The organism is Nocardia pseudovaccinii (genome assembly GCF_050942345.1).
Classification (GTDB): domain Bacteria; phylum Actinomycetota; class Actinomycetes; order Mycobacteriales; family Mycobacteriaceae; genus Nocardia; species Nocardia pseudovaccinii.
Genome location: NZ_CP192074.1, coordinates 6359525 through 6820897, shown reverse-complemented (window position 1 = coordinate 6820897; position 461373 = coordinate 6359525). Strand labels below are relative to the sequence as shown.

Genomic DNA, 461373 nt, shown 5'->3' with positions numbered 1-461373 from the left:
CGCAGCGAAGATCCCGCTCATCGGCGTCAGGATCGATATTCGCGACGACAGACGGGTGCCAATCGCGCGCATTCGTGAGTGTTTCGTGTGTGTCGAAAATGAGTGTTGTCAGTGCCCTGGGTACTTCGAAACTGTATGTACCGTCTTCGCCTGTATACGTGCGTTCGACCTCGCGGCCATCTTGGAGGGCGCGAACTTTTATCATGAAAATGGGAGTGCGATCAGCATCGCTCACCTTGCCGTGTATGGTCACTGTGTCGCTCACGTGCGCCTCCGTTCTTACTCGACCGCCGTGATTCGGGGCTGCTGTTCGAGATACTCGACGAGGCCTGATGGCGCGTATGTTCGCACCTGCTTGTGTCGCTCAACCGCGCTGGAAGCGACGGCCTCGTGAGCCTCATCGGTGACGCCGAGCCTTCGAACGAACGGCGGGATCGCTAGATAGAGGCCCTTGCGTGACTCGTGCAGCTGCCCCAATGGGTCTGGGTGGACATAAGTGCGCTCGCGCAGAGTTTCGTCTTCCTCGGATGGCGCGGCGGCACCGTCGGGTCGATGGTCGAATGCGTCGTCCAGGAAGGCCAAACCGCTGCCAGCGGCCCGATCGACCATCCACAGCAGCGATATATCGCTTAATTCACGCTGCGGGTAGCCGCCACCGACGTCGGAATGGACCCCGGTGAACCACACCTGCTCGAGTTGTTGGCCGTCCGCGTTTGGGCTGTCTGTGCTTCGTTTCCAGAGCGCGGGCTGGAACGGGCCTCGTTTTTCATCGATCGCGAGCGCCTGGAAGGCGGCGTCGACGGTGCTGCTCAAGTCCGTGTCGTGAAACTGCCATCGACGGTTGAGCAGATTGACCAAGCGCATCCCATCGAGCGGAATACCAAGAGCGCCCACTGTGTCGAAGACACCGATGAACCGGATGCGTGTCTCATGGGAGTACGAGTGCCTGAAGAGCGTCGCCTCGACACTGCGCGGGCGTGTGGTACTGCTTCGATTGCGGTAGAGCGCATACGCCTCGTCGACACGGTCGGCGAACTCTTTCCGCAGGATGCCGCAATTGCGTACGAAGCCGGCGGTACTGCGCGCAGTGAATGCGCCGCGGCTGAAACCGAAGAAGAAAAGCTCGTCACCAGGTTCGAAGTTCTGAACGAGGAACCGATAGACGTCGCGGACGTCGCGCGAGAGCCCGAAGCCGAACGCACCGCCGCGGATACGCTCCCAGCGGTTGGTGCCGACCCCGAGGTGGTAGAAGGCTCGCTGTTCTAGGCTGTTGTGGTCCTCAGGCGCAATCGCTAACGCGATTTTGGTGACGTTCGTCGGCGACAGCTGATCCGGAGTGTTCCAGGTGCCATCGCAACACAACACCAAACGCTTCGACATATCCCCTCCTTCGACAGCTTCTATGCGTCACCCGGTTCGGTGGATGTCTCACGCCGAGCCCGGATCTGACCCTTTTCCGGAAGTTCGTCGAGCATGCGTCGCGGACAGACCTACCCAGTATCCACACTCGAATGGCGTCATACCGGGTAATTCAGTGAATTACGTATGCGACAGAGAATGGGGTCGAGTGCGTGATGGTTCGACGAAAACGGGGCGAAAGCCCGAAAAGCCGCCGAATCCGAAGTGCTTACATTCGGAACGGGGCCCAGAACGGGGTCCGTAGTCGATCGGTGAGCGTACTTCCGTGCACAAGAATCGAAAGGCGTTTCATGGATGGGTCTCTCGTCCCGATGCTAGGATCGCTACGCGTTGCCGAGGAGCTTATGTAAGTGTGAGTCCTCGGTGAAGAACTCACCTGCAATCCCCACGTTTCTTGCATACTCGCCAATATAACCGAACGTGTTCAAGCGCATGAGCGCGAGCAACCGGGCACCGCTGTCCTGGCCACACCCGGGCTACATGCTCAGCCTGGACTTCACCATGACGGCCGGGATGAACGAGTTCTGCACTGAGCTGGACGGTTGAGCAGTGGGTGGGTGTTCAGCCGTCGCCCGAGGACATCCGCCGCGACCGTTCGGGCCGCGACCGGCGGGCCGGTTCGCGTAGAAACGTCGGGTCTCCTCGACGACGGGCAGCAGGCGCGGATCGATCAGATCATTCAGCCGGAATCGCATCGAAGCCCACGGTATCGCAAGTGGGTCTGTTCGGTCGCTGAGGCTGCGCGGACTAGGGGGTAGGGCGCTCGCGGCGGTGGGGGAAGGGGTCAAGGGCGACGTCAACCTCCATGATGGCTACGTATTCGGCGCCGTTTCCGTACATCACGTGGGGGGCGTAGCGGCGGCCGCCGGCGGCGTGGAGAAGTTGGGAGGACTTGGGGGCAACTACGTCGCGGTCTCGGCCGATCGCGGTGCGGTCCGTGGTGAGAGGGCCTGCGGTGTCGACTTCTTCGACGGTGATTTCCAGGTGGACGTCGTCGGTGCCGTCGAAGACCAGCGTCTTGTCCGGGTCGGAAGCGAACTTGTGGCGCTCACCCATCGAGAAGGTGATCTCGGTGTCCCCGACGCGGGCGCTCGGGCGGCCTGCGGTACCCGGCTTGCCTTTATGGATTCGCCCGGCGACGTCGATTTCGTCCGGGTCTTTCTTCGACCAGTGCTCCAGCACGCCGCGGGTGAACAGGCCGTCGGACAGTTCCAGTGCGTGCAGGTACTTCAACCGGGCGGTGGTGGTGCGGACCTTCCTGGTCAGCTTGTGGGTCACTGTCGACATGCCGAGGTCGGCGGTGATCGCGAAGTGGTCCGACAGGTCGATGCCGCGCTCGAGTTCGTAGGGCCACACCTGCATCCCGGTGACGTGGGCGGTGATGCGTTCACCCTGGTCGAGCAACGCCAGATCGATCCGCGTTCCCTTTCGCGTCGATACTTCGGTGCGGCGGGGGCGGCCGGGTTCGTAATTGCTGTCGCTGTCGTGGGGGCTGGTGATCGGGTCGGTGTGGTCCGCAGTCGCGGGCAGCCATCGCTTGTGTTCGAGCCACAGGTCGTCGGCGTCGGGCAGGTTCTTCGACAGGATCTCGCGGCCCGTCGCCGCATTGGCGTCGATATTGAAGTCGCCGACGGTGACGACCGGCAGGTCGAGGTCGCGCACGCCCATGATCCAGGAGTCGAGGTGGCGCAGCTGGGCCTCGCGTTTCTCGGCCGCGCCGGTGCCGACGCCGGCGTTGGTCGGCCAGGCGCAGTCGAAGTTGCCGTTCTGCAGGTGGGTGCCGACCACGTAGAACGCCGGTCCGTCGCTCGGCGAGACACGCACCATCGACGCGCCCTTGTTGGCCCAGCAGTCGACGCCGCAGCACGACCGGTAGACGGTGCCCCACACGTCACCCTTGTGCGGTGCGTCGGCCAGCGGGGGTGAGAGGGGGTGGCGGCTGAGGATGAGCAGCCCGCTGTCCTCTTCGGGGTCCTTCTCGTCGGGGCCTTCCACGCTGTGCGGGAACTTCGCCCTGACCGCCTTGATGAGCTGGGCGCGGTCGCTGTTGCCCATCATCTCGGCGAGCACCACCACATCGGCGGTCGATTCGGACACCCTGTCGATCAGCACCTTCAGTTGCTTGGCGCGGCCGCGCCCCCCGTAGACCTTCTTGTCGACGATCTTGACGCCCCATATCGTCCCCGTGAACCGGTCCTGCGTGACGCCGAGGACGTCCACCCCGATCAGCGCGGTGTTGTAGAACATGACCTGGCGAGGTTTCTCCGCCCTCGAAGTGATTGTGCCGCCCTCGAATTGGCATACCGTCTTGTTCTCGCTGAACTCGGGCAGCCCGACGGGATAGCCGAACGGCCCGCGCTGCCGATGCGACCTCGTCCACAGCCCGTACACGCCGCCCTTCGGGACCGCGCCGACGACGCGTTTGCCGTTGTCGTGGGTGTAGCGGTACAGGACGCCGTTGGTGAAACGGCGGTAGGTGCCACCGATATCGTCGGTCGAAGCGGCATCGCTGGTCGCCTCGCCGAGCCACGCGTGGTCGAGGATCGCGCGGAGGCCGGTGACGCCGTACCACCCGGCGAGCTTCTTCAGACTGACGGGATACGTCGCCGTCGACAGCTTCGAACGAACACTGATGGACATGGCAGAGCCTCCGCCTAGCTGCGCTATTGCAGACTGATCAGGATCGGGACCAGACCCCGGCCATCGGTCAAGGGGCCCAACGCCTTTCCGATGATGGTGCCGAACGCGCGCGTCGGGTCGGTGGCCTTCATCGCGTAGCCGAGGCTGTGTGCTGTCGTGAGCAGATCGCCCACCCGGATGCTGCCGAAGCTCGCGTCCGCCCGGCACGACACTTTGCCCATGACCGAGATGGGCACTCGATGGTCGTCGGGTTCGGCGCCACGGTCGAACACGAGTCCGGGCCGATACCGACCGGCACCGGAAATCACGCCGACCACCGATTGGTCGTAGGCGCTGGTACAGGGGGTGAGCTTGCCGTCTTCACCCAGCACCATGACCATTCCGGCAGCCACGTCCGTGCCGGTGGCGACCTCGAAATCCTCGGCCGCGTCGGCGTTGCTGAGAATGATGTCGCCCTTGTCGCCGTCGAGTTTGATCTGTTCCTCGTTCTTCCCGTCCTTGACGACGATGCTGCCGCGGACCTGAATGGTGCCCGGTGCCTGCTCCGCGCCGACGATCAGCAGGGTGAACGGGGCGTCGAAGATCTGGCCCGCGGCGAACTGAAGGACCTGGACGGCCTTCCCGGCGATCTCCCGGTGCATGGTCAGGCTGCCGTTCTCGTCGAGCCGGGCCAGGACGTCGCCGCCCGCGTGTTTCAGCACCAGATCATGACCCTTGATGATGACATCTTCGTTGAAGTTCGGCATCGCGCACCTCCTCGGTCGCACCCGTCTGGCGACGGTGCACCCCGGACCTCATCGTGCGAGGTACACGCCGATTTCAGGTGATGACTCCGATTGTCGGTCCGGGGCTGGGCACTCGGCGCGAGTAGTGCGGTACTCGATTCCGCGCCCACCGCCTACGGCAGTGCGCGCACGGCGAGCGCGGCGTGGGCGCGGACATCGCCGGAGGCAGTGCTGTGTCGCACGAGGCATCCGACCCGGCCACGCCCGCAAAACCGCCATGTTCCACCTCGCAGCCGCCATGCCCACCCCAGTCCTGGCCGAACTACTCGGACTCTCCCCAACCACCGCGGCCCGATGGGCCACGGTCTCCGCCCAACTTGGGCCCACTACACAGCCATGCGCGCCAATAGTCTCGGGTTGCGATAGTCCCGCTCCACCGACAGAGTAGTTCCGTCACAACCTGTGGGAGGAGCGGGAACGACTGAAGTCCCGCGAGCACAGAGCATCGACGCACTCCAATTCGAGATCGACAGCAGCTGGGTCGGCAACATTTAGGTCGACCGCGATCGCATTCGGAATGCCGAAATTCGGCCAGCGGGGTGACGTCGCGGGATTGCCGGGGGGAGGGTTTTGCGCAGGTAGTTGTCGTCGTCTTCGGGTAGGCCGCTACTCGTGTGACGGCATTGGCCGAATCCGACACCGAAGCCACGCAGGAGATTTCGATGACCACCAGACCAGTTCACTGCGCATTTCCGATTTCGTCGGGTTTTCGGACCCCGCAGCGGCCCGATCACGAGGGCATCGACTTCGCCGCACCGTTGGGCACGCCCATCTTCGCCCCAATCGGCGGCGTGGTCATCGAGGGTGCGGATCGGCCGGCGGGATCGGTGTCGGGGTTCGGCAACTGGGTGTGGCTCGGTGCCTAGGACACCCATGGCGTCGATCTCGTCTTCGGGCACATGCGCCACGTGAGCATCCTGGTGAAGCGGGGCGATCGTGTCCGGGAAGGCGAGCAGATCGCAAGTGTGGGATCGGAGGGCGAATCCACTGGTCCGCACCTGCATTTCGAGGTGTGGGGACCGCCCGGCCGTCTCGGCGGCGACGCCAGGAATCCTGAGGATTTCCCCCAGGACGCCGTAGACCCCGGCGCACAGCCCGGCCCTGGCACGGACGGGATCGCTCCCGAGGGTTTCCCGTTGCCGCGCGGGTTCTATTACGGGCCGCTCGAAGGCCCTGACTCCGCCATTCCGGCCGCCACGGCAGCGAGCGCCCCGAGTGGATCACGGGGCTGAAGCGGTGGCAGCAAGCGCAGGCGGTGCCACAGACCGGCGTCTATGTCAAGGCCACCGCCGATGCGGCGCGGGCAGTTCAGCTCGCCCACGGGTTGACGCTGGACGGGCTGATCGACCCGGCGACGTGGCGCGCTGGGATCACCGGCCCCGGACCAAGAGCACAGCCGAGCGAGCGGCTGCAGCGGCTGCAGCTTGTCGATCACGCGGCGGCGCGTGCGGTGCGGGCTGACGGATATCACGGGGCGGTCCGTTATCTGGTGGACTCGCCCGAACGCGGCTTGGTCAACAAGAAACTCACGCCAGAGGAGGCCGCCGGATATCTCGAGCTCGGGATGCCGCTGGTCAGCAATTGGCAGAAAGGCAAGCACGAGACCGCGGATTGGCGCCGGGGTTTCGACGGCGGTGTCGCCGATGCCAGGGCCGCCGAAGCATGGCACCAGCAGTGCGGCGGCCCGCCCGAGGCACCGATCTTCTTCTCGATCGATGACGATCTATCGCTATCGGAGTGGAACAGCCTGGCCAGCCATTATCTGCGCGGCGCCGCGTCGGTGCTGGGCAAACAGCGCGTCGGCGCATATTGCAAGTATCTGGCCTGTGACTGGGCGGTCCAGGACGACGTGGTCGGCACCTGCCGCGACGGCAGCGGGAAACGCTACCTGTGGCAGCCCAACACATGGCCGGGCGTCGCCGACTGGCAGGCACAGAAACAGAACGGGTCGTATCACTACCTGGTCGATGACAACCACGTTATCCACCAAGAACGCCGCGTGGGGCGTGCGGGTGCATGGTTTGAACGACGACAACCATGCTTCGGTGCACATCGCCATGGTCGGCACGTCCGGTGCGATTCCGCGGTGGACCGGCCCGCCGCCCAACCTCGAATCGAACCCGAAGCAGCGCCAGGCGTGGCTCGAGCACGACAAGATGCTCGACATGGTGGCCTACACCATCGCCAAGGTGTCCAAGGAACACGACATCCCCATCGAGCGGGTCGATATCGCCGGTGTCGGCAACGACCTGCACGGTGTATCGAGCCACAACAACTACACCTACGGATCGGTGAAACTGAAAGGCTTCAAGGACGGCACCCACTGGGATGTTCCCGACACCTTCCCATACGACGTCGTTCTCGCCGCGGCCAAGCAGTACGCGGGCATCCCCGACGACTCCGACCGCTTCCCACTGCCGGACGGACACTACTGGGGCCCACTGGAGGGACCGCAGGAGTCGTGGTCGAACCGGTACGGAAACGAGCCGCAATCGTCGAAAGACGGGCTGAAGCGCTGGCAGGCGACACTCGGCATCCCGCAGACCAGCGTCTACGACGACGCCACCCGCGACGCCGCGAAAACCATGCAGCAAGCCAAAGGCTGGCCGGTCACCGGCCACGTATACGCCGGGGAATGGTACGGCGTCATCACGGACGGCTGGCGACTGCCTGCCCCGCAGCCAGCGATGCTCGCCACCGGCGCACGCAAGATCGAAGACGCGACCGGACCCGGGCACACCGACCGATTCGGAATGGCCGCAACCGATCTCGGGGTGATGACCCGGACACCATCGGGGCGGATTCTCGCCGTTTTCGGCGACACCTTCCGCGACCCCGCGGTCGGCAGCGCCGACTGGCGCTCACCCGTCGCGCTGCTCTCGGACACCACAAACCTGAACGACGGCATCGAGTGGCACGAAGCCGCCGGACCGGATCCGCACTACGCCCGCCAGCTGTGGCCCTACGACCACACGGACGGGACCACCGCACTGCCCTCCGACGTCATCACCATCGGACCCGACATCTTCCTACACGTCATGATCAACCACGGCCTCGGCAACGTGGTACGCACCGAGATCTGGACCTCCTCCGACGACGGCAAGTCCTGGCAACCCACCGGCGCACAATTCGACGCGGGTCTGCACGACGGCTTCGCGCAACTATGGACGTGGGCACGCGACGACGACGGATGGGTGTATGTCTTCTCGACGGGATTCCAACGCGACAAGGGCATCATCTTGCGCCGCGTCCGTGAGGACCGGATAACCGATCCCGATGCCTACGAAGGTTGGGGTTGGCGTGACGGACAATGGAATTGGGGCAATCCGCCGACACCGGTTCTCGAACGCGAGCCCTCCGCATAGAAGTTCGGGGAGATGTGCCTTCGCAAGATCCAGAACAAGTGGGTGCTGGTGAACTTCGACGCCTCCACGATCGGCGGCTACGACATCGACCTGCGCATCCTCGACACCCCCACCGACAACCTGTACCTGGCCCACAAAACCACACCACTGCGAGGGTCGGCATGGAACGACGAGGGTGGCGACAAGATGGCGCAACTCTACGGTCCGAGCATCATCCCCGGATCCACCCTCGACGCCGGACTACACCTGCTGGTGTCGCAATGGAAGACAGCCGACGGATGGCCCTACCGCGCAATGCAATTCAAGGTCCCCCGTCGGATAGAAGCCCAAACCTGGACGAACCGCCACCTTTCGGACGCGTCCACGTGCTCACGGGGCGGGGGGCACGGCGCGATGCGGAGGGTTCGCCCCTCGGTTGCGGCAGGTGAATCGACGGGCACGCCGGGGTGCCAGCGCCATTGCCCTGCGATGCTGCTGCACTGTCACTGCCTACCCCACCATGGTTCGGCCCCAGTCACCCACAATGGACTGGAAAACGGCTGTGTCGGCGGCGAGAACGAGCGCGTGCCCGGCACCGGGAATCGAGTAGTAACGTACGCGTGTCGCAGGCCATGTGCGACAGTACTTTCGCCGTATGGGGCTGACCGAGAAATGCAACGAGTCGCCCGTGCCGGCGGGTGGCGACCATGTCACATCGGGTCTGGCGACCATCGAACAGGTCGGTCGCGGAAAGGTGTTCGCCAGCACTACTGGCCTTGTGGTGTTTTTCGTCGTCGTGCAGGCCACGATGGCCTTCCAACTCGGCGAGCGCACAGCGCCGGAGTGTCACACGGCGGCGCTGCTCGGGTTGCTCGTCGGTGCGATGTTGGCGCTCGCTGCGCCGATGGCGACCTACCGGTACTACGTCTACATCCATTCGCTGAACCTGGACGACAGGTACCGCCGACTCGCGCGCCTGGTGTTCGTGTGCTCTCTTGTCCTGTCCGGGCTCGACGCGCTGGTCGAGGTGTACCTGGCGCAGCGGTCGGCGTCGGAACCGGCATCGTGCGTCGGCACGACGCCGATCTTGATACGAGCGCAGTCGGGCCTGCACATCTTCTTCGTCCTGCTGGCGTTGCTGGTGGCCGCGATCATTTGGTACAGCGGCATCAAGTACCGACTCGCCGGTCAGGACGCATCCCAAGCCAAGTACACCGAGACGGCGACCGCCCAATCGACGAAGGGCGGACTGATCATCTGCTGCTCGGGCGGCGGCATCCGTTCCGCATCGTTCTGCCTCGGGGTGCTGCAGGTGCTGCGCGGCCGTCACCTCTATCAGACAGCCGATGCCGTGATCGGGGTGAGCGGTGGCGGCTACATCGCCTCGGCGATGCACATCCTGCAAGGCAAGTTCGACGACCCGTACGCGATCGGGTCGTCGGAACTCGCACACCTGCGGCGCCAGACGCGTTACCTCATGCCGCGCGGTACCGACAAGTTCCGCGCCGTGTTCTCCTTGCTGTACGGCATAGCCGTCAATGCCGCGCTGATCGGGATCGCGTTGCTCGCGATAGCCTGGTGGCTGGGCTGGCTGCTCGACGACCTCGACGTCCTGGTGCGTACCGGCGATGGCCTCGAACTTCACCTGGTCCCGGCCGGTGGCCTCTGGTACCTGAGTATCGCGCTCGGTCCGTTCGCGCTGGCCGTGTTCGTGTTCGTCGTGGAGAAGGCGTGGGACCGCCTGGCTCAGGTTCCGGACAAGATGCGCAATGCGTTCGCGAAGGTGTCGCGCCTGCTATTGGACGTCGGCGTTCCCCTTGCCGTGCTGCTCGTCGGTGTCCCGGTCGGCTTGTACCTGTTGAGCAGGATATCGGTGCAGCAGAGCGGCACCCTGCCGGATCTGCTGGTCACCCTCGTCGACCCGGGTGACAAGGGGGTACTCGCGTTCGGCGCGACCATGGTGGCGCTGCTCGGCCTGGGCCGCTCGGCGTGGAAGGGACTCCACACGCAGTCCGAGTCGACCAGCCGGCTCGGCCGCGTCATCCGGGTGGTGCGCGGGCAGATCGCCCCGTGGGCAGGTAGCGCACTCATCATTGCGCTGGCCACCGTCCTGTTGCTGCGCTGGACGAACATCTTCGCCACCGACGCCAGCGCTCGATCGAACTGGTCGCTCGCCTGGTGGATGATCGGCATCGCCGCCGCAATCAAGGTGTTCACCGACGCGAACCGCACCTCGCTACACACCTACTATCGGGAAGCGCTATCGAAGGCATTCCTGGTCGAGAAGGACCGGAGATCGAAAGAGGCAGTGCCGCTGCCGTACAGCACCGCGCTGCGGTACTCCGACTTCAGCCAGCCTGTCAAGGGCGGTCCACGGCTCGTCATCGCGGCCGCCGCCAATGCGAACGACGACGCCTTCGTCCCAGCCCGTCGCGGCTGCGTGCCGTTCATCTTCGATCCGGCCAGCACTGGTGTCGTCGGCGACCGCGCGCTGCCCCGCGACGGCCTCCAAAAGACCGCGGCCTACGAGCAGGACGCCGATTGCATGCATCGTGACGTCACGGTGCCCGCCGCCATGGCCATCAGCGGCGCCGCGTTCAGCCCGCTCACCGGCCGGGAGAGCGCACGCACCCGGCCGGTGCGGATTCTGCTCGCACTGCTCAACGCACGCCTGGGGGTGTGGCTACCGAACCCGTACTGGCGACCGGCCCCGCAGGGCAAGATCCGCGCGAAAATCCCGGCGGTATTCAGTTGGGCGGACAAGCCCGGACCGTACCGTCTGCTGCGGGAGGCGTTCGGCAACCCGTCGCTCTACGACAGATGGCTCTATGTCACCGACGGCGGGCACTACGACAACCTCGGGCTGGTCGAGGCGCTGCGCCGGCAACCCGCGGCCGTGCTCGTGCTCGACGCGACCAGCGGCCCCGACGACCGGTTCTGTGCACTCGCCGAGGCGGTCGCCACGGCGCGTATGGACCACTGCATCGACATCGAACTCGATCCGACGCCGATGTTACGTGGCAAACAGAAGCGGGCGCCGAAGGCTTGGACCCGCGGCATCGCGCAGCACCATGACGGGACGACCACCGACATCTACTTCCTCAAGGCGCAGCTGACCGGGAACCTCAGCTGGGATGTCGAGAACTACAGCACGACGCATCCCGACTTTCCCTACACCTCCACCGGTGATCAGCTCTATGGCGAATGGGACTTCGAGGCGTACCGGGCCCTGGGGTACGAACTGGCCGAGCAGGCATTGGCGGACCGGGTGTTCGCTGGGCTCCTGCGAAAGCCCTCGGCCACAACACCGGCTCCAGATGCGCCGAGTACGGACGGCGAATCACCGGAGCCGACCGATTCTCGGCCCCCGGTGGACGCACCGGTGTGACGTCCGACCTGCCGGTGACCGGCAGCCATATCCAAGGTGTCGCAAACGAGCTCGGTGCGCAGGTGGTCCGCGATGGACCAGCCGACGCGCGACGGGAGAACGCATGCAGTACAACCACGCAGTAGACTCAGCCCTCACGGGTGCGTTGCTGGGCGATGTCCATGCACCACAACAGATCCGAGGCATCGACGGGTGTAGCGCCGATTGGTCAGATCCCGGATGCGGTCGGCCGCAGGATCTCGGGTCGTGCAGCCGCGGCGGCGCCTAAAGGCGCTGGGCAGGCCCGCGCGCTGCATTACGCAGCGCGCCCGACCGGAGTCTGACCGCTGAGCACGCCCACTTATCGGAGGCCAACTCCATGGGGCTGCTCACCGATGTGGATGTTGGGATGGGCGCTCTTTTCGGCTGTCGACGAGAGTCGGTCACGTCTACCGGTGAGCAGAGGGTAGAACTCGGTGGTGTCGGGGCGATCCGGTGGCGTACTTCTACCCCACCTCATCGGCGGCAACGAGCGCGAGCGGTGACGCCGGGAGAGGCGCTGGTACGGGGGTTGCGGGAATACCGTCGCGGCCGCATCGGCTTACATACGGGTGGGTAAATCGTAGCCAGATCGTAGAAAACAGGGGATACCGCCACAGATGCGCAGGTCAGGGTGGGATAGAGTTTATCGGTCATGAATTCGGCACAAGGTTTCGCCTGGATCCCATCGTTGACCGACGGAACCCGAAAAAACCCGTTTGTGCAGGTAGGCCGATTTTGATCATCCTAGGGCGGCTCGCCGTGTCCCATCATTTCCCGGCGTGACTCGGCGCTAAGAGCGTGTCTCACGTCGCTGTTTTCCCGGCTTTCGCGAGTTTCTTGTAGCAGGTCAGTGTGGCGGCGAGGGTGAGGAAGCCGAGGTAGTGGGTGGCCTTGCGGTCGTATCGGATCGAGAGCCGGTGGTAGCCGAACAGCCAGGCGATCGACCGTTCGATGACCCAACGGTGGCGGCCGAGTTTCTTGCTGGATTCGATGCCCTTGCGAGCGATGCGGACGGTAATTCCCCTGTCTCGCACCCATTTTCGTAGTTCGACATGGTCGTATGCCTTGTCGGCGTGCAGTTTGGTGGGTTTGCGTCGCCGCGGTCCGCGTCGGGACTTGATCGCGGGGACGGCTTTGACGAGAGGTTTGAGCGCGTCGGCGTCGTTGGTGTTGGCGGCCGATATCGCCACCGACAGCGGCAGGCCGGCACGGTCGGACATCACGTGGATCTTCGAGCCGGCCTTGCCCCGGTCGACGGGGTTCGGGCCGGTCATGGATCCCCTTTTTTCGCCCTGACCGATGCCCCGTCCAGGACCGCGCGTGACCAGTCGATCAAGCCTTGGCTGCCCAGTTCGTCGAGGACCGCCCGATGCAGGCGCCGCCACAGACCGGCCTCGGTCCACGCCGTGAACCGGCGATGCGCGGTGGGCACCGTGACCCCGAACGACGGTGGCAGATACCGCCAAGCGCATCCGCTGGTCAGCACGAACACTATCGCGGTGAACACCGCCCGATCATCCATCGGCGCGGTACCCCCACCCTGCGGGCGCGCCTCGAACCGCGGAATCAGCGGTTCAGTCAACGCCCACAACTCATCCGGCACCAGGCGCCGCGAAAGTTCGTCCACCACAACATGATCACAGGATCAGACCCAGATCCACGTGAGACACGCTCTAAATCGTAGAAAAATCGTAAATCTGGGTCGGGCTGTTGTGCGCCCGGCAACGCAGCAGTCGATGATGCCAGCCGGAGCGTCGCTGGTCACGCGGGTGGTCGCTGGGGTGTTACGTCAAACGAGTCAGCTCGTCCGTGACCGCCGAATCTCGCAGTTCTGATCACCAGCCGCCGCCCCGTGCCTGGTCGATAGTGAGGCGCCTGAACGGCCGCCTCTGGCCGCTTCGGAGCGGTTCACCAACCCGAAGTTCAAGGCGCGCACCGGCACGACGAACAAGATTTCTGGCCAAGGGCGATAGGAGGCGTTCCGTCTGTCGTTCCCACGCATGGTGTGCGCCCTGGAGGGGGCACGTCGAACAATGAAACGGGGACGACCTGCGGCCTCGGATGGGCTGGCGGGTGTAGTGATCCAGGGCATCCGAAAGCGCACAGCCGACTTTCGGTGCGTCCTATGTGCGGCATAGAAAGACGTTCAGCGTCTGCTTACGTTGCCCTGGTAATCAGTCAGGAGTCGCGCCGCCGCGTCTGCTATGAACGCGGATAAGGCATCCTCCACCGCACGCTCCCGGGATCGGAGATCTGTTAAATTCTCGGCCTTGATCAGATCGTTGACCTGGGCCGTCGCTGCGTCCAGCAGTGGCTCGGGACGCGCGGATACCAGCTCCAGACGCAGCTTCGCGGCGTGTGCGAGACTGCCGAGCCGGTCGGCCTCTCCGTACGCCGCAGCGGTATCGCCGGAGTCGGACTTTCGGAGCCAAAGAGTCACCAGACCGCGCCTGTGGTCTGCAAGCGCTGCAGCGCACTCACTGTAGGCAGCTATCCGCTCTTGCCGAAGACGTTCAGCGCGTGCAATGTTCTCTGCTCTGATGGCATTTCGTCGCTGAAACCCGTATGTCGTAACCGAGCCGAGCAGTGTGCCGACAACAGCAACGACGCTTGCCCAGACAGCGCTCATTTGACACCCCTCGATCATGATGCAAGCCCAAAGCGGTTGCTGCTCAGGCTTGCTCAGGACGATCCGTATGGATGATCAACCTAGCTCCGAATCATATCGGCGCCGAGTGGCCCAACTGCGCATACAAGAGCCGGGACCCGCATTGTGGCCTGGCCTATGGAGATCGGCTCCTTCTGCTCGGAAGCGTTTGATCAGTGATGGGTCGGTGCGTGAGGCGTCGTAGTGCGGCGGTGGCGGGTGGGCGGCCCCATGTGGGCTGGCGTGAATTCACGTCGGCAGGTGTTGTGAAACACTGCTGCGATAGCCATGTATTCGCTACGATTCTGGTCGTTCCGGTGAATCGGAATGCTCATCGACGGCGCAAGCGTCCATGTAGCCGCCGTTCGCTGTACACCGGACAGGGAGTTCCGGCTGGAGAACCGACTCCCGTGTCCCTGGGCCAACACGATCAGCCTGGCAAAGGGAGCCAGAATGAAGCGAACCGACGCAACAGCTCCCGCATTCGAACTTCTGTCCTACGTCCGTGCGGCAGGCTTCGTCTCTGTGGACCACTTCATCGCGACCCTGCGAGTTGATCCGCTCGCCGATACAACCCAGTTACCACCTCTCGCTCCGGGCCTATCTTCTCGCCCCGGACGGCACCGCAAGTAAGGCTGCCGCCGATTCGCTCTTACCGTCGAACCTGAGCGACGGCGAGGTCATGGGGTGTCTCTGGCGGAAGTTGTCATGGGCGCGATCGCGGTCATTGATGGCGTGGGCTGCGGAGTTGGTTTGCTGTGGTGAGATTTTCGCGGACCGCGGTCGTTGTTGGGTGGTTGGGTCCAAGGACGCGTTCGCAGTCGTTGAGGGTGGCCTCGAACATGGTGATGGCGTTGTCGAGTCGGTTCGCGGATCGGTAGGTGCTCGCGAGGTTGTTGCGGGTGGCGAGTGTGGCGGGGTGGTCGGGTCCGAGGATTCGTTCACGGTCGGCAAGCGCGGCCTGCAATACGGAGATGACATTGTCGAGTCGTCCGGCGGATCGATAGGCGTGGACCAGGTTGTTGCGGGTGATGAGGATAGAAGGGTGGTCGGGACCGAGAACTCGATCGCTGTCGGTCAGCGTGCTGGTGTAGAGAGCAATGGATTCTTCGAGTCGACCTGCGGACGCGTAGATCCCGGCGAGATTGTTGCGGGTGGTGAGTGTGGCCGGGTGGTCATGCCCCAGGATTCGCGTGCTGCCGGTGACGGCGGCTTCGAATAAGGGAATGGCTTTGTCAAGCTGTCCGACGGCCTCATACGCGTAGGCGAGGTTGTTGCGGACCTTGAGGGTGTCGCGGTGATCCGCTCCGAAGGTCCGCTCGATTGCCGTCAGTGCCCCTTCCAGTAGCGCGATCGCTTTGTCGAGTTGCCCGGCGGAGCGGTAGGCGCTGGCGAGTTCGCTGCGGATCCGGAGACTGTTCGAATGGTCAGTGCCGAATATCCGCTCGTGCCCGGTGAGCGTGGCCTCGAAGAGAGGGATGGCTTTGTCGAGTTGTCGGGCGGATTTGTAGGCGCGGGCCAGATTGCTGCGGGTAGCAAGGCTGTCTGGATGGTCGGGTCCGAGGATCTTGTCACAGTCGAGGAGTGCTCGGTGTCCGAGCCGGATTGCCGCAGAACCGTCCACGCTGGAGTTCGTCATGCGGTGAACCGCAAGGATCCGCATCGACAGCGCGGCACGAACGACGTCGGAGTCTGCGCGCTGGCGCAGGGTCGTATCCCATAGGGCCTCAACGTGACTCGCAGCGGTTGTGACCACTGCTGGTTGGGTGCGTGCGACCAGTTCATCGTCCAAGTCGGGGCTGATGATGGCAAGGGCTGTATTCGCGATGGCCGTCTTCTCGCGCGGGGTGGTGATCCGTTGTTCTCGTATGACTCGTGCTGTCAGGCGGTGCATGGTGAGCAGGTCGCTACCGACGGAGTAGGACAGCACCGATCCCCGAATGCAGTGCTCCACTGACGTATTGACCGCCTCGGGCGACTCGGGTGCGAGTCGCTGCAGCAGAGGAGTGCTCACGCCGTGAGAGGACAGTACGGCGATGAGTCGAAGCACAGTATCGGTGAAGTCGGTGGGCGTGCCGTGGCGGACGGTGTCGACGGCCAGCAGCAGCGCGGTTTCGGTGTCGAGTGGATAATGCTGGCCGTCGCGACGCGGTACGGCGGTGCACAAAGGCTGGGCGTCGAGGATCTGGAGATACCGCTGGTAGTCGCAGGTGTCCGGGCGAGCCCGGATGGTCGCTGCCGCAGCTGCCATGGCCAGCGGTAGATCGCCGAGCCGTTCGGCGACGGCGGCCGCACCCGTATTGTCGGTGAGCCCGGTGCGGTTGTTCAGGTAGGAGATGGACTCCAACCGGGTGTAATGGTCGACGTCGATGGGAGTGCCGATTTCTGCGAACTGCCGGTCGGGGCTGGTGATGATCACCCGTGTCGAGCCGAGAGATCGAAGGAAATGGCCCAGCCGTTCGGGATCGGTGGCGTTATCGAAAACGAGCAGTGCGGGACCTGGTCTGCCGGCGAGGTGTTCGCGCAGTCTGAGTGCGGACTCACTGCTGTTCCCGTCCGGGTCAGCGATGCCGAGGCGTTCGGCGATGCGGTCCAATCCCGCGGACAGTTCCAGCTGGGTTTCGGCATTGAGCCATCCGATAACTCCTCGACCCGCGGCGATCGCTTGCCGAGCACACGCGGCCGCGATCTGGGTTTTGCCGACGCCACGCATCCCGGTGAGTGCACAAACCGTGATTCCGGACGAGTCGCGCAACACCTGCGCTACCCGCTCGACTATTGGACGTTCGATGAAACCCACTGGGGTAGAGGGGATGTCACCGACCACGACCATTGCGGCGTCGGACGGGCTGGGGTGGATGACGGTGTAGTTGGTGCGTTGATCAATATGGATGTCGCGGGCCTGGATGTGGGAGAGGTCGGTCGATGAGGGGCGCTCCGGCCATGTCGGCGCGGCGGCATCAGGCACCGCCGCCGCGCTTACGTGGGGTGCGGCTCTTCACCCGACCCGGCGCGAATGTTGCGGATATCGATGTCGCCGCTGAAGCTTCCGTCGCGGACCTTGACTCCGCTGCTCTGGGACCGGACATCACTGATGCGGAGGGCGGCTGCTTCGACCCTTTCCAGATCGACACCGATCGCGTGGCCGGTGCCTGCGTTATTGGTTCGCACCAGGTGAATGAGTTCCTGTGCTGCGGTCAGCAATTCGTCGTCTGCATCGGCACCGGCGTCGGTGAGGTCTTCGGCGAGGGAAGCACGTTTTGCGGCCGAGTCGGGCTTGGCCTCCACCGGTCGGAGATCGACGTTCTGATAGCGGCCGCTGATCAGGCCCTTCAGCGCGCTATAGGAGTCGGCGATGACCTGCTTGGCCGTGTCCGTGAAACCTGCTGCGGCGCCGGCTGCGATGGCGGTGACGATGATGGTGACAGGATCCAACGGAGGGTCTCTTTCTTCTGCGTCGTGCTCTAACTGATCGAGAGAGCGAATTGCCGCATGTATCTGCTCGATCCGCACTGCACCGGGTCGTCGAGAATCTTGGAACCGCTAGGCCTCGTGGCCAGATCAGATCAACCACCTGCGAGCCGCCCTTAGCGATAAGCACTGCCGTTGCTGAGATCCTATGCGCCGCAACACCCGACACGCCCGGGAACGATCGACCCCGAGGGCAAGCTGCGGGCTCGATGATTGTCGGCTTACAACAGGCGTGACTGCCGTATATTCCGCTGGGCTTCCAGATATTCCGCGCGCTAACCGCATGACGGTTCCCCTGATCCGATGTCTGCGAACTGGAGTCATTTCGCACCGGGTCCACGGCAGTTAGTTTGCCGCCAGCCGTAGGTCCGACCGCTTCACCTCTGCTCGGGTTTAGCTTGATCCCGTTCAGCGGATGTATCCACAGATTCATTACGCGTCGAGCGTCGGCCGCGCTGGTCGGCAGGGCTCCAATGACCTGGCGGTTGAGGTGCTTGATGGTTGTCCAGTGAAGGGTGAGGTCGGTGACGTCCACCGAATTCCAGGCTGCGGCGGCGATGTCGAGTCCTGCGGTGGTGGCCAGTCTGAGATTCGCCATGTTGGTGACCAGGTCGACGGCTGTGGATACGCGACGGCGATGAGGACAGAGCATCCGACGTGGTGGGAGGCTTTTCGGCGGAAGTAGACGAGCCCGTCGGCCGTGTGTTTCGACGCGATCAGGCTGGTGTGGCTGTCGCGCTGATCGAGCTGACCCAGGCATTCACCGGGGTTTGTCAGTGTGATGGTGGCTTGGGTTCCAGTGTGGCGAGCCAGGCTGCGGCTGCGTCGGCTGCGGGTGCGCCGATGTGCTGGTAGAGCGCAACAGCTTCGCGCAGTTGGGTGATGACAGCGGTGTCGGTGTCGCCCAGGCTGTTCTGGCAGCGGACGGCTCCTTCCAGCGCGCGTGCCTGTTCGAGTCGGCTGCCGATCACCCGCGCGAGCGCGAGCGCGTCGGCGAACATTTCCAATGCGTTGCGTGGCTGTCCGGTGTCGAGCAACAGCTTTCCGGTCTCGTTGAGTGTCTCGGCTTCTCCGAGCCGGTTGCCTATCTCGCGGTGCAGGGTGAGTGCCCGCTGGTGCAGATCCGCTGCCGCGGCGTAGTCCCCGGTCAGATAGCGCACGATGCCGAGGTTGTTGAGGGTGCTGGCTTCGCCATACCGGTTGCCGATTTCGCGGTCGAGTGTGAGTGCCTGTTCGTGGAGGTCGACGGCTTCGGGATAGTGCCCTGTTTTCTCGTGGACGATGCCCAGGTTCCCGAGCGTAGTGGCTTCGCCGAGTGGGTTGCCGATTTCGCGGTAGAAGAGGCGTGCTTGTTGGTAGAGGTCGGCGGCTGCGGCATAGGACCCGGCTAGATAGCGCACGTTGCCGAGGTTGGTGAGGGTGCTGGCTTCGCCGAGTGGGTTGTCGATCTTGCGGTAGAGGGCGAGTGCTTGTTGGTGGAGTTCGGTGGCTTTGGCGTAGTCTCCGGTTCTCTCTCGCGCGCTGCCGAGGTTGGTGAGGGCGTCGGCTTCGCCGGGCCGATCGTTGTGCTGTCGAGCGGTGGTGAGGGCGCGCTGGTGCAGGTCGATGGCTCGGGGCCATGGCCCGTCGCGTTCGAGGAGGCCGGTGATCGTGCCGGTCAGCTGGGCTACTCGCCGGGGTGCGTGGGCGGTGGTGTAGTCGAGGCAGGCCAGCAGGTTGGCGCGTTCGAGCCGCATCCACGCCAACGCCTGCGCCTCGTCGCCGAACACCGGTACCACACCACCCTGCACGGCGGTGAAGGGTTGACTGGTGGATCGCGGTCGGCGGGCAAGTTTCTGGTCGGCGGCGGCAGTGGCCTGGTAGTAGTCCAGCAGGCGATCCACCGCCTGACGGGTGGCGTTGGGTGGGTCGGTTTGAGTGCGTGCGTATTCGCGCAGCAGGTCGTGTAGCCGATAGCGGCCTGGATAGGCTTCCTCGAGTAGGTGGTCGGTGTGGAGCGCCTCTAAGTCCATGCGTGCCACCGTGACCGAAACATTGGCCAGCGCTGCCGCGGCAGCGATGTCGATATCCAAGCCGGGGTTCAGGCCCAGAAACTGGAACAGTCGTTGCCGCTCGGGCGGCAGGTCCTGGTAGGACATGGTGAACGCGACCCGCACCGCCCGCGGCCCGGCGTCCAGTTGCGCAAGGTCCTGTGCGGCGGCGAACTGGTCCGCGAGTCCGGTGATGGTCCAGGCGGGGTGGTGGGCAAGCCAACCGGCCAGCAGCACGATCGCGAGCGGCAGATACCCGCACAAACCGACGATCTCGGCCACCACCGCTCTATCGATGGTGGCGGGGTCGCGGTGTGCCGAAGTGATGAACAACTCGGCGGCGGTGTCGGGGTCGAGCACGTCCAACCGCAGGGGGACCGCGTCGTTCGAGGGCGATCAGGCGGCGTCGGCTGGTGATCAGGGTCAAGCAGTTTCCTCCCGTAGGCAGCAGCGGTTGGACCTGTGCGTGATCTTGTGCGTCGTCGAGGACCAGGAGGACCCGCTTGCCGGTGATACGGTCCAGCCACAGGTCCCGGCGCTCCTGCAGGGTGTCGGGTACGAAGCGGGGATCGATACCGAGACCAGTGAGCAGCCTCGCCAACACGTCGGCAGGGTCGGCGGGGGACTGCCCTGGGGTGTGGGCGTTGAGTTCGATCATGTAGCGGCCGTCGGGAAATCGGTCGGCCAGCTGGTGTGCAGCGTGAATTACAAGTGCGGTCTTGCCGACGCCTGGCATGCCGTCGATCGTGTGAATCGACACCACCCGGCCCGCCCCGGCCGAGTCGACGATCCGCTCCAACTCGGTGTGGCGTCCGACGAAGGATGCCACGTCCCGGCGCAGCGCGTTGGTCACCACCGGCCGCGGCACTGGCAGAACGACCGAGTGGTGGATGGAGATGTCCCGCCCTACCTGCCACACCGATTATGGAAATCGCGGGCGCGGGATCCGGTGGCGCAGCAGTACCCCGGTCTACTCATGCTGCGCTGTCGGAGGGTGGGGCGAATGCCCGCCCGCCTGTATCCCGCTGATCGCGAATGAGCCGTCCACGGAAACGTTCTCGGCGATCACCCCGGCGCGCGCTGCGGCGGTAACATCGGTGATTTCCAGCTCACCAGCGCGGACCTCCCGCAACCGCACACTAACTGTCTCTGCGACCTGTGGTGCGTGGTGCTGCACCGACACCAGCACCGCACCGGCCGCGGCCAGCAGCTCCTCGTCGCCTCCGGCACCAGCCTGCGCGAGTTCATCGAGCAGCACCGCTCGCCGAGCAGCCGACTGAGGGTGCCGTTCCAGCACCTCCACATCCACCGACCGATACCGGCCGGTGATCAGCCTTTCAGCGCCTGATAAGTATCCGTGACCGCCCGCTCGGCCGTGCCTGCAAATCCCGCAGCTGCACCGGCAGCCACCGCAGCCACCACCATCGTCACCGGCTCCACCCCACCGACCTCCCGTACTCGGAGTCCCCTCGATAGGGGATCTGCATCACTCAATCAAGCAACACCCACCGGCGCAATAGATCCACCGAACCATAACTACCGGTCTGATATGACAGGCACACACGCCGGGCAAAAAACCACAGGCCGCGAACCGCCACATCACCCTGGCCGTGCTCGCCCACGCCTTCCTCGCCGTCACCGCGGCCACCGACCCAAAAGCCCACGCGGGCTGGGCTCAATCACAGTCGCCGACATCCGCCGTCTCCTGGCGATAGCGCTGCACCCAGCCCGCACCCTCACCCACGCATTATGCTGCCTGCTACTGGCGCCGCCACCAACACCACGCCAGACAACTCCGCTATCGACCAAAACGACTATGAAACAACGAAGTACAACTGTCGTGCTAGGCGTCGCGGTACTGCTCACGATCATCGGTCCACGATTCGGGGATATGGAGTTCATGGTCGATCAGCGTGAGCCTGTGGCGACACGCGTATGCCAGGAACACCCCGATCTGGTAGTTCTACGTGCGCCCGGCGGTGCCGGAAATGGCGTTGCACTCCCGTGGACTTGACGCCCTGTATTAGACCATGCCCGTGCATTCCAAATCGTCGCCTGAGAAGCAGCAAACCGATAGCCCTTCGGGACTGTCCCAAATGAAGCAAAAATCATCCGCCCGCCGCAGGGAAGGAGCGGGGCGCTTGCCCGTTCTGGCAGCCTTAAGCGCATGCTCAAGCGTGGCTTGCATATGAGCTACCAGATTTAAGAGGAATATTACGTCTCCGTGCGTCTCGTCAGGGCGCTTGAACTTGATCCTGACCAACGGGTGCTGATGGTCCTTGCAGGGGACCGTCCTCAAATGGTCAATTGCTTCGATGAGCTTGATCGGCATTGACACCCACTGCTCGCATGCGAGGGAGTGTGAGAAGTGGACGGACGATGGATTCGCCTTGTCCGATTTTGCTAAACCTACGATGGAAACCTGCGTGGGGTTAGATAGATCGTTTGCTGAGAGCTTCGACAGAAAATCAACGGGCTCATAGACTCTCATGCAGCAATTCCTTCCTTTAGGAGGTTCTATCGCCGAGCGTGATTGTGCTCCAGCATAAGCCAGTGCTGAATATGACCTGAGCCGAATGGGATTAGTGGGTATCGCCGACCATCGAGTACCGTGCTCCCTGCCCCTTGCTGGACGTGCCCGAGTGATCCACTGACAACCGCGCGACCCGCCAGTTGTCGGCTCGAGAGGGGCGATTTGGACGCCATCGACTGTCGCCTGGCCAGCGATGTTGGCAATAGCGCCAGTGCCCCTGGCGACTACATAGGCTCCTGGTCGAGCCGGCTGGCTTCAACACGCACTCCGGAAACCAGCTCCAGATGCCGCGGCACTCACGAGATCAGCCCCGCACCAATGAGTGGTCCAGGGGCATATTCGTGGGGTGGTGGCTTGGTCGACGCAGCCGGGGGGATTCAGGTACTCGACTACTCGAATGGTGTGCGAGCGGCAGGTCCAGGCTGGCAGGCGCAATGGGACTGCACAGGACTCGACCGGGGTAGTCCTTCGCTGATCATCCGACATGTTAGCTAAATGGGCTAATACAGCAACGGGTTTCGTTACTCGTCGAGCGACATCGTCACGCTGTCCAGGATCGGGACGACGAGCTGCTTCGCGACGGCTTAGTTGCAATATCAGCTCATCGGCCGGTGTCCCGGGCAGCTCCAGATGGTCGGTGATCACGGCAGAGGGGCAATCGCCAAGTGCCGGTATGAGTTCCAGCCATCGGATAGTAGATGCCTGCGCCTCGACGTGCTCGCCGCACCGGGCGACTTCGCGCCCCTGCTGCCGCCATGCGCGGCTGGTTAGGTCAGGGACCTCGCCACCGATCGCATTGACCCGGGCGTCGACCACGCCCACAAGGTCAAGTGCCCCGATATCCCAGGGGCATCGAGCACGACCACACCGCAGAACCGTCGAACGTGATCGCGGTGGCCGAATCCCGCTGCACTACGCTGCCGCCGATCGACACGGGGACAAGGCTGACCTCGTCGCCGAATTGATCGCCCAAGGCCAAGACCCAACGACCGCGACTACGCCGGATTCACCCCACTGCACGGCGCAGCCCAGTTCAGCGGCGTCGACACGGTACGGGTGCTACTCGACGCCGGTGCCGAGGTCAACGCCGTTGACGATGAAGGCAGCACTCCACTGATGTACGCGGTGCGAAGCCCATGGACCACACCCGAAGTCGTGCAGCTGCTCCGCGACCGCGGCGGCGACCCCACCATCGCCAACCAAGATCAGTGACTTCCCGCTGGCCCGTGTCCGCACCGTGGACAACAAACCCCTGATCAAGGCGGTGTTCGCCGACCTACTCGACGAGGACACCCCATGACCTACCTCGACGAATGGGAATAACAGCTCCAACGAGATCTTGGGGAAATCCGCAGCAGCACACGCAAACTCACCAATGCTGCCGCCGCCATCCGTGGTCGCAGCACGGTTCGCGGAGTCGCCGTCGAGGTCGATACGGCTGGAGCGATCACCCTTCTGCAGGTCCCGGCCACCGCCATGAAAGGCACCGGCGCCCAACTGGGCGACGTACTGATCGAAGCCCACCGCCGGGCCTGCGTCGACGCACAAACCAAGGCCGACCAACTGCTGCGAACCGCCGACCCGCGCGTCAGCGAAGTCATCCACGAACTGAAAGGCGAACCTGCGCCCACGGTCGAGCCGCAGCCTATGACCGAAGAAGACATCCAGGCGGCCGACGATGCTTACTTCGAGCGGATGAACCGTAACGGATGGAGCGCCTAATCCGCCTGCCTCGACCCGCTCCTGGTCTGCTGCCGCACGAGTAACAGGCAGGTCTGCAGCGACGCCATAGCGTAGGCGGCTAAGAGCCGGTTAGCGAGATCGGTTTCCCGCCAGAAGATCTCGTGTCGTTCGCGGAAGCTTGCTCACGCCGTCTGTGCTCAGCCGCTGCGGGAGACCTGCGCCGAGTACCCGCCGACTCTCTCGAACGTCCGATATTGCAAATACCGGACGCTCAAGCCCCACAGTAGAGGGCAAGCTTAGTTATGGGTCAACTCACAGATTTGCGTGACCAGTGCGGACACGCTGGTCACGAACGGCGCCAAGACCGCAAACCACGCTCTGGCACGGTCCAACCGGGAACCGATGTTCGCACACCGGCAAGGTGCGGACTCGATCTTCGGCACTTCATGATCGCTCATCGGGATCGTCTCCTCATTCGTTGATCGCCGACTACCTGATGAATCGGCCACTGTCGCAACGATGCTGGGATAGTTGACCCAGAGCCAGGTCTCTGAGAGCAGACGAATGTAGACCTCTGTCAGACGGGGGCTTGGTGCGTCTGACAACCGCATCGACCGGATCTGAGTGTTGTCGGCTTGTCGGCAGTGTGCAGGTGAGGCGTGGACCCCGCTGGTCGCCCCCTCCTTTCCAACAGGCTCGGAAAGCCACTCGAGATGGGTCTTGTTGGCGGTAGCCTCTAGCCCGGGGCATCCGTAGATCAGGGGAGTGAGCGGTGAGCCAGAGCCAAGAGGTGGACGCGTTACGGCAGGCGTTGGTCTCGAAGCTGTGGTCCGCGTTAGCCGAATCGGGGTGTTCGACGCTCGATGATGTGCGGCGGACATTGGTTGCGCGGGGGATTGAGATGCATTCGAGTACGGTCACGCGATATTTGAAAGGCGAACTCCCAACTGAGAACAAAATAAAGAGCCGCGAAGAACTGCAAAAGATCGCCAGCCTTACGAGGCTACCTGGCAGCATTATGTCAGACTGGGAAGATTTGGTTAGCGCGGCTCGCATGAGTCGTAATGCCGAGTCGCATGCATTTCGAAAGAGTAATCTTATTACAGGCACTCGCTGGTTTCAGGTCATTCCGGTCCAGCCGAATCGCAATCAGCTGAGCATTGATGTGGTGCATACCTGGGAGCGTGAAGCGGCAACCGACGAAAAGCCGATTCATGATTTGATAGAGGGCGTATGCGAGCGAGTTTATCCACCGAATGAGAGTGACCTAAGCTGGTATTTGGAAGGCTTCACCGACGGGGGCGTCATTGTCCTCGGATTCAACCCATACCATAACCACAATTCGAGCAGCCGCGGATCAATAAATCTGGCAAAATCTCCCGACCCGCATCGGCCTGTTTACTATACAGGTAGGTATTTGGTTCGAATGGCGGATGGCGCCGGATTCACCGACCGCAGTATTGAATGGCACACCAGTGTGCCTACCAAATTTCTCCCGGACGTTGCTTTGCTCGACCTGGACAACACGCTACGGTCAGGCTGGTCAATCGTATCCTGGGTTACCAGCGAGACGATGAGGGGCCTGACTGGCGTCGAAAGATTGCGAGATACGGTATTAGAATTGCGTGGACGCTACGTCGAACACGTGATAACGCACGACGAGTTTGCCGTCCAGGCTGCGGAAGCTTATGCTGAATTCCTCGAATCGAATGCCCCCTTGGAGGTGCAACGGGCGGCGATACTCTATGTTCGGCATGAACTGAGTCGCGTATTGTTCCGCTTCGCCAAGCCGCTTGTTTTGAGTCTCCGAGATCGCCAGATCGCACCAATATTGGTTACCGGGGCTCCAAGGGAACTTGCGATTGAGGTGGCGAAAGAGCTGAATATCGAGGAAGTTTACTCCTTGACCGTCGATAAGAGTGGCGTAGTCAACCCTGGGACTGCAGGTGGAAAGCGCTCGGTGGTAGACCAAATCACTGCAGACGGCCGTCGTGTTCTGCTGGCTGCCGGGGATTCCGATTCGGACATACCATTGATGCGTTTGGCGGATTTTCGGATAGTCTCTCCGCATCTCAATCTTCTAGTCGACGACGATCCAGGAATTCCGGTTCTCGAATTCACTGCATCAACTACGGCCAGTGAAGTATTGGCGTGGGTTGAGAGTAATATTAGGCAGTCGCTATTTGAAATAGATTAACCATATTCAAGGAACGCTAACCGACGCGTCGAGGACAGCTTCGTGCTCCAGTACCACTTCTCGTCACCGATCCGCCCGTAGTCCCACCCTGGGTCGAGCTCGGCGAGGCCTCGGCAGACCTTCGCGTAGCCCTCGGCGGTCAACCGACCGGCATCGATCGCGAATCCGCAGATGAAGGCGCCGTTGAGGAACAAGCCCATCGAATTTGCGCGCATGAATGGCCCTCTTGGCTCCCGCAAACTCGGGGCGGAGATCCGGACTCGCTTGGAGAACTATCTGAATGCCGGCGCGCAGTTTGTCGTCCTCGACTTCAAGAGTGTCGGAGTCGTTTCGTCGAGCTTCGCTGACGAGGTACTCGCTAAGCTCGCCAGCGGCATGGGTGAACTTGAATACCGCCGCCGCGTGTTCGTGGACAACGCCTCAATTACAAACCGCGGGCTCATCGAGCGCGCAATCTCACTGCGACCGGAACAGCCAGATTCAGGAGCGTTGTGAGTCCGAGGGATCAATCTTCGACAGCCGTTGGGACCCAATCGGTGGGGGTGCAGCCACTCGCAGGTCCGGCCTCGATGCAGGGCCACGATTGAGCTGACGTCGCCATCCACGGCTCACTACCACTTGCCAGGCTTCGCTCCGAGTGGCAGGCAGTAGCGACGGATACGCTCGGTATCGGCTGCCATCTACTTGTGCGCCTTCTTGTACTCCCCAACCACTTCCGCTGAAATCCGCCCGCGGTTCGAGACCTCCATGCCCTTCTTGCGAGCCCAGTCCCGGATTGCCTGGGTCTGCTCGCGGTCGACTGCCGGCCGGGCCTGGCTCTTGCCTCGCGGTGCGCGACCGACCTTGCGTGCGTTCGGGGTCCACCGTTCGAAGATGCCGCGCAGCTTGGCGCCATTCAGCACCGATAGGTCAATCTCGTAGGCCACGCCGTCAAGAGCGAAGATCACTGTTTCTTCGGCCTGGGACTTACCGTCGTAGTCGTCAACCAGCTCGACAATGACTTTGCGTGCCATAGCAATCCTCCAAGTCGAAATCAAGATCGTGCGTGTCGGGTCGCCATCGTAGCGGAACAGAACGGCTCGATACTCGGCCCCAACGGTTTACTCCGGTCGGCATTTGCGGAGCTAGCGATCAATGTTGTCAATCCGCGCCTGTGGAATCCGGCACAATCGTCGCCGGGACACCGATGATGCCCGGAACCTCTCGATCTGGGCTTGCTCGCGACGCCGAGCACAGTCTTCTGCGTTGCGGGCGAGAGTTCGTGGATGGCCCCGACCTGCCGCAATGCGACATCGCATCCTTGTGTCGACGCTGTGTTTCCGACGAGCTGATTGCCAGCTTCGGTCTGAACCTCCACGTCCCCCTTCGGATTCAGATGTCATTGGAGTGCCGCTTCGGTGCTCGGCTGACGATTGGCGCGTCGTACTGTTGCCGTCACGTCGTGCAGGAGCGTCCGTGGAATCGCTGGCTGGGCAGTCTCACTCAGTCCGAGTCCGCGCAATCGATATGGTGCTCCGCCGAACCTGTGTGACGCCAGGACCTAACCCAGCATCAGAGCTGGTTGTAACACGCGGATCCGACACGCCCTCCACACCGTTACGGTGCAGCGCTATCTGCCGATATGTGCACGTCGATCCTGCAGCATTCTGTCTGCTGAGACATATCTGAGAGGGGAAGGAATGCCGAATCAACCTCCGCCAATGCTTATCGTCCATGATGGGCGGTTGCCTGGCGGCCTAGGCGCGACTGTGCTTGGGCGGCTGATAAGGCGGTCTGGCCAGCCGCTCCGTGCGGTCCATGCGCTGAATCGTGAACAGAACGCGTTCTCTTTCTGGACAAAGGGTGTCGAGAACCTACTGGCATTACCGGATGCCAAATCCGCGAAACTTGTCCTATTCGACATAACCTACTATGACGTTGATTCCGATTTCTGCAACAACGCTCTTGATCGACTGGATGGTGGATTTGCAGAATTGGAAGTGTGGTCTAACAGGTGGCCGGGAGGGTATGTACACAGCAACCGTCAGGTTCGGATACCGCCTGACGATATTGTTTATGCACATCTGGGCCGCTATTTAAATACGGATGAGAAGCAGCTTTTGCGCTACGCTCTCGTTGCGGCAGAGGTCATCCCGACGGCTCACTTGTTCGAGGATGGGCAGCATGCAAAGGCTCTTGAAGCATGGATTGCAGAGGATCCCTCGACACGGTGGCATCAGCTGCTGGAGACTAACGATCTTGCGGGCACCCTCGTCGAATCAAGAGAAAAGCCATCCTCACCTTCGCGTGCGCGAGAGGCGACGGTTCATGACGACTCGCTGGTCGACAAAGGGTTTTTGGATATCGAGATTACTCCCCAAGCTGCTCACTCCGAGCTACCGGTTATCGATGCGCTGTGTCGTGAGCGAAATATACCGCGGTCAGCCATCATCCTGGCCTGGCTCGGTCCCGAACGTGTGCTTTTGATTAGACGTGATACATCCTTTGAGTACCCAGCTGTGCGTTGGCAGATCGAGAACCGCTATGCAGATCTGGTACCTGAGCCGATCCGCGGTCGACATTACGGCCCGCAAGACGCCGTTTATTACCGCGTCGATCCGACAAAGTATGAGCGGTCGCAGCTGAGGCCGCACTTCCGGAATTTGGCGAACCAGCTTGCGATAGCACAATCAGGAGGGCGCTACCTTCCCGCCGGCTTGGCTAGAGACATTGCTCAGATCGCCAACCTGGTCCTCCGTTCGATCGACCTTACTGGCGAGTACACGGATATGACGCCCAGTATCGAGGTAGCAGCACAAGACCTCTATATTCTGCTGCATCAGAGCAGTAGAACGGGGCAATGGCGCCAAACGCTCACGATACCCATCCATGTTCGAGATGCTAGCGCAACAGCGTTCCTGTATCGCGACAACGGCTACAATCTGCAAAAAGCAGAGCGTTTAATGGAGGGTGCTCTAATTGGTCTTGCTCAGCGACAGCTGGACTGGCTCGGAGGTGCCAAGCAGCCCGGACGTCTGCGGATCGATGTCCGTCATGAAGTGCCAGATAGTCGGCTGGAGTTCACGCGAGATGTTCAGTCGGCCCTTCAGAAGCCGCGTATGTCTCCCATTTCAGCTGATACAAAGTATGTTTCACCAGAATCTCTCATTGGGCGATTTCTGGATCTGTGTGATATGCGCAAGCTGGTTTGCTACAACGAGTCCGAGACAATCGGGCCATCTGTGGCGCATGCGCTTACGCTCCTTGCCGCTGCCCGGACGGTCCAGGATGGCAAGGCGGGGGCACGTGTGCTCGACCTGTTCTCCGGAAGCGGCGTTGCCAACCGGTTGTTGTCCCGGTTTGGGCACCAAGTTACCTCGGTTGACAAGTATGTCTCTGCTGCATCCGTTGAAGTCAGTTCCGAGCATGGCGACGGACTGTGGCTGCGGGCAGACGCGCGGCGTGTCCTTGATGACAAAGAGCCGATCATTGAGCAGACCTTCGATATTATCGGTCTGGATCCGCCGCACGCCGAACTTCTGGAGTTGCTTTTTGGTGGCTCTGAGCGGGATTCCCTTGTTGAGCTTTGTGCAAAGCGTGCCGACCTGATGGTGATGTATCAGGGGCATAGCACTCAACTCGGACGACTGGGACTAGTCTACGAAGGGCTCGTGGCAGCTGGATGGATTCATGTCCGGATCCTTCAGGTCGAGGAAGAGATCATTGTTATTGCTGGCAGTCGGAATAAGGCGGATTTCCGTGAATTTTACGAGAGGGCGTTCACGTCGTTGAAGACCATTGTTCAAGAGAACAGGCTTGGAGAGTTGGATATTCGAACGATATTCAAGCCAGAATGACGACGTTAGCGATCGACCCGATCCTGCATATAGTTGATCTTGGTGAAGATTGTGCTATATTAGGCAATATATGAGTATTGATCGCTTAAGATCAAAGTTTGTCGACGATGCCGAGAGGAAGGGTCGAGCGCATGGCGCGTGTTAACGGTGATGCCGTACTTGCCCAGCCTGTTCCTCCGCCTGGATTTGACCGAATACCCCTGGCGCCTGATGTTCGCCAGGGGCATCAGTCACATGTCACTTTGGTTGAGAGCTGGGTTGCAGGGGATGTATCAACGTATGTATGGAAACGCATGGCATCCAATAGAGGGCTAACCCCCACCGAGGCGCGCACGCAATACTCACTTCTACTCGAATATCGCAAGCAACTTGCAAAACTCGGGTGGCATACCCCGCACATACTACATTTGTCGGTATGCGATGAACCGGAAGGCAGCTACTTGAATGCTGTTGAACAGTATGTTCATGGCTTCGACGCGGAGACTGCACTTCGTGCCGGGGTAACCCCGGAGTTCGTTAAATGGAGAATAGTCCAGTGTGTGGTTGCCGCCATAAGTCGGCCCAGGTCACTGCAGCCGAGAACGACCATTGGAGGGCTTCGGCTTCGGGCTTTACCGTGTGGGATAGACCTGAAACCGTCTAACTTGGTGTACTACGATGTCGAAGATCGACTGTATCTTGTGGATACCTTTGCTCCTCAAATTTTCTCGCCGAATTCGAACACTGTGGTTGGCTACACAGCCAAGGTAACCTCGTTTACACCGGAGATGCTGCTAGCTGTATGCGGAACGAGAGAGGGTGCCCTGCTGCGATTCTGGAGATTATTGGAGTCACAGTGGCTAGTCGAATCAAAGACTTTGATTGAATCTCGTCGGATGGATTTTATCGAGCTCTTGAGGCAAAATGGCGTTCCTACCCAAGAGCGCAATTTTATCGCGAGTCAGATCAATAGTCGTTATCCATGGTTGGATTTGGTTTATTCGAACTATGGGTCGCATTCGGCAGGTCGGGTTGCGTAATAATTCCGCTTGGTAATTCGTCCAGGCCTTCACGCCAGCATTTCGGAGCATGAATCGCATGTGTGGCGGTATTTCCGTTGTATTGATGCTGCCGAACCAGATGATCCTGGCCTTGCGGCATCTGTTCGGCACTTTCGCCGCCACCGGATCGCCCCCTACCTTCGCGGTGGGTGGCATGGCGCTTGGTGCGGTGATCTCGCGCGCTCTTGCGCATTTTCCGGCGCTCCTGGACATCGGTGTGCGCGTTTCACTCATTGCTCGCGAACGCGGGAATCGCAATATGGAGTTCGAGGTCCGCGCGCGAGCTCCGCAATGAGCTGGCGCACCTCGACGACGAGTATCTGAGGATCCTTTCCGGTGATACGGCCCTGGAACGCGAAGTTCGTCGCAGACTCGTGGACCTCGGCTTCATGGGTGATCTGCAGGCGCGTGCGATCAGTGCAGAGGAAGTCGCCTGACGCCGCGAGAGTGTCTTGGACGCCGCTCGATCGAATACCGAGGGAACGCAGGAGCCCTAGTGGTCTCGGCCATTCTCCTACGCGATCTGGGCTAGTAGTCCTCGCCAACGCACTATCATGCCGCAGGGCGGGCGTTCCGGAACGCGATATCCGGCAATCAGCAGTGCGACAACCTGTTCCACTTCTGTACGGCAATCGGAGGTTCCACGACTGGCAACCTCGCGCTCCCTCCACGGTGGCGAACGACAACGTGGCAGAGTGGATTGGCGCCTGCTCCGCGCGGAGGCTGTTCGAGGTTGAGGGCAGCGTCGTGGTTCACGCATGCGAGCACGAGCAACCCTACTCATTCACGCCTTGTGCGTAACGACGAGGAGTCAAGTGAACGGCGGCTGTCTCTGTGGCAATATCCGGTTCTCCGCGGCTGGAGACCCCGATTTCCCGCATCTGTGCTCGTGTGAGCACTGCCAGCGGCTTTCGGGTGCCCCGGTCATGTCATGGGTATCTTTTCCCGAGGAAGGATTCGAGTGGACCGGCCCGGGCGGGGAACCGACCTGGTTCGAGACGTTCCCGCAGATATGCCGCGGGTTCTGCCCAGTCTGCGGATCGAGCGTGGCATCCAAAGGTGATGAGGCCGGCTTGGTCGGGGTCACGCTGGTCAGCCTCGACGATCACAGCGGCCTCATTCCTGAGCGCCAAAGCTTCAAGGACAACGCGGTTCCGTGGCTGGCCCCGCTGGGCTGAATGCGACGGTGTCGCACGAGACGATGGAAAGTCATGGGGTCGAGGCCAAGGTCCGAGTGGACGGGAGCTGACCGGTGCAACGCCTCGAATTGAGTTCTGTGGACGGTGTCCGGCTGGACTTCGCGGTCCACTACTCGACGGTCGAGCCCGCATTAGGAGTGGTGCTGTTGGTGCACGGGATCACGGTGGACATGGATGAGGGCGGGGGCATGTTCGTCCGGTTGTCGGAGCGGTTAGTGTCGCGGGGGTTCGATGTCGTGCGGTTCTCCTTCCGCGGGCACGGTGCGAGTGGTGGAACGCAGCAGGGGGTGACGATCGCTGGTGAATGCTTGGATCTGCAGGCCGCGGTGTCTGCGGTCCGCGAGCGATTCGCTGGGCGGCGAATGTCGATTGTGGCGGCGAGCTTCGGTGCCGTGGCGACGGCGTTGTCGTTGTCGTGGCTCGACGATCTCTATCGGCTGGTGCTGTGGAATCCGGTGCTGGATCTGCGGCGCACGTTTCTGGTTCCGGAGTTGGTGTGGGGTGAGGAGAATTTCGGCGTTGTTGGGCAGAAGTATCTGGCCGACAACGGTTTTCTGCTCGTCGACGGTGAGTTCCAGCTCGGCCGTGTCCTGTTCACTGAGTTCGCGCATTACCAGCCTCTGGGTGACTTCCATGCCGCAGACGTGCCGACGTTGATCGTGCACGGCGACCACGACAAGGCAGTGTCGTATGACGTCGCTGCCGAGGCCGCGCGATCACGGCCACACACCACGCTGCACACGATTGCCGGGTCAGACCACGGATTCGACTCCCGAGCACGCGAAGACCAAGCGATTAGCACGACCGTCGACTGGCTGCTCGAACAGTCGATGTCGTGACAGGGGTGAAGCTTTCGCAGCTGTATGCGCCGATCCGCCTCGGTGAATCCGTCACCGTCGGGGAACCTGCCGACAGGGCAAATGATTTCGCGAGTACATGGGTAACTCCATGTACTTACATCGAACTAGCGTGCGATGGGTGTCGTTGTCAAGAGTTGGCAGCGTTGGGTGTCGTTGGTTCCGTGAACCTCTGAACTGCGGATACATTGCAATTCGACCCAGTTCTGGCTGTGAACTCAATTACTAGCGTTGGCGTGCGCGGGTGACGTTGGTTGACGTCAGCCATTATGGCGGGTTTGATGACAAGCCGCGACGGCTAGCCAGCAACCACGCCGGACATGTGCGACCCCCACCTATAGATGGCGGCTCCTATGCGTTGTTGGCGGCGGCGCCGACACCGACGTGGTGGGCGTCTCCGGGTCGGGCAGGTCCACTGGCGCGACTGGACGGGTTGCCCGCAGCCTCACACAGTCAGTAGATGTCAGGAAGGGATTGTCACTATCCCGGACCTCCGGGAACGACGAGGCCTGCCACTGACGTGTCTGATGTGGTGTCGGGGTCTCCTCCGACACCACAGACTTCAGCCCGGCGGCCGACGGGATTCGAGCTCGGCGAGATACACGGCAGCGGGCTCGGTTTCCGGTACGCCAAGGCGTCGGTATATCTCGACTGCGGCACTCAGGTCGGTTACGGCAGCGGGGACATCGCCGAGGCCAGCCCGGCAGCGGGCGGCGCCTTCGAGGGCGCGGGCCTGTTCGAGGTGGTTTCCGATCTCGCGGGCGAGCCCGACAGCGTCGGTGAAGGCTGTTAACGCCTCGCTCGGTTCGCCGGTGGCCAGTAGTACTCGCCCGATGCCATTGAGTTCCTCGGCTTGGCCGAGACGGAAGCCGATGTCGCGGTAGAGGGTCAGCGCCCGCTGGTGCAGGTGCGCGGCTTGCTGATGTTCCCCGGTTCTTTCGTGCAGGGTGCCGAGGTTACCGAGGGTGTCGGCTTGGCCGTGGCGGCTGCCGAGGTCCAGGTGCAGGGTCAAGGCCTGCCGGTACAGGTCGGCGGCGTGCTCGTAGTCCCCGATTTCCCGGCGCGCGTAACCGAGGGCGGTCAGGGCGTTTGCTTCCCCGCGGCGGTTGCCGAGGTCGCGATAGATAGTCACGGCCTGCTGGTGCAGGTCGGCGGCCTGCTCATAGTCCCCGACTTCCCGGCGCACAAGGCCGAGGTCGGTGAGGGCGGTAGCTTGCCCGAGGCGGTTGCCGAGGTCGCGATAGATAGTCACGGCCTGCTGGTGCAGGTCGGCGGCCTGCTCATAGTCCCCGACTTCCCGGCGCACGAAGCCGAGATAGTTGAGTGCGGAGGCTTCTCCGAGGCGGTTGGCGAGGTCACGGTAGCGGGTCAGAGCCTGCTGCAGCTGGTCGGCGGCCTGCTCGTAGTCCCCAGTGTCCCGGCGCACAAGGCCGAGGTCTGTGAGGGCGTTGGCTTCTCCGAGGCGGTCGCCGAGGTCACGGTAGCGGGTCAGAGCCTGCTGCTGCAGGTCGGCGGCCTGCTCGTAGTCCCCGGTGTACCGGTATACCAGGCCGAGGTCGTTGAGGGTGTTGGCTTCTCCGAGGCGGTCGCCGAGGTCGCGGTAGAGGGTAAGGGCCTGCCGGTACAGGTCGGCGGCCTGTCCGTAGTCCCCGGTGAGCCGACGCACGAAGCCGAGGCTGTCGAGGGCGTTGGCTTCTCCGAGGCGGTTGCCGAGGTCGCGGTAGCGGGTCAGAGCCTGCTGTAGAAGGTTGGCGGACCGCTCGTAATCGTCGGTAAGCCAGCACACGATACCGAGGTCGGTGAGGGCGGTGGCTTCACCAAGGCGGTCGCCGAGGCGTTGGGCCATCTCGGCCGCGCGCTGGTGCAGTCGCCTGGCCAGTGGCCAGGGCCCGTCCCGGTCCAGCAGCGCTGCTGTTACTGCGGTCAACGCGATCATTCGCGCGGGTTCACGGCTGGCGGTGTGCTCGAGGCAGGCCAGCAGGTTGACCCGTTCGGCGCGCATCCACGCCAATGCCCGCAGCTGGTCGCCGAACTCCCGCACCAAGACACCACCACTCGCCGCGGCCGGGGGTGTGATGTCGCGGTCGCCGGTCGGTCGGGTGCGGCGGGCCAGCCACCGGTCTGCGTAGGTGGCGGTGTGCTGGTAGTAGTCCAGCAGCCGATCCATGGCCCGAGTGTTGTCGGCGGTGGGGTCGTCGTCGGTGAGGGTGTGGGCGTAGTCGCGTAGCAGGTCGTGCAACCGATACCGGCCTCGCGCAGGTTCGTCCAGAAGGTGATCGGTATAGAGGGCATCCAGCTCGCGTTCGGCTGTCGCGAGATCCATTCCGGCCAACGCTGCGACGGCGTACGCATCGACGTCTGGGCCGGGGTGCAATCCCAGGCGGCGGAACAGTAGTTGCCGTGCGGGCGGTAAGTCCCGATAGGACAGGTCGAACGCGGCGCGCACGACGCGGTCATTGGCGTCGAGTTCGGTCAACCGATCCGTCGCCGCCTCGAACTCCTCGGCCAGCTCGGTGATCTCGGCAGTCGTCCAGTGCGGGTGGTGGGCCAAGCGTCCGGCCACCAGCACGATCGCCAGCGGCAGCCATCCACACAACTCGACAATTCGCTGCGCCACGTCTCGTTCGTCGTCGCTGGCAGGGTCGCGGCCCGCGACGGAGAGGAACAGGTCTGCAGCCGGGTCTGGATCGAGAACCTTCAGCGCCAAAGGCCTCGTGCCGGGCACGACGCGCAGCCGGTGTCGGCTGGTGACCAGAGTCAAGCATCCCGGTCCGCTCGGGAGCAGCGGTTCAATATGGTCTCGGTCCGCTGCGTCGTCGAGCACCACCAGCGCCTTCTTGCTGGCCAACCGGTTACGCCACAAGTCACGGCGACCGGTCAGAGTGTCGGGAATGTTGCGTGGGTCCATACCCAGCTCGATCAGCAACCCGGCCAGCACCTCCGAGGGATCCGCAGCCTTCTGCTCGGAGGTGTGGGCGTGCAACTCGACGAAGTACTGCCCATCCGGGAACCGCGCCGCCAACTCATGCGCGGCACGGACCGCGAGTGCGGTCTTACCGACGCCGGCCATGCCGTCGATCGCGTGGATCGACACCACCCGCTCATGGTCGGCCGCGGCGAGGATCTGCTGCAACTCTTGGTCGCGGCCGACGAACGCGCGTGGCGCGGCGGGAAGGCTGGAGGTGATCGGCTCCTGTGGCGGTGGCGCGGCCTCATGGTGGTGGTGGGCTGTGTTGATAGTGCCGGTGTTGTCACCGGCCACGTTCACCTGCTGGGCGTGGTCGCGGGCCTCGAACTCGGGCACACGGATTCCTTCGTCAGCCGAGGTTGATGGTGCCGGTGTTGTCGCCGCGGATGTTAACCTGTTTCGCCTCGTCGTAGGCATTCGCGACGAACGCCTCGATCGCCCGGTCCTGCCGCGCTGTCGCCACCAACCGGTGCACCTCACGTGCAAAGTTCGGATCCGACCGGGCAGCCTCGGCGACGAGCTCGGCGGCGGCCACCTGGTCCTGCGGTGTCGGGTTCTCAGCCAAAATGGCTATGGCTCTGGGGGTTTCGGACCCGCGGCCGAGCCTCTGGGCGATCACCTCGCGCAGGCGGCTAACGGCTTGCCAGCTGCTCGTGCCAGCGTCTTGGGCGAATCCCTCGCCGAACTTAGATGCCAGCAGTGCTGCCGCTGCAATGCCCAACGACACCGGATCTACCATGCCCACCCTCCGATTGCTCAGCCCGAGACCACCGAAAAGCCTAAGCCATGCCACCCGCCTGCGCAGCCGAATCGACTCCCTGCCAACACATCTGGCCAGGCCCTGCGGGAGACCCAGGATTCACTAATATTCCGATGCGTCATCGCAGCCCACCGCGCCCACGGCTGGATGCTTCTCCTCGTCCAGGATGCGCCCACCAACGCGCGGCTGGTTGAATTCGCTTGTGTCGCCGTGTAATCCAAACCCTCAGGCGAAAGATCATGTGCGTAGCCGCCAAGAAGACCTGGGCACTCCCGCCAACTACGCCTGGGAACTTACGAAAACAGGCTCTTCAACTTTTCCGCAGCCGCCACCTATAGCTGGGAGTCGCAACATGTGCGATCGGACAAGGGTGCAGTTTTGCCATCCGATGGGCGTCGACCCCTCGCAGTTGGTCCTGTCGTAGGTTCGTGCCCTCGGCAGGGCACACAAAACATGGGCAACTGAAAAACGCCTGGTCATCGTGGGTACGTATCCCGTCTGAGGTATCGTGATGCCCTGCGGAAGTAGGGCAATCGGCCCCAACTTGATGGTGCCCTGGGCTGGGCAACCTATAGACGGGACAAGGACCAGCGGTTCTCGTTGGCCAGTTAGTTGTTCAAACTGATTTCACGTTGTCGGGCGACTGGTAGGGCGGGATCGGGCAACACCCGGTTCGCGCAAGGGGTTCATGTCGGGAGGGGAGCTGACCCATATGCCCAACCTCGCATTCGCCGCTGACCTGCAGTTATCCTGAGCAGTCTCGTAGTGACTGCCAGGGGAGCAGGGGTTGCGCCTACGGCGGGGCGTTGTTGAACATGGGGAACGCTGAGGACTGACGCGGATTCCGCTACTAGGCAAACAGTCCTCGCTCCACATACCACCTCGCTCCCGGATCATCACCTGAACCGCCCTGGCTTGGCGATCACGACTTGTTTATCGAAAGAGCAAGGTCCAGAACCCGCCGAATTTCAGTCGGAAGCGGGCGTTCCCCCGACCTCCGCTGGATCTGCGCACGCAAGGTATTCGTCGCGTGCGCTAGCCGAGCTGAGCGCCAGCGATCCGGCCAGCCAGGCCCTGTCTCCGCGATCCGGCGCCTGTACGTTCAGTGCGCGGGCGAGTGGGCGGACGGCGGTACCTGCGGGGTCGCTGTCGTACGGATATACACCCCACGCTGCCGCCTCGGCCGCGGTGGGCTGGCACCAGAAAGCGTTCATCAATTCGTGGATCAGTGGCCGCGGATCATCAGGTATGTCGGTCACCGCGTCGGCAAAGGCGTATAGGGTCGACCGGTATAGGCTCAAGCCCCATTCTTCGGCGGGACGGTTGTTGTGGGACTGAAGAATTGGTTCTACCTGTCCGACATGTGTGCGTTGGTAGCCGGAGACGATCCCGTGGTCGCCCATGCAGAAGGTCTCCACCACAAACGGCGCATCCGCTACCCGCCAGTGCGCCCCCTGTTGAGCGGCCGTGTTGTACATGTACGCGGCAACACGGTTCGGATCGTTCCAGCCCGTCGGGCGTGGTTCGTGGCCCCAGAACAGTACATGGGGGCGTTCGAAACCGGCTGCTTCGCAGACGGTCACGAGCGATCCGATCATTCGGCCGGTCCATCCCGCGTCGACGAGGCCGGTGCGGGAATCGACCAGGGAATGCTGGCGGGCATATTCGACCAATAGCTGCCTTGTATCGGTGATCCGTTGAGATGCTGCGGATTTGACTTCGTCTGTCCGCAGGAAGCGGCGCATGGCCTCGGCCTGCTCGGTGCGGTCGGCACGGATGTCCAGGTCGAGAGATACGCCGACGGTGATCAGAAGGGTGGTGTAATCCTCCAACGACAGGCCAAGTCGGGTACACAGGTCGAGGGCGTTGGATTTCATAAAGCTGTTGAACAGCCACGAAGTGTCGTCCAGATGGTCTGGATCGGTGGCGGCGAGACTCCAGGTAAGTCGACTGCTGTAGACGTATTCCAGATCCAGCTTGTGGGTCAGAGCGGGGGCGACGCGACGAGCAAGTTCGTAGAACACCTGACCGTCGCGGGAGAGGAACGCCCTCGACCCCCGTCAGGAGGTATTCGCCGGGACTCGCGGTGCGGTCCACCACCCGGATATCTGAAGGTTCGGTCGGCATGGCTAGTTCGATCCTGGAATGCGGTCGGAGGCCGGACCTTCAGACGGGCCTGCTTGCTCGCCGGGGAGAGGTCGAGTTCGTCCGTCATGGAATTACCGCTTCCTACCGAGGGTGTTGATCGAGTTGTATGACTGCGTGTTCACCGTTGGTGCGCCATCGGCTGTCGGCGCAGTCCAGGGTGTCGATGTCTTCGGAAGCCAATCCGACGATTACGTCGGATTTCAGGGCTCGCAATACAGCGGCGGGGGAGGGGAAATAGTCGACCAGATCGCCAAATGGTGTGGTAGGAGCCCATTTTCGATCGCCGACGAGGCGTCTGTAGTTCAGGTCGCCCTTGAGCAGTGTGATCGTCGCGGTCGCCAGTTCCGCTCTCAAATCGTCCGGCATGTCGTGGAATGACAGTGGGGCGCAAAAGAATTGATGTGTGCGCACGATCAGGCGGTCTTTCGACATCGCCTGCCACAGCCGCAGTCCGATCTTGTGTGCCTGAACTTCGGGCGCGGCGCGGAGCCTGCGAAGTGCTGCGAGCACGTCGGTCATTGTCGCGTCGGAAACGTAGTACGGATGCGGCTTGACGTACAGGACAACGTGTTCGGCGAGCTGGTTGGTGAGAAGGTGATCGACGAGGACCAGATCCGGTAGCAGTTCGCGGCCCGCGTTGTCGGCGATGATGCACACGGTCGCGGCAACAGAGTCCTCGAGGATGGTCCACAGCGCGGCGCTGTCGTCGACGAGCAGACTCGATGACCGGGTTTGTGTGTCGGTGGTGAGTCGAAATCCCAGATCTGCTTGGTTGCCCCACAGCGCTGATACGAGCAGCGAGTTCCGCCTGGTTTCCTCATCGAGACGTTCCAGGTCGTCGAGCGCGGCGAGCTCGTCGCTAACTGCTGCACTGCTCAGTTCAGCGGTCTTGGTCGGTTCGAATGGGTCGATCCCGTGCCAGACACCAGCCCGGAAGTAGCCCACCGCTTCGAGGAGCCTTTTGTAGAAGAAGCTTTCAGCCCACAGGAACGGCGTGCCGGCCCAGGTCCGGCCCCATATTCCGCGACCCCATTCAGACCACTGCTCCCAGCCAGCCGCTGATTCCGGAAGGCGGTCGATGACACCATGGGTGCTTTCGCCGAGCAGCTGATGAAGCGCGGCCTGCTCGTTCGATCCGTATGGGTGGGCAGCGACCACCTGCTCGACGAGTTTGGGGTGGCGTTGATGGAAGACGCTGCGGGCGAACGAGCCGGGGGTGCCGGTGAGGATCGGCGGCGCGACGGTCATGGACGATATCCTGTCCTATCCGTTCGAGGGCGCGGCACGGCATATCGGCCGGGTAGCCGCGTGCTCCGGGGAAGTCGGTGAGCTCAGTGGGTTGGCGTTGGGATGTGTGTGAATTTGTAGATGTAGTTCAGAGCTGACCACTGACCACTGGATCCCGAGTCGATCGCATGGTTAGGGGTGCCTTCGGTTGCAACCTTCAGCTTGGCTTCGCGTCGCTGCGCAGCGTCGGATCGTTTCCTCCTTTGTACGGGTCGGTAGAGATCCGGCAGCGGCGCTCTGTGCGGATTCGTGAGCTCTGTCGGCCGGTAGGTAGCGGAAATCGGTCTGGCCGGTCAGTGGGAGCGACGGAATCGGCTCATCGGGAAGGTAAGCAGGGCAGTATGATTCGGTTAAGCACCCCTCTGTGGGACTGCCGACTCGGGGGTTTCGAGAAGCCGCTTCGGATGCATGCCGTCGACAGCGCCCATGAACGGCGGGTGGATGCTGTAGCCGAGCATGCGGCGGATGTCCTCGGACACCGTTCGTGCGGTTTCTCGGCTGGTCGACAGCGTGTACGCCTCCTGAGGGCGCAGCCACGGCTCGCAATACTGTGCGGTCACGGCGAGCCGAGGAGCGGCGGTCTGGTTCGCGCCGCCGCCGTGCCAGAGGGTTCCGAGATAGAACACGCACGAGCCCGCAGGCATCCGCGTGCTGACCCGGGCGTCGGATTCGGTCGGCTGCCGTGAATCCCATCGGTGGCTGCCGGGCAGAATCACCGTGCCGCCGTTGCGATCTGCGAACGGGTCTATGGCCCACATCGTCGCGGCGCTCAGCGGCGGGCGGGGCCTGGGTATCGGATAGAAGCCGTCGTCGTGGTGCAGGAGCTGGGCCTGCTCACCGGGGAGGATGTTGATCACCTGCAACTGGGAGAGCAGGTAGTTCGGCAGGAACAGCCGGTCGAGCAGGGCAAGCACGCGCGGATGGTCGAGCAGCCGGTCGTAGGCGCGGGTCTTCTCGAGCAGGCTGTACACCCGCTGGGTTTGTTTGCCCTCGAACGTATTTCGTCCGGGCGGGCCGAGCAGAGCCGTGCTCGCCGCGCGTATGCGTTCGCATTCCGCGGGTGTGATCAGGTCCGGCAAAATGACGTACCCGTCGCGGTCGAGGGCGCGCATATCCGCATCGACCACCGCCGGGTCGATCGTCGCTCCCGCGCTGGCCGTGGCCCGGTGGCGGCCGGCCAGGTCGACACGTAGGTCGTCGAGTTCGGTGATGACATCGTTCACGCGGGGCGTCTGTCCCGGGTCCATGACTGACTCCTCGCTGGATTGGCGGCCGGTCACGCCTCGGACGGCGAATCAGCCACCTTGCGAAGCGAGATTCGATAGAGCACAAGGTGTTCCCGGTCGAACTGCCGGATGGACGCCTCCAGATAACGTTCGTATGCCTCGGTGATACGGGCGCCGACGAGCCGTTGCGCGTCGGTGCGGTGTGACCGGAGCCTGCGCAACCACTCCGCACACGTGGTCGAGTAGTCGTGACGATCGTTGACCACCGAACCGATTTCGAAAAGTTTCTCCGCGGCATGGGCGAGTTCGGACAGTCGCGGTGGATCCGATTCCGGAAATATCTCGTTCGCCAGGAACCGCACATCGTTGAGCGCGTTGTGGTCCAGCGGCCGGTTGCCCTTGCCGATCGTCTGGATGACCAGTCCGCCGCCCGGGCGGAGCATACGGGAGCAGTGCGTGAAGAACTCTCGATAGGCCGCGGTGCGGTCGCGCCGGGACAGTCCGAATTTCACGAAGTGTTCGAGTGCGCCGACGCAGAATATGACGTCATAAGTACGGTCCGGACGATGTGTGTTCCAGTGTTCGAGCCGGACATCGATCCGATCTGTGGAATGCGTTCGGACGTAGTCGTATTGGTCTCGGCTGAGAGTGAGGCCGGTGACGCGGGCCTGCCAGTTCCGGTCGGCTACCCGCCGCATCAGGCTGCCCCAGCCGCACCCGATGTCGAGCACACGCTGCGCGCCGGCGATGTCGGCTCGCTCGATCAGATAGTCGAGCTTGCGCTGCTGGGCGTGGTCGAGATCGTCGCCCTCGGACCATAATGCGCACGAGTAGGTCAGGCTGCTGTCGAGCCACAGCCGATAGAACTCGGTTCCGATGTCATAGTGATGGCGGACCGCATCCGGTGACGCGCCTTGGTATTCACTGATTTTCGATACCATCATCGAGCCCTGTCGTTCCGAATCCTCCGGCGAAGTCGAGTCGGATAGACCGCTCGACCTCTGGTATGGCCCGCAGGCCACATCGTCACCATTACTCAGTAATTTTACACAATCCCTATGGCCCAATGGGTTCCCCACTCGTCGTCGCGCGGTGTATCGCCGGCGGGGTCTCCGACATTATGTACAGATACGTTCCCATACTTGTCTGAGAACAATTGGCGGTATGATTGATTCATCCACAACGCGCTGCATACGTGGATGCTGTCTCCCGTGCTGATAACCTGGTAGCCTTTCTTCGTCATCAATCCTTCGACGTCGAGGTCTTTATCAAAATTGGCGTTGTCTGCAACGCTGAGCGACCCTTCGACCCACAGGTTGCCACTGAGGGTGAGGTTGCTCTTGAGTTGGGTGTCGCCGCTGACGGTTAGCTTGCTCTGGAGTTGGGTGTCGCCGGTGACGGTAAGGCCGGTGAGGGTGGGGTTCTCGATGGTGACGGCGACGGTGGCGTATTGGTAGATGGGTTCGAAATTGTTCAGAGACTGTTTCGATCCGGGGGTGAGGGTGGCGCGCAGAGTGTAGGTGGTGTCGTTGGCGACGGATTTTTCCGGCAGGATGCATACGGTTTTGGAGTCGTCGAAGATAACTTTTCCGGACCCGTCGTAGATCACGAAGTGGGTGCCGTTGCTTTCCCAGGCGAGTCCGATGGGATCGTCGAATTGGAACTTGGTTTTCGGAACGGTTGGGCCGCCGTGTCCGAACGCCAGGAAATTGTTGATGTAGAGGGTTTGCGGCTCGACACCGAGAGTGAATGTGCGTTTTCTGAGCGGGAATTTCCCGTTGGCGCTGGTCGCCGACGTTTCGGTCACCTCGCAGGCGAGCGGTGCCGTATTGCTCACCATGCCTTTCAGGCCGATATCGAATTGCGTATCGAAGGGTTTTCCGGCTTCTATAGGGGTGAATCTTTTCCGCCAGTACAGAGCTCCGGACTCTTCGCCCTCATCTCCGGGATCGACATTGCTGCTGGGTTCCCAATTCGCGCTGCTGTAGGACCATTCCGGTTCCTCTGCGTAATACGCATTTCCATCGACGTCGTTCTTGGGGACGCTGATCTGGATCGACTTGCAGTACACCGCAGGCGTCTTGGGTTTCAGGACCGAGATCGTGATGCGGCTCGTGCCGTCTGCTTGCAGGGGTGTCGGATTGGTGGCGAATCGGTACGTGAGCAGCGGGGGTGTCGGGTTGGTCGGCATCAGTGGTCCTGTTTCGGTTCGTCGAGGTTGGTGGTGAAGCGGAGCAGGCCGTCCATGACGGTGGTCGGGGCGTTGGGGAATTGGGCGTCGGGCACCACCGGGGCAAGGGAATGGGGAATCAAGGTGTTTTTCGGAGCGGGTTGCAGCCAGGTCCAGGTGCCGTGTTTTTCGCTGGGTTGGGGGAAGGCGATGGATTTGTCTGTGCCGGCGACGGTGACGAGGGGACCAATGTGGAAGAGGGCCTCTATGTGGTCGAGGGGGGCTTGTATATGGCCGGGGGGTACGGAGATTTCGGCGGTGGGGGTTATGCCGGTGACGGCGTGGACTTTTGCGTGCGGATCCATCAGGAACAGGAGTTTGGTCGGGGTGGTGGCAGCGAAGGTGAGTTGGAGGTAGTTCGTTGTCGAGGGGCTGGTGCTGGGGCTGAGGGGGCCTATTTGGTTGGCGTAGTGTTGTTTTCCGTCGGGGACGGCGACGCTGTTGAAGTGGTCGAAGCGGTACGCGCCGTGGGTGTCGGTGGTGAAGTAGCCGACGAGGCCGTCGTCGCGGGCCCACTGGTCACCCAGGCGGACGGCGAACTCGTGTTTGGTGAATTCCGGCTCTGGAAGTTTCAGGGTTGCGCCCCAACCGGTGGGGAAGATCGGGACGCCGTCCAGGCGGAGGCGGAGTTGGGCTGGGACGAGGGCCAAGGGTCGGCCGATGAGGACCGAGAGGTTGTGGTCGGGGCGGGCGCCGAGGGGGTCGGTGGTCCAGAGGGTTTGATCGATGACGTCGAGGAATTCGGTGAAGTTGTCGGCGTTGGCCAGTTGCGGGGAGCGGAGGAGGCCGGCGACGACCGGGGCGTGGAGGGCCACTTGGTCGAGGGTGGTGAGGGTTGCGTCCGGGGGTGGTTCCCAGTGGCCGCCGGTGGTGAGCAGGCGGTAGGTGCCGAGCAGGGCGCCGGCGGGGTCGTAGAGCAACAGGCTGTGGTCGAGGTGGTTGGGCAGCAGCCAGCCGCCGATGGGGTTTGCTTCGGCGTCGGTGCCGACTATGCGGGTGCCGGTCATGCCGTCGAGGAGGTCGAAGTCGAGGCGGGCCGGTTGCAGCAGGCGCGGCGGGAGTTGCGCGATGGACTCGATGTCGGGGTCGAGTTCGGTGTCGGCGGCGAAGGCGTTATCGACGACGACCGGGAAGTTCTTGTAGTCGAACAGGCCCGCGTGTCCGGTTTGGGAGTTGATGATATCCAGGACGCGACCGAACTTGTCGTAGAGGAACAGTTGCTCGAAATAGATTTGGCCTTGGCGGGTTTCGTGGAAGGGGGCGTCGTCGCCACCGGGGAGGTAGGGGACGGTGGAGATGCGCCCGCGGTAGCGCATGGGCAGGCCATCGGGGGTGGCGGCGTCGGGGTAGCCGGCCAGTTCGGCGATGTGGCGTTCGTCGGGGTCTTCGGCGACCGGGCGGCGGAAGGCGCGGGGGTCGCGGGCTGCCAGGCGGTCGTTGAAGCCGGTCATCTCCTGGGCGAGGAAACCCCAACCACTCACGGCGTCGATCCATTTGGTCAATTGTTCGTGCTGCTCGTCGGTGCCGTGGTCGGTGACGAACTTCTCCAGGCGGGCGGCGAACATGGCGCGCGGATGCGGGCTCAGTCCCGAGATCCCCTTGATGACAACGGGTTCGTCGGGTTCGGGGATCTCGGCTTTGCCGGGGGTGAAGCGGTAGTCGGTGCCGTCGAAGGTCCAGCATCGTTGTTTGTCGACGAGATATGGGATGGGCAGGTAGCGGGTCTTCCATTCCATGAACAGCGGCTCCCACGGCTGCGTCCAGGCTTGCAGGCCGAGTGCGGGCAGGGTTCCGGTGTAGTCGGCCGGTTTGTGCGCGGTGAGGGCGGCGGTGACGGCATCGGCGGAAACCTTCGCGGCAGCGGCTAATACGGCGGCATTACCGGGATCGAGCAGGAAGTATTCGGCGAGCAGCGCCAGCACGGTGTCCGGCAGTGCCGCGCTGTTGGGGAATCCCGGCATTGCCCCCTGACCGGGTGTGGCGGTAATTGCCTTGCCTGACACCGTGACCCGGGTGATCAGGCTCGAACCGTGGTCGTCCACCGCCCGCACCGGCAAGGGCTCGTTGTCGCCGATGACATCGCTCGACGGCAGTATCCCCGACAGCGCTATCACGGGGTTGTTGGGTTGCCAGAACGGTGTTTTCGGGATCGCCTTCAGATTCGCGCCCTTGGGCATGTCCCGGGCCTTGGCGAAGGAGCCGATACCGGCTTGCATGGCCGCGTGCGCTGTCGCATGCGCGCTACTCGGATCCGGTTGCGGCACTGAGTTTGCCAGGTCTCGTGCCTCGATGGTCAGGCGGCGCACGGTCTGTGCCAGTCCGGGCTGTTCGGGGTCGAGTTCTGTGTCCATTTCGTCGGGGTCGGGGGTGCCGTCCTCTTCGGGTTCGACCCAGTCGTATTGACCGCGCTTGAGCCATAACGCGTTCAGCCGCCATTGTGCCGAGGCCAGCTCGCCCAGCTTCTCGTCCAGGGCGCGCTGGGTGTCGTTGAGTTTGTCGAGCCAGTTCGGGGCGACGATGGTGCGGGGTGCACCGTCGGGTGACGGTGGTGGGGTGAGGGTCCAGTGGTATCCCCCGCCGGAGGCGTTGAACCACGAATTGCGGATGCTGCGCTGTACCAGCGCGTCTCCCCCGTTCTGGTCGGCCTGCGGCAGGACGCCGTGCAGGAATGCGCGCAGCAGCTGCATTTCGGCGGCATCCAGGGGCGCGACGCCGTTCATGGCGCGGCCGGCGAGGGCAGCGAAGGCATCCTCGGTGGTATTGCCGATAGCGGCGTCGAGAGCACCACTGTTGCGGACCTGATGCAGCGGATCACCCTGCGGAGCAGGGGCCTTCGGTCTCGGGTCCCATTTCACGGTGAGCGCATGTCCGGAGTACAGGCTGCGGGTGGCCGGTGCGATCTCGGCGTCTTTGGTGGTGTCCCCGGTCAGGCGCGGGTCCAGCCATTCGAGCCGCTCGAGCAGTTCCGGGTAGGTGAACCCGGATGGCAGTCTCGCGAGCACGTCGGCGTTCGGATTCGAATACCAGCCGACGACGTGATAGCCGAGCGTGTCGGCCGCAGGGAGGTCGGCGAGGTCGTCGATGAAGGAGAAGATATTGCTGTTGTGCGGTGTGTAGGAGGAAAAGTAGGGGTTGTTCGCGCCGAGGGCGGTCAGGAACAGCGGGTCGGTGGCGGCGCGTTCGGTCCACGATCCGGCGGCCTGCGCGTCGAACGCCATTCCGATCGCGACACGGTAGGTGCCAAGGGCCACCGTGGTCGGACTGGCATTCCTGCGGTAGGGGTCGCGACTGGCTGCCCACGCGGTTTTGGGGGCCTCGCCGATCACATGATCGGTGGAGTACGCCAGATCATGTCCGCCGTTCTTCGCGTCCTCGGACCATACGCTGTGCGGGCAGTCGCTTTCGATCACCCAACTCTTGGCCTTGCGCGGGTTGGTGCCGCTGAAACGGGTCAGCAGCCAGCGGTTGGGAACCAGCGGAAAGGTGAGCTCACCGGTCAATTGATCCTGGATGCCGTGGCGCAGACCGCGCGGCAGAGTCCAATGCAGGTGGACGCCTTTGCCGATGAGCTTCGGATCGCCGAGCTGATCGTCGCCCTCTTCAGGGTCGGGACTGCTGAAATTGTCGAGGGCGGTGTAGCTTTCGCGCCAGATCCGGAAGGTGTCCTGGTCCAGGACATCTTTGGTGACCACGAGCGCATCGAGCGAAACGGGTACTACGAGGGTGGGACGCATGCTGATTCCTTAGCTGCGGTCGGGGCCTTCGAAGCCGATGGCCTCGGGCACCCGGACCATTTGCAGGGCGAGGTCGGCGGGGCCGACGGGTGCGACGGATCGTTTGTGAGCGTCGGCGAGTGCGGATTCGAGATTCGGTACGAGGCGGGTCAAATCCAGTACCCGGTAGCCGAGGCCGGACCGCACGTTGTCGAAGACCGAGAACTTCAGGTCGTCGGGGAAGGTATCGCCGAGTCGCAAACCGTTGGGATCCGTGGACGGCAACAGATTACGCAAGGGGATGTATCCCTCGTCGTCCACACCGAAGCGGAACCCCTCCTGGGGCTGGCGCAGCTCGACCCGGGAGGGAATGCCCTCGAACAGGCACAGCAGCACGTTCGGCGAGAGATGGTCCATGCGCAGTATCGGAAGGTGTCCTCCCGCAGGGTCGTAACCACGCACCGCCAGGTTCGGCCAGCCGGAGACGATCGCCGAACGAAGCAGCAACCCCGAAACCGTCTGCGCTGCAGCGGCGTTCACTGAGCCGCGCGGACGGTGTGCGGCCACTCCACGCGACTCGTCGCGATGCGCCAAGGCATTCTGCGTTGCCGACACCCGAACGTAGTCGCCGACGATCCGATCCTGCACGCCATCGCGGCTGGATTGCGATCCGATGCTCAGCGCACCGGATACCAAGGCGTTCAACCAGTTCCAGTCGAGGTGGAAGAATCGTAGCGACTCGACCGGCAGGATCGCCTCTTGCGGGACGAGTTGGGTGAACGGCACACCGTAGAGCAGTATCCGCTGCCCGAGCCAGGCTGCGATCGGCGCGAGGTGCTCCGACAGCGGCGGCTGGCCTATGGCCGATTGCAGGGCCGCTCGGGTTTGTGGCGAGTCGAGGAAGCCGGCGAGCGCGGCATGCTGATCCGGCGGTGGCGCGGCAGGTGCAGGTGGGGTCCACGCCTTACTCGGCCTGGCGGGTGCTTTGCCCAGCGTGCTCATGAGATTGCCGTTCAGCATGGCACCGAACGCCGCGACCGCGCTCGAGGAGCCACCATCGGCAGGCAGATGCGTGCTGACGTATTGCTGATAGAGGTTGTCGACCACACCGCGCGCGGCGCGTTTCAGCGCCATGAGGTTCTGCGCGAACGCCGAATCACTCACGGCCAGAGCCCTTCCCATCTCGAATGCGGACGCGAGAGAGACATCGAAACTGCCCCATGCCGGGTCGTAGCCGATGAGCGCGTCCGCCGAGGTCGCGGTGACCGCCTGCGGTGTGGCGGCCGCGACGACCGGGGTGAACGGACCCCGATACCAGGCGTAGGTGGATTCCCCCGAGCGCGTCGAATACGGCAGCGGCACGAAACCGTCATTGAGCCGGCGGGCCACTTGGCGTTGTGGCGCGGTGGAATTGCTGTTGTCTGGGTAGGGTGAGGACAGTCTGAGCCACATCTGCTCGGCCGGGGCGCGGGTGGCCGAATTCGGCAGACACGCCAGGGCCTCGGCCAGTTCGCGGAAGTCTCCCTTCGGTTCGGAGTGACACCAGAACGACCAGCTGCACAGCGACAGCAGTGCCACCCACTTGTGCTCGCCGAAGTTGGGGTTGTCGACCAGAATCTTCTCGTGACCCTCGAGCGAGACCAGGTGCACGATGTTCTTGGTGCCGGTCGCGGCGTCGCCCGCCGTGGGGAATCGAGACGCGACGACCACCGAGAACAGGCCGTCTTCGGCGATGCCCAGGATCGGGCGGTCGGCGGTGTTCGCGCCTCGTGCGTGGGTAAGGTATTGCGCCTCGGTGAGTCTCGGTGTCACCGCGCGGAAGGCATCCGTAGTGACTTGGATATAGCAGCACGGTGAGTCCGTGGCGATATCGGGCTCGCGGGACAGCGCGGGCTTGAGGACGCTGGAGTCCTTGGCGAGGAAATCTTGCACGGTGGCATTGATGGTGCGGGTGCGATCGGTGGTCGCACCGACCAGCTGGTCCTCGGTGAGAACCAGCAACGCCAGCCACGGTGTGCCGTTCTCGGCAGCGGCCATGGTGCGCTCCCAGGGCAGCATCGGATCACCCAGGACCACGTGCGGCAACACCTTGTCGAATTGGCCGCTGCTGGAATCGGCCGGCTGCTTGGCCAGCACCGCGCCGGGATCGATCGAGATCTGCGGGCCGCGGACCGTGAACTGCTGTGTGGCGTGAAACTTTCCGCCGTCGATGATCGACGGAGCACCGGAACCGGTTCCCGTCAACAGATCATGGGTGACCTCGATCGAATAGTCCCCGGCTTGCAGGCCCGGCACATAGTTGTCGTGCAGTTCGATATCGCCCGGTGGAATCTTGTCACGGGCGAGATGCGGACGGCTGCTCATGACGGGTTCCCCGCTTTCTGGACCATCGGTGCCTGAGCGAACAGGTGAGTGGCGTCGGCGGCCAGGGTTGTCAGGGTGTCGTTGCCGCCGGTGTAGAGCTTGGCGGCGGACAGCGCGGCGAAAACCTGATCGCGGCTCGTCTTGGCCGGGTCGGCCGCGGCCTTGGCCAGGTCCGCCATGGCGTTCTTGTCGGGCGCGGACAGGTAGTCCTCGTTGTCGGCGGGATGCTGCGCCAACGGGGACAGGCCGGGCTGGATCTCCTCGAATGTGTATGTGCTGAGCGGGAATACGCCGCGCGACGGTGCGAGCGTCGGGCGGGGTGCCTGCACCTGATAGCCGACCTGCTGGTCGGAGACGACATCGGCGCTGGGGCCGCCGGGGGTGTGAACGAACGGTGCGGGCGGTGCGCCCCACAGCGACGCGGGCAGATTGTGTGTGCTCGGGGTGATGGTCCACCCGTCGATCTTGATAGCTGTTCCGTTGTGCTGCACCGTCATTCGATGCACACCGGCCAGACCCGTGCGGTTCATCGGCCGGATGTCGATGCCCGGACCGTCGCCCGGCTGCGGGGTCAGCGCTGCGGTACCGATCCGCAGATGACTTGCGGGGATCGCCGACTGCGTGGTGAAACGCAAGTCGCGTGCGCGCACCAGCCAGCGTTTACCACCCGAGCTCCCGGCATCGGGGATGGCGCTGTCCAGGCCGCTGACCGCAGTGATCGCGAGAACCTTGTCCCGATCCGGCAGCATGGCCGAAACCTCGTGCCACGTCAGAGGTTCAGCTGTCACTGCGCGACCGTTGTCGCCGAAGCCGATGGTCACCTTGAACGCGAGAAGCTGCACCGTGACCGTGCCGCCGAACGGTGTGCCCCACAATCGCAGCCAGGCACCGACCGATAACGAGAACGTCTTTTGGACACCGAAGACGGACAACGTGACCGATGCGCCGATCTCGATGCCGATACCTGCGGTGAACGCGAACGGCCGCCACGACACCAGCAGATCGGCTTGCGCGGTGAACCACGCTTGGACCGGACCCCACTGATACAGCACCTGAAGGTTAGTGCCGGCCATCGCACAGGACGGGGTCACCGCCAGATAGGCATCAGCGGTGATCGACACCATGCTGCTGACCGCCCAGCGGATACCCAGGCGCGGAACGGCCGGGAAATGAGACGGCTTGTGGAAAGCCGGGTGATATCCGCCGAGGGTGAAAACGAACTGTCCCGCATGAGGATTCGAGCCGAACCACAGGGCAGCGGCGAAACCGCCGGTGAGATGGCAATCCTTGGTCAGAACGTAGGATGCCGCCGACAGTTGAGCCTGCGCCTGCGCGATACCGTCGATCGGCCGTAGGGTGGCTTCGAGACCGAGTTCGGCGTAGACGTAGATTTCGGCCGACTCGTCCTTCAGTGGGAGTTGGAGAATCGCGGTTCCCAACATGGCGAAAATCAGGTCGTGGCCGAACTCGGCGGCCAGCACGACGGTTGCCGTCACCACCTCCGAAACCGTCAGCTGCGCGCCCACTCCCAGCCAATAGTTGCCCGCCCGCGGCGCGATCCACTCGGTGGGTGTGCCACCGGGCGCGGCCGGTTTACGACCCTCCAAGACGTCGAGGACATCCATCGCCTTCTGGCCCGGCTTGTCCAGCACCAGCAACGGGAAGTTCGCAACCTCCGCGGCAGTCGGGATCTTCAAGTCCCGGTTGAAGCCGAAACCGGCCATCAGCGCGGTAATGATGAGAGGCGGCTCGCCGATCGGTACATCGAGCTGCGCGAAGACGAACAGCGACGGCTTGCCGTCGGAACTGTCCGACGGCTTGCCGTCGGACAGTTGCGCATACGACCCGACCGCGGACAGCGAAAACTTTTGCGTCTCGACGACAGCGGCACCGTCGTATTGGAAATCAACGCCCTTCGGCGGATTCAGAACATGGACCAGCGCGCCGGAGACCGTCAGAGACGGATTCGTGAACGCCACCCCCAGACCGGACAGCGCGAACGTCGGCTCGAACGTGTCCAGCGGCGACCCCACCGCCAGACCATCGAAGCTCAAAGTCAACGGCCCCAGCATGACTGCGGCATCGAGCGCGAACAGCAGCGCATTGTGCTGATAGATCAGTCCGATCCGATCGACCTGCAGGATACCGAGCTGCTTTTGCACCTGCACCCAGACACTCGGCGAATTCGGCGCCGGACGTGTGTCCGCGGCCAGAGCCACCGACTTCCCGGAACCCGGCGCCGGGGGCAGGCCCAGCGCCACCGGCACCACCTCGCTGCCCAGGCGTAGCTCCGTCTGCACGGCGAGCCCGGACTTCAGGTCCGTGACCGGCAGCGGCACAACCTTGTCTCCGAGTAACGCGTTGACCCCGGCAACGGTCGACGCACCGAGGGCGCCCGTGCTGTAGAGCACCTGCAGCTTGTCGATACTCAGCGTCCCGGCCTGGGACAGGAAACCCCCTACCAGCGGCAGCTCGGACAGGTCGAGAGCGGCCGACAGATCGAACCCCACCACCAGATCTGGTTGTTCCGTAGCCGATTTCACGCGGATCACCTTGGCGTCAATGACACCGATACGCAGGCCCTCGGGGATCATCGCCGCCAGATCGGGCGACAACCCGGCCACCCACTCACGAACTTCCACCTGCGCCGCGCCGCCGACACTGTGATACGCGCCGATCACCGCGTCGATGCCGCCGCGGGTCCCGAACTCGAGGTCCAACTCGAAATCACCGACCCGCAGCGTGCCCCCATACTCCGTGCGGGAGTTGTTGTGGGCCAGGCTCACCCCGACCTCTACCGTGACACCATGGGTGACCTCGATATCCCCAACGCAGGTGAAAAGGAATTGTTTGGTGCTGGTGGTGTAGGAGAGCCAGAGCGTTGTCAATTCCAGGCTTGCCACCGGCCCCGGTACATCGGTCAGTTCCAGCGCCTCGATCAGCGATCCCATCCTGAGCGCATCCCCGCCCGCGAGCCCGCCCGTGAACACCCAGCCGCCATCGGTACCCGGTGCTCTCGATGCGCTGATCTCGATGGGGATCGAGCCGATCGCCACCGTGCCCGAGAACCACGCCACAAACCCCTCCGCGATGGTGTAGCAGAGGTTCATGGACAGCTCTTCGAGGAAAAAGAACCGGCCAATGGGCCAGTGGCCCCCGAGCTTGACGCACAGATCGTAGCTATCGCCCAAACCGCCGGTGAACTCCAGCTCGCGGACAACGAACCCGCCGGGCACCACGTTCACCGGCCAGCCGAACGAGCTCAGGAGCTTGTTGACATCGACCGATTCTTTCCCCGTGCCCGCGCGCAGGCTCCCGGTGATGTATTTGTCCTCCAGCCACAGCCCGACGTCCAAGTTGAGGTTCTGTTTGAGGGGTAGCGCGGCGGCGACCCCCGTCGACGTCACCAGGTAGGTAGCAGGGTCCGCATCGGCCTTCTTCTCGAGGCGATAGTCGAAACCGGCGACCTGGCCCAGCGCGAGATTCAGTTTTTGCAGCCCACTGTTCACCTCGTCCCACGTGCCGCCATCCCCGGCCACCAGTTGGTGGACGAGTCCGGCCACATCATGGAACGCGCCGGTCTCTTTCGACCGCACCACTGCGGTCACCATGCCGGTGTCGTTCTCGGTCACCGTGGAAACCACCGCGATCCCGCCGAATTCGCCGTCGAGCGTGAGCGTGACCGCGCCGTCCCGAGTCACCGTGACCGTCATCTCGCTCACAGTGATGGTGGCCCTCGCGGCCGCAGGCCATACCTGAACAGCACACGTGAAAGCACACGTCAGTGTCGACGCGCCCGCGCCGAGCACCGGTTTGAGCGGACCCGCGGCCTGGACCTTCCGCCCGGCGAAGGTGGCCAGCATATCCCGCCACTGCGCCGGCAAGGCAGTATCCGTCCCGTCCAGGACCGGCGGGTCATCCAGCGTTGTCAGATACGTCGCGAGTTCGATCAGATCCACCGGCCCCTGGCCCTGCAGCTGTGAATGCGTCATCAGTTCCGATCCCATCCTGGTCCATCGCCCAGCACTTCCCAGTCATCTCCCGGCCGATCTCCGCCCGCCTCCTATCGGTGAGGATTGTGAACGCCTTGTCCCCACCAGCCACCTTGCCGACATCATCCCGATATCTGACTATCGCCGATAACGGTGGCGTGTAATTGTTGTCACCTTTCCGAGTAGTCGGTAAGATGTGAAGTTCTTTTGCATAGTGAAAAAATGGCCGATCTGCAAAATTTTTGTTTCCGGCGATGCCTCCATATTGCAAGTCGACGCAGCTCCCTGCGAAGAGGCCGTAATACCCGTGCCCCTGTCCGTGGTCTCGGGGTTGTCAGGCCGCGAGCATGGTTACCGCCTGGGATGGACGAACACCTGGAACCGGTGGTGCTGGACGCCGCGCGGATCTCCCGCCATTACCCGGAAATCGCCGACGGCGGAAATCAAATCGAAATCACCTTGTTCAGGGCAAAATTCGGGTCATCTTTTTGGCCGTAGATGGTTATTCTATATTTGGTAACACCACGAGGACCTGCAACATGCTCGCCCATTGCGAAGAGCTTCGCATCGCCGTCCGTCGTCTTGTAGTAAAACAGTGTGCAGCTGCTCCCCTCCCTACCCGCACTCGCGTGCCAAACCGGATTATTGTTGAATGTATATGGCCCGGTGGCTTTCCCTCCATTGTTGAATACATCATTCAACGCTTGTGTCAGATTGGCCTTCCTTTGCGAGAGGCCTCTGCTGCGGAGGACCTGGACGAGGTATAACTCCGCCCGATCGTGCAACATAGGGGCCGTCTCGCCCTCGTTGTCCTTCTTGATCACGATCATTTCCATAGCCTTGGGCGGAGCTGTCATCGCCTTGCTCCTGCCTTCTGTAGATGAACGAAAGAGATCCACAGAAAGTCCGAGTGCAACTTCGGTGCAATACGCTGGAACGCCTCACGGCACAACGAAAGCCGAAGCCTTTGTCGAAAATTGATCATCTTGAGGCAATCAGCCTTTGCGAAGCTCTCTTCGTGGAAAGCTTCCGGCCGGATATCGGCACGATTCAACGCCATGGCAGAACTCTTTCGCAAAGCACAGCAAAATCCGACGAACGCGCACCTAAAGAGAATCAGTCGATCCCATTCATGAGATCATAGCCATCTTAACAGGATTGCTCAGCCAGGGGCGAGGAATCGCCCACCAGAGGTTTGCGGGTGATGGCGGTGGGTTAGTTGGCTAATTTTCAGCGTCGATTGAATTCACTGATGCGAATGGGATCGGGTTGAATATTTTACCATGGCGCACGATCTGTTGCCGGCGATGACTTTTTCGCGTCGCTAAGCTGAGGCGGTCAACGATGCGCTGCAGTTTCCGAGAACTGCGGGGTGACATCGAGGTGATAACGCTTTCGAGGTGTAGGGTCTTCGAAGTCGTGGCCATTGCCCGTCGTCCTGACCTGCTGGTTTCGACTTGTCTCACACCATGACCACGGGCGGCAGTCTCAATTCTTTGGTCATTCCTCAGGAATCGCCTCCGCCGCGCCGACGGCGCGGCTACCTCGCGCTCCGCTGACTGACAGGCCGCACGAACCTAACAGCGGCGAACGGCATTGGGATGTCAGCGAGCAACTCACGGTCGGTGATTCGTTGGGGTGGCCGATGTTCGGGATGGCTTTTCGGCGGCCCGTCAGCGAACGATTTCGCGCCCGAAGGTTGGGCGGGACATCGATGCGAAACAGCTGTTCGGCCAGCTCCAGGCGAGCGCGCGGAGCCAGGTGAACCGGACTGGCGATAGCGGGAACGACGCCTGTGCTCTCGATCCGCGCCAGCACCTCGGCGTGCTGGGGTGGTGGTGTGACCGGACTGTCTATTCTGTTGCGGCAGGATGCGTTTCGGCCGGTGAAGGGTGGGGTTCGCGTAGTGAGTGCGGGTGGGGCCAGCCGATGTGGACGCTGAGGCGGGCACGGGTGGGTGACGGGCTGCGGTTGCGTGCGCTGCGGTTGCAGACGCTGCGCTGTGACGGTGCGGCGTTCCTCGAAACTCTGCGTGAGGCAGCGGCGTTGGATGCAGCTGCCTGGGAAGCCCGCATTGCCCGCTACAGCCGTCGCGGGCACCCGCGACCCGCGCTCCCGCACCGTATCCGGTGACCGACACCCGGTCGTCGCCCACCAGCCTCCGGACAATTGCTGACCGGCAGCGGCCCCGGCCCGGTAGCGTGATCAACCGGCACCGCCCGCCGGAACCCGGGGAAGGAAGTTCGACGTGAGTAAGGAAGCCGTCGCGTACGTGAACCAGCTGAACCTGACGGACGAGACCGCTCGGCGGGTCTTTCTGCTGCTGGCCGAACGGACCAGCACCTCACGCCTTCCATGGGACGGCGATACTCCCGAGATCATGGGAATCGAGCTCACCCTCGCCGACATCCCCACCCTCGCGTCCCAGGCCGACCTCGACCCCGTGGGGTTCCGTGCCCAGCTGCGTGGGCTGAAGCAGCACGTACGGATGGACGTCCTGGAGCACAGCGACGGCGTGTGGGAGATCGTGTACGGTCCCTCCTACACCAAGCCTCGGCCCCAGGCCGTCACCGAGGCGAACGTCGGCCAACTGCACGACTTCGCGATGCCGGGCTGGGAGTGGTACAGCACCTGGGGCTACGAGGAAGGTCTCGGCCACTACTACGCCCAGATCATCCACAACAGCGACGACCGCGCCGCCGAGCCCCGGATCTGGATCACCCCGCCCAGATACGTGGTGCGGACGATCGACGAGCTCGCCCAGGCCATCGCCGACGCTCTCGCTCCGTACGAGCCGATCCGCACCCCCGCCAGCATCATCAAGATGTACATGACCAAGCCGCCCACCTCACGCTGATTCGCGGGCCGTCGTCACAGTCAGCGCGGCTACTACGGGCGGCTGGCCAGCACTCGTAACGGTTAGGCAAGTTTGGCAATCCGTGTTCGACCTGCGGCGCGGCCGTGGAATGATCGCCGCATGGCAGCAGCGGCAGATCCTCCCGCACGTCGTCATCGACCGTCACGGTAAACTGCGGAAACCGTGCGCCAGCCCATCGGCCACATTCTGAGCCTGCTCATCGCTCGCCTGGTCGTCCAAGGAGAGCGCATTCGATGTGGATGGGTTGGATTCGCCCGGGGCAAGCCCATGCCGCGTCATCACATCAAGCTGTCCGATGACCGAGCAGCCCCCGCAGTCGTTGGAGTGCGGCTACGGCTTCGGCGGCGAGTTCTCGCATCCCGGTGTTTGTGGTGGCGCGGATGATGCGTTGGATTTGGTGTGGGAGTCGGTGTTGTTCGCCTGCTCGGATGGCTTGGCGGAAGGCGTCTTCGGCGGCGTCGGGTTCGTGGTTGTGGGCGAGGACTTCGCCCGCGGTGACGCGTTCGATGATGTGCCATTGGGGTGCGGCTGGGGTCCCGATCGTGGTGTGCACGATGCGTCCGGCTTCCTCTGCGCGGCCGGTTCGGAGTAAGCCGCGCAGGTAGATTTCGCGCAGCGTGAAGGGCTGGAACAGTAACCCGCTGCCGGTGTTTCGCTCCAGGAGGTTTCGGTAGGCGGCGAGGGCGGCATCGAACTGTGTACGGTCGCCGAGTTCGCCGCTGGCCCGCGCGAGGAATGCGAGGCTGGCGCCTTGGTTGGGGGGTTCGCTGGATAGTTCGAGGGATTGGTGCAGATGGGTGGTGGCGGATTCGAGTTGTCCGGCCTTGCGGAGTTCGTTGCCGTGCATCCGCAGCGTGTGGGCGTAGAACCGGGGATCGTCCAGGCGGGCAGCGACATTCACGGCCTGACCGGTCCAGCGCGCTGCGCTCGCCAAACGTTCCTCGGGCAGGACTGTGCCCAGTGACACCCCGAGCGCGACGCGTGCCTGGGCCAGCAGGATCAAGCTGTCGCGTTCGAAGTGTCCTTCGGCAGCGCGGGCTTCCAACCGCGCCACGAGTGGCCAGAGTTCGTTGACGGCTTCGACGGCGTGTCCGGCTTGGCGGGCGATGTCGGCCAAACGGACGGTGGAGTCACCGAATTGGAGCATCGCCTGGTATTCGGCGTCATCTGTACCGGTCACCCCGAGCACGTGCGCGGGTATGGCCAGGCGGGTGGCGATGTGGCGGCGGGTGGCGATGTCGCTGATCGCGCGCCGCCCGGTTTCGATCATCGACACATACGACTTGTCGTAGCCGAGCAGTTCGGCCAGGCCGATCTGGGATAGCCCGTTGAGCCGGCGATAGGTGCGCAGGATGGTGGGCAGATCGCGGGTGGCGATCGCGGTGGCGGCTTCGGGGCTGGCCCACAACCAGATCGCGGACGCGATCGGTGTGGCCCGCACCACCGTGGCTTGGCCGGTGGCGGAGGTTGCTCCGCAGGTCGGGCAGACCGGTTCGGTGGCGTAGCGGCTGATCGTTACTCCGCACGCCTGGCATCTGTCCGCGCCCGCCACGGTCGCCTAGACGCTTTCGGCTGCCCGAAGTTGAGCGAACCACGTCATGATCGACCGCTTGTACCCATCAGGCATATTCAGCCCGCTGATCTCGTCTTCGCGGAACAACCCGACTTCCTTGTGCTCGTGGGAAAGTACGGGTTCGGCGTCGGTATCGGGGTAGCAGCCGTAGGTGACGATGAAGACGTGCCGTTCGGCCTCGTTGATGTAGTAGATCCAGGTGTCGAGGATCGGGCCGGTGGTGACCGGCCACTGCGTCTCTTCGGTGATCTCCCGGGCGACGCACTCCTCGGGCGTCTCGTCCGGTTCGATCCGGCCACCGGGCAGTTCCCACTCCTCGCGCTCGTTTTTCAGCAGCAGGACTTTGCCGTAGCGGACGACGACTCCCTTGATCGAGATCGAATACAGATGCGGCACATACCCGGAGCCTGTCATAGCTTGCGACGCTAGCACCGGCACCAGCTGCAGGGCAGGACGCTGGCGATGACAATCTGTCAGTGGACCGATGACCCGCCCAGCCCGCACGGTTGAGGGCATGTTCGTTGACTTGCAGCAGGATTGGGCAGCCGGGATCGCCTCTGGGCTTGTCGCCGAGGGGTTCGTCCGATTCGACCGGGTTCGCACCCGCGCGCAACTGGTGACGCTCGGGGCGTCGCTGGGCCGGATCGTCGCGCACCGTGACAGCGATGCCGACGGGGTCACCATCTTGCAGGACCGCGGTGGCTTCGCTCACCGGATCGGCTTCGAGGGATTCGGCACCGGCGCCCTCGCCCCGCACACCGACCGATCCGGCGTCACCGATCCACCGGCTTTGCTGCTGGTGGTGTGTGGCCACAAAGGCACGTCCGGCGGTGAGTGCATCGCCGTCGACGGTGACGCCGTCTACCACGATCTGGCAGACGTAGCACCGCAGGCGATCTCTGCCCTCAGCCAACCGCGCAGCGTGCTGTTCGGCGGGGCTGCGGGCTACCTGGGATCAATTTTCGAGCATGCCCAGGGCGGCCGGATACGGGTGCGCTATCGCATGGACGGGCTTGCCCAGTACTCTCCGCAGGTTTCGCGGTGGCTGCCGGAATTACGCCGTGCCATCGACCGGCACACCAGCCAGTTCGTGTTGGATCCCGGCCAGGGCTACGTCCTGCACAACCATCGCTGGCTGCACGGACGCACCGCCTTCACCGGCGACCGCGTTATATACCGGCTCAGCCTCGACCCGCACCCCGAGTTCACCATCCCATCTGGCTTCCAAACACCGAGCAATGTGGGGGTGGCACCGTGAACGTCGACTACGACACCATCCGCATCACCGTCAGATTCGAGAACGGCTCCGACGACCCCAACGACTACCCCTACTACGACCACTGCGGATTCGATCCCGGCCCGCTCACCACCGAACAAGCCCACCGGCTCACACAAATCCACCTCCACAGCGAATCAGTGCAATGCAGGCAAAAGAGCGCCGCGCTACGAACACTGGAGACCACAGGACGACTCCGACGTGGCCGCCGCGGTTGGGCAAGACGATGACCACGAAGCCCACCGCCATCGGCTACCTACGAAAAGACATCTCCGGTTTCTCCCAAATGTGGGACGAGACCCAAATGCGCAGCCTCGCAAAACGTCTCGGCTACAACCTCACCAAGACCGTCACCTTCGGCCCGGAAACCGACCACCCCTTGACCAGGCTGCTCAACGTTGTTCGGCACCTGGCTGTGGACGCAGTCATCACTCCCGCACTGAACCACCTCGACGGCCAGATACCAGACGAGCTGAAAACGGCGGCAATCGAAGTAGTGACCGTCAACCCCGAACACACCTACGCGCGGTGGCCGTTGCCGGTATAAGAGCTAGCCACCGAGATCTGTTCGATAGGGTGTCCGCGATTCTCCCCAACGATAACCGGTGAACCAGAAGGAATCTGGCTTCGGCGAGTCCAACTTGTCGCGCTGGCGTGTTCGGCCCACCGAGCGGACCATCCAAGTATGGAGTTGAGCAAGGAGTGGCTGACGTACTTCGAGGTCATCGCGCTCGTTGCCGGAGCCGTGCTCGCGCTGCTATTTGTCGGCCTGCAGGTTGGGTTTGAACGGTGGAGAAACACGGCGCTGCGAATCTATGTAGCGGCGACGACATTGTTGGAACTCGCCTCGCCGCTGACTATCAGCCTATTCGCGCTGCTACCGGGCGGCCGGTGGTGGCTTGCCTGCTTCATCGTTTCGGCGCTTGGGCTGGCCTCGGTCGTCGGTCATTTGGTGGTTTATGGAATGGATTGGTACGGAAGGAAACAGCTCAAGTTTCTTGATCATTTTCAGATGTGGGCAAGCGTCGTCATCTCCACGACCGTGTACACCCTGGTGCTCCTGGCCGGCCTCTGGCGGGATGATCTGGCGTGGGTGTTTGTCGCTGGTTATGCATGCATTTGGCTGATTATCTCGGGCATGTTTGAGTCGTGGTTGTTGGTGACGGTACCGACGAACGGCATCGCGTCCGAGCAAGTCGCTAACGACGCGAAGACCGGAGTGGCCAAACCAGTTGAAATAAGGCTAAAGGAAAGCCCACCGTCCCTCGATCCCATGCTCGCAGCGGTTGGCGGCGCGACTGCAATGGTTCTCGCCCTGGGCGCTGTTCGAATGCGGCTGTGCAGTAAGCAGGTTCACAATCGTTAGGCACTGCACGGTCGCCTACGGTTGCCACACTTCCGGATTCTCGGACAGTAACGTCTGCTGAGGCAGTCCGGACAAGGCCCTGATTTCGCAGAATCTTGATGACGTCGCGGATGACGATCGCCGAGACATTGTGACGCTCTGTCAGCTCACGGACTGAGGCTAGCTGCGTCCCGGGACGCAGTGCGCCGCTACGGATCTGATGTGCGTACTCGTTCGCGATGGAGATGTATGCCGGTGTGGCCATGAGATGACAGTACGGGGGTGTTACCGACACCGGATCGGGGTTAGGGCCAAGGCCGCGCAGTTTAGGATTCTGCCGGGTTGTCAACTGGGCAGGATCTGTACGCTGACCTGGGTTTTGTAGATGTTGCGGTCGATCGGGCCTTTGGCGCGGTGTTTGGATATAGCGCGTTTGACGACACGGGGGCTGGTGCGGGCGCGGCGGGCGGGTAGTGGTGCGGCCAGGACGGCGCGGCCGATGGCGCCGGCGAGGTCGACAGCGCCATCGGCGATGATGCCCGCGGCATAGATGAGCTGGTCGCGTGCGCTGTGCAGGGCAATGGTGAAACTGCCACGGTCCGGGCGCAACGTGCCGGTGGCCAGAGCAGTGTCAGCGATGGCGGTGCGCAGGGCTTGATAGGCGACCAGCAGTGCATAGATCTCCTGGGTGACCAGTTCGGGCTGGCGGGCACGCAGGACACGGCCGCCTCAGAATGCTCGACTTCAGCTCGAAGTAGCTGGTTTCGATTTCCCAGCGCTGATGGTAGAGCTCCACCAAATCCATTGCAGGGTAACGCTTATCGTCTGCGAGTGTGGTGATCAGCCGGTCGCGTTCGACCCGCTGGACCGTCCGGGAACCGCGCGTGGCGGTGACGACGATATCCGCGTCGATGATGCGCACCGCAGTAGCACCGATGCGGGTGAGCCACGACCCGTCGCCGAGGCGGGCAAGGACCGGCATTTTGCGTTTGTGCTGGCCACGAATCAGCAGGTCTGCGCCGGTCACTGCGGGCAAGGTCGCGGCATGTCAACGCTGCGTCCCTATGGACGGGCAACCCCCGCATAATCAACCAACCCACCGCGACGAACGGCTCCGGCTGTCCGGCCTGTTCCCGAACTGCTCCACCGACCATCACCGCCTCGAAGGGGCTGACCGAGTGAGCGATGTGCTTGTCGCGCATATCGCAGATGAACTTGTGGACCTTGCGGGCGGCGCCGGGCTCATCCTGGGGAAGCTGTTCCAACACAGTCACATCCAGCTTCCCTCGAACACCGGTCCCGAAGCACCGGCTGTATGCGATCGCAGCTGAAGAGAAAAACGCTTGCCGCTCCACCCAGTGGTCTTCATCGTCGGGAGTCTCTAGCAGTCCTGCCAGTCGGTCGAAGCTTTCTGCGGCAAAGGTGAGATCCTCAACGAATCCCAGCAGGTCATAGAGCCTATCGACCTGCGCCACATCTTCGATATTCACGAGCTGGAAGGTTTCGCCTTCTCCTCCATCAACGCTCACGTCGAACTCCGTCCTCCTGGTTGCGATCGATAGCCGCTCGATGTAATCACGCCCCCTGACGAGCATCAGCTGACCGAGCGGTAGTCAGACCTCCGGATCGTCGAGATCCGCGAAACTACCCACGACCGACTCCACATGCGCGACGACTTCAGGTACCGCACCCAGTGCAATCTCACCGTTTCCGTTGGTGAACATAAGCTCCAACGTAGGGCGCGGTGGTTGATCCAAGGTCACCCCCTCTGACCATCGGACCGTCTGGAAGCTGTCGTCGTCTACTTTTCGGATGATCCCCACTTTGGCAACCAAATCGAAGCTGTTCGGCTTGAGGACGGGCCAAGGCCGAATCATCATGATCGTCAGACCTAGGTCGTCGGGTAGCTGGGGGAAGGTCGCCGACTGCGAGAATATTCCTGCCGTGACAAGGCTCAGCTCACGGTGTTTCGACGGGTTGTTGATCGCGTGAAGGGCGGGCAGGACGGTCTCAACCCCGTTCGCTTGGTTGAACGGCTGTGCCGCGTGTAGCCGTTCGATCGCGGCGGGCCACGCCGTCGGGATCTTCTTCACCTGTTTGCCGAAGGCGACCGGATCGACCGCGATCGGGAAATAGACCTGGTTCGCTTGCTTCCCGTCCCGTTCGCCACCTCCGGCGAGAAAGACCTGCCATGCCACGTAGTCCAGGGCGTCCCTCAAAGCGCCGAACACATCTCCGGCAATTAGGGACAGGTCTACGACTGGTTCCCTCTGCATCCCAGCGAACCACGAGTACTTGGCCAACTCGTCGTCTTTAATCTCGATCCTGAGCAAGCCGCGGTCGTTCTCCCACGCGTTGTACGCGTCGAGAAGTTCCTGCATACGCCGCTTCGCGTGCGCGACCTTCTTGTTCGCGTCGGTCCAATCCATCATTGCCAAGCCTCACCACTCTCTCGTTGTCGGATGCGAATCCTTCTCGCTAATCCGTCAACATGCACGAGGTTTTCGAGCACGAGTTGAGAGATCGAACACGCGGGTGAGAAAGCAGCAGAAGCCCCCATACAGCATCGACCGCAGTGCGGATCGCGCGAGCAAACTTCAGTTGGTCCGGCTACGAAACCCGCTCAGCGACTCTCGTGGCGAGCGATCACCCGGCGTGCTCGCTGCACATCCTTCTCACCGGAATAGTCCACGACCTCCCGGCCTCTGTCGCTGTACTCTCCTGCTCGGGCCGCAGCCACCAGGCTAGCGAGCTTCGCAGCGAACTCCTCTGCTTCTTCGAGGTTCATCGAGAGATGAACACTCGGCTCTTTGGGCTGGGTCTGGCCGAAGAGTTCGACGGTGATACTAGGATCCCAGCTCTTCCCGTCGTTGTCCTCATGCGGAGGAATCGAATACGCGTAGAAGTCCAAGGGACGGTTGACCGTAAACATTGCGTGCATGGCGGCAACTGTATCCAACCCCACCGACACAGCTAGGGTTTCGCAAACCTCCACACACTTACTGCGCGGCTTATCGGCCGCGTGACCCTGGACAGTGGTGGCCTGCATTGTGATCCCGCGCCCCTCGCACCTCAAGAGCGCCGATGGCGTCCCTGCGGGATCAGCTTCGCTGACTCGTGACCCGTGAGCCTCTGTGCGTGACGGGCGGGCCCTATGGGCAGGCGGGTCGCCAGCCCCGACGAGTGCAACCCGCCACCGAACAGGGCCAAGAACCCGCGCAGCCCCGAACATACGAAACCGGCGGACAGCCGAGGACCATCCGCCGGAATTGAGGCAGCAGGGAGACAGCGAGCGCATTGAGATCGGTTGGTATCCGATAACGCGGGATGCAAGATATTCGCATATCAGAAGTACTGCGAGGTATGGGAGATTGGGCCGGAACCGCGTTCGGGACGAAGTGCACGGAAGCCTGGTTGGCGCTGCAGCCCCTTTATAGTGGATCTCCATCCACGATGGTTTCGCCCGCAGCGAGGCGCGCTGACGTTGCGATCCGTAGTGCCATCTCGGCGAATTCGATCGCCTGCCCCGGTGTCGAGACCGATGTGTGGACTGCTTCGTTTCGAACGCGCACAAGGTATTTGCCAGCCTCTGCCTCGTTGGGAGTCAGCAATTCCTGTCGCACGCACGCCCTCAGCAGCTCGTTCAATCCACGTGGACGGTCCGAAGTATCGTCACGTCGAGCGAGGACTTCGCGCAGCGTTGTCTCAAGTCTGCCGCTTGCTAGAGCGATCGCCGCCGCCGGGGCGATAGTCGTGAGCTGCTCCACCTCGTCCAGGAACTGTGTCGAAGGTGGAGGAAGAGCGATCTGGTGTTCCGCAGAATCAGCCGGGCCGAGGGCCTCTTCAGCCTTCTGTAGGTCGGCATCCACCTTCCGCCTCAGCGACAGCCCGCCACTACCGATGGAAGCTTCTTCGACTCGGTCATCGAGCAGAATCTTAAACCGTGTGGCTATATCACCAAGCTGGCGACGAAAGACCACACCACCCGTGATCGCGACCGCCGGCCACGCAAGGTTGCCTGTCATCGCAGCAAGAAACGATAACCAATCCACGGCGGGATCGTACCCGGCCCGTATACCCGGCGACCCAACAATCAACTGCCGCTTGAGCATCCGACACCGAAGCGAACGGTCCAGCCTCGCTGATCTCGGGCCGGAAAGTGCCATGGAACCGTTCCACTTCCCGTTCTGATTCGGAGAACCCGGCTGCGTCAACTGATGCGCGATCCCATTCTTACGGCAGATCTTGTCGAACAGCACCTCATACCGGCTGAACCAATCGGTGAACTGCTTACCGTTATCGGTGATCACCTCCTCGGGCACCCCATACCGGGCCAACGCCTGCGCGAACGCCACACACACCGCGCGAGCAGTGGCCCGCTCGACAACCGAGGCCATCACACAGAACCGCGAATGATCATCGATACCGGTGACGATCTTCGCCTCCCGCACCTGCCCGGACACAGGATCGACCAGCTCGATACCACCGACGATGTCCACACCCCACAACTGCATCGGCCCCGGCCGCTCGAACCGAACAAACGACTCCCGGGGCCGCTTGGCCTGGCGCTGCCGCAACAAACCCTGCCTGGTCAGAATCCGGTCGATCGTCCGCTCCGACGGCACCGCGGTCCCCTCCAACTGCCACACCTGAGGTTTCCGCAATAGCTCCAACCGGATCCGGCGCGACCCCCACCGCGGATGCTGACGCCGCATCTCCGTCACCGCGACCTCCACCACCGGCGGCACCTGGTGCGGACACGACCGCGGTCGATGCGACCGATCCGCCAACTCACCCACCTGCTCGGACAAATACCGCCCCACCCACCGATGCACCGTCGACCGATGCACCCCGACCTGAGCCGCTACCTCACCAACCCCCGCACACGCCAACACCGCCCGAACCGCATCCAACCGCCGCTCCACAACCGACAACACAACGAGCGCCAATCCAGGCCTCCCACAGACGAAGACGCCCCACGGAGACGCCCCGACACAGAATGCCGATCACGACCATGTCGCACATCAACTGACGAATACCTGTCGCACATCAACCATCGGAGGACATTGCCCTTCGCGAGTTGTTGCCGAATTTCGCCGTATAGGAACAAGAGCGCCCCGGCGGCGCTGCGCGCCGCCGCCGCGCTGCGACGCGCAGCGCGGTTCCCTGAACGGCGGTCACCGCGGCGCGTCGGCGCGTCGGCGGCACACCGGCCGCCGGGGCGCATTCTGGTCCTGTTCGCATGTTCTGGCATCCGCTTTGGCGACGTGGCAGCACGCAGACTGTTCGACTCTGGCCGCTTTCGTTCATCGGGCAGTGCTGGGCACGACGCCAGCCGTCCCCGACTTGCTCTCCCGCAGCTCGCCCACGAATCGGCCGACATCGTTCGTGGGGCCTGGCCGTGGTCCCGCCAGCACGGTAACAACTCTCAACGTCTGCTCCGATAGTCCGGTCGTCCCGAGAATCCGGAGTAGGCAATTGAAGACCGTCAAGGTACTGCTGTTCATCTTGTTCTGGCCGTACGTGCTTATGTACTGGGGTGTTCGGTGGTGCCTGGCGCACCCCAAGGAGACCAAGCAGGCTTACCGATCGGTGGCCGCCCGTATCTACAGGTACCCGAAATTGATAGCGGGTGCTGGTGTCGTGGGTGGTGCGGCCATCTCGATCGGCAACGCGATCAACGGTCACCCCGAGAACATCAAGGCTGGCTCGATCCTGGCCGCAGTGGTCGTAACAGTGGTGGTGGTCGTTTGGTGGCTCGAACGAAGCAGGATCGCATCCGAGATCGCTTCCCGCGCTGACGCACAACACGCGGCCTACCTACGAGGAGAAGACATCGGCATTTACGGCGATGAAGGCCGTCCGCAGCTTTGAACCGTCGCGAACCGAGGTATCTCGTGGTGGCGGAACCCCTGCCTCCTCATGGCCCGATTGTCTGACCTCACTCGGCCGAGTCAAGGGAAAGAACGCCCTTGACACGACCTCCCTCAGCTCAGGATGGCCAGTATGAGGAAGCAGGGGAAGGGAAGTCGCCGGGCTTACCCTTCGGGATCGTCCCCTACCCTGGCGGTCGCGGTGAGGGTGAATTCCACTTTAAGGTGGACGCCGACGAAGATCTTGTCGAGGAATTGCAGAACGTATTGCTCTCGCGTGCTGTTCGCATCGAGATGCACTTCGACAATGCCTTCCTTTTTGGCTACCAGATCCGCGCCTGCTTGCAGGCCCAACGGACTCACCAGGATCCCCCCAGCTGCACCAAGGTCTCGGATTCGATAGGCAAACCCGCCGAGAGTGTCCTGATTTACCCGCTTTTTCGGGTATCGCTTGCACTCGACCAGGATGATTTGCTCGTCATCAAGCCTCACCCCTTTGGCGTCGACTTCCCAAGGAGTGCCTACCTCGCCGACGAGCCGCTGCTTCCCCTCAACCCGCGCAAGTCCGAGTTCACTGGCGAGCCTATCCAACAGGAACTCGGTCACTTCCTCGTAGTCTCGCCACCGCTTCGACTTCTCCACCATTCCCCCTTGAACAATGCGAACTGACGGACTCGGTGTCATCAGAGTGTCACAAGTACCGCGAACGTTCCCGGACAACCGGATACCGAATCACCACATCATGATCACCCGTTGACCGACCAAAGGCACCTGGAAATCGCCCGAGCCTGCCTCAGGAGCAGAAGGCTGAAAGAACAGTCGGGAACCCGGTCCCGCCCGATCGTTGCCAACTTCTACAACCGCGCTCCCTTTTCCAGGTTGCACTGGCGGCAGAGAATCTGCAGATTGTTCACGCTGGTGGCCCCGCCGCGGCTGAGTGGGATCACGTGGTCGAACTCCAGGTAGTGGATGGCTCCGCATTGGCAGCATTTGCCGCCGTCGCGTTGATATACCTCGGCTCTGACGTGCGGCGGGATTGAGCGGCTGTCGCGTTGCCCGGGTGCGAGGACCAAGCGTTTGGCGACGCGCAGCGCACCCTCGAGAACCGCGGCGACCCATTCGGGGTCGTGTACTTGGTAGGTACCGCCCCCGCGGGCGGTGGTCGCGGACACGATGACGTTGCCGTACTCACTGGTGACCGACACGATCTTTGCCCACGGGAGTTCGCTGCCCGCGCCGGAACCGACGAACCGAAGCTTCTTGTTGCTCGCGATGATTCGCCCCGGCGTGTGTTTGGGGCCGTTGGCTAGATACTTGACGTGCAAGGCGTCGGCATCGAGGTAGGTGAACTCGTCAGCTTCCAGGTGTACGCGCGGCGACTGCACCCGAGGCAGTTCCCCGGCCCGCACCTGCGTAAGGGATCGGCCGCGCAGCATCCGTCGGCGGAGCTCCTCGATATGGCGCTGTGCGGTGTTCAGGTTGGTCACTGCGCTCAGCGTGGCCACCGCACGTTCGAACTCGTTGAGTTCGCGTTCCTCGATCTGGCTGTCGGCGAACGCGAAAGTCACCACACGCTCGAGGTATGCAATTGCCAACGGTGTCAACGCTTCCCTGCCGGTATCCGCATGCACCTGGTGGAACATCAGCGAAACCCAAAGCGTGTCCCACTCCGGCCCGTGAGGTCCGGTTGTGGCAAGTACCTGCGATGCTTGGGCGCGCCAGCCCTGCATGATCTGCCGAACATCGTTCTCACACCAGCGGCACGGCCGAGTCCCGCGAAAGCGAGACTGCTGGACAGGACGCCCGCATCGTTCGCATACTCCTTGTCCAGCGGGAAATATCTGGCGACGGTCCTCGCTCAAGCCCTCCTGCCACCATCGCTGCCAGCCAGGGCGGTCCGGGTCGGCGTACCAGCCGGGTTGCATATTCGGCTGAGCGGAATGCGCGCTCGAGGAGGCTGTAGCTGACGCCCGGGCGTGCTGGGTATGCGTGACAGACGCCGCCAGACCCGGCGCGGGTGCAGGAGCAGGCGGCGGTTCGGGCTCGTCGTCAACCTGCACACCGAACTCCTGAGCAAGTCCACGCAGACCGCTGCTCCATCCCTGTACCACGCAGCGGAACTTCCACGCTCCGTCTCGCCGGTAGAACTCGCCCAGGACGATCGCGGTCACGGCTTCGGTCTGGTTCACATCGAACGAGAGAGACACATTTCCGCTGCCTTGCTCTCGTACGGATACGGTGAGTCCAGAGGTATCGCGAAACGATCCTTCTTCAACCGATCCGGTGATCACGATCCGCGAAATCTCCGGCTCGACTTCAGCGAGTGCGACGGTCACATCTGCACGAGCCGTCGCCCCCTCGGTGAGCGACACCGCTCCAGAGGGATGACGGGGTGCGTTGTAGAACACGAAGTCGTTGTCGTCGCGGATTTTGCCTGTCTCGGTGACCAGGAGTGCCTGCGGATCGACCGCATGTTCCGCGGACCAGGTGAGTGTGACGGCCATCTCCGATGTGGGTACGGACGCGTTGGCTCCCGGTGTCAGCTTCATGTATTCGCGCCTATCACGCCAGTAATTGATCTTGGCTCGACCACGATGCCCCCTCCTCCAGCCCTGAACGCTGCCTCACCATATCGACCCGCTCATGGGATCGTTACAGAGTTTGCCCATGACGTCAGGGAACAATGAAGGGCGTCGCGGCTCCCTGCTTGAGCAGCATTTTTTCGCGGGACCATTACGGGACCACACGCTGTACGCGACCACGAACATTGACGACGTAGGCGACCCCTGGCGCACACCGCGATATGCCGCCTGACCTGGCCGATCAGCACAAGCCCCGACCGCTTACTGACACTGGTGAAAGTCACCATGTTCGGGACCCTGCGCGCGTATGACGCACGGACCGGTCGCCGCGTAGACGAGCCGGTCTCAGATCCGGCGAACCTCGATTTCGCTCGGAGGCCGAGCCCTTGCAGCGGTCGCGAATCGGTTCGGAAGACTTCGGCTGCTCGATCCGGTAAGGATGGAACTGCTCGGCTCCGAACTCAGAGGACACGACGGCACAGTCCAGGCAGCTGTCCTGGTCGCGCAAGAGCAAGAGCGCAATTTGCTGGCAACCACAGGAACGGATCGGACGGTAAGACTGTGGAGCCTGCGGGAAGCGCTGGGCGTTCGGCCGGGATTGCAACAGCCAGTGCCGCGAGTGGACATTGGACAGATCCGTTTCGGAGATGCCGCAGCCCAAATCATAGGTAAGCGAGGAATCTTCGGGGCGACCTCGACCCGCAGCCTGCCGCTGGATGTCACATCGGACGCAAAGTGGCAGCACTTTGCCGACATGGCCGTGATTTCCGGCTTCAATGGCCGAAAGTTGGTGGCCGCCGGTACCGATCAGGGCTATGCCCACATGTTCGACGCTGCCACTGGCGCTGTGGTGGGGCCGCGGCTTCAGGTCCTCGAAAGGTCACTGTGGCGTCTGGCCCGCGTGCCGACGAGGGGCGGTGACATGATGGCCACCTACAGCGGCATCTACGGTGAGGACGGGTGGGATAGCGAGGGTCGGCAGCTGTGGGATCCACACTCCCGTCAGCGGGTCGGTTCGCGCGTGGGTTTTCCAACCGAACTGCTCGATCTCGGTGTGGGCACTGCGTTTCGGTCAGCAGACGGGCGTCGAATCGTCGTGGCAGGACTGGTACACGGCTTCGCCCGCTGCTGGGACCTCGACACCCACCGGCCCCTGACGCCGAAGCTACCGGTAGACGTTAGAGCCGTAACTCCAGTCGAATTGGCCGACGGTTCAACCGTTCTTGCCACAGGCGACGTGAACGGCCTGATCATTTTGTGGAACCCACTGCCAGGAGCGCGGATCGCGAAACTCGGCAAGCACGACGGCGTCGTCCGTGCGCTGGCAACCATAGGAGAGCCAGGAGGTGCACGTGTGGTCGTCTCCTACGGTGACGACGACACGCTTCGAGTCTGGGATCCGACCACCCGCACCCAACACCATCGCCTCGTGCTGGGCATCGCGGTGCGGTGCGCGCGCTCGCCGCCGGATCGCGGCTGTTCCTAGCCGACAACTTCGGGTTGCTTGCGTTGGAGTTGAATCAGGACCTTGCCCACTGAAAACGAGTACTGTGCAGGTCCGAGGCATGATCCAGCGTGCCAAGAAGGTGCCAAGACCGACGCATACGAGCTGGACTCAGCCGGACACGCCGGACATGATCATGCCTCTGACCTGGACAGGACAGACTCAGCAGGACTGCCCAGTACGGAAAACAGCACTCTGGGGGTCAGGTGGTCGCAGGTTCAAATCCTGTCAGCCCGACAGACAAAACCCCTTCCGACCAGCGTCGGAAGGGGTTTCTGCTTTCCGCGACACGCCGTGGCATTTGAACCGAGCCAGTCAAAGTCTCATACTTTCGGACTCTGCCCGCGGGCCCACGCCTCGAGCACGGCCCGGTTGTCGGGCACCGTCTCGGGCACGTCGATGTAGTGGGTCTTGGCGACCTCGCGGGTGTTGCCGAGTTGACGGGCGGCGCGTTCGGGGTCGCCGGAGGCGTGATCGACCGCGATGGCCACGCCTTTGCGGAAGGTGCGTGGGGTGACCCAGGCGAAGTCCTCGCCCCGGGCGGCCCGCCAGATGCGCCCGAAGTTATTCGGGTTGCGCACCGAGCCGTTGCGGGCTGGGAACAGCAACCGGTCCGGGTTGGGGCGCGCGGTGACCTCGAGGTCCTTGATCGCCTCGCGGACCGCTTCGACGGTGTGCTCGGGCAACAGGATCCGCCGCCACCCGTTCTCGGATTTCGGTGCCGGTTTGCGCACCCAGCCGCCGGCACCGGCGCCCTTGATCTCCACCAGGGTTCCGGTCACATCGAGATAGGGGTCGCTGGCATCGAGATCGATATCGTCCAGGAGCAGTGCGAACACCTCATGCGGACGCATCCCGGTCCCGGTGATCACATCCACCACCCACACCACCGTCCAGTCCCGGGCGGGACCGCTGGTGTAGGCGGGAGTGCCCGGAATGGCCTCCCCTCGTGCCCACGCCCGCACCTGGGCTCGAAACGCCGGGAGCGCGGCGTGGTCCTGTACCTTGCCGCGGGCCGGGTTCCGGCGCCGGACGAAGGCGCCGACCCCGTCTACGGGGTTGGTTTCCAGCGCACCGTGGCGGACCGCGATCTGCATCATCGCGCGCAGGATGATTTTGTGCTGCTTGGCTTTCCGTCGCAGCCCGAGCGCGACCAGTCGTTTGAGGTGTCGGTCGATCTCCCCGGAAGTGGCCTGCCAGATCTGCATATTCCCGACCGAGTTCTCGATCTTGATCGTGGCCTTGTTGGCGCGTCGGTCGGTGGAGACGAAGATCTCGCGACGATAGTCCTCGACGTTGCCTTCGGTGTAGGCGTCGTCGTTGCCCAACTCGACCAGCAGTTCCGCGGCCAGATCGATCAGCTTGGTCGTACGAGTGATCCGCCCGTAGCCGATCTGCTCGCGATGATCACGCATCGCCTCGGCCAAACGATTCCGCGCTTCGTCCGGACTTACCCCGACGCGTTCGAGCTGCACCCGACCGGCAGCGCCGTAGTAGTACACCGTGGTGCGCCACCGCCCATTGCGCTGCTTCTTCGGCTTGGTCGGCACCCCGAAAGTACCGACCGGCTTCGGCAACCTACCGCCCATCACACCCTTCCCGACATTCTGATTGCTACTGATTCACTGGTGCACAGCCAGGCTCTCGAAAGAATTCACATACGCGTCATGCGCTTCGCCTCGAGATCGGTCTGCGCGAGAATCTTGGGCAGAGCCATCCGCTGACCGCAAGAGCCGAAAGATAGCTGAGAATTAACTATCGGTGTCCGCATCTCCACCGGAAGCTGGTGAAGCCTCGCCGTACCGACTGTTTCGGCTCAGCCGTGCATCGGTCGGGTGGGGCCCGTTCCGCCGCCTCGGTCGAGTTGTTCTTGTTCCCAGGCGAGCAGATCGCTGAGCCGATACCGGCGGTACCGGCCCATCCGGGCGAAGCGCGGCCCGCGACCGGCGCTGGCCCACGACGCCAGCGTCTTCAGCGGGATCTTCAACCGTTGGGAGACTTCGAGTGAACTCAGCCAGACTTCGTCACCGGACATCGCGGGCCCGATCCGTCGACGTGGCGTCAGGGGCGATGCCCCCCGATTGGGAAGCGCGGTGCGGTGGGGGTTTTTGCGGCATGGGTAAGCACCTCTCTCGGATCCTTCCCTGCGCCAACGTACCCACCCTCCATTGAACACCAAGATCGGCGGCCACCGCCACGTCCCACTGGGGGGACGGCGCTGCACGGTTCCTGGGTCGCGGCGCGACAGTCGGTCTGTTGCGTTGCGGCACAACGACAATGGGCGGGCTGAGCGAGGTGGCGGTGTCGCTGTCATGGCGAGGGGAAGCGAGCTGCTCCGACTGGTTCCGGGCGGCTAGATCATTCGACGCGAAGATGAACGCCGCCGGAGGGGGCCAGCTGACAGTGGTACGTCCTCGCCTGGAATCCGTTGGCCCGAACACAGATAGGGCTGTGGTGATTGGCGGCCGGGCTGTGCTGGAAGGGCCGATGGGGAGCGGATGCATGGGTTACTCACTTTTGAGCCGGTCCGCGAGTCTTCCCCGACCTCCATGAAACCCTAAATCCCACATTTGCGCCACCTGATGTTGCGTCGGTGGACGGCTTTCACGTGTGCGCCAGCCATTCATGCTCGGTCGAACAACTGGAGAGCATGAGGTTGCCCGTCGACCGGAGCTGGCGCACGATGTGATCAAGGATGATCGCGGAACGAAGGTATCGGTTATCGGAGCCGAGAACGTCACGGTGAACTCGAAGACGCGGTCGCGTCCGGTAGGTGGGGTTCGGGACTGCGCTGAAAGTTCGAGTGCCACAGTCGCATCGAGGTGAAGGCACTTTGTCTGTATGCAGGATATGTTGAGGGGCAAGGGAAGTGCGCAGAACTGGAGCGAATTGACACGCTGGCGCTGGACCACGCTCTGCATCCGTTCGGGGCCCTGTGTGGTGGCGACCAATCCGCTTCTGCCTCATCGTCGCGGTGTTTAGCCGCTCGCGGCCCTGTGCCGAGGGATCGGAGGCCGTGCCCGGCTAGCTCGTTGGTGAGTTCCTCGGATAATCCAGCAGAGCCTGCCAGGCTGGTTTCCATGGGAAGAGTGGGATCTGGCTCGCGCCGTTCCCTGGCTCGTGGGGTTGCTTGGTCACCATGGTCACGCCCCATCCGGACAACTTTTCGATCGCGTCCTGGATTGCGGGAAAACTGAGGTGAGCTCGATTGGAGAACGGCACAGCAACGACGGGCAGCCCCTTGCCGACAGCCTCTACCAGCAGGCCGAGAACGAGGGTGTCGGAGATTCCAGCTGCCCATTTGGCCAACGAATTGGCGGTGATCGGTGCTGCGATCATGGCATCAGCGGGTGGGAGTACGTCAGGCGTGCCGGGTTCTTTGTATTGGCTACGCACGGGGTGTCCCGTCTTCGCGGCCAAGGCGTCGGCGTCGATGAATCGAAGGCCGTATGGAGATGCGATGACGCATACATCCCACCCATTCGCTTGGGCCAAGTCGACTAACGTGCTCACCTCGTGAGCGGCCGGAGATCCGGTGACGATGGCGTACAGGACGGGATTTCCCTCGTCGTTCATCGCTCCATCGTGTCAGCCTGCTCGCAATCGCGGCTGCGTGCGGGGTGGCTACGTTGGAAGGGCGCCGACCCGTTGTGCAAGGCGGCCCAAGTCGCCGGTGGTCGGGTCGCGGCGGGACCTACGTATCATGTGCCCGACCACCACGCGGACGATGTTCATGCATCGAACATGCTGCGGTGCAACATGTTCTGCCCGCGCAGGATCGTTGGCGGTTGGCGCTGCGACATGGGCCAACTCGAGCACCTGGTCGAGGGGCAGCGCATCTCCTGACTCACCGGGCTTCAGGGTCCTGGTTGACGTTCTACCCGATGGCCTCCTTGGGTTGCTCGTCTTTGCCGCGTGGACGTTTGTTGGGCCGGTAGGACGGGCCGTTCATGAACGCCTGGTGGCTGGTGTTGATCAACCGGTCCAGCAGGGACTCGACATCCGGAGTATGCGCCGAAGGATCCGGCGGATCGGCTCGAGTATCGGCCGGGTGATCAGGCGCAGTGTGATCTGTGGTTCCCGCCGACGCGGATCCTGCTGGGTGCTGGGCAGGTTGGGGCGCCGCCGGTGCTGGTGAAGTCCGGCTCGCGTCGGCTGCATACACTGCTGCCGTCTCAGCACGTCTGTTGGCCGGGCGAGGAGACTGTCGGTATGCCGATGGTGTTGCACTGCGCCGATCCACCGCTGGAAAGCCGACCTTGAGCAACAGGGTGATTCACGCGAGACGTGGGGGAGGATGTTGATGGATCTGAGCGCTCTGCGGGCGGCGCTGGAGATGCCGTTCATGGCTTTGGGCGACACGCACAAGATGATGACGCTCGAGTACGACAGGTTGGGGCTGACCGAGCCACCGCTGCAGCCTGAGGAGGAAGGGCGCTCCAAGGCGCAGCGGGCCAAGGCGTTATGGAAATCTCTGCGCGATGACGAACTCAAGTATCTCGCTGCGCAGCTGTTGGCCGACGGAACGCTGACCGCTGGGCAGCGGAACACGATCGAAGACATCCTGTGGGCCGATATCCCAGTGGCCAGCATTCCGAAACGGGTGCGACGCGAGATCGCCGCGGACCTAGTCCTCGAAGATCTGACCACGGTGGCCCGAGATCGGTTCGACGCGATGCTGGAACGGCTGTGGGACCTCGGCCCGACCGAACTGTTCGGGGAGATCTTCAGCGAGAGCCCGCGCTTCGGGGCGCCGACATTGCGGCAGCAGATCCGCCAGCATGTTCACCGCAACCCCGGGGACTGGACCGGCGAGGAGTTCTTCGACAAGCTCGGAGCCATTGACGCCTCGGACCGGAGATTCAACCTGTTCCTTGAGGCATTGGTGTCCCACCACGTGGTTCCCAAAGAGCCGGTGCAAAGGGCAACGGTCGAGGTCATCAACCGCCACCTGCGTGGAGAACGCCTCGAATTGCGGGAAATCGCGTCTAAGGATGGATATCCGGTCTTCGAGGTGATGTCGATCATCGATGGTCCGCAGTCGAAGCCGAAGAACATCATCTTCGCCTCCACGGCGAAGCCGGATCTGCGGCTGGTGAATGCGCTGGACAATCAGCTCGAACTCATGAACGAGGACGACGTCCTTGTCTACGACGAGCCGATACCGCGGCATGGGCTTCGCTGGAGCGATCTTCAATCCTGGTGGCAGCGCAACCATCCAGAGCAAGACGATGATCAGGCGAAACGACAGCTGTACAACAGGCTCCTGCGATGCCTGCCCGAGAACTCATCACCACAGGAGAACCTGTTCAAGTTGTACTACGAAATCCACCGCGAATCGGTCTACAACCTTCCTGCTCTCCTACCCGAGATTTGGCTGTACTGGGATCCGAAGACGGCGAAACAACGCGGACCGGACGCGCTCCTCAAATTCCGGATGGATTTCCTGCTCCTGCTGCCCGACCGCCGCATCGTCCTTGAGGTCGATGGTGCGAACCACTACACGGATTCCGCGGGCAGGCCGAGCCCGCAGGAGTACGCGAAGAACGCGAAAGCCGACCGAATCATGAAATTGAGCGGCTACGACGTATTCCGGTTCGGGGGTGCCGAATTATGCGAAGTTCAGCGAGCCGAAATCGAGCTCACCGCGTTCTTTCGGGAACTCTTTGCGAAGTACGAGGTTACGACCGAACCGTGAGTTAGAGGAAGGCGAAGTTCGGTTGATTGCCCGTTCGATCCCAATAGGTCGGACAACAACTGTTCACATCTCGGTCGACACGTTGATTCGAATTCGATAGGAGGCTTCAACCGCCTGCCTCGGCTACACCCGTCCGCGACCCGCTGCAACGGCGTAGCCTGCCGCCGCGACATCTGAAAGAGCCAGTCGGAACGCGGAGATGTCGAACAAGGGCCGGGGGTATGTGCGCTGGGCAACCTGGACCGTCTACAGCGCTTCCGCGCGGACTGCACTCGGCCCTGTCGCCGCCGAAGCGGGCAGGGTCGGACACTGCACTCGGCAATTCGGTTCGTAGGCCGGCGCACCGATCGGGCCGGAAGAAGATGCCATCGTCGGAGGAAAGCATCGCCGACTTGTTCGAGACCAGTTGGGCGGTTATTGGGCCTGAACAGCGATTCGGCGTACAGTCCGGACACGATCGTGGCGTCGTCTCGGGTCAGAAGCAGGGGGAACGGGTGTGTCCGCAACGCTGGTTGTTCATCTCGCAGTTGCGACGGGATGGCGATGACAACGACGACGACTCCCGTGAAGCTGATCGAGGACTCACTATCCGACATTTCCCGATATGTGCTGGTCCGGGAGGTTGCCGGTGCCTCCACTCATACAGCGATAGTCGCGGAGGGCCTCGAATTGCCTGCCGTTACCTTGGCGTTGGGGCGGTACCTGGTGGCAGCGCTGGCCGGAGTGATCGACCTGGACGCGAGTTTGTCGACTGAACTATTGGGGCAAGGGATAGACGCACGGATGGAGTTGGCGGCAACCGTATCGAGGTTGGTCGGCGACACCAATATCTTTGTGGATGCCGCTGCGGAGAAGTTTCGGGATACGCAGCGTAATGCATGGATAGCTGAGGGCGTTGCTCATGCGCTGTTGGTGGTCCGGGCGCTATATGATTCCGCACTCCTGGTAGGTCCGGTGCACGCGCTCAAGGCACAGCATAGTCGGCCCAGCCAGCAGGGGCTGGATCTGGTTGCCATCTATAGTGACAATGCAGAACTGATGGTTGCGATCGGGGAGAGTAAAGCCTCTCGCTCCGGTGGTAGCGCCCAGTTGACTGAAGCTGCAAGTATGTTTCGGCAAATCGACAACGATGAATACGGGCCCGAATTGCGATCAGAACTCTTGGCTCTCCGTAAATTCTTGAGCGGTGATCTGGTGAACCAGGTGACATCATCACTCTGGTTGGAAAAGAAGTGCTACGTACCGGTGATCGTTCATGAAAGAGAATTCGATGTTGTTGGTGATCGGCCGTCGCTCGGCGCTCTGAAACCGCCTCTGGCACGGCGTCGGCTGGTGGCGTTGCGGCTCGTCGATTTCCACGCGTTTTTCGACTCGATAGCTGACGCCATGCGCGCGGGAATATCCGAGGTTGTCCTCTAGTGTTCAACCGCGGAGTAGACGAGCTGCTACGAGCTCTGCCTCGATTGGGTGACCTCGACGCGGACCACATACGTCGGATGCTGACTCGTGCATGGCTTGAAGCTGTCGATCGTCGTGATCTAGGCGGTGACGGCGTCGGGGGTGCACAGCTGCTTGGTGATCTTCGCCGGCTGGCGACCGCGCTGGAGGTGCACTCCATCCTCTCGGACGAGACCGACGCTGGGACCCGGAGAGCATGTGCTTTCGTGGCGGCGGAGGCCCTCGAAGTGACGGGCGAAGTCGTGGCGTTGTCTCCCGAACCACCCCGGCCGTGGCTGTTCGGCACCAACGTGCGGTTCGAACGAGTCGAAGCAGGACTGCTTTATCTGATTGCAGGATTCGATGCGAACGCAGCATTGATAGGCACGGACATCGACCTTCAGTCTGGAGGGAACGAGCCCGCCTCCGAGCGCGCAATCTCTTCCTGGACTCTTGCTAGCATCCGCGCGCTGCTCTTGCTTGAGCTGCCTTCTGGCGAGGCTCAGCCTCCTCCTCCGTCTCCTGACCTGACACTACATTATCGCCTTCGGCATGCGATCCTGGCGCGACTCGGAGAAGCCGTCAGGTCACATCTGCGCTGGCTGATGTTCATCACTGAAGACGCGACTGCCGGAATCCGCAGCATCCGGGGACTTATCGCGGAGATGGAGCGCCGCGACGCGGGGACCAATGCTGGTGTTACCTACACGGATCTGCACCATCTCGCATTGTTGCTGGCCTCAGGACTAGAGGGCACGGCAGACCGCGCGTTGCGGATCGTGTCGCCACCACCTGACGACGACGGTCGATTCGTGCAATTTCAGCGCCACCGGTCATGGGACCGGCCCCTTCTGTGGCCTGCCGCAGCTGCATACGCGGAGGCTGCGTTGCCAGGACCCCACGCGCACGCCGTTGTGTCGGTACCGACAGGTGCTGGCAAATCCGCAGTCGCCGAACTTGCGATCGCACAGGCAGTACGCGACGGCTGGGTGCTCTACCTATCGCCGACGAACGCTCTCGCAGGGCAGATCCGGCGACAACTCAACGAGGTCGTCGGCGCGCTTCCAGGCGTGTCGGTGCGCGAATTCGTCGGGGGAATGGAGTACACAGACCTCGAAGACGAAGCCCTTGGTGTGGTCGGCGAGAGCCAGATCCTGGTGATGACCCCCGAGAAGTGCTCCCTCGCGCTTCGTCAGGACCCTGAAGCCTTCGAACGAATGACACTGTGTGTGGTCGACGAGGCCCACTCACTGGGTGAGTCGGGTCCGCGGGCGGTCGTAGCCGAACTGGTGGTGTCGGAAGTCCTGTTCCGGGCGCGACAGGCGCGCGTTCTGATGCTGTCGGCGCTATTGGCGAACCCAGCCGACATCGCCGACTGGCTTCGGGACACGACCGGCATCAATGCCCATGTTGTGGACACACCATGGCGGCCGACGCGAACCTTGCGGGCAATTGTCGGATTGGACGAGAACCGGTATCGAGCAGTCAGGCAAGAAGCCGTACTGGCGGCGCAGAATTTACCTGCGCATCGAAAGAACGTGCCGTTCGAAGCGCCGTTGGCATTGTTTGCAGGTTTGCAGGGAGCCTGGCAGACTTCAGAATCGGTCGATTTCGCTTTCGCACCAACCTCCGTACGAGTGCCGCTAAAATACCATCGCGACAACCAGGTTGATCTCTCTGGATACCTCAATCCGACCGTCCAAGCATTGGTGCAGAGCCTGGGCCAACAAGACCATCGAGTCCTTGCATTCCTACCTTCGAACAAACACTATTGTTTCCTCGCCGCCCGAGAGATGTCCGGATTCGCGGGGGATGAATCTGTCGAACTCACCGATGACATCAACGCACTGTTGGTGCTCGCCGAAGCGGAACTCGGCGGACCGACTGCCCTGCGACAGGCATTGATTAAACGCCTCGCCGTCCACACCAGCGCAATGTTGGCAGAAGAGCGCCGAGCAAGTGAACTCGCCTTCGAGCAAGGAATTGCGCGCACGATGTTCGCCACAGGAACCATGGCCCAAGGGCTCAACCTCCCCGCGACAGCAGTCGTCATCGGAGGCACGAAGATCGGATGGGACCGGACAGCGACCAGCCAGGAGGAGAAGCAACGAGCACGGGCCCAGCTGCTGAACGCGATAGGTCGCGCAGGACGAGCGAACGTCGCACCACGCTCGATGGCTATCGTGGTGCCAGACAAAGCGATCGCACTCGAGACGAGCACGCAGGTCGCCAGCACGGTCAATAGGGTGGAATTCCTTCGAGAGGAAGACGCTTCGACGGAGATAGCGAGCCAACTCCGTGGACTGATCGAGCATGCGATGAACCAGACCCTGGATGTCGACAGTATGACCAGGACCGAACAGACCGCCTTCGCGTTCTTGTCTTATGCCGCCGAAGGAAATACTGCCGAGGGAGTGCTTCGCCATAGCTGGGCCGTTCACAGTGCAGGCGCCACCGCGGTAGCGGCGCAGCTCGGCCGAACGCTCAACCACGTTGGCGGAGTTTTTCTCAACAGCAGATCAGCGCCCGCCTGGGTAGCCCTTGCCGCACACCGCTCCGGCATCGCACTACCCGACGCGGCAAGTCTGCACCGACTGCTCAGGCAGTACCTGATCGAAAACCCGCCCCCGCGCACTATCCAAGAGTGGGCGAGAACATTGCTGGTAGTGCTGTACAAGCTAGACATCGACGAACTCAAACGAATACTTCTGCCACGACCGTTCGAGTAAACAAATGTTGCACCTATCTGGTCGGACCAAGCCGCCGACCGGAGACCAGGCTGGGTAGCATTGAAATCGACTCTGGAGGCATGGTTCGAGGGAAAGCCGTTGATCGACGTCGCGCAACATACCGAGCGGAAAGATCCTCAAGGCAAATTCGAACGTGGGCTGCAGGACCCGTTGCCACGAACGCTGCGCGTTGTCACCGAAGGGTTCGGATTTGGTTTAGCCATCGTGGCCGGTGCCCTCGGCGCGATAGTGGCTGCTGGCCGTGAGAGCGAACCCGAGGCTATATGGGACCTTCCCGACGACAGCGCACGTATGCTCGCACTGCTACCGCTTGCGATCCGATATGGCGCTGGTACGCCAAGCACGATCGCCTGGATGCGAGCGGGGGCGAGACCTCGGGTTGTCGCCCACCTGTTGGATCGTCTCGTCGGTGCACCAATTGGCCTGGACGACAAGGCACTCCACACCTGGGCTCGCGTGCAGCTCAGAAACATCGCCACTCGACAAATCGAGCCAGCCACCACCGATGAGGAGCGCGCGTTAGTCAATGCGATGGTCGTCAGCGGCGCGGCCATCTGACCGGGCCAGCTCCTCGCGTGACGCTCGCTCAGTTCGATCCTATTGAACGTTCTGCGGTGCGGCCGCCGTCAGCAACCACTGCCTGGTGGCGTCGGTGTAGCGGCGAATGCTCTTCCAGCCCCGCGATGCTGGGTCTGCAGCATCCTGATCAGTCGCTGCCGGACCGACTGCGGCAGCGTGGTGAGCCGGTGTTTGGCCACGTCATGCTTGAAGTACTACAGCGGGACGCCGTCGGCCATCCAGAGCACAGCGGTTGCGGATACCGCCAGCGTTATGACACACACGACCATTCGCCATGTGCTCCCCTAGTCCTTGATCGCCCGACGGACGGTCTTCCGATTTCGGCCCACATCGTCGTCTCCCTGTGTATGGACTCCAGCGCTGTCGGCGCCATCTTACCGACCAGAGAGCACGGCGGTGGCCGTGTCCAAAACCGTTCGGACATCGAAAGTCTCGGAATGCAGGTCAGCGCACATCTAGAATCTTGTCTCGGACGGCTGGACACTCGCCGGACAGCACCGTTCACACCTACGGAGGGGGTAAGTGGCAACCGCAGTCGGCCGCTCAGCCGTCACTCACGATGATCTGGCTCTCGTGCGGAACTTTGAAGAGCTGGGGCGTCTGATCAGACGAGCTTTGGCTCACTCGGGCCTTTCGTACCGTGAAGTCGAGAAGACCGCGGACCGGATAACGCCGAGAGCGGTGGGCGGCACATCACGTTGAAGAAATCCGCCGTCGGAGACATGTGCTGGGGCGTGGGATCAGCGAGGATCGCATTTGTCTGCTGCTGTTCGCCTGTCAGATTCCGCGAGAACAGCTGCCCGAGTGGTGGGCGGCATTCCGGAGCGCGACCGGGCAGGCGGTCCATCCGATGTCGACGGTGTTCGGAAAGATTCCGGACGAACCCTGCACTACGTTGCTCGTACTCAGCTTCGCGAAATCCGGGAGGGGCTGAACCATGCGAAAGTCGTGACAATCGTGACGGGGATGCGTGGCGCCGGAAAGACACAACTAGTGGCCGCGTGTGCCCGAGAGGCGGTCGAGTCGCGCTCCGGAGTGGTGGCATGGGTGAATGCCGAAACGGTCGATACTCTGACTGGTGACTTCGCCGAAATGCCTATACGCCTGGGAATCTCGGAGGCCGGGTCCGACGCTGCGGCATCCGCAGGCCGTCTGCGCGATCACCTGTCCGCGCGTTCGAGCACTGGACTACTGGTCCTTGACAATGCCTCGAACGTCGATGATCTTCGGCCGTTCATCCCGTCCGGTGGTGGGATACCCGTAATCGTCACCACGACGAACCGCGCATTCTGCCTCCTGGGTGTGACCGTGGATGCTGCGAACGGGTTCACCCGAGCGGAGTCCGTCCGGTATTTGCGTGAGGCACCCGACATCGATGATCAGGCGGGCGCCGATCTACTGGCAGCAGAGCTAGGCGACCTGCCGCTGGCGTTATCTGCGGCCACTGCCACGATCAAGTCTCGGCACCTGGCGTACTCGCGCTACTTGGAACCACCCTCACGGCCGGTCGTGGTCCGGCGGTATCGGAACGAACTCACCGGGTTGCCTTTGACATTGGGCCGAGCGGAAATCTCTAGCGGACTGCGCGGGCCTCGGCACAGGTAAGACAGTTCACCCGTTTACTGCTGTTCGGATCGGCGACAAAGTCGTGGTCAAACAGCTTACGGTGACCCCTGTTGCGCTCGCACGCTCGGCAGTTCCGCCACCCATTCTTAAGTCTCGTATTCTCCGGCGTGAACTCGTGCCCGGCTGGACAAAACTGCGACACTGCATGTTTCGTCTCAAAACATTCGAGACAACGCCGTACAGTCGTCGGGTTGCTCCGGTCAATCACATACTGGTGCCCGTGTTTCGGGACGTGATCGACGTTGAGACGGCACAGCACACAATTGCGCCACCCCTTCGCGGTGTACTCGGTTGTCGATTCAGTGAACTCGTGACCATTGATGCAGTGCGTCGGGGGCGGGTTCAACTGGCGGCATGTGAGGCACCGCCTCTTCTTGACCGGGCCGTCCGGGTCCGGCACAAACGAATGCCCAAACTGCGGGATATGCGTCCGGTCCCAGATACATTGTTGGCAATACCGTTTGCCGTCACTGCCGATCTGCTTGTTCTCGGGGGTGTATTCGTGCCCAGCTGGGCAGAATTGCGGCGTTGACTCCTCTCGCTGTCGACAGACCAGGCAGCGGCGGCGCAGCTCGCTCAGGTTCTCGGGATCATCGACAAACGAGTGCCCATGCTTCTCAACGTGGTAGCGGTCAGTATTGCACTGATTGCACCGACGGTGCCCCTCCAAGCTGTAGTACGTGTTTTCCTCGTCGTAGGGGTGGCCCGCTGGGCAGGTGAGAATGACCGTCGCCGCGCGTCGAAGGTTCTCGCCAATGGTCACAGCCTCAAGATGGTTCGGGTTGCAGCACAACGGGACTCCACACAAGTGGTCAATTGTGAGGTTACGTGCCGACCCCTCGCCGTTTGCTAGCTCATAGGCGAGGCGGTGAACCTGCATGACTCGGCCCTTCCGCTTCTGGCCCGGCACCCGAATGTACATGCGGCCATATCCCAATTTGTTCTTGGAACCCGTCCAAACATGGCAGTCGTCGGTCAACGCATGAAAAGTCTTACCTCGTTCCGAGACGGGTTGAGGTACGAGCCCCTTCTTCAATTTCACCTCGGCAGAAGCCGAAACCCCGCTCATCACGCCGTGGCCATCGAGGTATGCCAGCGCGACTGCAACGCTTGCCGCAACCGTGAGCAATTCACCGCACCCACAGCCGCACTTGACTTTGTTCGGATCGCCGTATCGCCTCAACCGCCGGAGATGCGCCTGGCACAGCCCGTGCGCCGCGACGGGGCGCGGACACCCTTCGAGATCACACTGATGACCGCCGACTAAGAGCGTGTCTCACGTGGATCTGGGTCTGATCCTGTGATCATGTTGTGGTGGACGAACTTTCGCGGCGCCTGGTGCCGGATGAGTTGTGGGCGTTGACTGAACCGCTGATTCCGCGGTTCGAGGCGCGCCCGCAGGGTGGGGGTACCGCGCCGATGGATGATCGGGCGGTGTTCACCGCGATAGTGTTCGTGCTGACCAGCGGATGCGCTTGGCGGTATCTGCCACCGTCGTTCGGGGTCACGGTGCCCACCGCGCATCGCCGGTTCACGGCGTGGACCGAGGCCGGTCTGTGGCGGCGCCTGCATCGGGCGGTCCTCGACGAACTGGGCAGCCAAGGCTTGATCGACTGGTCACGCGCGGTCCTGGACGGGGCATCGGTCAGGGCGAAAAAGGGGATCCATGACCGGCCCGAACCCCGTCGACCGGGGCAAGGCCGGCTCGAAGATCCACGTGATGTCCGACCGTGCCGGCCTGCCGCTGTCGGTGGCGATATCGGCCGCCAACACCAACGACGCCGACGCGCTCAAACCTCTCGTCAAAGCCGTCCCCGCGATCAAGTCCCGACGCGGACCGCGGCGACGCAAACCCACCAAACTGCACGCCGACAAGGCATACGACCATGTCGAACTACGAAAATGGGTGCGAGACAGGGGAATTACCGTCCGCATCGCTCGCAAGGGCATCGAATCCAGCAAGAAACTCGGCCGCCACCGTTGGGTCATCGAACGGTCGATCGCCTGGCTGTTCGGCTACCACCGGCTCTCGATCCGATACGACCGCAAGGCCACCCACTACCTCGGCTTCCTCACCCTCGCCGCCACACTGACCTGCTACAAGAAACTCGCGAAAGCCGGGAAAACAGCGACGTGAGACACGCTCTAAGCCTTGCCTCACAGGTATATCCGTCGATGGCTTTACTATTTTGATCGAGGTCCCCGACTCGATATTGAACTTGCGCGCGTTGCATGTCCAATGAGCTGCACGACAGTTTTCCATCGTGTGAGGGCCACCCTTGGATAATGGGATTACATGGTCGATGACCGGGGAAAATGGTTCGTGCTTACCACCGAGAATTCGAGTTGTTCGCAAAGGCTCGGGGATCGTCGCACCGCACAAGTGACAGATCCAGCCGTCCCGCTCGAATACCTCTCGGGCGATGACAAGCTCTGTCTCAACGCCCCACTCCTTAGCGCGATTTACCATGTCACGAGCCCGGATAAGTTCCCGCTTGCGCCACTTGACGTGCTCCTCGCAGCGCCGCCGGCTCGGCCCGCGCCCCGACGGTCTCGGGTCGAACGTCACATCGCAGTCAGCACACTTGATGAGCATGAAACCTCCTCGTCCTATTGGACCACCAGCCCCTGACAAACTTGGCGTCGCGCAGGCCAACCCGGCTCATCCACTGGTTCACCCTGACACCGTGCCCGGTCTGTTGAAAGACCGAGGACTACGCCCGCGCGATCGATCACGCTGCCGGGGGACCGCGATGGTTGGATGATGCGTGGCGGCTGAATGTGCGGCTGCCGAATGTGTGGCGGAGACTTGTTGGTGGATCAGCGATGGGTGTGGTCGGAGGACGAACTGGACGGGTGGCGCTCTCAGGTGCTGGCTGATGATGCCGGGATCACGCTGGCACGCAAGGAGTTTGAGCGTTGCGGGTATGTCGCGGTGTCACGCTTGATCCCTGCTCGGCTGCGGTCGGTGGTCGCCTCAGAAGCTCTCCGGCTGGTAGAGCACGTGGGTGTCCGGCGTGATCTCGTTCTCGCCGCGACCGGATACACGCCGCGGTTGATGCGGAATGTGACTCGTGCCGATATCGCGTGCAACGGTTCGGTGATCGAGGCGATCTACGATTCCGCGACGACAACACAACTGCTGTCGGTCGTGGCTGGGGAACCAGTATTTCGGTGTCCGTACGAGCCCGAGCAGTTCGTGATCACCAGGCTGGAAGAAGCTGGTGATACGCATGGATGGCATTGGGACGATTACAGTTTCGCATTGGTGTGGGTGGCGGAGTGTCCACCGAACGAGGATGGCGGGTTCGTGGAGTGCATCCCGGATACGGTGTGGGACAAGGCGAAGCCAGCGGTGGCACAGCTCGTGCGGGATCGAGTGGTACATAAGTTGAGTGTCGGCGCGGGGGATGTGTACTTGATGCGGACGAACACCACGTTGCATCGGGTGTATCCGATCCGGCGTGGGCGACGCACGATTGTGAATATGGCGTTCGCGTCGGCGGGGGAGCTGAACGCGGCGGTGTCGCACGAGACGATGGACAGCCTGTGGTCGAGGCCAGGGGCCGAGTGGACGGGAGCTGACCGGTGCAACGCGTCGAATTGAGTTCTGTGGACGGTGTCCGGCTGGACTTCGCAATCCACGACTCCACAGTCGAGCCCTCACGGGGAGTGGTGCTGCTAGTGCACGGCATCACGGTCGATATGGACGAGGGCGGGGGCATGTTCGTCCGGTTGGCGCAGCAGCTGGTGTCGCAGGGGTTCGATGTCGTGCGGTTCTCCTTCCGAGGGCATGGTGCGAGTGGTGGAACTCAGCAGGGGGTGACGATCGCCGGTGAATGCCTGGATCTGCAGGCCGCGGTGACCGCGGTCCGCGAGCGATTCGCTGGGCAGCGAATGTCGATTGTGGCGGCGAGCTTTGGTGCCGTGTCGACGGCATTGTCGCTGTCGTGGCTCGACGATCTCTATCGGCTGGTGCTGTGGAATCCGGTGCTGGATCTGCGGCGCACGTTTCTGGTTCCGGAGTTGGCGTGGGGCGAGGAGAATTTCGGCGTTGTTGGGCAGAAACATCTGGCCGACAACGGTTTTCTGCTCGTCGACGGTGAGTTCCAGCTCGGCCGTGTCCTGTTCATCGAGTTCGCGCATTTCCAGCCGCTGGATGACTTCCATGCCGCAGACGTGCCGACGCTGATCGTGCACGGCGATCACGACACGGCAGTGTCGTATGACGTCGCTGCCCAGGCCGCGCGATCACGATCAGACACCACGCTGCACACGATTGCCGGGTCGGACCACGGATTCGACTCCCGGGCACGCGAAGACCAAGCGATCAGCACGACCGTCGAGTGGCTGCTCGAGCAGTCGATGTCGTGACGGGGGTGAAGCTTTCGCAGCTGTATGCGCCGATCCGACTCGGCGAATCCGTCATCGTAGGGGAACATTGCACGCTCGGGTATCCGAAGGAAGCCCGTATCCGGGAAGCGCAACGCGGACACCACACGATCGGTGAACCTGTTGTGATCGGAGACCGCAGCCTGTTGTTCAACCAGGTGGTAGTGAACGAAGGCACCACGCTGGGGGCGGACTGCGTGCTGGAGGATCGTTCCCGGATCGGCTACGGCTGCGTGATCGGTGACCGGACGAGAGTGGTGCATGGCGCATATGTGTGCGATCGAGTGCAGATCGGCGAGGATGCGTGTGTGGCGGGGTTTGTGTGCGATGCCACGGTTATCGGAAGTCGGTCGACCGTGATGGGTGACCTGGTGCACGAGTACACCCGTCCGGACCTGGGTTGGTGGGGTGTCGATGAGGAATCGCCGGTAATCGAGGAAGACTCCGTCGTCGGGTTCGGCGCGCGGGTGATCGGCGGGGTGCGGATCGGGCCTCGCAGCTATATCGCCGCAGGTGCCGTCGTCACCAAGGACGTCCCACCCGAACAGGTTGTGACCCACGTCGATAGGCACACCCCGATCGGCCAATGGACCGGCAGACGACTCGGACCGCTCATCGAACAGTGGAAGTCTCGATCCCGCTCGTGTTGATGAAGGCGGAGTCCTCGGTGTCGCTTCCGGCTTCTGTTTTGGGTCGTTGCGTAGCCAGGGGCGGATCGAAGGCGAGGGCGCGCAGTTGGGATGGGAACCGAGCTCGCAGGTCCGGCCGCGGGTGCGGAAGATACAACGCGGGTAGGAATTCGTCGACGGGGACGAGCGCCCGGGTGAGCCCGGAGGCCAACACGGTGATGAGACCTTGGCGGGTGAGCAGGTACGCGTAGCTGCAGTGGCTGTATCCAGGGCGGACGAAGCCTGGCGTTGGGGCCGGGCGGTCGGGTTCGAGGGGGTATCGGCCGAGGTAGAGCAGATCGAATGGCACGGCCTGTCGGTGGAGGCGGCGCAAGCCGGTGGTAAGGGTATCGGTGAAGTCGGTTTCGAAGACGGCATCATCCTCTAGCACAAGGGTGTAGGGCGCGTCGCCGTGTTCGGCGGCGTGGGCCCAGCACGCCAGATGAGCCAGGGTGCAGCCGATTTCGCCGTATTTGAGGGGTCGGTTCCACCATGGGTTGTCGGAGTCGGTCTGCCAGTCGAAGAGTTTGAATCCGCGGCCATATAGGTCGGTGACGGTGAGCTCGTTGCCGTCGAAGACGGTGTCCCAGTCCGAGGTGTAGGTCACGCGCAGGCTGGCTGGGAGTTGGGTTTGGATCCAGGCTCGCCGGTCGGATCGCCGCGGGAGGTTCACGATGTAGGTGGCGATGGAGTCTATTTCGATCACTGGGCGTGCCTGGGTGGATTGTCTTGGCAGGCAAAGCGTTTGGAGTTATCGACGACAACGTCGAAGTCCTCTCCAGCGGCTCGCGACAGCAGTAGGAGCGGCTCGATGACGGTGAAGTCGGCGACGTCGGTGATTCCGCCGACGCGGCGGGCTTCGGCGACCAGCACGAAGTCGTCGTCTCCGATTCGGTCGGTGAGGTAGCTGGCGTTCGGATGACCGCGCTCGGTGTCGAGCAGACAGCGGGCCGCGCCGAGGACACCGAGGGTGAGGCAGCCGCCGAGCAGGAAAACCGTGGTGCCTTGCAGGGTCAGTCTGGTGAATACGGCGAGGTCTTCGATCAGTTCACTATGGGCGGTCCAGCGTGGGCCAAGTGTGAGGTCACCGAGGGTTGGTAGGACGAGCGGGTCGTCCTCGCCGAGTGGATGTGGCTCGAAGTGAAATGGCAGCTGCGGCAGGAATTCTCGATATTTTGCATTCCATGGTGGGCCACCGATAACGATCAGTACGTCAGCGTGGGTGTCGTAGTGTTCCGAGGGCGCGAAGTCGCGGACCACGACTGTCGGTGCTAGTTGGGCTAGGCGGGTTCGAACGAAGATGAGCGTGTCCAGATCGGCGAACTTCGCATACCGCAAGTAGTTACGGTCGGCGGGCGAGGCGTAATCCGGGCGTTCGTCGGGCGGGATCTCCGAGCACACGATATCTACCCGGGCACCGGGGTCCAGATGCCAGAAGGCGCGAACCGCGTGAGCGGGGTCGCCACGCTCAACCTCCTTCGCTGACGACGCTCTGGATTGAGTCGGCGATTGAGGAACGAGATCGGCAGGCGAGGACAGCAGCAGGTAGGCCAGGGTGTCGAGGGCTCGGGCGGCGTGGCGGCGAATGGTCTTGGTAGCGCATTTCTGGCGGTTGGCGAGCGATTCTTGGCGGTCGGTGAGTGTCGTGAACCGGTGCTCGGGCAGCAGATTGAAATCGACTTGGGCATAGAGCCGTTCGTCGTCTGCGAGTCGGTCGATCGCGGCGCTGATCGTGTCGGCCAACACCGCGATTTGGGCAGCGGAGCCGGGTTCACAGTTATGCCCGCGGCTGAGGTAGGCGCGAACCGGCTCGTCGAGCGCGGTCAGCAGTGTCGTAGGCCGCGACAGTCCCGGCCCCTGGCGCAGTTTGATCAAGCACTCCTTCACGTGGTCGACCGAGGGCAGAGCACTATGCGCCATCTGTCCACGATATGTCCACAGCCAATGCCAACGACATCGACCATCTGGCCGCGACGATCTCCGCTGTCCAGAATCTGTCCACACCGAGGTACGAGTGACCAGAAATACGGCCTGTAGACGGGATGGCTCGGGGCGGGCAGGCAGAGAAGACTCGAACGTACGTGCCCCTGAGATGTGTTGGAAGGGAGGGGAAGTCATGCGTGAACAGATCGCGGCCGCCGATGCCGATGAGTACGAGTCGCCGAAGGTGGAGACCAAGGAAATCATCAGCCGTCAGTGCAACTGATCGCAGCTGAGTCGGGGCGGGGGCGAAACGAAATGTCGGATGTTCTGCGCCCCCGCCACGGCTCCCGTCATGAAAAGCTACCGAAGGAGATCTGAATGCTGATCCTCTATGTCGGAGACCTGCACTTCTCGGGCTGGTCGATGCGGGGCCGAATCGCCTTGCAGGAGAAGCGTCTCCCCTTCGAGGAGCGTCGAATCGAGCTGGACTGGCCGACCGCCGAAACGCCGGACGGAGTGCTGATCGTCGGCGACATCCCCGAAGAACGCGAAGCACAGGTTGGCTGCCAGTGCCGGTTCACCGACCTCCAGCTATTCGACACCGAAAAAGTACTCGCCGGGTCGGTGGCGGAACTGCTGCCGCGCGTGCCGATTCTGGTTGACACCAACACGCGTGCCGTCGCTACCGACGTGGTATCGATTGCTGAATACCTCGACGAACTCGCCCCGGAATCGGGGGTGCGTCTGACCGGGGCGACCCTGGCGCAACGCGCAGTCATTCGGTCGGTGTGCGCATGGGCAACACACGATCTCTCGCTGCTCATGAACGGTCCCACCTACGCGAAAGCGATTCGCCCGCAGCAGCTATCGCAACTAGACGCAGAAGCGGTCGAACAAGCCCACTGGGTATGCGACACCGTGTCCGCGCTACTCGACAACAGCGGCGGCCCGTACGCGGTCGGGGAGTTCAGCTTGGCCGATGTCCTGCTGTCGACGTACTTCCAGCAGATCATCGGTTGGCGGATCGAGATTGCCGACAACAACGTCGCCCAGTACGCCCAGCGGCTACTGCGACGGCCTTCTGTGCGTGATCATCTCCACGAGGCAACAGCGGTTTATCGCGCGATCGACGAGGCCGAGGCAGGCAGCCCACAGTGGATCTTGCGCCACTACCGCTACAACCGCGAACTGAAACTGTTGCACGACTGGCAAACCGACAGGTGCGTACGTGTGAGCAACGCGACCGCAGAGCGAGTCATCGATCTCGCCTACGACGGCCAGGACATGGAGGCAATTGCTGCCATCGTGGCCGCGGAATACCAGGCGCCACTGGCCCAAGTCAGAGCCGATGTCCGTGGACTGCTCGACCAACTGACTCCACTTTCCGCGAGCAGGGCGGCATGATGACCACAGCGATCGAATCCATCCCCACGACACTACGATACCGGCGCGACTTGGGTCTGCTGTTCGACCCGCACTCCGGCACCTTCCATCGACTGCGCAACAAGGTCGCCAAAGACATGGTGGCGCAAATCTTTTCCGGTGCCGACAGAGCGACCGTCATCGGGAACATCAGCCATCGGTACCACGCCGATGCCGATATCGTCGCCACCGACCTCGACGCTCTCGCCACCACGCTCACTACACCCCCGAGTTCGAAGTCCGAACCACAGGGTGGATCAGTGCACGAGATCGACAAGCGGTTCGACACGACCTTGGATTTCCCGTTACGTCTCGAGATCGAGCTGACCGCGGTCTGCAACTGGAACTGCGGCTTCTGCTACAACGTGTGGAAGATCGATCCGACGATGTCGGATCACGACGTACGACGCGCGGTGCGTGAGCTACCCGAGAAACACATCCCCACTAATCTGGCCACCGCGATCCTGGACGAATGCGCCGAGAAGGGCTGCTTCGTCATCCGCTACAGCGGCGGGGAGACACTGCTGCACCCCGACGCCATGGACATCTTCGAACATGGCGGCCGACTCGGCCTGTACCAGGTGATATTCACCAACGGCCACTTCATCACCGCCGAGCGCGCCACCCGCCTCGCAGCCGCGAACGTGCGCTGCGCCCTGGTATCCATCCATGGCGACCGCGACCAGCACAACCTACTCACCGGCCATCCCCGCGCCTACGACAAAGCCATCACCGCGATGCGTCTACTCCAGGATGCGGGCATCAACGTGGTGGCCGAACTAACTCTGGTCAAGGAAAACATCAGCGGCGCACTGGATGTCATCCGCGACGTGCACAGCATCGGCGTCCGAGAGTTCGGCGTCATGCGCTACGTACCGACCGGCCGAAACGACGACCGCTACGGAGTCCCCGTAGAGGTAACCCTGCCGCTGATGAGGGAAATTGACCACCTCACCGCCACAGAATGCCCCGGCATGACGGTGGCGTGGCCCTGCGCCCAGAAACTGTGCACCAGCGACACCGACACACCGCTGCATGCCGATGACCCCACTCTTGCGCTGCGGTTTTCACAGATCGTCGGCCACTGCGAATCCGGGCTGGTATGGGCCAGCGTCAGCTACGACGGACAACTACGCAACTGTCCACACAGCAACGTCTACTTCGGCCGCCTCGCCGAGCATCGCGTCGCCGAGCTGTGGCCGACGCTGACCGAGCACGTCCACGCGGCAGTCACCACCCGCGACACCTGCGCGGGCTGCGCGGTCGCCGAGGCGTGCCGCGGCGGCTGCCATCTGCCGAGCTTCTTCACCCCACGAAAGGTCACAGGACTGGGAATGCCAACGCTGGGCACCGCATCCGTCACCGGAATCAGCGGATAGGATCGCGCGATGGCCGACGCCGCATCCTTCCGCGCAGGGTCCCAGCCGACCCTGTCCATGCAAGAAGCGATCCTTCGTCTCCAGAACTACTGGGCCGGTCACGGTTGCGTGATCGCCCAACCGTTCAACACCGAAGTCGGTGCGGGAACGATGAATCCGGCAACACTGCTCAGCGTGCTGGGCCCCGAACCGTGGAAGGTCGCCTATGTCGAACCCTCGGTCCGGCCCGACGACAGCCGCTACGGCCAGAACCCCAACCGACTGCAAACCCACACCCAATTCCAGGTCATCATCAAACCCGAACCCGGCAACCCGCAAGAGCTCTACCTCGGGTCACTCACCGCGCTCGGCATCGATCTGAATGCCCACGACGTCCGATTCGTCGAAGACAACTGGGCCCAACCCGCCATCGGCGCTTGGGGATTGGGGTGGGAAGTCTGGCTCGACGGCATGGAGATCACCCAGTTCACCTACTTCCAACAAGTCGGCGGCCACACCCTCGACCCCGTCCCCGTCGAGATCACCTACGGCCTCGAACGCATCCTCATGGCCGTGCAAAAGGTCACCCATTTCAAAGACCTGCTCTACGCGCCCGGCGTCACCTACGGCGAATTCCTCGGACAATCCGAATACGAGATGTCGCGCTACTACCTCGACGACGCCGATATCGACGCCACCCGCGAACTGCTCGACATCTACTCCCGCGAAGCCGAACGACTGCTGGAATTACGGTTGCCGATCCCAGCACACACATTCGTGCTCAAAAGCTCCCACGCATTCAATGTCCTCGACGCCCGCGGCGCCATCTCCACCACCGAACGCGCCAAACGGTTCGCAACCATGCGCAATCAATCCCGCGCCGTCGCCGCCCTCTGGACCGAGCTGCGCGCCGAAGCCCAACACCCGCGCGGCCTCTACCAACCCCTCCCACTCGCCACACCCCAAGTCGATCCCGCTGAAATCCCTTCCGGTGGTGGACTTCTGGTGTTCGAGATCGGGACCGAGGAACTGCCACCACACGTCGTCGACGCCACCGCCAGCAGCGTCGAACAAGACCTGACCCGACTGCTCGCCGACACAAACCTTGCCCACGGGCCGATCCGCGTCGATGCCACCCCACGCCGGATCGTCGTGCGCATCGATGACGTCGCCGACCGCGAACCCGACAGTGTCCGAACACAACGCGGCCCCAAAACCAGCGCCGCCTACACAAGCGACGGCACCCCCACACGCGCCTTGGACGGATTCCTCAACGCCCAACAGGCCACCGCAGCAGACCTGACCCGGATCGAAGCAAATGGCATCGAATACGTCGCCATCGAAACCATGCGCACCGGCCACACCGCCGCCGAAATCCTCACCACCGCCCTCTCACAGGCGGTGCTCGGGCGACGGGCGGACAAGAACATGCGCTGGAACGATCCAATCCTCACCTTCAGCCGCCCCATCCGATGGCTGCTGGCCCTGCTCGACACCACAGTGCTTCCCGTCACCGCGGGCGCACTACTCGCCGACCGCACCACCCGCGGCCACCGCCACACTATGCGGCCTGAGATCAGCATCGACCGAGCCGCCGACTACGAGTCGGTGATGCGCCACGAAGGCATCCTCATCGACCGCACCGAACGCCGCGACGCCGTCATCCGGGCAGCAACCGAGCTCGCAAGCGAACATGATGCGGTCATCGACTTCGCCACCGAGAGCGACCTGGTCGACGAAATCACCAACCTCGTGGAAACACCACTCGGCATCCTTGGCCGATTCGACGAGAAGTACCTTCAACTGCCCGAGCAGATCCTGACCACCGTCATGCGCAAACATCAACGCTACCTGCCCGTCCGCGACCACTCCGGTGCCCTGCTGCCGATGTTCGTCACCCTCGCCAACGGCACCTGCGATCCCCAAGTCGTCCGCGACGGCAACGACAGCGTTCTGCGCGCCCGCTTCGAGGACGCAGCGTTCTTCTGGAACACCGATCTCAATACCTCACCAGAGCAATTCCGAGCTCAGCTCACCGAGCTCACCTTCGAACAACGGCTCGGATCCATGGCCGACCGCGCCGATCGGATAGCCGCTATCAGTCGCGACCTCGCGCGACGAATCACCCTGTCCGCCAACGACTCCGCGACGCTCGCACGGGCCGGTGAACTGGTGAAGTTCGACCTCGCAACCCACATGGTCATCGAAATGACCTCCCTCGCCGGAACGATGGCCCGCGAATACGCCACCAAGGCCGACGAACCCGCCGCCGTTGCCCAAGCGCTGTTCGAGTCAGAACTTCCCCGACACCACACCGACCAACTGCCCACGACCCCACCCGGTGCACTGCTGGCAGTCGCCGACCGGTTCGACCTACTCATCGCGATGTTGGCCATCGGAGCCAAACTCACCGGCACATCCGACCCCTACGGACTTCGCCGCGCCGCACTCGGCATCGTCCGAACGCTGCGCGAGCACCCCGAACTCGAAATCCTCACCTACCGAGACGGTCTCAACGCCGCCGCCAACGCCCTGCGGGAGCAAGGGATCACCGTCGACTACACCGCTCTCGACACCGCCGAAGACCTTCTCATCACCCGCTACGAACAACGACTCCGCGACGAAAACACACCCACTGCGGTCATCGACGCCGTCCGGCCCGCCGCAAGCAACCCCCGACGAGCCGACCACTTGCGCGCCGAAATCGACAACGCCCGCAAACACCACGGCCCACAATTCGCCGAACTCGTCGAGGGGCTACAGCGCATCGTCCGGATCCTGCCACCAGACTCGCCCGCCACCTACGATCCAGCCCAGCTCACCGCGCCGGCCGAGCAACAACTGATCAAAGTAATCAACAGCCTTGAAAACACCCGCCAACAACCGCTATCGACCTGGATCGTCACTGCCGCGCCATTAGCCGTAGCCCTCCGGGACTTCTTCGACGACATCCTCGTCATGACAGACAACCCAACACTGCGCGCAGCACGGCTTGGGCTGCTGGCCAGCGTCCTGGAGGCCGCGCCGTCCGGAATCGATTGGAAGGCCACACATTTGATGCGATCCGACCAACCCGGCGGATTGGCTACCGTCTCGGCAACCCGCACGAATTGAAACGGAGACCGATCAGGCCCATTGTCCAAGACACTGCATATGGCAGAAACGGCTCCGCACTAACTCGCCCGGCCGACGAGGCCTAACCGCAATGCCGCGCAGTTAAGGCCGTGAGGCCGTCGGTCAAGTGGGTTTTGTTGTGCGACAGGGTGTGTCGTGAACGCTGGACGGCGGAACCCCGGTAGAGAGGGTTTGTCCTCGCAAGACAACCCTTGAAGCCGAGAGTTCCGCCGTTGGAGCAGTCTGTCATCAACAAGCAAGTAGTGGTAGCCGGAGGCCGGTTCGCGCCGGGGCATTTGGGTGAGTTGACTCGGATCGTGCCGTTCGAGATGGTCGACGCGGCGCTGGAATCGGGGCGGGCGGTGCAGACGCGGTTGCGTGAGTTGCCCTCGCGGGTGGTGGTGTATCTGCTGCTGGCGGGGTGTTTGTTTCCCGATGTCGGCTATCGCGGGGTGTGGGCGAAGCTGTGTTCGGGTTTGGTCGGGCTGCCGGTCGCGGCGCCGGGTTCCTCGGCGCTGGCCCAGGCCCGCCGCCGGGTCGGGGTCGCCCCGCTGCGGGAGTTGTTCGGTCTGCTCGCTGGTCCCGGGGACGGTGCGGAGCGCTGGCGTGGCCTGTTGGTGTGCGCGATCGATGGCACCAGCATGTTCGTGGCCGACACGGACGCGAACCTGGGTGTCTATCACCGCCAGAGCGGCGGCAACGGGGATTCCGGGTATCCGATGCTGCGCCTGCTGACGGTGGTGGCCTGCGGGGCCCGCACCGTCATCGACGCCGTGTTCGGCACCTACGGCATCGGCGAACTCGCCTACGCGTCAACACTGTTCGGATGCCTGCGTGAGGGCATGCTGTTGCTGGCCGACCGCAATTTCGGCTACGCCGAGCCGGTCTCGGCGATCGCCGCCACCAAGGCCGACCTGCTCATCCGCTGCCGCAACAATCTCGCGCTGCCGGCGATCGGGCCTCTGCCCGACGGGTCCTGGCTCACCCCGATGGGCTCGGTGGTGGTGCGGGTGATCGATGCTGAGATCACCGTCACCCCTAAAGGTGGGCCGCGCCGCATCGAGCGCTACCGCCTTGTCACCACTTTGAGCGATCATCGCCGCTTTCCGGCGACCGAACTGGTGCAGCTGTATCACCAGCGGTGGCAGATCGAAACCAGTTACCTGGAACTGAAATCCACCATCCTCGGCGGCCGAGTGCTGCGGGCACGCACCCCCGCCGGGATCACCCAAGAGGTCTACGCACTGCTGTGCACCTACCAGGCACTACGCATCGCCATCGCTGATGCCACGGCGACCGACCCACACGCCACACCCCTGCGCGCCAGCTTCACCATCGCCCTCAACACCGCCCGCGACCAGCTCGTCCACGCAGCCGCAGTGATCACCGACGGCGCGATCGACCTCGTCGGCGACATCGGACGCGCAATCCTGGACGATCTCCTACCCACACGCCGACCCCGGCAAAGCCCCCGCGTCGTCAAACGCGCCATCTCCAAACACCGCGCCAAAGGCACCATCGACCGCACCAACTACCCAAGAATCGACATCACCATCAACCAGCGAAAACCACCGACTTGACATCAAACCCACCCGCCAAACTGCGCGGCATTGGGCCTAACCGACTATCTCGCCAGCAAGTGAAGCCGGGGAGAACTCTCCCGATCGGATACCTGCGAGGAATGCGGTCCATTCCTCGCGTGTGTAGGTGAGCGTGGTCTCGGCAGCGTCGCGCAGGGTGGTGTAGCCATTGATTTCCGCGTAGATGCCCGGAATCCCCAGGGTGGTGCCGTCGGCGGTTGCGTCGCCGGTTGCGATCGTGAGGAACTCGACCCAGGCGTGGGCAGGGACGGCGATAATCGGCCGCAGGGCTTCGTGGCCCCGGTATTTGCTGTCGCGGATGAGTACTTCCTCGCCCTCGAACCGTACCTCGACGCACGCATTGCCGTGATCAGAGAAACTGGCCTTATACCAGCCAGTCGACCCGGATGGTGCAGGTTCGTAAGCGTTCATATCCAGTACTTTACCCACGGGCGTAGTCGTTGATGAGTGCCAGCGAGTCGGCCGAACTCAAGGTCTGTGCCAGCGCGGCTTCAAACGCATATGCGAGCTTGTTGACCTCGTTCTCGTCCTCGATGATGGTTGCCCGCGTCGGTGTCTCGGACCACCCGAGTGTGGGGAGCTGTTGCGGGGCATCGAAGTCCAGTAAATGGAATGTCGATCCGCCCAGCGCAGTGCCTTCGGCTGCGGTAAACGGGATGATCCGGATCTGGATGGTGTCCGGGTGTCCCTCCACGAGTTCGATGAGGTGATCCAGCTGCTCTTGGAGGACGGCGGCGCCTCCTGTTTGCTGGATCAGGGCGGCCTGGCTGAATACGGCGACGAGGCGAAGCGGATCGTCGTCGGTGAGCCGACTCTGCCGCTGCATCCGAACGCTGAGGTGCTGTTCGACTTCGAACGGTCGGATCATGGTGTTGGCGCCGATGATGGTCCGCGCGTATCCCTCGGATTGCAGCAGGCCGGGGATTAGGAGGCAGTTGTAGGCGCGGATGCTGTGGGCGCCGTATTCGAGGCCGTAGAGGCGCTGCATTTCGGGGCGGATCAGCGCGGGATACTTCATCCACCATCCGCGGGTGCTGGTCGCGAACTCGCGGAGGCTGACCAATTCATCCTGCTCGGTCTTGTCGCAACCGTAGGCCGCAGCGAGGGCTCGTAGCTTGTCCTCGTTGGGGATGCGGGTGCCGTTGAAGATCTGCGACCAGTACGGCGTGGAGATGCCGATGGTTGCCTTGACTTCGGCATCATCGAGGCCGGCGTCCGCGCGAAGTCGACTCAATCGGAGTTTGAGCTCCCACTTTGCGACGGTAGGTGACGTCGGCGCCATGGCTGACCCTCTCGTTGATCGGTGCCTCGATGCGGATGAGCGTACTGCAATCCGCCATGCGTCCAATGCTACGCATCATGCCTACAATCATGCAGATATTGACGCAGCAAATGATGCTGCATTATGGTCGACCGTGTCGGCCGTCACCTAGTTGGACCTGCTCGAGCGCGGCGATTCACGGCCGGGATGGGAGTTCCGATGGCAGCGCATGTGATCGATCGGTCGCTGATGACCAGCGACGGCACAACGCATGAGGCGAGATTTGTCAGGCAGGGCCGCCGTACCGGGCAGGGGTCTGTCGGATGAGCGCGCTGGGCGATGTCGACAGGGCGATAGAGCTGTGCGGCTATTACCGGCACGTATGTGGGTTGGACGCGTACCTCCGCGATGGCGTCGGCCCAATCTTTATGCGGGTCGGTGGGGTCGGGGCGGTGAGGATGCCCGCGCCGCTTGGTCAGCGGGTTCATAACAGGCTGGTTGAGCCCGGCCCGGTCGTGATCGAGATCGGTAACGCGTCGCGAGCGTGGTGGACGATGCTCACCGGTGCAGTCGGACATCACCTGTCGGATGTGGCTACCTTCGGGATGCTGACGGCCGTCGAAGCGCAGCTTGCGCAGTACGGGTACGAGATCCGGCTACCGACGCCACGCGATGGCAGGTTCCGGTGGCTGGTGATGCCCAAGGATTCGTATAAGCCACCGCCGGACCACGTGATCGACGCGATCCGGGTGTGCAGGGGCGAACCGTGAGCCCCGATGCCGATCCCGTTGTCTGCCGGACAGTGTGGGCAGGGTTGATGACCGAGCCACCGAATCCGAGAAGACGCCGCACGTCGGGCAGGTCGGTCGGGCTCGATGTCTCACACCGCCTGGTGCAGCCTGCGATGCCGCCTGCGGATCTCGAGACGGCGGATCAATGCGATTGGTATCGGCGGGTTCTGCAGCTTCCAGTGGAGGTGGCGCCGCCGACGAGGCGAATCGTCGTTCACAGGATCGACGGCCTGGTAGATGCGGTGGTGATGCCGTCGCAGCTGGGGGAGAGGGTCGCGACGTGGCTGGCTTTGGACCGGCAGCTCGGTCCGGTGATCGAGCACTGGGACCGGGGGCGTACGACGTTTGTGACCGGTCCGGCTGATGGTTTCGAAAACACGATCTTCGCGACTCTGCTGCGCCTGAACGTCGGTCTCGGTGGCACACGCATCGTGCTGCCCTCACCCGGTGATGGAGGTTCGGGTATCTGGCGGTGGCTGTTTCTGCCGTGCAACGGATTTCGACCTGCGATGCGGATCGTGCTGGACGCGGTGGTGGCGGTGGGTGCGCGATGACGGCACCGACGTTCGGATATCTACAACTGTCGCTGGTCGGCACACACCGGGCCGATGCCGTACGGCACATCGAAGCGTTCGCCGCCCGACACGGGCGAGTGGTGGACAAGATCGCGTGCGAGCCAAGCGCGCCGGTCGAGGTGCTGCGGTCACTGCTCGAAGCGCTGGATCGCCGATCCGGTGGGCGTGCGCTGCGCACGCTGGCCGAACTCGCTCGCCGACAGGGCGCCTCGCTGGACCGGCTACTCGACACTCGGCCAGCGACGACGGTTTTCTGGTCACTGATAGCGGAGTTGGATCGTGCGGGCGGCGGCTACATTCTCACGCCCTCGCCGAGGCACCTGGACGGCCTGGGTTCATCGCGATCGGTTCTGCTGCAGCGGCTCTCGCAGACACATCCCGCGATCACCATTGTGTACACCGACCCCGCACCGGAGCAATTGCCCGAGCCAGCCCCCGGGCAGCTAGACGAGGCCCGCTCGGGGATGGTGTGCCAGTTCCGTGTGGCTGCGCTCGGTTGTGCCGTGGAAGTTGCAGCGCTGAACGTGCACATCGGACTGACTCGGGCCGGGCTCGGCGACATGGTTGATCAGGTCGAGGCATTGCTGCGCGAAATCATCGGCAGCGCAGTTGAATTCGATGCCAAGACGGCGCCGCAGGAGACGAACCAGCTGACGGTCGAGTTGGTGCGTGATCCCGAGACACTCAGGGTGCTGACCCATGAGACACACGACCACGCGCACGAGCTGATCAGCGACGCCATCCACCGGCTGTGCGACCGGCCAGGCGGGGGCCGCGCCACCAGGACCCGATCAGCCACCGGCGGCACGCTTACCTGCTGCGAGCTGCCGCTTAGGTTCCATGACCAGCCCAACGAGCTGCGCCGACCCGACCCATCCGTGCGTGGGAGCGCGTACCCGCCGATCGACGGGCGTGAGAGCTGGTCGGGTCGCAGCGATAGCGACCGGCGATGACCGGGCGAACGTGTGGGCGTACGGCGGTGAGATCTCCGCAGGGTGTGCGGCATATCCGTTACGAATCCGGTGCGCTCATTGTGGACTTTCGGGGCAGTGCCGAGGAGATCGGTTGTGTCGCTGTCGAATTCGCCGCCACCGTCATCGTCGATCGCGCCGATAGCGCAGCTAGGTCACCGCCGAGGTAACGGCTGATGGATATCTCTGCGCGGCTCACCCGTCCAAAACCACACCAGCACAACCTCGTAACTGGAAGCACCGACATGACAATTACAGCACATCAGCAGGGCCACTCGGCCACCGTCGATAACCAACCGCAGACGCCGCCGAAGGCGATCGGGTTCGATGCGTCCTCGATGGATTCGCCGCGTCGCCGGATTGCGATCCAACGCCACGCCGAAAAACTCGGCTACCACTACGTATACACGGTGCGTCCCCCCGAAGGGCACGCCGACCCGGTCGGCTATGCGCTGAACATCGCCATCGGCATTCATGCGGCGGCGATCATTGTCTACGACCTGGAAGTTGTCGGCCACAGTCCGGCGCGAGTGTGCGAGCGGTTTGACCTCGAGACCGTCTGTCCCGAGCAGACGTGGTCACGTGTGAGTCCTCCTCTGGTCGATCAGGTTGCGCACGGGCTCCCCGAACACGAGATGGATCCGGACGAGGCGCACCGGATCTTCCAACAGCACACCGCATGTCGCGCATCGGAATGCCCACGGAAACAGAGTGCCGTACAGCGCCTCGTGAAGGCCGGAAAGCTCCAGCCGCAGACCATGACTCCACTGGAGCGGGCCATCGCACGCGGTATCGCGATCGAGCCGATCGGGGAAGCGGAAGTGGTGGGTGAGCAAGCGCGAGCGATGCTCGACGCCCTGGACGAACTCGTGGACACCATGCGCGGCCGAGAGCACCAGTAGCCAAGGGGGGCGGCCGTGACCGACGAGGACATTCCGCACCAGCACGTCACCGAATGTGATGGGCTGGGAGCGAGTTGGACACTCGACAAGCACAACATCGAGATCCATGGCATCTATGACACTGCCGGGGACTTGCCGGTGGTGTCGCTCGACGGGCCTTACCCGGATCTGGTGGAGGCACGGGAACGCTGGCCGAAGTTGACCGAGCTGTGGAACGCGGTTCGCCACGATTTCTGGTCGCAGATGACCCTCCACGCCTACGGCCGGACCACCAGGGGCGGACAGTGACCGGCAACTCGGCTGGATCGGGTCCGATCCAGCCACCGCACGCGAGCGGCGGATGGCGGCTCGAAGGCGACGGACACCGCTGGTGGCTGTCCAAACAACCCACCGATGTCGTCGCGAACATCCGGGCCACGACCGCGCGCACGTGCAGCTGGGGATCTACACCCACGAGGGCCGGATGATCCGGGAGGCGTCGGCTGGAAACGATGTCGAGCAAGCCAAGGCCCAGGCCGATGCCTGGCTGCGGGGAGAACAATGACGAATCACCCTCTATCGCAACGCATTCCGGGCATGTTGTATGGCGGCAATGAGCGCCCGGTCGATCTGCAATCGGCCGATCTGATACGGCGGGTCATCGATGGCCTCAAGAATTTGCCTACCGGTGCCGTCGGTGTGGTCTGCCTGGACCTCGATGACGTGTGGACCGAGGAGATGCTCCGCGGTGCCGCCGACAAGTACGGTGTCACGCTCGTCGAGGTCATCGGGTACACGGTCGGCGGGTCGATGTCCTGGTCCGACATCGGTGAGGCGGTGGCCCAAGCCGGTGCCGCTGCGGTTGTGACGCCCGCTCTGGCGCATGTGGACCGACACATCACCCGGGTCTGCTCACTGATCACCGCTGCCGACCATCACATCTGGCCTCGCGGATACCGCTGGCCCGACGATATCGCCGATCACTCTCGCGATCCGCGGTGAACGCGGCCCCACCACAACTTTCGACCTTCACTCTTTCGACAAACTTTGGGAAAGGGAGCTTGATTGTCCGAAACGAAAAAGCTGGCCGAATCCACAAAGCTGAGCTTGACCCTGCCGTGACTGGCTGCCCTGCGCGCGCTCACCCGGACCGCGCGGCCCGCTAGCGAGTTGGCTACCGCCTCCGACCGCCAGCATGGGCAGGTCCTGCGGATACTCGACTGGCTCACTGGTCACGGCTTGGCTGAGGAACAGACCGGGTGGGCACTGGCTGCCATCGGTCAACACACGGTCGAGACCAGCGCGTACAAGCGGCTGACCCGATCGCAGCGCACCCTCGATCCTGGTGACATCAAGGTCGAGGTGCGCGATTGGTTCAACTGTCCCCGAAGGATATGACGTGATCCGACGGGGTAAACCGTCTTGCCCGCGCGTGCTTAACGGGTCGAGGTAGCGGGGCCGACTTGGCTCCAGTCGAAGCCTAGTTCGCCCTTGTCCGCGATCACCTGCTCCCACCAGGACCGATTGTCGACGAACCAGGCGACCGTGTTGGCGATACCCGCGGTGAAGTCATGTACCGGCTGCCAGCCCAGCTGGGAATCGATCTTTTCCGGGTTGATCAGATACCGGCGATCGTGATTCGGCCGGTCCGGGATGTGCTCGATCCGCTCAGCCGGATCGAGACCGAGTTCGGTCACTACCATGCGCGCGATGTCGAGGTTGGTGACCTCGCAGCGGGCGGAGATATCGAAGATCGGCAGCAGGCCGGGGTCGGTGGCCGCTGCAGTTGGAATCGGTTCCAACTCCGCGTGCAGCACGCGGTGTACCGCCGTGCAATGATCGGTCACGTGCAGCCAATCACGGCTCTGCAGGCCGTCGCCGTAGACTGGCACCTTCCGTCCCCGAAGCAGGTTTGTCACTGCCAGCGGGATCAGCTTTTCTGGAAGCTGGTACGGCCCGTAGTTGTTGGCGCAGTGCGTCATCCGGATGTTGAGGTCCGGATAGGTCTGCATATAGGCGCGAACCATCTGATCCCCGGCAGCCTTGGCTGCCGAGTACGGCGTCTTGGCATTGAGCGCGGATCGCTCTGTAAACCACTGATCCCCGGCCGCCAATTCGCCGTACACCTCGATCGTCGACACATGCACGTGCGAGCGAACCGGCACCAGACGGCTGCATTCGGCCATCACCTGCGCGCCGAGCGCATTCGACCGCATGAACGCCGACGGACCCAAAATCGCCCGATCGTTGTGGGACTCCGCAGCGAAATTCACCACGAAGTCCGGCCGGTACCGGTGGTAAAGCGCCTCCATGACCTCGAGATCGGCGATGTCGGCCTTCTCGAACGCGACGCGGTCTATCACCGGGTCCAGGTTTGCCAGATGGCCAGCGAAACCGATGTAGTCCACCGCCACCACCTCGGCGTCCGGCTCCCACTCGACCAGACGGTGCACGTAGTTCGCGCCGATGAAACCCGCGGCGCCGGTCACGAGGTAGACGGCCATGGCGACCGATGCTAGCCGAGATCACCTACAAGGATGCTCGGCACCAGGGCTGCGCTATCGGGGTGCGCCGACCGGCGGCTGGCACGATGGCACACCATTCGTGTCCAGATTCTTGGAGCCGCAATGGTCTCCAGAGGTTTCGGCTGGAGGCAGCAGATGCTGACGTCTGCGGGGCGAAGTTCAGGGCCTCGCAATGGTTTCCGGCATCTTCGGCCGGACGTAGTTGTGTTGTTCGCAGGTGAGGAAGTCGAACTTTCGACCGCCTGCCGCGCCAGGGCTGACGGTACCTCCTTCACTCGGGCCGCGGGCCTAACCTTCATACTGAGCGCAGATCTTGGATAGGCACTAATACAGGGGAAATCGTAATGGCAGGAGTTCGACCCTCGTGTCGTTTCGGGCGGTGCCCGTATTGCTGCCGGTCGGTTTCTCCGAACCGCCTCCCGAAGATGGCGTATGTCGGCAATCCTGATGGCGGATTGTCGCTCATCGGGCTGGCCCAGGTGCGATCCGACCGGCTGTCTGCCACAACCCGTGCCATGCTCAGCGCCTTGCGCGCCCAATATTTGGCCTCTATGGAACGACCTGACGAAGCACTTTCCGAAGTGGCACGTGCCGATGAGTACTTTGTCCAGCGCAGCCCCGCAACCGATGCCCCTTGGCTGTGCTTCTACGACGAGGCCGAGCACCTCGGCAGCACCGGCAAGGGCCTGATCCCGATCGCGCGGATCCGCCACCGAATCGAGTTGGCAGCCTATAGGCTTCGACAAGCCGTCGAACTTCAAGCTGCGGAATTCCCCCGTTCCCAGACGTTCTCGCTCACCGGACTGGCTACCCTGACCATGCAGCTCGGCGACCCGAAAGAAGCAGTCGCCCTCGGAACCCGCGCAGCCACGCAGGCGATCCCATTCGATTCCCATCGCATCCAGAAGGAACTGCAGCGATTGGCCGCTGCTTCGTCTCGTCACCGGCAAATGAGCGACGTCGTGGAACTGTGCGAGGTCATTACCCGCCAATCTGCGGCGAAAGCAGCGCTATGAACGCCACATCGCCATCGGAGGCAATAATGGCGAAGGCTGCCCGACGAGCTGGTCTTGCCTGGGATGAGCCGGAAGTGATCCGCGAGGGATCCCACGCGATTTACCGCGTCGGTGACGTTGTGGCGCGGATCGGGAGACCGGGCAGCTTGGGGGATGCTGAGCGGGAGTTACGAGTGTCGCAGTGGCTCAACAGTTCTGGTATCCCGACCGTGGAGACGGTATCGGAACTGCCTCAACCGATCGTTGTCGACGACCGACCCGTCACCTGGTGGCGTCTCATCCCGGATCATCGGCCCGCCACCCCTGCCGAACTGGGAGCAATGCTGCGAGCACTGCATTCGTTGACACCACCGGCCGATTTTGAGCTGCCGAGTTACGACCCGTTCGGTGACCTTCGTGAACGATTGGCGAAGGCGGGCACGGTGGACGACGATGACCGAAGGTGGCTAGTGACGCGATACGATGAACTACGCCAGCAATATGACAAGCTGCAGGATCCGCTACGGCTCGCGGTGATTCATGGTGATGCCTGGCAAGGCAACGTGGTCGTGCCGCCATCGGGCACTCCCATAGTCCTGGATTTGGACAAGGTGTCGGTTGGCCGGCCGGAATGGGATCTCATTCAACTCGCCGTCGACTACACCGACTTCGCGCGGATTCTCGGCGCTGACTACCTGTCGCTCGTGAACGCTTACGGCGGCCACGACATCACAGATTGGTCGGACTTCAGACTCTTCGCCGATATCCAAGAGCTACGTTGGGTGGGGTTCGCGTTAGAGCGAGCAGCAGCGAGTGAGGGTGCGGCGCAACAAGCGAAGCACCGAATTGCTTGCGTGCGTGGACAAATACCGAAACCGTGGGTATGGAAGGCACTCTGAGCCGGTGGCAGCATCGACGTCCCGGATAGCGGTCTCTGCTGACGCCGAACACGGCTTGACAGTGCAGTGGATCGGGGCACCGGGCCAGGAGTTTCTTCCAGGTACCGGTCCGTGCGGATGCGGTCCAAGCCCACAGGTAGGTCACCGGCGCGGCGCTGAGGCGAGGTCTGGTTAACCGGGCACCGTCAGCACGGTGAACTGAGTTGTGTTGATCCGGTTGTCAGGGTCGCTACGCTCTGTTGCGCCAGCACTCCCATGATGTGAGGCCGGAGTTGAGGCCGAGGCGCATCTACCGGAGAACTGGCCAGCTCCCGCGTTATTCGCCGAATGGCGAATACGAACGCTGCTGGTGCCGAGGACCGCGCTGCTGACCGACGGGTGGCTGCTGGAATTCGCCGATAGCCGAACGGAATTCGATGTCGTCGGTGAAGCGTTCTACAGGCCGAGATCGTCGTAGCCGAACGTCGGATCGATGACCGGGTCGAACTCGTATTCCGGGAAATCTTCGGCGGCGTTGTCATTCTGGTGGCGGTCGCGGAAGGTGCCTTCGGCGTTGGCTTGTTCGGGTGTGAGTTGGGCGCGGCGTTGGTGTTCGGCGTTGAGGTCGGTGAGTTCGTCCTGCAGCCAGGTGGTGGTGTCGACTGCTGTCGTGTCCGCGGATGCGGTGCCTGGTGCGGGTCCGTAGATGATGGCTTCGGTCTCGGCGAGATCGATGCGCTGGCTGATGTCGGTGATGGCTTGGGTGAGTTGGTCGTCGGTGAGCATCTGCACCGGGTCGGCCACATCGAGGGGAATATCGGAGGGTGGCGTCGGTTGCGCGGTGCTGTCGCTGTGCGAGTGGTTGTGTGGTTCGGGTTCGGGGTGATGCTCGGCTGGGTGCATGGCGGGCTCCGGGGAGTGATAGGTGGATTCGTGCAGGAGCGCGTCGATGCGCCAGGCCAAGGCACTGGCGTACTGGTCTGGACGAAGGTTCGCGGTGGGGTCGGGTTGCGCAGCGAGGATGAGTTCGTATGCGGTGGTGAGGAGTTCGTGCGGTGTCCAGTCGGTGCCGGCGGCGCGGTCGATGGCCGCGACCAGGCGCGGCCAGGCGGGGTCGTTGATGACGCGGTTCGCGGTGTCGGCGCCGATGATCTGGTGTAGTTCGGTGGTCCAGTCGGGTGTGAGGTTGTCGGTGCCGGTGTCCTCGGCGGCGATGAGTTCGAGTTCGAGTCGTGACCACAGGGCGGCGGCGGGCATGTCGTCGGGCAATGCCCGTTGTGCGGCGGCGTGGGTCAATCGGGCTTCGATATCGATTCCGGATCGGTTGGCGACGTCGATTTTGTCGGCGAGGATCGGCCACCACGGGTCGGTGAGAATGCGCGGTTCGAGTCGTGTGATCAGCGGCGCCCACTTGTTTGCGGGCAAGTGCAGGTCACCAAGAGCGTCGATGATGCGTGCGTCGAGCAGCTCTTGGTGTTCGCGTTCGCCCACGGTGTAACGGGCGGGTCCGGTCGGGCGCGGATCACGGTCGTCGATGTACAGGGAGGCCCGCCACACGGCCAGATCAGCGAGTAGGTGAGGGTCGGAGTTGATGAACGGTCTTGCCCAGTGCGGTGCCGATGCCGGTGTCCAGGCCTGGACGTCATCACGGATTTGTGTGGCGAGGTCGGTGACGATGCGCGCGCGGGCAGCGAGTTGGGTGGAGTCGAGTTCGGTGCGTAGCCCGCGGGGGATCCCCGATGCCCATGGCAGGGGTGCGTCGGTGGTGGAGTGCGCCCCCGAGGGATCCAGGCGCCAGTCCAATACGGCGGCAACATCATCGGCGGTGTCGAGTTCGCGGGCGTTCGCGGCGGTGCGTAAGGCGGTGATCGGGTCACGCCCGGACAGCGCGATCATCGCCAAATGCTGACGTAACACCGGGTAGGCGGGGCTGTCGGTGAGGCTGGGATGCAGCGCTTCGGCGGCGGTGTCGAGGCGTTCGAGTCCGTCAGGGCCGAGGGCGTTTTCGGCGGCGACACCGATCGCGTCGAGGTAGATATCGAGCGCGTGACCGATCCGCTGGTGCGGATCGAGTGCGTCGCGCAGCATGGTGTGCGCCGATTTTTGTGCGCCGTCGCGCCCGAAAATGCGCAGCAATAGCTCGACAGCGGTGCGCGGAAACACCGCCGGTTCACTCCAAAACGAGCCCTCACTGCCGTCCAACGCGGTCGGTACATAGACGTGGTTGGCGTGGATTCCGCGGGTGAGTGCGACGTAAAGCTGTTGGCGTGACTCGCCTCCGGTGAGCGCGACATGACAGGTGTCGGCGGTGATTCCTTGCGCGGAATCGATCGTTGTCGCGTACCCGAGACGCACATGCGTGGCGACATAGTCGGCGGGAAGCCACACGTTGTGACCGAGTTTGTTGTCCGAACGCAGATGTGCGGCGGTCACACTTCCATCCGCGTGCACGGCGGTGACGGTCCAGGCGTAGCCGTTGCGGACCCAATCATTGTCGCCAAGTCGTAGTCGTCGGTTGTTGCGGCGGGTGCGGATCGTGTCCCCAACTGATGCGCGGAGGCCGTCGGCGAGAACACATTCCGCACCGATCGCTCCGCCGTCGCGGGTGATGCGGTCGGCGCGAGCGCGGGCATTCAGCTCGGTGACGATGTCGTGTGTGGCGGCCAACATGATGGTGTCGCGGCTCGCACGCTGGTCGGTGATCCAGGCGGTGTAGGCGTCATCGTGGGTGGCGCCTTCGTGCCCGGCGTGGATGCGGTCGTTGTCCAGATACCAGCCCAGCGCTGCTGGATCTCCCTCGCGTAGTTGCAAACTGGCCGTGGCTTCGGCGTTGGACGCGAACCGTACGACATGGGTCAGAGTCATGGTGGCTTCGGGTGAGGCGGCGTCCATATCGGTGTCGGCGCCGCCGGCTTCGATTGAAGCGAGTTGATGTGGGTCGCCGATGCAGCGGATGGTGGCGCCGCGGTCGTGCAGGAATCGCAGTAGGCGTAGGCGTTTGAGGTTGCCGATTTTGACGTGCTCGTCGACGATCACCAGGGTGTCGGGGTCGATGTCGAGGATCCATTGCGGTAGTGACGGTGGCTGTTCGCGGTCGAGGGCGGGGTTGTTGCGGCGAGGTGTGTGGCGGTCCAGGACGTCGAGGACCTTGTCGACGGTTTCGACTCGTGCGCCGATCGCTGTGCCCAATTCGGCGGCCGCGGACGCGGTCGGTGCCAACCCGAGGACTCGGCGGCCGCTGGTGTGCCAGGCGTCGGTGAGCACGGCCATCGCGGTGGTCTTGCCCGTTCCCGCTGGCGCGTTGGTGGTGCGCACCCGCAAATGCGAGGTGGCGAAGCCCTTGATCACGCTGATCTGCCCGGCATTCAGCGGGCGTTCGGGATTGCGGGTGTTGTAGCGGTCCACGGCCGCGGTCACGAGATCCGGTGGGAGTTGTCGTGCGCCGGGCTGCAGCGACAGGTCGATCAGTTGTTGTTCGACCGACAGCATCCGTGCCGAGGCGTAGACCTGCGCGCCGGAGGTGGTGTAGACGCTGGTGCCGTCGCGGCGACGCAACAGGTCTGGCACCGTGTGTAATTCGGGTTCGTCGGTCAGATCGGGGTCACCGCGCGCGATCACATGCTCGAGGGAGAGCGTTTCGGCCAGGACTGCTTCGGCGGCCTGTTGCCAGTCCCGGCTGCGTATGTGGCCGCGGAGTTGGCGTTCGATTTCGGCTCGCAGGTTGGTGGCTTGCCAGGTGGAGCGGTGCTCGGAAACCACCTCGATGACCCGCTGCGCGGTCCGGTTGATCCACGCTGTCGTCACTGCGACACGCTTCTGCCGCGCCGGATTCAAGACGGCGACGAGCATCGACGATAGTGCTTCGCGGCCGCCGAGCAGGTCGATCGCTTGGGATCGCCAGGTGCTGCGTTGCTCGGCGAGTGACCGCAATTGGTGTTTGGGCGGTCGGGTTTCCAGGGTGGCTTGCTGGGCGAGGGCATACATTTCGGTGGGGGTCGGTTCGCGGTCGAACCGGTGTTGGAACCGTGCGGCGAGGTCTCCGACGCGTTCTTTGATCGCGGCTTCGCGTCGTGACCATGCGTGGATCAACGGGGTGGGGATGCCGACGATTTCGCGGATCGGGCGCTTGGACGGATCGGTGGTGGGGCGTTCGGCGAACTCGACACCCACCAGGTCTTCGAGGTGGTGTTCCAGGCGGGTGTTGTAGATCTCGGAGACGGTGACCACCGCGCGGTAGATCGCGGTCCCGTCGAGGGTGCGCCATTTGCCGTCGTGGGTGCGGACTCGGTTGGCGATGAGCACGTGGGTGTGCAGGTCCGGGTCCCCGGCGCGGCTGTCGCGGTGCGTGAAACACGCGGCCACGATGCCCTCCACATCGACCTGGCGCACGCCATTGCGACCCAACCGCGTGAACACCGCATGCTCTTCGAGCCAGCCGAGGGCGTCGCGCACCGCACGCTGGTGCGCGAGCTCGACCTTCTCCGCGACCGTCCGTGGCGCGAGCGCCCACAACGTCGACACCGATTTCACCGGGGAGAAAGTGATGTCGAAACCGGCGACCGCGACGGTGTTCGGGCGCGAGTTTCTCGCCACCCACCCCGACAATTCCCGCTCGTTCAGTGGCGCGCGATCGTACTGCTCGCAGAACATATCGAATGCGACACGGGTCCGAATGTGTGCCCGTTCGTCATCGCTAATGGCGTCGTGAGGGTTGAATCCGTGCTTGATATTGTGTCGTGTGAAAGCGTCTGCGCACCGTTTACGGAATTCGGAAACCTCCGCATAAACCCGAAACGGATTACCTAAACGCGACGCTTGATCGGCAGCCCGCGCGGCGTCTTTATGCGTGGCTCCCTTGCCGATCTCTGCGTCGTAGACGCGGGCTTCGATCACCTCTGCGTTCGGATGACGCCCCAGTCCGAACAGGGATTTCATCTGTTCCTCGGTGACTTCGTCGCCCGGTTGGAGGCCTAGCGTGGCCAGGCCCGTGCCGTGCCAGCGGCCCGGAGTTTCCCCGTGAGCGGAGTAATAGTCGGCGAGGCTGGAACGGCCACGGGCCGAGACATCATTCGCGGCGACATTGCGCAGATAATATTGATACCCATTGCCTGCCGCGACTTTATGAATCGTCGCGGTCATATATCCATCAAGCACCCGACAGGCCATTTACGCCAGGGGTTGGATTTGACTATTTTTTCGTCAAATCAAGCAAAACCCCTGGTCGTTACCGAATCGCAACGGTGGAGGCCAGCGAGACAGCGCGATCGGGCTCTGCCGCCCCGCCCCTAGCGATGAAGCTTGTCGTATCAACTATCCCTGAGTCGGCGCAAGCGCGTCGCCGAAACCACTCCGGATCGTCCACCTGGGAGACCGTCAGGTTGTCGCATTTCCGTCTATAAACGCCGGTGACGCCTCAGATGCAAGAGGTGTGCTTGTGGAAATGAGGGGAGATGGGGTTGTGAGGGTGGAAGTGAGGTGGATGTCGCGTTCGGGGGTAGTTGGCGAAGTTTAGATGTAGTTGGCGAGTGGGTGGCGAAGTTCGGGGATAGGTGGCGAGTGGGAGGTGGGGGTGAGTCTCTCATGGGGTGACGGGTGCAGCATGCCGTACCCCGCTGGGTCGCGGTCGGCTTCGGGTCGATGGTGCGCGCGAGCAGCCTGGATGATGTTGGTGGTGGCGGGGTTCGGACGTTGTTGTCGAATCCGGGCCCGAATGATGTTGGTGTGTCGCAGAATCGGCGGCCGTGACGACAGTGCTGAGGTCGCTGGGTGGCGCGGTGGCCGACCTGGGAGGGTTCGAGCTGGCGTATGTGACCTCGACTGGTGATCAGGTCCGGCTGCCGTTGTCTGATGCGTGGTCGTTGCGGTTGGAATCGGTGTCGCCGGTGCGTAGGTTCGCGGCGTATCGAGGGCAGCGGCATCTGTCGGGGCGGTGGTGGTCAGCTACCGATGAACGGCATGTCGGGTTCGAGTCGTGGCTGGAGCGTGACCACGTGATGGGGCTGGACTTCGATCCAGAGGTTGTCGCGATTGCCTCGCAGCCGTTCTGGTTGTTCTGGCCTGTCGAGGGTGGGGGCCGATATCGTTCGCACGCGCCGGATTACTTCGCGCGTCGTGTGGATGGCTCGGCGGTGGTGATGGACTGCCGTCCGGAGAATCGGCGCAAGCCGCGGGATTTGGCGGCGTTCGAGATGACTCGGCAAGCGTGTGAGTTGATCGGCTGGGAGTACCGGTTGGTGGGCACGCTGGATCCGGTGCTGGTCGCGAACTTGCGGTGGCTGTCGGGCTATCGGCATCGGCGCTACCGGCTCGGCGATGTCGCTGATCGGCTGGGCGTGGTGTTCTGTGAGCCGGTCGGGTTGATGGAAGGCGCGGAGGCCGTGGGTGATCCGATCGCGGTGTTGCCGGTGCTGTTTCACTTGCTCTGGCGTCATGAGTTGACTGCGGATCTGTCTGCGCCGTTGCGGGCAGCGACGATAGTTCGGGTCGGGTCCTGATGGGGCAGTGGCAGCTGGTGCTCCGCCCGGGTGACTGGGTGCACTTCGATGGCGGTGAGCATCAGGTCGTCGCGATCGCGGGGACATCGGTGCGGTTGCGGTCTTCGGGCGGTGACCAGATGGTTGTGCTGGCAACACATTTGATGAGTGCAGCTGACTTCGGGGTTGTCGAGGGCGGAGCGGCACCGCAGATGAGCCCGTTCGGATTGCTGGACGGTTTGCCTGCGGGGGTGCTGGCTGAGGCGAAGGAATGGGAACGTCACATTCTGGAGATCACGACTGGAGTCGCGCCGGGAGCGTCGCCGCGTCTGGAATACGATCCGGCGACGCGGACCCAGGCCGAACGCGACCGCGCGAAGGCTGCTGAGTTGAGTGGTGCGGGCAGACCGGTCGGGGTCCGGACGTTGCAGCGGATGCGGGCACGCTACGTCGAGCACGGTTTGTGGGGGCTGGTCGACCAGCGGGCATTGCGGGAATCCGAAACCACCGGCCGGGTCGATGAGAGAGTGGTCGCCGCGATCCGCGCCGAATTGGATGCGCAGACTGGTGTTTCGACCGGCACGCGATCGCGGCTGATCCGGCGGGTGAGCAAAGCGCTCGAGGACACCTACGGTCCGGGAGTGGTTGCGTTGCCAGGGAAGACCACCTTCTACAAACTGATCGATTCGTTGTCGACGGGGCGGCACAGCTTCGGGTCCGCGATCACGCGCCGTCAAACCGCGAACCGACCCGCTCGGCCGTTCACGCCTACGTTGGCGGCGCGGCCCGGGGAACAGGTGCAGGTCGATTCGACGCCGTTGGACGTGATGGTCGCGTTGGACGACGGAGTGATCGCGCGAGCGGACCTGACCATCGCGGTCGATGTCGCGACCCGCACGATCTGCGCGGCCGTGCTGCGTCCGGTCGGCACCAAGGCAGTCGACGCGGCGCTGCTGTTGGCTCGGATGGTGGTGCCGGAGCCGATGCGTCCGGGTTGGGCTGGTGCGCTGGCGATGTCGGTGTCACGGCTGCCGCACGAACGGCTGGTCGGGATCGATGCCCGCATGGAATTGGCGGCGGCGAAACCGGTGATCATCCCGGACACGATCGTCATCGACGGCGGACGAGTGTTCTTGTCGGAGACCTTCACCCGCGCCTGCGAGCGATTGGGCATATCGGTGCAGCACGCCCGCAAACGCACCCCGACCGACAAGGGCATCGTCGAAGCGACATTCGCCGCGATCAATACCTTGTGGTGTCAGCATCTGCCCGCCTACACCGGTTCGAACCCCTCCCGCCGCGGCGATCGAGTGGAAGCCGATGCGGCCTGGACGATTCCGCAACTACAAGACCTGCTCGATGAATGGCTGATCAGCGGCTGGCAGACCCGCCCACACGAGGGTCTGCGCGATCCGGACTTCCCGCGTCGGGCGCTGTCACCGAATGAGGCATATGCGGCGATGGTCGCAGCGGCGGGGTATCTGCCGATCACCTTGACCGGCACCGACTATCTGGAGTTGTTGCCGATCACCTGGCGGGCGATCAACGACTACGGCATCCGCATCGACTACCGCACTTACGACGCGAGGGGGCTGGAACCGTTTCGTCGCGAGCCGTCGGGTGTCACCGCGAAGAAGGGGCTCTGGGAGGTGCACTACGACCCCTACGACGTGTCGCAGGTGTTCGTTCGCACGCCGACCGGATGGGTCACTGCCGAATGGACACACAAGCCGATGGTGACCGGACCGTTCGCTGATTTCACTTGGCGTGAAGCGCGACGTCGCGCTGCTGAGAAGGGCGGCGACGACACCGACGAGACCGCGATCGCTCGGGCGTTGGAGGAGTTGCTGACTCGCAGCGAGCAGGGACCGGCTGCCGCGGTGGATCGGGCAGCGCGCCGCGCGGTGGCACGCGGACGGGCAGCGGCGATCACTCACCGCCCACCGAAGGTCGAACCCGACCCCAGCGCTGGGCAGGGGGCGGCTGAACAGGTTGAGGCGACGGTGATCCCGTTCGGGATCTTCGATGCTGAAGCAGAAGCGGAGAAGTGGCGATGACTCAGACCCGGAAACCGGGACGGCCCCGCAAGTCCGCCTACACCACACCGAAACCCAATGCCGGGGTTGACGTTCCACCGGACCGCCCGCTGACGACCAAGGAAGGCTGGAGCGCATTCGTCCGGCACAAGCCCGAGGCACCCGCAGTGCTGAGTGCCGAAGCGCTGTTGGGGCTCGCGGCGGATCAGCGCGCCGCCCACGAGGACCGGCTACGCGACTACCACGCGGATCTTCCGCTGGTGAATACACCGACGATCCAGAAGGTCATCTCGACCGGTCGTCTGCTGGCCCAGCTCAACCGGCGTCAGATCTCGGCTCGGCGCGGCATCGTGATCAGTGGCATGTCGGGCACCGGGAAGACGACCGCGCTCACCCAACTCGGTCGCGCCCACGAACTCGCCGCCCGTCGCCGTCATCCTGATGACGGCAATCGGCTGCCGGTCATCTATGTGACGGTTCCACCCGCGGCGACTCCGCGCATGCTCGCCGTCGAGTTCGCTCGTTTCCTTGGTCTGGAATTCCCGGCGAGGGCGAACCTGACCGACGTCACCGACGCGGTCTGCTCGGTCGCTGCCCACACCCACGTCGATCTGGTTCTGGTCGACGAGATTCACAACATCTCCCTGGCCACTCGCTCCGGCGCGGAAGTGTCCGATCAACTCAAGTACTTCGCCGAGCGACTGCCTGCGACGTTCGTCTATGCCGGGGTCGAAGTCGAAGCCCAAGGACTGTTCGCGGGTGCTCGCGGCCGCCAGCTCGCGGGCCGGTTCAGCGTCGTCCCGGCGATCCCATTCGCCTATGGCACCAACGAACAGCGCGGTACTTGGCGCGCCCTGGTCGCCGCATTGGAAAACATGCTGCGACTTCGTGAGCACGTTCCGGGGACGTTGCCCGTGATGGCTGAGCAGCTCTACCGCCGCAGCGGCGGCATGATCGGCAGCCTGTCCCAACTTATCCGCGGCGCAGCCATTCTCGCGATCGAGGACGGCAGCGAGAAGATCACTGCGGAGCTGCTGGATTTGGTGCCGGTCGACTACGCCGCGCAGCGCTCGGTCACCGCCACCCAGGCGCCACCACGCGCTGTCGGCGAACCGTCCGCCATCTGATGGGCATGCTGCCTCGGCGTCTGCCGATATCAGTACCACCGGCCAGGCACGAGATCATCGCCTCATACCTCGCGCGGCTGGCCACGCTCAACAGTGTTGATGGGGACGATCTTTGGAGGCAAGTCACAAGGCCCTGGCCGACTCCGGCCCGCCGAACCGTCGACGCTCAGATGGTGGCCGCACTGACCGGTCTGCCCGCGCCCCACCTGGCTGGGGCACTGCTCGAACTCCGCGACCCCGCGCCGGAATGGCGCATGTTCCGCCACGTTCCGCAGCTCGGTTGCCCGCGCTGCGACGCCCGCCACCGCGGCGGTCCGGTATTGCGGATTTTGCCGCATCACCGCTACGTCTGCATCCAGCACCGATACTGGATCGGCCCACCCGACACCGGCTCTCCCACTCTCTCGGTCGAGCAGTTTCCCGAGATCGTCTCCGCCCAACGCCGACATCTGCGGCTGATGCGCCGCTACGGCTGGGCTGTCACCTACGACGCGGTGCTGACCGCGATGATGATCGGCGCGCACCGCTGGGACAGCATCGAACCCACGCCCGGCCTGGAACTGCAACAGCAGATCTGGAACCTGCGCAGCCACGCCTTCATTCCTCCCGACAACGCGGTCGAGGCATTCAGCGCGTCAAAGCTTTTCGCTGCCATCTACCCTGAAGCGCTCGCGCTCGCGCCAGTGATCGCTTCGCCGAGCTGGCGGCGTTTGGCAGCCGGGCAGGAACGGGATCTGCAACGCTTCGTCGACGAAGTCCGCCGACGCCTCAACGACGTCGAATACGAGCCCCGAGGTGAGCAAGATCCGATCGCGCACTGGATCGAATCCGATTGCTGGCGAACGCCAGCGACACCGCTCAGCGACTTCGCCAGCGCACCAGGAAACCGCAAACCCAGCCAACTACGGCGGGGCAACCAGCTCAGCTCAGAACGGCACTGGCGCTCCGCGCTCTTCTTCGCCCAGCGGCGTCAGTGCGGCAACGTGATCCTGCACCACCGGACCATCCACCCAGTCATCGTTCGCGAATGGTCACCAGCGATGCAGGAATTCCGCGGCGCGATCTGGATGAGCCAACGGACCGAAAAACGGTTCAAAGCACCGCAAGTCGCCAACTACAACTGAACAACCCTGGGCCGGAACAATCCACCACCGCTGGCGAACTCCAGCATGCGAACACGCCACTCGCCAACTAATTCCGGAAAGGACAGTGGAGCAGGGGTGGTGGTGGTGCGTGGGTTGCGTGGTGGCTGTGCGCGTGGAGGTGAGTGTAGTTGTGGGCGTGAGTGTGTGGGCGGGGTTGGTGATTCGGTGAGGTTGGTGGTGGCCGGTCCGTCGCCGGAGTGGGCACCGCGACGGACCGGGGTATCGACGGAAGCCGATGGTTGGGGCGGCGGGGAGCCGCTGTGCGCGAGCGGTTCTGGTCTACCTCGTGCCGGGCTGGGTGGCGGTGGTGGTGGAACACCGGCAGCGGTAGCGAGATTCGGTGATGGGGCGCGCCCAGTACGCGAAGATGGCGAACCAGCACAGGACCCAGATCGAGGCGTAGTGGCCGGAGGAAGTCGAGCCAGTGCCCGGTCACGGCGTGTACCTCCAATCCGGATACGGAGTGAGGGAGTTGTGGGTGGGTGGTGTCCGGTCCGCCGCAGGAGCGCGACACTGCGGCGGACCGTGTTGTGAGACCCGTTGTGGGTGGGTCGGTGGGGAGACGAGTTGGGGTCAGGCGGCGGTGCGGTAGAGGTCGCGGCACTCGCCGCACAGGTCGTCGATGTCGATGTCGCGACAATGTGTGTGGCAAGAGCAGCACCGCCCGGTCCGCAACTGCACCGCAGTCAAGGTCGTGATCGGTGTGCTCGATCGCGATGGTTGTGCGGCTCGGTCGCGATAGGCCATGACCAGACCGGCCACGACCCGGGTGGAGCGTTGCTGCAAGTCGAGCAGCAGTGCGGGTGCGGCGGCGGGGTAGTGGTCGGTGAGGTGCTGGCAGTAGGCGGCGACCTCGTCGGCGAGGGTGAAACCCGGCGGGAGGGCAGCGATTTTGGTGCGGTTGTGGTCGCGGCAGTGTTGGCAGAGTCCGTCGTCGCTGAGACGTTGGCCGGTGGTGTCGGTGCGGAAGTGGTCGCTGCAGGCGCGTTCACCGAAGCAGTGGACACACACCCAACCTTGCAGGGGCGGCAGGGTGGTGTGGTCGTAGTCGAGGCCGTTGCCGTTGGTGAGGAAGGCTGGTCGGTCGTCGTCGCGGATGTCGAGACCGGTTCGGGTGCGGGCGATCGCGTCGGCGTCGAAGTCCTCGCGGGTGCGCGCACCGGCGCGATCGCGCTCGACGCGGACCTGCTCGCCGACCTGACGCACGTAGTGCCGATCCCACAGTGAGGGTTCGTAGGGGCGGTCGGTGTCGAGAAGGAAGCGGGTGCGGATGTAGTCGGTGACGCCCCGGTCCTCGTGCACGGGACGACGTTTGGTGGTGATCGCCTCGATGTGCTCGGGCTGCCGCCTCGCGCGTTTGGCCGCGATCTCGGTGCCGGTGGCGGGTTCGCGATTGAGCACGGGGGTGTCATCGGTGGCGAGCACCCGCCGGAGGTTCGACTCGATGGCGGTGAGGGGCACCGTCGTGATCCAGCCGGGCAGGCTGTCGGTGTGCCGGTACAGGCCGGGGTCGGTGCGGGTGACGAACAGATCCAGCCACGCCCGCAGGTCGGGGTCGGCGCGCCGCCACACCGAACGCAGTTGCGCTCGCGCACTCAGGTAGGGGGCGTGGGTGAAGGTGTCGGCGAGACGGACGAGCCGGTGGAGGTCCTCGGTGGTGGCCAGGGTGGTGAGCGCGTGCTCGAAAGCCTCTCGCGCCTCGTCGTGCAGCCCCGCCTCGAGTTGCCAGTTGATGTGGGCGATCGCGTCGAGGAACGACGGGGATACGGTGTCGGCCATCAGGTTTTCCCTTTCGTCGAGCGGAGATAGACCAAGCCCCCGTGGGAACGTGACATTCCACAGGGATGGTTGGCTGGCCGGGCGGCCAGCTCGAGGGCGTTTTCGACCGGGGCGGTGGTCGGCGTGGTGGGGAACGCGCCGGGGCGTGCACCACCGAATTTCGCGACGGGACCGCGGCGTGCGTGCGCGGGGTGAGGGAAATTCGGTGGTGCCGGGCGCGGGCCCTGCCGTGTCGAACACCGTTCTGGTAGCCCTGGTCTGGGCTGGACGAACGTCCGGACGGGCATCCCCGCCCACCCGATGACTCCTGCTCGCCTCCCTACGAGAGGTGAGCGGAAGTCATCGAGTCAGAAGCCGGGCTCCTCACCGGACCCGGTACCGGCGTAAGCCGGTTCACGCGCGGCCGCCGACGTCCACGGATCATCTGAGCTCGCACGGGAACTCGTGGCGGGTCGCGTGGTAGTGCGCCGGCTGGTCTTGGTCACGGCGGCGGTGGCGAAGCGCAAGGATGCGGCGACCTCGTCGGCGTCGAGCTCAATGACGGTGCGTTTGTCGCCTTCGCGGGTTTGGTAGGTGCGTTGCTTGAGTCGTCCGGACACGATCACTCGTGCGCCGCGGGGCAGCGATGACTCGGCGATGTTTTCGGCGGCCTCGCGCCAGATGCTGCAGGGCATGAACAGTGGGTCGCCGTCGGTCCACTCGTTGGTGGTGCGGTCGAGGTAGCGTGGGGTCGAGGCGACCGTGAAGTTCACGACCGCGACTCCCGCAGGCGTGTACCTCAGCTCTGGTGCGGCAGTGAGATTTCCGATGACGGTAATGACCGTGTCTGCGGACATGATGATCCTCCCAGGATAGTAGTGGACAGTGCTGCTCCCAGATGCTCCGGACAGCAGGGGATTTGAGGAACGCCCACGGGCTTCTCGAAGGCATGGGGTCAGTTGGGGCTGTCGAAGCCAGTTCGCTGTTTCAACCCCGCGTGAACGACCCGTCGGAAGTTGTGAACCACCGGAACGGCGTGGACCTCAGCGCGGGTACGGCAGCCAGGCGTCGGGATAGCAATCCGGCGAGTACGCCGTGTGTGAAAGGCGATGTGAGCAGAGCTATCAGCGGCCGCGGCAACATGTTCGGATCTCGATCGTGGAGCACCGATAATTTCGATGGGTGAGCATCGAAACGGGCGCGGGGCAGACAGTGCCTGTCCGAGGTCGGCCCCTGGCAACCGATTGAGGGCGTGCTGAGGTCAGTGTGTGCTCGGTCCGAGGTCGATGCCGAGGTCGGCGGCGATGTCGTGACCGCAGTGAGCCAGGCGGCGCACGGTCTCGGGTCGCATCCCGGTGGTCAGGCAGGTAGCCAGCAGGAGAGCCATGGAATGGTTCGGGTCGGCCTCGTGGGCGGCCTGTACGGCGATCCCGGCGAGGACACCGTCGCCGCGGATGTAGGCGCTGAACACGAGAAGTGTTGCGGCATCGGCGCGGTCGGTGCCCGATACCGCGCGCGACAGCGCCAGCCACAGGCGTTCGGCGGCGTCGGCGTGCTCACCGACGGCGAGCCCGAACAAAGCATCGCGCACCACCCGATCCCGCAGTGCCACCGCCAGGTCAGCGAATTCGCGGACGGTGGGGTTCGTGCCGGAGTCGATGTCGGAGATCTGGCACAGCACCCGTTCGAGTGTTTGTCGGTGATAGGCGTCGGGATCGCCAGAGCGGACGGCCGCGGTGTACCGGTCGTGGGCCGCCGCCACCGACTGCTCGAGGTAGGCGGCGACCCGCGTGGTCAGTTCGGTGTCTGGGGTGAGCAGGTCGGTCAGCTGCGAGCGTGTGGCTCGGATCGCTCGCCCGTGGAACACATGTGTCGCGGTGACCAACGATGCCGCCGGATCCGGCAACCACCCAACATGGTCGGTGTCGAGCAGGCTCCACCATGGTTCGTTCGCTTGGATTGTTCGCACTGCCCATGCCCCGGCCAGTAGCACCTGCTGGTCTGCGAGCCGCCGCGCGAACGCCTTGATCAACCCGGCGTGGGTGCTCGCACGCGCCTGGTGCTGGTCAGGGTCCGGGCGTGGTGGCAGTGCCCGGTCATCGACGATCACCGCCAGTACCTCGCCCGAGCCGTCGGTGGCGCAGATGCGGGCGACGGCCTCGGCGTAGGCGGCCGCCGACCCGAGGCGCTCGTCGCCGTCGCTGTCGAGGTACAGGTCGAACCGCGCCACCGCGTCGATGACCGGAGCACCGTTGGGGCCGGGCGCATTCCGCAGCATCGCGACCAGGAGCGAGCGTTCGGGCACGAACCCGACCATGGCGGGCACTGCCACGATCAATTCGCCGGGATCGTCCACATGCAACGCACCCGCTGAGAAAGCCTGCTCGGCCGCCTGCTCACCCGGCTCGGAGATCCCTGCATCGATCGGCTGGGACTGGGCATTGTCATCGGTGTTGTCGGACATGGGATTTCGTCCCTACCTTTCGTAGTGGGTGGCGCACGGACGCTGGTGGTCACGGATGGATATGCGAATGACCGGCGGACGACGCGGTTGCGGCCGTGACGGCGTCGCCGAGGACAGGGCTGAAGGAGATAAGGCCGCCCGCTGCCGCGCGAGGACTGGACGCTCATCGGGCGGAGGCGATCCGATCGCCGTTCTCGGACACGACGGCACGGTCATCCACCGTGCCGAGGCGGGCGTGGATCATTTCCTGGCAGCGGGGAACGACCTCGTTCGCGGCGGCATCCGCTGTCGGCCAAGGGGATCCGGATCGACCACGAGGCTTCCGGCCTGGTGACACCGCCGAGCCAGTACACCCAAGACCCCGAAGCGCTGCGCACCGCTGCTGCGATGGGCGGGCGGTCACCGGTGACGGGTCAACCCATGCAGCAGCACGACAGTGGCTGGTTGTTCACCGGCACAGTGGTTTCGGTGCTGTCGGCTCTGACACCGCCGCGAACGGCATGTGCCCCAGCTTCGGTGTGGTCACGACACATGGTTTGCGTCGCTGAAGAGTTCGCGTGCGGTGATGAGCGCGGCGAGTAGATCCATCGACCGATCACCGGTGGGTGTGGCATCGCGGATCTTGCGCAGTTTCAACAACCGGGCGTTGCGGACGTCGACACCGAGCGCGGGTGCGACGCTGTCGTTGCCGGGGTCGGAGACGATGGTGTAATCCGATAGCGCCAGCCATGCCTGGTACCAGGCTTCGGCGGGCTGACCTTCCCGCGACGGTGTCGTGGGTTGCTCTTCGGTCACGGCCCAGCGGGCGCAGCCGCAGTCGGGGTCCGCACAGCGGGTGAGGCGGTCGCCAGGAAGGACGGGTTGTAGCGGCTGCTGCGCCCGTGCAACATGGGGCACGCGCGCTGGGAATAGTGCCCGCATTCGGGATGAGCGCCCGGCTCTACTGCGATTCCCCGCAGGTAGTCGCTGGGCCGCAGATACAGCACGACCCGATCCCCGAACGGCTCGCCGTAGATCTGCAAGGGGTCGCCGCAGACTTGACAGAGTTTGCGGGTGAAGGCGTGTAGTCGACGGACGGGATCGAGGGCTCCCCAGATCGGTTGGCTGCGATCGCGGTGCGCCAAGGTGATGAACGGAACCACGAGCCCATGTGAGGTCGGCGCGTGCATCAACCGCATCGGCACCGCGGGCTGCGTTGAGGTGCGGGTGCGGCGCGAAGTCGGGGAATCGGTCATGGTCACCTCGAATCTGGTTGTGGTGCACTGCGATCGCTCGGTGCGCGACGGGCATGAGGCGGATCGGGGGCTGCGGACAGGGTGATGGTGGTGATGCGGTCGGGGGTTCCGCGGCTGTGGATGCGCAAATGTATGTGGGCCGTGCGCGCGCCGGCGGTGGCCGATGGCTCGGCTCGCCAAGGACCGAACCGGTCCTCATCCAAGTCAGGAAGGTTGGTTTCGATCCAAGCCAGCAGGTCTGCCCCGCTGCTGATCACGCCGACATCCAGCGGCGGCCGATGCGCGGGTCGTGGTCGTGGACATCGATCACGATGGGTGCGCCGGGAACGAGCGCGGTCACCGAGCGCGGGAGCACGGCTTGACGGCCGCTGGCGGCCCAATGACCCTCGGCGATCACCCGTCGCCCACCGGGGCCGAGTTCGGTCGGGGCGAGATACCAGCTCAACCCGGTTCGGCGGCGTCCGAAAGTGCTGGTCTCCCATAAAGTTCGGCTGGTGCGGTCATCGTTGACGGTGACAACCTGGCTGGCGTGTTCCACCCGCACCAGCGCCATCACCGCCGGCGGCCCGGTACCTGTGAGGTCGAGCCCACCGAACAAGCCGACGGCGGTAGCGGGGCGCGGAGGCACGGCGAACGCGGCGTGATACCCAGCGACCAGGGCACTGTCGACGGTGCCGGCGTCGTCGGCTAGATGGGGCGCGTAGTGCGGATCGGCACGCAGCCGCACCGTGTAGGGGTGCAGGTCAGTGCCCATCGGTGCCGCCGAGATATTGGGGCCCCGGTGATGTGGTGAGCGCGCGGTGTAATTCCCGCACCCGGGCGTCGAGGTCGCAGTGTTCGGTGAGCAGGCCGGGTAGGGGCGCGTGGGGGTCATAGCCGAGGGCTTGGGCGATCCCCATCGCCAACTCGACCAGCCGACGGGTCGCGTCTCTGTAGGCGGGTAGGACAGACGATAACTCGGCGACGATCTCGTCTCGAGTCGAGGGCGCAGCGCGGTTCACGAATTCAGTTCCTCTCCATGGGGTTTGGTCGATTCGGTCGGGCCAGCCGCGGTCACGGACTCGATGAACGCCAAAGGCGGCAGGACCCCGGAATCGTCGGGGTGGCGGTGCAGTTCGATACCGATGACCTCGACAACCGGATCAGGCGCGGCATCGACGGTGCGGGGCCCGGCGGTGTCGAGGGCGAGACAGACGACCGCGCACGAGTTCGCGTGCACGGTGGAGGTCATCGAGGTTGGCGGCGTCGGTGAACCCGCTGTCGATGCCCTTGAGCACCCGGCCAGGAATTCGCCTTCGGACTCGACCTGGCAGGGCATCCACGGGCCGGTCATCGGCGCGGCCCACGCAAGCCGAACCAACGAGCGAGACCACGAACCGGGCGAGAACGATGCGGCGCGGCCATCGGCGACACCAGGACCGAGATCGCTGTGATGCCAACCCTTTTGAGGTCGCTGCGCTGATGGGTCGGCAACGGGGGAACGTGAGCATCAGCGCCGGAATTGACCGGTGGATGGTAAATGTCGCGTGGCGACGTCAGGGTGCTGGCTGGAATGATCGGGGGTTTTAATAGGAATCAGCGCCTTCAGATATGGTCAGGCCCGGCCCACGCCGGTGGTTGCCAGGTGTGGATGCGGTGGATGTGTTGGGGTTCAGGCGGTTTCGAGGTCGAACAGGTCGGCGTAGCGTTCCTCGCCGTCGTAGGAGGGGCAGTCGCATTGCGGGAACGCCTGGAGGCAGTCGGCGCAGAACCCGCAGCCGATGCAGTGTGGGCCGGTGGGGTCGTCGTTGAATTCGCCGCATTCGCTGCAGTAGCCCCAGTAGTCGGTGGTGTGGCTGGCCCACAGGGCGGGGAGGTAGGTGTGGTTGGAGTACCAGCTGCCCTGGTCCCAATGCCCGCGGTGTTCGTTGAAGATGTAGGCGGGGTGCTTGTAGGCGGGGTCGACCGTTAGCAGCACCATTTTGTCCAAACCGAGCCATGCTTCGAGCTGTTGGCGTCCGGCCCAGGAATCCAGTGACCCGAACGGGCGCCGTGGCAGGAACTCCTCGGCGGCGATGCGGGTGTCCGAGCGTGGATCACTGGGGGCGGGGTGCACGTTCTCGGGCAGGATCCCGTTGTGTGCGAGCACCGTTCGCTCGTCGCCACCGACGAGGAAGGGGTGGCAGTTGTCCACCGTCCGGGGTCCGTGGGTGGCCAAGCGGGAGTGGAACAACGCGGCCCCGTCGGGGTATTGGTTTCGGAGGGCGGCGAATTCGACGATCACCGCCTCAGCGTCGAGGCCGTGGCCGACGGTGATGGTGGTGTCGGTGATGATGGCGTAGCCGTGGCCGTGGGGGTTGGCCAGCGCGCCACCGTGTAGTGCGTCGAGGTCGGGGCTGATGCCGGGTTTGATGAAGGTCAGGATGCACATGCCAGGTCCTCCAGTTCGGCCAGAAGCGGTGAATAGGTCGGGCGGGCCCGTAGCCAGGTGGTGAAGGCGTTCCATTCCCAGCCGCGGTGGCGCGCGATATCGGTCGTAGTCAGACCGCGGGTGTATTCCACGGACGCGGCCGCGAAGCCTAGGGCGGCTTGGACCTGTTGTGGCTGTAGGGAGCTGGCGAAGATGCGTAGTTCGAAGGTGTGCTCGGGGCGCACGTTGATGGCGTGATAGCGGCCCGCTCCTCGCTCACCCTTGGCGAAATCGAGGACCTTCGAGCGCGCGTGTGGGGAGAATTCGGCCCAGCTCGATGATCGGCGCGCCAGGATGGTGACCGGAGTCTGGTTGCGGTACACGAACTTCAGCCACCGGTAGGCGTGGGCCGGGGAATCGAACCCGTCCCGCGAGACATGCACGTGGATGCCGACGTCGCTGTCGGTGTAGCAGCCGAGCAACCGCAGCCGCGCCAGCAACCTCCACGGAATCTGTGTCTGTGCGTAGTTGTAGGACATGGGGTGGGTGACCAGTTCGAACCCGCACGGGCTGATCGAGGAATCCTCTTTCAGATAGGCCAGGTCACCGAGGTGGGCCAGCGCGGTATCGACGGCATCATCGAAAATGGCGGTGGGGGTTTTGATTTCGAGTTCGAGCCCGAGAAACAGCGGGCCGGTGCCATGGAAGCGGGGATGGGGTTTGTAGTCGTAGCCGTGGACCGCGGGATGGCCGGGGCGGGTGCAGTCTTGGCAGTAGGTGTCGTCGTAGGGGATGAGGTCGAAGCATTCGGTGCATTCGCGGTAGTCCTCGTCGAGGCAGGTGTCGCAGACCTGGTTTCCGCTGTGGACGCCGTAGGTGTCGGTGCACAGTCGGGCGCAGTCGTCGCAGGTTTGGTAGTCGCGGGCGCAGTTGCCACAGATTTCGCGGGCACCGACCGCGGTCGTGGTGGTGCGGCTGTAGGTGTGGCAGTCCGCGCACCGCTCCCATCCGGACACACACCGCCCGCACAGCATGGTGCTGTCGCTGGTGAGGTGCGGGCTGCGGGTGTGCCCGTCGCATTCGACGCACCTGGATAGGTCATCGACACACGAGACGCACAGGCATTCGCCATCGACGGTCGCAGTGAGATTCGCGTTCGGCAGGGGATCGGCGCACTGCGAGCACGCCGAGTCGGCGACAACGGATGCGGGCATGACAAGACCTTTCGGTGAAATGGAAAGAACCCCGCGCCCAGCGGGATTCGCTGGGCGCGGGGTTCTCGGGGACAAATCAGCGGGAGATAGAGCTCATGGCGACCTCGGCGGCCGGTGTGATGCGGAGGACGCCAGGTCAAGCCGGCCGCGCCGGGGTGGGGGCCCGACAGCGTGGTGGTTTGCGGCGCATTCGCAGTCGGGGAACACGGTGTGGCAGTCGATGCACCAGCCGCACCGGGTGCAGTAGCGGCTGTTGCGGTCGAAGTCGACGTTCAGGCAGGACCGACACAGAACGCAGCGTGCCGGACGGCTTGGTCGTGGCGGGTAGCTGGTGTTGGAGTACCAGATGCCGTCATCCCATTGGCCTGCGTGTTCGCCGAAGATGTAGGCGCTGTGGTGGTAGGCGGGATCGATGGTGAGGATGACCAGTTTGCTGGTGCCCAGCCAGGATTGGAGGTTGCGCGCGCCGCGGTGGGTGTCGATCGGCCCGAACGGTGCACTCGGCGGGTAGTCCTCGGCCACGATGCGGGTGTCCGAGCGCGGATCGTACGGGCCGGGGTGGACTCGTTTGGGCAGAGTGCCGTTGTGCGCCAAAACTGTTCGCGGGTCACCACCGAGGCGGAACGGATGACAGTTGTCCACGCTGCGCTCACCGTGGGTGGCGTAGCGGGAATGGAACAATGCCGCCCACCGCGGATACCGTTGACGCACAGTGGTGAAGTCGTCGATCACCTGGGTGGCGTCCATGCCGTGGCCGGTGATGATGCGGGGCGGCGATCACGGCGAAACCGTGACCGTGCGGGTTCACCCTCGCCCCGACCGACAAGGCGACCGGATCCGGGGTGGTGCCGGGCGGGAAGTAGGTCAGCAAGCACACGACAGGTCCTCCATCTCCGCCAGCAGCGGCTGATAGAGGTCGCTGTGTTGGGTGACTCAGGCGGTGAAGCGTGACCATTCCCACGCCCCGGCCCGCACATCAGCGACCCGCAGGCCGCGGGTGTAGTCGATGGAGGCGGCGGTGAACGCCAGCGCGGCCTGCACCTGCTGAACATCGAGCGAGGACGCGAATACCCTGAGTTCCAGGGTTTTTCGTGGGTAGGGGTTGATCGCTTGATATCGGCTCAATCCCAATACGTGTAGCGGGTCTTTGGCGGTGTCTTTGACCTTGGCCCGTGCTCGCTGATCGAACGGCGCGTAATGCGAGCGGCGGCGCGCGATCGTGGTGACCGCGGACTCGATGCGGTAGAGCATCTTCATCCACCGATAGTTGTGCTCTACTGAGGCGAATCCGGCACGGCTGGCATGGATATGCAGCCCGACACTTGAGTCGGTCTCACAGCCCAACTCAGCGAGCTGTCCCAGCAGCGGCCACGGGAACTCGGCGATCGCGTACTCGTACGACATCGGATGAGTCACCAACTCGAACCCGTCGGGCTCGATCGAGGAATCACGCTTCAGATACCCCAACGGGCCCAGGTGATCGCCCGCGAGGGTGACGCATCGGTGGTAGTGATGTTCAGGGACAACGATTTCCAGTTCCATCCCCAAATGCAGGGGACCGGTGCCGTGGAAACGTGGGTCGGGTTTGTAGCTGTAATTCCACACGTGATGGGGGTGATCGCAGGTATCGCACTCACCGCCGACACGGGTCAGGGTGCCGCAGTCCGAGCAGCTCGAATAGTGCTCGGAACATCGACCACAGACGCGGCCGCCACCGGAGAGGTAACGGCTGCTGGCGCTGAATCGGCTGCAACGGGTGCACCAGTCGAAGAACACCTCCGCGCACCGCCCACACACCACCTCACCGGAATCGGTGCGCTGACACGGGGCGGTGAGCCGACGACACGACACGCAACCGACCCACCCGGCGGTGCACCGTGCGCATAACCGGTACCTGTCCGCGGTGTCGTTCACCGTGACGACCTGGTGACGGCAGCCGTCGCAGCGGGGCAGATCCGGCAAGCAGCGTTGGCAAACCCACTGATCCTGAACCGGGCGCCGATCACTCCGATCGGTGGACCGGCACACGGCACATGGCGTCGGATGATGGACGGATTCGGGCATGGCGCAACACCTTCCGAATACGAAAGAACGCCAGGCCCCAGTGCGTGCTCGGGCCTGGCGTTCGGATCAGTGGGAGATTTCAGCTACTTGCTGGCATGGTGGAACGTCGGGGACAACCGAGGTGTCTCGCTGGCGGTGTCGGCGCGAGTCGAAAGACACAGAATCAGAACGGAATTGGACGGTGCAGCCGCACTGGGTGTGGACTGATTGGGCGGCACAGTGATTGGGCGATGGAATTGCAGAAGACCAGGTCCGGCACAGGCGGATCGGCGCGTATTGTGTTGGTTGGGGATTGATGCGCGGATCAGCCGGTGAGGGATCGGCATGAGGACGACATCGCGCCCCGGTCGTGCCCGCGGCACTCGGTGACCAGAAGCCGCCGAACGACTTCGACGCTCTCGAGCGGTGATCCGTGATCGTCGCGATGCTGCTCGCAAACGGGAACAGGTTGCCACCGCAGCGGTCACGCGGTACATCACCGCGTGGCAAGAGATCATGAACATCGAGCGGGCACGTGATGACAGAATCGCTGCGCTACATCAGCAGATAACGGCGGCGAAGCAGCGAGCGGCCACCGACATCGCCGACCACCAACAACGGCAAGCGCTCGCCGCCGCGACGATCCGCCAGCAAGGCAATACCGAAGACGAAGTCGCCGAACTGCTCGAAATCACGCCCAAGCAGGCCCGCTAGCTAATAGCTGCCGCCAACGACTTCGCGAGGACAGGCGCAGCAGTCCTCGGTTCAACCGGCGGTCGCCCGAAGCCCGTCACCGCCGACCATCGCGTGCAGGCCGGGCCGATCGTCGGCCCACAACCCACGCGTTCAGCAACTGATTCTACTCGAAAGACCTTGCATAGCAACGAGATACCGCCGAAAGGCGATATGGGGCAGTCCCCCGATCGCGGATAGCACCGTGGACGCTGTTCCCGTCGGGTGTGCGGATATCAGCGCGGACAAACAGTCAATACAAATGGTAGCTACAGATGTGCCAAAAGACAGCGGTATGCCGACATCCACGAGTTGTTCCGCCCGCGGTGTGAGCATCAGCGTGATCAGCGCACGATTGCAGCTCGATCGCAAGACCGTCCGCCGCTACGTCCAGTCCGACAGCGTCGAACATCTGCTTGCCCCGGTCAGCAAGCGCGGTAGTGCCCTCGATGAACACATGCCCTACCTGCGGCAACGTTGGGATGCGGGGTGCACCAACGCGCTACGTCTGCTCGAAGAGCTGCGAGGCCGCGGCTACAACGGCAGCCATCGATCAGTGCGGCGGCTGGTGCAATCTTGGCGCGGCGCACCGCCAGCAGCGGTGAACACACAGGCACCGCCGAAACCTCGTGTTGTCGCCGGCTGGATGACGCGACCTGCGACTGCACTCACCGACGACGAAAAGCAACGGCTACAACAGATTCTGGCCGGTTGTGACACCCTCCGGCAGGTGAATCACGTCGCCGACTTCGCGGGCATGGTCCGCGAACGCGGTGGCAAACATCTGGACACGTGGATCGCCGCCGCCAAGGCCAGTGGCGTCAAACAGCTTGTTGAAGCGGCAAATGTTTGGCAGAGCGAAATTCGACCTCCTTCGCCGCCGCGTTCTCCTGGTCGAGTAGCACGCCGCCACCGAAAGTGCACCAGAGCCCCCGCAACTGGCCATTGACACCACAGGGAACGATTCATTCACTGTGTTGCTGACCCGCCGCCCCAGATGCATCCATGGCTGGACGGGATTCTCTGGCGAGACGAAGAAGCATTCGGAGGCATTCGAGGATGCTCTCCGTTCTCTCGACAGACTGATACAGAGGATGTTGGAGCGATATCCCGTCAACGACGGCGATGACGAGCATCGCCAGTTGCCTGTCGTCATCGGTCAGTCCCACGGCGCGAAGGGCAGCTCGGGCCTCGTCGATGGACAGATCAATGAGTTCTCGAGCCAGTTCGACGGGTTGCTGCCCTCTGGTCGCGCTCAAGATGAACTCGGTGATAAGCGAGCGTCGAGCACCTTCGCTCTGCAACTGATTCGGTAGGTCGGCCAGTATCATGCCGATGCTGGTTGTACTCTCTAGCCCGAGTTGGGCGATATCCCGACGGCTCGCACTCTCGAGCGCCTCCCGCATCAAGGCCTCACGAGAACCGAAGTAATGTCGAACAAGACTGTGTGCAACGCCTGTTGCCTGAGCAACGGCACGATAAGTGACCGCCGCCTGGCCATCCTGCGCGGCAATGGATATTGCCGCCTCTAGCAGACGTTGCCTGGTTGCTTCGGGGTCTCGCGTGTAGGCGTCGTTGTAGTTGCTCACTTGACAATCCTATTGTCCGGTCCCGGGTGTCGAATCCAGCCATTGATGCACCCTGTATATGACACCTACAATCGCGCGCAATCGGGAAGTGTTGGTTGGTCTTCAAGCTGGTGCTGAATGCCGGTGCCCATGAGCGGTCTTCGCGCGGGGATTGCTGGGTGTTGGTTCGGGCTGGTGGCTGTCCAGGGAAAAAGGGTTTGCGTCCTCGACATGCTGGAGAAGGGGGGACGTTTCGATGGCGCGGGCGATCGATGAGGCGGCTGTTCTAAGGTGCGAGATCAGAGGTGGCGCGGTGATGTAACTGGCACGGCGAGTGATGCTGACCGCAGCCTGGACCTGTCTGTCCGAAGTAACCACGGGCAGTGCGATACTGCAGTAGCCAGGGGCGTTCTCCTCGAGATCGATCGCAAAGCCGGCCCGTCGAATGTTGTTAGCCTCGGCGATCAACTGGTCCACCGATCGCAAGCTGCGCGGGGTAAGACGATCGAGGCTGACATGGGCGTATCGCAATGCGATCTGATAGTTGCTGTCGCGGCAAGCAAGTAGAAGCTTCCCTCCCGCCGTGCACGTTGCCGGTAGCCGACACCCCGCCTCCGTGGCGCTGTTCCGATCGCCGGTACCAGCGATCTTATCGATGAACAAGACGTGATCACCCTCGCTGACCACCAGGTGGGTCGTCGCACGCGTCTCCGCAAACAAATCCGCGAGGTGAGGTCTGGACACATCGCGCAACGCTGTGGCAACAACCGTTCTCTGACCGAGCTCGAAGACACGGACCCCCAGCTGATACCACTCATCACGCTGCTCGAGCAGACCCCAGCGAACCAACTCCCGAGCAAGCCTATGAGTCGTAGGCTTCGGCAACCCCGCCCGGCGACTCAGCTCACTGAGCTTAACCCGCACATAACCGTCGCCGAACGCACCAAGTATCAAGTGCACCTTGCCCAGTACCGACTTGGGGTAGCAAGCGTCATCGTCTGCATGGCCGGCAAAGTCGCCTGACGCGGTGATGTTCGTAGTCATCCCGGATCTCCGTTTAACACTAGTTGTCCAACTGGACAGCAACTGTCCAACTGGACAATAGCGCGCCGGGACACTCACTGCAGGAAAATCGTGTTTAGACCCGAGGCGCTATCCCGCAACCACACACGCCAACAAGACAAACCACCCCCAACCGCCAACCCGGTCCAGCCACCGAACCAACCAGTCGACAACCAGCAACCCATGTGGTGCGGTAACTGGCATACAATGAGCGACGAGATTGTGAGAGCCATGCACGAGCCGAACGCATGGGGGAAGTGAAAGAGACGCTCCGCAAACTGGCGAGCGAACACTTCCCAGCTCCGTCGACGGCATCCCAATCTTTCGCGGTCGCCAAACCTTGCCGGTTATAGAACTCGCTGCAGCGACAGACCCTGTCGAGATGGTCGCCGAAAATAAGGATGCTGACCTTGGGCGTCGTGTCCGGCGTAGCAACCGCGCCTCTTCGGCGAGTTGGGCAAGATCTTCGACGAGATCGAGCTTGCGCTATTTTGCGGCCGTGCTCATGTCGAACCGGGCGGACCGACGCGCAATGGAGGTCGGGGACGACGCGGAGTCCTTGCGCCAGCGGCCGGAGAGCCATCCGCCGGCCAGGGAGCTGTAGCTGAGCCAATCCCAAGCCGCGCCGCTGGATCGTGGGCAGGATGTCCTCCTTGATGCCGCGGACGAGGATGGAGTAGGGCGGCTGCTAGGTCACGAACCGTTCCAGGTTGCGTGTGGGGCGAGGCCACTGCGCTTCGACGATCTGGAAGCTGCGTAGGACTAGACGAGTAAGTCCGAAGTCCCGGCGTTGCCTGGACATGGACGGAGGGCGCCGAAGACCATTGTGTGACGAACGACCTTGACGCCCTCCTGACCGCACTGTACGTGAAAATCGACGATGAATTGGCGGGTCCACGCTGGACGGGGCGGCCACCGGTGCTGACCGACTCGGAACTGGTGTGCCTGGCGGTGGCCCAGTCGCTGCTCGGATTCACCTCCGAATCGCACTGGCTGCGCTACGCCCGCAAGCATCTGACCGGGATGTTCCCGTACCTGCCACAGCAGTCCGGGTACAACAAGCGGCTGCGCAACGCGTTGGGACTGGTCAAGCGGGTGATCCGAATGCTGGCTCGCGCCAGCGATTTCTGGCTCGACGACTGCTGGATCGTGGACTCGACTCCGGTGCCGTGTGGCATGTCCCGACCCACGGTGAAGCGGTCGGAGCTGGCCGGGTGGGCCGGCTACGGCTACTGCGCTTCCCACTCCCGCTTCTACTGGGGGCTGAAACTGTATCTGGTGTGTACCCCGGCCGGAATGCCGATCCTGTGGGCCCTAGCAGACCCGAAAATCGGTGAACGCGAGGTGCTTTCGGCCATGCTCGAAGTCGATTCAGCTGTAGCCGCTGAGCACGAGGGCATCCTGTTGATCTGCGATAAGGGCTTCGCGGGCCGTGAGTTCGAAACACTGGTGGGCGAGTACGGGATCACCATGCTTCGCCCGTCCCGCAAGGACGAGAAAACCCGATACGGTGAGCCGTTACTGAAAAAGGTCCGCCAGTTGATCGAGTCGGTCAACGACACTCTCAAAGGCCAGCTCGACCTGGAAGACCACGGCGGACATTCCTACCAGGGCGTGGCGATCCGCGTTGCCCAGCGCATCCTGGCGATGGCCACCGCGATCTGGCACAACACCCTGATCGGCGCACCAATCACCCGGTCGCTGATCGCTTACGATCACTGACCGGCCTTCGGACTTACTCGTCTAGGAGTCGATGTAGCGAATTTTGCCCTGGTGGACGAGATCGCTGAGCGCTCCGAGTGTCTCCTCGATGTCGGTTTCGGGGCTGGGCCGGTGAACCTGGTAGAGGTCGATCCAGTTGATTGCGGCGAGGGCGTTGAGGCTGTGGGGGAGCCGATGAACGGCACCAGGACCGTCAACACAGCGAGCAGCTCTGCGGCGGGTGTTGCCGACGGTGAGATTGCCACCGACGCGGCCGGTGACCCTGGTTGTTCGCGCCGCCGCGGCCGGCGAGCATCGCGAAGGTGATCAGCTCGCGGGTGGGCAGGTCGAGGCCGCCACGGCCGACGGTGTCGTCGAAGCAGTTCTCGGCCAGGTACCGCTGCAAGTGTGCTTCGTCGGCAGGGGATGTCGTTGATCCGTTTCTCGACCCGTCCGCGCCGCCGACGATCTTGGCCTGCACGGTCTTTCCGTAGTCGAATGGCGTCTGTGGCGTGGGAGCCGACTGGCCGGGCAGCGGCAGCTCGATTCCGGCGGCGGTCAGGATGTCATTGACAGCGTGCAGGTAGTCGTATGCGCGGGCCAGGCCGACGTTCGAGATGCGCTGGCGCGCAAGGTCTTATCGTCTTCCCCGCCCCGCGCCAGGTAGCGCGGCGCGGAGGCCGGTCCGGTCGACTGCCCGAGATATAGTCGTGTGCGGCGGTCGCGCCCGCCCGACTCCGAGCTGGCGAACGCCCACGCAGTGGCCGATACTGAGGACAAGCCGTCTCCGACACAGCGTGATGTCGATGCCTACCAGCCTGTTGGTCAGCGTGGGGGTCTATGGGAAGAGTCGAGATGAGCAAATCCAACCGGGCACGTAGTCGCGCTGTGCGCCAGCGTAGGGCGGCGACCGGAAGTGGCTACGCACGCGCCGCGCGGGAAGTTGGCGGTCCCACAGGGCAATCCGGTCGGAACCGTACCGATGCTGTCCGCGCCCATACTCGCGCGCTGGCGTTAAACCAAGCTGCCGATACAGCTCGGCGAGACGCCGAAATCCGATCGTTGCAGGCCCAGGGCCTCTGCGGCGACATCACGGCTGTGAGCGCCGACCCTCGGCGCGGCTCCCGGCCGGTCCGGGCGCTCGCCGCCGAACGTCCATGGCGGGCGCATCAGCGCCAGCCCCATTTGACAGAAGTCTCCACAAAAGCCGGGACGGTCCAGCGAGCAGCATCCTCTGCTCGCCTCTGCCACGGTGCCCGGCGATCTCTGAACCGCCCCAACGGGACCGTTCAGCAGACCGCACGTTAGACAGTAATCCACAGCGGCCCCATGATGATCGATGACTTCGACGATCAGCCGATGAACCCCGAGTTGCCGACAGGCACACCGCAGATGGCAGATCCTCGTGTCCAGCAACTGAGTCCGGCTCCTTCGCATCCTCCCGACTTCGACCGACCCTAGGAAGCGCATCATGTCGTATGCCACTATCAACCCGTACTCCAACGAACTTGTGAAGTCTTTTCCCGACGCGACAAACGCAGAGGTCGACGCGGCGCTCGACAATGCGCATGCGGCATTTCAGTCATGGAGCCGTGTGCCACTGACGGAGCGCTGTGCAATACTCGCGCGGGCTGCGAAGCTCGTAGATGAGCGAGCGGAGGAGCTCGCACGACTCAACACTCTCGAGATGGGGAAGCTTTACGCGGAATCCCTCGTCGAGGTCCGCGATCTCGCGGCCACAATGCTCAGTTGGGTTGCTCAGAACGCCGAAGAAGCACTGAGGCCAACCCCCATTGCGTCGACCATGGCGGACCAGGAATTCATGCGTATCTACCAGGCGCAGGGCATAGTTCTCGAAATAGAGCCGTGGAACGGGCCCTTCTACCAGGCTATTCGCGGCTTCGCGCCCGCCGCCGCGGGCGGCAATGTGGTCATACTCAAGCACGCCGAAAGCGTGCCGCAGTGCGCCGCGGCCATAGTCCAGCTACTACACGATGCGGGCCTGCCGGACGGGGTGTGGCAGAATCTTTACGCCACCCACGACCAAGTAGACCGAATCATCTCCGACCCGCGCGTGCGCGTCGTTACGTTGACCGGCAGCTCTAGGGTCGGCGCAATTATTGCTGCGAAAGCGGGGAAAGCCCTGCGGAAGTCCGTCCTCGAGCTCGGCGGCTCGGATGCCTTCATCGTTCTTCCCGACGCGGACCTCGAGTCGACAGTCACGGGCGCGATGTTCGCGCGTTTTTTTGTGAGCGGTCAGGTGTGCATCTCTGCCAAGCGGATCATTGTCGTCGACGCTGTGTACAACGAGTTTGTCGAGCGACTGACTGCTGCTATGACTGCATTGAATCCTGGTGATCCGTTCGATGAGAACACAACTCTGGCCCCCCTCTCATCACAAGCGCAGGCCAACAGGGTCAAGGAACAGATTGCTAAAGCTGTTGCGCATGGCGCGAAGGCCACCGAGGTCGGGAACCCTGTGCCGACGACAGGTGCGTTCGTTCAGCCGACGATCCTGACCAACGTCGCGAAGGACAACCCTGTGTTCTACGACGAAGTTTTCGGCCCAGTTCCGATGATTTTCCGCGTTCCGGACGTCGACGCTGCGGTCGAACTCGCGAACGATTCGCCGTTCGGACTCAGCGGCTCGGTTTGGAGTCAAGATGTCGCGAGCGCCGTCGAAGTGGCCAAACGACTCGACACAGGAATGGTCAGCGTCAACGAACCCTTCGCTGACACATCCTTCGACCTGCCTCTGGGCGGTGTGAAAAACTCCGGGTACGGCTACGAACTGGGACTCGACGGTATCCGCGAGTTTTGTAACCACAAGTCGATCACTCTGCCGGTCGGCGTTCATGCACGCTACGGAACCACCACCGAGGAGATTGCGATCGCCTGACTGAACGCATCCAAATTCACGATCAAGCGCGTCGCCGGCGCTTCGGTTCGGCTCAACATGCGCAACGTGACGCTCCAGCCTGCCACCCCATACGGAACAGGCAGGCTGGAGCACGACCGAGAGCAACTCTGGCGGGCACGCCCGGCTGCGGCCGCCTCTGCGAGATAACTGTCGACCGACGAGCGAACCCCGAATTTCGCGCTTTGTGGGCACACCGCGGGTGTAGTAGATCGCTGACCTGAGAGCAAGCCCACATCTAAAACCCTGCCGCGTCACCCTGCCACCGAAGATGAGCGGCGTCCACACCGTCGAATAGCCCCTGACCGGTCAGCCACGATGATGGGTCGACCGCGCAGCGAGGTGCCAGCTGTGCTGGTCCTTTTCCTAAAAAATAACCCCGGAGTTCGTTGGGGTCTTTGGTCGCGGTTTCCTTGCTGGCCTTGGGGTTTTCCGTGCTCTGGTGGTTTTTGGCCGTTCTGACTCAACTTCAGGTATTCCGAGCAGCTCTCGCGTTTGATGATGCTCCAGCGGTGGAACTGAAGGCCAGGAGGCGCGGTGGGGTTGTCGGTCGTGCGGGATCTGCGCGAGGTGCGTGCGGCGGCGGGCCCGGAGGATATCGAACGGTTCGAGACCGACGTGTTCGCGGGGTTTGTCCTGGCTCGTTGCGCAGCTGGGTTGTCGGACAACACAATTCGCTCGGACGTCAGTCACTTGGAGCAGGTGCGGACCTGGTTCAGCAAACCGTTGTGGGACATGCTGCCCGCGGACGCGGACGTGTATTTCGGCACGGTGCTGCGTCCGGTGCCGATCCCCACGAGACTTGCTCGGGCGCAGGCGATCAGAACGTATTTCGAGTTCCTGGAACTGCGGCACAAGATCGAGATCCATAACCTGACCGGCCGTGTCGTCGAGTGTCCGATCGACGAGATCAACCGGCCCAGGGGGCGGCTGCATGCCAAGCTGCGAATCCCGCCGGCCGCCGAGCAGATCGCGCGGTTGTTCGCCGGGTGGCGTGGGGAGCTGGCGACCTGCCGTAAGTTCGGGCCCGTTGCCCGCAACTACGCCGCGGCGAGATTGATGAGCGAGGTGGGGTTGCGGGTGAACGAGGCGCGCCATCTGGATCTGACCGATATCAAGTGGGATCTGGGCAGGTTCGGCAAACTCCATGTCCGCCATGGCAAAGGCGCCCGGGGTTCCGGGCCCCGCGAACGCATGGTGCCGCTGATCAACGGCGCTGGCCGGACCCTGCGCTGGTTCGTCGAGGACGTGTGGTGCCAGCTCGGCGACGATCCCGCGCGGTTGGGTGCGCCGCTGTTCTGTTCGGAGCGCCGTAACGCCGATGGCACCGCGGCCCGGGTGAGCAGCGAGACGTTGCGGGCCGGACTGGCGGAGGCCGCGGTCCGGCATCTGCCGGAATGGCCGCAGAGTCTGACTCCGCATGTTCTGCGCCATTTCTGCGCAAGCGAATTGTATTCGGGTGGAATGGATTTGATCGCTATCCAGGAAACATTAGGCCACTCCTGGGTTGCCACGACGATGAATTACATCCATGTTCATCGCACGCATGTCGAGGACGCGTGGCTTGCCGGGCAGGACCGCGCCGCCCAACGGTTGAAGGGACTGGGGATATGAAGTGGAACTTGCGGTTGGCCGCGGCCAACCGCGGCATCTGGAAAGCCAGCGAGCTGCAACGCCAGCTCGCCCAGCACGGCCTGGCGATCAGTGCCGGGAAGATGTCCGGGCTGTGGTCGGGCAACCCGGCCAGCATCAAGCTCGAAGACCTGGACATCATCTGCGCCGTGCTGGGCTGCGGAGTCGAGGAACTCCTCATCGCCGAGCCCGACAAGATCGATCGGCCGGTCGCCGACGTCGAGCCGACGGTCTCGACCGGAACCGGTGGGATGGTGGTAACGCCCAAACGCCGTGACGGCCGGTCACTTCCACCCGAGTGACCAGGCGCAGACCGGAGTGGCTCGAGCAGACGCGGGTTGCCCGGCGGGCATCGAACAACCAGGCGGACAGCTGCCCCGAATGCCTGGCCTGGGGGATGTTGTATGGCGGCTACTGCCGCGCCTGCTACGACTTCCGGCGGCGCCACCCCAGCGCCCTCTGCGCTGTGTGTGCTCGGGTCGTGCCGCTGAAGAACGGCTATTGCCGGCTGTGCTGGCTGCAGGCCGCCGCGCTGGCCGCGGATCCGCTGATCGTCACCGAGGACGATCTCGCACGGGTGACCTGCCACCAGTTGTGGTTCGCGGGGATGACCAAGATGCGTGGCCCGCGCTCCGGGGTGCGGTTGCGCGCCCGCCTCCGGACGACTGTCGCCGCCCTGCCGTCATCAGAGCCGGAGACGGACACCGGCGGACAACTGCAGTTGCATCTGCCAGGGGCCGGCAGGGCTTTCGACTGGGCCCAGCATGCCGAGCTCACCAGCCCCGCGCTGGTCCGTGCGCGTCGGGTCGCCCGAGTGCTGGGTGAGGGCCGTGGCTGGAACACCAAGCTGGTCGCTGAGCTGGACCGGGCGCTGGTCATCCTGCTGTCCGGACACGGCGACCGCGAACAGTTCCGCTACTCGGAGTTGATCGGCGTGCTGCACCGCTACGGCGTCAGCATCGACCGGGTCGCCGAGGTACTCGGCGAGATCGGCTTGCTGGTCGATGACCGTGTCCCGGCCTTCGACAGCTGGCTGGAGGACAAACTCGCCACCCTGGCGCCGGGTATCGCCGCGGACGTCCGCAGCTGGGCGCAGGTGTTACGGCATGGCGGGCCCCGCCGCCAGCCCCGCAATATCCACACCGTCCGGGTCTATGTGCGCGCCGCCCATCCCGTGTTGGTCGAATGGTCCACCCGCTACGACCATCTGCGCGAAGTCACCCCTGGCGACGTCAGAGCGGTCGTCGGCGCCTTGCGGGGCCACCGTCGCCGCCAAGCCCTCGGCGCGCTGCGCTCGCTGACGCGGCACTGCAAGAAAAACGGCACCATCTTCGCTGACCCCGCAGCACGAGTCCGCCTCGGAAGCCGTGGCGATCCGATCATTATTCCCTTGCGCGGCAACCAAATCGACGACGCGACCAAGGCTGCGATCACCCCCGCGGCCCGGATCGCGCTCGCCCTGGCCGCAGTCCACGCCGCGCGCCCCGAAGCCATCCGCACCCTGCGCCTGGACGATGTCAACCTCGGCAACCGGCGGCTGACCATCAACTCTGTGACCCGCCCGCTCGACGACCTCACGCACCGGCTCCTGCTCGACTGGCTCGAAGACCGGCGGAAACGCTGGCCGAACACCGCCAACCCGCACCTGATCATTAACAAACAGACCGCTTCGAATACCCGAGCCATCAGCGTCAACGCGCTGACCGCGCCGTTCCGCCGGCAAGCCGCCACCCTAGAAGCCTTGCGTGTCGACCGTCAACTCGACGAAGCGCTCACCCACGGTCCCGACCCCCTGCACCTGGCCGTCGTATTCGGACTCGAAGAGAGCACAGCAATCCGATACTGCGCCGCCGCGCGGCAACTCCTGCAAACCCCCGCCGAGGAACACGAGCCGCCGGGTTAAGCACGAACCCAAGGACAGACTCGCCCCAAATCCCTTGAATACCCTTGGGTTCCCGCCGAAGAACCCTCAGTTTGCGTGAACTCCGGGCAAAGGCGTGGTCTCCCGCCGAACCGGATTTGATGGTTTCCCGATCATCCGGCTCTCCAGTGAACTACTGCGTGAGTGGTGCGGCCGGGTGCCCGGTGTGGATGTGGTCGTGGCAGGCGGCGCAGACCACGAGGGTCTTGCGTCGCCGGTTTGCCATGGCTGTAATCCATTGGGGCTGAAGCGGTCCGGGTATTCCTAGTTCTGCGAGTTTGCGGATGGCTTCGACGTTGCCCACGGTGCCGCAGAGTTCGCAGGTGTCCGCGAGGAGCCGGGTCAGGATCTCCTTGTGCGGGTAGTCGACCCGGATGGGCTGGGAGTCGGTGACTCTCGCCGTCTTCTGCTGCCGCAGCAGAATATCGCCGAACCGTGCGACCAGTGGCTTCCTGCTTTGTCGCTCGATCCGCGCTTCGAAGCAGGTGCGAGGCCCGTGTGGTGTCACGATCTTGGCCTTGTGCTTGGCCGCCATCTTCGACACCGACTGTCTGGCCGCGACAGCCGAACTTCACTGGCAGAAACTCAACTGAAGCGAGGAAGCCGTCGTCATCCTCGGCCCCGGGGCGAAACATGCGGACTGCTACGGTCCCAAGAATAGTCGCTCATTAGGCAACCTGGTGTCGGGCAAGTTATCTTGTATTGTGTGGTGTACGAACTCGACTGAAAACCAGCGTTTTTGTTGCGAATCCTGGACAAAATTGACGGCGGCACGCTTGTTTGCCCGAAAGTCGAACGCTTGTCCACCCAGCCAAATCCGCACGTGGACGTCATCGTGCGCCGTTACTCCTTGCCCCCCAGTGGATTTCAGCACGGCATCGAGGTGTCGTCGCTGTCGACCTGCCACGCAGATGTCAGCGAGTTCACGAGTTCGTGCTTGAGCCATCGGGTTTCCTCTGTGTCAATTCGGCAAGGTTCGAGACTCCCACAGAGCAATTCCAGGAAGCGCTCCCGATGTACTCCGAACGCAACGAGCAGGTCCCCGGTGCTGCCGCCTCCGAAAGGTGCCCAGCGGATGGCTAACTCGATTTTCAGCCCTGCCTCCGTGTCGACTGAGCGTGTCGAACGGAGAAAATGCAACTGGCTCAGTGACCTTCGCATCCAGTGTGCACTGTAGTCTCTCCCGCTACGCGCCTTCGGGTCTTGACTGTGGCGGGGTTGGGGTTTCTCCGGGGAACGCCTTTGCTGAATTGTTCTGACAGCTGTTGCCTGTCCGGTCCGTGAGTTCATGACTGACCTCGGAATACTGTGCTCGGTGTTGTAGGCGAATCGGTCTGTTTGCACACGATTTGCGATCGGTGAAGAGTTCGCATTCGTCACCCTCCTCGGCGTTCAGTCCGTCGCTGCAACGACTGCATCGCGACCGGCGACCCCGGGGCGTGGAACTACTACGTTCGCGGGGCGCGCACCAGGGACACCACCGATCGGTACTCCGCTTCCACCGCCAGGCCGCAGGAGTGAGTGATAGTCGGGGGTTAGACATCCCAGGACCGTAGGTTGTCAAGCGGCTTCGGTGTTTCGGTTGGTTTGTCGGTGTGCCCAGGCGGTTTCTTCGTTGTAGGGGGTGTGGTGGCGAAGGCATCCGTGGAGGATGCCGACGAGGCGGTTTCCGAGGGCGCGCAGGGCTTGGTGGTGCAGGTCTCCGGCGGTGCGTCGCTGGTCGTAGTAGGTGCGGGCGCCGGGGCTGTTCTGCAGGGTGCAGAAGGCCCAGGCGTCGATGGCGTCGTAGAGTCGCCGGTGGCGGGCGAGTACGGCGCGTTTTCTGCCGGATGCGACGGTCAATGGTGAGGTTCCGGCGTAGTTTTTGCGAGACTTGGCGGTGGTGTAGCGGTTCGGGTCGTCCCCGAACTCACCGAGCACCCGGGCGCCGAGGATGACACCGAGTCCTGGCAGGGAGAGGTAGATTCCGGCGTCCGGGTGTGTCTCAAAATGTGACGCGAGCGCGGTTTCGAGTTCGCTGATCGCGGTGTTGATCTCGGTGATGATGCCGACCGCGGCGCGGGTGGTGGCGGCGAACGCGGTGGTGATTGCGTCGGTCGTGTGCAGATGTTCGGTGCGTAGCGCGGCCTGGATCTGCTGGGCACGTTGTTCGATATTGCGTTGGCGCCCAGCACGTTTGAGCGTGGCCTGGATCGCGGACATACTCAGCCGGGCGCCTTCGGCCGGGCTGGGTGCGCGCCCGAGCACGGCGAGTGCGTCACGGCAGGCCAGATCATCGAAAGCCTCCAGCGCGGCCGGGAAGTACTCGCGCAGCGCCGACCGCAGGGCGTTGGTGTGCCGGTTACGTGCCCAGATCAGGTTCTGGTGTCCGCGGGCGAGGACCTTGATCGCCTCGGCTTCGGGGCTGTCACCGGCGATCGGGCGGTGGTTATGCCGGTCGGTGCGTACCAGATCGGCGAGCAGTTTCGCGTCTCCGGCATCGGATTTCGCCCCGGAAACGTGATGGCGGTCGCGGTAGCGGGCGACCGCGAGCGGGTTGATCGCATACACCTGATAGCCGCTGGTGGCCAGCGCGTCGACCCACAAACCCCGGTCGGTTTCGATGCCGATCACGACCTCACGCGGATCGGCCGCATGGGCGGCCACCAGGTCGTGGAAGATGCTGATGCCTGCTAGTCCCTCGGGCAGGCGCCGTGAGGCCAGCCGTTTGCCGTTCTCGTTCATGATGTGGACGTCGTGGTGATCTTCGGCCCAGTCATCGCCGACGAAGATCAACGGATCACCCCTCTTCCTCATGCGGATCAACGGAAATGTGTTCGAGCCCAAGGCGACCCGGCGGCGACCTAATGGATCAGTGCTCAACCCGGCACGACACCCCATCAGCGCTACAAGCAGCCTCACCGACCGGCCGGGGCACGATCTAACCCTAGTAGGACTTTGTTAGGTCGGGAAGGTGTGGTGGCAGAGCGGGCAGGTGCCGATCCAGATGGCAAGTGCGCGTTGGATTTCGCGGACGATGCCGTAGAGGGTCAGTCCTGCCCGGATGCTTTTGGGCTGGTCAGCCGCAGCGTGGTGAGGAACAGGTGGGCGGCGGTGACGAGGGTGGTGTGGTGGTGCCAGCCGAGCCAGGAGCGGCCCTCGAAATGGTCGAGGCCGAGGGCGTCTTTGAGTTCGCGGTAGTCGTGCTCGATGCGCCAGCGGATCTTTGCCAGCCGGACCAGTTCGGTGATCGGGGTGTCGGCGGGCAGGGTGGACAGCCAGTAGTCGGTGGGCTCGGTTGCACCCGACGGCCATTCGGCGACAAGCCAGAGTTCGGGCAGGCTGCCGTCGACGGCGCGGGCGATGGTGCGGTTGGCGGGCCGGACCTGGGCCGCGGTGAACTGCGAGCGCATCGCGGCGGCCGGGTTGGCGGGACCGGTTTTGGTGCCGTGGCGCCAGGTCACCTCCTGCAGTGCGTGGCGACCGGCGGTCATGACGAGGTCTTTGCATGTCGTCGGCGGGTCGGGGTAGTGGGATTTCGGCGGGCGCCCGTTACCGCACCATGGTGGTGTCACCGGTATGGCATCGCCGGGGTGGATGCTGGTGGTGGCTTTGACGGCGACGACGTAGGCCAAGCCGCGGTCGGTGAGTCCTTGCCGGAATTCGGTGGCGTCGCCGTAGCCGGCGTCGGCGACGATCACCGGCGGCAGGGTGCGGCCCCAGGCGAGCAGTTCATCGATCATCTCCAGGGCTTGTTCCCACTTGCGGCGGTGGTGCTCGTTGCCGGGGATCGCGGCCTTCGCCCGACGCGCGGTGATCGCCGCTTTCTGCTCCGCGTCGCCCGCGGCCCGATAGTCCCAGCTGGCGGGCAGGAACAACCGCCAGTTCAGGGGTGCGGAGGCGTGGTCGGTCACCGCATGCACACTGACCGCGACCTGGCAGTTGCCGACCTTGCCCAGGGTGCCCGAATACTGGCGGGCCACGCACGGCGAGGCGTCACCGTCCTTGGCGAACCCGGTGTCATCGACCGCCCACGCCTGCGGTGTGATCACCTCACACGCCTTGCGCGACAACACCTTCCGCACCGGCACCACATCCCACGGCGAGGAGGTCACGAACTGCTGCAACCGCTGATGATCGCACCCCAACCGCTCGGCCATCGGCTGCATCGACTTGCGTTTGCCGTCCAGCATCACCCCACGCACATACACCCCGGCCGTGGCCACCCGGTCCTTACGCGCCAGCGACGAGAACACCTCGCCCACAAAGGAATCGAGGTGTTCACCGACCTCGCCCAGACCTACCGCATCCACCCCGCCATGGTCTCGAGAAACACGCCGGAACTCGAGCCGACACACTCCATAGTGACTGACCTAACAAAGTCCTACTAGGAATCGGACAGCACTCCAGGTGGCAGAAGTGCTCACCGACCGGCGGCTCGGTTGATCAGCCTGGCCCCGACTGTTCACGCCCAGTCGTAGGCTCGCCGATCGCCTCCCATTAGGCGGCAAGCGGCTGTGGGGTGTGGGGATAGTGGCGGCCGAGGCGGTCGAGCAGGTTGTTGAGGTCGGAGCGGGTGAAGGTCCAGTCGAATGGGCGAGCGGCGGTGTTGTAGCGGTTCTGGAAGGCCAGCAGGCGGGTGGTGAGGGTGTCGAGGTCGGGAAAATCGTCGGGTGTGAGCGCTTTGCGTTGGACGGCGGAGAAGTAGATTTCCACCTGGTTCAACCAGGAGGCGTGCACTGGCAGGTGGATCATGTGGGCGTTGGGGTAGGCGTCGTTCAATCGTTTCGCGGCGGCCCAATTGCGGTGGGAGGCACCGTTGTCCACGATCCAGAACACGCGCCGAGCGCTGGCGTAGGGTTCTTGGGTCATGACCTGGTCGGTGAGCCGGGTGAAGGGTTCGATGCCGGTGGTCGGTTCGCAGCGGCCGATGACGTGGGCGCGGTGCACGTCGTAGGCGGCGAAGTAGGCCAGGGTGCCGTAACGGGAGTACTCCGATTCGACTCGCATCGGGCGACCAGCGGCCGGCGCCAAGCTGGGATACTTGCGGTGTCGGGCCTGGACACCGGGTTTCTCGTCGGCCGACAACACGAAGTCGTGCTCGCCGAGTGGTTCGTTTTCCCAGACCCGGGCGTAGAGGTCGAGTGCGCGTGCGGCTTTCTCCGCGAAGTAGGGGTCGCGGGGAAAGATCCAGGACCGATGCTGCCACGGTTTGATCGCGTCGGCGGCCAGCCACCTGCGCACCGTCGAGGCCGAGACCTGATCGACGATTCCCCTGGTCACGGCCTCGCGAGCCAATTCCGGACAACTCCAACGGGTCAACGGCACCTCGGCCTCGCCGGGCAGTTCACAGGCCAGGGCCTTGACCTCGGCGACGATTTCGGCGGCGAACACTCGGGGCCGCCCACTGCGGGCGCGGTCAGTCAATCCATCGATTCCATTGCGGCAGAATCGTTTACGCCACTTCCGGGCTGTGTCAGCGTGGATTCCGAGGCTGCGCGCGATCTCAGTGTTGGACGCCCCGTCGGCGGCAGCGAGCACGATCCGCGCCCGCAACACCTGCCGGTGCGCCGCCGTTGCCCGGCGGGTGATCCCCGCCAACTCCGACCGTTGCTCCGCGGACAGGCGCACGACATACGGGCTGAGCATCGCCAAAATCAAATTCCCTTGTCCCTCAACACTATTGAGCCAGGAGAACTCTGACCGATCGTGGATGCCAGGCCGGGTGGACACGCCGTCGGAGCACCTGAAAAGCTCACAGGCATGGCCTCGCCACCGGAATCGACCAAGACCTCGCTACGACAGCGACTACTGGCCCGAGCAGGTGAACGCTGGCCGCAGCTGACCGGCTTGCAGGTCCGTCACCGCGGCCAATTCGCCTACATCACCGGCGAACTCGCCGACGGCACAACCATGCCAATGTTCCGGCTGCGCTACGGCGGGTCCGCCACCACCTGGGGATTCGCCATCTACCTGGCCAGCCGCGACACCTACGAGGACTCCATCCTGCCCAGCGGCCTGCCCACCGGCACCCCAGCCGAGGCCCTCGACTGCGCCTGCGGCCTCTACCTCAACGACCCCACCGCCTGGCAACCCCCGACGAACTAACGGGCGCACCCAATAGACGAGTAAGTCCGAAGGCCGGTCAGTGATCGTAAGCGATCAGCGACCGGGTGATTGGTGCGCCGATCAGGGTGTTGTGCCAGATCGCGGTGGCCATCGCCAGGATGCGCTGGGCAACGCGGATCGCCACGCCCTGGTAGGAATGTCCGCCGTGGTCTTCCAGGTCGAGCTGGCCTTTGAGAGTGTCGTTGACCGACTCGATCAACTGGCGGACCTTTTTCAGTAACGGCTCACCGTATCGGGTTTTCTCGTCCTTGCGGGACGGGCGAAGCATGGTGATCCCGTACTCGCCCACCAGTGTTTCGAACTCACGGCCCGCGAAGCCCTTATCGCAGATCAACAGGATGCCCTCGTGCTCAGCGGCTACAGCTGAATCGACGTCGAGCATGGCCGAAAGCACCTCGCGTTCACCGATTTTCGGGTCTGCTAGGGCCCACAGGATCGGCATTCCGGCCGGGGTACACACCAGATACAGTTTCAGCCCCCAGTAGAAGCGGGAGTGGGAAGCGCAGTAGCCGTAGCCGGCCCACCCGGCCAGCTCCGACCGCTTCACCGTGGGTCGGGACATGCCACACGGCACCGGAGTCGAGTCCACGATCCAGCAGTCGTCGAGCCAGAAATCGCTGGCGCGAGCCAGCATTCGGATCACCCGCTTGACCAGTCCCAACGCGTTGCGCAGCCGCTTGTTGTACCCGGACTGCTGTGGCAGGTACGGGAACATCCCGGTCAGATGCTTGCGGGCGTAGCGCAGCCAGTGCGATTCGGAGGTGAATCCGAGCAGCGACTGGGCCACCGCCAGGCACACCAGTTCCGAGTCGGTCAGCACCGGTGGCCGCCCCGTCCAGCGTGGACCCGCCAATTCATCGTCGATTTTCACGTACAGTGCGGTCAGGAGGGCGTCAAGGTCGTTCGTCACACAATGGTCTTCGGCGCCCTCCGTCCATGTCCAGGCAACGCCGGGACTTCGGACTTACTCGTCTAGCCTGTGGCGAACAGGGATTGATGCCTACATTCGCTACGCCCACGTCCACATCGGCTGCGGATCTTGACCGGTTCACGGTCCAGAAGGTTCGCCACCGCGACGGCCGCATGTCGCATTGGATCTTCACCCCGTCCGGCGAGGTGCACCGTCCGTCGCTGGCGGTGCTGACCAGGTACGGGACCTCGACACAGGAGACCTACGCCTACAGCCTGGTCGATCACCTGAACTGGCTGTACGTGAACAACCGCGGCCCGGACACGGTCACCTTCGATGACCTGCGCCGCTACATGAACGGCGTGACCGGCCGGGCCGACGGTGTCTACGGCCTGGTCTGGCGCCGTCCGGGTCAGAAGCCGCTGGGCCCGTCGGCTGCGGGCAACGTCGCGACGGTGGTGAAGGCCTACTACCTGGCGCTGCGAGTGACCGGTGAGGTCCGGCCGGATCTGATCGAGGCGTTGACCTCTGGGCGCAGTTTCACCCGTCGTGGCCGGCGGCCGGTCGAGTCGAATCCTCTTGCCCCGCACAAGGGTTCGCGTCGGCCGCGGTTTCTGCCGGACGAGGTCGTCGAGGCGTTGTTCGAGCCCGGGGTTCTCAGGACTGCCCGGGACGTCATGATCGTGAGCTGGTTGCACGACGGTGGTCTGCGCGTCGGCGGGCTCTGTGGGTTGCGGTTCTGCGACCTGCATCTGACCCGGAACCACCCCTGCGGGCAGCGCGCCGACCCGCATGTCCACGTCGTCGGCCGCGACGACAACCCCAACCTGGCTCGCGCGAAGTCCTACGTCCCAGCGATCGCTGCCCGCGACGGCTACACCGTCGACGGGGTGATCCGCGCGGTCTCGGCCGACATGATCAGCACGTTCTACGCCTACCTACTCGACGAATTCGGCCCGATCCAGCACCTGGTCGACCACGAGCAGATCCTGATCCACCTCACCGGCAACAGTGCCGGCGCAGCGCTGCATACCGGTGGTGTCCGAAAGATGTTGCGCCGGGCCTGTTCTCGCGCTGGCCTGAATATTCGCGTGGTTCCGCATTCCTTCCGGCACAAGGCCGCGGCCGCGCTCTATGCCGAGTCCGATTTCAACGCCGAACTGGTGGCCCAGGAATTCGGCTGGTCCAGCCCATCCATGGTTACCGACGTCTACGGAAAGTCGGCCAACCGGCACGCGATGAAGTTCCTGCAACAGGCGTGGGACGCCACCGCCCGCCCACCGGCCGAGCCCTATCTTGCACCGCAACAGACCCCCGGAGCCGACTCGTGACCGCCCCGGACAACACCTTGACCTCCGTTGCGGCCACGGCGGCCGAGTATCTGGGTCTGGACTCGCAGCGACGCTACGAGATCGTCAGCCAGCAGTTCCCGGACTGGCTGCGAGCGGAGCCGATCGAGTTTCCGCCGCACCACTCCACCTACGGCTGGCACTGCCGTGTCGAAGACTGTGAGGCCGGGATGCACGCGACCGCGCCGTCAGCCCAGCTCTGCGTCGACCATGCACGTCGATACGACCAGGTCAAGGGCAGTGTCTCCTATGAGGCATTCATCGCCGCTGCCGAGCCGAACCGGTCGAAAACCTTCGGTTGGGCGCTGGTGCGCGGCCCTGGCTGCGCGGTGGGTGACTGCGAACGGGAGCAGGTGGCTCGAGGCTACTGCCGATCCCACTTCAATTCGTTGCGCAAGGCCCAGGCCAAGGGGACGAGCGAAAGCAATTGGCGCCCAAGGCAGAAGCCGCTGCCACAGGTGGGGCAATGCGCGATCGATCGCTGTGTCCACGACAAGGTCACGAACATGGCCCTCGGCGGGGTCGAGCAGGCACTCTGCAACAACCATGCCCAGCACCTGAGGAACTGCCCGAAACGCCCGGAAGCGTCGCGGCCCGCCGCGGAATGGGAAGCGTTCTTCGGCGATCCGACCGTCGTCGCCTCCACGTTGCCGCCCAGCGCCCGGGGCCTGCTGTCACTTGCTGCGTTGCCGACCGGCCTGCAACGCGAGATCCGATACGCCCTGCATCGGCATGCTCAGCTCGCCTGGCGCGCCCAGTGGCGGCCATCGGTCCTTCGGACGATCGTCGAGATGCTGGCCTCGGCGGGGGTTCGCTCGCTCAGCGATCCAAAGGTCGCCGAGATAGCAGCTGCGAACATCCGGAATCTGCGGTATGTGTTGCTGGCCTTGGTCTCTGCGGCTCGAAGCCTCATGTTCACCGCCGACTCGGCCAGAGCCGCCGGGTGGTTCGACCCGATCCTGGTCGGTGCGGCACCGTTTCGCGACGCGGGAGGGGTCTGCCGGCGAAGGCCTTGGGACCTCACCCCGGTGAAACAACGCTGGCTTCGCGATGTCCTCTGGGATCATCTGCGCGACGAAGCGCTCAAACCCGCTGGCAAGGGCCCTACAGCCCAGACCATCTACTACCGGCTCGGCGGCATCGGGCTCTTGTCGGCCGTGCTCGAACAGAACCGAGGCGACCGCGGTGAGAACCCACAGGCATTGGGCAAGGCCGACGCGGAAACGGTCAAGCAGACCTGGGACCTGTGGTTCCAGGAGAAGATTCCGCTGCCGGTGGTCACGCCCTACGACCAGCCGCGGGTGTTCAGCGCATCGACACGGCAGGTTCTCATGTCCGCAGTCCGTATCGTCCTGCGCGATGCCCGCGCTCGAGGCCGCACCGCCGCCGAACTCGATCCGTTCATCCTCAGCCTGCCGGAATACCCTGTCCCGCAGAAGAATCCGAGGCCACGGCCGTTGAGCTACGGCGACTTCCAGCTGCTGGTCGCACCGGAGAGCTTGCAGGCTCTCGACGCTCTCGATATCGAGAACGCCGGTCTGTCCGATATCTGGCTCACCCACGCATTCCAAGGAGGCCGGATCGTCGAGACACTCGGGCTCCGGCTCGGCTGCCTCGGGATCGTCGGCGCCGCTCAACCCTATATCTGGCGTGATATCGCCAAGGCCGGTGTCGTCGACTACGGGATGCCTTGCTACCTACCGGTTTACGAACGCCTGCTCCAACGGCAGAAGATCACCCGAGCCAGACTGCGCACCCGCTACCGCGACGAATTGGCCGGCCTCGACGAGCACGGACGGACTCGTCTGGAAGCCTCCTGGGAACGCGAGATGCCGCTGTTTCCCCGCACGAACGCCAACTACGACCTGACGCTGTTCGCCTCGGCGGCCTGGTTCCGTGACCTGTTCAACGAATGGCTGCAAGGACTGGGGCTCAGCTCGGTCACCTCGCACCAGACCCGGGCGACGCTGGCCACCTCACTGCTGAACAACGGCGCCCCACCGGCACTGGTCCGGCAGTTGCTTGGGCATTTCTCCGAGAAAGCGCTGGCCCACTACGCCAGCTACAGCGACGACACCATGTCCCGGCACCTGCAACGGATCTGGGCGGCCGGGCCCGGGATGGACAAGCCCGGCACCATCCTGCTGCGCCCCACCGAGCTGAAAGCCGACAATCCCGCCGCCGCGGCGGCCCGGATCGACCTGAGCGTGGTGCCTGTCGAGCACGGTCTCTGCCGCTACGGCCCGGTCGTGGGCGGCGCGTCCTGCCCCTACGGCAAGAACTGCAGCGACGGCCCGAAAGGCCCCTGCGAGCACTTCGTACTCACCGGCGCAGACCTGGCCTACTGGGAACGCAAACGCGACGCGGCAGCCCACTTCGCCGAAGGAGCGCCCACCGACCAGGCCCGCGACTACATCCTCAACCAATGGGAACCCTGGGAACCCGTGCTCACCGGCCTGCGCCAAGCACTCGACGAGCTCGGCCTGCTCGAAGCCGCCGAACAGCTGGACCTGCGCAGCCCGGTCCACGACTACTTCGACCCGCTGTTCTCCACCGGATTCCACCTGAGGCAACCGAACTCACCCAGTGAAACCGCCTGACCACAGCACCCGACCAGAAAGTCCAAACCCTTTGGCACCCAACACCCGTCGCCGACCCGTCGAAGCGATCGACCAGAGATCCCGCACCAGCACCGACTGCGAGAAACGAGTCCGCAAGGCCCTGACCAAACTCACCAAGACCGGCGCACCGTTCACCATCGACAACATCTGCGACCTGGCCGGCGTCGGCAGGACCTTCATCTACGACAAACGCCGCCCCGAACTGACCCAGGCAGTCCTGACCGCCCGGGATGCCTCCCAGACCGCCAGCGCCGCACGCGCCGAGCAGGCCCTCGACGCGGACACCGCGTCCTGGCGCGAACGCGCCCTCAACGCCGAAGCACTCGCCGCCTCGCTCCGCGCCGCGATCAAGGACCGAGACGCCCGCATCAGCGACCTGACCGGGCAACTCTACGACCCCGAAGGAAACCACCTCATCGACGAAAACGACAAGCTCAGAACACTTCTCGTGACGCTCAACGACAACCTCGCCAAAACCACCGCCGAGAACCGCACCCTGCGCCGGTCCCTCGACGGCGCACGCGCCAACGTCAAGCGCGAACGCGAACGCAACGTCACCCAAATGTTCTGCCAGTAACGACACCCAGACCGCGCATCGCGGACACGTTCACCACTGTCTGAACAGCATAAACAGAGCCGAAACCCGAAAATCGGGCGCTAAGCGAACCATGTACGGCCGAGCCAACTTCGACCTCCTTCTTATTGACTGAACTATCGAACTTGTTGTCGCAGTTCAGGAGACAGAGCGGGGGTTGGTGGTCTACGGTCGCTGCCCATGGTTTCAGGCGAGGAAGAGCAGCGGGATCTGGCGGCGTTGGTCGTTCCGGCGGCTGGGGCGTTGGTTGCGACGGCTGATCGGTGGGAGCCCTATCGTCTGGTCGATCGCGAGGGGGCGGCGGTCGAGGGGGTGGCGTCGTTCTTTCGTGAGTTGCAGGCGGCTGGGCGTAGTCGGGCTACGGTCCGCTCGTATGGATTGGACCTGCTGCGTTGGTTCCGGTTCTTGTGGGCGATCGAGGTGTGCTGGGATCGTGCCACCCGGGTTGAGGCACGGGATTTCTGCCGGTGGTTGATGATCGCGGGCAAGCCGCTCCGACCCCATTGGCGCAACGAAAACGCCTCGCCACCAGCATCTTCGGGGAAGCCTTATGCAGCGTCGGTGCGTGCGCATAGCGAGACGGTGTTGCGTTGCTTCTACGATTTCCACCTGAGCGTCGCCTCCGGACCGGTCCTGATCAATCCGTTTCCGCTGGTTCGCGCACGGCGAGAGGCACGCGCGCACGCGCACCACAATCCAATGGAGCTGTTCGGAGACCAGCGGTCCGGGCTCTATCGGCCCCGGGTTCCGAAACGCCTCCCACGCTCGATACCCGACGAGGAGTTCAACGAGATCTTCGCTCGGCTGCGGTCGCATCGGGATCGGGCGTTGGTCGCGTTCTACGTCTCCACGGGGGCCAGAGCGTCGGAGTTGTTGTCGGCGAGACAGGGTGGCACCGATCCGGGGCGGCAGTTGATTGCAGTGGTGCGCAAGGGAACTCGCGAACTCCAGGAGTTGCCGGCTTCTCCGGATGCGTTCGTCTGGTTGCGGCTCTACCAGGTCGAGATGGGTGAGATGATCCCGAAGGGTAAGCGGCTGCCGTTGTGGTGGACGCTGCGCCGGCCGATCCGGCCGCTGACTTACCACGCGGCGCATCGGATGTTCGAACGAGTCAACGCCGCGGCGGGCAGCACAGCGACCTTGCACGCGTTGCGGCATACCGCGGCCTACCGGATGGCCGAGGACCCCGGCCTGCCGCTGACCGATGTCCAGTTCGTTTTGGGTCATGCCCAATTGACCACCACGCAAATCTATTTGACACCGCGCAAGGAGGATGTGATCCGCCGAGTGCTGGCCCATCATGCCGAGCAAACCCGGCAGGCCGCCGCGCGGACCGCCCCGCCACCGGCATCAGGCTATCGACCGGACTCGTTGAACGTGCTGTTCGGGGGGCGGTGATCTGATGGCCGCGACCGTTGCCCCGGCCGCTGCGCCGCCGCAGCCGCGTTCGACTGGACAGCGGCTGGGCCGAGAAGCCATGCGCACCCGGTTCCCGCCACGCCCGATCCCTACCGACTGGCCGCGAGCAGGGTACGGCCGCGAAGAAGCGCTCCGGTGGGCAACCGCCGAGGTGTTCGTGATCGGGAATCCGATCGTTCAGGCTAAACGTGTTCGCGGGCTGCGACATCTACTGGATTGGCTCGCCGATCAGCCCGGTGACACCTGGCAGCAGCGATGGCTCGACAGCGGCACGGAGCTGTTGGGCCCGAGATGGCGGCAAGCTCCGCTGACCTGGCTCGAAGCGCGCGGGCGGCGGTCAAAATGGCTGCCTGTCGAGTTGTCCTCAGCGATGCGCGTGCTGATCTTCGCCGATATTCTGCGGCCGACGTTGCGTTGGCTGGCGATCACCCCCTCGATCAAATCCGAACTCGCCGCGGGTTTGGCCCTCGAACGGGATCCCGCCGGATTCTCGAAACTGCGCGACTATTGCCACGCTGACCCCGGAATCTCCGACCGGGCAACGCGATTCACAGCGCAACGCGCCGCAGTGATCATCGCCGCCAAGGGCGGAACCCTCGCCGACATCACCGTCGGAGACGTGCTCGAGCTTGTCGATACCGAAACCGACCTATTGACGGCCTGGCCGCGCGATATCCCGGTGTTTTACCAGATTCTGCATGACCTCGGTTTCCTCGGAGACCAAGCGCCGCAACGATTTCGGCAACTACGCACCGGCGGCCAACTGACGCCCGAACAGCTGGTCGATCGCTACGAACTCACCTGCCGCCCCATCCGGAACCTGCTGGTCGACTACCTCAAGGAACGCCAGCCCAGCCTGGACTACAACAGCCTCAAAGACCTGTCCTACTATCTCGCCCGCAGGTTCTGGAAGGACATCGAACTGCACCACCCTGGCATCGACACCCTCGATCTGCCACCCGAGGTCGCCGCGCAATGGCGCCAGCGAGTTCAGGACATTCCCCGGCCCATCCGCGGTGACGAAAATGCCAGCAGCTCAAGCGGTCCCGGTCAACGGATCTCGTTTCGCGAGTGCCTGGTCAAAGTCCGGGCCTTCTATCTGGACCTGTCTCAATGGGCCTTGGAAGATCCCGGGCGCTGGGCGCAGTGGGTCGCGCCGAACCCGGTCGGGCGCAACGCCGTTGAACACCGCAAGGCCAAACGCCACCGCAAAGCGCGAATGGATGCTCGCACCCGTGAGCGACTGCCCGTCCTCCCGGTTCTGGTCACCACGGTCGAGCGGAGGAAACTGGCTGCCGCGGAAATGCTGGCAACGGCGGAAAACGTCGAACCGGAAGCCGGTTTCACCGCCGCGGGACAACAGCTGACGCGGCTGCGGCCTTTCGGGAGAAAGCTGCTGGTCATCGACTCCGATGGCTGCCAACGAGACCTGCGCCGCGAAGAAGAGTATGCGTTCTGGGCCTGGGCCGCGGTCAACGTCCTGCGCCTGACCGGGATCAGGATCGAGGAGTTGATGGAGATCACCCATCACAGCCTGATCCAATACCGGCTCCCCACAACCGGCGAGATCGTGCCGCTGCTGCAGATCGCGCCCTCCAAAACCGATGCCGAACGGCTCATAGTCGTCAGCCCTGAACTGGCCGACGTTTTGTCCGCCGTCATCGTCCGCATCCGCGACGACACCGGTGTCGTCCCACTGATCCCGGCCTACGATTGGCACGAATGCCTTTGGCGCGCACCGGCACCGGTGCTGTTCCAGCGCCGATTCGGCACCGAGAACCGGGCGATCAACCACAGCACCATCCGCAAGATGATCTACGCGGCGCTGGCCGACACGGGCTTGACCGACCCAGCTACCGGCGGACCACTCACCTGCACACCCCACGATTTCCGAAGGCTCTTCATCACCGACGGCGTCCTCAACGGCCTGCCACCACACATCGCGCAGGTCATCGCCGGGCACCGCGACATCAACGTCACGATGGGCTGCAAAGCGATCTACCCCGAGGAAGCCATCCAGGCACACCTGTCGTTCCTGGCGCGCAGGCGCAGCCTGCGCCCCACCGAGGAATACCGAGTCCCCACCGACGACGAATGGACCGAATTCCTAGGCCACTTCGAACGCAGAAAAGTCTCCACCGCCTCTGCGCCCGCGCCTACTCGACACCCTGCATCCACGAGCACGCCCTGCCTGCGCTGCCCGATGCACTGGCCCGACCCCGCACAACGACCGCGCATCATCGACATCCGAGACAACCTCATCGACCGCATCGCCGAAGCCGAACGCGAAGGCTGGCTCGGCGAAGTCGAAGGACTCCGAATCAGCCTCACCGGCGCCAACGACAAACTCGCCCAGATCGACCGCCGCCAAACCCCCACCGTCGTCGACCTCCCAACTCCTGCGCTACGCCAATGAACCCGGGATGCCGGGCCACAAGATCAACAAAAGTTCAGAGAATCCGCGCCCGCGTGCCGCTGGCGGACTGACCCACGAAATCATCGAAAGTGCGCCAGAGCCACCTGAAAGTGGCCATTGACAAAGGCGGAATTCCCTCGGACTACTGGATTTGCGCACGTTAGAACTGCTTCGCCCGAAGCATTTTCATGCTCGGGTTCACAGTCGAGAGCGGCGTCGTGCGTCTTTGCTTCACCTCGGCCGAATCCTGTCGATGACCAAATGATGAGCCACGCGCCAGATGCCATTGCTCCGAACACCACTATCAGCTCTGCCACTATCGTCATACCTGTCACCTCCTCGGCATGGATACGAGCCGAAGATCTCGCGCGAAGAATTTTCTCAGGCCCGCTTGTACAGCTTCACTTGGAATATTTGCTGCGGCTGCCGGCGGCATGCATGTCGACAAGCGGGTTACATTCAGCTCAGGTCGGCACGCCTAAAGGCGCGGTATCCCACACCGTCGGGCTGTCGTATTGGTTGCTGCCCACGCCGAGCTTCGACCAAGCCTACACCGCAGCTGGACTCAAGTTCGACGCTGCCGGCGTACTCACGTAGAACGACATCATGCGATCGTTGGAGTGCCGGTCCGACGTCGTGGTGAACTCCGCACCGATGTCTGCCAGCTGGTCCATGGCAATGCCCGTCATGTGGTGCGGCCTACAGGTGTTCACATGTAACATGTTAACAAGCCTCGGCTCGCCGGGGAAGTAGTTGGGTGAGAAAGGTGGGAGACGTGAGCCCCCTGTTGCCCGCCGGGATATTGCTAATATTCTACGTGTGGTGGAGTACAAGGAGCGCGATGGCGGGCGGCGCAAAGATCGGACCAAGCGTTTGGCGGTGGCTGTCTACGACGATGTGAAGTCCAGGATTCTCAGCGGTGATTACGCGCCGGGGACATGGCTTCCTGTCGACGAGCTGGCTCAGGCTTTCGAGGTGAGTCGTCAACCGGTCATGGAGGCGATGAGACGACTATCTGGAGACTGGCTCGTTGAAATCGCTCCCCAGGTAGGTTGCCGTGTCGCTGAGTACGATCCGCGTGCTGTGAACGAGTTCATCACCATTTTCGGTGAGATGGAAGGTTCGGTTGCGGCGTTGGCTGCTGAACGCAGGACGCCCCGACAGTTGGCCTGGGCGGAATCGTTGTGTGGGGAAATCGGCCAGATAGTGACACGGGATGATCACGCCAGGCAACTCATGCGCGGCTATCATGACGTGATTCTGCAAATGGCCCATTCGTCGGTGCTCGAGCGGCTCTGCGAACAAAGCTGGGATTTCGCATCATTCGCTGGGATGACAATCGCTCCTCCGGAGGATGAACCCGAAACGTTGCGCCGGCAGGGAAATGCAATCAAGCTCCTCACCGAAGCTATACGCGAGAAGAACGGCCCGGTCGCTCGGCTGCATATGACCGTTTGGCTTACGGGTCTGCACTCGCCGCGGCTCGGTCAGAAAAGGTGAACAAGCGGCTCCCGGGCGCCGGCGTTCGAAGCCGAGAGACTGCGTTCGGGGCGAAGCGTCGCCGAAGGGGCCTTCTTCCTGAGGGGCGGAGCGGCTGCTGTTCTAGCATCTCACCGACGCGCAGGATTGACTAGGTGGTTCAGCCGATTCCGCTGGCGACCCGTATCGATGCATTCTGTCGTCCCTCGTGCGCATTCGACAACGACGCCGCGATGCCAAGAGCACGAGAGATCTGTATCGATGTCGCGTGGGGGCGCCGCGCTCCACTCCAGTGCGCGCGACACGTGGATGCTACCGAGGTAGCATCGACAAGTAACATTATGGATAAGCGCTGAAACAAACATGCCAGTTTTCCTGGCAGGAAGATTTTGAGCGGTCACAATGATGCGGTGACGCAAGGCCATTGTCGCTCCACGATGCTGGAGCGAGGAGTTCGAATTCTCCGAGCGTTCCATCCGCACGGAGGTACTCTCACTCTCTCGGTGTTGGTAGAGCGCACCGGATTGCCCAAGCCCACTGTGCATCGTCTGACCCAGTCGCTGGTAGCCATCGGGTTACTCGAGCGACAGCCGGTTGGCTACCGTCTTGGAATCGCGTTGTTCGAGCTGGGCGAGCTCGTCTCGGCGAAGGTGGACCTCCGCGAGGTGGCGTTGCCGTATCTGCAGGATTTGTACGGTGCAACGCGCCAGACCGTCCACTTGGGAGTCCGCAACGGCCTCGACGTTGTCTACGCTGAGAAGATCCGCGGCCATGGTGCCGTGGCAGTGCCGTCCCGGGGTGGCGGGCGTTTGCCTCTGTCCAGCACCAGCGTAGGAAAGGCACTGCTGGCGTTCGCTCCGCCCGAGGTTTTGGAGGCTGTCTCTATCGGCCGTTGCGTCCCTTGACGGAAAAATCGGTCCGTGAGCCGGCGAAGTTGCAGAGGAACTCGTTCGGGTGCGGCAAACGCGCGTTGCCTACGACTTCGAAGAAGCGGCATCCGGCGCATGTTGTATTGCTTCGCCGATTGTGGTGGATGGTCTTGCTGTTGCCGCGCTTTCGCTGACATTTCCCGCGAACGGGACCAACATGGCCATCCTCGCTCCGGTGGTTCGTACCGCCGGTGTGGCACTGTCGCGTGCGTTGGAGGCCCGCGCCGTTGGATGAGATCCGCATCTGTTTCAGGGACCACGTGGTCCGAAGTCAGCCGAAGTCGGTCGACGATGCCGTGGCGTGAGTGTGCAGATCTTTCCTGGGTGCAGTACTCCAGCAACGTGGATGACAGGTCCGCAGTGATCAGTACACCCTTCGGGATACGACAGTGGGCGATGTTCGCCACGTGGCGTTTCCGACGCTTGGTTCCTGTACGACCTGCCAGTAGCAGCAAGTCGAGACCTACGGGAACGCCGCAAGAACCGATCCCGAGGCGTAGCAGAACACTGCGGTCAGGTGGTCAGCCAGCCCGAGATCGTCCTGGATCGCCGGAAAAGCCGAAAATGGGGTGTCGATGCTGAAGGGCTCCAGCATCGGCAGCAGCGCGAGTGTCCGGGGCAGAACGAAAAGTGCGCGCGGAGAGCTCACGCTTCGAGACGGACACAAAACTCCAGAGTGGTTGAAGATGCGAAAACCGATGTTGTGATTAGAGCGGATTGCGCTCCGACACCACGGTGGGAGGCTCGAATACCCCGACCTCCGGGGCCTGTCCTGTGTACTTCTCGACCTCGACGAGGGTGCTTCCCGAGGATGTCGCTTGCGCCAGGCGGGATGTTCCGCGGTCGGGCGTGAGCACATTAGGGTTGCCGTGCAGTTCAAGCCCATTCGGATCGCCCGGCCGTGTCGGGTCGTACCAGGCGCCCGTGGTGATCAGTACGACCCCGGGGCGGATGGCATCCGTGACGATCGCGCCGGCAAGGCAGCATCCACGGTCGTTGAACACCCGAACGACGTCGCTGTCGTTTATGCCTCTGGCATCTGCATCGGCGGGATTCAGCCGGATGGGTTCTCTTCCCGATACTTTCGAGTTCCGGCTGACCAGGCCGTTGTCGAGCTGGCTGTGCAATCTGACCGAGGGCTGGCTGCTGATCAAGTGCAGCGGGTGGCGGGCGGACTTCGGGCCGCCCAGCCATTCGTGCGGTTCCAGCCAAGTCGGATGAGGCGGACAGTCGTCGTAGCCGAAGCCGGCGACTGTCTCGGAGTACAACTCGATCCGACCGGACGGTGTCGGAAAAGGATTCGCCTGCGGATCCTCACGCAGGAGCGCGTAGCTGCCGGCAGTAGGCGTCGGAGCCTCGGGCAGCTCGAAACGAACACGTTCCTGTAATTCGGTCCAGGTGGGGATCTGCACTCCTACCTGCCCGAGCTTATCGCGGGTCCGACGATAGAGCTCGGCGACCCACTCTTCTGCCGTGCGGCCCTCGGTGAACTCGGCGGCATAGCCGAGACGGTCGGCGAGAGCGGCGAAGACTTCGTAGTCGGTGCGTGCCTCGGCCGGTGGAGCGACCACCTGCTGCATGACAGCGACGGTCAGATCCGCCATTCCAACGGCGAAGTCGGTCCGTTCGAGTGTGGTGGCCACGGGGAAGACGATGTCGGCGAAGCGCGCCATAGGGTTCCACCAGTGCTCGTGAACGATTATTGTCTGCGGGCGTTGCCAGGCGTGGAACAGGCGATTGAGGTCCTGATGGTGGTGCCAGATGTTTCCGCCGGCCCAGTAGACCAAGCGTATGTCGGGATAGGTCAAGTCCTTGCCATTGAACTGATAGGTTTCGCCGGGCCCGAGAAGCATGTCCGCGATGCGGGCGACCGGAATACACATGGTGACCGGGTTGACGCCCTGGGGAAGTGCTGCCACCGGATAGCGAGACGGACGCATTCCCGTCTGGGCGATCCCGAGGCCAGGCGCGAATCCCCCACCTGGCTTGCCCATCGATCCGGACATCGCGGAGAGAACCACTGCCATCCAGTAGGTTTGCTCGCCGTGGTCGTATCGTTGAACCGACCAGCTCACGTTGATGACTGTTCGTCGCGCTGCGATGCGCTCCGCGAGGTCACGAATGTCTCGTGCCTCGAGCCCCGTGATGGCGGCCGCCCACTCGGCATCCTTGGGGATGCCGTCCGACAGTCCATGTAGATAGCTGTCGAGCTGGTCGAAGCCAGTGCAGCACCGAGCGAGGAAGTCACGGTCGTGGATGCCGCTGGCGAGCATCGTGTGGGCGATACCCAACATGGCGGCGACATCGGTGTTCGGTCGCAACGGAAGCCATTGTGCATCGACATTTGGGTCGGCATCTGTGCGGACGGGGGATAGATTGACGAACTCCACTCCTGCGTCGCGCGCTGCGCGCTGCATGAGCGGGGTCTCATGGCGACCTACTCCACCCGCATTCACGTGCGCGTTCTTCGAGGCGAGACCACCGAAACTTACGACCAGTTCGCCGTGCTCGATGATCTCCGGCCACATCGGCTGCCGATCGCGAGCGGACGTAGGACCGCCGCCGATGACGTGTGGAAGTATCGCTTCCATTGCGCCGAAACTGTACGAGCCGACCGAACCGGTGTACCCACCCCCGAAGTTGAGGAAGCGGTGGATCTGGCTCTGTGCGTGATGGAAACGGCCGGCGCTTGCCCATCCGTAGGATCCACCGTAAATCGACGCATCGCCGTGCTCACGCCGTACGCGACGAATCTCGGCTGCGGCGAGATCGAATGCTCTGTCCCAGCTGACCTCGACGAACTCATCGAGCCCCCGCCGTCCGTCTGCAGGTCGGGGTCCGTTCTCGAGCCAGCCGCGCCGGATCATCGGTACCTCGATCCTTGTGCGGTCACGTAGAGCGTCGACAATGCCGTCACCTATCGGTGACGGTGCGGGGTCGTCGGCCACTGGCTCGAGGCGAAGGAGGCGGTCGCCGTCGACAACGGCCTCGTAATTGCCCCAATGGGCGCTCGTGGAGATTCGCTGCATTCTTCTCTCTGTCAACGGGTGGCTACCAGAGCAGGTGCCGAACCAGCAACTCGTGGTTCTCGATACGAGCAGTTTGGTCGGTGACCGATACCGCTTCGTTCACCTTCGTGATGATCATTGGGATTCTTGCACGTTACAAGGACATTCTGTGGCGTACGACACAGTGATGGAAACTGGTGCGATCTAACGTCGAATCGTTTCGTTTCAGGAGGATTATATGTGCGAACTGAAGCACGAAATCCACTTTGCGCCGAAGGAATGCTGAAGCAATGAAGAGTGCGACGAAGCGGACCTCTCAAGCCACTTGATCGTTGAGATTTATCCCCAAAATGTGGCAGATTTCGTCTATCAACGACCCACAGGTTGCGTCATTTCGCACACAATATCCCCCATATGTGTCACATTTCGGATTGACGGCCCGAAGGGAAGGGTCTACTCTCTAGCATGTCAATGATTGGTGCAGTAGGTAGCTTGGTGACGCTTACGACCGAGGGCTCCGCTGCGGGCGACATGACTGCCCGCAGCGGATCCGGGTCGGCGCTCCCGGAAATGATTCACGGGGGTGAGGTCTGCGGTAGCAACGGCTGCCGCCCGCGCCGTCACGGTGTCACTCGAACGCCCATCTGACCAAGGCGCGGCCACCAAAGGGTTACCGCCCTGAACCACAATCGTATTGAGAGGTATTCCATGCGCTTTGACAGTGGTCTTCTCGCCCATGTGGGCGATCTATCCCGCTACCCGCAGGTCGATGAGTGGCTCGAGCTTCCCAAGTTGCTGGAGTCTGCCGGATACACCGGTGTGTGGTGTGCCGAGCACCATTTCAGCTGGGACACGGGTGTCACGCCGACTCCCACGAACCCGCTGATGTACGCCTCCTACATCGCTACCAACACCACGAATCTGCGGATCGGATTGTGCGGACTCAACCTCCCGGCATGGCACCCGCTGCGCGCAGCGGAGGACGCCGCCTTCGTCGACCACATCAGTGGCGGTCGCCTCGACTTCGGCTTCATGAAGGGGATGAGCCCCAAGATCAGCACCAACTTCGATGCCGTCGGGCGCGGGCGGGATCACGGCCGTACCAACGCCGACGTGATGTGGGAAGCCTACGACGTCATTCGCAAGTTCTGGTCCGGTGAGCCCTTCAGCCACGACGGAACGTACTTCACCTTCCCCGCGAAGTGGGAGGCGAAGGGTGTGCCGAAGGAAGCGATGGACCCGACGTTCTACGGACCCCATGGTGAGCTCATCGCGATCAAGGGCATTCCCCTGCCCTTCCAGGATCCGATCCCGCCGGCTTGGGTGATGGTCGATTCGGTCTCGTCTCATGAGCAGGCTGCGCGCAACGGTGTGGGGACTCTCTGCTTCGCGAACACTTTCGAAGGTACGCGGGAGATCTGGAATGCTTATCGCAAGGCCGCGAACGAGGCGGATGCGGGCGGCGCCCTTCCCGCTGGTGCCAACTCGCGCTTCGGCATGATGCGGCCCACCTTCGTTGCGTCGACGCAGGAGGAGGCCGAGGCCGTCATGCGTCCCGCTCTGAACAAGCTGTTCGGTGGTTTCTACGGAGTCGATTCGTGGCTCGGGCGCCAGAACCTAATTGCAAGTCATCAGGAACTGACCGAGGAGGACCGGGACTGCGACTGGTTCGACTTCTTCCAGCGCCATGAGCAGATCTTCGTCGGAACGCCGGAGTTCGTGACCGAGCGCCTGAAGAAGTACGAGGAGGAGCTCGGTGCCGAGCACCTCGTCATGTACTGGTCGATGCCGGATGTCAGTTACGGCCAGATGACCGACTCGATCAAGCTGTTCGCCGACAAGGTCATGCCCAACTTCCCCTCCGGTGACTCCAGCAGTGTCTTGGAAAGCGAGAAGGTCGGTGCCTGAGGAGGCTGTGGCCCGGTCGAGCGCCTTGTCGGAGTCGCTCCGCCGGGCTCTCGGCGTGGTCGCTGCATGCGACCCGGGTACGTGGACCGAGCCGGCATTCACCGGTGCGCCGCCATCCTCGCGGCTGGATCTGTCTCCGGGGGAACCACGTGGAACCCGCTGAACTGAGCGTCGTCGAGACTGTCCATCGAATCCAGTCAGGTCTGGTCGGCGCACGCGAGACGGTCGAGGCGTTCCTGGCCAGGATCGAGGCGCGTGAGAACGCCGTGCAGGCCTGGGCGCGGGTCGATGAGTACGGAGCGCGGCGTCAGGCCGACTTTATCGACGGGTTGTCGGAGTTGGAGAAGGCGGCGCTGCCGCTGTGCGGCGTGCCCGTCGGAATCAAGGACATCATTGCCACTGCAGGTGTTGCCACCACCGCTGGTTCGCGGATCCTCCACGACTGGGTGCCCGACCGCGACGCAGATGTCGTCCGCCGTCTACGGGCTGCGGGTGCCGTCATCCTCGGCAAGACTGCGACGACGGAGTTTGCGGGCGGAGACCCTGCCCCGACGCGGAATCCCTGGGCGGTCAATCACACGCCGGGAGGTTCGAGTGCCGGATCCGCTGCCGCATTGGCGGCCGACATGTGCGCGGCCACGATCGGTACGCAGACGGCTGGATCGATCGTTAGGCCCTCCGCCTACTGCGGAGTCGTGGGTCTGAAGCCGACGTACGGGGCGGTCAGCCGGGACGGCGTCCTCCCCCTCGCGTGGAGCCTCGATCACGCCGGTCCCATGGCGCGGAGCGTCGAGGACGTCGCGGTCGTCTACGACCAGATCGTCGGCGCAGAACCGGTCCCGACGACGGGTCGACCCACGGTGGGTATCCCGGACCGCTATTTCGACAGCGCGTCAGTGGTCCAGGCCGCGGCCCTGGAGTCGACCATCGGCCTCATACAAGCCCTCGGATGGCGTGTGGTTGAGGTTGCTCTTCCCCGGAGCTTTGAGGCAATGGTTGCGGCCGCAGAGGTGGTGCTCCCGGTTGAAACCGCGGCGGCGCACCAGCGTTGGTTCGCCGAAGCGGCTGATGACTACGGACCCAGGCTGCGGGATCTGATCGAAAGTGCGGATCAGGTGTCGGGAACTGACTACGTGAATGCGCAGCGGGTCCGCCGGAGAGGTGCTCAGGAGTTCGCGGCCGTGTTCGACGAGATCGATATCCTGCTCACGCCCAGCGCACCTGATGTCGCCCCTGACAGCGTGCTCTGGACGGGGGACCCGAGGTTCAACCTTCCATTCGCGTCCCTCGGCGTTCCCTCGGTGACCGTGCCGGTACCGGACCCGAATGGGGGGGCGCTTCCGGCGTCGGTTCAGTTGATCGGTATGTGGGGTACGGATCGATGGCTCCTGAGCGGCGCCGCCGAAGTCGAATGCGCCGTGTCCGCCACGGGGTGGAACCTGACGCACCGCCGTGCACGGATCGATGCCGTGCTGTCGACGTCGGCAGCGAAGTAGAAGTTTTGATGGAAGCGAGGCAATGATGGCAGGACGTGACACTAACGACGAGGATCGGCGCAAGGGAGAGGTCTCCTTCATCCGGATCGAGGACGTCACCCCCGTGCCAATCGGCAATGTCACCGTCGCGCACGACCAGGGATGGTCCCGAAACCTGGTGAGCACGCAGGCGTGTGGTAGTCCCGACCTACTGATGTCGAACTTCAGGATGGATCCGTTCCAGCACCATCCGCTGCACACTCATGACAATGTCGGCGAGATCTACTTCATCCTGGAAGGGCGGGCGCGGCTGCAGGTGGGCGACCGCGTGGAGTGGGTGGAGAAGCACACTACTGCTTATATCCCTGCTGGCACGCAGCACGGCATCGACACGGGGCCGGACCCAGTGTCCGTGCTCATCGTGTTCCCGGAGGGCGACTTCGGCAACGTCCACAAGCGGTTCGTGGAACCCGATGCTGAACCGATCCGACCGCCGGGCGAGTGAGAACCGTCGGGGCCGACCGCGAAACGCAGTTGGACGGAATTTTCGTCCGCCCCTAGCCAATCAGTACTAACATGTTAGCATGGCAATAACGCGAGGGCCTGGGTGGCCCTGCCTGAACCGCAGAGGATGCCCACAATGTCAGTTGAGACTCCCAGTCAGAAAATCTTCGAGACGTCCGAAGGGCCGATTCACTATCACGATCTTGGTGGCGACGGTGAACCACTGCTGCTCATTCACGGTGGTGGCGTCGGGGCGAGCGGATGGAGCAACTTCCGCGGCAACGTGGCGGACCTGAGAGATAAGTTCCGGCTGATCATTCCGGACCAGCTGGGCTTCGGATCCTCGCCTGTTCCGAAGGATGAGACCGGTGAGTACCATGCCGTGTCGGCTCGAACTCTGATCGAACTGCTGCGCGGTTTGGGAATATCGAAGGCGCACCTGGTGGGCAACTCGCTGGGTGGTGGTGTCTCGCTCCGTATGGCAATGGCGGCACCGGACCTGGTCGGCAGGATCATCCTTATGGGGCCGTACTTCAAGGGCTTCGGGATGCAACTGCTCGCGCCAGTGGCGCACGGCAACTTCCTGTCCAGGGCCTACTACGACGATCCGACGCCGGAACGGATGGAGCAACTCATCCGCACGTTCGTCCACGACGCAGACGCGCTTCCCAATCTGAAGGAGCTTGTCGACGAGCGCTACAAGCGCACCCTTGAACCTGGAATCGAAAAAGGCTACCGCCGGCAGTCGGTTCCCGGTGATCCGGACCCCGATACTCGCTCTCCGGAGGAAAAGGTTCGCAGCATCAAGCACGAGACGTTGCTGCTGTGGGGGCGCGACGACAACTTCTGCAGCCTGACCGAGGCATTCTTCTTCCTGACTGCGCTCGAGAACTCCGAGTTGGTCGTGTTCCGGAATACCGGGCATTGGGTGCAGGTGGAGAGACAGCAGGAGTTCGCGAGTCATGTGACCGCCTTCCTGTCCCGCTGAACCCTGATTCCGAATACAAGCCGCCACCGCGCGCCCTCCCCATTAATCCCGGAAGGTCCGGCAATGACCCAGATTTCCCTCGAGCAGGACGTCGACGCCCTGTGGGATGCTCGGAACATCGACCGCCAGCTGTACACCAGCCAGGAGGTCTTCGAAAACGAGCAGAAGTACCTGTTCCCGCGCACATGGCAGTTCGCCTGCCTGGTCCACGACTTCAAGAAGACCGGTGATTTCTTCACTGTCACGATCGGCAATCAGCCTGTGATCATCGTGCGTAACGCCGACGGTGAGCTGAATGCCTTTCACAATGCATGCACGCACCGTGGAGCCGTTCTCAACGGAGAGAAGTGCGGCAATTACGGCCGAGTCCTGAAGTGCATGTACCACGCCTGGTCGTTCAACCTGAACGGCCAGCTCATCGCCGTGCCCTACGAGCAGGGATACGGACCCGAGTTCGATCGCAACGATTACAATCTCGCGCCGGTCAAGGTCGACACATTCGGCGATCTGGTGTTCGTCGCGATCGACCCGGAGATCCCGACACTCGACGAGTACCTCGGTGAGATGAAGGAACATCTCGCTCCGTTCGTGAATGGGATCGAGGCCATCGGTCGGAACAGCTGGATCTACAACGGCAACTGGAAGCTGTGGCACGAGAACTTCCGTGATAACTATCACCCGGAGTTCACGCACCGTGCGGTGCACGATCTGATCCCGCACTACGCAGACCGTGGCGCCAACTACGCGCTTGCTCCCGGACACTCGGTTCTGCGTTGGATGGCAGAGGAGCCGAACGTGAAGAGCTACCTGCGAAACATGAAGCGCTACAGCGGTGTCGAGTTCCCCCAGGACTCGAAGACGTCCTTCGAGGAGGAGAACGAGGAGTACGTGGAGGTGCCTGGTTCGGTCCTGGCTGTATTCCCGAACCTCGACATCCAGCCCGGCTCGCCCTCGGTCGGTGCATCGGGACTCGTTCGCGAGGTGCGCAGTGGCTACATCCAGTTCGTCGTCCCGCTCAGCCCCGACAAGGCTCGTGTGGACATCGTCGTCTACTCGTCCACCGACGATGACGAGGCGGAACGTCAGAAGATGCTCAACCACGTCGCTGACAACCAGGGATCCTGGGGCAAGGTCAGTGCTGATGACACCGAGGCTGCCGTCCGCTGCCAGATCGGCGCCGGTGGCACCGGACGTCGCTTCAGTCTTGCGTCACGCGGTTTCAACCCCGGGAACGGTGGTGACAATTCGGAGTCCCGAGACGAGTACTCGTTGCGTGAGTTCTACCGGGTCTACGCCCAGTACCTCGCGAAGCCCGGCAGTGCGCCGGAGACCGACTGACCAGCGGACGGCGAAAAGGACACACGATGACCACTTACATCCGTCTCCCTGTGGAGTTGCGCTGCGAGGTCGAGGACCTGTACTCCCACTATGCCTCGATAATGGACGAGAAGCGTCCCAATGACTGGGTCGCGATGTTCCATCCCGATGCGATCTACCGAGTGGGCACCCACAACAACGTATCGACCACAGGAATGTGGTGGTACACCGATATCGGTGAGATCCTGCTGAAGGAGAGGGCCGCCTATACCAATGGGTATGCGTGGCACAACCTGTCCAAGACCCTCCACCTGATCACCAACCTCAGGGCCAAGGTGACGGAGGAGAGCGCGGTTTCGGTCCAGGCTTATTTCACGCTCTTCGCGGCGGACAAATCCGGCCTCTCCGAACTGCAAGTCGTCGGTCGATATGACGACGTACTGTCTCGCGATGAGAACGGTCAGCTCCGGTTCGTGAGCCACACTGTCGTCATCGACTCCGAGACCGTACCGGGAAACGTCGGCGTGCTCTTCTGAGCAACCCCGCCCGGGCGCAACTACGCCCGGGGCGTTTCTCGCTGTCCGGGGCCGCATGCTGCCCGACAGCGGATGCCGTCACCACCGGTGCGGCGCAGGACAAACAAGAAGGAAGTGACTGTGGTGACGCAGACCGAGGCTTCTGCCCTCAAGCTGAGCAATTTCGTCAATGGCGAGTCAGTGGCCCCGTCGACGACCGATGTCGACTCGATCTTCGACCCGGCGACTGCTGAGGAAATCGCTCTCGCACCACGGTCCACTGCGGAGGACGTCGATGCTGCTGTGAAGGCGGCCCAGGCGGCGTTTCCGAAGTGGGCGGGGCTCACCCCGGGTGAGAGGGCGAACGCACTGTTCAAGATCGCCGACGTCCTCGAGAAGAATGCCGACGAGTTCGCCGAGCTGGAGCGCCGCGATGCCGGGGCGCTCCCGGATGGGTTCCCCGGACAGATCGCCGGGATGACCGACAACCTGCGCTTCTATGCGGGGGCGGGCCGATTGATGGAGGGCAAGGCGGCTGGTGAATACGCCCAAGGCCACACCTCCATGATTCGGCGTGAACCGCTCGGTGTGGCCGCTGGTATCGCCTCCTGGAATTATCCGCTCGCCGTGGCGATTTGGAAGATCGGGGCTCCTCTCGCGGCTGGCAACACGGTTGTCGTGAAGCCGGCCGAGACCACTCCGTTGGCCACCGTGCGTCTGGCCGAATTGTGCGCCGACATTCTGCCGCCAGGCGTCCTCAACGTAGTCTGCGGTGACGGCCGGGTGGGTGAAGCCCTGGTGCGCCACCCCGACGTGTCGGTGGTGTCGCTCACCGGTTCAGTGGAGACGGGCAAGCGAATTGCCGCCACAGCGGCTAAGACGCTGACCCGGTGCCACCTGGAACTGGGTGGCAAGGCTCCTGTCTTGATCTTCGATGACGCCGATGTGGAGGCGGCGCTGGACCACCTAGCCTATTGCTCCTTCTACAATGCTGGCCAGGACTGTACGGCCGCAACGCGACTGCTGGTTCACTCGAATGTCTACGACGATGTCGTCGCTGGACTGGCGAGTCGGACGTCGTGGTTTGTTCCCGGTCCCACGACTTCTCCGGCGACGACGCTGTCGCCGCTTAACTCGGTCCGGCACAGGGCGCGTGTCGAGGACTTCCTCACCAGGGTCACCGACGGTGCGACCCTCGTCACCGGTGGTAACCGGCCGGATCTCCCCGGATACTTCGTGGAGCCCACGATTGTGGCCGACGTCCCGCACAGCCACGAACTCGCGACGAGTGAGATCTTCGGTCCCGTGGTGACGGTGGAGCGGTTCATCGACGAAGACGACGCGGTCAAGTGGGCGAACGCGAACAAGTACGGCCTCGTGTCCTCCGTATGGACCCGTGATGTCGGGCGCGCATTCCGGATGGCTCGCGCGTTGCACACCGGCACCGTGTGGATCAACACGCACCAGGTGCTCGCTTCGGAGATGCCGCACGGAGGCTTCAAGGAGTCGGGGTACGGCAAAGACCAGTCCGCCTACGCCCTGGACGGATACACCGACGTCAAGCACGTGATGGCTTCCCTGGCGTGACGATGCATGCCCGAGAACACCAGAGGAAGGAACGATGATGGGCTCGAGTCTCGGAAAAGACGCCGCACCGGCCGAGGGCTTCCTCCACGGAGTACGCGTGCTCGAGCTCGCCGACGAGCTGGGCGAGTACTGTGGCAAGGTTCTTGCCGGGCTCGGAGCGGATGTGGTGAAGGTCGAGCCGCTCGGTGGTGAGGGGACCCGTGCCTACGGTCCGTTCGCCGGTGATCAGCCGTCGCCCAACCGCAGTCTGTACTTCTGGCACTACAACTTCGGCAAGCGGAGTGTGGTGATCGACCTCGACAGCGAGGACGGTGTCCAGCAGTTCCGTCAGTTGGCGGCGGGCGCTGACGTTGTCATCGACACCCGAAAGAAGGACTACCTCAGCTCGCGAGGTATCGGAGCCGCCGAACTGAGAGAAGCAAAACCGGATCTGGTATACGCACGGATTACCCCCTTCGGGGACGATGGTCCGTGGGCCGACTACCACGGTAGCGACCTCGTTCACCTCGCTCTCGGCGGAGTGATGATGAACTGTGGCTACGATCCGGAGCCGTCGGGTGAGTACGACACCCCGCCGATCGCTCCGCAGATGTGGCAGGCCTATCACATCGTCGGTGAGGTCACGGCGATCCAGACGATTGCCGCGCTGCTGTACGCCCGTCGCACCGGGAAGGGGCAAGATTTGTCGAGCAACGTGCACGACGCGGTCAGCAAGAACACCGAGACCGACCTTCCCGACTGGGTGTACCAGCGTCAGCCGCACCATCGCCAGACCTGCCGGCACTCGTTCGCGAACATCTCTGCGACGGCCATCTCGGCCACCAAGGACGGGCGCTGGATGCTCCCGTACCGCACCTATCTCCCTGGTTTCGTGACGCCGCCGGAGTCTACGCTTGCCGTACTTCAGCGCTACGGGATGGAGATGGACCTTGCCGATCCGAAGTTCTTCGACGTCGATTTTCTGCAGAGGCCGGAGAACGACCTGCATGTAGGCGCGGTCTTGGACCGCCTGATCGCCCGCTTCAAGTTCAACAAGGAACTCTGGCGGGACGGCCAGGAGTTCGGGCTCACCTGGGGCCCGCTGCGTCGTCCAGAGGAGAACGTCGAGGACGAGCACTGGTGGGTGCGCGGCGCTTTCGTCGACGTCCACGAGCCGGAGATCGGTCGTACGGTCACCGAGATCGGCTCGAAGTGGTACTCGCCGAACGTGCCCTGGAAAACGGATCGACGTGCCCCGCGGCTGGGGGAGCACACCGAGGAGATGCTCGCGGAGTTGGCAGTCGCGAAGGCGTCGACAGGGGCGGCCGGAGGGGCCCGGGAAACCGTGACCACCGAGTTGAGTCGATACGGAAAGCCGTTCGCGCTGAACAATGTTCGCGTCGTGGATCTGACGTGGATGCTCGCCAGTGCAGGCGCGGGCAGGTTCTTCACGGCGCTGGGCGCCGACGTCATCAAGGTGGAGCACCGGTCCCGCCCGGATGCCATGCGCACCGGCTCGGGCAAGGTGCCCTATGGGGGCCGCGAAGAACGCGATGCTGCAACCGAACCTCTTGCAACCAAGTACGACCCGAGCGAACTCGACCGCAGTGGAACGTTCATGGAGCTCAATTCCGGGAAGCGGTCGATCAGTCTCAACCTGAAGTCGGACGAGGGTAAGGCGCTGCTCAAGGGGATGATCAAGGACGCGGACTTCGTCATCGAGGGGTATTCGCCGGGGACGCTGGACCGCATGGGGCTCGGGTACGAGGTACTCAAGTCGATCAAGCCCGACATCATTTACGTGCAGCAGTCCGGAATGGGCCAGCATGGCACCTACGGACGGATGCGGAGCTTCGGCCCAACCGCGCAGGCGTTCTCCGGGCTGAGCGAGATGTCCGGTTTCCCCAGTCCGATGGCTCCTGCCGGTATCGGGTACTCCTACCTCGACTGGTTCGGTGCCTATCAGATGGCCACGGCGATGATGGCTGCGCTGTACCGTCGGAACACCACAGGGGAGGGGAGCTGGATCGACTCGTCCCAGGTCGACGCAGGCCTCTACCTCACTGGAACCGCGGTCCTGGACTACACCGTGAACGGCCGGTCCTGGGAGCGCTACGGTAACCGTTCGCCGTACAAGGCGGCGGCGCCGTCGGGTGCGTACCAGACGTGCGGTACCGACCGGTGGATTGCGATCTCGGCGTTCACCGAGGAGCAGTGGCATGCGGTGGTTCGGATCCTCGGGGCGAGGGATGCGGCGTCGGATCCACGATTCGTCGGTCTGGCCGATCGCTTGCGCAATCAGGACGATCTCGATCGGATCGTCGGTGAACTGACCTTGAAGTGGGACGGCTATGAGCTGATGTACGCGCTTCAGGAAGCCGGCGTGCCCGCCGGTGTGTGCCAGACGGCAGAGGATCGCTGTGACTTCGATCCGCAGCTGGCTCACCTCGAATGGCAGGTGGAGGTCGAGCAGCGCGATATCGGCACCTGGCCGGTGCGGGAGGTGCCGGTGAAGTTCTCCGAGACGCCTCCCTACATCGGCGGCTACCTCGACAGGAGCGGACCGTCGTTCGGACAGGACACCGACGACGTTCTCCGTGACCTGCTCGGGCTGGACGCGGAGGCGATCGCGTCGCTGCGTGATCGCGGAGCCGTCTGACCGGACAAACGCAAGGCCTGCGGGCTCGAAGCCGAGATCATCGGCTTCGAGCCCGTCGGCCTTTTGGCAGCAGTGCCGGACCCGGTGGGGCGGTACCGCTGACGAGAGGGGTCAGGCTGGGGGGATGTTCTGATTGGCGGCGAAGACGTTGTCCGGGTCCCATGTCTTCTTCAGACCGGCAAGCCGGTCGTAGTCGGCGCCGTAGATCCGCTTCAGGCGTTCGGTACCCGCGGTCCAGCTCATCGAGTTCAGGGCGCAGGCATCGTCGATGCCCTGGTCCATGGCGAGCACGTCGTCGACGATGCCCTTGACCCAGGCGTCGTCGACCGCATCCATGTCGGCTGTGGCCCGGATTCCTGCGGGACGGATGCTCCAGGCGCTCGCGACCGATCGGGGCTGGACGCTGGGCATATCGGGAGTCTCGGCGATCGCGCCGCTCTGATCGAACAGTTCGATCACTCGACGGCTGCCGGGCATCGCCATGTTGCGCGTGGCGTTCGCCAGGTAGGCGATGACGTCGTTGTCGAGCTCCCGAGCCGAGACGGCATCCATCGAACGGCGGTTCGGCGCAGTCGATTTCCACTGGAAGTGGAGGTCTCGGAAGGTGTCCGGACCGGAGAACTCATGGTCCGGGTTAGCTGCTGCCCGCACTCGGGTCATCTCGGCGGCGGCCTCGGACGTGCCGAGATGGCAGGCGGCGAGCTCCAGAGACGGCCGGCCCCGGAGGCGTGCCGGGATCTGCGGATCCTCCGCGATCTTGAGCCAGGCGAACATGACCAGGTCCCTGGAGGACTCGCTGCGCATCTCGCGCATTGCGCGGAAGCCCTCCTCCAGACGATCCTCGCCCCAGATCATGGTGCAGCTGGTGATGCGAGGTACCACGGGGTGCAGGTGGAGGTCGAGGGATGTCACGACGCCGAAATTCGCGCCTGCGCCGCGCAGAGCCCAGTGCAGTTCGGGTTCGACATCGAACGTGACCCTTACGGTCTGCCCGTCGGCGGTCACCAATGTTGCGGCCAAGATGTTGTCGGCCGACCATCCTGCTCGAGCCCGCAGGTGGCCGAACCCGCCTCCGAGTACCAGGCCGACGCCGGTTGTGGCCATGATGCCGGTGACAGGCGCGAGCCCGTGAGGCGCCGCGGCGTTGTGGAGTGCGCCCGAGGTCTCGCCGGCTGCGACCCGGGCAGTCCGGGATCCGAGGTCAACGGTGATGCCCTGCATCTCGGAGACGTCGATGACGACACCGTTGTGACCGGCGGACAGCCCCGCGTAGTTGCTGCCGGTTGCTCGAACGCTGACCGGCAGTTCGCGCTCGCGCCCCCACCGCAGTGCGGAGGCGACATCGGCGTCGGTGCCACAGCGAGCGATCAGTGCGGGCCGTGTGTCGATGCGGCGGTTGTACATAACTCGTCTGTTGTCGTACTCCCGGTCGGACGGCCAGATCAGCTGGCCGCCGAACCCCGATGGGCCACCGCCGTTCTCGTGGGACATCTCAGGTCGCCTTTCAGCATCCAACGAATAGATGCACGGTACCAGATTTGGACATCATCACCGCCTCTTGTGTGTCAGTTTAAACATTGCTTCCCGACAATGTCGACTATAAAGCTATCAATCGGCGAGAATTTGCACTATTCCGTCTTGACGACGTCAAGCGTGAAACATAAGGTCGAGGAAGGTTGGGAGTGGTGTGAGGTCAGTGTGCTCACCTCCGTCAGCGAGGCACAGGAGTAAAGGCCCGCCGAGAAGATCCGGCGTGGCGGTTGTATATCCAATGAGGAGAGGCGAGCAGTGAAGATCCTGGTCACGGGAGCGAACGGCTTCATCGGTCGGCAGGTGGTAACCAACCTGCTGCAGCGAGGCATCGAGGTCACGGCGTTGGTTCGGAGCGACGCAAAGGGCGCGGCCCTGAGGGAACTCGGCGCAGAGACCGCGATCGGTGACCTCCTTCACAAGGATCGAATGGCCCAGATCATCAGCGGAGTCGACCGCGTGATCCACTGCGGCGCAGCACTTGCGCCGGAGTTCACCGATGCTCAGCGCTTCGAGACCAATGTCAACGGCGTCCGTAATGTCTGCGAGGGTGCGCTCGCTGGTGGCGTGAAGCGAGTGGTGATCGTCGGCTCCATCATGGTTCTGGGCACCCGGAACCTCGACAACGCCACCGAGACCGTCGAGCCGATCGACTCGCGAGACGCCGGCTCGGCATCGAAGGTTGCCGCCGAGTCCGCCGCGAACGAATACCGTCGGCGGGGACTGGATGTCGTGATGGTGCGGCCGTCCCTTGTCTACGGGCCTGGCGATCCATACAACATCCCGTACTTCGTCGACGCGCTCCGGGATGGGTGGTTCACCTTCGTCGGCTCGCGTGACAATGTGGTGCCGATCGTCCATGTCGACGACGTCGCGGACGGCATCGTGCGGGCGGCAGTCGAGTTGAACGCCGAGGGCGTGTACAACATCACGGACGGTTCCCGAACCACGGCGGGTGAGTTCTTCGACTGCATGGCGGAGAATCTCGGGCTGCCCGCGCCGAAGAAGACTGTCCCCTTCATCATTCCGCAGTTGAAGGTCCGCTTCGCGGACCTCATCGGACGTCGCTTCGGCTACGAGCCTCGCCTCGATCCCGTGAACCTTCGCTTCCTCGGCACATCGCGGCACTTCGACGTGAGCAAGTCCAGGGCCGAACTCGGGTACGACCCCAAGGTCGGATACCGGGACGGGATCGCGGACAGCCTTCGGGAACTGCGGAACTCCCGCGCCGGAAGCTGAGCGGTTCGCGATCACCACTTGAACCAAAACCTGGGCATGAGCCCGATCGGAGAAGCTAGATGGCACGCAAACAACTGATCCTGAACATGTTCGCCGGCCTCGGTGGATTCCACATGGGAGCTTGGCGCATGGCCGATCGTGACGGCGATTTGCGTCAGACCTATGACATCTTCACATGGATTGCCAAGGAGGCCGAACGGGGCAAGATGCACGCGTTCTTTTTGGCCGATCGGCTTTGGGTGACCCCAGCCCTGGGTGACGCGCCCGCCGCCTCGATGCACCAGCCGCTGGATCCGATCTCGTTGCTGTCCGCACTGTCCCAGCAGACGCGGCACCTGGGTCTCATCGGTACTCGGAACACCACCTACGGCGAGCCTTACCATCTGGCTCGCGAGTTCGCGACGCTGGATGAAATCAGCGGTGGGCGCGCCGCGTGGAACGTCGTCACGGGAGGTGGGGAGGAGCCGCCGAACTTCGGGCAGACCGATCCGCCCGCACACGCCGAGCGGTATGCGCGCGCGAACGAGTTCGTCGATGCTGTTCGGAGTCTGTGGGATTCGTGGGACGACGACGCGTTCACGTTCGACAAAGAGTCGGGGGTGTACTGGGACAAGAACAAGGTGCACGAACTCAACTTCGAGGGCAAGTACATCAAGGTGCGCGGACCGATCTCCGTGCTTCGCCCGCCGCAGGGCCATCCGCTTCTCGTCCAAGCGGGCACGTCGCCCGATGGCATGGCGCTCGGCGGTCGGGTCGGCGACATGATCTTCGACCTGAGCACCACGCTCGACAAGAACCACGCGACGCGGGCGAAGTTCCGCGACATTGCAGCGTCGAACGGGCGTAACCCGGACCACTGCAAATACATCCCGGATCTCCACATCCTGCTTGGCCGGTCCGAGGCCGAGGCCAAGGACAAGCTCGCCGCACTGGAGGAGAAGGTCGATCCGGTTGCGGCCCTTCCGCAGCTGTCGCAGATCATCGGTATCGACCTGAAGGCAATGCGCCTCGACGATCACCTGCCCGACGACATCCCGGAGACCGCCGGTTACCGTAGCTGGCAGAAGCGCTACATAGAGATGGCCCGCAAGGACAACCTCACCATCGGTCAGCTGGCACGCAAGGCGGTCCAGTTTCCGAGCCAGGTCATCGCGGGCACCGCGGCGACCGTGGCCGACCGGATGGAGGAGTACCTCGAGAACGACGCGGCCGACGGTTTCATGTGCCGCCCGGCAACGCTGCGAACGGTCAGCGACATCGTCGATCTGCTGATCCCTGAGCTCCAGCGTCGCGAGATCTTCCGTCGCGAGTACGTCGACGGCACGCTGCGCGACAACCTCGCACTTCCGCGACCGGAGAGCCGTTACGCCGGCGGTGCGCAGTGACAGGACAACGCTACGCCGCGCCTTTCGTGATTCGCGGCGAGGTTCTCGGCCTCGCCGGGGAACGCGGACTGCAGAAGGACTCGTGGATCCGTATCGCAGGGGAGTCGATCACCGACGTGGGTCGGGGAGAGCCGGGCGGAGCAAAGGCCCTCGATGTCGGTCGCCGCACGATCATGCCCGGTTTTGTCGACACCCACACCCACGCACTGGAGGGGTCGGTCGGTGTGGCGACGATGGTCAACTGTGTCGACAACTGCGGGTCGATCGATGACATGCTGCAGGTGTTGAGCGACAATCTAGGCGAGACGGGCGACGAGGGCTGGTTGCGGGCGCGCGGTCTGCTTTTCATGAATCGGCGCTGGTCGGACGGACACTATCCGACCCGTCACGACCTCGACAGGGTCTCGAAGACCACCCCGATCGCGGTCCAGACCGGGCACCTGACCATGCTGAACTCGAAGGCACTCGAGCTCGTCGAGATCGAGCGGTACCTGGGTGTTGCCGACGGGTCTATGGGGCCGGGAGAGGTCCAATTGGGTCCCGACGGTCGTCCGAACGGCCTGATCAACAATCTGGATGCTCTTCTGCCGTTTCCCGAGCCGGACCCCGACACCGTCGAGGATGCGGTCCGGGCGGGGGTGGAGCGCCTGTTCACGGCGAACGGTGTTACCACGCTGTGCGACATGACCGAATCGCGGTCGTCGTTCGACGCATTGGTGCGACTGATCGATGCCGGTGCAATGGGTACACGCATCGTGTCGTTCCTGATGGTTCCCGGACTACTGAGGCTGGCCGATGGGTTGGCGTGGCGTGAGTTCGGATTGACGGAACGGCCCGGCATGCTCGATATCCGCGGCGTGAAGATGTTCGCCGACGGTGGGTACTCCTCCAGCGACGCCGCAGTGCATTCACCATATTGCGACGATGTGGCACTGGAACCGGGTTCGCTCGGAAAACTCAGCTTCGGGGACGAGCAGCTCGCGGGCATCCTCGAGCAGATCAGCGCCACAGGTGCGCAGCTGGCGATGCATGCCAACGGCGAGCGTGCCCAGCAGCAGATCAGTCGAGTGGCCGCGGGGCTCCCAGCGGTGATGGCCGGTCCCCCCATTCGGCTAGAGCACGCCGGAAACTGGGTGTGGGAACCGACGACGCCCGGCGAGTGGGCGACCGGCAACGCGGTTCCGGTACCACAACCTGCCTTCATCTACACGATGGCGGCCGGGATGCCGCGGCAGCTGGGTGGCTACGGCGCACGGCACGGACGCAGTCCTTACCGAACGCTGATGGAGGCCGGCTGGGACCTTCCAAGCGGTTCGGATTGGTTGTGGTGCTTCGAGGAAGCTGTCACCAACCCCTTCTTCAGTATGTGGTGCACCATGAAGCGTGCCGGCTGGGATGGGGTGGTCATCGACCCGGAGGAGAGCCTCGATCTGGAGAGCTCACTACGTATGCACACTATCAACGGTGTTCGCCTGTTGGGAGAAGAGTCCACCCGGGGTTCTCTCGAGCCGGGCAAGCTGGCGGACTTCATCGTGCTCGACCGAGATATCACGGTGGGAACCACCCCGGACAATGTGAAGGACATTCGGGTCGATCACGTTTTTGCCGGGGGCCGCCTGGTTTACTCCCGCCCCGGCGCCGAGCCGATTGCCGACCGCTTCCTTGACTGAAAAGGTGATCGGACAAGTCGGGGATCGAGCAGTATGCGCGTCGGACCCGCTGTCAGTTCCTACAGAATGGGGTGCGATAGTGTCACGCTCCGTGGACACTCGCCCATATATTCTGTCCAACGAGGACATGTCGCCGCTGGACAAGCGGATCATTCAGGCGCTCCGGATAGACGGACGCCGATCTTTCCGTTCGCTCGCCCACGAGTTGGGTATTGCGCAGCGCCAGATTCGGCATCGAGTCACGGAGCTTCTCGATGCGGGCATCGTCGCCATCACAGTGGTCGGCAATCCGTCGGTCCTTGGCTATCGGGCGACGGCGATCGTCGCGTTGAAGACTGACGGCCGCCGTCCCCTGCCCGATGTGGCGTTGGAGGTTGCCGAGGTCGCGTCGGTCGACTATGTCAATGTGACCTCGGGAAGGTTCGATATCTTCGCACAGCTTGTCGCGCGGGATTTGGAGGGATTACGCCGACAACTCGAGTCGGAGATACTGCTGATCGACGGTGTGGTGAACAGTGAACTGTTTCCCTATCGATACCTCCACTTCTACGAGGCGTTGAGTGACCGTCCTAGTGCATTGGTGAGTCAGGAGAAGGCGAGTGGTGATCTGACGATCGACGGTTTGGACGAGAAGATCATCACGGAGTTGAGTGCTGATGGTCGGATCCCGCTGAGTGAGATTGCGGACAAGGTCGCAACGTCGGAGACCCAGATCCGGCGCCGTCTCAAGCGCCTGACGGATGCCCATGCCATACGAGTGGTCGGTGTTGTCAATCCTGTCACTGCAGGCTACCGAACGATCGCTCGCCTGGGCGTGAAGGTTTCCGCCGGTCATCGGGTCTCCGATGTCGCTGACGCACTGGCTGCGATCCCTGCGATCGCTTACATCGCAGTGTGTATCGGTCGGTACGACATGTTCTGTGAGCTGGTGTGCGTCGACATCGATGAATTGGATGCCGTGCTCGATAACCAGATCCAGCTGACGAAAGGCGTGGAGCGCTGCGAAGCCTTCCTTCACATCGCCCCACTCCTCTACCGTCCGATGCGACCACGACGGAACTCGCATTCCTGAGGGCTGGGGGACCTTATCACCAGTCCGCTGTCAGGAACGTTCGGACGTGGTCGAGGTACTCCGCCGGCCGCTCGTACGGTGGCCAGTGCCCTGTATCGCGCAGCACGGTGAGTCGGCTCCGGGGAAGCAGATTCAGTGCGCGCAGTCCAATTTCGGCGTGGCAGGTCCGGTCGTCGCGGCCCCAGAGCAGCAGGGCCGGGCGGTCGAACGCCATGAGCTCATCCGTGTAGTCGTAACCGCCGCCGTAGCGCATGGTCGCCCTTGCAGCTGCGATGTCGGGCCTGGCGGTGTGATGCGCCAGTAGGTAGGTGATCAGATCGTCGGTGACGAGGCCCGGATCGGCAAGGTGTGACAGTAGATACGCTCTGACGGTAGCCGGAGTGGGATCGGCCTCGGCGGCCATACCCAGGCGTACCCCCTCCTCGTCGCGCGGGCTGATGGAGTACTGGGGTCCACGCACCGAGAGATGGAATCCTCCGACGACCAGGCGGTCGATACGTTCGGGAGACCTAGCCGCGATGCCCAGCGCGCTTTGTGCTCCCTGGGAATTTGCGACGATGTGCGCTCGGTCGATGCCGAGCTCATCCAGTAGCGCGACAGCCGCTTTCCTCTGCAGCGTGTGAATCGTGTCCGAAGCATCGAATGGTCCGGATTTCGTGAAGTTGGGAAGGTCGAGCGCGATGCAGCGGAACTGTTCGGCAAGTGCAGGAAGGACTTTGTGCCATGTGATCCACGCCGTCGTACCGACCCCCCAGGAGTGCAGGAACAGAATCGGATCGCCGGATCCGATGTCGTGGTAGTGCAATGTGCTTCCGAGCGCGCCGGTATACCTACCGGTCTCCACTTCATCTGGGAGTGCCGGTAGTTGTTCTGTGGTCCACATGACGGCGAGTCGGATTCGATCAGGCTTCTTTGATGATGATCGCGTCGGCCGGGCACACACGAGCAGCTTTGCGCACGGACTCGTGCAGTTCCGGTCGGGGTTCGCTGATGAGAATCTCGGCGACGTCCTCGACATCGCTCATCTCGAACACTTCAGGCGAGGCATCCACGCAGTTCCCGTATCCGGCGCATCGGTTCAAGTCGAGGGAGATCTTCATTGTTCTTTCCTTTCGATGTGTCCTGTTCAGGACTTGATGGAGTGATGACCCCACACCGTCGCGGTGTCGTGGGTCGTGACGATCCAGGTGTCGTCGTCGATGAGGATTCCTTCGCAGCCGTACTCCAGCTCGATTCCGCTGGGCGTACGTACGTAGAACGAGAGCATCCGGTCATTGGTGTGACGGCCGAGTGAAGAAGTGAATTCGACGCCGGCCGCGGCGAGGCGGTCCATGGTGAGACCGACCATGTCGCTGTTCTCGACCTGCAGCATGAAATGGTGGTAGCTCGAGGGGCCGGCAACACGGCCGAAGGCGAGTGAATGGTGACGCGGATTGACATGGGCGAATGCCCAGAGATCACCGATCTCGCACAGATCGCTGATCTCGAATCCTAGGAGGTCGATGTAGAACGCCCACGCCGCGTCGAAGTCGTCGAACGTCACCACCATGTGGGAGAAGCCGAGGTCGCCGGGTGATTTGTTGCTGGTGACGAATCGGATACCGGTGGGAGAAACGAACGGATCAGACGGAATTCGCGCGCCCGCGTAAAACTCCAGGAGATTGCCTGCAGGGTCGTGACAGCGCGCCAGCTTCTCGACTCCGCGTTCCACAGCGAGCGTCGGCTCCTCCGTGATGTCAACCCCCGCCTCCTTGACTCGCGCGATGAGGCGATCTAGCGCGGGGACGTCCTTGACTTCCCAGCCGACGAAATTCACGGCGTTGTATCCGTGCTCCACCACAACTCGGAACGCGCGGTCGTCGATCCGCAGCAGAAGTCGTTCGTCGGTCGACTTCGGGTTGATCTGGATGCCGGCGGCGTGTGCGAAGGTCCGCCAGCCGTCCATGTCGTCGGTTGCCAGTCCGAGGTATCCGCAAGCAATGACTTCGCGCATCGATTCACTTTCGTTCGTTGGATGGATCAGGTTTCTGACGTCGTCTCACAGGGTGAGAGCTGCGCGATTCTGCTCGTTGATCATTCGCCGCCGCTTCATGAAACGCGCTACCCAGTTATTGGCGACGACACCGACAATGCGGTCGTCCTGGCGGCACTCGACCACCCAGCGGCCTTCGTCGAACGAGCCCTCGACCAGTACCTGTTCTGAACCGGCTACACCAGCGAATTGCAGGTGCATGTCGTATTGATCGGACCAGAAGTACGGCGCAGCCGTGTACGGCTGTTCGTTCTGCCCCATCAGCGTCCGTGCTGCGTGCTCAGCCTGCTCCACAGCATTGGTCCAATGTTCTACACGTAGGGCGCGACCATACGCGGGATTGAACCAGCGGGACACGTCGCCTGCCGCGACCACATGAGGCCGTCCTCCGACTCGACCGAAGGCGTCGCACATCACGCCGCCATCGATGTCGATGCCGCTGCCTTCGAGCCAACCGGTGGCGGGAAGAACGCCGACTCCGGCCACCACTACCTCGGCCGGGATCTCACGGCCGTCGGTGAACTTCACCGCCTCTACGCGGTCGGTTCCGAGTACTGCCTCGACGCCGACGCCGAGGACGAGGTCGACACCTTCGTCTCGATGACGCTGCATGATGCGCGAGGCGATATCGCCTCCGAGTTGGCGGCTCAACGGGACTTCAGCGAAGTCGGCAAGTGTGACATCGAGGTCCCGCTGTCGGCAGACAGCAGCGATCTCACTTCCGATGAAGCCGGCGCCGATGGCGGCAACCCGCGGCTTGCTTTCGAGGAGTTTCTCGAGAGCCCGGCAGTCCTCGATACTGCGGATGGTGACAACACCCGGAAGGTCGCCCCCTGGGCAGGGGAGCGGGCGGACGGACGTTCCTGTCGCGATCATCAGGTCGTCGAAGTTGCGCTTCTCACCGTTGGAGAGCGTGAGGGTGTTGGAATCGAGGTCGAGACCTATGGCGGCAGTGCCGAGGACCAATTCGGCGTCAATCTCCTCGAACGGGCGAAGGCGTGCCTCCTCCTCGGTCCACTTTCCGGACAGAACTTCCTTCGACAGCGGAGGACGGTCGAAGGGCGGAAAGTGCGTTTCCGCTCCAACCAGCGTCAGCGCTCCGGTATGCCCGGCGCGACGCAGTTCCTCGGCGCCCCGCAAGCCCGCAAGCGAGGCACCCACGATGATGACATTTCGTAGAGCAGTCACATGTAACATGTTAGCTAGAGAGGGCCGATTGTGGAACCCCGAGTTCCCGAACTGAGTCACCATATTCGGTGAGATGGAGGGAGAGCGTCGCGGCGCTCGCTTTCCGAGCGGCAAACGTCCACACAGATTGCCCAGGCGTGGACCTGTGCTGACGGCCTGGGCAAGGTTGTCGAGCCTGATGAGAACGCTAGGCAGTTGATGTAGGAGTACCACCAGGCGGTTCTCTTCGGATGGCGCACTCGCCTCTGCTGGAGCGGCTGTGCGAACAGTGTTGAGACCTTGTGACTTTTGCCGGGATAGCCAGCGCCGCCCGAAGGTGAACGGCCCTGGGCACGTCGGAGGTGGGGCAGGTACCCTACTGGCATGTTAGCAATGCGACGCATTGACTTGCGTAACCGGCCCGACAAGGAGCGCCCCTGGCCGTCGGCGCTTGACGTGCCACGGCCCACCTTCGACGTCCGTTCTGTACTTCCCGCCGCCAGCCAGTTGAGCGAGGCTGTTCGGGAACGTGGCGACGCAGCCGTCCGAGACGCCCGGCGCCGGTACGACGATGTGGACTCCACTCCACTGCGCGTCCCTGCCGACGCGTTCGAGAGCGCACTCGCTTCTGCGAGTCCGGAGGAACTGTCGGTTCTCGAGGAAGCAGAGAAGCGGCTCCGCCGGGCAAGTCAGTCCGAACTCCGGCGTCGCACATCGACGGAGATGGGGCACGGAGCCCGGGTTGTCCAACGCAACGTCCCAATCGATCGGGCTGGCATCTACATTCGTCGCTCGTCGTCTTCGGCCCTGCTCAGCGTCCTCGCTTCCGTGGTTCCGGCACAGGTGGCGGGCGTACCGTCGATCGCTCTCGCCGCCCCACCGGAGGCGTCGTCCGGATTACCGCACCGCCGAGTCTTGGCCGCATGCGGGTTTCTCGGTGTGGACGAGGTCTATGCAGTGGGGGGGTCCGCGGCGATTCCGATGTTTACTCACGGCACGGAATCGTGTCGGCCTGCAAAGGTGATCGCCGGTCGTGGAAACGAACGCACCACCGCCGCCAAGTGGGTTGCTGCCCTAGAGGTGGCTGTCGATCCCGAGGGCGGACACGGCGAGTTACTCGTTCTCGCCGACCGGTGGTCCGACGCCAACTTCATCGCGGCCGACCTGGTCAGCCGAGCAGCGCGGGACCCTCACGGGTCGCTGGTGCTGGTCACACCCACCGACTGGTTCGCCGACGACGTCGAGAAGCAGATCGAGCGCCACTTGGACCGCACCGGCGCGCGCGAGTCGCTGCGCGCTGTGCTCGCCTCTCCGAACTCGGCGATCGTGCTGGTGGACGATATGGAGGACGGGATTGAGGTGGTCAACCATTACAGTCCGCAGTTCCTCGAGATCCACTCGGTGTACGCGTGGTCGTACGCTGACCGGATTCGCAACGCCGGTGCGGTGTATGTCGGTCCGTTCTCCCCGGTCGGCACTGCGCACTACCGCAGCGGCCCTGGCACGGTCGTGCCGGCCGGTGGATGGGCGGACCGCTCGTCAGCGTTGTCTGTTCGCACTTTCCAGCGCACCATGCATGTCGTCGACTACACACGCGACGCCCTCGAAGAGAACCTCGGTGTGACCGCGACCTGGGCGGCCCTCGATAACCGAGCGGTGGACGCGGAGGCACTGGTGACGCGTTTCGAGGCATCGTGGGCTAGGGTACGCGCTGCGATCGAGGAGGAGGGCGTGCCAGAAGGGGCGGTACCCGAGGACTACGCCGACGCCTATCGCTATTGGTGACGAATCGATGATGCCGATGCCCTCGGACCGTAAAGGCATCGGCATCACACGTTCCGACGTGTCGGAGTCAGCCGCGCCGCAGGATGAGGGACGACTCTCCGTCCTCTGCTGATACCAAGCCGATCTCAGCGTCACGAACCTGTCGGCAACGAGAGCGGTCGAAGTCGTGTCCACCGTCGCACAGATCGTCCGCAACACCGTTCGGACGCAGCTGCTGGACGGCCTCCACAACATGGTTAAGGCCGCCGGCATGTCCTTCGGACAGCAATCCACCCGAGGTGTTGACGGGCGTGGCCCCGTCCAGGGTGTGGTTCCCGGCTGCGGCCCAGGCGCCGAACTCACCCTCGGGCGACAGCCCGAATCCCTCGATGTGCAGTAGACACGAGCCGGTAAACGGATCGTACAGTTGAGCGAAGTCGAGGTCCGCAGCGCTGATACCCGCCCGGGCGTACAGATCTGTCACCACCTCTGGACGGTTCATCGACCAGAACGGTGTGTCGCTCGGCCGCAGGCCACCCCCGATCGCTTCGATGACTACTGCGCCCTGACGGAGATCTCGTGCGCGTTCGGCGCTCGTGACGATGATCGCCTGTCCGATGTCGCTTTGAAGGCAACAGTCGAGCAGGTGGTAGGGATCGACGATGATCGGGGAGGACTGATGATCGTCGATAGTGATCCGGTTGCGCATTTGGGCCTTGGTGTTGACCGCTGCGTTGTCTCGCTGAGTAACAGCAATCCGGGCGAGGTCGACACTAGTGGTGCCGTATCGCGCCATGTGCGCGGTCATCCGTGGTCCGAACAGTGTGCCGGCATGAAAATGCCCGAAGGGCAGGCGCCACTGATCGATCGATCCACCGGAGACCTCGGTCGCGGGCGCGGGGCGTTCGCTACGCCCGTTGACTGCGCGATACACGAGAACTGCCTTGCAGATTCCGGCATGAACCGCCATCGCTGCATTGGCGACAACTCCGCAAACGTTGAATCCACCGACGCCGTCATACGACTGGTAACGCATGTTCTCGATGCCGAGGGCGCGGGCGACCTCGCTCGGGATGACCGTGTCTTGGATCGGACCCCAGTTCATCGTGGCGACGCCGTCGATGTCATCGACGCTCAGACCCGCGTCCTCGAGCGCGGCGAGGCCGGCCTGGCACGCGAGTTCCAGTCGGGTGCGACCCGCCGCCTTGGAGAATTCCGTTGAGCCGACGCCGGCGATGGCGGTCTTTCCCTCGATCACTGGGGTCCCTCCCCACGGTGTGACTGTCCCGTTCGCGACGGGCGGAACAATGGCACCGTGACTTCGTCTCGATCCTCGAACAAGACCTCCACCTCCATATCGACGCTGACCACCTCGACCGGACAGTCAACGAGGTTGCTGATCATCACCGCGCGGTTATCGCACCCGTCCAGGCGAACGTGCGCCACTACATAGGGAACGTCGCCGGTGAAAGCGGCATGGAATGCTCGATGCAGGACCACGAATGAAGCCACCCGCCCGGTGCCGGGGACTTGCTCCCACTCCGCGGACCAAGACTGACAACCTGGGCAGACCGGGCTGGGTGTCCACCGCCATCGCCGGCAATTGTTGCAGCGTTGGACGACGAGCCGGTGTTCTCGGCAGGCGTCCCAGAACGGCCGGCTGGTGTGATCCGTCACCGGAACCGGTTTGGGCTCCGGAGGTGCAGTGGTGTTCATGGGCAGTTCCTCTCGTGTCGTGCTGACCGCGGAGTGATCGCCGCCAGCGCATCGCTCATTCGCTGACAATGACTGCGAGTCGTTCGGCGTCGCTGCGGATGTGACCTGACAGCAACTGAGCAGCCCGATAGTGGTCCAGGTCCTCGAAGGCCTCGACGATGACCTCGTGTTCGGTAGCGATGCTGGGAGCGTCCTGGTACTCGTCGGCGGCGTTCGACAGGATTGTCAGATACAGTCGGAGTTCGTTGGCGAGGGAGTCGAATGCACTGTTGAGGCGGTCGCTCCCGGCAGAATGAACGACAGCTTTGTGAAACGCGAGGTCGGCGACTATCACGGATGCCGAATCGCCACTGTCGAGTGCTACGACGAGGTCATCGTATGCCGTGCGGATCGAGCTGGCGGCCTGTCCGGGGGCTCCGCTGAAAGCCGCGCCGACTTCGATGACATGACGCGCCGCATACAGGTCGAGGACATCGCTGGCGGAAGGGGCCCGAACCACGCCTCCACGGTTGCGTTCGTGCCGAACGAGGCCCTCGAGTTCGAGTCGTCGAATCGCCTCTCGCACCGTCGTTCGGGAAACGCCCAGTTCTCCGGCGACCTGGGCCTCTTTCAGTGGTCGCCCCGGAATGAGCGCGCCTGCGAAGATCCGGTCCCTGAGTCGCTCGGCCACTAGCGTCGAGGCACCCAACGGCTCGGGGGATTCCCCTGGACTTGGCACGACCCTCCTCGGATTCGGTCGGGTTCTCGCGTCGACAGTTGTGCGGAGGATGGAAGAAGGCCGCCGCGCGCTACTGACCTGTTACCCGTTAGCATGTTAGCTCTGATTGTACTACAGTTCGGTTCGTGAACACGTCATCGCTTTGGCATCCCCAGGCTCATATGCCCACCACTGCTGCCGATCCCCTGGTGATCGCCCGAGGAGAAGGCGCTTACGTCGAGACCGAGCAAGGGCAGCGACTCCTCGATGCGACAGCAGGTCTGTGGCATGTCAACATCGGCCATGGCCGCGAGGAAGTTGCCGATGCCGCCGCAGCCCAGATGAAGAAGCTGGAGACCTACCATCTCTTCGGGCGATTTGCGAACCGTCCCGCCTTGGAACTGGCGGACCGCGTCACTGCGCTGGGCCCGATCGAGAACGCGAAGGTCTTTTGGACCAGCGGTGGTTCCGACTCGGTCGAACTTGCCTCGAAGCTCTCCCGTCTGCACTGGCAGCTCGAGGGGCGCAAGGACAAGCTCACGATCGTGAGCCGCCACAACGCCTATCACGGCCTCCACGGGTTCGGTACCAGTATCGCCGGGATTCCGCCCAACCGTGCTGACTACGGCACTGATTCGCTTGTTCCGGAGACACTTCGGGTTGCTCACAGCGACCTGGCGGCCGTCGAGGCGGAGATCGACCGGATCGGTCCGGACCGTGTTGCGGCGATCTTTGCCGAGCCCATCATCGGAACCGGCGGAGTGATCACGCCCCCCGTTGGATATCTCGCCGGCCTGCAGCGACTCTGCCGTCAGCACGACATCCTGTTCGTAGTCGACGAGGTCATCACCGGATTCGGTCGGGTCGGAACGCTGTTCGCCAGTGAGCGGTTCCAGCTCGAGCCGGATCTCGTCCTCATGGCGAAGGGCATCACGTCCGGCTATGCGCCGCTCGGTGGCGTGCTGGTCGCGCCGCGGGTGTGGCGCCGATTCTTCGAGGGTGACGACGCACCGATGTTCCGCCACGGCATCACGTACTCGGGTCATGCCACAGCCTGCGCCGTTGCGATGGCGAACCTGGACATCCTCGAGCGCGAGAACCTGGTGGATCGGGTTGCGTCGCTGGAAGCGGTGCTGCGCACCGAGGTCGCGACACTCGCCCACAGTCCGTTGGTCGCCGAGGTGCGTTGCGGCGCAGGCTTCATGGCTGGAATTCGCCTGAACCCCGAGGTCCCTGGCGCCAAGGTTGCCGACCGAATTCTCGACCGTGGCGTGATCACCCGCGTGCTGGTGGACAACGTGCTGCAGATCTGCCCACCCTTCGTCATCGAACCGAAGGAAATCGCCGACATGGTCAAGGTGTTCGCAACAGTTCTCGACGAAATGGCGGTCTCGGTATGACCGCGACGAACCGTATGGCACTCGGTGCGGAGCAGTCCGATGCCCTCGCCAATGTGCAGACAGGGCTTCTGATCGGCGGCTGGCGCACAGTGCTCGAGAAGTTGCCGGTGGAAAACCCGGCGACGGGCAAGGTCATCGCCGAAGTTGCCGACGGAACCGCCGACGACGGAGTTGAGGCGCTGGATGCGGCCGTTCGCGCGCAGAGGGGCTGGGCGGCGACGACGGCACGTTACCGCGCCGATGTTCTGCACCATCTCTATGCCGCTGTGATCGAGTCGCGTGAGGAACTCGCCCTCCTGATCACCACGGAGATGGGCAAGCCGCTCGCCGAGGCACGCGGTGAGGTCGACTACGCGGCGGATTACGTACGCTGGTATGCCGAGGAGGCCGTGCGACTGGACGGGCGCTCTCTGACTACGCCGAACGGCCGGTCCGAGGTCGTTACCTACCGCGGTCCGGTTGGTCCGTGCTTGCTGATCACACCGTGGAATTTTCCGCTGGCGATGGGGTTGCGCAAGGTCGCTCCTGCTCTCGCAGCCGGATGCACGGTGGTGTGGAAGCCGGCCGACTTGACGCCGCTTACCGCCCTGCGCGCAGCGTCCCTCATGCTGGAAGCCGGAGTGCCGGAGGGCGTTGTCAACGTCGTCACCACCACCGATGCTGCTTCTTTCTCGGCAACGGTGATGGCCGACCCGCGACTGCGCAAGGTGTCTTTCACCGGGTCCACGCCAGTGGGCCGGCGGCTGCTGGCCCAGGCGTCGGAGGGGGTGTTGAAGTCGTCGATGGAGCTCGGCGGAAACGCGCCGTTGCTGGTCCTCGAGGACGCCGACGTCGATCGCGCGGTGGAGGGCGCGTTCGTCGCGAAACTGCGGAACGGTGGCCAGTCCTGTGTGGCAGCCAATCGCATGTATGTCCATGAAAAGGTCGCCGACGCCTTCGTCGAGGCTTTCGCAGCTCGGGTCGCACGGGTCGCGTTCGGCAACGGCATGGACGCGGCGACGGACCTGGGTCCGCTCATCGACGGGCGAGCCGTCGACAAGGTGGCCGGGCTGGTCACCGATGCGGTCGCGCGTGGGGCGAAAGTGCTCGCCGGCGGGGTTGTTCCCGACGGCCCGGGCTACTTCTACCCAGCCACGGTCCTCGATCACGTAGCTCCCGGTTCGCGACTCCTCGGGGAGGAGATCTTCGGGCCCGTCGCACCGATCGTGCGCTTCCAGGACGAGGGAGAGGCGATCCTTCATGCGAACGCGACCCCGTTCGGTTTGGCGGCATATCTGTTCACGGAAAACGGCGACCGCGCCCGACGTGTCGCCGCCGCCCTGGACGCAGGCATGGTCGGAGTGAACCAGGGTGCGATCTCCGATGCTTCCGTGCCGTTCGGTGGTGTCAAGCAATCCGGGCTGGGGCGAGAGGGCGGCGCCGAGGGCATCGAGGACTACACCGAGCTGAAGTTCGTCTCCACGCCGTCCGTGCGGTAAACGCCGACGCTCGTCGGCCGTTGTGCTCTCCAACGCGGGGGACGACGGTCGATGGGCCGGCCCCGACGAGGGTTCTCTCTCGGCATCGTTCTCGAGGCGATTTCTCGAGCGACTGTGGCCTCAGACGCCGTGCAGAATGATCTGAGGGAAATTGAACACCGCGGGCGGATTGCTCAGGCGGCGATCGAGGACGTCGCCTGGGCAGGCGCGCTTACCGCGAAAGTACTGCCGGTCCCCGCCGGAGGTGTCTGCTCGATTCGCTGGCGCGCGGCTGGCCAGCGGTCCATGCCTCCGAGCCGAACACCACGGACAGTTCCCTGGGGAGGGGGCATTCCAAGAGAAGGCAGGCACGCCGATGAAGCACCTACACCGCAGCCGCTGGAATTTGTACCGATGTAGTTCTTTCTAGGCCGAGCGCGGTGCAGATTGCTGTGGTCTGGGGGTCTGTGCCGGCGAAATCACCGGCACCCTCGTCCTCGCGTACTTGAAGATGAGGTTCGTTTCCGTCGCCGCCACGTCGGGGTTGCCGCTGAGTTGTTCGATCACGAACTCATGCAGGCGATCGACCGAACTCGAGGCCACATGCAGGAGAAAATCCGACGATCCGCCCAGGAGATAGGCGTTGAGTACGCCGGGCATTTCGATCGCCGCATCCATGAACTCGGTGAGTTTCGCGCGGGCGTGACTTTGCATTCGGACGGAAACCATGGCCTGCACGGGATGGCCGAGTGCAGTCGGATCGATGTCGGCGGCGAATCCTCGGAGAACTCCCCGCTGGCGCAGACCCCTGATTCGTTGCAGACAGGTTGAGGGTGCGATGCCCACTCGGCTTGCGAGGGCGTTGTTGGCGATCCTGCCATCGGTCGCGAGAATCGCCAGGATCTGCGCGTCAACGCTGTCCAAAGCTGACGTCACAGGCTGCTGGACCATCTCGATGGTGCGATGCATGTGGCTTCCTTCGGTTCGCGGGTGTGGTTTGGGCAGGCCGTGCCACCGTCCGATGCAATATACACAAATTTGCACCCACTATGCATCATTTATGTCAGATATAGCCTCGGATCGGTTCATTTCAAACATGCACCCCCGTGGCGCGCATTGCCTGCGGGAGGCTGGCACGAATTCACGTCTGGCGCACGTCGGCGGTCCACCTCGGCGTGACATCGTTCGGCCACTGCCTCGATGTGCAACCTCATGAAAAACATTATTCGACGAAAATGGGTATTGAACAGCCATAGTTATGCCGCTATGGCGCACTATTGCGACATGAGGAAGTCTGTTGTCGTACCAGATCGAACAACGAACAGGACAGTGTCATGCGCATCGGTGTGCCAAAGGAAATCAAGAACCACGAGTACCGCGTAGCCATCACCCCCGTCGGGGTCCACGAACTGGTGACGCGGGGACACGACGTCGTCATCGAAGCGGGCGCCGGAGTCGGCTCCTCCATCACGGATGCCGAATTCGTGGCGGCAGGGGCCAAGCTCCTGCCCGCCGCGGACGAGGTCTGGGCCAGCGCGGAAATGATCCTGAAGGTCAAGGAGCCGATCGCAGAGGAGTACAGCCGGATCCGGGAAGGGCAGCTTCTCTTCACCTACCTGCACCTCGCTGCCGACAAGCCCCTCACCAACGAACTTCTGGACCGACGCGCCACGGCGATCGCGTACGAAACCGTCCAACTACCGTCAGGCGCTCTGCCGTTGCTGTACCCGATGTCGGAGGTGGCCGGGTGTTTGGCCCCTCAGGTCGGAGCGCACGCGTTGATGAAGGCGGAGGGTGGCCGCGGTGTCCTCCTCGGCGGGGTCGGCGGTGTGGCCAACGCGAACGTCGTCATTATCGGCGCCGGAGTTTCCGGCCAGAATGCGGCGAATATCGCGCTGGGCATGGGGGCGAACGTTACGCTGCTGGACACCGACCTCGACAAGCTGCGGATGTCCTTCTGGCGCTACGACAATCAGGTCCACGGGTTGGCGTCCTCGCGCCTCATCATCGAGGAGAAGGTTCGCAGCGCGGATTTGGTGATCGGTGCGGTACTGATTCCCGGTGCCGCCGCACCGAAGCTGGTGAGCAACGAGCTCGTTGCTCAGATGAAGCCGGGGTCCGTACTCGTCGACATCGCAATCGACCAGGGCGGCTGCTTCGAGGACAGTCGAGCCACGACGCACGCCGATCCCACCTACCAGGTTCACGGATCGACCTTTTACTGCGTCGCTAACATGCCCGGCGCGGTGCCCAACACCTCCACCTATGCGCTCACAAACGCCACACTGCCCTACGTGGTGGCGCTCGCGGGCAAGGGGTGGCGCGAGGCGTGCATTGCTGATCGCAGTCTGGCACTCGGCCTGAACACTCACGACGGCGTGCTCACCAACCGGCCGGTCGGTGCGGCTGTGGGGATCGACGCCGTCGATCCCGGCGACATTCTGGGCTGATCGACGCGCACTGCGCGGAGGGCTAGTGCGGTGGTAGTGGGTGGTCCGCTGTCCCCGCTGCCCATGTCAGCAGATGAAAAGGTCATCGGGCGAGCCGCTAGGGCGGCTGCACGCCACGGCAGCGCTGTTTTTGCTTCATTGTCGATCGAATCAAGATAAAAGTCATCGATATGAATGCTTTGGCATGTACGAAATGAAGCGACATCGGGACTTGACATGTTCGATGTGTGAAACGATAGTCTGGGAGAGATGAGTTCAGTGACGCGGGACACCCCGGATGGTCCCCTGTGACTGCACGAGCGTCCTCGAAGACCTGATAGTCGTCCCCCGTCTGTGTGTCGGAGCGGCAGAGCCGTCCCGACGTGTTCGACCCACACCCGCAAGGAGTAGTAGCAATGCCCCAAGTGAATCTCGACTGGATGATCTCGGTAGACGATCACGTCCTGGAGCCGCCCGACCTTTGGCAGCGCTGGCTGCCTGAGAAGTACAAGAGTCAGGGACCCCACATCATCGAGGAGGATGGCGAAGAGTTCTGGGCGTACGACGGCAAGAAGATCGCGACCGAGTCGCTCGCAGCGGTTGCCGGTAAAGACCGCGAGGACTGGACCGACGAGTCGATCCGGTACAGCGAGATGCGCAGGGGTTGCTACGACCCGGTCGCCCGCGCGAAGGACATGGATGAGGCCGGCGTACTTGCGTCCATCTGCTTCCCCTCGTTCCCCCGATTCTGCGGCCAGGTCTTCTGGGAGGGCGACGACAAGGAGTTGGGCCTGGCGTGTGTAGAGGCTTACAACAACTTCCAGATCGAGGAGTGGGCGGGCTCTGCTCCGGGGCGGTTCATCCCCATCATCATTCTTCCGCTCTGGGACCCGGTCCTTGCTGCCGCAGAAGTTCGGCGAAGCTTTGCAGCCGGTGCGCGAGCACTTGCGTTCTCGGAGAACCCGACCAAGCTCGGTCTTCCGTCGATCTACGACACGTCGAACTACTGGGATCCGCTGTGGGAGGCGTGCAACGAGACCGGCATGGTCGTGTGCATGCACATCGGTTCCTCGAGCACGATGTGGGCGCCCTCGGACTTGTCGCCAGGCATCGTCCGTTACATCACGGCACCTCCGACCGCGATCTCCGGTGCGATGACCGAATGGATCTTCGGGCCGCCCTTCCAGAAGTTCCCGAACCTCAAGATCGCTCTGGCCGAGGGTGGCATCGGGTGGATGCCGTACTTCCTCGAACGTTGTGAGTACACGGTTGCGCAGCATCGTTCCTGGATGATGAAGGGCACCACACTGGACGCCTCCGAGCACGCCGGAGTTCCCGATCTGATGGACTTCGACGTACGGGAAACCTTCCGCAAGCACGTCTACGGTTGCTACATCAACGACGAGCACGGCGCGAAGAACATCCGGTCGATCGGTGTTGACAACGTGATGGCCGAGATGGACTACCCGCACGCCGACTCCACCTGGCCCGACTCGATCTCGTTCGCGCAGAAGCAACTCGAACTGACCGACCTGAGCGATCAGGAGAAGTACAAGGTGCTGCGCGGCAATGCCGAGCGGGTCTTCCAGTTCACTCCCGCCGAGATTCCGATCCTCGGCAAGTGAGTCCGCTCTGATGCGTCGGGCCCTGCCCGCGGGCAGGGCCCGACGCATATCCCGTTCACAGCCCCGCACCAGACATTCAGCAAAGCAGCACAATTGGAAGTAAGGAACACCCGATGTTCGAATCCCTCGCCCTCGATCCCAAGCACACCGCACTCCTCCTACTGGATCTTCAGAATGACGGAATCGGCGAAGGAGGGCGCGATTCCGGTGTGGGGCCTGCCGAGCACGCCAAGAAGCAGAACTTGGTAGAGAACGTCAAGCAGTTGCTCGAGAGGGCGCGGGCCATCGGAATGCCGGTCATTCACAGCCACGCTGTGCCGATGCGTGGCATGAAGGGAAACAGCCCCGTCTACGCGAATTTCGGCGCGCGAGCTTACGAGGAAAACCTCGGTACGTGGGGGGTTTCGGCGGTCGACGGGCTCGAGCCGAAGCCTGGAGATCACGTCGTCGAGAAGATGCGCGTCAACGCCTTCTATGAGAGCCGGCTGGATATTCTGCTGCGTGGACTAGAGGTCGAGACGATTGTGATCTGCGGCGCGTGGACCAACTACGTTGTTGAGCACACAGCGCGCCACGGGGCTGATGCAGGGTATCGCGTCGTCGTCGTTTCCGACGGTACGGCCACACTCAACGACGAGTGGCAGAATGTGTCGCTGAATTACGGACTCAGCGGTCTGGCGACCATCGCCAACACCAAAGAAGTGCTGTCTGCGCTCCCCGACGCCTGAGACACCGCAATACTCGACAGACCCTGAAAAGGATACAGCAGCATGGACTTCGACTATGACGTCATCGTGGTGGGTGGCGGTTTCGCAGGAGCTACCGCAGTGCGCGAGTGTGCACTGCGCGGTGAACGTGCACTACTACTCGAGGGGAGAGATCGGCTCGGTGGCCGCACCTTCACTTCGGAGCTCTCGGACGGGCATGTCGCCGAACTCGGTGGTTCGCATCTCGGCTGGTCGCACCAGCACACTTGGGCGGAGATCTCTCGATACGGCCTCGAGAACGATGTGGCGCGCAGCAACGAGCCGTCGGAATGGGTGCTGACGCCCAACGTCGCGGGCGAAATGTCCTGGCGGTCGATGGAGGAGCACGGGCCGCAGCAACGCAGGCTATACGAGCAGTTCTTCGCGGATTCCCTTCGCTTGCTTCCGCGGCCGGACACGCCGTTGGCAGTCGTCGAGGTCGCCGAGATCGATCAGATGACGGTCCGGCAGCGGATCGAGGAACTCGGCCTGTCCGAGGAGGATGCGAATCTGCTAAGGGTTCTGCTCGAAGTGGAGCCGGACCTCGGACCGGATGACGACCCGCAGTCCTATCTCAGCCTATTGCGCTGGTGGGCGGCGGCCGGCCACACCTACGATGCCTACGATGAGGCGATGCAGGGCCACAAGCTCAAGCGGGGGACTCGCTCGCTGGTCGAGGCAATCGCTACGGACGGCGGTGCCGAGATCCGATTGGGAAACGTCGTCGACAGGATCGCGCACAGCGCTGGCGGCGTGGAATTGACCACGCGAGATGGGAATGTGCTGCGGGCGCGCGCTGTGGTGATCGCGACCTCGCCAGGTGTGTGGCCGCATCTCAATGTCGAGCCCGCGCTCGACGAGGATCGGATCGCCTTCGCGGATGTACAGGCGCCGCACGCTTCGAAGTCCGTGGTCCGGTTGCGAGGCGAGAAGCGTCGTTTCTACATCAAACCTGCACCCGGTCACCCGATCAATGTGGCGTGGACGCTCCAGAAGACCGGTGAGGACGAGCAGCTTGCGTACGTCTTCGGCAGCCATTACATGGAGGACGCGACCGACAGAGCGCAGATGGAAGCTGCGATCAGGGACGTACTACCGGATGCCGAGCTCGTCGAGTTCGTGAGTGGCACTTTCTACCACGAAGACGAACTCGCCCGCGGTGGGTACACCTTGCTGCTGCGTGGCTTCACCAGTCGATTCCTGCCTCACGAACGCTTCCAGCAGCCGGAGGGCCGTGTCTTCTTCGCGAGCGCGGAGATCGCTCGGCTGTGGCCCGGCTTCATCGACGGCGCCATCGAATCCGGTTTGCGCGCCGGACGACTCGTTCACGAGTACCTGGAGAAGGACAAAGCAGCAACATCGAGTTGATCTGACGGTAGCGGCTGTTTTGGCAAGCCACGGCCCGCACCGGTTCGGAATGCCGAACTGATGCGGGCCGCAGCAGATCTGTTCTGCCGCAGAGGCATTTATACCGTCTCCGTCGTAAGCGTCGATGATTCGGAGCGGATTGCAGACGTCGCGGAGCGTGACCATTCCCCGCTTGAACTTCGAATATGATCGAGGTTGCGCTGGCCAGATAATCAGGTGCGGTTGGTGCGGATGCCAGAACGGAGAGGGCGATCGCACCATTCTCGTTACACCATCCGCGAGAAAGTGAAGTGCTGGGACTGTCGTGTGCGGTCTCAGGAGATCGTTGATCGGTTCGGCTCAGTAGATCTGGGGAATTACCTGACCGAAAACCAGATTAACCTGGGGTTTTCCGTGAACGCCGACACTGGGACGGAAGTCTGCTCACGGCCGAGGATGTGGCTGGGGAGCTTCCGAGGCAATGCGGATCCAGCCGTGGAACTGGGCTAATGGGCGGCGAGATTGACGGCGCAGCCGACTTCCCTGCATCAGGGATCGCGCATCTGAAGAATGTGGAGAACGGGACGTTGCACTCCGTTCGGGTCGCCACTGCTGTACGACATCATTCCGGCGGCTGCGAAGGAGGCATTCGACGCTGCGGGAGCTCCTTCGGACGTGATTCGGCTGGGGAGCGGATGGGAGCAGGACTCGATGGTTCAAATGCAAAGTTCGTGCAGTCGGCTGCAGGAGTTTGATGGCGATATCAACGTTCTGGGCTACTTCTCGCCTGCGTCGTTGGAGAGGCACCCCTTGCAGACTTCTACGCGGATGTCATCGGATGACGACGACCCGCGGGGCCAGGTCCTGTTCGATCCGGCGGGGTTGAGGCCGGCGAGCAGAAGCGTGCGGGCCTGCTTATTCACGGCTACTGTGGGGGTAGCGCCCGAATGTGGCGATTCCGCTGGGGTGTGAGCATGGGATGGAACGCTGAAGACTTATTTCGAGTGAATAATGTTCGAAAAAATGCTTGACAGTTGTCGATCTGAACCAGATAGTTGATGAAACGAGTTGCGCGCGCCACTCCGAACGTCGTGAGGGCAAGTAGAACGCCGCCGTTTGTTGTATAGATCCATCCCGGTTCGAGATGTAGGTAATAGAAGGACCTGCACGTCGGCGCCGAGATCAGCGAGGCGTCGTCCGCATGGACGGATGAATGTAGGAGTGTGCCAAGTGAGCACAAATCAGAAAGCAGTCCAGGGTAGCGGCAATCTGACTGGTCTGCTGGTGCTCGGACGAATGGGAAGTTTCTTCGTCGGGGGACGGATGGTCGAACAGACCCCGATCGAGTGCGGCCTCAGCGATCTCGGTATTACCAGCAGCGATCTGGTCCCCGTCGAACAGATGTATGTCAGCTACCTCGAGCCGGTCGACGCGATCGAGCATCCGGTGGTGCTGGTCCACGGGCTCACTGTCAGCGGCAAGTGTTACGAGACCCAGCCTGACGGACGAATGGGCTGGAACGAGTATTTCGTGCGCAACGGCTACCCCGTCTACATGCCGGACCAAGTCACCCGTGGACGCTCCGGCTTCAATCAGGCCGAGTTCAACAACGCACGTGCCGGTGTCATCGACGCCGCTACTCAGGCCCCTCTCGTCCGCGTAGGCGTCAACTTCGCGCGAGTCGAGTGGCGGTACGGGACCAAGGATGGGAGCACGTTCGAGGACACGCAATTCCCGGTCGACCACATCGACGAATTCCTCAAGCAGACCGCTCCTTCCCCGTTCGACTACGCCACTCCGAACGAGACGCCGCAGCGGTTGGCGGAACTCGCCGAGCAGTTGGAGGGCGCTGTCCTTGTCGGCCACTCCGAGTCGGCGATGTACCCCGTCGAGGCCGCCTTGGCGAACCCGAGCCGCGTCAAGGGATTGGTGATCATCGAGGCCGAGAACCCCGATCCCGACCAGTTCACGGACGAGGACATCGCGAAGCTCGCGGAGATCCCGATCACGTTCCTGTACGGGGATCACCTCGACGCAGAGATGATGATTCCCGATACCACATGGCTGAACGGCTTCGGGATGGCCAAGGTGCTCATCGAGCGGATCAATGCAGCCGGCGGCAACGCATCGTTGATTCACCCGCCGGAGCTGGGCATCCACGGAAACAGTCACATGCCGATGATCGACAAGAACAGTGACCAGATCGCGGACCTCATCATGTTCTGGATCCAAAAGCATGTCGGCAAGCGCTGAACAGCACTGATCCGAAGGCCTGCAGACCAGACGCACGGGGCCATCGCTGATCCGGGGAGCATCGTCCGGGAAGAGCCGTGCGCGCTAGCGCTGATTCCGGATCGTCGAATGTGAACATTCAGTATCTCGACGGCCGTTCTGATCCGTCGCTCGGGACGGCCTCGTCTGAACCAGCCCGGTCCGGCTCGGTGGTGTATATCTTCTTACGGCGCACGACTCTTTCCTTTCCAGCCGTCGGCACTGACAGCCGTCCACCGGGTACCGCGCGATGGGGTTGTAGGCGAGCCCACATCTCGGCTGCCCCACGCAACGACTCCGGCGCACGATTGGGTTGTCATCGGGCTCGTAGTGGTCGGCCCGGACCTCGGTCACCGTGGCGCCTCGCAGGGCGCGGCGGATCGGAACGGCCCCAACCGAGCCTGATCGTCGCCGATGAACCCACAGATCACCTCCGTAGCGAGTCGTTCAACCGGCGGTTGCAGGATGAATGTCTCAATCGAACCACTGGCCCGTGATCGAGGCCCGAGTCATGATCGGAGATTGCAAAAGCGACCACCGGCAGCGGCACTCGCACCTTGTGGCCTGCGATGTCAAACCTCGTGGCCTGCGACGTCAAATGGAAACCGATCGATCCCGGACTCCCAGACCGGATGGTCCAGTTCTTCACGACTTCCTCGTAGAGCGCCTCGACGGCAGCCATGCCGCGCAGCGGCTCATCCTAGAGTGGCAGCGCGTCGTCGATCATCACCCAGTCCTCGGCAGGCACCTCGGCAGACAGGAGGCCCATCGCCTTGCTGTTGCCGGTCGAGAGTGCAGCCCTGTACTCCTCCATCCATGCTGCAGTCTTCGGATCCCGTGTACCCGAAGGCATTTCGTCGTCTCTCTGCTTTTTCGGCCGTGGATTCGGTCAGACATGAAGGTCCGCCATCGGCAACCCAGCGAGAAGGAGACGTGAGACACAATGATCGTGTTCTGCGGACTGAACCAGTGACACTCGCCCCTGCGGTGAAACGCCCGACCGACCTGATCGGCGGCGCCGTGGCTGTCGCGGTGACGGCCGGATGGATGGAGCCGAGCGGAGATCCGCATACAGACGCCGGTCGCTCGAGCGCTGAAGCATCTGCGGGCTTCGCGGCGCGACGGGCCGACGTCATGTGCGCTCTCAGAGGAGCTTCGAGATCTTCCCTGCGACAGATCGAGCCTGCACGACGATGGAGTCGAGCTTGTCGGTGCTCATGCCCAGCTGCAGTCCGCTGACGGCCAGGGTGAGATCCGCGCGTCCGTCGGCGTCGAAGATCGGCAGCTGGACCGATGTGACCTGGCCTGCCCAGTTCGGATCGCTGGCCGAGGCGGCGTGCTCCTCGGCCATGTTCGCCCACAGCTTGCCGAGTTCGGATGAATCCCGGTTCGGCTTGCGAAGGATCTTGTCGAAGCGGTGCGCGACGGTCGCGCCGATGCTGACCGCGTAGCCGCGTTCACGCACCTGGGCGAGAATTGCGTCCAATAGGTCGTTGCGGTCGAAACCGATGCTCTTGCCTGCGGCACGCCAAGCCTTCTCCCGAGCAGGACTGCTCCATGCGGCCATTGCGGGCGACAGCGGGGCTGCGAACGGAAAGTTCTCGCCCACCATCGACTTCTGGGCCTGAAGATTGGCCGCGCTCAGGATGACGACACTGTCCTTGACCACCGTACCGAGGGTGACGCGAGTTCCCAGTTGCTCGGCGAGCTGCTGAACCAGGCTTTTGACCTCATCGGCCAGCCGAAGGTGGGTTCCGAAGCTCTGCGGCTGGAAGTCGAGCCGAGGAATGGAAAAGGAGCCATATCCGCCTTTCAGGAAGACCAGGGGCATGCCGGCGCGGCCGTCACCGAACCCCAAGTCGAGCACCTCGCCGAGGACGATGTCGTGATCGCCAGCTTCGATCGTCTGAGAACGTTTGCACGAGAACCAGACCACGGAGTCCACCAGGTGTGGGATGCCCCGCTCGTCCGACTCCCATTCGCCGACCGCGAACCGCGACTCGGGTGGAGCGGTTGCGAACGCTCGGCACAGGTCCTCGTGACCGGATCCGAGGACGCTGACCCGGAAGTACTCGGTGTCTCGGATCGCGGAATACGACCGAGAGGACCGCATGGGCATGAAAGAGACCAGCGGAGGATCCAACGAGACGGACGCGAAGGTTCCGACCACGGTGCCCTGGGGCTCGCCGTCGGCGTCGAGTGCCGAGATAATGGCGACTCCGGTCGGGTACTCCCCGTGTACGTCGCGCCACCACTGGGCCTGTTGTTCTTGGGTGGCTTCGGAGAACCGAATGTCGTTCTTCGTCAAGGCAAATTCTCCTCGGTACGGGGCGATTGCATCTGGTGGACCAGTCGTGTCGGCTCAGGGCCGCCAGCGGTCGAGGTTCTCTTCGATGAAGGCATCGAGGGAACGCGGTGGGTGCCCGGTCACCTTCTCGACATCGTTGGTAACAGTGGCGTGCGAGCCTTCACGCGCCCACTCCATGACCTCGGCCAGGCGTTCGGCGCGCCACGGCGCGATTCTGGAGCCCCAGGAGGCGATTGTCGCCTCACTGCCCGGATCGACGTATTCGATCGTCCGTCCGAGCGCGGTGGACATCCGCGCGGCCACTTCGTTCAGGGTGGGCGCCTCCTGTCCGGTCAGATGGTAGAGCTGACCGGTATGGCCGTCGCCGAGTAGCGCGGCGACGATGACCTCGGCGATATCGCGGACGTCGATGAGGCCCATTCCGGCTGGCCCCATCGGCAATTCGATCGCGCTACGCTCACGAATCGCCGGCAGGAGGTAGCTCTCGTCGACGAGCAGATCCATGAACGGCCCGGGGCGGACGACGGTCCAGGGCGAGGGTCCGTCCTGGACCGCGCGCTCGACGCGGGCGCCCCACGAGTCCTCGGGGACTTCGTGATTGTCGTGACCGGAGAGGAGTACCACCCGGCTGACCTCGCCCAGCTGCTCCAGAAACGCCGAAATCCGCTCCGGTGCATCATGCAGTTGATCCGGCCGCACCAGGTACACAGCGTCAGGGTTCGTCGCCGCGACGGCGGGCCAAGTGTCGCGATCCTCCCAGTCGAAAGCCAGCACAACGATATTGGGATTCTGGATGGTGGCGGGATCGCGGGACGTGCCGAGAATCTCGACGCCCTGTCGGTGCTGTGTGATCTGCCGGGCGACCTCTCGGCCGGTCTGGCCTCCTGCGCCGAGGATGAGAACGGAGGTCACTCCTCGCCCTCCCGCTCTGCGAAGAGGGCGGAGGCGTCTCCGAGCGCCACGACCAGATCCCAGGTGTACTCGGTGATACGCCAGCCATCTGCGGTTCGGCGGAAGGTCGTGAATTGGTTGCCCTGCACCTCGTAGTGGAGGCCCGCGCGTCGCCCCGTGCCGGCGTGCATGGCCCGCACCGGAACCGATGCCGTGGCGCCGTCGCCGTCGATCCGGGGCGTGAAGTTGCCGACGAAGTGCTGCGTTTTGATCTCCGGCGAGCCGACGTGCTGTCGCATTGCCGCGACGATCGTCGCGGCGCCCTCCATGATCGCCGGGCCGCGACGTGCGACCGTATCGGCTGCGAAGACTTCGGCGAAGTCATCCCAGGCTTTGGCGTCCATGAGTTCTGCGTAGCGGTTGACCACGTCGGTGATTGCGAACCTGTCGCTCACCGTTGTCGGTACGTCGATCACTGAAGTCTCCTTGTCGTCGATCGTGTTCGGACTGTCCGGGAAGACTCGGTTGAGAACATCCCAGGCCCTGGCATCCATCGAACCGGCGTGGCGGTGGATCAGATCGGCGACCGAGGGCTTCTCGCCCGATTCTCGCGATGTATCGGTCATCGATACCTCCTTTGATGCCGTCCCTGATGCGTGGCGCAGGCGTGGGATCACGCTGGACTCAAGCATAGGCGCTTGATGAAAAGAATGAAACGCCAAACTATGATCTGAACGCACGAGTAGTTCGAGATTTGCTCGATGTGTGTCTATTTTGTTTCAGAATGGCCCGATAGGAAGGAAGCAGCATGCTGTCCGACGAACGAGAGATCACCAATCTGATGTCGCGCTACAGCCGCGCCCTCGACGACATCGACATGGATCTGCTGCGGTCGATCCTGCGCGAGGACTTCAGGTTCGAGGGTGGTGGCTACCTCGTGGAGGGGCGTGATGAGGTCATCGCGATGATGGCCGCAGATCTGCCGCGCGGGGGTAAGCACCAGTACTTCAACACCGAGATGTCGATTGATGGTGACTCGGCGTCGGTCGACGCCGATTGGATCTGGCTCGACTCGAGTCATGCGATTGCCCATGCCGGGCGGTTCACCGCGGACTTCGCCAAGGTCGGCGGCAACTGGCTCTATGCCCGGCGCTGGGCCACGATCACTGACTGACGCCTTGCGACCGACAACGTCGTTTCAGCCGAGGTAATCGATCTCGGTCCGCCAGTCCGACTCGTCCTGATCTATCGCTGCGCGAAGCTGCTGAGCGACCTTCGCGGGAGTGAACGAGCCTTCCGAAGACAGAAGTCCGTGCACGGTCACGGACGCGGCGCGGATGCCGTCGTCCTTGAGGCGAGCATCAATGCTGTGAACCAGGTTGCGAACCCCGGCCTTCTGGACTCCGAGCGACGCGGCCCCGAACCATGGCTTGTCGGCCGCGACGCTGCCTGTGACGGTGATTCGGCTTCCGCGCTGCAGTGCCGGATGTACGGCCTGAAGCACCGTCAGAAGGGATCCGACACCCAGCCGCACATCAGCCAGCAACTGGTCCGATGTGAGCGTCAGCGGGTCGGCTTCTCGCAATGTCGACGGGTTGAAATGGAGCACATCGACGGGTGTCAACTTCGCGGCGAGTGCTGCGATCGAGGCTTTGGCGCCGTCGGCATCCGTGATGTCGACCAACTGGCTGACCGCTGTTCCTCCTGCGGCGCTAACCCGCTGGGACACTTCATCGAGTGCACCTTGATCAATGCCCAGGAGGGCGATCCGCGCACCTTCCTGCCCGTAAATCTGGGCGAGGGCCCCGCTGACGCCCGGCCCAGCGCCGACGATCATTACAGTTCGAGTCATTGCTTCAGTGTAACGAAATAGGCGTCATTCGAGTGTGGAATGAACGAATTTTCGGGGACTATGCGTGACAAATTGACAGTACTGGGGCAATATGGTGTGTGTTATGGGGTATTCCTTTGCCGGGATGGTCCCGCCTCGCGTGCCGGAGGGGCAGATGCGAGCTAAATCCCCATGCGCGGACGTTCAGGAGGAAAGCGATGAGCATTGCGCAGGACTGGGAAGCCTCTCCAAAGACTGAAATCGCCGCTCCGAGCCTGCGCGTGGTCCTAGGGCCGCGGCGAGGGGTAAGGCTGGGGCACGAGTCCGGCGGCGGACGTTTGGAGGAAGTCATCCTCAGCAGCATTACGCTGCAGGACGCTCAGCGGGAATCGACGGCTTTGAGGCGCGCGCGCGTTGAGGGTGTTCGACTGCTCATGCGTGTCCATGCATCTCGTCCGAAGTCCGTGCCGCCAGCCCTTGAGAAGCGAGGGATAGCGGCTATTGGGACGGCTCGATCGCTCGGTAGCCTGTTGGTCGACGCGGCTCTGCTGTCGATTGCCGACGGAGCATTGATCACATTCGAGGACGAGTCGCAGCGTGATTCGGTGGTTTCGACGTTGGCCGACGACATCACGATGCGAGGGTTTACTGTCGACTCACTTGAGTCGTTCTGATTGTCAGCTGTTCATTGCTAGCGCCACATCAGGCCACGTTTGCCCTGTCGACGATCTTGCGTAGCCGCCGACCGCGGTGCGCTTGTTGCGCCACATGAGTAGCGGCGAATCATCGCCGCCTGTTCTCGGTGGCAGCCGTGGTCGGTGCCGTCGAGCGCGAAGTACCCCACGCGGCAAACTTCGCCTCGATCCGGTCCGACCAAAAACTGTTCGTCGGGAGCGTGTAAACGATCTCCACGTTGTCCGTCTCGGCCCCCTCCGTCCGCCGGCACCCGTAGGGGACGGACCGGCGGGACGTGGTTCAGCGCGGCTGCGGTTGCTGACTGCTGGCTGACCTTCTTCCGCAGGGTGGTCGCCCGTGGCCGGACCGGGGCGAAACTGTGACCTCTGATGCTCACGCTGGCCTCATGGCGGCGATCAGCGCGACCCTGCCCCGCGCCTCCCGGCAGAGATGCCAAGCAACTACGCGACCGACATCATGGCGGTGAGTCGAACTCGTCGTGGCCCTGGGTGAAGACATTGTTGCCTTCGGTCTATAACCAGGTCGAAGCTGATTCGGTGCACGCCCAAAACGATCGAGTGATCGAGGCCAGGGTCTCGGAAGGTCGCCGAGCACTTCGACGCCGCCGCGTGGATCTGCTGGCGTTCCCGCGTTCTGAAGCAGCTCTGGTGACAGATCTGCAGCAACCATCTGGTACGCGACGATGTCGCACACCACCTCACAAAACTTGGTCGTCGTGTGGAACTGGTCCGGCCGCTCTTCGGTCTCATGCCGCGAGACCGCGTCTAGCATGTTACATGTTCGGAGGGTTACACTCCCCGGGATCAATCGTGATCAACCCCACATATGGCCAGCCATGCGAGACCGGCCATACGCCTCCGGCGGGCCGGCCAGTCCATGTCGGATCCGAAAACGCCGGAGCTGCCTCCGAATTCGATGGGAATTGATATGAAGAAAATGACCTGTGTGGTGTCCTTGGCAATTGCCGGTACAGCTGCACTCGGGACGGGAACCGCCAGCGCCACACCCGGAAGTCAGCCGATGTCGGTCGACGATACCCGTAGCGTGAGCGTGCAGATCTTTCCTGGGGTGCAGTACTCCAGCAACGTGGATGACAGCTCTGCGGTGATCAGTACCCCCTTCGGTACGGTGACGAGCGTGGGCGGGAAGATGAGCATTGCCGACGCGGCGGGCCGAACGCTGTCGGGGCAGCAGGGCTTCGCGATGACCCCCGAGACGGCCGCGACTGTACCGGATACGGTGGCGGGGGAGTCGGCGCCCGCGCCTGCGGTGTCCGTGCCGGTCGCCGGTCCGCGTCAAATCGACGACGCCGCTCCCGTGTCTCCGAAGGATCCGATGGCAGATTTCGAAGCGGCGCTCGCTGTCGCTGGGGGCAACTTCGGACTCGCCACCGGTGTGGGCAGCATGGCAGGCGGCCTCATGGGCGCTGCCGTCGGTTGTCCGCTAGGCATCGTGACCGGCGGCATATTGACTGCTCCCACCGTCATCGGCACGCCCCTCGGCATCATCGGGGGTTGCATTCTCGGCGCCGGCGCCGTGGGCGGAGTAGGTGCCATTCTCGGCGGAGCCGCGCTGGGAGTTCCGGTCGGTATCGCCAGTGCTGTGCAGATGTACAACACACTTCATGCGCAGGGTGATATATAAAGGCCTCTGAGGGGCGGGGTTTCGACCCCGGCCCGGAGAGTGCGAATACTGTCGGATTTGGCACCTCCGCTACCCGCTCGGCGAGGTCGATGTGCTCCCCGCGGCCGCGGCGACCGCAGAGACGGCATTCGCTCTCCTGAATAGGAGATGTGAGTAAATTCTGATCGCATGAAAATAACACCGCTGCAGGCCCGTGTAATTGGACGTGAGCTCTAGCAGGTGGAGGTTTGATATCGGCGGTCGGTATTTCGAAACCGGGAAGTTCGACGAATTGCTACGGCCGCTCTTACGATCGCCCCAGCGGTCATTGAATCCCTTGAGCGAATCGCGCATTATGTCCGATTCTACCTCAGAAATTTCGGATGAAGCAGGTATGGCCTGGGCAATGTGCGATTCGATGCAAAAGTATCCATTGACATGTAGGAGCGGAATAAGCATAGTTTTGTGCACGCGCGACATCATGCGAGGCGGCAGCAGACCGATTATGGGAAACCGAAAGATCCTGTCGGCGCCATCGCGCGATCGCACATTCGAGAGCGTCCCGCCAGCGGGGTGGGAACAGCCAGCATGATCCGGGGTTGTCCTCACTGGGACATTGATTGATGAGGGACCCGGCCCCACCTGATGAGGAGATCCCAATGATTGACCCTGTCGTCACCGAGAGCGGTGAGCTTGTAATAGAGGAAAGCAGTGGGTTGCGTGGCAACGTCGGGACTTTCCACCTATTTTTCACGACGCTTTCCTATAACGCGCCGCTGGCGATCTCCGTAGGATTCATTCCTGCAGTAATCGCCTTTGGCAACGGCGTCGGAGCCCCGGTCACGGTGCTTGTCGTCGGAATCCTGACCGCACTCTTCGCCAACGGATTTGTTGCGATGGCGCAACGGATACCGCGTCCAGGCGGATTTTATGCGTACATCACCGCAAGCTTGGGCCGACCCATCGGGCTTTCTGCCGGTTTCCTGGCATTTGTCGGTTACCTGATGGCAGCGGTGAGTTCGCTCACCTTCGGTGGCATTTCAGTTCGGGCCCTTATGCATGATACGTTCGGGGGGCCGAAAATTGATTGGTGGGTATTATCGGGAATCCTGGCCTTGGCCGTGGGTGTGGTCGGATACTTCAAGCTCGATATCTCCGCCAAGGTTCTTACGGTTCTGCTGTCTCTCGAAATCATCTTGGTTATGGCGTACAACGTCGCTGTTATTGTGAAGGGTGGCGCGCATGGCCTGGAAGCGTCTTCCTTTACTCTCCACGCAGTGACCTCGGGGTCATTGGGACTGACACTTTTGTACGGTATTCTGCTGTTCACCGGATATGAGGCGACAGTAATATTCCGCGATGAGGCACGCAACCCTAAGGTTACAATCCCCAGGGCGACATACGGATTCATATTTTTTGTTACCGTCCTGTACGCCATTGGGGCGTGGGTATTTATTCAGGGAGTCGGAGCCGATAACGTTGTCGAAGAAACGGCCTCTGACCCGACTGGTACATTCCTTGGAAGTATCGGCCAGTACCTTGGAAAGACGGCGCTAGACCTCACTACATTGCTGCTCTGCACAAGTATTTTTGCGGCGGTGCTCGCAGCACATAATGTTTCTTCTCGCTATCTCTTCAATCTGAGTGCTGACCGTATCTTCCCGCGCTGGTTCGGTGTTGCGCATTCGCGACTTCAGTCTCCGCACCGGGCTTCCCTCGCGATCACGGCGATTTCCTTTCTCGGATTGTTTGTCATTGCAATCAGTGTATCGGATTCGGCAACCTTGTATGCTCGTCTCGCAGGTGGAGCCAGCTACGTATTTCTGCTCTTGATGGGCGCTGCGGCTATCGGAGCCGCCAGGTTCTTGATTGCTTATCCCGAACCGCTCGGTGTGAAGATGAAGCATATCGTCGCTATCGTGATCGCCGCAGTGGGGTACATCGCGTGTGTTGTGTTTGCCACGATGAATTTCGATCTACTGCTCAATTCTTCCAAGGCTCTGTCCTACGTCGTTGTCCTCGCCATCTGGGGTGTGGCGCTCTGTGGAGTATTGCTCGGAGTCATCTATAGGAAGTTCAGGCCAGAGGTGTACCTGCGTATCGGACGTCAGTAGCCGTCTCGTTGTCATCGAGACCTTGATCCGGCAGATCCGGCTTATTGCAGTCGGTAAAAGTCGATGACTATCGAAGTTTCGAATCACCGCACAGCTAGGAAATTGCGAAGTGAACACTGATCGAATTAAAAGGTCACACCGCCCGGAGGGGCAGCGGCCGCTGGTTCTCGACGATATTGGTAGCTTTTATATGACCGGTGACCTGGTGGAGCATACGGCCGTGGAGATGGGGCTGTCCGACTTCGGTATCATCGAGGGCGACAGGCTGCCCGTCAACCAGCTGTATGTGCAATTCATGGTTCCGCAGCATGCAATGAACTATCCGGTCGTGATGGTCCACGGTCTGACCATCAGCGGAAAGGGCTACGAGACCAAGCCCGACGGGAGAATGGGCTGGAGCGAATATTTTTTGCGCCAGAGCTTTCCGGTCTATCTAGTCGATCAGGTTTCCCGCGGCCGATCGGGGTTCAATCAGGCTGCGTACAACATGGTTCGAGCCGGCCTCGTTTCACCCGAATCGCAGCCTCCCATCATTCGAGTCGGCAATAAGTTTGTCTGGGTTGAATTCCGCCTCGGACCGGAGCCGGGTGTACCGTTTGCCGATACTCAGTTCCCGATCGAATTTATCGATGATTTCTTGATGCAGACGATTCCTAGTCCGTACGATTTCCTTGTTCCGAACGAGACGCCACGCCAGCTCGGCGAGCTGGCCGCCGAGCTGGACGGAGCTGTTCTCATAGGGCATTCTGAATCCGCGATGTTCCCGATCGATGCGGCGTTGAGCAACCCGGCCGGCACCAAGGGACTTGTGGTTATTGAGGCCGAAGCTGCCGATGTCAGTGCATACACGGATGACCAGATCGCCACGTTGGCAAGTATTCCGATTCTCTTTGTGTTCGGTGACCACCTCGACACTGAGCTTCTGATCCCTGGGTCCGATTGGCGCACCAGCTTCGCAAACGCTCAGAAGTTCATTGCGAAAGTAAATGACGCCGGTGGAAATGCGAAGATGCTGTACCCCCCCGATCTCGGTATCTACGGAAACAGTCACATGATCATGAATGATAAGAACAGCGATCAAATTGCTGACCTGATCATCGAGTGGATACAGAAGAATGTGGGCCGGCCATCTGCGTGAGCGGGCATGGTCAGGTGGGGTGAGATCTTTCCGATCCCACCCCACCTGGACCGGAGGAGACAGGGCTTGGATTCATGGTGGGGGTATGATGTCAGGGCCGATCGAGATCACTGAGATCGAGCACGAAGCGATAATGAACGTCGCCGGAACCCAGTCGGGCAAGTGCATGCGAGATCTGGGCGGACGGCAGTACTTCCACAGTGGGCGCGATACCCTGCTCAGCGCAGAACTCGAGCAGTTCCGAGGTACGGCGGCGGCCGGCAGTAGCGGACGACGTCAGCTTCTTGCGGCCGAAAGCCAATGCCGTCACGTCGAGTTCGACCGAGCCGAACCAGCCAATCAGGGCGAGTGTGCCGTCGAGTGCGACCATTCGGATCATTGCGGTGACATCGTGGCGTTCGGAGATCGTGTCGATGATCAGATCGAAGCGGTCGGCCGCGCTGGCAAGCTTATTCTCATCGGTGGTCGGCAGCAGCTCTACCGCACCGAGGTCAAGGGCATCCGCCGCTTTGTCGAGGTTCCGACTCAGCACCGTGACTTCGGCACCGAGCGCGGCGGCCAGCTTCACCGCGATGTGGCCGAGTCCGCCGAGTCCCGCCACCGCCACGCGGTGACCCGGACCGATTTTCGCCGATCGGAGTGGTTCCCATACGGTCGCGCCGGCACACATGAGGGCTGCCGAGGCGGCTGGGTCGAGACCGGCGGGCAGCGCATAAGCATAATCCTCTCGCATAACATACTCACGGGCGCAGCCGCCGAGAGTTACTGATTGATCGACTCGGTCGACGCCACCATAAGTCTTGACCGGGAAATCCCGGCAATAGTTCTCCTCGCCCGCTCGGCACATTGTGCACTGACCGCACGAATCGACGTAAATTCCCACGGCGACCCGATCTCCGACGGAGAACCGCGTTGCCTGCGGACCGGTCGCAATGATTGTGCCGGTGAATTCGTGTCCGGGTACCAGGATCCCGTCGGATGATGCATTGATCCAGTAGAGGTCGGCATGACAGATACCGCAGAAGTCGACACGTATCGCTATGTCGTCGGACCGCAGGTCTCGCCGCTCGAGAGGACCACATGACAGCCCACTCAACCCGTTCGTGGTCTGCCAACCAAAAGTTGTACGCATTATTATCCTTTGACTAACCTTGTCGGTCAGCTCGTTTGTTCTGTTGAGGTAGTGTTGAAGGGAGTCACAAGAACGATCGGGCTACGGCAGCGATGTCGTAGGGAGTAGGCACTGCTTCCGGCTCGATCTTCTTCAGTGTGGAGGAGCTGAGCATATTGTTTTCTTCGCGCAGTGCACCATTGTCGTCGTAGTACCAGACCAGAACCATAGGTGTATGTTCTGCATAGAATATGTCATTTGAGGGACTGATGTTCCGACCCTCGTCGGCAAGTTGGGCACCGGTGACGAATCGGACATCTACCGAATGCGATGTCAATCCCCAGTCTGCGACAGCCAGATGCTGATCGATCGCGATTGCGGCAGTCGAACCCTGGTGGGTCTTGTCGAAGTAAGCCCTTACTGCTTCGCCGCCGATGTAGGATGTCGTTTTGTTGCCGAAGCTCACATTATACCTGATTTCGGGTGAGGTGAGCGCGGGGCTGAAAACCAGGTCGGCCTGGCCGGAGAACTCCAAGCTGGTGCGCCGCAGAAAATTGGCGAGAATCATCCTGCGCTTCTGCTGAAGGGTGTCGGCTTCAGCGTCTCTGATGTGCTGCAGGAAGTCTCGGAAGTCGTTCAAATAGTCGTTCATTTCTTCCTCTCGGCGATTGCGCGGCACTTCTTTCCGCGGATTTCGACGGTTATGCGGCGAATGCCGTCGTGATGTCGTCATTACGGAACCACACTGATCATCGTGTGTCGAATCTGCGGTCCGGTGATCGGACCCGCTGATTCAGAAAATCTGTGCGGCGAGCGCTGCGTTCCGAGGTGTGCGGAATTTTTACACAATCAGAACAGTTGGGCCTCCTGATCGGCCGCTGGTGAGCTATTATCCACTTGGACAGTTGCTGTACCGCTGGACCGATCCTTTAGACACGGAGGCCTGGGATGACTGCGGAAATCGATGCACCGATCGAGTTCGCCGATTACGTTGGCACCATTCGTTACCCGAAGTCCGTGCTCGGTAAGGAGAATTTGATACTCGGAGTGTTCGACAATGATCGACTTCGCGTCAAACTGAGCGAGTTGAGCTTGCGGTCGGGACTGCCCAAGCCCACAACGCATCGCCTTGCTCGGGAATTGGTGCACCGGGGCTTGCTCGAGCAGCAGGACGAGTGGTATCGGCTCGGAGCGAGAATCTTCGAACTGGGGCAGAAGACGATCGACGGAAGAGCTCTCCGAAACGTGGCGCGACCGCATCTCGCGGACTTGTTCGCAGAGACTCGGACTACTACCCACCCTGTCATGATGGACGGCGATGAGGTCCTGTTCGTCGACAAGATTGCCGGAGCGGCAGATCGCAACGAAGCCACGGATGGGGGCCGTCGTCTGCCTGTCACCTGCACGGCGAGCGGTAAATTGCTCCTTGCGTGGTGTTGCACGGACGACGAGATCACCCGCCGCTACGCAGGCTGTACGTTGGCTCGTCCAACGCCCCGCAGTCTGCGTTCGGTCGATAAGCTGGTGAATGAGTGCAGCCGGGTCCGCCGTGTGGGCTTCGCGGTGGATCTCGAGGAGAATACCCCGGGACATTGCAGTGCGGCAGTACCTGTGGTCACTTCTGGCAATCAGGTCCTAGCCGCGATCAGTGTTACTCGGCAAGCCAGCGTAATGAACCTGCACAAATTCCTCCCTCTATGAAGTGGACCACCTCGGCCATAGCGCGAGGTGTCGAGGAGCCCGTGCTGCGACAATCGTCGATTGGAAGAGAGATCCTTCCGTCGCTGCACAATTGTGAAATGTGGCCGCCTGTCTTGGGTGAGCTTCGAGGCTGCGGGTTCCCGTCTATGTGACGAGCTTGTCGGAACAGAGCCGGAATTCGGGTCTGCTGAGCGGACCAAAAATTCGATGGATCGCATCACGGATGCGACCATCGATTACAAAAAAGGTCGGCGCTGAGGAGTGGCCGGGCGCATTATGACTGCGACTGAAAATCTCGGAGTCGTAGAATATGGAGATGCAATGAACAACATCAAACGACGGTTTCGAGCACCCGCGACGCAGCATCGGCAGGAGCCGATTCTCCTTCAGGAGCAGGGTAGCTTTGCCTTCGGTGGCAGTGTCATACGTCGGCCGGACGGACAGACCGTGCATGTCGACCACGGATATGTTCAGTATCAGATCCCGGTCGACGCCAAAGATCATGCGATTGTCATGTGGCACGGATGGGGACAGACCGGTCGGACGTGGGAAACTACTCCAGACGGACGCGAGGGCTTTCAGAGCATTTTTGTCAGACACGGATTTCCGGTGTATATCATCGACCAGCCGCGTCGTGGCAGGGCGGGTTCGTCGAGTGTCGGGGTAACCTTGCCCGGAGCGTCGGACCCTGACTTCTTCATCACTGATCAGTTTGTGTTCGAGGCATTTCGCCTTGGAACCTGGGCGTCCGATGCAGCGCCCAAGTTTGCCTCTGGTGTTTCGTTCGATCGGGGTGAACATACGCTCAATCAATATCTCCGCCAAGTGGCGATGAGCACCGGACCGGACCTGTTTGATGAGGAAGTGAAGGAACTGTTCAGTGGTGCCGTCGCAACTTTGCTCGATGAGATCGGGCCCTGTGTCCTTCTCACACATTCGACTTGCGGCCCGTTCGGTTGGCGCGTGGCGATGAAATCCACCTCGGTAAAGGGGGTGGTCGGCTACGAGACCTCCCCGTTCGCCTTCCCGGAGTCCGATCCTCCGGAATCGGTGCCGTTCGATATTCCCGAGCTCGCTGATTGGGTCGCGCCCGATCTTCGCCCGGATCCGCTGTTCGATCGGCTGACGAAGATTCCGGTGCAGGTGGTGTTCGGAGACAACGTAGACATTCACCCGGAGTATCGGCCGTACCATGCTCGCGCGCGTCAATTCATCGATGTACTTCGTGCCCGTGGAGGTGACGCCGAGCTGTTGGAATTGGTCGAGCATGGCCTGCGGGGGAACACCCATTTCCCATTCTCCGACCTTAACAATCTGGAGGTCGCGGATCTGCTGATCAGGTGGCTGTCCGCGAAGGGGCTCGATGCGTAGGGGCGTCGGAGTGCTCGCAGGCTCGCAAAATATGCCCAGTAGAGTGGTAGTTTGTTTAACTTTCTTGTTTGGAGTTGAAAATCAATGAAGACTGTGCTTATTCTCGGCGTAACGGGGCAGACCGGTTGTGAAGTCGCGAATCAATTGGCGGAAAATCCCGATATTGTCATCCGGGGGGCGGCGCTCGAGGTTGAAACACAGAATCTGCCGGATGGGCTGATACCACTCGAGTTCTCTTGGGAGAACCGCGCGACCTGGCAGTCGGTCATCGATACGAAACCCGACGGTGTCTACCTGGTACGGCCCGAAATCGAGTTTGCTCCGGCGTTGATGTCGGAGTTTCTTGCACAATTGTCCGGCAGTCCGCACGTCGTATTGCTATCGGGGCGCGATGCCGATATGGTGCCCAGTTCTTTCTGGACGGCGAGAGTCGAGGCGGCAGTGACGAATTCGGTCGTCCGATGGACGATTGTCAGGCCGGATCCCTTCATGCAGGTTTTTACCGACAGGCGCTACTTCGGAAAAACAATTCGTACCGACGACGTCATTATGGCAAATTTCGGCGACGGTGCGATCGCTTTCGTTGATGTCCGCGATATTGCGGAGGTTGTCGTTCGAGCGCTGGTCGACGATGGTCACGAAAGTCGTGTATACAGTCTGACCGGCCCCAGTGCCTCGTCGCTGGGCGATGTGGCGAATGAGCTGACCCGGCTTTTGGGCAGGAAAATTCGGTACATCGACACTCCCGTCGAAGAAGCTCGTGAGTCCTTTCGGGAGCTGCCGGAATGGCGGCGCGAGCGAGCATTCTATGGGATGGACCGGACCCGTTCAGGGGGGCACAGTACGATCAGTGTAGCTATCGAAGCCGTCACCGGGCATCCTCCGCGTTCCCTCGAAGACTTCCTTACCGAACACCGTCCACAATGGACGCGGTCGACGCCTGCGTCGTCCACGTAGATACGTGGGGTTCACCATGCATACTGCTAGACAATTGCATGAATATCTGTTCGAAGCTCGCGTCGACATACGGATGGCTTCAGTGGCCGAAGTGCTCCGGGGGTGGGGCCGTGAACCGCCCCGGGTTTGAGGGAGACTGGATCTGGAGAGGATCAACGGTATGGCTGGGAATCGGAGATACCCGCGGGAGCTGCGGGAACGCGCTGTAGCGCTGGTGTTGCAGTACGAGCGTGAGCAGGGCGAGCCGCGGGGCGCGATGGCTCGTGTCGCGCGTGATCTGGGCGTCCACAAGGAAGCGTTGCGGCACTGGGTGAAACAGGCGAAGGTGTCGCAAGCCGCGGCTGGTGAGGTTGTGCCGGTTCCGGAGTCGTCGGAGGCCAAAGATGCCCGGATCCGGGAATTGGAGGCCCGTAACCGGGAGTTGGAGCGGGCGAATCAGATTCTGAAGGCGGCGTCGGCTTTTTTCGCTCGGGAGATGGACCCGCCACCGCCGAAGTGGTGAGGTTTATCGATGAGTGGCGAGCTGATGATCGGTTCACGGTGACCGAGATCTGTGATGTGCTGGAATTCCGGCAGCAGACGTATTTCGCCGCGAAGAAGCGGGAACGGGAGCCGTCGCGGCGGACCGTGCGTGATGCTGAGATTCTGGCGGAGATTCACCGTTTGCGAGAGGCCGATCGTGGACGCCGGCGGGATTACGGTGCCAGGAAGATGTGGCGGGAGCTGGTTCGCGCTGGTGTCGAGGTGGGCCGTGGCCGGGTGGAGCGGTTGATGCGCGCCAATGGTCTCGCGGGCCTGGTGCCGACGCGGCGGAAGCCTCGCACGACGGTGCCGGGCAATGATGACAGACGCCCGAAAGACTTGGTGGACCGGGACTTTCGTGCTCCTGCGCCGAACCAGCTGTGGGTTGCGGATATAACGTATGTGGAGCTCGCCGGGCGCGGATTCTGTTACGTGGCGTTCGTGACCGACGTGTTTTCGCGGGCGATTGTTGGCTGGCAGGTGTCGGATTCGCTGAAAACTGAACTGGCTCTCGATGCGTTGGAGATGGCGTTGTGGAACCGGCGGGATCGGTTGAGTAGAGCGCTGGTTCATCACGGTGATCGTGGCGTGCAGTATATGGCTCTGCGTTACGGTGAGCGTCTTACCGAGGCAGGTATCGCGCAATCTGTTGGCAGTACCGGTGATTGCCCCTTATCCGGCTAATATCCTCCGATTCCCCTGGTCAAGGGGGGTACGGGGGTGTTCGGCGATTCGTGTGTTCGCGTGTCGGCTGACCTGGAGTAGACCTGTCGGGCATGAGCACGGACAACCGTGATCGACTGCGCCTGGAACACGACGCCGGACGGTGGTATCTGGCCGGACCGGGTGCCGATGGGTTGCGGGTGATCGATGAGTATCTGGGTTATCTGGCTGATCGCAACTATTCACCGAAAACGGTGCGGGCCTATGGATTCGACCTGGTGATGTTCGGCCGATGGCTGCTCGGTGAAGGCCTCGGGGTCGACGATGTGACCACGCCGGTGCTGCTGCGGTATCTGGCGGCGTGCCGGGCGGCGCGGTTGCCGGGACGGCCGGGACCGAACGTGGTGGACCTGGCGGGCCGGCGCCTGGACGGGTACGCGGCGGCGACGGTGAACCGGCGGCTGGTGGCGGTGTCGGGGTTGTTCGCGTTCCGCGCGATGCGCGACCCGGCCTTGCCGAGTCCGGTGCCGAAAGGCCGTGAAGCGCAACGGTTCGTGCCGGGTGAGAAGACCGGACTGCTGGCGCATCTGGTGCGCAAACCGCGACCACGATCGGCACTTCGGCTGCGGGAACCACGACGGCTGCCGAGGCCTTTGGCGGTGTCGGAGGCGGCACGGTTGCTGGCGAGTCTGCGGACCTGGCGCGACCGCGCGATCGCCGGGCTGATGCTGTATTGCGGGTTGCGGTCGTGCGAGGTGCTCGCTCTCGACGTCACCGATGTCGACATCGGTCGCGGCTGGATCCGGGTCTGGGGCAAGGGCGCCACCGAACGCGCCGTCCCGCTCGACGGCGACCTGGCCCGCGTGATCCAGGGCTATCTGCTGGCCGAGCGACCCGAATCGGCTTCAGCGCGTTTGTTTCTGGTCGCCAAGGGCCCGCACCGCGGGCAACCGCTCACCCCGGCCGGGTTGCGGACGATCTTCCGCTATCACCGGCAACTGTCCGGTGTCACGGCCGGGCATCCACACGCGTTGCGGCATTCGTTCGGCACCGCGCTGGCCGAGGCCGGGGTCGATCTGTCGGTGATGCAGGCACTGCTCGGGCACACCCATGTCGACACCACCGCCCGCTACATCCATCTGGCCCCGAAGCGGGTGAAGGAGGAATTCGATGCCGCACGCGCACGTATTCGCCGCCAGGTCTGACGCCGACGACATCTACCACACCTACCTGGCCGAACTGGCGCGCACAGACCGCGGCAGCGCGCCCTACTACAGTTCGGCGCGCACGTTCCTGCAACGTTGGCCCGAACCCGCAAGACTGGGCAGACGAGCCGCTCGAGCTGCGGCTGTCGGCGAATTCCTCGACGCGGCCGTTCATCACGTTCTTGATGCTGCACGACTGGTTGCGGCCCGGCTACGACTATCTGTTGGAACGCAAGATCTCCAGCCTCTGGCGCGAGATCGACGCCTCCCCGATCGGACCCGATCTCGCTCGATACCTCACCGCCGCAAGAGAACTCGGATTCAGTGAACGGGTCCGCACGGCCACCGGCTCACAGGCGCCGGCGCGGCTGCTGATCCAGACCGGCCGCCGCCTGCACCAACTCACCACCGGCGATCTCGACGAGTTCGCCGACGCCTGCCGCGACCGCCAGCACCGCACCGGCAAAGGCTGGCACCACTACAAGGCCGCACTGGCCAACACACATCTGGTGCTGTTCCACCTCGGCATCCTGCCCGAACCGCCCCGCCGCGGCGGCCCCTGGGACTTCGCGGTCCGCCTCGACGGCATCACCCCCGCGATCGCCGAGGCGATGATCGACTACCTGCACGCCAAGCGCGGCACCTGCACCCGCCACACCGTCTCCAGCATGGCCACCCGCCTGACCGGGTTCGGCCGGTTCCTCACCGATCTCGACCCCACCCTGACCCAGCTGTCGCAGCTGGACCGGCGCCGCCACATCGAACCCTGGCTGGCCAGCCTGGCCGACGCGGTCAGCACCAAGACCGGCGAACCTATCGGCGTCGCCGACCACGCCCGCCGCGTCGTCGCGGTCAACACCTTCCTCACCGAAATCACCGAATGGGGATGGAACCACGCACCGAAGCGGAAACTGTTGTTCCGCAACGACATCCCCCGCCTCCCGCGCCCGCTGCCACGCTACATACCCCTCGACGCCGACCGCCGCCTCACCGACGCCCTGCACACCAGCGACCACGAACTCGCCGCCTCCGCATTGCTGCTCGCACGCGCCTGCGGCCTACGGATAGGGGAACTACTCGACCTCGAAATCGACTGCCTCCACGAGATTGCTGGCGAAGGAGCCCGGCTGAAAGTCCCGCTCGGCAAACTCGACACCGAACGCATGGTCCCCCTCGACGAGGAAACCGTCGAACTGATCGACCGGATCATCGAAATCCGTAGTCCCGGAAGACCATTACCGCACCCACGGACCGGGAAACCAGCCCAGTTCCTGTTCACCCACCACGGCGGCCGCCTGGCCCAACAAGCCGTCCGCAACGAACTCGACCGCGCCGCCACAGCCGCCGGAATCGGCCACGTCACCCCACACCAGCTACGCCACACCTACGCCACCGCACTGGTCAACGCTGGTGTCTCCCTGCAATCGCTGATGGCGTTGCTCGGACACGTGTCCGCGCAGATGAGCCTGCGCTACGGAAAACTGTTCGACACCACCGTCCGCACCGAATACGAACGCGCCCTCACCCTCGCCAAAGACCACCTCGCTGCCCTGCCCACCACACCCGCCGGCACCAAAGCCCTACCCTTGGCCGACATCACCGGCGGCAACAACTGGACCGACACACCAGCACTGAAATCCCGTCTGGCAGGCGGATTCTGCCTGCGCGCACCAGCCCAGGGCGCCTGCCCCTACGCCAACATCTGCGAACACTGCCCGAACTTCCGCACCGACCTCACCTACCTGCCCATCCTCGCCGCCCAACGCGCCGACGCCCAGAAACTCGCCGCCGACGCCCAACGCCGCGGCTGGATCACCGAAGCCGACCGACACCACAAACTCATCGCCCGACTCGACGCCGCCATCACCGACATCCAGAAATCAGCCGGATAACCGCGAAATCCCAACCGGCCGAACAAGATCAGCCCCGATTAGCCGGATAATCGTACGATAACGCCCTCTCGGAATCGGTGAATTCGCTGTTCAAGAAGGAATTGATCGACAAGTACGTGTGGTCGGATACGAGTGAGGTGAATCGGGAGACGGCGGAATGGGTTTCGTGGTATAACAATCAGCGGTTGCATTCGTGGTGTGGTTATCGTCCGCCGGCGGAGTTCGAGCGGGTCTTCTGGGAAGGCCGCGGTCAGCAACTAACCCGGGGCTTTCACGGCGGTGAGGTTTTTGGGGTGTGCCGTTAACGGAGAATGGTGCTCTGAGCTGCGATAATACGGCTTGTCTAAGGTCGTATTGGTTGCAGTTTCAGGAGCACCATTCAGGTGGGTAAGTGTAGTTGGTCGTATCCGCGGTTGGCTGCGGGTGGGGCGGGTTCGGGTGTCGTGTCGCAGGCGGGGGCGGTGTTGCTGCTGCGGGCAGCGGAAAAGGTGGGGCTGACCACGGCGTTGTCGGATGCGTTGGCGCCGTGGCGGAAACCGGCCGCGACGCATGATCCGGGCAAGATCGTGGCCGATCTGGCGGTCGCGGTCGCGCTCGGTGGGGACTGCCTGGCCGATATCGCCATGCTGCGTGCCGAGCCCGGCGTCTTCGGGTCGGTGGCATCGGATCCGACCGTGTCACGGCTGCTGACGGTGCTGGCCGCGGATGCGCGGAAAGTCTTGTCCGCCATACGATCCGCACGGGCCGAGGCCCGGTCCATGGCCTGGGAAGCCGCCGGTGAGCAAGCTCCTGATCACGGCATCGACACCGAGCATCCGTTGATCATCGACTTGGATGCGACCTTGACGATCGCACATTCGGACAAGGAACGCGCGGCACCGACATTCAAGAAAACCTTTGGACACCATCCGTTGGGTTCCTGGGTCGACCACGGACCCAAGGGCACCGGTGAACCGCTGGTCATCATGCTGCGCGCCGGTAATGCTGGAAGTAATACCGCCGCCGACCACAAGCAGGTGCTGGCCGGTGCGCTCGCCCAACTGCCGTGGCAGCCAGGCTACCGAGTCGGCCGAAAGGTGCTCATACGCACCGATTCCGGTGGCGGAACCCACGAATTCCTGAACTACTGCCACGCTCGCCATCTGCAGTATTCGGTCGGTTTCGGGTTCACCGAAACCACAGCCACCGCAGTCGATCTCATCCCCGACCATGCATGGACACCCGCCTACAACGCCGACGGCCAAGCCCGCGACGGGGCATGGGTGGCCGAGCTGACCGGCCTGATCGACCTCACCGAATGGCCGCCCGGGATGCGGGTCATCGTCCGCAAAGAACGACCCCACCCAGGCGCGCAGCTGCGATTCACTGACCGAGACGGCCTGCGATTGACCGCGTTCGCCACCAACACCCGCACAGGCCAGCTCCCCGACCTCGAACTACGGCACCGCCAACGGGCCCGCTGCGAGGACCGCATACGCAACGCCAAGGACACCGGCCTGACCAACCTCCCGCTCCACGGGTTCGACCAGAACCAGATCTGGTGCGAAATCGTGTCTCTGGCAACAGAACTGACCGCCTGGATGCAGATGCTCGCCTTCACCTGCCATCCCGCCCGCCGCTGGGAACCCAAACGCCTGCGCTTGTTCTCGACCGCAGCCCGGCTGGCCCGACACGCCCGCCGCACCCATCTCCGGTTCTCCGCTCACTGGCCCCATACCGGGCTGATCACCACCGCACTGGCCCGCCTGCAACCCGGCTGACCAGCACGAATCAGCCCTCCGACAAGGGAAGGACCACATCCCCGGGCCCGTGGAACCCGGCAGCCACCCGCTGACCGGGCCACCCCACGACGCCCAGCAGCCCGAAACCGGCCGCAAAACACCAATCCGAACCCGCTCAAGCCAGCACATCAGCCGCGCGAAATATCCGGGCTAACGGCAGCATGAGGCACTGGAATCGGTAGTTCGGTCTCATCCAAAGCCGGGGCGGTCCACCCATGAGGTGACTGAGTCGGCGCGCGAGACTGTGCTCGAGTACAGGAAAAGGCTGCTGCCGCCTGACGGACCGCTGGAAGGCTACCGGTTCATCCCGCCGGATGTAGCACTGCGAATGCTTCCTTCGGGTCGGCTCCTGGGTCCCGAGTGGGCAGTGAGGAGCACGCTTTCCGGGGCGGCGACGCGTTATTGCCGGAATATTCCTTATCGGCGCGCGGCGGAGCGTTGCTATGCGGTGGAGCGCGACTCGGGGACAGCAACCGGCCGAACTGGCGGGAGCTCATTGATTTCTCGGTCGAGGAGGTTCAGTCGTCCTTGCGAGCCATCGGCCTCCCCGATGACGACAGGCTCGCAATGCCGATCATCGCCGTGGTGGATGGGCTGTCTCTGCAGCACCCCATCCACCAATCTGTGGAGCGTACCGCGAGCATGGTCGAATATTTACGCGCGGTTCGTCGCCTCGACCAGTCCGAGACTTTCGGAAATTCCGAGCAGGAACGCACATGACATGTGTCAAGCTCTGACTGGCCTGACGACTTCTACGGTCGCCGGATCGCTGCAGAGCTGCGGGAACGGGGCAACGTCCCTACGCTTCGCGGTCACCTGCGGCAGCCTGGTCCGGTGGCAGGGTCATCGCACGGCTTCGCCGCGTGGTGACCCACTGCCAAACCCAAACGAACCCGCCGAAGACAACACCGACCAGGGCACAGTTCGCGAATCCGGAGGCCGAGTCTCCAACCCGCGGGATCAAGAGGGCGGTCGTCGCGGAGTTGATGAGCAAGACAGTCGACAGGAACAGTGACACGGCTGCGCCACGACGTAATGGAAATGCATCGAGCAGGGTTAGCTGGATGCTCGGGAAGGTCATTCCGACACCGAGAGAGATGATGGACAAGCCAACGATAGCCCAAGGAATGTCGATCGACAGAGATGTCTGTGCCACCACGGCGCCGATCGCGCCGCCGATTATCGCTACGACCGACCCGAACGTCGCCAACTGCCGAGCGGTCGCATGGCCGGTAGCCCTGCCACATATCCATGCCCCGAGGGTCATCGAACCGATCATTGGCACGAACAGCTTCCAGTAGTCGAGTTTGCTCTGCCCGAGTACATCGACCACGAAAACAGCCGACCCTCCGATGTAGAGAAACTGCCCACCAAAGAGCAAGGCATTGGCAAACGTCAGTCGCAGAAATGTCGCATCGCGGGCGACATCGAGAAGGCCACCAACCAGTTCACTGATCTGGAGCGGAGTTCGTCGTTCGACCGGATGGCTCTCCGGTAGCAGGAGTAGCAGTATGGCGAGGCCGCCGCCGAGGATTGCTTGAGCAAAGAAGATCAGTCGCCAGTCACCCAGCATCAGCAGCCATCCGCCGGCAATCGGACCGAAGGCGGGCGCGATTCCGAAGATGACCGCGATGCGGCTCATCAAACGCTGCGCAGTCTCACCTTCGTACAGATCCCGGACGACAGTCGTGCTGACGATAGTGGCACCGCCGACGCTGAGGCCTTGCACGGTCCGGAAGGTGAGCAGCGCTGCCAAACTTGTTGAAACTGCGCAACCTATGGATGCGACGGCGTAGACCAGCAGTCCCGCCAACATGACCGGTCGGCGCCCGACTGCGTCGGACAGGGGTCCGTGGAACAGCCCCATGGCGGCGTATGCGATGAGGTAGACACTGACCAGCAATTGCAAGTCTGCCGTCCCGACACCGAGGCTGTGCGCCATCGCCGGAAACGCGGGAAACGGAGTGTCGATCGTGAATGAACCCAGCATCGACAAAATCCCGAGCATGACCGGCACCAGGGCTGTTGGGGCGGGGACGCCGTAGCCGGGTGACCGGATCATCGGCACCCTCTGGCAATGTGCGCGGAAGTGGAGGGCTGTTGAGTCGGGACCCTTGGCAGTAACTCGGTATCCACTGCTCGACTCGTCACCGGTTCCGTGGGGACAAAATGTTTCCGCGCGCGACAGCTCGCGAACCACTAACATGCCAGAATTGTGCGCTTGCCGATGTTGTCACCGCAGGCAGAGCGGTCCAAAGTGCAGATATGGCAGCACCTTCGACGGAGTGCATCGCAATGTGGGGCTTCAAGAATTTTGTCACGCAAGCGAGCTTACATGTTAGCATTGCAGCACTTCAAGAGTTTACGAGAGTAAAGTAGGGCATCTTTATGACTGATCCAGCCTCCAGCCAGGCGGTTGCCGGTCCTCTGAGAACATCCTGGGCTACCAGCGCATCGACGGTGGTGGTGTCGCACTCTGGCCGTGGAGCGGGTCCGTTACCGACCCCTTTTCGGCGAGCCGCAGTATGCGCGCTCTACTCACCCCGGGCCCTCGTCTTTCGTCGCCTCACTCGTTCAGGTGAACTGGGGATTAGTCGAGTCGGTGCATCGATCCAACGTATTCCATTGGGCCGTGGAACTCTTGATTCGATGATATTCGGTCATTTCCTGTCAACTGGGTACGAGCTGGCGATGCCAGCATCGCCGGAAAGTGTATGCACGGCCTTCCGTAAGCAAGGAGTATCGGCATGATGGATAACCAAAGCGGTCGTGCGGAAGCGCTGGAAAACGGATCAGAAGATATCGTCGACGAAGCCCATCGTCTGCGAGGTAACATGGGCTTAGCGAAATTGATATTCATAGTGGCAGCGTTCAATGCGCCGCTGACCATAGTGGCGTCCACGGTGCATCTGGCAATCGGGTTCGGAAATGGCGTGCAAGCACCACTGCTGTTCATTGGCCTCGGTGTGGTCATGTCGGTTTTCGCAGTCGGCTACAACACTATGGCGAAGATTCTGCCGCGAGCCGGCGCCTTCTACACCTTCGTTACTGCCGGTCTTGGTCGCCACCTCGGCCTTGTCGCATCATTCGTTGCAGTGGTCACCTACGCGCTCGCCCTCCTGGGTACACTCCCGTTCTTCGGCCTCGCATTCGACAGCCTGTTGCGCTCACATGGGGCGAAAGGCGTGCCGTGGTGGCTGGCGGCGGTGCTCTTGGCTGGTGTCGTGGGATGCCTTGGCTACTTGCGCGTGGACTTCTCGGCGCGCGTGCTGGGCGTGGTTGTCGTCCTCGAGATCCTGGCTTTGGTTATCTACGATATCGTGGTTGCCGTACACGGCGGCGCTGATCGGCAATTGTCTACAGAGTCGTTTGATATCAGGACTTTTACCTTTTCCGGGGTCGGAGTGGGCATTTTGTTCGCCTTCAGTTGCTTTTCAGGATTCGAGTCGACGGCTCTGTATCGCGATGAGGTGCGCGATCCTGCGCGCACGATCCCCCGCGCAACATACCTGGCGGTCGGCATCATCGCGGTGTTCTATGCAGTAACGTCATGGCTGATAATCCAGGCGTGGGGTCCGGCGAAGGCTGGCGAAGCGATTGCGGATAATCCTGCCGGAGCATTCTTGGTGAGTGTACGCACATACTTGGGCCCATTTTTGGTCGACATCATCACAGCGATGTTGGTTACCAGCGCCTTCGCCTCGATTCTCGCGCTGCACAACGTTGTCTCTCGTTACCTGTTCAACCTAGGGGTCGACGGGGTGTTGCCACGCTTTTTCGGGCGACCCCATCCCCAGTTCGGTTCGCCCTACCGCACGAGCACGATGCTGACCGCAGTCCTAATGGTGTTCGTGGTGATTACAGCTGCCGCGGGAGCCGACCCGCAACGGGTGTACACAGTGTTCGCCGGCATGAGCGGTTTCGGTTTCGTTCTTCTTCTTCTGCTCGCCGCTGTCGGTATTTCCGCCTACCTCGTCCGGCGCGGCAGGCAACACTTCTCAGTCTGGCGGTGGTCGGTTGCACCGATCACCTCGCTGCTGCTGGTCGGGGTCATTGCCGTGTTGGTCACCACCAACCTGGACTCGATGACAGGGTCGAGCAGGCTGTCCACTGTAACGCTCGTTGCTTTCGCGTGCGTTGTCGCGGCAGGGCTTGTCGCTGGGGAGGTTTGGCGCTATCGACTGAAAAGAGCCCCTCGCGGACTGAGTGAAATCCAATGAACGTCGGGCCACGATCGGCCTGCTTCGCTCGCTATCGGCATCGTGGCCTCGATTGTCGACCCGGCCATCGGTGCGGCTGAATGAGCTGGGGTGTGAGGCGGAAGCCAAGGCAGAGCAATCACCCGGACCGTCAACGTCAACGTGTCGGCTGCCAGGGTGATGGGTTCTGACGCAGATTGCGTTTGCGCCGTGAGGCGCCAGGAATCGAGGGAGGTGAGAGACCTTCTCGCCGGGCTGTCGCAGCAGCCCGGTAGGAGCGAAGCGCAGTCCGACTCGGGAGACGCTGGGAGGGCGGGAAGCAGCGCTGCTGTAGCCGGAACGGTTCGGAACTGCCAGACGGGCCGGGTCCGGCGAGCGAGATCGGACGGCATACGACAGGAACCAGTGGTAAAGCTTCGTAAGCGAGGCACCGGCTCAAATCTGGCGGATATGGGCCGGGATGCAGTGCACGGCAACCTGATTCAGGTAGTCGACTCCGAAGCCGGCTAAGCGTGCCGGTGGGGAGGCCACGATGAAGAACTGCGGTGTAGCCACGATTATCTTGAGCTTTTCGGTCGATTGTGGCCGTGACCTGCGGTGCCGCGTCGTGGATGGTGTCCGCGACGCGGCAGACGGGGCTTGTTCCGGTGCGGTCAGCAGGGTCCGATCGTTATCGAAGAGTGACGGCTGCGGTTCGTGGCTCGCCGCGGTTGGTCTTCGGGATTCGGTGTGTGGCGTTGGTCGCCGAGGGCGTGGGCGAGTTGGCGGCGTAGCCGCTGGTTCTCTTCGGCGAGTTCTCGGTTGCGCTGCAGCGCTGCGTTGAGCCTGGTCAGGATCGAGGATTCTGAAATGCGTTGACTCGCAGGGATTTCAGCGCTGGTGGTCCGGCTTGTGAGGGGGCGCAGGCGTTCGATTTCGATGCGTATGTCGGGCTGGTTGTAGAGCCAGGACCGCGAGACCGCAGCGGCAGTGGCGACGGATTGGAATGTCACCGGTGCCCCGGTGCGTTCGAGTTCGCGCAGTGCCTGGATTGCCTTGGCTCGTGTGAGTTCGCGGCGTCGGTGGGCGGCGATGACGATCGCTGCGCTGTTGTCAGCACGCATTCGCGGAATCCTCAGTGTCACTGTCGTTTTCGAGTGTGATGATGATCTTGTCCAGGTTGTCGGCGACCTGGCGGTTCATTTCCGCTTGCCGGGCATGTCCGCGGGCTTCGGCGGCGGAGATGATCTGCAGCAGTTCCTGGCGGTGGTGGCGGTGTTGCGGCAGGAACTCCGCGGTCGTCACGAACATCGGGCAGGTGAGACACGAGTTGGCATGCGGACAGGTTTTGACCAGCGGTAACGAGCAGTAGCCGTTCGGCAGGGCTTGGGTGGCGCGGCTGATGCGCTGTTTGGCCCAGGCAGCCTCGGCGAGCGGGCCGTCGGGGTCGAGGGTGACGGTCTGACCGGAGGCGTTGACCTTGCGGGCCTTCTCCCAGTGCTTGCGAATCGTCGTGTCGGCAAGCCGGGCGTAGTGGGCGGTCATGGCGTGAGAGTCGTGGTCGAGGATGCGCCGGACGACTTCCTGTGGGACGTCTAGGTTGATCAGTCTGGTGCCCAGGGAATGACGATATTGGTGGGGTGTGACATGGACCGGTCGGCCGTGTGCGTCGCGAATGTCGCAGCGATGCAACCAATCTGCGAGCGCGTGCTGGTAGCCGGAGTGGCTGGCGCGTCGGCTGCCGCCGGGGTTGGCCCGCGATCTGGGGAACAGCACCGGCGCTCCGTCGGGCCAGCTGTCCTGGACTCGCTGCCGCTGTTCGATGATCTGGGCTTCGAGTTCGTCGTCGATGGGGACCAGGGCCTCGCGTTTCATCTTGTGGTTGGTGTAGCGCAGGTAGGGGGCGTTGTCGGCGTCGTGGACGATGCAGTCGGTCGGCAGCCGCAGGGTGTCGCCGAGCCGCAGGCCGCAGCGGATCAGGATCAGTGTGATCAGCCTGCGTGCCGGATCGTGCCACTGATCGAGGTTGCTGGGGTCCTCCAGTTGGGTCATGACCTGCTCGGCCAGTGCCCGTGGCAACAGCTGCCCTCGCTTGGGGAAGTCCTCGTTGTGAATCATCGCGTTGACCGGCAGCGAATCGTCCCATCCGTGCCGTCTGATGGTCTGCAGGAACAGGTGCAGTTGACTGACGCGGTCCGCGTGGACTTTTCGGCCCGCGAGCTCGGTGTGCAGGTCAGCCAGGTAGCGTTCGAGCAACACGCGGTCGACTTGGTCGAGCCGGTCGACGGCAACCGCGGGTGAGGCGAGGAACTGACTGAAGCGGGTGATCGCCAGCGCGGCTTTCGTCGCCGAGCCAGCGCCGAGGCCGGTGCTGAGCCGCAACCGGATCCATCGTTTGGCCAGCTGCTTGAGCCACGGCTGGTGAATCTGATCGAACCGTATTCGGCCCGGCCCCTCGGCGACGCCGAGATTCCGCAACCGCCAAACGTCGCGGGGGTATTCGACGTCCCAGCCTCGTCCGAGGTGCAGGTGTTCGATCTTGCGGTGCGCGTAGATCAGCAACGCCCGCCCGGAGTCGCCGTTGGACCACTGCGCTCGTGCAGAGAATCGCTGGCGCCATGAATGCAACCAGGCATCCTCGTCACGATCGAGCAGCGAAGCCGTCTGCGAGGCAACAAGAAAGTTGACCACCACCTGCACCACGGCCGGTGAGATCCGGATGGCGGCATCGTCGTGACGGCACTGCAGCGCATACTGGATCTCCAACCGCAGATGAGACGCCATCGCGCGCAGATCGACCCGCTCATGCCCCGGTGTCGAGTCGTCCTCGTAGCTGGAGGCATAGTCGTCGATGTCCGGGCGACCTTGTTCCTTCCAGCGGACGCCGTGCCCGAGGCAGAACGGCAGATCCGCATGAACCCACAAGCCGCAGTACAAGATTCGACAAGTCGCTGGTGGATCGGGCTCGACCACCACTGGCTGTCCTGCCACCCATCGGTCCGGATCAGGCTGTGCTGACCGCTGCCAGGCATGCAGGTGCCGCGTGCACAATCCTCGCTCCTTGCGGCCGCGACGGCAGTCGGGAACTCGGCAAGACGCCAGCGGTTGATGGCCTTTCATCCGTGGATTGGTGGTCTCGATGAACTGGTCGATATCCGGTTTACCCTCGCGCCGCCATCGGCTGTCGTGGCCGAAGCACAACCCATGGATGCGTCCGGTGCGCTCGCATCCGGCGACACGACATCGTGTTCCGCCCAGAACGGGATCGTCTGGACCGAAAGCCAGCACCTCAGTCCGGAACTGCGGCCGGACTGACCCAAGTAATTTCTCCAGCAGCCCAACATGTTTCGGGTTCTCCGCCGCAGCATCGACCGTGCTGGTCACCAGCTCACCTCCCTGCCGGTAAACCAACCCGCCTTCTGCAATTCCCGCCGGGCGTCCTCCGCCGTGAGGTGGTCGTAGACGGACAAAGTTGTTGTCACCGAGGAATGTCCGAGCAGCTTGGATACGATTTCGATCGGGACTCCGTCGCGCAGCATCCTGGTCGCCGCCGAATGCCGGCACCAATGCGGATCGAAGTCGAGTCCTGTGCGCCGCCGCAACCGCAAGACAAGGTCGTAGACGGCAGGATAGGACAGCGCCCGTCCTTGTGGCTCGGCGAACAGGTTCACGAACACGTAGTCCGAGTCCAGATCGCCGTACTCGCAATGCAAATAGTCACCCCATAACCGGATCAGCTCGGCCGACACCGAAATCGTGTGCTGCTCATGGGATTTCGCTCGTGCGCCGTTTTCGTTGTTGCGGGGAACGATAGTGATCTCACGCTCTGCGGCGGCGATGTCGCAGTGCCGCAGACCTAACGCCTGACCGATCCTTACGCCGCTCTCCCAAAGCAATGCAAGCAGAAATCGGTCGCGCAGCCGATCGCGGGCATCCATCAGTCGCTGCATTTCCGTGACCGTCAGCACGCGGGGAAGCTTCTTCCGCGCCTTCAGCGAAACCGCCCGCCGCGGTTGGGGTTTGCCCTTGCTGATGTGGTGCAGGAACGGCTTCCAGCCGCCCCGGTGGCCGGGGACCTGCCAGGTGGTCAGCAGCTCACCGACATCGACACCATGCCGCGCATGATGGGCATAAAACGCCGACAGTGCCGAGAGTTTTCGATTCACGGTCGACGCCGCCACGTGCGGCTGGATCGACGGCAGCACAGCGACCTGGCCGGCCCGCCCGGGTGGCGGCAGGCTCAGCCAGGCGACGTACTCACCGATGTCCTCCAGTCGTACTTCGCGCCAGTCCAAGCCCCGGTGCTGCAGGAACACCCAGTAGTCCTTCAGGTCGTGCGCATACGCCTTGACGGTGTTCGGCGACCGGTCGATATCGGTCAGATACGTCAGATACTTCTCGATCGGCCCTACCGGGGCGTCGTCGTCACCCAACACCGTCCAGGACGAGACTCCCGACCCGGGCATCACCACGCGCTGCACCTGCACTGATTCCTCCAACATGACCAACTTCATGGACATGCCGGAGATAGCCACGTCCACCACGGGAATCGAAGCTCCCCGAAATCCCTTGGCAGACATGAAAGACGCCGCTGACTGGGCTCAAGATAACCACGGCGATGCCGCAGGGACACAGTTGGGCTCCTCCTTCGTCGAGCGAATCACAGTGAACACGGGAACCACCCGGTCAGACTCCCGGTGGCGCGACGATCCGGTTGCGCCGCTCGGGATAGAGGCATCGACCGTCGAACGGGCCGGGTGGGGCGGAGCCGCCGGTGCGACACGAGGTCGCACGTAGTGAGTGAACACATCAATGGATGCGTTGTCACACTGCTCCTTTCGCTGATTATCATGGTTAGAACAGTCCTTTCTGGGTGGGTGGTGGCTGGATACGCAGGACTTTTCGGCGTCCGGTGCGGACGTGGACGGCTTGGAGTTCGCCGGTCTTGACACGGTGCATGATGGTTTGGCGGGAGACGCTGTAGGCGAGGGTGGCTTCGAGCATGGCCAGCCATTCCTCGGGTGCGTCGTCGACGAACAGGGAGCGGACCTCGTTGGCGAGGCGGATGCGCCAGGGGGCGCCGGGGGTGAGTTGTTCGCCGGCGGTGAATCCGTCGCCGAGCCAGCGGTGATCGTCACCGCCGATGGGAAGTCCTCGAGACCGGTAGTAAGACGAGGCTTCGTTCGACCGGATCGACCACACGGCCCTGATGGACCGAGTTCGGTTGCGGGTCAAGGATAAACGCGTCCTGATGCTGGTCAGGGCGTTTCTGAAAGCCGGGATCCTCACCGAGCTCGGCGAGCATCAGGACACGATGACCGGCACCGCGCAGGGCGGTATGAGCACGCCTCCAACGCAGTTGGCAACTTCTGTTTCGATGTCACGCCGCGCTATTGGCGGTTGGAACGGCCGCGTCGTGTTCCGAGGGTGGTGTGACCTGTCCGGTAGTAGGCTTGTGCCGTGGCTGGAAATCGTTGCGATGCTGCTGAATTCGCACGTCGTGTCAACGCGGCTGCGGAGTTGGTGGATGCGGTGTGCCGGTGGCCGATGCTGCGCGTGGGTTGGCGGATCGGTTCGGGTGTTCATTGCGGCAAGCCCGCCGCTATGTGGATCGCGCCGTCGTCAGCGGTCCGATGCCGGTTGCGGAACCCACGGTGGTATTCAGCATCAAGCTCAAACTTCCTGCGGCACTGGATGTTCGGGTGCGCGAAATCGAGCAACCAGTTTATCTTCGCGGTGAACGTCGGGGCGGAGCCAGCCTGCCGGGCTTGGATTTCATTTGTCGGCGAAACTAGACGATCGGAGCTGGCTGGCAGTGGGCACCCTGACCAATAGGAGGCATTCAGTGATCCGGGTGGTGATCGTCGACGACGAAGCGCTGGTGCGCTCAGGGTTCGAGATGATCCTGAACGCCGCCGTCGATATCGAGGTCGTCGCGAGTGCTACCGGGGCACAGGCGGTGGCCACTATCGAGCGCGAACACCCGCACGTGGTGTTACTCGACATCCGCATGCCCGACATGGACGGATTGGCTGTGCTGGATGCTGTTCGCGATCTCACGGACCCACCGGTAGTGGCCATGCTGACTACATTCGACAGCGACGAATACATCGTGTCGGCGCTACGATCGGGCGCCGCCGGGTTCGTGCTCAAGGACACCGAGCCCGAACTGCTAGCCCGGCTGGTCCGCACCCTGGCCGCTGGCGGAGTAGTGCTGTCACCAAAGGCCTCTGCCGCGCTGCTATCGGGAACCGAATTGATAGACACCGCCGAAGTCGCCCGCATCGACCTGCTGACCGACCGTGAACGCAAGGTACTGACGCTGCTGGCCGAGGGACTGTCTAATGCAGAAATCGGCCATCGGGTCCATCTGAGTGTCGGCACCGTCAAGGACACCATTAGCGCGATATTCACCAAACTACGTGTGACCAACAGAGTCACTGCGGCGCTGCTTGCTCAGCGTGGCGGGCTGCTGTCCCGGCACAAACACGAGCCTCGATGAACAAGGGCGCCATGCGGGTGTGGTCGATCGATCTGCTCGCGATCGTCATTGCAGCGGCCGATGTCGCACTCGGCATCGAAGGCCTGACTCCGGTCGAGGTAGTTCTGGCAATGACAGCGTGTTTGGGCCTTGTGCTGCGCCGGCGCTGGCCCTTGGTGACCTACCTGCTCACCTTGCCGGGGTCCTGGATAATGCCCATGGTCGCCGCCCCGGCCGTCGCGCTGTATACGCTGGCCGAACAGACCCGCACCCGTTGGTCGCTCGGTGCATGTGTCGTGGCAACCGCGCTGGCCGCGGCCGCACCGCAGCCGCTGAACGACATCACCGATCACGCCGACACACTGATCATCTTCGTATATCTGCTCGCTTTTGCTCTCGCACCAGTGTTATTGGGCCAGCTTGTACAGACGAAGCGCGACCTTTCGTTGCGCCTGGAAGAGATCGAGCAGGCCCGCACCCATGAGCGCCAACTTCATGCCCAGGCAGTTCTTGCCCGAGAACGCGCCCAGATCGGTCGCGAGATGCACGATGTCGTATCCCACCAGGTGAGCTTGATCGCGGTGCGCGCCGGTGCGCTCCAGGTCGTAGCAAAAGATCCGGATACCGAAGAAGCCGCCCGCACAATCCGTCGCCTGAGTGTCGCAACGCTTGACGAGCTACGCCACATGGTCACCCTATTGCGCGTCGCCGGTGGTCGTAGCACCGACATCACACCACAGCCCACCCTTGCCGACCTACGCGCGCTTCTCGACACCAGTGGAATACCCGTCGCGCTCACCGGCAGTCTTTCTATCGACACCGATGCACCGACTCAACGCGCGATCTACCGCACCGTCCAAGAAGCGCTCACCAATATCCGCAAGCACGCCCCTGGTGCCACCGCCACCGTCCACGTGTGGCACGACAGCACGAACTACGGTGTCACCATCACCAACACCCCACCCACCCGCCCAGCCCTACCTCTTCCCGGTGCCCATCACGGATTGCTTGGGTTGGCCGAACGGGCCGAGTTGCTGAACGGCAGTTTCGCTTCCGCACCCACCTCCGAAGGTGGATACGTTGTTGAACTACTCCTACCCCGCTGAGATCCCGACCTGCGTCGCCCATTGGTTGAAGCCTGCTGACTCCGCCCTGCACGTGGCGAGCTGTGAATGCTAGCGCGGCAGCCAAATCATAACGGCACCTTCCTGGATACAGTGAGCGAGACGTTGGACATCGGAACCAAGAGTCGCTGGTGCCGGTCTCGATGATGGCTGCGAAAGCGCCAGGGGGCCGCAACCGGCACATCGTCATCCCCAGGAGCGGATGGCAGATTATCCCTGGCAGTTGTTGACAGCAGTATGTCCGCAACCATCATCCACATCCGTCACCATGGATCCGACGCACAGGCAAACTAGCCCCGCTTTTCGCAGGACTGTCCAGCGATCGTGCCGGTATGAGGCGAACGTGAACGTCAATGTTGTCACGGCGATCGAAGCCACCGCCATAATGACGTCAACAAAGCTGGACATCGCGTGTGGGTTGTGATTCTACGCGAAAGGTGCAGTGCTGATGCCAGTACAGCTACCGGCGGATCGGAAGCAATGCGTCAGCGATATTCGCAGCGCGTAACAGAACAGTGCAACACAACCTACCGTTGTCCATTTCCGCAACGGAAACGCTGCTGGCGCTGCGGTTGCCGCTGACAATATGAGCGATGCTGTCACCGCGGCAACGGAAGCGGCGGCAACGCGCTTGCGGCCATTATTACGTGCGTAGCCATTCACCAATTGCCTCTGCCCAGGTTTGATCGCGAGCATGCTCCGATGTCACACCCCTTTCGAGGAGGAGGTGGATTCTGCCGAAGCTCGTCGTGTACAGAATTATGTGCGTCCTGGCGTCCGAAGTGCCAACAAAGAATCTACGAAGGCGCGACGGAGGAGAGAGTTGAAAGGTATCAATGTCCGGTGCAGTAAGCCTGAGCTCGTCGGTGTCGAACCACTTATGAAGCACAATTTCATTCGGATTCAACTGGCAGAGCCCATGTCGGCGGAATATCGCCCTCCTATTAAAGATTCCGACGCGTTGTACTGTATCCAGCTCCTCTGCTGTAGCGCCGATGTACTGTGCAGATCTGATCGCAAAAGTCACGCGGACAGCGTGGCACTTCCAGTGCGGGGGCACATCGGTCGATCGTAGAATTTATTCCACCAAGTGGAGGAAAAAGCCAGCCGCTTGATGGTCCGCTACGGTGGTCACTAGTGGACCCTCTTTCTGGCAGACGCCAACGCGGCGTGTGCGGTAAGAACAGGCGGAAGCCGGGTGACGGCCCGTGGCGGTCGCCCCCTCGAGGGCTTGCATGACATTGCCGCCCCGGCTTCCCTGAAACCGTCAAGCGATGACACGGGGACGCGCCGTAGAGCGTCGGTTAATGCCTACTGCGCTGTCGGTTTCCTTGCCTCCGCCTGGCCGCTGCCTCGTGACACGAATAGGAAGGCGACATAGTTGCCGCAGCATGACGGCCGTTGTTCTTCATCAGAATCGACTGGGCTGCAACCGAACACGCCATGTGTGTGCTCGACCAGACCGGACGCAAAGTCGCTGCGTTCACCATCGAGCACACCAAGGCCGGGCTCACCGGCTCGCCGCCCAGCTCGACAAGCTTGGCGATCCCGAGCGGGTGCAGTGGCGATCGAACGCCCCGACAGGCGGCTGGTAGACGCCCGTGCTCGCGGCCGGCCACCCAGTGCTGCCAGTCAAGCCGACCGCGATCAAGACTTGGCGCGAGTCCGAGGTCCTCTCCGGCGCCAAATCCGACCCCGGCGATGCCGAGGTGATCGCCGACTCCCTGCGAGTGTGTATCCACCGGCTGCGCCTCGCAGCACCAATGTCGGGTCACACCAAGGTAATTCGCACCATGACCCGCACCCCGCGGCGACCTGGTCGAGGCTCGGGTGACCGCGAGCAACCAACTCGCCGCGCTGCTCGACGCGCAGGGGCCCGCCGCCAAAGCCATACTCGCCAACATCGAATCCGCCATGGCCCTGGCAGTCCTGACCAGATACCCGACCGCCGCGTCCGCCGCATCGCTGATCGAGAAGCGGATCGCCGCATTCTGCGCCGAACGAGGCTACTCGGGCAAGAAACCCGCCACTGTGCTGGCCCGGCTGCGTCTGGCCCCGACCGGCACCAGCGCGACCCCGCTCTCACCCACGGCGTGCGCAACGCAGTGCTGACCCAAGTCAACGTGCTCAGTGCGCTCAACACGGCGATCAAGACGCGGGAACGCTCCCTCACCGAGAGGATGGACACTCACCCCGACGGCGAGGTGTTCTGGTCCTTCCCTCGCGCCGACACGATCAACGCCGCACAGATCCTGGCCGAATGGGGCGACGCCCGCGAGGTATTCGACTACCCCGACGCGATCGCCGCACTGGCCGGAACAACCCGGTCACCAATGCGTCGGGGAAACCAACGCGGAGTGTCGTTCCGCTGGGCCTGCAACAAACGCCTGCGCCTCGCGATCACCACCTTCGCCGCGAACAGCCGCTTCTCCAGCCCGAGGGCCGCCGACATCAATAACCGGGCTCGCGCCTCGGGCAAAGATCATCCCCTGCCACCCGCATCCTGGCCAGAGCCTGGATCCGAGCGATGCGGCGTTGCTGGGAGTACGGCACGACCTACGATCCGGTCCTGCACGGCGGTGCCCGCAAGTACACCGAACAGCAGGCCGCAGCCTGACTTTGATCTTGGGGTTGACACAAGGGGTGTCATGACAAAACCCCTCCGGGCTGGGGATAGCTGAGCAAGTGCCGTAAGCGGTCCCATGGGGCAAGCATATTGAGGGTTGACGTGCCGAGCTGTCCTGCCCAAGGCTCCGGACAGATGCAGGTGAGAACAAGGATGTCGCGCAAGCTATTTGCGGCCACTGGCGCCTTGGGGCCAGCTGTAGTTGCGCAGATTCAGGTGCACGTCCGACTCGGCGGGCACTTACGCTTCGAGACGGATGGGGAGTCTTTTTATTTCGATGGCCTGGCTCGCGACCGCGGGTACCGGCACCGATGGCGGCCATACACATCGCACGCCGAAATCCTGTGGACCAAGCTGATCATCGGCGTGCCGATGCCGGTAATCATTCTGCTGCAACGAATTTTGACAGGTGCAGGTGCAGTAACATGAAGCCAGTCGGGGAAGATTCGCCAGCCCGCGCCTGGAGGCGAGGGGAGTACCTCGGGACAGTCGGGTCGGCGAATCCTGCAGGCACGCCTGCCTGCCCGGCGATATGCCATTGCGGAGACATATCGCAGGACCTACCGCGCACGCGGCGCGGCTAGTTGATCAGTCGGCCGCTACCCGAGGCTGAACGGCTGTCCCCAAAGCGTGACCCAGCTGACAACGTTGGCCGTCTCGACCTCGACACTGACGAATGCACGTGCTTGCGCATAACCGCCGCAGCCGTTTAGGCCGATGGTTTCGTCCGCCCAGGTGACCGAACCACTGGTAGCCTTGAATTTATTGCGTTTCTTGTGGCTTTCGTTTCCGAAGTCGTCGGCTTGTTCGAGATCCAGCACATAAAAGGACTCTGCCTGACCAGGCCCGAGCGATAAATTGCCGCCGCTCTTGGCGCCGACGCTAGGTTTCACATTTTTGCCATTACTCCAATCCAATGAGCCGTCCACGCCGCCGGTGACTCCCCCACCCGCGATGTTCACTTGGCAGGCGACGGTATAGCCCGGGAAGATACTGCCGCCGATGCCACTGGACAACTCGACCTGAGCGCTGCCGGAAACCCATGCGTTGCGGTGCACCGGTGTGGCTCCCATCGACGGGTTGATACTCGCGGATTCGCCGACCAGACGGATCGTTACCACCGTGCCGTCGGACAGTGACTTGACGATTTCGCCGCCTGGCAGTGCGATCACGGTGTCGGCGCTGGCCGCACCGGTGGAGCACAGTGCGGCGGCTATCGTCGCGGCCGCGCACGCCCCGACTGCACGTATCTTGCGATTGCTCATGCCTTACTACTCCTTGTTATTCAAGTTCGTCTCGCCGAGAAGGGATTTGGAAGATTCAATCGATGTCAGCCAATGCTGAACGGCGCCCCGTAGAGGGTGGTTTTCGAGTAGCTGTCGCCGACTATCTCGACAACGCTGTACGCCCGCGCCTGGGCGTACCCGGCGCACCCTTGGATCTGGATCTCCGCATCCTGATACTCGACCGAATAGACACCCGGCTTACGGATGTCCTTGTAGTCGATCTGTACGAACTTGACCTCACCCGGCCCCAGCTTCAACCCGAGCGAGAGACCGCCGCTGGCGCCATCGAGTTTGACGGCACCGGACACGCCCGCCGAAATAGCCGAGTCGGAGATGCTGACCTGGCAACCGACGACATAGCCGGTGCTCAGCTGCGACGTGCCATGGGTCGAGGAGTTGTTGGTGCCAGGCGCACCAGCGGGTCCGTTGCTCGGGCCCGGCATACCTTCCGGGGTGGCTGTAACGTCGGCGACAGCATTGCCTGATACCCACACGACGCGACCGGCGCCATTCGCGGCCAGCGATGGCGAAACCAACGCGTGCTCACCGTTGCGGGAAATAGTGACGCCAGGACCAGCCTTCTGGCCGTCCGGCAACGGCACGAAGGTGTCGGCATTCGCCATCCCGGCAGCCCCGAAGGCCGCAGTAACGGCCACGGCGGCTCCGACGACTGCTAGTCGTCGCAGGTTTGCGTGTTCAATGATCATTCGCCCTCATCATTATTACGTGAACCTCCACGAATCGGCGTTTGCACCACGCTCGTCCATGGAATGGATCAACCCACTGTGCCGACGAGTCTGGTCGCGGTGCCGCACCCCCGCTATCCCCCGATTGGCCGTTTTCTTCCGCCAGTCGGCGGATCGGATGTACATCCTTCGGAGGATCGGGCGGAGCGAACGCTCCACGCCTCCGGGCGCGACTGAAGGGAACACAGAGAACCGGCTCGAGCAGGTGATCCCATATTCGGCATCCACCGGGTGTTGCTGTCGCGGTATCCGATTCATCGGTCCAAGAGCAGCCGGGCGCGCGGGCGCCGCTGTTCCTGTCTCAGGCCCCGAGTTCATCGTCGGACTCGTCCAGGACGAGCACGCGGCATTCGGTTGTGCCGTCGGTGAGTACGTTGATGGGCGGCGGGACCGCATGCCGATAGGATCTGTCCGTTGCAATGTCCGCCAGCACAGGGCGAAGTCGTCGATGGCCTAGAGCGCTGCGCGTCACCGGCACCGAATCAGGCAGCGAACGGATCTACCGCAGCCGAAGTCATCTGGCTCACTCTCGTCGCCAGGTATTCGGTCAGCCTGGTCCCGGCGCGGTTACCGATCGTGACCGCGCACAACACTCGCTGTGGCAGTTGCGCCCGCCGACTGTACCGGGCGGCCGGTTATGGAACCTGCTCGGTGACAGTCTTTCTGGAGCCAGCACTGCGGACGTCGCCTGCATTGCGCCGCCACGTGGCCGTAGGTGTGCACCCTCGAACGGCGACATCAGCTTCGCTTGTTCGGTCCGGCGTCCGAATCATCCATCGCGACAGCCTGCGAACCACATTCTGTGGTTTGGTCGCCGTGAGGCGGCGCGTATGGTCAGCTCGCGATCTTGGACGGGGGTGGCCGGCAGAGTGACGTCGATAGTCAGACAAGCAGCACGGAGAGCCGGTCGTGGAGCTCATCTGGGGACTCGACATAGCGACCTGGGATCCCCGAAGAACGAAAGGGACATGATCACCGCCGCTGACCTGCTCGCGCTCAGCGCCGACAGCGATACTCTGAATGGTATGCCCCGACCGGCGGATCGCAAGCGGTCGGCGGCCGAGAGCGATCCTTTGAATACGCAGCGTGATGTCGGCACTGATGTCATCACGGAGTTGAGTGCTGTCGGATTCGAGGATGCCGAGGAGATCGGTCGCGGTGGTTTCGGGGTCGTGTACTCGTGCACCCAGGTCGGTCTGGATCGTACGGTCGCGGTGAAGGTGCTGACCGGTGACCTGATGGAGAACCGGGAGCGGTTCGTTCGCGAGCAGCGAGCGATGGGGCGGCTGACAGGGCATCCGAACATTGTCAGCGTGCTGCAGGTCGGCGAAACCCGAAGCGGTCGGCTGTATTTGGTGATGCCGTATCACCAGCAGGGTTCCCTGGACGCGCGGATCCGGCTCGCGCGACTGGTGGATGATCCGTTTACCGCTGCGACCTGTTTGGAAGGGCTGGCGTGGATCGCGGCCGAGCAGCGCGATGCCCGACGGGCTGCCGTGCTGATGGGCGCCGCCGATGCGCTGGGCAAGATGGTGGGAATCACTTCCACGACGCTGCCGTTTCCCGATCTGCTAGTCGATCATAAAGAGTGCGAGCGTCGTACGCGCCATGCGCTCGGCGCACGGGCATATGCCGCAGCACGGCGGGAAGGTGGGGATATGAGTATTGGCGCCGCGATCAGCTTCGCCCTCGGCGAGCGACCGCTCGACCTCACCGCCCGATGAACTGTCGGCGCAGCTGACCAACCGTGAGCGGCAGGTCACCGACCTGATCGCCGAAGGCCGATCCAATAAAGAGATCGCTGCCCGGCTGGTGATCTCGTTGCGCACCGCGCAAGGTCACGTGGAACACCTGACTAAGTTCGGGTTCACCTCGCGGGCACAGATCGCGGCCTGGGTGGTCGAGCGCGGCCGCATTGAGACCACCTGACCCCCGCCGACGAAGTCGGCGTGCCGTGCTCCATGGTTCCGTCTTCTCTGATCTGGCGACGGTCACTCGACGTCCGTTACCAAACTCGATGCTAGAACTGTAGACGCTGTGGTGGTGTACCGGCTGGAGCAGTGACTTGTGCGCGTGCGTCCGCCATCCAGACCGATCACAGGATCTCGATGGCGCAGAACCACGCAGTGATCGGCGCCGGTCGTCAGTTCTCCGGCGGGATGCGCAATGACCTGACGAGGTGGACGAGTTCTTCCCGGAAAAGCTTGGCCATGCTCTTCGTTCCGCCGCGTAGATGGCCATGGAGCTCCAGTGTGACAAGTCCGTGCAAATGGCTCCAGATGCGCAGGGCCAGCGCAACGGCGGCCGGGGGGAGTCCAGGGAGGTGCGGGCGCACCTCATCCAGGAGGGCGGCGTCGAAGTCGGACCACTCGAAGTCGCTGTCTTTGTAGAGCTCCTCGGCGTATGGCCAGGCAGCGGCCGTCAGCTCGGTCAGGCTCCTACAAAATCGGAGTTCGGCCTCCGGTGCAGCGCCATCGGACGGGGAGACGTAACCAGGGACAGCATCACTGTAGATTAGCCGGAATCCTTCGGTATTGCCGAGTACCCAAGCGCGGTAGGCAAGGCCCCAAGCTTGGATTCGGCGTCCGGGGAGCGTGGGAGGGACAGCGTCGACAGCTGCCTCGACGGCGTCTGCCAGTGCGGAGTAGACGTCGTTGACCAGAGCGGTGATAAGGTTGTCGCGGGTTGCGAAGTAGCCGTAGATGGCATTCGGGGTCATGCCCATTTGCCGGGCAATCGCGCGTAGGGTGATTGCCCCAGGGCCGCCTTCGGCCATCAAATCCAACGCCACCTTCTTGATTTCGGCCGTTGTCTCGGTCCGTAGTCGTTCACGACGTGTGGTTGCCCCGCTACTTGCCATACCCTTACTCTACATCATTAAGTTGATGGTCGCCGTAATTTATCTGCACAGTGTATAGCAAATGTGTCGCGGCGAATGGTAGCTTCGGATCTCACCCAATCGTAAGGGCAGCCATGTCTGGTCTGCGCGACCACGTAATGATCGTGACCGACGGCGCCCAGAGCAGGGCCAAAGGTAACGATGACCGACCGGTTGGAAGAGGGAGGCGCGAAGCCCGCTGCATGGATCGGTGGCATATTTCTCGGTCACGACGTGAGCAGCGAAGAGCGCTGGAAACATGTGGTTGTCGAGGCCCCTGTGGAGAGTGTCTTCGCGCTGCTGCAGAAGAATGTCCTCACCCCCGTCCTGGGGCGGATGTGAGTAATTGCGCATCACGATCGTCGCCTGGATCGAGCAGATCTACCATCACCACCGTCGAACCGCCCTTGGCCGTTTGACCTCAATCCGATAAGACCATCGTGACGCCGCCGGCCGGTCAGGCTGCGTGGCCCAGCCCGATCGTGCGGCAGTCCCACCTGATGCTTCTTGGTATTAGTGGCTTGGCGGTTTATGGGTACCTCGGATTCGTGCAGCAACCCTGCGGCGAAGAGCGTGAGGAGCGCTGTGACCGGACGCCGCGAACCGAGACGCTCCTTCATCTGCGTGCCGTTGCAGTAGGTGCTCTACGAGGTGCGGCGGTTCTTGGTTGCTGTGACGATCAGGCCGCTTCGGACCAGCGTGCATGTCTGCTGCAGTGGGCCCTGGTGGTAGCCGATTCGGAAGTCGGACCAGCTGACGCGGCTGCCCGAGCCGGGCGCTCGGTTCGTCCCCCGGACCGCCTTCGTGCACCGGCTTCGCGAAATTGCTGGTTGACGCACAGTGGCTAAGATAATACATTTAAAAATATATCTTGGACTAATATCGGGTCCAAGGTCCCTGGAAGGATATATGATGACGGCCAGTAAGACTTACCTGCTTATCACCGGTGCATACCACGGTGGGTGGGCGTGGCGACCCGTTGCGGATCGGCTGAGGGCCGATGGGCACACGGTCTTGACTCCGACTCTTCCGGGTCTGCACCCTGACGAGGATCCGACGAAGTACTCCTTTCCGGACATCATCGAGAGTCTGAAGAGTCTCATCAGTCAACGCGATTTGAAGGATGTGACCCTGGTTGCGCATAGCTGGGGCGGCTCCGTCGGAGCCGCGCTCGCATCCGCTATCCCCGAGCGAATCGCCAAGGCCATCTTCTGGAGTGCCTTCACGCCCGGCGGGGCGCCTATCTTCGCCGAAACGCCGCCCGAGTACCAGGAATTTCTGGCCAAGCTGGCGGCAGAGTCGGGGAATAATACGGTCGGCATGCCGTTCGACGTGTGGTCCAGCGCGTTCATCAATGACGGAACCCCTGAGGTTCAACTGCTCACGCATCAGCTTCTCAGTCCGCATCCTAAGCAGTACTTCGACTATAGCGTCGAGCCGCTCGACGTCGAGAAGTTCAGCAAGCCAGTGACCTACCTGTATGGGGAGGAGGACATCGCGCTGCCCCGCGAAGCTTGGCTGATGTACGCCTCGCGCGTTGGCGCTACGCCGGTTGCAGTGCCTGGCAGCCATGAGGCTCTGTTCACGCGCCCGATCGAACTGGCCGAAGCCTTCCTGAAGGCATGACCCCCCGGGTAGGGCATGGAGTGGGACGTCCTGGACAAGCCGGGTGGCGACGCCGTCGTTTCGAGGCATAGTCAGCCAGGGAGATGGTCTCGTGACTGATCTGGCCAGGGGAGGCTTGTGAGCCGTGGCTCACAAGCCTCCCCCGACCATAGGCAATCGTCGCTGCGGTAAGTCCGACCCGGTGAGCACGGGGTGCCGTATTCTTCGCCCTTTCGCATCAACTCGCGGATATAGCGAGGCCGACGCTGTACAGGGCGAACATTCCGACCGCAACGGAGTGTGATCCTACTTGCTGTCGGAGAATAGATCGCTTTCGAATCGGCGCAGTCAGTATGCGATGAAAAGAATTTCTTCGCGTGTGTATTTGCTGCCCGGGTGCTTCTCGTCCAGATGGGCTCGAGTCCTGTCAACAAGGTCAACTTCGTCCATGCCGCGAATGTACTCACCACATGGGCAGTTCAGGCGATTCTTCATCGTGATCTCCTCGTGTGACGCCATTTCGGGCGGGCGCATCGCCAGCCCTGCTTGATGCGGAACCGCCGGTTGGGAATTGACGGATCTAGTGACCTGCTCCGGGTGGCTTCGGAACGCCCGTGCCAACGCTATGTCCATTTCTGCGGGCGGCCAGCGCCACTTGTGCAGCGTTGTCGCTACGGTCCGGCTGCCACGCGCTTACTATACACTGTTCATATTCCATAACAAGTATAGCTTGGATATGGGGTAATGTAAGGATACGGTGTGTCAAGTATTAGTGCATCCTATGGAGGAGAAACCATGCCTACGCCCGAACAGACCAATCCCACCGTGCTTGTCATCGGCGGCACCGGCACCACTGGCAGCCGCGTCGTCGCGCGCCTCGAGTCCCAGGGCCGCCCGGTACGCATCGGTTCGCGCAGTGCCCAGCCGCCGTTCGTCTGGGAGGATCCGGAGACCTGGACAGCCGTTCTCGACGGGGTGGACCGGGTCTACATCATCCACCCCGTACTCGGCACTCCGGAAGCCGGCGAGCAGATTGAGGCTTTCGCCCGTGCCGCCGTGGCCCGGGGTATCCGTCGACTGGTAATGCTCTCGGGTCGGGGCAGTAGCGAAGTCCAGGCCGTTGAGGAGGGCGTGAAGAGTGCGGGAGCCGAGTGGACGATCGTCCGTCCTGGCTGGTTCAATCAGAACTTCAGTGAGGCCTCTATTCTCGGTTTCGCCGAGCTCGTCAAGGCCGGAGAGATCGCCCTGCCTTTCGGTGATGCCGCCGAGGCGTTCGTCGACGCCGATGACATCGCCGCAGTCGTGGTTGCCGCCCTCACGGACGACCGGCATGTTGGAAAGACCTACGAACTATCAGGTCCGGCCATGCTCAGCTTCGCCGAGGTGGCCGCTGAACTGTCCGCGGCCACCGGGCGCGAGATTGTGTACACCCCGCTGACCATCGAGCAATACCGTGAGGTGGTTCGGAAGCGAGGCCTGCCCGTGGAGTACGCCGATATGTTCGCTGGCGGCCTGGATGGATCCGACTCCCATGTGGTCAACGGTGTCGAAGAAGCCTTGGGGCGCAAGCCGAAGGACTTTTCCGAGTACGCCCGCGAAACTGCCGCAACCGGGGTCTGGGACGCGTAACGGCGTCCTTACCGAAAGCGGTTGTGGCTGGGTGATCAGAGTTCAACGACTGGGCGGGTAACCCCGGGATATGCACCCTTCTGCCTAGAGGAAGGGTGCATATCATCGGCGCATGACGGGGGCTGATCTCAACGGCTTCGATCCAGAGTTTCCGGGTCGGGCGGCATCGTCACTGCTCTGGCGATAGGTCGACGTGGATCTCGTATGTGCACGATCCGGGTACGAGGGGGCAAGTGCTGTGTTGTGGAAGGAGAGACGGAAGAGATGACCATCACGGCTGAATCGCCGCCGGAGCCGATTATCCTGACCCAGAAGCGGATCTGGCTCATCTTCGGCGCACTGATCGCGGGGATGTTCCTGGCCAGCCTGGACCAGACCATCGTCGGCACCGCGATGCCGACCATTGTCGGCGATCTGGGCGGCATCTCCCATATGGCTTGGACCGCAACGTCCTATCTGCTCGCGACCACCATCATGATGCCGATCTACGGCAAATTCGGCGATCTGTTCGGGCGGCGCTGGCCGTTCCTGTTCGCCATCACGATTTTCACCGTGGCCTCCATCGGGGCCGCCGCGTCGACGAGCTTCTGGGAGTTCATCACCTTCCGCGGTCTGCAGGGCGTCGGCGGTGGTGGTCTGATGATTCTGGCGCAGGCCATCATCGCCGATGTGGTGCCCGCCAAGGATCGCGGCAAATATATGGCTCCGATGGGCGCGGTCTTCGGCATCACCTCGGTCGCGGGTCCGCTGCTCGGCGGTTTCTTCGCCGACCATCTCGGCTGGCGCTGGTGCTTCTGGATCAATGTGCCGATCGGAATCGCCGCACTGTTCATCGCCTTCCGCTACCTGAGCATCCCAAGCCACCGGCCCAAGACCCGGCCCGACTATCTCGGTGTGGTGTTGATGTCGGCCGCGACCACGCTGCTGATCCTGATCACTGACTGGGGCGGCAAGCAATACGCTTGGGGCGGGGCGGTTATGGTCAGCATGATCGCGGCGTTCGTCGTGGTGGTCGCTGCCTTCGTGCTCGTGGAGGCGCGTGCGGAGGAGCCGATGCTGCCGCTGTGGTTGTTCCGCAATCGCACCTTCGTGCTGACTTCCGCGATCGGCTTCGTGGTCGGCCTGGTGATGTTCGCTGCCCTCGCCTTCATCCCGACCTATCTCCAAATGGCAACGGGCGCTTCGGCTTCGGTCTCCGGTCTGTTGCTGATTCCGATGATGGTCGGTCTGATGATCGCATTGATCGCCTCGATGACGATGATCACCAAAACCGGCCGGTACAAGCTCTATCCGCCCCTGGGCGCGGTTTTGATGTTCGCGGACATGCTCTGGTTGACCCGCCTGGACGCGGATACCCCGATGTGGGTCGTCTCCGCCATGCTGTTCGTCATGGGGGCGGGCCTCGGTCTGATCATGCAGATCATCGTCTTGGTCGTCCAGAACGCCGTGGCCCCCGACCAAATCGGCACTGCTACCAGCGCCAACAACTATTTCCGCGAAATGGGCGGCGCACTGGGCGTGGCGATTTTCGGCTCCATCTTCACCAACCGTTTGACCGAGGGCCTCACCGATGTCTTCGTCTCCCACGGGCCCGAAGCCGCGGCGGCGAAGCTGGATCCGGGCGCGTTGGTGCCCTCGGTGGTCAAGCATCTACCCGACGGCCTGCACGACGCCATCGTCGGCGCCTACGTGGACGCCTTGGTCCCCGGCTTCTGGTACCTGATCCCGGGCGCGGTAATCGCCTTCGTGCTCGCGCTGTTCATTCCCCATATGAAGCTCTCCGATGAAGCGGGCATGGTCGCCCGCGGCGAGGCCGTCATGGAAGAAGACGCGGATCCGCAGCTCGTCGGAGAACGCTGAGGCAGGCGAGGCGGACATGAGAAAGGCCCGGGGCCGAACCTCATGGGGGTTTGGTTATGTCCAGCAATTTCGACGTCCGTGGTTCCGATCTCGAGGATGAACGGATCATGGCGGAATATCGCGGTAGCGCCGAACACGTCAGCGACGACGGGGACCTGGCGGAGGCGGGCATGATCTCCGAGGTGGACCTACGACTGCTGGGCTACCGCAAGCAAGAATTGGAGTCGCTTTTCGGTCCCCGCACCGAGATCACAGCAAGTGGTCGCCAAGTATGGAACCTCGACCACGTCCGGGCGGTCGAAACACAACAGCTGGCACCGTTTCGCGGACGCATCATGCGGGAGCTGCGATACTGCCTCGATATCGAGACCGCCCTCGAGACACTCGAGCACCTGTTCGACAGACTGGGCCAGCCCGCGATCGAACGGTAGAGCCATCGAGGCAGTTAGTGGCGGAATCTGGTGGTGGGCCGAGCGGGTACAACAGCCCGTGGATCTGTCGCAGACCTCGAAGGCTCGCGGAAGGTGAGGCGCCCGATCGTGGAGGCGGGCTCGAACCCGATCTATCCCAAGCGTTGACGGGTGTCCGGACCGCGGAAGACGTACCGTGCTAACCGGTTCCGGCCACCAGCACCCGGACTGCGCCCACGGTCTGTCGGAAGAACGCGCGGCTCGGATTGGAACGGCGAGGTCGCCGTGCGAGATCGGTGGGCGGCCGTCCCGAAGCCTAATCGCCATGTCTGCCAGTGCACTCCACGAATGTAGTGGCGGGGCCGGGCGAGACCGAATCCGGACTTCTGTGGAGGTTCATGTCGGGAGGGGGACACGCGCGCTAACCTCGGCCAATCGTGCGTCCAGGAAAACAAGAGGTCGCCTCTGGTAGGTGATTGATGGTTTGTAAGCTTGTCGTCGCTTGCTGGTGGAAGTCCGGTCCGGGTGGCTGCCAGGTGGCCCGGTAGCAGACTGGCGGCTTCATCGGGTAACTGGTGGGGTCGGAGCCCAGTGTCGAAAGCCCTTGTGGGGGAGCGAAGATGCGGTCCGCAGCATGAAGCGAAGCCTGCGGCGTCGTTAGAGGTCCGTCTCGTGAGGGGCGGGTGAAGAGAGTGCTGAGCCGCCGAAATCACGGTGAAGGCCATGGAAGGCACCGAAGACCCGGAGATGCAGGTGCCGAGGAACTCTCCGGCGTATGGGGCGTGGAACGTATCGATAGTGGCGGCGGGAACTGGAGAGGCCCTCCCCGGCCCGGTGACCTGCGGAAACGCGTCACCGGAGGGTGGTGCCCGATAACCGATGACCTCGGGAAACGGGTTCCTGCCGGAAGGGAGTCGGAGGCGGTCCAGGGGTCGTATCGGCCGTTGCCGAGGCGGCGGGTTTGCAATGGGACCAGAGGTTACGAACGCTACGCCGAGCGGGCACAGGCACTGCGTGAAATCGGCACGTACGCCGAGTTAGATAGCTACCGCGGCGGCACTTGCGCGAGACCGCGACGAGATCCTGGCGCAGATCGAGATGGGCTCAATCCTCAGCGGATTCGGTCTTTTAGGCACCTCGTCATTCGGTGGCATGCCCCACGAGGAAGCCGAACGCAGTGCCGAACTGTCTGGCAAGAAAGTAAAGTACTGCGTGACGCCCGCCGATTCGGGGAATGAACGAGCTGGCCCGTGATGACAGTTTCCTTGTGCCACATGCCCATCGGCTCGGCAACCAGTAACGAAAGATGAGGACCACATGACCACACAGGTGCGTCGATTCCCGTTCGGCGAGCCCGTCCGTCTCGATGTGCATCCGCTGATCGCCGAACTCCGTAGGGAGGAACCGGTTTCGCGCGTCGAGTTGCCATACGGGGGGCAGGGCTGGCTTGTCACCCGCCATGAGGACGCCAAGACGGTATTCGCAGACCTGCGTTTCAGCCGGGCGGCGACGGTGGGCCGCACGGATATTCCGCGACTCACACCGGAACCATACCTTCCCGACACTCTGCTGACCATGGACCCACCCCAGCACAGCCGGGTCCGCAAGTTGGTCGCCAAAGCGTTCACCAGCCGCCGCGTCGAACAGTGGCATCCGCGCATGCAGCAGATCGTGGACGAGCACTTGGACGCTATCGAACGATCCGGCGCCCCTGCGGACCTCGTACAGGACTTTGCGCTGCCACTGCCGGTCACCGTCATCTGTGAAATGCTCGGTGTTCCACCGGAGCAACAGCCCAGGTTCCGTGATTTCACTGATGCGGTGCTGTCTACCACCGCGTATTCCCTGGAACAAATAATGTCTGCCGGTGCGGCACTGGAGTCCTACCTCGCCGAATTAATCGCCGAGCGTCGACGGACCCCGTCCGACGATCTGCTGGGCGCGCTGGTGACCGCTCACGACGACGAGGACAGGCTCAGCGAACGGGAACTGGTCGAACTCGGTATTACGTTGCTGGTCGCCGGTCACGAGACTACCGCCAACCAGATCGCCAACTTCATCTACGTGCTGCTGACCAACTCCGAACAGTGGAAGTTGCTGCGCACCCGACCAGAACTGATCCCCGGCGCGGTCGAGGAGCTGTTGCGTCATACTCCTATGGGCTCCGCGGGAGCCTTCACACGGCTTGCCACCGAGGACGTCGAGTTGAGCGGTGTAACGGTGCGAGCGGGAGAGTCGGTAATCGTCAACATTCAGTCCGCCAATCGTGACGAGGCGATCTTCGCCGATCCCGAGGAGCTGGATCTCACACGACGGTCCAACCCGCACCTGGCGTTCGGGCACGGCGTACACCACTGCCCCGGTGCGCGGCTGGCGCGAACCGAACTGCAAGTAGCATTGGGTTCACTGCTGCGTCGGTTCCCGTCGCTACGCTTGGCGGTGCCCACCGAGAAGATCGCCTGGAAGACAGGGCTTTTGGTCCGGGGCCCCAAATCCTTGCCCGTGTGCTGGTGAGAGATGGTGTAGGTCAATACAATCCTTGCAGATGCAGGACCCGGCCACTCAGCGATCGCTCGCACTGCGGTCCACTCCGATCAGTGCTAGTCCGGACCCACGCGGCCCACCGTCGATTATCGTACGCGGTCCGAGTTGGCGATCCTGCTGCATCTCCGCCACGACCACAACGCCGAGTCCGTTGCCGCTCAAACCACCCGAAGATGATCAAGCTGCCCGCGATCCTGCGCCGCACTGGCTCATCGTCCCGGCGGTCGGCACGGCGCAGCGAATGACAATGCCGCCACCGCTGGTGCACTGCTCGATCGTGACAGCCCCAGCCTGACCGATCGCCAGAACCATGGCGGTCAGAATGGCAACGGCTATGAAGCTGAGCCGAAAAGTAATGGTGCGCATTGGTATTCCCCCTAAGTTTGTAGGTGTCTGGGGTTGGTGCCCTGGATGCCCAGGGCGGTGGGGTGTAGCTGATTGGTTTTTGCCTTGTTCGAGGCTTCAAAGGACTGGCTGCTCCACCGTGCTGGACGCTCCGGCTGCTGATTGAGAGCTTGTTGCGGTCGTCGCTGGTTAGGGATCTGACGGCGGGGTTGTCCATGGGCGCAACAACTTCGACAGTCGGGAGCACGTGGGTGGCAACTCGCCCTCAGATCTGGGTCGGGATCGACGTCGGCAAGCACGCCCATCACGCGTGCGGGGTCGACGACACCGGAAAAACAGTGTTCAGCCAGAAATTCGGCAACGACCAGGCCGCGATCGAGGCGTTGATCGCGCGTGCCGGCCAGGCCGCCGACCGGGTGCGCTGGGCGATCGATCTGACCAGCCCGATGGCGTTGCTGCTGATCACCGTGCTGCTGGCCGCCGATCAGACGGTGACGTATGTGCCTGGCCGGGTGGTGAACTCGATGACCGGCAGCTTCCGCGGCGAAGCCAAGACCGACGCCAAGGACGCGCGGGTGATCGCGCAGAGCGCCCGTCTGCGTGAGGACCTGAACCAGGTCGTGATGCCCGACGAACTCGTGGTCGGGCTGACCCAGCTGACCAGCTACCGCACCGACCTGATGGCGGATTGGGTAGCCGGGATCAACCGGTTGCGCGGGCTGCTCGGGTCGATCTTCCCCGCGTTGGAAGCCGCGTTCGACTTCGCGAATCGGACCCCGCTGATCCTGGTCGCCGGGATGTGCACTCCATCCGAGATCAGGGCGGCCGGAATCGACGGTGTCACAACACATCTCACCGAGCACGGTGCCTGGAAACCGGGGATCGGCAAGACCGCCGCGTCTGCGGTCGATGCCGCCGGACGCCAAAGCCTGGCCCTGCCCGGCGAGGCCGACACCGCGATGCTGGTCAAACGCATCGCTACCAAACTGCTCGATCTGGACCGCGAGATCAAGGACACCGACAAACTCATCACCACCCGATTCCGGGAACACCCATGGGCCCGCATCATCGAGTCCCTGCCCGGTATGGGTCCCGGACTGGGGGCGGAGTTCCTCGTCGGCACCGGCGGTGACCTGGCCAATTTCGCCAGCGCGGGCCGTTTGGCCTCCTACGCCGGTCTCGTCCCGGTTCCCCGGGACTCGGGCCGGGTCAGCGGCAACCTGCACCGCCCGAAACGCTACAACCGGCGCATGCGCCGCGTGTTCTACATGGCCGCCCTGTCGAGCCTGCGCTACGAAAACGGGCCCTCGCGCCGGTTTTACGACCGAAAACGCGGTGAACGACTCCTGCACACCCAAGCCCTCCTCGCTCTGGCCCGGCGCCTGGTCGACGTGCTGTGGGCACTGCTGCGAGACGGCCGCGAATTCAGCCTCGACACACCGACTCCCGCCACTGCTACGGCTTGACACGGTCATTGAGAGTCCCTTGGTGAAGCACCGCCCGTTCAGGCGAGCGGCGGGTTGGATCTATTCGGTTGTGGGCGAACGGCTTTCACTCGCTCAGAAGGGCGGCAGCGGCGTTTGGGCCTGTCATCACGGTGGCTGCATCCCAGCGTCGCAGTTGTGTCGCCCCGACGGCATACTCCTCGTTGCTGGTAACCACCCGGTCTTCGATGAGATCGACACCGAAGCTGTCGATGTCAACGCCGGTGATGTCGGCGATCATCGTCTTGGCGGTGTGGGTGATGGCTTTCTTGTCATCGACCGGCGTCCATCGTTCGATGGCCGGCACATGGATCAGCCAGCGGCTGCCGCAGCAGTGGACTTTCACGAGGTACTGGCGCATCACTGCTCATTCCCTCGACGAGTGCCACCAATTCGTAGTGATCCCCAGGGCCGGGGGAGGAGACACCCCGGCCCTGGGGACGTTCGAAAGGTGCTGATCGTGCTGTTCATCAGCCGGATTCGTGGCGTGGCGGTCATGCTGGCTCCCTCAGTCGCTTCGGGCACGGCAACCCGAATCCAGCGCTGCCCCTCCCGCCGATCACCGGCCCTCTCACCGAGTGGTCGGCGGGCCGACTGAGGTTGAGGGGCACGGGGTTTCGGGTGCCTTGGCGCAGACGCTACGAGCGGACACTGCCGCTGTTCTACAGATTTGCAGGCATTTGCGAGTCACCTTGACCGAGTTTGTCGGTGTGCGTGACGATTTGCAGGTCAGATTCTTCCGATTACTGCAAAGGAAGTCCTCTCATGACGACACTTCGCCTCGTTGGATCCGGTTCCGACAATGGTGCTTGCCCGGCTGTTTATGCCGCTGAGTTCGGCCTCGTCGTTCAAGGCGACCGCATCCCTGCCGGACATGCCGTGGCTGTCCCACATCAGCTCCTCGATTGGCTCGAACCAGGCATCAAGCTGCCTGTCGAAGCCACCGATACCCTGGCATGATTCTGGTGCCCGGTACCCCCGTCGCCGACGAAGTACCGGGGCAGCTGACGCTCGACGACCACGAAACCGCTGTAGAGGTGCGCTGATGCTCCATGTCACTGGAGACGACATATGGGCACCGCTGTTTCATGAAACCGTATTCAGCGCTTTCCATCTCGAAGTGCGCGACAGCTACGCCGTCGCGGACGAGGCCGAAGCTCTGCGCCGGTGGGCAGCTGGAGAATCCTACGAACGCGACGAGCAGCCCGACTCCTGGCAGGCGTGGGATGAGCTGATGATCGAAACCGCCGGGCGGGGCATCACGCTCGAACGGCTGCGCGTCGTCACGGTGCCGCATTCCGACTATGTGCGGTGGCTGCTCGAAAACACCGACGACAACGTCGAAACCGGCGAAGCAGTGCGCTGGCTGCCGAGGCATCTCGCCGAGCCAGCCCAAGTCCCTGCCGACGACTACTGGCTGTTCGATCGGGCCAAGGTCGCCTACACCACGTTCGCCGAGGATGGTTCGTTTATGGGGTTGTCGATCAGCACCGACCCGTGTCTTGTGGCGTGGGCGGTGGAAGCACGAGATACCTTGTGGCCGTCCGGCATTGACCATGCCGCCTACGTGTCGAGTGAGCACGTCCGAACGTGACGAATGTCGATCAGGCACGAGCGGCACTCGGCGCACGCCTCCGGGAGTTGCGCCGAGATGCTCGTTTGTCTGGAATCGACCTTGCCGCCACGTGCGGGTGGCACTCGTCCAAGGTTTCCCGCATCGAGCACGGCAAACAGAGCCCGACCGAGGATGACCTTGCCCAGTGGTGCGAAGCGGTCGCCAACCCCGCGGTGCTGGATGATCTGGTGGCGTCGCTTCGAAATCTGCGCGCGATGTATCTCGAATGGCAACGCACCGTTGCCGCTGGACACGCGCACCGGCAACGCCAATCCATCAAGCTCGAAGGGCAAACCAGACTCATCCGTTGGTGGGTGCCCGACGTCATCCCCGGCCTGCTCCAAACTGAACCGTATGCCCGCGCAGTCCTTACCGCCTGCATCGCCGTCACCGGCGGCCGGGATGACCTCGAAGAAGCGCTCGCGGCCCGTATGCAGCGCCAGCGGGTTCTGCAGCACGGCAACCACCGCTTCCACATGGTCATCGGCGAATGGGCGCTCTACCGCACCGTCGGCGACAACACCGTCATGCTCGGGCAGCTTGACCGCTTGAGCGAGGCCACCAACCACCCGCGTATCCGGTTCGGCATCCTGCCACTGACCGCAGAATACCGCTTGCCCGCAACGAACTTCGTCATCTACGACCGCACTCAGGTACTCGCCGAAACCGTCAGCGCAGAACTGACGATCACACGGCCGTCAGAGATCGCTTTGCACGAAAAGACGTTTGCCACACTGGCAGAGCAACCTGCTTACGGCGACGGGGCCCGAGCGGTAATTGCGGCGGCAGCTGAGCGCAGGCGGTAACCCCAGCAGTTCGTCGCCTCAGCGTGCGGCCATCAACCCCAGGAACTCGCGCACTTCCGGTACCCGTGCGTGGGGTCGAACGGTATCCGCGAGGGCATTCAGCCGTTGCTGCAACCGAGCCGAGTTCCGATCTGAAATAGCCTCGAATTTATCCGTGAGCAGCGAGCATGCTTGGCGCTCTTGGCCATCATCGGTTCGTGCCCAGCAGCCGTCACAGTGACGATGCTGGGCCGTGTTTCGCGAAGGGCGGCATCTCTGTCAGGTCCGATCAGTGTCGTGGCTGAAGGCTAGTTGTGTCGCGAGCCGGGTCGAGGGTTCATTGGTCCGGATTGTGCGCGCCTTGATACGGCGCGGAGCCCCATTTCATCGAAGTCTGAATCTCGCAATCGCGACGACGGCATGCCCACTGATCGACAGTGTGCATCTGTTGGCTGGTCTAACAGAGTGTGCCTTTCCGGCCACCAGTCAGCCGCCGCCGAGGATGTAGGCTGCCCGCGCATCGTTGGTTCGAGCCGCTGTTATCCGCACAGGCGAGTCCGGTGACGACCTTCCTGCGGAGCAGCGGGCACGTGCTCATGGCGCACGCGACCTTGCAACCCGGATCGCCGGAATTATCATTTAGAGAAAACGATCCGATTCGTTTTCAAAAGATGAGTATTGTGCGTCCGGTCACGGCCTTCTAGTCTTGGAGAAACATTGCCGAGATGAATTAGATTCAAAATTTCCTATCCTCATCACAAAGATTTACATTAGACCCGAATTATTGTGCGAATCCGGCCAACACTCGTTGTTTATATCATTATCGAACGGCGCGAATCGCTCTATATCTAGACCTTTCTTGATATTTCTCGAAGGAAATTCAGAAGGAAATGCATATTGTCCGAGCAGATTGTGTCAGGGGTCGGTCGATATTGTTAATACCCGGGAGTCGAGATGATTGCCAGAGCAGGTTCACTGTCAAAATTGCGGACATCGGCCGACCCGGTCGAATCGGGGGCAGGCCGAGCCCGTCACCGGAAATGGTGGCCGGTCTTTTCGCCGGAGGCTCTCCTGCTTATCACAGCACAGCCGAGGACACCCGTTCAGGTCATCGTCGAGCGGTCGTCGAATCGAGCCGGGCTTGCCGTCCTCGGGACAGAGGAGTGTTCTCGGGTCCTCGCCGAGGAGCCGTTCGATCTATTAGGTACTGTGCCCGGCCTGTATCCGGAGTGGCTGGGTGACCGATCCTTCTGTGCACGGCACGCTGTCCGCTTCCCTTACGTCGTTGGTGAGATGGCCGGCGGCATCACGACGACCGGGATGGTTTCGGCGATGGCGCAGGCCGGCATGCTCGCCTTTTTCGGGGCGGCCAGGCTGGACGCGGGACGCGTCGACGCCGCGGTGACCGAACTGTCTGCGGCGCTGGGAGAAAGCCGCAACTGGGGTGTCAATCTGATCCACACGCCGGTTCAGCCGCGGCGAGAGGAGGACCTGGCCACGCTGCTGCTGGCACGCGGCGTTCCGATCGTCTCGGTATCCGGGTTTACCGCTCCCACCCCGGCGGTCGTCCGCTGCGCTGCCACCGGTCTCGCTATCGACCGCGCCGGCCAGCTCGTGCGCCGGACCAGAATCATCGCCAAGGTTTCCCATCCCGACGTGGCCGAGCGATTCCTCTCTCCGGCACCCCAGCGGATTCTCGACGATCTCGTGGCCGGGCAGCTGATCACTTCTGAAGAGGCCGATCTGGCCCGACGGATCCCCGTGGCGGAGGACCTGACGGTCGAGGCGGACAGTGGCGGGCATACAGATAATCGGCCGCTGGCGGTCGTGTTGCCGGTGGTGCTGGCGGTGCGGGACGAGCTGGCGGCCCGGTTCGGCTATATAGATCCGGTGAGGGTCGGGGCGGCGGGGGGACTGGGCACACCGGAGTCCGTTGCCGCCGCATTCGCGCTCGGGGCGGCGTACGTCGTGACCGGTTCAGTCAACCAGGTCGCGGTCGAGTCCGGTTTGTCCGAGGATGCCAAAGCGCTGCTGGTTGATGCCGACGTCGCGGATTCGGTGATGGCGCCGTCGGCGGATCTGTTCGAACAGGGTGGGAGGGTCCAGGTGCTCCGCCGCGGCACACTGTACGCCCAGCGTGCCGCACGGCTATATGAGGTGTACCGGGCCTACGACTCCCTGGAGTCGGTGCCCTACGAAGAGCGAAGCCGACTGGAACGCACGGTGTTGCACGATAGTTTCGGCGCGCTGTGGGCACAGGCTGTTGACTATTGGCGCGAGCACGATCCCACGGTGCTGGAGCGCGCCGCGCAGGATCCTCGGCATCGGATGGCCTTGACCTTCCGTAGCTACCTGGGCATGACCAGCCGCTGGGCGGTTTCCGGCGACGCCGACCGGCGGACCGATTACCAGATCTGGTGTGGGCCCGCTCTAGGCGCGTTCAACCGATGGATTCGGGGCAGCTTTTTGGCTGTCCCCGAGCAGCGGTCGGTTGTGCAGATCGGGCTCAATCTGATGGAGGGAGCGGCGGTCGTCGCCCGCCGACATCAGTTGCGCAGTCTCGGCGTGCCGGTTCCCTCGGCAGCCCTCGCTTTCCAGCCCCGTCCGATGGCGTGACACGACGCCGATGCAGACCAGAGTGACGTTGTACCCAGGAGGTTAATGTGTCCGATCAGCATGCGGCGCAGCAGATTCCGATCGCTGTCGTAGGTATCGCATCACTGACCCCGGGCGCGTGCGATACCGACGCGTTTTGGCACACCGTGCTGGAGGGGCGAGATCAGCTCACCGACGTGCCGCCGACGCACTGGCTCATCGACGACTACTTCGACCCGGATCCGGCCGCAGCGGATCGCACCTATTGTCGGCGCGGGGCGTTTCTGTCCGAGATCGACTTCGATCCGACCGCCTACGGGATCACACCCAACGCCGTACCGGCCACCGATACGGCCCAGCTGCTGGCTTTGGTAGTCGCCGACCGCGTGCTCGCCGACCTGAGCCGCAACAGTGCCCGCAAGATCGACCGGGAACGGGTCAGCGTCATCCTCGGGACCGGTGCGCTGAATTTGCTGCGCACCATGAGCAATCGGATGCAACGACCGGTGTGGCTCAAGGCGCTGCGCGAGTCCGGGGTTGCCGAGGCGGACGCGCACGTCATCTGTGACCGCATCGCCGCGCATTATGTGCCTTGGCAGGAGGCCACATTCCCGGGCGTCCTCGGCAACGTGGTCTCGGGCCGGATCGCCAATCGGTTCGACCTGCACGGCACAAACGTGACCGTCGACGCGGCGTGCGCGAGTTCGCTGGCCGCAGTCGCCGGTGCGATGCAGGAACTCGCGCTGGGCACCGCGGACACCGTGATCACTGGTGGGGTGGACACCCTCAATGACATTTCGACCTATATGTGCTTCAGCAAAACACCGGCGCTATCGCCGACCGGCGATTGCCGCCCGTTCTCCGACAGGGCCGACGGGACCATGCTCGGTGAGGCCGTAGTGATGTTCGCGCTGCGGCGGTTGGCCGACGCCGAGCAGGACGGAGACCAGGTCTACGCGGTCATCCGCGGCATCGGCAGCTCCTCCGACGGCAAAGGCAGCGCGATCTACGCCCCGGTACCAGCAGGTCAGGCCCGAGCGCTCGAGCGTGCCTACCGGGCCGCCGGGTACGGTCCGGACACCGTCGGGCTCGTCGAAGCGCACGGCACCGGCACCCGGGCCGGTGACGCCGCCGAATTTGCTGCGCTGCGCGACGTATTCGACGCCACCGGCCGTCCCGACCGCCAATGGTGCGCACTGGGGTCCGCGAAATCGCAATTCGGTCACACCAAGTCGGCCGCGGGTTCGGTCGGACTGCTCAAAGCAGTGCTGGCTGTTCAGCACAAGGTCCTACCGCCGACGATCAAGGTGGATCGCCCCAACCCTGAGCTGGATCTGCCAGCGAGTCCGTTCTATCTGAACACGGTCGCCCGCCCGTGGATCTCGCCCGCAGGCCGTCCGCGGCGTGCGGCGGTGTCCAGCTTCGGGTTCGGCGGTACCAACTTTCATCTCACGCTCGAGGAGTACGTACCCGTGGAGGGCGTCCCAGATCGATCTGTCTCCCTCGCTCGATGCGCACCGACCGAGCTGATTCTGGTCGGTGCCGAATCGGCGGAGAAGCTCCTCGGTCGGGCACGCGCACTCATCGCCCAGGACGACGAGGAATTTGCCGCGACTGCCCGGCGGTCACAGCGGGAGTTCGATCCGACCGCCCCCGCTCGCTTGGCGGTGGTCGCGCGTGACTTCTCTCATCTCGCAGACCTGATCGGTCGCATCGCCGGTCCCGTGGCAGAGAACCCGGCCGGCCGTCACAGCCTTCCTGGGGTGGTCTATCAGGACGGTACACCCGACCCAGGTCGCGTGGCCTGGCTCTTCTCCGGCCAGGGCAGCCAGTACGTGGGTATGGGCGCTGACCTGGCGATATCGCTGCCGTTGGCCCGAGCTGCCTGGGACCGGGTCGCGGAGATCTGGTCGAGGTGGGTAGACGACAGGCCGCTGCACGACGTCGTCTTCCCGATCCCGGGGTTCGACGAGAAAGCGCAAGCGGAACAGCAGGATTTGCTCACTGCGACCGAGTGGGCGCAACCGGCACTGGCCGCGCAGATGATGGCGCAGCTGGCCGTGCTGCACGCCGCTGGTACGGCACCGGACTGTGTCGGCGGGCACAGCTTCGGCGAGCTGGTCGCTCTGCATGTGGCCGGTGTGCTGGACGAGACCGGTCTCGTAAGGGCCGCCCGCAGGCGGGGAGAACTGATGCGCGACTCCGCGGGTAGCGACGATCCTGGTGCCATGCTCGCACTCGACGCTACCCTTGCCGAGATCGAATCTCTCCTGGCCGACCGTTCGGCCGACACGGATTACGCCGTGTGGATCGCCAGCGAGAACGGCCCGCGGCAGACGGTAGTCTCCGGCCACCGGGCCGCTGTCGCGGACCTGGAGCTGCGAGCCGCCGCGGCTGGTCTCACGGCCCGCAGACTACCGACCGCGGCGGCCTTCCACACCCCGCTCATCGCGCAGGCCCACGCGCCATTCCATGAATTCCTGAACGGGCTCGATGTCGCCGCCCCGCTGCTCGAGGTATATGGCAACTCCGACGCCAAGCTGTATCCCGCCGAGCCCGACCGGATCCGTAAGCGGCTCGCCGAACATCTGGTGAAGCCCGTACTCTTCGCTGCCGAGATCGAGGCGATGTACCGGTCAGGGGTGCGAACATTCGTCGAGTTCGGGGCTGGATCGGTATTGACTGGCTTGGTCGACCAGGTCCTCGGTGACCGCCCACATCTCGCGGTGAGCCTGGACCGCCGCAACCGGCATGGCCTGACCACGCTCCAGGAGGGACTCGGCGCGCTCGCAGTGGCAGGCATCCCCACGGATCTCGACGTGCTGTGGGCGCCGTTCCAGGAGCCAGGCAGCGCGACGCCATCGAAGGGCCGGATTTCGATGCGGATCAACGGCGCCAACTACGGCAGCCCCTACCCGCCCGCGGGCGGCAGCGCCGCGCTACCTCCTCCCAACCCGGCTCGCGACTGGTCACCCGCCCCAGTCGGGCCGAGAACCGACGGACCGGCTCTACCGTCGACCGATCTGGACGGAACGGCATGGAGCGTTCCCGTACCGGTCGCCGCGCGGCCCGACGTCACAAACCGGGGTCCTGCGATATCGAATGTCCCGATGTCGAGTGAGGCTGTACCTGTCGGTCTGGCAGCAGAAGAACAGTGGATCACGGTATTCCGTGAGGCGCAGAATCAGACAGCAGAGCTGCATGCGAAGTTCCAGCAGACGATCGCAGAGGGTCACCGCGCCTTCCTGACGTCCATGGAAAGAGCTGTTTCTGCCCTCGCGGGCATGTCCGCCGTGGAGACCACGGGCACGCCCGTCCAGCGAACTGCCGTTGACGGACCCGACCCCGCCCGCACCGCACCGCATGAGCCACCCCACCTGCCCCGAGATCATTCCGCGGCTGCTGCCCCGCGAGACGGCGCACTGGCCAACCATGCAACCGCCGGGACCTTTGCCCCCGGAAACGACGCCAACGTCGGTCCGGCGGTCGGTCACTCGGCCATTGCGCGGCCCAGTCTGTCCGAGGCCGATTCCGTCCGAACGACGGATGTCGCCAAGATCCTGGTGGAGGTCGTGGCGGAGAAGACCGGATTCCCGACCGACGTGATCGACCCACACTTGGAACTGGAAGCCGACCTCGGGATCGACTCGATCAAACGTGTGGAGATCTTCTCCGCGCTACGAAGCCGAATACCGGAACTGGCCGGTACCGACATTGACGTAGCGACTCTGGGGACGTTGCGGACGGTGGACCAGATCGCCGCCGTCTTCAGTGCGACGGCCACAAGTGACGACCCCCGACTACCCACGTCACCGCGCACTCCCTTGCCTGTCGGGGTAACCCCCGTTGACCTCGTCAAGATCCTGGTGGAGGTCGTGGTGGAGAAGACCGGATTCCCGACCGACGTGATCGATCCACACTTGGAACTGGAAGCCGACCTCGGGATCGACTCGATCAAACGTGTGGAGATCTTCTCCGCGCTACGAAGCAGGGTCCCTGAGCTGGCCGGGGTGGATATCGATGCCGCGACACTGGGGTCGTTGCGGACGGTGGATCAGATCGCCTCTACGTTCAGCGCGGCCGTCACCGGCCATGACGCTCCGCTGGCGTCGCCTGGCGACCTGCTTGCGTCCCGGGAATCCGGCACCGACCTCGCGGAGACGAACGTGCTCGCGCGGTCGGTGTCCGTTCTGGTCCCCGCGGCTCTTCCGGGTCTCGAGTTGCCCGGGCTGCGGTCGGGCGGTGTACTCGTTACTGACGACGGAACCGGCGTCGCGGCCCGGCTGGCCGAATTGCTGCGGAATCACGGGATTGCCGCCCGAGTCTGGACACCGCCGGCCACGGGCGATTGCGGCGAGATCGCCGAACTGATCGATCAGGAAGTGCACAGCGCGGTGGTGCTGGCCGGGCTGCGACGAGTCGCATCGATCGACGACGCACTGGAAGTGAACTGGGAGACGTTCCGCATCGCACGCGCTTTCGCCGATCAGATCGGCAAAGCGGGCGGTGTGCTGGTGACCGTTCAGGACACGGGCGGCGACTTCGGGTTGAGCGGCCGCCAGGGCGCTCGAGCCTGGCTGGGCGGCCTCGCCGGACTGACACGCAGTGTGCGCAAAGAGTGGTCCGGGGCGCACGCCAAGGCCGTGGACTGCGCCTGCGGATCGCGTGATATTGAAACCCTGGCGAGGGTCCTGGCCGACGAGTTGCTGCGCGGAGGATCACAGCAAGATGTGGCACTGGCCGCCGACGGTTGCCGCTACGTCTTGGCGGAGCAACCCAGCCCCGCCGCCGCAGGGTTCCCGCTGCCCGCGGCTGGGCCTGAGCTGATCGTCGCTACGGGTGGAGCCCGCGGCGTGACTCCGCACGCGCTGCGGGCACTGGCCGACGCATCCGCTGCTGCACCGGTCATCGCCCTGCTCGGCCGCACGACACTGGAGCCAGAGCCAGCTGGCCTCGCCGACGCCAGGAACGAGAAAGAACTCCGCGCACGACTGGTTACCCGGGCCCGCGCGCACGGGACATCGGTCGACCCGGCCGAGATCGCCATGCAGGCCGACCGGATCATCGCCGCCCGAGAGGTCCACGCGACCCTCGCGGACCTCGAACGCGGCGGCACCGTGGCCCGATATCTGCCCGTCGACGTACGCGACTCGACTGGGCTGCGAACGGCGCTGGCCGATCTCCGCGCTGAATTCGGCCCGATTACGGGACTTGTCCACGCAGCCGGTGTGCTGGCGGACGGCTACCTGGCTGACAAGACGGATACACAGTTCGCGGCCGTCTTCGACACCAAGGTGACAGCCCTGCGCGCACTCCTCGACGCGACCGCAGACGATCCGCTGAATTTCGTATGCGTTTTCTCCTCGGCAGCCGGGCGCTTCGGTAACGCCGGACAGGGCGATTACGCGCTGGCCAACGAGGTGATCGCCCAGGTTGCCTCTACCGTCCGGGCGGACAGACCAGAATGTGTCGTGCGGTCGCTGGCCTGGGGTCCCTGGGACGGCGGGATGGTCTCGCCCGCGCTCCGCGACCACTTCCTCGTCGGCGGCACCGCCCTGATCTCACCGGCGGCGGGTGCGGCGGCGTTCGTGCGCGAGATCCGGGGTGGCGACGGCTCGGTGCGGGTCACACTGACCGCGGGACAGTGGCCCGACCCGTTTCTCAGCAACGCGGGCAGCAGTGTGTCCGGGACCGTCTCGGTGAGCCGGGAGTCCCATCCGCACCTGGCCGATCACACGCCAGCGGACCAGCCGGTCGTTCCGCTTGCGTTGGTGGCCGAGTGGTTTCTGCGGGCTGCGAATATTCGGGACCCGCGGCCGGGTCCCGTTGTGCTGCGCGACCTGGAGATCGTGCGTCGCGCGAAGCTGGACCGCTTCGGTCGTGGTGGTGAGCTATTGCACATCCACGAGCGCGCAACAGCGCAGGGCGAACTGGGCCTGGATCTGATAAGCACGGACGCGGTCAGTACGGAGAGTGTCGTCCACGTACGGGCGACTGTGTCGACCCGAGCCGCAGATCGGGCTCCAGCCATCACACCCACGGCGGAGCCAGGTCGAGTTGTCGATCAGAGCGCGATCTATCGGCATCCGGTACTGTTCCACGGCCCCGCGTTCCGGGCGATCGTGGCCGTCGAATCGCTCTCGGCCCGCGAGGCACGCGCCGAAATAATCGGGGTGCGGGAGTTGCGCTGGCCGGATGAGCCGTGGCACAGCGATCCCGCAGCGGTGGATGCGGGCCTGCAGCTGGCCCTGCTCTGGGCGGACGAGCGCGGCCGGGCGACGAATGCAACCGAGGGCGGATTCGCCTACCTCCCGATGGGGATCATCGAAGCACGGTTCCACATTCCCGGCCCTATCCGCCCAGGTACGCGATGTGTTGTACATGGTACGGAATTCGATGCCTTGGCGGCCTGCTGCGACGTCACCCTGGTCGACGCCGCCGGCGCGGCGGTGGTTGAAATGGTCGGAGTGCGCCTGGTCCGTCGGCCCGACGAACAACCACTGAGCCTGAGCTTCGAGCCCATGGTCCGCACTGCTGGAGTCGACGATGCGTCCTGAACCGATCGCCGTCGTCGGCCGGGGCTGTGTGCTGCCCGGCGCTTTCGACCCGGACCTCTTCTGGGACAATGTGTCCGCGGGCCAGATCAACCTGACCCACGTCGCGCCTGGCCGCCGGCGACTACCGTCGTCCAGCCCTGCCTGTAGCCCCGATGCCGATGGATCCGACATCGGCGGGTACGTCGAAGGGTTCGACTCCGCCTATCGGTCGGCTCTCACGGAGCAGGCGTTCCGGGAGATCATCGATCCTACTGCTGTGCCCCGCGCTAGCCTTGGCGGAGCAGGACTAGATGCCCTCGATCCCCTGTTTCGGTGGATCGTCTACGCCGCTGCGGCCGCATTGCGCGAGTCCGGCCGGTCGCGGTCGCGGACACGAGCCGGACTCGTCCTCGGTAATCTTTCGTACCCGTCGACCGGACTGGCCTCCTTCGCCGAGCAGATTTGGCTGGCGGACCAGGACCGCGGGGTGCGCGACCGGCTCGGCCGGTCGTCTGGCGGGCAGCGGGCAGGCGCGGCCGACAGGTTCATGTCCGGCCTGCCGGCCCACCTGGCCGCGCGAATTCTGAGGCTCGGGCTCGGAGGGTTCGCTCTGGACGCCGCCTGCGCCTCGTCCTTGTACGCGATTAAGCTGGCCTGCGATGCGCTGATAGACCGGCGTGCCGACCTGATGCTTGCGGGCGGGGCCAACCGGGCCGACGAGTTGTTCCTGCGTGACGCCTTCGATGCCCTGTCGGCGAGGAGCCGCAGCGGGCGCAGCATGCCTTTCCATCGGCAGGCCGACGGGCTGGTGCCGGGTGAGGGCGCGACGTTCGTGGCCCTGATGCGCCTTGCCGACGCCATCGCTGCAGATGCGCCAATCCTGGGGGTAATCCGCGCGGTCGGGCTGTCCAACGACGGGCGCGACAGCGGTCTGCTTGCGCCGTCCAAGGACGGACAGGCACGGGCGATGCGGGCGGCATACGCGGCCGCCGGGGTGCCGCCGGAGACTGTTGGTCTGCTCGAATGTCATGCGACCGGAACCCCGCTCGGTGACCTGACTGAGGTGCGCAGCTCCAGCCGAATCTTCGCGGGTGCCCAAGATCTTGCAGTCGGGTCTGTGAAGGCGAACGTCGGCCACCTGCTGACCGCAGCCGGCGGAGCCGGCCTGCTGAAGGTTTTGGGTGCCCTGCGGGCCGGCGTGCGGCCTGCGTCGCCCAGCGTCGATGACCCGCTTCCCGAGCTGATCGGTTCGCCACTGCGGCTGCTCACGGAACCCGCGGACTGGGCGGGACCACGCCGGGCCGCGGTGAGTGCGTTCGGCTTCGGCGGCGCGAACGCTCATCTCGTGATCGATGCCTGGACCGGCGACGACGCGAGCGCAGTTGCCCCTCCGCCCCGGCCCCGCGCGGAACCGGCAAGTGCGGCTGCCCCCACGCCGATCGCGGTCGTCGCGGTACAGGTCGCCGCCGCCGATGACCTGGCCGGCGATGACCTGTGGCGGACGGTCATGAGTGGCACCAGCCGGATCGCCGCCCGGTCGACGATCGCTGTGGACAATGATGGACTCTGTTTCCCTCCCATCGACCTGGCGCAAGCGCATGCGCAGCAGCTGCTCGTCTTGCAGACCGCACGTGACGCCGTCGCCGGGATCGAGCTGTCTGCCGACCGGACTACCGTGCTGATCGGGATGGGCTGCGACCCCGAGGTGGCCCGCCCGGTGCTGCACAGAAGGATCGCCGCGTACCCGGACCTTCGCGACGACACGGCGGAGCCCAGCGGCGACCGGACCGGTATGGTGCACACCCCAGCGAGTGTCGTCGGCAGCATGCCCAATCTGGTGGCGAACCGAATCAATGCACAGCTCGGCCTCACCGGCCCTGGCTTCACGATCAGTGCAGAAGAAGGATCGGGCCTGGTGGCTCTGCAGCTCGCCGTCCGCTCCCTGCGCGCCGGGGAGAGCGACGCCGCCGTCGTAGGAGCGGTCGATCTGAGCCGGGAAAAGGTCCACCAGGCCGCACTCGCCGAACTCGGCCTGTCGGACACCCCCGGAGACGCCGCGGTCGTAGTCGTCCTCGAGCGTCTGGCCAACGCCCGCGCCGCTGGCAGGCGAGTGCTCGCGATCCTCGACGACGCCGTGGATGTCATGGCCGCCCCGCCCGTCGATGCTGTACTGCCGGATCTCACTGTGGGGGATGCCACCGCAGTCACAGCGGGGACTGTACATCTGGACCCGAGTGCATTGTTCGGCCGTGCGCACGCCGCCAGCGGTCTGCTGGCGTTCGCGGTGGCGACATTGGCGGCGGCACACCATGCTGCACCGCAGTCCGGGAGTCCAGCCGTGCCGCTGCCTGATCCACCGGTAGTCGAGGCCGGAGTCCTCACTCTGGGCGGGACACCGGCCCGGGTGCGGCTACGCGCCGCAGACCCGGTTGCTTTCCTCACTTCACCGGTTCGAACGGCCACTATGTATTCCGGCCGGGATCGGGCGGAGGTGGCGGACGCACTCGCCGCGGGTCGAACCTCGGCCGATGGCCCGGCCCGTTTGGTCGTGCTCGCCGCGGACGCCGAAGAACGCACGGTCCGGGAAGCGGCGGCCAGCCGCTGGCTCGAATCGGGCGGCAGGAGACCCGACGGAGTGGTGCTGCGCGAGCGACCGATCACCGGGGACATGGCGTTCGTCTTTTCCGGCGGGTCGATGGCCTACCCCGGGATGGGACGGGAACTCATGCTCGCCTTCCCCGACCTACTGGACACCATCCGCGGACGCTGCGGCCCCCTGGCCGGGCTCGTCGGATGGGCACATGATCCGCGGGATCCGCGGCCGCGAAACGCCCTCCACCAGGTATGGGGCGCTGCCGTCCTAGCGCAACTGCACGCCGAGATCACGACAACCGTCCTCGGCCTGCGCCCGGATGCGGCCATCGGGTATTCCTCGGGCGAGCTGAGCGCCCTGGCGGCACTCGGCGCCTGGCCCGATATCACCGGGTTGACCGCGTTATCCGATGCCGATCCGGACGCGTTCGGTCGGGCTGTGGCCGACGAGCTCGCGATCGTCCAGGCCGCCTGGCGCGAGGCCGGGATCGAGGGCGGCGCCTGGCAGACCCACCTCGTCGACGCCTCCGCCGACCGAATTCGAGCGGCGCTGGTGGGCGAACCCGCGGTGCACCTCATGGTGATCAACGCGCCCGACTCGTGCGTGATCGGCGGCGAAGCCAGTGCCTGCGCACGGGTGCTGGCGCGACTCGACGGAGTGCCGCACCTGCCGATTCCATACGACATACCCGCTCACGTACCCGAACTCGCCGCCGCCCGTCCAGAATGGAAGCAGCTCTACAGGCTGCCGACGAACGCGCACACCGGCGTGCGCCACTACACCTGCTCGACTTCGCTGCCGTTCGAGTTGTCGGTGGACACGGTGGCCGACGCGGTGACCCGGCAGCAACTCGGGCCGATCGACTTCGCCGCCACGATCGAGCGAGCATGGGCCGACGGTGTCCGGATTTTCATCGAGCACGGCCCCCGCGGGCTTTGCTCGGCATGGATCAGGCGCACCCTGGGTTCGCGAGAGCACATGGTGGTCACTCTCGACGCGCCCGACGGGCGGGACGTGGACGCCCTGCAGCGCGCTGCCGCCGAGCTACTGGCCGCCGGCGTGCCCCTCGACATCGACGCGTTGGCGATCCGGATGCAGACTTCGGCCCCCACCAACCGCCCGGAGGTGGGGCAGTATCTGAACTTTCCCGCTCGTTGCCCCAAAGTACAGGTCCGGACCACCACTGCAGCGCCCGGTCCAAGTACCACCGCGTCGCCGGTCGGCGCGAGTTCCGTAGCAGCATCTTCATGGGGCCCGGCCACATCCGCACCCGGCGAAGTCGTCCTTGGAGACTCGACCACCTCGGTGCGGATTGCTGATCGATCTGCGGCCAGTGCCCTTGGAGACTTGCAGGTGATGGAACCGGCACCGGTCCGGGCGGATGCGCCCGCACGCGCGGCGTGCCGGGACGGTGCTGCCGCAGCGGAGCACTGGCACGAATCGACGAGTCCGGAGCCCCTGCAACGCCGACTACAGCACGAGTCCTCCCCATCAGCCATCGGCGCTGGTCCCGCTATGACCACCATAGCGGACCACCACAGGACACGTTCCGACGCGCTTGGGGGCCTGATCGCCGAGCAAGTCCGGTTGGCTGGCGAGGCACACCGGTCATGGCTCGTCCAGTTCATGGAGACATACCAGGAGTTTCTAGACACCCGTCGCCGGGGCGCTGAGCTGCTTATGGGGGCAGTGCAGGCAGAGGTAAATCGCGGAGACGACGAGAATGTGGGATCGGCCACGGCCCGGCTACCCGTTACAGAGACGGAAGGCCATCCTCGGCAAATGTCCAGCTCGATCCGGCACGAGCTACCAGTCACCAGGGCGGTAACGGAGCGCCCCGGCTCGAGCCCGGTGGGCATGCTCCTTCCGACCAGATCTACGCCCTGCGGTCCAGCCTTCGACCGGGCGCAGCTGGAAGCATTGGCCTCCAGTTCGATCGCGGCCGTACTCGGCGCCGACTACGTGGGATTGGACGACTATCCGCGGGTCATCCGCATGCCGAGCCCGCCACTGCTGCTGGCGGACAGGGTCACCGGGATCGACGCCGTCCCAGGGGGGTTGGACAGCGGTGTGATCTGGACCGAGACAGATGTCCCGCTCGACGTCTGGTACCTGGATCCGGCGGGCCGGATGCCCGCCGGGATCGCCGCGGAGGCCGGTCAGGCCAGCCTACTGCTGCTGACCTGGCTCGGCGCTGACCACCTCGCTCAGGGAGCGCGGGTGTACCGCCTGCTCGGCTGTGAGGTGACCTTCCATGGGGAGTTGCCGCGACCAGGGGAGACGTTGCGCTACCAAATCCACATCGATGGCCGGGAGCCCTTCGGCGCCATCCCACTGTTTCGCTTTCACAGCGAGTGCTTCGTCGGAGACGAACTGCGACTGACCATCACTCAGGGTCGGGCTGGCTTGTTCACCGACGCGGAGTTGGCCGATGGGCGAGGTCTGTCCTGGCGACCGGACGAGGTAGCGCCGTCCCCGGGCGGAGTGGTCGATCCACCCGCCATCACGTGCGGTCGGCGTGCGTTCACCGCTGAGGAGGTGGCGGCATTCGCCGACGGCCGCCCCGCCGACTGCTTCGGGACCGGGTGGGAACTGACCCGCAGCCATGTCCGGACGCCGCGGATCGCGGCAGGCCGGGGCGGCCTCCTGCACGAGGTCCCGGTGTTCGATCCCGAGGGCGGGCCGTGGGGCCGCGGTTATCTCCGCGGCGAGCTGTTTGTCACCGCGCAGGACTGGTTCTTCGCGGCGCATTTTCCCGGAGATCCGTGCATGCCCGGCACCCTGATGTCCGAGGGGTGCTTCCAGGCAATGGCGTTCTACCTGGCTGCCGCCGGATTCACGGTCGGCCGGGACGGCTGGCGCTTCGAGCCAGTGACCGGCACACCGTTCCCGATGCAGTACCGGGGCCAGGTGCTCCCGACCAGTTCCGGGATGATCTATGAGGTCTTCGTGGTGGAGTTGATCGCGGGGCCGCAGCCCACGCTGATCGCCGATGTTTTGTGCACGGTGGATGGGATCAAGGCCTGTCACGGCCGCAGGCTCGGCCTGCGCCTAGTGCCCGACTGGCCGCTCATCCACTGGCAGCAGCTGACCCCACCCGACCTACAGCGAACCGGCGCTCCGGTTGCACTAGAGCGTCTCGCGGGGCTGTCCGGCCACACCGATGCCACCCTGGCCGCCCGAGCCGGGAACTTCGCCTTCGATTACAAAGCCCTGCTCGGCTGCGCTTGGGGCAAGCCCAGCGAGGCGTTCGGCCCGCCGTACGCGGCATTCGACAGCCACCGGCACATAGCACGCCTACCAGCGCCACCGTTCCATTTCATGAGCCGGGTGACTGAGCTGGAAGGGCAGGCGTGGGAACTGCGACCGGGTTCCGGCGCGGTGGTCGAATACGACGTGCCCGCCGAGGTTTGGTACTTCGAGCAGAACGACTATCCGGTTACTCCCCTGGCCGTCGTCATGGAGGTGGCGCTGCAAGCCAGTGGCTGGTTGGCCGCCTACGTGGGCAGCGCCTTGAACAGCGAAACCGACCTACACTTCCGCAATCTCGGCGGCACAGCGATGATCGACGCCGAGATTCATCCTGGCGACTTGGTCGTCACCCGGACTCGGCTGACCAACGTGGTCGATGACGGCCGGACCATTATTGAGGACTTTGCCACCGAATGCCTGATCGACGGAGTCCGCGTGGTCACTCTCACCACTACCTTCGGGTTCTTCCCAGCAGACGCTTTCACGGACCAGGTCGGGATCCCTGCGACCCCCGAGGAGAGCCGGTGGCGCACCCTGGACTCGGCATTTGCCGCCGACCTTACCTCCCGACCGGACCGCTGGTTCGGGTCCGCTCCCCGCCTACCCGGTCCCATGTTGACCATGATCGACAGGATCACCGGCTACTGGCCCGATGGCGGCGCGGCCGGGCTCGGACGGCTGCGCGCGGTGAAGGATGTCGACCCCGGTGAGTGGTTCTTCAAGGCACATTTCTTCCAGGACCCGGTTCAGCCAGGCTCGCTCGGGGTGCAGGCGTTGTGCCAGCTGATTCAGTTCTATGTCGTCGAGGCGGGCCTGTCAGCCGGGTTGCGTCGGCCGCGGTTCCGGCTCGCGGTGCGCGGACAGCCGCTGATCTGGAAATACCGCGGCCAGGTCACGCCGCTCACCCGGACGGTGACGCTCGAGGTCGAGATAGTCGAGATCACCGCCGACGACGCCGGTCCGTGGGTGGTGGCCGAGGGCTGGCTGTGGGCTGATGACGTCCGCATCTACCACGTGCCGCGCTTCACGGTCGGACTTACGGAGGCCGACGACTACTTGTCCGGAGATGTCTCGTGAGCGAGCACCTCGTGGCACTGGCAAAACCCTACTGGTATTTCCACAACCGGCACGCACATGCGCCTCGAGCCGGTACTTAGGAGGGCAGTGATGGTCAATCTGACCGAACTCGAGCAACGGGCGATCGATGCGCCCATCAACCTATCCGACGGCCACCCGCGGCAGGAGCTGACCGGGGAGCAGCGCAAGCTCGTGCTGCGCTTCCCGGAGATCTTCGAGGCCGCTCGCGAGGAACCCTTCGCGGACGTGGAACGCGCCGCGCACGTCGAGTTTCTCCGAATGCTCGGCCAGCCTTCGGCCCCAGTCGATGCCGGGCGCGTGTTCAGTGTCTATTCCTCCTCGGTCGCCACGATGGTGGTCGGGGCGGTGCTGGCCGATCGTGGCGACACCGTGGCCTTGCTGCATCCGACCTTCGACAACATCCACGATCTGCTGGTGCGGGCCACCCGTCTGGTCCCGGTATCCGAGGCGGAGTGCACAGCTGCGGACCTCCGCGCACCCCGGCGGATGGGCGCACGTTGTCTGTTCGTCACCACTCCGAATAACCCAACAGGCTGGTTTCTGGACCGCGACGGCTTTCAGCGGCTGGCCGCGGAGTGCGCCGAGACGGGCATGGTGCTGTGTGTCGACTCGTCCTTCCGCGGGTTCGATACACGTGCCCAGTTCGATCATTACGAGATCCTGCACCGGACCGGCGTCTCGTACATCCTCATCGAGGATACCGGCAAGCTGTGGCCGGTCGCCGAGCTCAAGCTCGGCTTTCTCGTGGTGAGCGAGGACCTGCGTCCGGCAGTCGAACATGTTCTCAGCGATGTCCTGCTGACGGTTTCGCCGTTCCTGCTCAAGATCATCGAAGCATTGTCGGCAGAAGGCCGGGACAAGGGGCTCGACGAACTGCACACGTTGATCGCGGCCAACCGCCAGGTGGTAGCGCAGGCGGTGGCGGGTCTGCCAGGGATCCGCCTCGCTGACGGCGCCGGACGGGTGAGCGTCAGCAGGCTGAGGTTCGACACGCCGCGACAAGCGGAAGCCGCCCGCCTGGGATTGCAGGAACTCGGGGTCCACGTTCTGCCATGCCAACAGTTCCACTGGGCCCGCCCGCAAGAGGGCGCGACTCTGGTGCGGCTCGCTCTGGCCCGCGACACCGCGACCGTTGCCGACGCGATGAAGCGGTTGACCGGTTTTTGCGGCGCCACGGACTGGGCACGCCGATGAGGAGGGCAGTACACGCGGATTTCGCCAAGTCGGCGGCGACTAGCTTATCCCGAACGACCCTGGTGCCGCAGTTGCTCGACCGGATCGCAGCGACCGCACCTAACGTAATCGCGGTCGAGGACGTCACTGGCACCCTCACCTGGGCTGAACTCGCCGGGCGCGTCGACCACTTGGCCAACCGGCTCGTGTCGGCCGGGGTACAACCGGGCGATCCGGTCGGGGTGATCCTCGACCGTCGGGGCGCTCTGCTGGTCGCGGCGCTGGCCGTCATACGGATCGGCGCGGTGTACGTCCCCGTCGACCCGGCGTATCCAGCAGCACGTATTTCCTACGTCACCGTGGATGCCGGCCTGAAACTGCTGATCACCGATCAAGATCGGATGCCGCAGGGTCTCGACGTGCGAGCGATCCGGCCGGACGGCGGTTCGGCGCAAGGGTGCCTGCGACCGGCTAGGATCTATCCGGACAACCTGGCCTGCGTGATCTACACGTCCGGGTCGACCGGGCAGCCGAAGGGTGTGATGATCACCCATCGGGCGCTGTCCAACCTGGTTTTCGCCGCCAACGCGGAGTTCGGCCTCGGCCCTGGGGACCGCTTCCTCATGCTCGCCTCGTCGGCCTTCTCGGGTTCCCTGGAGGAACTTTTCCCCCCACTCCTGCACGGTGTGACCTGTGTTTTCCCGCCAGACCGGATGGCGTTGTCGTCCGTACGCGCTCTGCTGCGATTCGTCACGTCCGAGTCGATCACGTTGCTGGAGCTGCAACCACACCAGTGGCATCTGCTCGTGTCACACGTGACCGAGACAGGAGACGTGCTGCCGCCGTCGCTGCGTATGGTCGTGGTGGGCGGCGACCGCGCGCAGGCACAGGCCGCGCGGCTGTGGGACCGGTTGGGCGCAACACTCGTGCATGTTTACGGTCCCACCGAGTCGACCGCCACGGCGACGTATTGGACCGTCCCACCGGGCAGGATGCCAGCGGATGGGATGCTCTCGCTCGGTGACCCGATCCCAGGGGTTCGCGTGTATGTCGTGGATCCTGAATTGCGGCTGGCTCCGCCCGGTGTGGTGGGGGAGCTGCTGATCGGCGGGGATGCACTCGCCCGTGGTTATCTGTGTCGGCCTGCTGCAACTGCGGAGAGGTTCGTGCCGGATCCGTTCTCCGGCGTCCTGGGGGCGATCTTGTACCGCACTGGCGATCTCGCCCGCCGGCTCCCAGACGGGCGGCTACAGTTCGTCGACCGGGCCGACCAGCAGGTCAAGGTGCGCGGATACCGCGTCGAGCCGGCTGAGGTCGAGGCCGCCCTGGATGAACATCCGCTGGTGCGTCAGGCACTGGTGGTGCCCTGGCAGGACCCAACCGGAGAGCGCCGCCTGGTCGGTTATGTGAGCGCCGACCCTGGCGCACTGAACCAGTCCGGCCTGCGCGAGTTCGCCGCATCACGGCTGCCCACGCACTTGGTCCCCTCGATGTTCGTGGTGGTGGACGAGTTCCCTGTCACCGCCCACGGCAAGATTGATCGTACGGCCTTGCCGCCGCCGCGACCGTCCCCGATGAATGACAGGGCCCCGGTGAATCACACGGCACCGACCGATCCGCTGGAGCGGGAGCTTTGCGCGCTGGCGGCCGAGCTGCTCAGGACCCCCACGGTCGGTGTTGAGGATGATTTCCTCGACCTGGGCGGCGATTCCCTGTTCATCATGCGCCTGATCAGCGAACTCGAGCTGCGCCACGGCGTGCATATCGAGTTCGCCGAGGCGTTCGCAGACCGCAGTGTACGCCGAATCGCCGCCCGGGCGCGCCGCTCACCGACGGCCGATCCCTGGTGCTGACCACCTTGGCGCCATCGGAACCGGAGAGGAAAAACGTGGAGGTTCGTCCGCTGTCGTGCAGCCAGGAGCTGATGCTCGGATTCGGCGCCGAGGACGGGTTCAGTCCCGCGACCTGGAACCACCAGATTCTCATGGACGTGATCGACTACGAGGACGCGCATCTGCTCGACACGCTGCGGGCACTGTGGCTTCGGCATGAGATTCTGCGCAGCCGAATAGATGTCCGCCACGGCCGGCACTGCCAGGTCGTAGCGCCACCTGGCGAGGCCTTGCCGCATCGGCTCGTCGGTCCCGGCGACCCGGCGGTGATCGCGGCACAAGAGCTGGCCGCGCCCTTCGATCTGCGGGGCGGCCCGCTGTTCCGCAATGTTGCGATCCCCCTGCCCGGCGGTTCGGTCCGGCTCGTCCTCACCGTGAATCACCTCATCTCCGACCGGGAATCGGAGGTCATGCTGGCGGAGGAACTGTCGGCGCACTACGAACACGCTGGCAACGCACCCTCGCGGGAACCGGCGCCGCATCAGTACGGTGAGTTCGCCCGCTGGCAGCGTGCCGAACTTGCCCGCTACATAAGGAATCCGGACGACGCCCAGGCCTGGCGGGATCACGAGGCAGCGGTCGCGGCACTGGGAGCCGTGCACGGCGCCGAGGCTCGCGGACCGGTATTGCACACCGACCCGATCCAGGAAGAGATCGAGCTGCGCTTCACGCGGCGGGACTCGACAGTGCTCACCGAATACTGCCGTGAACATGGGGCGACCACGAACGCCCTCATACTGGCTGCGCTGTGCACCGCGCTGTCGGCCCGTCCCGATCTGGGACTCGGCGTCCTGATCGGCGAGAAGACCGTACGCAGCCCCTATCGCTTCGCTCACACCCTGGGCCCGTTTTCGGACCTGTGGCCGATCGACCGCCGGGCGTCTGGCGCGCGGGAGTTCGCCATCTCGCTCGCCGACATCCAGCGGCAGATCCTGCGGGCGATCGATGGCGCACTGCCGTTCCATGTGCTGCTCACGCGGACACCATGGCTGATGCGTGAGCTGCTGCATCCTGCCGGTGGGAGGTGGGTCTTCTACCAGTACTTCGCCGACCCTGCGTGGCGAGGTGACCAGCACACCAGAATCGGCCGCGTCGATTTCCCCGACTCGTTCGGCCGCCAGAGCCAGATCTTCGGCCTCCATATGCAGGTTCGCCACGGCAGTGCGGGACTGTCGGCGCGGCTGTGCCACCGCCTCGACAGTCTCAACCGGCACGATGCCGGGGTTCTCGTCGACCGCATCCGCAACGTCATCTCCCATGCCACAGGCAGGCAGCTCGAGCTGCCCACCATCTCCCTGGTCCCGGCCCAGACGTGAGTGGAGTGATCACGCCGGGACAGCTGGCCGCACACGCACCCGCTGGCCACCACGACATCGCTGACGCGAGATACGGAGGAATACAGTGCACATCGGGATCGATCTCGGCTTCGGGAACCTGCACCAGGATCTGCCCGACCATCGCGTGTATACCGGTGAAGTCCGGCTGGCCACACTCGCTGAACGGCTCGGTTTCGACAGCGTCTGGGCAGTGGAGCACCACTTCTCGGAATACTCGATGTGCCCGGACAACATTCTATTTCTGGCGCACGTGGCAGGCCTGACCGAGCGGATCCGGCTCGGCACCGGCGCGGTCATTCTGCCCTGGCACGATCCGCTTCGCGTCGCCGAACGGATGATCATGCTGGACATCCTGTCCGGCGGCAGGGCACTGCTGGGCGTGGGCCGCGGGCTCGCCCGCACCGAGTACGAGGCGTTCCGGATCCCGATGGGCGAGTCCCGGGACCGGTTCGACGAGGCGGCTCGCATGGTTGCCGACGCATTGAAGACCGGATTCATCGAGGGACACGGTCCCTTCTACCCGCAACCGCGTACCCAGCTGCGCCCGCAGCCTCGCGGCCCGTTCACCGATCGGCTCTACTGCGTTGCCGGATCGCCAGACTCGGCGATTGTCGCGGCCAATCTCGGCGCCCGGCTGCTCAGCGTCGTGATCAAACCCATCACCGAGCACATGGACGTATTCAACACCTACCGAGACGAATTCAGGGCCCGGCACGGGGTAGAGGCGCCGCCGATCATGTGCATGATCAATCTCTACTGCGCGGCCGACGGGCGCCTAGCCCGTGAGCGCGCCCGGGACCACCTCGATCGGCAGTTCCGGGCACATGTGCGGCATTACGAGATGACAGGCGACCATTTCGCTGGGACCGCCGGATACGAACGCTACGCCGAGGCCGCCGCCGAGACGCTGCGCGGCGGCGTCGACGCCCAGGTCGATCGCTACCTGGCGGCCTCCCTGGTGGGAGACCCCGACGAGGTGCTGGCGCGGATCATCCAGCTGGATCGGGCCTTGGGCGGATTCGGTCTGTCGGTGACCCCGTCGTACGGCGGGATGCCCTGCGAGGAGGCCGAACAGAGCCTCGAATTGTTCGGAAAGGAGGTGCTGCCAGCTGCCCGCGGGCTGCGCGAGTGAGCAACTCCGGTCCGCCTCGAGTCCGAGAAAGGAAAGCAAACTCCGAAGCCGCATCAGGTCGGGGCACCAGCCCGGGTTGATCGTGGTCGGCGGTCGTAATCAGGAAGTGGATGGCATTTGTCGACTGTGCGACTGATGAAGATCGACTACACCCGGCTCCCGGTTTGTGTCTTCTGCTGAAGTCTCTCATACGGGGTCTGACCGTCGAGCCCGCCGTGAGGTCGGTGGTAGTTGTAATAGTCTTGCCACTCTTTGAGTTTCGCGTTGAAGACGTTCACGTCGTCGACGACGACACCATCGAGCAGCCGGTAGAACTCCTCGGCATCGATGCGGTGGGAGCGCTCCACCTTCCCGTTCAACCGCGGGGTGCGGGGCTTGATGTAGACGTGCTTGATGCCCTTGTCCAGCACGTGCCAGTGGAAACCGGACTGGAACTCCGCGCCGTTGTCGGTCTGGATGGTCTCGACCGCGAACGGCAGCTGTGAGAGCACGTAGTCGAGGAACTGGATCGCGGTCTTCTGGTTGTTGCGCGGATAGATCTTCAGGATCCGCAGCCGGGTGCAGTCATCGATCGCGGTGAACTGGTAGAACTTCCCGCGCCGCCCGACAGGTTTCGCCGCCGATCCGGTGGTCCCGGCCTTGCCGGGCAGGGGTTCGACGAACTTGACGTTGATCTGCACGTGATGGCCCGGACGCTGCTTTTCGCAGCGTTTCCAGCGGCGATCGTGGCGCTTGTAGCGCTGTGAAGCGGGCAGCCGCCCCATGTCGAGGCGTTTGAGGATGCGCCACACCCCGGACTTGCTGATCTGGATGTCGCGGTAGCGCTGCAGATACATGCGGATCTTCTCCGGCCCGAAGTGGTAGTTCTGGCGCAGATGGATGATCTTCTCGATCACTGCCGCGCGCGTGGTGTTCGGGCTGGTCCGCGGCCGCCGGGACCGGTCTCGCAGCCCGTCGACGCCTTCGGTTTCGTAGCGGCGCAGCCACGTGTAGTAGATCTGCCGACTGGTACCGAAGTACCGGCAGGTCATCGCGACATTGCCAGTGACTTCCTCGACATGACGAAGGACCGCCAGGCGCCGACGCACCTCGCAGTCCATTACAGGCTCACTCACCCGAATCTCCCTAGGGCTCAAGGGATCCGAGTGTCAAGCATCTCCGTCAGTTTTATATTGACAGCATTCGCCCGTTCTTCTGAAGGTCGCTTTGCGATGCCGCGATCCAGGCGGCAATCTGTGCCCGCGAGGTGAACCCCAACTTGGTCAGCAAGTGCTCGACGTGTCTCTCTGCGGTGCGCGGCGAGATCACCAGGCGAGCGGCGATCTCCCTGTTCGTCAGCCCTTCGGCCACCAACTCGGCGACTTGCCGCTCACGTTTCGTCAGTTTGCCGCCGCCAGCTTCTATCGGCGCAGGTGAGAAGTGTTCCCCAAGCGCGTAAGCGATTGCGGCGTCGAAACCGAGCGCGGCGCCTTCCCGCTGGGCGGCGGCATAGGTCTGCTTGCTCATTGCCCGCTGGGCTCGGCGCTCGCACGCTTCTTGGTGGACCTGCAGGTCTGAAACATTGCGGGCGCGGTCCCGACAGACCGGCCGATCTGCTCACCAGCGGCTGTAAACACGACCGCACGCTCGGCATTTTCTGCTTCCGCGGCAATCCACGCCAGTGTTTGTAGGCACATACTCGTGTTCATGCGGTCTTTTTGCTGTCCTGCTGACCCTCAAAGCCTGTGCAAGTAACCGATTCGCCCGTGCGGGGTCGCGGTGCCGCCACAATGCAGTAGCTAGCCAGCACAGCACGTACGACCGATATAACAACTCTCCGTGTTCCTCGGTGATCGCGAGCGCGCGCTCATAGTATTCGATCGCCCTCTCACTGTCATGGCGCAGCTCATACGTGAGCCCTAAGCCTCGGTCCACCGACGGGCTTGTGTCCGTTGGTGTTCGTTGAATGAGAAAAGTGCCCTTCGAACTGGGATGATCACTGTTGTCTAGGCAATGATCGGTCCGGTTCAGAAAGACACTTCGGGTGCAAGTTTCGCATAGGTTCGCCGCGGGGGCAGCGGTGTTCGATGATCAGAATCTGGTGTCGCTGGCCGGGCTGGTGCCGGTGATGCGCCTTGCCGAGCAGACCGGGTTGGGTGAGCTGCTGGCGGAGAAGGTGTCGATCGCCTCGCCGCGGATCAAGTCCGGGGCGGCGAATCCGGGCCCGAAGCTGGCGACACTGATCGCGGAGATGTGCGCGGGCGCGGACAGTATCGACGATGTCGATGTGCTGCGCAGCGGTGGCATGAGCGTGGTGTTCGACCAGGTGTATGCGCCGTCGACGATCGGAACTCTGTTGCGGGAGTTCAGTTTCGGGCATGCCCGGCAGCTGGAATCGGTGTTGGGTGCGCATCTGTCGCGGTTGTCTGAACGGGTCGGGCTGTTGCCCGGTGCTGGCGTGCTGGCGTTCGTGGATATCGACTCGCTGTTGCGGCCGGTGTATGGGTATGCCAAGCAGGGCGCGTCCTACGGGTTCACCAAGATTGCGGGTAAACAGGTTCTGCGCAAAGGGCTTTCGCCGCTGGCAACCACTATCAGCACCGACCTGGCCGCGCCGGTGATCGCCGGGATGAGGCTGTGTGCCGGGAGAGCGGGCTCGGCCAAGGGTGCGGCGCGGATGGTCGCCCAAGCCGTCGCCACCGCCCGCGCGGCCCGAGCCAGCGGTGAGATCCTGGTTCGCGGAGACTCGGCTTACGGCAGCCGGGCGGTGGTTGGTGCCTGTTGCAGCTAGAGATAGTCTCCGAGGCCCAGGAGACCGCAGAGGTCGACGACTTGCTCGCTGACAGTCTGTTCACGGAGCACCGGAGGTGGGGAAGGCTCTGGCGGGGACGGCAGCTGCGGCGGTCGCCATGAGCATGGCGGGGGCGACCCTGGAGGTAGTCGTCGTACTCACCAAGTGCACGGTGCGATCGGTTCCATGTGAAAAGACGTAGTCAATCCAGTCGACCGACAGCGTTTCATACATTATGATTTACTTTTAAATGTATTGTTGGCGTTGAGGAAGACTCCGATGAACAAGTAGGAGGTAGCGGTGCAGTCGACATCGGATGCGAGTGCGGCGGCGTCTCTCGGGGACGGCCGCGCGTGGTGGTTCTTCGATGCACTTGAAGTGACGCATGTGTCCGTCGCGGAAACCAGTGCGCAGCTAACGTTCGGTGAGAGCGTGTCGCCAGACGGAAGTATGCCGCTACGACATGTCCACCCTGAATCAGGATGAGGGTTTTTACGTCTTCAAGAGTGGAATGCTCTTGCATGTAGGCCGTGAGGTGACCAATTTTGGTCCGGCATTTTGCTTCGGCTCCGCGAGGTGGACCTCATACGTTCCAGGTGCCATCGCCGGATGGCCGGGCGAGTCGGATTCTGGTTTGGATCACCGGTCCGTTAGATGATTCTGTACACGATGTTGGAAAGCCTGCAGAAGGGCTCGGCTTCCGACGGAGGAGGAGCACATTACACGCGACTTGGATACCGTGACCAAGGCGGCTGCCAAGCAAGGAGTCATTGTCGTCGGCCCCCGGAATGATTCTGACCGACCTGTCTGAATACCAGTATTGGCGGCACCGCCAAGCTGATGTGGGCTGGTGCGCTGACGGTTGATTCGCCGCGAAAAGCCCAAGTCTGTGATTACACGGAAAGGATTGTAATCCTTCGGCGTAGTAGGCATGCGCTCTGGGTTGCCTGCAATTTTCATGGGAAATAGATAATATGCGCTCCAATTTTTGTTAAAACGCCGCTGATGGCAGGGGGCGTTCGCCATACCTATTCTAGTTCCAGATTTCTCTATGTCGCGCTCGGCTGCAGCAATTCGAGCTGGTCTTCTGATGACTATTGAATTTGCCGAGGTCGATGAGCCAGGAGATTCTGCCCGACATTGGAATGAAGAATGAACAACCTTGTACGCGAACGAGTTGTAGATTTTCTGACCAGCCATAGCGAGGCGGCAGTCGAGAAGTCATTGGCTGCGGCGGATGATGAGATAGGGAAGCATGCCGAGTTGTCGCCGGCGGCGCGTTCGACCTGTCGGCAGAACCTTCATATTCTGATCCTTGACGCTATTGCGAAATTTCAGTGCGACAGGAAAGTCGAAGATATGGATCTGCGGCCCGTGAGCGAAGTCGCGAGAATATACGCCGACGCCGGATTCTCCGACTGCGACATACTGAAGATCGCCGGTTTGATAGTGAGATCCGCTATGGCCTACATGCTAGGTCGGAGTTCGGCAGAAATGGTCGGCGACGTTATTGACTTTGTTTCATACTCACGGAATGCTGTTCAGGTTCTAGAGTACTCTCTCATTTCTAATTATCGGGATACTCTGCTAGAGAAGGGGAGGATTTCATCTGCGAATGAAGTAGTGGGCCGAGCTCTTGTTCAAGGTTACCCTGCTGATTTCTTACTGGCTGAGCTCAACCTACCGAATTTCGTTTCCTGTACCGTAGTAGTGCTTTCTTCGATTCGTTCCGAAAAAGGCCTCCATATTAGACGGCTGTGGCGTAGAGTTGGCGAGGGATTGGAGCGGCCGGATATTCATTGGACGTTTATTGAGGATGGGATCGTGTTGATTCTGACGGATATCGATAACAATGGTATGGCAAGACGGTTGCATCGCCGTATTTGCGAGTCAATGGGTATACAGATTGTATCTGTAGTCGTTTATGAAGCCTCCATCAATCGGATTCCAGAAGCTTTGGAGGATGGCGTGGAATGTATTGAGGTAATTCGAAGGATGAAATATCCTGGGGGTTGCTATGATTCTCGGAGGCTCATGCTCGAAAGGATTGTCTTGAGCGCTGATCCGACTATCCTTGTGAAAGCGAGGAGGATGTTGCAAGCTGTCGTCTCTGACGCGAGCCTAGCTGATACATTGTCTGCATGGATTGCGCACAATGGGCACCGGGCGAGGACGGCTGGAACGCTGAATATTCATCCGCGCACATTGGACTACCGAATCGGTAAAATTCGTACTCTTGCCGAACTTGATCCCACCGACCCATCGACCGTGCCTCTGCTTCGCTGCGCTTCCATCGCCTGGTCGGCAGATTAATAGAGAACGCGAACTGCGATCCGTAGTCGAGTGGATAGCCTGAAGGCTCGCTCGGAAATCGTTCTATAGTAGAATAATTTGTCAGGTCGGCGTGCCGACCTGAGTTTCACCGCTGATCTCGAGACCATGCCGGCTGGATGGCGCGTTTTGGACCAGTCGCTGCGTCGTTTCTGGACGAGGCGTTTTCCTCGCTCGCACGGAAGGATCGTGTGGCGACGGCAGGGATGTATGTGCGCGGGCTGAGGCTGGACGGTCAGCGTAAGTCGATGCAACCGATGGCTCAGTGGTTGCGGACCGGTCACCAGCGGCTGCAGCAGTTCGTCAGCACCTCGCGGACGTGCTGCGGGTGCGGAAGATCTTGTCCCGCAAAGCATGTGAGATAGCCGGTGCCCAGGCTCGGGGCGTTGACGACACCGGGCAGGCCAAGGAAGGCGACGCTTCGCCGTGCGTGGCCCGGCAGTACGTCGTATGCCTTGTCGGCGTGCAGTTTGGCGGGTTTGCGCCGTCGCGGTCCGCTCGGGACTTGATCGCGGGGACGGCTTTGACGAGGGGTTTGAGCGCGTCGGCGTCGTTGGTGTTGGCGGCCGATATCGCCACCGACAGCGGCAGGCCGGCACGGTCGGACATCACGTGGATCTTCGAGCCGGCTTTGCCCCGGTCGACGGGGTTCGGGCCAGTCATGGATCCCCTTTTTTCGCCCTGATCGATGCCCCATCGCAGACCGCGCGTGACCAGTCGATCATGCCTTGACTGCAGAGTTCGTCGAGGACCGCCCGGTGCAGGCGCCGCCACAGCCCGGCCTCGGTCCACGCCGTGAACCGGCGATGCGCGGTGGGCACCGTGACCCCGAACGACGGTGGCAGATACCGCCAAGCGCATCCGCCGGTCAGCACGAACACGATCGCGGTGAACGCCGCCCGATCATCTACCGGCGCAGTGCCCCCACCTTGCGGGCGCGCCTCGAACCGCGGGATCAGCGGTTCGGCCAACGCCCACAACTCATCCGGCACCAGACACCGCGACAGTTCGTCCACCGCAACATGATCACAGGATCAGCCCAAGATCCACGTGAGACACGCTCTTAGCCAAGTGATGTGGATATGTGAGAGGCCGCCGTTGGTGTACGGAAATTGAGCGTTCGTGTCCCACAAACTGAACCGACGGGTCAGGGTGGTGGCCGCATCAATACATCACTCGGACGATCATTTCCGCAACAACGGCGGGCTTCTGACGGCCGACGATGCTGACCGTGTGAGTGAACGATAGTTGGAGTGCACCGTCCGGCAGCTCGGATGCGTCAGAAAGTGTCGAGGTCAGTTGCACTTTCGAACCGACCGGCACCGGTGAGGGATACCGAATCTTGTCGCTGCCGTAGTTGACCGCCAACCTTACGCCGTCGAAGCGATAGATCTGGGCGCTCAGCGTCGGAATCAGCGACAAGGTCAGAAAGCCGTGTGCAATCGGGCCGCCGAATGGGCTCTGCGTGGTCGCTCGTTCGACATCGACATGGATCCATTGACGGTCACCAGTGGCCTCGGCGAACCGATTCACTCGATCCTGCGTTATCGTCAGCCACTCGCTGTGGCCCAGCTCGGTGCCGACCGCTACCAAAACCTCTGTTGCTGAACGGAATACCCTCATCGCTCCTGCCTCAATTCCAACGGATCGCGTCTGACCAGGAAGTATCCCGGGTGTGCTGACCCCCATGGATACAATGATCTGAAATATGATGTTATTGTGCAATGTGTGAATTTGCACAAGGGTGCGCGAAGGACGTTCGACGTGACAGAGTTGCATGGCGCCGAGCCGGAAGGGGGAGGCCCCAATCCTTTCCCGACTCCAGGGGCGGAGTACCGCCATCGGCTGGCCCGAGGTGAGTTCGCCCTGCCCGCATGCGGTGACTGTGAGCGGGTTCACTACCCGCCTCGGGTCCTCTGCCCATACTGCGGCGCCACTGCGCTGAGCTGGCGGCAGTTGAGCGGCTTGGGCACCGTCTACTCGGCGTCGGTTCTGGTCCCGCGAGAGGGGGAGTCCTACTGCGTGGCCCTCATCGATCTTGATGAGGGCCCGCGCCTGATGAGCAATGTGGTTGGAGTCAGCCCGAGTGGCGTCGAGATCGGAGATCGCGTTCGTGTCGTGATCGCCGAGGCCGGCGACGAGATGGTTCCGATGTTCAGGCAGGAGCGGCGGTGATAAGCATGCGGGAAGAGGCGGTTCTACGTGGTTCGACCGCCGTGGTCGGCGTCGCCGAATCGGACCTGGGTGAGGTCGGGCCGGGGGTTTCGTCGCTCGATCTCGTTGGTCAGGCGACGACCCGGGCATTGGCGGACGCGGGTCTCGCCCTGAGCGATATCGATGGTCTGTTCTGCCACTCTGCGTTCGTGCAGATGCCCGTTGTGGCCACCGCTGAATACCTCGGGATCAGGCCCCGGTACTCGGACTCAACCGCTGTGGGAGGCAGCTCCTTCGTCGCCTACCTGCGGCATGCGACCGCTGCCATCGCGGCCGGTATGTGCGAGGTAGCGCTGATCACTTACGGCAGCATCCAGCGCTCTCACGGCGGTTTGATCACTTCGGGTGCGGCGCTGGAAAAGTCGTACGAGGCGGCGTTTCGCCCGCGGCTGCCCGCCACCGCGTATGCATTGGCCGCGGCCCGCCATATGCACGAGTTCGGCACGACCCGTGAACAGCTTGCGGAAGTGGCGGTGGCTGCGCGCGAATGGGCGAGGCTCAACCCGGTCGCTTTCGCCCGGGACGAGCTGACGATCGAGGACGTACTCGGCTCTCGGATGGTCTCGAGTCCGCTCACGATCAGAGACTGCTGTCTGGTCACGGACGGTGGCGGCGCGGTCATCGTGACGTCTGCTGCGCGGGCGAAGTCGCTTCGCAAACCTCCGGTGTATCTGCTGGGTTCGGGTGAAGCGCATTGGCATAAGGATATCTTCCAAATGCCCGATCTCACCAGGACCGCCGCGATCGAATCCGGCTCGCGGGCATACGAAGTCGCCGGCATCAGGCCCAGCGAGATAGATGTCGTCGAAGTATATGACGCCTTCACGATCAACACCCTGGTGTTCCTCGAGGATCTGGGGTTCTGCGAGAAGGGCGAAGGCGGACGCTTTATCGAAGGCGGTGGAATCGCACCCGGCGGCCGGCTGCCCGTCAACACCAATGGCGGTGGACTGTCCTACTGCCATCCGGGTATGTACGGCGTCTTCCTGATCGTCGAAGCTGTCCGGCAGATTCGCGGCGAGTGCGGTGAACGTCAGGTGCCCAACTGCCGCACCGCACTGGTGCACGGGAATGGCGGCACTCTTTCGTCCCAGGTCAGTGCGGTGCTCGGAGATGAATCGACCCTCTGAGGGCGGAAGCGAGAAGCAAAGGAGTTCGAATTGACAACACGACGTCTCGAAGGACGCACGGCGGTGGTAACCGGCGCTGGCCAGGGTATCGGCCGTGCCGTTGCTCTGCGCTACGCCGCTGAGGGAGCAAAAGTCGCCGTCGTCGACCTCAATGCCGCTACGTCCGAATCGGTGGCTCGCGAGATCGACGATGCGGGTGGTACGGCCATCGCGGTGGCGTGCGACGTAGGAAACCGTGAAGAGGTTTTCGCGGCGGCTCGACGCGCGGGTGCGGAATTGGGCCCGATCAGCATCCTCGTGAGCAACGCTGGCGTTACGCGGCCAGCGTTGTTGTGGAAGATGACCGACGAGCAGTGGGATACGGTTTTGCGTGTCCATCTCACGGGGAGTTTCTATTGGCTCCAGGCGGTCTCGGCGCAGATGCGGGAGAACCGTCACGGGAACATCATCTTCACGACCTCGGATGCGGGCATCGTCGGTACCGTCGGTCAAATCAACTACGCGGCGGCGAAGGCCGGTTTGCTGGGAATGACGCGCGCTGCGGCACGTGAACTCGCGCCGTATGACATCGTGGTGAATGCCGTGGCGCCATCGGCGGCGACGGCGATGACCGAAACGATTCGGACCGATCCGCGTTTCAAGGACAAATATCTCGACGAATTCCTCCTCAAACGTTGGGCGGAGCCGGAGGAGATCGCCTCCGTCTATGCCTTCCTTGCATCGAGCGAGGCGAACTTCCTGACCGGCCAGACCTTTGCGCCCGGTGGTGGCCGAGTGATGGTGCGATGAGTCGATCCCGATCGGGGGCCGACCCGACTGCATGCCGGTCAGGCAGGAACCACGCTTCCCGAGGAATTTCGGCGACCGTTGTCTACAGGCGGCCGTGACAGCCCCATACGGGCGTAGAGGGTGATTGCAGAGGAAGTGCTCGCTCGGTCATGCGGCTGGACGCTCATCTGGTCTGAGATCGCCCGAAGGCTCGAATTGCTGAGATTCGCGAGCTTTCACTGGCGCGAGCGAGCAATTCGGTCGGCTATCGGTGCATTCCAAACCTATGCGCGAGCACCTCGGCGCGGCCGTGCAGGCCACGGCAGATGCGGCCTGCCGACTCGGCACCTTCCATGATCCGAGCATCCGCTGCTCGATCGCCACCGGGCGGTGGCGATGGGGTTGGGGCGGGTTCGCGGAATGGGCCGTCAGCAAGATTCCCGCAACCGTGTGCGCAGATAACGATGCTGTTCAGCATGGTTTTCAGCGTCGCAAATAAGTGATATAAACTATTACATTAGATTTATAACCAATGGTACGTTCAGGATGCTGTGCACGCGCAAGGCCGGACCGGTGAGGAGGTCTGCCTCTGCCGATGCCACCACCTGTTGTTCCCGGACTCGACGGTTGTCGATCCGACTGTGCGAGGAGGCGCTGAATGGCCTACGTGATCACTCAGCCGTGCTGCAATGACGCTTCTTGTGTTGCCGTATGCCCGGTCAACTGCATCCATCCGACTCCCGATGAACCGGGCTACGCATCAGCCGAGATGCTTTACATCGATCCCGACAGCTGCATCGATTGTGGGTCTTGCGTTGCAGCATGCCCGGTGGACGCCGTCGTCGCCGACTACGAGGTCACCGAAAAGACTGAACGCTATCTGGAGATCAACGCTCGGTACTACGCCGACCCCGCGAATCAGGGAACCTCCAGGTTCGGCCAATCGACGAATACGCTGCTCGAAGTGCCGCCTCGCCCCGGCCCGCTTCGGGTGGCGATAGTCGGATCCGGCCCATCGGCGTTCTATGCGGCGGAAGCGCTTCTGCTGCGCAAGGATGTGGACGCCGAAGTCCATATGTTCGAGCGGCTACCTGTTCCGTGGGGGCTGGCGCGCTTCGGGATCGCCCCCGATCATCAGGGTACGAAGGCGGTGACGCAGTTGTTCGCGCGCACGGCGACGCGCCGTGGACTGGATATCCATCTGAATGTCGAGGTGGGAAAGCACATCACCCACGAGGAACTGCTCACCCACCACCACGCGGTGATCTATGCGGTAGGCGCGTTGAGCGACAGAAAGCTCGGAGTACCCGGTGAAGATCTGCCCGGAAGTCATTCCGCGACCGACTTCGTCGCCTGGTACAACGGCCACCCAGACTTCGCCGATCGAACCTTCGATCTGGACGTGAAGCGCGCGGTGATCGTCGGAAACGGCAATGTCGCGCTCGACGTTGCCCGCATCCTTGTCAGCAATGTCGACGATCTGGCCCGGACCGACATTGCGGACCATGCGTTGGAAGCGCTCGCCGCCAGCAAGATCGAAGAGGTGGTCGTCCTGGGCAGGCGCGGACCTGCGCAGGCGGCGTTCACCACACCTGAACTGCTCGGACTCATCGATGCTTCGGGTTTTGACGTCCTCGTGGAAGCGGAGGAGGTTGAGCCGGATCCCCGTACCGATGCGGTGCTGCGAGCGAATCCACATGCGATGACCGGGCTCAAGGTCGACGTTGTGCGGGAGCTCGCAACCAGGCCGTCGACCGGTGCGGATAGGCGCGTCGTACTGCGGTTTTCGACATCGCCGGTCGAGATCCTGGGTGACGAACGGGTGCATGGAATTCGCCTCGCACGCAATGAGGTAGTAGCGGCCGATGACGGGACGCTGGTGGCACGCGCGACCGGTACGGCCGAATCCATCGACTGCGGGTTGGTGCTGCGGTCGATCGGATTCCGGGGAGAGCCGCTGCCAGGCATACCGTTCGACGAAGCCCGCGGCACCCTGCCCAACGATCGAGGGCGAGTAATGCAGCCCAGCGGGGAGCCGCTCGTCGGCGTGTATACATCGGGTTGGATCAAGCGTGGCCCGTCCGGCGTCGTCGGCACAAACAAGAAGTGCGCAGAGGAAACCGTTCAGGCATTGCTCGAGGATTACGTGCAGGGCCGTTTGGCCGCGCCGGCCGGCGGCGCTGATGACCTCCGCGCGCTCATCTCGGGGCGTCAGCCGGAAGCGATCGACTATGCCGGCTGGGAGGCGATCGATCGTCATGAGCGTGCCTCGGCCAAGGCCCTCGGGCGTCCGAGGATCAAACTTGTGACAATTGACGAGATGCTTCGAGTGGTCAACCGCGCGAAGACCGACGGATAGCACGCACAAAGTCCGGCATGAACCGATCTCATCTCAATGGAACGGGATCCAGTGACGCCACTTGTGGATGCGCTGACCGGGCGTGGTCGGTGGCGGTGTGGTTATGTGTAGAACGAGATGAGCAGTTCACAGGTGCGTGACCCGTGGGCAACCGCTGCGGCCCGGGCCCCCTCGGGATCGCGCCGGCGAATAGCGTCCGTGATCATCTGGTGTTCATTGTTCGAGGCCGCGAGCAGCGGACGTCTGTCCTTCGGGAAGAGCAGCGAGAGCGCGTGGACTATTTCCCCGAACTCGATCTGCAGCTTCGCCTCCGAGGCCGCGAGCCTGCTCGATCGGGACGCGGTCGCGATCTGGACATGGAATGCGGCGTCCAACTGGCGATAGGACGGCAACGCCTGCGATTCGCTCATAGTCGCCGCCAGTTTCTCGATCTGAAGAAGCTCCTCGGTGGATGCGCGTTCGGCGGCCAATGCGGTCGCCTCACCGGCGATCGCATTGCGGAAGTCGGTGTAGTCGATGAGGAACCTCGGTGTCAGCGACTTCAATCGCTTCCGTGCTTCCCCGACGGAGGGCCAGGCGCGGGTTTGCTTGACGAACGTTCCACCGCCCCTTCCGCGCCGGGTCTCGAGGAGCCCTGACTGACGGAGGGTTGCGAGAGCTTCACGAAGGGTCAGTGGCGAGATGCCGAGCATCTCGGATAGCTGGGACTCGCGGGGAAGCCGCTCTCCGGGCTTCAGCAATCCGATCTTGATCCCGTCTGCCAGACGCCGGACGGTCTGATGTGCGAGCCCTTCTCCACCGATCGGTGCGAAGATGACCTCACGGATCACGGGCCAGCCTGCGATGTCGACGTCGTCGCCATCCGACGCGATCAGTCCGCTGCCTTCCGTCGCGGGAGCGGCGGCCAGCATTGCCCAACCGTCGTCGGAGTCGGAACCAGTCCTCTTCGCAGCAGCTCCGGGATCGCTGAAGATCTTGCTCGTCCGATCGATGTGACTGCTTGCGATCAATCGTGCACGGCGGCGATTCTGCTCACGGATCGCTGTGAGCAGAGCAGTATGGTCGTCGAACAGGACTTCGACATCACGCCGGTGCTGGACAGCCGCTGTCGCCAGGAGAGCCCCGTTCGCCTCCATTTCCACCGCGGTCTGCTCTCGCAGAATCCGGTCGGATCTGGTCGCCGCGGCAATGGTGATGTGCAACAGCGAAGCTTGCCGCAGGTACTCCCGACGGCTAATGGCCTGCTCACAGGCATCGACGCTGCGCGAAATTCTGTCGACGTCCTGGGGTGTCGCGCGTTCCGCTGCCAGCCCGGACGCGTAGGAGGTGACTGCCCTACGGTAGTCGGCGAGATCGAGGAAGTACTTGGCCTCGAAAGCACCCGAGAGTTCTTTCCTGTCCAGCTCGGATGGCTCAGGTGGGTGCTTTACGAATGTACCGCCGTTTCGGCCGCGCCGAGTCTCCAAGTAGCCTAGTTCGCGGAGCTCTGCCAATGCCTCTCGAAGGGTCATTGCCGAGATCCCGAATTGCTCGGACAGCTCGGCTTCGGGTGGTAGACGCTCACCTTCGGCGAGCAGGCCTGCCCGTATTGCCTCCGATAACCGGTGAACAGCTTGCGGAGTGAGGCCAACACTTGCGATGGGACTGAAGACTACTGCGCTGAGGGCGGTCGTACCGTTCGATGAGCCCACCGTGAGGGTTTCCTCGGCGGACGCGGCGGCGGATCCGTTGGCACGCCTTCCGTCAGATTCGACATCAACGCTCATATGACCGGGGCCTCAACCATCTTTGTCGCAGGGGCCTCATCACCTTTACCCCCGCCCATTCTTGCTGTGCACACAATGACCTAAAACTCTTTTACTTAAGGTTAACACGCCAGGGGCATGCCCGGCGTTGCGTGGCGTCGGGGTTTGGAGGGGCGAGTCTCGAGGGCTCGATAGTCGAAGTGACGGTACGACCGGCGTCGCCCACCGTGCGGCGATCGCAGCCCGATTGTCGGATGACGACTGTGGGTGCCGCCGCGGCGCCCTCCCGTGAAGGATGCCGGACAAATTCGAGGTTTTGCCCGCCGTGCCGGGTGTCCTGGGCTGCTCCGGCGGCGGGCGCCGTTTTCTTGTCTGAAGTGTGTCGAGGTCGTTGGCGTCGGCGCTCCCTTGACATGCGCACAAAATCACGATACATCTGTAGTTAGATGTATTCTGAGAGCGTGATGGAGGAACTTGTGTCGGCAGAAATCAGGACTGAGGGCGACGCCGCCTACTTCGAGATGTCGGATCCGTCGTTTTCTGTGCTGTCCGAGCAAGTTCGCTCCGGTCGCGAGCAGAACTGGTACGCGCAGACCAACTACGGCATCGCGGCCCTGCGTTATGAAGAAGTCCGGAGCCTTCTGCGCGACCGGCGGATGCGTCAGGGACTGTCCACGTGGCCGTTGGAGAATGGTGTCCCCGCTGACAGTCCCGTGGTGGACTTCTGGGCCAGCGGCTTTGTTGCCAAATCCGGTGAGGCGCACGCACGACTGCGCCGACTGGCGAATCCGATCTTCGCGCCAGCGACGATCGAGTCGCTCAAGCCGGGATTTCGTTCCCTCACCAATGAGCTGATCGACCGCATCGCCGCGCGCGGCCGCTGTGAGTTCATCGGCGACTTCTGCGAGGAGTTCTCTGCACGGATACTCCTGCAGCTGCTCGGTGTGGAGAACCACGAAATCTGGCGCGACCTCCAGCGGATGGCGGGTGACTTCGCGCTGTCGCTCGGGGTACAGGTCGCCGCGGAGCTACCGCGCGTCGAGGCAGCCCTTGCGGAGCTGTACGAATTCGCCGACAACCTGGTCGATGCCACGCGCCGCAATGCGCAGGAGACCGCCATTGCGTCGCTCGTTGCTGCGCATGACAACGGCGAACTGAGCGAGAAGGAACTGCGCATCTTCATCGTTGATCTGATCTTCGGTGGGTTGGATACGACAAAGAATCAGCTGGGAATCGCGCTGAGCGTGTTCCTGGAACACCCCGATCAATGGGATCTGCTGGCCGAGCGCCCGGAATTGGCGCCGCGGGCCACCGAGGAGGTATTGCGGATCAGGCCGACCGTACTGTGGATCACCCGGCACGTGACCGAGGACATGGTCATCGGTGGCCTCGAAGTCCCCGAAGGCACCACGGTCCATCTCATGACCCAGCCGGCGAACACCGACCCGCGCGTCGGTGCCGATGGCCCCTTCGATATCTCCGCGGAGAATCCGCAGCATCTGACCTTCGGTGCGGGGCCGCACCATTGTGTGGGCCACCTTCTCGCCAGGACGGATATCGGTGCGGCGCTCCCAGTCTTGGCGCAACGTTTGCGAAACCTGCGTGCCGATGGCCCGGCAATCTTCCGGCCGTGGAGCGGTGTCGGAGGGCCGATCGAACTGCCGATCGCATTCGATGCCGCGCCCGCGGCCTGATGGCATGTCGGCTGCAAAAAGCGACTAGGAGAGGAAAGACATAGCAGTGACTACCACGATTTCCAAACTCAACGAATTGGTCCCGGCGGGCCAATTGATCGGCGGCAAATGGCTAGACGGTCAGGGAACCGCTCAGGTTGCCTACGATCCCGCCACCGGTGAAAAAGTCGGCGAGCTCGGCGCAGCCGAGGCCTCGGTCATCGACGCGGCTGTTGATGCCGCCAGTGAAGCATTCAAGGATTGGAAGAAGCGCACTGCGATCGAGCGGTCGGGGCTGTTATTGAAGTTCGCGGACCTGCTGGAGAGTCGCAAGGACGACTTTGTTCAGATCGAGTCGCTCAACAATGGCAAACCCCTCAGCGAAGTCCCCTTCGAGATCGAGGAGGCCGTCGACGACCTGCGATTCTATGCGGGAGCCGCGCGGTGTGCGGAAGGCTCATACGGTGAGCACCGGGGTGGCGCGGCGACCATCGTACGGCGTGAGCCTATCGGTGTCGTGGGGTTGTTTCCGGCCTGGAACTTCCCGCTGATGAATGGCGCGAACAAGCTCGGTGCCGCGCTCGCTGCCGGCAACTGCGTGGTGCTCAAGCCTTCGGAGATGACTCCGTTCACCACACTCATGCTCGGCGCGCTCGCCCAGGAGATCTTCCCTCCAGGCGTGGTCAACGTGGTGACCGGTGACGGCCCGGAGACCGGCGGCCTCCTGATGGAGCATCCTGCGGTGCGGCTCCTGTCGTTGACCGGTGGCATCGCGACCGGCAAGGTGCTTGCTCGCAAGGCCTCCGACAGCCTCAAGCGCATGGTGCTGGAACTCGGCGGCAATTCCCCAGTGGTGGTCTTCGAGGATGCGGACCTGGATCGATTCGTCGACCGTGCCGTCCGTGCCGCGGTCAAGAATGCGGGACAGGTGTGCTTGTCGTCGACGCGTGTGCTCGTTGCTGATCGTATCTACGATGAGCTCGCCTCGCGCGTTGCGGCCGCGATCGGTGCGGTGCGCGTGGGTGATCCGCGTGACCCGGCAACCGGCATGGGGCCGCTCATCTCTCAGCGCCACCGAGACCGCGTCCTCGGAATGCTCGACCGCGCCTCGCACGCCACTGTCCTGCAAGGTGGCAAGGCGTATGGTGACAAGGGATTCTTCGTACAGCCGACCGTCCTAGCGGATGTGAATCAGAACGATGAGATCGTCAGGGACGAGATTTTCGGCCCGGTGATGACGCTGCAGCGATTCTCGGACGAAGAGCAGGTGACGGCCTGGGCGAACGACGTCGAATATGGTCTCGGGGCGTCGGTATGGACCGCGGATGCGTCACGAGCTATGCGCATGGCCCGCAACTTGGAATTCGGCACAGTCTGGGTAAACGAGCATCTCGCTACGACCATCGACACCCCGAATGGTGGATTCAAACAGTCGGGTTACGGTAAAGAGGGTTCGGGTCGCGCACTGGACGAGTTCTCGCAGTTCAAGCGGATCTGGTCGTACTATGACTGAGGCCATCGACAAGGAAGTCACCGATGTGATCGGATTCGGCGAACTGCCGAACCTGCGGCAGCTTTACGACGATTTCGGCCGCGTTGCGGAGATCTCGGCAATGCACCGTGATCTGGAAGCCCGTGGGATCAAGCACATCCACTTCGAATATGTCACCCTGCAAGGGCGAGTCCTGAGCAAGGTGATTCCGACGCACTTGTGGCCCGAAGCCGCCCACAAGGGCCTTCGGCTCGGCTACAACGTTGCTGGCGGATTTGCTTCCGGACTGAATGGACAGGTCTTCGGCGAAGGTGGCGAGACCGGCGTCGAAGGGGTGATGGTCCCGGACCTGAGCACTCTGGCCGTCCTCCCATGGGATCCGGAGTTCGCGCGAGTGCGCTGCTGGCACTACCGGCTTCTCGAGGATGCCGATCGCGCTGGTGAGCCGGTGCTGACCGACACAAGGCATTTGCTTGCCTTGGCGCTCAGTCGACTGGAGAGGCAAACGGGGATCAAAGCGGTCAGCGGTTGTGAACCGGAGATGAGCTGGTTTCGGGATATCAAAGAGTTGGGTTCGCGCTCGGCGTTGCTTCCCGAGAATGTGAATCCGGCCTATCATTTCGGCCATACCGAGGATATGCGGCCGGTGCTCAAGAAGGTGACCGAATACGCCACCGCGATGGGCCTGGAGATGATTCAGGCCGCCTATGAGGATTTCGGCCAATTGGAGTGCAACTTTCAGCATGACGATTTCCTTCTGACGGCAGATCGGCTTGTAACATACCGGCAGATCTGTGTGCAAGTCGCTCGTGAACTCGGGTATATCGCGACGTTTATGCCGAAGCCGGCTGCCGGGATCCTGGGCAACGGTTGTCATCACAACGTCAGTTTCTGGCGGGACGGGCAGAACATCCTCATCGACCCCGCAGTGTCGGGTCGTGAGAACTTGACTCCCGAAGGCCTCGCCGCGGTGGGCGGGCTCCTCACACATGCGCCTGCGCTGATGGCTTTGTTCGCACCAACGGTGAACTCATACAAACGCTACGCCAACGCGGCGTGGTCGCCTGATACCGCGAACTGGGGCTACGACAATCGGCGGTGCGCTATCCGAGTATTGCCGGGCCGACTTGAGGTCCGTCTGCCCGACGCTGTGGCGAATCCGTATTTGTCACATCTGGGCCTGCTTCAGGCGGTAGTGACCGGCTGGGCAACCAAGGCTGATCCGGGTCCGCCGCAGACAGGTCTGCAGCCTGTATCGGACGCGGAGCGTCCGGTGTTCGGAGCGCTGCCGCGCACGCTCGGTGATGCACTGTCAGTGTTCCAGGCCGATGAGGTCATCAGTGGCGCCCTTCCCCAGGAACTGCGGCAGGTTTTCGTCGATTGCAAGACCGACGAATGGAATCGCTACTGTGCGGCGATCACCGACTGGGATCTCGCGAACTATCTGAATTATCTGCCCTGAGCTAGTTCCTCGGCCATCCGGGGACGGCGAGGCCGCGCATGTTTACTTCGTGCTCAGCCTCGCCGGGGCCGGAGGATTTCGCCCCTGCCTATCCGGCGGAGACGGCTCGTTTTCATGATTTGAGGAAAGACATGACTGAACCAGTTCCTTCAACCGAGCTCATCGAGCCCGGCGTACTCCTGCTCGCCTCCGGAGGACATTCGAGCCCTCCGACTCACGCCATCGAGGCCGATGGCCGGCATGTCGGTTTGGAGCCGATGATCGCGGAGGCGATCGCTGAATCGCTCGGTTTGACGCTGAAGTGGCAGGCTATGCCTTGGAAGGACCTGTATCCAACGGTCAATGCGGGCAAGGTCGATGCGGTGTTCTACCATCAGGCGGTTCTGCCCGAGCGTCGTTCGGTGGTGGATTTCACGCGCCCGTACGGCTTGTTCAACGAAGCCCTGCTCGTGTGCGACGACAGTGCCGTCCGCCATCCCGAAGATCTGCGCGGGAAGCGCGTGGGGGCGTTGATGAACACGACGAACATGAAGCTCGCACTTGCTCTCGACGGTGTCGAGGTCGTCGAGTACCTCACCTTCGATAAGATGCTGGATGACCTGCGCGACGGGGCGATCGCCTCGCTCGTGGACGATGAGATCTTCCTGGACGCGTATGCAACGCGCGGTTTCCGTACGGCGTTCGCCGTTGCTACCGAGAACCAATACGCCATCGCGGTCAAGAAGGGGTCCCCGCTGCGCGAGCGATTCGATGGTGCGATCGCGGACCTCATCGCGTCGGGGCGTCTCGAAGCAATCTGGAAGGAAAATATTCCGGGATATACCTTCACAACACCCGAGCCGCATCCCGACCGGGGAGTTCCCGAGATCGCGCAGATTGTGCGGGCGACTTTTCCGCCGAAATGACACGGCCGGCTCCGAGCGGCTCGGCCATCGTGAAGAACGTTGAGACGGGAATCGAAGAGATTTCCGAGCCGCCCGTGCTCGTGGTTTTGCACAGCTCCTCAGGCAGTGGGCTCGGCGCATTCGGACCTATCCTGCAGAAGTCCGGTCTCTGCTACGAGACAGTTGTGTACGCCGACGGGGACTTGCCCCGGCGTCCGATCGACGAATACGCCGGCGCAATCGTGATGGGAGGTCGGCCACAGGTCGACCAGGAGGCCCGCTATCCGTGGCTTCGTCAGGAGAAGCGGGACATCGAGCGGGCGCTGAACAAGCGCCTGCCACTGCTCGGGGTCTGTCTCGGCGGTCAGCTGATAGCCGAGGCGTGCGGAGCACACGTCGGGCCTGCACGGGTGGCGACTGCAGGCTGGGGCGAGGTGAGATTCGGCGCGGCCGCGGCGGATGACCCGCTGTTCGGGGGAACGGGCGGCGCGGTCGACACGGTGCTGGTACACAGCTACGCCTTCGAGCTTCCGCCGGGCGCGAGTGCTCTGGCGTGGAACGAGGTGTCGTTGCAAGCTTTCCGCCTCGATGATGCCCCCGTTTGGGGGACGCAATTCCATCCGGAGGTTTCGGCTGAACTCATGGTGACGTGGCTCGACCGATTGCTGGCCCGTGGCGAACTCACTTCTGAGCAATATGCCGCCGAACTCGCGAAGCATCCGCGTGTTCGAGAGCGCCAGGCCCGTCTCGGAGCGCAAATCTGCGGCCGATTTCTGGATATCGTGGGGAAGGCCTGACGGTTCTGTTCTGATGACCGTCGACGACAAGAAGCGTTTCCTGTCGGCTCCAGAGGCAGAAGGAGATTGGTGCGACCGTGGGAGCGGTAGGGATTGGCCTGCTGGCAAGCTGCTCGTCTGTAATGGTTGGGCGCAGGTGGAAGGGAGTTCGGGTGAGCGCGAAGCGGCCGGGGGCGGGGGAGCAGGCAGTCAGCCGAGTGACGGAAGCGATCAGAGGGATGATCCTCGACGGCGAGCTATTGCCCGGTCAGCAGATCAGGCAGGAACAGATGGCAACCCGGCTGGGGGTGAGCCGCTTACCCGTCCGTGAAGGGCTTCGCCAACTGATGGCCGACGGGCTGGTATCGCATGAACACAATGTGGGCTTCGCCGTGACTCGTCTCAGCCAGAGCGAATTCAGTCAGATCTATCTGATGCGGCGGCTCCTGGAGTCGGAGGTGTTGGCGTCGGCGGTTCCGGCGGACGATTCACTGCTCGCGTATCTGGAGGAGTTGAACGACAACATCGAAGTGGCTGGTGAGGCGCTGGACTTGGGTACCGCGCGAGCGTTGAACAGGGATTTTCATTTTGCGATATTTCGACTGAGTCCTTTGACCCTGGTGGTCGCCGAGATCGAGCGAATCTGGGCGTGGGCCATGCCCTATCACGCGGTTTCACTCCAGGACGCCGCGGCGCGGGCACGCATCGTCGCAGAACACCGGGCGATGATCGTGGCGTTGCGTGAAGGCCGAAACGAAGTGCTCCTGTCCTTGATGGATGAGCACAGGCAGGGCTCGGAGGAGCAATTGGGGCTGTTGCTGCGCGTAGACGCAGGCAGGCACGCCGTCTGAGCCAAGGCTTCCGCCGTCTACTCGAGCCTATGTCCTACTGAATTGTATCCGATATTGGATATGAAATCTGGGCTGCTGCAGCGGCGGTCTCGAGGGTTGACAGGCCCGCCTCTACTTCGTGTAACATCTAATACTATATTAATTTATAATTTCTGGCCCGACGGTGGGCATGTGGCTGCGGGGCCGAAAACCTGTCCGGACATGCTGGAGGGCAACGAGGAGAGTGGACATGAAGGTGGTCGTCGATCGTGGTGTCTGCCAATCTCACGGGCAGTGCGAGATTATGGCGCCAGGGGTCTTCAGGCTTGGGGAGGACGCCAAGCCTGAGGATGTCGGCGAGTTCGAGGAAACTTACCGCGAAGATGTGGTGGCTGCGGTCGATGCCTGTCCAGCGCGGGCAATTCGGCTGGCGGATGACATCACAACTACGCCCAGGCCCCGGAGATGATGAGATGAGAGGGCCTATGAGTGAACACCGCTCCACGGCGCAGCTCGAGCAGTTGGCGAGTGCTCATCTGTGGATGAATATGACTCGCCAGGGGACCGGTGGCAAAAACAAGTTCATGATTGTGGAGCGTGGCGAGGGATGTCATGTCTGGACCACGGATGGTCGGCGAATGCTCGACGGGCTCTCATCGCTCTTTTGCGTGAATATAGGACATGGCCGGACGGATCTCGTCGAGGAGGGGCTCGCGCATGTCCGCCAACTCGGCTATTTTCCGAACTGGTCGGCGGCGCATCCGAACGCGATTGAACTCGCGGCACGGATTGCGTCGCTCGCGCCCCCGAATATGAACCGCACTTTCTTCACGAGTGGTGGCAGCGAGTCGGTCGACTCCGCGATCAAGCTTGCCCGGCAATATCACAAGCTCACCGGTAATCCGGGCAAATACAAGATTATTGCACGGCACAATGCCTACCACGGCACGACTCTGGGGGCATTGGCCGCCACGGGCATCTCACAGTTCAAAGAGCCTTTCGAACCGGTCATGCCCGGTGGCTGCCATGTGCCGAATGTCCGTCAGTTGGAGGCAACGGGTCGGGCTCCGGCCACTTTCGCTGATGTATTCGCCGAACGGATAGAGGCCGAGGGGCCGGACAGCGTCGCGGCAGTGATCCTGGAACCGGTGCAGTCGGCAGGGGGTGGGTTGACCCCGCCGGACGGCTACTACAGCCGGCTGCGAGAGATCTGCGACCGGTACAGCGTCCTCCTGATCTCCGACGAAACGGTCTGCGCCTGGGGCCGCCTCGGAACATGGTTGGGAGCACAAGCCTACGATTTCCAACCCGACATCATCACCACCGCAAAGGGATTGACCAGTGGTTATGCCCCGATGGGGGCGGTGATCGCCGCCGATCACATCGCGGATCCGTTCATGCGGGAAGCGAATATCTTTACGCACGGCTTTACCTTTGGCGGGCATCCACTGTCGTGCGCGGTAGCGATGGCCAATCTCAACGCACTCGAGAACGAACGCGTCATCGAGCACGTTCAGCAGACCGCGCCCTCGTTCCGCGCTGCTTTGGAGGGCCTACGGGATCTGCCGACGGTGGTCGCGATTCGGGGCGAAGGGTACTTCTATTCGATCGAACTCGGCCACCCAGCGCGACGATCACTGTCCCTGGCCGAGGCGACATCGGTGGTGGCCACGCTGGGACCGGCGATCGCTGGCCGAGGACTGTTCTGTCGCGTCGACAACCGGGCGGGCTATCCGTGCATCGTCCTGGCGCCACCGCTGATCGCGGGCCCCGAGGAGATCTCGACGATCGCTGTGATTCTGCGTGATGCGCTGGAGGAGCTGGAGTTTCCGATGTGATCTCGCCCGACCGGCTGGCCTGGACGCCTTCGGCTGGAAGGTGGGCGGGCCGGTTTCCTGAGACAGCACCGTGGGCGTCGTTGAGGCCCGTCAGACTCAATTGGTTCACTGGGAGTGCGTGAAATTGGAGTTCAATATTTGTGGACACGATGCGTCAGCGGAGAACACCGCCTGCGCACTCGCTGACTTGCGGGCGGAGGTCCGCGCGTTTGTTCATCAAGCGAAAATTCACGGCGAATTCGTAGCAATGCCGAACTCGCACACGGCTGTGTCGGGGGAGATGAGCAGGCGGCTCGCGGATCGTGGTTGGGCGGGAACGGCGATACCGGCGGAGTTCGGTGGTCGCCCTCGTTCCGTACAGGAGCAATGGGTGATCGCCGAGGAACTGCTCGCTGGCGGCGTTCCGCTCGGCGGTCATTGGATCTGCGATCGGCAGGTCGGCCGCAACTTCCTCACCTTCGCGAGCAGGTCGCTGCAGGAGCGATTTCTGCCGGCGATGGCACGGGGAGAACTCACCTTCGCGCTCGGGATGAGCGAGCCGGGCAGCGGTTCCGACCTGGCGTCCATTCGCACCCGCGCCTCGCGGGCCGAGGGAGGCTGGCGAATCTCCGGTCAGAAGGTGTGGACCACACGCGCCCACCAGGCGGATTATTCGCTGGTGCTATGCCGTACCGATCCCGCTGCGGACAAAGGCGAGGCACTGAGCCAATTCGTGGTCGACCTCGGGTCACCCGGGGTGGAAATTCGCCGCATTCCATCCAGTGACGGGATGGATGAATATTGCGAGGTGTTCTTCGACGATGTGCTCGTGCCAGACGAGAACCTCGTCGGTGAAGCGGGATCAGGCTGGAAGCAGATCACTGCCGAGCTGAGCTACGAACGTGCCTGGCCCGACCGCTATCTCTCTACTCTCAGCGTCGTGGAGGCATTCCGGGAAAGCCTCGTTGATGATCCGGACACTGCAGCTACGGGTGCGCTGGGATCACTGATCACGAGATTGGCCTCGATCCGCGGTCTGTCATGGAACGCGGTTGAACTTGCCGCCGCCGGAAGCAGCGCGTCATCGACGGCAGCGCTGGCGAAGGACGCAGGCACGACATACGAGCAGTCATTGCTCGAACGGATACGTGGCGCTGACCATGCGGGGCGTCGGCATCGTCCCGGAGCGCTGCGGGATACCTTGCGGCGTGGCTTCGCGGTGTCGCCCATGATCACCGTTCGAGGTGGAACCAGCGAGATCCTGCGCAGCGTAATCGGCAAGCAACTGCGGGCGCCGGTCTTCCGGCCGGACGAGACATTGCTCGGCCCCGCGGTCGAGGAGTTGCTGAAGGCAAATGTCACGCTCGATTCGCTGCGTCACTGGGACAAGCAGACATGGGCGGCTGATCTCTGGGTTCACTTAGCGGAACTGGGATTCGTGGAAGGCATCGCGGACCCGGAGCTGTCCACGATCGATGTGTGCGAAGTCCTGCGCCTAATCGGCTACCACGCGGCACCGGTTCCGCTTGCCGAGTCGGCTTTCCTCGCCCCGAGTCTGCTCGGTCATGCCGGGCTCGAGGTCCCCGATGGCATTCTGACAGTTGCGCCGGTACGTGCCGGGGAGCACCTGCGAGTGCGGGCGGACGGAACATTGAGCGGCGTCGCCGCCGGGGTTCCATACGCATCCGCGTCCGAACATCTGGTGGTGTTGGCACATGATGCCGCGGGCATGTCGGTCGGCATCGTGCCGACGTCGGCGTGCACGATCGCCAAGGCTGATCCCATCTGGTCGGTTTGGGGCGAGGATGTGGACCTGACGGGCGCGACATTCACTTCCCGGGCGACCGTGGATGCCAATACGGCGCAGACCCTGTGGTGCTCGGGTGCGCTCGCGCGGGCGGTACAGATGGTCGGGGCAATGGAGCGGGCGGTCGATCTCGCGGTCGAGTATTCCGGCGAACGGGAGCAGTTCGGTCGTGCGATCCGCAGTTTCCAGGCCGTACGTGATCATTTGACCGTTGCCGCGCGAGAGGTCGCTCTTGCCCGCGCGGCAGTTCGGCTTGCTATTGCTGCGGTGAACCGTGCCGGAGGTGTGGGAAATGCTTCTGCGGCGACGGCGGCCGTGGCGATGGCTAAAGGCATGGCCAGCGAAGCAAGCTTGGAGGTGAGCCGACGCACCCATCAGGTGCACGGCGCGATCGGCACCACACGCGAGTATCCGCTGCATTTCGTAACTGCCCAGTTGGCGGCGTGGCGAGACCAGTTCGGAGACGAGAACCAATGGTATGAGCTGATCGGGTCGCAGGCTCTGGCGGACGATTCGGTGTGGAGCTATGTTACTGAGTTCGAGGTCGCCAGCTGACTTGCGCTTCTAGCGCACGGCAATGCTGGAGTTGCTCGGCCAGCTGGGTGGGCAAAGGTGTTCCATTGACCACCCTTCATACATTATATTCTACTTTTATAGGTATTCTTTCGGGTTCGATGTCGGGGCCCGGCGAAACATGCAGGAGGTAGCGGTGCAGGCAACGTCAGATGCGAGCGGGTCGACGGCCCTGGAAGAGGGACGGGCGTGGTGGTTCTTCGATGCGCTGGAAGTGACGCACGCGTCCTTCGCGGAAACGGGCGGACATCTGGCGTTCGGCGAAAGTCTGTCGCCAGATGGAAGTATGCCGCCGCTGCATGTTCATCCTGAGCAGGATGAGGGCTTCTATGTCCTCGAAGGCGGGATGCGGTTGTACGTGGGCCGCGACGTGATCGACCTCGGACCTGGCCAGTTCGCGTTGGCTCCACGCGCAATCCCGCACACATTCCGGGTTTCTTCGCCGGACGGGCGGCCGAGCCGAATTCTCGGGTGGATCACGGGGCCGTTCGATGAGTTTGTTCATGACGTGGGCAAGCCAGCCGAGGGCCTGCGACTCCCGACGGAGGACGAGCAGCCGTCGCCGGATCTGGACGCAGTCACGGAAGCTGCCGCGAAGCGCGGGATCATTATTTTGGGCCCTCCCGGGATGCTGCCGACCGACCTTCCCGAATACCAATAGCAACGCTCGTGCGCGAACATCACGAAGGAATGGCTCATGTCGGCTGTCACTGTCATCGGAACCGGCTTGATGGGATCTGCGCTGGCGCGGACGCTGGCTAACGCAGACCATCAGGTTGTCGCGTGGAATCGGGATATCGCCAAAGCTCGAGCTCTAACCGGTGTCGCTGTCGAAGCCGATCTCGGTAAGGCGATAGCTGCCGGGCAGCTGATTGTTCTGGCTGTGTCGGACTATTCAGTCGTCCATTCGTTGCTTACGCCATTGGTGGGCGTTTTGAAAGGCCGCGACGTCGTCAATCTGGTTTCTGGTTCACCAGAGGAAGCTAGAACCCTGAGCGAATTCATTTCAGCGGCGGGCGCGAGGTACGTCGACGGCGCGATCGAGGCGTATCCCGAAGCTATCGGCAGCGTGGAGGCTATCATCAACCTCTCGGGTGATCCCCAGGTTTGGGCCGAGTACAACGCTCTGCTTCGCAGTCTCGCTGGACAATGCTCCTATCTCGGCCATGAACCGCAACTTGCGAACGTTTTCGCGGTATCCGCCGGCGGGTACTTTATAGTGGCGGTCGCTGCCTTTATGGAGGCCTTTGCATTCGCGCGATCACGCGGAATCGAGTTCGATGCCGTCGAGGCCACAATCGACTATTGGACAGCGCTTCTAGGTCAGACTCTGCATCAGTCCGTCGATGCTATTCGCAAAGGTGACTATTCTACCGACCAGGCAACGCTTGCGGTCTATCTCGACGGTGCTCGGACGTGCCAGGAATCCATGCATGCCGTCAATCACCGCGGAACAATTATTGGTGCTGCAGTGCAGGCCTTGGAGCGCGCCTCGGCCGCTGGCCACCATGATGAGAGCGTCTTCGCGATGTTCAAGGCGGCAGAAATGGAGTCGGCAATCGGTGGTCGGTGAACGTCAGCTCGCCGGAGCACCGTTGGAATACGGCAGACCAGACGTGATCGGCCAGGCTCCTCCGAGGGCTGAGAATAGGGCCTCGGACTCCAAACGAGGATGCCTTGCGGCACAGACACTTCGGGACCTGATGTCGGATTCCGAAGGAGCCGGTGGGGCCGTGCCGGGCGGCGCGGATGGAAGGTCGGTATCCTGAAGCTCCTCTCTGAGCAGAAGCATTGATACCGATATGGCCCCCAGGGGGATCCGCTCGTGGAGCTGCGGACCAGATCCGGCCGAGTACGGACCGCGCCCGCGGCTACGGTCGTGTGGTCACCGGTCTCCGAAACCAGGGGCAAGTTCGGGCGCAGTGAACAGGGACTCGGCGATCGGCGTCAGTCCGTCGTGTCGCCGCGTCGATAAACGAGTCAGTTGCCCGGCTGTGCCCAATAGGGTGTGGCACCATCGCCGGGGCCCACAGCGTCCGAGAATTCGTCAAGATCGGCCGGAAACCGGGCTCGTCCAGCCGGATCCACGCGCCGATCCGCACCACTCGAGGTCCGCGCGCGGCCATGTGTCCCACGACTAAGAGGTCGCGCAGATAGGCGCTGTGCTGTGACCGTATTGGCAAGGCAGGCACGGGCTTTGATGATCATGGAGCTGTCTACGCGTCGTGATCGTCAGGAGTGCCTGTGCCTGCTCTGCCATCATGGCTGACCAGCCCGTTGTGGGACCAGTTTGCCGCGCTGCTGCCCGACCGTCCCAAGTTCGATCCGACCCATCCGCTGAGTTGTCATTGCCGTCGCATCCCGGATCGGATCGTATTCGACAAATTGCTGCAGGTGCTGTGGTTCGGCTGCTCCTACCAGGGCATCGCCGACACCACCTGCTCAGCCATCACGATCCGCAACCGCCGCGACGAATGGATCGAACTGGGTATCTTCGCCCAGCTGAAGACGATCGCCTTGGACGCCTACAACCGCATCGTGGGGCTGCTGCTCGAAGACATCGCAGTGGATGGTTGCATCACCAAGGCCCCGGCGGGGGCGAGTGCGCAGGCCCGTCCCCGGTTGATCGCCGCAAACAGGGTATGAAACGGTCTCTGATCGTCGAGGGCTATGGCATCCCCTTAGGTCGTGTACTGTCCGGCGCCAACCGGCACGACTCGCCACTGCTGGCCCCACCTTGGACACCCTCGACGATCTGGGTCCCCTGCCCGTCGAGGTCACTGTGCATCTGGACTCCGGCTACGACTCGGGCAAGACCCGTACCGAACTCGTCGAGCGCGGTCTGCACGGGCAGATCGCCCACAAGGGCGAGAAAGCACCCATCCAAGCCAGCCGACGCTGGCATGTTGAGCGCACGAACTCCTGGCACAACGCGTTCAACGCCTCCAACGATGCTACGAGCGGCGCGAGATCGTCATCAACGCCTTCTTCGATCTCGCCGACGCAATCATCACCGTGCGCAGCCTGATCCGCAAAGCGTGGACCCTCTACCGCTGGGACACCCGTCCACCCCGATGTCCGTGATCACCTCTCCAATCCGCGGGTTTCTGAAGTCAGAAGTCGCGGTCCGCATCGAACCAGGTCAGTGCCACGTCTTCAGCGATCTTTGCGCGGGCTGCCAGCAGGACGACTGCCTCGGCCACGTCCTCGCGTTCGATCGTCTCGATGCCAGGCAGGTCGTTGATCGCGCGGATGAATGCGCGGATACCCGTCTCGGGGTCGTCGGCGGCCTCAGCGGCGCGAAACGCCTTGGTCGCGCGTCGGGCGGTCGCGGTCGGCCATCCGCTGAACGGCAGACCGTAGTCCCGCTCAAACCACTCAGCGGTTCGGAGCCGGGTCACTGACGCGTGCGGCAAGCGGACGCCCTTGAGCTGCTGCCGCAGGTCCCCACCAGCCTCCTGGGCGATGTTTGAAGCGTCGAAGTCGTGTAGGCCCGGCCATGTGAGCAATCGGGGCAGGCCGGTCAGGTCAGGGCAGTCGCCCAGCTGCAGCCGCTGCACGTGGGACAGTTCGGCGAGTGCGTCGAGGTTGGTGAGTTGACCCGATAGCCGTACCTCGGTCAGGTGCGGGAACTGCAGCAGGCTCGCGCAGTCGAAGGCCTGTCGCAGCGGTTTGGCGCCAACGTAGATCGAGGTGGCCTCGGCTAGGGACGGCAGCGGCGGCAGCTTCAACGGCTCGGCGTCACGGGATGCGCGGGTGGCGGGGTAGAAATACAGATCTGGGCATGCGCCGACGGCTGTCCATTCTGCATGCAGCAACGCCAGCTCACCGCACGCGGTGAAGGCAACGGTCGTCGACGGTAGCGCGATGGCCAGTAACGCGTCTCGCAGATTGACGGTGAGACGCCAGATGTCGGCCGCGCTGGCGTCGACGGTCATCGGGACCGTCGGTGTCCACGCGAACTGCTCGATCGCACGCTGGCGAGACCAGGCGAGGAAACCGAGATCGCTGCCGCGGTAGCCCAGGACCCGCGGCCATGGGTAACCAGCGGGCACAGTGAACCCATCAAAAGTAGACCAGTCGAGCACATCGTCGGGACCGACGACCACGTCCGGCTTGGATTCGCCGGGCACGACCGGCCCGATGCTGAGGCTGCCCTGCCCGGCCGGGACTTCGACGGTGTGGCTCCCAGGCCCGGTCAGCGACAGCACAAGGGTTTCAGCATTCGGCATCCCACCATGATGAGCCACTACACATCGTCAGGAAGCATCTGGTCGAAGACGATCCGATCGGCTATCCGGCGGCGGTGACACCGGATGCGCCCCGTTATAAAGACCGGCCGGTCGGGCAGCAGCGCGGCGAACTGGTCCCACAACGGTTCGATCAGCCAAGACCCGCGCCCATCACATCAGCGCCACCACACCGTGACCTATCCGTGCGACCTCTAAGTCCGGCGCGCCTAGGAACGCGTGGTCGGTATGTATGTGCTTGCGGATGCTGTCGTTCGCAAGAACACCGGTGAAGGCAGGTATTCGGTATCATCACCAACGCGATCAATGGAGTCAGGACCGGTCCTCGGCGTGGCCGTACTCCAGCCTCCCCGTCAGCATGCGCTGCAGTTCGTCGGCGACCTGATCACTGGTGGCGGCAACCCAGCCGACGGTCCAGTCGTGCATAAGACCATTGACCGATCCCACGAACGCCGCGGCGGTGAGCCGAGGATCGAATGGCGCACTGCTGCCACGGCGGAGTGCTTCCTCGTACAGTTCGACCATTAGCTCGATCCAGCGCGATCGCCGCTCGAGGCGTTGCTGGTTGAGCCGTTCGCTCACACCGACGATTTCGACGAACAAGATGCGGGTATGACGTCGGTCGGCAGTGGCAGCGCCGATGTAGATGTGAACCATCCGGGCTACGCGTTCGCGGATGGGCAGGTCTTCTACGCGCCCGATCTCGTCTATGAAGCGCTGTTCGACCAGGTCGTTGACATACAAATGTAGATCGGCCAGCAGGTCCTCGAGGGTGTTGTACTCCTCGTAGAACTGCCGGGTGGACAATCCCGCGCGCTTGCACACATCCACCAAACGACTGTTGCGATACCCCGGCCCCGCGCCGAACAGGTCCAGCCCGGCCTCGCGCAGACGCACGCGACGCTCGGCGTGTCGCTCCGATGCCGGTCGGCCACCGTAACGGCCTGTCGCAGAAGCGATCCTGGCCACGTCTTCCCCTTTCTGCGGGCCCAGCGGTACCAGCACTCAGGGGTTGTGGTCCACGACACGATTGACTAGTCTGCAGTCAATCAAGTCTGAATAAATAAATATTCAAACTTGGGTCGCGACGCCCACAAGGCTCTGCACTAGCGCCCGGCCGGGCCCTGTTGTTCATCGTTGCGGATGCTGTGGTCACCCTTGCCGGGGCGGCCACAGCGTTGCGGGGCGCGGCTCCTACCCCAGCCCCACAGCCGCAGTACTTTCCTGGAGGAATTCTATGCGCGTTTCAGCAGCGACTCGTCAACGCAGACGAGTGCGGCGCAGCGCGGCAGTGGCCATGGCGGCGATCCTGATGGCTGGCGTGTTTACCAACGAGATCGGTTCGGCCGCCGGCGAACCCGGTTTGCGGCAGGTAATGCTTGTCGGCAACAACTGGGAAGGGGTCGCCGACATCATCAAGTCCACCGGAGACTTCGCCAAGATCGGCCGCATCAATCTCATCCCCGACAAGGACAAACGGCTAGCCGAGATCTACCTCAACCCGGTCAAACTCGCGTACTTCCTCGGCATCCGAGAGACGGTCGGCGAGGGGCACGACCAGTACATCGACGACATGTACACCACGCCCGACGGTTCGGCTATCGTCGTCTCGCGACCCAGCTTCGCCGACGTCGTGTCCGTCGACAGTGCTACCGGCAGAATGAAATGGCGATTCCCAGTCTCGGGCAACCGATCCGATCACATGGCGGTATCGCCGGACGGCACCCGGGTCGCCGTCTCCGCATCGACCAGCAACACCGTCCACGTGCTCGACATCAACACCGGTAAGGAACTAGGCAAATTCTCCACTGGAGACAAGCCACACGAGAACGTCTTCACCGCCGATGGCAAGATCTGGAACATGGCGATCGGGGATGTGAACACCGACCTCGATGATCCGGAACTGGACTTCACTAAGGGCGACCGTAAGATCACCATCGCGGACGCCAACACCTTCAAGGTGGTGAGGACGATCGACATGCGCGACCGGCTGGATGCGTTCGGCCGATCCGATCTCTCGGACGCCGTGCGTCCGGTGGCCTTCACTCCCGACCAAACGAAGCTGTATTTCCAAGTGTCGTTCTTCAACGGCTTCGTCGAATACGACGTGGCCTCCGACAAGATCCTGCGGATCAAAGAGCTGCCGAAGAACCCGAAGACCAGCACCGACCGGAAGGACTGGGTCAACGACTCGCGCCATCACGGGCTTTCGATGGACCCGTCGGGCGCCAAGTTGTGCGTCGCTGGAACGATGGACGACTACGCCACTATTGTCGACCGAGCGACCCTGCAAGAGGGACCGCTGGTAACCGCGGCCAAGCCTTACTGGGCAACGGTCAGCGGTGACGGGAAAGCATGCGTGATCTCCGAAAGCGCCGCCGATCAAGTGACCGCGATCGACTTTGCCACCGGAAACAAAATCACCTCGATCCCAGTAGGTGACCATCCGCAACGAATTCGCGTCGGGAACCTGCTGACGGGATGGCAATCGCCCGCTGCATGAGTTCACGGAGGGGTGGGGCACAGTGAACTGGTCCCCGATTGTTGGACTGGCCAAGTAGGAGTCCAGGTGGCGAGGGCCCGGGTCCGGTATTGCACCGGACTCGGGTCTTCGAGCTTTGTGGAGATGTGTTCGGTCAGTACCAATGGACGTACTTGTGCAACACGGTAGCGAGCGCGTCGATGCTGAGGTATTGGACGTAGTGGAAGAACTCTTCTTTGAGGTGGCCGAAGAAAGTTCTCGATCACGGCGTTGTCGAAATCGAGATCAAGATCCTCACCGAGTAGCCACCTGCCGAACACGACAAGATCGAAACCATAGGCACGCAACGTCTTCGGCGAGTAATTGAAATCAGCCAGATAGCTCAGATACTCCTCACCCCCGCAGCCGGTGCGCCCCCTCACCCGCCAGACACCCAGCGGTCGCCCTCATGCTCGAGCCGAAGCTGCCCGGCGCCGTTCAATTCCATGCCGCGCAGGTCTACTTCCCGCTACCTTTTTCGTGGCCCTGAACAAGGGCTACGGTCGCCAGGCCCGGTATGACTTCTTTCCCCTGTTTCCCGCATGATCCGGGGGGTGTCCCTATGGTTTTTGTCAACTGGTTCCGGTGCGGGATCACTGGTCCATAGGCGGGAGTTATCGCCGTCGAGGGTGAGGCGGTGGGCGGCGGATAGTGTTGTGCCCCATGGAGTCTGAACGCGTTGAAGACATTGCCAGGCTGCCTCGTAAGCGGATGGAGGCGGGTGCGTTGTTCGTCGATGAGTTGGACCGGGTGTTGCTGGTCGAGCCGACGTATAAGGACTATTGGGAACTGCCAGGTGGTGTCGTCGAAGCAAACGAGTCGCCTCGTGCCGCGGCTGTCCGGGAAGTCGGTGAGGAACTCGGCCTGACCGTGCCGATGGGCCGGTTGCTGGTGGTGGATTGGGTTCCGCCCGGTCTCTACCCCACCGACGGGTTGATGCTGGTCTATGACGGCGGGGTGTTGAGTGTCGAGCAGACAGCGGCGATAACCCTTCAGGCGGAAGAGCTTCGCAGTTGGGCGTGGTGCAATGATGCCGAGGCCTCGAAGCGGCTGCCGGGTCTGCTGGCTCGGCGCGTGGCAGCAGCGCGCCGCGCTCGGAGCGCGGACGCGCTGGCCTATCTGGAGGACGGCTTCGCTGTCGCTTGATACCGGTTAAGCCGTGGCGGGCTCCGGGATTCGGTAGGGCTCCTTGCTCTTGAGCATGGCGTAGAGGACGTCGCAGCGGCGGCGGGCCAGGCAGATGAGCGCGGCGTTGTGTTTCTTGCCCTCATCTCGTTTCCGTGTGTAGTAGGCGCGGCTGGCGGGGTCGTGTAGAGCGGCGAACGCAGACAGGAACAAGGCTCGTTTGAGCTTGTGGTTGCCTGATCGGGCGGGGTGTTCACCGCGAATGGAGGTGCCGGAGCGGTGGGTGACCGGTGCGATTCCGGCGTAGGCGGCGAGGTGGCCGGCCGAGGCGAAGGCGGAGCCGTCACCGACTTCGAGCAGGATGCGGGCTCCGGTCCTGACGCCGACGCCGGGCATCGAGGTCAGGACCTTGGAAAGAGGGTGGTCTTCGAGCATCCTCTCGATATCGGCGGCCATGGTTCGCCGTTGCAGCAGGATGGCTTTCAGTGAATCGGCGAGCTTGGGCAGTACGACCTCGGCGGCTCTGGTGCCGGGCACTGTCACCGTCTGCGCTGGCAGCGCGGCCAAAATCTCATCGACCAGGCGCGCACCCATGCGGGGTGCGTGCTTGGTCGCGATCGCGGTGAGCTTGCGTCTTCCCGCCGCCCGGATGCCTTCGGGCCCACCGCAACGTGACAGGATCTCCAGAACCGCCGGGTGTGAAATCCGCGGCCCCAGAACACGTTCGAGGGCTGGGTGGATGCTGGTGAGCAGGCCGCGGATGCGGTTGCTGGTGCGGGTTGCCTCTCCGGCCAGGTCGTCATCGAAGCCGACGAGGACACCGAGCTCGGTGAGGGCTTCGTCTCCGGTGTCGACGCGGCGCAGCGTGTGCGGCATGGTCCGGGCCGCGTCGGCGATGATGTAGGCGTCGCGCGCGTCGGTTTTGGCTTGTCCGGGGTAGAGATCGGCGATGCGCCGCATGGACAGACCGGGCAGGTAGGCCACGTCGTGGCCGCAGGCACGGGCCACGGTCACCGGCAGGGCGCCGATGGTGTTGGGCTGATCGACCACGATCAGCAGCGGCCCACGGGCGGCGAGTTGGTCGAAAACGGTGCGTAGCCGGGTCTCGTCGTTGGGTAATGCCTTGTCGAACAACCGCTTTCCGTCAGCCGTCAGACCGACTGCATGGTGTTCGCCCTTGCCAACGTCAACTCCGCAGAACACGGCATACGCCTGTGCCACTTCGCAGTTCCTCTACGCGTCGAAACCCGGAACGGCCGCCGATCCAGCGTCAACGCCCGGCACCCACGTTATGAAGAGACTTACCCTCGGCCCTGTCCCCATCAGCGGTCCGTCGACGCCACCAGCGCCCGGCGACACCACCCCCCGGATCATGCGAAAGACAGGGGAAAGAAGTCATACCGGGCCTGGCGACCGTAGCCCTCGAGCAAGGGCTGGGAAGAAGATAACGGGGTGGTGTCGCCGGGTCCTGGTGGCGTCGATGGACCGCTGATAGGGGCAAGACCAGGAAAAGGTCTCTTCGTAACGTGGGTGCCGGACACCGACGCCAAGATCGACCAGCGGCCGTTTTGGTGCGAGGCGAAGGATCGGGTGAGTGTCCCAGGCGTACAGCGTGTTCTGTGGTGTCGATGTGGGTAAGGGCGAACACTATGCGGTCGGTCTCGACGCGACCGGGAAGCGGTTGTTCGACAAGCCGTTGCCAACGACGAGTCCCGGTTGCGGGCGGTGTTCGATAAACTCGCCGGCCCCGCCAACACGCCTGCACTCGAAACGCCGTCAGCCCCCGAACCATCTTGACCTGCCAATACTGGTCCAGTTAGCCGGATAAAGGGCAGTTGCCCTTGCGTGACATCGACTGGGTCGCACTGGCATCGGCGATCATGCTCCGCCATGACACGTGCTGGTGTTGAAAATCTTGGTCCGAGTGCACGATCGTTCTGTGCCCGTCACCGAAGAATCGGTCACGTCGGTGACCCACTTCTGGTTCGGTGCGCTAGCGGTGAAGTCGCGATCGAGCAGGTTCGTTACCGGCCTCGCCCTGATGGCAGTTGATGGATTTCAACGTATCGCGCAGCGAGGCTTCGCCGGAATACCCCGGTCATCCCCACACCCACCTCATCGAGCGGAAGCTACGGCAGTCGGAGAAATATGCACCGGGTCGGCGATGTCCTGGGGATATCCGAGGATGGCCGGTCCGGTGCATATGGCTCGCGTGGACTAGATCGTTGGCGTATTGACGTGTGGGTTCCTGACTGACCGTTGACGTTCCAACCGTTTTGCGTTCACGTCGTAGGTAGGCGTTGTCTGTTGACCTCGGTCAGATCTGTGAGCCGATTTGTTGATAGACCTCGGGTCGGTTCCGGCGCAGGACCAGGGCCAGCACAATCCCCAGCAGAATGACTCCGGCGACTCCGAATATGAGGACTCCGGTCAACGATTCCGAACCGGTCAGCAGCTCTATATGGGTGGTCACGAGTATTAGGGCAACAGTCATGGCCAGGGCGGCGGCCACCGGGGCGATGGTTCGCTTCCAGAAGGTGATGCCCGCAGGCCGGGTTCGCAGCAGGTAGGCCGCAACGGCGATGCTGGCCAGGAAAAACAGCACAATCAGGGCATAGCTGGTCATGCCGGCGAGCGTTCCATAGACGGTCACGATGTCGCTTCCCGAGACGGTGATGATGACGATGAACGCCAAGGTCACCGCCGAGATCAGCATGCTGGCGCGGTGCGGAGAGCCATGGCGGTGGTGCGGCGTACTCAGCGAGCGTGGCAATACTGCGTCGGAGCTCAGGTTGAACAGGTAGCGGGCGACAACGTTGTGCATGGCCGTCACGGACGCAAGCACGCTGGTGACGAACAAGAGGGAGCTGATGTCGTAGATCACCATGCCGAGGTAACTCTGGATACTGGTGAGGAATGCGGTGGCCGGGTCGGCACCGATCGTCGCGGCGGCCTGGTCCTCTCCGAACGCCAGGATGATCGCCCAGGACCCGATCGTGTAGAAGATGGTGATCGCGGCGACGGTGATGTAGGTGGCGCGGGGCACCGAGCGTTCCGGGTCACGGGCTTCGTCACGATAGACGACGACCGACTCGAATCCAAGGAACATGCTCATGGCCAGCACCAAACCGATCAAGGCGCCGCCGGAGCCCAGAGTGGCGGGGTTGAAGGATCCGAAGGTGACATGGTGTGCCTGTCCGCCGGTTCCGAAGACCACCAGGTCGTAGGCAACGACGACAATGACCTCGATGACGACGAGTATGAGCAGCACTCGCGTCGAAACGTCGATGTTCACGTACCCTAGGATGCCGACGACTCCAGCGACGATCAGCGTCCACACCCACCAGCTGATATTGGGTCCACCGTGGTCTTGGACCAGCTTGTTCAGGGTTATTCCGAGGATGATCAAGGGGTACGAAAGGCCCGCGAAATAGGCGGTTATCGCGAGGAATGAGGCGCCTAGGCCGAGGGGCCGGCCCATTCCCGCGGTGACGAAGGTGTAGTAGGCGCCGGCTTTCGGGATCAATCGCGCCATCAGGGTGTAGCCGACTGAGAACAGGAGCATCAGCGCCCCGAGACCGGCAAATAGCAAGGGAGCACCGATGCTGCCCCCCAAGCCGATCACCAACGGAACACCACCGATCAGGGCAGCCAACGGTGCGTTGAACGCGAGGGCATTGAAGACCAGTTGCGGCGTCCTCATATTGCCGCGCAGGCGGTGCGCCGGGCCTTTGGGGTGGGAACCGGTCGCTACATCGGCTGAAGCCGATGTGTTAGCCTTGTCTGACATAGAATTCTCCTGATTCTTACCTACGAGGTCGGTTCGATTGTTCGGCGATTGGAACCGCGGCGCATGGCGAAACGTCGAGGTTGCAAATGTGAGTTCTGCTGATTCAGCTGCAGTATTTTGCGCGCTAATGAATTGGTCGATCGGGAATCTGGCGCGCAAATATGGGCTATCGCAGCGCGCCCTGGTCGAAGGCGTGCTCTGATAGTAATGTCTGATGATCCCCGGCTGGATTCGGGATCAATTACGATGATGACATCGATGCTTTTGCGGTTGTCTCGTTTTCGCTGACAACGATCGTGGCGTTACCTGGCCTTATCTGATGTACGGCACAATTGTCATTCCTGATCGTGTAGCTTTTCGCGTTCCGGGCCAGGGGATACGTAATCGAATCCTGGAAATGTTCTGTTTCCGAATCGGCGCCGACGCCTGCCTGTGTAGCGATACACGCTGTTTGCTCGTGATTTCGAGCGACCTGTCACGCTTGTCGTGACCGAACCAACGGTGATTCGTCTGGCTCATGGAGTTCCTGCGACGTGTACGACTGTGGTCCCGATGCAACCACAGAAAACCTCTAATACCTAATTATGAACTCTAACTGTGGTCTGCCTAGCAGTCAATAGGTGGTGAAGGTTTCGAACTGATTCGTGGGTACACGTATCTTTCATGGGCAGTGTAGAGCGGGCCACCCGCGAGCTGCGTCGGGTGATCGAGTCGGCGAATCGCCCGGAACCGAGTGGTTGTGTGAACTTCACGTAGGGTCCCCACGGCTATCTCCGCTGTGCGGTTGATATCGGCGCTGTCCGCCAGGTCGTACTCGGCGCGGGCCGTACTCAGGTGCACCGAAGGTGTCGGCCTGGATCACATGTCACGCCCGCGCCACCGAGTGCTGCGGGGGTTACGTCCATCCCGCGCTCCGCGGCGCGGGTCGTGGGTTGGACCCGTTATGGCGCAGGTGGCTCGGGTGGCCTGCGGTAGTAGTCCCGTTTGAAGCAGGGGGTGTTGAGCCCTTGTGCTCAAAGATATGAGGATGTATGTTTTTGGCGCGAGCGCTCTGGGGCGGCAGGTCGGATTTCTCGAACAGCTCTGTCGCAACACTGCAGAGGAACCTCGGGTAGTACACGCTTCCGCAGGGCGGATAGATATCAAGATCAAGGATGGTTCGATATGCTGACTTGAAGTCGATCGAGATTCTGATGACGCACTCGGGAAGTCCCTGATCTTGATTGGGATCTGGCCGTTGATTTAGGCGGTAGCGGAGAATGGCGCCCGACGTATATACCCACGATGGGTCGCCGGAGTTCGATGTTGACGGGCTTTCATCCCCTGAAGGATTCATGATCACGGCGTTCCCTGGTATTCCGCGGTCTGCTCGCCGAAGCGTGACGAACCCGACGCCGAGTTCGGCAAACTGTAGGACCGAGACGATGGCGCTGGATATCGAGGCTTGGTCACGGCTTAGTAGGCGCGGGTGAGTGGAATATCTTCGAAGAGGTGAAGCCTGTCAGATGGAAGGTAATCGACCCAATCAATAGTGCCGTCGATAATCCGGAACGAAACTGGTCTTGACTGTTTCGTCGATCCGCCGCACCATGAGCGTGGTGCACCCGTACTGAGCAGCTTTCCTGATCTGATCATCGGGAGTGCTTGGTCTTTGTAAATAGAGGCTTTGCCGAATACTGTGCGGAATCGTCGATCGCTCGGCGGAAGTATGCTCATTATCGGCCGGTTTATAGTCAAATCGACGAAGGAGAAGACAATGGCAAAGTACAAAGCAGTGATCCTTTCGACTCCGATCGAGGGGGCAGAGGATCAGTACCCCGAGTGGTACCAGACGAGCCACTTCCCGAGTGCTTTTGCGCTCGAAGGCTTCCAGACTGCCCAGCTTTTCAAAGTTACCGATCTGGCCTACGGGGACTTCCCCGCAAGCTTCGTCGTCATGTATGACATCGAGGTCGAGAGCCTGGATGTGCTGAAGGAGCAGATCCTCAAGAACGATGCTGCCGGTAAGATCACCGACGACCTGATCGACAAGACGAAGCTCAAGGCGGCGTACGTCGAAGCCGTCACTCCACTTGTGCGGCGCGAGGATGTTTTCCCCGTCGAAAAGAGCAGTGAGGACAACATTCTGGAGGCGGTGACGTACCGACTGCAGCCAGGCGTGACAACCGAGGAGTTCCTCGCCGAGGGCGATAACTCGATCAAGTTTCTGCAGCGCCAGCCGGGCTTCGTCTCCCGCCGACTGATCAAGGCGACAGGCGAGGAACAGCAGTGGATCGAGCTCGTCTGGTGGAAGAGTCACGAGCTCGCTGAGCAGGCAGGCATCGACGTGCAGCAGTCGCCCGAGTGTCAGAAGTTCTTCGGCCTGATCGATTTCGAATCGATTGTGTTGCTGCACGGAGATCCGAAGCGACACTGGGTTCGGGACTGAAACGCGGTCCTGCTCAGTCCTCGTTGCCCGAGTGGCTCATACGCCTGCTGCGAGTTTCGGCCTTCCGGCACTCGCAGCAGGCGAACGTGTAAGCGTGTTTCGGAGCAGTATTGTCGATTCGGGCAATTGACTGCTCTGGGGGCGATGGTTGTTTGAGAGGTCTCTCCGTGCGATCCCGTTCTGGGAGTGTGAGACCCTCACTGCGGCCACGTAAGCGGGCAGGACGCTCGAAGACCACGGCGACACCGGACGTTCACTCCTCTGAACACCCGTGCCCAACCTGCGCGAGGTCGGCCGACGACTGGGCATCCGAGTAGGACCGAAGGACCCAACGCCGAGGCGGGTTCGTGCAAACCGCAGAACCTGTTGCAGCACTGGGGGCTTGGCTCCGAACTGGACGAGGCTCCGTCCAGCGGCCGGATTCCGCCGTGCCTACAGGACCCCTGCGCTGAGGGCGACCAAAAGGAGATCCAACGCCCGTGGCGCGACGAGGCACTTCGAGTGCCCAGCGGTGCCGGAAGCGGGTCGCGAACTCCACCACACTGACCGCGGACGCGACGCACCAGGTTTTCCACGCCCGACCAGTCGAGGCGCTTCTACAAGCAACGCCGGCAGTGCGCTGCGGGATCCGGACGGTTCCGAGGAGACCGGCGACATGCAACAGCAGCTGCATCCGACTCGTCGGGCCGTTCGGACCTACGCTCGCACCCTGGCAGCCAGCGTGGGTGTGCCCCTCTCGCGTGAGTGGGGAACCGACTTGCCTGGCAGCCCTATTCAGGTCGCTAAGGCGGTCACCCGTTCGGTCGGGCGGTCCACCCGCCATCGACTGTGATGTCCACGCCGGTCGTGTACGAGGCCGCGTCGGAGATAAGGAAAGACACAGCTTCCGCGATCTCCTCGGGGACGGCGATCCGGCCGAGCGGAGCCGGGGGGAAGTTTCCTTCTCCGAGCTGGACATGGCCCTCGTTCATCGGGGTGAGGGTCGCGCCGGGGTTGACTGCGTTGACCCGGATCCGGTGGGGGCCGAATTCCGTGGCCGCAATCTTGGTGAGTCCGCGGACACCCCATTTGGACGCGCCGTATCCGGAGACGCCGGGGAAGCCGCTGAGACCGGTGACGGAGGCGACATTGACGATCGAGCCGCCGCCTGTCGCCTTCATCGGTCCGACGACCGTCCGCAATCCGAGGAACACACCGCTCAGGTTGACCTTGAGCGACCGTTCGAACGAGTCCAGAGTCTCGTTCTCGATCGGCGTTCCCGGTGCTCCGGTGGCGATGCCGGCATTGTTGACCAGGCCGTCCAGGCGGCCATAGCGCTCGACGGTCGTGTCGACGACGCGCTGCCAGTCGTCTTCGCTGGTTACGTCGTGGTGGAGGAAGTCGCCTCCGATCTGGATAGCGGTCTTCGTACCTTCGTCATCGAGCAAGTCGGTGATCACTACCTTGGCACCGTCTCGGGCCATGCGGGCGGCCGTGGCCGCGCCGATCCCGCGGGCACCGCCCGTTACGATCACTACCTTGCCCTGCAGGCCAGTCATGGTCATCCTCCTATGGTGTTTTCTATTGGGTGAGTGGGAAAGAGGCACGGAGCCGTCAGGCGTTCCAGACGCCGGTGGCGGCGGCCTCTCGTGCGTAATCGGCGAAGTCTGTCGGCATGCGGCCCAGTGCTTCCTCAACACCGTGGGCCAAGTGGGCGTTGTGGCCGTCCATGCTGTCGACGAAGCCCTCAGCGAACGCTTCGGCGAAGTCGTCCGGGAAGCCGCTCTTGCGCAGCGTCCCACGGAACTGCTCGACCGCCAGCGGGGTGTATGTGATCTCGCGGCCGGTCGCCATGGAGAGTTCCGCGGCCACGTCGGCGAAGCTGAGGAGACGGGGGCCCGACAGTTCGTAAGTTCGGCCGACGTGCCGGTCGTCGATGAGAGCGGCGACGACGACGTCGGCGATATCGCCGACATCGATGAATGCCTCGCGGGCATCGGGCAGGGGCAGGGCGATCTCGCCGGCCAGCACGGCCTGGAGGAAGAAGCCCTCGCTGAAGTTCTGGCTGAACCAGCTCGGCCGGACGATCGTCCAGTCGGCACCGGAGTTCTTCACGCCCTCCTCTAGAGCCTCGGCAATCGCAGCGCCGCGGCCCGAGAGCAGGACGAGTCGGCGCGCGCCGCCGGCCACTGCCGCTCGGGCGAAGGCCTCGACCTGCTTGGCGGCGCCGGGCAAGGTGATGTTGGGGTGAGTGATGTACACCCGGTCGATGCCGTCGAGCGCAGCCTGCCAGGTATCGGCGTCCTCCCAGAGGAACGCGGGGTCGCTATCAAGGGCGCCGACACGCACTGGGTGGCCCCGCGACGTAAGCCTTTCAACGACGCGGCGGCCGGTCTTGCCGGTGCCGCCGATCACGAGCGCGGAGGCGCGGGGAGTAGGGGGTGTGGCCATGAATCTTCTCCTTACGGCTGCACTGATGTATGGATCAACGCCATCCAACTGGATGGCATAAAGAGACTATACGCCGTGAAGTTAAGATATGGCGAATAGAAAATGTGACGCTGTTGACAGCCGGTGTTTCCGTCACAGGTCCCCGTGGCTGGATCCGGGCGTGGGGTCATGCCTATCGGAGCTGGGTGTTCGCCAACACCGGGGGCTGAGTCTCCTCTACGGCGACGCCGTGCCTGGATTCGTCCCTCCGCCGGGTGGTGCGACGCCCGAAGCCGAGCTATGGTTTTGCAGAAGCCTGATCGAGCGGGCGGCCGCACGCCGAATATCTCTACGCGAATAGCGACTTCGGCTTGTCTGACTTGACCTGCCCTCTCCAACGAAGCCCGTCCCTCACCATCCCGGCGTTGTGCCGGTTGGCCTCACGCTCGCCCAGCGAATCTGGGTCACGACCCTGCGCGGGGCGGTGACTCTGGAGATCCAAGGACATCTGCGCAACGGGACGACGAGCATGCACAAGCGCTTTCGGGAAGAACTGGTACAGCTCCGTCAGGTCATTGGGCTTTTCGCCGAAGAACGGACGCGGCAGGCGGGCGCACTAGCTCGAGTCTCGAAATCGTGATTTCGAGACTCGAGGTATGCCCAGATAGCCCGCCGAGAGCGAGCCAGGTCCTCATGTTCAGGTTGACCGCGCCGCAAGGTGTGTGTACAACCAGGCCACGCTCGTTGTCGGCGTGAGCACGCCGTCCCGGCCCACATCGGGCAAATTAGGATGTTGCGAAGACCATGTGGGCCCGGCGGATCCGGAAGTGCAACACTGACTGCTTGTCGTGACTTTGAGCGATTGCGGAGCACCGCGCTTGGGTCGGCATCGACCGAGGCGCACATCTGCTTCAGGTGTAGAAGGAGGATGTGAAGAGGTCGCAGGTGTGTGATCCGTGTGCGACTGCTGCGGCTCGTGCGCCTTCCGCGTCGCGTCGTGAGAGGGCATCGGTGATCATCTTGTGCTCATTGTTCGACTCCGAGAGCATCGGTCGTCTGTCTTTTGGGAAGATGAGCGAGAGAGCATGAACGATTTCGCCGAACTCGATCTGCAGTTTGGCCTCCGCCGCGGCGATTCTCGCCGACCGGGAAGCGATTGCGATTTGGACGTGGAACGCGGCATCCAGCTGTCGATAGAACGGCAGCTGTTGTTTTTCGCTCATGCTGGCCGCGAGTCCTTCGATGTGTACCAACTCTTCGGGTGTGGCCCGGAGAGCGGCCAGCGCACATGCTTCGCCGCTGATGGCGTTGCGCAGATCAGTGAAGTCGGCGATGAACTCCGGCGTTAGCGACTTGAGCGCCTTGCGCGCCTCTGTTACCGACGGCCACGGCCGAGTGGTTTGGACAAACGTTCCGCCTCCCCTTCCGCGCCGTGTCTCGATCAGACCAGACTGGCGAAGGGTAGCGAGCGCCTCGCGGAGCGTCAGAGCGGAGATGTCGAGCATCTTGGACAGCTCGGATTCTCGGGGGAGCCTTTCGCCGGGCTTCAACAGCCCGATCTTGATGCCATCCGCCAGGCGCCGGACGGTCTGTTGGGCAAGTCCTTCGCCGCCGATAGGGGCGAAAATTACCTGACGGATAGCGGGCCAATCCGCGATATCGTCATCCGGTCCTATCAGACCGCTCCCGCGTGTCGGCTCGGCAGGCCATGATTGTGCCCAGCCTTCCCCGGCATCGGAAGTAGTGACGGTGTTGGCCGCCAGATCGGAATCGCACAGAATATCGCGTATGCGGTTCAGGTGGGTGCTTGTTATCTTTCCGGCACGTCGGCTGTCGTGCTCTCGGATTGCATCGAGCAAGGCAACGTGATCGTCGAGTAAGACCTTCACCTCTCGCCTGCTATGCAGAGCGGAAGTGGACGCCAACGCGCCATTGGCTTCCATCTCCAACGCAGTCTGCTCCTGCAGAATTCGCTCGGACCCAGTAGCTGCGGCGATACCGATATGTAGAAGGGAATCTCGTCGCAGGTACTCGCGCCGGTTGGCCGCATTGTGGCAGGCATCGACCTGGCGCTCGATCCGGCTGAGATCTAACGGAGTCGCTCGGCGCGCCGCGAGTCCGGAAGCGTAGGAGGTAACTGCTCGTCGATAGTCGATGAGATCAACGAAATACGCCGCGTCGACGGCGCCCGGAAGACTGGCTCGACCGGGCTCTGTGGACTCCGGCGGGTGCATGACAAACGTTCCGCCGCTTCGTCCCCGCCGTGTTTCCAGATAGCCTGCAGCTCGGAGTTCGGCGAGCGCTTCCCTCAGTGTCATCGGTGAGATTCCGAATTGCTCGGACAGCTCTGCTTCCGGCGGCAGCCGCTCACCCTCGACAAGTAGCCCGACGCGAATGGCTTCCGCCAATCGGCCCACCGCTTGCGGAGTGAGGCCGACGCTGGCGATTGGACTGAAAACGACAGCGCGTAGGTCCGGTGAAACGTCCAAGGGGCCTCCTGGTGCCGGTCGCCTCGACCGTAACTTCGTGGCGTTATTGGAGAGGCTTTCGTGTGACTCGACATCCACGCTCATGTGACCGGGCCTTGACCCTCCCTGTCAATGGGGCTTGCACACTATTCAACTTGCCGCCGGACGGAGTCCAGGTGGCGCGAAACCTCTGTCACTTGATCTTAGATTAACACAAAGCGGCACTGATCCGGGATTGCGTAGGTGAAGTGATCGCAGGGTGTCGCAGTTGCTCGGAATCCGGCACGGTCGGCCCGATCCGTCCGCGCATCGAGGATAGTATTCAATTTAGGATCCAATAATGTATATTGAGCTCATTTGGAGAGGATGGTCATGGCAACGACAGTGGAGCTCGCGCCTGAGCGCACCGATTCGCGACTAACGGACCTGCGGCTGCAGGTGCGGAGCTTTCTCGAGGCGGAACGGGCCGCAGGGACGTTCACTCCTCGGTGTGACAGCTGGATGGCAGCTCCGGACCCGGCATTCACTCGCAAACTGGCTCAGCTGGGCTGGGTCGGGATGACGATCCCGAAGGCCTACGGTGGGCATGGACGTACTCCGCTCGAGCGATTCGCGGTGTCCGAGGAGCTCCTCGCTGCCGGAGCTCCGGTTGCGGCGCATTGGATCGCGGATCGGCAGATGGCGCCGAGCATCGTGCGCAACGGCACCGAGGAGCAGAAGCGCCGGTACCTTCCCGCGATAGCGCGTGGAGAATGCTTCATCTCGATCGGAATGTCGGAGCCGGACTCGGGGTCGGATCTCGCGTCGGTGCGGACCAGGGCCAGGCAGGTCGAAGGCGGTTGGGAACTAACCGGCACCAAAGTATGGACGACGGGAGCTCATTTTGCCCATGCGCTGGTCCTGTTGGCCCGAACGGACCCCGGGGAAGGCATTCGCCATGCCGGCCTGTCCCAGTTCCTCGTCGACCTGCCCCATTCGCGTATCACCGTTCGTCCGATTCTGACGATCGATGGCCAGCACCACTTCAACGAAGTGGTGTTCGACGAAGCCGTTGTCCCAGCTTCCAGTTTGCTGGGTGAACGGGGGCGAGGATGGCAGCAGGTGACTGCAGAACTCGCGCATGAGCGTTCCGGGCCCGAGCGCCTGATGAGCACGGTTCCGTTGGGGGAGGCGTGGGTGACACGCGCGCGCAACAACGGTGCCGATCCGGTCGTGCGACGCGAGATAGGTCGAGTCACCGCCGCCGCGTGGTCGTTGCGGCAGATGTCGGCCGCAGTAGCCAGCGCGCTGGCCGAAGGCCGGTCCCCCGATGTGGAGGCGGCCTTGGTGAAGGACCTGGGCTCGCAGTTCGAACAGGAAGTGGTGCAGGCTGTCCGCCGCAGCTCGTCGCTCGAGGCAGCGATTGATCCGGAGTTCGCGCGCCTCCTTATGGACGGGGTCCTGCATAGTCCGGTATTCACGCTGCGCGGTGGTACGAACGAGATTCTGCGCTCTGTCGTAGCCCGCGGGCTGGGGGCGCGATGAGTGACGATATCCACGCCGAGATAAGGCGCACGGTCGACGCGATGTGCTCAGCGGCGGCTGATAGGGCGATGGATTCCGCGGATTCGAGTGAGACGTTCGACGAGCTGTTGTGGACCGAGCTCTCGGGAACGGGTTTCACACTGCTCGGCGTGCCCGAACAGTTCGGCGGAAGTGGCGGCGAACTCGACGATCTGGCGGTTGTGGTCGAGACCGTTGCTCGGCATACCGCACCCGTTCCACTGACCGAGACTGCATTCCTTGCGGGGTGGCTGCTGAGCGGCGCCGGACTGACCGTGCCCGGTAGTGCACCGCTCACCACGACGTCCCAGGTTCTAACCGCAGATCCCGACGGCTCGTCGGTCTCGGGCACGGTTACTGCGGGGTGGGCGCGATATGCCAGACATCTTGTTCTTCCGGTCGATCGGGCTGGTGAGCTCCTGATCGCGGTGATCCCCCTCGGTGAGCCGGGAGATCCGTCCATAACGCCGGGGGCGAACTTGGCAGGCGAGCCCCGGGACACCGTAATATTCGACAGCTACCCCCTCCCGCAGGCGACAGCCGTCGCTGGATGTACGCAGGCAGCGATCCTGGCTCGGGGCGCGTTGGCAAGAACCGTGCAGCTCGCGGGTGCCGCGCACGCTGTACTTGCTATGTCCCTCCAGCATGCGGGCGAGCGCGTGCAGTTCGGGCGGCCACTCACCAAGTTCCAGGCGATCCAGCAGGGATTGGCAACGCTGGCAGCCGAGGCAACGAGGATGCATGTGTCGGCGAGCGCCGCGGTACGTGCGGTACAAGAGAGCGCTGAAGGCGCGACTCTCGCGGTGGCTGCAGCGAAGGCGACGAACTCCGCTTCCGCCTCCGTTGTTGCGGCACTGGGGCACCAAATTCACGGTGCTCTCGGATTCTCGAGGGAACACCGGCTCGGAAAGGCGACCACGCGGTTGTGGTCCTGGCGCGACGAGTTCGGAGATGAGTCGGCATGGCAGGACGTACTTGCCGACTTAGTGCTGACCGCCGAAGCGTGGTGGCCGGCGTTGATCCGGTGATCACCAGCCCTCTCGACTCTCGCAGAACAACCGAAAGGCAGCTCGTGTCCGAAATATTGAACGATGCCAGCGCACCAGACGACCGTGGCGGTACGGCGTCTTCGCCCCAACTGCAGGTGACCGTCGAGGACCACGTCGCGGTGCTCGAGATCCGGCGCCCGCCGGCCAACTACTTCGATGAAGAGCTCATCGGTGCCTTGGTCGATGCAGTGCGTGCACTCGACGATGATCGGGATTGCCGCGCGCTGGTCCTGTGTTCACAGGGCAAGCACTTCTGCGCGGGCGCGGATTTCGGTGGCGCGTACGCTACCGATCGGGCAGCGTTGGCGGGAAAACTGTACCGGCGTGCCGCGGCGCTGTTCGACAGCCGCAAACCGATCATCGCGGCTGTCCAGGGTGCGGCGGTCGGGGGTGGCCTCGGCCTAGCGTGCGCAGCGGATTTCCGCGTGGCCGACTCCGCCACGCGGTTCGTCGCGAACTTCTCGATGCTGGGCTTCCACCATGGGTTTGGGCTCAGCGTGACGCTTCCGGCTATCGTCGGCGCGCAGAACGCCGCGGATTTGCTCTACCGCGGTGCAACCGTCACGGGGGAGGAGGCGTTGGCGCTCGGTCTGGTGGGGAGACTGTCCGAACCGGGATGCCAACGCGAGGTCGCACTCGGCTGGGCGAAGGAGATCGCGGCTGCGGCGCCACTCGCGGTCATGTCGATGCGTGAGACGTTGCGGGGCGACCTTTCCGAGCGAGTCCGAGTAGCCCTCGAACGCGAGCTCGTCGAACAGACCCACCTGTGGGCGACCGTTGACAGTGCCGAAGGCATCGCCGCAAGCAGGGAACGGCGGACTCCGTCGTTCGTGGGTCGATGAGCGCCGGCGCCCTGGCAGGTGTCCGTATTATCGATATGACGACGGTCATCATGGGGCCTTATGCGACCGCGATGCTCGCGGATTTCGGCGCGGATGTGGTCAAGGTCGAACCTTTGACCGGAGATATGACTCGTGGTGTGGGCGCCGCACGTCATCCGGGTATGACGGCGATGACGCTGAGTCTTCAGCGGAATAAGCGCAGTATCGCGCTGGACGTCGCGTCCGAGGAGGGCGCGGCCGTACTGGGTGACCTGATCCGATCCGCCGACGTGGTTGTCACCAACCTGCGGCCGAGATCTCGTTCCAAGCTGGGTCTGGACCCGGAGAAGCTGCTGGTCGCCAATCCGCGGCTGGTGATCTGCACGGCGCAGGCATACGGTTCCGAAACCGATCGGCGGGATGAACCCGCGTATGACGACATCGTCCAGGCGGCTTCGGGTTTCGCGATGATCGGCGGCCTGGTCGACGGGCGGCCTGCCTATACACCGTCGGTGATCGCCGATAAGGTGAGCGGCTTACACATTGTCATAGGCATCCTTGCCGCCCTGCAGAACCGGGAACGCACGGGCCGCGGACAGCATGTCGACGTGCCGATGGTCGACACGATGATCGCGTTCAATCTGGTCGAGCACCTCGCAGGCCACACCTTCGACCCGCCGGCCGGAAGCTTCGGCTGGCACCGGGTGCTCGTTCCGGAACGAAAACCGCACCGCACGGCGGACGGTTGGATATGTCTCATGCCGTATTCACACCGCAACTGGCGCGACTTCTTCCAGATCGCAGGTCGTCCCGACCTCGCTGATGATCCCCGATTCGCCACTGTCGACGCTCGGCACAGGCACATGGGCACCCTGCTCACGCTCGTCGATACGGTCACGCCGACCCGTACTACCGCAGAGTGGATGGATATCTGTGCGGCGCATGATATTCCGGCTTCGCCACTTCTCGACCTGTCGAAGGTGCAAGAGGACGACTATGTTCGCTCCCGGCCGCTGTTGTTCGAGCGTCGTGATCATCCCACCGAGGGGGCCTATTTCGCGTCCAGGACGCCCCTCACCTTCAGCGACAGTCCGATTGCCGAGGCCGGTCCTGCGCCGCAGCTGGGGGAGCAGACCGCCGAGCTACTGACCGAAATCGGCTACTCGGACACCAGGATCGCCGATCTCGCCGAGTCCGGAGTGGTAGCCAGACCGGCGATGAAGAAGGCGCGGGCGTAGGAATCACGCGGTGCCGGTGGACGATTCGAGAGTTCGACTCGTTGCCGGCACCAGTGTGGTTCACCGCATTACTGTCTGTAGCAGGGCTGCGCCGCCCTGGCGGCTGGTCCGGCCTGGCGCATCCTGTTGGCCTGTCACTGCTGGGTGCACGACAGTGGCGACGAACACCTTGATCAAGCAAATGGATGTCTTTCAGCGCCCGGACCAAATGGGCCGGCGCTTTTCAGCGAACGCACGAGGCCCTTCGGCCGCATCTTGGCTGGCGTAAACCCTGTGATAGATGTGGTGTGCGGCGCGCGATGCCGCGTCCTGCCCGTGCTCGGCGGCCATCTCGACCATCTGCTTGGCCGCCCAGACGCTCAACGGAGCGTTGTGTGCGATGATTTCCGCTACCCGCAGGGCCGAATCCAACAATCCCTCAGCGGGTACCACTTGATTGACGAGGCCGACCTCGTAGGCCCGTCCGGCGTCGATCGTTTCTCCGGTAATCAGCAGTTCCATCATGATTCGCTTGGGCAACATGGAGATCAATGGCACGGCCCAGGGGGATCCTCGTCCCCTCTTGACTTCACTCACGGCGAATTGTGCGGTGTCGGCCGCAATGGCGAGGTCGCAATCTTGAGCGAGCCGGAAACCGGCGGCCATGGCGTAGCCGTTGACCGCGGCAATGACTGGCTTCGATAGCTTTCCGTTGCTACCCAAAGTGACGATCGCTTCTCGCCCGGGCTCGCTTGTCCCGATGGCAGCCATCTCTTTGAGGTCCGCGCCAGCGCAAAAAGCCGGGCCATTGCCGGTCAGCACCGCACATCGCAGCGCCGGATCTTCTTCGAAGGAATCGAATGCCTGACGCAATGCCGTGCGGAGTTCACGGTTGAGTGCATTCCGCTGTTCCGGCCGGTTCATCGTGAGAACCACCACCTGTCCGTGGTGTTCGATCTGCAGAACAGCGGCTTTCCGCGTGTTGTTCGATCCGGTGTTACCGGCCGCCTCGAGTTCGGTCATCTCGCTTCTTCCGTTATCGGTCAGGACGAGCCCAGGGCGGGTGCTTCAATCCCCAAAAAATACCGGTTGGTCTCGTTTAGCACTGGCCTCGACACCACGTGCGAAATCCTTCGTATCCCATTGCGCCGTCTGCTGGTCGAGCTCGTGCTCGAGGACTCCTGCGATCTCGGCGCGCTGCGCTGCCTGCAATGTAGCCTTTATTGCTCGCACTGCCAGCGGAGCGGATTTCGCGAGTTCAGTAGCCCAACCGATCGCCTCTTCGCGGATTTGCGCGGCCGCCACGAGGCGGTCGACGAGTCCGAGGCGATGGGCTTCCTCACCTCTGATGTTGCGCCCGCTGTACAGGAGGTCCTTCGTGGCCTGGAGACCGACAATGCGGGGGAGGCTGCTGGATAGAGCGAATCCGTGGTGAAATCCGAGCCGCGCGAAATTCGCTTGGAATCTGGACTCCGGTGAGGCCACACGAAAGTCCGCGACGCAGGCCAGCCCCAGTCCTCCACCTACTGCGGCGCCCTGAACCGCGGCGATGATCGGCAGTTCGATTCCGAAGAGCCTGCCGACATGCCGATATGTTTCGGCGGAGCGTGCACGTTGGTTGGTTCCGGTAGGCCTGGTAGAGAGATCGGCGCCAGCGCAGAAGTTTTTGCCTTCGGAGGCCAGCACGATGCATCGGGTCGACCGGTCTGCCTGAAATGCTTCGGCCGCATCGGCGATTGTCGCGATCAGTTCGGTGTGGAAGAAGTTGTGGGGCGGTCGTCGCAGTTCGACGATGGCCACGTGCCCGTCGTGCTCGATGCTCAAGTCACTCATTTGCGGCCACCTGGCCCACGTTCGTACCGGTCGATCCGCCCAGGCTCCGAGGCGGAAAACCGCCCGATTCGAGTGCCGCCAAAACCTCGTCCGTCTGCTCTCCGATGAGCGGTGCGTGGCGGCGCAGGCCGCCCGGAGTGGACTTGAAGTTCGCTATCTGCGGTATTACCCGGTACCGACCGGCAACGGGGTGTTCAACTAGCGGAAGCTCGTCGACCATGTCTTGTAGCGATGCGACGCGCGTCGCCGGAATACCTGCTGACCGACAGAAGGCCATCCATTCCTCGGTGGTCCGCTGTGTCGCGATCGTGCGAATATCCCGGTACAGCGAGTCCGCGTTCCGATTCGCGGAGCGGCGATCCGCATATCGAGGATCGTCTGCGGCTCCCGGGAGTCCTGCCGCTTCGAAGAGCTGACTCCAATGGTGCGGCAGGTACGGAAAAATATAAACTTGGCCGTCTTTAGTCCGGTAAGGCCTCCGCTCACTCGACAGGACGCGGGGGTAGCCAGCGGGGGGAAGTCCCGGTGCGTGGAGTGGGGGATCAGAGATGGCTCCGCTCCCGTGCTCGAGCAGCATGAAGGACCGCATTGCCTGGATCATAGGAACTTCGACGTGCTGCCCCATGCCTGTGCGGTCGCGCGAAACCAGCGCGGCCGCGATTGCCTGTGCCATGACGAGGCCGCACATCTTGTCGGCGAGAATGGTGGGAAGCAGTGCGGGGCTCCCGGATGCCCTTTCAACGGCGTCCGCCACACCGCTCGCGGCCTGGATGATGTCATCGTAGGCCGGATCATTGGCTCGGTCGGAGTCCAGCGGCCAGCCCTGCGCCTGGCAGTACACGATCTCGGGGACAATCTTCTGGACGGAGGCATAGTCCAGACCGAGGCGCTCGAGGGCTTGGGGCCGCATTGTCGTGACGACAACGTCCGCCCAGCGCAGCAGTGTCGTGACCTTCTCTTTCGCATCTGACGTCTTGAGGTCGAGCTGCACGGAGCGCTTGTTGCGCATCAAATTGAATGCCGGACCGGAGAACTCCGGGTGGGGACCGGGGCCTATGACGCGGTTGGTGTCACCTCCGGCTGCTTCGATAAGGACGACATCGGCACCCTGATCGGCGAGGATCTGGGTCGCGTAGGGCCCCATCACCATCCGCGTGAGATCGAGAACGCGTATGCCGGATAGCGGTCCCTCCACGAAGGCGGTCTCTTCCGAGCCGGTCGCTACGTGCTGCTCGGCTGGGGCGGCAATATCCGCTGCGTCTACGCCTGACACTATGGCCTCCACACTGGCTTTAGAAGATTAACTTTAGGTTTAAAGTATATTTTCAATTTGGTTTCGAACTGCTCACATCGCCGGATCGGCGGCTTCACGCATGTGCCGAGCGGCCTCGTCGAGGACGATGAGCATTCGATCGAGCATCCAGTCGAGCTCCTCGGTCGTTGTGACGAGCGGTGGCACGATCCGTATGGCTTGGGCGCTGGCGGGGGTGGTGAGGATTCCTGAGTCGAGAAGTCGCTCGCAGACGTCTCGTGCGGTACCAGCTGCGGGGTCGATGTCCAAGGCCAACCAGAGTCCGCATTGCCGGATCTGTTGCACGGCTGGGCCCGCTTCGGCGGCCAGCCTTGCTGCTGCGCGTGCACCCAAGGCGCCGGAACGTTCGGCAAGATCGCTCTCCCGGAGCTCAGCGAGTGCAGCTCGGGCCACCGCGGATCCCAATGGATTACCGGAATAGGTGCTGCCATGGATTCCGGGGCCCATGACGTCCATGACGTTCTCGTTGCCGACGACTGCCGATATGGGGGCGATCCCACCGCCGAGCGATTTGCCGAGCAGGTAGATGTCGGGCTCGACGTTCCCGTGTTCGCAGGCGAAATGCCGTCCGGTGCGGCCGAGCCCTGTCCACACTTCGTCCGCGACGAGCAGGATGTCGTGAACCGAACAAATCTGCGCGACATGGGCCAGGTAATCGGCCGGGGGTATGCGAGGACCCCGTTGGTACTGGACCGGCTCCACAAGTATCGCAACGGTGTTGTCATCCACGGCAGCTCGGAGTGCGGCGGCGTCACCGAACGGGACCGTTACGAATCCCGGTGTGAACGGTCCGAATCCAGCGCGCCCTCGAGCGTCGCTGGATGGGGAAATGGCCGTAAGGGTACGCCCGTGGAAGTTGCCCTCGCAGACAATGATGCGCGCCTTGTCGGGCGCGATACCCTTGTATTCATAGCCCCACTTGCGTGCGATCTTGATGCCGGTTTCCACCGCTTCGACGCCGGTGTTCATGGGAAGTACCCGCTGCTTGCCGGCAAACTCGGCGAGCTCGGCACATAGTTCGGGGAACTGATCGTTGTGAAAATGTCGTGTAGTGAGGGTGAGCCGATCGAGCTGGCGATGTGCGGCCTCGACCAGGCGGGGGTGGCGGTGGCCGAAGTTGAGTGCGGACGCACCGGCGAGCGCATCGAAATAGCGATTGCCGTCAAGGTCCTCAACCCAGACGCCCTGTCCGTGTGTCAGAACGACGGGAAGCGGATCGTAGTTGCGCGCGCCGTATGCCAGTTCCAGGGCCCGAAGACGTTCGGACCGCTCCTCGAGTTTTCTCATGCGGTTCCCTCTGGTTCCCCTGCCGCTTGGCCGGATGCACGCCGACCGAGTGTCAGTTACCCGCAGCGCGTGATCCCGCGTCGCGGACGTCCAAGTCTAATATGGTCTAAAGTATACTATTAGATGAATTTATCGCAACCGCGCAGGCTGAGGCGCAACCCGTCGACCGGCGCGTTTGCCGCAACCGGAGGCTCTGTATCCCTTGACACCGAGTGAACTTCCTAACCTATAATCTTAAATCTATTCTACTGGTGACTTCAGACTGCCCGGCGGCAAAGTCGAGGTGGTGAGGCGCTTCTTTGAGGAGATGGCTTGATGACGACGGCGATCGATCACAGCACTTACTTCACGACCCTTCCGCGTGATTACTATTTCTCGCAGGAGGTCTATGACCGGGAGGTTGCGCGTATCTTCGAGCGGCAGTGGTTGTACTTCTGCCATGTGTCCGAACTCGCCAAGCCGGGAAGTTACGTCGCCCGGGAGCGGGGTGGCGAGAACGTGATCGTGACTCGCACGTCCGAGGGAAAGCTCTCGGCGATGCGGAACTTCTGTCGGCACCGCGGTGCGCGCCTTTGTCCTCCGGGCACCGGTGAGGCCAAGCGGATCGTGTGCCCGTATCACCAGTGGACGTATGGTCTCGACGGAAAGCTGGTGAACGCCCCAACGATCCCGAACAACGAAAGTATCGACTACTCACAGTGGGGTCTGCATCAGCTCCAGGTCGATGTCTGGCACGGGTTCGTCTTCATCGGCCTTGGCAGTGAACCGCTCGAACCGCTGTCGACGCTTTTTGCGGACTGTGAGGACGAGTTCAAGCCGCTACAGGCCGAGCGGCTCAAGCAGGTGCACGTCGACACGTACGAGATCAAGGCGAACTGGAAGGTCGTCATCGAGAATTACGTGGAGTGCTATCACTGCCTAGCAACTCATCCGGAGCTTAGCCGGGTGATCGACCCGCGCGCGCAGATCGTTCGGCCCGGAGACGATCTCGGGCCGGACGCGTTCCATTTCCCGACTTTCAAGTACGGCAAGATCAACCAGAAGTTGCGAGATGGCGCGCAGTCACTGACCCACGACGGCAACTACAGTAGCACCAAGTTGCTTGGCGATTTCGGTGAGGGCACCACCCCTCCCGTCGGGTGGAGCATGGGTGCGATCGTGCAGCCCGCTGTGACGCAGATCCTCTTCTTCGCCGACCACGGCACCGTGGGGGAGATCATCCCGCTGTCGGTCGATCGAACGCTGCTTGTTAATCGCTTCTTTGTTCACGAAGACGCCGAGAAGGACGTCGACTACAACCACGAGGCTCTCACCGGCGTATGGGATGCGACCTACAGCCAGGACGTCGATCTCTGTGAATGGAGTTACGAGGGCATGCGGTCGAAGGCCTACGCACCGGGACCGCTCAGCGCCGCTGCGGAACCCCACGTGCGTTCGATCCTGGGCGCCTATCTGGACCTCATGTCCGAAGACTGACCGGGGAACACAGGGGTGCCACGGGTACTTGTCCGCGGCACCCCTGAACGTCCGCGCCGACGCTGGACCGGCGCGACGTCCACCGACTGGATTTGGACCTCATCACGGAGAGAGACTCGATGACCGTCGAACCTATGACCGCAACATCGCCGCCGAACGACGCTGGCAACGCCGAAGACTGCTTTCCGCTAGCTGTCATCGGCAAACGGCTCGTCGCCGAAGGAGTTGTCGCGCTGGTCCTCGGTTCCCGGGACGGTAGCGATCTACCCGGCTGGGCGCCTGGTGCTCACCTCGACATATGCCTGGACAATGGGCTGACGCGCCAATATTCGCTATTTGGTGACCCTGCGGATCGCAGGTCCTACACCGTCGGCGTGCTACGGGTTTCCGATAGCCGCGGTGGTTCGAGCTACATTCACGACGTGCTTCGCGTCGGGGACGAAGTCCGGGTACGCGGGCCGCGCAACCACTTCGAACTGGTCGCCGCCGAATCCTATCTGTTCATCGCGGGTGGAATCGGCATCACGCCGATCGCGCCGATGATCCGGCAGGTGGAGGCACAAGGCAGCGAATGGCGTCTGGTCTATGGCGGCCGGACCTTTTCGTCGATGGCTTTGCGGAGCGAGCTCGCCGAACTCGGTGGCTCGCGCGTCGAATTCTGGCCGCAGGACGAGCGCGGCATCATCGATCTGGCGGCCGTGCTGTCGCAGCCGAGCAAAACGACAGCTGTCTATGCGTGCGGGCCTGAACCATTGTTGGAGGCGGTGGAGTCCACCTGCGCCGCTGGCTGGCCTCCCGGAGCTCTGCACCTGGAGCGATTCGCCGCCAAGGCGCCTGCATCGGACCAGGTCGACACCGACTTCGAGGTCGAGATCGCCAGCAGCGGGCAGCGGATCGCCGTGCCTTCGGGCTCGTCGGTTCTCGTTGCACTGGAGAACGCGGGGATCTTCGTGACGTCCGGATGTCAGGAGGGCGTCTGTGGCACGTGCGAGACGCGGGTACTGCATGGAGAGCCCGACCACAGGGACTCCGTGCTCAGTGCCGAAGAGCAGTCCGCCAATGACTGCATGATGCTCTGCGTGTCCCGGGCAAGGGGGCCGCTGCTCGTCCTCGATCTGTGAAGCGATGTACCTGCGTGCCCTACCACTAATACGGTCTGATCCGGTGATCCCAGAGGTGGAGCCGGTGGTTACGATCAGGGGGCTGGGCCGATTCCCATATCGGGAGGTGAGCCGAATGAGTGGCTGCGATCAGGGACGATCCAACATGCTCGCGGCGGGATGGCACCGCGTGAAGTGCGACCGGTGTATCCCCGGGGATATGTGATTCCGTCATGGTTGTTGCGGATGGTGACGGCACGCAGCGCGATCTGAGGACAGGAATCGCCGCGGAGCTTGCGGAGGTGGGATTCGACAACGCGGAAGAGATCGGCTGCGGTGGTTTCGGTGTCGTGTATCGAGCACACGTTGGATCGTCCGGTTGCGGTGAAGGTCCTCGACGGCGAATCCGGCGACGACGAGCGGGTGCGTTTCCTCCGCGAACAATGGGCGCTGGGGCGGTTCGGCGGTCATCCTCACATCGTTCAGGTGCTTTCAGCGGACATCACGGCCACTGGCAGGCCGTACTTGGTAATGCCGTTCTGTGCCCTTGGTTCGCTGCGTGCACGGGTTCGCGCCCACGGGCCGATGCCGTGGCAGGAGGTGCTGTCGGTCGGAGTCAAGATCGCCGGTGCGCTGGCGGCCGCGCATGCGTACGGTATCGTGCATCGCGACGTCAATCCGTCCAATATCCTGCTGTCCGACTACGGTGAGCCGCAGCTGAGCGATTTCGGGATTGCCCGGACGACTGCCGCTTTCGACACTGCGGCCGGGCTCGTCGCCGGGACTCCGGCGTTCACCGTGCCCGAGGTGCTCCGCGGAGCAGAACCGACCGTGGCCGCCGATGTCTACGGCCTCGGTGCGGCAATGTTTTGTCTGCTTACCGGTCATGCTGCTTTCGAGCGCCGTGAGGGCGAGTCGGTGGTTGCGCAGTTCGTACGGATCACGTCTGACCCTGTGCCTGATTTGCGGAGCAGCGATATCCCGGCGCCTTTGTGTTCGGCGCTGGAATCTGCTATGGCGCAGGACATTTCGGACCGGCCGACCAGCGCCCGAGAATTCGGGGATCGGCTGCGCAACATCCAGTTCTCGCGTGGGCTCGCGGTCGACACGATGGCTCTGCCCGCTGAGGGCGGACCGAGTGGGGTAGCGATGGCCACCGCATCGGCTCCAGTTCCACGTTCCGGCCGAGCGATGGCGCCGACACCGTCGACGCGGTATCGGCCGCCTAGTTCGCTGCGCCAGCCGGTACCACGTGGTCGTTTGCTCGCACGTTTGCGGGAAGGTCAGGCTCGACGGCTGGTACTGATTCACGGACCTGCCGGGTTCGGCAAGAGCACCCTCGCTGCCGAATGGGCGAATATACTTGCCGCTGAGGGCATTCGAGTCGCCTGGCTAAGCGTCGATCACGATGACGACAACCTCGTATGGTTCCTTTCGCACGTGACAGAGGCAATTCGCTACGTGCACCCTGGCGTGGCCGCAAATTTGGAGCGGCTTCTCGAAGAGTACGCCGGCGATGCCGCGCGACATGTTATGACCACCGTCATCGACGAGATCCACAGCAGCGGCGAGACGGTGGCCCTCGTGATCGATGATTGGCATCGAGTGACCAGCTCGGCCACTGTGGCTGCGATGGAGTTTCTGCTCGACCACGGCTGTCACCACCTTCGGGTGATCGTCACCAGCCGCAGCCGCACCGGACTGCCATTGGGGCGCATGCGGGTTCGCGACGAGCTCATCGAGATCGATGAGTCGGCTTTGCGGTTCGACGATACGGAAACCGCCAAGTTCCCCACAAATATCAATGGATTGTCGCTGGGGGAGGCTGAAGCCAAGAAGCTATGCGAATCGACCGAAGGGTGGGCGGCCGCACTGCAATTGGCATCGATGTCGCTGCGCGACAGGGACGATCCGGGTGCGTACATCGATCAGATCTCTGCGCGGCACTACGCCATCGGGGAGTACCTGATGGAGAACGTCGTCAACGCACTTGACGCCGACCTGCTCGAATTCGTGATGCGGACCTCGGTCCCGGAGCGTATCAACGGTGACCTCGCCGACGCGCTGACAGGCGTCGGTCGTGGGCAGGACATGCTCGAACAGGTGCGACAACGCGACTTGTTCCTGCGCAGCATCGACGACGATCTGAGATGGTTCCGCTACCACGGGTTGTTTGCCGGCTTTCTCCGCGATCGTCTGATTCGGTTGCATCCTGGGTTGCTGGAAGAGTTGCATATGACGGCCTCGGAGTGGTTCGCGGCCCGCGCCATGTTCCCCGAGGCTGTGGATCACGCGCTCGCGGCGGGCGAACCCCAACACGCATCGGATGTGGTGGCGGACCATGCCGAACAATTGATGGAACAGTCACGCACGGCGACCTTCCTCGGGCTCGCGGCCAAATTGCCCGCGTCGATCACAGCGTCGAACCCGCGACTGCAGGTGGAGATCGCCTGGGCCAACATATCTGTGCAACGTCCGGCCGCTGCCATCACCGCTTTGAACGGTGCCGACTCGGCTCTCGGGGCGGCACCGCGCGACGACAACGATTCCGCGGGATTGAAGTTCGAAGTGAACTTGGCGCGTGCCGCCACCGCCTTGATCACGGACCAGCCGACGGTGCTCGAACCACAGTTCGCAAAGGCGCGGGATTCCGCACGCCCGTTCCTAGCCAATGCGATCGCGTCGGTGGCGATGGTATCTACGCTATATCACTTCGACTTCGCCGAGGTGCACCGATGGCACCGATGGACCGAATCGCTGCGGGACCGGGCGCGCGGTCCGTTCGGAGTGATGTACTGCGACTGCATCGCCGGAAGTGCCGCCTACGAACAGCTCGATATCGGCGCCGCCGAGTCGTTTTTCCGCACCGTGCTGCGCCTGGCATTGCAGACCGACAGTCGCTCACAGGCCACTCGGCTCGCCAGCGCATTGCTCGGCGAATTGCTTTATGAGAAAGGACAATTCATCGAAGCCGAAGAGCTGCTGGCGGCCGAGCTGGGCCTCGAAAGCGGAGCGGCCGAGTTCTTGATGGCCAGTTACGGAACAGGCGCGCGGCTGGCCGCTGTACGCGGTGACCTCGACACCGTGCAGGAGCGATTGGACGAAGGCGCCAAGATCGCCACAAATCTCGCGCTGCCCCGCCTGGCGGCCCGGATCGTGAATGAGCGAATCCGCTTGGGACTGCCGATCAGTGGCGCTGACCACCGCGCCGTCGAAAGGCTGCCGCCCTGTGTCCCGCACGCGGACCTTCCGTCGGCGGTCACCGCTGAAATCTCCCAGGATTCCGCGATTCGGCTGCTGCTTGCCCAACGGGACCGAGGCAGCGGGTGCGCAGGCATGTCAGCGTTCCGAGCGGTTGGTTCGCATCGTCGGTGGTCAGAACCGTCCGCACGCGCTCATCATCGCCGAACTCTTGCACGGGTGCAGCTTGTCGGCGGGGGCCGGATTACGCAGGCGGCATACCAACTGGAGCCGACCCTGACGCGCTGCGCCGAGCAAGGGCTTGTGCGCCTGGTTGTTGATACCGGACCGCGGTTGCAGCCTGTGATCGAAACGCTCTATGGGGCGATGACACCGCACCGCCACCTCGTCCGGCCCTTCCTTGTGCAAGTGCTGGCAGAATTCGAGCACGTACTGCCGAATCGCGGCCGACACCGAAACGCTTGAAATCAGCAGTTCACTGGCGGCTAACACAACCTTGGCGATTCGTGCGTCAGGCTCTCCGAAGCGCCGATGTGGTCTCGAGAAGCGCACGTACGTCGTCGTGCGTCTTGACCAGGTGTACCCACCAGGTCACGCCGGCCTCCGTCAATTCTCGAAACTCCGCGTCGGTGGGTTCGATGGTGGGGTCCATCGGGCATACGACGAGGTCGAACGGGCCATCGACTGCCCGATGTTCACGCGCGTACGCTATGGACTCCTTGACTTCGTCGATGCTCAGTGGCCGGTCGTCCGACCGGAGCAGCACCATGCCATCCCACTGGGCAGCTCGTCGCAGCGATCGCTTCTTCCCGACCAGCGCTGCGCACCAGATCGGGGCTCGGGGGACGCGCCCTGGCCGTTCAGTGAAGTGCGCTTCGGGAACGCTGATGTATTTGCCCTTGAACGAAGTCGGCTGCCCGCGCAGCAGGCTGTCCACGACGGCCATCGACTCGTCCAGCCGGTCGGCGCGCGCTTTCGCATCCGAATTCAGGCCGAGGTCTTTGAACTCTCTCGCCGCATACCCGCTTCCCACGGCTACCACGAAGCGGCCATTCGATAGCTGATCCAAGGTCATTGCCTCACGGGCGAACTTGACCGGGTGGCGACGGGGGAGCGGGCTGACCAGCAAACCGAAATTGATGCGCTGTGTTGCTAGACCGATTGCGGTGACGGCTACCTGAGGGTCGACCAGGCGGTGCGGATGACCCGCATAGTGATCGTCCCAGAAGCCCGCATAACTGACCACGTCCGAGAGGAAGAAACCGTCGTAGCCGACCGCCTCCATCTCGGCAGCAAGGTCCGCGAGAACCCTGACGTCAGCCAATTCACCCATGTTGCCCGCGTAGACGCCGATCTTCACTGTCCACCTCTCGTTCGCCGATGCGGCAGCCGCGCAAGCCTACGCACCATCGTCGGTTTATGGCTCCGGCGGCGCGAATGTCCGCTCCGTAGCCGCGACCTCCACGACATCGTCAGCAGTCCAAGTTGCGTCGTGGTTCGGCGCTTCGATTGTCAGAAGGACCGTTGCTGATGTCAAGGCCAAAATAAACATATGGAATTAGGGGTCAGATGAATACTTCCGGCAGGGATCGTGTCGGCAAGGACGGAGCTCTATAGTGTTCCGTGTAGGGGCCGATTGGGCTCAATGGCGTCAGAAGGCGAGCGACCGCTAGAGCCGCGATCGGCCCGGCGGTCTTGACGAGGGCTCTTCTTTCCTTGCGAACATCGCACGGCACTTGACGGGCGGCGCAAGGATGCGTCCGGGATCCGCATACGGTCAACCGTCGTCGGTCCGAATCGATTCCGTTGACTGCCAATGGATCTCGTCGTCAACCTGCTCGGCCGGCAGACGGTTGGAGGGCATTTCCGGAGTCGCGGGCATCCGTATCGTACGAGGACTTTCCCGGTACCGCTTGACAACGTAGCCCATATGATCAACGATCAGGTCTTAGATGTTTTGTTACTGCGGTCACGTTCAGCTGCAGTTACCCAGTCCGTAGGAGTGCTCGATGAACCGGGCGGATGACTGTCGAGAGAATTTGCACGTTGGCGGCCGAAAGGGAGCCGTACCGGCGAAGAGACCGGCCATGGGTCCGGATTTCATTGCCGACTTAATTGCAGATGGACTGCTGAGGTCGCCACCGCGCCCAAGGTGTAGTAAATTCCGGTGACGCAGGGCTGAATCCGCGAAATTCATGCTGCAGGCCCACCCGGGCCGCCGATTTCGTGGTGGCAATGTCGATTCGGACTGGCACCGTCAAGCCTTCGAGAAGATAGCAAAGCTTGACTAGCTTTATAAGCAAGCACTTCGACAGGTGAGCGAATCGTAACGCCCGCTTAACAGCTATATCGCCTGGGCTACCCAGAAATCCACTTGCCAATCGCAAGAACCGGGAATGGTGGTCGACCGTGGTGCGGTCGGCATGCCGACCGCACCATATCAGGAAAAGGAAAGTTAGCATGGCAGACCAAATGCCCCGCGCCGCATCCCCCGATGCGCCCGTCCGCGCGGCCTCGAAGGGGCCGGCGCATCGGCTGCGTGGAAATATGAGGACGCCGCAGCTGGTCTTCAACGCCTTGGCTTTCAACGCGCCATTAGGGCTGATGATCGGTGGTGTTCCATTGGTGATCGGTCTGGGTGGCGGCGTCGGCACCCCCCTGCTGTTCGCCGGTCTCGGCGTGCTGATGCTCCTGTTCTCAGTCGGCTACACCCTGATGGCGCGATTGATCCCGAAAGCCGGCGCCTACTACACCTTCGTCACCGCGGGAATGGGCCGGCCCCTCGGCCTAGGCGCCTCATTCCTCGCGGTACTGGCATACATCGCGGGCCTTTCGTATCCGTTGATTCTGTTCGGTGTCACGCTCAATGGTTTCGTGATTACGTCAGGCGGTCCTGACATCAGCTGGTGGGTGTGGGCGCTGATCATCACCGCGATCGTAGGTACTCTCGGCTATATCAATATCGATGTTTCGACGCGTGTGCTGCTCGTGCTCGTCGTTATCGAGATCATCGTCGTTGTCGGCTATGACACGGTGGTCTTCGGAAATGGCGGGCAGGCACACCATGTCACCTTCGGATCCTTCAACCCCGCCACCCTCGGTTCCGGTGGGACTTTGATCGGGTTGGTGCTCGCGCTGAGTCTGTTCCTGGGATTCGAATCGGTTGTGGTCTATCGTGACGAAGCCCGTGACCCGGAACGCTCGGTGCCCCGCGCAACCTACATCACTGTCGCCGCGATCACCGTCTTCTACACGATCGGGTCCTGGGCGATCATCCTGGCGTTCGGAGAGGACCAGGCCGCCGCGACGATCGGTGCTGCGCCGGCGACAGCATTCCTCACCAGTATCCAGAGTTACCTCGGTACGGTGGTCTACGACATCAGCTCCGTCCTGTTGGTGACCAGCGGCCTTGCCTCGGTGACGGCCATGCACAATGTTGTCGCCCGCTACCTGTTCAATCTGAGCTCCGACGGCGTGCTCCCCCGCGCGCTGAGTACACCCCATCACCGCCACGGCTCGCCGCATCGGGCTAGCTTGTGGGTCTCCGCTGCCACCTTCGCTTTCGTCTTGTTCGTGATCTTCGGTGTGGACGATGTGATGACGCTGTACGGGACATTGGCGGGAATGGATGGCTATGCCCTGATCGTGTTGTTCTTTCTTGCGGCTCTCGCTGTCGCGGCCTATTTGCTGCGAACCCGGCCGGCCGGCGTCAGCTTCTGGAAGCGGACTGTCGCTCCGGTTGCTGCCGCGATCGCCATGACAGCCGCTGTAATACTCGTGACGTTCCATATCGACCTGCTGACCGGTTCGAAATCGTTGACCGGCGCGCTGATACTCGGAGTCGCGGGCATCGTGTTACTGGGAGTCGTGGTGGCCTTGGTCCTGCGGCGCACCCGACCCGATGTCTACGACCGGATTGGATCGCAAATCTGATCGATTTTCCTCCTCAGAGTTGTTGCCCCAATCACAGTAAATGAATTAAAATACACGTTTAGAAGTATATAGACCTGGGTCTTGCATCGGGACGCCGCCGGTACGGCGGTTCATGTACAGGGCGGCTTCTGTGACCTGCTTGCTCCCGATCGGCGCATCGGTCACCCAGTGATTTTGTTATCGAGACATCGGAGGTTTGTTGATGAGTACCAAGGCGTCAGAGGTGGTCATTGTCGGCGGTAGCGTGGCGGGTCTATTCGCCGCGGCGGCGCTGACCGGGCTCGTCGACAAGGTGACCCTCGTCGAGCGCGATGAATTGGCCGTCGGCCCGGAGGCGCACAAGGGTGTTCCTCAGGGGCGCCAGATCCACGTGACACTGCCGGTGGGGCTGCGTCAGGCCAACGAACTGATCCCTGGTCTCGACAGCATGCTCGAGGCCGAGGGGGCACCCACCATTGATCTCGGTGGCGATCCCGCATTTTACATCAGCGGCGTGGGCTGGCAGCAGCGTGTTGCCGCTGATGTGCCGTTGACTTGTTTCAGCCGGCCGTTGTTCGAGTGGGTGGTGCGGCGGCACGTCGCGGCCCTTCCGAACGTCGAGATCCGGCAGGGGTCGGTCGCGGGGCTCGTCGCGTCCGAAGATGGTAGCCGCGTAATCGGTGTTCGTCTCAATGGTCAGGATCAGGAGATCCTGTCGGCGGAACTGGTCATCGATGCGAGTGGTAGGGGATCGAAGGCGCCGCGGTGGTTCGAGGAGATCGGTTATGAAGCTCCCGCCGAGCAGCAAGTGCGCGCTTACGCCGGGTATGCGGGACAGCCCGTCCGTGTCCCCGATGGTCTGCTTCCCAATGGACTGTGCGGTATTGCGGCGCACCCTTCGGTGAACAACATCCGTGGTGGCATGATCTGGCCAATCGAGGGCGGCAAGCACATGATGGTCGCGGTCGGAATGGCGAAGGACTACCCTCCCGCCAACCGTGAGGGCGTCCTCGAATTCCTCCGAGGGACTTCCACTCCGTTACTGGCTGAGCTGGCCGTGAAGTGTGAGCCGGAGGGCGATGTGACGACCTATCGCATGCCAGGAAACCAGCTGCGTCATTGGGAATCCCTCGACCGCCGGCCGGAGGGTTTCATCGCCATTGGCGACGCCGTGGCGTCGTTCAACCCGATCTACGCCCAGGGTATGACCATTGCGATCTTCGCGGCAACCGCCCTGCGTGACGAGTTGCGCGCCAGCGAGGGGGATAACCTTGTCGGCTTTGCGCAGCGATACCACCAGGCGGTGGCGCCGACCTATGAGGGCGCTTTCGCGCAGGCGGCGAGTGCGGACGTGCTGTATCCCGGAGTCGAGATCGAAGACTTTACGCTCCCCGAGGCCGAGGGTGGGGAGTACTTCGAACACCTCGAGCGTCTCACTACGCAGGATCCCGAAGTTGCGATCGCTTGGACGCGAATGGTCGGGTTCATGGAGCATGAGGGTCTGTTCACCGACGCCATGCAGAAGAAGGTCGAAGCCTGGGTCGCCCACGGCGCGCCGATCACCGCCAACACTGACCCGAACGATCCGCCCGCGGCCTGACGCTGTCGGTCGTCTTCTGTCGCGTGGTGGTGACAAGACCTGAGCTCTTTCGCTCGAATCGACAGTAGCCGGTGTTCTCTGCTCGAGCAGTACGCACCGGCTACTGCGTGTGCGGTCCAGTTATGCGAACTTGGCGCAGTATGTAATTTAAGATATAGTATTAGTGTTTATAAGCGAGGCGAACTGCCTCTGCGGCCGTGAGGACTTCCATTGCCTGTGACGAGGAAACATGTCGGCAACCTCGGGCTTGCCCGGACTATCGAGGTGGTGAGGTAGTGGTGACCGGATCGAAATCCGTGCCGGAGTTGGAGAAGCTACGTTCGTATGCTGCCGTTATCGGCGACAGGCGGTCAATGGGGGACGGAAACATTGCGGTCGTCGATCCAGCGACCGGAACGGCGTTCGCGGAGATCGCCGACTGTGGGCCGTCCGAAGTCGATGCGGCCGTCCGTGCTGCCGCCACGGCCTTCGGGCCGTGGGCGGGACTCGGTCAAACGGAACGCAGTTCTCATCTCCGCCGCCTCGCGGAGGTTCTTCGAGCGCACACGGACGAATTGGCCGAGCTGAACACCCGCGACGTAGGCAAGCCGCTACAGCAGTCGCGGTCGGAAGTGGCGCTTGCTGCGCGTATCTTCGACTACTACGCGGATGCGGCCACGACCTTGCTTGGTCATTCGATCCCGGTATCCAAAGACGTGTTCGGATATACCGTCCACGAGCCATATGGCGTGGTCGGACACATCGTGCCGTGGAACTATCCGCTGGGCATTGCGGCGCGGACCATCGCTCCCGCGCTGGCTGTCGGCAACTGCTCGGTGGTCAAGCCAGCCGAGGACGCATCGTTAGCGGTGCTACGTCTCGCTGAGCTGGCTTTGGAGGCCGGGCTTCCACCCGGAACTTTGAATGTGATCACGGGTGTGGGCGCGACTGCCGGTGCGGCTCTGGCGCAGCACACTGGGATCGCGCTCCTCAGTTTTACCGGTTCCGTGGGCACCGGCAGAGCCGTTGCCAAGGCGGCTGCGGAGAACTGCATACCTGTCATGCTGGAACTGGGTGGGAAGTCGCCGAACATAGTCTTCGCCGACGCCGATCTTCCCGCCGCGGTGGACGCGGTCGTGAACACGATCATTCAAAATGCCGGGCAGACGTGCTCCGCCGGCACCCGGCTCATCGTGGAAGACAGCATTCACCGGCGGGTGGTCGAGGCATTGCATGAGCGGTTCGAGAGCGTGCGCATCGGTCCTGGCATGGATGACCCTGATTTGGGACCGCTGATTTCGCAGAGGCAGTTGGTGCGTGTGCGAGAGTTGGTCGAGGCGGGTAAGCAAGAGGCCGAACTCGTTGTGGGTGGAAGTGCTCTCACCGGAGAAGGTCTCGACGGCGGCTACTTCTTTGCGCCCACCATTTTCGATCATGTGGGTATCGAAACGCAGATCGCGCAGGAAGAAGTGTTCGGGCCGGTTCTCGCGGTGACTCCATTCAGTGAACTGGATGAAGCCCGCGAACTGGCCGACGGCACGAGATACGGACTCGCAGCAGGGATTTGGACCAAGGATGGCTCCAAGGCGCACTGGCTCGCGCATCAGCTCAAATCCGGTCAGGTATTTCTGAATACCTACGGTGGCGGCGCTGTCGAACTGCCCTTCGGCGGCTACAAGCTATCTGGATACGGCCGGGAGAAGGGGACCGAGGCTTTGATCGAGTACACCCAGATCAAGTCGATTGCAGTACGCACCAAGCCTTGATCGCCACCGGACCCTGACCGCGCCTGCGGTCGGGGTCCGGTTTTGTCTTTTTTGGGGTCGCGGTGGCGTCCGTCGGATCACTGTATCCACATCGCGCAGGCCGCGGTCGAGTCTGTTTTTTCTTCTGGTGCGCACGAAGTCGGCGTGTTGGAAATTCTTGGTGGATCAAGCTAGAGAATAAGGCGATCGGCGGCATATCTGCGCCGAACTGTTCGCCTGTTAAGGTGTGCGGCCGAAAAGAGCGTGTGCCGCTCGATTGCTGTCTAGTTCTCGGTTTGAAAATTATCTGAAACAATAATGGTTCGCGATGATGGCATGTCTGAGCCGGGTTCGGCAGTGCTTTCGCTGCGCGGGCGGTGTGCCCGAACGGATATGGGTTTTAAATTCGCTGAATTGCTTGACGTCAAAGGTGTCCGGGGTTACTGTTTAGCGAACTCGTCGAGAACTAGAATATGAGTTTAGATCTTTTCTCTTACGCTGCCGTCCGTGACGGGATGGCAGCATTCGGGAACTGGAGATGGGCAAATGGACGACACAGGAGTCGGGGCCGCTGGCGTGGCGGCTGCGCGCGACGACGTGGTCCGCTGGTCGCCGGGACTGACTGATTGTCGCGACGGTCTTGTTGGTCGAGTCCGGACTGCCCGTGGGTCGGCTGGCTGGCCGATCGATCGTGCCAGGACGGTCCGGTCGCGTGGGCCGCCGCATGGGCCTGGACGGATCACTTTTGAGGCATCAAAGCCGGATTCGAGCTTCCGGCTGCGGGATCGGCCGTAGTCCGACGCGGCACGTCTGTGTTGCAGATCGTATTCGAAATCATCTACTCCTCGTGCGTATCGCAGATCGCTCCAGATGCCCCGGCCGGGGTAGCGAGCATTCTTCAGTTCGAGATTCGAGACTGCGCGGCGGGCCTACCGCCGCGTGTAATTGAGAAAGCAATCAAAGAAATGAAAATGAAGGCACTCACGATTGCCGCAGCGACGCTGACCGCCGCAGTTGGCATCACGTCCGGTGTTGCCCACGCCGAACCCGCCGCCGCGCCCATCGTCCACTGGACGGCCAAGGTCGTTGACAAAACGATCGTCGTCCAGACGGATTCTGGCTCGCTCACCACTCGCGACGGCGTATTCCAGGTTCTCGACAACAACGGCGCTGTCGTGGACGGTCTACCGCTGTCCTACTTCATGGACGGGAAGCAGTTTCCGATTGCGTCGCGGATCGATGGCAACACGGCAACGCTCACACCGAGCACGGATTCGGCGACCGCGCGCCCCGCGGAAATGCCGATCAAACAGGTGGATGCACAGGCCGACGCCACCGTGGACCAGGCGCTCGGTAATGCCGGCGGGAAATTCGGTCTGGGCGTCGGTGTGGGCACGTTGGTCGGGGGGATCATCGGCCTGGTTGGCGGGTGCATTCTCGGCGCCTTGACGGTCGGCATACTCACCGCGCCCGTCTTCTTCGCTGGTGCACTCGGCGGCTGTATCAGCGGGGCAGCCATTGGCGCGGGGCTGCTTGCGGTGATCGGTGGTGCGGTGGTCGGTGTGCCGGTGGGTATCGGCGCGGCGCTGCAATTCTTCCAGACGATCTTCGCTCCGGCTCCGGCTCCGGCTGCCCCGGCCGCGGCTCCGGTCAACTGATCGAGATCAGATTGCAATCCTGCCGGATCTCCGCCCGGCGATCCGGCAGGATAGGCAAACCGTCAGCAGGAGTTTCGATGACCTTCCTCGAGAGAACCGACCCCTCGCAGGTGGAAGAGCTGCGGAAGACTCGCCGATCCCGAGGAGCGGTGCAAACCGCGTCGGCGGTGGCAGAGTTCGATTATTGGGACCGCGCGATCCTCGATTTCGGTGTGCGCTGGCACCCGTATGGTGGTGGTCATCCGGGACGAATATTCATAGAGTTCGGAATTGACGAGGGTGAGTATTTTCGGCGGCTTCTGCGGTTGGTGAACCCGCCAGATGCGCGATTCGAATTGACTGAGACCGATCGAGCGAAGATCCGATCCGTTTGCGAAGCGAGACTGCGGCACCGAGTTGGAGAGTCGCCGACGCCTGCGGATGTTGCGAGCTAGATTTCTGTGCGGGGTGTCGTGACAATGATATTTCGAGGCAACCTGTGATTGTGGGTTCGATCATGAAACATAAACCCGTGAAGTACGAATCCAGCCCGTACGCCGTGACGGTACATGCTGTGGGAGGTCGCTGAGTTTGACCACACGAGAATACGGTGCGACGGTCAGGACGGCGTCCGGCGCGTTGCAAGGATCCGCTAGGGACGGCGTATTTGCATTCCGTGGTGTGCCTTTCGCGCAGGGCCCGGTTGGTTCGGGGCGGTTTGCGCCTCCACGATCGGTGGAAGCGTGGAATGGTACGCGATCCGCCGAGCGGCAGGCGGCGGCGCCGCCGCAGTTGGCGGGGAATCCGCCGCGTCCTGCGGATTCCGTGACCACGGGTTCGGCGCTATCGACCCCAGAAGTGATCATGGGGCCGCTTCCGGTGCCTGGATTCAGCGAGGACAGTCTTACCCTCAACATCTGGACACCTTCGCCAGGACCCGACGCGAGACTGCCGGTCCTGGTCTTTTTTCATGGGGGGGCCTGGAAAACCGGCGCCGGTTCGGCCTCCTGGTATGACGGGTCGGTGATGTCACGGCGCGGTCAGATCGTGGTCGTGACCGTGAATTATCGGCTTGGCGCGCTCGGATGGCTCTACCTCCCGAACGGAGTCGGCGGCAAAGGGCCGGTTGCGAACCTCGGACTTCTCGACAAGATTGCCGCCTTGGAGTGGTTGCACGACAACATCGCCGCGTTCGGCGGAGACCCGGACAACATCACTGTTTCGGGTGAGTCGGCGGGAGGACAATCGATCGTCGCGCTACAAGCAACCAAGGCAGCGGGTTCATTTCGTCGGGCCATCGTGGATAGCATCACGCTTTCGGAGAGTGCAGTCCCGGGAGAGGTTGCGGCCGGTATCACGGAGATCTTTCTCAACGCGGTGGGCATCGAATGGCGCGATCCGGACAAGCTGCTCGAATTTCCGGTGGCTCGGATCCTCGCGGCACAAGCGGAAACGATGAGGCTATGGAATGCGCGTGCGACAGGTGAGCCTTATAGCCCCTTCGAGCCGGTGCTCGACGGGCTCGTGATCACGTCGGATTTCGCCGAGGCCGCGTTAAGCGGTTCTATGGACGATGTGGAGCTTCTGATCGCCCACACCGCTCAGGAAACGCGGTTCTGGTCGGCCTACGACGCCGAGTTCTGGCAGCAGGACGAAGGGACCATCACCGGCAAGCTGATGGAAGCCGCCGACGCGGACCGGGCACAGCTATATAGTGCATACGCCGGTCTGAATACGACAGCATCACCTGCCGCCGCGTTGAGTGCATTGGCCGATGACGAGTACATCCTGCCGCAGCTGAGGCTAGCCGAGCGTTGTTCCGATAAGGGGCGAGGTGCCTATTTCCTGTGGTTCTCGTGGCCTTCACCGGCCGCGGATGGCAGACTCGGCGCAGCTCATACGGTCGACTTACCGTTCGTGTTCAAGAACTTCGAGGAGTGGTCAGGGGGAGCGATCTTGGCCGGTGTCGATCGTGGTGAATTCGAAGCACTGTCGACCCATGTCCAAGACGCGTGGATCTCGTTTGCCACCACAGGTAACCCCGGGCGTCCGCTCGGGCAGGAGTGGCCGAAATTCACCGCGCCCGAATGTGCCGCCATGGAGTTCGGCAAGTCTGTCGGGTTGATCCGGGATCTACTCAGGCGCCGTCGAAACTTGTACAAGGGGGCGTGATCTGGGGTATCGAGGCTCATGTGTCGTTTGCCGCCGTCGTGTGACCACCACGTGGTACCTACAGCTCGAGGGCGGCTGTGGCCGGGTGAATGCCGCATAGCGCATCGTAGGTTGCTGCGGCGAGGTTGTAGGCACGGCGGCCGCCGGATAGCCAGTCGCGGTGCAGGTTCGGAACGAACGCGATCGCGACCTGATTGTCAATGTCCCCCAATTCGATCGAGCCGCCTGCGCCAGGATGTCCGAAGGCCGTCGATCGTGGCTTCGGACAGGATGAGGTTCTGGCACGGCAGCATGTAGCCGAGGCCGAAGGCGCTTTCGAGCAACCGCACCGAGTCAGGTCCCGCACGGGTTCACGAAGCCACGTCGGTAGGAACTCCGGGGGCACCGCCACGAGATCGTGGTAGAACCGGGCCAATGCGCATGCGGTGGTGACCAATCCGAGGCGGCCAGCCGTCGGCCAAGACGTCCGGCTTGTTGTGCGACCCAACAGGATTGGTGCACGCGCGCATCGTGAGTGAATCGGGATCCTGGTGTGCCTTCGCCATCACGGTGACCCGTCGCTGTATCGATCGGCCCTGGGCTGGTCCCCATCCGCTCCTGGGAGGGCGGGAAGTCGAAGCGTGCGGTGTCATCGACATGCGGCCCGCTCAGCTGTCGAGTGCGGTCTCAGGAGATCGTTGATCGGTTCGGCTCATTGGATAATATGAAACCAGTTCAACCTGGGGATTTCCGTGACGCCAACATTGCGGGCAGTATCGTTGACAGCAGTTACTCATTTGTCCGCGGGACGCGAACCCCAGGGTGGCCGCGCCGGCGACCGGGGCCACATTCGTTGTCCGGGCGAGTGCTGGGCGGCCGATAACCGGGAGTTTTCAGAGTTCTCGGACCCGCTTGGGGCGTGCAGGCTTCGAAGCCTCACGCTTTTCGCGTTGACCGTGGATTACTGCCAGTGCGTGCTTCTGCGCAAGTGGAAACAGCATCTCGTTTAGTTCATGGAACAATGCACCGGCCGACTCGCCGTTCCATGCCGGGGGCAAGAGCGACAGTGGAAGTCCAGGATCGCGGTAGGGGAGTCGGCGCCATTCGGTAAGCATCGGCACGTAGATCTGGAATGCTTCATGCGGAGTCGGTGGAGTGACCGTAGTGCGATAGAGGATGGGACGATACTGCTGCAGAAAGTCGGTGTACAAGCGTGCCAGCTCATCGAGATCCCACCAGACGGGGATCTTCGATCGGAGATCGTCGAACGCATAGTGCTGACCGGTGAACATGTCCACATATTCGGAGAGCCCGCGGCGTTCCAGGGTTTTCTTGGTCTCACGAGCTAGTGTGGCCGGTGCTATCCACACCCCCGGCGATGCGTTGCCGAAGCCCAGTCGGGTGAGCGCCGACCGTAGTGTGTACCGCTTGTCGCGCTCGGATTCGGGTATGGAGAATACCGCCAAAACCCATCCATCGTCTTCGGATGCCCTGTCGTGCTTGAAGATTCGCACGTCGCCCTCAGCGAGCACTTCGAGAGTAGATTCGGAGAGCGAGTAGCCGACATTCCCGTTACGTGCGCTGAGCAGCACGCCGCGGCGTTTCAGGCGAGAGATGGAGGAACGCGCGGCCTGCGGTTCCGCGCCGAGATCTGTGAGGAGCGCCACCACCGAGGCGGTCGACAGCCAGTTGCCCTCGGCCCGTGCGCACAGGCCGAAGATCGTGATGATCAACTGTGCGAGGCGGGCTTCCCGGCCGACACCAGTGGCAGCGGGTATCGAATTGGTCTCTGCCGTCATATTTACACCATACGTGGCTCCGGTCGAAGTACCGAAACTCCAGGTTATTCGCCTTGCGCGGTGCGAATCATGCCCTCCTGTAGGACGGTCGCGAGGTGCCGGCCGTCGCGTGTGAAGAATCGGCCGACTGCCAAACCGCGCCCGGCGTCGGCAGCCACCGCCTCTTGTGCGTAGAGGAGCCAGTCGTCGAACACGATCGGCCGATGAAACCACATAGCGTGGTCGAGACTGGCGGTGACGAGACTCGGATCGGCCCATGGCCGGTCGAGGACCCGGAGGACAGGCTCCAGAATCGTGTAATCGCAGACATAGGCCAGAGCGGCGATGTCTCGTTGCGCATCGGTCAGTCCCTTCACCGCTCGCAATGTATCGAACGGCTTCACCCACACGGCCTGGTGCGGCGTGCGCTCACCTTCCACCTCGAGATACACCGGGCCCGGCACGTGCCGCATATCGAAGCTGCGACCTCCGGACCAGTAGGCCTTGGACTCCTCGGTCATCGACCCGCCGCTTCGGTCGGCCAGGTACTCCGCGGAATTTTGCAGCTGGTCCGGATCGGCGACGGTCTGGGCGAGCTCGGCCATAAAAGTGCCCCCCGATTCACCTGCCGCGAAGTTGGCGAGACATACGTAGATGGGCTTGCCATTCTGATATGCGCGAACTTGTCGAGTACTGTAGCCGCGGCCGTCGCGCAGCGCCTCGACCTCATAGCGCACGGTGGCTCCGATGTCAGCAGGGCGTAGGAAGTAGCTGTGCATCGAGTGCAGCGTTTTGCCATCGGTGACCGACCGCATCGCCGCGGTCGCGGCCTGCGCGACGAGATCGCCGCCATAGGCCTTCGGCCAAGGACACGGCTGGGTCTTCGCCTCGAATGCCAAATCGAATCGTTCGGCTTCGGCCGGTTCGAGCGTGACCGCCGCCGAGAAGATAGCGGATGTCGGTGCTGTTCTTGTCGTCATCGGTCCATCCAATCCTGTAGTTAACGACCATCGGGTGCGCCAATCGGCGCAAGCAGTAGTGGAATTGGCGATCCGCAGCGGCTCGTCATGACCGGAGGTGGGTCAACGACCGACCGTGGTCCGCTGCGGCCGCCAACGGCGGCTGAGTGGTGCCGAACCGGCATCGCGCACCAACTGCAAGCGCGGCGGCGGTCCGTCCGTCCGGCTGGTAGGTGGCTTGCGATTACCCGCGCGGAAGGGAGCGGGCCATTCCGCAGCCGGACCCGAATAGCTTTGCTCTACGGCAGCATGGAGTGTCCACTGCGGATCCCACAGGTGCGCCCGTCCGATCGCGACCAGATCGGCGCGGCCTGCCAGCAGGACAGAGTTGACATCGTCGTACGACGAGATCGCACCGACGGCGACGACCGCAATGCCTTTGGGCACACCGATTTCCTGACGGATCCGGTCGGCGAATGGTGTCTGGTAACTGCGTCCGAACAAGGGCTTCTCATGTTTGACCACCTGTCCGGACGAAACGTGCAGCACATCCACGCCGTGTTCGGCGAAGGCACGCGTGATCTCGACAGCGTCGTCGACGGTGTTGCCGCCGTCGGCCCAATCGGTGGCTGAGATGCGTACCGACAGAGGACGTTCCGCAGGCCAAGCATCCTTGATCGCATCGAAGACGCGCAGCGGGAAGCGCAGCCTGTTCTCGAGGGAACCGCCGTATTCGTCGGTGCGCTGATTTGCGAGCGGCGACAAGAAGGACGACAGCAGATAGCCGTGCGCGCAGTGCAGTTCGAGCAGGTCGAAGCCAGCCCGTGCGGCAGCCCGCGCGGCGTCGGCGAATTCTGCGACGACACGATCGAGTTCGGAGTGGGGAATCTCCTTTGGAATGAGACTGCCAGGTCCATAGGGGATGGCCGAGGGACCGACCGTCTGCCAGCCACCGGACTCTAGCGGGTCGTCGATTCCCTCCCACATCACTTTGGTGGAGCCTTTGCGACCCGAGTGTCCCAGTTGGACACCGATCTTCGAGCAAGTAGTCGAATGCACGAAATCTACGATGCGGGCCCACGCCCGCTCCTGTGCCTCGGTGTACAGGCCGGCGCAACCAGGTGTGATGCGGCCTTCGGGAGACACACACACCATCTCGGTCATGACCAATCCGGCCCCACCGAGCGCCTTGCTGCCGAGATGGACCAGATGGAAGTCGGTCGGCACACCGTCCACGGCGGAGTACATGTCCATTGGGGAGACGAGGATTCGGTTGGGCAACTCGACGTCCTTGATCCGCAGGGGATAGAACATCGGTGGCCGGGTGCCTTCGGTCTCATTGGCAGGCTCTGTCTGCGTAGACAGGTACCAACCGTCGATCGTGTCGACAAAGCCGTCGTCGCGCAGGCGCAAGTTGTCATAGGTAATACGGCGGCTGCGGGTGAGAAGGTTGAACGCGAACTGGTCAGGGTGCTGGTCTGTGTAGCGACCGATCGATTCGAACCATTCGAGGCTGGCCTGTGCCGCGCGCTGCACCGATTCCACGACCGGTCGCCGCTCTAGCTCGTATGCTTCGAGTCCTGTTGTCACAGAATCATTTTCATGCAGGCATGCGGCGAGCGCGAGGGCGTCCTCCATCGCCAGTTTGGTGCCCGATCCGATGGAGAAATGCGCGGTATGAGCGGCGTCGCCGATGAGGACGATATTTCCGTGACGCCATGAGGTGTTGCGCACCGTGGTGAAGTTGATCCAGCGGGAGTTGTTGGCGTGCAGAGTGTGATCGCCCAGTTCGTCGGCGAATATCTCGGAAAGGAGTGCGATCGACTTCTCGTCGCTTTCACCCGGCACGAATTCGCGGTTGGCGAAGTCGTTGAAACCCGCATTTTGCCATACCGATTCGTGCATCTCGACGATGAATGTGCTCTGCTCGGCACTGAAAGGATACGCATGGGCCTGCATGATCCCGTGCGGTGTGTGCTTGACGAAGAACTCGAACGCCTCGAGAACGAGGTCGGTGCCCAGCCACATGTACTTGTTGTGCCGACGGTCGAGGGTCTGGCCGAAAATGTCGGCAAACCGGGTGCGAACCACGGAGTTGAGTCCGTCGGCCGCGAGTACCAGATCATGGGTGGCGGCCAGCTCCTCGACGTCCGGGGCCTCCGTCCGGAAGTGAATGGTGACACCCAGATCGGCGCAGCGCTGCTGCAGGATGTGCAGTAGTTCTTTGCGGCTCATCGCGGCGAATCCTTGACCGCCGGAGGTGCGGACTTCGTCGCGATAGGTGATGTCGATGTCGCTCCAGCGGGCGAATCTCTCGCTCATCATGCGATAGACGATCTCGTCGGCGTGCTCGATGCCGCCCAGCGTCTCGTCGGAAAACACTACGCCGAAGCCGAATGTGTCGTCCGGAGCATTGCGCTCCCAAATCGTGACCTCATGAGCCGGGTCGAGTTGCTTCATCAGAGCAGAGAAATACAGACCTGCGGGGCCTGCGCCGATCACTGCAATACGCATGAATGCCTCACGATTCTCGAGTCAGGATCCGTCGAGGATCCGTCGTTGGGCAGCGGTCGGTTGCCGAGTCGCTCTGGAGCGTTCGGGGAGATAGTTACGCTCTTCACCGGCTCGAACCCCAGCGCTCACGGATTTTGAACCGCTGGATTTTGCCGGATGGATTGCGAGGCAAGGTCTCGACGAATTCGATGCTGCGGGGATACTTGTAGGGCGCGGCGGTGTGTTTGACAAAATCCTGTATGTCGCTGACTTTGTCCGCGTCGCCTGATACGCCCGGCTGCAGAACGATCGCGGCGTGCACGATCATGCCCCTGTCTTCGTCCGGAATTCCGATCACCGCACTCTCGACGACATCTGGGTGCTGGTCGATGACGGCCTCGACATCTGGTCCGCCGATGTTGTACCCGGACGATACGATCATGTCGTCGCTGCGAGCGTGATACCAGAAGTATCCGTCGGCATCTCGGGTGTAGGTGTCTCCGGTCAGATTCCAGCCGTTTCGCACATAATCACGCTGGCGTGGATCGCCCAGATAACGACAACCCGTGGGGCCCTTGACCGCAAGCCGTCCAGCAGTCCCGTCGGGCACCGGGTCCCCATGCTCGTCCTGGACTTCGGCTCGATATCCGGGGACGGGGCGCCCGGTGGCGCCGGGGCGGATATCGTCGTCGGCAGCGGATATGAAGATGTGCAGGAGCTCGGTGGCGCCGATGCCATTGATCAGCTGCAAACCGGTTCGCTCGTAGAACCCGTTGTACGTCGCGAGGGGGAGGTTTTCGCCGGCCGACACACAACGGCGCAGCGTCTGCACGCGGTGCAGATCGTCTCGTTTGAGCAGTGCCTTGTAGGCGGTCGGAGCGGTGAACAGCACTGTTACCGAGTGTTTTTCGATCACATCGACGAGGTACGCCGGATCGGCCTTTTCGAGCAGGACCACCGAGGCGCCCACTCGAATCGGGAAAATTACTAGCGCACCGAGACCGAAAGTGAAAGCCAGCGGGGGAGTGCCGGTGAATACGTCGTCAGGACTCGGTCGCAGCAGATGGGCAGAAAAGGTGTCCGCATTGGCGAGTACGTCGCGGTGGAAGTGCATCGTCGCCTTCGGCGTACCGGTCGTGCCGGATGTCGGAGCGAGAAGTACCACGTCGTCGGCGGCCGTTTCGACATCGTCGAAGACCGTTGACTTCGACGGCGCAAGTGTCGCGAGGTCATCGCGAGTGGTGCCGCCGACCGGGACGATCAAGAGCGAAGGGTCGGCCGCGGACAAGTCGTCGAGCAGACGACTGTCGCACAACGCCAGGGCCGGGCGGGTCAAGGCGATCAGCTTCGACAGCTCAGGGGCGCGCAGCATGGGCATCGTCGTAACCACCACGCCGCCGGCTTTGACAACGCCGAACCAGCAAGCAACCAGCCACGGACTGTTGGGGCCTCGCAGAAGCACACGATTGCCGGGTACCAGCCCATACGACTCGGTGAGCACGTTAGCGATTTGGTTTGCCCGGTCGAGCAGGTCCCCGTAGGTCCAGGTCGCCTCACTGGTACGGATGCAGGGACGCGCTCGGCCATGCGTCGCCACCGCCGCATCGAGGAGCGCCGTCGCGCAGTTGAGCCGATCGGGATATTCGAGACCGGGAAGGTCGAAGATGAACTCCGGCCACTGCTGTGCAGGTGGAAGGTTGTCCCTGCAGAAGGTGTCCGTATGTGCTGAGGGAGAGAGCATCGGGAATCGGCCCTTTCGAAGGACTGGGATCTAACAAACCCGGCAGAAATAGTGCGTTGTAGAGACGGCCGTCAATCGCGCATTATAACATCTAAAATATGTTTCTCTGATTTTACGGACGGTAGTGGCTGCGAGCCGATTCGCCGGATCCTTGGGGCAGGGTTAGTCTTCGCCGAGCGCCGCGACGGCTTGGATCTCCACCAGCGCCTCGGGTTGCCACAGTGAAGTCACTCCGATGCCTGCCATTGCTGGATAGTCGGAGCCGACCAGTTCGCGCCAAATGCGCCCGATCTCCTTGCCGTTCGCTTGGTAATCGGGGATATCCAGCAGATAGATCGTGACGCTCAGTAAGTTGCCGGGTCGGCCGCCGGCGGCGTTCAGAGCGGTTAGGACGTTGGACAAGGCTTGCCGGAACTGTGCGACGATGCCGCCCTCGATGATCGTGCCGTCCGGCGTGAGCGCTGTCTGTCCGGCCAGGTGCACGATGTCGCGGTGGCGCGTGGCATGCGCGAAACCGGAGGGCTTGGAGAGTTCCGGCGGGTTGATGCGCGCAACTGACATGGCGGCCCTTTCGATGCGGACTCGCAGTGCTTTGCGAGCCTCGGTTAGCTATGGTCTAACACAAAATATGCTGATATCCTTGCCACCGTCAATAGTACGCAATATATTGCTTGTTACCGTCGCTCTGGTTCCTCACAGGGGCGGCCGAGTCCGTGGAGTATTCAGCGATGCGCTTTCGTACAGTTCGAACCGATGACGGTGCAACCCGCGCCGAAGTCCGTCTAGGCGGCGAGTGGTACGCGACGACCGCCGATGATGTCGGAGCATTGGTGGCCGGGCCAGGCTGGCGTTCGGCGGCAAGCTTCACGAAGCCGATCCCCGAGCCCACCGCAGCCGTCGGATCGGCTCCGGTGGTGACGACGCCCAGGAAAATCATCTGTTGCGGCCACAACTACCGCGCCCATATCGTCGAGATGGGCCGACCGGAGCCGGAATTCCCCACCCTCTTCGCGAAGTTCGCCGACACGCTCACAGCATGGAATGCCGATATGGTTCTACCAGGCCCGGCCGAGAGCGTAATGCTGGACTGGGAGGCCGAACTCGCGATCGTGGTCGGTGCAGTACTCCGACATGCCGATCGCGAAACCGCACGTGCGGGGATAGCCGGATACGCTGTGGCGAACGATTTCTCTGTGCGTTCCTGGCAGCGCCGGACTCCGCAGTGGCTGCAGGGCAAGGCCTTCGACGCCACCACTCCGCTGGGGCCGGAACTTGTCACAGCCGACGAAATCGACCCCGCCGACGGCCTGCGGATCACGTGCCGTGTCAATGGGATCGAGGAGCAAACCGGTTCGACCGACGATCTGGTCTTCGATCCGGCCACGCTTTTGACCTACATCTCGGAGTTCACCACGCTTCGGCCGGGAGATGTCGTGCTGACCGGAACACCAGGGGGCGTCGGTATCGCCGCAGAGCCGCCCCGATTCCTCAGGGCCGGCGACGTCGTCGAGACCGAGATCGAAGGAATCGGATTGCTACGCAACCGAATTACCGAACACGAACCGTCACGGTCTGCTTACGGATGGTAAGGAAAGGAATCGTAATGACCAGTGAGAACACCGGCACCAGAGTTGCTCCGATCGTCACGCGCGCCGGGGAAGAGTACGGCGAAACTGCTCAGTCGGGCGGTGCCGTGCGGGTATCGGGTGTCAGTCCTCAGCACACACCCGCCACCAAAATCTGGTATGGCAAGGTGACCAATGAGCCAGGCTACCGATCGCTGCCTCATCACCATGGCGAGGCTGAAACTGGTGGATATGTTTTAACCGGAGTGGCACGAATCTACTTCGGTGAGAACTACCAGGAATACGTCGATATGAGTGAGGGTGACTTCGTGTTCGTCCCCCCGTTCATGCCGCACGTCGAGGTGAATATGAGCACCACCGAGAAATTGGTTTGGCTGACGTGCCGCACGCCGGACAACATCGTCGTCAATCTCCCCGAAGTGGACGATTCCATCCTCATCGGCTATCGGCGCGCCTGACTGCGGCACGCGGTCGGCGCGGCGGTACTGCTTGATCCGGCAGGGTTGATCGGTCGGCGTATGTCGGCGCTTGCTGTGTCCGGACGAAGGGACCAGTGCTGCAGTCATATGCGCCTGGGCAAGTTGTGTATCCATGCGCTGACGACCGCTCTGGTTTCGGGTGATTCGCAGATTCGCCGAGCAGGCGTAGTTCAGCGGCTACACACCCGTCGCTAGGCCGCAGCTCGCTGTGCCGTTCGCAAACAGGAGGAACCGAGCCTCGGTCACCGCTGACCTCGCCGTACCCATACTGGTGGGATTGCTCATACATCCGACTGCGCGCAAAAGTGCGGAACGAATACCGTGACGCTCTACGAGGTGAACGAGTCCACGACTCCGATGACAGATGGCGATTCGCTGAGCGCCCGGCGTGGGAGCATCGCGCCGGGCAACACCGCCACGGTGGCGACGACGCTCCTCGACGAATCGAAACGAAGCGCGTCGGTCGGTTTCGCACAACGTGCATTGCCGCGGAGGGCGGTGATTCCTTTGAGCGTGCCCTCTTCATTTGCAACGGGACCTTCAGGCTCACGGATGGAGCCATCGCAATTACATCGAGCTGGCGAGTCGACGACGGCGCTGTCCCTTTGTGGTCGTCGGCGGCACCGGCTTCTATGAGGGTGCGCTAGGCAGCGGAATGGAAGGGCAGGGTGATACGCATGACAAGGACGTCTTCCACTTTCTGTTCTAGACCGTGCAGTGTTGCCAGGAGCGGTACAGCTGCCCATTTCGAATGACCAAGTCAGCCGGTCGGATGTGGGCCTGACCAGCCGACTCCGATATGGCAGCCGAGCAGTGCCCGCCAGCGCTGCCGCTGCGGTACGCGACACCCGAGCGTTCAAGGATGGCGGTCACGCCGCCGTGGTGGCTCGGGCCGAACCAGCCCCGACTGGAAGGCGATCACCACCAGTTGCGCGCGGTTCTGGACCCCGACTTTCGACATGGCGCGCTGCACGTGGGTCCGCACAGTCAGGGGGCTGACGGACATCTTCTCGGCGATCTCCTCGTTGGACAGGCCCTCCGCAACCATGGCGACGACTTCGCGTTCGCGGGCGGTGAGGACCTGCAGGGATTCGGCCGGGTGCAGGTGGTTTTCGGGACGGGCGAGGAATCGGGCGATCAGCGCGCGGGTCGCGGTGGGGGAGAGCAGGGCGTCGCCCGCGGCGACGGCGCGGATGGAGCGCAGGAGCTCGTCGGGGCCGACGTCCTTTCCCAGGAATCCGCTGGCTCCGGCGCGAAGAGCCTGTGCCACGTACTCGTCGAGTTCGAAAGTGGTTAGGATCAGAACACGGGTAGCGCGCAGCGTCGGGTCCGCGCAGATCTCCCGAGTAGCAGTGATTCCGTCGACACCGGGCATACGAATGTCCATCACCACCACATCCGGCGCGGATTCCCGGGCCACTTCGACTGCTTCACGGCCGTTTCCAGCGATGCCGACGACTTCCATATCCTCGGCCGAATCGATCAGGAGCCGGAATGTTCCTGCCAGCAGTGCTTGATCGTCGGCCAACAATACTCGGATGCTCATATCTGGTCCTAGTCGTCAGACTCTTTCGATGTTTCGAGGGGAAGCTCGATGGTGACTTCGAAGCCGGCATCCGGTCGTCGGCCGGCGTGCAGGTAGCCTCCGACGGAGGCGGCTCGCTCTTTCATTCCGATCAGACCGTAGCCGGCACTCTCCGAACGCTGTTCGCCGCGAGTATGGTCGGATGGCTTGCCACCATCGTCGGTCACGCTGATTGTCAGCAGTAGCTCGGAGTAGACCAGCGCGACGGCTGCCGACGCGGTGCCCGCGTGTTTGGTGACGTTGGTGAGTGCCTCCTGGATCGTCCGATACGCCGTCAAATCAGCGACGGGTGAGAGCGGCCGCCGCGCTCCGATGGCCGACATCGAGACAGTTAGGCCGGCCTGTTCGAAAGTGGCCAGCAGTTCTGGTAATTGAGCTAGACCTGGCGTCGGTTCCAGTGGGACGTCCGAGTCGTCGTCGTCGCGCAGCAGCCCCACGGTGGCCCGGAGTTCCCGCAGTGCTGCTGAAGTTGTGCCAGCAAGTTGATCGAGAATCTCCTGTGCCTGATCCGGCTGGCTACGCGAAAGGTATGCGGCAGTAGAAGCTTGGGCGTGTGCCAGGACCATGTGGTGTGCAACGATGTCGTGTAGTTCTCTCGCGATCCGCAGCCGTTCCTCGGCGACCCGCTGCCGCGCCTCCTCTTCACGAGTCCGTTCGGCCAGTTCGGCTCTCGCGTGCAGTGCCGCCAGGTAATTGCGCCGGCTGCGTCCGGCCTCGGCGAACGCACCCGCTACCAGGACGCCGGCGACCAGCGTGATCCGTCCCCCGGTCACGACCGGATCGAATTGCTCGAGGAGCGAGGTGATCAACAACGCGGCGCCTGAGACCACCGGCACGATCTTCGCCGTGCGCAGATCGGAGGACCACAAGCCGAGCGAGTACGCCGCGACGAAAGCCGCGCCCGCGGTGAGGACCGAAACGTCGAAACCTATGGCGCCAATCGCGACGCCGCAGGCGGTGGTGATCGCCAGCACAGCAATTGGAAACCGCCGCCGCCACAGTAGCGTTATCGAGGCCAGCGCCGACAGGTCGAACACCGCAAGTGACGCCGGCCGGACTACCACTGGCCCCCGACCGGGGACGTCAATCGCCAACCGGCTCGCATAGGTGGCCATCGCGCACAGCAGAATGGCCACAATTACGTCGACGGTCTGTCCGTGCCGCTTCGACCACTGCGACCATTCGGCGGTCATATGCGATTCTCCTCGTCATCGTGCGCCCGATCCGTCGGTCCAGAAATGGCTGGTAGGCCGTCCAACGGTACGACCTACCAGCCATTTCGATTCAGACGCGGGCAGATTCGAGTTCCGGTTCGACCGTCTTGACGGCGCTCAGGTTCCCGCCCTCCACATCCACTTGCGGCAGGATTCTTGCCAGCCACCGTGGCAACCACCAAGCCTTCTCACCGAGCATGGCAAGCACTGCCGGGACCAGGGTCATACGGACGACGAAGGCGTCGAAGAAGACAGCCGCAGCCAGCCCCAAGCCCATCATCTTGATCATCGGCTGGTCACCACCGATGAATCCGGCGAACACCGCGATCATAATGGCTGCTGCGGCCACCACGACACGGGCACTGTGTCGGAAACCGGTGACGATCGCGTCATTCGCTTGCGCGCCGTGTGCGACGGCTTCACGCATCCGGGTGACCAGGAAAACCTCGTAGTCCATCGCGAGGCCGAATACCACGCCGATCAGGAAGATCGGCATCATGCTCATCACCGGTCCGGTCTGATGCACACCAAGCAGATTCGCCAGCCAGCCCCATTGGAAGACCGCGACGATCACACCGAACGCCGCACCGACGGAGAGCAGGAAGCCGAGCGCAGCCTTGATCGGTACCGCGATCGATCGGAACACGATTATCAGCAACAGGATCGCCAGTCCGACCACCACCACCAGGTAAGGCAGCAGGGCATCGGCCATCTTCTGCGAGACGTCGATATTCATCGCGGTCGCTCCAGTGACCAGCACCGTCGCGCCGGTCGCCGACCTCAGCATGTCGGCCTGGTCGCGCAGTGTGTGCACGAGATCCGCAGTCTGGGTGGTCGACGGACCGGTGGTGGGTACCACACTGAGCATGGCCGCGTCACCAGCCTGGTTGAACATCGCCGACGACACCGAAACTACGCCGGTCGACGCCGCCATGGTCTTGGATACCTCGTCCAGCGCGGCCTTCTGATCGTTGACGCCCCGGACGTCCACGGCGATGGTGAGTGGCCCGTTGAATCCGGGCCCGAATCCCGCGGCGAGCGCATCGTAGGCGCGGCGCTGTGTCGTGGAGGTCGGCTGGGATTCGTCCCCCGGCATTCCGAGTTCGAGACTCGTGACCGGCAAGGCGAGGACACCCATACCCACGAGACCGGTCAGGAACACGGCCACCCGCCGATGCACGACGAACCGCGCCCAGCGAGTGCCGACCCCGAGCTTCTCAGGCCGAATCTGCTGTGCCTCCGCAGCAGCCGCTGCTGCGCGTGCCTGGTCGCCGTTCACAGCCAGCGCCTTGCGGAAGGCGCGCGGCATGACCGCCCGCTGGAAGAACCCGAGCAGCGCGGGAAGTAGGGTCAAGGCGATGGTGACGGCGACGGCGACGGTGCCCGCTGCGGCCAGACCCATTTCGGTAAGGGCCGGAATATCAACGACGGCTAGTCCTGCGAGTGCGATGACCACGGTGAGACCCGCGAAAACCACGGCTGATCCAGCGGTTCCGACGGCACGGCCTGCCGCCTCCTCGGCGCTGTACCCCTGGGCGCGTTCAGTCCGGTAGCGGGAAACGATGAATAGCGCGTAGTCGATACCGACCGCGAGCCCGAGCATCAAGGCGAGGGTGGTGGTCGTGGTGGACATCCCGATCGCCAGGATCGCCGCGATACCGACGCCAACTCCGAGCAGGGCGGTGATCAGTGGCAGGCCCGCGGCCGCCAGCGCACCGAAGGTGACCATCAGCACGACGGCCGCCAAGGCGATGGCGACTGCCTCTGTAGCGCCGCCCATCTGGGGTTGGACGAGAAGCGCGGACCCGCCGATCTCCACGGTGACACCTGCAGCCTTGCCAGTGCTGATCGCATCGCTGAGCGCCGTCTTGCTTGCTTCTGTGAGGTCGTCGGGGGTCGCCCCGTAGCTCACGGTTGCGTAGGCAGTTGTGCCGTTCTCACTGACCGCGCCGGTCTGGAAGGGGTCGAGCGCGCTTTTCACCTGTGCACTGCTCGCCACACTTGCCACGATCTTCTCGACTGTGGCCTTGTTCGTCTCGGACGTGATCTGCTGGCCTTCGGGCGCCACGAAAACGATCCGCGCCTCCGCCCCATCGGATTTCGACCCCGGGAAACGCTCACCGATCAGGTCGAATGCCTGCTGGGACTCGGTACCCGGAATCGAGAAAGTATCCGGCGGCGGCGGCGGTGCCTTTGCAGCCCCCACCATCAGCGCGGCCAGTGTCCCAAGCCACAGCATCAAGACCAGCCGCCGCTTCTCGAATGCAAACCGGCCGAGCCGGTACAGGAATTTCGACATGCTCGCTATTGTGGATCGACGGCTCGGTAGTCGGCATCGTTCCTGTAGAGGATCTTGCGAATACTGCAGATGCAGTACGTCCGCACCCTGAGTTCGCCATTCGCAGTACGTGACATCAGTGGCTAGCGGCGGCGCTCATGAACCGACGTTGGTAAGAAACGACCTGGCTGGCCGAGGTGAAACGGGCCAAATAGCTCGGCTCGGCCGTAATGACTAGGCGGTTGATAACATCGGAGAATTCTGGTTCCACCATAAGTTTATCGATGTCGGGGTAGTTTTCAGTTCCTTCCATCGAACATGCAATTACTCGCGTATCCGTCAGATTGGTCTGTTTGAGCAATCGAAGAATATGGCGCAGGTTATCCAATCCGTCCGCTCCTTCGCTGCTGTCGATTTTTCGATAAGCTAGTATATTTTCTGCGTAGTGAAGGATGTCGACGAGATCCTCGAATTCATTGCCATTGACTATGTGGTCGACACTGGCCAAGTAGTCACGGAGTTCCATCAGGTGTTTCTTATCTCGGCTGTCGTGGTACGAACGAACCAGAGCAAGGATTCTCTTGGACTGAAGGAGGCGATGTCGTACAAAGGCATTTATGAAATACGGCTTCGCCTGAAGCGCGAGTGCAGCCTGGTACGGTTCGAACATCAGCGTATAGTTGACCCGGTACCCCTTCTCGCGAAGGCGAAGAGCCAAGTTGTGTGATCTGAATGCATCTTCCGTACGAGGAGCGGCGTACCATTCGGGTAGCCGCTTGTCGCCAGAAAGAAGTCTATTAACATTTTCCGCGTTAACCGGCCCGGTATGGGGCACCTTCACAACGAGCCGGTAGGGCGACAGGATTTTCTTGTAAGGCTCGATCTCTGCGAGGATCTTTTCGAAGTCGGGCTCGAATGGATTTTCCAGCTCCACGCTGACGTCCACCCCCGGTCCGAGAGTGCTTCCTAGCTCGGTCATTACCTCGGTCAGGCTTGTGAAGTGATTTCCGATATTCGCCTCAGGATTATTGAGGAACAAATCGTACACAATCCCTGGGTTGCAGGTCAAATTTCCCAGCAGCCCTGCGATGGGGGCCACCTCGTATGGATTCGCCGAATCAGCTGAGTAGATCACACCTGTTGGACGACGCATACTGTCCCAGTCGTACCCGATGTCACGGATCAGATCCACCTCGACCAGTCCGCCGCCTTTAAGTGTCGCGTCGACCCGAAATCCTGGCGGCGTGTGCCCCTCCGGCACTGCAAAAGTTCGAATGACATCATGGAACCGCTCAGTCCCGGCGACGGCGAGTCCGGATTGCCGAAGGAATGTAGAATCAGCTCTGCTGAGCTTTAGGTTTTTAACTCGCATCAGCACGTCATCGTGCCCGCGGGCGGCCGGCAGGTCGAGGCTTCCCATGGTGGTATGTATGGCGATTTCCCCTTCACCGTCAATGCGGTGGTTGACAGTCAGCATTATTTTCTCCATCGAATATTTATTCGGCAGCGAGCCGATCGATCGTCCTGTTTCTGAATAGAACCAGTAATTGAATGAGCGTCAGCGTTGGGCGCCAACTTGGCTGACGCAGCCCATGGAAATTTTCCGATCTCCACCGACATCGATGGACGCGCCCAGGATACTGAGTTACCGGTTGGGGCGGGAGTCAACCAGCCCCAACCGCGCGCTCGTTGGTTGCCGTGCTAGTGATCGAGAATCACGAAAACCATTTCTCCTTGGATACTGATTTCGTTCAAGAGAACGTGCAAATATTCATTTGCATCCACAGTGGTGGCCGCGCCGCCGATGTTCAGCCTCGGCGTGCGTCGGCTGTCGCGCCGGCGATGATGGCGATTATTTCGTGCACCTACCACTGCCCCCGACGACGCAATATATGGCTAGAAGACCCGAATCGGGATCTGTGCCGGGTCGGCGAGCAGGGACTCGATTTCGTCGTCCAACCGTACCAAGGTGATCGATGCCCCGGCCATGTCAAGTGCAGTGCAGTATTCGCCAACATAGTTGCGGCCGAGAGTGATTCCCGCTTCGGCGAGGCGCAGGTGCGCCCGCCGGTAGACCACGTACAACTCGCCGATGGGCGTACCGCCGAGGCCGTTGACCATCAACGCTACGCGGTCGCCCGAGGAAAACGGTAGGTCCTCGAGGACGGCATCCAGCAGTTCGTCGACGATCGTGTCGGCCGACATGAGCTTCTCGCGGCGACGGCCCGGCTCGCCGTGGATGCCCACGCCGATCTCGATCTCGTCAGGGGGGAGGTCGAACAGCGGCGAACCCTTTGCCGGAGGAGTGCAGGCTGTGAGCGCCATGCCCATCGAACGCGTGACCGAGTTGACCTTCTCGCCGATGCGTACGAGCTCGTCGAGGTCGGCACCACGCTCGGCGGCAGCGCCGACCGCCTTCATGACGAAGAAGTTACCTGCGACGCCGCGCCGGCCGACGGTGTAAGTCGAGTCTTGGACGGATACGTCGTCGTCGATGAACAGGGTTTTGACGATGATGCCTTCTGCCTCGGCGAGTTCTTGGGCCATCTCGAATGTCATGCGGTCGCCGGTGTAGTTATTGACCAGCAAGAGCACACCTTTGGGCGAGGCCAGTAGCTTGATCGTCTCGTAGACGTAGTCGGTTGGCGGCGCGGCGAAAACATCACCTGGGCAGGCTGCATCCAGCATTCCCTTGCCGACCGTCATGACGTGCGCCGGCTCGTGTCCCGAACCGGAGCCTTGGATGATCGAGACCTTGTCGGCGCGCGGACCGTCGGCTCGCATGATCAAGTTGTACTCCGGAACGTAGCGAAGGGTGTCCGGGTTGGCGAGCGCGAGACCTTCCAACATCTCGGGGACGAAGTTCTTCGGGTCGTTGACGAATTTCTTCATGCGATTCTCCAGCTGTCTTGTCGTTCGAGAAGCCCACAGCGGACGACTGCGGGTCGTGGTCCAGGGAGAGGGGAGGTCAGAGGGATGCTCTTGGGGGCCAATTCCTGGCGACCGCCTCGGCCATCACCGCGACTGCGATAGCGCCGGCGTCGGGTGAGCCGATACTGCGGTCGCCGGTGTAGCTGGCACGCCCACGTGTGGCTCGCATCGCGGACGTCGCATCGGCTGCCGCACGGGCCGCCTTCGAGGCGACCTCTGCGATCTCTGCCGCAGCCGCGGTCGGATCGGCTGTTAAATGCATGGCAATCGCGTCGGTCATGGGGACCAGCGCGTCGAGCAATGTTTTGTCGCCGACGTCGGAATTGCCGCGCTTTTTTATTCCTTCGGCGGCACTGCGCAAGATAGCCACTACGTCGTCGCTCGTCAGATCCTGCTTGTCCCGGACCGCGATGGCCGCCCGCAGGAACGCAGTCCCCCATATCGGACCGGAAGTGCCGCCGACTCGCTTGGAAATCGTGATAGCAACTTGTTGCAGAAATGCCGATGGTGACGTCCGGTCGATGGTGTCCCAGTCGGCGATGATTATCTCGAATCCACGTGCAAGCGAATATCCGAAGTCGCCGTCACCGACTACTGCATCGAGATCGCAGAACTGTGTCTCGTTATCGACCGCCACCTGAGCGATCGTCCGGACAACGAATTGCAGGTTCGCTGCCGAAGCTGATTGCATAGCTACCCCTAGATGGAAGGTTGGGCCGGGCACTGCGCGGCACCGGTCAGAAGGCTGGTGAGGTGGTCGAGACGGACACATGGTGTCGGGTCGAGGCCGAATGGGTCGGCATTCACTTGAAGCGGTTCGGTCACGTCCCCAAGCGAAGACACCACCAGCCCGGCACCTGTGAAGTCTTCGTCGATCGTATAGCTGCTGGTGGTCACAACGCAGGTCAGGCCTGCTGCGAGTGCCGCCAGCCAGCCGTTTCGGCTGTCTTCAACGACAATGACGGAACTTGCCGGTATCTGCAGTGTGTCGACTGCCAGACGATAGATATCAGGTGCGGGCTTCTTTTTCGCGACTACGTCTCCCGCGAAGACTTCGAATCGCGAGGCCAGCTTCTCGCCGACCGTATGGCGCAGCACACTGCGCACCGATGCCTCCGCGGATGTCGATGCGACGGCCAGCGACCATCCGGCGTCGGCTGCCTCTTCGGTCAGCCGACGCACCCCAGGGCGTGGTGGTATGGTGCCGCTTGCGATGATCTCGGTATAGATTTCGGTCTTCCGTCGGTGCCACTCCGCGACGTGGGCTGCGAGCTCATCGAGATTTGCTGGCAGCCCGGCCGCGGCTATGAACTCGGGAGTCAGCATCGTCGACATGCGCTCCTTGCCTCCGCCGATGAGCAGTTTCTCAGCGTAGTCTTCCTCGCTCCAGCGGACGGGCAGCCCGAATTCCTCGAAAGTCTTATTGAACGCTGGCAGGTGTCCATAGCGCTCGGTGTCGGCGAGGACGCCGTCGCAGTCGTAGATAAGTGCAGGCACGTCTAGATCACCCGACCACTACTGCCGAGCAAATCCATCAGCCCTTGCGTCAGATCGATGCAATCCTGCCGAACAGCCCTGAACAATGACGGTGGATCCCACTTGCCGTGTGTCTCGGTATCGCGCAAGTACCTCAGGCTGCCCTGCATGAACGTCTCTTTCAGGGCGGTGGAGATATTGACCTTTGCGCAACCACGCGCAACGAGGTCCTTGACTTGCGCATCATCCAGCCCGCTACCACCGTGCAATGCGATCGGCACCGGATAGGCTGCGACAATGTCCGACACCCGCTGCACATCCAGCTCGGGGGCGGCCCTGTAGGTTCCGTGCGCGTTGCCGATCGAGGGAGCGAATACATCGACGCCGGTAGTCTTCAGGAAGTCCAACGCCACCTGCAGAGGCTGGCGTACGGCTTCGGCGTCCGATCCGATTCCGTCCTCGACTCCGGTGATGGACTCGATCTCGCCCTCGACGTGCGCACCGTGGCGTCTCGCCTCGGCGACGACTTCTATTGTCTGGCGGGTGTTCTCCTCCACTGACAGATGCGAAGCATCGAACAAGACGGAGTTCCAACCACGTTCGAGGCAGGCGGTGATCACTGTGCGGTCTGGGCAATGGTCCAGGTGCAGCGCGACTGGTACCTCGATGCCGGTGGTCATGGAGGTCCACATGGACCACAACACATCGAGGCCGATCGACCGGACCGTCTTCACCGACGTCTGCACCACCAGCGGTGAACGTCGCTCGGCGGCGGCGGCGAGCACGGCCTCCAATGTCAAGTCGTTGAAGACGTTGATTGCGGGTACGCCATACCGCTTGTCGAAAGCGTCGGAAAGGATGTCGGTTAGAGGAACGACGGGCATGGCGTTCAGGATATGGATGCGGAGTGCCGAAGGCAGTCGTGAATCTCCCCATCTTTCGGCTGGGGAAAACCCCTACTTACCTACGTAGCCGTTCGGCACGGCGAGCGAGTGCGGGGCGTCGGTCTCGCGTAGTAAAGGCCGACATGCTTTCAACGGTTCTGGCGGAAATGCTTGTCGGTATAAAACTGACGGAGATGCTTGACACTCGGATCCCTTGAGCCCTAGGGAGATTCGGGTGAGTGAGCCTGTAATGGACCGCGAGGTGCGTCGGCGCCTGGCGGTCCTTCGCCACGTCGAGGAAGTCAGCGGCAATGTGGCGATGACCTGCTGCTACTTCGGTATCAGCCGTCCCACCTACTACACGTGGTTGCGCGGCTACGAAACCGAGGGTGTGGATGGACTGCGCGATCGGTCCCGGCGGCCGCGGTCCAGCCCGAACGCCACCCGGGCCGAGGTGGTCGAGAAGATCATCCACTTGCGGCAGAACTACCACTTCGGGCCAGACAAGATCCGGATGTATCTGCAGCGCTACCACGACATCGAGATCAGCAAGTCCGGGGTGTGGCGCATCCTCAAACGCCTCGACATGGGCAGGCTTCCAGCCTCACCGCGCTACAAGCGCCACGACCGCCGCTGGAAACGCTACGAAAAGCGGCGGCCGGGCCATCGCGTGCAGATCGACGTCAAGTTCGTCGAACCCCGCCCTCTATATGGCTACCGCACTTGTTGTCGAGGCTATCGGGAGGAGCGGGATGAAATGCCATCGAAGGATTCGTCCGGCTTCCCGACCGTCCAGCCTCGACGCGTCCGGCTTGGCATTCTTCCTGCTGTCTCAGGTGCGCGGGGCTGGCTGGGCGCGGAACGATATATGCGCTGTAATCGCGAATCGGGATTGCAGCGATTACGATCGTTGGCGTTGTTCTGAAGGAGACGCTTGTCCGTCAAGATCGCCGGGATCGCTGCAGTTTATTGCGCGCCTAATCGTACCGAATCTCGAAAGCGCCCACTGATGCAGATAAAATTGGCCTTTCGGTCAGCTTGGTCTTACGGAGCGCAAGCTCGTGTGCATCAATTGATCGAGCCGACCTCTGCCGACCGCGATTGGTCGAGCCTGTCGTTCGCGCGTACCTGTCGCATGAGAAAGAACACGCCGACCGCGGCTGGCAACGAGACTCCGTACACCAGTAACCATGCGATTCGGAAAGCTGCCAACGTGTAGCCACCCGCGTAGTCGAGCACAAGACCCATACCCATAATCACCAACAGTGCTGCGGAGAACCCTCCGGCATTCACTATCCCCTGCGCAGTTCCCATGGTCTGACGCATGTTGCTCGCTCGTGCAAAATCGAAACCGATCATTCCGGTCGAACTACCGAGGGCCATTACAGCGACCAGTAGGATGAGTAGCCATCCGGGCGCCGGGTGCGGTAGGAGCAAGATCGATGTCCAGACTACGATATTGCTTGCGATCACGCCGATCACCAGCGCGCCTCGGAGGTTCGGGTACTTGCCGCTGAGCATTCCTAGCACAGGGCCGACAGCAGTCGTAGTGACCACCGATATCGTCAGCATTCCGCCCGCTTCGCTCTGAGAAAGACCTTCAGCGTAAGTGAGAAACGGCACTCCCCACATGAGCGCAAATACTGTCATCGGGAAAGATGTGCCCATATGAGTTAAGAAGCCCAGCCGGGTTCCGTTGGTGCGCCACACTGCACGCACCTGCCGAGGTAGATCGGCAAAACTAGCGGACGTAACCTCGACATCGACTCCGGAAGGGCTGTTTCGAACGATTGCGAGTGTAAGCACGCAACCGATCACCGCCAGCGAAGCCGCGGAGAGGTACGCTGAAGTCCAGCCCGACGTGATCAATACTGTCGTAAAAGGGACAGCTGACAATAGTTGGCCAGCCTGACCAAGCATACTCGTTAACTGTGAGAACAACGGTACGCGAGCCTCGGAGAACCAGCGAGGAAGAAGTCGCAATACAGATATAAACGTGAACGCGTCGCCAGCGCCTACTACTGCTCGGGCCGCGATGGCCAGCGAGAGGTCGTCCGTGAGCGCCAATGAAATCTGACCGAGCGCAAGGATGAGGGCGCCGGAAGCAAGCGTGGCTCGGGATCCGAATCGGTCCAATAGAATTCCGGCTGGAATCTGCATCGCCGCGTATATTGCGACCTGCAGAACTACGAATCCGGACAAGACCGAGGCGCTCACATCGAATCGATCGGCTGCCTGAATTCCTGATACCCCGAATGAAGTGCGTTGTAGTACAGCCACACCGTATGCGAATACTCCAACGCTCCATACCGATAGTGCCCGTACCATCATCAACCTTAAGCGTAGTCGCCGGGGCTCGCCTCCGTGCGGGCGGAGGCGAGCCGGTGCCGGATACGGGATTAAATTCGCGTACCGATATTCTGATAGTTTGAAGGGTGGAAACGGCGGAGCCAGAGTGCGATCGACACAGAGAATGCAATTATGCAGGCAACAAAGATCAAGACTGCCGCGGACAATCCTCGCGACCCCGTGAGCAGGTCGATCTTGATGGTCACCAGAACAATAATGCCCGTCATCGCCACGGCCGACAGTATCGGTGCTATTGTCCGCTGCCATACTGCGAGTTCGGCCGGGCCTTTGCGCAGCAGATACGATGCGATGCCTACGGCGGCAAGGAACATCAGGAACACCAATGAATACCCGGTAAGTCCGGCCATGGTGGTGTAGAGCTTCAGTGCTTCTATTCCGGAGGACGCTGCGATAGCGATAAAAATGAACGTCGCGATGGTCATGGTGACACTGGCTCGATGAGGTGATCCGAAGCGCTTATGCGGTCGACCCAGTGTGATCGGTAGGGCGCCATCGGATCCGAGATTGAACAGGTACCGTGCCACGATGTTGTGCATTGCCATGAGTCCGGCAAATGTACTGGTTATGACCAATCCGGTGCCGATATCACGGGCCACGACTCCCACATAGTCACCGATACTCGTTAGATATGCCCCCACGGGATCCACGCCAATTGCGTCGACGGCCTTGTCCGGATCGTAAGCCTGGATAAGTGCCCAGGATCCGACGGCGTAGAACGCCGTTATGAGGCCGACCGTGATGTAGGTTGCTCGTGGTACGGTGCGTTCAGGATTGCGGGTCTCGTCGCGATAAACCGCGAGCGACTCGAATCCGGCAAAGCAGCTGATAGCGAATACGACGCCGACAACAACCCCGGTAGCTTCGAGTGAGGACGGAGCGAACGAACCGAAGGATATGTGTTTGGCTTCTCCTCCCGTTGCGAACACGATCGTGTCGTAAACAACGACCAGGACTACCTCGCAAGCGACCAGAATAAGCTGCACGCGAGCAGAAAAGTCGACGTTAACGTAGCCAAGGATGGCGACGAGGGTGCTGAACACTAATGCCCAAACCCACCAGCTGATCTCTGGTCCGTCAAATCGGGCGATGAACGCACTCATATTTACGCTGACGAACGGCAAGGCGTATGCGAGACCGGAAGCGTATGTGAAAAGCGCCAGGAATGACGCCGCCAGGCCGGCAGGCCGACCGAGACCTGCGGTGACCATGACATAGAAAGCGCCGGACCTCGGAATCATTCGCGACATGGCGGTGTAGCCGACCGCGAAAAGGCTCATAACTAGGCCTAACCCGATGAAGATGAGTGGTGTACCGACGCCGCCGCCCAAAGCGATGACCAGCGGGACCACGCCGACCATGATCGCGAGCGGTGCGTTGAAGGCCAGAGCGCTGCACACGAGGCGGGTCACGCCCATGTTTCCTCGAAGCTTCTCTGGTGGGTTCTCGTCCGGCGGCGCGTTGTTCCACGGGACGTTATCGACACGTGCAGGCTGCGGCACAGTCATCGTCGGCCTTTCGAGCGGGGCAAGCAAGCGTGAGGGCTATTATGCACACTTTGTGACGACCGCACTAGATCCAATATAAGCAATCGCCTCTTCTGGCCGATAGTGCAGCGGGAAGGACTGCGTGGACGGTTGGTTGCGATTGGCGCCTTCCGATCCTTGCTGATGCATACCTTCAGGCTGTAGGCGATCACACTGCTTCCTCGTCCCGTTTCGGATGAGAAATTTCGAGTCACCACAGCGTTATCGCGAGCTCCGCCAGTTTCATGGTGTTAGCATCGCTGCCATGACCGTTGCTATATAATCAACAGGGGTCAACCTGTGATGCTGCGACTGTGCCGCAAGACCTTGCTCGTCATCGGTGTCGCATGGGTGCGATCAGCGCAGTAAATATTGGGGACGCATGCGGCGTGCAAGTGCGAACTACTGAGCTCGCCGCGCTGGCGGCGGCCACGAACAGAGCCTGCGCTCAGGGGCACCAGCGACCCCGCTCGGTTATGTCATCTCGAGAGGGCTGCGGGCAGGTCCGTAGTTGTCGATATTACACAATTCATCAGCGAGTCCTGCGCGGTGGAGGACGTTCATTGCGTTGTCGGGCAAGGGGTTTCGTAAGGCTCTGTGTCGTTCGCTGGCATCCTGAAGGACGGCCGGAGCGCATAACTGGCATGAAATTGGGGCGTAGGTTGCGAATCCGATTGTTTCCCTGCGTGATTCGTGCCTGTGTGAATTTCGGGTTTCGCTGACTCTGACCTTGCCCGATTGGTCGGCACGCGCGGAATACTGACCAGCACTTGATGATTGACTGATTCGATGCTCTGAGCGCGGGCCAATGGCGGTCCTGTTTGCCGACTCCAGGCGACACTGGATCAGGCAACGCTACTGTGTGATTGACTTGAGTTGGCCGTCGATGCTGCATCACATCGTCGGTGTCTTGATCTTGGGTCGCCTGTGGCGTTGTTGTCGCATCTGGATGCCGTAGTAGCGCGATGGCATGGCCCGAAACGGGCTTCACACGCGACCGCTTCGTCTCGAACACTTCCGCGACAGGACAGCGGTCTGTCCAGACTGTTGAGTGCTGCCGCACAGATTTCATCGCCGCTACCCGCGGCGATCGTCCGATACCGCCGTCGCGGACCGGAGGTGGTATCTGGCTGCGGCTGAGACGGTTGTTCCGAGAACTCCTCCGGGCTTGGAGTATCTGCTGCTGTGCGAACGCGTACAGGCCGATCTGGTGGCTGTAGGCGGCGCCAGCGCGCCGATTGACATTTATGGCCCACGCCGTGGGTGCGGTGGTGGGTCGCTCGAAATTGGCGCGGCCCGCGTTTCGGGAAGCGGCCAGCTCGCAGGTTCAGCGAGGGCGGGTAGTCGCGGCTGGTGGCGATCCCGATCCGGTAGGTGCCAGAGTCTAGCTGGGAGTGACTGCGCAGCCCCCGCAGCCCCAGCCCTTCACGGGTTTCGTCCAGCGACACTACGGTCGCCACGACTAGACGAGTAAGTCCGAAGTCCCGGCGTTGCCTGGACATGGACGGAGGGCGCCGAAGACCATTGTGTGACGAACGACCTTGACGCCCTCCTGACCGCACTGTACGTGAAAATCGACGATGAATTGGCGGGTCCACGCTGGACGGGGCGGCCACCGGTGCTGACCGACTCGGAACTGGTGTGCCTGGCGGTGGCCCAGTCGCTGCTCGGATTCACCTCCGAATCGCACTGGCTGCGCTACGCCCGCAAGCATCTGACCGGGATGTTCCCGTACCTGCCGCAGCAGTCCGGGTACAACAAGCGGCTGCGCAACGCGTTGGGACTGGTCAAGCGGGTGATCCGAATGCTGGCTCGCGCCAGCGATTTCTGGCTCGACGACTGCTGGATCGTGGACTCGACTCCGGTGCCGTGTGGCATGTCCCGACCCACGGTGAAGCGGTCGGAGCTGGCCGGGTGGGCCGGCTACGGCTACTGCGCTTCCCACTCCCGCTTCTACTGGGGGCTGAAACTGTATCTGGTGTGTACCCCGGCCGGAATGCCGATCCTGTGGGCCCTAGCAGACCCGAAAATCGGTGAACGCGAGGTGCTTTCGGCCATGCTCGAAGTCGATTCAGCTGTAGCCGCTGAGCACGAGGGCATCCTGTTGATCTGCGATAAGGGCTTCGCGGGCCGTGAGTTCGAAACACTGGTGGGCGAGTACGGGATCACCATGCTTCGCCCGTCCCGCAAGGACGAGAAAACCCGATACGGTGAGCCGTTACTGAAAAAGGTCCGCCAGTTGATCGAGTCGGTCAACGACACTCTCAAAGGCCAGCTCGACCTGGAAGACCACGGCGGACATTCCTACCAGGGCGTGGCGATCCGCGTTGCCCAGCGCATCCTGGCGATGGCCACCGCGATCTGGCACAACACCCTGATCGGCGCACCAATCACCCGGTCGCTGATCGCTTACGATCACTGACCGGCCTTCGGACTTACTCGTCTAGGGCCTGAGACACGAAATAGGTGCCGACGCGGAGTCCGGCAGCACACGCTGCTGGCTTCCGGCGCAAGTCGAAGCTAGCCCGGGGCTTTCACGGCGGTGAGGTTTTTGGGGTGCGCCGTTAACGAAGAATGGTGCTCTGAACTGCGATAATACGGCTTGTCTAAGGTCGTATTGGTTGCAGTTTCAGGAGCACCATTCAGGTGGGTAAGTGTAGTTGGTCGTATCCGCGGTTGGCTGCGGATGGGTCCGGTTCGGGTGTCGTGTCGCAGGCGGGGGCGGTGTTGCTGCTGCGGGCAGCGGAAAAGGTGGGGCTGACCACGGCGTTGTCGGATGCGTTGGCGCCGTGGCGGAAACCAGCCGCGACGCATGATCCGGGCAAGATCGTGGCCGATCTGGCGGTCGCGGTCGCGCTCGGCGGGGACTGCCTGGCCGATATCGCCATGCTGCGTGCCGAGCCCGCAGTGTTCGGGTCGGTGGCATCGGATCCGACCGTGTCACGGCTGCTGACGGTGCTGGCCAGGGATGCGCGGAAAGTCTTGTCCGCCATACGATCGGCACGGGCCAGAACCCGGTCCGTGGCGTGGGAGGCCGCCGGTGAGCATGCGCCCGATCGCGACATCGACGCCGAGCATCCGCTGATCATCGACTTGGATGCGACCCTGACGATCGCGCATTCGGACAAGGAACTGGCGGCACCGACGTTCAAGAAGACCTTCGGCCACCACCCGCTGGGTTCCTGGGTCGACCATGGACCCGAGGGCACCGGCGAACCGCTGGTCATCATGCTGCGCGCCGGTAACGCCGGAAGTAATACCGCCGCCGACCACAAGCAGGTCCTGGCCGCCGCGCTCGCTCAGCTGCCGTGGCGGCCAGGCTACCGGGTCGGGCGAAAGGTGCTGGTGCGCACCGATTCCGGTGGCGGCACCCACGAATTCCTCGACTACCTCACCCGCCGACACCTGCAATACTCGGTCGGGTTCGGATTCACCGAAACCACCGCCGCCGCAGTCGATCTCATCCCCGACCACGCGTGGACACCCGCCTACAACGCCGACGGGCAAGCCCGCGACGGAGCATGGGTCGCCGAGCTGACCGGGTTGATCGACCTCACCGAATGGCCGCCCGGGATGCGGGTCATCGTGCGCAAGGAACGACCGCATCCCGGCGCGCAGCTGCGGTTCACCGACCGTGATGGCCTGCGGTTGACCGCGTTCGCCACCAACACCCGCACAGGCCAGCTCCCGGATCTGGAACTACGCCACCGCCAGCGGGCCCGCTGCGAGGACCGCATCAGAAACGCCAAAGACACCTGCCTGACCAACCTCCCGCTCCACGGGTTCGACCAAAACCAAATCTGGTGCGAAATTATCTGCCTGGCAACCGAACTCACCGCCTGGATGCAGATGATCGCCTTCACCGACCATCCCGCCCGCCGCTGGGAACCCAAACGCCTACGCCTGCGCCTGTTCTCGACCGCAGCCCGGCTGGCCCGACACGCCCGCCGCACCCATCTCCGGTTCTCCGGGCACTGGCCCCATACCGGGCTGATCACCACCGCACTGGCCCGCCTGCAACCCGACTGACCAGCACGAATCAGCCCCACAACAAGGGAAGGACCACATCCCCGGGCCCGTGGAACCCGGCAGCCACCCGCTGACCGGGCCACCCCACCACGCCCAGCAGCCCGAAACCGGCCGCAAAACACCAATCCGAACCGCACAGGCCAGCACATCAACCGCGCGAAATATCCGGGCTAGTGCGAATTTGTGACGTTCGCGGTAAAGGTGCATCCTTCGGCAATCAGCTGGATCGCCCTTTCATCCGATGATTCCCCGTGCAATGCCTCGGTTTGATAGTTGCTTTTTCGTTACGATCGTCAATATTATGCTACAGGCTGGAGCCAAGCCTTTATCGAGAGGAGGATGACGTGTCTGGGTCCTGGAATCGAAGATCGAACCATCGGCCTGTGAATTGTTGCGCACAACCGCCGGTGAATCTGCTGCTGCGCGGGCGTGCGGGTGCGGCTGGATCAGAGCCCGAAGGGGGCTCGCCGACAACACTGCGGTTTCCCGTTTCGAGGTCGAGCCAAGTGCCTCACCAGCCTGAGACACGCACGGAGTCACACACGACTACTGCGTCGCTGTCGCCATAACACGCCACCAAGGTGGGCGAAACGTATGACCGCTGTTAGAGACGAGCGGGCACACGCGGGGAGTAGAGAAAAGAGATACGGAGTCCGAGATGGAACCAATCGTCGGAATTGATGTCGACCAGCGTGCATTCCGCAACACGCTTTCGCATTTCGCATCGGGGATCGCCGTGATAACCGGCGTCGATACTGGCGAGCCGATCGGGTTCACTTGCCAGTCGTTCTACAGCGTCTCATTGCAGCCGCCGCTGGTGTCATTCAGCGTGATGACTACGTCGACCAGCTACCCGCGCATCCGCGACAGCGGACGGTTCGCCGTCAATGTGCTCGCCCATGACCAGCAGGACCTCGCTCTACAGTTTGCTCGATCTGGGACCGATAAGTGGGCGGGGGTTGACTGGGCGCCGACCTGCACCGGCAACCCGGTCATCGCCAACACCGAGATGTGGCTTGACTGTGATATCTGGGCAGAGCACGAGGCTGGTGACCACCTCATCGTCATCGGACACGTGCGTGAGATGTGCGCCGATGGCTGGGCCAAGCATCACCCGCTGCTGATGTTCACCGGCAAGTTCCATCACTTGCGGGAGCTGGGCGACACGCCCGAGTCCCTTCGCACCCGGTGAGCGACTGTCCGCCCCTGACGCCATCAGTCGCTGGTCCATGAACCCGGTTATTGAGCGTCGCGGGGGACGCCGACCACGGCGGCCGGGGCGTCATTGAAGTTACCGATCGGCGGTCGACACCGGTTGAGGGATTGATCGGATTCGTCTGTGCCGTCGGGGTGAAGAGCACCAATGGTGCACCCTCGCTCGTGTGTCCTTGGCGGATTCGATAGTGGGTACCGCGCATAGTGTGGAAGGCACTGACAGTCACAGTTGAGGTCGACCCGGTTCGCGTCGAGCACACTCGCTGATGTGGCAGCTTAGGGTCTGCCGGGGAACAAGACGTAACGTCCCGTGATTTTGAAACATAGTGTGGTATGGGCGATTTCGTGGTGACCGAGGCGGAGCTTGCGGCGATGTTCTCGGTGGTGCTGCCGCATTTGGATGAGCGGCAGCGTCGGCTTGTGTTGGGGGCTCAGGCGCGGATGCTCGGCCGCGGTGGTGGTCGGGTCGTGGCTCGGGCGGCAGGTGTGCGTGAGGCGACGGTGTCTCGCGGAGTGAGCGAGCTGGAATCGGGTGCGGCGCCGCTGGGGCGGGTCCGTCTGCCCGGTGGTGGCCGTAAACGGGTGGCCGAGATAGATCCCGGGCTGGTGCCGGCGTTGCTGGCGCTGGTCGAACCCGACGAGCGGGGTGATCCGATGTCGCCGCTGCGGTGGACGACACGCTCGACCCGCAACCTGGCCGCCGCGTTGTGTGCTCTGGGTCACCAGGTTTCCGCGGATGTGGTCGCCGACCTGCTGCGCGAGCAGGGGTTCAGTTTGCAGTCCAACGCGAAAACCCTGGAGGGCAAGCAGAATCCGGACCGCGACGCTCAATTCCGGTATATCAACGACCGCGTCAAGTCTCACCAGGCCGCCGGTGAACCGGTGATCAGCGTCGATACCAAGAAGAAAGAACTCATCGGCCAGTTCGCCAACTCCGGGCGCGAGTGGCGTCCCAAAGGCGATCCGGTGCAGGTCAACACCCATGATTTCCCCAGCTCGGCGGTGGGCAAGGCGGTGCCCTACGGGATCTACGACCCGACCGGCAACACCGGGTGGGTCAACGTCGGTACCGACCACGACACCGCCACGTTCGCCGTGGCGTCGCTGCGCCGCTGGTGGAGCAGCGTCGGGTCGGTCGGCTACCCCGATGCGACGCACCTGCTGATCACCGCCGATGCCGGTGGTTCCAACAGCTACCGCACCAGAGCCTGGAAAACCGAACTGGCCGCGCTCGCCGCCGAGGTCGGCCTGCAGATCACGGTCTGCCATTTTCCGCCAGGCACATCGAAATGGAACGCCATCGAGCATCGCCTGTTCTCCCACATCTCCAGCAACTGGCGTGGATGGCCCTTGACCAGCCACGACGTCGTCATCAACACCATCGCCGCGACGAGGACTCGCACCGGGCTGACGGTGGCAGCCGAACTCGATCGCAACCTCTACCCGACCGGAATCACCATCAGCGACGAACAACTCGCCGCCGTGCCGATCACCCACCATGACTGGCACGGCGAATGGAACTACACCATCAGCCCCGAACCTCTCACCCCCACACCAGAATCGGGCACCAGCGAAAACGCCACCATCACCACGACCGGGCGGCAACGCGACGACCTCCTCTGGCTCCACGCCCCCGAACTGACCGGCCTCCCACCCGCCCGATTCGACCAGCTCATCACAGCGCTCACCCCCACCGACCAAGCCGACCGCCGCACCCGGACGAACGGCCGCCACCCCGCCACCTCCCTCGCCGACCGCGTCGCCATCACCCTGCAGAAACAACGCTTCTCCACACCCCTGACCGTCCTCGCCGAACTCATCGGCATCAGCCCTACCGCCATCGCCAAAGCAATCAAACGCACCCACGCGCTCCTCGACGACACCGGACACCTACCCGAACCGACCCCGACCACACTCACCACCGCCGCACAAATACACGAATTCATCTCCCGCGCAACCGAATCCATCCCCAAGAGCTGAAGATTACGTGTTATTGATCCGCAGACCCTTAGCGACCGACCTGACGGGTTCGATGCGGTTCGGTTCACATATCGGCTGCTGGTAGGAGTCGTTTGAAAACCACGCCCTACCGGATCTCCCAGGGCATGTTCGGGCCGGAAGGGGCGTTCGGGCTTATCGTGTGTGACTGGCACGGCGAAATCGTTCTACGCCATCGACGGCAGCATGATCGATCAGAACGCAGGGCTCCGGCTCCTGCCGGACTCGAACACCGCCATCGTCATGTTGACGGCCCGCAAGAAAGCTTCTACCGCAAGGTGTTCAACGAGATCCTGACCGGCCTCGGCACGGTCGCCATCCGGACCTGCCCGCACCGGACAAGACGCTGAACCTCGACGTGTCCAGGTACGAGGGCGTCTACGAGCGACTCGGCGCATGCTACGAGGTGTCAGTCGAAGGCGAACAGCTGTACCTCACCCTGGTCCTCGACCCGATGCAGGCAGAGTTTCTACGGAAACCAGATCGCATCAGATACGAGTTGTTAGGGGTGAGTGAGACACATAGCCGATCGCCACCGGGTCCACCCCGAAGCTGTTCCGCGGGACGGGCCATCGCGACCGGCGGCGCCGTCGTCAGCCGGTCCGGCACGAACCCCAGCCACGGCAGCGTGTACAAGGCGATCGCCAGGCCAACCGATCCGCCGGACCCGGCCACGTCCCGGATCCACGAACGCCAGATCAGCCGGGGTCAGCGTGAAGTACCGAAACAGCTCCTCCCGGCTGATCTCCGGGAACCGCCGCAGAAGCTCCAACTCCTCGTCCGCGAACACCCGCGCCGCCAGGAACCCCAACCTCCAGCATGCCGATCAACCCTAATCGGCAGCCAAGCCAAGCACGAACCACCCAGCCCGCACCTTGAACACGAAAACCCCTCTCTACCAGCCAGGTACGCCATATCCGCCCGATTTTCGGCCAGTCCCTGCCAGTCGGCGACACCCGCAGCGTTTCGGTATGGGCTCCAAGTTTCGCGGCGAGCACTTGGCAGGCGGCATACATCGACGGATATCCGTCGAGTCGGTCCAGCACCGTCTTCACCGCACGCTGACACGGCTCGATCGGATGCTGCATGGGCCATGGCCGACGTCCTTCCCAGGAAGGAATCGGCAGGGAAATCGGGGCAGTCAGTGTGAGCCCGGTCTGTCTACGGAAAACGGTCGTTCTACGACTCTTGTATGGCAAGCTGGTCGGCAAATTTCCTAGCTTCTCGTCGCACTGCTTGGTCGCATGGCTGTTTTCCACGTCCGGAGTCACCTTTGATTGCATTCCAGCCCCCCACTCATGCGTTTACAGAGGGTTCGCCAATCGTCTCCGACGGTCCTCGGGTTGCGCTCTACGCGGCGGAGTTCGCGGTCGATCCACAGAGTGTTTACAAGGAGATGCGAAGTCGGTACGGATCTTTGGTGCCTGTCGATCTGGCCCCGGACACGCCAGCGACTCTCGTGATCGGGTATCGCACGGCGGTTCGTATCCTGCACGATCCGCAGCATTTTCCCGCAGACCCCCGGGGCTGGCAGGCGACGGTTTCACCGGCATGCCCGGTGTTGCCGGCGATGGGCTGGCGCCCGGGGGTGATGCGTAACAGCGGAGTCGCGCACGCCCGTTACCGGCGCGCTGTCACTGATGCCGTGGCTGCGATCGACCTGCATTCCCTGGATGCGACGGTGGAGCGGATCGCCGAACCGCTGATCGAGGCCTTCCGTGAGGACGGTGAGGCCGATCTGATCGCCCAGTACGCGCTACCGGTTGCCTTTACGGTGATAAATTCGATACTTGGTGTGCCCACTGAAATAGGCAGGCGCGTCGCTGTGGGGCTGGCGGCCATGCTCGAGACCGTCGACGGCGCCAGCCGAGGGAATGCTGAAGTCTATGAAGCGCTGACCGAACTGCTGGCCCTGAAACAGGAGCTTCCCGGGGATGACGTGACGACAAGGCTGCTTCGACATTCGGCCTGCCTCGACGAGCAGGAGGTGGTCGAGAATGTGCTGATGCTCTATGGAGCAGGCATCGAACCGCAGCAGAACCTCGTGGCGAACACATTGTTGCTGATGCTGACGGACGAGAGATTCGCTGGAGGAATTCTTGGTGGCAGCCTGTCAACGCGTGATGCGCTTGACGAAGTACTGTTTGCCGATCCGCCGGTGGCAAACTTCTGCATGAGCTACCCGCGGCAGCCGATCCTGATCGAGGATACGTGGCTGCCAGCGCATCAACCGGTATTGATCAGCATGGCTGCGTGCAACAACGATCCAAGCTTGGGACGCGGCGAAAACGGCGGCAACCGTTCTCATCTGGCATGGGGTGTGGGCCCCCACGCCTGTCCGGCGACATCGATGGCTTATCTCATTGCTCAGGATGCGATAAATCAACTCCTCGATGCTCTGCCGGAGGTCCGCCTCGCAGTCGCGTCGACGGATCTTGTCTGGCGTCCCGGTCCGTTCCACCGGGCGCTGACCTCACTACCAGTCCAGTTTCCACCGTGCCGACCGCCGGGACGATGAGTTAGCGCGGCGCAGGATCGGTTTATCAGCAGGCTGCACGACGAGGCCCGTGCCTTCGGCCAGCGCGGCATGCCGGACACCGATTGCGTGTACCAGTGGTCTCTGTGGCAGATGAACGCCCACGATGTGGCGTCGTCCCTATCGTCCCTATGCGGTCAGATCGGGATCACCACCGCGGACGTCGATTTCGCAGAGCTGTACGACCCGTTCACCGGCGCATGCATGATCCACATCGAAGGCTTCGGTCTCTCCCCAGTAGGAGCGTTCAGTGGCTGGGGGAGAGAAGGCAACAACACCTTGGATGGTAAGACACCGATCAACACCCACGGTGGGCTCCTGTCCGAAGGACATGCGGGCGGTCTCAACCATGTTGTCGAGGCTGCCCAGCAGTTGCGACCAGCGGGCGTCGCTGATGACCTTTGTACCGGCGAATACGATTTCGAACGGTTGCGATGCCAACAGGTGCGCGATCCTGAGATCGGTTTGTAGCGCTGCGCAACATTTCCTGCAATTACATGTTTCATGCCAATTCGCCTGTGTAGCGGCCTGCCGAGGCGACACACTGGTGCTATGAGGCAACACCCCGCTCGCTCCACGATGTTGGAGCGAGGTATCAGCATTCTCCAGGCATTCCGTCCCCAAGGCGGCACTATGACGCTCCCGCTGCTGGTGGAACGTACGGGCTTGCCGAAGCCGACGGTGCATCGTTTGGTGGAGGCGTTGGTCGAGTTGGGACTGCTGGAGCGCCAACCGGTGGGCTATCGCCCCGGTATGGCCTTGTTCGAATTGGGGGAGTTGGTGTCGGCCAAGGTGGAAATACGCGAAGTCGCGCTCCCCTTCATGCAGGATCTCTATGAGCGCACCCATCACACCGTCCATCTGGGTGTCCGCGATGGTCTCGACGTCGTCTACGCCGAGAAGATCCACGGTCACCGCAGCGTCGAAGTCCCCTCGCGGGTAGGTGGTCGGTTACCTATGTCCAGTACGAGCCTCGGCAAGGCATTGCTGGCGTTCGCGCCTGCCGAGGTCGTCGAGTCGGTGTTACGTAAGCCCCTACGTCGCCTGACTGCGAATTCGCTCGGCGACCCGGCGAAGCTCGCGGCCGAACTGGCCGAAGTACGGGCCGCCGGAGTCGCCTATGACTATGAAGAAGCCGCACTGGGCGCTACCTGCGTAGCCTCGCCGGTGCTTGTCGAGGGCCGGGTCGTCGCCGCGCTGTCGCTGACCTGTCCCGCACAGCAGTTCAGCGCGGCGGGATTCGCTCCGATGGTGCGCACCGTCGGGATGGCGCTGTCGCGTGCGCTCGCTGCTCATCCCCGGTAGCGACCGGATCGGCAAACCTCGGCCTGACCACGTGCGCTGACACGACATCGCTGACTACCGACAGCTCTGGTCTCATCCAACGAGACACATCTAGCATGTTACATCTTTCTGAACTAGGATTCTGTTCGATCAATCGTGATCAACCCCACTTATGCCGGTCATCACATACCGGCATGCACCGCTCTGCAGAGTCCGCTCGAACTCGTGCCCTCCACCCAATGAGGGCATGCGGAGCGTCCTCCGAAATCCGATGGGATTCCTATGAAGAATTTGACGCTTGCAGTCTCACTGGCGATCGCTGGTTCGGCCACGTTCGGGGCCGGTGCTGCCGGTGCTGCTCCTGGTGGGCAGGTGTCCTCCGGTAGTGATCCGGATGTCGTCAGCGTGGAACTCGTGCCCGGAGTGCAGTACACGGGCAATGTCCACGACAACACCACGGCGATCAGCACCCCGTTCGGCACATTGACCACGATTGGTGGGCAGCTTCAGGTCGCGGGTGTCGATGGGGGGACGGTCTTCGGCGAGCCGAGTATGGCCGTTGCTCCGCAGTCGCGCACCGTGATTCCTGCGCCCGCCACCTCGTCGAGTCTGTCGGACGGGCCGGTCGAGGGCGATACGATCCCGGGCGATTCGCCAATTCTTGGTCGCGTCGCTGCCTCGGCGACGCCAGAGGCGACCGACCCGCTGGCCGATTTCGAAGCGGCCCTCGCCGTCGCGGGCGGCAACTTCGGTCTGGCCGCCGGTGTCGGCAGCATGGCTGGCGGACTCGTCGGGATGGCCATCGGCTGCCCGCTCGGAATCGTCACAGGCGGTGCGCTCACCTCGGTCACCGTCATCGGCACCCCGCTCGGGATGATCGGTGGCTGTCTGCTGGGCGCCGGAGCGGTCGGCGGTGTTGGTGCCATGATCGGCGGTGCGATGGTCGGCATTCCTGTCGGCATCGCCAGCGCCGCGCAGATGTACAACACCCTGCATGACCAGGGGCACATCTGAGATCCAGCCTCAGGTGACGGAGTCGGCCGCCCGCGTGCGGGTATCGCTGAGCCCCGCGGGCGCGGTGGTCGTCGCTGCTGCTGCGCCGTTCGCTGACTGCCTCCACGAGATGGGCGGCTGATTTCGTTCCATTGCTGGGCGTATGCATAGCTCTCCAGAGCGTATCGGAGTACGAGGTAGCGGCTCGTCGACTATCAATAGCGACTTCTACTGGGGCACACGTGCGTGCCCGCGGGGGGAAACACCCGCCAGGGGTGTCGCGCAGACCGGCAGATGTCGCGCGACGACATCTATCAATACCTGGAGAGCCGGCTCCACATGAACGAGGAGATCATCAGATGCTTGAACCTGCCGCGACCGAAAGCGCGGAACGAACAGTCGAGGACAGAAGCAGGCTACGAGGCAATGTAGGCACTCTTCAGATATTCTTCACTACCCTTTCCTACAATGCTCCATTGGCGATTTCGGCAGGCTTCATCCCGGCCCTGATCGCATTTGGAAACGGGCTCGGAGCACCTGTCGCAGTGCTGGCAGTAGGGGTTCTCACGGCATTGTTCGCCAACGGATTCGTGGCAATGGCGCGCCGCATCCCCCGGCCCGGCGGCTTCTATGCCTATATCACCGCCAGCTTGAGTCGTCCGATCGGCCTGGCGGCGGGCCTGCTTGCGTTCGTCGCCTATTTGCTGGCTACATTGGGCGGCGTTACATACGTCGGCATCTCGGTGCAGTCCCTGATCAGTAACACCTTCGGTGGTCCGCGTATCGACTGGTGGCTGCTGTCGGGCATGCTGCTACTCGTGGCTGCCGTTATCGGCTACTTTCGGCTGGATCTGTCGGCTCGGGTACTGATGGTCATACTCTGCGCCGAGATTGTCCTGGTGATGGCGTATAACATCGCGGTGCTGGCCACAGGCGGTGCCGATGGTTTCGATACCTCGTCGTTCACTCTCGAGGCCGCGACCTCTGGATCCGTCGGAATCACGCTGCTTTTCGGGATTCTTCTCTTCACTGGATACGAGGCGACCGTCATTTTCCGTGATGAGGCTCGTGACCCCGACACCGCGATCCCGCGCGCGACCCATGGCTTCCTCGCCTTCGTCGCCGTGATGTACGCGTTCGGCTCGTGGGTGTTCATCCAGGGTGTCGGAGCCGACACCGTGGTCGAACAGGTCTCAGTGGACCCGACAGGGACGTTCCTCGGCAGCGTGGAACATTATTTGGGTAAGACGATGGTCGAGATCACGACCCTGCTACTCTGCACCAGCACCTTCGCGGCGCTCCTCGCTGCGCACACAATTTCGTCGCGCTATCTGTTCAATCTCAGCGCTGACCGCATCTTCCCCGCCTGGTTCGGTGTACGCCACCATCGCCTGGAATCGCCGCACCGCGCGTCCATCGCCATATCCTGCATTTGTCTGGCAAGCCTGACCGCGATCGCGATCGGTGTCTCGGATTCGGCAACGCTGTACGCCCGCCTCTCGGGTATTGCCAGCTATATCTTTCTTATCCTGATGTGTGCCGCCGCAATCGGGGCGGTCCGATTTCTCCTCACTACCCCTGAGCCGTTCACGGCGGTGGCCAAGCATGTGGTGGCGGTTGTCATCGCGTCGGCGGGCTATCTGACAATAATCGTCCTGGCGACGATGAACTTCGAGGTTCTCGTCTCCGGTTCGAAGGCTCTCGGTTACACACTCGTCGCGGCGATCTGGACCGTGGCAGCACTGGGAGTAGTGCTCGGCCTCGCTTATCGCAGATTCCGGCCCGCTGTGTACGCCCGGATCGGTCGCCAGTAGATGGTCCATCGGACTTTCAGTAGAGGAGGTCAGCGTGCTATCTGCTCCGATCTAGCCCCGGTGACCCCAAGAACACCGATCGGCAGGCGCCTGCTCGTACGCGCGTACGACCGGTCGCTCCCCTCATCCGATCACAATGAGCGGCTCGGCGGAGGCGAATGGACCACGGACGACATGCGCAAGCGACGGTTTGCGACCGTCCGCTCCACCCCGAAGTCGGCGAAGCTCTTGCCAGACATCATCACGAACCCATCACAGCACGACACCAGGAAACCGAATGAGTATTGATCGACGAAAGAAGCCATACCGTAGGCTGGGACAGGACCCTCTGGTTCTCGCCGGTTTCGGAAGCTTCTGTATAGACGGGGAAATGGTCGAGCAGACCGCCGTGGAGATGGGGCTCGCCGATTTGGGCATAATGGAGAGCGACACGCTACCGATAAACCAGCTGTATGTGAACTATATGGAGCCGCCGGATGCCGAGCAGTTTCCGGTGGTTATGGTGCACGGCTTGACCGTCAGCGGCAAGTGCTACGAATCGCAGCCTGACGGACGAATGGGCTGGGCCGAATATTTTGTTCGAAACGGGTATCCGGCGTATGTCGTTGATCAGGTAACTCGGGGAAGATCGGGCTTCAATCAGGCTGTCTACAACAATGTGCGTGCGGGCATCGCTCCGCCGGACTCGCAGCCGCCATTCGTTCGTTCGGGTAGCAACTTCGTCTGGGTGGAGTTCCGGATCGGTACTGAGCCCGGCGTGCCTTTCGTCGACAGCCAGTTCCCCGTCGATCACATCGAAGACTTTCTGATGCGGACGGTTCCATGTCCATTCGATTACCTCGACCCCAACCAGACATCTCGCCAGCTGATTCAGTTGGCCACCGAGTTGGAGGGCGCAGTACTGCTGGGGCATTCCGAGTCCGCGATGTATCCGATCGAGGCGGCGGTGCTGAATCCGAGCGCGGTGAAGGCGGCCGTGGTGATCGAGGCCGAGAATCCCGATGTCACCATCTTCACAGATGAACAGCTCGCCATACTGGGGGAAGTGCCGATTCTCTTCGTTTATGGTGACCATCTCGATGCGGAGCTGTTCATTCCTGGCGGCGACTGGCGGGTCGGCTTCGCCAAAGCGCAGCAATTCGTCGAGCGCATCAACGCCTTGGGTGGAAATGCGGAAATACTGTTCCCGCCGGATCTTGGCATCTTCGGAAACAGTCACATGATCATGAACGATAAGAACAGTGATCAGATCGCCGACCTCATCATGGCGTGGATTCAGAAGAACTCGGTTTCCATCGTGTCTTGACCACGACTGATCCACGTGTAGGAGAACGTCGGGAAGGGATATTTCTCAACATGGTCGGACGATGAGGAAATGGGTGTGGTGACGGGCGGTGGTTTATCCGCCGACTTCGCAGTCGCACCCATTTCCTCGGACGGGCCTCAAAGAAGAGTTGATGAATCGACAATGGTCGCGAAGAAGGCCCACCCCGCCGGCGCGCTGTGCGGAACTACGGCCGAGCGGTCATATCGTGAAGAGCCGGAACACGTCGGCATTCCTGCCGGGGACAAACCTTGCGGGTATCCGCCGACCAGAGAGTACTGGGACATCGCCTTCTATCCTGGCGAAGATCCTGGGCCCTTCATCAGCTCCACGATTGCGATCAGAGTCGGCTCACACGGCTGTCTGGTCGCGCCGTGCGCGATGAAGCGGTGTCCGCGTGTCAGGCGCTCTTCGAAAGTAGGCTACCTGTCCCGAGGAGTTAGATGCTGCCACCGCATAGTGTCCCGAAAAATGGGATGGATCCTATCTAGGTAGGAGAGGGGTCACTAGGGTCCCCGATATGACGATGGTGGAATACCCTGCGATCAGCGCCGCAGCCGATCGACTCGCGAATGCCTCTGTATCGCGCATCCCCTGCGCACCGGTCCGCGATCTGATCGGCCGCGATGACATCGCGGCCGCCTACCGCGTGCAGTCGCGCAATCTGTCGGCCTCCTTGGCCTCGGGCCGTACGGTTATTGGCCGCAAAGTAGGTCTGACGTCGCCTGCGGTACAGCGGCAACTGGGCGTCGATCAACCTGATTTCGGTTTCTTGCTCGATGACATGGACTGCACGAATGACGCGCGGGTCGATCCGGCCCGTCTCCTGCAGCCACGTATCGAGGCCGAGATCGCGTTCGTTCTCTCGACGGATGTCAGCGAGCCGCTCACCGCTGCCCAGGCTCCCGATGTCGTCGATCGAATCCTCGCCGCTTTCGAAATTGTGGACAGTCGCATCGCACACTGGGATATCAGCCTGGCGGACACTGTCGCGGACAACGCCTCTTCAGGGCTGTTCGTCCTTGGAGACTCGTTGCCCCGTGCGGTCGCGCCGGAGCTGGCCTCGGTGACCATGACGATGTCGGCTGACGGGATAGAAGTCTCGTCCGGTCGGGGAGTCGACTGCCTCGGCAGTCCGTGGGAGGCGCTCGTGTGGCTGGCGAACACCAGCATCGCTTACGGCTCCCCACTTCGTGAGGGCGAAATCGTGCTGTCCGGTGCACTCGGCCCGATGGTTCCAGTGGTCGCCGGAACCACCTACACAGCATCGATCTCCGGAATCGGAGCGGTCGAAACTTCGTTCGCGCCCTGACCTCGATGCAATTCGACCACTGAGAAAGCGAAGATCATGAAGCGAACACAAGTTGCGGTGATCGGTTCGGGCAATATCGGCACCGATCTGATGATCAAGGTGCTGCGACTGTCCGAGGTTCTCGAGATGGGGGCGATGGTAGGAATCGATCCGGCATCGGACGGGCTCGCCCGTGCCCGGCGGCTCGGTGTCCCGACGACCGCTGAGGGCGTAGCGGGGCTGATCGGCCTCGACAATTTCGACGAGATTGATATCGTCTTCGACGCCACTTCCGCGAAGGCGCACCTGATCAATCAGCGGGCTTTGGCGCCGTACTGGAAGAAGCTGGTCGATCTCACTCCGGCAGCAGTCGGTCCGATGGTCATCCCCGCAGTCAATCTCGACGCACATGTCCACGAAAACAACGTCAACATGGTGACCTGCGGAGGCCAGGCCACCATTCCGATCGTCGCCGCGATCAGTCGAGTGGTGCCTGTTCCATACGCGGAGATTGTGGCCTCCATCGCCTCACGCAGCGCGGGGCCAGGAACGCGCGCGAACATCGATGAATTCACCGAGACCACCAGTCATGCGATCGAAGTGGTCGGTGGAGCCGTGCGCGGTAAAGCCATCATCGTTCTGAATCCGGCCGAACCACCTCTGATCATGCGCGACACCGTCCTTGCCTTGGTGAACGCCGCGGACCCTGCCGACCACGACAGGATACGCGACAGTGTGCGCGCCATGGTCGAAGAGGTTGCCACCTATGTGCCCGGCTATCAGCTCAAGCAGCAGGTTCAGATCTACCCGGTGCAGTCGGACCAACCGATACGGACCCTGACCTCTGCACCGGTCACTCACCAGGTGTCGGTCTTCCTCGAGGTCGAGGGCGCAGCTCACTACCTGCCCGCGTACGCAGGCAATCTCGACATTATGACCAGTGCGGCGATCCGCATGGCAGAGGCCATCGCCCAAAGCTCCGCTCAGACCAGAGGACACCTCTCATGAGTTCCACCGTCGGTGCCGTCGAACGGCTGTTCATCCAAGATGTCACGCTCCGCGACGGCATGCACGCCATTCGTCACCGTCTCGAGCCACGACAATTAGGGGCCATCGTCTCCGCGCTCGATGCTGCAGGCGTCGACGGGATCGAAGTCGCTCATGGCGACGGGCTCGCAGGTGGTTCGCTCAACTACGGCCCCGGCTCCCATACCGATTGGCAATGGATCGAGGTTGCGGCAGAGCACTGCGTCAATGCACGGCTGACCACTCTCCTACTGCCGGGCATCGGCACCATCGGTGATCTGCGTCGGGCTTACGACCTCGGTGTCCGTTCGATCCGCGTCGCCACCCACTGCACCGAAGCCGATGTCGCCGCCCAGCACATCGCGGTCGCGCGTGAACTCGGCATGGACGTTTCAGGCTTCCTGATGATGAGCCACATGGCCGACGCGACCGTCCTTGCAGCGCAGGCGGCGCTGATGGAATCGTATGGTGCGCACTGTGTGTACGTCACCGACTCGGGTGGCCGACTTCTGATGTCCGACGTACGAGACCGCATTCGCGCCTACCGTGACGTTCTCGATCCGACGACGGAGATCGGCATCCATGCCCACGAGAACTTGTCACTGGCAGTCGCGAACTCAGTGGTCGCCGCCGAAGAAGGAGTCACGCGAGTCGACGCGTCCCTGGCCGGTCAGGGCGCGGGCGCGGGCAACTGCCCGATCGAACCCTTCATCGCGGTGGCGGATCTTCAGGGCTGGAAACATGGCTGTGACCTATTCGCCCTGCAAGATGCGGCCGAGGAATTGGTGCGGCCACTGCAGGACCGCCCTGTCCGGGTGGATCGCGAGACATTGACGCTCGGCTTCGCAGGTGTCTACGGTTCGTTTCTCCGGCACGCTGAAGCGGCCGCGCGGCGATACGACCTCGATGTGCGGACCATCCTCATCGAAGTCGGGCGGCGAGGTCTCGTCGGGGGCCAAGAAGACATGATCACCGACATAGCCCTGAACCTGAGCGCCGCGCAATGAGGCGTCCGCAGCGTCGCGATCTGGACGAAAGGCTGTGCGGGCCTCGGGTATCGCGCATGCGGGAGTGCGTGCAGGGATCGACATGTTCGCCGGTCACACCGTCGAAGCCGCGTGATCGGTGAACCGGTGGCTCGTGTCGTCAGGTTCGAGTCCGAGCAGGTATGAGCACGAACAAGATCGGAAACTAGGCGTGAATTACCGTGTGACCTTCGCGATCATCACTGTGGGAGTCGGAGCGTTCGGTCTCCTGCAGTCGTTGCTCATCCCGATCCTGCCGACGGTCAAGGACGCCTTGTCCGCGAGCCAGAGTGGTGTCACTTGGGTCCTGACCTCTTACCTGCTTTCGGCGTCGATCTTCACCCCGATAATGGGGCGGCTCGGCGACCTCTACGGAAAAAGGCGAGTATTCGTTGTCGCGCTCGCCGCGTTGTCGATGGGGTCGCTGATCTCCGTGCTCGCGACATCGTTGCCAATCTTGATCCTGGGGCGGCTGGTGCAGGGTGTGGGGGTGGGGTCCTTCCGTTGGCATTCGGGATGATCCGTGATGTGTTTCCTCCCGAGCGAGTGAGCGGCGCCATCGGCGTGCTCGCGGCGCTGGCAGCCGCGGGATCGGGGCTCGGCGCGGTGCTCGCCGGTCCGATCGTCGCCGTGCTCGACTTTCGGTGGTCCTTCTGGATTCCGCTGATCATGACCACCCTCGCCGCAGTTGCGGCGTACTGGGTCATTCCCGAGTCGCGGGTCCGAGCGACAGGAAAGCTCAACGGACTAAGTGCTCTGACGCTGTCGGTGTGGTTGGCTGCCCTCTTGCTTTCGGTGAGCCAGGCTCCGGCGTGGGGCTGGACATCCGGGAAATTCCTCGGACTGCTGGGCTGCGCTGTCGTCGGTGCGCTGTTGTGGGTGGTGGTCGAGTCACGAGTTTCAGCGCCGATGATCGATATGAAACTGATGCGGCAGCGGACTGTGTGGGCATCCAACCTGTCCTCGATGATGATGGGGGTCGGTATGTATGCAGCATTCGCATTTCTTCCACAGTTCTTGCAAACGCCGACCACAGTCGGATACGGATTCGGGACATCGGTCACTGGTGCAGGTTGATACTGCTGCCAATGACCATCGGAATGTTCTTGGTGGGATTAGCGGCGGGTGGCCTCACATCGCGCTTTGGCAGCCGGAATCTTCTAATCGGGGGTGCCGTGATCAGTGCAGTCACCCTCCTCGCAATGGCAATCATTCATTCCAGCGAGATGGTCGTCTATGTCACAGTGTCCATTCTGGGAATCGGCTTCGGACTGGCGTTTTCGGCGATGTCTACCCTCATCGTTGCGGCAGTGGATCCCGGCCAGACCGGCGTTGCAAGCGGAATGAATGCCAATGTCCGGACAATCGGTGGCTCGCTGGGGACGGCCCTGATGGCAAGCATTGTCACTTCAGGTTCGCCGACTCTGGGCGGATTCCCGAAAGAATCAGGCTACGCCAGAGGCTTTCTCATGCTGAGTGTGGCAGTCTGTCTCGCAGCCATCGTGGCATTGTTCCTTCCGTCCGATCGCAGCGCAGACCGAAGTCCGAAATCGGATGCGCGCGCACCGATGCCTGACAAAATGACCGGCGCGGTGGATGGCAAGATGTCGGTCTGTTGAGAGGTCCGGGAAGTCGCCGGCGGTGCGGTGAATGCACTCGGTGCAGTGAAGGGCAGCGGCCAACTCCGGCGCCGCCTTGTCGGTCAGCGTCAGGAGTTTCGCGTCTGCCTGTGAGAGTGCGCCCGCAGTGAATCGTATGATCAGCGCCCGGAAAAGGGAGGTCCCTCTGCCGCTCAGCTCTACTTCCCGGAGCGAGGAGCAGGCACGAGTTCGGAACCGTGGAACCGTCAAACTTCGCCGATCCCTGTCTACTGCTGCCGCATCAATCGGATGGATTGAGCGACGGGCGAAGTGCCCTCAGATCCTGTGGGGTCAAGCAGTAACCAGCGCCCTCGGGGGCGATTGCGAAATCCTGCGGAACTTTGGGCCAGGATTGACAAGGGTTGAACTGCGGGCCAGTACCGCCGTGTCGGCCAGTGATGTGCCGTGTCACTTTGTGACCTTTGGTCTCGGCGGTCCCGCGGAGTCGGATTCCGATTTTGAGCCGTATGGTCGTGGCCAGGAGTTCGGCCAATGCATCGCGCAGCCGGATGATGTGGAGCCAGAACCGAATCCGCTCCCATTCGTTCCGCTCTGCCATTTCCATCTCTAGCTTCATCCAGTCCGGCTGTGACGTATGCCCATCGGACCAGGATGGTCGTGAGTTCCGCGGTGTCGGCCGGGTGAACTCGGGGCAGTCGTTCGGTGGAGTGGTTGCGGAGGCGTTCGGCGATGTGATGCGCTTCGGCTGGTGAATCGCGTTCTTGCGTAGCATGCACGGTTTGTCCGCGACCGCTGTTCGCGGGATTCGGCCTTCCGGTCAGGCGTCCACAGGAGAGCCATGAGCGCGGCGCCGACAGGGATGCGTCCTGAGCCCACGTTCCGATGAGTGTTCCATTCGGTGACGGCAGTCACAGACATTCACGAGAGCGCGATGCGCGGCGGGGCCCGTGCATGGGAATATGCCGCACTGGAGGTGCAGGGCAGCGGATGATTGCCGACGGCAGTGTCGATTTGGCTGTGCGTATTCGAGATCACGCTGTCGATGTGTAGAACGCCGTCCCTGCGTCGAATAACTTGCGAGGGGCACCGATCTTGCGGCCGGTCGGGCGGGCCGCCGGTGTGTAGAACCGAACCCTTTGGCCGCCCGGCCGCGGGATCGGGGTCTCGTCCATGGGCGAGCATCTACGGTAGTTATGCCGTGGGCAGTACGACGACATCGAGGGCGCAGATAGGATTTGTCCCATGAAGCGGGACAATCTCTCTTTGCTGCAGCGGTCCGCCGTGGTGCTGGACAGTTTTCCCGGCGGCACTTCGCTCTCGCTGGCCGAAGTGTGTGCCCGCACCGGGCTGCCCCGCTCGACCACCCACCGCGTCCTGGTTGCGCTGGTCGAACTAGGGTGGCTGACGCGTAACGGCAACAAGTTCGAACTAGGGCTGACCTTGTTCGAGCTCGGCGAGCGCGTCGCGCTCAAACATCGGCTGCGAGCGGCAGCTCTGCCATTCATGCAGGATCTTTACGCTGTCACCGGGCAGACTGTGCATTTGGCCGTGCGGGATGGCCATGATGCGGTCTATCTGGAGAAAATCCACGGACACTCGATACTGCCGCTGCCGTCGCAGACCGGCGGCAGACTGCCGCTCACCTGCACCGCCGTGGGGAAGGCACTGCTGGCAACGGAGAACTCTGCCGTCCAAGCCGAAGTGCTCGCCAGGCCTTTGAGGAGCTTCACCGTGAACTCGATCACCGACCCCGCCAGGCTGGCCCGCGAACTCGATGCAGTGCGACGCACCGGAATAGCCATAGAACGCGAGGAAGCCGCGTTGGGCGGATGCTGCCTCGCGTCACCGGTCTCCCTCGCGGCGCGCCCGACCGCGTCCCTGTCGGTGTCTGTCCCGAGCGATCAATTTCATCCCGAACTGCTCGCGCCGGCAGTTCGGACCGCCGCGCTCGCGCTCGGACGTGTCCTGGCGCGCACGGCGGCGGTGCCATAAGTGCAGGAGGACATGGCCGGCCCTTGTTCTCTTCGCTGCCGCCAGTTCGCGCTGGCCTTGGAACTCGGCTGTGAGTGCGCTGAAGGTGGTCGCCTGCGTGCGGGCGCCTCGATCGGCGTTGCCGAGGATCTCGGCAACGCCGAACAGGTCCGCTCCCGGCGTTACCGACACCGATGTCGATGCGAGCGAAGGCGTCGACTGCACGGTCGTCGGCAGCGTGCAGAGCGGTGCTGTCGCGGACGTCGAGGATCTCGGCGCGGATCGATCGAGGTGAGTGGGAATGAGATCTGCGACTGTGGATGGCGTTCGTGGTCTCTGAACCAGCGGTTCGCCGCATGGCGTATGGCGGCCGCCGCCAGTCGCCGCGCGCTGTCCGATCAGACGCCGATCCCCGCCGTCGGCTACCGGGCCTGGAGCCCAACCCGCTGAAGCAGGTCGCACTGTTACCTGATCGCGCAGCAGCCTCGTCAGCGGCGTCGATGACGAACGCCACGTAAACCCAGCCCGACCACGTGGACACACAGTCATATCGGCCACCCATAGACGGTTCGGTGCCAGCGGCGCGAACTTCCGTTGCACCAGGTCCGCGGGCCGCTCGGCGGCAGGATCCGGGACGGTGGTGCGCTTGGCCCGTCCCCGCGACGCCCCGCGCAGGCCGAGTTCGCGCATCAACCGCTCGACGGTGCAGCGAGCCACCCGTTGCCTTCCCGGTTCAGCTGCAACCACATCTTCCGGGCGCCGTACGCACTGAAGTTCTCACGGTGGACTCTGACAATCTCCACCTTCAGTGTCGGCGTTCACGGAAATCCCCAGGTTGAGCTGGCACGACACCTTCGGCCCCTCGTCGCGTTCCTCCCGCTTCGTGGGACTCGCTTGCGATACTCGTAATATGTTGAGGGGGCGAAGTTTACGCCGAGCTCCCACAGCGCGGCGCAGATAGACTCCACACCCGGCTGAGGATCCGGATGGCTGATCGGGCCGGTGGCAGCCCAGGCGGCTGCGGGACCTCGGTAGGCTGTTTGGTTCCCAGCATGGCGTAGAGGACGTCGCAGCGGGATAGGATTTCCGGGACCGCCGGATGGGCGACGCGCGGGCCCAGGACCCGATCGAGAGCGGGATTGCGCTGGTCAGCAGCTGTGGGCGTCGAGCTGGTCGAACACCGCGCATTCCTGCCGCACAGTGACGCCCCGCTCGACAGCATCGATTCGCCTCGACGAAGCTGACAATGCTCTCGGTAGCTACCGATGCCTAGTCAGACGTGCGGCATGGGGCGCCTATGGCTTCGGCCAGTATCCGGCCGCATGGGCGAGTGCTCGGCCTTCCCACTGAGCGACGATCGTTTCGAATAGTTTTCCCGCCTCGATGGCGGGCCAGTCGTCACCGAGTAGTGACGTAGGTAGCCCCGGATCACGGAACGGCAATTTGCGCCAATGTTCGATCGCGTTCAAGTACGCAGCAAACGCCTCGTGTCCGTCGACCGCAGGGGAAGAGGCTAATCGGTCCAGCTGCGCTCGCTGCAGCAAAATGAACTCACGGTACCTTTGGGCGATCCCATCGAGGTCCCAGGCCCGCCCGACGAGGCTCACTAGATCTTGTCCGCCTCGGTACGGGCCGACGAATACGATGCAGTGCTCAGTCAGTTCGAGTTCGGCGATCGCTTGCAGCGCCGAATCTGTAGCACGCGCTGGGGCTATCCACAGCGCGGAATCCGCATTACCGAAACCCAGCGCTGCCAGATGTGTACGGAGCTGGTGACGGCGTGCGCGTACCGCCTCCGGGATCGAAAACGACACGATGCACCAGCCGTCGTCCAGCGACGCTGCCGGTCGTGGATGCCAAATGATGGCGTCACCGGATGCGAGCGCATCCAGAGCGACCGACGTGAGTGCGTATCCACGAACCCTGCCGCGAGTTTCGGGCGTCAGCCAGCCACGCTTTTTCAACCGGAATACCGCCGTTCGAGCGCTGGACTCGTCCACACCACACTCCCCGAGCAAAGCAACGGTTGCCGTGATCGGCATCCAATTCCCCATACGCCGGACGACGGACCCCACGAACCCTACCGTTACCGTGCGTGATCGATGCGAGCTGCGCGACTCTTCGATGAGTTCCACCCCGATTATTCTGCCTACCGCTGGGCTTGATCGTCCGAGCGCGTCGGGTCGCGTCGTCGTCTGACACAAGGACGAGGTGATAAGGGCATGGTGACCGACGCCGCTGCCATTCGCGTGCTCCCCGGATCTCCCCATCGAAGGCTGTGCATATGGGTTGGCCTACCGGACCCAGTCCACGCTGTCATGTGACCTCACATGGAGGATGGATCTCGTGACGCTGGGTTTCGATTTCTCCGATGTACTCCGGACACGGGCCGCCCGACCGATTTTGGTCGCATTCCTCGCCACGGTGGTGCGTCGCATGGGCAACTGGGTTCCCGCATCCGCTGCCGTCGAACTTATGTCACAGCTCGGGCTGGAGGAATCGAGCGTCCGGACAGCGGTGTTCCGCCTTCGCAAGACATCTTGGTTGCGGGCAGAGACTCGCGACCGGGTCCGAGGGTACGCACTCACTGACATTGCACTAGAGGCGCTTTCCGAGGTAGACGTCGTCATCACGACGATGCGCCAGCCTGCTGTGCTGCAGGACGGCTGGTGCCTCGTGCACACCTCGATTCCCGAACGGCAGCGTTCAGTGCGTCATCAGTTGCGCTCGCGTTTGAGTTCGGTCGGGTTCGGCAACCTCGGGTCGGGTCTGTGGGTCGCCCCGGCGCGCATGGAACAAGTTGCGCGAAGCACCCTGACAGAATTGCGACTCCACGAGCAGTCCGTTATTTTCGTCGGGGCGCACATTCCCGGCCATGATCTGGAACGCGTGGTGGGTCGATGCTGGGACCTTCCGGCGATCAACGAGCGGTATCGTTCCTTCGTTCACCTGCACCGACCGCCCGCTGAGGTTTTGCGTTCCAGAGAAATGATCGACGGGCGCGCCGCGTTTGCCGCCTACATGACGCTCATCGATGACTGGCGTGGGCTACCCCTTCGCGACCCAGGGCTGCCTCGGGAGTTGCTCGGCACGGAGTGGGCGGCGGAGGAGGCCGTCGCAGTGTTCGACGATTTCGTCGCGACTCTCGAGGGTCGCGCTCTCGCATACGCCGCCGGGTACTGGCCGAACGTGGCTGTTTAGCTTGACTCTGTCGGTGATCTTGAAATTCGGTGTGTCGTGGCTGATGGGCTGTCACACTGTGTCACGACACACACTGCGGGGCGCGAATACTGTTGCGTCCCTGAAGGAACAGGTGAATGTCACTCGGACCCGGTCCGGCCAAGATGGTCCCGCCGCTGACGGCGCGGATAGCCCGTGCCAGCAATCCTCGCGGCACCACAGCGATGTGGATACGTGATCGGCTCGAAAGCCTATGGAGCAATGAGGATTTCGCCGACTGGTATCCGCGTGACGGGCGGCCGGGTCTGTCTCCGGCCCAGCTGGCCACCGTCTGCGTGCTGCAGTATGTGCTGGACCTGTCCGATCGGCAGGTGGCCGAGGCCGTGCGCTGTCGTATCGACTTCAAGTACGCGCTGGCCCTGGAGTTGGACGACCCCGGCTTCCACCACAGCGTGCTGAGCGATTTCCGCGACCGGCTCGCCGAAGGAGACCGCGCCGACCGGCTGCTCGATCTCGCCCTGGCCCGGCTCACCGACGCCGGACTGGTGCGTGAGCGCACACCACCCAGCGCACCGACTCCACCCACGTGTTGGCCGCGGTGCGCGACCTGACCCGGCTCGAGCCGGTCACCGAGGCCGTCCGCGCCGCACTCGAAGAACTTGCCCGCGCTGCTCCGCACCTGCTGACCGGCCTGGTCGACGAGGAATGGGGACGTCGCTACGGCTGCCAGATGCGCCTGGGCAAGAACCCCACCCGACCCAAGACCAGGATCCTCGCCGCCAGCGAGGACGCCTGCCGACTGCTGGAGCATCTGCAACAGCAGGGGCCGGACTACCTGTCGGGCCTTCAGGCCCAGGCTCTGCGACAGATCGTCCTGCAGAACTACTACCGCGATGACAAGGACCGCCTGCGCTGGCGCACCGACACTGACGGCGGTCTGCCACCCTCGGCGGTGGCTATCGTTTCTCCCTACGACATCCAGGCCCGCTACGCGCGCCGGGGACAAGTCACCAGGTGGAAGGGGTTCTTGGTCCATCTGACCGAAACCTGTGCACCCGAGGGCACCAACGTAATCACCGACGTGGTCACCACCCCGGCCACCACACACGATGCCCACGTGCTTCCCGGAATCCATACCCGCTTGCAGCGTCGCGGGCTGCTTCCTGCCGAGCACCTGGTCGACGGCGGCTACACCTCCCTGGTCCAGGTCGCGCAGGCCGCCCGCGAACATCAGGTCACCCTCACCGGGCCGCTGCCGGGTAACCCCACCCGCCAGCACCGCGAGAACGAGGGCTTCGGCCGCGACGACTTCCGCATCGACTTCGACCGCCGGCAGGTGACCTGTCCCCAAGGCCAGGTCAGCAAGGGATGGCACGGCCCCTACCCGACGTCGTCTCCGACCGCGGCTCCGCTGATCGTGGCTCGGTTCACCAAGGGCCAGTGCCAGCCATGCCCGGTCCGCAGCCAGTGCACCACCTCCAGCGACAGCGCCCGCAACGTGGGCTTTCCCCCGCAAGAGCTCCTCGACCTGCAGGTGCGGGCCCGCACCGAGCAACAGAGCCCGGCCTGGCGCACACGGTATGCGGTCCGCTCCGGCATCGAGGGCACCATCTGCGAATTCGCTCACGGCCACGGCATGAGAAGATGCCGCTACCGCGGCCAGACCAAAACCCACCTGCAGCACGTGTTCACCGCCATCGCCGTGAACATCGAACGCCTCAGCGCAGGACCGCTACCAGACGAACCATCCCCGCCGCGCCCGCCAACAGCCTTCCAAAACTACCTGGACCACAAGGGAATTCCCCGACTACGGTCCTGGCAGGCGGTCAGCGGCTGATCTCGCAACTCACAAGATCACCGACAGAGTCAAGCTAGCCGGTAGCCGCCCATTCGCGTCTGTTCCCGACCAACGCCACCGTAGTACTTGCGGCGTTGACCTACTCCACTCTCGTCACCCTCTCAGGCCGCGCCACCGCGTCGCGTGGCATCTCCTTCTGGCCAGCATTGAGATTCACAAATGAGACGAGCGTCAGATAGTTGGCGTGCATCGCGACGACCAGCTTGGCTTTCGCATCCATCTCGTACGCGCGTTTCGTTAAGCTGCGGCTGTCCGTATGGCCAGCTCAGGGCGCACGTGCGCGACCAAAATCCTTGCATGTTGACCAGGTAACAGGGGGTGAACAACTGGTCGAAGTTCAAGTTGCTACGCGGCGGGCTGCTAAATCCCGGCAACAAGTTTGGTCAAAGCTCTGGCAGAGGTGTCCGTCAATCTCTAATATCGTACGAGCGTCACGAAAGTGAGCCAGAAGTTAGAGCCTGGAGAACAGTGAATGAGTGCAATAGTGCGGCGTAGCAAGGTCCTGGTCATCGGATCGGGGGGCAATGCCATGTCGGTCGCGATCAAAGTCCGTGAGGCGGGGATCGGCGATGTATGGATGATCAGTAAGCACAGCGACTTCGGGGGTGTATGGCACCAAAACACGTACCCTGGCTGCGGCGTGGACGGGCCGGTGACCCTCTACCAGCTCAGCTACTACCCGAGCGGTGATTGGTCTCGGCTGTTCGCGACTCAGCCGGAACTCCTCGCGTACTTTCAGGAAGTCGCTCGCCACTACGGGCTCTACGACGTCATCGACTTCGACACCGAGATGACGCGCTCCCGGTGGATCGAGGAAGATCAGGAGTGGGAGGTTGAAACCGACCGCGGTGTATATCGGACGCAGCACCTCGTCCTCGCCACAGGATTCCTCGACGAGCCCAATGTCCCCGATATTCCAGGTCTGTCCGACTTCAAGGGCAACGTTTTCCACTCGTCGTCGTGGCCGGAGGGGTACGTCGGCGAAGATCACCGTGTCGCAGTCATCGGGACCGGCTCGTCGGCACTCCAGATTGTCGCTTCCCTCCAGCGCACCGCCGCGGCCCTCACTGTCTTTCAGAGAACCCCAACCTGGATTCTCCCGAAGGACGATCGCCCGCTCACCGACGAGGAGCGCACTCTCTACCGCGGGGACGTGGAAGCGGTCCGTGTCCTTCGTGAAGAGGCGCTCCTGGCGGGCGACCAGCATTTCGCCGATGTGTTCCGCGGCGATCGTCCAGACGCTGCTGCGGAGGTACAGGCTGGAGCACTGGCCTACCTGCACGACCGTGTCAGCGACCCCGCGCTGCGCGAAAAACTTACCCCGAGCCACAGGTACGCCTGCAAGCGTCCCGGCGCTAGCGACGATTATTATGACGCACTTTCTCAACCCAATGTTGAGCTCATTGCCGAAGCCGCAGCGCACATCGACGCTACCGGGATCACCTCGGTGGGGGGTACGCGGGTCGAGGTCGACACGCTCGTACTCGCCACCGGGTTCTTCTGGGGAACCCACATCCTCGGCCGGATTCACCGGCGCGACGGGCTCACCGTGCGTGAGGCGCAGCAGGGGCACCCGCGTGCTTACCGCTCTATCTCGGTATCGGGCGCACCCAACCTGTATCTCGTTGGTGGCGCGGCCCCCAACGGTCGTTACTTTCTTGGGCTGGTCCCCGGTGAGCGCGCCGGGATCTACGTTTCCGAAGCCGTCAAGTACATGGACAAAGCGGGGGTTCGCGCACTGGAAGTACTGGAGGAAGCACAGGACGCCTGGAAGGCCAGGGCTGATGAGGCCCTAGCAAAGGGACCTGCGGTCTCGGGCGACTGCGTTAGCTACATACTCGACGAGACTGGGCACAACTCGGCCGACTGGCCCGGCGGCTGGCATGAGCTGGAGGAGCAGCTCACCAACTTCGACCCGACCCCCTACGTCGTGCCGACGGTACCCAACGCCGAGCCCACGACGGTAGCGGCGCGGTGAGCTACGTCAGCGGGGGCAGCGCAAGGAGTGATCGCAAATGAACGCCGAACAGGTCGTCCGTGAACTGATCGCCCGGTTCGCCACCAGTCGCTTTGCCGAGGCTTACGAGCTTTACGCTCCGGCTGCGGAGATCTCCGTGGAATTTGCGTTTCCCGAGCGTGTGGTGGTAACGGGAACGGAAGGCTGGAGTACCACGCCTCCCCGCCTCTACAGCGATCTCGAGGTCCGCGATCTCGTTGTGTATCGCACTGATGATCCGGCGGTCGTGATCGCCGAGTGGACCTATGTGTCTCAAATCAACGGTCAGCTGATAGAGAACGGCAACATCGTTGTCGTCGAAGTACGCGACGGGTTGATAGTCCGCTCACGTGATTACCACGACCACTTACGGCGTGCACTCGCGGATGGGACGGCTCCCGATCTTGCTGCCCGACTCCAGGCCGCCGCTGAGCGAGTCGACGGCGCCTGACGCCGACCAACCAGCGTGCCCCGCGGCCACATCGGCACGATGCCAAACAACGACCGTCACAAGAATTCCCACGACGCTCACCAAACAAAGGAGACTGGAATGACTGCACTTGACATCCCCCCGGCAAAGATCCAGAAGGAAACGCTGCTCCAGGCAGCGCGCGATATCGTCCCCTTGCTGCGTGAGAACGCGCCGCGCGTCGACGCGGAGGCAAGGATCCCGGACGAGAACCTGAATGCGCTTCGCGACGCAAACCTCCTGGCCGTCCTTCGTCCCCGCCGATACGGGGGAGTGGAGGTCGGACTGAGCACATCGCTGAAGTTGCAGGCGATTCTTGCGGAAGGGTGCGGGTCCACCTCCTGGGTCGTCGGACTCGGGAGTGTGAGTTCCTATCTGGTCGCTCAATTCAGTCAGGAAGCCCAAGACGACGTATGGGGGACCGATCCTGATGCGCGTATCTCGGTGGCCAACTCACCCGCGGAAGGCAAGCTGGATGAAGTCACTGAGGAAGGCTGGGTCATCTCCGGACGGTGGCGCTACGCGTCCGGTTCCAGACACGCACAGTGGATCGTCGTAGGCGTTCCCGCCTCTGACGCCGAGGGCAACCCCGATGTCGGACTCGCGCTGGTGCCAATGAGCGAGGTCGAGATCGAGAACAATTGGCACGTCGCCGGCATGCGCGGAACAGCATCCGACACAATTGTCGCCAATCGAGTATTCGTGCCAGCCCATCGCCAGTCTTCGCTCAACGCCGCGATCGCCGGTGAGACGCGAGGGCCCTATGCCAACGAACCCGGCACCATCTACCGTGCCCCGTTCTTTCCGGTCTTCTATTCGTGTCTGGCAGCTTCGCCGGTGGGCTTGGCCCGTGCTGCGCTTGCCATCGCGACCGAGGTTGCCCCTACGCGTCGCATCCCATACTCCGGTATCCTCCAGTCGGACGACCAGAGCATTCAGATTCTGATCGCCAACGCAGCGATTGCTGCCGACTCTGCCGAGATGCACTTGTTGCGCATGGCCGACGAAACCGATCGTGCCACCGCCGAGGATCGAACCTTCACAGCCTTCGAAACGCAGCGCGCCTTGTCTGACTGCGTCGCCGCTGCCCGCTACTCCGTCGAGGCAGTACGGAACGTGACTCGCGCGCTGATGTCGTCGAGTTTCTTCGATTCCAATCCGCTCCAGCGCATTTGGCGCGACAGTGAAATGGCTGGCTCGCACCTCGGCTTCGCCGAGTTCAACGTCGCTCCGTACGCAAAAGAGATGTTCAATGTCAGCGGCTAGCTGTGCGATGTTGATGGCAGGCCGTGGCGAACTCCATCTCCGCGGCCCGGCCATGCTCTACCGCAGTACCGGTTGCGGTGCGAGGATGAACAGTGTGAATGCAGCCGACACTCAGCCAGCGGGAGCAACTTTTATCGCGCAGCTGAGGACAAGAGCCCGCGCCGATGGACTCTTGCTCGACGACGACTCACACGAGGCGTCGTGCACTGCATCGGTCAGACGAATGGCAACGGCTGATGGCAGCAGTGCGGATTTTTCGATCCCAGTGCAGGACCCGCTCTCGCCGGTCGACATCCTCGTTAATGTCCAGAGCGTGGCATGTCGAGGGAGCGGTGACGACCCTACCGTGGCGCTGACTGACGCAGTCGCTTCGCGTACATATCATTACCTTCCGCGTCTGCGTCTCTCGGCTGCGGCAGTCATCGTAAATCTCGTAACATTCGACAGCGTCGAGACCGCTGAGCAGTACTGGGATGCAGCGAGAGCAAGTCTCGCTGCCGTAAACGCGATCTACGCTGTCGGCCTGCCCACAATGCGAGTCAACGGCGCGCTGCTCCACCCATCGATGTCCACGCAAGAACAGCTCGATAGAGTGTGGCGCTTCGTGCACGTGACACCGGATGGCAGTACAGGCGCGATAACGGATGTGCGCCCGTGAGTTCCGCTGTGGTGTACCCGATCTGGCCGAACTGGAACTTGTCGCGCGTCGTTGCGTCGACGAACGCGGACGCCTGGCAGGTCTGCGCTTCGACATTCCATCGCTGATCGCCCACATCGGTGCGTGGACCGCGCTTGCGCCGGCGCCATCATCGCGACCGGCCAACCCAGCGGGCGTCGGCTGCAGAGGTTCCGCAACCGCGCTACTTCCGAGTCGGCGGCGAGCTGTCGACCAATTCGATCGGGCGCTCCACCCTGACCAGCCCAGTCATCGACGGGCCTTCGATGTATCAAGGCCAACCTCGAGCTCCTCAGGAGACGTGACATGACGACCGCGATTCGCTATGGCGCGCCGAGAAGCGCCACGACAAGTTCCAGTTCCACGACATAGATAGGGAAAACGGGCATGCAGCGGGTGACGAGAGGTGCTGCCGCGCGAGCGGGCTGTCGAGTCCATTCTGCTGCTGATGGCGGTGGCCGCATGATCGTAAACGGGAGAGCCATATCGGCCGGGCAGGCATGTCGATTTTTACGCTCCACCGCCGAGAGTTCAGGGCGACGTGCCTGTTCGGGACTGACTGCCACGTGGTCGCCATTTCAAGATATCCGCGGCGCGATTCGATTGACACAGCGATATGAGGTTCTGGTGAGTAACGATGTTGATGAGAAACGATTTCACGGTCACGGGGCTCGAAGCGTTTCGGGGAGGGCCTGATTCGATTCTCGTTGTCGGGACTCCTCGTGGACTGGCGGCCGAGGATGCTCAGTACTCTCTGATAGAGGCTGATGACCTCCGACGAGCGCAGGCGCGATCCCGGGAAATCCGCCGCATGCGATCGACTCTCGGGCCTCCGTATGACGATCTACTGGTCATTGTCTCGGTCGACACGGTGATCGCACACAGGTCATCAGACGCGAGGGAGAGCTCTCGGCGTCTGGACTATCCTGAAGAAGGTAAGTCGGTATCGTACGTCGGCACACCCGAAGGACTTTGCGGGCTCATACGCGATATCCGCGCTCTGGGGATTGCGGATGGCCTGTTGATCAACTCGCCTGACCCGAATTCGATCGCGCTGGTCGCCCACGAGGTCGTTCCTCGGCTCCGTCACGGGACAGAAAGCCACACACTCTGGTTTGCGCTGGAGGGGAGTTTGCCGACTCGCGCGACATTGCGCTAACAGATCGAACATGTGAGGGTCATGCCCTGTTGGCTCATTTATCGATTTTCATCGCTCCGCAGTCGGCTAGCTACTTGCCCCTGAAAAAGTAAGGGCGACTGAGCGGTGCTGATTGGTGGAATCTACTGCGGCAGTGGATGCAACATCTACCTGCACCGGGTCGACCGGGCATGGGATGTGCGCGAACAGGGGTGCTGGTCCGGTTCGCCGATGATGCCGTGGTGATGTGCCGTTCGCGGCAGCAGGCCGAAGCCGTCCTGGCGCGGCTCACGGTCCTGTTGGCTGAGCTGGGTTTGGAGGCGAAACCGGCCAAGACCCGGATCGTGCATCTGCGCAAGGGGGGTGAGGGCCTGGACTTTCTGGGTTTCCATCATCGGTGGGTGTGCGCGGAAGGACGCACCGGCGGCAAGGGGGTTGCTTTCCTCGCCCGCTGGCCTGCGGACAAGGCGATGCAGCACGCCCGCAACCGGATTCGGGACATGACCGTCCGGCGGCGGACACTGCTGCGGGTGGAGCACATCGTGGAGGAAGTCAACCGCTTCCTGCGCGGTTGGGCGGGATATTTTCCGGTACGAGAACTCGTCCCAGCGCTTCGGCAAGATCAGAAGCTACGCGCTGATGCGAATCGCGAGGTTCATCGCCAAGAAGCATCAGCGCAGCCGAGGCTTCGGGTTGTCGGTGATCTCGTTTGCCAGCGACAATGAGCTCGGGCTGATCCGTCTTGAAGGAATCGTGGTCGCGCCCAGGCCCTTTCGGGCCTGGCGGGTGGCGCCGAATGCCGGTGGTGAACGGCGTCGGTAAGCCGTGTGCGGGAGAACCGCATGCACGGATTGACGGGCGGGAACTGGAAACGGAACCGTGGACAGTCACGGTGAGGAAGAAGAACAGCCCGGTGGGAAACCACCTGGCCACAATGGCTTCATCACCTACCGCCGTCCAGGCCACCGCGCCAGTTCTCGACCCTCCACATGGGTGATGTGCTGGCCTGATCGGGTTCGGATTGCCGTTTTGCGACCGTTCTGGCTGTATGACGGTAGGGCTGGGGTCCCGTTCAGCGGGTGGCTGCCTGGTTCCATGGGCCCGGTGTGGTTGGTCTTTCGTCTCGTTTGAGCGGGTGAGTGCTGGTCAGCCGGGTTGTAGGCGGGTCAGCGCGGTGACGGCCAGGTCGGTCCAAGGGTTGTGGGCTGACAGGCGCAGGTGGGTTCGGCGGGCGTGGTGTGCGAGGCGGGCGGGGATCGAGAACAGCCGCAGCAGTAGGGTTTTCACCTCCCAGCGGCGTGCCTTGTGGCTGTCCGCGAAGGCGAGAGTCTACATCCAGGCTGTCAGATCCAGCGCGAGCGCGACGAGTGCGAGCCAGATGCGGTTGGCGTCGAAGCCGTGGAACGGCAGATTCCGCAAGCCGGTGTCCTTCGCAGCGCGGATGCGGTCCTCGCAGCGGGCCCGCTGACGGTGCCGTAGTTCCAAGTCGGGCAGCTGTCGTGTGAGGGCTCAGGACCTCGGTGATAAACGACGCTCAGGACCTGGTTGAAGGTCTCAGGACATAGTGGACTTGCGAATTAGATTCGGGGGGAGTGGATTTTGGCTTTCCAGCGTCTGACTGGGTAGTCGGTGGTGCGTGGGTGCAGCGCCACTTCGGCGTCGGCGCAGGTGATCCGGAAATGGGTGTCTTCGACATGGATGGTGGCCGTCTGGCCGGCGTAGGTGCGGCCGATGCGCAGTCGTTGACGGGCGACCATGACCACCCCGTCGGCGGGAACCATCCGTTCGACGCTGATGGGTCCCGGCGCCGGCGGCGGAAGCTGCGTCGCGGCGAGACACGCGCCGCGGATCTTGGTGCGCTCGCCGGCGGGGATCGGTGAGGGCAGCGTTTTGGCGAGGACGCCGTTGTCGACGACATGGACGAGGTGTCCGTCCAGACGCAGAGTTACTTTCCGGCCGGCGAGCTCGATGCCGATCTTGAGTCGTCGTTTGGCGAGATCGACTGCGCTGTTGACATCTACGGTCCGTTCGACCTCGACCACTTCGCCAGCGGCGAGGGTGCCGGTGCCGGTCTCACCGTGGTCGATGAACGCCCACAATGGGTGGAAACCGAAGCCACGCTTGAACGTCGGTGTCGCCCTTTCCTTCTCCGGGTGCGCGTCGGTCAAGGTGGCATCGAGATCGGTCAGCAGCGGATGCTCGGCGTCGATCCCGTGATCGGGGGCATGTTTCCCGGCCAGCGTCCATGCCCGCGCTCGTGCGTCAGCGCGCGCGGAAGCGATGGCCGCCAACGCTTTCGGCGCATCGGCCGCCAGAACGTTCAACCAGCCTCGACACCGTCGGATCCGACGCCACCACACCGAACATGCCCGGTTCGGCCCGCAGCAGTATCAGGTCCGAGACACAGTCGGCGCCGATCGCGAGCGAGACCGCCAGATCCAGCACAACCTTGCCTGGATCGTGGATGGACAGTGGTCTGCGCCACGGCGCCAACGCCTCCGACAGCCCTCGGATCACCCCCACCTTTTCGGCCGTGCGGATCAACAGCACCGACCCAGCCTGCGACACGACACCCGCACCGTCTTCGTCTCGGTGCTTGGCAACAGCATCGAGGAGTCGCGGCGCTGTGGGCCGAGTTGTCCGACGCGGCGTACATCATCGAAGAATTCGGCCTGCCACCCTGGGCACCAAGCTTCGGAATGCTGACCGATCGCTACGGGGTCACCTGGATCCTCGACGTGGCCGCCGCCTATGATCACTTGCCCGGCCACGGCACCAGATACCTTGGCCCCGTTTATCTTCCGAGGTCTGTGCTGGTTCAGGCAGCGCGGTGTGTGGCTACGAACGGCTTGGACTCGATTGCCACCGGCATTGAAGCGCCAGTCGGTGTGTTGAAGGCTATCGGAAAGCTCCCATTTTGCGGCTGGGAAGCCTACCTATGTGGTTGCTGAGGCACGACACGAGCGAGTGCGGTGCGGTTCGGGGCGCCGGTCTTGCGCAGCAGGGCGCCGACATGCTTTTCGACGGTCCTGGCGGAAATGCTGAGTCTGTCGGCGATCTGCTTGTCACGCAACCCGAGTTCGACGAGTGCGCGTACTTCCCGTTCACGCTCGGTTAGCGGCTCGGGGGTCTGGTCCTGAGTGTGGCGTGGCGTGGCGAGCGACGCACTGAGCAGCACGTCGCCGTGTGCTGCCGCGACCACGGCTCGAGCGAGCGCTGGTCCGTCGAGGTCGGCGTCAATGCAGCCGCGGGCACCGGCCTGTACCGCTTCACGCAACAGGTCGTCGGAGTAGTCGTCGACGTTGACCAGCACCGAGATTTCTGGGCTTGCAGCTCGGATGTACGACGTCAGCCGGGCGCCGTCGAGACCTGGCATCCGCAATTGGACGATTACGACGTGGGGGTCGAGGATGCGGACCGCATCCACGACCTCGCGTGCGTCAGCGATCTCTCCGACAATCTGAATATCGGGTTCGGCGCAGCCCAGTAGTCTGGTCAGGCCGCCTCTTACTACCGGCCGAGGATCGACGACTAGCACACGCCACGGTGCGTCACTTCGAGACTCATCGCCTCGGTTGTTCAGCTCGTAGGGGATACGGGCGCGCAACCGAGTGCCCCAACTTGGCGTTGATTCTATTTCGACTTGCGCGCCTATCCCGTGCGCGCGCGCGACGATTCCTTGCAGTCCCAAGCCCGGGCGTCGATTCCGGCCGCCACTCCCAGCGTCGAAGCCGACTCCGTCATCCTCGACGATGATCGAAATTTCCAGCGGTCCGTACATAACGCCGACTCGGACCGATACCGCTCGTGCGTGGGTGACGACGTTCGTAAGCGCTTCCTGGGCGATTCGCAGCGCCTGCTGCCGGAGATGCGATTCGACACTTTCCGGCGGCTTGCCGCTGACGACGAAGTCGGTGCGCAGGCCGCTGGTCGAGCGGACCCATGCCAGTTCGAGCGCGATCGCATCTTCGAGAGGAGCGGCGTCGAGCACGGCCGGTCCAAGGCCCAGCACCGTCCGCCGGGTGTCGGCGAGCGCAGCTTCGGCGGCCTCACGTGCGGCGTCGATGTGTGCCGCGAGCGCAGCAGGCGTTGCCTCGGACGCGGAACGCGCGGTGCGGCCGCCTATGACTGTGGCATCCATGGCGTCCAAGTGCAGCATGATCGAGCCCAATGCGCGGGCTACGGTGTCGTGTACGTCACGGACCACCCGCTCGCGCTCGGCCACGATAGCTAGCTGCCGCGAGCGCTCCTCAGCCTGGGCGTACCGGCGCGCGTTGGTAATCGCTAGCGCGGCATGCCGGGCGAACAGGTCCATGAGGATGATGTCCTCGTCGTGAAAACGAGTATCCGGGTCGGTACTGAAAACCACACAGGCTCCGATGATTTCGCCCCCCCACTCGATAGGGACGGCGATCGTCGCATGCAGCCTGTCTCGATCGGCCGGGGAAAGATGTCCAGAGCGGACTTGGGAATAGCTGTCGAAGACGACGGGGCCTCGTTTGGTCACAACCGCACCGGTTGCGCCTTCGCGCAGCGAGAATACCTGGCCTTCCTGGCAGCGAACACCGACGTCGGCTTCTTTGCGGTATGTTCCAGCTCCCTCGTCAACGGTTGAGATTGCTCCAGCTCCACCGCCCACCATTTCGATGGCTCGGCGAAGGATCCGCAGCAGCAGCGGCCGCAGGCTGAACTGTCCGGCTAGGTCCTCGACCGCGTCGATGAACATGTCGGACTGCACGGCGGGTCTATGTGGCCGGTTCTCCTCGGGTGTTCGGGCTCGTCGGCTGACGTGATCGCCCAGCGTGTGCTCGCCTGATCGCATACGCGCAATCCTTACGTGCGGACCCAACGGGGGTTTTAGAAATAAAATCTATTTTTAGAGTAATGTAGTTGCGGGAGTATTTCACCATCTTTTGCACTTCTCCTGGGTTCCGTGCCGGTGCCGCGGGAACGAGGCGCCGGTCGTGCCTCGGCTCGGCCGCGACGGCGCGTTCGGCGATGTAGTTGCCTTTGTCAATGTTGGGGCGATCGCCTGCCTGAATCTCGCTTGACACGTTGGTTTAAAGATATAAACTATGATGTCAATCTATCAATCTCCCTGGCTGGAGAGCTGTAGTAGAAGGGATGACCGTGAAAGGTGAGCCGCTCTCGGTGGCCAGCGGTGTGCTGGTGCTCGCGACGCTTGCGCCCCGAATGGCTCATCCGTCACGACGAAAGCTCCGACGAAACCAGGAGAGCCCGTGAGATGGCGTCGTGCTCGGGTGCGGACGTTTGGTGGTTCATGTGCGCGACACGCGCTTCGCCGTGAGGGGCTGCTATCGGCCGATCCGGATGGCCGATCAGGGTGTCATTTCCGCTCAGCCGATACGAGGACGCTCCTAACTACGTACTTGAAGAGAATCGAGCACGCCGGGCATCGGCTACCTCGAAGAGCCGTTGGCATCGTCAACGAGTGAGGAATCGCAGATCATTGGAGACAACACATAACACCGGCCCGGTGACTCGGGTAGGCGTAGCCGGTGAGTCAAACGCGGGCGAGCGGCGTGTCGCTTTGGTGCCCAAGATCATCCCGAGCCTGCTGAAGCAGGGCGTGGAGGTGGTGGTCGAGGCGGGCGCCGGGATCGGTGCGCTCATTCCGGACGCGGCCTATGTGGATGCGGGCGCGACCATCGGTGATCCGTGGTCGGCCGATGTGGTCGTGAAGGTCGCTGCGCCCAGTGACGCCGAGGTGGCGAAGCTGCACAGCGGGCAGACCCTGATCGGCTTCCTCGCCCCGCGCAATGCCGACAACCAGATTCCCGCGCTGAAATCGGCCGGGGTGCAGGCCTTCGCCGTGGAGGCGATTCCGCGTATTTCCCGGGCTCAGGTGATGGATGCGCTGTCCTCGCAGGCCAATGTCTCCGGGTACAAGGCTGTGCTGCTGGCGGCGTCGGAATCGACGCGGTTCTTCCCGATGCTGACCACCGCGGCGGGCACTGTGAAGCCCGCGACGGTGCTGGTGCTCGGTGTGGGTGTCGCGGGTCTGCAGGCGCTGGCGACGGCGAAGCGTCTGGGTGGCCGGACCACCGGCTACGACGTGCGCCCCGAGGTCGCCGATCAGGTGCGGTCGGTGGGTGCGCAGTGGCTGGATCTGGGGATCGATGCGGCCGGTGAGGGTGGTTATGCCCGTGAGCTCACCGATGAGGAAAAGGCGAAGCAGCAGCAGGCATTGGAGGATGCGATCAAGGGCTTCGACGTGGTGATCACCACCGCGCTCGTGCCCGGGCGTCCCGCGCCGCGCTTGGTCACCGCCGCGGCGGTGGAGGGTATGAAGCCGGGCAGTGTGATCGTGGATCTGGCCGGTGAGACCGGCGGCAACTGCGAGTTGACCGAGCCGGGTGAGGTCGTGGTCAAGCATGAGGTGACGATCGCCTCGCCGTTGAACCTGCCCGCGACGATGCCCGAGCATGCCTCGGAGTTGTACTCGAAAAATATCGCGGCGCTGTTGGAGCTGATGTTGGTCGACGGGAAACTCGCCCCCGACTTCAACGATCAGGTACTCGCCGATTCCTGTGTTACTCGTGAGGTGGATGCCTGATGTACACCGAACTACTAGCGAATATCGCGATCCTGGTGTTGTCCGGGTTCGTCGGGTTCGCGGTCATCTCCAAGGTCCCCAATACCCTGCACACGCCGTTGATGTCGGGTACCAACGCCATTCACGGCATCGTCGTGCTGGGTGCGCTGGTCACTCTCGGCAACGTCAAGGATCCGTCGATCCTGACCCAGATCATTCTGTTCGTCGCGGTCGTGTTCGGAACCCTGAACGTCATCGGTGGTTTCGTCGTGACCGACCGGATGCTGGGGATGTTCAAGGGTAAGAAGGCCGCACCGGTGAAGGCTGCCACAGCGCAGCGTTCAGAGGGAGCTGCGTGATGCATACCTTCGACAATGTGACCTATCTGGTCAACGGGCTCTACATCATCGCCTTCGGCATGTTCATCTACGGTCTGATGGGGTTGACCGGCCCGAAGACCGCGGTGCGCGGCAACCTGATCGCCGCGGCGGGCATGGTGATCGCGGTGGTGGCGACCCTGATCTCGATCCGCCACACCTCCAACTGGATCCTGATCGTGGCCGGACTCGTGGTCGGTGTGGTGTTGGGTGTGCCGCCCGCCAAGTTCACCAAGATGACCGCGATGCCGCAGTTGGTGGCCGCGTTCAACGGTGTCGGTGGTGGCACGGTCGCGTTGATCGCGTGGTCGGAATTCATCAACTCGCAAGGCTTTTCGCATTTCGATGAAGAACCCACCGTGCACATCGTGATCGGTTCGCTGTTCGCGGCGATCATCGGTTCGGTGTCGTTCTGGGGCTCGTTGATCGCGTTCGGCAAACTGCAGGAAATCTTGCCCGGGCGTCCGATCGGGGTCGGCAAGCTCCAGCAGCCGCTGAACCTGCTGCTGCTGGTGGGTGCGATCGCCGCCGCGGTGGTGATCGGTATCGGCGCTACCAATGACGGTGTGCCCCAGTACTGGATGATCGCGGTACTGGTACTCGCCGGTGTGCTCGGGTTGATGGTGGTGCTGCCCATCGGTGGCGCGGACATGCCGGTGGTCATCTCGTTGTTGAACGCGTTGACCGGTTTGTCCGCGGCGGCCGCGGGTCTCGCGTTGAACAACACCGCGATGATCGTGGCGGGCATGATCGTCGGCGCGTCGGGCACCATCCTGACCAATTTGATGGCCAAGGCGATGAACCGTTCCATCCCGGCGATCGTCGCGGGTGGGTTCGGTGGCGGCGGAACCGCACCGGGTGCCTCGGGTGGGGAGCAGAAGCAGGCCAAGGCCACTTCCGCGGCGGACGCCGCGATCCAGATGGCCTATGCCAACCAGGTGATCGTGGTGCCCGGTTACGGTATGGCCGTCGCGCAGGCCCAGCATGCGGTCAAGGAAATGGCGTCGTTGTTGGAGGCCAAGGGGGTGGAGGTCAAATACGCCATTCACCCGGTCGCCGGTCGTATGCCCGGGCACATGAACGTGCTGCTGGCCGAGGCCGAGGTCTCCTATGACGCGCTCAAGGAAATGGACGACATCAACGGTGAATTCTCGCGCACCGATGTGGCTTTGGTGATCGGCGCCAACGACGTCACCAACCCCGCCGCCCGTGAGGACTCCTCGTCCCCGATCTATGGCATGCCGGTGTTGAATGTCGACCAGGCCAAGAGCGTGATCGTGTTGAAGCGGTCCATGAACAGTGGTTTCGCCGGTATCGATAACCCCCTGTTCTACGCCGACCACACCTCGATGCTGTTCGGCGATGCGAAGAAGTCCGTCGGTGCGGTCACCGAGGAACTGAAAGCACTGTAAGACCGATCCGAAGAAGCCCGCGTCACCAACCACCCGCTAGGTGACGCGCAGTGCCGTCACCGCGCACAACCTCCACCCGTGCTGCGCGGTGACGGCACATCCGATGCGACCAGCCGAAACGCCGCGCAGATGCCCGGGCATTCTTGCCCGCTCGGCCGACATCGTGCAACTGCTGTTCACGTTTGGCAGCAGAAGCCGCGCAGGTCGCCGAAGGTCCTAATTTGTTGGCTCCGCCGCTGCCTCCATCCCGCTGTCGTCTCGGCTTACCGCTGCAACGGTGGGTCGGCCTGGCGGCCCTATAATCCACTTTCTGCAGGCAGTTGCGCTTGCCAGCGGACCCCGTTCCCGATGACCGTTGACAGCGCTGGGATTTCAGAACGACGCTGCCTGATGTGTGCAGGCATGGGCTTCTTACCGCTTTGGAGTGGTGAGCAGCTGTAAATGGTGGGCTCGGTGAGGCTTTACCTAATGTCGTCAGTTGATGCTTGACGCTCTTCGAGGTGTGGTGCGTTTGCTGCATTCTCACCTACGGGCACTGAGGTGCGCGGTGTCCGTGCACCGCGACATTGCGCACCAGACCACATAATCACGGCTGACTACGCCCCTGCCGCGTCACTTACGGGTGAAGCGTCAGTCCGTCGATCAGCAGGCCGACCACGCGGTCGGCTTGCTCGCGCGTTTCCGCGGTGTCAGGTAGACCCCAGATGCCGCACAGAGCCAGCAGTAAGTCGTCGGCGCGGATGTCGCGGCGGATGATGCCCTCGGAGATCGCTCGCTGGAGCAGCCGGTTCAGTGCGGCGGCGAGCTGGCGGTAGCCGTTATCGATGGAGTCGCCCTCGCCCATCGCCAGGGCAGCCTGGAACGCTTCCCCGATCCCGAGTTGAGTAGTGGCGTAAAGACCGACCTTGACCAGCCACTGCCGCAGAGCTTCGATCGTCGGCAGCCGGCCCGCTATTTCGTCGGCCAGCAGTCCCAGTTCTTCCATCTCGCGTCGGTACACCGCCAGCAGCAGCGCCTCCCGTGTCGGGAAATGTGGGAAGGGGTGGCGATACTGACACCCGCGCGTCTCGCCACCGCCTCCAGCGATAGCTGCCGACCTGGTACCGCCAGTTCCACCACTGCCGCCGACAACAGGGCTGTCGCGGTTGCGTTGCGCGTCGGCCCGCAACGAGCCTCGTCTCCTGGTTCGGGCCTGGCTGTCCATGCGCTCCTCTCCCTGAAGCACCCTCCAAACGAAGGACCCTACGCTTGTGTATCGTGGCCACATAAGCGTAGGAACCTACGTTTATGACCAACGCCGAGCCTTGTTCTGGAAAGGAACACCATGACCAGCACCGATGCAGCCTCTGCGCTGAAGTCTCCCTGGAGCCGGGTCGCCGAGACAGCCCCGGAGTTCGCTGCCGAAACCGCGGCGCTGTTCCGCGCCTTCCCCAACAAGACTCTCGCCACGTTGCGCAAGGACGGCTCGCCTAGGCTCGCCGCTATCGAGCTGTGGATGACGGAAGAGCACGCGGTGGTCATCCTGATGGCACAGTCCGCGAAAGCCCGTGATATCCGCCGCGACCCCCGGATATCTGTTCTGTCCGGCTCTTCGGGCGCATCCGACGTCCCGGTCTGGCCCACTGCCCGGATTAGCGGGCGAGTTGCACCGGTCGCGGAGGCCGCCTTGGAGGCGAGCCTGCTCGAGGCAGCGGGTGTGCCCGCCGAATTCGGGGCCGGCAGCGTCTTCCTGATAGATATCGACGAGGTCGTGATCACCCGGATCGGAGACAACACGATGGAGACTGTCCTGTGGAAAGACGGTCGGCTGCGGCACATTGGTAGCAATTGACCCGTCAGACTACGAGTTCCAGGTGATGCTCGTCGCGGCACTCGCCGCCGAGGTCACACCTGCGTAAGCCAAAGACTTGTTACCAAGCTGTTCGTTACGTCGGTATGGGCGATTTTGTTCGGCCTCATGCACGCCCCCATGACTTCTGACCGAAAGAACCCTTTCACCGGATAGGCGGCATCGGGAACGGCTTGGCCGACCACCGACGCGACACCATCCGTGTGACAAGACCACCGGATTTCCAACGGGAGTACGGCCAACGCATGCGACGGAAAGGTGAGCGGCACAGCGAAGCGTACCCACTGTCGTTTCAACCGGTGGCCGGCAAATACACGACGCATCGACCGGGAGCATCGCTGGAACTCTGCTGCTAGATGGTCCCTGCTGTCTAGATCGTCTTTGGCGGTGTCCAAGGTTGGCTTTTCATCGATCTGCGGCGGCGGGTGGAGGCGATGCTGCCGCGTATCGATCTGCCGGAGCTGGTGCTGGAGGTTATGTCGTGGCATCCCGGGTTCACCGAGGCCTTCACCCACGCCTCCGGAAACCCGGCCCGGGTCGCTGATCTCGGGTTGTCGGTCGCGGCAGTGCTGTGTTCGCACGCGATGAATGTCGGGTTCGGGCCGGTGACCAGCCCCGGGGTGGAGGCGTTGACCCGCGACCGGCTCCACCATGTCGATCAGTCCTATCTCCGGTTCGACACCCTCGCGGCCGCCAACACCGCGCTGGTCGAGGCGCAGGCCCGGATCCCGCTGGCGAGGGCATGGGGCGGTGGGTTGGTCGCCAGCGTGGACGGGTTGCGGTTCGTCGTGCCGGTGCGCACCATCCACGCCCGTCCCAACGCGAAGTACTTTGGTCGCAAACGCGGGATCACCTGGCTGAACATGATCAACGATCAAGCGGCCGGTCTTGCCGCCCAGGTGCTGTCGGGGACCCCGAGGGATTCGCGCACACTGTGGATGTGGTGCTGCGCCAGCAGGGTGGGACGGTGCCGGAGGCGATCATCACCGATATCGGCTCCTACAGCGATATCGTGTTCGGGCTGCTGCACCTGCTCGGCCGCCAATACCGGCCACAGTTGGCGAACCTGCCCGACCAGAGGTTGTGGCGTATCGACCCTTCCGCCGACTACGGGCCCCTGGACAAGGCTGCTCGCGGCCGGATCGATGTCGACCGGATCGGGCGGCATTGGGAGGACATGTGCCGGATCGCGGTCTCGGTCCACACCGGTGAAGTGTCCGCGCACGAGGTCACTCGCATGATCTCCCGCGACGGGCAGCCAACGTCGCTTGGGCATGCGGTCGCGCATTTCGGGCGGATCTTCAAGACCTTGCTTCTCTGAACTTTTCAAGAAGGCTCGCCGTGCTAGCCGTCTCGCTGCTGCGGCAGCGGTTGCAGGGTCAAAGCGGTTGGGCCGTCGGTGATGTGGGCGAGCCGTTTGGTCTGGTCTCGCTTCTGGCGGAGGAAGGTCAGCGTGAGGTCGATGCCTTCGATCTCGCCGATCCATTTCTCGGTCTCCGCTCGATGACGACGGTTGACGAGGTCCTGCTCGAGTTCGTCGAGTCGGGGCAGCATCTTGGGGTTGATGTTGAGCATCGGGCAACGGACGCAGGCTTCTCTGAACTACTGGTAGGGCTGGTGACGTGCGAAAAGTATTGCTTGCGAAGCTTTCTCTTCCGGGGCGAGCAGCATGTGAGCCTCGACCTTGAATCCGGCATCACGCAGCCAGGTCGTCATGAGGTCCGGCTGCCGACGGTGGACATGGACATTCATCGGGTGACCGCCGTAGCCTTGGGTCTTCAACTGCGACTCGGTGCCGACGTGGAACAGTAATTGCAGTGGTCCGCCGGGACGCAATACTCGATGAAAGTGCCTCAGCACGGCCGGGACCTCGTCGTCGGGAACGTGGATCAACGACTGCCAAACCAGCATGCCGGCCATCGAGGCTGCCGGGAAGTCCAGCTCCGTCATAGAACCCACCTCGAACCGCAGTCCAGGGTGGTCACGCCGAGCTAACTCGATCATCCCAGGGGAGAGATCGACACCGAAGGCATCAACACCCAGCTCGTGTAAGTGGGCGGTAACGTGTCCGGGACCGCACCCGACATCGGCTACGAGCCCGCCGCCAGCGGTCCGCACGCTGTCCGCGAACAATGCCAGAGCTGCACGGAGGTATGGGTGTCCAGCCAGGGCATCGCGCACCTGGTCGGCATAGCTCAGCGCGACAGTGTCGTAGGAGATTCGGGTATCGGTCAACCAGTCGTCTGCGCTCATCACCGGCAGGATAGTCCGTAACCATCAATCGCCATTGACCGACGCTGCGGCGGCCGGATTAAGGAGCATCTGAGCTAATTCCTATGGGACAGCAGTCCTTCCGGAAATGGCACCGAATCCGGGGATGCCGAGTTCGGTCGCTGCTGTGGTTCGCTGGAGCGTGGCGTCGATCTGGGCGAGTTTGTCGTTGACGCCGCTGTAGCTGACCTGCAGGCCCTCGACTTCGCCGAGCCAGCCTTCGCGTTTGGCCTCGATGATGCGGGCCTCGAGGTTGTCACGGATCTCCTCGAGCCTGGCTCGTTGGGCCGGGTCCGGTCTCAGGAGTGAGCACCGGACACATGCGTGCTCATGAATACACGGCGTCGAAAATGCCCGCCCGCATGTCCCGACCGACACTTTCCGCTTCTCGAAGTGGGACAGAAATGCGTCCCATTCTTCGTCGGTCGGAGTGCGGTATTCCTCGCCGGGCCGAACGGACCGACGGCGCGCGATGAACGCCCGGTGCGCCTCAATGGTTTCTGCAGGGTAGACGGCCTTGTAGCCCATGGTCGTGTCGATGCTCTTGTGCCCGCAAATGACCTGTGCGATGTGGGGTGGCAGGCCGTTCATGATGGCGTCGGTGACGAAGATCCTGCGGAAGTCGTGGGGGCTGAAAATCAGTGGGTCGCCGTTCGGGTCGGTGAGCCAGGTCGCGGCGAGGGCGTTGATGAGCAGCTTGCGGATCGCGGTCGGGGTGTAAGCGCGGCGTTCGTTGCCGATGCCGCGCTGGAACAGCACCGGCATGGGCGGGTTCCAAATTCTCTCCCTGACGTCGTAGGAAACGATTAGCGGGATGGAGCCGTCCGGGTTGCGTAAGCGCTGGACGATGGTGCTGAGAATGTCGGCCAGCTCGGGGCTGACCAGGAGTAGGCGCTCGGTGTCGGTCTTGGACGGTGCGATCTGCAGCAGCGGGACGAGTTCGCCGGTGCTGGGCAGCCGGTATTCGGTGATGCTGTGGTGGGTCAGTTCGAGTAGTTCCTCGCAGCGGATGCCGGTCAGGCGCAAGACCTCGATGGTCGCGAACGCCCAGAACGCTTCCTCTTCCTCGTAGGACAGGTTGCGGCGTTTGCCAGTAGCGACGTCCTCGGCCCAGACGAATCGCCCGATCGCATGGGGAACAACAGCTTTTCGCAGCTTTCCGTCGGTGCCGTCGACGATCGACCCAGGTTCTGCCGCTTGGGCTGCGGCCAGTAATCGGGCTGAAGCGAGACGCCGGTCGTTGACGGTGCGCACGAGGACGGGCAGGACGGGCAGCCGTTCGCGGGTGCGCTGGTCCATGCGTGCCTTGCGGTGCTTGCGTTCCTTGGCCTTCTGAATTTCGGTGTGGGTGATTGGGCAGGGCGCGACCCAGGGTCCCCAACGAGCTGGGTCCTCGACAGCCCAGTGTGCGATGTCGAGGTAGAGGGCCCGCACTCGCATCAGTTCGTCTTTCAGGTTCAGCCGCGGCGCCGGCACCTTGATCCGCTCGCCGTCGCTGCTGATCGTGGTGCGTTCGATGGTGCCGAGGGCGTCCTTCCAGGAACGCATCACCTCCGAAGGGATCCGCAGGGTGTCGATGCCGGGAGACAGTGTCTCGATGCGGGCCCAGAACAGGCCGGCCAGCGTCCTCGAGACCGCGTCGACGCTGGCGAAGTCCAGGGACGGCTGGCGTTCACGCAGGTAGTCGACGAGCAGGTCTCTGATCGGTCGGCACTGGATGCGGTAGCGGTCGACCAGCTGCTCGATCGTCAGCCGTCCACCGGCCAATCCGAACGCCCGAATACTGTGCGGCGAGTGTTCGCCGAAGATGCCCATGGCGCGCAATCGGAGATAGAAGTCGACTTTCTTCTGTCCGCCGCGAGTCTGGACTCGGCGCATGGTGTCGACCAGTTCTGCGCAGTCACCCACGACAATGTCGGCGATGGTGCCGCCCTTGCAGGCCAGGATCACGGCGATGCGGGTCGTCGCGATCTTCGCGTCAGCCCGGGAGCTGGCCGGTTCAGCGGCGGCCAGTTCGGCCAGTCGCGCGAACCCGTTCGGATCTCTGACCTGTGCCATCGCTGTCGCGAGATGCCGGTGAGTGCGGGTCAGCATCCAATCCATGCCGGGTCGGAGCACGTCGCCGCAGATCAGCATCAGCAGCCCGGACGGCAGATCGGTCGAGTCGTAGGAGGTGGTTCCGCCGTGTGCTGCCAGCCATGCCGTCGGCAGCTCGATCCATTCCGCTCCCGGGTATTCCTCGGCGCCGCTCACCTGCCAGCGATCCTGCCAGGTGCCACCTGGGAACGACGACAGCCAGCGCAGTATCTTGGTCACTCCGCGTCGTCGCCCGGCCCGGGTGCCGTTCGCCGACGGGACGAACGGTGGGGCGGTCAACCGCTGCTGTACCTGCTCGGCCGTGGCTGCCGTGTGCGGCCACCATCCCTCGACGGATCGTGGCGGAAATTCGGTGCGCAGCTGACCATTGCGCAGCCGCTGCTCGGCGGCGACCGACGCAGCGGCGGTCAGGGGTTTGCGGGTGCTGTGCTTGACGATGGAGGTCACAGGTTCCTTCCGAACAACACGCTCAGCGTCTGCGGGTCGTAACCGGGCGCCGGCGGTGGCGGCACCGGTTTGTCGCGCTCTTCGGCGGTGCGGGCATGATGGGCCAGCACTCCGGCGATCACCTCGTCGCTGTTCGGGGTCAGATAGATTTCGGTGGTGGACAGGTGCGCATGTCCCAAGACCAGCTGCACGTCGCTCAACGTCAGCTGCGGGTCGCGGGCCATTCTGGCCGCGGCCGAATGCCTGAGGTCGTGCAGGGTCCAGTCCGAGCCGAGGACTGCGTTGGCGCGCTCGAACATCCGGTGCGCCGCGTGATAATTTAACGGCCGCCGCGGCCGCCGAAGCGTCCACCACACCGGCTGGATCCGGCCTTGGGGGACCTGGCCGTGCAGTTGTTCCTGATACAACCGCAGCCAGACGAACGCATCCGCCGACGCCGGCACCTGCTGGGAAGCGCGAGTTCCCTTGCGCACTACGGTGATCAGTTGCTGGCCCGGGTCGACATCGCAATGCCGAAGCCCCAGCAGCTCCGACGCTCGTACCCCCGTCGAGATCCAGAACGCCACCAACGCGCGGTCCCGATGCGACCCCAGAGCAGCGAACAACTCGTCGAACCGGTGATCAGGAATCGCGCGAGGAATCCGATGCCGAACCGTTGGCCGATAACGCCCCACTCGCTCGCGCACCCACCCATCCATCGGATTGCGATGCGCATGCGCCCGACGGGACCGCCGCGACGGATCCAGCGGGAACGGATTCAGAATCGGCCCGCTTCCGGCATCGCGGTGAAAATCGTAGAAAGTCCGCAGCACAGTCTCCGAATGCGCCACGGTCGCCGGGGCGTATCCGTCTCCTGGAGCGGGCTTGCCAGTGACTGAATTGGGCTCTCCTGCCCCATGCTTTGCCCAACCAGCCCCGTCGAAACGATCGACCCGACGGCGTTGCTTCACCGTCAGCTGGATCCAGCAGCTGAAATCGCGGGCCTCTACCCGAGTCGCGCGGTCCCAGCCAACATCGACGGCCTGCAGAAACCGCCACCACCGCAACAGATCCATGCCATATGAGCGCAGCGTCGGCACCGACCCCCCCGCCGCCAGCAGCTCCCGCAGAAACACCGCCGCCGGGGCGACCACCACCCCGCCGCTGTCCAGCAGCCGATACGGCTCGGTTTCCTCGCCGGTGGCTATCAACCGACCCGACCGGGGCACCACCAGACCCGCGAGATCGCGGGTGTTCTCCTCGGATTCGATCACGCGGGCAAGCTACCGACCGAGCCGGACCGCAGTGGCTCGGACCTGCCGCAACCATGGGGTTAGTTCAGTCAATAGGGCTTCACTTCACCGAGCGCATCGCAGATGTCCTTGAGCCAATCGAGGACTGTGGCGCGGCTGACGACGTTGCGAATGCTCCCGATTTGGCGCTGGAACAGGAACGGCATGGGCTCGGTCCATCGGTGTTCGAGCGGGTCGTAGCGGTGCAGCAGCGGAACTGGATTCCCTCCGGGGGTGAGTCGTCGAATGATTTGCGCGACAACGTGAAACAGCTCGGCCGACATGGGGATCACGCGTTCGCGATCGGTCTTGGACGGCGCGATGACCAGCAGCGCGATCACTTCGCCGTTCGGACGCTGATATTGCCGGATGCTGAGGTGGCTCAGTTCGCAGAGTTCTTCGATGCGTATGCCCGACAGCCGAAGAACTTCAACGGCCGCCCAGCGCCAGAAGCACGTCTCCTCGTGCGCGTCGACGTTCAGCAATTCTCCGGTCGCGACGACGCGGAGCCTGACGAGAATCCGCTCGGGGTCGTAGACGTCTTGTCTGATGGTGACGCGGTTGTAGTCGCTGCCGTGGAAGGCGAAGGTGTCACCGAACTGGATAGCGCCGCCGCGGGCAAGCAGCTCCCGCGCCAGTTCGTATTCGGTTTCGACGTAGGTGGTGAGCGCGGGAAGCAACGGCTGTCGGATGCGGATCCGGTTGTCGATGCGCTCCTTGATTCGGCGTCGTCGCTGGTTGTGGCCGCGAAGGTCGCCTCGCGGGATGGGGCAGGGCGTAGCCCATTGAGCCCAGGTCGCCGGGTCTTCGACGGCCCAGGTTTGGATGTCGGCATAGAGTGCCCGGACGGCTATGAGGATGCCGTGCGGGTCTTTACGCGGCTTGGGTGGCCTGCCCGGCTTGGTGTTGAGCCAGTTGATGCTCTCGCGCCATTGGTCGTAGGTGGCCTGGTCCAGCCGGAGCGTGGACTGGGCGGGGTTGATCCTTTCGACGGCGGACCAGAAGTTCCCGGCGAGCATTCGTGCCAGGCCCTCGAGGGACTTGTAGTCCGCGTCGGTCCGGCGGTGGTCCAGATAGGCGACGAGGAGGTCTTTGACGTCCTGGTTGCGATTCTCGTAGCAGTCGATGAGTTCTTCGCTGGAGGCTGGCCGGCCGTAGAGGAATGCCCGCAGGCTCGGCGGGGTCGAGGGTGGGAAATGGCCCATCTCCGGCAGGATTTCCCAGGCCAGCCGTCCAGCGAAACGGGTGGTGGTTCCCGTCGCATTGATAGTGAGGCCCAGCCTCGCCGATTCCGTGGCGTAGTGCAGCAGTGCCGACGGCGTCAGATCGACGAGTTCGATGCCCTGGCAGGTGAGCGCGCAGCAGACATCGAACAATGCGGTGAGTTTGTGTGTCCGATGAATGTGGGTGCGCGCCTCGACTTCGCGAAAGTAGCTGTCCAGCAGAGGATCACCTTGCAGAGAGCGGAACGCTTCCGGGTGTTTCCCGAATCGGTGGACCCGGAATCCCAGCACCGACGGCTGAACGATCCGCATGCAGAATGCCGTGCGGATTCCCGCGATGAGATGGAACCTGCGTGTCGGATCGTCGGGGAACAGCCTGCCGGGCAGGTTCGTGCGCGCGTTGTCGATGCCGGACGCTTCCCAGCGGCGCTGCCAGGTGTCACCAGGGAACTCGGCCAGGTGGTCGAACAGATCCCGCAAGCCAACGTCACGTCGCCGACGCTGACATTTCCCCAGGTGGGGCCAAAGCGTCCTCGCGATGGCGCGGATCTCCACCGGGTCTGCTCGCGTGAGATCCCCGAACAGCTTCGGCGGTTTCGCCGGGGCAGAGGCGGGCTCGATGTCGAGGACGAAGCGATCCGCGTGCTCCTCGCCGGGCCTGCGTGGAACCGCAGGACGACGGTAGGGGCGGGTCATGAATGACGTGGGCGTGGTCGCAAATCTAGGCACCGAACACCGCCGCGACATCGTGGGCGCTGTAGCCGGTGGGATAGGTCGTCGCAGGTCTCGGCCGGGCATAGTGCTCTTGGATCCGATCAAACATGTCCTCGACACGGACATGCGTGTAGATGCTCGTTGTGGTGATATGCGCGTGCCGCAGGATCGCCTGGACCTCGGCAATAGGGATCGTCGCATCACTGACCAGCCGAACCGCTGCCGTGTGCCGCAAGTCGTGCGTGCGCCGTGAGGCGCTGGTGCGCCGTGAGGCGCTAGGGATCGAAGGAGGTGGAAGACCTTCTCGCTGGGTTGTCGCAGCAGCCCGGTAGAAGCGGAGCGCAGTCCGACCCGGGAGACGCCGGTGAGGGCGGGAAGCAGCGCTGACAAAGCCGGGACGGTTCGGCACTGCCAGACGGACCGGGTTCGGCAAGCAAGATCGGACGGTATACGAGAGAAACCAGTGGTAAAGCTTCGTAAGCGAGGCACCGGCTCAAATCTGGTGGATATGGGCCGGGATGCAGTGCACGACAACCCTTGTGGTGGTCGACTCCGTAGCCGGCTAAGCGTGCCGGTGAGGAGGTCACGGTGAAAGCCTGCGGCGTAACTGTGACGATGCTGCCGGAGCAAAGCTGGGTGCCAAGCCGATCGATCGATCCTTAGTGAACACGGGAACCATCCGAAACCGTTCCCGCAGTGCGGAATCCATCCGCGATTGCGGGATAGGCCCGTCGTCGGCCGAAGGTTTCGGATGGGGCGGAGGCCCCGTAGTGTGCGCCGGGCGGCGCAGAGAGCTTGCTGGTGAAAGTCCAGTCGGACCGGCCCCAAGCGGGGTCCGTAGCCGAAGGCGGGGGTAATGCCTCGCTGGGCGTCGATGGAAGGAGGGCGCGGTGACCGTGGTTGACGGGCGTCGTGTCGTGCTGTCCGGAGGCGCAGGACAGGGCGCCCACCGTCAGGTGGGGTCTGAAGGGTTTGAGGCGAAACACCGAGCCGTAGCCGAAATAGGCGAACCGGTCGGCCCGATCCAGATGATGCCGAGCCTGCACTATGGGGGCGAAGGAAATACTTGGGGCATCTGGACACAACAAGGTGTGTGCGGGCGGCGCGGTGGGAAAGTTCTCTGTGTTACCCCGGGAGATCTCGTACGGTCCCGTCCGACGGGGCTGGGTAGCTGGGCGTATAAGCCGCGAGGTGAAATCGCTGGTGATGTCGTGCGAGAAGTCGGAGTGATCCGCGGTACTGATGAACCAAGGAACAACACAAGCCTTGGGACCGCCATTGTCGTGTGGCGGCAGGCGATGACTCAAAAGGCATCGACCTGGGGAAGGGATCACGGTGGAAATGGCGAATCGGGGAGCGACTCCGAGTGAGTAGGAGGTGTCGGACTGATGGTTGCTGAGGCAATGACCGAGGCGACACCGGCCGAGGATACTCGGAATGGTGCTTTGGTGAGTCAGGTAGCAAGAAAACGTGTGCAAGTGCGGAAGGCGCACTCGCTGATTGGGCAAGTCTATGACCCGCAGAATTTGGAACGGGGATGGGAGCGTGTGCGGGAAAACCGGGGTGCCGGTGGTGTGGATCGGGTCAGTATCGACCGATTCGAATCCGATGTGGATCAGTATCTCACTGTATTGCAAAATCGGTTGGCTGACGGTAATTATCGCCCGATGCCGGTGCGCCGGGTCGAGATCGATAAACCGGGATCGACGGCGAAGCGTCCGCTCGGCATTCCCACTGTCGTGGACAGGGTGTGTCAACAGGCGTTGCGTCAGGTTCTGGAGCCGATTTTCGAGCCGATGTTCTCGGAGAACAGTTTCGGGTTCCGCCCGGAGCGGTCGGCGCATATGGCTATGCGCCAGATCTGGGGCCAGTTGCAGGACGGTGGGAGATGGATCGTTGACGCGGATATCGCCGATTTCTTCGGGACGATCTCGCATGACCGGCTCGTCGCCCTGGTGGCGGAACGAGTCGCCGACGGCAAGGTGCTGAGACTGATTCGTCAGATACTCACGGCCGGAGTACTGCGGGACGGTGTTTATGAAAGCACGGTCGCAGGCACGCCACAAGGTGGAGTTATCAGCCCATTGCTTAGTAATATTTATCTGCACGTTTTCGACGTGTGGATGGAGCGGGCTGGATTCCAGGTTACCAGGTATGCCGACGATTGGGTGGCAGTATGCCGGACTCGTGAGGAAGCGGAACGGGCGCTGGCGAGTGCCCGTGCGGTGCTGGAGGACTTGGGTCTTCGTATTCATCCGGAGAAAACCAGAATCGTGCACGTCACGCAGGGGTTCGAGTTCTTGGGCTATAAGGTCGGAAAAGGTAAGGGGTTGCGTTTCAAGCACGGTAGTTCCGGCTTGTATGCGATTCCTCGTCAGCGTTCGATCGATCGGTTCAAGGATAAGGTGCGGGCGCTGACGCGCCGTCGCCTTGCGGTGCCTCTGGAAGAATTGATCCGTGCTCTGAATCCGGTGATCCGGGGATGGGGTATGTACTATCGTCGCGCGAATGTTCGGCGGTTGTTCAATCGGCTCAATTTGTGGATTGTGCGGCGAATCTGGGGTTGGCGGTTCAAACGGTGGCGGAACGCGGGATGGCGAACGCTTCCGGAGACACGCCTTTATGGTGAGTATGGCCTGGTCAATCTCTTGCAACTGATTCCCAGCATGCGTGACTACTATCGCCAGAAGGGATATATCCATTGAGAGCCGCTTGCGGGAAAACTGCACGAGTGGTTCGGCAGGGCGGGCGGAGGTAGCGGACGAATGTCTGCAGCCTCCCCCGACCCGACACTCCGAGCCGGGGAAAGCCCGCGCGCATGGGGAAGGGCGGCAGCGGTTTCGAGTAGGGAAGGAGACTGCAATGCCGGAAGACGCGTCACCGAATGGTGATGCTCCTGAGTCGGGACCTGCCGGGTCACGGACCAGGGTATCGGAGATGCAGGCCAAGCTTCACCGTTGGGCGGTGGCCGATCCCGGCCGCCGGTTCGATGACTTGTTCAACTTCGTGTACGACCCGGCGACGCTGCTCGTGGCGTTCGACCGGGTTGCGGGAAACAAGGGAGCCAACACTCCCGGCGTCGACGGCTTGACGGCCGCTGGTGTCGAGGAGCGGATCGGGGTTCCCGGGTTTCTGGACGACCTGCGAACCACCTTGAAGGAGGGGTCGTTTCGGCCGCTTCCGGTGCGGGAACGCAAGATCCCCAAACCGGGCGGTGCGGGAAAGGTCCGCAAGCTAGGCATTCCTGGTATCGCGGACCGGGTCGTTCAGGCGGCGCTGAAACTGGTGCTGGAACCCATTTTCGAGGCCGACTTCGAGCCGGTCTCCTACGGGTTCCGACCCAAACGCCGGGCGCGCGACGCCATCGCCGAGATCCACCACTTCGGCACCCGCGGCTACCGCTGGGTGCTGGACGCGGACATCGAGGCGGCCTTCGACAACCTCTCACACTCCTTCGCTATGGATCGAGTGCGGACGCGCGTCAAGGACAAGCGCGTGCTGGCGCTGGTCAAGGCGTTCCTCAAGGCCGGGGCGCTCACCGAACTCGGTGAACACCGCGAAACCCTCACCGGCACACCGCAAGGCGGCATCCTATCTCCGTTGATCTTCAACGTCGCCCTGTCCGCGCTCGATGAGCATGTGATGGAGCCGTGGAAGCCCGGCGGGGCGATGTCGACCTCCGGCAAACGCAACTACCGTCGCTCCAAGGGGCGTCCGACATGGCGGATCATCCGCTACGCGGATGATTTCGTGATCTTGGTGCACGGCTCGCGTGAGGACACCGAAGCGTTACGCGAAGACGTCGCACACGCACTGGCGCCCATGGGATTACGGCTGTCACCGGCCAAGACCCGGGTGGTGCACATGAGCGACGGGTTCTGCTTTCTCGGCTTCCGCATCCGGTGGAAACGCAAGAGGGGCACGAACAAGTGGTACGTCTACACCTTCATCGGCGACCGGCCCGTCCGGACGTTGAAGGCGAAGATCCGTGCCCTGACACACAAGACATCGCAGTGGGACCTCGCGTCGGTGCTGACCCGGCTGGGCCAGATCATGCGAGGCTGGGCCAACTATTTCAAACACGCGGTGGCCAAGCACACCTTCGGCAAACTGGACAGCTTCACGTTCTGGAGACTCGTCCACATGCTGCGGGCGCGTCACCGCTGGAATTGGGGACAGGTCCGCCGTCACCTGACCGCCGCCCCAGGACGGTGGCAGATCGCGGCGGACGGGGTCACGTTCTTCCGGATCGAGGAGGTGACGGTTTCCCGTTACGTCTACCGGGGCAACAAGATTCCCACCCCCTGGCCGATCCCCAACCCCGCCTGACGGCAGGAACCGTGGAGCGCCCGGTGCGTGGAGACACGCACGCCGGGTGCGGCGAGCGGTCCGGGGAAACGGGCCGGTGGCAACACCGGAACCGCGCCCCGGGCCGACTCAACAGAGTCCAGTTCGTGCCCAGCTTGGTATTGGCCCGCTGCAGGATTCGCCTCATCGCCCAATAGGTGAGCGGACGCGACTCTCCCCGAATAGTCCGAAATACCGACTGACCGGGCGCGGGCAGGCCCGCCTGCTCCAGATAGCGGGCGAGATAAAGAAACGCCCTGCGATCGGCGGGAATGTCTTCGCGAGCTCGGGATCCCTTGGAGATCACCCAGATTCGCAGACCACCCCAATCGACATCGTCGAGCAGCAAGCCGAGCAGTTCACTGGCTCGAGCCCCGCTGGAAACGTAGAACAGCAGCAGCGCTCGGTCGCGGTCGCATCCCATCACGTCGAACAGCTCGTCCCACATTCGGTCGGGTATCGACCTCGGTTGCGCTTTGGGGACTCGTTGCCGCAAACGTGCCCGCCGGACAACAGGTTTCGGCTCCAGTGGGCTGCGGTGAGCCAGGGCTTGCCGTCTGGTCGCCGACTCTGGCACCGGGTTGAGGACCGGGCCGCGGCCGAAGCCGGCGTGGAAGTCATAGAAGCCCCACAACACCGTGATAGGCAGTGGTTGATCGTTCGGGGCGCGTAGCTGGCCTTCAAAGACTGTTTGCCCGTGCGGATGTTCACCTCTCCCGGCTTCGGCGCGCCGGGCTGGCGACGTTGCCGCTGGTAGTTGGGTGCTGTGCGCAGCCAGCCGACCAGCACCCTCACCTCGGACTCCGTGGCCATGTCCCACCCAATATCCAGCAGCCACAGCAGCCGGAACCAGCGCAGCAGGTCGTAGCCGTAACTGCGGCACGTGAGCGGGCTGACATCGCTCAACGCCAGATCCCGCAGGTACCCCACCGCCGGTTCCACCGGTATCCGGTCCTCACCGACAACCAGAAACGGCGGGAGTTTCCCCGGCCCGGCCACGACGGCACCGATCCGAGGAGGCTCCACCAACCCGTTCATCACAGACGTTCGGAGGTCATTATGCACACCAACTCCTTCGTAGCGATCAAGGAACTGGTGCAGTCAACAGAACACATCTTGCGGCTGGCCGACGACGAGCCCTACCGGCGCGAGATCAAAGCCCAGTCCAACCTCACCGAGGGCCGCCACGACCTGGCGCGGCGGATCTTCCACGGCCGCAAAGGCGAAATGACCCGCGTCTACTACGAGGGTATGGAAGACCAGCTCTCCGCGCTCGGCCTGGTACTGAACTGTGTGGTGCGGCGTATTAACTGAACTAACTTGGGGATCATTGCAGGTCAGATAGGGTTTCTGATAGCTTTCCGCGGCATGCGTGATGAGGATCGTCAGCGGGATCTGTCCAGTCTCGTTGTGCCGGAGGTCGGTCGGCTCGAGGAGACTGGCGATGTCTGGGTTCCGTACCGGCTGTTGGACGCCAATGGTGCGGTGATCGCCCCGGCAGCGGAGTTCTTCGCTGAGTTGCAGGCGACGGATCGGCGACCGCGCACGATTCGTTCCTACGGGCATGATCTGTTGCGGTGGTGGCGGTTTCTGGCCGCGATCGATGTGGCGTGGGACAGGGCGGCGCCGTCGGAGGGGCGAGATTTCGCGCGGTGGATGCGGTTGGCGGACAAGCCGGTTCGTGTTCATTGGCGACATCGTGTCGGAATTGGTTCCGCGGATGCCACGACGAAGCGGCGGGGGTCCTCACCCGAGTCTGCGGTCAATGCGGTCACCGGAAAGCCGACCAGGGGCCCGAAGTATTCAGCCTCGACACGGGCGCATGCGGAGACCGTGCTGCGGGCCTTCTATAGCTTCCAGCTCGAAATTGGCATGGGTCCGCTGGTTAACCCGTTTCCACTCGATCGGTCACGGCGGGCGGGGCGGGTGCACGCTCACCACAATCCGTTGGATCAATTCCGCAACGAACGTGTGGGCCGCTATCGGCCACGAACGGTGAAGCGGATTCCGAAGAGGATCCCCGACGAGCAGTTCAACCTGTTGTTCGCTGGGCTGAAGTCGAATCGGGATCGAGCGCTGTTGGCGTTCTGGGTCTCCACCGGTGCTCGTGCGGAGGAGTTGCTGTCCGCGTTGCAGGGCGACGACGACCCTGGACAGCAGCTTATTGCGGTGACACGCAAGGGATCTCGTGAGGTTCAGCAGCTGCCGGCGTCTCCGGATTCGTTCGTGTGGTTGCGGCTCTATCAGGAGGAGCTCTGGGGAAAGGGTGCGCCACGGGGCCGCGGGCGGCCGTTGTGGTTCACTCTGCGACGGCCATGGCGGCAGCTGTCGTATCCGGCCGCGCGAGCGATGTTCATCCGCGCCCAGCAGCTGCTGGGGTCGAATTGGTCGATCCACGATTTTCGACATACCGCGGCCTATCGCATGAGCAACGATCCCGAGATGGACATCACCGATGTTCAGTGGGTCCTCGGCCACGCCTACCTGACAACGACCCAGCTCTACACCACCCCGACCCAGGACGAGGTAATCACCGGCGTGCTGGCCCACCATGCACGCCGGAAGAACGGCGTGATCGCACAACCCGCGGCACCCGCACCGGGCTACAACCCGCAGTCTCTCGAGATCCTGTTCGGCGGACCAGGCCGATGACACCGACAACGAACACCGGCCCACCGGCCGCGACTGCGGGCATCGGAGCCTCGACTATCGCGTCGCTGAAGCCGCGAACCGGGGTGCTGGCCGAGCAGATCGTGCAGCGGTTTCCCGCACGGCCGGTCTCTCCGCCCTGGAAGGCTGTCACAGGGACCATCGAAGAGGCGATTGCTCGGATCGGGTTGGCGCAGTTCCGATCCCAGTATGAACCGACGAACGCCGGTCGCCGCCAGGGAGCGCGCAAGCTGCTGCGCTGGTTGCAGAATTTCCCCGGCGAGACCTGGCAGCAGCGCTGGGACGCAAGCCATGCCGCCGATCACGGTGAGGACTGGACCCGGGCACCCTTGGATTGGCTCAGCGCCTGCGGGGAGAAACAACGACGCGGCGATCTGCAGACGGGGTTGCTGATCTTGGTGGTCGCAGACGTAATCCGCTTGGACCTGTCGTTCATGTCGACGCTGAAGCGGACACGGTTCTGGACCGAAGCCGTTGCCACACACCGCGATCCCGCCGGTTTCGCACAACTGGAGTCGGTGACCGCACCCTCCATCTGGTCATCGAGCGCGGGCAATCAGGCCCGGTGGCAGATCGCAGTCTTGATCCTGGCCAAGGGAGGACGCATCCATGACATCACCGTCGGTGACTGCGTCGAACTGCGGCAGCTCGAATTGACTATGAAAGTCAACGGCTCACGCCGCTACCTGTTCTACGCCCTGCTCAGCTCGGCGAGCGTCTTCCCGCCTGGCGCGCCAGCGTCCCTGCGAATGATCACCAAATACAGCGGCCAGCACAGCGTCGAGGAACTCATCGACCGATACCAGCTGACCAGCAGGCCCGTGCGAAACCTGTTGGTCGACTACCTCGCCGAACGTCAACCCGCACTCGACTTCACCAGTTTGGAGCACGTCTCGCGCACGCTCGGACTCTACTTCTGGAAGAACCTCGAGACCCACCACCCGGGCATCGCCTCTCTGCACCTGGACCGCGAGGTCGCGGCCGCGTGGAAGGAGCGGCTGCGCACGAAGACCACCCGCAAGCGACTACCCGACGGCAGCTCGGTCGAAATCACCAGTCCCCGAGCCTCTTACACATCGATCATCACCCAGGTCCGAGCCTTCTACCTGGACCTGGCTCAATGGGCCGCTGAAGATCCGAGCCGCTGGGCCCAGTGGGCGGCACCGAGCCCGGTCAGCGTCTCTGACATCGGCTTCAGAAAGCTGAAGTCCAGGCGCAAAGCGCGCATGGACCAACGCACCCGCGACCAGCTTCCCTTGCTGCCCGCGCTCGTCCAAGCCGCCGAGCAGAAAGCCCGAGAGGCCCGCATCCGGCTCGACGCCGCCCTTGCCGCGAACGAGGGCGAACAGTTCACCGTCCTCGGCGAAACCTTCACCAAAGCCGTGCTCTGGACACGCCAGAGCGAGCGGCGCCAGACCACGATCGTCATCGACTCCACCGGCCGCCGCCGACGACTGCGCGAAGCCGAGAACCGCGCCTTCTGGAGCTGGGCGGCAGTGGAATTCCTCCGGCACACCGGAGTCCGGATCGAGGAAATGCTCGAAATAAGCCACCACAGCATCACCCAATACCGGCTGCCCAACACTGGCGAGGTCATCCCTCTGCTGCATATCGCTCCCTCGAAAACCGATGAGGAGCGCCTGCTGGTCATCAGCCCCGAGCTGGCCGACGTGCTGTCCACGATCGTGACCAGAGTCCGCACCAGCGACGGCCGCATCCCACTGGTTCCCTTCTACGACCGCCACGAACGAGTCTGGGAAACTCCCACACCGTTGCTGTTCCAGTGGAACCTCGCCGGCCACGACATGGCCATATCGACCACCACCATCCGCCGGGCCATCCGCGAGATCCTCGACTCCGCCGGTCCGGCCGACGCCGACGGACAACCCCTCTATTTCCGGCCCCACGACCTGCGAAGAATCTTCACCACCGAAGCGATCCTCAACGGCATGCCCCCGCATATCGCTCAAATGCTATTGGGGCACAAGGACATAACCACAACAATGGGCTACAAGGCCGTCTACCCCGAAGAAGCCATCAACGGTCACCGCGCGTTCATCGCGCGCCGCCGGACCCTGCGCCCGAGCGAAGAATACCGCACCCCAACAGACGCCGAATGGGATGAGTTCCTCGGCCACTTCGAACGACGCAAGGTCGCCCTCGGTGAATGCGGACGCGCCTACGGCACCAACTGCCAGCATGAGCACAGCTGTTTACGATGCCCAGTCCTGCGGGTCGACCCAGCCCAACGCGGCCGGCTCGAGCAGATCCGCGACAACCTCACCCTGCGCATCACCGAACCGAAAACGAAGGCTGGCTCGGTGAAGCCGAAGGACTTCGGGTCAGCCTGGCCGCAGCCAAGGACAAGCTGACCCAACTCGATCAGCGAACGCGCCGAGCCGCGACCATCTTCCTCAACATCTCCGAATTCCCCGAAATCGCCAGCAGCACAATCGCATTCGCCGAATCCACAGCCACGCGCAGGAAGTGACGGATGCCCGAAACCCAGGAACCCATCGCCGATAAAAACGGCGGCCTCGCCGAGTTGCTCACCACCCTCGATGAATTCCTCCGAAGCCGAGACCTATCCGTCGTTCAACTGCTGACCGACTTCTACGCCGCCCGAGGCAGCAAGAACCCCGGCTTCCATGCCTGCAATCTCGTCGACAACCTCTGCTTCACCGCCCACTACTACCGGCAGATCGCCGAGCACGCACTCCCAGAACGATGAACTCGAATCAGCTTGCCAGCGCCAGGAATCGGGCGATCTCATAGTTCAGAAAATGTGGAACACCGTCTACATGGACCGCGCGCTGGCCGAGTTGCGGGCCCAGGACTACCCGGTCGCCGATGCCGACGTGGCCCGGCTCTCGCCGTTCATCCGAGCCCACATCGGCATCGACGGCCACTACAGCTTTTATCTGCCCGATCTCGGTGGGACCCATCGGCCGCTGCGCGATCCCGACGCCCCAGATGAGGAATGAGGCGGGATTCTGCCCCGCCCCTGTCTGTCGTGTGGTCAGCTGGTTGCGGTGATGGACCGCAGTTGCCCGTCTTTCCAGACGTTGGTTTCCATGGCTTCGGTGCTGAATCGGGTGTCTGTGACCTCGTCGAGGTCGAGCAGGTAGACCCCGCTGGCTCCCATTTCAGTGGGGACGCCCGCGTCGGCGAGTATGGCCGCTTCCTGGGCGGGATCGGTGACCGGGACCGCTGTGCCGGTGAGCCGGGCGTTGGGCCAGACCGGGGAATCGGATGCGCCCGAGGATCCCGAGAGCACGGCGACCCGTGGGTCACGGCGCACGTCGCGTGCCTTCATGCTCTGCGGCATCAGGATCAGCACGGCATGCTCCCGGGTCAGCCACACCTCGACTGCGGACAGTCTCGGAGTTCCGTCCTTGCGCAGTGTCGCGAGAGTTTTGTTCGGGAAAGCGCGAAAGAGTGCTTCGACTCGGGTGGCGAACTCCGGAGCGGTGTCGACCACTCGGCTCCATGGTGCTTTCATCGCGGCAGGGGTTTCGGTGCTGGTCACGGTGTTCCTTTCACTATGTGGGGTGGGGCTCGGAATCGCGGGAGGGTTGTCTGAGTCCGTCGAGGATGAGGTTGACCACGCGGTCGGACTGGCGGTGCGCGTCGGGGGTGTCGGGCAGTTCCCACACTCCGCACAGGGCAAGCATCACGTCGTCGGCGTGGATATCGCCGCGGATCGCCGCGGTCGCGACGCCGTGCCGGAGTAGGCGTTTGAGGCCGCCGATGGTCTCGCCGTAGGCGTCGTGCATCTGTTCTTCTCCGGCGGCGGCCGCCGCGCGGAAGGCGTCGGCCATGCCGGGGCGGGTGCCACCGTAACGGCCGATCTTGCGCAGCCATCGCGCCAGCGCCTGCTCGGGCGGGAGCTGGGTGAGCAGTTGGTCGGCCCACTGTCCGAACTCCTGCATCTCCCGGCGGTAGACGGCGAGGAACAGCGCTTCGCGGGTCGGGAAATGCCGGTAGAGGGTGGCGATGCTGACCCCGGCCCGCCGCGCGACGGCTTCCAGGGCCATCTGCCCTCCCGGAGCGGTGAGTTCTTCGAGCTCCTGCACCGCTGCACGCAACAGGCTGTCGTAGTTGCGTTGCGCGTCGGCGCGCAACGCACGCGGCGGCTTCGCTGCGCCGGCCTCCGATGTCATCGCGCCCTCCTGTTCCCATCCGATCAGGGATAAACGTAGGTTCCTACGCTTAGTGTACGGTGGCCATAAGCGTAGGGTCCTACGCTTTTCTGGAAGTTCTCGGGCCCCCTTTTGCGGTGCGTCCGACCCATGATGTTCAGGAGGCAACCATGTCCACATCCCCGCCGCTGGCTCTCGTCCTCGGTGGCACCGGCACCACCGGCCGACGTGTCGTCGACCGGCTCACCGCCATGGGGCATGCGGTGCGCGTCGGCTCCCGTACCGGCACCCCACCGTTCGAATGGGATGACCGCGACACCTGGAAGCCGGTCCTGGACGGGGTCGACGCTGTCTACATCGTTCACCCCAACCCGTTCCATCCCGACTACACCGAACAGATCGGCGCCCTCGCCCACGCCGCGGCCGACGCCGGAGCCGGTCGGCTGGTGCTGCTGTCCGGCCGCGGGGACGAGGTCTCGGCAGCCAGCGAGGAAGCGGTGAAAACCACCGGCGCGCAATGGACTGTGCTCCGTGCGAGCTGGTTCAACCAGAACTTCAGCGAATCCTTCTTCACCGACGCGGTCCGCGCCGGCGACATCCGCCTGCCCGCCGGAGACTTCACCGAAGGCTTCGTCGACGCCGACGATATCGCCGACGTCGCGGTCGCTGCCCTGACCGGCGATGGCCACCACGGCAAAACCTATGTCCTGTCCGGCCCGCGGCTGCTCAGCTTCGCCGACGTCGCCGCAGCACTGTCGACCGCCACCGGCCGCACCATCACCTACACCCCGATCCCGCCGGAGGCCGTCCCCGCCGACGAACCCGACTTCAGCGCCGCGTTCGACTCCGAACCCACCGCACCGCATCGCATCCTGGCCCACGGTGTGCAGCAAGCCCTGGGCCGACCACCGAAAAGCTTCGCCGAGTACGCCCGCGACGCCGCAGCGACCGGGGTCTGGGACCTCTGACCCCGCCCCCCGCGAGACCACATCCCCACAGCGCCACGGAGCAGGCCGGTCGTTCGCGCCGTCAGCGACCGGCCTGCCGCCGGGCAGCAGGATCGGTGTCGGCCTGGAACCGGCGCAACCCCTCGTCCGATACCCGCGCGTACTTCGCCAGACTGCGCACCGAGGTGTGCCCGGACAGCTTCCTCAGCACCGGCGTCGACGCGCCTTCCTCCGCAGCATGCGTAAGCCGGGAATGCCGCAATTGATGCAACGTGTACGGGCCGCCACCGAACACTGCGGTGTGCTCCTCGAACAGCTCTGCAGCGCGCCGATACGACAACCTGGCCCGCCCCGTCGACGGATCGATATCGCCTGCCGCCACCGAAGGCCGCGCCTTGCGATCGGTGAGGAACACCGGGCCGGTCCGGCGGCCGGCCAGCAGCCGCGGCAGCAACCGGGCGGTACCGGTCTGCCACGCGATGACCTCCCGCGCACCGCCTTTGCGGGTCACCACCGCGCACCGGTTACCCGTGTCCAGGTCCGGCACGTCCAGCATCAACACTTCCTCGGCCCGGGCCGAGGATTCATAGAGCATGTGCCACAACAGCCGCTCCCGCAGCGGCGCATCCGAACCCAGAATCTCCGCGACACGGTCCCGGCTCAATGCCTTGCTGGTATCCGGCGGCGCGGGCCTCGCCCGCAACCGCACCAGCGGATCACCGGTCAGCCAACCCTGCTCACGCCAGTACCCACACGCCGAGGCCAGCGCGGTCAACCGGATGTTGAATGTCTTGGCCGAGCGGCCACCCCACACGAAGGTGACCACCCACTCACCCGATCCGGTTCCCGATCCAGCAGCGACACATCCGTGTCCGCCCCGAAGTCGGCCACCAGGCGATCCAGCGCCGCCGCATACGTCGCACGCGTGTTGCGCACCGTGATCGTCGCCAGATAGATCCGCGCCGCATCCGCCAACCGCACACCACTGGCCGACCGCGGTAGCGCACAACGCTCATAACGCCAGGACGACTCACCAGTTACTGTCGGTGCCATCCCATATTTGACGTGCTCGTATGCCCCTAATATTCAGGTGTCCGGCGGGTTCGGATGGCGGCGTAGTTGGCCCAGTCGGTCGCGAGGAGCGATGCGCGTTCGGCCGCGAATTTCGGGTTGCAACCGACGAGATCGGACAGGACCGGTGCGGGGATCTCGCGCAGCAACTCGTTGAAGGCCGCGACCCGGCCGGCGCTGGTGATGCCCAGCTGGCGCATCCGCTGCCGGAGCCGAGAAGCAGTTATCGGACGGTCCGGCCGCTGCCCCGGGAGCAACCAGGGCGATGCGGGATTGGCCGCGGTTCCCATGTTGCGGCGCTGGTTGATCAGTTCGGTGATGAGATCGCCCAACGGCTCGGGCATCGGCAGCTCTTCTGCGGCGATCCGCAGGAAGACCTGATCGTCACGGGTGGTCACGTCGTCCAGCCGGATCTGTGTGATCCGTGTGGCGGGCTGGGCGTAAAGCAGGACCAGCACGCCCACGACGCGATCGATCGGCGGCAGGGTTTCGTCGGTGAACAGTCGCCGGACCAGGGCGATCCGCTCAGGTTGTGGTTGCGCGTCCGGCGTGACCGATCTCGGCGGGTTCGGAACGTGCAGCTTCGGGCAGAGCCTTCGCCGGATCGCGAACGTCATGAAGATGCGGGCCAGCAGGCGCGTCTTCGGACCGGAAGCGAACCAGTCGTCGATGTCGCGCTGAGTGCATTCGGCCAGGGGCTGTCCTCGCGACCGCAGCCATCCGAGGAAATCCCGTGCTGCCTTCGCCTGATTTCGGGCAGTGCTCCAGGCAAAGGGACGTAGGTTGCCGTTGTCGAGTTGCCGGAGGATCCGGTGGCGGTGGTGCCATTTGATGTAGGTGGCCAGCGCCTGGCGGTCCTCGGCCGCGTCGATCCGGCCGAGCTGCCGTAGCTGCCCTTACCGAAACGGACATAACAAACACCGAAGTCGCCGAACTCCGTAGCCTTGGGGTTGCGGCCGAAATCGTGGACCTCCAACCGCACCACTTCCTGGCGGCGAAGCCCGAAAGCGTAGGCAGTCTTCAACAATGCCGCGTCGCGGAACGCCGCCACCGCACCCTTGCGGCCGTGCCGGCGGATCTCCTCGACCATCTCGTCAGCCGCGTCGAACAGCAGCTGCAACTCGACCCGGGTCAATGCCCGGCGCTGCGGGCGCCCCTCGACATCCTGGATGTGCTTGGCACTGTTCCAATCGTGACTGATCTGGATGGGATGAGTCCCAAATCGCTTCTCGCACTCGACATCCCACCCATAGAGCGGCTCGCAGACGTAGGCGAGGAACGAGCGAATCGCCAGCTGGTAGGCCCTCACCGTCGACAACGCGAGCCCGCGCACCGCGCGAAGATCGGCCGACCACTCCTCGAGATGCTGTGGTGCCCACTGCCACGGGAATTCGCCGGAGTGCTCCTGGAACCTCCGTAGCAGGTCCAACCGGGAATCGACCGTGCCGAAGGCCAGGTTCCGGCTCAGCTGCTGCTGCCGCCACCCCTCAGCATCGCCTCGAACACCTGCACGTCCGGACGCAGCAATGGCACCCCAGGCGCCACAACCCGATGGGCCGCCCCAGCGACCTCCAACCTCCGCGATCCTGCCACCCAACACCCCAACATCTGCCGAAGGATTCGTTTCATCAGATGATAGGTCCACCAGAAAGGGGCTGATCACAGCCCTGGCTACATCACAAGTCCGACCACCACCGCAAGGCTGCAATCGCCGAATCCTCGCAGCTCATAACCCAAACCCATTGGCCCGCACAATCATTCATCGGATGAAATACGGGCCAGCGCACATAGTATGCCACTATCTGCGGTAACTCCTTAGCGTGACTTTTCTCGCGGATGCTCCCGGACCCCCAACAAGCTCACCTCGACCAGCAGCGCGAGGTAGCGGCGATCGCCCGGCAGCGCCGGTCCGAGCAGGGCCTGCTGGTCGTCGAGCGGATTCCGGGCGGTCTAGGATCTCCCCCGACGGCGAAAGTCTCGATGAGGTGGCCGTACTCAGAAAGCGCCGCGAGATTGGCTAGCGCGATCATTCGGGGGCCAGTCCCGTGCGCCATATGCGGCGACGCCTGAGTCGACCAGATGAGTTTCGGCTGGCGTGCCACTCTGGATCCGAGAGTTGTTCACCGGACTGGCAGTTGGTAGACGGGGAAGACGGACTCCGGTCGCCGCAGGTAGTTATCGGCGCTCGGTTCTCCATGCCGATCGCCTGTGCCGCGGCGGAGATGTTGAGCACTTGGCCGGTTTGTGCTCCTCCACTCGGGGAACCGACCTACGCCCAGCGCTGCGCATCTGTACGGCGGCATTTCAGCTGATCCGCTTGAGCGGGTGTTCGTATTTGCGTACTTGCGCTGCTCGGTCGCAAACGGCGACGCCGAGCGCCAGCGCGTGGGAGCGCTACTGTTTTGTGGCATTGCCGGTTTCTGGCTGTGTCATCGTGAGGAGGTAGCCACGGGCATGGGTCAAGCTGTCATCGGTCTCATCGCCGTAGGCGTAGGCAGTGGCGAGGCCCTCCGCTGCTCGCTGGACTATATGGGCGAGTTCACCGTTGAGGCCGTCGAGAATGAACTGCTGGCCCCACCATGCGGCATCATCGCGCACTGCTTTGACAGCAGCGGGCACCGATCCGATTCCCGCCCACAATGCCATACTTGCCATGTACTCGGCGGAGTGCTCTGGACTACATACAGTCCGGATGTAAGCCCGCAGCATCTTTCCAGGATGGTTTTCGCTGAGGTCGAGGTTGGAGATCGCCCTGGTTCGGAACTGTTCGTTGGCGTCCTCGACTACAGCGACGACCAGGGCTTCTCTGCTGGAGAAATGATGCAGAAGGCCGCTCTTCGACACACCAGCGGCCTCGGCGATCTTTGCAATCGAAACGCCAGCGCCCTGCTCGATCATTGCCCTTGTCGCGGCGTCGAGCACTGCCCGTCGAGTCCGCTCAGTGTTCCTCCGATGAGAGGCCTCGAGTGATGTCGGAAAATTAGAAATCTCTGCGCGATCCATGTTACCTCCCGAGCAGATTGTACTGCCGACCATACGGTCGGTACAGTAGCCCGCATGGTCGAAGAAGTGCGCGGTGCGGGCAGGCGCGAGTGGGCTGCCCTCGCGGTTCTAATTCTGGCGGTGTCACTGCTCGCGGTGGATGCCACAGTTTTGATCTTGGCGATACCGTCGTTAACCGCTGATTTGAGCGTCACATCATCGCAGTTGCTGTGGATTGGCGACATCTACTCGTTCACGCTTGCGGGTCTTTTGGTCACCATGGGTAACCTGGCTGACCGGATAGGTCGCCGGCGGCTTCTACTGTTGGGAAGCGTGGGCTTTGCTGCGGCCTCTGCTATCGCTGCTTTTGCCGGGTCGGCGGAGGTCTTGATTGCGGCCCGCGTACTGCTAGGTATCAGCGGCGCCACAATCATGCCGTCGACCTTGTCGATCATTCGTAACCTCTTCGATGTGCCTGCGCAACGTACTCGCGCCATCGCGATATGGTCAGCGGGCATCACGGGCGGTGCTGCACTTGGTCCGTTGGTGGGTGGGCTACTGCTCGAGCACTTCTGGTGGGGTTCTGTATTCCTGATAAACGTCCCGATCGTCGCATTGGTTGTGATCGGTGGGGCGATCTTGCTGCCCGAATCGAAAAATTCTGACAATCCGCGCGTGGACCTCCTGTCGGCAGCGTTGTCCTTTTTGGCGATCACCCCCATCGTCTATGCGCTCAAACACGCGGTAAACGTGGGCATCGATCCGACAGTCGTTGTGAGCGCGTCCTTCGGCGTGGTGGCCGGCCTCGCGTTCGTTCATCGCCAGCGGCGCCTCACCAGTCCACTGGTAGATGTAAGTCTGTTTCGTGTCCCGGCCTTCTCGGGCGCCGTCATAACCAACACACTGGCGATCTTCGCTTTCACCGGGCTACTGTACTTTTTCTCACAGTTTCTGCAGCTTGTCCGGGGGCTCAGTCCGCTGCAGGCAGGCTTGGTCGAGCTCCCGTCGGTCGTCGCTTCCATCGGCGTTATTGCCGTTGCAGGACCGGTAGTTGCGAGAGTCGGCACGGGGCCTGCAATCGGTCTCGGCCTGGCCGTCGCCGCGGCTGGCCTCGGCATGCTCGCACTCGTCGCGGGGCAGCCCGGGTTCACCATGATTATGACGTCGCTAGTTGTCGCCGGGGTTGGCATAGGTCTGACGATGACCCTATCGGTCGACGCCGTGGTCACTGCGGTCCCGAAAGCACGTGCTGGGGCAGCCTCGTCAGTATCGGAAACCGCATACGAACTCGGCGTGGCTCTGGGTGTCGCTGTTTTGGGATCGCTGCAGACCGCGCTGTACCGGCATCAATTAAATCTGCCGGCGGCGACACCTGATGCAATGCGCCGAGCTGCCGAAGATTCCCTCGCGAATGCTGCACGGGCCACCAATGTTGCCACGGATGTGGGTCGGCTGGTTCTCGAAACTGCACGACATTCGTTCACCACGGCCATGCAATACACCACTGCGACAGCTGTGGCGCTTCTGCTCGTCGCCGCTTTTGTGGCCGCGCGCATCATTCCGGCCAACCGGACCAATGTTGCCTCCCGCGACTGAAATACGTGATGGGCGCCTTTCTCAGAATCCAGCGCTCGCCCATCGGGAGTCGCGGGGCATACCTGCTACTGAGGACGGCCTTCCTGGTGACGTACGCTTCGACCGCGCGAGCCAGGGCCCGCGCCACCGCAGCGCTGCGGCCGATATGCCACCTGCCGTTGGATCTGGACCGGTCCGTGGATGGCTACGGGCCTTCGACATCGCCGACGTAGCGCCTGGTTTCACTCGCGTGGATTGATTGTGCAGTCGTGGAGGCCCTGCGCGGTAGCCCACTCCCGCTGCGGCATCGCGGTGGCAGAGTTGCCTTTCGATATCCTGTGGAGGTCGAAGCCGAGGTGGCGATTCGAGCCTGACGTCGACGTGTAGAAGGACGCGATACGGCCGCATGCGCGTTGGCGTCGCACACTCCGCATCCGACACAGCTGTCGTGTTCGCCTTTCCGTCCCGCTCGAGCGGGTTCGATCTCATTTAGGACGGGGTGATTCGGTTGTGTAGCTTGCCGATGCCCTCGATTTCGGTTTCGACGACGTCGCTGGCGCGCAGGTAGTGCGGCGGGCCGCAGCGATGCCGACACCCCCGCTGTGCCGGTCAAAACAACGTCTCGGGGGCGCAGCATGGTGAACGCCGAAATGCAGGAGAGTGGCGCCGCCGCGTCGAAGACGAGGTCGTCGGTGGATCTGGTCTGCTCGTTGGTGCCGTTGATTCGGCAGACGCTGCGGGGGCCGTCGCGCGGATCTACTTCATCAGGCGTTACGAGCTCGGGACCAAGTGGAGTAGTGGCGTCGATAGCTTGCCTTGCAACCATTGTGGGGTTTTCGCTGCCAGCCGCGTACCGAGAAGTCGTTCGCGACGGTGTGGCCCGCGATGGCCTCCCGCGCCGTGTCGCGATCGGCCCGGCGCACGATGGTGCCCACGACGATCGCGAGTTCGGCATCCAGTCGCACAGCACGGTTTCGGCAGGGCCAGGTAAAGCGATGTCGGCGTCCCGGGCAGTGAGGGTGTCGGCGGATTTCGTGATGAGCGTGGGAATTCGGGTGCGGATCGATCCACCTTTGGCGATGGGGGTGCGGTTGTTGTGGCCATGGCGCGCGGTCCTGGACGGTGCTGTCACTACCTGGTGCCGCCGGCCCGGTGGCGGCTGTTCGCCGGGCAGTGGTCGGACCGAGCGCCAGTCCGGACTCGACGGCAGGACGCCGATGTCGGCGGCGTTCGTCGCGTACCACTGCCGGTCGAGGTTGACTTCGGCGTGACTGCTGTGGTTGTCGCAGAGAACTGTCGCAAGCGCATCCCCGGACTCCAGGATTCGGCCGGGTTGCTCGGCAGCGGTTTCGAACGCCGGCGCAGAGGACATGTATATAGCGTTCTCTTGACGGAAATCAAACAAACAGCATATTATTGCGTGGATCGATTCGAATTGGCACGCCGCCCGGTGGGTCTCTGTGAGAAAGAGGTGATCATGCTCGTCGACCACATCAATCCGCCCAAGTTGGCCAAACCCTCTGGGTTCGCCCACGCAACCCAGTACCGCGACATCGTTCATCTTGCAGGCCAGACGGCCTTGACGCCGGAGGGGACGATCGTCGAGGGCGGGATTGTCGCCCAGTTCAGGCAGGCGCTGGCCAATGTGATCGCGGCGCTCGAGGCTGCGGGTGGAAAGCCGCAGAATCTGCTGTCGGTGACCATCTATCTTCTGGACATTCCCGGTTATCAGGGCCACGCCAAGGAAATTGGTCGGCTATGGCGCGAGTTGGTTGGCGAGGTGTATCCGGCGATGGCCGGAATCGGTGTCACCGCGCTCTGGCAACCCGGGGCGCTGGTGGAGATTCAAGCCGTGGCCGCGCTGGGTTCCGAGCAGGCCTGACGACGTCGGCTCGGTGCGGCCTGAGAACCTAGCGCGGCATCGACGGCGATAAAATAGAAGCAATGAGGTTCGTATGGCCTCACCAGTTCGAAAGGGCCGAGCCTGATGCTCACACCCTCCGCTCATATAGGCACCTTCTGCCAGGACAATCTCCCGCCCGAAGCCGACTGGCCCGATCTGCTCTTCGATCTGCCCCGCAATCCCAGCGGCGAGCTACAGCGGTTCAAGGTGCGGGAGAACTGGGGGGCGCGATGACCGGCATTGTGATCGAGCGTGTCGTGGACTGGCAGGACACCGATGCGGCCGGGCACTACCACCACAGCACGGTCGTCCGCTGGGTTGAGGCGGCCGAAGCCGCATTGCTCGACCGAGTCGGACTGCGCTGGCTGTTCGGTCGGATTCCGCGAGTGCGTTACGAAGTCGACTATCTCGAGCGCCTCTGGTTCGGCGATACCGCCTCCATCGACCTGTCGGTGGACCATGTCGGCCGATCCTCGCTGCGCTACGGCTTCGTCATCAGCAGGATTCCCGCGGTGAGGCGGTCGTCACCGCCGGAACCATCGACGATCGCCGCACGCGGCCTCCTGACAATCGCCCACGTGTCCGGGGAAGACGGGGGTTCGCTGCCGTGGCCTGACAACATCGCCGCCGTTTTACGCGGCGGGCTGCTGCCCGAATTCGGCCTGGCCGAGTCCACCGGGCAGCTCACTGAATTCGAACCGACTTCGACCCCAGAAGTGTGAGGCTTTCATGCGTATTGCAGTGATCGGCGGAGGGCCCGCGGGGCTGTACTTTTCTGCCTTGATGAAACAACTAGATCCCACCCACGACATCACCATCTGGGAGCGCAATGCTCCCGACGACACCTTCGGGTTCGGTGTGGTGTTCTCCGATGAGACCCTCGGTGGCATCGAGCACGCCGACGAGCAGTTCTACGGTGCGATGAGCGAGCAGTTCGCACGCTGGAGCGACATCGATATTCACTACCAGGGTGAGGTCCGCACCTCCGGTGGCCAGGGTTTCGCGGCGATGAGCCGCAAGGAGCTGCTGCGCATTCTCCAGCGGCGTTGCGCCGATCTCGGCGTCACCATCCATTTCCGCACGCTCGCACCCGAAGTGGAGGAGCTGTCCGCCACCCATGATCTGGTGCTGGCGGCCGATGGTCTCAACTCCGTGGTGCGGACCCGGTTCGCGGAGGTGTTCGGTCCGAATCTGGATCGGCGGCACAACAAGTACATGTGGCTGGGCACCGACCGGGTGTTCGAGGCGTTCGAGTTCTTCATCAAGCACACCCCGTACGGGGTCATGCAGGTACACGGCTATCCATTCAGTGCTGAGCAGAGCACCTTCATCGTCGAGATGCACGAATCCGTATGGCGGAAGGCCGGTTTCGACGCCTTCGGCGACCGTGCGTTTCTGCCCGGTGAGAGCGACGAGAAGTCCATCGCGCTGCTGGCGGAGATCTTCGCCGACGAGTTGGACGGCCACGGTCTGCAGGCCAACAACTCGCGGTGGATCGACTTCACCACCGTCCGCAACCAGACGTGGCGGCACGGCAATGTCGTGCTGATGGGCGATGCCGCGCACACCGCGCACTTCTCGATCGGCTCGGGCACGAAACTGGCCATGGAAGATGCGCTCGCGCTCGCCGCCTGCTTGCACGAAAAGGACTCCGTCGCAACCGGACTGGAAGCATACGAGCAGGAGCGGAGACCTGTCGTGGAGTCCACTCAGCGGGCGGCTCAGGCCAGCCTGGAGTGGTTCGAAGCTATCGGCCACTACACCGATCAAGCGCCGGATCAGTTCGCTTTCAATCTGCTCACGCGCAGCCGCCGCATCACCTACGACAACCTGCGGCTGCGTGACAACGGATTCGTGAACCGGATCGACGGGTGGTACCTCTCGATCCAGGATGATACGTCGGAAAACGCGGTAGTTATCGGAGACGAAACCCGTCCGCCGATGTTCTATCCGTTGCGGCTCAAGGGAATCGAACTGCCCAACCGGATCCTCGTCTCGCCGATGGACATGTACTCCGCCGTCGACGGTGTGCCCACCGACTTCCACCTTGTGCACCTGGGCAGCAAGGCGCTCGGCGGTGCCGGGCTGGTGATGACCGAGATGGTGTGTGTGTCGCCGGAGGGGCGGATCACCCCCGGTTGCGCGGGGCTTTATACCACCGAACAAGAGCGGGCCTGGGCTCGGATCGTGGATTTCGTGCACGCCAATTCTCGCTCGAAGATCGGTGTGCAACTGGGGCATTCCGGCCGAAAGGGCGCCACCAAGGTCATGTGGGACGGCATCGACGACCCGCTGGAGGTCGGCGGCTGGGACACCATTGCCCCGTCGGCCATCCCATACGGACCCGATAGTCGCAGCCCACGCGAGATCACGCGCGGGGAGATGGACGAGATCACCGAACAGTTCGCCGATTCCGCTCAGGCCGCCGCCCGCGCCGGGTTCGACCTGGTCGAACTGCACTGCGCTCACGGGTATCTACTTTCGTCGTTCCTCTCACCACTGGCCAACCAGCGCACCGATGAATTCGGCGGCTCACTCGAGAACCGTTTGCGCTTCCCGCTGCGTGTCTTCGATGCGATCCGAGCGGTGTGGCCGGCGGATCGGCCGCTGTCGGTACGGATTTCGGCCACCGACTGGGCCGAGGGGGGCAACACGGTCGACGACGCGGTCGAAATCGCTCGTGCCTTCGCCGACCACGGTGCCGACGTGCTGCACGTGTCCTCCGGCCAGGTGGTCAAACACGAGAAGCCCGCGTTTGGACGCAGCTATCAAACACCGTTCGCCGACCGGATCCGCCAGGAGATCGGTGTCCCCTACGGCGTCGCGGTAGTAGCGGTCGGGGCCATCTCCACCTACGACGACGTCAACTCTGTATTGGTTGCCGGGCGTGCCGACCTTGTGGCGATCGGCCGCGCTCACCTGTGGGATCCGCAATGGACCCTGCATGCGGCGGTCGACCAGGGGTACCTCGGCGAGGCCGCGGAATGGCCTGCACCCTTTCGCGCCGGTAGTCGCAAACCACCGACCGGTCGCACCGACGGCCCACCCCCACGTCTTCAATTGATCCGCGCGGTCGAAGGATCCACGTCCTACCGGCGACGGTGGCAGCCACGTCACGTAGTAAATCGCTGAGTACTCGCGCCGAATCCGTTTGTCGCCCCCGGCCGGTTCCGGGCGGGGGATTTGCATTGTGGTGTGGGATCTTTCAGGACGGCGCGGTCACATTCAGCCGAAGCTTCTGCGACGGTGATTCGCCGTGGGGATCGCGGACAGAATCGAGACATGTCCCGGATGTAGGAACCGCACCGTATCGCGATATCGGTTGCCCTGGCGGTTGTCGGATCGGCCTGCAGCAGATCGATCCGCACAGACCAGTCGTACATCACGCAGGTATGCCATCGGTTTCGTGTTGTAGTAGCGGCGGAAGCCGTCCTGGAGCGTGCGGGCGCTCATGCCGACTGTCTCGGCAATGTCGTTCGATGGTGAGCGGTTCATTCGGTCGATGGGGTCAGGGGTGGACGAGAATCTTGAGCGCTTCGCGGTTGTCCATGGCGTGATAGCCGTTGGGGACGGCGTCCAGGCCGATCTCTCGGTCGAACACCTTGCCCGGCTCGACGGTGCCGTCGAGGACACCTGGCAGTAGCGTGTCGATGTAGGCGCGCGCGGGTGCGGGACCGCCCGTGAGAGTGATGTTGGCGCCGAACAGGCTGCCGAAACCGACCGGGGCGGATTCGTATTGGGGCACGCCGACCCGGCTGATCACGCCGCCGGGGCGCACGACGCCGATGGCCTGCTCATAGGCGGGCACATGCCCGACGGCCTCGATGACGACGTGTGTGCCGTCGCCGCGGGTCAGTTCGCGCACGGCGGCGATGCCTTCCGCGTCGCGTTCGGCGACGACGTCGGTGGCACCGAACTCACGCCCGAGGTCGGTGCGGTCCTTGTGCCGCCCCATGAGGATGATCCGTTGCGCACCAAGCTGTTTGGCGGACAGCACGGCCATTAGCCCGACCGCGCCGTCGCCGATGACGGTGACGGTGGTGTCCGCGCCGACGCGGCCCTTAACCGCCGCGTAGTAGCCGGTTCCGTACACATCGGAAAGGGTCAGCAGCGACGGAATCAGCGGCGAATTCTCCTCGACCGGCACCGGGACGAGCGTGCCGTCGGCCAGCGGCACCCGCACGGCCTCGGCTTGGCCGCCGCGGACATCGCCCGCGTTCCAGAACCCGCCGTGGCGGCAGGAGGTTTGCAGCCCTTCACGGCAGAAGTCGCAGGTGCCGTCCGACCAGGCGAACGGGGCGATGACGAAGTCGCCCTTCTTTACTGTTCGGACCTCACTGCCGATGTCTTCGACGATGCCGACGAATTCGTGGCCCATGGATTTGCCCTCGGGCGTCGTGGGCATGTTGTGGTACGGGTGCAGGTCCGAGCCGCAGATGCAGCTGCGCACCACGCGGACCACGGCGTCGTTGGGGTGCTCGATGGCGGGGTCGGGGACGATGATGACGCGGACGTCACCGGCGCCGTACATGTAGGTGGCTCGCATGGGAATCCTCCGGATCGTGTCGGGGTCAGTGCCGGGTGAGGTGTTGTTGGGCGCGGGCGTATTCGTCGTCGGTGACGTGCTCGCCCCAGGTGGTTTCGGGGAGGTCGGGATCGCCGGTGCCGTCCCAAATGGCCAGGTGGGTCATGAAGTGCTCGGATGTGGCTCCGTGCCAATGCCATTCGCCGGGCGGGGTGTAGACGGTGTCGCCCGGTCGCATCACGATGACCTGCCCATCGCGGGTGGCGACCAGTCCGATGCCCTCGGTGACGTGCAGGGTCTGCCCGAGTGTGTGGGTGTGCCACGCGGTGTGGGCGCACGGCGCGAAATGCACCGCGTTGACCCGCGCCCGTGCGGGTTCCTCGCCCCGGTAGATCTGATCGAACCAGACGTCACCGCTGAACCATTCGGCCGGACCCCTTCCTGACGCCTGCTTGATCAACTGCTCCATACCGTGCTCCTCTGCTCGATCGAGATTGCTATCAGCTTGCCGATCGTCTTGGCGGGTGCGTCGTCGGCTGGCTGATCCCAGTACACGCTCTCCGGAATCTCCACGGGAGTCACCGCTGTTCCAGGTAATCGCAGTACCTCCCTCGAGCGGCCACGATCCGTCTACCGTTGACGATATGGATGACCACCGTGCTCAGGTTCGGGAGTTTCTCACCTCGCGTCGCTCTCGCCTGACCCCTGAGCAGGCCGGTCTGCCCGCTTTCGGCGGCAACCGGCGCGTCAAGGGACTGCGTCGCGAGGAAGTTGCGCTCCTGGCCGGAATGAGCATCGACTACTACGTGCGCCTCGAGCGCGGCAACCTCGCAGGCGCCTCCGACAGCGTTCTGGACAACCTCGCCCGCGCACTCCAACTCGACGAAGCCGAGCGCGCCCATCTGTTCGACCTTGCCCGCGCCGCCGTCCCCGCGCCCGCGCGGCAACGCCGCTCCAAGACGAGCACCGGCGTCACCGCGGCCATCCAGCACATGCTCGACGCGATCACCGACGCACCCGCCTGGATCCGCAATGCCCGCCACGACCACCTGGCCACCAACGCCCTGGCCCGCGCCCTCTACGCCCCGCTGCTCGCCGACCCCCACCGCCCCGCCAACACCGCCCGCTTCACCTACCTCGACCCCGCTTCCCGCGACTTCTTCCTCGACTGGGAACGCGCCGCCGACGATATCGCCGCCATGCTGCGCTCCGAGGCGGGCCGCAACCCGAACGACCGTCAACTCATCGAGCTGATCGGTGAACTATCAACGCGCAGTGACGAATTCCGCACGCGCTGGGCCGCCCACAACGTGCGCTTCCACCGCACCGGACACAAGAAACTCCACCACCCCGTCGTCGGACGGCTCGACCTGGAATTCGAGGCCATGGAATTCCCCGCCCACCCCGGCCTCACCATGCTCGTCTACACCGCACCCCCGAACACCCCCACCGCCGACGCCCTCAAACTCCTCGCCACCTGGGCCGCCACCCTCGACCAGAGCCGTGAATCCACCGGCCAACCGTGAACGCGCTCGGTCATCGACGTACGAAACCGTTGATGGTGACGCGGGGGCCGCTCTCGGGTCGGTCTGCGGCCAGCGCGACAGAACGCGATACCGCTTGCCGGAGAGTTTTCCGCAAGCGTCTATGGCAGGGCAAGGTACTTGACCTCGAGATATTCGTCGATGCCTTCGCTGCCGGCTTCCCTGCCGATACCGGACTGCTTTATCCCACCGAATGGGGCTGCGACATCGGAGATGATTCCACGATTCATGCCGACCATGCCGGCTTGCAGGGCATCCCCGACACGCAGCGCCCGATCGAGGTCGCGGGTGTAAATGTAGGCGGCCAAACCATACTCGGTGTCGTTTGCGGCGGCGATGCCCTCGGCCTCGCCGTCGAATCCGGTAATCGCGGCCACGGGACCGAAGACTTCCTCGCGCAGGATGCGTGCGTCGGCGGGCACGTCGGCGAGCACGGTCGGCGGGTAGAAGTAGCCGGATCCCTCGATCGCTGTGCCACCGGTGGTGATCCGGGCACCTTTGGCGACCGCATCGGCGACCAACTCCATTACGATCGCTCGCTGCCTCTGACTGATCAGCGGGCCGACCTGGGAACCATCGAGGTAACCTGCGCCGATTCGCAGTGCTCGCATACGTTCGGTGAGTTGGTCTGTGAATTCCGGGCGCACCGCGTTGTCTACGTGGAAGCGGTTGGCGGCGGTACATGCCTCGCCGACATTGCGCATCTTGGCCGCCATCGCCCCGTCGAGCGCGGCATCGAGATCTGCGTCGGCGAATACCACGAACGGCGCGTTGCCGCCGAGCTCCATCGACGAGCGCAGCACGCGCCTCGCGGCCTTGGCCAGCAACAGTTTTCCGACCGTGGTCGAACCGGTGAAGGTGATCTTGCGGAGCCGGTCGTCGGCGAACATCGGGTCGGTGAGTGTGGTCGCATCCGAGGTCGGCAGGATCGACAGCACGCCCCGCGGTAGGCCGGCGTCGGCGAATGCCTGTCCGAGTAGCAGCATCGTCAGCGGCGTCTCGGCGGCAGGTTTCACGACCATGGTGCATCCGGCGGCGAAGGCGGGCGCGATCTTGCGAGTTCCCATGGCCAGTGGAAAGTTCCACGGGGTAATCGCCAGCGTCGGACCGACCGCCTGCTTGGTGACCAGAATCCGGCCGTTCCCCGATGGCGAGGGCATATAACGGCCGTTGACCCGCACTGCCTCTTCACTGAACCAGCGCAGGAATTCGGCGCCGTAGTCGACCTCGCTCCTCGCCTCCACCAACGGCTTACCCATCTCCAGGGTCATCAGCAGCGCGAAATCGTCGCGCCGGTCGGTCACCAATTCCCATGCCCGGCGCAGGATCTCCGCTCGCTGCCGGGCTGGCGTCGCCGCCCAGGCGGCCTGGGCTCGCGCCGCGGCATCAAGTGCCCGGGCACCGTCCGCTGCGCTCGCATCGGCGACTTCTGTCAGCAGCGAACCGGTGGCCGGATCGTATACCGGGAAAGTGCGCCCTCCCTCGGCTGGCACCTGTGTGCCACCGATCAACAGGCCCGTTGGCCCTCGGTTCAACAGTGCTGCCACGTCGACCGTCATCTATCGTCCTTGCTCGATATGTTCAGTAATTGGTGTTTCGAACCATCGCTGATGGAGCGACGCCGGTGGGCACCGCGCACCCGCAGCTTGCGGATCACATCGCTCAGCTCGTCGATGCCGTCGGCGAGCAGTTCATTGCTGATCATCAGTCGCATCACGTTCCCGCCTGTGCTGTAAGTGAGTCGCGCGGCTTCAATGCTGAACGGTTCGGCCGCAACAGCTTTGGTGAGATCGGCGTTGGGTTCTCGGCTGCACGGGCGATCTCGATAGCGAGCATCGTGATCGCCCGCGCATTTCGCCGATCAGGCCGGTCTGGGCGGCGAGCCCATGCATCCGCAGGTTCAGCGCCGCGGCTGGCACAAGCTACGCTGGGTTGGAGCGCAAAGGTTTCAGCGCAGAGTTCGCGTGACTCCTCATGTCCCTTCGCGGTGATCGGCGCCCTTACAGCACGACGGTGACCACTTTCTCCTCAGTGCAGGCGTGCAGACCGGCCAGGCCGAGTTCGCGTCCGATGCCGCTGGCTTTGACGCCGCCCCAAGGTAGCGCAGGGTCCAGGGGAGACCAGCCGTTCACCGCGACCGACCCCGCTCTGACACCGTCGGCGACACGATGGGCGGTACTCAGATTCTGGGTCCAAATGGTCGCGGCCAGACCGTATTCGGTGTCGTTGGCTATCGCGATGGCCTCTTCCTCGGTATCGAAGGCGATCACGCAGCCGACGGGTCCGAAGACTTCCTCGCGAGCGATGGCCATTGTGTTCACCGCGTCGGCGATAATCGTCGGCTCCACGTAATAACCAGGCAGCGTTGGAGTCGTGCCGCCGACGACGAGACGCGCGCCCTCGGTCACCGCACCGGAGACATGACGTAGCACCGACTTTCGTTGGCGCTCGTTGATCAGCGGCCCCATCGTTGTGGCGTCGTCGAACGGGTCGCCTAGGATCTGAGCCCGTCCGGCAGCTTCGAGGCCATCGACGACCTCGGCGTATACGCTGCGGTGGGCGAGGATGCGCGAGCCGGCTGCGCAAACCTGGCCCTGGTTGGCGAACAGTCCCAGGCTGAGACCGGCCAATGCGCGGTCGAGATCGGCATCGGGCAGCACGATTTGCGGACTTTTCCCGCCGAGTTCGAGGGTCAGGCGTTTCATGCTGCCGGAGACCTCGCGGTGGATGGTGGTGCCGACGGCCGTGCTGCCGGTAAAGCTGATCTTGTCGACTTCGGGGTGAGCAACGAGGGCGGCCCCGGCGATATCGCCGCGGCCGGCAACGACATTGACCACGCCGGGCGGGACTCCCGCTTCGTCTATCAGGCGAGCGAGGTGCAGCAGAGACAAGGGGGCGTCTTCTGGTGGTTTGACGACGATGGTGTTACCCGCGGCCAGTGCGGGCGCGATTTTCCAGGCAGCGATCATCAGCGGGCTGTTCCAGGGGACGATGATGCCTAGCACGCCGATCGGGTGGCGGACAGTGTATGACAGTGTATCGGCGCCGAAGTACCCGTCGGTTGGGATCGTCTTTCCTGTGATCTTGTCGGCCCATCCGGCGAAGTGCCGGAACGTCGCGATCGCCATCGGTACGTCGAGACCTGCGGCCTGTGCGAGGGGTTTGCCGATATCGAGGGCTTCCAATCCGGCGAGCACACCGGCGTCGCGGGTACAGAGATCGGCGATTCGGTTCAACAGGTCCACGCGCACACTCGGCTTGGATCGCGACCAGTGGTTGTCGAATGCGGTGCGGGCGGCTTGGACCGCGCTGTGCACATCGCCGGCGTCGGCGGCTCCGAACTCGGTGATCTGTTGTCCGGTTGCGGGATTGATGTCGACGAGATTCCTTTGCGCGTCGGACCATTTGCCGTCGATGTAGAGCTGGGTGGTGAATTCGGTGGGTGCGGAAGAGACCATGTGTCGGCTCCTGGATAGCTGGGTGCGGGTTATGAGTTCGGGTGTCCTGGCTCAGAACAGGCCGGCGAGCATCGCGGCGGAAGCTCCGATCATCACCAGGCTGACCGATCGGTCCAGCCGGTTGATTCGGGTGCGGCGCACGATCACGACGTGGCCGATTGCCCAGATCGCCAGTGCCACAACAGCGGCCATCGAGCCGGAGGCGACAACCGTATGGTGGTGCTGGTGGCCACCCGGGATCTCCTCGAGCGCCGGTGCCGCCTCCGCTGTGAGATGCGCCGGCAGTGTCAGGAGCGGCAGGATCACCATCATCACCAAATCGAACAGACACAGGCGAGACTGCCGGGCGTGTCTGTGTTCGGTGGTCAGCCAGAACAGAGTCGTCAAACTGGTCAACGACACCATCAGCATCACCAAAGGTGAGTTGTCACAAGCCATCACGACCATCGCCGCGATCATCACCCCCTGAGCGGTCGACGAGGTCACCCCACGCAGCCAGGTGGGGGCAGCGTGCCGCGTCCGCGCGAGACGCTCGTCGCGCAAAGCGGTGCTACTCATGGCAGCTTGCCGGGGGAACATGGCAGTGTCCTGGGGCGGGCGGGGGTACGTCGAGGGTCGGGTTGCGGTCGAAGAAGCCATTGGGAATCAGGCGGAATCCGGCGCGGTCGACGGGCATGATCGGCCAATCCTCTACTCGAGGGGCGTGGGTGAGGCCGAAGGTGTGCCACACGACCAGCCGCTGGGACTCCAGTTCACGGTCCTCAGCGACGAAGGCGGGCAGCCCTGCGCCGCCGGGATGCTGATTGACATAGTCGCCGGCGGCGTAGCGCTGTTCGGGGTCATAGCGGGTCACCCACAGGTGCTTCGTGGCGAACTCGGCGCGCCGTTGAATCGAGGACTTGTCATCGGAGAGCAACGCCGGGCCGCCTTGTGGCTGCAGCGTATACGTCACCGGACGGCCGAGTCGGTTCGCGGAGTTCGGGTTGGTGATATCCCAGACGCGGCCGGCACCGGTGTCCGCATTGCGGCGGGCGGTTGTTTCGGTGCGCAGTGCGGTGGTGCGGTAGGTGAACGCGTTGCCGTGTGGATTGTCCGGTCCCATGGGCACTCGCTGGACCTCGCGTTCGAGCACGGTGTTGGTGTGGCCGTCGATCGCCATGTCCAGGCGTGCGCAGAACAGGTGCTGGTGCAGTGGGCCGCCGATGCCGGGTGCCATTTCGGTGGCGTAGGGATAGTCGCCGCCGGGGTAGGCGGAGGGGAATACGATGCCGGTCGCCTTGACTTCGAGTTCGATGGCTCCGTCGAGGTACAGGTACCAGTAGAAGCCATAGTCGTAGTTGCCGATGGTGGTGAAGAACGAGATGACCATGCGGCGATCGCGGCGGGTTTCGCGGGATCCGGTCCACAGGTCGGTGTGTTTCCACAAGACGCCGTGATCCTCTTCGTGCATGCAGATCGCATTGGAGATGACCGTGGGCGCGCCGTGCTCGTCGGCCAGGACGGCATCCAGGTATGTGATGTCGCCCAGACAGTCGCATCCCAGCGCCAGCGATGTGGCGGATCGACCCAACAGGTATTCGCCGGTATCGAAGTAGTTCTGCCAGGAGCGAATAGGGGAGGGGTCGGCGTAATTGACGACCATCTCGGAAATGGATGCCCGATCGATGATCGGACGGACTCGGTCGCCGTCGCGGAACCCGATGGCGTGCAGGACCAGCCCCTCACGCTGGTCGAATCCGACATCGAGTGACCAGTTCTCCCATTCGAGGTGGTTTCCGTCGAGGGTGAAGCTGGGACCTTCCGGCTGAGTGATGTGGATCGGGCGTTGGCTGGTGCGCGGCGGGCCGGTGAATGCCGGGTCGTCGTAGTTCGCTGACGGTGCCGGGATCGCCACGGGACCGCTGTCGATGACGGCCATTACTTCGCGGCGGGTGACATCGACGAAGCCGACCAACCCGTCGATCGGGTGCGCCCACACGTGGTCTTCGGGGAAGTCCTGGCGGAAGGCAAGGCCCCGCAGGATCCTGCGCCCGTGTTCGTCGGGATAGTCGAATACACCCGCGGATAGCGGTGCTACGCGCACGTTTTCGACGGACGCGCCACGGGCTGCCAGCGCGGCCAGCCACCGGTCGTCGGCTGCCAGAATTTCCTCCACGACACCGAATTCGCTCAGCAGAACGGGCAGTTGGCCGTCGATGGCGGGATCCAAATGGCGAGTGGTGAGGATGGTTTCGTCGGTCAGAGCGAGCCATACATCAATGGCCTTGCCGCTGTTGACATCCTGGAGCATGACTCGGCATACCCGCCGGGTGCGCGCCTCTGGATGCCAGTCGTCGAGTCCGAGGTAGGCGAATCGCGTGGATTCGGTGAGTAATCCACTGGCGGCCACCAGTTCCCGGACCTGTTTGATTTCGTCCTCGGTCAGGGGGGTGATGGCATGACGCTGATCGGGGGACGGTATGTGATTCACGGATGCATTTCCGATCTGTCTGATGAGAATGTGGCTTCGGCGGGAATCGGCGCCGGCACGCCGGCCCACCGATGGGTGCGTCGCGGGAAGCCGCGTTGCTGGTCAGCGAGTAGACACGGGGACGCTGAAAGCGTCACGGTCTAGTAAGTCGCCGCATCCTCGTCGTCGGACTCGAGTACATGGGGCCTATCGCCGCGGTAGGACGTGGCAATGCGGGTGATGTACACCAGGAGATCGTCGGCACTGGATCGCGCGACGGCGGTCGCTGATCTCGTGCCGCATCGGTGGCGGGCGGCCCGCGTCATCGGCGGTCGAGCCCTGTCCGGTGAGGCTGGGGGTGCCATCCAGTCCTCCAAACTATCCGTGCGATAATCGCACGCTATCGGTGCGTTAATGTGAACTATCGTGGCTGTCGACGGCATCGGAGTCAAGGCGTCGTCGCAAACTTTGCGTAAACCGCCCCGCGCGCACCGGGGCGGGCCGGATCGACGTGCGGCGAGCGCAGAGCGCACGCGAGTGTGGTAAAGGTGAGGCAGTGGACGTCAATTCCCAGGACCGGGTCAGCCATCCCAACTCTCAGACGCTCTCGCGGGGGGTGGCGGTTTTGCGGGCGGTGGCGCGAAACCCGCAGGGGCTCAGTGCCACTGAGCTGGCAGTCGCCACCGACCTCAATCGCACGGTCGTGCACAGGCTGATTCAGACTCTGGTTTCCGAGGGTTTCGTAGAGCGAACCGACGAGGGTCTTTACGTACCCGGCCTGGAATTGCAGACCCTGGTCGGGGTGGGGCGTCCCGCTGTCATCGACTTCTCGCGGCCTCTGCTGCAGCGACTGGCGGATCGGCACGCCTGCACTGCCGTGCTGTATTTCGACGATGTCGATTCTGTAGTCGCCGCAGCGGTGGCGGTACCGGCGACCTCGGATGTGTATCTCGCCTACCGTCCGGGCAGTCATCATCCACGCGACCGAGGGTCGGCGGGATATGCGATCCTCGCGACCAAGCCGCCGAGCGACGACGATCCAGCGGGGGTCATCGAGGCGCGGCGCCGGGGCTGGGCGGCCACCAGTGGTCACATCGTGCCGCACGCACACGCGGCGGCGGTGCCGATTCCCGGCGGCGGCAGCGGGCCTGATTGCTGCATCATGGTTGTTTCCTACGACCAACAGCGGGTTCAGGCTGCCGTTGCGGACCTGCTGGACGATGGCCGCCTCGTGGGCGCCTTCATTCGGGGCCGGTCTCCTATGGCTTGACCTGCAACGCATCGACAACTTCACCTCTCGGCGACGCCCCGGACTGTGCACGCGCAGTCCGGGGCGTTTTCGTGTGCGCTCTGCGAACGCTCCCGTTGTCGGCTGACGGCTTCGTGCGGAACTGATTGACACCCCGCGTCACCCGATGCATCATGATTTGCGATAAGCGCACTAGTGATGTGCGATAAACGAACGGATTGCTTGTGAGTTCGAATCCCTCCACTCCCGGAAAGTCCTTCGCGCAGACGAACGGCGCGGAGTTGCTTGTCGCCACTGCCGTCGATCTCGGCCTGGACATCTGCTTCGCCAATCCAGGAACCACCGAGATGCCGCTGGTCGCGGCGCTGGATGCGGTGCCGGGGGTCCGGCCGGTGCTGGGCCTTTTCGAAGGGGTCTGCGCCGGTGCCGCCGATGGATACGGCCGGATCGCGGGTCGGCCCGCGATGACGCTGCTGCATCTGGGGCCGGGCTTGGGCAATGCGGTTGCCAACCTGCACAACGCACATCGGGCGTACACGCCGATCGTCAACCTTGTCGGCGATCACGCCAGTTGGCACGTTGGCTTCGATGCCGCATTGACCTCCGATATCGGATCATTGGCCCGGCCGGTGTCCCGCTGGGTGCGCAGTGCGAAGACCGCGTCGGGGCTCGGCGACGATCTGGTCGCGGCGCATTGGGCTGCGATCGCCGGTCGCGGGCCGGCCACGCTGATCATTCCGGCGGATTTGCAGTCGAGCCCACTCGACCGCGCCGCAGCGCCGGAAGTGCGCCCGGCCGGTGGTTGGTCTGTGCGCGGGCGTGCGGCCGCGTCCGATGTCAGCGTCGCGGCGGCGGCCGCTGCGATCCGGCAGGCACGCAAGCCGATCGTGATCCTGCTCGGCGCAACCGCACTCGATGCCAAGGGGCAGGATGCGGCGTGGCGGCTGTCGGTGGCATTCGGGGCGACGCTGTACTGCGAGACCTTCCCGGCGGTCGTCGAACGCGGCTCGACGCTGCCGGAACTGGATCGGCTGCCCTACTTCCCGGAGACCGCGATCGCGGCGCTCGCCGACGCTGAGGTGGTGCTGTTGGCCGGAGCGAAGGAACCTGTGGCGTACTTCGGTTATGAGGGGGTGCCGAGCTTGCTGGCCCCACCGGGCAGCGTGGTGCCGCTAGCCGGGCCGACCGAGGACGCCTCGGCTGCGCTGGTCGCGCTGGCCGATCTACTCGGAGCCGGGCCCGCCGCACTGCCTGCCCGGCCACATTTGACGATGCCCGCCGACGAACCGCTGAGCGGAGCCAACGCCGGCCGGGTGATCGCGGCGCTGGTACCCGAGGGTGCGATCGTCAGTATCGAAGGCGGGACCTGCGGTTATCCGTTCTTCACCGCTTCGGCCGCTGCTGCTCCGCACACGGTGCTCACCAATACCGGCGGCGCTATCGGGCAAGGTATTCCCGCTGCTTTGGGCGCTGCGATCGCCGCTCCGCACCGGCCGGTGCTGGCACTGCAGTCGGACGGTAGCGCCCAGTACACGCTGCAGTCGCTGTGGACGATCGCGCGTGAGCGTTGCGATATCACCGTGCTCATTGCCGCCAATCACAGCTACAACGTGCTGCGGACCGAACTCGACCGGCACGGCACCACCGATCCGGGTCCCGCCGCACAGGCTCTCACCGATCTCGGAAACCCCCGCATCGACTGGCTGGCGTTGGCGCGCGGCTACGGCGTCGACGGTGTGCGTGTGCACACCACGGCCCAGCTCGCGGCAGCGCTGACGGACACGCTGCGGGCGGGTGGGCCGCATTTGATCGAGATGGTCCTGTGAGAGGAGAATTACGATGACCACCGACACAGTCAGCCAGTCCACCCACGCCACGGTGCAGCGGTTTCTGTCCACACCTGTTGGCATGCTGATCGGCGGCAGACGGGTCGAGGCCACATCCGGTAACTGGTTCGACAGCATCGATCCGGCGACCGGATCCCGCCTGACCAGCGTCGCGCTGGGCGATCCGGCCGATGTCGACCGAGCGGTGACCGCGGCGCATGCCGCGTTCGACGATCCCTCGTGGCAGCGACTCGCGCCGCTGGACCGCGGGCGGCTACTGCATCGACTCGCCGATCTGATCGAGGAGCACGCCGATGAACTGGCCCTGCTCGAGTCCTACGACAACGGAAAACCGCTCTCGGTAGCCCGAGCGGTCGACGTCGGCACCTCGGCGAAGTTGTTCCGCTACTTCGCCGGGTGGCCCAGCAAATACGAGGGAGCCACCATCCCGGTATCCCCGCGCGGCGGCTTGGATGTGCTCAACTACACCACGCATGAGCCCATCGGTGTGGTCGGCGCGATCGTGCCCTGGAACTTCCCGATGTCGATGGCGGTCTGGAAGCTCGCACCGGCACTGGCGACCGGTAACACCGTCGTGCTCAAGCCGGCCGAGGAAACCTCGCTGTCCACGCTGCGCCTGGTCGAGTTGATTCACGAGGCAGGGTTCCCGCCCGGTGTCGTCAATGTGGTGACCGGGCCCGGTGCCACGGTCGGCGCCGCGATCGCCGCGCACCCCGGGATCGGGAAGGTCGCCTTCACCGGCTCCACAGCTGTCGGGCGTGCGGTCGCGATCGCCGCGACGGGCAACCTGAAGAAGGTATCGCTGGAACTGGGCGGCAAAAGCCCCAACATCGTGTTGCCCGACGCCGATCCGGACACGGTCGCGGCCGCGGCGGCCGAGGCGATCTTCTTCAATCAGGGGCAGACGTGCACGGCAGGCTCTCGGCTGTACGTTCACGCCGATCTTTACGACGAGGTGCTCTCCGGCGTTGTCGACCGGGCTCGGCGCATCGTCGTGGGGCCTGGGACAGACCCGGCCACGGAGATGGGTCCGCTGGTATCGGCCAAGCAGCACAAGACGGTATGCGGGTATGTCGAGTCCGGTCGCGCCGAAGGCGGCCGCGTCGCCGCTGGGGGCGGTCGCCCAGCGACGCTCGCTTCGGAGTATGCAGGTGGGTTCTTCGTGGAGCCGACGGTCATCGAGGCGCCGGACGACGGGCTCACCGTGGTTCAGGAAGAGATCTTCGGTCCTGTCCTCACGGTGCTTCGCTGGCATGAGACCGATGATCTGATCCGCCGGGCCAATGCCAGTCCGTATGGGCTCGCGGCCGGTATCTGGACCCGCGACCTCACCAGCGCCCACACCCTCGCTCGCGCGATTCGCGCGGGAACGATCTGGATCAACTGCTACAACCTCACCGATCCGGCCTCGCCGTTCGGCGGCTACAAGGAATCGGGCTGGGGCCGCGAAATGGGCAGAGCCGCACTCGATCTGTACACCGAGACCAAGAGCGTCTGGGTCAACCTCGGCTGATCCAGCACGCGCTGATCGGCCTCCAACCGGAGGATCACATGGACTTGCAATTGAAGGACAGGGTCGCGGTCGTCACGGGCGGCGGCATGGGCATCGGCAAGGCCGTTGCCCGCGAACTACTCGGCGAGGGCGCGAGAGTCGTCATCGCGGCGCGCACGGTTGCCCGGCTCGAGGCGGCAGCGCGGGAACTGCACGCCGAGACCGGGGGCGAAGTGGCAGCTATCGCGGCTGACACAACCTCCACCGAGTCGGTGCGCGCCATGGTCGCGGCGGCCGCCGACCGGTTCGGACGCCTGGACATCCTGATCAACGGCGCGGCCGCCCCTTCCGGCCTGGTACGTAACACTCTCGCCGAAGCCGACCCGGAGCTGCTGTTGGCCGACCTCAACACCAAGGTCGTGGGCTACCTGCGGTGCGCTCAGGCGGCAGAGCCGTTCTTTCGGGCCGGCGGCTATGGCCGCATCATCAACATCGGCGGACTCACCGGCCGGTCCAGCCATGCCCTGTCCGGAATGCGCAATCTCGCTGTGGTTCACATGACCAAAGCTTTGTCCGACCAGCTCGGACCAGCCGGGATCACCGTGAACACCATCCATCCCGGCGTGGTCGAGACCGAGCACATCCACGAGCTCTACGAAAAAGAAGCAGCGCGCCAGAACCTCACGTCGGCCGAGATCGAGCAGGGCTTCATCGACCGCACGCCCATCCGCCGTGTCCTGGCCGCCGATGAGATCGCGCAGCTCGTCTGCTTTCTGGCCTCCCCGCTCGCGGGCGCTATCACTGGGGAGTCCATCGGAATCGACGGGGGCCTCACCCGCGGCATCTTCATTTGACCGTGCCGCTGAATTCAAGACGGGAAGGAGTTGCGCCCATGATCGGAACAGTTCTGGTAGCAACCGCAGGGCAGGGCATCCTGCGTACGTCCAACGATGGCAAGAAATGGTCCCGGCTCAGCATCGGACAGGACCTGAAATTCGACTCGGTTGTGCGCAGCCTGTTGGTGCATCCGGTGGATCCCAATGTGGTTTTCGCCGGTACCGAGCTCGGGTTGTGTCGCAGCGACGATGCCGGCGCTACCTGGAGTCGCATCGACTCACCGATGAACGACATGCACATCTGGACGTTGTCGGTCGACCCGAACGAACCGCAGACCCTGCTGGCAGGCACCGGGGCTCCCAGCCGCGCCGCGGTGTTCCGCAGTATCGACGGCGGTCGACAGTGGGAACGACTGTCGCCGGAGATCCCCGAATTCTGTGCCGGGGTGGACCGACCGCGAATCCTCACCAGCGTGTGGGATCACGTAGACGGCAAGAGCGTGTACTTCGGGATCGAAGAAGGCGGATTGTGGCGCAGCCGCGACCGCGGCGACACCTGGCAACGCATCGATGGCGACCCAGATCTGTTGCCCGACGGCGTTACTCACAGTGATGTGCACAGCATCGTCGTGTTGTCCGGCCCGCCGAAGACCATTGTTGTCGCCGTTGTCAACGCGTTCTTCGTCAGCCATGACGACGGCGCAACCTGGCAGCGCACCGATACGCGCGACACCTGGGGCATTTACTACACGCGTCTGTTCACGACGATCCCGGAAACCGACGATCTGCTGCTGGGCATCGGAGACGGAACACCGGGCACCGAAACGAAAATCCTCAAATCGACCGACCTGGGCCATACGTGGACTCCCACCAGCCTGGACACGCCCGCGAACTCGACCACCTGGGCCTTCGCCACGCACACCGCGGACCCGGACCTGATTTTCGCGGGTACGAAATACGGACATCTGTTCCGATCCACCGATAGCGGCGACAACTGGGTCAAGGAATGGCGTGAATTCCCAGAGATCACCGACGTGGCCTGGACTCCGGCCCGCGCGAAAGACAATGCCAGCCACTGACCTCCGGAGGACGAAGACCATGGTTCCCTCACCCACACCCGGCAATCCACCTGTTGTCGATCTCAAGCCGCAGGTACTACGTACTCACCTGTCGTTGTTCGTCAAGGACCCCGAGGCCTCCGCGGCCTGGTATGTCGACATCTTGGGCATGGAGATCACCGCGCGCGGTCCACGCTGGGTATTTCTGTCGTTCGGCGTCAAGCATCACGACATTGCATTGATCCGCGCCGACGAAGGCGCCGAGGTCGGTGGAATCGGGTTGCAACACTACGGACTAGAGATCGCCGGCGATATCGACAACCTGCGCCGATTACACGGAATGCTGCTGGCCAAAGGCGTCGAAGTCGTCAAGACCACCGACCACAAAGTCGGCTTCGGCCTCTACTTCAACGATCCCGACGGCAACCGATTCGAGTTCTTCTGCGAAACCGTCCACGACGACGAAGAAGGCAAACGCGTGCTGGCGGCCCACCATGCTCCCAGCGACCCCACCACCATCGACCCACTGTTCTCCTGATTGGCGTAAAGCATTGAGCACCAAAGATTTCGGCAAGTACCACATCCGCCGCTGGTACACCTTCGAGCAAGAGATTCTCACCACCGAGTCCGGCCGGCCCGCGGACGGCGACTCGGTCCGCAAGATCGTGATCGCCGCTGTGGTCGCCAACCCGTGCGCCGGAAGATTCGTCGAGGACCTGTCGGTCATCGTCGAAGGTTCCGACGTACTCGGCCACGAATTCGGTCGCCGCGCTGTCGCGGCCGCGAACGGCACACCGATCAGCAGCTACGGCAAGGCATGTTTGGTCGGAGTCAACGGCGACTACGAGCACGGTAACGCCTTCCTGACCCAGGTCTTCGCCGACCCGGTGCGGGAAGCCATCGGTGGCGGACTGTCCTGGGTACCGTCCACCGGCAAACGTGGCGGCCCCGGAACGGTGATAGATATCCCGTTGGCGCACAAGGACGCTCTGTATGTGCGCTCGCACTACGACACCGTCAGTGTGATGCTCGACGACGCACCCGGACCGGATGAGGTGGCGGTTCTTTTCGCATTCGCCACACGTGGGCGACTGCATGCCAGGTTGGGAGGACTCGCGGCAGCCGATGTCGAAGGAAGCGACGGCCTGCGATGAGTCAATTGCCGCACCCGCGACTGCAGCCCCGTCACCACCAGACCATTCTCGGCGGTCTGTCCTGCAGCTACCTGGAGTGGGGACCGGTAGATGCTCCAGCAGTGGTCATGATCCACGGGTTGCGTAGCTACGCCTACACCTGGGAAGAATTGGCGGCCGATCTTGCGCGTGATCATCGGGTGCTCGCGCTGGACCTGCGTGGTCGCGGCGACTCGGCCTGGGATCCAGACCGGCGCTACCATCACTCGGCATATCTGCATGACCTGGCGCAATGGGTCGACGGACTGCAATTGCGGCGGTTCACGCTACTCGGACACTCCCTCGGCGGTGCGGTCGCGCTGATGTACGCCGGCAAGCACTCCGATCGGGTCGCGTCGTTGATCATCGAAGACTCCGGACCGGGCGCGGCCGCAGCCGGTGCCGGTGCCGAACGTATCGCGGCCGAACTTGCCTCCACACCAACGCAATTCGACTCACTCGATGGTGCCCGCGCCTATTGGCGTTCCATCCGGCCGAATATCAGCGATACCGCGCTGGATAGCCGGGTACGCCATACCCTGAAGCAACTGCCCGATGGCCGATACCGGTGGCGATGGGACCACGCGGGCATATCCGATGCTCGTCGGACCTATCCGCCGGTGAATCTGTGGCCCTCGCTGGAACTGCTGGCCTGCCCAACCCTCCTCGTCCGCGGCGGCCGATCAGATTACTGCACGGCCGAACTCGCCGAGCAGATGCGAAAACGCCAGCCACTGTTGGAAATCGTCACGATAGGCGATGCCGGACACTACGTCCACGACGACCAGCCCGAGCGTTTCAGCGAGCAAGTGCGGGCGTTCCTCACCAGACACCAGGAGCGGTAATGGACACCGGCGCGCTGATCCGTACCCAGGTCGCGATCATCGGAGCTGGCCCGTCCGGCGTGCTGCTGGCCAACATTCTGGGTAACTACGGCGTCGAGACGGTTGTCATCGACCGTGAGACCGAAATCGTGGAATATCCACGCGCGGTAGGCATGGACGATGAATCGTTGCGGTCCCTGCAGTCGATCGATCTCGCAGAAGACCAACTCGCGGACACCATCCAGAATGTTCCGCTGCAGTTCTTCGATCGCACCGGCCGCTGCCTGGCCGATATCCGCCCGACGACCCGCGAGTTCGGCTGGGCGAGACGCAATATCTTCCTCCAACAGAATCTCGAAAAAGTATTGCGACGCGGGTTGATTCGATTTCCGGTCGCACGTCCGCTGCTCGGTCACGAGGCCGTCGCACTGACACAGACAGAGACATCTTGCACTGTGCGACTGCGCGGTCCGGACCAGCAGTCGGTCACGGTCACGGCCGACTACATCGTCGGCGCCGACGGCGGCCGCAGCAGCGTCCGTGAATTCCTGCAGATCCCCTTGGAAGGACGGACCGAACCCCGCAAATGGGTCGTCATCGACTGCGACAACGACCCGGTCGACTCCGCGAGCACGGAGCTGCATGGTGAATCCGACCGGCCCTATGTATGCGTGCACCTCCCGCACGGCTATCGGCGCTGGGAATTCATGCTGTTCCCAGGAGAGCACGACGACACGATGCTCGGTGACGACTCCATCCGGGCACTGCTCGCCCGCCACGTCGCCGACCCCTCGGCACTGAACATCGTCCGGGCTCGCGTGTACACCCACCATGCCCGTGTCGCTCGACAATTCGGCATCGGACGGGTCTTCCTCGTAGGTGATGCCGCGCATCTGATGCCACCGTGGGCTGGTCAGGGCCTCAACACCGGCATCCGAGACGTCACCAACCTGGGCTGGAAATTGGCAGGCGCCGTCCAAGGCCGCTTCGGCACGCGGTTGCTGGACTCCTATGAAACCGAGCGGAAACCACACGCCGCCGCAATGGTCTCGATGTCAGCCACCCTCGGCCGCCTACTGTGCCCGACCAATCGTGTGCAAGCCGCGCTGCGTGACGCGGTGTTACGCGCATTGGGCCTGGTGCCGAGCGTGCGCCGATGGGTCCTGGAAATGAAATTCAAGCCGATCCCGCATTATCGCCGGGGTGCTCTCGTGGCCGGAACCGAGGGCTCGTCGGCAGCCGTCGTCGGCCGGATGATGGTGCAGCCTTCGGTGCGGGTCGACGATGGTTCCACGGTGAAATTGGATGACGCGCTAGGCGATTGGCTGGCCATGGTCGGCTGGGACTGCGACCCCGCCGAGCATCTGACCGAGGGCCAGGTCGCCGATTTTCTCGCCATGGGCGGCACCTTCTTCAAGCTCGTGGAATCCTGCGAGGCCGGCCCGCGGCGGGCCACATCCTTCGCGGAAACGTTGGTGCTCGAGGACATCGACGGAGTGCTGCGCCCCTGGTTCAACGACCGTCACATCGACGTTGTCATCCTGCGGCCGGACCGCTACGTCGCCGCTGCCGCCACCCAGGCGGCACTGTCCACGACCGTCGACGCATTGCTTGCCGCTCTCGACGTCACCCGCGCACATACTCTGCATCCCCCCGAAGGGAGAGTCTCGTGATTGTCGAGGAACGGGTCTACACCCTCCGACCAGGTGCCACCGCTCGATACCTCGAGATCTGGCACGAGCGCGGCCGCTCGGCCCAGATCCGCCACCTCGGTATCCCGCTCGGGGTATACACCTGCGATGTCGGCGAGCTCAACACCATCACATTCCTGTGGCGCTTCGATTCGCCGACCGAGCGCGTGGTGCGCCGTGATGCTCTGCTGGCCGACACGGAGTTTGCAGCTTTCCGCGCCGCGGTGCGGGAACTGATGGTGTCCCAACGTAACCGATTGCTCACGCCGGTATCACTGCCTCGCGCAGATCCGGCGTGATTACCGCAAGCACATGCCGGCGCCGGCCCGACGCACCCAGGTGATTCGGCCCGCGTTCCGGCCCGGAAGTTGCCAGATTCGCGGTCCACTGCTGGCTTGCGCATTCGATTCATCAATTTGATTTACAACGATCGCGCTGCCCTGGTTTCTGGCGTATGTCCGGATTGTTTCCGACTTGCGGGCGTTCTCGGCAATTCACTGGCGTAAACGCAAATAATGAGATTCGGCATTGACATTCCATCGCCGGAGGATCACCATTTGTTCATTAAACGAACACCTTGTCCGATTATCGGACAATACTCGGTGGCTCTTTATCGGGTCGCCTTCTAGGAGTCACAAATGAGTCAATCGACGAACGGCACGTTGGGGCGCGCCAAGATCTCGATGACAGGCGTCCTGGCCCAGTCGGTGGGCTTTATGGGACCGGTGTTCTCGGTGGCGACGTTGCTACCGCTGATCATCGGGCTATCGGCAACCGGCCGAGGTGCCGGCATCGCGACTCCCGTCGCGATTCTTATCGCCGGGCTGGGAATGTTCGGCGCAGGTTGGGTCATCGCGCAATATGCCAAGCGAATTCACCTGTGCGGGTCGTTGTACGAATACATCTGTGATGCCTTCGGTCCGCGCATCGGCATTGTCGCGGGCTGGTTGTATTACGGAGCGATGCTCGTGCTCGCCGCCGCTACATTCCTCGCACTCGGGGGGCTGACCTCGAGCTTTTTGTTCAGCGCATTCGAAATCGACATCCCATGGTGGCCTATCGCATTGATCTTCGTGGCGATCGTCGTCGCCATCGTGATCGTCGGGGTGCAGGTCTCGGTACGCGCACAGTTGGCACTGGCCTTGATTTCCTCGGCCGCTGTCCTCGGATTTTCGCTGTACATCATCGCCCGCGGCGGGCTCGGTGGCCACAGTCTGTCGGCGCAACCGATCAATCCGTTCGCGGTGCCGCGGGTCGATCTGCTGTACGGCGTGCTCTACGGAATCAACATGTTCATCGGCTACGAATCCGCCGCCAACCTCGCCGAGGAGACCGATGATCCGAAGCGCCACATCCCTCGCGCCGTGTTGTGGTCGCTCACGATCGTCGGCGTGTACTTCATCATCAGCGCATACGCGCAAGCTGTCGGTTTCGGGCTCGACGCCGATGCCTGGAAGAACAGCGTGTTCCCATTGCAGAGCTTGGCATCCGGGACCGACTTCGGCTCGGTGGGATTCGGCAACCTGATATCAGTGCTGATCATTCTCGATGTGCTCGCCGTGACCATCGGCGTGGGCGTAGCGGCTACCCGAGGCATGCTCGCGATGGCGCGGGCAGGCCGTCTGCCCGCACCATTGGCCGCCCTGCACCCCCGCTTCGGTACGCCGGTCGTCGGCGCCGCAGTAGTAGGAGCGGTCGCCGTCGTGTTCATCCTGCTGGTCACCCTCACCGATGGATTCTTTTCCCGGGCGACCGAACAACCCGATGTGCTCCAGCCGCAGTGGACCCCCATGTTCGGGTGGATGGCGGGATTCGCCGGAACCGGGCTCGCCATGATGTACCTCGTTGTCAGCGCTGCCGGTGCCCGAGGACTGTGGAATGTCGTGAACAGAGCGAAGCTGACCATCGCAGCCGCCGCCGGAATTCTCGTGGCCGCGGGTGCCGTGTTCGGTGCTTTTTATCAGGCCTCGAGTCCGTTGGACACACTGCCGTGGGCTCTGGGAATTTGGATCGCTATCGGGGCGATCTGGTCTTGGTATGTCGCAAGGCGAGCCCGCGGGAGTGCGGAGTTGTCGAGTGCACCTGATGCCTTGGCCGCGGAAGCCGACTGATCGAATTCTCGTGACAGCCCCGCTGGTGCGGCCCTCTGCGCCAAACGGCGGGGCTTTTACGTAGCAGACGAATTCGCCTACGTAGCAGATGAATTCGGCGTGGCCCTATCGGGCGTCACCGTAATCTCCCACCAGCCTCTTGGCTGCTTCCGCGGCTGCGGCGATCACCACTTCGGAGACCTTGGGATCGCATTCGCCCCCCAGTTGCACGATGCCGATGCTCGAGGTCGCCCAGTCCGATGTCACGATCGGCGCCGCGACGCCAATGGCACCTGCTTGCAACGCTCCGATCGTTACGGCATATCCGAGTTCGCGGGCGCGAATGACCTCATCGCTGTCGTCGGAAGACCGGGGGCGGCCGGCGAGAATCGCAATACCGTCCGCACCGCGATCCAACGGATGACGGGCACCCTGCCGCACCGCGAGATGGAAGGTGGTATCCGCAGGCTCCTCCGTCAGCAGGATGAGAGCCTGGTCTCCGTCGGCGACGCTGAGCAACGCGGTACTGCCGGTCTTGGCGCTCAGCCGCCGCAGGATCGGCAGTACGGTGGCCTGCAGTTGTGGTCGTAGTCGGCTGGCCAGCTCGGCCACCCCGATTCCCAAGACGTATCGGGACTCGATTCGACCGATCAGCCGATGGGCTTCGAGAGTCCGAAGTAACCGGTAAACCACTGCCCGAGCGGTGGACAGTTCATCGGACAGCTCGGCAACAGTCAGGCCATCGCTGGATGCGGCGAGTAGAGACAGCACCGTCAATCCTCGATCGAGAGTCTGCGAGATCTCGCCCCCTCCTGACCTCGCCGCACCCCCTGTTTCCCGTGTTTCGCCCATGCCCGCTTCCTGTAGTGAGTCGCCAACGAGGTGACGATTGATTTTCGCAGCCGGGTCGGCGCCTGCGAAGAGCTACCCGTTGACGGGCCGCAGCCCGGCCGGTAAGTTCGATTATAGGATATTGAGTACGTTAATCGTACTTAGTCATATGTGGTCACTCCCGCCGGATGACCGCTTCGAGCATGGAAAAGGCAACAGATGTCACCTCGCATATTGGTCGCTTACTACAGCGCAACCGGATCCGTTTACCGACTCGCGCAGGCGGTAAAAGATGGTGCCGAATCAGCCGGAGCCGAAGTACGACTGCGCAGGGCCGCCGAGTTGGCACCGCCGGAAGCGATCGAGTCGAACCCGGATTGGGCGAAGCATCATGGAGAGATCGAGCTCGAGGTCCCGACCGTCAGCCTCGACGATCTCGAATGGGCCGACGGATACGCCTTCGGCACGCCGACTCGATATGGAGCTCCGGCAGCCCAGCTCAAACAGTTTCTTGATACCGCCGGCAGTTTGTGGCAGGAAGGAAAGCTCGCCGACAAGCCCGTGACGGCGTTCGTTTCCTCAGCCGAAAAGCACGGCGGACAAGAAGCGACCATCTTGTCGCTCAACAACGTCTTCTATCATTGGGGCTGCCTCATACTTCCCCTCGGCTACACCGACGACATCGTCTACGCGGCGGGTGGCAACCCCTACGGAACGTCCTGGCCCGCGGGATTCCCCTCTGCGATGCCCGACGAGACAGTGTTGGCATGCGCCCACTACCAGGGCCGCCGACTTGTCGAGTTCGCGCGGGCACTTTCGGTCGTTCGCGTCGGGAAGTAAGAGGACCAGCCGTACGGGTCCTGGCCGTATGAAGACCACCACCGACACGAGGTGTGGGATGCGCGCCTATCGCCTGCGAGCCGGACGCGGCGCACAGACTCTGGTTATGCCGCAACCATGCGGTGGGTGTGGCTGGATCTGCTCGCCGGC

General features: G+C 63.1%; 357 protein-coding genes and 31 pseudogenes (1 of these 388 running past the window's edge). 222 read left to right on the top strand and 166 right to left on the bottom strand.

Annotated elements, in window-relative coordinates:
* The 4 genes from ACQPZ2_RS30630 to ACQPZ2_RS30615 all read right to left on the bottom strand — a co-directional run.
* Positions 1-265, bottom strand: the 5' portion of a protein-coding gene (locus ACQPZ2_RS30630; protein WP_433521633.1) for a hypothetical protein. 92 nt of this gene lie to the left of the window's left edge; the window shows 265 of its 357 coding nt (coding positions 1-265); the start codon lies at positions 263-265; its stop codon lies beyond the left edge, outside the window.
* Between the two features lie 14 nt (positions 266-279).
* Positions 280-1380 (bottom strand): DUF2235 domain-containing protein, encoded by a 1101-nt coding sequence (locus ACQPZ2_RS30625; protein ID WP_433521632.1) that lies wholly within the window; start codon positions 1378-1380, stop codon positions 280-282.
* A 786-nt stretch (positions 1381-2166) separates the two neighbouring features.
* Positions 2167-4059 (bottom strand): endonuclease/exonuclease/phosphatase family protein, encoded by a 1893-nt coding sequence (locus ACQPZ2_RS30620; protein ID WP_433521631.1) that lies wholly within the window; start codon positions 4057-4059, stop codon positions 2167-2169.
* A 23-nt stretch (positions 4060-4082) separates the two neighbouring features.
* Positions 4083-4805, bottom strand: coding sequence for a hypothetical protein (locus tag ACQPZ2_RS30615; RefSeq protein WP_433521630.1), 723 nt, complete (start codon positions 4803-4805; stop codon positions 4083-4085).
* Between the two features lie 701 nt (positions 4806-5506).
* Here ACQPZ2_RS30615 and ACQPZ2_RS30610 point away from each other — a divergent pair.
* The 5 genes and pseudogenes from ACQPZ2_RS30610 to ACQPZ2_RS30590 all read left to right on the top strand — a co-directional run bounded on the left by ACQPZ2_RS30610 (position 5507) and on the right by ACQPZ2_RS30590 (position 11576).
* Positions 5507-5710 (top strand): M23 family metallopeptidase, encoded by a 204-nt coding sequence (locus ACQPZ2_RS30610; protein WP_433521629.1) that lies wholly within the window; start codon positions 5507-5509, stop codon positions 5708-5710.
* 18 nt (positions 5711-5728) lie between these two features.
* Positions 5729-6076: pseudogene (locus ACQPZ2_RS30605) on the top strand (M23 family metallopeptidase); the annotation flags it as partial.
* A pseudogene (locus tag ACQPZ2_RS30600) lies at positions 6064-6774 on the top strand (glycoside hydrolase domain-containing protein); the annotation flags it as partial. The pseudogenes ACQPZ2_RS30605 and ACQPZ2_RS30600, both read left to right, overlap by 13 nt.
* Positions 6775-6811: 37 nt before the next feature.
* Positions 6812-8455: pseudogene (locus ACQPZ2_RS30595) on the top strand (DUF4185 domain-containing protein); the annotation flags it as partial.
* Positions 8456-8843: 388 nt separating this feature from the next.
* Positions 8844-11576, top strand: coding sequence for a hypothetical protein (locus tag ACQPZ2_RS30590; RefSeq protein ID WP_433521628.1), 2733 nt, complete (start codon positions 8844-8846; stop codon positions 11574-11576).
* An 824-nt stretch (positions 11577-12400) separates the two neighbouring features.
* Here the strand turns inward: ACQPZ2_RS30590 and ACQPZ2_RS30585 are convergent.
* The 7 genes from ACQPZ2_RS30585 to ACQPZ2_RS30555 all read right to left on the bottom strand — a co-directional run bounded on the left by ACQPZ2_RS30585 (position 12401) and on the right by ACQPZ2_RS30555 (position 21054).
* A protein-coding gene (locus ACQPZ2_RS30585) for an IS5 family transposase (RefSeq protein WP_433520531.1) occupies positions 12401-13227 on the bottom strand; the annotation gives its coding sequence in 2 pieces (ribosomal slippage) (positions 12401-12877 and positions 12880-13227; 825 coding nt in all).
* Between the two features lie 516 nt (positions 13228-13743).
* Positions 13744-14037: a hypothetical protein gene (locus tag ACQPZ2_RS30580; RefSeq protein WP_433521627.1), complete on the bottom strand. Its 294-nt coding sequence runs from the start codon at positions 14035-14037 to the stop codon at positions 13744-13746.
* A gap of 931 nt (positions 14038-14968) precedes the next feature.
* Entirely contained in the window at positions 14969-17212 is a 2244-nt protein-coding gene (gene fxsT, locus ACQPZ2_RS30575; protein ID WP_433521626.1) for an FxSxx-COOH system tetratricopeptide repeat protein, read from the bottom strand.
* Between the two features lie 11 nt (positions 17213-17223).
* Complete coding sequence (locus ACQPZ2_RS30570) at positions 17224-17679, bottom strand: hypothetical protein (protein ID WP_433521625.1); 456 nt, start codon at positions 17677-17679, stop codon at positions 17224-17226.
* A gap of 809 nt (positions 17680-18488) precedes the next feature.
* On the bottom strand, positions 18489-20105 hold the full coding sequence (locus tag ACQPZ2_RS30565; protein ID WP_433521624.1) for a tetratricopeptide repeat protein: 1617 nt from the start codon (positions 20103-20105) through the stop codon (positions 18489-18491).
* The gene (locus ACQPZ2_RS30560) at positions 20035-20601 is read right to left on the bottom strand and encodes an AAA family ATPase (protein ID WP_433521623.1); all 567 of its coding nucleotides are present in this window, start codon (positions 20599-20601) and stop codon (positions 20035-20037) included. Before ACQPZ2_RS30560 ends, ACQPZ2_RS30565 begins: the two co-directional genes overlap by 71 nt.
* Before the next feature lie 114 nt (positions 20602-20715).
* Positions 20716-21054, bottom strand: coding sequence for a hypothetical protein (locus ACQPZ2_RS30555; protein ID WP_433521622.1), 339 nt, complete (start codon positions 21052-21054; stop codon positions 20716-20718).
* Positions 21055-21337: 283 nt separating this feature from the next.
* On the opposite strand from ACQPZ2_RS30555, the pseudogene ACQPZ2_RS30550 reads away from it, so the two are divergent.
* Positions 21338-21460 (top strand): annotated as a pseudogene (locus tag ACQPZ2_RS30550) (IS701 family transposase); the annotation flags it as partial.
* Between the two features lie 131 nt (positions 21461-21591).
* Here the strand turns inward: ACQPZ2_RS30550 and ACQPZ2_RS30545 are convergent.
* Both ACQPZ2_RS30545 and ACQPZ2_RS30540 read right to left on the bottom strand, forming a co-directional pair.
* A pseudogene (locus ACQPZ2_RS30545) lies at positions 21592-21772 on the bottom strand (transposase); the annotation flags it as partial.
* Complete coding sequence (locus ACQPZ2_RS30540) at positions 21769-22236, bottom strand: hypothetical protein (RefSeq protein WP_433527722.1); 468 nt, start codon at positions 22234-22236, stop codon at positions 21769-21771. The pseudogene ACQPZ2_RS30545 and the gene ACQPZ2_RS30540, both read right to left, overlap by 4 nt.
* Before the next feature lie 1002 nt (positions 22237-23238).
* Between ACQPZ2_RS30540 and ACQPZ2_RS30535 the strand changes: the two genes are divergently transcribed.
* The 3 genes from ACQPZ2_RS30535 to ACQPZ2_RS30525 all read left to right on the top strand — a co-directional run bounded on the left by ACQPZ2_RS30535 (position 23239) and on the right by ACQPZ2_RS30525 (position 26158).
* Positions 23239-23490 (top strand): ankyrin repeat domain-containing protein, encoded by a 252-nt coding sequence (locus tag ACQPZ2_RS30535; protein WP_433527563.1) that lies wholly within the window; start codon positions 23239-23241, stop codon positions 23488-23490.
* A gap of 264 nt (positions 23491-23754) precedes the next feature.
* The gene (locus tag ACQPZ2_RS30530) at positions 23755-24000 is read left to right on the top strand and encodes a hypothetical protein (protein WP_433521621.1); all 246 of its coding nucleotides are present in this window, start codon (positions 23755-23757) and stop codon (positions 23998-24000) included.
* 733 nt (positions 24001-24733) lie between these two features.
* Positions 24734-26158 carry a haloacid dehalogenase-like hydrolase gene (locus tag ACQPZ2_RS30525; RefSeq protein ID WP_433521620.1) on the top strand — a complete coding sequence of 475 codons (1425 nt, stop codon included), beginning with the start codon at positions 24734-24736 and terminating at the stop codon, positions 26156-26158.
* Here the strand turns inward: ACQPZ2_RS30525 and ACQPZ2_RS30520 are convergent.
* The gene (locus ACQPZ2_RS30520; protein ID WP_433527721.1) at positions 26155-26373 is read right to left on the bottom strand and encodes a hypothetical protein; all 219 of its coding nucleotides are present in this window, start codon (positions 26371-26373) and stop codon (positions 26155-26157) included. The genes ACQPZ2_RS30525 and ACQPZ2_RS30520 overlap by 4 nt on opposite strands.
* Between ACQPZ2_RS30520 and ACQPZ2_RS30515 the strand changes: the two genes are divergently transcribed.
* Positions 26330-26653: an STAS-like domain-containing protein gene (locus tag ACQPZ2_RS30515; RefSeq protein WP_433521619.1), complete on the top strand. Its 324-nt coding sequence runs from the start codon at positions 26330-26332 to the stop codon at positions 26651-26653. The genes ACQPZ2_RS30520 and ACQPZ2_RS30515 overlap by 44 nt on opposite strands.
* A gap of 185 nt (positions 26654-26838) precedes the next feature.
* Here the strand turns inward: ACQPZ2_RS30515 and ACQPZ2_RS30510 are convergent, their stop codons facing one another.
* Positions 26839-27171, bottom strand: coding sequence for a histone-like nucleoid-structuring protein Lsr2 (locus ACQPZ2_RS30510; protein WP_433521618.1), 333 nt, complete (start codon positions 27169-27171; stop codon positions 26839-26841).
* A 687-nt stretch (positions 27172-27858) separates the two neighbouring features.
* On the opposite strand from ACQPZ2_RS30510, the gene ACQPZ2_RS30505 reads away from it, so the two are divergent.
* Positions 27859-29994 carry a hypothetical protein gene (locus ACQPZ2_RS30505; RefSeq protein ID WP_433521617.1) on the top strand — a complete coding sequence of 712 codons (2136 nt, stop codon included), beginning with the start codon at positions 27859-27861 and terminating at the stop codon, positions 29992-29994.
* 945 nt (positions 29995-30939) lie between these two features.
* Here the strand turns inward: ACQPZ2_RS30505 and ACQPZ2_RS30500 are convergent.
* Positions 30940-31227 (bottom strand): hypothetical protein, encoded by a 288-nt coding sequence (locus ACQPZ2_RS30500; RefSeq protein WP_433521616.1) that lies wholly within the window; start codon positions 31225-31227, stop codon positions 30940-30942.
* A 565-nt stretch (positions 31228-31792) separates the two neighbouring features.
* Here ACQPZ2_RS30500 and ACQPZ2_RS30495 point away from each other — a divergent pair.
* Together ACQPZ2_RS30495 and ACQPZ2_RS30490 are read left to right on the top strand one after the other, a co-directional pair.
* The gene (locus ACQPZ2_RS30495; protein ID WP_433521615.1) at positions 31793-32212 is read left to right on the top strand and encodes a GFA family protein; all 420 of its coding nucleotides are present in this window, start codon (positions 31793-31795) and stop codon (positions 32210-32212) included.
* A gap of 74 nt (positions 32213-32286) precedes the next feature.
* Complete coding sequence (locus ACQPZ2_RS30490) at positions 32287-33072, top strand: alpha/beta hydrolase family protein (protein ID WP_433521614.1); 786 nt, start codon at positions 32287-32289, stop codon at positions 33070-33072.
* 580 nt (positions 33073-33652) lie between these two features.
* On the opposite strand, the gene ACQPZ2_RS30485 is transcribed toward ACQPZ2_RS30490, so the two are convergent.
* The 11 genes from ACQPZ2_RS30485 to ACQPZ2_RS30435 form a co-directional block, all read right to left on the bottom strand.
* Positions 33653-36394 (bottom strand): tetratricopeptide repeat protein, encoded by a 2742-nt coding sequence (locus tag ACQPZ2_RS30485; protein WP_433521613.1) that lies wholly within the window; start codon positions 36392-36394, stop codon positions 33653-33655.
* 13 nt (positions 36395-36407) lie between these two features.
* Positions 36408-36797: a hypothetical protein gene (locus ACQPZ2_RS30480; RefSeq protein ID WP_433521612.1), complete on the bottom strand. Its 390-nt coding sequence runs from the start codon at positions 36795-36797 to the stop codon at positions 36408-36410.
* Between the two features lie 989 nt (positions 36798-37786).
* The gene (locus ACQPZ2_RS30475) at positions 37787-38650 is read right to left on the bottom strand and encodes a hypothetical protein (RefSeq protein WP_433521611.1); all 864 of its coding nucleotides are present in this window, start codon (positions 38648-38650) and stop codon (positions 37787-37789) included.
* Positions 38651-39047: 397 nt separating this feature from the next.
* Positions 39048-40214: a damage-control phosphatase ARMT1 family protein gene (locus tag ACQPZ2_RS30470; protein WP_433521610.1), complete on the bottom strand. Its 1167-nt coding sequence runs from the start codon at positions 40212-40214 to the stop codon at positions 39048-39050.
* A gap of 389 nt (positions 40215-40603) precedes the next feature.
* Positions 40604-41500: a phytanoyl-CoA dioxygenase family protein gene (locus ACQPZ2_RS30465; RefSeq protein ID WP_433521609.1), complete on the bottom strand. Its 897-nt coding sequence runs from the start codon at positions 41498-41500 to the stop codon at positions 40604-40606.
* A 29-nt stretch (positions 41501-41529) separates the two neighbouring features.
* Entirely contained in the window at positions 41530-42423 is an 894-nt protein-coding gene (locus tag ACQPZ2_RS30460) for a class I SAM-dependent methyltransferase (RefSeq protein ID WP_433521608.1), read from the bottom strand.
* Between the two features lie 101 nt (positions 42424-42524).
* A complete protein-coding gene (locus ACQPZ2_RS30455; protein ID WP_433521607.1) occupies positions 42525-43670 on the bottom strand; it encodes a hypothetical protein in 1146 nt (381 codons plus the stop codon).
* Complete coding sequence (locus tag ACQPZ2_RS30450) at positions 43670-47443, bottom strand: hypothetical protein (RefSeq protein WP_433521606.1); 3774 nt, start codon at positions 47441-47443, stop codon at positions 43670-43672. The genes ACQPZ2_RS30455 and ACQPZ2_RS30450 overlap by 1 nt, the downstream gene beginning before the upstream one ends.
* Positions 47444-47452: 9 nt before the next feature.
* Entirely contained in the window at positions 47453-49786 is a 2334-nt protein-coding gene (locus ACQPZ2_RS30445; protein ID WP_433521605.1) for a hypothetical protein, read from the bottom strand.
* Entirely contained in the window at positions 49783-53778 is a 3996-nt protein-coding gene (locus ACQPZ2_RS30440) for a DUF6603 domain-containing protein (RefSeq protein ID WP_433521604.1), read from the bottom strand. The genes ACQPZ2_RS30445 and ACQPZ2_RS30440 overlap by 4 nt, the downstream gene beginning before the upstream one ends.
* Before the next feature lie 443 nt (positions 53779-54221).
* Entirely contained in the window at positions 54222-54635 is a 414-nt protein-coding gene (locus tag ACQPZ2_RS30435) for a hypothetical protein (protein WP_433521603.1), read from the bottom strand.
* A gap of 1096 nt (positions 54636-55731) precedes the next feature.
* On the opposite strand from ACQPZ2_RS30435, the gene ACQPZ2_RS30430 reads away from it, so the two are divergent.
* Positions 55732-55911 (top strand): hypothetical protein, encoded by a 180-nt coding sequence (locus tag ACQPZ2_RS30430; protein ID WP_433521602.1) that lies wholly within the window; start codon positions 55732-55734, stop codon positions 55909-55911.
* 115 nt (positions 55912-56026) lie between these two features.
* Positions 56027-56635, top strand: coding sequence for a hypothetical protein (locus ACQPZ2_RS30425; RefSeq protein WP_433521601.1), 609 nt, complete (start codon positions 56027-56029; stop codon positions 56633-56635).
* A 304-nt stretch (positions 56636-56939) separates the two neighbouring features.
* Here ACQPZ2_RS30425 and ACQPZ2_RS30420 read toward each other — a convergent pair whose 3' ends face one another.
* Both ACQPZ2_RS30420 and ACQPZ2_RS30415 read right to left on the bottom strand, forming a co-directional pair.
* Positions 56940-58097, bottom strand: a complete 1158-nt coding sequence (locus ACQPZ2_RS30420; RefSeq protein ID WP_433521600.1) for a helix-turn-helix domain-containing protein — start codon at positions 58095-58097, stop codon at positions 56940-56942.
* Positions 58098-58214: 117 nt separating this feature from the next.
* Positions 58215-58643 carry an NUDIX hydrolase gene (locus ACQPZ2_RS30415; RefSeq protein ID WP_433521599.1) on the bottom strand — a complete coding sequence of 143 codons (429 nt, stop codon included), beginning with the start codon at positions 58641-58643 and terminating at the stop codon, positions 58215-58217.
* A gap of 100 nt (positions 58644-58743) precedes the next feature.
* Here ACQPZ2_RS30415 and ACQPZ2_RS30410 point away from each other — a divergent pair, with 100 nt between their 5' ends.
* From ACQPZ2_RS30410 to ACQPZ2_RS30395, 4 genes are all read left to right on the top strand, one after another.
* Entirely contained in the window at positions 58744-59487 is a 744-nt protein-coding gene (locus ACQPZ2_RS30410; protein WP_433521598.1) for a TauD/TfdA family dioxygenase, read from the top strand.
* Complete coding sequence (locus tag ACQPZ2_RS30405; RefSeq protein WP_433521597.1) at positions 59484-59735, top strand: hypothetical protein; 252 nt, start codon at positions 59484-59486, stop codon at positions 59733-59735. Before ACQPZ2_RS30410 ends, ACQPZ2_RS30405 begins: the two co-directional genes overlap by 4 nt.
* Entirely contained in the window at positions 59732-60052 is a 321-nt protein-coding gene (locus ACQPZ2_RS30400; protein ID WP_433521596.1) for a hypothetical protein, read from the top strand. Before ACQPZ2_RS30405 ends, ACQPZ2_RS30400 begins: the two co-directional genes overlap by 4 nt.
* 138 nt (positions 60053-60190) lie before the next feature.
* A complete protein-coding gene (locus tag ACQPZ2_RS30395; RefSeq protein WP_433527720.1) occupies positions 60191-60871 on the top strand; it encodes a hypothetical protein in 681 nt (226 codons plus the stop codon).
* A gap of 76 nt (positions 60872-60947) precedes the next feature.
* Here ACQPZ2_RS30395 and ACQPZ2_RS30390 read toward each other — a convergent pair.
* From ACQPZ2_RS30390 to ACQPZ2_RS30365, 6 genes and pseudogenes are all read right to left on the bottom strand, one after another.
* Positions 60948-61115 (bottom strand): annotated as a pseudogene (locus ACQPZ2_RS30390) (GntR family transcriptional regulator); the annotation flags it as partial.
* 80 nt (positions 61116-61195) lie between these two features.
* Positions 61196-61459, bottom strand: a complete 264-nt coding sequence (locus ACQPZ2_RS30385; RefSeq protein ID WP_433521595.1) for a hypothetical protein — start codon at positions 61457-61459, stop codon at positions 61196-61198.
* A gap of 22 nt (positions 61460-61481) precedes the next feature.
* A complete protein-coding gene (locus ACQPZ2_RS30380; protein ID WP_433521594.1) occupies positions 61482-61877 on the bottom strand; it encodes a transposase in 396 nt (131 codons plus the stop codon).
* A 586-nt stretch (positions 61878-62463) separates the two neighbouring features.
* The gene (locus tag ACQPZ2_RS30375) at positions 62464-63282 is read right to left on the bottom strand and encodes a hypothetical protein (RefSeq protein WP_433521593.1); all 819 of its coding nucleotides are present in this window, start codon (positions 63280-63282) and stop codon (positions 62464-62466) included.
* Positions 63283-63473: 191 nt separating this feature from the next.
* The gene (locus ACQPZ2_RS30370) at positions 63474-63791 is read right to left on the bottom strand and encodes a hypothetical protein (RefSeq protein ID WP_433521592.1); all 318 of its coding nucleotides are present in this window, start codon (positions 63789-63791) and stop codon (positions 63474-63476) included.
* Between the two features lie 490 nt (positions 63792-64281).
* Positions 64282-65775 (bottom strand): DDE-type integrase/transposase/recombinase, encoded by a 1494-nt coding sequence (locus tag ACQPZ2_RS30365; RefSeq protein ID WP_433527562.1) that lies wholly within the window; start codon positions 65773-65775, stop codon positions 64282-64284.
* A gap of 553 nt (positions 65776-66328) precedes the next feature.
* On the opposite strand from ACQPZ2_RS30365, the gene ACQPZ2_RS30360 reads away from it, so the two are divergent.
* A complete protein-coding gene (locus ACQPZ2_RS30360) occupies positions 66329-66724 on the top strand; it encodes a hypothetical protein (protein WP_433521591.1) in 396 nt (131 codons plus the stop codon).
* A gap of 164 nt (positions 66725-66888) precedes the next feature.
* Here ACQPZ2_RS30360 and ACQPZ2_RS30355 read toward each other — a convergent pair whose 3' ends face one another.
* Positions 66889-67368, bottom strand: a complete 480-nt coding sequence (locus ACQPZ2_RS30355) for a hypothetical protein (RefSeq protein WP_433521590.1) — start codon at positions 67366-67368, stop codon at positions 66889-66891.
* 209 nt (positions 67369-67577) lie between these two features.
* A complete protein-coding gene (locus ACQPZ2_RS30350; protein ID WP_433521589.1) occupies positions 67578-69272 on the bottom strand; it encodes a TerD family protein in 1695 nt (564 codons plus the stop codon).
* A 472-nt stretch (positions 69273-69744) separates the two neighbouring features.
* On the opposite strand from ACQPZ2_RS30350, the gene ACQPZ2_RS30345 reads away from it, so the two are divergent.
* The gene (locus ACQPZ2_RS30345; RefSeq protein ID WP_433521588.1) at positions 69745-70791 is read left to right on the top strand and encodes a WD40 repeat domain-containing protein; all 1047 of its coding nucleotides are present in this window, start codon (positions 69745-69747) and stop codon (positions 70789-70791) included.
* 341 nt (positions 70792-71132) lie between these two features.
* Here the strand turns inward: ACQPZ2_RS30345 and ACQPZ2_RS30340 are convergent, their stop codons facing one another.
* The 4 genes and pseudogenes from ACQPZ2_RS30340 to ACQPZ2_RS30325 all read right to left on the bottom strand — a co-directional run.
* Positions 71133-72398 carry a hypothetical protein gene (locus ACQPZ2_RS30340; RefSeq protein ID WP_433521587.1) on the bottom strand — a complete coding sequence of 422 codons (1266 nt, stop codon included), beginning with the start codon at positions 72396-72398 and terminating at the stop codon, positions 71133-71135.
* A 227-nt stretch (positions 72399-72625) separates the two neighbouring features.
* A complete protein-coding gene (locus ACQPZ2_RS30335) occupies positions 72626-72844 on the bottom strand; it encodes a helix-turn-helix domain-containing protein (RefSeq protein WP_433521586.1) in 219 nt (72 codons plus the stop codon).
* A gap of 989 nt (positions 72845-73833) precedes the next feature.
* The gene (locus ACQPZ2_RS30330) at positions 73834-74385 is read right to left on the bottom strand and encodes a flavoprotein (protein ID WP_433521585.1); all 552 of its coding nucleotides are present in this window, start codon (positions 74383-74385) and stop codon (positions 73834-73836) included.
* Positions 74386-74686: 301 nt separating this feature from the next.
* A pseudogene (locus ACQPZ2_RS30325) lies at positions 74687-74806 on the bottom strand (hypothetical protein); the annotation flags it as partial.
* A 306-nt stretch (positions 74807-75112) separates the two neighbouring features.
* Here ACQPZ2_RS30325 and ACQPZ2_RS30320 point away from each other — a divergent pair.
* The 4 genes from ACQPZ2_RS30320 (at position 75113) to ACQPZ2_RS30305 (ending at position 81252) form a co-directional block, all read left to right on the top strand.
* Positions 75113-76507, top strand: coding sequence for a hypothetical protein (locus tag ACQPZ2_RS30320; protein ID WP_433521584.1), 1395 nt, complete (start codon positions 75113-75115; stop codon positions 76505-76507).
* Between the two features lie 564 nt (positions 76508-77071).
* Entirely contained in the window at positions 77072-77926 is an 855-nt protein-coding gene (locus ACQPZ2_RS30315) for a hypothetical protein (RefSeq protein WP_433521583.1), read from the top strand.
* A 77-nt stretch (positions 77927-78003) separates the two neighbouring features.
* Positions 78004-80673 carry a DEAD/DEAH box helicase gene (locus tag ACQPZ2_RS30310; RefSeq protein WP_433521582.1) on the top strand — a complete coding sequence of 890 codons (2670 nt, stop codon included), beginning with the start codon at positions 78004-78006 and terminating at the stop codon, positions 80671-80673.
* Between the two features lie 60 nt (positions 80674-80733).
* Positions 80734-81252, top strand: coding sequence for a hypothetical protein (locus tag ACQPZ2_RS30305; protein WP_433521581.1), 519 nt, complete (start codon positions 80734-80736; stop codon positions 81250-81252).
* A gap of 1594 nt (positions 81253-82846) precedes the next feature.
* Here the strand turns inward: ACQPZ2_RS30305 and ACQPZ2_RS30300 are convergent.
* Positions 82847-84028, bottom strand: a complete 1182-nt coding sequence (locus ACQPZ2_RS30300; protein ID WP_433521580.1) for an HNH endonuclease signature motif containing protein — start codon at positions 84026-84028, stop codon at positions 82847-82849.
* A gap of 182 nt (positions 84029-84210) precedes the next feature.
* Here ACQPZ2_RS30300 and ACQPZ2_RS30295 point away from each other — a divergent pair.
* Positions 84211-85036 (top strand): IS5 family transposase gene (locus tag ACQPZ2_RS30295; protein WP_433520531.1). Its coding sequence is split into 2 segments (ribosomal slippage): positions 84211-84558 and positions 84560-85036, totalling 825 coding nucleotides; the frame shifts between segments, so codons are not numbered across the junction.
* Positions 85037-85129: 93 nt separating this feature from the next.
* Here ACQPZ2_RS30295 and ACQPZ2_RS30290 read toward each other — a convergent pair.
* Positions 85130-85369: pseudogene (locus tag ACQPZ2_RS30290) on the bottom strand (HNH endonuclease); the annotation flags it as partial.
* 345 nt (positions 85370-85714) lie between these two features.
* On the opposite strand from ACQPZ2_RS30290, the gene ACQPZ2_RS30285 reads away from it, so the two are divergent.
* The 3 genes from ACQPZ2_RS30285 to ACQPZ2_RS30275 are packed head-to-tail and all read left to right on the top strand — an operon-like array spanning position 85715 to position 87941.
* Positions 85715-86506, top strand: coding sequence for a HalD/BesD family halogenase (locus ACQPZ2_RS30285; RefSeq protein ID WP_433521579.1), 792 nt, complete (start codon positions 85715-85717; stop codon positions 86504-86506).
* Positions 86488-87273: an alpha/beta hydrolase family protein gene (locus ACQPZ2_RS30280; protein ID WP_433521578.1), complete on the top strand. Its 786-nt coding sequence runs from the start codon at positions 86488-86490 to the stop codon at positions 87271-87273. The genes ACQPZ2_RS30285 and ACQPZ2_RS30280 overlap by 19 nt, the downstream gene beginning before the upstream one ends.
* Before the next feature lie 5 nt (positions 87274-87278).
* Positions 87279-87941, top strand: coding sequence for a DapH/DapD/GlmU-related protein (locus ACQPZ2_RS30275; RefSeq protein ID WP_433521577.1), 663 nt, complete (start codon positions 87279-87281; stop codon positions 87939-87941).
* On the opposite strand, the gene ACQPZ2_RS30270 is transcribed toward ACQPZ2_RS30275, so the two are convergent.
* Together ACQPZ2_RS30270 and ACQPZ2_RS30265 are read right to left on the bottom strand one after the other, a co-directional pair.
* Positions 87904-88665, bottom strand: a complete 762-nt coding sequence (locus tag ACQPZ2_RS30270) for a glycosyltransferase family 25 protein (RefSeq protein WP_433521576.1) — start codon at positions 88663-88665, stop codon at positions 87904-87906. The genes ACQPZ2_RS30275 and ACQPZ2_RS30270 overlap by 38 nt on opposite strands.
* On the bottom strand, positions 88662-89879 hold the full coding sequence (locus ACQPZ2_RS30265) for a hypothetical protein (protein WP_433521575.1): 1218 nt from the start codon (positions 89877-89879) through the stop codon (positions 88662-88664). Before ACQPZ2_RS30265 ends, ACQPZ2_RS30270 begins: the two co-directional genes overlap by 4 nt.
* Before the next feature lie 381 nt (positions 89880-90260).
* Here ACQPZ2_RS30265 and ACQPZ2_RS30260 point away from each other — a divergent pair, with 381 nt between their 5' ends.
* From ACQPZ2_RS30260 to ACQPZ2_RS30245, 4 genes and pseudogenes are all read left to right on the top strand, one after another.
* A complete protein-coding gene (locus ACQPZ2_RS30260; protein WP_433521574.1) occupies positions 90261-91286 on the top strand; it encodes a glutathione S-transferase family protein in 1026 nt (341 codons plus the stop codon).
* Positions 91283-92596 (top strand): annotated as a pseudogene (locus ACQPZ2_RS30255) (radical SAM/SPASM domain-containing protein); the annotation flags it as partial. The gene ACQPZ2_RS30260 and the pseudogene ACQPZ2_RS30255, both read left to right, overlap by 4 nt.
* A 96-nt stretch (positions 92597-92692) precedes the next feature.
* The gene (locus ACQPZ2_RS30250; protein ID WP_433521573.1) at positions 92693-95776 is read left to right on the top strand and encodes a glycine--tRNA ligase; all 3084 of its coding nucleotides are present in this window, start codon (positions 92693-92695) and stop codon (positions 95774-95776) included.
* A 233-nt stretch (positions 95777-96009) separates the two neighbouring features.
* The gene (locus ACQPZ2_RS30245; RefSeq protein WP_433521572.1) at positions 96010-97356 is read left to right on the top strand and encodes an IS4 family transposase; all 1347 of its coding nucleotides are present in this window, start codon (positions 96010-96012) and stop codon (positions 97354-97356) included.
* Between the two features lie 36 nt (positions 97357-97392).
* On the opposite strand, the gene ACQPZ2_RS30240 is transcribed toward ACQPZ2_RS30245, so the two are convergent.
* Both ACQPZ2_RS30240 and ACQPZ2_RS30235 read right to left on the bottom strand, forming a co-directional pair.
* Positions 97393-97788: a DUF397 domain-containing protein gene (locus ACQPZ2_RS30240; RefSeq protein ID WP_433521571.1), complete on the bottom strand. Its 396-nt coding sequence runs from the start codon at positions 97786-97788 to the stop codon at positions 97393-97395.
* A 10-nt stretch (positions 97789-97798) separates the two neighbouring features.
* Positions 97799-98611 carry a helix-turn-helix domain-containing protein gene (locus tag ACQPZ2_RS30235; RefSeq protein WP_433521570.1) on the bottom strand — a complete coding sequence of 271 codons (813 nt, stop codon included), beginning with the start codon at positions 98609-98611 and terminating at the stop codon, positions 97799-97801.
* Positions 98612-98961: 350 nt separating this feature from the next.
* On the opposite strand from ACQPZ2_RS30235, the gene ACQPZ2_RS30230 reads away from it, so the two are divergent.
* The 7 genes from ACQPZ2_RS30230 (at position 98962) to ACQPZ2_RS30200 (ending at position 102858) form a co-directional block, all read left to right on the top strand.
* The gene (locus ACQPZ2_RS30230; protein WP_433521569.1) at positions 98962-99408 is read left to right on the top strand and encodes a hypothetical protein; all 447 of its coding nucleotides are present in this window, start codon (positions 98962-98964) and stop codon (positions 99406-99408) included.
* Between the two features lie 269 nt (positions 99409-99677).
* On the top strand, positions 99678-99983 hold the full coding sequence (locus ACQPZ2_RS30225; RefSeq protein ID WP_433521568.1) for a hypothetical protein: 306 nt from the start codon (positions 99678-99680) through the stop codon (positions 99981-99983).
* Positions 99980-100957, top strand: coding sequence for a hypothetical protein (locus tag ACQPZ2_RS30220; protein WP_433521567.1), 978 nt, complete (start codon positions 99980-99982; stop codon positions 100955-100957). The genes ACQPZ2_RS30225 and ACQPZ2_RS30220 overlap by 4 nt, the downstream gene beginning before the upstream one ends.
* 263 nt (positions 100958-101220) lie before the next feature.
* Positions 101221-101877, top strand: a complete 657-nt coding sequence (locus ACQPZ2_RS30215) for a hypothetical protein (RefSeq protein WP_433521566.1) — start codon at positions 101221-101223, stop codon at positions 101875-101877.
* Between the two features lie 15 nt (positions 101878-101892).
* A complete protein-coding gene (locus ACQPZ2_RS30210) occupies positions 101893-102165 on the top strand; it encodes a hypothetical protein (protein ID WP_433521565.1) in 273 nt (90 codons plus the stop codon).
* Positions 102166-102247: 82 nt separating this feature from the next.
* The gene (locus ACQPZ2_RS30205; RefSeq protein ID WP_433521564.1) at positions 102248-102421 is read left to right on the top strand and encodes a hypothetical protein; all 174 of its coding nucleotides are present in this window, start codon (positions 102248-102250) and stop codon (positions 102419-102421) included.
* Positions 102418-102858, top strand: a complete 441-nt coding sequence (locus ACQPZ2_RS30200; RefSeq protein ID WP_433521563.1) for a hypothetical protein — start codon at positions 102418-102420, stop codon at positions 102856-102858. Before ACQPZ2_RS30205 ends, ACQPZ2_RS30200 begins: the two co-directional genes overlap by 4 nt.
* 434 nt (positions 102859-103292) lie before the next feature.
* Here ACQPZ2_RS30200 and ACQPZ2_RS30195 read toward each other — a convergent pair whose 3' ends face one another.
* A complete protein-coding gene (locus tag ACQPZ2_RS30195; RefSeq protein ID WP_433521562.1) occupies positions 103293-104360 on the bottom strand; it encodes a dTDP-glucose 4,6-dehydratase in 1068 nt (355 codons plus the stop codon).
* 446 nt (positions 104361-104806) lie between these two features.
* Between ACQPZ2_RS30195 and ACQPZ2_RS30190 the strand changes: the two genes are divergently transcribed.
* Positions 104807-105397, top strand: a complete 591-nt coding sequence (locus ACQPZ2_RS30190; RefSeq protein WP_433521561.1) for a hypothetical protein — start codon at positions 104807-104809, stop codon at positions 105395-105397.
* A 26-nt stretch (positions 105398-105423) separates the two neighbouring features.
* A complete protein-coding gene (locus ACQPZ2_RS30185; protein WP_433521560.1) occupies positions 105424-106275 on the top strand; it encodes a phosphotransferase enzyme family protein in 852 nt (283 codons plus the stop codon).
* A gap of 435 nt (positions 106276-106710) precedes the next feature.
* On the opposite strand, the gene mobF is transcribed toward ACQPZ2_RS30185, so the two are convergent.
* Positions 106711-111393, bottom strand: coding sequence for a MobF family relaxase (gene mobF / locus ACQPZ2_RS30180; protein ID WP_433521559.1), 4683 nt, complete (start codon positions 111391-111393; stop codon positions 106711-106713).
* Positions 111394-111995: 602 nt separating this feature from the next.
* On the opposite strand from mobF, the gene ACQPZ2_RS30175 reads away from it, so the two are divergent.
* The 4 genes from ACQPZ2_RS30175 (at position 111996) to ACQPZ2_RS30160 (ending at position 117014) form a co-directional block, all read left to right on the top strand.
* Complete coding sequence (locus tag ACQPZ2_RS30175; RefSeq protein WP_433521558.1) at positions 111996-112748, top strand: TnsA-like heteromeric transposase endonuclease subunit; 753 nt, start codon at positions 111996-111998, stop codon at positions 112746-112748.
* Entirely contained in the window at positions 112748-114784 is a 2037-nt protein-coding gene (locus ACQPZ2_RS30170) for an integrase (protein ID WP_433521557.1), read from the top strand. The genes ACQPZ2_RS30175 and ACQPZ2_RS30170 overlap by 1 nt, the downstream gene beginning before the upstream one ends.
* Positions 114781-115890, top strand: a complete 1110-nt coding sequence (locus ACQPZ2_RS30165; RefSeq protein WP_433521556.1) for a TniB family NTP-binding protein — start codon at positions 114781-114783, stop codon at positions 115888-115890. Before ACQPZ2_RS30170 ends, ACQPZ2_RS30165 begins: the two co-directional genes overlap by 4 nt.
* Before the next feature lie 329 nt (positions 115891-116219).
* The gene (locus tag ACQPZ2_RS30160) at positions 116220-117014 is read left to right on the top strand and encodes a hypothetical protein (protein WP_433521555.1); all 795 of its coding nucleotides are present in this window, start codon (positions 116220-116222) and stop codon (positions 117012-117014) included.
* Between the two features lie 594 nt (positions 117015-117608).
* On the opposite strand, the gene ACQPZ2_RS30155 is transcribed toward ACQPZ2_RS30160, so the two are convergent.
* From ACQPZ2_RS30155 to ACQPZ2_RS30100, 12 genes are all read right to left on the bottom strand, one after another.
* Positions 117609-118814 carry a hypothetical protein gene (locus tag ACQPZ2_RS30155; RefSeq protein WP_433521554.1) on the bottom strand — a complete coding sequence of 402 codons (1206 nt, stop codon included), beginning with the start codon at positions 118812-118814 and terminating at the stop codon, positions 117609-117611.
* A 347-nt stretch (positions 118815-119161) separates the two neighbouring features.
* Entirely contained in the window at positions 119162-119650 is a 489-nt protein-coding gene (locus ACQPZ2_RS30150) for a single-stranded DNA-binding protein (RefSeq protein WP_433521553.1), read from the bottom strand.
* 404 nt (positions 119651-120054) lie between these two features.
* On the bottom strand, positions 120055-121257 hold the full coding sequence (locus ACQPZ2_RS30145) for a DUF4192 domain-containing protein (protein ID WP_433521552.1): 1203 nt from the start codon (positions 121255-121257) through the stop codon (positions 120055-120057).
* 522 nt (positions 121258-121779) lie between these two features.
* Complete coding sequence (locus ACQPZ2_RS30140) at positions 121780-122052, bottom strand: hypothetical protein (RefSeq protein WP_433521551.1); 273 nt, start codon at positions 122050-122052, stop codon at positions 121780-121782.
* On the bottom strand, positions 122049-122492 hold the full coding sequence (locus tag ACQPZ2_RS30135) for a hypothetical protein (protein ID WP_433521550.1): 444 nt from the start codon (positions 122490-122492) through the stop codon (positions 122049-122051). Before ACQPZ2_RS30135 ends, ACQPZ2_RS30140 begins: the two co-directional genes overlap by 4 nt.
* 253 nt (positions 122493-122745) lie before the next feature.
* Complete coding sequence (locus tag ACQPZ2_RS30130; RefSeq protein ID WP_433521549.1) at positions 122746-123246, bottom strand: hypothetical protein; 501 nt, start codon at positions 123244-123246, stop codon at positions 122746-122748.
* Positions 123236-123493 carry a hypothetical protein gene (locus tag ACQPZ2_RS30125; RefSeq protein ID WP_433521548.1) on the bottom strand — a complete coding sequence of 86 codons (258 nt, stop codon included), beginning with the start codon at positions 123491-123493 and terminating at the stop codon, positions 123236-123238. The genes ACQPZ2_RS30130 and ACQPZ2_RS30125 overlap by 11 nt, the downstream gene beginning before the upstream one ends.
* The gene (locus tag ACQPZ2_RS30120; protein ID WP_433521547.1) at positions 123490-123723 is read right to left on the bottom strand and encodes a hypothetical protein; all 234 of its coding nucleotides are present in this window, start codon (positions 123721-123723) and stop codon (positions 123490-123492) included. The genes ACQPZ2_RS30125 and ACQPZ2_RS30120 overlap by 4 nt, the downstream gene beginning before the upstream one ends.
* A gap of 420 nt (positions 123724-124143) precedes the next feature.
* Positions 124144-124902 (bottom strand): hypothetical protein, encoded by a 759-nt coding sequence (locus ACQPZ2_RS30115; RefSeq protein ID WP_433521546.1) that lies wholly within the window; start codon positions 124900-124902, stop codon positions 124144-124146.
* Positions 124890-126095, bottom strand: a complete 1206-nt coding sequence (locus ACQPZ2_RS30110) for a hypothetical protein (RefSeq protein ID WP_433521545.1) — start codon at positions 126093-126095, stop codon at positions 124890-124892. The genes ACQPZ2_RS30115 and ACQPZ2_RS30110 overlap by 13 nt, the downstream gene beginning before the upstream one ends.
* Before the next feature lie 93 nt (positions 126096-126188).
* The gene (locus tag ACQPZ2_RS30105; protein WP_433521544.1) at positions 126189-126842 is read right to left on the bottom strand and encodes a hypothetical protein; all 654 of its coding nucleotides are present in this window, start codon (positions 126840-126842) and stop codon (positions 126189-126191) included.
* A gap of 186 nt (positions 126843-127028) precedes the next feature.
* A complete protein-coding gene (locus ACQPZ2_RS30100) occupies positions 127029-127637 on the bottom strand; it encodes a hypothetical protein (protein WP_433521543.1) in 609 nt (202 codons plus the stop codon).
* Between the two features lie 1017 nt (positions 127638-128654).
* Here ACQPZ2_RS30100 and ACQPZ2_RS30095 point away from each other — a divergent pair.
* Positions 128655-128852, top strand: a complete 198-nt coding sequence (locus tag ACQPZ2_RS30095) for a hypothetical protein (RefSeq protein WP_433521542.1) — start codon at positions 128655-128657, stop codon at positions 128850-128852.
* A 223-nt stretch (positions 128853-129075) separates the two neighbouring features.
* On the top strand, positions 129076-129819 hold the full coding sequence (locus tag ACQPZ2_RS30090) for a hypothetical protein (RefSeq protein WP_433521541.1): 744 nt from the start codon (positions 129076-129078) through the stop codon (positions 129817-129819).
* A 16-nt stretch (positions 129820-129835) separates the two neighbouring features.
* Here the strand turns inward: ACQPZ2_RS30090 and ACQPZ2_RS30085 are convergent, their stop codons facing one another.
* Entirely contained in the window at positions 129836-130459 is a 624-nt protein-coding gene (locus ACQPZ2_RS30085; RefSeq protein ID WP_433521540.1) for a TetR/AcrR family transcriptional regulator, read from the bottom strand.
* A 102-nt stretch (positions 130460-130561) separates the two neighbouring features.
* Complete coding sequence (locus ACQPZ2_RS30080; protein WP_433521539.1) at positions 130562-131482, bottom strand: IclR family transcriptional regulator; 921 nt, start codon at positions 131480-131482, stop codon at positions 130562-130564.
* Between the two features lie 846 nt (positions 131483-132328).
* Here ACQPZ2_RS30080 and ACQPZ2_RS30075 point away from each other — a divergent pair.
* Positions 132329-133222: an IS982 family transposase gene (locus ACQPZ2_RS30075; RefSeq protein WP_433520785.1), complete on the top strand. Its 894-nt coding sequence runs from the start codon at positions 132329-132331 to the stop codon at positions 133220-133222.
* Between the two features lie 21 nt (positions 133223-133243).
* Here ACQPZ2_RS30075 and ACQPZ2_RS30070 read toward each other — a convergent pair.
* Together ACQPZ2_RS30070 and ACQPZ2_RS30065 are read right to left on the bottom strand one after the other, a co-directional pair.
* Positions 133244-133387 (bottom strand): annotated as a pseudogene (locus ACQPZ2_RS30070) (aldo/keto reductase); the annotation flags it as partial.
* 28 nt (positions 133388-133415) lie between these two features.
* Entirely contained in the window at positions 133416-133682 is a 267-nt protein-coding gene (locus ACQPZ2_RS30065; RefSeq protein WP_433521538.1) for a carboxymuconolactone decarboxylase family protein, read from the bottom strand.
* A 990-nt stretch (positions 133683-134672) separates the two neighbouring features.
* On the opposite strand from ACQPZ2_RS30065, the gene ACQPZ2_RS30060 reads away from it, so the two are divergent.
* From ACQPZ2_RS30060 to ACQPZ2_RS30045, 4 genes are all read left to right on the top strand, one after another.
* Positions 134673-136100 carry an aldehyde dehydrogenase family protein gene (locus tag ACQPZ2_RS30060; RefSeq protein ID WP_433521537.1) on the top strand — a complete coding sequence of 476 codons (1428 nt, stop codon included), beginning with the start codon at positions 134673-134675 and terminating at the stop codon, positions 136098-136100.
* 555 nt (positions 136101-136655) lie between these two features.
* Positions 136656-137732 carry a tyrosine-type recombinase/integrase gene (locus ACQPZ2_RS30055; RefSeq protein WP_433521536.1) on the top strand — a complete coding sequence of 359 codons (1077 nt, stop codon included), beginning with the start codon at positions 136656-136658 and terminating at the stop codon, positions 137730-137732.
* The gene (locus ACQPZ2_RS30050) at positions 137729-138052 is read left to right on the top strand and encodes a helix-turn-helix domain-containing protein (RefSeq protein WP_433521535.1); all 324 of its coding nucleotides are present in this window, start codon (positions 137729-137731) and stop codon (positions 138050-138052) included. The genes ACQPZ2_RS30055 and ACQPZ2_RS30050 overlap by 4 nt, the downstream gene beginning before the upstream one ends.
* Positions 138049-139653, top strand: coding sequence for a hypothetical protein (locus tag ACQPZ2_RS30045; protein ID WP_433521534.1), 1605 nt, complete (start codon positions 138049-138051; stop codon positions 139651-139653). Before ACQPZ2_RS30050 ends, ACQPZ2_RS30045 begins: the two co-directional genes overlap by 4 nt.
* 151 nt (positions 139654-139804) lie before the next feature.
* Here the strand turns inward: ACQPZ2_RS30045 and ACQPZ2_RS30040 are convergent, their stop codons facing one another.
* From ACQPZ2_RS30040 to ACQPZ2_RS30020, 5 genes are all read right to left on the bottom strand, one after another.
* Positions 139805-140206: a hypothetical protein gene (locus tag ACQPZ2_RS30040; protein WP_433521533.1), complete on the bottom strand. Its 402-nt coding sequence runs from the start codon at positions 140204-140206 to the stop codon at positions 139805-139807.
* Positions 140207-141063: 857 nt separating this feature from the next.
* A complete protein-coding gene (locus tag ACQPZ2_RS30035) occupies positions 141064-141186 on the bottom strand; it encodes a hypothetical protein (protein ID WP_433527561.1) in 123 nt (40 codons plus the stop codon).
* Positions 141187-141231: 45 nt separating this feature from the next.
* Positions 141232-142446, bottom strand: coding sequence for an IS110 family transposase (locus tag ACQPZ2_RS30030; protein ID WP_433527560.1), 1215 nt, complete (start codon positions 142444-142446; stop codon positions 141232-141234).
* A gap of 254 nt (positions 142447-142700) precedes the next feature.
* The gene (locus ACQPZ2_RS30025) at positions 142701-143963 is read right to left on the bottom strand and encodes an IS701 family transposase (protein WP_433520731.1); all 1263 of its coding nucleotides are present in this window, start codon (positions 143961-143963) and stop codon (positions 142701-142703) included.
* 187 nt (positions 143964-144150) lie between these two features.
* Positions 144151-145299 carry an IS630 family transposase gene (locus tag ACQPZ2_RS30020; RefSeq protein ID WP_433521532.1) on the bottom strand — a complete coding sequence of 383 codons (1149 nt, stop codon included), beginning with the start codon at positions 145297-145299 and terminating at the stop codon, positions 144151-144153.
* A gap of 114 nt (positions 145300-145413) precedes the next feature.
* On the opposite strand from ACQPZ2_RS30020, the gene ACQPZ2_RS30015 reads away from it, so the two are divergent.
* On the top strand, positions 145414-145758 hold the full coding sequence (locus tag ACQPZ2_RS30015) for a hypothetical protein (protein ID WP_433521531.1): 345 nt from the start codon (positions 145414-145416) through the stop codon (positions 145756-145758).
* 37 nt (positions 145759-145795) lie between these two features.
* Here the strand turns inward: ACQPZ2_RS30015 and ACQPZ2_RS30010 are convergent, their stop codons facing one another.
* The gene (locus ACQPZ2_RS30010) at positions 145796-146689 is read right to left on the bottom strand and encodes an IS982 family transposase (RefSeq protein ID WP_433521530.1); all 894 of its coding nucleotides are present in this window, start codon (positions 146687-146689) and stop codon (positions 145796-145798) included.
* Positions 146690-146775: 86 nt separating this feature from the next.
* Between ACQPZ2_RS30010 and ACQPZ2_RS30005 the strand changes: the two genes are divergently transcribed.
* The 8 genes and pseudogenes from ACQPZ2_RS30005 to ACQPZ2_RS29970 form a co-directional block, all read left to right on the top strand.
* Positions 146776-148020, top strand: a complete 1245-nt coding sequence (locus ACQPZ2_RS30005; RefSeq protein ID WP_433521529.1) for a tyrosine-type recombinase/integrase — start codon at positions 146776-146778, stop codon at positions 148018-148020.
* Entirely contained in the window at positions 148017-150638 is a 2622-nt protein-coding gene (locus ACQPZ2_RS30000; RefSeq protein WP_433521528.1) for a tyrosine-type recombinase/integrase, read from the top strand. The genes ACQPZ2_RS30005 and ACQPZ2_RS30000 overlap by 4 nt, the downstream gene beginning before the upstream one ends.
* A gap of 31 nt (positions 150639-150669) precedes the next feature.
* Positions 150670-151236 carry a hypothetical protein gene (locus ACQPZ2_RS29995; RefSeq protein ID WP_433521527.1) on the top strand — a complete coding sequence of 189 codons (567 nt, stop codon included), beginning with the start codon at positions 150670-150672 and terminating at the stop codon, positions 151234-151236.
* Positions 151237-151434: 198 nt separating this feature from the next.
* Positions 151435-152652: a tyrosine-type recombinase/integrase gene (locus ACQPZ2_RS29990; RefSeq protein WP_433521526.1), complete on the top strand. Its 1218-nt coding sequence runs from the start codon at positions 151435-151437 to the stop codon at positions 152650-152652.
* A gap of 4 nt (positions 152653-152656) precedes the next feature.
* Positions 152657-155089, top strand: coding sequence for a tyrosine-type recombinase/integrase (locus ACQPZ2_RS29985; RefSeq protein WP_433521525.1), 2433 nt, complete (start codon positions 152657-152659; stop codon positions 155087-155089).
* 822 nt (positions 155090-155911) lie between these two features.
* Positions 155912-156589 (top strand): GntR family transcriptional regulator, encoded by a 678-nt coding sequence (locus ACQPZ2_RS29980; RefSeq protein ID WP_433521524.1) that lies wholly within the window; start codon positions 155912-155914, stop codon positions 156587-156589.
* Between the two features lie 416 nt (positions 156590-157005).
* Positions 157006-157473, top strand: a complete 468-nt coding sequence (locus ACQPZ2_RS29975; RefSeq protein WP_433527559.1) for an IclR family transcriptional regulator — start codon at positions 157006-157008, stop codon at positions 157471-157473.
* A 43-nt stretch (positions 157474-157516) separates the two neighbouring features.
* Positions 157517-157732 (top strand): annotated as a pseudogene (locus ACQPZ2_RS29970) (IclR family transcriptional regulator); the annotation flags it as partial.
* Positions 157733-157960: 228 nt separating this feature from the next.
* Here ACQPZ2_RS29970 and ACQPZ2_RS29965 read toward each other — a convergent pair.
* A complete protein-coding gene (locus ACQPZ2_RS29965; RefSeq protein ID WP_433521523.1) occupies positions 157961-158146 on the bottom strand; it encodes a hypothetical protein in 186 nt (61 codons plus the stop codon).
* Between the two features lie 58 nt (positions 158147-158204).
* Positions 158205-160526, bottom strand: a complete 2322-nt coding sequence (locus ACQPZ2_RS29960) for a molybdopterin-dependent oxidoreductase (protein WP_433521522.1) — start codon at positions 160524-160526, stop codon at positions 158205-158207.
* Positions 160527-161213: 687 nt separating this feature from the next.
* On the opposite strand from ACQPZ2_RS29960, the gene ACQPZ2_RS29955 reads away from it, so the two are divergent.
* The 8 genes from ACQPZ2_RS29955 (at position 161214) to ACQPZ2_RS29920 (ending at position 171437) form a co-directional block, all read left to right on the top strand.
* The gene (locus ACQPZ2_RS29955; protein WP_433521521.1) at positions 161214-162413 is read left to right on the top strand and encodes an LLM class flavin-dependent oxidoreductase; all 1200 of its coding nucleotides are present in this window, start codon (positions 161214-161216) and stop codon (positions 162411-162413) included.
* Positions 162414-162562: 149 nt separating this feature from the next.
* A complete protein-coding gene (locus ACQPZ2_RS29950; RefSeq protein ID WP_433521520.1) occupies positions 162563-163909 on the top strand; it encodes an amidase in 1347 nt (448 codons plus the stop codon).
* A 22-nt stretch (positions 163910-163931) separates the two neighbouring features.
* The gene (locus ACQPZ2_RS29945) at positions 163932-164393 is read left to right on the top strand and encodes a cupin domain-containing protein (RefSeq protein WP_433521519.1); all 462 of its coding nucleotides are present in this window, start codon (positions 163932-163934) and stop codon (positions 164391-164393) included.
* Between the two features lie 135 nt (positions 164394-164528).
* The gene (locus tag ACQPZ2_RS29940; RefSeq protein WP_433521518.1) at positions 164529-165380 is read left to right on the top strand and encodes an alpha/beta fold hydrolase; all 852 of its coding nucleotides are present in this window, start codon (positions 164529-164531) and stop codon (positions 165378-165380) included.
* A 63-nt stretch (positions 165381-165443) separates the two neighbouring features.
* The gene (locus tag ACQPZ2_RS29935) at positions 165444-166718 is read left to right on the top strand and encodes an aromatic ring-hydroxylating oxygenase subunit alpha (protein WP_433521517.1); all 1275 of its coding nucleotides are present in this window, start codon (positions 165444-165446) and stop codon (positions 166716-166718) included.
* Positions 166719-166744: 26 nt separating this feature from the next.
* On the top strand, positions 166745-167233 hold the full coding sequence (locus tag ACQPZ2_RS29930; RefSeq protein ID WP_433521516.1) for an aromatic-ring-hydroxylating dioxygenase subunit beta: 489 nt from the start codon (positions 166745-166747) through the stop codon (positions 167231-167233).
* Positions 167234-167353: 120 nt separating this feature from the next.
* Entirely contained in the window at positions 167354-168799 is a 1446-nt protein-coding gene (locus ACQPZ2_RS29925; RefSeq protein WP_433521515.1) for an aminobutyraldehyde dehydrogenase, read from the top strand.
* Between the two features lie 34 nt (positions 168800-168833).
* Positions 168834-171437, top strand: coding sequence for a CaiB/BaiF CoA transferase family protein (locus tag ACQPZ2_RS29920; RefSeq protein ID WP_433521514.1), 2604 nt, complete (start codon positions 168834-168836; stop codon positions 171435-171437).
* 111 nt (positions 171438-171548) lie between these two features.
* Here the strand turns inward: ACQPZ2_RS29920 and ACQPZ2_RS29915 are convergent, their stop codons facing one another.
* Positions 171549-172841: an FAD-binding oxidoreductase gene (locus ACQPZ2_RS29915; protein WP_433527558.1), complete on the bottom strand. Its 1293-nt coding sequence runs from the start codon at positions 172839-172841 to the stop codon at positions 171549-171551.
* 384 nt (positions 172842-173225) lie between these two features.
* On the opposite strand from ACQPZ2_RS29915, the gene ACQPZ2_RS29910 reads away from it, so the two are divergent.
* The 4 genes from ACQPZ2_RS29910 (at position 173226) to ACQPZ2_RS29895 (ending at position 178333) form a co-directional block, all read left to right on the top strand.
* Positions 173226-174206: an NAD-dependent epimerase/dehydratase family protein gene (locus tag ACQPZ2_RS29910; protein WP_433521513.1), complete on the top strand. Its 981-nt coding sequence runs from the start codon at positions 173226-173228 to the stop codon at positions 174204-174206.
* Positions 174207-174265: 59 nt separating this feature from the next.
* The gene (locus tag ACQPZ2_RS29905) at positions 174266-175591 is read left to right on the top strand and encodes an NtaA/DmoA family FMN-dependent monooxygenase (protein ID WP_433521512.1); all 1326 of its coding nucleotides are present in this window, start codon (positions 174266-174268) and stop codon (positions 175589-175591) included.
* Positions 175588-177261, top strand: coding sequence for an amidohydrolase (locus ACQPZ2_RS29900; protein WP_433521511.1), 1674 nt, complete (start codon positions 175588-175590; stop codon positions 177259-177261). The genes ACQPZ2_RS29905 and ACQPZ2_RS29900 overlap by 4 nt, the downstream gene beginning before the upstream one ends.
* Positions 177262-177352: 91 nt before the next feature.
* Positions 177353-178333, top strand: a complete 981-nt coding sequence (locus ACQPZ2_RS29895) for an Lrp/AsnC family transcriptional regulator (RefSeq protein WP_433521510.1) — start codon at positions 177353-177355, stop codon at positions 178331-178333.
* A gap of 16 nt (positions 178334-178349) precedes the next feature.
* Here the strand turns inward: ACQPZ2_RS29895 and ACQPZ2_RS29890 are convergent, their stop codons facing one another.
* The 5 genes and pseudogenes from ACQPZ2_RS29890 to ACQPZ2_RS29870 form a co-directional block, all read right to left on the bottom strand.
* The gene (locus tag ACQPZ2_RS29890; RefSeq protein WP_433521509.1) at positions 178350-179216 is read right to left on the bottom strand and encodes an alpha/beta fold hydrolase; all 867 of its coding nucleotides are present in this window, start codon (positions 179214-179216) and stop codon (positions 178350-178352) included.
* A 19-nt stretch (positions 179217-179235) separates the two neighbouring features.
* Positions 179236-179433 (bottom strand): ferredoxin, encoded by a 198-nt coding sequence (locus tag ACQPZ2_RS29885; protein ID WP_433521508.1) that lies wholly within the window; start codon positions 179431-179433, stop codon positions 179236-179238.
* A gap of 26 nt (positions 179434-179459) precedes the next feature.
* Positions 179460-180149: a VOC family protein gene (locus ACQPZ2_RS29880; RefSeq protein ID WP_433527557.1), complete on the bottom strand. Its 690-nt coding sequence runs from the start codon at positions 180147-180149 to the stop codon at positions 179460-179462.
* Positions 180150-180170: 21 nt separating this feature from the next.
* Positions 180171-180326 (bottom strand): annotated as a pseudogene (locus ACQPZ2_RS29875) (2,3-dihydroxybiphenyl 1,2-dioxygenase); the annotation flags it as partial.
* Positions 180327-180371: 45 nt separating this feature from the next.
* Entirely contained in the window at positions 180372-181616 is a 1245-nt protein-coding gene (locus ACQPZ2_RS29870; RefSeq protein WP_433521507.1) for an NAD(P)/FAD-dependent oxidoreductase, read from the bottom strand.
* A gap of 300 nt (positions 181617-181916) precedes the next feature.
* On the opposite strand from ACQPZ2_RS29870, the gene hisD reads away from it, so the two are divergent.
* The gene (gene hisD, locus ACQPZ2_RS29865; RefSeq protein WP_433521506.1) at positions 181917-183317 is read left to right on the top strand and encodes a histidinol dehydrogenase; all 1401 of its coding nucleotides are present in this window, start codon (positions 181917-181919) and stop codon (positions 183315-183317) included.
* Positions 183318-183384: 67 nt separating this feature from the next.
* Here the strand turns inward: hisD and ACQPZ2_RS29860 are convergent, their stop codons facing one another.
* Positions 183385-184104 carry a thiolase family protein gene (locus ACQPZ2_RS29860; protein WP_433521505.1) on the bottom strand — a complete coding sequence of 240 codons (720 nt, stop codon included), beginning with the start codon at positions 184102-184104 and terminating at the stop codon, positions 183385-183387.
* 24 nt (positions 184105-184128) lie between these two features.
* On the opposite strand from ACQPZ2_RS29860, the gene ACQPZ2_RS29855 reads away from it, so the two are divergent.
* Positions 184129-184518 carry a hypothetical protein gene (locus ACQPZ2_RS29855; RefSeq protein ID WP_433521504.1) on the top strand — a complete coding sequence of 130 codons (390 nt, stop codon included), beginning with the start codon at positions 184129-184131 and terminating at the stop codon, positions 184516-184518.
* Positions 184519-184550: 32 nt separating this feature from the next.
* Here ACQPZ2_RS29855 and ACQPZ2_RS29850 read toward each other — a convergent pair whose 3' ends face one another.
* Both ACQPZ2_RS29850 and ACQPZ2_RS29845 read right to left on the bottom strand, forming a co-directional pair.
* Positions 184551-185012, bottom strand: a complete 462-nt coding sequence (locus ACQPZ2_RS29850; protein ID WP_433521503.1) for a Zn-ribbon domain-containing OB-fold protein — start codon at positions 185010-185012, stop codon at positions 184551-184553.
* A gap of 55 nt (positions 185013-185067) precedes the next feature.
* Entirely contained in the window at positions 185068-185730 is a 663-nt protein-coding gene (locus tag ACQPZ2_RS29845; protein ID WP_433521502.1) for a GntR family transcriptional regulator, read from the bottom strand.
* A gap of 125 nt (positions 185731-185855) precedes the next feature.
* Between ACQPZ2_RS29845 and ACQPZ2_RS29840 the strand changes: the two genes are divergently transcribed.
* On the top strand, positions 185856-187109 hold the full coding sequence (locus ACQPZ2_RS29840; protein ID WP_433521501.1) for an aspartate aminotransferase family protein: 1254 nt from the start codon (positions 185856-185858) through the stop codon (positions 187107-187109).
* A complete protein-coding gene (locus ACQPZ2_RS29835) occupies positions 187106-188587 on the top strand; it encodes an NAD-dependent succinate-semialdehyde dehydrogenase (RefSeq protein ID WP_433521500.1) in 1482 nt (493 codons plus the stop codon). The genes ACQPZ2_RS29840 and ACQPZ2_RS29835 overlap by 4 nt, the downstream gene beginning before the upstream one ends.
* Before the next feature lie 405 nt (positions 188588-188992).
* Here the strand turns inward: ACQPZ2_RS29835 and ACQPZ2_RS29830 are convergent, their stop codons facing one another.
* Positions 188993-189535, bottom strand: coding sequence for an Lrp/AsnC family transcriptional regulator (locus ACQPZ2_RS29830; protein WP_433521499.1), 543 nt, complete (start codon positions 189533-189535; stop codon positions 188993-188995).
* A 365-nt stretch (positions 189536-189900) separates the two neighbouring features.
* Between ACQPZ2_RS29830 and ald the strand changes: the two genes are divergently transcribed.
* The 5 genes from ald to ACQPZ2_RS29805 all read left to right on the top strand — a co-directional run bounded on the left by ald (position 189901) and on the right by ACQPZ2_RS29805 (position 196966).
* A complete protein-coding gene (gene ald, locus ACQPZ2_RS29825; RefSeq protein WP_433521498.1) occupies positions 189901-191016 on the top strand; it encodes an alanine dehydrogenase in 1116 nt (371 codons plus the stop codon).
* Positions 191017-191411: 395 nt separating this feature from the next.
* Positions 191412-192620 (top strand): amidohydrolase family protein, encoded by a 1209-nt coding sequence (locus ACQPZ2_RS29820; RefSeq protein ID WP_433521497.1) that lies wholly within the window; start codon positions 191412-191414, stop codon positions 192618-192620.
* A gap of 113 nt (positions 192621-192733) precedes the next feature.
* A complete protein-coding gene (locus ACQPZ2_RS29815) occupies positions 192734-193348 on the top strand; it encodes a cysteine hydrolase family protein (RefSeq protein WP_433521496.1) in 615 nt (204 codons plus the stop codon).
* A gap of 42 nt (positions 193349-193390) precedes the next feature.
* Complete coding sequence (locus ACQPZ2_RS29810; RefSeq protein ID WP_433521495.1) at positions 193391-194734, top strand: flavin monoamine oxidase family protein; 1344 nt, start codon at positions 193391-193393, stop codon at positions 194732-194734.
* Between the two features lie 1209 nt (positions 194735-195943).
* Positions 195944-196966, top strand: a complete 1023-nt coding sequence (locus ACQPZ2_RS29805; protein WP_433521494.1) for a hypothetical protein — start codon at positions 195944-195946, stop codon at positions 196964-196966.
* A 1162-nt stretch (positions 196967-198128) separates the two neighbouring features.
* Here ACQPZ2_RS29805 and ACQPZ2_RS29800 read toward each other — a convergent pair.
* Genes ACQPZ2_RS29800 through ACQPZ2_RS29790 form a run of 3 tightly spaced genes read right to left on the bottom strand, consistent with a single transcriptional unit; the run spans position 198129 to position 200809 of the window.
* Entirely contained in the window at positions 198129-199292 is a 1164-nt protein-coding gene (locus ACQPZ2_RS29800; RefSeq protein WP_433521493.1) for a flavin reductase, read from the bottom strand.
* A gap of 54 nt (positions 199293-199346) precedes the next feature.
* Positions 199347-200204, bottom strand: coding sequence for an NAD(P)H-binding protein (locus ACQPZ2_RS29795; protein ID WP_433521492.1), 858 nt, complete (start codon positions 200202-200204; stop codon positions 199347-199349).
* Positions 200201-200809, bottom strand: a complete 609-nt coding sequence (locus ACQPZ2_RS29790; RefSeq protein WP_433521491.1) for a nuclear transport factor 2 family protein — start codon at positions 200807-200809, stop codon at positions 200201-200203. Before ACQPZ2_RS29790 ends, ACQPZ2_RS29795 begins: the two co-directional genes overlap by 4 nt.
* A gap of 182 nt (positions 200810-200991) precedes the next feature.
* On the opposite strand from ACQPZ2_RS29790, the gene ACQPZ2_RS29785 reads away from it, so the two are divergent.
* The gene (locus tag ACQPZ2_RS29785; RefSeq protein ID WP_433521490.1) at positions 200992-201357 is read left to right on the top strand and encodes a nuclear transport factor 2 family protein; all 366 of its coding nucleotides are present in this window, start codon (positions 200992-200994) and stop codon (positions 201355-201357) included.
* 24 nt (positions 201358-201381) lie between these two features.
* Here ACQPZ2_RS29785 and ACQPZ2_RS29780 read toward each other — a convergent pair whose 3' ends face one another.
* The gene (locus ACQPZ2_RS29780; RefSeq protein ID WP_433521489.1) at positions 201382-202020 is read right to left on the bottom strand and encodes an SDR family NAD(P)-dependent oxidoreductase; all 639 of its coding nucleotides are present in this window, start codon (positions 202018-202020) and stop codon (positions 201382-201384) included.
* A gap of 212 nt (positions 202021-202232) precedes the next feature.
* On the opposite strand from ACQPZ2_RS29780, the gene ACQPZ2_RS29775 reads away from it, so the two are divergent.
* The 5 genes and pseudogenes from ACQPZ2_RS29775 (at position 202233) to ACQPZ2_RS29755 (ending at position 207585) form a co-directional block, all read left to right on the top strand.
* Positions 202233-202688: a hypothetical protein gene (locus ACQPZ2_RS29775; protein WP_433521488.1), complete on the top strand. Its 456-nt coding sequence runs from the start codon at positions 202233-202235 to the stop codon at positions 202686-202688.
* Positions 202689-203015: 327 nt separating this feature from the next.
* Positions 203016-203358: pseudogene (locus ACQPZ2_RS29770) on the top strand (transposase); the annotation flags it as partial.
* A gap of 177 nt (positions 203359-203535) precedes the next feature.
* Positions 203536-204354: a hypothetical protein gene (locus ACQPZ2_RS29765; RefSeq protein WP_433521487.1), complete on the top strand. Its 819-nt coding sequence runs from the start codon at positions 203536-203538 to the stop codon at positions 204352-204354.
* 638 nt (positions 204355-204992) lie between these two features.
* Complete coding sequence (locus ACQPZ2_RS29760; protein WP_433521486.1) at positions 204993-206447, top strand: APC family permease; 1455 nt, start codon at positions 204993-204995, stop codon at positions 206445-206447.
* A gap of 109 nt (positions 206448-206556) precedes the next feature.
* A complete protein-coding gene (locus ACQPZ2_RS29755) occupies positions 206557-207585 on the top strand; it encodes a hypothetical protein (protein ID WP_433521485.1) in 1029 nt (342 codons plus the stop codon).
* Between the two features lie 91 nt (positions 207586-207676).
* On the opposite strand, the gene ACQPZ2_RS29750 is transcribed toward ACQPZ2_RS29755, so the two are convergent.
* Positions 207677-208717, bottom strand: a complete 1041-nt coding sequence (locus ACQPZ2_RS29750) for an NAD(P)-dependent alcohol dehydrogenase (RefSeq protein ID WP_433521484.1) — start codon at positions 208715-208717, stop codon at positions 207677-207679.
* Between the two features lie 64 nt (positions 208718-208781).
* On the bottom strand, positions 208782-209348 hold the full coding sequence (locus ACQPZ2_RS29745; protein WP_433521483.1) for a hypothetical protein: 567 nt from the start codon (positions 209346-209348) through the stop codon (positions 208782-208784).
* Between the two features lie 296 nt (positions 209349-209644).
* Between ACQPZ2_RS29745 and ACQPZ2_RS29740 the strand changes: the two genes are divergently transcribed.
* The 10 genes and pseudogenes from ACQPZ2_RS29740 (at position 209645) to ACQPZ2_RS29695 (ending at position 219508) form a co-directional block, all read left to right on the top strand.
* Positions 209645-210397 (top strand): IclR family transcriptional regulator, encoded by a 753-nt coding sequence (locus ACQPZ2_RS29740; protein ID WP_433521482.1) that lies wholly within the window; start codon positions 209645-209647, stop codon positions 210395-210397.
* A gap of 321 nt (positions 210398-210718) precedes the next feature.
* Positions 210719-211768, top strand: a complete 1050-nt coding sequence (locus tag ACQPZ2_RS29735; RefSeq protein WP_433521481.1) for an alpha/beta hydrolase — start codon at positions 210719-210721, stop codon at positions 211766-211768.
* Between the two features lie 84 nt (positions 211769-211852).
* Entirely contained in the window at positions 211853-212725 is an 873-nt protein-coding gene (locus ACQPZ2_RS29730; RefSeq protein WP_433521480.1) for a hypothetical protein, read from the top strand.
* A 160-nt stretch (positions 212726-212885) separates the two neighbouring features.
* Complete coding sequence (locus ACQPZ2_RS29725; RefSeq protein ID WP_433521479.1) at positions 212886-213227, top strand: transposase; 342 nt, start codon at positions 212886-212888, stop codon at positions 213225-213227.
* A complete protein-coding gene (locus tag ACQPZ2_RS29720) occupies positions 213224-213931 on the top strand; it encodes an IS3 family transposase (RefSeq protein WP_433521478.1) in 708 nt (235 codons plus the stop codon). The genes ACQPZ2_RS29725 and ACQPZ2_RS29720 overlap by 4 nt, the downstream gene beginning before the upstream one ends.
* A gap of 92 nt (positions 213932-214023) precedes the next feature.
* Entirely contained in the window at positions 214024-215115 is a 1092-nt protein-coding gene (locus ACQPZ2_RS29715) for a tyrosine-type recombinase/integrase (RefSeq protein ID WP_433520415.1), read from the top strand.
* 185 nt (positions 215116-215300) lie between these two features.
* Positions 215301-217007, top strand: a complete 1707-nt coding sequence (locus ACQPZ2_RS29710; RefSeq protein ID WP_433521477.1) for a tyrosine-type recombinase/integrase — start codon at positions 215301-215303, stop codon at positions 217005-217007.
* A 65-nt stretch (positions 217008-217072) separates the two neighbouring features.
* Positions 217073-217312 (top strand): annotated as a pseudogene (locus ACQPZ2_RS29705) (integrase core domain-containing protein); the annotation flags it as partial.
* Between the two features lie 78 nt (positions 217313-217390).
* A complete protein-coding gene (locus ACQPZ2_RS29700; protein WP_433521476.1) occupies positions 217391-218767 on the top strand; it encodes an IS1380 family transposase in 1377 nt (458 codons plus the stop codon).
* Between the two features lie 381 nt (positions 218768-219148).
* Entirely contained in the window at positions 219149-219508 is a 360-nt protein-coding gene (locus ACQPZ2_RS29695; protein ID WP_433521475.1) for a hypothetical protein, read from the top strand.
* A gap of 79 nt (positions 219509-219587) precedes the next feature.
* Here ACQPZ2_RS29695 and ACQPZ2_RS29690 read toward each other — a convergent pair whose 3' ends face one another.
* The gene (locus ACQPZ2_RS29690) at positions 219588-220850 is read right to left on the bottom strand and encodes a multidrug effflux MFS transporter (protein ID WP_433527556.1); all 1263 of its coding nucleotides are present in this window, start codon (positions 220848-220850) and stop codon (positions 219588-219590) included.
* A 685-nt stretch (positions 220851-221535) separates the two neighbouring features.
* Here ACQPZ2_RS29690 and ACQPZ2_RS29685 point away from each other — a divergent pair.
* Positions 221536-223008: an APC family permease gene (locus tag ACQPZ2_RS29685; protein WP_433521474.1), complete on the top strand. Its 1473-nt coding sequence runs from the start codon at positions 221536-221538 to the stop codon at positions 223006-223008.
* 632 nt (positions 223009-223640) lie between these two features.
* Here the strand turns inward: ACQPZ2_RS29685 and ACQPZ2_RS29680 are convergent.
* The 4 genes from ACQPZ2_RS29680 to ACQPZ2_RS29665 form a co-directional block, all read right to left on the bottom strand.
* Positions 223641-224090, bottom strand: a complete 450-nt coding sequence (locus tag ACQPZ2_RS29680) for a DUF6262 family protein (protein ID WP_433521473.1) — start codon at positions 224088-224090, stop codon at positions 223641-223643.
* Positions 224080-225891, bottom strand: coding sequence for a tyrosine-type recombinase/integrase (locus ACQPZ2_RS29675; RefSeq protein ID WP_433521472.1), 1812 nt, complete (start codon positions 225889-225891; stop codon positions 224080-224082). The genes ACQPZ2_RS29680 and ACQPZ2_RS29675 overlap by 11 nt, the downstream gene beginning before the upstream one ends.
* 455 nt (positions 225892-226346) lie before the next feature.
* Positions 226347-227468, bottom strand: a complete 1122-nt coding sequence (locus tag ACQPZ2_RS29670) for a tyrosine-type recombinase/integrase (RefSeq protein ID WP_433527555.1) — start codon at positions 227466-227468, stop codon at positions 226347-226349.
* Between the two features lie 352 nt (positions 227469-227820).
* Complete coding sequence (locus tag ACQPZ2_RS29665) at positions 227821-228168, bottom strand: hypothetical protein (RefSeq protein ID WP_433521471.1); 348 nt, start codon at positions 228166-228168, stop codon at positions 227821-227823.
* Between the two features lie 332 nt (positions 228169-228500).
* Here ACQPZ2_RS29665 and ACQPZ2_RS29660 point away from each other — a divergent pair, with 332 nt between their 5' ends.
* The 7 genes and pseudogenes from ACQPZ2_RS29660 to ACQPZ2_RS29630 all read left to right on the top strand — a co-directional run bounded on the left by ACQPZ2_RS29660 (position 228501) and on the right by ACQPZ2_RS29630 (position 233626).
* On the top strand, positions 228501-228761 hold the full coding sequence (locus tag ACQPZ2_RS29660) for a hypothetical protein (RefSeq protein WP_433521470.1): 261 nt from the start codon (positions 228501-228503) through the stop codon (positions 228759-228761).
* Positions 228762-228811: 50 nt separating this feature from the next.
* A complete protein-coding gene (locus ACQPZ2_RS29655; RefSeq protein WP_433521469.1) occupies positions 228812-229468 on the top strand; it encodes a response regulator in 657 nt (218 codons plus the stop codon).
* On the top strand, positions 229465-230553 hold the full coding sequence (locus ACQPZ2_RS29650) for a sensor histidine kinase (RefSeq protein WP_433521468.1): 1089 nt from the start codon (positions 229465-229467) through the stop codon (positions 230551-230553). Before ACQPZ2_RS29655 ends, ACQPZ2_RS29650 begins: the two co-directional genes overlap by 4 nt.
* A gap of 1619 nt (positions 230554-232172) precedes the next feature.
* Positions 232173-232316 (top strand): annotated as a pseudogene (locus tag ACQPZ2_RS29645) (IS110 family transposase); the annotation flags it as partial.
* A gap of 85 nt (positions 232317-232401) precedes the next feature.
* On the top strand, positions 232402-232683 hold the full coding sequence (locus ACQPZ2_RS29640) for a hypothetical protein (RefSeq protein WP_433527719.1): 282 nt from the start codon (positions 232402-232404) through the stop codon (positions 232681-232683).
* A 68-nt stretch (positions 232684-232751) separates the two neighbouring features.
* Positions 232752-232940: pseudogene (locus tag ACQPZ2_RS29635) on the top strand (transposase); the annotation flags it as partial.
* Between the two features lie 410 nt (positions 232941-233350).
* Positions 233351-233626, top strand: coding sequence for a hypothetical protein (locus ACQPZ2_RS29630; RefSeq protein ID WP_433521467.1), 276 nt, complete (start codon positions 233351-233353; stop codon positions 233624-233626).
* Positions 233627-233796: 170 nt separating this feature from the next.
* Here the strand turns inward: ACQPZ2_RS29630 and ACQPZ2_RS29625 are convergent, their stop codons facing one another.
* Both ACQPZ2_RS29625 and ACQPZ2_RS29620 read right to left on the bottom strand, forming a co-directional pair.
* Entirely contained in the window at positions 233797-234462 is a 666-nt protein-coding gene (locus ACQPZ2_RS29625; RefSeq protein WP_433521466.1) for an MspA family porin, read from the bottom strand.
* Between the two features lie 65 nt (positions 234463-234527).
* Positions 234528-235190 (bottom strand): MspA family porin, encoded by a 663-nt coding sequence (locus tag ACQPZ2_RS29620; RefSeq protein WP_433521465.1) that lies wholly within the window; start codon positions 235188-235190, stop codon positions 234528-234530.
* A gap of 1064 nt (positions 235191-236254) precedes the next feature.
* Here ACQPZ2_RS29620 and ACQPZ2_RS29615 point away from each other — a divergent pair.
* Both ACQPZ2_RS29615 and ACQPZ2_RS29610 read left to right on the top strand, forming a co-directional pair.
* Positions 236255-236629: pseudogene (locus tag ACQPZ2_RS29615) on the top strand (protein kinase domain-containing protein); the annotation flags it as partial.
* A 265-nt stretch (positions 236630-236894) separates the two neighbouring features.
* On the top strand, positions 236895-237158 hold the full coding sequence (locus ACQPZ2_RS29610; protein ID WP_433521464.1) for a response regulator transcription factor: 264 nt from the start codon (positions 236895-236897) through the stop codon (positions 237156-237158).
* Between the two features lie 214 nt (positions 237159-237372).
* Here the strand turns inward: ACQPZ2_RS29610 and ACQPZ2_RS29605 are convergent, their stop codons facing one another.
* Positions 237373-238089 (bottom strand): TetR/AcrR family transcriptional regulator, encoded by a 717-nt coding sequence (locus ACQPZ2_RS29605; protein WP_433521463.1) that lies wholly within the window; start codon positions 238087-238089, stop codon positions 237373-237375.
* A gap of 180 nt (positions 238090-238269) precedes the next feature.
* On the opposite strand from ACQPZ2_RS29605, the gene ACQPZ2_RS29600 reads away from it, so the two are divergent.
* Both ACQPZ2_RS29600 and ACQPZ2_RS29595 read left to right on the top strand, forming a co-directional pair.
* On the top strand, positions 238270-238449 hold the full coding sequence (locus tag ACQPZ2_RS29600; RefSeq protein WP_433521462.1) for a hypothetical protein: 180 nt from the start codon (positions 238270-238272) through the stop codon (positions 238447-238449).
* Between the two features lie 570 nt (positions 238450-239019).
* Complete coding sequence (locus ACQPZ2_RS29595; protein WP_433521461.1) at positions 239020-239733, top strand: alpha/beta fold hydrolase; 714 nt, start codon at positions 239020-239022, stop codon at positions 239731-239733.
* Between the two features lie 327 nt (positions 239734-240060).
* On the opposite strand, the gene ACQPZ2_RS29590 is transcribed toward ACQPZ2_RS29595, so the two are convergent.
* On the bottom strand, positions 240061-240207 hold the full coding sequence (locus ACQPZ2_RS29590; RefSeq protein ID WP_433521460.1) for a DUF1059 domain-containing protein: 147 nt from the start codon (positions 240205-240207) through the stop codon (positions 240061-240063).
* Positions 240208-240507: 300 nt separating this feature from the next.
* Here ACQPZ2_RS29590 and ACQPZ2_RS29585 point away from each other — a divergent pair, with 300 nt between their 5' ends.
* From ACQPZ2_RS29585 to ACQPZ2_RS29570, 4 genes are all read left to right on the top strand, one after another.
* Positions 240508-241341, top strand: a complete 834-nt coding sequence (locus ACQPZ2_RS29585) for an NmrA family NAD(P)-binding protein (protein ID WP_433521459.1) — start codon at positions 240508-240510, stop codon at positions 241339-241341.
* A gap of 264 nt (positions 241342-241605) precedes the next feature.
* The gene (locus ACQPZ2_RS29580) at positions 241606-243201 is read left to right on the top strand and encodes an MDR family MFS transporter (protein ID WP_063038369.1); all 1596 of its coding nucleotides are present in this window, start codon (positions 241606-241608) and stop codon (positions 243199-243201) included.
* Positions 243202-243257: 56 nt separating this feature from the next.
* Complete coding sequence (locus ACQPZ2_RS29575; RefSeq protein ID WP_433521458.1) at positions 243258-243632, top strand: hypothetical protein; 375 nt, start codon at positions 243258-243260, stop codon at positions 243630-243632.
* A 1296-nt stretch (positions 243633-244928) separates the two neighbouring features.
* Positions 244929-246125 carry a cytochrome P450 gene (locus ACQPZ2_RS29570; protein WP_433521457.1) on the top strand — a complete coding sequence of 399 codons (1197 nt, stop codon included), beginning with the start codon at positions 244929-244931 and terminating at the stop codon, positions 246123-246125.
* Positions 246126-246332: 207 nt separating this feature from the next.
* Here ACQPZ2_RS29570 and ACQPZ2_RS29565 read toward each other — a convergent pair whose 3' ends face one another.
* Positions 246333-246521 carry a hypothetical protein gene (locus ACQPZ2_RS29565; RefSeq protein ID WP_433521456.1) on the bottom strand — a complete coding sequence of 63 codons (189 nt, stop codon included), beginning with the start codon at positions 246519-246521 and terminating at the stop codon, positions 246333-246335.
* A gap of 230 nt (positions 246522-246751) precedes the next feature.
* On the opposite strand from ACQPZ2_RS29565, the gene ACQPZ2_RS29560 reads away from it, so the two are divergent.
* Complete coding sequence (locus tag ACQPZ2_RS29560; RefSeq protein WP_433521455.1) at positions 246752-247966, top strand: IS110 family transposase; 1215 nt, start codon at positions 246752-246754, stop codon at positions 247964-247966.
* Between the two features lie 85 nt (positions 247967-248051).
* Here ACQPZ2_RS29560 and ACQPZ2_RS29555 read toward each other — a convergent pair whose 3' ends face one another.
* A complete protein-coding gene (locus tag ACQPZ2_RS29555) occupies positions 248052-248345 on the bottom strand; it encodes a hypothetical protein (RefSeq protein ID WP_433521454.1) in 294 nt (97 codons plus the stop codon).
* 404 nt (positions 248346-248749) lie between these two features.
* Between ACQPZ2_RS29555 and ACQPZ2_RS29550 the strand changes: the two genes are divergently transcribed.
* The 11 genes and pseudogenes from ACQPZ2_RS29550 to ACQPZ2_RS29500 all read left to right on the top strand — a co-directional run bounded on the left by ACQPZ2_RS29550 (position 248750) and on the right by ACQPZ2_RS29500 (position 271992).
* Entirely contained in the window at positions 248750-248944 is a 195-nt protein-coding gene (locus tag ACQPZ2_RS29550; RefSeq protein WP_433521453.1) for a hypothetical protein, read from the top strand.
* 85 nt (positions 248945-249029) lie between these two features.
* Positions 249030-249578 (top strand): DUF6879 family protein, encoded by a 549-nt coding sequence (locus tag ACQPZ2_RS29545; RefSeq protein WP_433521452.1) that lies wholly within the window; start codon positions 249030-249032, stop codon positions 249576-249578.
* Positions 249575-249748, top strand: a pseudogene (locus ACQPZ2_RS29540) (helix-turn-helix domain-containing protein); the annotation flags it as partial. The gene ACQPZ2_RS29545 and the pseudogene ACQPZ2_RS29540, both read left to right, overlap by 4 nt.
* A 165-nt stretch (positions 249749-249913) precedes the next feature.
* Positions 249914-250405 (top strand): DUF5753 domain-containing protein, encoded by a 492-nt coding sequence (locus ACQPZ2_RS29535; protein WP_433527554.1) that lies wholly within the window; start codon positions 249914-249916, stop codon positions 250403-250405.
* A 963-nt stretch (positions 250406-251368) separates the two neighbouring features.
* Entirely contained in the window at positions 251369-253000 is a 1632-nt protein-coding gene (locus ACQPZ2_RS29530) for a PfaD family polyunsaturated fatty acid/polyketide biosynthesis protein (protein WP_433521451.1), read from the top strand.
* A gap of 47 nt (positions 253001-253047) precedes the next feature.
* Complete coding sequence (locus ACQPZ2_RS29525; protein WP_433521450.1) at positions 253048-259536, top strand: SDR family NAD(P)-dependent oxidoreductase; 6489 nt, start codon at positions 253048-253050, stop codon at positions 259534-259536.
* The gene (locus tag ACQPZ2_RS29520; protein WP_433521449.1) at positions 259526-266437 is read left to right on the top strand and encodes a beta-ketoacyl synthase N-terminal-like domain-containing protein; all 6912 of its coding nucleotides are present in this window, start codon (positions 259526-259528) and stop codon (positions 266435-266437) included. The genes ACQPZ2_RS29525 and ACQPZ2_RS29520 overlap by 11 nt, the downstream gene beginning before the upstream one ends.
* Before the next feature lie 57 nt (positions 266438-266494).
* A complete protein-coding gene (locus tag ACQPZ2_RS29515) occupies positions 266495-267652 on the top strand; it encodes an aminotransferase class I/II-fold pyridoxal phosphate-dependent enzyme (protein WP_433521448.1) in 1158 nt (385 codons plus the stop codon).
* Positions 267649-269484, top strand: coding sequence for a non-ribosomal peptide synthetase (locus ACQPZ2_RS29510; RefSeq protein ID WP_433521447.1), 1836 nt, complete (start codon positions 267649-267651; stop codon positions 269482-269484). Before ACQPZ2_RS29515 ends, ACQPZ2_RS29510 begins: the two co-directional genes overlap by 4 nt.
* Before the next feature lie 35 nt (positions 269485-269519).
* Positions 269520-270839 (top strand): condensation domain-containing protein, encoded by a 1320-nt coding sequence (locus ACQPZ2_RS29505; RefSeq protein WP_433521446.1) that lies wholly within the window; start codon positions 269520-269522, stop codon positions 270837-270839.
* A gap of 85 nt (positions 270840-270924) precedes the next feature.
* A complete protein-coding gene (locus ACQPZ2_RS29500; protein ID WP_433521445.1) occupies positions 270925-271992 on the top strand; it encodes an LLM class flavin-dependent oxidoreductase in 1068 nt (355 codons plus the stop codon).
* A 146-nt stretch (positions 271993-272138) separates the two neighbouring features.
* Here ACQPZ2_RS29500 and ACQPZ2_RS29495 read toward each other — a convergent pair whose 3' ends face one another.
* The 3 genes from ACQPZ2_RS29495 to ACQPZ2_RS29485 all read right to left on the bottom strand — a co-directional run bounded on the left by ACQPZ2_RS29495 (position 272139) and on the right by ACQPZ2_RS29485 (position 273906).
* On the bottom strand, positions 272139-273107 hold the full coding sequence (locus ACQPZ2_RS29495) for an IS481 family transposase (RefSeq protein WP_433521444.1): 969 nt from the start codon (positions 273105-273107) through the stop codon (positions 272139-272141).
* Between the two features lie 52 nt (positions 273108-273159).
* A complete protein-coding gene (locus tag ACQPZ2_RS29490) occupies positions 273160-273498 on the bottom strand; it encodes a response regulator transcription factor (RefSeq protein ID WP_433521443.1) in 339 nt (112 codons plus the stop codon).
* Between the two features lie 90 nt (positions 273499-273588).
* Complete coding sequence (locus ACQPZ2_RS29485; RefSeq protein ID WP_433521442.1) at positions 273589-273906, bottom strand: tetratricopeptide repeat protein; 318 nt, start codon at positions 273904-273906, stop codon at positions 273589-273591.
* A 109-nt stretch (positions 273907-274015) separates the two neighbouring features.
* Between ACQPZ2_RS29485 and ACQPZ2_RS29480 the strand changes: the two are divergent.
* The 3 genes and pseudogenes from ACQPZ2_RS29480 to ACQPZ2_RS29470 all read left to right on the top strand — a co-directional run.
* Positions 274016-274753, top strand: a pseudogene (locus ACQPZ2_RS29480) (transposase); the annotation flags it as partial.
* A 1161-nt stretch (positions 274754-275914) separates the two neighbouring features.
* Positions 275915-277075 carry a PucR family transcriptional regulator gene (locus ACQPZ2_RS29475; RefSeq protein WP_433521441.1) on the top strand — a complete coding sequence of 387 codons (1161 nt, stop codon included), beginning with the start codon at positions 275915-275917 and terminating at the stop codon, positions 277073-277075.
* A gap of 137 nt (positions 277076-277212) precedes the next feature.
* A pseudogene (locus ACQPZ2_RS29470) lies at positions 277213-277538 on the top strand (transposase); the annotation flags it as partial.
* Here the strand turns inward: ACQPZ2_RS29470 and ACQPZ2_RS29465 are convergent.
* Both ACQPZ2_RS29465 and ACQPZ2_RS29460 read right to left on the bottom strand, forming a co-directional pair.
* Positions 277539-278085 (bottom strand): annotated as a pseudogene (locus ACQPZ2_RS29465) (IS5 family transposase); the annotation flags it as partial.
* A gap of 172 nt (positions 278086-278257) precedes the next feature.
* A complete protein-coding gene (locus ACQPZ2_RS29460; RefSeq protein WP_433521440.1) occupies positions 278258-278716 on the bottom strand; it encodes a MaoC family dehydratase in 459 nt (152 codons plus the stop codon).
* Positions 278717-278812: 96 nt separating this feature from the next.
* Here ACQPZ2_RS29460 and ACQPZ2_RS29455 point away from each other — a divergent pair, with 96 nt between their 5' ends.
* The 4 genes from ACQPZ2_RS29455 to ACQPZ2_RS29440 all read left to right on the top strand — a co-directional run bounded on the left by ACQPZ2_RS29455 (position 278813) and on the right by ACQPZ2_RS29440 (position 283564).
* Positions 278813-279268 carry a Zn-ribbon domain-containing OB-fold protein gene (locus ACQPZ2_RS29455; protein ID WP_433521439.1) on the top strand — a complete coding sequence of 152 codons (456 nt, stop codon included), beginning with the start codon at positions 278813-278815 and terminating at the stop codon, positions 279266-279268.
* Between the two features lie 5 nt (positions 279269-279273).
* The gene (locus ACQPZ2_RS29450; RefSeq protein WP_433521438.1) at positions 279274-280437 is read left to right on the top strand and encodes an acetyl-CoA acetyltransferase; all 1164 of its coding nucleotides are present in this window, start codon (positions 279274-279276) and stop codon (positions 280435-280437) included.
* A 63-nt stretch (positions 280438-280500) separates the two neighbouring features.
* On the top strand, positions 280501-281226 hold the full coding sequence (locus ACQPZ2_RS29445) for an SDR family oxidoreductase (protein ID WP_433527553.1): 726 nt from the start codon (positions 280501-280503) through the stop codon (positions 281224-281226).
* A gap of 637 nt (positions 281227-281863) precedes the next feature.
* Positions 281864-283564, top strand: a complete 1701-nt coding sequence (locus ACQPZ2_RS29440; RefSeq protein WP_433521437.1) for an FAD-dependent oxidoreductase — start codon at positions 281864-281866, stop codon at positions 283562-283564.
* Positions 283565-283665: 101 nt separating this feature from the next.
* Here the strand turns inward: ACQPZ2_RS29440 and ACQPZ2_RS29435 are convergent, their stop codons facing one another.
* Positions 283666-285330, bottom strand: a complete 1665-nt coding sequence (locus ACQPZ2_RS29435; protein ID WP_433521436.1) for a FadR/GntR family transcriptional regulator — start codon at positions 285328-285330, stop codon at positions 283666-283668.
* 443 nt (positions 285331-285773) lie between these two features.
* On the opposite strand from ACQPZ2_RS29435, the gene ACQPZ2_RS29430 reads away from it, so the two are divergent.
* From ACQPZ2_RS29430 to ACQPZ2_RS29375, 12 genes and pseudogenes are all read left to right on the top strand, one after another.
* The gene (locus tag ACQPZ2_RS29430; RefSeq protein WP_433527552.1) at positions 285774-287003 is read left to right on the top strand and encodes a cytochrome P450; all 1230 of its coding nucleotides are present in this window, start codon (positions 285774-285776) and stop codon (positions 287001-287003) included.
* Between the two features lie 76 nt (positions 287004-287079).
* The gene (locus tag ACQPZ2_RS29425; RefSeq protein ID WP_433521435.1) at positions 287080-288495 is read left to right on the top strand and encodes an aldehyde dehydrogenase family protein; all 1416 of its coding nucleotides are present in this window, start codon (positions 287080-287082) and stop codon (positions 288493-288495) included.
* Complete coding sequence (locus ACQPZ2_RS29420) at positions 288488-289936, top strand: glutamine synthetase family protein (protein WP_433521434.1); 1449 nt, start codon at positions 288488-288490, stop codon at positions 289934-289936. Before ACQPZ2_RS29425 ends, ACQPZ2_RS29420 begins: the two co-directional genes overlap by 8 nt.
* A 38-nt stretch (positions 289937-289974) precedes the next feature.
* On the top strand, positions 289975-290841 hold the full coding sequence (locus ACQPZ2_RS29415; RefSeq protein WP_433521433.1) for a substrate-binding periplasmic protein: 867 nt from the start codon (positions 289975-289977) through the stop codon (positions 290839-290841).
* Positions 290842-290870: 29 nt separating this feature from the next.
* On the top strand, positions 290871-291617 hold the full coding sequence (locus ACQPZ2_RS29410) for a type 1 glutamine amidotransferase (RefSeq protein ID WP_433521432.1): 747 nt from the start codon (positions 290871-290873) through the stop codon (positions 291615-291617).
* A 152-nt stretch (positions 291618-291769) separates the two neighbouring features.
* On the top strand, positions 291770-292447 hold the full coding sequence (locus tag ACQPZ2_RS29405; protein ID WP_433521431.1) for a GntR family transcriptional regulator: 678 nt from the start codon (positions 291770-291772) through the stop codon (positions 292445-292447).
* A 169-nt stretch (positions 292448-292616) separates the two neighbouring features.
* Positions 292617-292895: a ferredoxin gene (locus ACQPZ2_RS29400; protein ID WP_433527551.1), complete on the top strand. Its 279-nt coding sequence runs from the start codon at positions 292617-292619 to the stop codon at positions 292893-292895.
* Positions 292896-292899: 4 nt separating this feature from the next.
* Complete coding sequence (locus tag ACQPZ2_RS29395) at positions 292900-294264, top strand: aspartate aminotransferase family protein (RefSeq protein WP_433521430.1); 1365 nt, start codon at positions 292900-292902, stop codon at positions 294262-294264.
* 70 nt (positions 294265-294334) lie between these two features.
* Entirely contained in the window at positions 294335-296605 is a 2271-nt protein-coding gene (locus tag ACQPZ2_RS29390; protein WP_433521429.1) for an acyl-CoA dehydrogenase family protein, read from the top strand.
* Positions 296606-296759: 154 nt separating this feature from the next.
* A complete protein-coding gene (locus ACQPZ2_RS29385; protein WP_433521428.1) occupies positions 296760-297284 on the top strand; it encodes a cupin domain-containing protein in 525 nt (174 codons plus the stop codon).
* A 36-nt stretch (positions 297285-297320) separates the two neighbouring features.
* Positions 297321-298196, top strand: a complete 876-nt coding sequence (locus tag ACQPZ2_RS29380) for an NAD(P)-binding domain-containing protein (protein ID WP_433521427.1) — start codon at positions 297321-297323, stop codon at positions 298194-298196.
* Positions 298197-298867: 671 nt separating this feature from the next.
* Positions 298868-299707: pseudogene (locus ACQPZ2_RS29375) on the top strand (IS5 family transposase).
* A 29-nt stretch (positions 299708-299736) separates the two neighbouring features.
* Here ACQPZ2_RS29375 and ACQPZ2_RS29370 read toward each other — a convergent pair.
* The 3 genes and pseudogenes from ACQPZ2_RS29370 to ACQPZ2_RS29360 form a co-directional block, all read right to left on the bottom strand.
* Positions 299737-300855 carry a hypothetical protein gene (locus ACQPZ2_RS29370; protein WP_433521426.1) on the bottom strand — a complete coding sequence of 373 codons (1119 nt, stop codon included), beginning with the start codon at positions 300853-300855 and terminating at the stop codon, positions 299737-299739.
* Positions 300856-300887: 32 nt separating this feature from the next.
* Positions 300888-301010, bottom strand: a pseudogene (locus ACQPZ2_RS29365) (IS5/IS1182 family transposase); the annotation flags it as partial.
* A gap of 175 nt (positions 301011-301185) precedes the next feature.
* On the bottom strand, positions 301186-301842 hold the full coding sequence (locus tag ACQPZ2_RS29360; RefSeq protein WP_433521425.1) for a TetR/AcrR family transcriptional regulator: 657 nt from the start codon (positions 301840-301842) through the stop codon (positions 301186-301188).
* Between the two features lie 268 nt (positions 301843-302110).
* Between ACQPZ2_RS29360 and ACQPZ2_RS29355 the strand changes: the two genes are divergently transcribed.
* Positions 302111-303376, top strand: a complete 1266-nt coding sequence (locus ACQPZ2_RS29355; RefSeq protein ID WP_433521424.1) for a YncE family protein — start codon at positions 302111-302113, stop codon at positions 303374-303376.
* A gap of 133 nt (positions 303377-303509) precedes the next feature.
* Here ACQPZ2_RS29355 and ACQPZ2_RS29350 read toward each other — a convergent pair.
* Positions 303510-303599: pseudogene (locus ACQPZ2_RS29350) on the bottom strand (IS3 family transposase); the annotation flags it as partial.
* Between the two features lie 458 nt (positions 303600-304057).
* Between ACQPZ2_RS29350 and ACQPZ2_RS29345 the strand changes: the two are divergent.
* Entirely contained in the window at positions 304058-304540 is a 483-nt protein-coding gene (locus ACQPZ2_RS29345; protein ID WP_433521423.1) for an NUDIX domain-containing protein, read from the top strand.
* Between the two features lie 6 nt (positions 304541-304546).
* On the opposite strand, the gene ACQPZ2_RS29340 is transcribed toward ACQPZ2_RS29345, so the two are convergent.
* Positions 304547-305740, bottom strand: coding sequence for an IS110 family transposase (locus ACQPZ2_RS29340; RefSeq protein WP_433521422.1), 1194 nt, complete (start codon positions 305738-305740; stop codon positions 304547-304549).
* A gap of 373 nt (positions 305741-306113) precedes the next feature.
* Here ACQPZ2_RS29340 and ACQPZ2_RS29335 point away from each other — a divergent pair.
* Positions 306114-306259, top strand: a pseudogene (locus ACQPZ2_RS29335) (IS110 family transposase); the annotation flags it as partial.
* A 577-nt stretch (positions 306260-306836) separates the two neighbouring features.
* On the opposite strand, the gene ACQPZ2_RS29330 reads toward ACQPZ2_RS29335, so the two are convergent.
* Entirely contained in the window at positions 306837-308468 is a 1632-nt protein-coding gene (locus tag ACQPZ2_RS29330) for an APC family permease (protein ID WP_433521421.1), read from the bottom strand.
* A gap of 1597 nt (positions 308469-310065) precedes the next feature.
* On the opposite strand from ACQPZ2_RS29330, the gene ACQPZ2_RS29325 reads away from it, so the two are divergent.
* A complete protein-coding gene (locus tag ACQPZ2_RS29325; protein ID WP_433521420.1) occupies positions 310066-310737 on the top strand; it encodes an antibiotic biosynthesis monooxygenase family protein in 672 nt (223 codons plus the stop codon).
* A 791-nt stretch (positions 310738-311528) separates the two neighbouring features.
* On the opposite strand, the gene ACQPZ2_RS29320 is transcribed toward ACQPZ2_RS29325, so the two are convergent.
* The 3 genes from ACQPZ2_RS29320 to ACQPZ2_RS29310 form a co-directional block, all read right to left on the bottom strand.
* The gene (locus ACQPZ2_RS29320; protein WP_433521419.1) at positions 311529-312281 is read right to left on the bottom strand and encodes a glucose 1-dehydrogenase; all 753 of its coding nucleotides are present in this window, start codon (positions 312279-312281) and stop codon (positions 311529-311531) included.
* A 49-nt stretch (positions 312282-312330) separates the two neighbouring features.
* A complete protein-coding gene (locus ACQPZ2_RS29315; protein ID WP_433521418.1) occupies positions 312331-313167 on the bottom strand; it encodes an NAD(P)H-binding protein in 837 nt (278 codons plus the stop codon).
* Between the two features lie 890 nt (positions 313168-314057).
* Positions 314058-315635 (bottom strand): FCD domain-containing protein, encoded by a 1578-nt coding sequence (locus ACQPZ2_RS29310; protein WP_433521417.1) that lies wholly within the window; start codon positions 315633-315635, stop codon positions 314058-314060.
* Between the two features lie 345 nt (positions 315636-315980).
* Between ACQPZ2_RS29310 and ACQPZ2_RS29305 the strand changes: the two genes are divergently transcribed.
* From ACQPZ2_RS29305 to ACQPZ2_RS29290, 4 genes are read left to right on the top strand one after another with little or no spacing between them, the layout of a single operon-like run.
* The gene (locus tag ACQPZ2_RS29305; protein ID WP_433527550.1) at positions 315981-317138 is read left to right on the top strand and encodes an acyl-CoA dehydrogenase family protein; all 1158 of its coding nucleotides are present in this window, start codon (positions 315981-315983) and stop codon (positions 317136-317138) included.
* Positions 317135-318184: an acyl-CoA dehydrogenase family protein gene (locus tag ACQPZ2_RS29300; RefSeq protein WP_433521416.1), complete on the top strand. Its 1050-nt coding sequence runs from the start codon at positions 317135-317137 to the stop codon at positions 318182-318184. The genes ACQPZ2_RS29305 and ACQPZ2_RS29300 overlap by 4 nt, the downstream gene beginning before the upstream one ends.
* Positions 318118-319047, top strand: a complete 930-nt coding sequence (locus ACQPZ2_RS29295; protein WP_433521415.1) for an enoyl-CoA hydratase/isomerase family protein — start codon at positions 318118-318120, stop codon at positions 319045-319047. Before ACQPZ2_RS29300 ends, ACQPZ2_RS29295 begins: the two co-directional genes overlap by 67 nt.
* Positions 319044-320264: a CaiB/BaiF CoA transferase family protein gene (locus ACQPZ2_RS29290; RefSeq protein WP_433521414.1), complete on the top strand. Its 1221-nt coding sequence runs from the start codon at positions 319044-319046 to the stop codon at positions 320262-320264. The genes ACQPZ2_RS29295 and ACQPZ2_RS29290 overlap by 4 nt, the downstream gene beginning before the upstream one ends.
* Positions 320265-320456: 192 nt before the next feature.
* On the opposite strand, the gene ACQPZ2_RS29285 is transcribed toward ACQPZ2_RS29290, so the two are convergent.
* From ACQPZ2_RS29285 to rocD, 4 genes are read right to left on the bottom strand one after another with little or no spacing between them, the layout of a single operon-like run.
* On the bottom strand, positions 320457-321266 hold the full coding sequence (locus ACQPZ2_RS29285) for an enoyl-CoA hydratase/isomerase family protein (RefSeq protein ID WP_433521413.1): 810 nt from the start codon (positions 321264-321266) through the stop codon (positions 320457-320459).
* A gap of 45 nt (positions 321267-321311) precedes the next feature.
* The gene (locus tag ACQPZ2_RS29280) at positions 321312-322076 is read right to left on the bottom strand and encodes an enoyl-CoA hydratase/isomerase family protein (RefSeq protein WP_433521412.1); all 765 of its coding nucleotides are present in this window, start codon (positions 322074-322076) and stop codon (positions 321312-321314) included.
* Positions 322069-323361 (bottom strand): CaiB/BaiF CoA transferase family protein, encoded by a 1293-nt coding sequence (locus ACQPZ2_RS29275; protein ID WP_433521411.1) that lies wholly within the window; start codon positions 323359-323361, stop codon positions 322069-322071. Before ACQPZ2_RS29275 ends, ACQPZ2_RS29280 begins: the two co-directional genes overlap by 8 nt.
* Before the next feature lie 60 nt (positions 323362-323421).
* A complete protein-coding gene (gene rocD / locus ACQPZ2_RS29270; RefSeq protein WP_433521410.1) occupies positions 323422-324675 on the bottom strand; it encodes an ornithine--oxo-acid transaminase in 1254 nt (417 codons plus the stop codon).
* A gap of 315 nt (positions 324676-324990) precedes the next feature.
* On the opposite strand from rocD, the gene ACQPZ2_RS29265 reads away from it, so the two are divergent.
* The 3 genes from ACQPZ2_RS29265 (at position 324991) to ACQPZ2_RS29255 (ending at position 330917) form a co-directional block, all read left to right on the top strand.
* Positions 324991-326151 (top strand): aromatic ring-hydroxylating oxygenase subunit alpha, encoded by a 1161-nt coding sequence (locus ACQPZ2_RS29265; RefSeq protein ID WP_433521409.1) that lies wholly within the window; start codon positions 324991-324993, stop codon positions 326149-326151.
* A 119-nt stretch (positions 326152-326270) separates the two neighbouring features.
* On the top strand, positions 326271-327272 hold the full coding sequence (locus ACQPZ2_RS29260; RefSeq protein WP_433527549.1) for a PDR/VanB family oxidoreductase: 1002 nt from the start codon (positions 326271-326273) through the stop codon (positions 327270-327272).
* 345 nt (positions 327273-327617) lie between these two features.
* Positions 327618-330917 (top strand): protein kinase domain-containing protein, encoded by a 3300-nt coding sequence (locus ACQPZ2_RS29255; RefSeq protein ID WP_433521408.1) that lies wholly within the window; start codon positions 327618-327620, stop codon positions 330915-330917.
* A gap of 46 nt (positions 330918-330963) precedes the next feature.
* Here the strand turns inward: ACQPZ2_RS29255 and ACQPZ2_RS29250 are convergent, their stop codons facing one another.
* Positions 330964-331812, bottom strand: a complete 849-nt coding sequence (locus ACQPZ2_RS29250; RefSeq protein WP_433521407.1) for an LLM class flavin-dependent oxidoreductase — start codon at positions 331810-331812, stop codon at positions 330964-330966.
* A gap of 1100 nt (positions 331813-332912) precedes the next feature.
* Between ACQPZ2_RS29250 and ACQPZ2_RS29245 the strand changes: the two genes are divergently transcribed.
* The 6 genes from ACQPZ2_RS29245 to ACQPZ2_RS29220 all read left to right on the top strand — a co-directional run bounded on the left by ACQPZ2_RS29245 (position 332913) and on the right by ACQPZ2_RS29220 (position 341497).
* On the top strand, positions 332913-334385 hold the full coding sequence (locus ACQPZ2_RS29245; RefSeq protein ID WP_433521406.1) for an APC family permease: 1473 nt from the start codon (positions 332913-332915) through the stop codon (positions 334383-334385).
* A 202-nt stretch (positions 334386-334587) separates the two neighbouring features.
* Positions 334588-335964, top strand: a complete 1377-nt coding sequence (locus ACQPZ2_RS29240; RefSeq protein WP_433521405.1) for an FAD-dependent oxidoreductase — start codon at positions 334588-334590, stop codon at positions 335962-335964.
* A 275-nt stretch (positions 335965-336239) separates the two neighbouring features.
* Positions 336240-337709 carry an aldehyde dehydrogenase family protein gene (locus ACQPZ2_RS29235; protein WP_433521404.1) on the top strand — a complete coding sequence of 490 codons (1470 nt, stop codon included), beginning with the start codon at positions 336240-336242 and terminating at the stop codon, positions 337707-337709.
* A 791-nt stretch (positions 337710-338500) separates the two neighbouring features.
* Positions 338501-339346: a hypothetical protein gene (locus ACQPZ2_RS29230; protein WP_433521403.1), complete on the top strand. Its 846-nt coding sequence runs from the start codon at positions 338501-338503 to the stop codon at positions 339344-339346.
* A 77-nt stretch (positions 339347-339423) separates the two neighbouring features.
* Positions 339424-339780 carry a hypothetical protein gene (locus ACQPZ2_RS29225; RefSeq protein WP_433521402.1) on the top strand — a complete coding sequence of 119 codons (357 nt, stop codon included), beginning with the start codon at positions 339424-339426 and terminating at the stop codon, positions 339778-339780.
* 136 nt (positions 339781-339916) lie between these two features.
* Positions 339917-341497, top strand: a complete 1581-nt coding sequence (locus ACQPZ2_RS29220) for a carboxylesterase/lipase family protein (RefSeq protein ID WP_433521401.1) — start codon at positions 339917-339919, stop codon at positions 341495-341497.
* 872 nt (positions 341498-342369) lie between these two features.
* On the opposite strand, the gene ACQPZ2_RS29215 is transcribed toward ACQPZ2_RS29220, so the two are convergent.
* From ACQPZ2_RS29215 to ACQPZ2_RS29195, 5 genes are all read right to left on the bottom strand, one after another.
* Positions 342370-343209: a PaaX family transcriptional regulator gene (locus ACQPZ2_RS29215; RefSeq protein ID WP_433521400.1), complete on the bottom strand. Its 840-nt coding sequence runs from the start codon at positions 343207-343209 to the stop codon at positions 342370-342372.
* Between the two features lie 110 nt (positions 343210-343319).
* Positions 343320-344234: an acyl-CoA thioesterase gene (locus ACQPZ2_RS29210; protein WP_433521399.1), complete on the bottom strand. Its 915-nt coding sequence runs from the start codon at positions 344232-344234 to the stop codon at positions 343320-343322.
* A 102-nt stretch (positions 344235-344336) separates the two neighbouring features.
* Positions 344337-346727 carry a bifunctional salicylyl-CoA 5-hydroxylase/oxidoreductase gene (locus tag ACQPZ2_RS29205; RefSeq protein WP_433521398.1) on the bottom strand — a complete coding sequence of 797 codons (2391 nt, stop codon included), beginning with the start codon at positions 346725-346727 and terminating at the stop codon, positions 344337-344339.
* 103 nt (positions 346728-346830) lie between these two features.
* Positions 346831-348447, bottom strand: a complete 1617-nt coding sequence (locus ACQPZ2_RS29200; RefSeq protein ID WP_433521397.1) for an AMP-binding protein — start codon at positions 348445-348447, stop codon at positions 346831-346833.
* Positions 348448-348609: 162 nt separating this feature from the next.
* Positions 348610-349008, bottom strand: coding sequence for a RidA family protein (locus ACQPZ2_RS29195; RefSeq protein ID WP_433521396.1), 399 nt, complete (start codon positions 349006-349008; stop codon positions 348610-348612).
* Between the two features lie 167 nt (positions 349009-349175).
* Here ACQPZ2_RS29195 and ACQPZ2_RS29190 point away from each other — a divergent pair, with 167 nt between their 5' ends.
* Both ACQPZ2_RS29190 and ACQPZ2_RS29185 read left to right on the top strand, forming a co-directional pair.
* Positions 349176-350036 carry a fumarylacetoacetate hydrolase family protein gene (locus ACQPZ2_RS29190; RefSeq protein WP_433521395.1) on the top strand — a complete coding sequence of 287 codons (861 nt, stop codon included), beginning with the start codon at positions 349176-349178 and terminating at the stop codon, positions 350034-350036.
* Between the two features lie 14 nt (positions 350037-350050).
* The gene (locus tag ACQPZ2_RS29185; RefSeq protein ID WP_433521394.1) at positions 350051-350491 is read left to right on the top strand and encodes a cupin domain-containing protein; all 441 of its coding nucleotides are present in this window, start codon (positions 350051-350053) and stop codon (positions 350489-350491) included.
* Positions 350492-351368: 877 nt separating this feature from the next.
* Here ACQPZ2_RS29185 and ACQPZ2_RS29180 read toward each other — a convergent pair.
* The 8 genes from ACQPZ2_RS29180 to ACQPZ2_RS29145 form a co-directional block, all read right to left on the bottom strand.
* Complete coding sequence (locus tag ACQPZ2_RS29180) at positions 351369-352058, bottom strand: response regulator transcription factor (protein ID WP_433521393.1); 690 nt, start codon at positions 352056-352058, stop codon at positions 351369-351371.
* A gap of 8 nt (positions 352059-352066) precedes the next feature.
* Positions 352067-353290, bottom strand: coding sequence for a sensor histidine kinase (locus ACQPZ2_RS29175; RefSeq protein ID WP_433521392.1), 1224 nt, complete (start codon positions 353288-353290; stop codon positions 352067-352069).
* Between the two features lie 91 nt (positions 353291-353381).
* A complete protein-coding gene (locus ACQPZ2_RS29170; protein ID WP_433521391.1) occupies positions 353382-355610 on the bottom strand; it encodes an MMPL family transporter in 2229 nt (742 codons plus the stop codon).
* 115 nt (positions 355611-355725) lie between these two features.
* The gene (locus ACQPZ2_RS29165) at positions 355726-357066 is read right to left on the bottom strand and encodes a hypothetical protein (protein WP_433521390.1); all 1341 of its coding nucleotides are present in this window, start codon (positions 357064-357066) and stop codon (positions 355726-355728) included.
* A gap of 419 nt (positions 357067-357485) precedes the next feature.
* Entirely contained in the window at positions 357486-358481 is a 996-nt protein-coding gene (gene dhaK, locus ACQPZ2_RS29160) for a dihydroxyacetone kinase subunit DhaK (protein ID WP_433521389.1), read from the bottom strand.
* 76 nt (positions 358482-358557) lie between these two features.
* The gene (gene dhaL, locus ACQPZ2_RS29155; protein WP_433521388.1) at positions 358558-359211 is read right to left on the bottom strand and encodes a dihydroxyacetone kinase subunit DhaL; all 654 of its coding nucleotides are present in this window, start codon (positions 359209-359211) and stop codon (positions 358558-358560) included.
* 8 nt (positions 359212-359219) lie between these two features.
* Entirely contained in the window at positions 359220-360017 is a 798-nt protein-coding gene (locus tag ACQPZ2_RS29150; RefSeq protein WP_433521387.1) for an HAD-IA family hydrolase, read from the bottom strand.
* A 2-nt stretch (positions 360018-360019) separates the two neighbouring features.
* Positions 360020-360880 (bottom strand): class II fructose-bisphosphate aldolase, encoded by an 861-nt coding sequence (locus ACQPZ2_RS29145; protein ID WP_433521386.1) that lies wholly within the window; start codon positions 360878-360880, stop codon positions 360020-360022.
* 250 nt (positions 360881-361130) lie between these two features.
* Here ACQPZ2_RS29145 and ACQPZ2_RS29140 point away from each other — a divergent pair, with 250 nt between their 5' ends.
* Entirely contained in the window at positions 361131-361805 is a 675-nt protein-coding gene (locus ACQPZ2_RS29140; protein ID WP_433521385.1) for a helix-turn-helix domain-containing protein, read from the top strand.
* Positions 361806-361948: 143 nt separating this feature from the next.
* On the opposite strand, the gene ACQPZ2_RS29135 is transcribed toward ACQPZ2_RS29140, so the two are convergent.
* Both ACQPZ2_RS29135 and ACQPZ2_RS29130 read right to left on the bottom strand, forming a co-directional pair.
* On the bottom strand, positions 361949-363160 hold the full coding sequence (locus tag ACQPZ2_RS29135) for an MFS transporter (RefSeq protein WP_433521384.1): 1212 nt from the start codon (positions 363158-363160) through the stop codon (positions 361949-361951).
* A gap of 119 nt (positions 363161-363279) precedes the next feature.
* Complete coding sequence (locus ACQPZ2_RS29130) at positions 363280-364755, bottom strand: APC family permease (RefSeq protein WP_433521383.1); 1476 nt, start codon at positions 364753-364755, stop codon at positions 363280-363282.
* Positions 364756-366301: 1546 nt separating this feature from the next.
* Here ACQPZ2_RS29130 and ACQPZ2_RS29125 point away from each other — a divergent pair.
* From ACQPZ2_RS29125 to ACQPZ2_RS29105, 5 genes are all read left to right on the top strand, one after another.
* Positions 366302-367195, top strand: coding sequence for an IS982 family transposase (locus ACQPZ2_RS29125; protein WP_433520785.1), 894 nt, complete (start codon positions 366302-366304; stop codon positions 367193-367195).
* A 224-nt stretch (positions 367196-367419) separates the two neighbouring features.
* Positions 367420-368802, top strand: a complete 1383-nt coding sequence (locus ACQPZ2_RS29120) for an IS1380 family transposase (protein ID WP_433521382.1) — start codon at positions 367420-367422, stop codon at positions 368800-368802.
* Positions 368803-369460: 658 nt separating this feature from the next.
* A complete protein-coding gene (locus ACQPZ2_RS29115) occupies positions 369461-369994 on the top strand; it encodes a flavin reductase family protein (protein ID WP_433521381.1) in 534 nt (177 codons plus the stop codon).
* 356 nt (positions 369995-370350) lie between these two features.
* Positions 370351-371997, top strand: coding sequence for an ISAzo13 family transposase (locus tag ACQPZ2_RS29110; protein WP_433521380.1), 1647 nt, complete (start codon positions 370351-370353; stop codon positions 371995-371997).
* 92 nt (positions 371998-372089) lie between these two features.
* Positions 372090-372365, top strand: coding sequence for a hypothetical protein (locus ACQPZ2_RS29105; protein WP_433521379.1), 276 nt, complete (start codon positions 372090-372092; stop codon positions 372363-372365).
* 174 nt (positions 372366-372539) lie between these two features.
* On the opposite strand, the pseudogene ACQPZ2_RS29100 reads toward ACQPZ2_RS29105, so the two are convergent.
* Positions 372540-372817 (bottom strand): annotated as a pseudogene (locus ACQPZ2_RS29100) (DUF4158 domain-containing protein); the annotation flags it as partial.
* Between the two features lie 618 nt (positions 372818-373435).
* Here ACQPZ2_RS29100 and ACQPZ2_RS29095 point away from each other — a divergent pair.
* The 13 genes and pseudogenes from ACQPZ2_RS29095 to ACQPZ2_RS29035 all read left to right on the top strand — a co-directional run bounded on the left by ACQPZ2_RS29095 (position 373436) and on the right by ACQPZ2_RS29035 (position 387175).
* Positions 373436-374533: a cytochrome P450 gene (locus tag ACQPZ2_RS29095; RefSeq protein ID WP_433521378.1), complete on the top strand. Its 1098-nt coding sequence runs from the start codon at positions 373436-373438 to the stop codon at positions 374531-374533.
* A gap of 69 nt (positions 374534-374602) precedes the next feature.
* Complete coding sequence (locus ACQPZ2_RS29090; RefSeq protein WP_433521377.1) at positions 374603-375022, top strand: thiolase C-terminal domain-containing protein; 420 nt, start codon at positions 374603-374605, stop codon at positions 375020-375022.
* Positions 375023-375055: 33 nt separating this feature from the next.
* On the top strand, positions 375056-375856 hold the full coding sequence (locus ACQPZ2_RS29085) for an IclR family transcriptional regulator (protein WP_433521376.1): 801 nt from the start codon (positions 375056-375058) through the stop codon (positions 375854-375856).
* A 270-nt stretch (positions 375857-376126) separates the two neighbouring features.
* Positions 376127-376849, top strand: a complete 723-nt coding sequence (locus tag ACQPZ2_RS29080) for a hypothetical protein (protein ID WP_433521375.1) — start codon at positions 376127-376129, stop codon at positions 376847-376849.
* 338 nt (positions 376850-377187) lie between these two features.
* On the top strand, positions 377188-378642 hold the full coding sequence (locus tag ACQPZ2_RS29075) for an APC family permease (RefSeq protein WP_433521374.1): 1455 nt from the start codon (positions 377188-377190) through the stop codon (positions 378640-378642).
* A 370-nt stretch (positions 378643-379012) separates the two neighbouring features.
* Complete coding sequence (locus tag ACQPZ2_RS29070; RefSeq protein WP_433521373.1) at positions 379013-379948, top strand: hypothetical protein; 936 nt, start codon at positions 379013-379015, stop codon at positions 379946-379948.
* A 538-nt stretch (positions 379949-380486) separates the two neighbouring features.
* Positions 380487-381278 carry a 2-keto-4-pentenoate hydratase gene (locus ACQPZ2_RS29065; protein ID WP_433521372.1) on the top strand — a complete coding sequence of 264 codons (792 nt, stop codon included), beginning with the start codon at positions 380487-380489 and terminating at the stop codon, positions 381276-381278.
* A 36-nt stretch (positions 381279-381314) separates the two neighbouring features.
* Positions 381315-382265: an acetaldehyde dehydrogenase (acetylating) gene (locus ACQPZ2_RS29060; protein WP_433521371.1), complete on the top strand. Its 951-nt coding sequence runs from the start codon at positions 381315-381317 to the stop codon at positions 382263-382265.
* Complete coding sequence (dmpG, locus tag ACQPZ2_RS29055; RefSeq protein ID WP_433521370.1) at positions 382262-383290, top strand: 4-hydroxy-2-oxovalerate aldolase; 1029 nt, start codon at positions 382262-382264, stop codon at positions 383288-383290. Before ACQPZ2_RS29060 ends, dmpG begins: the two co-directional genes overlap by 4 nt.
* Positions 383291-383408: 118 nt before the next feature.
* Positions 383409-384385 (top strand): annotated as a pseudogene (locus tag ACQPZ2_RS29050) (MFS transporter).
* An 11-nt stretch (positions 384386-384396) separates the two neighbouring features.
* Positions 384397-384927, top strand: coding sequence for an MFS transporter (locus ACQPZ2_RS29045; protein WP_433521369.1), 531 nt, complete (start codon positions 384397-384399; stop codon positions 384925-384927).
* A 1224-nt stretch (positions 384928-386151) separates the two neighbouring features.
* Complete coding sequence (locus ACQPZ2_RS29040) at positions 386152-386901, top strand: IclR family transcriptional regulator (RefSeq protein ID WP_433521368.1); 750 nt, start codon at positions 386152-386154, stop codon at positions 386899-386901.
* Positions 386902-386971: 70 nt separating this feature from the next.
* Complete coding sequence (locus ACQPZ2_RS29035) at positions 386972-387175, top strand: hypothetical protein (protein WP_433521367.1); 204 nt, start codon at positions 386972-386974, stop codon at positions 387173-387175.
* Positions 387176-387376: 201 nt separating this feature from the next.
* On the opposite strand, the pseudogene ACQPZ2_RS29030 reads toward ACQPZ2_RS29035, so the two are convergent.
* A pseudogene (locus ACQPZ2_RS29030) lies at positions 387377-387689 on the bottom strand (IS3 family transposase); the annotation flags it as partial.
* A gap of 486 nt (positions 387690-388175) precedes the next feature.
* Entirely contained in the window at positions 388176-389150 is a 975-nt protein-coding gene (locus ACQPZ2_RS29025; protein WP_433521366.1) for a PaaX family transcriptional regulator, read from the bottom strand.
* Positions 389151-389226: 76 nt separating this feature from the next.
* On the opposite strand from ACQPZ2_RS29025, the gene ACQPZ2_RS29020 reads away from it, so the two are divergent.
* From ACQPZ2_RS29020 to ACQPZ2_RS28990, 7 genes are all read left to right on the top strand, one after another.
* Complete coding sequence (locus ACQPZ2_RS29020; RefSeq protein WP_433521365.1) at positions 389227-390081, top strand: PaaX family transcriptional regulator; 855 nt, start codon at positions 389227-389229, stop codon at positions 390079-390081.
* 116 nt (positions 390082-390197) lie between these two features.
* The gene (locus ACQPZ2_RS29015) at positions 390198-390671 is read left to right on the top strand and encodes a transposase (protein ID WP_433521364.1); all 474 of its coding nucleotides are present in this window, start codon (positions 390198-390200) and stop codon (positions 390669-390671) included.
* Positions 390659-391897: a transposase gene (locus tag ACQPZ2_RS29010; protein WP_433527548.1), complete on the top strand. Its 1239-nt coding sequence runs from the start codon at positions 390659-390661 to the stop codon at positions 391895-391897. Before ACQPZ2_RS29015 ends, ACQPZ2_RS29010 begins: the two co-directional genes overlap by 13 nt.
* Positions 391898-392390: 493 nt before the next feature.
* The gene (locus ACQPZ2_RS29005) at positions 392391-393896 is read left to right on the top strand and encodes a flavin-containing monooxygenase (protein ID WP_433521363.1); all 1506 of its coding nucleotides are present in this window, start codon (positions 392391-392393) and stop codon (positions 393894-393896) included.
* Positions 393897-393933: 37 nt separating this feature from the next.
* A complete protein-coding gene (locus ACQPZ2_RS29000; RefSeq protein ID WP_433521362.1) occupies positions 393934-394365 on the top strand; it encodes a nuclear transport factor 2 family protein in 432 nt (143 codons plus the stop codon).
* Between the two features lie 99 nt (positions 394366-394464).
* On the top strand, positions 394465-395649 hold the full coding sequence (locus ACQPZ2_RS28995; protein ID WP_433521361.1) for an acyl-CoA dehydrogenase family protein: 1185 nt from the start codon (positions 394465-394467) through the stop codon (positions 395647-395649).
* A 2026-nt stretch (positions 395650-397675) separates the two neighbouring features.
* Positions 397676-398188, top strand: coding sequence for a reverse transcriptase domain-containing protein (locus tag ACQPZ2_RS28990; protein WP_433521360.1), 513 nt, complete (start codon positions 397676-397678; stop codon positions 398186-398188).
* A 421-nt stretch (positions 398189-398609) separates the two neighbouring features.
* Here ACQPZ2_RS28990 and ACQPZ2_RS28985 read toward each other — a convergent pair.
* Both ACQPZ2_RS28985 and ACQPZ2_RS28980 read right to left on the bottom strand, forming a co-directional pair.
* A pseudogene (locus ACQPZ2_RS28985) lies at positions 398610-400031 on the bottom strand (transposase).
* A 364-nt stretch (positions 400032-400395) separates the two neighbouring features.
* A complete protein-coding gene (locus ACQPZ2_RS28980) occupies positions 400396-402285 on the bottom strand; it encodes a response regulator (protein WP_433521359.1) in 1890 nt (629 codons plus the stop codon).
* Positions 402286-402933: 648 nt separating this feature from the next.
* On the opposite strand from ACQPZ2_RS28980, the gene ACQPZ2_RS28975 reads away from it, so the two are divergent.
* From ACQPZ2_RS28975 to ACQPZ2_RS28965, 3 genes are read left to right on the top strand one after another with little or no spacing between them, the layout of a single operon-like run.
* Complete coding sequence (locus ACQPZ2_RS28975; protein WP_433521358.1) at positions 402934-404040, top strand: Re/Si-specific NAD(P)(+) transhydrogenase subunit alpha; 1107 nt, start codon at positions 402934-402936, stop codon at positions 404038-404040.
* Positions 404040-404378, top strand: a complete 339-nt coding sequence (locus ACQPZ2_RS28970) for an NAD(P) transhydrogenase subunit alpha (RefSeq protein ID WP_433521357.1) — start codon at positions 404040-404042, stop codon at positions 404376-404378. Before ACQPZ2_RS28975 ends, ACQPZ2_RS28970 begins: the two co-directional genes overlap by 1 nt.
* Positions 404378-405808 (top strand): NAD(P)(+) transhydrogenase (Re/Si-specific) subunit beta, encoded by a 1431-nt coding sequence (locus ACQPZ2_RS28965; RefSeq protein ID WP_433521356.1) that lies wholly within the window; start codon positions 404378-404380, stop codon positions 405806-405808. Before ACQPZ2_RS28970 ends, ACQPZ2_RS28965 begins: the two co-directional genes overlap by 1 nt.
* 616 nt (positions 405809-406424) lie before the next feature.
* Here ACQPZ2_RS28965 and ACQPZ2_RS28960 read toward each other — a convergent pair.
* A complete protein-coding gene (locus ACQPZ2_RS28960) occupies positions 406425-407012 on the bottom strand; it encodes a TetR/AcrR family transcriptional regulator (RefSeq protein WP_433521355.1) in 588 nt (195 codons plus the stop codon).
* 120 nt (positions 407013-407132) lie between these two features.
* Here ACQPZ2_RS28960 and ACQPZ2_RS28955 point away from each other — a divergent pair, with 120 nt between their 5' ends.
* Both ACQPZ2_RS28955 and ACQPZ2_RS28950 read left to right on the top strand, forming a co-directional pair.
* A complete protein-coding gene (locus ACQPZ2_RS28955) occupies positions 407133-407639 on the top strand; it encodes a pyridoxamine 5'-phosphate oxidase family protein (protein ID WP_433521354.1) in 507 nt (168 codons plus the stop codon).
* 452 nt (positions 407640-408091) lie between these two features.
* Positions 408092-408978: pseudogene (locus tag ACQPZ2_RS28950) on the top strand (Tn3 family transposase).
* Positions 408979-409001: 23 nt separating this feature from the next.
* Here ACQPZ2_RS28950 and ACQPZ2_RS28945 read toward each other — a convergent pair.
* The 6 genes from ACQPZ2_RS28945 to ACQPZ2_RS28920 form a co-directional block, all read right to left on the bottom strand.
* Positions 409002-409232 carry a hypothetical protein gene (locus ACQPZ2_RS28945; RefSeq protein ID WP_433521353.1) on the bottom strand — a complete coding sequence of 77 codons (231 nt, stop codon included), beginning with the start codon at positions 409230-409232 and terminating at the stop codon, positions 409002-409004.
* Positions 409233-409259: 27 nt separating this feature from the next.
* The gene (locus ACQPZ2_RS28940; RefSeq protein ID WP_433521352.1) at positions 409260-409910 is read right to left on the bottom strand and encodes a class I SAM-dependent methyltransferase; all 651 of its coding nucleotides are present in this window, start codon (positions 409908-409910) and stop codon (positions 409260-409262) included.
* Positions 409911-409991: 81 nt separating this feature from the next.
* Positions 409992-412472, bottom strand: coding sequence for a tyrosine-type recombinase/integrase (locus tag ACQPZ2_RS28935; RefSeq protein WP_433521351.1), 2481 nt, complete (start codon positions 412470-412472; stop codon positions 409992-409994).
* Entirely contained in the window at positions 412469-413725 is a 1257-nt protein-coding gene (locus ACQPZ2_RS28930; RefSeq protein WP_433521350.1) for a tyrosine-type recombinase/integrase, read from the bottom strand. Before ACQPZ2_RS28930 ends, ACQPZ2_RS28935 begins: the two co-directional genes overlap by 4 nt.
* 68 nt (positions 413726-413793) lie before the next feature.
* Positions 413794-415446 carry a hypothetical protein gene (locus ACQPZ2_RS28925; RefSeq protein WP_433521349.1) on the bottom strand — a complete coding sequence of 551 codons (1653 nt, stop codon included), beginning with the start codon at positions 415444-415446 and terminating at the stop codon, positions 413794-413796.
* 241 nt (positions 415447-415687) lie between these two features.
* Entirely contained in the window at positions 415688-416089 is a 402-nt protein-coding gene (locus ACQPZ2_RS28920; protein ID WP_433527547.1) for a tyrosine-type recombinase/integrase, read from the bottom strand.
* Positions 416090-417068: 979 nt separating this feature from the next.
* Here ACQPZ2_RS28920 and ltrA (ACQPZ2_RS28915) point away from each other — a divergent pair.
* Both ltrA (ACQPZ2_RS28915) and ltrA (ACQPZ2_RS28910) read left to right on the top strand, forming a co-directional pair.
* Positions 417069-418385, top strand: coding sequence for a group II intron reverse transcriptase/maturase (gene ltrA, locus ACQPZ2_RS28915; RefSeq protein WP_433521348.1), 1317 nt, complete (start codon positions 417069-417071; stop codon positions 418383-418385).
* Positions 418386-418617: 232 nt separating this feature from the next.
* Positions 418618-420009 (top strand): group II intron reverse transcriptase/maturase, encoded by a 1392-nt coding sequence (gene ltrA, locus ACQPZ2_RS28910; RefSeq protein WP_433521347.1) that lies wholly within the window; start codon positions 418618-418620, stop codon positions 420007-420009.
* Here ltrA (ACQPZ2_RS28910) and ACQPZ2_RS28905 read toward each other — a convergent pair.
* Positions 419915-420451 carry a tyrosine-type recombinase/integrase gene (locus ACQPZ2_RS28905; RefSeq protein ID WP_433527546.1) on the bottom strand — a complete coding sequence of 179 codons (537 nt, stop codon included), beginning with the start codon at positions 420449-420451 and terminating at the stop codon, positions 419915-419917. The two genes, ltrA (ACQPZ2_RS28910) and ACQPZ2_RS28905, sit on opposite strands and share 95 nt — an antisense overlap.
* Before the next feature lie 635 nt (positions 420452-421086).
* Here ACQPZ2_RS28905 and ACQPZ2_RS28900 point away from each other — a divergent pair.
* The 5 genes from ACQPZ2_RS28900 to ACQPZ2_RS28880 all read left to right on the top strand — a co-directional run bounded on the left by ACQPZ2_RS28900 (position 421087) and on the right by ACQPZ2_RS28880 (position 425681).
* Positions 421087-421341 (top strand): Tn3 family transposase, encoded by a 255-nt coding sequence (locus tag ACQPZ2_RS28900; protein WP_433521346.1) that lies wholly within the window; start codon positions 421087-421089, stop codon positions 421339-421341.
* Positions 421342-421395: 54 nt separating this feature from the next.
* On the top strand, positions 421396-422679 hold the full coding sequence (locus ACQPZ2_RS28895) for a tyrosine-type recombinase/integrase (protein WP_433521345.1): 1284 nt from the start codon (positions 421396-421398) through the stop codon (positions 422677-422679).
* On the top strand, positions 422676-425069 hold the full coding sequence (locus ACQPZ2_RS28890; RefSeq protein ID WP_433521344.1) for a tyrosine-type recombinase/integrase: 2394 nt from the start codon (positions 422676-422678) through the stop codon (positions 425067-425069). Before ACQPZ2_RS28895 ends, ACQPZ2_RS28890 begins: the two co-directional genes overlap by 4 nt.
* Before the next feature lie 122 nt (positions 425070-425191).
* Positions 425192-425428: a hypothetical protein gene (locus ACQPZ2_RS28885; protein ID WP_433521343.1), complete on the top strand. Its 237-nt coding sequence runs from the start codon at positions 425192-425194 to the stop codon at positions 425426-425428.
* 52 nt (positions 425429-425480) lie between these two features.
* Positions 425481-425681 (top strand): Tn3 family transposase, encoded by a 201-nt coding sequence (locus ACQPZ2_RS28880; RefSeq protein WP_433521342.1) that lies wholly within the window; start codon positions 425481-425483, stop codon positions 425679-425681.
* Positions 425682-425716: 35 nt separating this feature from the next.
* Here ACQPZ2_RS28880 and ACQPZ2_RS28875 read toward each other — a convergent pair whose 3' ends face one another.
* Together ACQPZ2_RS28875 and ACQPZ2_RS28870 are read right to left on the bottom strand one after the other, a co-directional pair.
* Positions 425717-426226: a pyridoxamine 5'-phosphate oxidase family protein gene (locus tag ACQPZ2_RS28875; RefSeq protein ID WP_433521341.1), complete on the bottom strand. Its 510-nt coding sequence runs from the start codon at positions 426224-426226 to the stop codon at positions 425717-425719.
* 13 nt (positions 426227-426239) lie between these two features.
* Entirely contained in the window at positions 426240-426860 is a 621-nt protein-coding gene (locus tag ACQPZ2_RS28870) for a TetR/AcrR family transcriptional regulator (RefSeq protein ID WP_433521340.1), read from the bottom strand.
* 149 nt (positions 426861-427009) lie between these two features.
* On the opposite strand from ACQPZ2_RS28870, the gene ACQPZ2_RS28865 reads away from it, so the two are divergent.
* Positions 427010-427807, top strand: coding sequence for an NmrA family NAD(P)-binding protein (locus tag ACQPZ2_RS28865; RefSeq protein WP_433521339.1), 798 nt, complete (start codon positions 427010-427012; stop codon positions 427805-427807).
* A 61-nt stretch (positions 427808-427868) separates the two neighbouring features.
* On the opposite strand, the gene ACQPZ2_RS28860 is transcribed toward ACQPZ2_RS28865, so the two are convergent.
* From ACQPZ2_RS28860 to ACQPZ2_RS28845, 4 genes are all read right to left on the bottom strand, one after another.
* On the bottom strand, positions 427869-428612 hold the full coding sequence (locus ACQPZ2_RS28860) for a tyrosine-type recombinase/integrase (RefSeq protein WP_433521338.1): 744 nt from the start codon (positions 428610-428612) through the stop codon (positions 427869-427871).
* A 253-nt stretch (positions 428613-428865) separates the two neighbouring features.
* Positions 428866-429474, bottom strand: coding sequence for a hypothetical protein (locus ACQPZ2_RS28855; protein ID WP_433521337.1), 609 nt, complete (start codon positions 429472-429474; stop codon positions 428866-428868).
* A complete protein-coding gene (locus ACQPZ2_RS28850) occupies positions 429471-430190 on the bottom strand; it encodes a hypothetical protein (protein ID WP_433521336.1) in 720 nt (239 codons plus the stop codon). Before ACQPZ2_RS28850 ends, ACQPZ2_RS28855 begins: the two co-directional genes overlap by 4 nt.
* 1061 nt (positions 430191-431251) lie before the next feature.
* Positions 431252-431779, bottom strand: a complete 528-nt coding sequence (locus tag ACQPZ2_RS28845; protein WP_433521335.1) for a TetR/AcrR family transcriptional regulator — start codon at positions 431777-431779, stop codon at positions 431252-431254.
* A 135-nt stretch (positions 431780-431914) separates the two neighbouring features.
* On the opposite strand from ACQPZ2_RS28845, the gene ACQPZ2_RS28840 reads away from it, so the two are divergent.
* Positions 431915-433435, top strand: a complete 1521-nt coding sequence (locus ACQPZ2_RS28840) for an MFS transporter (RefSeq protein ID WP_433521334.1) — start codon at positions 431915-431917, stop codon at positions 433433-433435.
* A 184-nt stretch (positions 433436-433619) separates the two neighbouring features.
* Here the strand turns inward: ACQPZ2_RS28840 and ACQPZ2_RS28835 are convergent, their stop codons facing one another.
* Positions 433620-434240, bottom strand: a complete 621-nt coding sequence (locus ACQPZ2_RS28835; protein ID WP_433521333.1) for a fumarylacetoacetate hydrolase family protein — start codon at positions 434238-434240, stop codon at positions 433620-433622.
* On the bottom strand, positions 434179-434379 hold the full coding sequence (locus tag ACQPZ2_RS28830) for a fumarylacetoacetate hydrolase family protein (protein ID WP_433521332.1): 201 nt from the start codon (positions 434377-434379) through the stop codon (positions 434179-434181). Before ACQPZ2_RS28830 ends, ACQPZ2_RS28835 begins: the two co-directional genes overlap by 62 nt.
* Before the next feature lie 422 nt (positions 434380-434801).
* Between ACQPZ2_RS28830 and ACQPZ2_RS28825 the strand changes: the two genes are divergently transcribed.
* The 4 genes from ACQPZ2_RS28825 to ACQPZ2_RS28810 all read left to right on the top strand — a co-directional run bounded on the left by ACQPZ2_RS28825 (position 434802) and on the right by ACQPZ2_RS28810 (position 438449).
* Positions 434802-435296, top strand: coding sequence for a RidA family protein (locus ACQPZ2_RS28825; protein ID WP_433521331.1), 495 nt, complete (start codon positions 434802-434804; stop codon positions 435294-435296).
* Positions 435297-435401: 105 nt separating this feature from the next.
* On the top strand, positions 435402-435551 hold the full coding sequence (locus tag ACQPZ2_RS28820; RefSeq protein ID WP_433521330.1) for a hypothetical protein: 150 nt from the start codon (positions 435402-435404) through the stop codon (positions 435549-435551).
* Positions 435548-436039, top strand: a complete 492-nt coding sequence (locus ACQPZ2_RS28815) for an acyl-CoA thioesterase (RefSeq protein ID WP_433521329.1) — start codon at positions 435548-435550, stop codon at positions 436037-436039. Before ACQPZ2_RS28820 ends, ACQPZ2_RS28815 begins: the two co-directional genes overlap by 4 nt.
* A gap of 7 nt (positions 436040-436046) precedes the next feature.
* Positions 436047-438449, top strand: a complete 2403-nt coding sequence (locus ACQPZ2_RS28810; RefSeq protein ID WP_433521328.1) for a bifunctional salicylyl-CoA 5-hydroxylase/oxidoreductase — start codon at positions 436047-436049, stop codon at positions 438447-438449.
* A gap of 376 nt (positions 438450-438825) precedes the next feature.
* Here ACQPZ2_RS28810 and ACQPZ2_RS28805 read toward each other — a convergent pair whose 3' ends face one another.
* Genes ACQPZ2_RS28805 through ACQPZ2_RS28795 form a run of 3 tightly spaced genes read right to left on the bottom strand, consistent with a single transcriptional unit; the run spans position 438826 to position 440424 of the window.
* The gene (locus ACQPZ2_RS28805) at positions 438826-439863 is read right to left on the bottom strand and encodes a zinc-binding dehydrogenase (protein ID WP_433521327.1); all 1038 of its coding nucleotides are present in this window, start codon (positions 439861-439863) and stop codon (positions 438826-438828) included.
* Positions 439864-439888: 25 nt separating this feature from the next.
* Positions 439889-440311 carry a (R)-mandelonitrile lyase gene (locus tag ACQPZ2_RS28800; protein WP_433521326.1) on the bottom strand — a complete coding sequence of 141 codons (423 nt, stop codon included), beginning with the start codon at positions 440309-440311 and terminating at the stop codon, positions 439889-439891.
* Positions 440299-440424: a hypothetical protein gene (locus tag ACQPZ2_RS28795; protein ID WP_433521325.1), complete on the bottom strand. Its 126-nt coding sequence runs from the start codon at positions 440422-440424 to the stop codon at positions 440299-440301. The genes ACQPZ2_RS28800 and ACQPZ2_RS28795 overlap by 13 nt, the downstream gene beginning before the upstream one ends.
* A 62-nt stretch (positions 440425-440486) precedes the next feature.
* Here ACQPZ2_RS28795 and ACQPZ2_RS28790 point away from each other — a divergent pair, with 62 nt between their 5' ends.
* A complete protein-coding gene (locus ACQPZ2_RS28790; RefSeq protein WP_433521324.1) occupies positions 440487-441368 on the top strand; it encodes a helix-turn-helix transcriptional regulator in 882 nt (293 codons plus the stop codon).
* A 119-nt stretch (positions 441369-441487) separates the two neighbouring features.
* Here ACQPZ2_RS28790 and ACQPZ2_RS28785 read toward each other — a convergent pair whose 3' ends face one another.
* The 5 genes from ACQPZ2_RS28785 to ACQPZ2_RS28765 all read right to left on the bottom strand — a co-directional run bounded on the left by ACQPZ2_RS28785 (position 441488) and on the right by ACQPZ2_RS28765 (position 447314).
* Positions 441488-442945, bottom strand: a complete 1458-nt coding sequence (locus ACQPZ2_RS28785; RefSeq protein WP_433521323.1) for an NAD-dependent succinate-semialdehyde dehydrogenase — start codon at positions 442943-442945, stop codon at positions 441488-441490.
* Positions 442942-443091, bottom strand: coding sequence for a hypothetical protein (locus tag ACQPZ2_RS28780; protein WP_433521322.1), 150 nt, complete (start codon positions 443089-443091; stop codon positions 442942-442944). The genes ACQPZ2_RS28785 and ACQPZ2_RS28780 overlap by 4 nt, the downstream gene beginning before the upstream one ends.
* 295 nt (positions 443092-443386) lie before the next feature.
* Positions 443387-444844, bottom strand: a complete 1458-nt coding sequence (locus ACQPZ2_RS28775) for an aldehyde dehydrogenase family protein (protein ID WP_433521321.1) — start codon at positions 444842-444844, stop codon at positions 443387-443389.
* A gap of 51 nt (positions 444845-444895) precedes the next feature.
* A complete protein-coding gene (locus tag ACQPZ2_RS28770) occupies positions 444896-445303 on the bottom strand; it encodes a hypothetical protein (protein WP_433521320.1) in 408 nt (135 codons plus the stop codon).
* A gap of 91 nt (positions 445304-445394) precedes the next feature.
* A complete protein-coding gene (locus tag ACQPZ2_RS28765; RefSeq protein ID WP_433521319.1) occupies positions 445395-447314 on the bottom strand; it encodes a primary-amine oxidase in 1920 nt (639 codons plus the stop codon).
* A 535-nt stretch (positions 447315-447849) separates the two neighbouring features.
* Here ACQPZ2_RS28765 and ACQPZ2_RS28760 point away from each other — a divergent pair.
* The 11 genes from ACQPZ2_RS28760 (at position 447850) to ACQPZ2_RS28710 (ending at position 459573) form a co-directional block, all read left to right on the top strand.
* Complete coding sequence (locus ACQPZ2_RS28760) at positions 447850-448563, top strand: IclR family transcriptional regulator (protein ID WP_433521318.1); 714 nt, start codon at positions 447850-447852, stop codon at positions 448561-448563.
* Between the two features lie 203 nt (positions 448564-448766).
* A complete protein-coding gene (locus ACQPZ2_RS28755) occupies positions 448767-450368 on the top strand; it encodes an acetolactate synthase large subunit (RefSeq protein WP_433521317.1) in 1602 nt (533 codons plus the stop codon).
* Between the two features lie 13 nt (positions 450369-450381).
* Positions 450382-451902 carry an aldehyde dehydrogenase family protein gene (locus ACQPZ2_RS28750; protein ID WP_433521316.1) on the top strand — a complete coding sequence of 507 codons (1521 nt, stop codon included), beginning with the start codon at positions 450382-450384 and terminating at the stop codon, positions 451900-451902.
* A gap of 38 nt (positions 451903-451940) precedes the next feature.
* Complete coding sequence (locus ACQPZ2_RS28745; protein WP_433521315.1) at positions 451941-452735, top strand: SDR family NAD(P)-dependent oxidoreductase; 795 nt, start codon at positions 451941-451943, stop codon at positions 452733-452735.
* A 38-nt stretch (positions 452736-452773) separates the two neighbouring features.
* Positions 452774-453796, top strand: a complete 1023-nt coding sequence (locus tag ACQPZ2_RS28740; protein WP_433521314.1) for a WD40/YVTN/BNR-like repeat-containing protein — start codon at positions 452774-452776, stop codon at positions 453794-453796.
* Positions 453797-453815: 19 nt separating this feature from the next.
* Positions 453816-454313, top strand: a complete 498-nt coding sequence (locus ACQPZ2_RS28735; RefSeq protein ID WP_433521313.1) for a VOC family protein — start codon at positions 453816-453818, stop codon at positions 454311-454313.
* Positions 454314-454326: 13 nt separating this feature from the next.
* Positions 454327-454929, top strand: coding sequence for an amino acid synthesis family protein (locus tag ACQPZ2_RS28730; RefSeq protein WP_433521312.1), 603 nt, complete (start codon positions 454327-454329; stop codon positions 454927-454929).
* Positions 454926-455792 carry an alpha/beta fold hydrolase gene (locus ACQPZ2_RS28725; RefSeq protein WP_433521311.1) on the top strand — a complete coding sequence of 289 codons (867 nt, stop codon included), beginning with the start codon at positions 454926-454928 and terminating at the stop codon, positions 455790-455792. Before ACQPZ2_RS28730 ends, ACQPZ2_RS28725 begins: the two co-directional genes overlap by 4 nt.
* Positions 455792-457444, top strand: coding sequence for a bifunctional 3-(3-hydroxy-phenyl)propionate/3-hydroxycinnamic acid hydroxylase (locus tag ACQPZ2_RS28720; protein WP_433521310.1), 1653 nt, complete (start codon positions 455792-455794; stop codon positions 457442-457444). Before ACQPZ2_RS28725 ends, ACQPZ2_RS28720 begins: the two co-directional genes overlap by 1 nt.
* Positions 457441-457761: an NIPSNAP family protein gene (locus ACQPZ2_RS28715; RefSeq protein WP_433521309.1), complete on the top strand. Its 321-nt coding sequence runs from the start codon at positions 457441-457443 to the stop codon at positions 457759-457761. Before ACQPZ2_RS28720 ends, ACQPZ2_RS28715 begins: the two co-directional genes overlap by 4 nt.
* A 339-nt stretch (positions 457762-458100) precedes the next feature.
* Entirely contained in the window at positions 458101-459573 is a 1473-nt protein-coding gene (locus tag ACQPZ2_RS28710; protein ID WP_433521308.1) for an APC family permease, read from the top strand.
* A gap of 105 nt (positions 459574-459678) precedes the next feature.
* Here the strand turns inward: ACQPZ2_RS28710 and ACQPZ2_RS28705 are convergent, their stop codons facing one another.
* Complete coding sequence (locus tag ACQPZ2_RS28705; protein WP_433527545.1) at positions 459679-460164, bottom strand: IclR family transcriptional regulator domain-containing protein; 486 nt, start codon at positions 460162-460164, stop codon at positions 459679-459681.
* Between the two features lie 48 nt (positions 460165-460212).
* Positions 460213-460404 (bottom strand): annotated as a pseudogene (locus ACQPZ2_RS28700) (helix-turn-helix domain-containing protein); the annotation flags it as partial.
* Positions 460405-460617: 213 nt separating this feature from the next.
* On the opposite strand from ACQPZ2_RS28700, the gene wrbA reads away from it, so the two are divergent.
* On the top strand, positions 460618-461223 hold the full coding sequence (gene wrbA / locus ACQPZ2_RS28695; protein WP_433521307.1) for an NAD(P)H:quinone oxidoreductase: 606 nt from the start codon (positions 460618-460620) through the stop codon (positions 461221-461223).
* The last annotated feature ends 150 nt before the right edge of the window (positions 461224-461373 follow it).

What these genes read in the sequence shown, in the direction of transcription:
- ACQPZ2_RS30625 (WP_433521632.1), bottom strand. Translation starts at nt 1,380, where the DNA reads ATGTCGAAGCGTTTGGTGTTGTGTTGCGATGGCACCTGGAACACTCCG.
- ACQPZ2_RS30620 (WP_433521631.1), bottom strand. Translation starts at nt 4,059, where the DNA reads ATGTCCATCAGTGTTCGTTCGAAGCTGTCGACGGCGACGTATCCCGTC.
- ACQPZ2_RS30615 (WP_433521630.1), bottom strand. Translation starts at nt 4,805, where the DNA reads ATGCCGAACTTCAACGAAGATGTCATCATCAAGGGTCATGATCTGGTG.
- ACQPZ2_RS30610 (WP_433521629.1), top strand. Translation starts at nt 5,507, where the DNA reads ATGACCACCAGACCAGTTCACTGCGCATTTCCGATTTCGTCGGGTTTT.
- ACQPZ2_RS30590 (WP_433521628.1), top strand. Translation starts at nt 8,844, where the DNA reads ATGGGGCTGACCGAGAAATGCAACGAGTCGCCCGTGCCGGCGGGTGGC.
- ACQPZ2_RS30540 (WP_433527722.1), bottom strand. Translation starts at nt 22,236, where the DNA reads ATGAGAGTCTATGAGCCCGTTGATTTTCTGTCGAAGCTCTCAGCAAAC.
- ACQPZ2_RS30530 (WP_433521621.1), top strand. Translation starts at nt 23,755, where the DNA reads ATGAAAGGCACCGGCGCCCAACTGGGCGACGTACTGATCGAAGCCCAC.
- ACQPZ2_RS30515 (WP_433521619.1), top strand. Translation starts at nt 26,330, where the DNA reads ATGAAGGCGCCGTTGAGGAACAAGCCCATCGAATTTGCGCGCATGAAT.
- ACQPZ2_RS30520 (WP_433527721.1), bottom strand. Translation starts at nt 26,373, where the DNA reads ATGCGCGCAAATTCGATGGGCTTGTTCCTCAACGGCGCCTTCATCTGC.
- ACQPZ2_RS30510 (WP_433521618.1), bottom strand. Translation starts at nt 27,171, where the DNA reads ATGGCACGCAAAGTCATTGTCGAGCTGGTTGACGACTACGACGGTAAG.
- ACQPZ2_RS30505 (WP_433521617.1), top strand. Translation starts at nt 27,859, where the DNA reads ATGCTTATCGTCCATGATGGGCGGTTGCCTGGCGGCCTAGGCGCGACT.
- ACQPZ2_RS30500 (WP_433521616.1), bottom strand. Translation starts at nt 31,227, where the DNA reads ATGCGCAAGAGCGCGCGAGATCACCGCACCAAGCGCCATGCCACCCAC.
- ACQPZ2_RS30495 (WP_433521615.1), top strand. Translation starts at nt 31,793, where the DNA reads ATGCGAGCACGAGCAACCCTACTCATTCACGCCTTGTGCGTAACGACG.
- ACQPZ2_RS30480 (WP_433521612.1), bottom strand. Translation starts at nt 36,797, where the DNA reads ATGGTAGATCCGGTGTCGTTGGGCATTGCAGCGGCAGCACTGCTGGCA.
- ACQPZ2_RS30470 (WP_433521610.1), bottom strand. Translation starts at nt 40,214, where the DNA reads ATGACCGTCGCGCCGCCGATCCTCACCGGCACCCCCGGCTCGTTCGCC.
- ACQPZ2_RS30465 (WP_433521609.1), bottom strand. Translation starts at nt 41,500, where the DNA reads ATGGACCCGGGACAGACGCCCCGCGTGAACGATGTCATCACCGAACTC.
- ACQPZ2_RS30460 (WP_433521608.1), bottom strand. Translation starts at nt 42,423, where the DNA reads ATGATGGTATCGAAAATCAGTGAATACCAAGGCGCGTCACCGGATGCG.
- ACQPZ2_RS30455 (WP_433521607.1), bottom strand. Translation starts at nt 43,670, where the DNA reads ATGCCGACCAACCCGACACCCCCGCTGCTCACGTACCGATTCGCCACC.
- ACQPZ2_RS30450 (WP_433521606.1), bottom strand. Translation starts at nt 47,443, where the DNA reads ATGCGTCCCACCCTCGTAGTACCCGTTTCGCTCGATGCGCTCGTGGTC.
- ACQPZ2_RS30445 (WP_433521605.1), bottom strand. Translation starts at nt 49,786, where the DNA reads ATGAGCAGCCGTCCGCATCTCGCCCGTGACAAGATTCCACCGGGCGAT.
- ACQPZ2_RS30440 (WP_433521604.1), bottom strand. Translation starts at nt 53,778, where the DNA reads ATGACGCATTCACAGCTGCAGGGCCAGGGGCCGGTGGATCTGATCGAA.
- ACQPZ2_RS30435 (WP_433521603.1), bottom strand. Translation starts at nt 54,635, where the DNA reads ATGACAGCTCCGCCCAAGGCTATGGAAATGATCGTGATCAAGAAGGAC.
- ACQPZ2_RS30415 (WP_433521599.1), bottom strand. Translation starts at nt 58,643, where the DNA reads ATGACAGGCTCCGGGTATGTGCCGCATCTGTATTCGATCTCGATCAAG.
- ACQPZ2_RS30410 (WP_433521598.1), top strand. Translation starts at nt 58,744, where the DNA reads ATGTTCGTTGACTTGCAGCAGGATTGGGCAGCCGGGATCGCCTCTGGG.
- ACQPZ2_RS30400 (WP_433521596.1), top strand. Translation starts at nt 59,732, where the DNA reads ATGACCACGAAGCCCACCGCCATCGGCTACCTACGAAAAGACATCTCC.
- ACQPZ2_RS30395 (WP_433527720.1), top strand. Translation starts at nt 60,191, where the DNA reads ATGGAGTTGAGCAAGGAGTGGCTGACGTACTTCGAGGTCATCGCGCTC.
- ACQPZ2_RS30375 (WP_433521593.1), bottom strand. Translation starts at nt 63,282, where the DNA reads ATGATGGATTGGACCGACGCGAACAAGAAGGTCGCGCACGCGAAGCGG.
- ACQPZ2_RS30370 (WP_433521592.1), bottom strand. Translation starts at nt 63,791, where the DNA reads ATGCACGCAATGTTTACGGTCAACCGTCCCTTGGACTTCTACGCGTAT.
- ACQPZ2_RS30355 (WP_433521590.1), bottom strand. Translation starts at nt 67,368, where the DNA reads ATGGTGGAGAAGTCGAAGCGGTGGCGAGACTACGAGGAAGTGACCGAG.
- ACQPZ2_RS30350 (WP_433521589.1), bottom strand. Translation starts at nt 69,272, where the DNA reads ATGAAGCTGACACCGGGAGCCAACGCGTCCGTACCCACATCGGAGATG.
- ACQPZ2_RS30345 (WP_433521588.1), top strand. Translation starts at nt 69,745, where the DNA reads ATGGAACTGCTCGGCTCCGAACTCAGAGGACACGACGGCACAGTCCAG.
- ACQPZ2_RS30340 (WP_433521587.1), bottom strand. Translation starts at nt 72,398, where the DNA reads ATGGGCGGTAGGTTGCCGAAGCCGGTCGGTACTTTCGGGGTGCCGACC.
- ACQPZ2_RS30335 (WP_433521586.1), bottom strand. Translation starts at nt 72,844, where the DNA reads ATGTCCGGTGACGAAGTCTGGCTGAGTTCACTCGAAGTCTCCCAACGG.
- ACQPZ2_RS30330 (WP_433521585.1), bottom strand. Translation starts at nt 74,385, where the DNA reads ATGAACGACGAGGGAAATCCCGTCCTGTACGCCATCGTCACCGGATCT.
- ACQPZ2_RS30320 (WP_433521584.1), top strand. Translation starts at nt 75,113, where the DNA reads ATGGATCTGAGCGCTCTGCGGGCGGCGCTGGAGATGCCGTTCATGGCT.
- ACQPZ2_RS30310 (WP_433521582.1), top strand. Translation starts at nt 78,004, where the DNA reads ATGCTGACTCGTGCATGGCTTGAAGCTGTCGATCGTCGTGATCTAGGC.
- ACQPZ2_RS30265 (WP_433521575.1), bottom strand. Translation starts at nt 89,879, where the DNA reads ATGGCGCATAGTGCTCTGCCCTCGGTCGACCACGTGAAGGAGTGCTTG.
- ACQPZ2_RS30260 (WP_433521574.1), top strand. Translation starts at nt 90,261, where the DNA reads ATGCTGATCCTCTATGTCGGAGACCTGCACTTCTCGGGCTGGTCGATG.
- ACQPZ2_RS30250 (WP_433521573.1), top strand. Translation starts at nt 92,693, where the DNA reads ATGGCCGACGCCGCATCCTTCCGCGCAGGGTCCCAGCCGACCCTGTCC.
- ACQPZ2_RS30240 (WP_433521571.1), bottom strand. Translation starts at nt 97,788, where the DNA reads ATGAACGCTTACGAACCTGCACCATCCGGGTCGACTGGCTGGTATAAG.
- ACQPZ2_RS30230 (WP_433521569.1), top strand. Translation starts at nt 98,962, where the DNA reads ATGAGCGCGCTGGGCGATGTCGACAGGGCGATAGAGCTGTGCGGCTAT.
- ACQPZ2_RS30225 (WP_433521568.1), top strand. Translation starts at nt 99,678, where the DNA reads ATGCCGTCGCAGCTGGGGGAGAGGGTCGCGACGTGGCTGGCTTTGGAC.
- ACQPZ2_RS30220 (WP_433521567.1), top strand. Translation starts at nt 99,980, where the DNA reads ATGACGGCACCGACGTTCGGATATCTACAACTGTCGCTGGTCGGCACA.
- ACQPZ2_RS30215 (WP_433521566.1), top strand. Translation starts at nt 101,221, where the DNA reads ATGACAATTACAGCACATCAGCAGGGCCACTCGGCCACCGTCGATAAC.
- ACQPZ2_RS30200 (WP_433521563.1), top strand. Translation starts at nt 102,418, where the DNA reads ATGACGAATCACCCTCTATCGCAACGCATTCCGGGCATGTTGTATGGC.
- ACQPZ2_RS30195 (WP_433521562.1), bottom strand. Translation starts at nt 104,360, where the DNA reads ATGGCCGTCTACCTCGTGACCGGCGCCGCGGGTTTCATCGGCGCGAAC.
- ACQPZ2_RS30190 (WP_433521561.1), top strand. Translation starts at nt 104,807, where the DNA reads ATGGCGTATGTCGGCAATCCTGATGGCGGATTGTCGCTCATCGGGCTG.
- ACQPZ2_RS30185 (WP_433521560.1), top strand. Translation starts at nt 105,424, where the DNA reads ATGGCGAAGGCTGCCCGACGAGCTGGTCTTGCCTGGGATGAGCCGGAA.
- mobF (WP_433521559.1), bottom strand. Translation starts at nt 111,393, where the DNA reads ATGACCGCGACGATTCATAAAGTCGCGGCAGGCAATGGGTATCAATAT.
- ACQPZ2_RS30170 (WP_433521557.1), top strand. Translation starts at nt 112,748, where the DNA reads ATGGGGCAGTGGCAGCTGGTGCTCCGCCCGGGTGACTGGGTGCACTTC.
- ACQPZ2_RS30165 (WP_433521556.1), top strand. Translation starts at nt 114,781, where the DNA reads ATGACTCAGACCCGGAAACCGGGACGGCCCCGCAAGTCCGCCTACACC.
- ACQPZ2_RS30155 (WP_433521554.1), bottom strand. Translation starts at nt 118,814, where the DNA reads ATGGCCGACACCGTATCCCCGTCGTTCCTCGACGCGATCGCCCACATC.
- ACQPZ2_RS30150 (WP_433521553.1), bottom strand. Translation starts at nt 119,650, where the DNA reads ATGTCCGCAGACACGGTCATTACCGTCATCGGAAATCTCACTGCCGCA.
- ACQPZ2_RS30145 (WP_433521552.1), bottom strand. Translation starts at nt 121,257, where the DNA reads ATGTCCGACAACACCGATGACAATGCCCAGTCCCAGCCGATCGATGCA.
- ACQPZ2_RS30135 (WP_433521550.1), bottom strand. Translation starts at nt 122,492, where the DNA reads ATGACCGATTCCCCGACTTCGCGCCGCACCCGCACCTCAACGCAGCCC.
- ACQPZ2_RS30130 (WP_433521549.1), bottom strand. Translation starts at nt 123,246, where the DNA reads ATGGGCACTGACCTGCACCCCTACACGGTGCGGCTGCGTGCCGATCCG.
- ACQPZ2_RS30120 (WP_433521547.1), bottom strand. Translation starts at nt 123,723, where the DNA reads ATGACCTCCACCGTGCACGCGAACTCGTGCGCGGTCGTCTGTCTCGCC.
- ACQPZ2_RS30115 (WP_433521546.1), bottom strand. Translation starts at nt 124,902, where the DNA reads ATGTGCATCCTGACCTTCATCAAACCCGGCATCAGCCCCGACCTCGAC.
- ACQPZ2_RS30110 (WP_433521545.1), bottom strand. Translation starts at nt 126,095, where the DNA reads ATGCCCGCATCCGTTGTCGCCGACTCGGCGTGCTCGCAGTGCGCCGAT.
- ACQPZ2_RS30105 (WP_433521544.1), bottom strand. Translation starts at nt 126,842, where the DNA reads ATGGACGCCACCCAGGTGATCGACGACTTCACCACTGTGCGTCAACGG.
- ACQPZ2_RS30100 (WP_433521543.1), bottom strand. Translation starts at nt 127,637, where the DNA reads ATGGAACTGGAAATCGTTGTCCCTGAACATCACTACCACCGATGCGTC.
- ACQPZ2_RS30095 (WP_433521542.1), top strand. Translation starts at nt 128,655, where the DNA reads ATGAACATCGAGCGGGCACGTGATGACAGAATCGCTGCGCTACATCAG.
- ACQPZ2_RS30080 (WP_433521539.1), bottom strand. Translation starts at nt 131,482, where the DNA reads ATGACTACGAACATCACCGCGTCAGGCGACTTTGCCGGCCATGCAGAC.
- ACQPZ2_RS30060 (WP_433521537.1), top strand. Translation starts at nt 134,673, where the DNA reads ATGTCGTATGCCACTATCAACCCGTACTCCAACGAACTTGTGAAGTCT.
- ACQPZ2_RS30050 (WP_433521535.1), top strand. Translation starts at nt 137,729, where the DNA reads ATGAAGTGGAACTTGCGGTTGGCCGCGGCCAACCGCGGCATCTGGAAA.
- ACQPZ2_RS30040 (WP_433521533.1), bottom strand. Translation starts at nt 140,206, where the DNA reads ATGGCGGCCAAGCACAAGGCCAAGATCGTGACACCACACGGGCCTCGC.
- ACQPZ2_RS30020 (WP_433521532.1), bottom strand. Translation starts at nt 145,299, where the DNA reads ATGCTCAGCCCGTATGTCGTGCGCCTGTCCGCGGAGCAACGGTCGGAG.
- ACQPZ2_RS30015 (WP_433521531.1), top strand. Translation starts at nt 145,414, where the DNA reads ATGGCCTCGCCACCGGAATCGACCAAGACCTCGCTACGACAGCGACTA.
- ACQPZ2_RS30005 (WP_433521529.1), top strand. Translation starts at nt 146,776, where the DNA reads ATGCCTACATTCGCTACGCCCACGTCCACATCGGCTGCGGATCTTGAC.
- ACQPZ2_RS29990 (WP_433521526.1), top strand. Translation starts at nt 151,435, where the DNA reads ATGGTTTCAGGCGAGGAAGAGCAGCGGGATCTGGCGGCGTTGGTCGTT.
- ACQPZ2_RS29985 (WP_433521525.1), top strand. Translation starts at nt 152,657, where the DNA reads ATGGCCGCGACCGTTGCCCCGGCCGCTGCGCCGCCGCAGCCGCGTTCG.
- ACQPZ2_RS29975 (WP_433527559.1), top strand. Translation starts at nt 157,006, where the DNA reads ATGCTGGAGCGAGGAGTTCGAATTCTCCGAGCGTTCCATCCGCACGGA.
- ACQPZ2_RS29960 (WP_433521522.1), bottom strand. Translation starts at nt 160,526, where the DNA reads ATGCAGCGAATCTCCACGAGCGCCCATTGGGGCAATTACGAGGCCGTT.
- ACQPZ2_RS29955 (WP_433521521.1), top strand. Translation starts at nt 161,214, where the DNA reads ATGCGCTTTGACAGTGGTCTTCTCGCCCATGTGGGCGATCTATCCCGC.
- ACQPZ2_RS29945 (WP_433521519.1), top strand. Translation starts at nt 163,932, where the DNA reads ATGATGGCAGGACGTGACACTAACGACGAGGATCGGCGCAAGGGAGAG.
- ACQPZ2_RS29940 (WP_433521518.1), top strand. Translation starts at nt 164,529, where the DNA reads ATGTCAGTTGAGACTCCCAGTCAGAAAATCTTCGAGACGTCCGAAGGG.
- ACQPZ2_RS29935 (WP_433521517.1), top strand. Translation starts at nt 165,444, where the DNA reads ATGACCCAGATTTCCCTCGAGCAGGACGTCGACGCCCTGTGGGATGCT.
- ACQPZ2_RS29930 (WP_433521516.1), top strand. Translation starts at nt 166,745, where the DNA reads ATGACCACTTACATCCGTCTCCCTGTGGAGTTGCGCTGCGAGGTCGAG.
- ACQPZ2_RS29920 (WP_433521514.1), top strand. Translation starts at nt 168,834, where the DNA reads ATGATGGGCTCGAGTCTCGGAAAAGACGCCGCACCGGCCGAGGGCTTC.
- ACQPZ2_RS29915 (WP_433527558.1), bottom strand. Translation starts at nt 172,841, where the DNA reads ATGTACAACCGCCGCATCGACACACGGCCCGCACTGATCGCTCGCTGT.
- ACQPZ2_RS29905 (WP_433521512.1), top strand. Translation starts at nt 174,266, where the DNA reads ATGGCACGCAAACAACTGATCCTGAACATGTTCGCCGGCCTCGGTGGA.
- ACQPZ2_RS29890 (WP_433521509.1), bottom strand. Translation starts at nt 179,216, where the DNA reads ATGTGGACCACAGAACAACTACCGGCACTCCCAGATGAAGTGGAGACC.
- ACQPZ2_RS29885 (WP_433521508.1), bottom strand. Translation starts at nt 179,433, where the DNA reads ATGAAGATCTCCCTCGACTTGAACCGATGCGCCGGATACGGGAACTGC.
- ACQPZ2_RS29870 (WP_433521507.1), bottom strand. Translation starts at nt 181,616, where the DNA reads ATGGTGACTCAGTTCGGGAACTCGGGGTTCCACAATCGGCCCTCTCTA.
- hisD (WP_433521506.1), top strand. Translation starts at nt 181,917, where the DNA reads ATGTTAGCAATGCGACGCATTGACTTGCGTAACCGGCCCGACAAGGAG.
- ACQPZ2_RS29860 (WP_433521505.1), bottom strand. Translation starts at nt 184,104, where the DNA reads ATGACCGCGCACATGGCGCGATACGGCACCACTAGTGTCGACCTCGCC.
- ACQPZ2_RS29855 (WP_433521504.1), top strand. Translation starts at nt 184,129, where the DNA reads ATGAAAATGCCCGAAGGGCAGGCGCCACTGATCGATCGATCCACCGGA.
- ACQPZ2_RS29850 (WP_433521503.1), bottom strand. Translation starts at nt 185,012, where the DNA reads ATGAACACCACTGCACCTCCGGAGCCCAAACCGGTTCCGGTGACGGAT.
- ACQPZ2_RS29835 (WP_433521500.1), top strand. Translation starts at nt 187,106, where the DNA reads ATGACCGCGACGAACCGTATGGCACTCGGTGCGGAGCAGTCCGATGCC.
- ACQPZ2_RS29830 (WP_433521499.1), bottom strand. Translation starts at nt 189,535, where the DNA reads ATGCATCGCACCATCGAGATGGTCCAGCAGCCTGTGACGTCAGCTTTG.
- ald (WP_433521498.1), top strand. Translation starts at nt 189,901, where the DNA reads ATGCGCATCGGTGTGCCAAAGGAAATCAAGAACCACGAGTACCGCGTA.
- ACQPZ2_RS29820 (WP_433521497.1), top strand. Translation starts at nt 191,412, where the DNA reads ATGCCCCAAGTGAATCTCGACTGGATGATCTCGGTAGACGATCACGTC.
- ACQPZ2_RS29815 (WP_433521496.1), top strand. Translation starts at nt 192,734, where the DNA reads ATGTTCGAATCCCTCGCCCTCGATCCCAAGCACACCGCACTCCTCCTA.
- ACQPZ2_RS29810 (WP_433521495.1), top strand. Translation starts at nt 193,391, where the DNA reads ATGGACTTCGACTATGACGTCATCGTGGTGGGTGGCGGTTTCGCAGGA.
- ACQPZ2_RS29790 (WP_433521491.1), bottom strand. Translation starts at nt 200,809, where the DNA reads ATGACCGATACATCGCGAGAATCGGGCGAGAAGCCCTCGGTCGCCGAT.
- ACQPZ2_RS29785 (WP_433521490.1), top strand. Translation starts at nt 200,992, where the DNA reads ATGCTGTCCGACGAACGAGAGATCACCAATCTGATGTCGCGCTACAGC.
- ACQPZ2_RS29780 (WP_433521489.1), bottom strand. Translation starts at nt 202,020, where the DNA reads ATGATCGTCGGCGCTGGGCCGGGCGTCAGCGGGGCCCTCGCCCAGATT.
- ACQPZ2_RS29775 (WP_433521488.1), top strand. Translation starts at nt 202,233, where the DNA reads ATGAGCATTGCGCAGGACTGGGAAGCCTCTCCAAAGACTGAAATCGCC.
- ACQPZ2_RS29765 (WP_433521487.1), top strand. Translation starts at nt 203,536, where the DNA reads ATGGCCAGCCATGCGAGACCGGCCATACGCCTCCGGCGGGCCGGCCAG.
- ACQPZ2_RS29760 (WP_433521486.1), top strand. Translation starts at nt 204,993, where the DNA reads ATGATTGACCCTGTCGTCACCGAGAGCGGTGAGCTTGTAATAGAGGAA.
- ACQPZ2_RS29750 (WP_433521484.1), bottom strand. Translation starts at nt 208,717, where the DNA reads ATGCGTACAACTTTTGGTTGGCAGACCACGAACGGGTTGAGTGGGCTG.
- ACQPZ2_RS29745 (WP_433521483.1), bottom strand. Translation starts at nt 209,348, where the DNA reads ATGAACGACTATTTGAACGACTTCCGAGACTTCCTGCAGCACATCAGA.
- ACQPZ2_RS29740 (WP_433521482.1), top strand. Translation starts at nt 209,645, where the DNA reads ATGACTGCGGAAATCGATGCACCGATCGAGTTCGCCGATTACGTTGGC.
- ACQPZ2_RS29735 (WP_433521481.1), top strand. Translation starts at nt 210,719, where the DNA reads ATGAACAACATCAAACGACGGTTTCGAGCACCCGCGACGCAGCATCGG.
- ACQPZ2_RS29730 (WP_433521480.1), top strand. Translation starts at nt 211,853, where the DNA reads ATGAAGACTGTGCTTATTCTCGGCGTAACGGGGCAGACCGGTTGTGAA.
- ACQPZ2_RS29725 (WP_433521479.1), top strand. Translation starts at nt 212,886, where the DNA reads ATGGCTGGGAATCGGAGATACCCGCGGGAGCTGCGGGAACGCGCTGTA.
- ACQPZ2_RS29715 (WP_433520415.1), top strand. Translation starts at nt 214,024, where the DNA reads ATGAGCACGGACAACCGTGATCGACTGCGCCTGGAACACGACGCCGGA.
- ACQPZ2_RS29710 (WP_433521477.1), top strand. Translation starts at nt 215,301, where the DNA reads ATGCTGCACGACTGGTTGCGGCCCGGCTACGACTATCTGTTGGAACGC.
- ACQPZ2_RS29690 (WP_433527556.1), bottom strand. Translation starts at nt 220,850, where the DNA reads ATGATCCGGTCACCCGGCTACGGCGTCCCCGCCCCAACAGCCCTGGTG.
- ACQPZ2_RS29685 (WP_433521474.1), top strand. Translation starts at nt 221,536, where the DNA reads ATGATGGATAACCAAAGCGGTCGTGCGGAAGCGCTGGAAAACGGATCA.
- ACQPZ2_RS29680 (WP_433521473.1), bottom strand. Translation starts at nt 224,090, where the DNA reads ATGCGTGCTGACAACAGCGCAGCGATCGTCATCGCCGCCCACCGACGC.
- ACQPZ2_RS29670 (WP_433527555.1), bottom strand. Translation starts at nt 227,468, where the DNA reads ATGTTGGAGGAATCAGTGCAGGTGCAGCGCGTGGTGATGCCCGGGTCG.
- ACQPZ2_RS29650 (WP_433521468.1), top strand. Translation starts at nt 229,465, where the DNA reads ATGAACAAGGGCGCCATGCGGGTGTGGTCGATCGATCTGCTCGCGATC.
- ACQPZ2_RS29630 (WP_433521467.1), top strand. Translation starts at nt 233,351, where the DNA reads ATGTCGCGCAAGCTATTTGCGGCCACTGGCGCCTTGGGGCCAGCTGTA.
- ACQPZ2_RS29625 (WP_433521466.1), bottom strand. Translation starts at nt 234,462, where the DNA reads ATGAGCAATCGCAAGATACGTGCAGTCGGGGCGTGCGCGGCCGCGACG.
- ACQPZ2_RS29620 (WP_433521465.1), bottom strand. Translation starts at nt 235,190, where the DNA reads ATGATCATTGAACACGCAAACCTGCGACGACTAGCAGTCGTCGGAGCC.
- ACQPZ2_RS29605 (WP_433521463.1), bottom strand. Translation starts at nt 238,089, where the DNA reads ATGGCAAGTAGCGGGGCAACCACACGTCGTGAACGACTACGGACCGAG.
- ACQPZ2_RS29600 (WP_433521462.1), top strand. Translation starts at nt 238,270, where the DNA reads ATGACCGACCGGTTGGAAGAGGGAGGCGCGAAGCCCGCTGCATGGATC.
- ACQPZ2_RS29595 (WP_433521461.1), top strand. Translation starts at nt 239,020, where the DNA reads ATGACGGCCAGTAAGACTTACCTGCTTATCACCGGTGCATACCACGGT.
- ACQPZ2_RS29590 (WP_433521460.1), bottom strand. Translation starts at nt 240,207, where the DNA reads ATGAAGAATCGCCTGAACTGCCCATGTGGTGAGTACATTCGCGGCATG.
- ACQPZ2_RS29585 (WP_433521459.1), top strand. Translation starts at nt 240,508, where the DNA reads ATGCCTACGCCCGAACAGACCAATCCCACCGTGCTTGTCATCGGCGGC.
- ACQPZ2_RS29580 (WP_063038369.1), top strand. Translation starts at nt 241,606, where the DNA reads ATGACCATCACGGCTGAATCGCCGCCGGAGCCGATTATCCTGACCCAG.
- ACQPZ2_RS29575 (WP_433521458.1), top strand. Translation starts at nt 243,258, where the DNA reads ATGTCCAGCAATTTCGACGTCCGTGGTTCCGATCTCGAGGATGAACGG.
- ACQPZ2_RS29570 (WP_433521457.1), top strand. Translation starts at nt 244,929, where the DNA reads ATGACCACACAGGTGCGTCGATTCCCGTTCGGCGAGCCCGTCCGTCTC.
- ACQPZ2_RS29565 (WP_433521456.1), bottom strand. Translation starts at nt 246,521, where the DNA reads ATGCGCACCATTACTTTTCGGCTCAGCTTCATAGCCGTTGCCATTCTG.
- ACQPZ2_RS29555 (WP_433521454.1), bottom strand. Translation starts at nt 248,345, where the DNA reads ATGCGCCAGTACCTCGTGAAAGTCCACTGCTGCGGCAGCCGCTGGCTG.
- ACQPZ2_RS29550 (WP_433521453.1), top strand. Translation starts at nt 248,750, where the DNA reads ATGACGACACTTCGCCTCGTTGGATCCGGTTCCGACAATGGTGCTTGC.
- ACQPZ2_RS29545 (WP_433521452.1), top strand. Translation starts at nt 249,030, where the DNA reads ATGCTCCATGTCACTGGAGACGACATATGGGCACCGCTGTTTCATGAA.
- ACQPZ2_RS29520 (WP_433521449.1), top strand. Translation starts at nt 259,526, where the DNA reads ATGCGTCCTGAACCGATCGCCGTCGTCGGCCGGGGCTGTGTGCTGCCC.
- ACQPZ2_RS29515 (WP_433521448.1), top strand. Translation starts at nt 266,495, where the DNA reads ATGCGCCTCGAGCCGGTACTTAGGAGGGCAGTGATGGTCAATCTGACC.
- ACQPZ2_RS29510 (WP_433521447.1), top strand. Translation starts at nt 267,649, where the DNA reads ATGAGGAGGGCAGTACACGCGGATTTCGCCAAGTCGGCGGCGACTAGC.
- ACQPZ2_RS29490 (WP_433521443.1), bottom strand. Translation starts at nt 273,498, where the DNA reads ATGAGCAAGCAGACCTATGCCGCCGCCCAGCGGGAAGGCGCCGCGCTC.
- ACQPZ2_RS29475 (WP_433521441.1), top strand. Translation starts at nt 275,915, where the DNA reads ATGAACAACCTTGTACGCGAACGAGTTGTAGATTTTCTGACCAGCCAT.
- ACQPZ2_RS29460 (WP_433521440.1), bottom strand. Translation starts at nt 278,716, where the DNA reads ATGAGGGTATTCCGTTCAGCAACAGAGGTTTTGGTAGCGGTCGGCACC.
- ACQPZ2_RS29450 (WP_433521438.1), top strand. Translation starts at nt 279,274, where the DNA reads ATGCGGGAAGAGGCGGTTCTACGTGGTTCGACCGCCGTGGTCGGCGTC.
- ACQPZ2_RS29440 (WP_433521437.1), top strand. Translation starts at nt 281,864, where the DNA reads ATGGCCTACGTGATCACTCAGCCGTGCTGCAATGACGCTTCTTGTGTT.
- ACQPZ2_RS29435 (WP_433521436.1), bottom strand. Translation starts at nt 285,330, where the DNA reads ATGAGCGTTGATGTCGAATCTGACGGAAGGCGTGCCAACGGATCCGCC.
- ACQPZ2_RS29430 (WP_433527552.1), top strand. Translation starts at nt 285,774, where the DNA reads ATGGAGGAACTTGTGTCGGCAGAAATCAGGACTGAGGGCGACGCCGCC.
- ACQPZ2_RS29420 (WP_433521434.1), top strand. Translation starts at nt 288,488, where the DNA reads ATGACTGAGGCCATCGACAAGGAAGTCACCGATGTGATCGGATTCGGC.
- ACQPZ2_RS29415 (WP_433521433.1), top strand. Translation starts at nt 289,975, where the DNA reads ATGTTTACTTCGTGCTCAGCCTCGCCGGGGCCGGAGGATTTCGCCCCT.
- ACQPZ2_RS29400 (WP_433527551.1), top strand. Translation starts at nt 292,617, where the DNA reads ATGTGGCTGCGGGGCCGAAAACCTGTCCGGACATGCTGGAGGGCAACG.
- ACQPZ2_RS29395 (WP_433521430.1), top strand. Translation starts at nt 292,900, where the DNA reads ATGAGAGGGCCTATGAGTGAACACCGCTCCACGGCGCAGCTCGAGCAG.
- ACQPZ2_RS29380 (WP_433521427.1), top strand. Translation starts at nt 297,321, where the DNA reads ATGTCGGCTGTCACTGTCATCGGAACCGGCTTGATGGGATCTGCGCTG.
- ACQPZ2_RS29370 (WP_433521426.1), bottom strand. Translation starts at nt 300,855, where the DNA reads ATGCCGAATGCTGAAACCCTTGTGCTGTCGCTGACCGGGCCTGGGAGC.
- ACQPZ2_RS29355 (WP_433521424.1), top strand. Translation starts at nt 302,111, where the DNA reads ATGCGCGTTTCAGCAGCGACTCGTCAACGCAGACGAGTGCGGCGCAGC.
- ACQPZ2_RS29345 (WP_433521423.1), top strand. Translation starts at nt 304,058, where the DNA reads ATGGAGTCTGAACGCGTTGAAGACATTGCCAGGCTGCCTCGTAAGCGG.
- ACQPZ2_RS29325 (WP_433521420.1), top strand. Translation starts at nt 310,066, where the DNA reads ATGGCAAAGTACAAAGCAGTGATCCTTTCGACTCCGATCGAGGGGGCA.
- ACQPZ2_RS29320 (WP_433521419.1), bottom strand. Translation starts at nt 312,281, where the DNA reads ATGACCATGACTGGCCTGCAGGGCAAGGTAGTGATCGTAACGGGCGGT.
- ACQPZ2_RS29315 (WP_433521418.1), bottom strand. Translation starts at nt 313,167, where the DNA reads ATGGCCACACCCCCTACTCCCCGCGCCTCCGCGCTCGTGATCGGCGGC.
- ACQPZ2_RS29305 (WP_433527550.1), top strand. Translation starts at nt 315,981, where the DNA reads ATGGTCATGGCAACGACAGTGGAGCTCGCGCCTGAGCGCACCGATTCG.
- ACQPZ2_RS29300 (WP_433521416.1), top strand. Translation starts at nt 317,135, where the DNA reads ATGAGTGACGATATCCACGCCGAGATAAGGCGCACGGTCGACGCGATG.
- ACQPZ2_RS29295 (WP_433521415.1), top strand. Translation starts at nt 318,118, where the DNA reads ATGGCAGGACGTACTTGCCGACTTAGTGCTGACCGCCGAAGCGTGGTG.
- ACQPZ2_RS29290 (WP_433521414.1), top strand. Translation starts at nt 319,044, where the DNA reads ATGAGCGCCGGCGCCCTGGCAGGTGTCCGTATTATCGATATGACGACG.
- ACQPZ2_RS29285 (WP_433521413.1), bottom strand. Translation starts at nt 321,266, where the DNA reads ATGACCGAACTCGAGGCGGCCGGTAACACCGGATCGAACAACACGCGG.
- ACQPZ2_RS29280 (WP_433521412.1), bottom strand. Translation starts at nt 322,076, where the DNA reads ATGAGTGACTTGAGCATCGAGCACGACGGGCACGTGGCCATCGTCGAA.
- rocD (WP_433521410.1), bottom strand. Translation starts at nt 324,675, where the DNA reads ATGAGAAAACTCGAGGAGCGGTCCGAACGTCTTCGGGCCCTGGAACTG.
- ACQPZ2_RS29265 (WP_433521409.1), top strand. Translation starts at nt 324,991, where the DNA reads ATGACGACGGCGATCGATCACAGCACTTACTTCACGACCCTTCCGCGT.
- ACQPZ2_RS29260 (WP_433527549.1), top strand. Translation starts at nt 326,271, where the DNA reads ATGACCGTCGAACCTATGACCGCAACATCGCCGCCGAACGACGCTGGC.
- ACQPZ2_RS29245 (WP_433521406.1), top strand. Translation starts at nt 332,913, where the DNA reads ATGGCAGACCAAATGCCCCGCGCCGCATCCCCCGATGCGCCCGTCCGC.
- ACQPZ2_RS29240 (WP_433521405.1), top strand. Translation starts at nt 334,588, where the DNA reads ATGAGTACCAAGGCGTCAGAGGTGGTCATTGTCGGCGGTAGCGTGGCG.
- ACQPZ2_RS29225 (WP_433521402.1), top strand. Translation starts at nt 339,424, where the DNA reads ATGACCTTCCTCGAGAGAACCGACCCCTCGCAGGTGGAAGAGCTGCGG.
- ACQPZ2_RS29210 (WP_433521399.1), bottom strand. Translation starts at nt 344,234, where the DNA reads ATGACGACAAGAACAGCACCGACATCCGCTATCTTCTCGGCGGCGGTC.
- ACQPZ2_RS29205 (WP_433521398.1), bottom strand. Translation starts at nt 346,727, where the DNA reads ATGCGTATTGCAGTGATCGGCGCAGGCCCCGCAGGTCTGTATTTCTCT.
- ACQPZ2_RS29200 (WP_433521397.1), bottom strand. Translation starts at nt 348,447, where the DNA reads ATGCTCTCTCCCTCAGCACATACGGACACCTTCTGCAGGGACAACCTT.
- ACQPZ2_RS29195 (WP_433521396.1), bottom strand. Translation starts at nt 349,008, where the DNA reads ATGTCAGTTGCGCGCATCAACCCGCCGGAACTCTCCAAGCCCTCCGGT.
- ACQPZ2_RS29190 (WP_433521395.1), top strand. Translation starts at nt 349,176, where the DNA reads ATGCGCTTTCGTACAGTTCGAACCGATGACGGTGCAACCCGCGCCGAA.
- ACQPZ2_RS29185 (WP_433521394.1), top strand. Translation starts at nt 350,051, where the DNA reads ATGACCAGTGAGAACACCGGCACCAGAGTTGCTCCGATCGTCACGCGC.
- ACQPZ2_RS29180 (WP_433521393.1), bottom strand. Translation starts at nt 352,058, where the DNA reads ATGAGCATCCGAGTATTGTTGGCCGACGATCAAGCACTGCTGGCAGGA.
- ACQPZ2_RS29175 (WP_433521392.1), bottom strand. Translation starts at nt 353,290, where the DNA reads ATGACCGCCGAATGGTCGCAGTGGTCGAAGCGGCACGGACAGACCGTC.
- ACQPZ2_RS29170 (WP_433521391.1), bottom strand. Translation starts at nt 355,610, where the DNA reads ATGTCGAAATTCCTGTACCGGCTCGGCCGGTTTGCATTCGAGAAGCGG.
- ACQPZ2_RS29165 (WP_433521390.1), bottom strand. Translation starts at nt 357,066, where the DNA reads ATGCTGACTGTCAACCACCGCATTGACGGTGAAGGGGAAATCGCCATA.
- dhaK (WP_433521389.1), bottom strand. Translation starts at nt 358,481, where the DNA reads ATGAAGAAATTCGTCAACGACCCGAAGAACTTCGTCCCCGAGATGTTG.
- dhaL (WP_433521388.1), bottom strand. Translation starts at nt 359,211, where the DNA reads ATGCAATCAGCTTCGGCAGCGAACCTGCAATTCGTTGTCCGGACGATC.
- ACQPZ2_RS29145 (WP_433521386.1), bottom strand. Translation starts at nt 360,880, where the DNA reads ATGCCCGTCGTTCCTCTAACCGACATCCTTTCCGACGCTTTCGACAAG.
- ACQPZ2_RS29140 (WP_433521385.1), top strand. Translation starts at nt 361,131, where the DNA reads ATGGACCGCGAGGTGCGTCGGCGCCTGGCGGTCCTTCGCCACGTCGAG.
- ACQPZ2_RS29130 (WP_433521383.1), bottom strand. Translation starts at nt 364,755, where the DNA reads ATGACTGTGCCGCAGCCTGCACGTGTCGATAACGTCCCGTGGAACAAC.
- ACQPZ2_RS29115 (WP_433521381.1), top strand. Translation starts at nt 369,461, where the DNA reads ATGGAACCAATCGTCGGAATTGATGTCGACCAGCGTGCATTCCGCAAC.
- ACQPZ2_RS29110 (WP_433521380.1), top strand. Translation starts at nt 370,351, where the DNA reads ATGGGCGATTTCGTGGTGACCGAGGCGGAGCTTGCGGCGATGTTCTCG.
- ACQPZ2_RS29090 (WP_433521377.1), top strand. Translation starts at nt 374,603, where the DNA reads ATGCCGGACACCGATTGCGTGTACCAGTGGTCTCTGTGGCAGATGAAC.
- ACQPZ2_RS29085 (WP_433521376.1), top strand. Translation starts at nt 375,056, where the DNA reads ATGCCAATTCGCCTGTGTAGCGGCCTGCCGAGGCGACACACTGGTGCT.
- ACQPZ2_RS29075 (WP_433521374.1), top strand. Translation starts at nt 377,188, where the DNA reads ATGCTTGAACCTGCCGCGACCGAAAGCGCGGAACGAACAGTCGAGGAC.
- ACQPZ2_RS29070 (WP_433521373.1), top strand. Translation starts at nt 379,013, where the DNA reads ATGGTCGAGCAGACCGCCGTGGAGATGGGGCTCGCCGATTTGGGCATA.
- ACQPZ2_RS29065 (WP_433521372.1), top strand. Translation starts at nt 380,487, where the DNA reads ATGACGATGGTGGAATACCCTGCGATCAGCGCCGCAGCCGATCGACTC.
- ACQPZ2_RS29060 (WP_433521371.1), top strand. Translation starts at nt 381,315, where the DNA reads ATGAAGCGAACACAAGTTGCGGTGATCGGTTCGGGCAATATCGGCACC.
- dmpG (WP_433521370.1), top strand. Translation starts at nt 382,262, where the DNA reads ATGAGTTCCACCGTCGGTGCCGTCGAACGGCTGTTCATCCAAGATGTC.
- ACQPZ2_RS29045 (WP_433521369.1), top strand. Translation starts at nt 384,397, where the DNA reads ATGACCATCGGAATGTTCTTGGTGGGATTAGCGGCGGGTGGCCTCACA.
- ACQPZ2_RS29040 (WP_433521368.1), top strand. Translation starts at nt 386,152, where the DNA reads ATGAAGCGGGACAATCTCTCTTTGCTGCAGCGGTCCGCCGTGGTGCTG.
- ACQPZ2_RS29025 (WP_433521366.1), bottom strand. Translation starts at nt 389,150, where the DNA reads ATGGGGAGATCCGGGGAGCACGCGAATGGCAGCGGCGTCGGTCACCAT.
- ACQPZ2_RS29015 (WP_433521364.1), top strand. Translation starts at nt 390,198, where the DNA reads ATGTCACTCGGACCCGGTCCGGCCAAGATGGTCCCGCCGCTGACGGCG.
- ACQPZ2_RS29005 (WP_433521363.1), top strand. Translation starts at nt 392,391, where the DNA reads ATGAGTGCAATAGTGCGGCGTAGCAAGGTCCTGGTCATCGGATCGGGG.
- ACQPZ2_RS29000 (WP_433521362.1), top strand. Translation starts at nt 393,934, where the DNA reads ATGAACGCCGAACAGGTCGTCCGTGAACTGATCGCCCGGTTCGCCACC.
- ACQPZ2_RS28995 (WP_433521361.1), top strand. Translation starts at nt 394,465, where the DNA reads ATGACTGCACTTGACATCCCCCCGGCAAAGATCCAGAAGGAAACGCTG.
- ACQPZ2_RS28980 (WP_433521359.1), bottom strand. Translation starts at nt 402,285, where the DNA reads ATGCGATCAGGCGAGCACACGCTGGGCGATCACGTCAGCCGACGAGCC.
- ACQPZ2_RS28970 (WP_433521357.1), top strand. Translation starts at nt 404,040, where the DNA reads ATGTACACCGAACTACTAGCGAATATCGCGATCCTGGTGTTGTCCGGG.
- ACQPZ2_RS28965 (WP_433521356.1), top strand. Translation starts at nt 404,378, where the DNA reads ATGCATACCTTCGACAATGTGACCTATCTGGTCAACGGGCTCTACATC.
- ACQPZ2_RS28960 (WP_433521355.1), bottom strand. Translation starts at nt 407,012, where the DNA reads ATGGACAGCCAGGCCCGAACCAGGAGACGAGGCTCGTTGCGGGCCGAC.
- ACQPZ2_RS28955 (WP_433521354.1), top strand. Translation starts at nt 407,133, where the DNA reads ATGACCAGCACCGATGCAGCCTCTGCGCTGAAGTCTCCCTGGAGCCGG.
- ACQPZ2_RS28945 (WP_433521353.1), bottom strand. Translation starts at nt 409,232, where the DNA reads ATGCTCAACATCAACCCCAAGATGCTGCCCCGACTCGACGAACTCGAG.
- ACQPZ2_RS28940 (WP_433521352.1), bottom strand. Translation starts at nt 409,910, where the DNA reads ATGAGCGCAGACGACTGGTTGACCGATACCCGAATCTCCTACGACACT.
- ltrA (WP_433521348.1), top strand. Translation starts at nt 417,069, where the DNA reads ATGGTTGCTGAGGCAATGACCGAGGCGACACCGGCCGAGGATACTCGG.
- ltrA (WP_433521347.1), top strand. Translation starts at nt 418,618, where the DNA reads ATGCAGGCCAAGCTTCACCGTTGGGCGGTGGCCGATCCCGGCCGCCGG.
- ACQPZ2_RS28905 (WP_433527546.1), bottom strand. Translation starts at nt 420,451, where the DNA reads ATGGGATGCGACCGCGACCGAGCGCTGCTGCTGTTCTACGTTTCCAGC.
- ACQPZ2_RS28900 (WP_433521346.1), top strand. Translation starts at nt 421,087, where the DNA reads ATGCACACCAACTCCTTCGTAGCGATCAAGGAACTGGTGCAGTCAACA.
- ACQPZ2_RS28895 (WP_433521345.1), top strand. Translation starts at nt 421,396, where the DNA reads ATGCGTGATGAGGATCGTCAGCGGGATCTGTCCAGTCTCGTTGTGCCG.
- ACQPZ2_RS28890 (WP_433521344.1), top strand. Translation starts at nt 422,676, where the DNA reads ATGACACCGACAACGAACACCGGCCCACCGGCCGCGACTGCGGGCATC.
- ACQPZ2_RS28885 (WP_433521343.1), top strand. Translation starts at nt 425,192, where the DNA reads ATGCCCGAAACCCAGGAACCCATCGCCGATAAAAACGGCGGCCTCGCC.
- ACQPZ2_RS28880 (WP_433521342.1), top strand. Translation starts at nt 425,481, where the DNA reads ATGTGGAACACCGTCTACATGGACCGCGCGCTGGCCGAGTTGCGGGCC.
- ACQPZ2_RS28870 (WP_433521340.1), bottom strand. Translation starts at nt 426,860, where the DNA reads ATGACATCGGAGGCCGGCGCAGCGAAGCCGCCGCGTGCGTTGCGCGCC.
- ACQPZ2_RS28865 (WP_433521339.1), top strand. Translation starts at nt 427,010, where the DNA reads ATGTCCACATCCCCGCCGCTGGCTCTCGTCCTCGGTGGCACCGGCACC.
- ACQPZ2_RS28855 (WP_433521337.1), bottom strand. Translation starts at nt 429,474, where the DNA reads ATGACGTTCGCGATCCGGCGAAGGCTCTGCCCGAAGCTGCACGTTCCG.
- ACQPZ2_RS28840 (WP_433521334.1), top strand. Translation starts at nt 431,915, where the DNA reads ATGGTCGAAGAAGTGCGCGGTGCGGGCAGGCGCGAGTGGGCTGCCCTC.
- ACQPZ2_RS28835 (WP_433521333.1), bottom strand. Translation starts at nt 434,240, where the DNA reads ATGGTTGCAAGGCAAGCTATCGACGCCACTACTCCACTTGGTCCCGAG.
- ACQPZ2_RS28820 (WP_433521330.1), top strand. Translation starts at nt 435,402, where the DNA reads ATGCTCACACCCTCCGCTCATATAGGCACCTTCTGCCAGGACAATCTC.
- ACQPZ2_RS28815 (WP_433521329.1), top strand. Translation starts at nt 435,548, where the DNA reads ATGACCGGCATTGTGATCGAGCGTGTCGTGGACTGGCAGGACACCGAT.
- ACQPZ2_RS28810 (WP_433521328.1), top strand. Translation starts at nt 436,047, where the DNA reads ATGCGTATTGCAGTGATCGGCGGAGGGCCCGCGGGGCTGTACTTTTCT.
- ACQPZ2_RS28805 (WP_433521327.1), bottom strand. Translation starts at nt 439,863, where the DNA reads ATGCGAGCCACCTACATGTACGGCGCCGGTGACGTCCGCGTCATCATC.
- ACQPZ2_RS28800 (WP_433521326.1), bottom strand. Translation starts at nt 440,311, where the DNA reads ATGGAGCAGTTGATCAAGCAGGCGTCAGGAAGGGGTCCGGCCGAATGG.
- ACQPZ2_RS28790 (WP_433521324.1), top strand. Translation starts at nt 440,487, where the DNA reads ATGGATGACCACCGTGCTCAGGTTCGGGAGTTTCTCACCTCGCGTCGC.
- ACQPZ2_RS28785 (WP_433521323.1), bottom strand. Translation starts at nt 442,945, where the DNA reads ATGACGGTCGACGTGGCAGCACTGTTGAACCGAGGGCCAACGGGCCTG.
- ACQPZ2_RS28780 (WP_433521322.1), bottom strand. Translation starts at nt 443,091, where the DNA reads ATGATCAGCAATGAACTGCTCGCCGACGGCATCGACGAGCTGAGCGAT.
- ACQPZ2_RS28775 (WP_433521321.1), bottom strand. Translation starts at nt 444,844, where the DNA reads ATGGTCTCTTCCGCACCCACCGAATTCACCACCCAGCTCTACATCGAC.
- ACQPZ2_RS28770 (WP_433521320.1), bottom strand. Translation starts at nt 445,303, where the DNA reads ATGATCGCGGCGATGGTCGTGATGGCTTGTGACAACTCACCTTTGGTG.
- ACQPZ2_RS28750 (WP_433521316.1), top strand. Translation starts at nt 450,382, where the DNA reads ATGACCACCGACACAGTCAGCCAGTCCACCCACGCCACGGTGCAGCGG.
- ACQPZ2_RS28745 (WP_433521315.1), top strand. Translation starts at nt 451,941, where the DNA reads ATGGACTTGCAATTGAAGGACAGGGTCGCGGTCGTCACGGGCGGCGGC.
- ACQPZ2_RS28740 (WP_433521314.1), top strand. Translation starts at nt 452,774, where the DNA reads ATGATCGGAACAGTTCTGGTAGCAACCGCAGGGCAGGGCATCCTGCGT.
- ACQPZ2_RS28735 (WP_433521313.1), top strand. Translation starts at nt 453,816, where the DNA reads ATGGTTCCCTCACCCACACCCGGCAATCCACCTGTTGTCGATCTCAAG.
- ACQPZ2_RS28725 (WP_433521311.1), top strand. Translation starts at nt 454,926, where the DNA reads ATGAGTCAATTGCCGCACCCGCGACTGCAGCCCCGTCACCACCAGACC.
- ACQPZ2_RS28720 (WP_433521310.1), top strand. Translation starts at nt 455,792, where the DNA reads ATGGACACCGGCGCGCTGATCCGTACCCAGGTCGCGATCATCGGAGCT.
- ACQPZ2_RS28710 (WP_433521308.1), top strand. Translation starts at nt 458,101, where the DNA reads ATGAGTCAATCGACGAACGGCACGTTGGGGCGCGCCAAGATCTCGATG.